This is a genomic window from Pedobacter steynii (genome assembly GCF_001721645.1).
Classification (GTDB): domain Bacteria; phylum Bacteroidota; class Bacteroidia; order Sphingobacteriales; family Sphingobacteriaceae; genus Pedobacter; species Pedobacter steynii_A.
Window position 1 is genome coordinate 3,229,600 of the sequence record NZ_CP017141.1, and the last position, 461,373, is coordinate 3,690,972.

At 41.1% G+C, this 461,373-nt stretch carries 382 protein-coding genes, 6 tRNA genes and 1 pseudogene (2 of these 389 cut by a window edge); 246 read left to right on the forward strand and 143 right to left on the reverse strand.

Translation table 11 applies throughout. The features are described from left to right. From BFS30_RS13495 to BFS30_RS13520, 6 genes are all read left to right on the forward strand, one after another. Positions 1–2,107: the 3' portion of a glycoside hydrolase family 2 TIM barrel-domain containing protein gene (locus BFS30_RS13495; protein ID WP_083252041.1), read on the forward strand. The gene continues 1,016 nt to the left of window position 1, outside the view; the window shows 2,107 of its 3,123 coding nt (coding positions 1,017–3,123); the start codon falls outside the window, past its left edge; its stop codon occupies positions 2,105–2,107. Beyond that, a complete protein-coding gene (locus tag BFS30_RS13500) occupies positions 2,104–4,104 on the forward strand; it encodes an MGH1-like glycoside hydrolase domain-containing protein (protein WP_208603060.1) in 2,001 nt (666 codons plus the stop codon). Before BFS30_RS13495 ends, BFS30_RS13500 begins: the two co-directional genes overlap by 4 nt. After that, positions 4,091–6,391, forward strand: a complete 2,301-nt coding sequence (locus tag BFS30_RS13505; protein ID WP_069379769.1) for an aminotransferase class III-fold pyridoxal phosphate-dependent enzyme — start codon at positions 4,091–4,093, stop codon at positions 6,389–6,391. Before BFS30_RS13500 ends, BFS30_RS13505 begins: the two co-directional genes overlap by 14 nt. Before the next feature lie 3 nt (positions 6,392–6,394). Further along, positions 6,395–7,294: a DUF1338 domain-containing protein gene (locus BFS30_RS13510; RefSeq protein WP_069379770.1), complete on the forward strand. Its 900-nt coding sequence runs from the start codon at positions 6,395–6,397 to the stop codon at positions 7,292–7,294. An 80-nt stretch (positions 7,295–7,374) separates the two neighbouring features. After that, positions 7,375–7,740: a hypothetical protein gene (locus BFS30_RS13515; protein WP_069379771.1), complete on the forward strand. Its 366-nt coding sequence runs from the start codon at positions 7,375–7,377 to the stop codon at positions 7,738–7,740. A gap of 102 nt (positions 7,741–7,842) precedes the next feature. Beyond that, positions 7,843–8,370, forward strand: a complete 528-nt coding sequence (locus BFS30_RS13520; RefSeq protein WP_069379772.1) for a ferritin — start codon at positions 7,843–7,845, stop codon at positions 8,368–8,370. A 212-nt stretch (positions 8,371–8,582) separates the two neighbouring features. Here BFS30_RS13520 and BFS30_RS13525 read toward each other — a convergent pair whose 3' ends face one another. Continuing rightward, the gene (locus BFS30_RS13525) at positions 8,583–12,674 is read right to left on the reverse strand and encodes a hybrid sensor histidine kinase/response regulator transcription factor (protein WP_069379773.1); all 4,092 of its coding nucleotides are present in this window, start codon (positions 12,672–12,674) and stop codon (positions 8,583–8,585) included. 358 nt (positions 12,675–13,032) lie between these two features. Between BFS30_RS13525 and BFS30_RS13530 the strand changes: the two genes are divergently transcribed. The 4 genes from BFS30_RS13530 (at position 13,033) to BFS30_RS13545 (ending at position 21,672) form a co-directional block, all read left to right on the forward strand. Further along, a complete protein-coding gene (locus tag BFS30_RS13530) occupies positions 13,033–16,299 on the forward strand; it encodes a SusC/RagA family TonB-linked outer membrane protein (protein ID WP_069379774.1) in 3,267 nt (1,088 codons plus the stop codon). A gap of 11 nt (positions 16,300–16,310) precedes the next feature. Then, the gene (locus BFS30_RS13535; protein WP_069379775.1) at positions 16,311–18,086 is read left to right on the forward strand and encodes a RagB/SusD family nutrient uptake outer membrane protein; all 1,776 of its coding nucleotides are present in this window, start codon (positions 16,311–16,313) and stop codon (positions 18,084–18,086) included. Between the two features lie 71 nt (positions 18,087–18,157). Continuing rightward, entirely contained in the window at positions 18,158–19,609 is a 1,452-nt protein-coding gene (locus BFS30_RS13540; protein ID WP_069379776.1) for a right-handed parallel beta-helix repeat-containing protein, read from the forward strand. A gap of 5 nt (positions 19,610–19,614) precedes the next feature. Then, positions 19,615–21,672 (forward strand): glycoside hydrolase family 2 protein, encoded by a 2,058-nt coding sequence (locus BFS30_RS13545; protein ID WP_069382434.1) that lies wholly within the window; start codon positions 19,615–19,617, stop codon positions 21,670–21,672. A 71-nt stretch (positions 21,673–21,743) separates the two neighbouring features. Here BFS30_RS13545 and BFS30_RS13550 read toward each other — a convergent pair whose 3' ends face one another. Together BFS30_RS13550 and BFS30_RS13555 are read right to left on the reverse strand one after the other, a co-directional pair. After that, entirely contained in the window at positions 21,744–22,865 is a 1,122-nt protein-coding gene (locus tag BFS30_RS13550; protein ID WP_069379777.1) for a lipid II:glycine glycyltransferase FemX, read from the reverse strand. A gap of 53 nt (positions 22,866–22,918) precedes the next feature. Beyond that, on the reverse strand, positions 22,919–23,494 hold the full coding sequence (locus tag BFS30_RS13555; protein ID WP_069379778.1) for a thymidine kinase: 576 nt from the start codon (positions 23,492–23,494) through the stop codon (positions 22,919–22,921). Positions 23,495–23,593: 99 nt separating this feature from the next. On the opposite strand from BFS30_RS13555, the gene BFS30_RS13560 reads away from it, so the two are divergent. Beyond that, positions 23,594–24,712 (forward strand): hypothetical protein, encoded by a 1,119-nt coding sequence (locus BFS30_RS13560; RefSeq protein ID WP_157262917.1) that lies wholly within the window; start codon positions 23,594–23,596, stop codon positions 24,710–24,712. Here BFS30_RS13560 and rodA read toward each other — a convergent pair. The 7 genes from rodA to purN all read right to left on the reverse strand — a co-directional run bounded on the left by rodA (position 24,705) and on the right by purN (position 32,709). Then, positions 24,705–25,970, reverse strand: a complete 1,266-nt coding sequence (gene rodA, locus BFS30_RS13565; protein ID WP_069379780.1) for a rod shape-determining protein RodA — start codon at positions 25,968–25,970, stop codon at positions 24,705–24,707. The two genes, BFS30_RS13560 and rodA, sit on opposite strands and share 8 nt — an antisense overlap. After that, a complete protein-coding gene (mrdA, locus tag BFS30_RS13570) occupies positions 25,967–27,967 on the reverse strand; it encodes a penicillin-binding protein 2 (RefSeq protein WP_083252043.1) in 2,001 nt (666 codons plus the stop codon). The genes rodA and mrdA overlap by 4 nt, the downstream gene beginning before the upstream one ends. Next, a complete protein-coding gene (mreD, locus tag BFS30_RS13575) occupies positions 27,967–28,482 on the reverse strand; it encodes a rod shape-determining protein MreD (RefSeq protein WP_069379781.1) in 516 nt (171 codons plus the stop codon). Before mreD ends, mrdA begins: the two co-directional genes overlap by 1 nt. Beyond that, positions 28,472–29,311 carry a rod shape-determining protein MreC gene (gene mreC / locus BFS30_RS13580; RefSeq protein ID WP_069379782.1) on the reverse strand — a complete coding sequence of 280 codons (840 nt, stop codon included), beginning with the start codon at positions 29,309–29,311 and terminating at the stop codon, positions 28,472–28,474. Before mreC ends, mreD begins: the two co-directional genes overlap by 11 nt. 109 nt (positions 29,312–29,420) lie before the next feature. After that, positions 29,421–30,443 (reverse strand): rod shape-determining protein, encoded by a 1,023-nt coding sequence (locus tag BFS30_RS13585; protein ID WP_008246482.1) that lies wholly within the window; start codon positions 30,441–30,443, stop codon positions 29,421–29,423. A gap of 88 nt (positions 30,444–30,531) precedes the next feature. After that, a complete protein-coding gene (gene purH / locus BFS30_RS13590) occupies positions 30,532–32,058 on the reverse strand; it encodes a bifunctional phosphoribosylaminoimidazolecarboxamide formyltransferase/IMP cyclohydrolase (RefSeq protein WP_069379783.1) in 1,527 nt (508 codons plus the stop codon). Between the two features lie 72 nt (positions 32,059–32,130). Continuing rightward, a complete protein-coding gene (gene purN / locus BFS30_RS13595; protein WP_069382435.1) occupies positions 32,131–32,709 on the reverse strand; it encodes a phosphoribosylglycinamide formyltransferase in 579 nt (192 codons plus the stop codon). Positions 32,710–33,118: 409 nt separating this feature from the next. Between purN and BFS30_RS13600 the strand changes: the two genes are divergently transcribed. The 11 genes from BFS30_RS13600 (at position 33,119) to BFS30_RS13650 (ending at position 46,089) form a co-directional block, all read left to right on the forward strand. Beyond that, positions 33,119–33,955, forward strand: coding sequence for a DUF6266 family protein (locus BFS30_RS13600; protein WP_069379784.1), 837 nt, complete (start codon positions 33,119–33,121; stop codon positions 33,953–33,955). A 257-nt stretch (positions 33,956–34,212) separates the two neighbouring features. Further along, positions 34,213–34,467 (forward strand): 30S ribosomal protein S20, encoded by a 255-nt coding sequence (gene rpsT, locus BFS30_RS13605; protein ID WP_069379785.1) that lies wholly within the window; start codon positions 34,213–34,215, stop codon positions 34,465–34,467. A gap of 60 nt (positions 34,468–34,527) precedes the next feature. After that, entirely contained in the window at positions 34,528–35,229 is a 702-nt protein-coding gene (gene radC / locus BFS30_RS13610) for a RadC family protein (protein ID WP_069379786.1), read from the forward strand. A 25-nt stretch (positions 35,230–35,254) separates the two neighbouring features. Next, positions 35,255–36,091 carry an endonuclease/exonuclease/phosphatase family protein gene (locus tag BFS30_RS13615; protein WP_069379787.1) on the forward strand — a complete coding sequence of 279 codons (837 nt, stop codon included), beginning with the start codon at positions 35,255–35,257 and terminating at the stop codon, positions 36,089–36,091. 57 nt (positions 36,092–36,148) lie between these two features. Continuing rightward, positions 36,149–38,548, forward strand: coding sequence for a phenylalanine--tRNA ligase subunit beta (gene pheT, locus BFS30_RS13620; protein ID WP_069379788.1), 2,400 nt, complete (start codon positions 36,149–36,151; stop codon positions 38,546–38,548). A gap of 49 nt (positions 38,549–38,597) precedes the next feature. Next, on the forward strand, positions 38,598–38,888 hold the full coding sequence (locus BFS30_RS13625; RefSeq protein WP_069379789.1) for a hypothetical protein: 291 nt from the start codon (positions 38,598–38,600) through the stop codon (positions 38,886–38,888). 32 nt (positions 38,889–38,920) lie between these two features. Further along, on the forward strand, positions 38,921–39,211 hold the full coding sequence (locus BFS30_RS13630; protein WP_068891351.1) for a cell division protein ZapA: 291 nt from the start codon (positions 38,921–38,923) through the stop codon (positions 39,209–39,211). Positions 39,212–39,525: 314 nt separating this feature from the next. Next, positions 39,526–41,088, forward strand: a complete 1,563-nt coding sequence (gene rny / locus BFS30_RS13635) for a ribonuclease Y (protein WP_069379790.1) — start codon at positions 39,526–39,528, stop codon at positions 41,086–41,088. A 131-nt stretch (positions 41,089–41,219) separates the two neighbouring features. Further along, positions 41,220–41,720, forward strand: a complete 501-nt coding sequence (locus BFS30_RS13640) for a DUF962 domain-containing protein (RefSeq protein ID WP_069379791.1) — start codon at positions 41,220–41,222, stop codon at positions 41,718–41,720. 113 nt (positions 41,721–41,833) lie between these two features. Then, on the forward strand, positions 41,834–44,641 hold the full coding sequence (locus BFS30_RS13645) for a TonB-dependent receptor (protein ID WP_069379792.1): 2,808 nt from the start codon (positions 41,834–41,836) through the stop codon (positions 44,639–44,641). Between the two features lie 110 nt (positions 44,642–44,751). Beyond that, entirely contained in the window at positions 44,752–46,089 is a 1,338-nt protein-coding gene (locus BFS30_RS13650) for a hypothetical protein (RefSeq protein WP_069379793.1), read from the forward strand. A 253-nt stretch (positions 46,090–46,342) separates the two neighbouring features. Here BFS30_RS13650 and BFS30_RS13655 read toward each other — a convergent pair whose 3' ends face one another. Next, positions 46,343–48,094 (reverse strand): lysophospholipid acyltransferase family protein, encoded by a 1,752-nt coding sequence (locus tag BFS30_RS13655; RefSeq protein ID WP_069379794.1) that lies wholly within the window; start codon positions 48,092–48,094, stop codon positions 46,343–46,345. Positions 48,095–48,175: 81 nt separating this feature from the next. On the opposite strand from BFS30_RS13655, the gene BFS30_RS13660 reads away from it, so the two are divergent. The 3 genes from BFS30_RS13660 to BFS30_RS13670 all read left to right on the forward strand — a co-directional run bounded on the left by BFS30_RS13660 (position 48,176) and on the right by BFS30_RS13670 (position 50,717). After that, on the forward strand, positions 48,176–49,090 hold the full coding sequence (locus BFS30_RS13660; RefSeq protein ID WP_069379795.1) for a ComEA family DNA-binding protein: 915 nt from the start codon (positions 48,176–48,178) through the stop codon (positions 49,088–49,090). A 2-nt stretch (positions 49,091–49,092) separates the two neighbouring features. Then, a complete protein-coding gene (locus BFS30_RS13665; RefSeq protein WP_069379796.1) occupies positions 49,093–49,620 on the forward strand; it encodes an adenine phosphoribosyltransferase in 528 nt (175 codons plus the stop codon). Between the two features lie 359 nt (positions 49,621–49,979). Continuing rightward, on the forward strand, positions 49,980–50,717 hold the full coding sequence (locus tag BFS30_RS13670; RefSeq protein WP_069379797.1) for a LuxR C-terminal-related transcriptional regulator: 738 nt from the start codon (positions 49,980–49,982) through the stop codon (positions 50,715–50,717). Here BFS30_RS13670 and BFS30_RS13675 read toward each other — a convergent pair whose 3' ends face one another. Next, positions 50,718–51,764: an ATP-binding protein gene (locus BFS30_RS13675; protein WP_083252044.1), complete on the reverse strand. Its 1,047-nt coding sequence runs from the start codon at positions 51,762–51,764 to the stop codon at positions 50,718–50,720. It lies immediately after the preceding gene. 199 nt (positions 51,765–51,963) lie between these two features. Between BFS30_RS13675 and BFS30_RS13680 the strand changes: the two genes are divergently transcribed. Continuing rightward, positions 51,964–53,136 carry an acyl-CoA dehydrogenase family protein gene (locus BFS30_RS13680; RefSeq protein ID WP_069379799.1) on the forward strand — a complete coding sequence of 391 codons (1,173 nt, stop codon included), beginning with the start codon at positions 51,964–51,966 and terminating at the stop codon, positions 53,134–53,136. A gap of 94 nt (positions 53,137–53,230) precedes the next feature. Here BFS30_RS13680 and BFS30_RS13685 read toward each other — a convergent pair whose 3' ends face one another. Further along, positions 53,231–53,602, reverse strand: a complete 372-nt coding sequence (locus tag BFS30_RS13685) for a hypothetical protein (protein WP_069379800.1) — start codon at positions 53,600–53,602, stop codon at positions 53,231–53,233. 140 nt (positions 53,603–53,742) lie between these two features. Between BFS30_RS13685 and rpsU the strand changes: the two genes are divergently transcribed. The 18 genes from rpsU to BFS30_RS13775 all read left to right on the forward strand — a co-directional run bounded on the left by rpsU (position 53,743) and on the right by BFS30_RS13775 (position 69,221). After that, positions 53,743–53,937 (forward strand): 30S ribosomal protein S21, encoded by a 195-nt coding sequence (rpsU, locus tag BFS30_RS13690; protein WP_062551169.1) that lies wholly within the window; start codon positions 53,743–53,745, stop codon positions 53,935–53,937. Positions 53,938–54,074: 137 nt separating this feature from the next. Beyond that, positions 54,075–54,959, forward strand: a complete 885-nt coding sequence (locus BFS30_RS13695) for a tyrosine-type recombinase/integrase (protein ID WP_069379801.1) — start codon at positions 54,075–54,077, stop codon at positions 54,957–54,959. Between the two features lie 14 nt (positions 54,960–54,973). Further along, on the forward strand, positions 54,974–55,321 hold the full coding sequence (gene hpf, locus BFS30_RS13700) for a ribosome hibernation-promoting factor, HPF/YfiA family (RefSeq protein ID WP_069379802.1): 348 nt from the start codon (positions 54,974–54,976) through the stop codon (positions 55,319–55,321). 207 nt (positions 55,322–55,528) lie between these two features. Then, a tRNA-Thr gene (locus BFS30_RS13705) sits at positions 55,529–55,601 on the forward strand. A 41-nt stretch (positions 55,602–55,642) separates the two neighbouring features. Next, positions 55,643–55,725: transfer RNA gene (locus BFS30_RS13710), tRNA-Tyr, on the forward strand. A gap of 10 nt (positions 55,726–55,735) precedes the next feature. Further along, positions 55,736–55,808, forward strand: a tRNA-Gly gene (locus tag BFS30_RS13715). 100 nt (positions 55,809–55,908) lie between these two features. Beyond that, positions 55,909–55,980 (forward strand) — tRNA-Thr (locus tag BFS30_RS13720). A gap of 122 nt (positions 55,981–56,102) precedes the next feature. Beyond that, positions 56,103–57,290, forward strand: a complete 1,188-nt coding sequence (tuf, locus tag BFS30_RS13725; protein ID WP_069379803.1) for an elongation factor Tu — start codon at positions 56,103–56,105, stop codon at positions 57,288–57,290. Positions 57,291–57,405: 115 nt separating this feature from the next. After that, a tRNA-Trp gene (locus BFS30_RS13730) sits at positions 57,406–57,476 on the forward strand. 13 nt (positions 57,477–57,489) lie between these two features. Beyond that, positions 57,490–57,687 (forward strand): preprotein translocase subunit SecE, encoded by a 198-nt coding sequence (gene secE, locus BFS30_RS13735; RefSeq protein ID WP_062550292.1) that lies wholly within the window; start codon positions 57,490–57,492, stop codon positions 57,685–57,687. A gap of 9 nt (positions 57,688–57,696) precedes the next feature. Next, positions 57,697–58,239, forward strand: coding sequence for a transcription termination/antitermination protein NusG (gene nusG, locus BFS30_RS13740; RefSeq protein ID WP_069379804.1), 543 nt, complete (start codon positions 57,697–57,699; stop codon positions 58,237–58,239). Between the two features lie 79 nt (positions 58,240–58,318). After that, positions 58,319–58,762, forward strand: a complete 444-nt coding sequence (gene rplK / locus BFS30_RS13745; RefSeq protein WP_008243137.1) for a 50S ribosomal protein L11 — start codon at positions 58,319–58,321, stop codon at positions 58,760–58,762. A gap of 23 nt (positions 58,763–58,785) precedes the next feature. Further along, complete coding sequence (rplA, locus tag BFS30_RS13750; protein ID WP_069382436.1) at positions 58,786–59,484, forward strand: 50S ribosomal protein L1; 699 nt, start codon at positions 58,786–58,788, stop codon at positions 59,482–59,484. Positions 59,485–59,486: 2 nt separating this feature from the next. After that, positions 59,487–60,008 carry a 50S ribosomal protein L10 gene (gene rplJ / locus BFS30_RS13755; protein WP_069379805.1) on the forward strand — a complete coding sequence of 174 codons (522 nt, stop codon included), beginning with the start codon at positions 59,487–59,489 and terminating at the stop codon, positions 60,006–60,008. A 63-nt stretch (positions 60,009–60,071) separates the two neighbouring features. Continuing rightward, positions 60,072–60,446, forward strand: coding sequence for a 50S ribosomal protein L7/L12 (gene rplL / locus BFS30_RS13760; RefSeq protein WP_008243131.1), 375 nt, complete (start codon positions 60,072–60,074; stop codon positions 60,444–60,446). A gap of 154 nt (positions 60,447–60,600) precedes the next feature. After that, on the forward strand, positions 60,601–64,404 hold the full coding sequence (gene rpoB, locus BFS30_RS13765; RefSeq protein ID WP_069379806.1) for a DNA-directed RNA polymerase subunit beta: 3,804 nt from the start codon (positions 60,601–60,603) through the stop codon (positions 64,402–64,404). 91 nt (positions 64,405–64,495) lie between these two features. After that, entirely contained in the window at positions 64,496–68,782 is a 4,287-nt protein-coding gene (rpoC, locus tag BFS30_RS13770) for a DNA-directed RNA polymerase subunit beta' (protein WP_069379807.1), read from the forward strand. 124 nt (positions 68,783–68,906) lie between these two features. Then, the gene (locus BFS30_RS13775) at positions 68,907–69,221 is read left to right on the forward strand and encodes a DUF3467 domain-containing protein (protein WP_069379808.1); all 315 of its coding nucleotides are present in this window, start codon (positions 68,907–68,909) and stop codon (positions 69,219–69,221) included. Here the strand turns inward: BFS30_RS13775 and miaA are convergent. From miaA to BFS30_RS13805, 6 genes are all read right to left on the reverse strand, one after another. Next, a complete protein-coding gene (miaA, locus tag BFS30_RS13780) occupies positions 69,218–70,129 on the reverse strand; it encodes a tRNA (adenosine(37)-N6)-dimethylallyltransferase MiaA (protein WP_069379809.1) in 912 nt (303 codons plus the stop codon). The genes BFS30_RS13775 and miaA overlap by 4 nt on opposite strands. A gap of 9 nt (positions 70,130–70,138) precedes the next feature. After that, a complete protein-coding gene (locus tag BFS30_RS13785; protein ID WP_069379810.1) occupies positions 70,139–70,795 on the reverse strand; it encodes an IS1096 element passenger TnpR family protein in 657 nt (218 codons plus the stop codon). Between the two features lie 70 nt (positions 70,796–70,865). Beyond that, a complete protein-coding gene (locus BFS30_RS13790) occupies positions 70,866–72,272 on the reverse strand; it encodes a CCA tRNA nucleotidyltransferase (RefSeq protein ID WP_069379811.1) in 1,407 nt (468 codons plus the stop codon). A 25-nt stretch (positions 72,273–72,297) separates the two neighbouring features. After that, complete coding sequence (locus BFS30_RS13795) at positions 72,298–72,864, reverse strand: L-threonylcarbamoyladenylate synthase (RefSeq protein ID WP_069382437.1); 567 nt, start codon at positions 72,862–72,864, stop codon at positions 72,298–72,300. 7 nt (positions 72,865–72,871) lie between these two features. Further along, positions 72,872–73,999: a glycosyltransferase family 4 protein gene (locus BFS30_RS13800; RefSeq protein WP_069379812.1), complete on the reverse strand. Its 1,128-nt coding sequence runs from the start codon at positions 73,997–73,999 to the stop codon at positions 72,872–72,874. Between the two features lie 4 nt (positions 74,000–74,003). Next, positions 74,004–74,822 carry a 2,3,4,5-tetrahydropyridine-2,6-dicarboxylate N-succinyltransferase gene (locus BFS30_RS13805; RefSeq protein ID WP_069379813.1) on the reverse strand — a complete coding sequence of 273 codons (819 nt, stop codon included), beginning with the start codon at positions 74,820–74,822 and terminating at the stop codon, positions 74,004–74,006. Between the two features lie 78 nt (positions 74,823–74,900). Here BFS30_RS13805 and BFS30_RS13810 point away from each other — a divergent pair, with 78 nt between their 5' ends. After that, positions 74,901–75,299 carry an RNA-binding S4 domain-containing protein gene (locus BFS30_RS13810; protein ID WP_069379814.1) on the forward strand — a complete coding sequence of 133 codons (399 nt, stop codon included), beginning with the start codon at positions 74,901–74,903 and terminating at the stop codon, positions 75,297–75,299. A gap of 1 nt (position 75,300) precedes the next feature. On the opposite strand, the gene BFS30_RS13815 is transcribed toward BFS30_RS13810, so the two are convergent. The 3 genes from BFS30_RS13815 to BFS30_RS13825 form a co-directional block, all read right to left on the reverse strand. Continuing rightward, on the reverse strand, positions 75,301–76,026 hold the full coding sequence (locus BFS30_RS13815; RefSeq protein ID WP_069379815.1) for an EcsC family protein: 726 nt from the start codon (positions 76,024–76,026) through the stop codon (positions 75,301–75,303). Positions 76,027–76,028: 2 nt separating this feature from the next. Continuing rightward, positions 76,029–76,517 carry a nucleoside deaminase gene (locus BFS30_RS13820; protein WP_208602973.1) on the reverse strand — a complete coding sequence of 163 codons (489 nt, stop codon included), beginning with the start codon at positions 76,515–76,517 and terminating at the stop codon, positions 76,029–76,031. 79 nt (positions 76,518–76,596) lie between these two features. Further along, positions 76,597–77,196 (reverse strand): OmpH family outer membrane protein, encoded by a 600-nt coding sequence (locus BFS30_RS13825; protein ID WP_069379816.1) that lies wholly within the window; start codon positions 77,194–77,196, stop codon positions 76,597–76,599. A gap of 257 nt (positions 77,197–77,453) precedes the next feature. Here BFS30_RS13825 and gyrB point away from each other — a divergent pair, with 257 nt between their 5' ends. Next, positions 77,454–79,412 carry a DNA topoisomerase (ATP-hydrolyzing) subunit B gene (gyrB, locus tag BFS30_RS13830; RefSeq protein WP_069379817.1) on the forward strand — a complete coding sequence of 653 codons (1,959 nt, stop codon included), beginning with the start codon at positions 77,454–77,456 and terminating at the stop codon, positions 79,410–79,412. Positions 79,413–79,504: 92 nt separating this feature from the next. Here the strand turns inward: gyrB and BFS30_RS13835 are convergent, their stop codons facing one another. Both BFS30_RS13835 and mdh read right to left on the reverse strand, forming a co-directional pair. Then, a complete protein-coding gene (locus BFS30_RS13835) occupies positions 79,505–79,930 on the reverse strand; it encodes an aspartyl protease family protein (protein WP_069379818.1) in 426 nt (141 codons plus the stop codon). Positions 79,931–79,935: 5 nt separating this feature from the next. Further along, on the reverse strand, positions 79,936–80,874 hold the full coding sequence (gene mdh / locus BFS30_RS13840; protein ID WP_069379819.1) for a malate dehydrogenase: 939 nt from the start codon (positions 80,872–80,874) through the stop codon (positions 79,936–79,938). Between the two features lie 231 nt (positions 80,875–81,105). Between mdh and BFS30_RS13845 the strand changes: the two genes are divergently transcribed. The 4 genes from BFS30_RS13845 to BFS30_RS13860 all read left to right on the forward strand — a co-directional run bounded on the left by BFS30_RS13845 (position 81,106) and on the right by BFS30_RS13860 (position 87,574). After that, entirely contained in the window at positions 81,106–81,606 is a 501-nt protein-coding gene (locus BFS30_RS13845) for a lipocalin family protein (protein WP_237028577.1), read from the forward strand. 94 nt (positions 81,607–81,700) lie between these two features. Next, entirely contained in the window at positions 81,701–86,131 is a 4,431-nt protein-coding gene (dnaE, locus tag BFS30_RS13850) for a DNA polymerase III subunit alpha (RefSeq protein ID WP_069379820.1), read from the forward strand. A 137-nt stretch (positions 86,132–86,268) separates the two neighbouring features. Then, positions 86,269–86,586 carry a thioredoxin gene (gene trxA, locus BFS30_RS13855; protein ID WP_069379821.1) on the forward strand — a complete coding sequence of 106 codons (318 nt, stop codon included), beginning with the start codon at positions 86,269–86,271 and terminating at the stop codon, positions 86,584–86,586. A gap of 67 nt (positions 86,587–86,653) precedes the next feature. Beyond that, positions 86,654–87,574: a DUF58 domain-containing protein gene (locus BFS30_RS13860; protein WP_069379822.1), complete on the forward strand. Its 921-nt coding sequence runs from the start codon at positions 86,654–86,656 to the stop codon at positions 87,572–87,574. Positions 87,575–87,576: 2 nt separating this feature from the next. Here BFS30_RS13860 and BFS30_RS13865 read toward each other — a convergent pair whose 3' ends face one another. From BFS30_RS13865 to BFS30_RS13890, 6 genes are all read right to left on the reverse strand, one after another. Further along, positions 87,577–88,773 (reverse strand): aspartate aminotransferase family protein, encoded by a 1,197-nt coding sequence (locus BFS30_RS13865; RefSeq protein ID WP_069379823.1) that lies wholly within the window; start codon positions 88,771–88,773, stop codon positions 87,577–87,579. Between the two features lie 15 nt (positions 88,774–88,788). Beyond that, positions 88,789–89,241 (reverse strand): hypothetical protein, encoded by a 453-nt coding sequence (locus BFS30_RS13870; RefSeq protein WP_069379824.1) that lies wholly within the window; start codon positions 89,239–89,241, stop codon positions 88,789–88,791. Between the two features lie 70 nt (positions 89,242–89,311). Next, positions 89,312–89,947 (reverse strand): hypothetical protein, encoded by a 636-nt coding sequence (locus tag BFS30_RS13875; RefSeq protein WP_069379825.1) that lies wholly within the window; start codon positions 89,945–89,947, stop codon positions 89,312–89,314. Between the two features lie 35 nt (positions 89,948–89,982). Then, on the reverse strand, positions 89,983–90,543 hold the full coding sequence (locus BFS30_RS13880; protein ID WP_069379826.1) for an RNA polymerase sigma factor: 561 nt from the start codon (positions 90,541–90,543) through the stop codon (positions 89,983–89,985). A gap of 55 nt (positions 90,544–90,598) precedes the next feature. After that, positions 90,599–91,558: a transketolase family protein gene (locus BFS30_RS13885; RefSeq protein WP_069379827.1), complete on the reverse strand. Its 960-nt coding sequence runs from the start codon at positions 91,556–91,558 to the stop codon at positions 90,599–90,601. 4 nt (positions 91,559–91,562) lie between these two features. Beyond that, on the reverse strand, positions 91,563–92,429 hold the full coding sequence (locus BFS30_RS13890; RefSeq protein ID WP_257785606.1) for a transketolase: 867 nt from the start codon (positions 92,427–92,429) through the stop codon (positions 91,563–91,565). Positions 92,430–92,650: 221 nt separating this feature from the next. On the opposite strand from BFS30_RS13890, the gene BFS30_RS13895 reads away from it, so the two are divergent. Beyond that, positions 92,651–93,934: a sugar MFS transporter gene (locus BFS30_RS13895; protein WP_069379829.1), complete on the forward strand. Its 1,284-nt coding sequence runs from the start codon at positions 92,651–92,653 to the stop codon at positions 93,932–93,934. Positions 93,935–94,200: 266 nt separating this feature from the next. Continuing rightward, positions 94,201–95,616, forward strand: coding sequence for a response regulator (locus BFS30_RS13900; protein WP_069379830.1), 1,416 nt, complete (start codon positions 94,201–94,203; stop codon positions 95,614–95,616). 40 nt (positions 95,617–95,656) lie between these two features. On the opposite strand, the gene bcp is transcribed toward BFS30_RS13900, so the two are convergent. From bcp to BFS30_RS13920, 4 genes are all read right to left on the reverse strand, one after another. Next, positions 95,657–96,118, reverse strand: coding sequence for a thioredoxin-dependent thiol peroxidase (gene bcp / locus BFS30_RS13905; protein WP_069379831.1), 462 nt, complete (start codon positions 96,116–96,118; stop codon positions 95,657–95,659). Between the two features lie 4 nt (positions 96,119–96,122). Then, complete coding sequence (locus BFS30_RS13910) at positions 96,123–97,844, reverse strand: M23 family metallopeptidase (protein WP_083252046.1); 1,722 nt, start codon at positions 97,842–97,844, stop codon at positions 96,123–96,125. A 5-nt stretch (positions 97,845–97,849) separates the two neighbouring features. Then, positions 97,850–98,461: a fumarylacetoacetate hydrolase family protein gene (locus BFS30_RS13915; protein ID WP_069379832.1), complete on the reverse strand. Its 612-nt coding sequence runs from the start codon at positions 98,459–98,461 to the stop codon at positions 97,850–97,852. An 89-nt stretch (positions 98,462–98,550) separates the two neighbouring features. Then, positions 98,551–99,063 carry a T9SS type A sorting domain-containing protein gene (locus tag BFS30_RS13920; RefSeq protein WP_237028578.1) on the reverse strand — a complete coding sequence of 171 codons (513 nt, stop codon included), beginning with the start codon at positions 99,061–99,063 and terminating at the stop codon, positions 98,551–98,553. Between the two features lie 197 nt (positions 99,064–99,260). On the opposite strand from BFS30_RS13920, the gene BFS30_RS13925 reads away from it, so the two are divergent. After that, positions 99,261–101,213, forward strand: coding sequence for a KUP/HAK/KT family potassium transporter (locus BFS30_RS13925; RefSeq protein ID WP_069379834.1), 1,953 nt, complete (start codon positions 99,261–99,263; stop codon positions 101,211–101,213). A gap of 67 nt (positions 101,214–101,280) precedes the next feature. Here BFS30_RS13925 and BFS30_RS13930 read toward each other — a convergent pair whose 3' ends face one another. Further along, positions 101,281–101,997 (reverse strand): LytR/AlgR family response regulator transcription factor, encoded by a 717-nt coding sequence (locus tag BFS30_RS13930; RefSeq protein WP_069379835.1) that lies wholly within the window; start codon positions 101,995–101,997, stop codon positions 101,281–101,283. Then, a complete protein-coding gene (locus tag BFS30_RS13935; protein WP_167353144.1) occupies positions 101,984–103,051 on the reverse strand; it encodes a sensor histidine kinase in 1,068 nt (355 codons plus the stop codon). The genes BFS30_RS13930 and BFS30_RS13935 overlap by 14 nt, the downstream gene beginning before the upstream one ends. A 208-nt stretch (positions 103,052–103,259) precedes the next feature. Between BFS30_RS13935 and BFS30_RS13940 the strand changes: the two genes are divergently transcribed. Continuing rightward, a complete protein-coding gene (locus BFS30_RS13940; RefSeq protein WP_083252047.1) occupies positions 103,260–103,736 on the forward strand; it encodes a hypothetical protein in 477 nt (158 codons plus the stop codon). After that, positions 103,733–104,482 (forward strand): DUF1223 domain-containing protein, encoded by a 750-nt coding sequence (locus BFS30_RS13945; RefSeq protein WP_069379837.1) that lies wholly within the window; start codon positions 103,733–103,735, stop codon positions 104,480–104,482. Before BFS30_RS13940 ends, BFS30_RS13945 begins: the two co-directional genes overlap by 4 nt. A gap of 551 nt (positions 104,483–105,033) precedes the next feature. Here the strand turns inward: BFS30_RS13945 and BFS30_RS13950 are convergent. Both BFS30_RS13950 and BFS30_RS13955 read right to left on the reverse strand, forming a co-directional pair. Further along, the gene (locus tag BFS30_RS13950; RefSeq protein ID WP_069379838.1) at positions 105,034–106,989 is read right to left on the reverse strand and encodes an amino acid permease; all 1,956 of its coding nucleotides are present in this window, start codon (positions 106,987–106,989) and stop codon (positions 105,034–105,036) included. 57 nt (positions 106,990–107,046) lie between these two features. After that, a complete protein-coding gene (locus BFS30_RS13955; protein ID WP_069379839.1) occupies positions 107,047–108,762 on the reverse strand; it encodes a M3 family oligoendopeptidase in 1,716 nt (571 codons plus the stop codon). A 211-nt stretch (positions 108,763–108,973) separates the two neighbouring features. Between BFS30_RS13955 and BFS30_RS13960 the strand changes: the two genes are divergently transcribed. Next, positions 108,974–111,370, forward strand: a complete 2,397-nt coding sequence (locus BFS30_RS13960) for a TonB-dependent receptor (RefSeq protein WP_069379840.1) — start codon at positions 108,974–108,976, stop codon at positions 111,368–111,370. Positions 111,371–111,430: 60 nt separating this feature from the next. On the opposite strand, the gene BFS30_RS13965 is transcribed toward BFS30_RS13960, so the two are convergent. Both BFS30_RS13965 and yihA read right to left on the reverse strand, forming a co-directional pair. After that, complete coding sequence (locus BFS30_RS13965) at positions 111,431–112,300, reverse strand: UbiA-like polyprenyltransferase (RefSeq protein WP_069379841.1); 870 nt, start codon at positions 112,298–112,300, stop codon at positions 111,431–111,433. A 13-nt stretch (positions 112,301–112,313) separates the two neighbouring features. Next, positions 112,314–112,943, reverse strand: a complete 630-nt coding sequence (gene yihA / locus BFS30_RS13970) for a ribosome biogenesis GTP-binding protein YihA/YsxC (protein ID WP_069379842.1) — start codon at positions 112,941–112,943, stop codon at positions 112,314–112,316. A gap of 52 nt (positions 112,944–112,995) precedes the next feature. On the opposite strand from yihA, the gene ubiE reads away from it, so the two are divergent. The 15 genes from ubiE to BFS30_RS14045 all read left to right on the forward strand — a co-directional run bounded on the left by ubiE (position 112,996) and on the right by BFS30_RS14045 (position 127,377). Continuing rightward, a complete protein-coding gene (gene ubiE / locus BFS30_RS13975; RefSeq protein ID WP_069379843.1) occupies positions 112,996–113,727 on the forward strand; it encodes a bifunctional demethylmenaquinone methyltransferase/2-methoxy-6-polyprenyl-1,4-benzoquinol methylase UbiE in 732 nt (243 codons plus the stop codon). A 38-nt stretch (positions 113,728–113,765) separates the two neighbouring features. Next, positions 113,766–114,530 (forward strand): outer membrane beta-barrel protein, encoded by a 765-nt coding sequence (locus BFS30_RS13980; RefSeq protein ID WP_069379844.1) that lies wholly within the window; start codon positions 113,766–113,768, stop codon positions 114,528–114,530. 99 nt (positions 114,531–114,629) lie between these two features. Next, the gene (locus BFS30_RS13985) at positions 114,630–115,385 is read left to right on the forward strand and encodes an SDR family NAD(P)-dependent oxidoreductase (RefSeq protein ID WP_069379845.1); all 756 of its coding nucleotides are present in this window, start codon (positions 114,630–114,632) and stop codon (positions 115,383–115,385) included. Between the two features lie 21 nt (positions 115,386–115,406). Beyond that, complete coding sequence (locus BFS30_RS13990) at positions 115,407–115,853, forward strand: GatB/YqeY domain-containing protein (RefSeq protein WP_069379846.1); 447 nt, start codon at positions 115,407–115,409, stop codon at positions 115,851–115,853. Between the two features lie 115 nt (positions 115,854–115,968). Continuing rightward, the gene (locus tag BFS30_RS13995) at positions 115,969–116,733 is read left to right on the forward strand and encodes an alpha/beta fold hydrolase (RefSeq protein ID WP_069379847.1); all 765 of its coding nucleotides are present in this window, start codon (positions 115,969–115,971) and stop codon (positions 116,731–116,733) included. Then, complete coding sequence (locus tag BFS30_RS14000; RefSeq protein WP_069379848.1) at positions 116,733–117,395, forward strand: CBS domain-containing protein; 663 nt, start codon at positions 116,733–116,735, stop codon at positions 117,393–117,395. The genes BFS30_RS13995 and BFS30_RS14000 overlap by 1 nt, the downstream gene beginning before the upstream one ends. Before the next feature lie 9 nt (positions 117,396–117,404). Then, positions 117,405–118,286 carry an NAD kinase gene (locus BFS30_RS14005; RefSeq protein WP_069379849.1) on the forward strand — a complete coding sequence of 294 codons (882 nt, stop codon included), beginning with the start codon at positions 117,405–117,407 and terminating at the stop codon, positions 118,284–118,286. Position 118,287: 1 nt separating this feature from the next. Further along, a complete protein-coding gene (locus BFS30_RS14010) occupies positions 118,288–119,109 on the forward strand; it encodes a DUF6089 family protein (RefSeq protein WP_069379850.1) in 822 nt (273 codons plus the stop codon). An 18-nt stretch (positions 119,110–119,127) separates the two neighbouring features. Beyond that, on the forward strand, positions 119,128–119,868 hold the full coding sequence (locus BFS30_RS14015; protein WP_069379851.1) for an isoprenyl transferase: 741 nt from the start codon (positions 119,128–119,130) through the stop codon (positions 119,866–119,868). Between the two features lie 62 nt (positions 119,869–119,930). Next, positions 119,931–122,480 (forward strand): outer membrane protein assembly factor BamA, encoded by a 2,550-nt coding sequence (gene bamA / locus BFS30_RS14020; RefSeq protein WP_069379852.1) that lies wholly within the window; start codon positions 119,931–119,933, stop codon positions 122,478–122,480. A 13-nt stretch (positions 122,481–122,493) separates the two neighbouring features. Further along, a complete protein-coding gene (locus BFS30_RS14025) occupies positions 122,494–123,024 on the forward strand; it encodes an OmpH family outer membrane protein (protein ID WP_069379853.1) in 531 nt (176 codons plus the stop codon). 87 nt (positions 123,025–123,111) lie between these two features. After that, positions 123,112–123,624, forward strand: coding sequence for an OmpH family outer membrane protein (locus tag BFS30_RS14030; protein WP_237028579.1), 513 nt, complete (start codon positions 123,112–123,114; stop codon positions 123,622–123,624). Positions 123,625–123,686: 62 nt separating this feature from the next. After that, positions 123,687–124,517, forward strand: coding sequence for a glutamate racemase (murI, locus tag BFS30_RS14035; protein WP_069379855.1), 831 nt, complete (start codon positions 123,687–123,689; stop codon positions 124,515–124,517). 196 nt (positions 124,518–124,713) lie between these two features. Beyond that, positions 124,714–125,256, forward strand: a complete 543-nt coding sequence (locus BFS30_RS14040; protein WP_069379856.1) for a GIN domain-containing protein — start codon at positions 124,714–124,716, stop codon at positions 125,254–125,256. A 219-nt stretch (positions 125,257–125,475) separates the two neighbouring features. Continuing rightward, positions 125,476–127,377 (forward strand): class II glutamine amidotransferase, encoded by a 1,902-nt coding sequence (locus BFS30_RS14045; protein ID WP_069379857.1) that lies wholly within the window; start codon positions 125,476–125,478, stop codon positions 127,375–127,377. A gap of 75 nt (positions 127,378–127,452) precedes the next feature. Here the strand turns inward: BFS30_RS14045 and BFS30_RS14050 are convergent, their stop codons facing one another. Beyond that, positions 127,453–128,079: a LysE family translocator gene (locus BFS30_RS14050; protein ID WP_069379858.1), complete on the reverse strand. Its 627-nt coding sequence runs from the start codon at positions 128,077–128,079 to the stop codon at positions 127,453–127,455. Between the two features lie 250 nt (positions 128,080–128,329). Between BFS30_RS14050 and BFS30_RS14055 the strand changes: the two genes are divergently transcribed. The 5 genes from BFS30_RS14055 to BFS30_RS14075 all read left to right on the forward strand — a co-directional run bounded on the left by BFS30_RS14055 (position 128,330) and on the right by BFS30_RS14075 (position 134,208). Then, entirely contained in the window at positions 128,330–129,760 is a 1,431-nt protein-coding gene (locus BFS30_RS14055; RefSeq protein ID WP_069379859.1) for an MFS transporter, read from the forward strand. A gap of 64 nt (positions 129,761–129,824) precedes the next feature. Further along, positions 129,825–130,289 (forward strand): deoxycytidylate deaminase, encoded by a 465-nt coding sequence (locus tag BFS30_RS14060; RefSeq protein ID WP_069379860.1) that lies wholly within the window; start codon positions 129,825–129,827, stop codon positions 130,287–130,289. Between the two features lie 43 nt (positions 130,290–130,332). Then, on the forward strand, positions 130,333–131,862 hold the full coding sequence (gene guaA / locus BFS30_RS14065; RefSeq protein ID WP_069379861.1) for a glutamine-hydrolyzing GMP synthase: 1,530 nt from the start codon (positions 130,333–130,335) through the stop codon (positions 131,860–131,862). Then, positions 131,819–133,048: an ABC transporter substrate-binding protein gene (locus BFS30_RS14070; RefSeq protein WP_069379862.1), complete on the forward strand. Its 1,230-nt coding sequence runs from the start codon at positions 131,819–131,821 to the stop codon at positions 133,046–133,048. The genes guaA and BFS30_RS14070 overlap by 44 nt, the downstream gene beginning before the upstream one ends. Then, on the forward strand, positions 133,045–134,208 hold the full coding sequence (locus BFS30_RS14075; protein ID WP_069379863.1) for an RNA methyltransferase: 1,164 nt from the start codon (positions 133,045–133,047) through the stop codon (positions 134,206–134,208). The genes BFS30_RS14070 and BFS30_RS14075 overlap by 4 nt, the downstream gene beginning before the upstream one ends. Before the next feature lie 160 nt (positions 134,209–134,368). On the opposite strand, the gene BFS30_RS14080 is transcribed toward BFS30_RS14075, so the two are convergent. The 3 genes from BFS30_RS14080 to BFS30_RS14090 form a co-directional block, all read right to left on the reverse strand. Continuing rightward, on the reverse strand, positions 134,369–134,935 hold the full coding sequence (locus BFS30_RS14080) for a MarC family protein (protein ID WP_069379864.1): 567 nt from the start codon (positions 134,933–134,935) through the stop codon (positions 134,369–134,371). 144 nt (positions 134,936–135,079) lie between these two features. After that, entirely contained in the window at positions 135,080–136,783 is a 1,704-nt protein-coding gene (locus tag BFS30_RS14085) for an amino acid permease (RefSeq protein WP_069379865.1), read from the reverse strand. Positions 136,784–136,913: 130 nt separating this feature from the next. Next, positions 136,914–139,211: a sodium-translocating pyrophosphatase gene (locus tag BFS30_RS14090; protein ID WP_069379866.1), complete on the reverse strand. Its 2,298-nt coding sequence runs from the start codon at positions 139,209–139,211 to the stop codon at positions 136,914–136,916. A gap of 356 nt (positions 139,212–139,567) precedes the next feature. Here BFS30_RS14090 and BFS30_RS14095 point away from each other — a divergent pair, with 356 nt between their 5' ends. After that, on the forward strand, positions 139,568–141,031 hold the full coding sequence (locus BFS30_RS14095) for an APC family permease (RefSeq protein ID WP_069379867.1): 1,464 nt from the start codon (positions 139,568–139,570) through the stop codon (positions 141,029–141,031). Between the two features lie 58 nt (positions 141,032–141,089). Beyond that, complete coding sequence (locus BFS30_RS14100) at positions 141,090–141,671, forward strand: helix-turn-helix domain-containing protein (protein ID WP_069379868.1); 582 nt, start codon at positions 141,090–141,092, stop codon at positions 141,669–141,671. On the opposite strand, the gene BFS30_RS14105 is transcribed toward BFS30_RS14100, so the two are convergent. The 3 genes from BFS30_RS14105 to BFS30_RS27735 all read right to left on the reverse strand — a co-directional run bounded on the left by BFS30_RS14105 (position 141,672) and on the right by BFS30_RS27735 (position 142,670). Further along, positions 141,672–142,142 carry an N-acetyltransferase gene (locus BFS30_RS14105; protein WP_069379869.1) on the reverse strand — a complete coding sequence of 157 codons (471 nt, stop codon included), beginning with the start codon at positions 142,140–142,142 and terminating at the stop codon, positions 141,672–141,674. 6 nt (positions 142,143–142,148) lie between these two features. Further along, a complete protein-coding gene (locus tag BFS30_RS14110) occupies positions 142,149–142,346 on the reverse strand; it encodes a DUF5808 domain-containing protein (RefSeq protein WP_069379870.1) in 198 nt (65 codons plus the stop codon). Between the two features lie 183 nt (positions 142,347–142,529). Beyond that, positions 142,530–142,670 (reverse strand): hypothetical protein, encoded by a 141-nt coding sequence (locus BFS30_RS27735; RefSeq protein ID WP_157262918.1) that lies wholly within the window; start codon positions 142,668–142,670, stop codon positions 142,530–142,532. Between the two features lie 148 nt (positions 142,671–142,818). On the opposite strand from BFS30_RS27735, the gene BFS30_RS14115 reads away from it, so the two are divergent. Beyond that, the gene (locus tag BFS30_RS14115; RefSeq protein ID WP_069379871.1) at positions 142,819–143,583 is read left to right on the forward strand and encodes a DUF1269 domain-containing protein; all 765 of its coding nucleotides are present in this window, start codon (positions 142,819–142,821) and stop codon (positions 143,581–143,583) included. A gap of 1 nt (position 143,584) precedes the next feature. Here the strand turns inward: BFS30_RS14115 and BFS30_RS14120 are convergent, their stop codons facing one another. From BFS30_RS14120 to BFS30_RS14130, 3 genes are all read right to left on the reverse strand, one after another. Further along, positions 143,585–144,490, reverse strand: coding sequence for a DMT family transporter (locus BFS30_RS14120; RefSeq protein ID WP_069379872.1), 906 nt, complete (start codon positions 144,488–144,490; stop codon positions 143,585–143,587). A gap of 90 nt (positions 144,491–144,580) precedes the next feature. Continuing rightward, positions 144,581–145,150, reverse strand: a complete 570-nt coding sequence (locus BFS30_RS14125; protein WP_069379873.1) for a Crp/Fnr family transcriptional regulator — start codon at positions 145,148–145,150, stop codon at positions 144,581–144,583. Between the two features lie 5 nt (positions 145,151–145,155). After that, complete coding sequence (locus BFS30_RS14130) at positions 145,156–145,782, reverse strand: chloramphenicol acetyltransferase (RefSeq protein WP_069379874.1); 627 nt, start codon at positions 145,780–145,782, stop codon at positions 145,156–145,158. A 183-nt stretch (positions 145,783–145,965) separates the two neighbouring features. Here BFS30_RS14130 and BFS30_RS14135 point away from each other — a divergent pair, with 183 nt between their 5' ends. Continuing rightward, positions 145,966–146,787, forward strand: coding sequence for a universal stress protein (locus BFS30_RS14135; protein ID WP_069382442.1), 822 nt, complete (start codon positions 145,966–145,968; stop codon positions 146,785–146,787). Positions 146,788–146,810: 23 nt separating this feature from the next. On the opposite strand, the gene BFS30_RS27740 is transcribed toward BFS30_RS14135, so the two are convergent. Then, positions 146,811–146,954, reverse strand: coding sequence for a hypothetical protein (locus BFS30_RS27740; RefSeq protein ID WP_157262919.1), 144 nt, complete (start codon positions 146,952–146,954; stop codon positions 146,811–146,813). An 88-nt stretch (positions 146,955–147,042) separates the two neighbouring features. Between BFS30_RS27740 and BFS30_RS14140 the strand changes: the two genes are divergently transcribed. Together BFS30_RS14140 and BFS30_RS14145 are read left to right on the forward strand one after the other, a co-directional pair. Then, the gene (locus tag BFS30_RS14140; protein WP_069379875.1) at positions 147,043–148,065 is read left to right on the forward strand and encodes a sugar kinase; all 1,023 of its coding nucleotides are present in this window, start codon (positions 147,043–147,045) and stop codon (positions 148,063–148,065) included. Between the two features lie 26 nt (positions 148,066–148,091). Further along, on the forward strand, positions 148,092–149,204 hold the full coding sequence (locus BFS30_RS14145) for a D-TA family PLP-dependent enzyme (RefSeq protein ID WP_069379876.1): 1,113 nt from the start codon (positions 148,092–148,094) through the stop codon (positions 149,202–149,204). Here the strand turns inward: BFS30_RS14145 and BFS30_RS14150 are convergent. Both BFS30_RS14150 and BFS30_RS14155 read right to left on the reverse strand, forming a co-directional pair. Then, complete coding sequence (locus BFS30_RS14150; RefSeq protein WP_069379877.1) at positions 149,201–149,977, reverse strand: DeoR/GlpR family DNA-binding transcription regulator; 777 nt, start codon at positions 149,975–149,977, stop codon at positions 149,201–149,203. The genes BFS30_RS14145 and BFS30_RS14150 overlap by 4 nt on opposite strands. A gap of 59 nt (positions 149,978–150,036) precedes the next feature. Continuing rightward, entirely contained in the window at positions 150,037–152,634 is a 2,598-nt protein-coding gene (locus BFS30_RS14155) for a family 20 glycosylhydrolase (RefSeq protein ID WP_069379878.1), read from the reverse strand. Positions 152,635–152,818: 184 nt separating this feature from the next. Here BFS30_RS14155 and BFS30_RS14160 point away from each other — a divergent pair, with 184 nt between their 5' ends. The 3 genes from BFS30_RS14160 to BFS30_RS14170 are packed head-to-tail and all read left to right on the forward strand — an operon-like array spanning position 152,819 to position 156,903. Continuing rightward, positions 152,819–155,098, forward strand: a complete 2,280-nt coding sequence (locus BFS30_RS14160) for a family 20 glycosylhydrolase (protein ID WP_069382443.1) — start codon at positions 152,819–152,821, stop codon at positions 155,096–155,098. 6 nt (positions 155,099–155,104) lie between these two features. Further along, on the forward strand, positions 155,105–156,418 hold the full coding sequence (locus BFS30_RS14165) for a gluconate:H+ symporter (protein WP_069379879.1): 1,314 nt from the start codon (positions 155,105–155,107) through the stop codon (positions 156,416–156,418). 11 nt (positions 156,419–156,429) lie between these two features. After that, the gene (locus BFS30_RS14170; protein ID WP_069379880.1) at positions 156,430–156,903 is read left to right on the forward strand and encodes a hypothetical protein; all 474 of its coding nucleotides are present in this window, start codon (positions 156,430–156,432) and stop codon (positions 156,901–156,903) included. Here BFS30_RS14170 and BFS30_RS14175 read toward each other — a convergent pair. From BFS30_RS14175 to BFS30_RS14190, 4 genes are all read right to left on the reverse strand, one after another. Further along, positions 156,851–157,471 (reverse strand): hypothetical protein, encoded by a 621-nt coding sequence (locus BFS30_RS14175; protein WP_069379881.1) that lies wholly within the window; start codon positions 157,469–157,471, stop codon positions 156,851–156,853. The genes BFS30_RS14170 and BFS30_RS14175 overlap by 53 nt on opposite strands. 95 nt (positions 157,472–157,566) lie before the next feature. Next, complete coding sequence (locus BFS30_RS14180; RefSeq protein ID WP_069379882.1) at positions 157,567–158,679, reverse strand: hypothetical protein; 1,113 nt, start codon at positions 158,677–158,679, stop codon at positions 157,567–157,569. Beyond that, positions 158,679–159,314 carry an ABC transporter ATP-binding protein gene (locus tag BFS30_RS14185; protein ID WP_069379883.1) on the reverse strand — a complete coding sequence of 212 codons (636 nt, stop codon included), beginning with the start codon at positions 159,312–159,314 and terminating at the stop codon, positions 158,679–158,681. The genes BFS30_RS14180 and BFS30_RS14185 overlap by 1 nt, the downstream gene beginning before the upstream one ends. A gap of 58 nt (positions 159,315–159,372) precedes the next feature. Further along, positions 159,373–160,005 (reverse strand): hypothetical protein, encoded by a 633-nt coding sequence (locus BFS30_RS14190; protein ID WP_069379884.1) that lies wholly within the window; start codon positions 160,003–160,005, stop codon positions 159,373–159,375. 150 nt (positions 160,006–160,155) lie between these two features. On the opposite strand from BFS30_RS14190, the gene BFS30_RS14195 reads away from it, so the two are divergent. The 6 genes from BFS30_RS14195 to BFS30_RS14220 all read left to right on the forward strand — a co-directional run bounded on the left by BFS30_RS14195 (position 160,156) and on the right by BFS30_RS14220 (position 170,298). Beyond that, positions 160,156–160,722: an RNA polymerase sigma factor gene (locus BFS30_RS14195; RefSeq protein ID WP_069379885.1), complete on the forward strand. Its 567-nt coding sequence runs from the start codon at positions 160,156–160,158 to the stop codon at positions 160,720–160,722. A 96-nt stretch (positions 160,723–160,818) separates the two neighbouring features. Further along, complete coding sequence (locus BFS30_RS14200; RefSeq protein ID WP_083252050.1) at positions 160,819–161,892, forward strand: FecR family protein; 1,074 nt, start codon at positions 160,819–160,821, stop codon at positions 161,890–161,892. Positions 161,893–162,062: 170 nt separating this feature from the next. After that, positions 162,063–165,506, forward strand: coding sequence for a SusC/RagA family TonB-linked outer membrane protein (locus tag BFS30_RS14205; protein ID WP_157262920.1), 3,444 nt, complete (start codon positions 162,063–162,065; stop codon positions 165,504–165,506). Positions 165,507–165,540: 34 nt separating this feature from the next. Further along, on the forward strand, positions 165,541–167,430 hold the full coding sequence (locus BFS30_RS14210; protein WP_069379887.1) for a RagB/SusD family nutrient uptake outer membrane protein: 1,890 nt from the start codon (positions 165,541–165,543) through the stop codon (positions 167,428–167,430). A gap of 149 nt (positions 167,431–167,579) precedes the next feature. Continuing rightward, a complete protein-coding gene (locus BFS30_RS14215) occupies positions 167,580–169,037 on the forward strand; it encodes an aminoacyl-histidine dipeptidase (protein ID WP_069379888.1) in 1,458 nt (485 codons plus the stop codon). 247 nt (positions 169,038–169,284) lie between these two features. Further along, entirely contained in the window at positions 169,285–170,298 is a 1,014-nt protein-coding gene (locus BFS30_RS14220) for a hypothetical protein (protein WP_157262921.1), read from the forward strand. Between the two features lie 72 nt (positions 170,299–170,370). On the opposite strand, the gene BFS30_RS14225 is transcribed toward BFS30_RS14220, so the two are convergent. The 4 genes from BFS30_RS14225 to BFS30_RS14240 all read right to left on the reverse strand — a co-directional run bounded on the left by BFS30_RS14225 (position 170,371) and on the right by BFS30_RS14240 (position 176,200). Beyond that, positions 170,371–171,450, reverse strand: a complete 1,080-nt coding sequence (locus BFS30_RS14225) for an SO2930 family diheme c-type cytochrome (RefSeq protein ID WP_069379890.1) — start codon at positions 171,448–171,450, stop codon at positions 170,371–170,373. A gap of 2 nt (positions 171,451–171,452) precedes the next feature. Continuing rightward, positions 171,453–172,733, reverse strand: coding sequence for a parallel beta-helix domain-containing protein (locus BFS30_RS14230; protein ID WP_069379891.1), 1,281 nt, complete (start codon positions 172,731–172,733; stop codon positions 171,453–171,455). Positions 172,734–172,755: 22 nt separating this feature from the next. Beyond that, positions 172,756–175,509 carry a TonB-dependent receptor gene (locus BFS30_RS14235; protein ID WP_069379892.1) on the reverse strand — a complete coding sequence of 918 codons (2,754 nt, stop codon included), beginning with the start codon at positions 175,507–175,509 and terminating at the stop codon, positions 172,756–172,758. 88 nt (positions 175,510–175,597) lie between these two features. Beyond that, on the reverse strand, positions 175,598–176,200 hold the full coding sequence (locus BFS30_RS14240; RefSeq protein WP_069379893.1) for a TetR/AcrR family transcriptional regulator: 603 nt from the start codon (positions 176,198–176,200) through the stop codon (positions 175,598–175,600). A gap of 266 nt (positions 176,201–176,466) precedes the next feature. Between BFS30_RS14240 and BFS30_RS14245 the strand changes: the two genes are divergently transcribed. Next, positions 176,467–177,069: a sigma factor gene (locus BFS30_RS14245; protein WP_069379894.1), complete on the forward strand. Its 603-nt coding sequence runs from the start codon at positions 176,467–176,469 to the stop codon at positions 177,067–177,069. Positions 177,070–177,115: 46 nt separating this feature from the next. On the opposite strand, the gene BFS30_RS14250 is transcribed toward BFS30_RS14245, so the two are convergent. Next, on the reverse strand, positions 177,116–177,637 hold the full coding sequence (locus tag BFS30_RS14250; protein WP_069379895.1) for an OmpA family protein: 522 nt from the start codon (positions 177,635–177,637) through the stop codon (positions 177,116–177,118). Positions 177,638–177,799: 162 nt separating this feature from the next. On the opposite strand from BFS30_RS14250, the gene BFS30_RS14255 reads away from it, so the two are divergent. Both BFS30_RS14255 and BFS30_RS14260 read left to right on the forward strand, forming a co-directional pair. Next, complete coding sequence (locus BFS30_RS14255; RefSeq protein WP_069379896.1) at positions 177,800–180,151, forward strand: TonB-dependent receptor; 2,352 nt, start codon at positions 177,800–177,802, stop codon at positions 180,149–180,151. A gap of 197 nt (positions 180,152–180,348) precedes the next feature. Beyond that, positions 180,349–181,692: a deoxyguanosinetriphosphate triphosphohydrolase gene (locus BFS30_RS14260; protein ID WP_069379897.1), complete on the forward strand. Its 1,344-nt coding sequence runs from the start codon at positions 180,349–180,351 to the stop codon at positions 181,690–181,692. Between the two features lie 89 nt (positions 181,693–181,781). On the opposite strand, the gene BFS30_RS14265 is transcribed toward BFS30_RS14260, so the two are convergent. From BFS30_RS14265 to BFS30_RS14275, 3 genes are read right to left on the reverse strand one after another with little or no spacing between them, the layout of a single operon-like run. After that, positions 181,782–182,477 (reverse strand): hypothetical protein, encoded by a 696-nt coding sequence (locus BFS30_RS14265; protein ID WP_157262922.1) that lies wholly within the window; start codon positions 182,475–182,477, stop codon positions 181,782–181,784. 32 nt (positions 182,478–182,509) lie between these two features. Then, the gene (locus tag BFS30_RS14270; protein ID WP_157262923.1) at positions 182,510–182,980 is read right to left on the reverse strand and encodes a hypothetical protein; all 471 of its coding nucleotides are present in this window, start codon (positions 182,978–182,980) and stop codon (positions 182,510–182,512) included. Positions 182,981–183,008: 28 nt separating this feature from the next. Next, positions 183,009–184,283, reverse strand: a complete 1,275-nt coding sequence (locus BFS30_RS14275) for a hypothetical protein (protein WP_069379899.1) — start codon at positions 184,281–184,283, stop codon at positions 183,009–183,011. Between the two features lie 100 nt (positions 184,284–184,383). On the opposite strand from BFS30_RS14275, the gene BFS30_RS14280 reads away from it, so the two are divergent. Beyond that, the gene (locus tag BFS30_RS14280; protein WP_069379900.1) at positions 184,384–184,923 is read left to right on the forward strand and encodes a DUF4234 domain-containing protein; all 540 of its coding nucleotides are present in this window, start codon (positions 184,384–184,386) and stop codon (positions 184,921–184,923) included. 23 nt (positions 184,924–184,946) lie between these two features. Here BFS30_RS14280 and BFS30_RS14285 read toward each other — a convergent pair whose 3' ends face one another. After that, a complete protein-coding gene (locus BFS30_RS14285; protein ID WP_069379901.1) occupies positions 184,947–186,503 on the reverse strand; it encodes a protein adenylyltransferase SelO in 1,557 nt (518 codons plus the stop codon). A gap of 113 nt (positions 186,504–186,616) precedes the next feature. Further along, complete coding sequence (locus BFS30_RS14290; protein ID WP_069379902.1) at positions 186,617–187,408, reverse strand: hypothetical protein; 792 nt, start codon at positions 187,406–187,408, stop codon at positions 186,617–186,619. 245 nt (positions 187,409–187,653) lie between these two features. On the opposite strand from BFS30_RS14290, the gene BFS30_RS14295 reads away from it, so the two are divergent. The 5 genes from BFS30_RS14295 to BFS30_RS14315 all read left to right on the forward strand — a co-directional run bounded on the left by BFS30_RS14295 (position 187,654) and on the right by BFS30_RS14315 (position 193,583). Then, positions 187,654–187,842, forward strand: a complete 189-nt coding sequence (locus tag BFS30_RS14295) for a hypothetical protein (protein WP_069379903.1) — start codon at positions 187,654–187,656, stop codon at positions 187,840–187,842. 37 nt (positions 187,843–187,879) lie between these two features. Continuing rightward, positions 187,880–188,335, forward strand: a complete 456-nt coding sequence (locus BFS30_RS14300; protein ID WP_167353145.1) for a thioredoxin family protein — start codon at positions 187,880–187,882, stop codon at positions 188,333–188,335. A 180-nt stretch (positions 188,336–188,515) separates the two neighbouring features. Then, positions 188,516–191,329 carry a TonB-dependent receptor gene (locus tag BFS30_RS14305; RefSeq protein WP_069379905.1) on the forward strand — a complete coding sequence of 938 codons (2,814 nt, stop codon included), beginning with the start codon at positions 188,516–188,518 and terminating at the stop codon, positions 191,327–191,329. Positions 191,330–191,658: 329 nt separating this feature from the next. Next, the gene (locus tag BFS30_RS14310; RefSeq protein ID WP_069379906.1) at positions 191,659–192,588 is read left to right on the forward strand and encodes a metallophosphoesterase family protein; all 930 of its coding nucleotides are present in this window, start codon (positions 191,659–191,661) and stop codon (positions 192,586–192,588) included. A 23-nt stretch (positions 192,589–192,611) separates the two neighbouring features. Further along, entirely contained in the window at positions 192,612–193,583 is a 972-nt protein-coding gene (locus BFS30_RS14315; protein WP_069379907.1) for a metallophosphoesterase family protein, read from the forward strand. A gap of 112 nt (positions 193,584–193,695) precedes the next feature. On the opposite strand, the gene BFS30_RS14320 is transcribed toward BFS30_RS14315, so the two are convergent. Both BFS30_RS14320 and BFS30_RS14325 read right to left on the reverse strand, forming a co-directional pair. Further along, positions 193,696–193,953, reverse strand: a complete 258-nt coding sequence (locus tag BFS30_RS14320; protein ID WP_069379908.1) for a hypothetical protein — start codon at positions 193,951–193,953, stop codon at positions 193,696–193,698. Positions 193,954–193,958: 5 nt separating this feature from the next. Beyond that, positions 193,959–194,702, reverse strand: a complete 744-nt coding sequence (locus tag BFS30_RS14325) for a ParA family protein (RefSeq protein WP_069379909.1) — start codon at positions 194,700–194,702, stop codon at positions 193,959–193,961. 791 nt (positions 194,703–195,493) lie between these two features. Between BFS30_RS14325 and BFS30_RS14335 the strand changes: the two genes are divergently transcribed. Next, the gene (locus tag BFS30_RS14335) at positions 195,494–195,763 is read left to right on the forward strand and encodes a hypothetical protein (protein ID WP_069379911.1); all 270 of its coding nucleotides are present in this window, start codon (positions 195,494–195,496) and stop codon (positions 195,761–195,763) included. Between the two features lie 41 nt (positions 195,764–195,804). Here the strand turns inward: BFS30_RS14335 and BFS30_RS27745 are convergent, their stop codons facing one another. Beyond that, positions 195,805–195,963, reverse strand: a complete 159-nt coding sequence (locus tag BFS30_RS27745) for a hypothetical protein (RefSeq protein WP_157262925.1) — start codon at positions 195,961–195,963, stop codon at positions 195,805–195,807. Positions 195,964–196,000: 37 nt separating this feature from the next. On the opposite strand from BFS30_RS27745, the gene BFS30_RS14340 reads away from it, so the two are divergent. The 10 genes from BFS30_RS14340 (at position 196,001) to BFS30_RS14385 (ending at position 213,155) form a co-directional block, all read left to right on the forward strand. Then, positions 196,001–196,558, forward strand: a complete 558-nt coding sequence (locus BFS30_RS14340; protein WP_237028580.1) for an RNA polymerase sigma-70 factor — start codon at positions 196,001–196,003, stop codon at positions 196,556–196,558. Positions 196,559–196,667: 109 nt separating this feature from the next. Then, the gene (locus BFS30_RS14345) at positions 196,668–197,699 is read left to right on the forward strand and encodes a FecR family protein (RefSeq protein WP_069379913.1); all 1,032 of its coding nucleotides are present in this window, start codon (positions 196,668–196,670) and stop codon (positions 197,697–197,699) included. Positions 197,700–197,944: 245 nt separating this feature from the next. Continuing rightward, a complete protein-coding gene (locus BFS30_RS14350; protein WP_237028581.1) occupies positions 197,945–201,382 on the forward strand; it encodes a TonB-dependent receptor in 3,438 nt (1,145 codons plus the stop codon). Then, a complete protein-coding gene (locus BFS30_RS14355) occupies positions 201,382–203,058 on the forward strand; it encodes a DUF4397 domain-containing protein (RefSeq protein WP_237028582.1) in 1,677 nt (558 codons plus the stop codon). The genes BFS30_RS14350 and BFS30_RS14355 overlap by 1 nt, the downstream gene beginning before the upstream one ends. 7 nt (positions 203,059–203,065) lie before the next feature. Next, entirely contained in the window at positions 203,066–204,262 is a 1,197-nt protein-coding gene (locus tag BFS30_RS14360; RefSeq protein WP_069379915.1) for a hypothetical protein, read from the forward strand. Positions 204,263–204,292: 30 nt separating this feature from the next. Continuing rightward, positions 204,293–205,378 carry a fasciclin domain-containing protein gene (locus BFS30_RS14365; protein WP_069379916.1) on the forward strand — a complete coding sequence of 362 codons (1,086 nt, stop codon included), beginning with the start codon at positions 204,293–204,295 and terminating at the stop codon, positions 205,376–205,378. A 20-nt stretch (positions 205,379–205,398) separates the two neighbouring features. Beyond that, positions 205,399–206,634 (forward strand): fasciclin domain-containing protein, encoded by a 1,236-nt coding sequence (locus BFS30_RS14370; protein ID WP_069379917.1) that lies wholly within the window; start codon positions 205,399–205,401, stop codon positions 206,632–206,634. Positions 206,635–206,669: 35 nt separating this feature from the next. Continuing rightward, entirely contained in the window at positions 206,670–207,662 is a 993-nt protein-coding gene (locus BFS30_RS14375; protein WP_069382447.1) for a fasciclin domain-containing protein, read from the forward strand. 21 nt (positions 207,663–207,683) lie between these two features. Continuing rightward, positions 207,684–210,935, forward strand: coding sequence for a TonB-dependent receptor (locus BFS30_RS14380; protein ID WP_069379918.1), 3,252 nt, complete (start codon positions 207,684–207,686; stop codon positions 210,933–210,935). A gap of 3 nt (positions 210,936–210,938) precedes the next feature. Further along, positions 210,939–213,155 (forward strand): IPT/TIG domain-containing protein, encoded by a 2,217-nt coding sequence (locus tag BFS30_RS14385; protein WP_083252055.1) that lies wholly within the window; start codon positions 210,939–210,941, stop codon positions 213,153–213,155. A 140-nt stretch (positions 213,156–213,295) separates the two neighbouring features. Here the strand turns inward: BFS30_RS14385 and BFS30_RS14390 are convergent, their stop codons facing one another. Continuing rightward, entirely contained in the window at positions 213,296–213,781 is a 486-nt protein-coding gene (locus BFS30_RS14390; RefSeq protein WP_069379920.1) for an SRPBCC family protein, read from the reverse strand. After that, positions 213,768–214,103, reverse strand: coding sequence for an ArsR/SmtB family transcription factor (locus tag BFS30_RS14395; RefSeq protein WP_069379921.1), 336 nt, complete (start codon positions 214,101–214,103; stop codon positions 213,768–213,770). The genes BFS30_RS14390 and BFS30_RS14395 overlap by 14 nt, the downstream gene beginning before the upstream one ends. 399 nt (positions 214,104–214,502) lie before the next feature. Between BFS30_RS14395 and BFS30_RS14400 the strand changes: the two genes are divergently transcribed. The 4 genes from BFS30_RS14400 to BFS30_RS14415 all read left to right on the forward strand — a co-directional run bounded on the left by BFS30_RS14400 (position 214,503) and on the right by BFS30_RS14415 (position 216,765). Continuing rightward, complete coding sequence (locus tag BFS30_RS14400) at positions 214,503–214,727, forward strand: hypothetical protein (protein ID WP_069379922.1); 225 nt, start codon at positions 214,503–214,505, stop codon at positions 214,725–214,727. A gap of 67 nt (positions 214,728–214,794) precedes the next feature. Then, a complete protein-coding gene (locus tag BFS30_RS14405) occupies positions 214,795–215,367 on the forward strand; it encodes a hypothetical protein (protein WP_069379923.1) in 573 nt (190 codons plus the stop codon). A 56-nt stretch (positions 215,368–215,423) separates the two neighbouring features. Continuing rightward, positions 215,424–215,768: a hypothetical protein gene (locus tag BFS30_RS14410; protein ID WP_069379924.1), complete on the forward strand. Its 345-nt coding sequence runs from the start codon at positions 215,424–215,426 to the stop codon at positions 215,766–215,768. A gap of 40 nt (positions 215,769–215,808) precedes the next feature. Continuing rightward, a complete protein-coding gene (locus BFS30_RS14415) occupies positions 215,809–216,765 on the forward strand; it encodes a TIGR01212 family radical SAM protein (protein ID WP_069379925.1) in 957 nt (318 codons plus the stop codon). On the opposite strand, the gene BFS30_RS14420 is transcribed toward BFS30_RS14415, so the two are convergent. Then, entirely contained in the window at positions 216,744–217,223 is a 480-nt protein-coding gene (locus BFS30_RS14420) for an SRPBCC family protein (RefSeq protein ID WP_069379926.1), read from the reverse strand. The genes BFS30_RS14415 and BFS30_RS14420 overlap by 22 nt on opposite strands. A 328-nt stretch (positions 217,224–217,551) precedes the next feature. Here BFS30_RS14420 and BFS30_RS14425 point away from each other — a divergent pair, with 328 nt between their 5' ends. From BFS30_RS14425 to BFS30_RS14435, 3 genes are all read left to right on the forward strand, one after another. Then, positions 217,552–218,934 carry an ammonium transporter gene (locus BFS30_RS14425; protein WP_069379927.1) on the forward strand — a complete coding sequence of 461 codons (1,383 nt, stop codon included), beginning with the start codon at positions 217,552–217,554 and terminating at the stop codon, positions 218,932–218,934. A gap of 70 nt (positions 218,935–219,004) precedes the next feature. Beyond that, positions 219,005–220,030, forward strand: a complete 1,026-nt coding sequence (locus BFS30_RS14430; RefSeq protein ID WP_069379928.1) for an outer membrane beta-barrel protein — start codon at positions 219,005–219,007, stop codon at positions 220,028–220,030. An 86-nt stretch (positions 220,031–220,116) separates the two neighbouring features. Next, positions 220,117–220,707: a hypothetical protein gene (locus tag BFS30_RS14435; RefSeq protein ID WP_237028583.1), complete on the forward strand. Its 591-nt coding sequence runs from the start codon at positions 220,117–220,119 to the stop codon at positions 220,705–220,707. Here the strand turns inward: BFS30_RS14435 and BFS30_RS14440 are convergent, their stop codons facing one another. Continuing rightward, positions 220,708–221,181 (reverse strand): ribonuclease H-like YkuK family protein, encoded by a 474-nt coding sequence (locus tag BFS30_RS14440; RefSeq protein ID WP_069379929.1) that lies wholly within the window; start codon positions 221,179–221,181, stop codon positions 220,708–220,710. A gap of 274 nt (positions 221,182–221,455) precedes the next feature. Here BFS30_RS14440 and BFS30_RS14445 point away from each other — a divergent pair, with 274 nt between their 5' ends. From BFS30_RS14445 to BFS30_RS14480, 8 genes are all read left to right on the forward strand, one after another. Further along, positions 221,456–221,674: a hypothetical protein gene (locus BFS30_RS14445; RefSeq protein WP_069379930.1), complete on the forward strand. Its 219-nt coding sequence runs from the start codon at positions 221,456–221,458 to the stop codon at positions 221,672–221,674. Positions 221,675–221,690: 16 nt separating this feature from the next. Further along, positions 221,691–222,998: a DEAD/DEAH box helicase gene (locus tag BFS30_RS14450; RefSeq protein WP_069379931.1), complete on the forward strand. Its 1,308-nt coding sequence runs from the start codon at positions 221,691–221,693 to the stop codon at positions 222,996–222,998. Between the two features lie 48 nt (positions 222,999–223,046). Beyond that, positions 223,047–223,295 carry a DUF1456 family protein gene (locus BFS30_RS14455; RefSeq protein WP_069379932.1) on the forward strand — a complete coding sequence of 83 codons (249 nt, stop codon included), beginning with the start codon at positions 223,047–223,049 and terminating at the stop codon, positions 223,293–223,295. A 366-nt stretch (positions 223,296–223,661) separates the two neighbouring features. After that, positions 223,662–243,623 carry a gliding motility-associated C-terminal domain-containing protein gene (locus BFS30_RS27750; RefSeq protein WP_069379933.1) on the forward strand — a complete coding sequence of 6,654 codons (19,962 nt, stop codon included), beginning with the start codon at positions 223,662–223,664 and terminating at the stop codon, positions 243,621–243,623. Positions 243,624–243,645: 22 nt separating this feature from the next. Continuing rightward, the gene (locus tag BFS30_RS14465; protein WP_069379934.1) at positions 243,646–244,641 is read left to right on the forward strand and encodes a type IX secretion system membrane protein PorP/SprF; all 996 of its coding nucleotides are present in this window, start codon (positions 243,646–243,648) and stop codon (positions 244,639–244,641) included. A gap of 15 nt (positions 244,642–244,656) precedes the next feature. After that, a complete protein-coding gene (locus tag BFS30_RS14470; protein ID WP_083252056.1) occupies positions 244,657–246,660 on the forward strand; it encodes an OmpA family protein in 2,004 nt (667 codons plus the stop codon). 222 nt (positions 246,661–246,882) lie between these two features. Further along, on the forward strand, positions 246,883–247,749 hold the full coding sequence (locus tag BFS30_RS14475; RefSeq protein WP_069379935.1) for an ROK family protein: 867 nt from the start codon (positions 246,883–246,885) through the stop codon (positions 247,747–247,749). 11 nt (positions 247,750–247,760) lie between these two features. Continuing rightward, positions 247,761–248,579, forward strand: a complete 819-nt coding sequence (locus BFS30_RS14480; RefSeq protein WP_069379936.1) for an alpha/beta hydrolase — start codon at positions 247,761–247,763, stop codon at positions 248,577–248,579. A gap of 150 nt (positions 248,580–248,729) precedes the next feature. Here the strand turns inward: BFS30_RS14480 and BFS30_RS14485 are convergent, their stop codons facing one another. Beyond that, complete coding sequence (locus BFS30_RS14485) at positions 248,730–251,270, reverse strand: ATP-dependent Clp protease ATP-binding subunit (RefSeq protein ID WP_069379937.1); 2,541 nt, start codon at positions 251,268–251,270, stop codon at positions 248,730–248,732. Between the two features lie 273 nt (positions 251,271–251,543). Between BFS30_RS14485 and BFS30_RS14490 the strand changes: the two genes are divergently transcribed. After that, positions 251,544–251,759, forward strand: coding sequence for a hypothetical protein (locus BFS30_RS14490; protein WP_069379938.1), 216 nt, complete (start codon positions 251,544–251,546; stop codon positions 251,757–251,759). Between the two features lie 137 nt (positions 251,760–251,896). Beyond that, positions 251,897–253,576 carry an energy-dependent translational throttle protein EttA gene (gene ettA / locus BFS30_RS14495; RefSeq protein ID WP_069379939.1) on the forward strand — a complete coding sequence of 560 codons (1,680 nt, stop codon included), beginning with the start codon at positions 251,897–251,899 and terminating at the stop codon, positions 253,574–253,576. Positions 253,577–253,647: 71 nt separating this feature from the next. On the opposite strand, the gene BFS30_RS14500 is transcribed toward ettA, so the two are convergent. After that, complete coding sequence (locus tag BFS30_RS14500; protein ID WP_069379940.1) at positions 253,648–254,565, reverse strand: sugar phosphate isomerase/epimerase family protein; 918 nt, start codon at positions 254,563–254,565, stop codon at positions 253,648–253,650. A gap of 235 nt (positions 254,566–254,800) precedes the next feature. On the opposite strand from BFS30_RS14500, the gene BFS30_RS14505 reads away from it, so the two are divergent. From BFS30_RS14505 to BFS30_RS14520, 4 genes are read left to right on the forward strand one after another with little or no spacing between them, the layout of a single operon-like run. After that, the gene (locus tag BFS30_RS14505; RefSeq protein ID WP_069379941.1) at positions 254,801–255,766 is read left to right on the forward strand and encodes a formylglycine-generating enzyme family protein; all 966 of its coding nucleotides are present in this window, start codon (positions 254,801–254,803) and stop codon (positions 255,764–255,766) included. A 45-nt stretch (positions 255,767–255,811) separates the two neighbouring features. Then, positions 255,812–257,131 carry a Gfo/Idh/MocA family protein gene (locus BFS30_RS14510; RefSeq protein WP_069379942.1) on the forward strand — a complete coding sequence of 440 codons (1,320 nt, stop codon included), beginning with the start codon at positions 255,812–255,814 and terminating at the stop codon, positions 257,129–257,131. A gap of 13 nt (positions 257,132–257,144) precedes the next feature. Then, entirely contained in the window at positions 257,145–258,155 is a 1,011-nt protein-coding gene (locus BFS30_RS14515) for an FAD:protein FMN transferase (protein ID WP_069379943.1), read from the forward strand. A 36-nt stretch (positions 258,156–258,191) separates the two neighbouring features. Beyond that, positions 258,192–259,127 carry a hydroxypyruvate isomerase family protein gene (locus BFS30_RS14520; protein WP_069379944.1) on the forward strand — a complete coding sequence of 312 codons (936 nt, stop codon included), beginning with the start codon at positions 258,192–258,194 and terminating at the stop codon, positions 259,125–259,127. 6 nt (positions 259,128–259,133) lie between these two features. Here BFS30_RS14520 and BFS30_RS14525 read toward each other — a convergent pair whose 3' ends face one another. The 4 genes from BFS30_RS14525 to recN form a co-directional block, all read right to left on the reverse strand. After that, positions 259,134–260,207 carry a PA0069 family radical SAM protein gene (locus tag BFS30_RS14525; protein ID WP_069379945.1) on the reverse strand — a complete coding sequence of 358 codons (1,074 nt, stop codon included), beginning with the start codon at positions 260,205–260,207 and terminating at the stop codon, positions 259,134–259,136. A 39-nt stretch (positions 260,208–260,246) separates the two neighbouring features. Continuing rightward, complete coding sequence (locus BFS30_RS14530) at positions 260,247–261,515, reverse strand: carboxypeptidase-like regulatory domain-containing protein (protein ID WP_157262926.1); 1,269 nt, start codon at positions 261,513–261,515, stop codon at positions 260,247–260,249. A gap of 63 nt (positions 261,516–261,578) precedes the next feature. Continuing rightward, a complete protein-coding gene (locus tag BFS30_RS14535; protein ID WP_069379946.1) occupies positions 261,579–262,403 on the reverse strand; it encodes an enoyl-ACP reductase FabI in 825 nt (274 codons plus the stop codon). A gap of 74 nt (positions 262,404–262,477) precedes the next feature. Then, positions 262,478–264,133 carry a DNA repair protein RecN gene (recN, locus tag BFS30_RS14540; protein ID WP_069379947.1) on the reverse strand — a complete coding sequence of 552 codons (1,656 nt, stop codon included), beginning with the start codon at positions 264,131–264,133 and terminating at the stop codon, positions 262,478–262,480. Positions 264,134–264,474: 341 nt separating this feature from the next. Here recN and BFS30_RS28195 point away from each other — a divergent pair, with 341 nt between their 5' ends. Next, on the forward strand, positions 264,475–265,104 hold the full coding sequence (locus BFS30_RS28195; RefSeq protein ID WP_420488424.1) for a hypothetical protein: 630 nt from the start codon (positions 264,475–264,477) through the stop codon (positions 265,102–265,104). A gap of 221 nt (positions 265,105–265,325) precedes the next feature. Here BFS30_RS28195 and BFS30_RS28200 read toward each other — a convergent pair. The 6 genes and pseudogenes from BFS30_RS28200 to BFS30_RS14570 form a co-directional block, all read right to left on the reverse strand. Then, positions 265,326–266,210, reverse strand: a pseudogene (locus BFS30_RS28200) (M56 family metallopeptidase); the annotation flags it as partial. Between the two features lie 3 nt (positions 266,211–266,213). Further along, entirely contained in the window at positions 266,214–266,597 is a 384-nt protein-coding gene (locus BFS30_RS14550) for a BlaI/MecI/CopY family transcriptional regulator (protein WP_069379949.1), read from the reverse strand. Between the two features lie 100 nt (positions 266,598–266,697). Then, positions 266,698–267,612 (reverse strand): DUF4835 family protein, encoded by a 915-nt coding sequence (locus BFS30_RS14555; protein WP_069379950.1) that lies wholly within the window; start codon positions 267,610–267,612, stop codon positions 266,698–266,700. 22 nt (positions 267,613–267,634) lie between these two features. Beyond that, the gene (coaBC, locus tag BFS30_RS14560) at positions 267,635–268,831 is read right to left on the reverse strand and encodes a bifunctional phosphopantothenoylcysteine decarboxylase/phosphopantothenate--cysteine ligase CoaBC (protein WP_069379951.1); all 1,197 of its coding nucleotides are present in this window, start codon (positions 268,829–268,831) and stop codon (positions 267,635–267,637) included. A 43-nt stretch (positions 268,832–268,874) separates the two neighbouring features. Further along, complete coding sequence (locus tag BFS30_RS14565; RefSeq protein ID WP_069379952.1) at positions 268,875–269,201, reverse strand: DNA-directed RNA polymerase subunit omega; 327 nt, start codon at positions 269,199–269,201, stop codon at positions 268,875–268,877. Further along, positions 269,201–270,130: an outer membrane protein assembly factor BamD gene (locus BFS30_RS14570; RefSeq protein WP_069379953.1), complete on the reverse strand. Its 930-nt coding sequence runs from the start codon at positions 270,128–270,130 to the stop codon at positions 269,201–269,203. The genes BFS30_RS14565 and BFS30_RS14570 overlap by 1 nt, the downstream gene beginning before the upstream one ends. Before the next feature lie 287 nt (positions 270,131–270,417). Between BFS30_RS14570 and BFS30_RS14575 the strand changes: the two genes are divergently transcribed. Then, on the forward strand, positions 270,418–272,826 hold the full coding sequence (locus BFS30_RS14575) for a glycoside hydrolase family 3 N-terminal domain-containing protein (RefSeq protein WP_083252057.1): 2,409 nt from the start codon (positions 270,418–270,420) through the stop codon (positions 272,824–272,826). A 6-nt stretch (positions 272,827–272,832) separates the two neighbouring features. Here BFS30_RS14575 and BFS30_RS14580 read toward each other — a convergent pair whose 3' ends face one another. Continuing rightward, a complete protein-coding gene (locus BFS30_RS14580) occupies positions 272,833–273,195 on the reverse strand; it encodes a DUF5655 domain-containing protein (protein WP_069379954.1) in 363 nt (120 codons plus the stop codon). Between the two features lie 183 nt (positions 273,196–273,378). On the opposite strand from BFS30_RS14580, the gene BFS30_RS14585 reads away from it, so the two are divergent. The 14 genes from BFS30_RS14585 (at position 273,379) to BFS30_RS14650 (ending at position 285,196) form a co-directional block, all read left to right on the forward strand. Further along, on the forward strand, positions 273,379–274,209 hold the full coding sequence (locus BFS30_RS14585; RefSeq protein WP_069379955.1) for an ABC transporter ATP-binding protein: 831 nt from the start codon (positions 273,379–273,381) through the stop codon (positions 274,207–274,209). Positions 274,210–274,215: 6 nt separating this feature from the next. Further along, the gene (locus BFS30_RS14590; RefSeq protein ID WP_069379956.1) at positions 274,216–274,995 is read left to right on the forward strand and encodes a hypothetical protein; all 780 of its coding nucleotides are present in this window, start codon (positions 274,216–274,218) and stop codon (positions 274,993–274,995) included. A gap of 1 nt (position 274,996) precedes the next feature. Continuing rightward, on the forward strand, positions 274,997–275,371 hold the full coding sequence (locus BFS30_RS14595) for a GntR family transcriptional regulator (RefSeq protein ID WP_069379957.1): 375 nt from the start codon (positions 274,997–274,999) through the stop codon (positions 275,369–275,371). Positions 275,372–275,395: 24 nt separating this feature from the next. After that, the gene (locus BFS30_RS14600) at positions 275,396–276,121 is read left to right on the forward strand and encodes a hypothetical protein (protein WP_069379958.1); all 726 of its coding nucleotides are present in this window, start codon (positions 275,396–275,398) and stop codon (positions 276,119–276,121) included. A gap of 105 nt (positions 276,122–276,226) precedes the next feature. Further along, a complete protein-coding gene (locus tag BFS30_RS14605) occupies positions 276,227–276,592 on the forward strand; it encodes a helix-turn-helix domain-containing protein (RefSeq protein ID WP_069377809.1) in 366 nt (121 codons plus the stop codon). Further along, the gene (locus tag BFS30_RS14610) at positions 276,589–277,491 is read left to right on the forward strand and encodes an IS3 family transposase (RefSeq protein WP_157262844.1); all 903 of its coding nucleotides are present in this window, start codon (positions 276,589–276,591) and stop codon (positions 277,489–277,491) included. The genes BFS30_RS14605 and BFS30_RS14610 overlap by 4 nt, the downstream gene beginning before the upstream one ends. A 364-nt stretch (positions 277,492–277,855) precedes the next feature. Further along, positions 277,856–278,776, forward strand: a complete 921-nt coding sequence (locus BFS30_RS14615) for a glycerophosphodiester phosphodiesterase family protein (protein ID WP_208602975.1) — start codon at positions 277,856–277,858, stop codon at positions 278,774–278,776. Between the two features lies 1 nt (position 278,777). After that, the gene (locus BFS30_RS14620) at positions 278,778–279,485 is read left to right on the forward strand and encodes an ATP-binding cassette domain-containing protein (protein ID WP_069379961.1); all 708 of its coding nucleotides are present in this window, start codon (positions 278,778–278,780) and stop codon (positions 279,483–279,485) included. 92 nt (positions 279,486–279,577) lie between these two features. After that, positions 279,578–280,099 carry an outer membrane beta-barrel protein gene (locus BFS30_RS14625; protein ID WP_069379962.1) on the forward strand — a complete coding sequence of 174 codons (522 nt, stop codon included), beginning with the start codon at positions 279,578–279,580 and terminating at the stop codon, positions 280,097–280,099. Positions 280,100–280,237: 138 nt separating this feature from the next. Continuing rightward, positions 280,238–280,768 (forward strand): outer membrane beta-barrel protein, encoded by a 531-nt coding sequence (locus tag BFS30_RS14630; RefSeq protein ID WP_069379963.1) that lies wholly within the window; start codon positions 280,238–280,240, stop codon positions 280,766–280,768. 32 nt (positions 280,769–280,800) lie between these two features. Beyond that, complete coding sequence (gldF, locus tag BFS30_RS14635) at positions 280,801–281,529, forward strand: gliding motility-associated ABC transporter permease subunit GldF (protein WP_069379964.1); 729 nt, start codon at positions 280,801–280,803, stop codon at positions 281,527–281,529. 14 nt (positions 281,530–281,543) lie between these two features. Continuing rightward, entirely contained in the window at positions 281,544–283,199 is a 1,656-nt protein-coding gene (gene gldG, locus BFS30_RS14640; protein ID WP_335645338.1) for a gliding motility-associated ABC transporter substrate-binding protein GldG, read from the forward strand. A 34-nt stretch (positions 283,200–283,233) separates the two neighbouring features. Further along, a complete protein-coding gene (dnaN, locus tag BFS30_RS14645) occupies positions 283,234–284,358 on the forward strand; it encodes a DNA polymerase III subunit beta (RefSeq protein WP_069379966.1) in 1,125 nt (374 codons plus the stop codon). Positions 284,359–284,536: 178 nt separating this feature from the next. Next, positions 284,537–285,196, forward strand: coding sequence for a VTT domain-containing protein (locus BFS30_RS14650; protein ID WP_069379967.1), 660 nt, complete (start codon positions 284,537–284,539; stop codon positions 285,194–285,196). On the opposite strand, the gene BFS30_RS14655 is transcribed toward BFS30_RS14650, so the two are convergent. Genes BFS30_RS14655 through BFS30_RS14675 form a run of 5 tightly spaced genes read right to left on the reverse strand, consistent with a single transcriptional unit; the run spans position 285,193 to position 292,449 of the window. After that, the gene (locus tag BFS30_RS14655) at positions 285,193–286,149 is read right to left on the reverse strand and encodes a zinc dependent phospholipase C family protein (RefSeq protein ID WP_069379968.1); all 957 of its coding nucleotides are present in this window, start codon (positions 286,147–286,149) and stop codon (positions 285,193–285,195) included. The two genes, BFS30_RS14650 and BFS30_RS14655, sit on opposite strands and share 4 nt — an antisense overlap. 35 nt (positions 286,150–286,184) lie before the next feature. Beyond that, positions 286,185–288,044 (reverse strand): molecular chaperone DnaK, encoded by a 1,860-nt coding sequence (gene dnaK / locus BFS30_RS14660; RefSeq protein WP_069379969.1) that lies wholly within the window; start codon positions 288,042–288,044, stop codon positions 286,185–286,187. A gap of 39 nt (positions 288,045–288,083) precedes the next feature. Next, a complete protein-coding gene (locus tag BFS30_RS14665; RefSeq protein ID WP_069379970.1) occupies positions 288,084–289,184 on the reverse strand; it encodes a DUF3810 domain-containing protein in 1,101 nt (366 codons plus the stop codon). Further along, positions 289,184–290,518 carry a dihydroorotase gene (locus BFS30_RS14670; RefSeq protein WP_069379971.1) on the reverse strand — a complete coding sequence of 445 codons (1,335 nt, stop codon included), beginning with the start codon at positions 290,516–290,518 and terminating at the stop codon, positions 289,184–289,186. Before BFS30_RS14670 ends, BFS30_RS14665 begins: the two co-directional genes overlap by 1 nt. 26 nt (positions 290,519–290,544) lie before the next feature. Beyond that, positions 290,545–292,449, reverse strand: a complete 1,905-nt coding sequence (locus tag BFS30_RS14675; protein WP_069379972.1) for a M1 family metallopeptidase — start codon at positions 292,447–292,449, stop codon at positions 290,545–290,547. Positions 292,450–292,606: 157 nt separating this feature from the next. On the opposite strand from BFS30_RS14675, the gene BFS30_RS14680 reads away from it, so the two are divergent. The 5 genes from BFS30_RS14680 to BFS30_RS14700 all read left to right on the forward strand — a co-directional run bounded on the left by BFS30_RS14680 (position 292,607) and on the right by BFS30_RS14700 (position 295,852). Beyond that, complete coding sequence (locus BFS30_RS14680) at positions 292,607–293,383, forward strand: TlpA family protein disulfide reductase (protein WP_069379973.1); 777 nt, start codon at positions 292,607–292,609, stop codon at positions 293,381–293,383. An 85-nt stretch (positions 293,384–293,468) separates the two neighbouring features. Beyond that, on the forward strand, positions 293,469–294,800 hold the full coding sequence (locus BFS30_RS14685; protein ID WP_069379974.1) for a DEAD/DEAH box helicase: 1,332 nt from the start codon (positions 293,469–293,471) through the stop codon (positions 294,798–294,800). Between the two features lie 11 nt (positions 294,801–294,811). Continuing rightward, positions 294,812–295,090 (forward strand): hypothetical protein, encoded by a 279-nt coding sequence (locus BFS30_RS14690; protein ID WP_237028584.1) that lies wholly within the window; start codon positions 294,812–294,814, stop codon positions 295,088–295,090. Next, positions 295,091–295,426: a gliding motility protein GldC gene (gene gldC, locus BFS30_RS14695; RefSeq protein WP_069379976.1), complete on the forward strand. Its 336-nt coding sequence runs from the start codon at positions 295,091–295,093 to the stop codon at positions 295,424–295,426. A 3-nt stretch (positions 295,427–295,429) separates the two neighbouring features. Continuing rightward, entirely contained in the window at positions 295,430–295,852 is a 423-nt protein-coding gene (locus tag BFS30_RS14700; RefSeq protein WP_069379977.1) for a hypothetical protein, read from the forward strand. A 105-nt stretch (positions 295,853–295,957) separates the two neighbouring features. Here the strand turns inward: BFS30_RS14700 and BFS30_RS14705 are convergent, their stop codons facing one another. After that, positions 295,958–296,473 (reverse strand): DUF421 domain-containing protein, encoded by a 516-nt coding sequence (locus tag BFS30_RS14705; RefSeq protein WP_069379978.1) that lies wholly within the window; start codon positions 296,471–296,473, stop codon positions 295,958–295,960. A gap of 4 nt (positions 296,474–296,477) precedes the next feature. Next, the gene (locus BFS30_RS14710; RefSeq protein ID WP_069379979.1) at positions 296,478–296,990 is read right to left on the reverse strand and encodes a methylated-DNA--[protein]-cysteine S-methyltransferase; all 513 of its coding nucleotides are present in this window, start codon (positions 296,988–296,990) and stop codon (positions 296,478–296,480) included. Positions 296,991–297,063: 73 nt separating this feature from the next. Between BFS30_RS14710 and BFS30_RS14715 the strand changes: the two genes are divergently transcribed. Further along, complete coding sequence (locus BFS30_RS14715) at positions 297,064–297,723, forward strand: heme exporter protein CcmB (RefSeq protein ID WP_069379980.1); 660 nt, start codon at positions 297,064–297,066, stop codon at positions 297,721–297,723. A 136-nt stretch (positions 297,724–297,859) separates the two neighbouring features. Here BFS30_RS14715 and BFS30_RS28205 read toward each other — a convergent pair whose 3' ends face one another. Then, positions 297,860–298,033 (reverse strand): bacteriocin-like protein, encoded by a 174-nt coding sequence (locus BFS30_RS28205; RefSeq protein WP_420488415.1) that lies wholly within the window; start codon positions 298,031–298,033, stop codon positions 297,860–297,862. Positions 298,034–298,778: 745 nt separating this feature from the next. Here BFS30_RS28205 and ccsA point away from each other — a divergent pair. The 12 genes from ccsA to BFS30_RS14775 all read left to right on the forward strand — a co-directional run bounded on the left by ccsA (position 298,779) and on the right by BFS30_RS14775 (position 308,258). Continuing rightward, positions 298,779–299,435 (forward strand): cytochrome c biogenesis protein CcsA, encoded by a 657-nt coding sequence (ccsA, locus tag BFS30_RS14720; RefSeq protein WP_069379981.1) that lies wholly within the window; start codon positions 298,779–298,781, stop codon positions 299,433–299,435. A gap of 72 nt (positions 299,436–299,507) precedes the next feature. Further along, the gene (locus tag BFS30_RS14725) at positions 299,508–299,726 is read left to right on the forward strand and encodes a CcmD family protein (RefSeq protein ID WP_069379982.1); all 219 of its coding nucleotides are present in this window, start codon (positions 299,508–299,510) and stop codon (positions 299,724–299,726) included. Positions 299,727–299,878: 152 nt separating this feature from the next. Further along, positions 299,879–301,300: a Glu/Leu/Phe/Val family dehydrogenase gene (locus BFS30_RS14730; RefSeq protein ID WP_069379983.1), complete on the forward strand. Its 1,422-nt coding sequence runs from the start codon at positions 299,879–299,881 to the stop codon at positions 301,298–301,300. Positions 301,301–301,443: 143 nt separating this feature from the next. After that, positions 301,444–302,115: a peptide-methionine (S)-S-oxide reductase MsrA gene (gene msrA, locus BFS30_RS14735; protein ID WP_069379984.1), complete on the forward strand. Its 672-nt coding sequence runs from the start codon at positions 301,444–301,446 to the stop codon at positions 302,113–302,115. A gap of 154 nt (positions 302,116–302,269) precedes the next feature. Next, a complete protein-coding gene (locus BFS30_RS14740; protein ID WP_069379985.1) occupies positions 302,270–302,680 on the forward strand; it encodes a cytochrome c maturation protein CcmE in 411 nt (136 codons plus the stop codon). 5 nt (positions 302,681–302,685) lie between these two features. Next, positions 302,686–305,157, forward strand: coding sequence for a heme lyase CcmF/NrfE family subunit (locus tag BFS30_RS14745; RefSeq protein WP_069379986.1), 2,472 nt, complete (start codon positions 302,686–302,688; stop codon positions 305,155–305,157). 5 nt (positions 305,158–305,162) lie between these two features. Then, the gene (locus BFS30_RS14750) at positions 305,163–305,924 is read left to right on the forward strand and encodes a Rossmann-like and DUF2520 domain-containing protein (protein WP_069379987.1); all 762 of its coding nucleotides are present in this window, start codon (positions 305,163–305,165) and stop codon (positions 305,922–305,924) included. A gap of 43 nt (positions 305,925–305,967) precedes the next feature. Continuing rightward, the gene (locus BFS30_RS14755) at positions 305,968–306,300 is read left to right on the forward strand and encodes a 2Fe-2S iron-sulfur cluster-binding protein (protein WP_069379988.1); all 333 of its coding nucleotides are present in this window, start codon (positions 305,968–305,970) and stop codon (positions 306,298–306,300) included. Between the two features lie 18 nt (positions 306,301–306,318). Then, entirely contained in the window at positions 306,319–306,561 is a 243-nt protein-coding gene (gene iscX, locus BFS30_RS14760; RefSeq protein WP_069379989.1) for a Fe-S cluster assembly protein IscX, read from the forward strand. 5 nt (positions 306,562–306,566) lie between these two features. Then, the gene (locus BFS30_RS14765; RefSeq protein WP_069379990.1) at positions 306,567–307,094 is read left to right on the forward strand and encodes a KdsC family phosphatase; all 528 of its coding nucleotides are present in this window, start codon (positions 306,567–306,569) and stop codon (positions 307,092–307,094) included. Between the two features lie 108 nt (positions 307,095–307,202). After that, the gene (locus BFS30_RS14770) at positions 307,203–307,607 is read left to right on the forward strand and encodes a hypothetical protein (RefSeq protein ID WP_069379991.1); all 405 of its coding nucleotides are present in this window, start codon (positions 307,203–307,205) and stop codon (positions 307,605–307,607) included. A 69-nt stretch (positions 307,608–307,676) separates the two neighbouring features. Beyond that, positions 307,677–308,258 carry a Maf family nucleotide pyrophosphatase gene (locus BFS30_RS14775; RefSeq protein WP_069379992.1) on the forward strand — a complete coding sequence of 194 codons (582 nt, stop codon included), beginning with the start codon at positions 307,677–307,679 and terminating at the stop codon, positions 308,256–308,258. On the opposite strand, the gene BFS30_RS14780 is transcribed toward BFS30_RS14775, so the two are convergent. The 7 genes from BFS30_RS14780 to BFS30_RS14810 all read right to left on the reverse strand — a co-directional run bounded on the left by BFS30_RS14780 (position 308,250) and on the right by BFS30_RS14810 (position 314,337). Then, the gene (locus tag BFS30_RS14780; RefSeq protein ID WP_069379993.1) at positions 308,250–309,161 is read right to left on the reverse strand and encodes an exopolyphosphatase; all 912 of its coding nucleotides are present in this window, start codon (positions 309,159–309,161) and stop codon (positions 308,250–308,252) included. The two genes, BFS30_RS14775 and BFS30_RS14780, sit on opposite strands and share 9 nt — an antisense overlap. A gap of 5 nt (positions 309,162–309,166) precedes the next feature. Beyond that, positions 309,167–310,507: an ABC transporter permease gene (locus BFS30_RS14785; protein WP_069379994.1), complete on the reverse strand. Its 1,341-nt coding sequence runs from the start codon at positions 310,505–310,507 to the stop codon at positions 309,167–309,169. Between the two features lie 5 nt (positions 310,508–310,512). Continuing rightward, positions 310,513–311,418, reverse strand: a complete 906-nt coding sequence (locus BFS30_RS14790) for an ABC transporter ATP-binding protein (RefSeq protein ID WP_069379995.1) — start codon at positions 311,416–311,418, stop codon at positions 310,513–310,515. 140 nt (positions 311,419–311,558) lie between these two features. Beyond that, positions 311,559–312,731 (reverse strand): molecular chaperone DnaJ, encoded by a 1,173-nt coding sequence (gene dnaJ / locus BFS30_RS14795; RefSeq protein ID WP_069379996.1) that lies wholly within the window; start codon positions 312,729–312,731, stop codon positions 311,559–311,561. Positions 312,732–312,737: 6 nt separating this feature from the next. Further along, complete coding sequence (locus tag BFS30_RS14800) at positions 312,738–313,319, reverse strand: nucleotide exchange factor GrpE (protein WP_069379997.1); 582 nt, start codon at positions 313,317–313,319, stop codon at positions 312,738–312,740. A 128-nt stretch (positions 313,320–313,447) separates the two neighbouring features. Continuing rightward, positions 313,448–314,131, reverse strand: coding sequence for a cell division ATP-binding protein FtsE (locus BFS30_RS14805; RefSeq protein ID WP_069379998.1), 684 nt, complete (start codon positions 314,129–314,131; stop codon positions 313,448–313,450). A 2-nt stretch (positions 314,132–314,133) separates the two neighbouring features. Further along, positions 314,134–314,337 carry a fructose-6-phosphate aldolase gene (locus BFS30_RS14810; RefSeq protein ID WP_069379999.1) on the reverse strand — a complete coding sequence of 68 codons (204 nt, stop codon included), beginning with the start codon at positions 314,335–314,337 and terminating at the stop codon, positions 314,134–314,136. A gap of 768 nt (positions 314,338–315,105) precedes the next feature. Between BFS30_RS14810 and BFS30_RS14815 the strand changes: the two genes are divergently transcribed. From BFS30_RS14815 to BFS30_RS14835, 5 genes are read left to right on the forward strand one after another with little or no spacing between them, the layout of a single operon-like run. Beyond that, complete coding sequence (locus tag BFS30_RS14815; RefSeq protein ID WP_069380000.1) at positions 315,106–318,267, forward strand: SusC/RagA family TonB-linked outer membrane protein; 3,162 nt, start codon at positions 315,106–315,108, stop codon at positions 318,265–318,267. A 38-nt stretch (positions 318,268–318,305) separates the two neighbouring features. Then, positions 318,306–319,826 (forward strand): RagB/SusD family nutrient uptake outer membrane protein, encoded by a 1,521-nt coding sequence (locus BFS30_RS14820; protein WP_167353146.1) that lies wholly within the window; start codon positions 318,306–318,308, stop codon positions 319,824–319,826. A 28-nt stretch (positions 319,827–319,854) separates the two neighbouring features. Beyond that, a complete protein-coding gene (locus BFS30_RS14825; RefSeq protein ID WP_069380002.1) occupies positions 319,855–320,526 on the forward strand; it encodes a fasciclin domain-containing protein in 672 nt (223 codons plus the stop codon). 26 nt (positions 320,527–320,552) lie between these two features. Next, positions 320,553–321,533, forward strand: coding sequence for a DUF5007 domain-containing protein (locus tag BFS30_RS14830; protein WP_069380003.1), 981 nt, complete (start codon positions 320,553–320,555; stop codon positions 321,531–321,533). 42 nt (positions 321,534–321,575) lie between these two features. Beyond that, positions 321,576–322,001, forward strand: coding sequence for a hypothetical protein (locus BFS30_RS14835; RefSeq protein WP_157262928.1), 426 nt, complete (start codon positions 321,576–321,578; stop codon positions 321,999–322,001). 113 nt (positions 322,002–322,114) lie between these two features. Here BFS30_RS14835 and BFS30_RS14840 read toward each other — a convergent pair whose 3' ends face one another. Then, the gene (locus BFS30_RS14840; RefSeq protein ID WP_069380005.1) at positions 322,115–323,134 is read right to left on the reverse strand and encodes an acyl-CoA reductase; all 1,020 of its coding nucleotides are present in this window, start codon (positions 323,132–323,134) and stop codon (positions 322,115–322,117) included. Positions 323,135–323,210: 76 nt separating this feature from the next. On the opposite strand from BFS30_RS14840, the gene BFS30_RS14845 reads away from it, so the two are divergent. Next, positions 323,211–323,561 (forward strand): 4Fe-4S dicluster domain-containing protein, encoded by a 351-nt coding sequence (locus tag BFS30_RS14845; RefSeq protein ID WP_069380006.1) that lies wholly within the window; start codon positions 323,211–323,213, stop codon positions 323,559–323,561. Positions 323,562–323,642: 81 nt separating this feature from the next. Here the strand turns inward: BFS30_RS14845 and BFS30_RS14850 are convergent, their stop codons facing one another. Continuing rightward, positions 323,643–324,098 (reverse strand): universal stress protein, encoded by a 456-nt coding sequence (locus BFS30_RS14850; protein WP_069380007.1) that lies wholly within the window; start codon positions 324,096–324,098, stop codon positions 323,643–323,645. Between the two features lie 360 nt (positions 324,099–324,458). On the opposite strand from BFS30_RS14850, the gene BFS30_RS14855 reads away from it, so the two are divergent. From BFS30_RS14855 to BFS30_RS14890, 8 genes are all read left to right on the forward strand, one after another. Further along, positions 324,459–325,259, forward strand: a complete 801-nt coding sequence (locus tag BFS30_RS14855; RefSeq protein ID WP_069380008.1) for a hypothetical protein — start codon at positions 324,459–324,461, stop codon at positions 325,257–325,259. An 85-nt stretch (positions 325,260–325,344) separates the two neighbouring features. Continuing rightward, entirely contained in the window at positions 325,345–325,839 is a 495-nt protein-coding gene (locus BFS30_RS14860; protein WP_157262929.1) for a hypothetical protein, read from the forward strand. A 20-nt stretch (positions 325,840–325,859) separates the two neighbouring features. Beyond that, on the forward strand, positions 325,860–327,677 hold the full coding sequence (locus tag BFS30_RS14865) for a type VI secretion system Vgr family protein (RefSeq protein WP_069380010.1): 1,818 nt from the start codon (positions 325,860–325,862) through the stop codon (positions 327,675–327,677). A gap of 17 nt (positions 327,678–327,694) precedes the next feature. Further along, complete coding sequence (locus BFS30_RS14870) at positions 327,695–328,561, forward strand: hypothetical protein (RefSeq protein WP_069380011.1); 867 nt, start codon at positions 327,695–327,697, stop codon at positions 328,559–328,561. 7 nt (positions 328,562–328,568) lie between these two features. Continuing rightward, complete coding sequence (locus tag BFS30_RS14875; protein ID WP_069380012.1) at positions 328,569–329,081, forward strand: DUF4280 domain-containing protein; 513 nt, start codon at positions 328,569–328,571, stop codon at positions 329,079–329,081. A gap of 2 nt (positions 329,082–329,083) precedes the next feature. Continuing rightward, positions 329,084–332,116: a hypothetical protein gene (locus tag BFS30_RS14880; protein WP_069380013.1), complete on the forward strand. Its 3,033-nt coding sequence runs from the start codon at positions 329,084–329,086 to the stop codon at positions 332,114–332,116. Between the two features lie 22 nt (positions 332,117–332,138). Beyond that, positions 332,139–333,110 carry a hypothetical protein gene (locus BFS30_RS14885; RefSeq protein ID WP_069380014.1) on the forward strand — a complete coding sequence of 324 codons (972 nt, stop codon included), beginning with the start codon at positions 332,139–332,141 and terminating at the stop codon, positions 333,108–333,110. 132 nt (positions 333,111–333,242) lie between these two features. Then, positions 333,243–334,025: a C40 family peptidase gene (locus BFS30_RS14890; RefSeq protein ID WP_069380015.1), complete on the forward strand. Its 783-nt coding sequence runs from the start codon at positions 333,243–333,245 to the stop codon at positions 334,023–334,025. Positions 334,026–334,031: 6 nt separating this feature from the next. Here BFS30_RS14890 and BFS30_RS14895 read toward each other — a convergent pair whose 3' ends face one another. The 10 genes from BFS30_RS14895 to hisG form a co-directional block, all read right to left on the reverse strand. Further along, the gene (locus BFS30_RS14895; protein ID WP_069380016.1) at positions 334,032–334,508 is read right to left on the reverse strand and encodes an OsmC family protein; all 477 of its coding nucleotides are present in this window, start codon (positions 334,506–334,508) and stop codon (positions 334,032–334,034) included. Positions 334,509–334,580: 72 nt separating this feature from the next. After that, a complete protein-coding gene (locus tag BFS30_RS14900) occupies positions 334,581–335,486 on the reverse strand; it encodes a WD40 repeat domain-containing protein (RefSeq protein ID WP_069380017.1) in 906 nt (301 codons plus the stop codon). A 47-nt stretch (positions 335,487–335,533) separates the two neighbouring features. Then, complete coding sequence (gene hisIE / locus BFS30_RS14905) at positions 335,534–336,124, reverse strand: bifunctional phosphoribosyl-AMP cyclohydrolase/phosphoribosyl-ATP diphosphatase HisIE (RefSeq protein ID WP_069380018.1); 591 nt, start codon at positions 336,122–336,124, stop codon at positions 335,534–335,536. After that, on the reverse strand, positions 336,121–336,876 hold the full coding sequence (hisF, locus tag BFS30_RS14910; protein WP_069380019.1) for an imidazole glycerol phosphate synthase subunit HisF: 756 nt from the start codon (positions 336,874–336,876) through the stop codon (positions 336,121–336,123). The genes hisIE and hisF overlap by 4 nt, the downstream gene beginning before the upstream one ends. Before the next feature lie 4 nt (positions 336,877–336,880). Continuing rightward, positions 336,881–337,630 (reverse strand): 1-(5-phosphoribosyl)-5-[(5-phosphoribosylamino)methylideneamino]imidazole-4-carboxamide isomerase, encoded by a 750-nt coding sequence (hisA, locus tag BFS30_RS14915; RefSeq protein ID WP_069380020.1) that lies wholly within the window; start codon positions 337,628–337,630, stop codon positions 336,881–336,883. Between the two features lies 1 nt (position 337,631). Next, complete coding sequence (gene hisH / locus BFS30_RS14920; RefSeq protein WP_069380021.1) at positions 337,632–338,225, reverse strand: imidazole glycerol phosphate synthase subunit HisH; 594 nt, start codon at positions 338,223–338,225, stop codon at positions 337,632–337,634. Then, positions 338,225–339,358: a bifunctional histidinol-phosphatase/imidazoleglycerol-phosphate dehydratase HisB gene (gene hisB / locus BFS30_RS14925; protein WP_069380022.1), complete on the reverse strand. Its 1,134-nt coding sequence runs from the start codon at positions 339,356–339,358 to the stop codon at positions 338,225–338,227. Before hisB ends, hisH begins: the two co-directional genes overlap by 1 nt. Before the next feature lie 3 nt (positions 339,359–339,361). Then, on the reverse strand, positions 339,362–340,408 hold the full coding sequence (hisC, locus tag BFS30_RS14930) for a histidinol-phosphate transaminase (RefSeq protein ID WP_069380023.1): 1,047 nt from the start codon (positions 340,406–340,408) through the stop codon (positions 339,362–339,364). 1 nt (position 340,409) lies between these two features. Then, positions 340,410–341,696: a histidinol dehydrogenase gene (gene hisD, locus BFS30_RS14935; RefSeq protein ID WP_069380024.1), complete on the reverse strand. Its 1,287-nt coding sequence runs from the start codon at positions 341,694–341,696 to the stop codon at positions 340,410–340,412. Positions 341,697–341,767: 71 nt separating this feature from the next. Further along, positions 341,768–342,619: an ATP phosphoribosyltransferase gene (hisG, locus tag BFS30_RS14940; RefSeq protein ID WP_069380025.1), complete on the reverse strand. Its 852-nt coding sequence runs from the start codon at positions 342,617–342,619 to the stop codon at positions 341,768–341,770. A gap of 290 nt (positions 342,620–342,909) precedes the next feature. Here hisG and BFS30_RS14945 point away from each other — a divergent pair, with 290 nt between their 5' ends. The 14 genes from BFS30_RS14945 to BFS30_RS15010 all read left to right on the forward strand — a co-directional run bounded on the left by BFS30_RS14945 (position 342,910) and on the right by BFS30_RS15010 (position 356,975). Continuing rightward, positions 342,910–344,487, forward strand: a complete 1,578-nt coding sequence (locus tag BFS30_RS14945; protein ID WP_237028585.1) for a L,D-transpeptidase family protein — start codon at positions 342,910–342,912, stop codon at positions 344,485–344,487. 21 nt (positions 344,488–344,508) lie between these two features. Then, entirely contained in the window at positions 344,509–346,554 is a 2,046-nt protein-coding gene (locus BFS30_RS14950) for a vWA domain-containing protein (protein ID WP_069380026.1), read from the forward strand. Next, positions 346,551–347,813: a dihydroorotase gene (locus tag BFS30_RS14955; RefSeq protein ID WP_069380027.1), complete on the forward strand. Its 1,263-nt coding sequence runs from the start codon at positions 346,551–346,553 to the stop codon at positions 347,811–347,813. The genes BFS30_RS14950 and BFS30_RS14955 overlap by 4 nt, the downstream gene beginning before the upstream one ends. After that, positions 347,806–348,477, forward strand: coding sequence for a hypothetical protein (locus tag BFS30_RS14960; RefSeq protein ID WP_069380028.1), 672 nt, complete (start codon positions 347,806–347,808; stop codon positions 348,475–348,477). The genes BFS30_RS14955 and BFS30_RS14960 overlap by 8 nt, the downstream gene beginning before the upstream one ends. A 23-nt stretch (positions 348,478–348,500) precedes the next feature. Beyond that, on the forward strand, positions 348,501–349,064 hold the full coding sequence (locus tag BFS30_RS14965) for a DUF4199 domain-containing protein (protein ID WP_069380029.1): 564 nt from the start codon (positions 348,501–348,503) through the stop codon (positions 349,062–349,064). An 89-nt stretch (positions 349,065–349,153) separates the two neighbouring features. Continuing rightward, entirely contained in the window at positions 349,154–350,107 is a 954-nt protein-coding gene (locus tag BFS30_RS14970) for a glycosyltransferase family 2 protein (protein ID WP_069380030.1), read from the forward strand. A 3-nt stretch (positions 350,108–350,110) separates the two neighbouring features. Further along, entirely contained in the window at positions 350,111–351,079 is a 969-nt protein-coding gene (locus BFS30_RS14975; protein ID WP_069380031.1) for a glycosyltransferase, read from the forward strand. After that, positions 351,076–351,864, forward strand: coding sequence for a hypothetical protein (locus tag BFS30_RS14980; protein WP_069380032.1), 789 nt, complete (start codon positions 351,076–351,078; stop codon positions 351,862–351,864). Before BFS30_RS14975 ends, BFS30_RS14980 begins: the two co-directional genes overlap by 4 nt. A gap of 9 nt (positions 351,865–351,873) precedes the next feature. Then, positions 351,874–353,406: a GH3 auxin-responsive promoter family protein gene (locus BFS30_RS14985; RefSeq protein ID WP_069380033.1), complete on the forward strand. Its 1,533-nt coding sequence runs from the start codon at positions 351,874–351,876 to the stop codon at positions 353,404–353,406. Continuing rightward, positions 353,403–354,554, forward strand: a complete 1,152-nt coding sequence (locus tag BFS30_RS14990) for a 1-deoxy-D-xylulose-5-phosphate reductoisomerase (RefSeq protein ID WP_069380034.1) — start codon at positions 353,403–353,405, stop codon at positions 354,552–354,554. The genes BFS30_RS14985 and BFS30_RS14990 overlap by 4 nt, the downstream gene beginning before the upstream one ends. A 37-nt stretch (positions 354,555–354,591) precedes the next feature. Further along, a complete protein-coding gene (gene rseP, locus BFS30_RS14995; RefSeq protein WP_069380035.1) occupies positions 354,592–355,926 on the forward strand; it encodes an RIP metalloprotease RseP in 1,335 nt (444 codons plus the stop codon). 4 nt (positions 355,927–355,930) lie between these two features. Continuing rightward, positions 355,931–356,467: a Fe-S protein assembly co-chaperone HscB gene (hscB, locus tag BFS30_RS15000; protein WP_069382453.1), complete on the forward strand. Its 537-nt coding sequence runs from the start codon at positions 355,931–355,933 to the stop codon at positions 356,465–356,467. A gap of 82 nt (positions 356,468–356,549) precedes the next feature. After that, positions 356,550–356,834, forward strand: coding sequence for a DUF3817 domain-containing protein (locus BFS30_RS15005; RefSeq protein WP_069380036.1), 285 nt, complete (start codon positions 356,550–356,552; stop codon positions 356,832–356,834). Positions 356,835–356,895: 61 nt separating this feature from the next. Then, positions 356,896–356,975, forward strand: a tRNA-Leu gene (locus BFS30_RS15010). Positions 356,976–357,273: 298 nt separating this feature from the next. Here BFS30_RS15010 and BFS30_RS15020 read toward each other — a convergent pair. From BFS30_RS15020 to BFS30_RS15030, 3 genes are all read right to left on the reverse strand, one after another. After that, positions 357,274–357,876 (reverse strand): hypothetical protein, encoded by a 603-nt coding sequence (locus BFS30_RS15020; RefSeq protein ID WP_069380038.1) that lies wholly within the window; start codon positions 357,874–357,876, stop codon positions 357,274–357,276. A 275-nt stretch (positions 357,877–358,151) separates the two neighbouring features. Next, complete coding sequence (locus BFS30_RS15025; protein ID WP_208602976.1) at positions 358,152–358,844, reverse strand: hypothetical protein; 693 nt, start codon at positions 358,842–358,844, stop codon at positions 358,152–358,154. 19 nt (positions 358,845–358,863) lie between these two features. Further along, positions 358,864–359,454, reverse strand: coding sequence for a Crp/Fnr family transcriptional regulator (locus BFS30_RS15030; RefSeq protein ID WP_208602977.1), 591 nt, complete (start codon positions 359,452–359,454; stop codon positions 358,864–358,866). Between the two features lie 202 nt (positions 359,455–359,656). Between BFS30_RS15030 and BFS30_RS15035 the strand changes: the two genes are divergently transcribed. The 3 genes from BFS30_RS15035 to BFS30_RS15045 all read left to right on the forward strand — a co-directional run bounded on the left by BFS30_RS15035 (position 359,657) and on the right by BFS30_RS15045 (position 361,371). After that, on the forward strand, positions 359,657–360,190 hold the full coding sequence (locus BFS30_RS15035) for a GNAT family N-acetyltransferase (RefSeq protein WP_069380040.1): 534 nt from the start codon (positions 359,657–359,659) through the stop codon (positions 360,188–360,190). A 66-nt stretch (positions 360,191–360,256) separates the two neighbouring features. After that, complete coding sequence (locus BFS30_RS15040; protein ID WP_069380041.1) at positions 360,257–360,763, forward strand: Crp/Fnr family transcriptional regulator; 507 nt, start codon at positions 360,257–360,259, stop codon at positions 360,761–360,763. Between the two features lie 56 nt (positions 360,764–360,819). Next, a complete protein-coding gene (locus BFS30_RS15045; protein WP_069380042.1) occupies positions 360,820–361,371 on the forward strand; it encodes a DinB family protein in 552 nt (183 codons plus the stop codon). A gap of 36 nt (positions 361,372–361,407) precedes the next feature. On the opposite strand, the gene BFS30_RS15050 is transcribed toward BFS30_RS15045, so the two are convergent. After that, positions 361,408–361,785 carry a winged helix-turn-helix transcriptional regulator gene (locus BFS30_RS15050; protein WP_069380043.1) on the reverse strand — a complete coding sequence of 126 codons (378 nt, stop codon included), beginning with the start codon at positions 361,783–361,785 and terminating at the stop codon, positions 361,408–361,410. Positions 361,786–361,890: 105 nt separating this feature from the next. Between BFS30_RS15050 and BFS30_RS15055 the strand changes: the two genes are divergently transcribed. The 7 genes from BFS30_RS15055 (at position 361,891) to BFS30_RS15085 (ending at position 372,249) form a co-directional block, all read left to right on the forward strand. After that, positions 361,891–362,766: an SDR family oxidoreductase gene (locus BFS30_RS15055; protein ID WP_069380044.1), complete on the forward strand. Its 876-nt coding sequence runs from the start codon at positions 361,891–361,893 to the stop codon at positions 362,764–362,766. A gap of 304 nt (positions 362,767–363,070) precedes the next feature. After that, on the forward strand, positions 363,071–363,607 hold the full coding sequence (locus BFS30_RS15060) for a hypothetical protein (RefSeq protein WP_069380045.1): 537 nt from the start codon (positions 363,071–363,073) through the stop codon (positions 363,605–363,607). A gap of 144 nt (positions 363,608–363,751) precedes the next feature. Next, positions 363,752–364,285: an RNA polymerase sigma factor gene (locus BFS30_RS15065; RefSeq protein WP_069380046.1), complete on the forward strand. Its 534-nt coding sequence runs from the start codon at positions 363,752–363,754 to the stop codon at positions 364,283–364,285. A gap of 125 nt (positions 364,286–364,410) precedes the next feature. After that, the gene (locus tag BFS30_RS15070; protein WP_083252060.1) at positions 364,411–365,469 is read left to right on the forward strand and encodes a FecR family protein; all 1,059 of its coding nucleotides are present in this window, start codon (positions 364,411–364,413) and stop codon (positions 365,467–365,469) included. 238 nt (positions 365,470–365,707) lie between these two features. Then, the gene (locus BFS30_RS15075; protein WP_069382455.1) at positions 365,708–369,013 is read left to right on the forward strand and encodes a TonB-dependent receptor; all 3,306 of its coding nucleotides are present in this window, start codon (positions 365,708–365,710) and stop codon (positions 369,011–369,013) included. Positions 369,014–369,019: 6 nt separating this feature from the next. Next, complete coding sequence (locus tag BFS30_RS15080) at positions 369,020–370,501, forward strand: RagB/SusD family nutrient uptake outer membrane protein (RefSeq protein ID WP_069380048.1); 1,482 nt, start codon at positions 369,020–369,022, stop codon at positions 370,499–370,501. 116 nt (positions 370,502–370,617) lie between these two features. Continuing rightward, complete coding sequence (locus BFS30_RS15085) at positions 370,618–372,249, forward strand: ABC-F family ATP-binding cassette domain-containing protein (protein WP_069382456.1); 1,632 nt, start codon at positions 370,618–370,620, stop codon at positions 372,247–372,249. Positions 372,250–372,342: 93 nt separating this feature from the next. Here BFS30_RS15085 and BFS30_RS15090 read toward each other — a convergent pair whose 3' ends face one another. The 4 genes from BFS30_RS15090 to BFS30_RS15105 are packed head-to-tail and all read right to left on the reverse strand — an operon-like array spanning position 372,343 to position 376,305. Then, positions 372,343–372,705 carry a glyoxalase gene (locus BFS30_RS15090; protein WP_069380049.1) on the reverse strand — a complete coding sequence of 121 codons (363 nt, stop codon included), beginning with the start codon at positions 372,703–372,705 and terminating at the stop codon, positions 372,343–372,345. Between the two features lie 57 nt (positions 372,706–372,762). Further along, a complete protein-coding gene (locus BFS30_RS15095) occupies positions 372,763–373,779 on the reverse strand; it encodes a zinc-binding alcohol dehydrogenase family protein (protein ID WP_069380050.1) in 1,017 nt (338 codons plus the stop codon). 1 nt (position 373,780) lies between these two features. Continuing rightward, entirely contained in the window at positions 373,781–374,791 is a 1,011-nt protein-coding gene (locus BFS30_RS15100; RefSeq protein ID WP_237028586.1) for an aldo/keto reductase, read from the reverse strand. Continuing rightward, on the reverse strand, positions 374,788–376,305 hold the full coding sequence (locus tag BFS30_RS15105; RefSeq protein WP_069380052.1) for an alpha-L-fucosidase: 1,518 nt from the start codon (positions 376,303–376,305) through the stop codon (positions 374,788–374,790). Before BFS30_RS15105 ends, BFS30_RS15100 begins: the two co-directional genes overlap by 4 nt. Before the next feature lie 171 nt (positions 376,306–376,476). On the opposite strand from BFS30_RS15105, the gene BFS30_RS15110 reads away from it, so the two are divergent. Beyond that, positions 376,477–377,364, forward strand: a complete 888-nt coding sequence (locus tag BFS30_RS15110) for a helix-turn-helix domain-containing protein (RefSeq protein ID WP_069380053.1) — start codon at positions 376,477–376,479, stop codon at positions 377,362–377,364. A gap of 4 nt (positions 377,365–377,368) precedes the next feature. Here BFS30_RS15110 and map (BFS30_RS15115) read toward each other — a convergent pair whose 3' ends face one another. Beyond that, on the reverse strand, positions 377,369–378,130 hold the full coding sequence (gene map / locus BFS30_RS15115; RefSeq protein WP_069380054.1) for a type I methionyl aminopeptidase: 762 nt from the start codon (positions 378,128–378,130) through the stop codon (positions 377,369–377,371). A 113-nt stretch (positions 378,131–378,243) separates the two neighbouring features. Between map (BFS30_RS15115) and BFS30_RS15120 the strand changes: the two genes are divergently transcribed. Continuing rightward, positions 378,244–379,071 carry a helix-turn-helix domain-containing protein gene (locus BFS30_RS15120; protein WP_069380055.1) on the forward strand — a complete coding sequence of 276 codons (828 nt, stop codon included), beginning with the start codon at positions 378,244–378,246 and terminating at the stop codon, positions 379,069–379,071. A gap of 72 nt (positions 379,072–379,143) precedes the next feature. Here BFS30_RS15120 and BFS30_RS15125 read toward each other — a convergent pair whose 3' ends face one another. Further along, positions 379,144–379,794, reverse strand: coding sequence for a GIN domain-containing protein (locus tag BFS30_RS15125; RefSeq protein WP_157262930.1), 651 nt, complete (start codon positions 379,792–379,794; stop codon positions 379,144–379,146). A 287-nt stretch (positions 379,795–380,081) separates the two neighbouring features. On the opposite strand from BFS30_RS15125, the gene BFS30_RS15130 reads away from it, so the two are divergent. Both BFS30_RS15130 and BFS30_RS15135 read left to right on the forward strand, forming a co-directional pair. Beyond that, positions 380,082–381,392, forward strand: a complete 1,311-nt coding sequence (locus BFS30_RS15130) for a M12 family metallopeptidase (protein ID WP_069380057.1) — start codon at positions 380,082–380,084, stop codon at positions 381,390–381,392. 55 nt (positions 381,393–381,447) lie between these two features. Beyond that, positions 381,448–382,332, forward strand: coding sequence for a hypothetical protein (locus BFS30_RS15135; RefSeq protein WP_069380058.1), 885 nt, complete (start codon positions 381,448–381,450; stop codon positions 382,330–382,332). 11 nt (positions 382,333–382,343) lie between these two features. Here BFS30_RS15135 and BFS30_RS15140 read toward each other — a convergent pair whose 3' ends face one another. After that, positions 382,344–383,117, reverse strand: coding sequence for a hypothetical protein (locus BFS30_RS15140; RefSeq protein WP_157262931.1), 774 nt, complete (start codon positions 383,115–383,117; stop codon positions 382,344–382,346). 2 nt (positions 383,118–383,119) lie between these two features. Further along, on the reverse strand, positions 383,120–383,740 hold the full coding sequence (locus BFS30_RS15145; RefSeq protein WP_069380060.1) for an SMI1/KNR4 family protein: 621 nt from the start codon (positions 383,738–383,740) through the stop codon (positions 383,120–383,122). A 291-nt stretch (positions 383,741–384,031) separates the two neighbouring features. On the opposite strand from BFS30_RS15145, the gene BFS30_RS15150 reads away from it, so the two are divergent. From BFS30_RS15150 to BFS30_RS15170, 5 genes are all read left to right on the forward strand, one after another. After that, the gene (locus BFS30_RS15150) at positions 384,032–385,945 is read left to right on the forward strand and encodes a tetratricopeptide repeat-containing sensor histidine kinase (RefSeq protein ID WP_069380061.1); all 1,914 of its coding nucleotides are present in this window, start codon (positions 384,032–384,034) and stop codon (positions 385,943–385,945) included. Positions 385,946–385,963: 18 nt separating this feature from the next. Continuing rightward, positions 385,964–386,710 carry a LytR/AlgR family response regulator transcription factor gene (locus BFS30_RS15155; RefSeq protein WP_069380062.1) on the forward strand — a complete coding sequence of 249 codons (747 nt, stop codon included), beginning with the start codon at positions 385,964–385,966 and terminating at the stop codon, positions 386,708–386,710. Positions 386,711–386,883: 173 nt separating this feature from the next. Continuing rightward, positions 386,884–387,939 (forward strand): hypothetical protein, encoded by a 1,056-nt coding sequence (locus BFS30_RS15160; RefSeq protein ID WP_083252062.1) that lies wholly within the window; start codon positions 386,884–386,886, stop codon positions 387,937–387,939. Then, entirely contained in the window at positions 387,939–388,385 is a 447-nt protein-coding gene (locus BFS30_RS15165) for a hypothetical protein (protein WP_069380064.1), read from the forward strand. The genes BFS30_RS15160 and BFS30_RS15165 overlap by 1 nt, the downstream gene beginning before the upstream one ends. 8 nt (positions 388,386–388,393) lie before the next feature. Beyond that, positions 388,394–388,855 carry a hypothetical protein gene (locus BFS30_RS15170; protein ID WP_069380065.1) on the forward strand — a complete coding sequence of 154 codons (462 nt, stop codon included), beginning with the start codon at positions 388,394–388,396 and terminating at the stop codon, positions 388,853–388,855. Positions 388,856–388,874: 19 nt separating this feature from the next. On the opposite strand, the gene BFS30_RS15175 is transcribed toward BFS30_RS15170, so the two are convergent. Further along, the gene (locus tag BFS30_RS15175) at positions 388,875–389,453 is read right to left on the reverse strand and encodes a YdeI/OmpD-associated family protein (protein WP_069380066.1); all 579 of its coding nucleotides are present in this window, start codon (positions 389,451–389,453) and stop codon (positions 388,875–388,877) included. A 301-nt stretch (positions 389,454–389,754) separates the two neighbouring features. On the opposite strand from BFS30_RS15175, the gene BFS30_RS15180 reads away from it, so the two are divergent. The 6 genes from BFS30_RS15180 to BFS30_RS15210 all read left to right on the forward strand — a co-directional run bounded on the left by BFS30_RS15180 (position 389,755) and on the right by BFS30_RS15210 (position 399,727). Beyond that, a complete protein-coding gene (locus BFS30_RS15180) occupies positions 389,755–390,324 on the forward strand; it encodes an RNA polymerase sigma-70 factor (protein WP_069380067.1) in 570 nt (189 codons plus the stop codon). A 96-nt stretch (positions 390,325–390,420) separates the two neighbouring features. Then, positions 390,421–391,602, forward strand: a complete 1,182-nt coding sequence (locus tag BFS30_RS15185) for a FecR family protein (protein ID WP_069380068.1) — start codon at positions 390,421–390,423, stop codon at positions 391,600–391,602. Between the two features lie 274 nt (positions 391,603–391,876). Beyond that, a complete protein-coding gene (locus BFS30_RS15195; protein WP_167353147.1) occupies positions 391,877–395,497 on the forward strand; it encodes a SusC/RagA family TonB-linked outer membrane protein in 3,621 nt (1,206 codons plus the stop codon). 12 nt (positions 395,498–395,509) lie between these two features. Further along, positions 395,510–396,976, forward strand: coding sequence for a RagB/SusD family nutrient uptake outer membrane protein (locus BFS30_RS15200; RefSeq protein WP_069380071.1), 1,467 nt, complete (start codon positions 395,510–395,512; stop codon positions 396,974–396,976). Positions 396,977–396,986: 10 nt separating this feature from the next. Beyond that, a complete protein-coding gene (locus tag BFS30_RS15205) occupies positions 396,987–398,369 on the forward strand; it encodes a substrate import-associated zinc metallohydrolase lipoprotein (RefSeq protein WP_069380072.1) in 1,383 nt (460 codons plus the stop codon). Between the two features lie 11 nt (positions 398,370–398,380). Beyond that, the gene (locus BFS30_RS15210; RefSeq protein WP_069380073.1) at positions 398,381–399,727 is read left to right on the forward strand and encodes a DUF4302 domain-containing protein; all 1,347 of its coding nucleotides are present in this window, start codon (positions 398,381–398,383) and stop codon (positions 399,725–399,727) included. 100 nt (positions 399,728–399,827) lie between these two features. On the opposite strand, the gene BFS30_RS15215 is transcribed toward BFS30_RS15210, so the two are convergent. Further along, positions 399,828–400,097 carry a hypothetical protein gene (locus BFS30_RS15215; protein WP_069380074.1) on the reverse strand — a complete coding sequence of 90 codons (270 nt, stop codon included), beginning with the start codon at positions 400,095–400,097 and terminating at the stop codon, positions 399,828–399,830. Positions 400,098–400,559: 462 nt separating this feature from the next. Between BFS30_RS15215 and BFS30_RS15220 the strand changes: the two genes are divergently transcribed. The 6 genes from BFS30_RS15220 (at position 400,560) to map (BFS30_RS15245) (ending at position 421,628) form a co-directional block, all read left to right on the forward strand. Continuing rightward, entirely contained in the window at positions 400,560–407,831 is a 7,272-nt protein-coding gene (locus BFS30_RS15220; protein ID WP_069380075.1) for a SpvB/TcaC N-terminal domain-containing protein, read from the forward strand. Positions 407,832–407,868: 37 nt separating this feature from the next. After that, a complete protein-coding gene (locus tag BFS30_RS15225; protein WP_167353148.1) occupies positions 407,869–417,336 on the forward strand; it encodes a neuraminidase-like domain-containing protein in 9,468 nt (3,155 codons plus the stop codon). 110 nt (positions 417,337–417,446) lie between these two features. Further along, the gene (locus tag BFS30_RS15230) at positions 417,447–419,411 is read left to right on the forward strand and encodes a hypothetical protein (protein ID WP_069380077.1); all 1,965 of its coding nucleotides are present in this window, start codon (positions 417,447–417,449) and stop codon (positions 419,409–419,411) included. A gap of 44 nt (positions 419,412–419,455) precedes the next feature. Then, entirely contained in the window at positions 419,456–420,028 is a 573-nt protein-coding gene (locus BFS30_RS15235) for a hypothetical protein (RefSeq protein WP_069380078.1), read from the forward strand. A gap of 183 nt (positions 420,029–420,211) precedes the next feature. Next, positions 420,212–420,649: a hypothetical protein gene (locus BFS30_RS15240; protein WP_069380079.1), complete on the forward strand. Its 438-nt coding sequence runs from the start codon at positions 420,212–420,214 to the stop codon at positions 420,647–420,649. A 169-nt stretch (positions 420,650–420,818) separates the two neighbouring features. Then, positions 420,819–421,628, forward strand: coding sequence for a type I methionyl aminopeptidase (map, locus tag BFS30_RS15245; RefSeq protein ID WP_069380080.1), 810 nt, complete (start codon positions 420,819–420,821; stop codon positions 421,626–421,628). Positions 421,629–421,720: 92 nt separating this feature from the next. On the opposite strand, the gene BFS30_RS27755 is transcribed toward map (BFS30_RS15245), so the two are convergent. Beyond that, the gene (locus BFS30_RS27755; RefSeq protein ID WP_157262932.1) at positions 421,721–421,948 is read right to left on the reverse strand and encodes a hypothetical protein; all 228 of its coding nucleotides are present in this window, start codon (positions 421,946–421,948) and stop codon (positions 421,721–421,723) included. A gap of 289 nt (positions 421,949–422,237) precedes the next feature. On the opposite strand from BFS30_RS27755, the gene msrA (BFS30_RS15250) reads away from it, so the two are divergent. The 4 genes from msrA (BFS30_RS15250) to BFS30_RS15265 all read left to right on the forward strand — a co-directional run bounded on the left by msrA (BFS30_RS15250) (position 422,238) and on the right by BFS30_RS15265 (position 424,664). Beyond that, positions 422,238–422,729, forward strand: a complete 492-nt coding sequence (gene msrA / locus BFS30_RS15250; protein ID WP_069380081.1) for a peptide-methionine (S)-S-oxide reductase MsrA — start codon at positions 422,238–422,240, stop codon at positions 422,727–422,729. After that, positions 422,714–423,580 carry a helix-turn-helix domain-containing protein gene (locus BFS30_RS15255; protein ID WP_083252064.1) on the forward strand — a complete coding sequence of 289 codons (867 nt, stop codon included), beginning with the start codon at positions 422,714–422,716 and terminating at the stop codon, positions 423,578–423,580. The genes msrA (BFS30_RS15250) and BFS30_RS15255 overlap by 16 nt, the downstream gene beginning before the upstream one ends. Positions 423,581–423,660: 80 nt before the next feature. Further along, entirely contained in the window at positions 423,661–424,311 is a 651-nt protein-coding gene (locus tag BFS30_RS15260; RefSeq protein ID WP_069380082.1) for a class I SAM-dependent methyltransferase, read from the forward strand. A 47-nt stretch (positions 424,312–424,358) separates the two neighbouring features. After that, positions 424,359–424,664 (forward strand): NIPSNAP family protein, encoded by a 306-nt coding sequence (locus tag BFS30_RS15265; RefSeq protein ID WP_069380083.1) that lies wholly within the window; start codon positions 424,359–424,361, stop codon positions 424,662–424,664. 65 nt (positions 424,665–424,729) lie between these two features. Here the strand turns inward: BFS30_RS15265 and BFS30_RS15270 are convergent, their stop codons facing one another. From BFS30_RS15270 to BFS30_RS15290, 5 genes are all read right to left on the reverse strand, one after another. Next, on the reverse strand, positions 424,730–427,165 hold the full coding sequence (locus BFS30_RS15270; protein ID WP_069380084.1) for a phosphocholine-specific phospholipase C: 2,436 nt from the start codon (positions 427,163–427,165) through the stop codon (positions 424,730–424,732). A gap of 75 nt (positions 427,166–427,240) precedes the next feature. Continuing rightward, complete coding sequence (locus tag BFS30_RS15275; protein WP_069380085.1) at positions 427,241–428,725, reverse strand: SusD/RagB family nutrient-binding outer membrane lipoprotein; 1,485 nt, start codon at positions 428,723–428,725, stop codon at positions 427,241–427,243. 30 nt (positions 428,726–428,755) lie between these two features. Beyond that, positions 428,756–431,899, reverse strand: a complete 3,144-nt coding sequence (locus BFS30_RS15280) for a SusC/RagA family TonB-linked outer membrane protein (protein ID WP_069380086.1) — start codon at positions 431,897–431,899, stop codon at positions 428,756–428,758. Between the two features lie 300 nt (positions 431,900–432,199). After that, complete coding sequence (locus BFS30_RS15285; RefSeq protein ID WP_069380087.1) at positions 432,200–433,285, reverse strand: acyltransferase family protein; 1,086 nt, start codon at positions 433,283–433,285, stop codon at positions 432,200–432,202. 119 nt (positions 433,286–433,404) lie between these two features. Then, entirely contained in the window at positions 433,405–433,932 is a 528-nt protein-coding gene (locus BFS30_RS15290; RefSeq protein ID WP_069380088.1) for a hypothetical protein, read from the reverse strand. A gap of 230 nt (positions 433,933–434,162) precedes the next feature. On the opposite strand from BFS30_RS15290, the gene BFS30_RS15295 reads away from it, so the two are divergent. From BFS30_RS15295 to BFS30_RS15310, 4 genes are read left to right on the forward strand one after another with little or no spacing between them, the layout of a single operon-like run. Beyond that, positions 434,163–435,389: an enolase C-terminal domain-like protein gene (locus tag BFS30_RS15295; RefSeq protein ID WP_069380089.1), complete on the forward strand. Its 1,227-nt coding sequence runs from the start codon at positions 434,163–434,165 to the stop codon at positions 435,387–435,389. 2 nt (positions 435,390–435,391) lie between these two features. After that, positions 435,392–437,035, forward strand: coding sequence for a sodium:solute symporter (locus tag BFS30_RS15300; protein WP_069380090.1), 1,644 nt, complete (start codon positions 435,392–435,394; stop codon positions 437,033–437,035). Position 437,036: 1 nt separating this feature from the next. Continuing rightward, positions 437,037–437,447 carry an L-rhamnose mutarotase gene (locus BFS30_RS15305; protein ID WP_208602978.1) on the forward strand — a complete coding sequence of 137 codons (411 nt, stop codon included), beginning with the start codon at positions 437,037–437,039 and terminating at the stop codon, positions 437,445–437,447. 42 nt (positions 437,448–437,489) lie between these two features. Further along, the gene (locus tag BFS30_RS15310; RefSeq protein WP_069380091.1) at positions 437,490–438,263 is read left to right on the forward strand and encodes an SDR family NAD(P)-dependent oxidoreductase; all 774 of its coding nucleotides are present in this window, start codon (positions 437,490–437,492) and stop codon (positions 438,261–438,263) included. Position 438,264: 1 nt separating this feature from the next. Here BFS30_RS15310 and BFS30_RS15315 read toward each other — a convergent pair whose 3' ends face one another. Beyond that, positions 438,265–439,161, reverse strand: a complete 897-nt coding sequence (locus BFS30_RS15315; protein ID WP_069380092.1) for an AraC family transcriptional regulator — start codon at positions 439,159–439,161, stop codon at positions 438,265–438,267. A 209-nt stretch (positions 439,162–439,370) separates the two neighbouring features. Between BFS30_RS15315 and BFS30_RS15320 the strand changes: the two genes are divergently transcribed. Then, on the forward strand, positions 439,371–440,696 hold the full coding sequence (locus BFS30_RS15320) for an alpha-L-fucosidase (protein WP_083252065.1): 1,326 nt from the start codon (positions 439,371–439,373) through the stop codon (positions 440,694–440,696). 6 nt (positions 440,697–440,702) lie between these two features. On the opposite strand, the gene BFS30_RS15325 is transcribed toward BFS30_RS15320, so the two are convergent. Continuing rightward, positions 440,703–441,131, reverse strand: coding sequence for a DUF1801 domain-containing protein (locus tag BFS30_RS15325; protein ID WP_069382459.1), 429 nt, complete (start codon positions 441,129–441,131; stop codon positions 440,703–440,705). Between the two features lie 277 nt (positions 441,132–441,408). Between BFS30_RS15325 and BFS30_RS15330 the strand changes: the two genes are divergently transcribed. The 9 genes from BFS30_RS15330 (at position 441,409) to BFS30_RS15370 (ending at position 453,100) form a co-directional block, all read left to right on the forward strand. Continuing rightward, complete coding sequence (locus tag BFS30_RS15330; RefSeq protein WP_069380094.1) at positions 441,409–442,716, forward strand: Gfo/Idh/MocA family protein; 1,308 nt, start codon at positions 441,409–441,411, stop codon at positions 442,714–442,716. Positions 442,717–442,739: 23 nt separating this feature from the next. Continuing rightward, positions 442,740–443,435 (forward strand): 3-keto-disaccharide hydrolase, encoded by a 696-nt coding sequence (locus BFS30_RS15335; RefSeq protein WP_069380095.1) that lies wholly within the window; start codon positions 442,740–442,742, stop codon positions 443,433–443,435. A gap of 9 nt (positions 443,436–443,444) precedes the next feature. Continuing rightward, complete coding sequence (locus tag BFS30_RS15340) at positions 443,445–443,753, forward strand: winged helix-turn-helix transcriptional regulator (RefSeq protein WP_069380096.1); 309 nt, start codon at positions 443,445–443,447, stop codon at positions 443,751–443,753. Positions 443,754–443,865: 112 nt separating this feature from the next. Further along, positions 443,866–444,786 carry a ClpXP adapter SpxH family protein gene (locus BFS30_RS15345; protein WP_069380097.1) on the forward strand — a complete coding sequence of 307 codons (921 nt, stop codon included), beginning with the start codon at positions 443,866–443,868 and terminating at the stop codon, positions 444,784–444,786. Between the two features lie 256 nt (positions 444,787–445,042). Then, positions 445,043–446,737 carry a hypothetical protein gene (locus BFS30_RS15350; protein ID WP_157262933.1) on the forward strand — a complete coding sequence of 565 codons (1,695 nt, stop codon included), beginning with the start codon at positions 445,043–445,045 and terminating at the stop codon, positions 446,735–446,737. A gap of 43 nt (positions 446,738–446,780) precedes the next feature. Next, on the forward strand, positions 446,781–448,061 hold the full coding sequence (locus BFS30_RS15355; protein WP_069382460.1) for a glycoside hydrolase family 2 TIM barrel-domain containing protein: 1,281 nt from the start codon (positions 446,781–446,783) through the stop codon (positions 448,059–448,061). Beyond that, positions 448,045–451,821 carry a glycosyltransferase family 2 protein gene (locus BFS30_RS27930; RefSeq protein ID WP_167353149.1) on the forward strand — a complete coding sequence of 1,259 codons (3,777 nt, stop codon included), beginning with the start codon at positions 448,045–448,047 and terminating at the stop codon, positions 451,819–451,821. Before BFS30_RS15355 ends, BFS30_RS27930 begins: the two co-directional genes overlap by 17 nt. 74 nt (positions 451,822–451,895) lie before the next feature. Next, a complete protein-coding gene (locus tag BFS30_RS15365; protein ID WP_069380100.1) occupies positions 451,896–452,192 on the forward strand; it encodes a pyrimidine/purine nucleoside phosphorylase in 297 nt (98 codons plus the stop codon). Next, positions 452,192–453,100: a DMT family transporter gene (locus tag BFS30_RS15370; RefSeq protein ID WP_069380101.1), complete on the forward strand. Its 909-nt coding sequence runs from the start codon at positions 452,192–452,194 to the stop codon at positions 453,098–453,100. The genes BFS30_RS15365 and BFS30_RS15370 overlap by 1 nt, the downstream gene beginning before the upstream one ends. Positions 453,101–453,188: 88 nt before the next feature. On the opposite strand, the gene BFS30_RS15375 is transcribed toward BFS30_RS15370, so the two are convergent. Next, positions 453,189–453,962 carry a DUF2625 domain-containing protein gene (locus BFS30_RS15375; protein ID WP_208602979.1) on the reverse strand — a complete coding sequence of 258 codons (774 nt, stop codon included), beginning with the start codon at positions 453,960–453,962 and terminating at the stop codon, positions 453,189–453,191. 294 nt (positions 453,963–454,256) lie between these two features. On the opposite strand from BFS30_RS15375, the gene BFS30_RS15380 reads away from it, so the two are divergent. After that, entirely contained in the window at positions 454,257–454,511 is a 255-nt protein-coding gene (locus BFS30_RS15380; RefSeq protein ID WP_157262934.1) for a hypothetical protein, read from the forward strand. An 85-nt stretch (positions 454,512–454,596) separates the two neighbouring features. On the opposite strand, the gene BFS30_RS15385 is transcribed toward BFS30_RS15380, so the two are convergent. From BFS30_RS15385 to BFS30_RS15405, 5 genes are all read right to left on the reverse strand, one after another. Then, positions 454,597–455,067: a hypothetical protein gene (locus BFS30_RS15385; protein ID WP_069380103.1), complete on the reverse strand. Its 471-nt coding sequence runs from the start codon at positions 455,065–455,067 to the stop codon at positions 454,597–454,599. Positions 455,068–455,155: 88 nt separating this feature from the next. Beyond that, positions 455,156–455,701, reverse strand: a complete 546-nt coding sequence (locus BFS30_RS15390) for a hypothetical protein (protein ID WP_069380104.1) — start codon at positions 455,699–455,701, stop codon at positions 455,156–455,158. A 215-nt stretch (positions 455,702–455,916) separates the two neighbouring features. Further along, entirely contained in the window at positions 455,917–457,053 is a 1,137-nt protein-coding gene (lodB, locus tag BFS30_RS15395; protein ID WP_069380105.1) for a lysine-epsilon-oxidase maturase LodB, read from the reverse strand. Beyond that, positions 457,053–459,167, reverse strand: coding sequence for a CTQ-dependent lysine 6-oxidase LodA (gene lodA / locus BFS30_RS15400; RefSeq protein WP_069380106.1), 2,115 nt, complete (start codon positions 459,165–459,167; stop codon positions 457,053–457,055). Before lodA ends, lodB begins: the two co-directional genes overlap by 1 nt. Positions 459,168–459,550: 383 nt before the next feature. Beyond that, entirely contained in the window at positions 459,551–460,060 is a 510-nt protein-coding gene (locus BFS30_RS15405; protein WP_069380107.1) for a GNAT family N-acetyltransferase, read from the reverse strand. Between the two features lie 187 nt (positions 460,061–460,247). Here BFS30_RS15405 and BFS30_RS15410 point away from each other — a divergent pair, with 187 nt between their 5' ends. Beyond that, a complete protein-coding gene (locus BFS30_RS15410; RefSeq protein ID WP_069382462.1) occupies positions 460,248–461,066 on the forward strand; it encodes an energy transducer TonB in 819 nt (272 codons plus the stop codon). 67 nt (positions 461,067–461,133) lie between these two features. Here BFS30_RS15410 and BFS30_RS15415 read toward each other — a convergent pair whose 3' ends face one another. Beyond that, entirely contained in the window at positions 461,134–461,316 is a 183-nt protein-coding gene (locus BFS30_RS15415) for a hypothetical protein (RefSeq protein ID WP_069380108.1), read from the reverse strand. Between the two features lie 53 nt (positions 461,317–461,369). Between BFS30_RS15415 and BFS30_RS15420 the strand changes: the two genes are divergently transcribed. Next, positions 461,370–461,373: the 5' portion of an ABC1 kinase family protein gene (locus BFS30_RS15420; protein WP_083252066.1), read on the forward strand. It continues 1,664 nt past the right edge of the window; only the first 4 of its 1,668 coding nucleotides appear in the window; the start codon lies at positions 461,370–461,372; its stop codon lies off the right edge, out of view.

The following is a 461,373-nucleotide window of genomic DNA, read 5'->3' on the forward strand; positions in this document are numbered from 1 at the left end:
ATTCAGAACAGTAGAGGTAAAAGGAGGATTATTTCTGGTCAACGGGAAGGCGATAAAAATAAAAGGGGTAAACCGTCATGAGCATGATATGCTGAATGGAAAGATCGTGACGGAAGAAGGGATGATCAACGACATCAAGGTGATGAAAGAGCTCAACATCAATGCGGTAAGGGCCAGCCATTACCCCAATACCGAAAGGTGGTATGCGCTATGTGATCAGTATGGCCTTTATGTGGTAGATGAAGCGAATATAGAATGTGATGGAATGAGTTTCACACCATTAAAAACCTTGTCGGACAAGCCAGAGTGGAAAGCGGCTTATCTGGACCGCATTGCAAGGATGTACGAACGGGATAAGAACTTTACCTGCATCATTACCTGGTCACTTGGAAATGAAAGTGGTTTTGGTGAAAACCTGATGGCTGGCTACGATTGGCTGAAAGCCCGGGACGCTTCCCGTCCGGTGCAATATGAGGCCACTAAAGACGAACGTTATTCGGATATTTTCTGCCCCATGTATAAATCGGTCAAGGTAATGGAAAATTATGTGAAAGAATGGAAGCCCCGGCCATTGATTCAATGTGAATATGCCCATATGATGGGCAATAGTGGAGGGAACCTAAAGGACGACTGGGATCTGATTTATAAGTATCCGCAACTACAGGGAGGTTTTATCTGGGACTTCTCCGACCAGACTTTTAGTAAAAAAGACGATAAAGGAAACAAAATATGGGCTTATGGCAGGGATATGGGAACTGTAGGGATAACAAGCGATACCAGTTTTTGTGCGGACGGGTTAGTGGCGGCAGACCGTTCCTGGCATCCCCAGGCTTATGAGCTGCAAAAAGTATATCAGAATGTAAGTTTTGAAGCTGCAGATCTGCAGGCTTATATTTTTAAACTGAGAAACAGGTTTGATTTTACCAATCTGGAAGACTTTACCTTTAAGTGGAATATTAAAGGTGGGGGAACGATTGTGGCCTCCGGAAGTATCGAAAACTTAATTGTGGCACCACAGTCTGTAGAAGAAATTAAATTAAAGGTGCCCTCATTTAACCCAAAACCAGGATTGGAATACCTGATCACCTTTGAGGTGTATACCCGAAAAAGTACGGAATTGTTACCTGCGGATTTCCGGATTGCTACTGAACAGTTTTTACTTCCGATAAAGGCTGTTGGGCTTTCTTCTTCCCCAACGGGTGGGAAACTGAAGATAAAAGAAAGCACTGAAATGCTGCTTGTTGGTACAGATGCACTGAATATTGGGTTTAATAAAAAAACGGGATTGTTAGACAGTTATAAGATCTCGGGAAAAGAACTCATTAAAGCAGCGCTCCTGCCTCACTTCTGGAGGGCCGCAACGGATAACGATATTGGAAATAGCATGCAGATCAGGTCTAAAATCTGGCAGAATGCTTTTGATCAGGCGGTATTGACTTCGTTTGAAAATCAAAAGTTATCAAATGATGGAGCTGTAGTGACGACAGTCCACGACCTTCCTGAGTTAAAACTGACCATTACTACAGCATACCACATCAAAGGGGATGGAAGTATAAATGTGAATTATCAGCTTAAAGCAGGCGACCGTAGTCTGCCTGAGATTCCCAGGATAGGAATGAGGGTGATCCTGAATCCTGAATTTGATCGGGTGACCTGGTTTGGAAGAGGGCCCTTTGACAATTATGCTGACCGGAACTATGCAGCTCATATTGACCTGTACCGGATGTCTGCAGATGCTTTATTTCATCCCTATCCAAGGGCACAGGAAAGTGGCTACCGCACCGGGGTAAGGTGGATGAGCCTGACCAATCAGAATGGAGTCGGGCTTTCCGCTACTGGGGCTCCGGAAATCAGTACAGGAGTTTTACATTTTGATATGAAAAACCTGGATTTTGATAAAAATGCAACCCAAAATATACATGGAGGATCCATGACTAATGAAAACCTGATCTGGTGGAATATTGACGCAAAGCAAACCGGTGTTGGTGGGGATAACAGCTGGGGTGCTGAAGCCCATCCGCAGTATCGGATTCCTGCCCGGAATTATACTTATTCTTTTACCCTTCGTCCTCTTTTTAAGTCCGGCGAAATCAATAATGATAAATGATGATGTCTTTTATGCGCAGCTGTTGCTTATGTGTTTTTGTAATACTGGCCTCAATAAATGAATTCAAGAAAACAGGTTCCGGGCGACTGGATTTTCCGGATGTGCTGAGTATGGGCTTTGAAGTGGTCAATCCCGGAAAAATTGAAACGACTGTATTTGCCGACATGGGGGCATGGCATGCTTATACGCTGCCTGCTTCGGCAAAGGATAATGGTGCCTTCATTGGCCCACTGCTGATGGACCTCAAAGGAGAATGGCTGGGAAATACGATTTCCAGACTCTGGCTTAAAGCGGATGGAAAAGAATTGAATCTTTCGACAGCCAAAACCAAGCTGAAGTATTATCCTGGATTACTCTTACAGGAAATGCTGATCAATGACCTGAAAATAGAATTGCAATTGATTTTCGTTTCAGACCGGTCTGCAATGATCAACACCAGGGTGTACAACCTGTCCGGGAAATCAAAGAAAGTGCAGCTGTCCTGGACGGGGGAGGTTCAGCTGACATCAGCGAACTTTAAAAAAAGGGATAGGGGGATTGATATCGGATTTAATGATAATGAACATCAGTTTATCCAGCAATTCAACAGTCCGCATAAAATGGACATCCGGATCTCAGAAAATAGATATCAGGCCAATCTGGAAGAAGTGATGGTTCAGCCCCAAGCACATTTTGCTATCAGCCAGACACAAAGTTATTACCTGAACGCAAAGGAAAGCCAGGCGGCAGCTGGTAGGGTCTTTAATTTTAATAAAGAATTCAGGGCAAATCAAAGACGCTGGGATAAATACCTGAGCGATTATTTCAATGCTCCAGGATTACAGATTACCAGACCGGAGGAACGCAAACTGGCTGTAAAATCAATCGTTACCCTGATGACCAACTGGAGAAGTAAGTCGAAAGACCTTTTACATGGCGGACTCTTCCCTTCCCTGAACTATCAGGGATTTTATGGCTTTTGGAGTTGGGACAGCTGGAAACAAGCCGTAGGACTGAGCTATTTTAACCCTGCACTGGCGAAAGAAAATATGCTGGCCATGTTTGACTATCAGGATGAACATGGTATGGTTGCGGATTGTATTTATACGGATAAGAAAGAGAACAACTGGAGGGATACCAAGCCGCCACTGGCAGCATGGGCGGTATGGAAAATCTATGAGCAATCCAGAGATATCTCCTTTCTGAAAACCATTTATCCACGACTGGTAAAATACCACAACTGGTGGTACAAAAACCGCGACCACAATCAGAACGGGCTTTGTGAATTTGGGGCTACTGATGGGACTCGTATCGCCGCAGCCTGGGAAAGTGGTATGGACAATGCGGTTAGGTTTGATAAAGCGGTGTTATTGAAAAATAATTCCAGCGCCTGGTCATTGAATCAGGAATCGGTAGACCTGAATGCTTATCTGTATGCAGAGAAGGGATATCTCGCCAAAATTGCCATGGCTATGGGCGATTTTAAAGGGAGCCAGGAATGGAAGACCGGACTTGCTCCTTTAAAACAGAAAATCAACTCTACTTTCTTCCGGGAAGAGAAAGGATTTTATTATGATAAGACCCTGGATGGACAATGGATTGATGTGGACGGACCAGAAGGGTGGCTTCCCATCTGGTGTGGTTTGGCGGATACCAGTCAATTGAATTCTATTCTGAAAATGATGAAAAAAACAAATAAGTTTGATACTCCTGTTCCTCTGGCTACATTGGCTGCTGATCATCCGGGTTTTGATCCCCTGAAAGGATATTGGAGAGGGCCGGTATGGCTGGATCAGTTCTATTTTGGCTATTCCGGCTTATTGAGATATGGCAGAAAAGAGGAAGCAGCCTACTTTTTAGATAAGTTGTTGAAAAATGCAGAAGGACTCCAGGGAAAAGGAGCTATCCATGAGAATTACCACCCGCTTAGCGGAAAAGGCTTAAATGCAAAAAATTTCAGCTGGTCAGCAGCACATTTGTTAATGATATTAAAAGAGAATACACATGATACTTTCTGAGAAAGACCTTAAAGAAACCCTGAATACATTTTATAAGCTTGATGCTGAGGTAAAGAAAATTGCCGGTTATGAAGAACAGAATTTTCTGCTGAATACCAATACGGGATTGAAGTTGATTTGTAAAGTAAATCCTGCCCCCTATGATGAACACTACCTGGACGCACAGCTGAAAGCCCTGCAGTTTTTGTCGGCAACACCATTGGCTGCCAGGGTGCAGTCTGTTGTTGCCAACCTGGAAGGACAGGCGATCACCAAAACTGAAATAAACGGACATCTCTACTGCATCAGGGTATTGTCTTTTCTGGAAGGCACTTTTCTCGCTGAGCTTCCTGTTTTAACGCCTGAACTGTTAACCGACTTAGGGAGTACCCTCGCAAAAATGGACCAGGAACTAAGAACTTTTAACCATCCGGCTGTGTACCGATTTAATGAATGGGATCTGGCCTATGTGCTGGCATCCAAAGAAAACCTTCATTTTATTAAAGATCATGAAAAGAGGCGGATTGCGGCTTACTTCCTGCTTCAGTATGAAATGGAAGTGGTACCATTGATGTACCAGTTGAGAACGGCAGTAGTCCATAATGATGCCCATGACCTGAATGTACTAGCTGATCAGGATAAAGTAACGGGATTTATAGATTTTGGGGATATTGCCAAAACACAACTGATCCATAATATTGCGATTACCCTTACCTATGTCATGTTCCGGCAGGAACAGCCTTTACAGGCAGCTGTAACGGTACTGAAAGCCTACCATCAGGGATACAATTTGACAGAACAGGAGCTTTCTGTTCTTTATTATCTGATTGGGGCAAGGCTTAGTCTGAGTGTAACCCAGTCTGCCAGTAAAAGAGCACAGGGGGATAATGAGCATCATTTTGTATCAGAGAATGATGCCTGGAAGTTGTTATATCAGTTGCTGAAAATCAATCCGGTTCTTGCTCAGAATGAATTTAATCTCGCTTGCGGGTTCCCTAAAGTGAGCCCTGCGAAGGAAGAACTGGATCATCTTTTAAAAATAAGAAAAGAACGCATCGGAGCTAACCTGAGCATCAGCTATAAGAAACCTTTAAAAATCATTAAGGGGGCATTTCAATACCTGTATGATGATCAGGGAGATACTTTTATCGATTGTGTCAATAATGTCAGCCATGTCGGGCATTGCCATCCTGTTGTAGTACGGGCGATGCAGCATCAGGCAGCAAAGTTAAATACGAATACCAGATACCTTCATGATAGCTTACTGGAATATGCAAAGCTCATCACTGACAGCTTACCTGATCCGTTAAGTGTTTGTTATTTTACCAACTCGGGAAGTGAGGCGAACGACCTGGCGATTAGAATTAGCAGGCATTATACCCGGCAAAAAGATGTGATTGTGCTGGATCATGCTTATCATGGAACTTCGACTGTGGCGATGGAGCTGAGCCCTTATAAGTTCGACGGGCCGGGTGGAGGCGGACAACCTTCGCATATTCATAAAGCGATGAATCCCGATTTGTATCGTGGAGCTTACCGTTATGGAGATCCACAGGCCGGGGCAAAGTATGCCCTTGATGTAGAACGTTTAATAACAGCGCTTAAAACATCGGATAAGGGCATTGCAGCATTCATCTGTGAGACGCTGTTAGGTGTAGGCGGACAGATTCCTTTACCTCCGGATTACCTCAAAGAAGTATACCGGCATGTGAGAGCTGCGGGTGGACTTTGTATTGCGGATGAAGTGCAGGTTGGCTTTGGACGGATCGGTGATCATTTCTGGGGATTTGAACTTCAGAACGTTGTTCCGGACATCGTGGTATTGGGTAAACCGATCGGAAACGGGCATCCTATGGCTGCGGTAGTAGTTACTGCTGAAATTGCAGCTTCTTTTAACAATGGAATGGAATATTTCAATACTTTTGGGGGGAATCCGGTGTCTATGGAAACCGGAATTGCAGTGATGAAGGTGATTCGGGAAGAGGAGCTGCAGCAGCAGGCCCTGGAAACTGGAAACCACCTGATGGTGGGCCTGACCAAGCTGATGGACAATCACCCACTGATCGGAGAGGTCAGAGGACATGGCCTTTTTGTTGGGGTAGAGTTGGTCAGAGACCTTCTTACGCTGGAACCTGCTGTTCCTGAGATAGACCTGATTGTGGAAGAGATGAGGAACCGTGGATTTTTATTGAGCACAGACGGGCCTTTACATAATGTGATAAAAATCAAACCACCCTTGGTATTTTCCAAAGAGAATGCGGATGATTTAGTGGCCCATCTGGATGAGGTATTGTATAAAATTAAATAAATAATGGAGCATAAAACGCTGATTGAAGTATTAAACGGATTATTGACCAGATATAAAGAACGTGTACCTGATGTGGCAGGAATCATTGATGCGATGATTGCTGAAGGGGTCATCAACAATTTTGAGGAAATCGAAAATGACCATGTTGCCTTCCGGACCTTAGGTGTCCCTCATCTGGGGATTGCCTCTCTGGAAAAAATTTTCCTGGCTTATGGTTATGAGAAAAAAAGCCCTTATCATTTTTCAGAAAAGAAACTGGATGCGTATTGGTATGCACCCCCGTCCCCTGAATTCCCGCGTATTTTTATCAGTGAGCTGATCGTTACGGCGCTTTCTGAGCGGGCACAGCGCCTGATTCATAAATATACCGATGTGATAACAGCGGATCCTGTAGATGCGCTGGACCTGAATAATGGCGCTGCGGTAGACCGGTTTCTGCATAGCCCACTTTGGGAAACACCAACAGTAGAGGATTATACGGAACTGATGGCAGAGAGTGAATATGCAGCATGGACGATCTATAACCGCTATTACCTGAACCATTTTACCATCAGCATTCATAACCTGAAGGAAGGCTATAACAACCTGGAGGCATTTGACCGGTTCCTGTTAAAGCATGGATTTAAACTGAATGATGCAGGTGGAGAGATCAAAACCAGCAGCGATGGGGCATTGTTGCAAAGTTCTACAGTGGCAGAGCTGGTGGAAGCCACTTTTGCAGAAGGCAAAAGGAAAGTCATCGCGGGTTCTTATGTGGAGTTTGCAGAAAGAAAGGTATTGCCTGAATTTGCAGGAATTCCGGCAGCAGAACTTAACAATACACATAGAAGAGAAGGCTTTGAAGCGGGAAATGCAGATAAAATTTTTGAAAGCACTTTCCTCTCGCAAACCAGTAAGAAATAGGGATTTACATTTTTTTAGGCAATTGATTTGGAATAAATCTAAATAATAACAACCTTTGCAATATCAACAAGGTTTAATCAATGCAAAACACAACTATAGCATCTCCAATACATTTTGAAGAAGTATTTAGTACCGGAAAAGGTTCCATCTATCAGTCAGACAGTGAAAACTGCTGGTATATAGATTTTGCCGGAAAGCTGGCCCGTTTTGATTACCGTAATCTTTTAAAATTAAAGAAAGCGGTATACAACATTGATATCGAAAACATCCTGTTGACGAGTGATAAATCCGCTGATGTGGAAATTATCTTCATCTGTGCCTGCGATCACTGTTATGTTTTATCTTTACTCCAGATCATTGCCCTGAAAGAATTGTTACAGGGAACCTTTGTCATGCTGGATCTGAACCACATTATTCAGGATCGGCTGTTCCGCTTAGTCGTTTGATCTAATTAGACTTAGAATCTTTCCGAATTGCCTTTAAATGCAATATTGTTGATTTATACCCTTATTTTTGTCTTAGTAATTAGGAATTAAATCAACAATAATATGAAAGATATCATTCGCGTAAAAAGCTTACTCTCCACAGATGTTGAGACGCTTTTAAACCAACAGATTAAAAAAGAAGCCCTATCTTCCTCAATCTATCTTTCCATGGCATCATGGTGCGGTCGCAACGGATACGATTTCTCCTCTGATTACTTCTTTAAGCAAGCTGAAGAAGAAAGAGTTCATCAGTTAAAATTTTATAAATATGTTCTTGATATGGGTGGAATGGCTATTTCGCCGGAAGTAACCAATATCAAGCTTGAATATAACTCTTTCCGTGAGGTGTTTGAAGAAGCATTAGATCAGGAGATCAGTGTTACCCAGTCGATTAAAAACATCGCTGCACGTTGCCATAAAGAACAGGATTATGTAACTCTTGAGTTCTTAAACTGGTTCTTCAAAGAACAACGTGAGGAAGAATACAAAGCCAGACGTGCGCTGGAACTATTCGACGTAATCGGAGAAGAAGGAACAGGAAGATGGCAGATCGATAAAAATGTAGGCCAGATCGTTTACAACGAGGGTTAATCCGCTGATTTAAACCCATAACGCTTTTTTATTATAGCACATATTGATGTAAAACCATCAGTATGTGCTATTTTTGTTTTCTGAATAATTGTAGCGATGTCAAAGAAGGGAAAAGATAAAAAAAAATCAAAGCAGGAGAAAAAGGATAGGAAGAAAAAGAACTGCTGTGAGAAGTTCCTGAGAGGAAAACGTTGTAAAAATTGTCCGTTTGGCTAGTTTACAGGCATTGAACCAGCCTCAATATACTGAGAGGGGGTTTGTCCAAACTGCTTCTTAAACTCCCTGCTGAAATACTTACGATCTGAAAATCCAACCATATAACCCACCTCATATACCGTATAATGCCTTTGTAGGAGGAGTTGGGCCGCTTTTTTTAGCCGGATAGACTTGGAAAAATCATTTACTGAAAGGTCTGTCAATGCTTTTAGCTTTTTATACAATACGGATTGACTCATTCCGATCTTCTCTGCCAGAAGGTCCACCCCAAAATTTTCCTCTTCCATATGCTCCTCTATAATTCCGATCAATCTGGAAAGAAATTGTTCATTGACGGGATTAACCATCACCTGATTTGGTTCCAGGATCAGTTCCCTGCTGTACTTCTTCCGCATCTTTTCTCTTGCCTCCAGCAGGTTGTTTACCTGAAGCTGCAGTATTCTGGTGCTGAAAGGTTTGATCAGGTAAATATCAGCCCCCTGACTTAATCCGCTGATCTGATCGGTTTGATCGCTCTTAGCAGTTAAAAGCAGGACGGGGATATGACTAGTCCGCTCGTCGGATTTTAATTGATTACAGAGCGTAAAACCGTCCATTTCCGGCATCATTACATCACTGATGATCAGGTCTGGAATTTCTATAGTTGCGATATTCCATCCTTCCAATCCATTTTCCGCAACAAGAACCACATAATCGGGTTCCAGTGTGCTGCTGATCAATGCACGGAGTTCCCAATTGTCTTCGACAATCAGGACGGTAGGTCTTTTGATTTCTTTTGATTTCGGGCCGGGGTTTTCCTGGTGTTCTGGTATCTGCCTGGCAGGGTCCTCTGTCGGCGTCGGGGAGGGCTGGCTTTGTATCGGAGCGGATAGTTGTTGTGCTGCAAAATGAGCGTTTCCACGCAATAGTTGTAGCTCAAAGCGGGTAAAGCCTGCTTCTGCCTCACTGGCAGGTTTGCTGCTTACTTTAATATTTCCTTTATGCAGTTCTATAATATTTTTGGCCAATGCCAGTCCGATTCCATAACCTGTATTCTGGATGCTATGGTCATCTACCTGGAAATAGTTAACAAACAACTGCTCCAGATACTGTGGTGCAATTCCTCTTCCCGTGTCACTAATGCTGATCAGCACCCGGTTTTGTTCCGTCTGGATATTTATCCTGATATGCCCTTGATCAGGAGTAAACTTAAAAGCGTTGGAAAGCAGATTGAAAAATACCTTTTCCAGTTGCTCTTTGTCAAAATACAGCATCAGTGGCTCCTGATCATAATTGAAAGAGAAATGAATATTCTTTTTTCCGGATAAATCTTCGAAAGCCGCATATATGTCCTTCAGGAATAGAATCAGATCATAAGCAGCCACGCGTAACTTCAGATTTTTGGTATCTGCCTTCCTGAAATCCATCAGTTCACTAACCAGCTTTAACAACCTGTCTGCATTATTCTTTACACTCGTTAACTGCTGTCCGATCAGGTTGTCCGATTGCCTGCCTTCCAGTAACTTTTCTACAGGTGCCATGATGAGCGTCAGGTGGGTTCTGATTTCATGGGAGATATTGGTGAAAAAATTTAATTTGATCTGGTGCAGTTCTTCATCTTTTAATAACAAACCCCGCAGGTAGAAAAATCGGGTAATGAAAAATAGAATAAGTCCCAGCAAAGCCGCATAAAAGATATAAGCCCACCAGGTTTTCCATATGGGAGGAAGAATCTCTATCTGCATGCTGGCAGTTTCACTCCAGATCCCATCATTATTAGCCCCTTTTACCAATAGGGTATAGGTTCCCGAAGGAAGGTTGGTATAGGTGGCGACGGGGCTGCGGCTTTCTATCCATTCCTCATTTATGCCTTCCAGTTTATAAGCATATTTGTTTTTATTGGATTTAATATAGTTGAGCAAAGCAAATTCAATGGCGAAAACATTTTGGCCATAATGAAAAACCAGCTTTTCTGTAAACCCGATATCTTCTTTCAACAGGCCATCTGCAGCATGGATGCTGACCGGATTATTGAACAGCTTTAATCCGGTAAAGGCAATGCTGGCCTGCTCCTCATTTTTCTCAATCTGATCAGGAAAAAAATGGGTGAGCCCATTGTATCCTCCAAAATACATTTCTCCGGCCTTTGTTTTAAAGAACGAATTGTAATTAAACTCGTCTCCTGCCAGCCCATCACTGGTGGTATAAGTACGGAAAGTCTGATTTTTTGGATTAAACCTTGATAATCCATTTGAGGTACTGATCCAGAGTTGTTGTTTCCCATCCTCCAGAATGCCTACTACATTGTTATGGCTCAGGCCATCTTTAGTGGTATAGGTCTTGCTGAAAATTTTCCTGGATATTTCATATTTACTGAGTCCGCCGTAATACAGGCCAATCCATATATTACCTGCTTTATCTTCCTGAATACAGTTGATAAAATTGGCATTGTTGTTTACACTGTTGCTTCCTCTTGGTAATTTAAATGACTGCAGGCTTTGACGGTTGGCATCAAGCAGGTATAAACCCGTTGTTGCGGCGATCCAGATGTTCTTTCTGGAATCTTCAAACAGGAATTTAACGTTGTGGTCTCTGATCTTGCGGATGGCAGGGATTTCGGGATAGGGGCTGAGGCTTGTCTTGCTCTTATTGAAAATCCGGATTCCGGTCTGGCTACCAATCCAGAGGGCTCCACGATCATCCTCCAGAAGAGCGACGATCTCCGAACGCGAGGTTTTAATCTCCTTACCCGTAACCAGAAAACGTTTGAAGCTATGACTGGCCGGATCAAAGAGATTGAGCCCTCCACCATGTGTGCCTACCCAGATATCACCGGTCCGGTCCTTGTAAATGACCTTCACTAAATCCGAACCCAAACTGGAGAAGTCGGCAGCTTTTACTTTATAGGAGCTGAACTGGCGGCGCTGCTGATCAAAATAATTCAGCCCTCCGCCCTCGGTCCCTATCCAAAGGTTTTCATTTTGGTCTGCAATGATAGAGCTGATGACATTATGACTGATCCCGGTCTGCTTTTCATTGTATTGAAAGGTCTTAAAATTAGTTGCGTGTGCATAGGCCACATTAATTCCTCCATAGTAAGTTCCAATCCATAGTGATCCGCTGTGGTCTTCATAAAGACTATAAATAGAGTTCTGGTTTAAACTCTGGTTAACAGCGGTACGGTGCTGATAGGTCTGGAATGTTTTTTTTGCCGGATCAAATAAGCTAAGTCCTTCCTGTGTGCCGATGCAGAGTTGCCCCTTTTTATTCCGGATGATCTTCCGAACGGCATTGTGCACTAGGCTGTTTTTTACTCCTTCCTGATGAAGATATCTGGAGAAAGTATTTGTAGTCGTATGAAAGAGGTTGATCCCTCCGTTTTCCGTGCCTATCCAAAGGTTGTGTTCCAGATCTTCGGTAATAGCAGTCACTGAATTGTCGCTCAGACTTTCAGGCTGCCCGGCAGCGTGTGTAAAAAATTGTAAAATTTTTAACTTGTTATTGCTGAAACGAAGACGTCCCAAACCATTGTTGGTTCCAATCCAGAAGTCCCCTTTGGAGTCTTCATATAAGCTCTGGACTTCTGAACCGGCAATTTTTTTGTCAAGGCCTAGTTGCCTGGCCGGACTGAACTTTTTTGTCTTTCGGTCAGATAACAGATAAAGCCCGTTTTTTGCCGCTACCCATAGGTTTCCTTTACGGTCTTCATATATGGAGATGATGGGTGTGTTTGATTTATTGATCAGCCCCTCCCTCAGGTATATCCGTTCAAAGCTGTTCTTCTTCGGATCAAACCGGTTCAATCCATTTGATGTCCCTACCCAAAGTTCTTTTTTAGAATCGCTGAATAAAGCATTGATGTAGTCGTCTGAAAGGGTGTTGGTATCTGCTGTCGTGCTTTTATATAACCTGAACCGGTTGCCATCGTATCTGTTGAGACCATATCTGGATCCGAACCACATAAATCCCTGGCTGTCCTGAGCAATGGCGAATATGGAATTCTGAGACAAGCCATTTTTAGTCATCAGCTGATTGAAGCTGAGTTCCTGTCCCTTTACGGGCAATTGTACGAGGACAATTGAGATTAAAAAAAATAGCCGTTTTAACATACCCCTATAATAATTGATCAGAATTAATCCCCCAAAAATTCTGTCTTGTTAAAATTACAATTTCAGCGGTGATTAAATCCTTAAATATTGAATATTCTCGTCAATTAATGATTAAACGCGATAATACCCCTATTTACAATCAAATTTCACCCCTGATTCCAACAGATTGAGCTCAACTTTACAATTGACCAAATCATGATTTGTCGCCCAGGACAAAATAAACTTAAACCAAATCGTATGAATAAACTTTACTACAGTATTCTTTATGATCCTTTCGTGATCAACAACCATCCATTGCAATCTTCCTGCTAACAGGTTTTGCAAAGAAACTAATCTTAACCAAATACAAACTTGTTTTATGAGAAAAATATTAACCATTATTGCTGTGGTGATTTGCTTTCTGCCAGGCATGCTTAGTGCCCAGACAAAAGTGATTACCGGAACGGTCAAAGAAAAAGAAGGTGCCCTGCCAGGCGCAGGCATTACAGAGAAGGGAATGCCCTCAAATGCGACGCTAACCGACGCAAACGGAAATTTCAAAATTACTTTAAAGGGCAGCAGTCAGGTCCTGATCATTAGAAATATAGGTTATCAAACCCAGGAAGTAAATGTTGCGGGCAATAGCAACGTAAATATTACTCTGGAAGTAGATTCAAAAGGGCTGGATGAAGTAGTCGTAGTTGGATACGGTACGCAGAAAAAGGTAAACCTGACCGGATCTGTGGCTTCTATCAGTGCTAAAGAATTGAATGCAAGACCCATTACAAACGTGTCTTCTGCTTTAGCCGGACTTGCGCCAGGCGTATCGGTACAGCAAGGAAGCGGTAAACCAGGATCAGACGGCGCAACCATTCGGATCAGGGGAACAGGAACGCTTAACAACAACAATCCTCTTGTTGTAATTGATGGTATTGTCGGAACGATGGATGCTGTAAACCCCAACGATATTGAGAACATCTCGGTACTAAAGGACGCGGCTGCAGGAGCAATTTATGGCTCGTTATCTGCGAATGGGGTAATCCTGATCACCACTAAAAAGGGTACCGCAGGACGAAATAATGTAACTTATTCAGGGTTGATCTCTTTTGCCAGACCAAGCAGACTGCCTGAATTTATATCCGATTACGCCAGGTTTATGCGTTTAACCAATGAGAGTAACCGTAACATGGGAGTCTCAGAAGTGTATGCTGCCGGAACGATCGAAAAATGGGATGAAGCCAATAAAAACCCTAATGGTATTAGTGCAAGCGGCGTTCCTAATTATGTAGCTTATCCGAATACGGATTGGGCGGAATGGGTTTTTGGTAAAAATCAATTGGTGCAGAATCATAACATAGCGGTAACAGGTGGTACTGACAAAGTAACTTATAACCTTTCTGCTGGTTATCTGGACAATGCGGGGATCATGAAGAATACCGGTTTACAGAAATATCAGATTCGTGCAAATGTGGAATCCAAGATCAATAAGGTGCTGACTTTAGGAACACAAACTTTCATCTCTACTCAGTCTGTCGGAAAAGCAAATACAGCGAATGCCTTTAACTTTATGTGGCAGACCAATCCAGGTATTTACCCTTTTTACGAGGGAAGATATGGTTTCGCACCGGCAATAGAAGAACCTGTAACCAATAACAACATCCTGACCTATCTGAATGGAACGGGAGGAAAGGATAAAGAAACAAGGATCAATTCTACGCTATATGCAATTTTTAATCTTTATAAGGGATTAACACTGGAAACAAAGGTCAATTACCAGGATCGGTATCGTGAATTGAGTAGTTTTGCAATGCCTATAGAGAAATGGGACTTTTCTACCAATACTTTAAAGGTGCCTTTATCGCCGGGTGCTGATCTGAGTACAAGTTATGAATTCAATAAAAACTATACCCTGACATTTGATAATGTGCTTCGTTACCAAACTTCCATTGGGAATCATGATTTAAGCGCGATGGTGGGGTACAATCAGTTTTATTACAATTTTTATGACGTAAGGACTTCTAAAAAAGGACTTATTGATTATGGTAATACGACTTTAAGTTCTGCAACAGATATCTCCAATACTTCCGGCGGGCAAGAGTACGACCGCAGCATGCGCTCCTGGTTTGGGCGTGTGAACTACGCATATAAATCAAAATACCTGCTTGAAGCTGTTTTGCGTTATGATGGATCCTCTAAATTTGCAAGCGAAAACAGATTTGGCGTTTTTCCCTCTTTTTCTGCAGGATGGAGAATCTCTGAAGAAGGCTTCATGAAAGGAATTGCAGATAAAATTCAAAACCTCAAACTACGTGCTTCATGGGGTAAAGTTGGAAATAATATCATGAGTGTGGATGATGACAGAGGCAATTATGACTATCTGGCCAGCTATGACAAAGTCAATTATTCTTATAACAATGCTTCTAATACGGGGCTTGCAGTTACCAAATTTGGAAATAATACCTTACAATGGGAGTCAACGGCAGTAGCCAATCTTGGCTTGGACCTGACCACTTTTGGCGGTAGAATGAACCTGGAGGTAGATGTATATCAGAAAAAAACAGACAATATCTTAACTACTCCTCCTATTTATCTTACTGCAGGTACGGCCAGTGCGCCAACACAAAATACGGCATCCATGAGCAATAAAGGGATAGAGTTTACTTTGGGATGGAAAGATAAAGTCGGAGAGGTGGAGTATTCTGTGGTCGGTAATTTTGCTTATAACTTTAACCGTGTGACCAAATACAGAGGGAAATTATCTGAAGGATATACCACCGATGCAAATGGAAACCGGGTCTATAGTTCGAATATCGGACAGGTGGGCTCAGGCGACAATACCCGTATTCTGGAAGATCATACCATTAATGAATTGTATCTGCTACAGGTATATAAAGGAAACGGATCTTACCAGAACACTGATGGAAGTGTAAATATCAATGGTGGACCCCAGGACGGAATGATCAGAACTACACAAGATCTGGATTGGGTAAGATCAATGATTGCAGCAGGGTATAAGTTTGGGCCGGTAAGTACAGTAGGAAAAGGACAACTTTATTATGGAGACCTGATCTATGCCGATTCAAACGCTGATGGTACTTATGGAAATAACTTTGATAAACAGTTTACCAATGCATCCAGCATACCGAAATATACAATGGGTCTGAATTTTGGCGCAGCGTGGAAAGGTTTTGATTTCTCTATGCTTTGGGCAGCCAGCACTGGAATGAAGTATTTATACAATCAATCGGGGATCAACAGTACCAGAACCAATCTTGGTAATGCTATCGGTACGAGAATCGCGGATGACCATTATTATTATAATGAGGCGAATCCAAATGACCCTGCCAATAACCTGACTGCAAGTTTACCTAGACTTAAATGGGGTTCGTCTGATAATCAAACCAATATTCCAAGTAATTTCTGGCTTTACAATGCTTCTTATTTAAAGCTTAAAAATGTTCAGCTGGGTTATTCATTCTCCGATGGTCTGATCAAAAGGATTGGATTAAGCAGATTGAGGGTATTTCTGACAGGAGAGAATTTGTTAATGATCACCAAGTATCCAGGGCTTGATCCTGAGGTTGGAGCTAATCTTTCTTATCCTACAATGAAACAATTTGCTACAGGTCTAACTGCAACTTTTTAAACGAAACAACAATGAAACAGAATATATTTAACTCAAAAAAAATCATGCTGTTGCTAATTGCAGGATTGAGCATCAGTAGCTGTAAAAAAAGTTTATTAGATACTGATCCGTATAGTTCAGTTAGTTCTGCAACGATGTGGACGACAGATAACCTGACCGATCTTGGTGTGACTGGTGTTTATCAGACATTGCGATTAGGGATTCAAAATAGTGGCGCCTCAGAGAGAGAGTTGTACCAGATGGATGGACTTGGCTTTACTTCGATGACACGTGGGGGCAATGACCTCATGACGGGAACTGCAACGCCTTCCAGTGGAAGGTTCAGTAATACCTGGAAAGAGTTGTATGAAGGAGTTCAGCGGGCAAATGATGCGATTGAAAATATTGCCTTAAAGTCACCGTCCACTCCGGAAAAAAAAGCAAGATACATTGCCGAATGTAAGTTTCTGCGGGCGTATTTTTACTTTAGATTGAATCAGCTGTTTAAAGGAGTTCCCGTGTACCTTAAGCCTTTGCCAATCACAGAAATGACCAATGGCCGGGAATCAGAAACGAAGGTCTGGGAAGTCATCATTAACGACCTGAATGACGCGATTAACGAACCTAACCTACCACAGAAGTATTCAAAAGGAGCTAGTCAATACGGACATGCAACGAAAGGTGCTGCTTATGCGTTGCGCGGAAAGGTCTATCTATACCAGAAAAAATGGGCAGAAGCTGCTGCTGATTTCAGTAAAGTGAAAGAAGCCGGATATGTTCTTTTTCAAGGAGGCTATAAGGCGCTGTTTAAAGAAGCCAATGAGCAGTCTGATGAAATGATCTTCTCTTTACAGAACATTGCCGTAGACGGATATGGATCGACCACACAGTGGTATCTGGGCTCCAGATCTTCTTTAGGCTCTGCCTGGAATAGTTATTACGTATCTCCTTCTCTTGTGGATCTGTATGAAAATGTGGATGGAAGTAAGTTTAACTGGGACGATATTATCCCTGGTTATAACACAATGCCGGCTAATAAACGGGAGGTTTTCTTTCTGAGAAATAACCTGAGCCCGACAGAAATTACCACTTTTACCAATAAAGGCCTGGATATGTCACTGTATTTACCAACAGGTAATGAAGAACGCATTAAAGCGGCTTATGCCAATAGGGACTCCCGACTAAATGCTACAGTGATTGTACCTTATGGAACTTACCTCGGTCGCCCGCAGTTTGGAGCAGATCAAACCTATACCATGCGCTGGCCGGCAAATAATGAACAGCCTCCGATATTAGATTTGTTCAGTGATTCCAGAAATCAGCTTTTCTACCTGTACCGTAAATTTGTTTATGAAGGTTCTACAGAATTGATCAATCGTCAGTATGGAGCAATTGACCTGCCAATCATCAGATATGCGGATGTTTTGCTAATGTGGGCGGAAGCACTCAATGAACTGCAACAAACTGGAGAAGCGATCAATAAAGTGAATGAGGTAAGGGCAAGAGCGGGCGTTGCTGCATTGAACTCTTCGGTAGCAACAACAGTAGCCGGGCCGGTTGATTTGAGAGACCGTATCCGCAATGAAAGAAGGGTAGAGCTGGCCTGCGAAGGTGTGAACTATTTTGATGAATTACGCTGGGGAACTTTAAAGGAAAAGGTGTTTACGACAACCGGAGGTGTGAATCAGGTATGGGGTGGAATTACTGTTCCTTATGTCTGGAAAGGTGATTATGTCACCACATGGCCAATTCCTCAGGTTGAAATCGAAATGAACCCGAATTTGAAACAAAACCTGGGATGGCAATAGTAAATTAGTCCTACGAATTCGCTTTAGTACGCTAAAGCGAATTCTTTATATTAAATTTTAGCATACACAAATTGAAAAAACAACTGGTTTTAGCTGCCTTATTTTTTCTTGCCTCATCTGGAATGTTCAATGAACTTTATGGACAGGGGAAAAAGTCAGGAGTAGTCAATCGTTATTACGTTGACAGCGAAAAAGGAAATGATAATGGTACCGGGAAATCAGAAAAAGATGCCTGGAGATCATTAGTAAAAGTTAACGCACAAACATTTCGGCCCGGCGACAAGATTTCGTTTAGAAGAGGTGGGCAATGGGAGGGGCAGCTCTTACCACAGGGTTCCGGAACAAAAGCGCAACCTATTATTTTTACGGCTTATGGAAAAGGAGCTTTGCCGGTTATTGCGGCAAAAGGAAAGTTCAAAGATGCTGTGCTCCTGAAGAACAATAGTAATCTTGTACTGGAATACTTTGATATTTCGAATCAGGATTCCTTGATTAAGGAACAAAAAACAGGTCCGGCGGGAGTTCGTATCCTTGCAGAAAATATCGGTACCATCTCCAACATCCGCTTGTCGGATTTGTACATCCATGACATTAACGGCGACAATAAGAAAGGAAGTAATGAAGGCAACGGAATCTATTGGGATTGCCAGGGACCCAAACCAAGCAATATTGAAAACCTGCTGATTGAAAATTGTAAGCTGCTGCGGATAGATCGGAATGGCATCCGCGGTAATGGAACTTTTGGTTTCAGAACCAACTGGTTCCCCAACAGAAACCTGACCATAAGAGGCTGTACACTGGAGGATATCGGTGGAGATGGGATTGTGGTTAAAGCCTTTGATGGTTCGTTGGTTGAACACAATAAATTGTTCTACATCAGAACCAGGGCTAAAGACAATGCTGTTGGAATATGGCCGCATAGCAGCGATAACACATTGATCCAGTTCAATGAGGTGGCATACACGAAAAACCAGGATTGGTCAAACGATGGTCAGTCTTTCGATATTGACGGGAACTGTACCAATACCATTATCCAAAACAATTACAGTCATGATAATGAGGGCGGATTTATGTTGGTGATTTCAGACGCCATCAATGAAAAAAGTAAAATGACTACCGGAAGCATCATCAGAAATAACCTAAGTATTAATGATGGAAATAAACGTAAACGTCTTTTCAATTTTGCCCTGGTTACGGACGCTACTCATATCAGCGGCAATCATTTTTACAACCTGTCTGCTGATACAGTAAAGATGGAATTGATAGATATTGAGCATGGCGTTCCGAAAAACGTAGTTTTTGAAAATAACACTTTTCATTACGCCGGAGCTTCAGTGGGTGTTTTTAGTAAATCTGCTCAACAGTATGATGCATTAAAATGGATTGGCAATACTTTCAAAGGCAATATTCAGGGTAAAGAGCAGCTGTTAAATGTAACGGAGGAGAAGAAGCTTCCTGAGGAAAGAGGGAATAATTTTCCATGGAATTTTTTGAAAGAAATAGAAAAGAAAATAAAAAACTAAGTATAATGCATTTTAAAAAAAATATCATTGCCACTATTATTTTCCTTTTATTTCAACTGGCTGATAGTACAGCAAAACCACTTAATCATACGTCAGAAGGCAGGGAAACCATTCCGTTTAATCAGAACTGGCAATTTTATTTTGCATATAACTTTGAACAAGGCATAAAAAAAGAAACCGTTAACCTGCCTCATACCTGGAATGCAATGGAGGTGCTGAAGGGGGTTCCTGATTATAACCGGACTTCAGCTATTTATGAGAATAAACTCCATGTGCTCCCGGAATGGGCGGGTAAACGGCTGTTCCTATATTTTGAAGGTGCAAATAGTGTGGCAACAGTATTTGTCAACAATAAATCTGTAGGTACGCACAAAGGCGGATATACGGGTTTTGCTATGGAAATCACCCGCTATGTTAAACCCGGAGAAAACGCGGTCATGGTGCAGGTGAGTAATGCTTACCGCATGGACGTACTTCCTTTACATGGTGATTTCAACATCTATGGGGGGATTCACCGTCCGGTTTCTCTAATCCTCACGGATAAAAACTGCATCAGTCCACTTGATTATGGTTCATCGGGTGTTTACCTGAAGCAGAAGCAGGTATCTGAAGCTTCCGCAGAAATTGAGGTTTTAACGAAATTATCTTTATCAGACAATAAAGACCTGAGCCTGAGAAGTACACTTTTAAACGGTAGTAAAAAGGTGGTTACCTCCCTAACCAGTAATATAGGAGCAGAAAACAATCAGGAATTAAAGCAATCCATAAAGTTGGAGAAACCACATTTGTGGAATGGTAAAGCGGATCCTTATTTATACGAGCTAAAGGTGGAGCTCCTTCAGAACGGACGGGTTATCGATCAGCTCTCTCAGCCCCTGGGTTTGCGTTATTTTAGTGTAGACCCGGATAAAGGCTTTTTCCTGAATGGTAAATACCTGAACCTTTATGGAACAGGCAGACATGAGGACGTATCTGGAAAAGGATCATCCTTAACTGATGAAGATCATGAGCGGGATATGGAATTGATGAAAGAACTAGGAGTAACGGCTGCACGTTTAACCCATTATCCTCATAACAAGCATTTTTATGACCTTTGCGACAAGAATGGTATTGTGCTCTGGTCCGAGATTCCTTTTGTTGGTCCGGGCGGATATACCGGAACTGGGTATGTAAAAGATCAGGAGCTGGAGTCTAACATCAGACAAATGCTGAAAGAGCTGATCCGTCAGAATTATAACCACCCTTCAGTTTGCTTCTGGGGGCTATTTAACGAACTGAAGCTAAATTTTGACGATCCACAGCCTTTCATCAAAGAACTTAATACGTTGGCCAAACAGGAAGATCCGGGACGTTTAACAACGTTGGCATCCAACCTGGGGAGCAGTTCCTTTACTGATCTTACCGACCTGATGGGATGGAATCAATACTTTGGCTGGTATGGCGGGGAATTTGAACAGGTCGGCACATGGGCAGATGACACCCACCGCAATCTACCTGGCAAACCGGTTTCGATCAGTGAATATGGAGCAGGGGGAAGCCCTTTTAAACACACGGAAGGATTAATTAAACCAGAAGCAAAAGGTAATTTTCATCCCGAAGAGTGGCAGACTGCTTTTCATGAGAAACATTGGGAGGAACTAAAAAAACGGCCTTTCTTATGGGGTAAATTCATCTGGGTATTGGCTGATTTTGGTTCTGCAATCCGAACAGAAGGAGATGCGAACGGTATCAATGATAAAGGACTGGTTACTTACGACAGGAAGATCAGGAAAGATGCATTCTATTTTTATAAAGCCAACTGGAATCCGGAGCCGATGGTTTATATCGCAGAACGAAGAAACACCAATCGTACGAAATCCGTTACTTCGGTAAAAGTTTTTAGCAATATGCCGGATGGGGAACTTTGGGTAAATGGAAAACGGATTGGAAAGAAAGCAAAAAATGAATTGAATACCATGATCTGGGAAAACGTACAGCTGAGCAAAGGCAATAACGATATTGTAGTCAAAACAAAGCAAAAAGGAAAAGAATTCAGCGATAGCTGCGTTTGGAATCTGGAATAACTAAACCACCAGGGATTTTTTTAGGGCTGTATCCTATGATGGTACAGCCTTTTTTATATGTTAATATTTATTTAAAGGTGATATCCCTGACTTTGCATCTCAGTAGCAATGAAACGGTGGTACTGTTCAGTATCCAGTGGATAATCCCAGCAACCCATTCTATGGTAGAGCTCACCCCCAAAACCGGTTTTAAACTTATATAGTCCATGAAGGGGGTGGGAGGGATCAGGGTTTGGCGCCACACCAAACATATCATATTCTATACACCCCTTGTTTTTAGCAATCTTCATGGCCTCCCATTGCAGGGCATAAGTGGCCATGTAATTCCGGTTACTGGAAGAAGAAGCGCCATAAAGATAGGTGCCTCTCTGTCCGGAGATTACCAGGAACATCGCAGCAAGTGGTTGTCCTTCTGTTTCTGCAAGTAGTAACTCTACCTCTGCCGGGGAGGAGGTATCTTCTGCACGGGCAGAAAGTACGGTCCTGAAATAGTCGATATCGTTGATGTGAATGCGGTTCCGAACTGCTGTTTCCTGATATAAGGCATACCAGATGTGTAGGTTTTCCATGCCTACTTTATTTACCCTGACACCTTTTCTGTAAGATAAATTGATGTTGTATCTCGTCTTTGATTTCATGGAGCCCAGCAAAGCATCTTCTTCTTTTTGTAAATCCAGAAATATGGTATTTGAAGGCAGGATATCCGAATTTGTTTTTTTGAGGTTCCAGTTCTCTGTATTGAAGTTAAAACGAAACTCCTGATATTTTTTCTCCGGCGGGCCAATCCAGTTTTGAAAATCATCAAAATGATCGTCTTCCTTAGCCCAATGGGATTCCCATGCCAGGTCATATCGGATTAAAATACATTTTGAAGGAAGGTGAGAGCGAAGATTTTCAGATAGTTCTTCCAGAAACTTACCCTGATATTCTTCGTTAGGTTCAATTTCAGGCCCGTAAGGGACATAAGCAATGCTGTATTCACTGTCCAGGGCCTGGAGTAAGACCAGGAAATCAGCGTGGGTAAACTTGTTGCTTAAGGTATCGTGGTAGATATCTTCGTTTTTTACCTTGAAGTTAAATGCTTTGGATTGGAGTCCTTGTTGGGTTTTTACTTCCGACCAGAATGCGGTTTGCTGAATAATTGAAGTCTCATAAACTTCTTTAATGTCTTTTTTATCAATAGCTATATTCATCTCTTTCCTTTCTGGCCGCAAAATTCGGGAATTATAGCATAAGAAGCCAATAATTAATCTTTTGCATGGTAACAATGTCTGCACCGGGGCTCATAACTGTCTTTCTCTCCCAAAAGGATTTTTGATTCATTCGCTACTGTTCTGTAGGAATATACAGCAGGACTTCCGCAACGTACACATACTGCATTTACTTTGGTAACCAGTTCAGCTATTGCCATTAATGCGGGCATGGGACCAAAAGGTTGACCACTAAAATCCATGTCTAAACCAGCAACAATGACGCGGATTCCTTTTTGTGCCAGCTTATTGCAGACATCGGGAAGATTTTCATCAAAGAATTGTGCTTCGTCAATTCCGACTACCTGTACATTCGTGTCCAATAATAAGATGGCTGATGAGTTTTCTACAGGAGTGGATTGGATGGAATTCTTATCGTGGGAAACAATAGCAGTTTCATGATATCGGGTATCTGTTGCAGGTTTGAAGATCTCCACATTCAGTTTAGCGATCTGGGCCCGCTTTAACCTTCTTAATAATTCCTCTGTTTTACCCGAAAACATAGAGCCGCAAATTACCTCTATACTACCGCAAAACTCTCCTCTTCTGTAATTTTGTTCGCTAAATAACATCTATGGTTTGATCTTTATAGCCGACTAATATCGAAATTTTGTAGTATTTTTGAGTACCAAGTTACCAACATAAAACATTCATTCTGTCGTTATTAAGCTATGATGAACCAAGAAGATATTTTTAAAAAGATAGGCCTGATCTTAGATGAACTTCAGGATCAATACGAGTTTTTAGCAGAAAACCCAAAGCAACTCAATGAGTTAGAACTGGAGCTTTTTATGGCTAATGCCAACTTTTTATCGGATCATGTTCAGATTGTAAGAAAATTAAACAGTACCAGGGTCATGAAGGAGATTCCGGAACATACGGACGCACTTTCCGACCATGTGGAAGAAAAGGTATCGAATCATCAGGAAGATCTGGCCTCAGCGGCAAAGGAGATTCAGGACGAACCAGCAGAGGAGTATAGTAACAACAATGTTGTTGAGGAAGAAACGGAAGCGGTATTGGTCCTGGAGGAAGAGGAATATCAGCAACAGGAAGTTGTCGAATCACCAGTGGAGCGGGAATCGTTTAAACTGGATAAGGAACCTTCTACGTTTGAATTTATTCTGAAAGATGTTGGCAGTACAGATCAGTTTGAATTTGAAGAAAAGTCAGTAAATGAAATTTTTGACCGGCCTTTAAGCAAGGAGGAAGAGGAAGTCATTGCCCAAAAGAAAAGAATAAAAGAGCAGGAAGCCCAGACAAAGACAGAAATAGAAAGGGCAGATGAGCTTGGACCAGAGCCATTCCTGGTAGCCAAGGAAGAGGATGTTGTTCCTCAGGCAAGTACTCAGTTGGTACTTGACGATTTTGAACGGAAAGAAGTTCAGTTCGTTAAAAGCGAAGAGCGGACTCCGGAGCTCCCTCTGGTAAACGAAAGACCGGAAGCGGCCGTTTCGAAAGTTGAAGAAACTGCAAGGCCTACGTTAAACGAGCTGCTGGCCCGTCAGAACGGAGCCGGTAACCTCAATGCTGAAAACAGCAGAAATACCATTACCGATTTGAAACAAGGGATCAACCTGAATGATAAAATGTTGTATATAAAGGACCTGTTTAATGGCTACAATCTGGCTTATGCAGAAGTCATTGACCTCTTGAATAAGATGCCGGACTTTAAAGCAGCAGATTCTTTTTTACAAAATAATTATGCGCTAAAGAACAACTGGGCATCCAGACAGGCAACCGTTGATAAATTTTATGAATTGTTAAACCAACGTTTTCCGGCTAAATAAAGCCCATTCTGTTTGAATCCAGTTTCAGGAAGATAAAAAGCAACACGGTAAAGCTCCAAAGAGAGGAACCTCCATAGCTGATAAAAGGTAAAGGAATCCCGATAACCGGAATAATTCCTATAGTCATTCCTATGTTGATAAATACGTGGAAAAAGATAATACTGGCCACACAATACCCATATACCCTGGAGAAAGTAGAACGTTGTCGCTCTGCAAGATTAATGATCCTGAGTAGCATGAAAATATATAGCGCAATCACGGTGAAGCAGCCCGCGAAGCCCCATTCTTCGCCTATAGTAGAGAAGATAAAGTCTGTACTTTGCTCCGGAACATAACCATATTTTGTTTGTGTTCCCTCTAAAAAGCCACGCCCGGTCAATTGTCCGGAACCAATAGCAATTTTAGACTGTATGACGTTATATCCCGCACCTTTAGGATCTGTTTTAAGACCTAACATGATTTCAATCCTCGTACGCTGATGCGGTTCCAAAACCTTCTCATAAGCCAGCCTTACCGTGAACAGGTAAAGAATCGCGACTACCGTAACGATGATACTGGAAAACATAATCTTTTGTTTTCGTCTGTTCTGATAGATAAACAAACCACCTATCGCCAGGATCAAAGGAACTAATATGGTCATTGGCACCAGGAAATCGGCAATAAACAGCACGATCATTCCCAGGAAGATGAGCAGGAAATACCCAGATAAGCCTTCCCTGTATAGAGGGAACATGAACGATAAAAAGACCAGAGCAGAACCTGTATCCGGTTGCATCATAATCAGAAACATTGGAATTCCAATGATTACTCCGGCAAAAAATATCGATTTAACGTCTCTGAGTTTAGGATTGAACGTGCCCACATAACGGGCAACGAGGAGTGCCGTGCCAAATTTGGCCAGCTCAGAGGGCTGTAGCCTGAAACTTCCCAATGGGATCCAGGCCTGGTTTCCAGCTACTTTTCTTCCCACAACCAATACGGCGACGAGCAGCAACAGTGTCAGGCCATAGACAATGGGAGAGAAGACACTGAAGAACTTTGCATCCAGTAACAGGATAGAAAAACCGAGAATGAGTCCGGTAACGATATACATCAGTTGCTTTCCGTAATTAGTGGCCAGGTTAAATTCGGTAGCTACTGATCCATTATAGATGGAAGCAAAAATATTCACCACACCAATGGTACACAAAGCGACATAGAGCAGGATCGTGATCCAGTCTACATTAAAGAAAAACCGATTTCCCTGTTGTGTGCTCATTTTGTCGTTTGGATTGGGTTAACAGTTGGATTAGGTTTAGTCGTTTGAGCCGGTTTAGCAGGAGGGAGAACTACCCCTTTCGATGGTTTCTGCGTATTTTTTAAAATAGAATCTTTCTTAGCCGAATCTGTCAGTAAAGGCTTCAGTTTTACTTTTGGTTTTGGGGGCACCGGTAAAATTACCTGTTTTTTCATCCATTCCACACTTGCTCTTCTGCCTACAGAAATACTGTCTTTCAGGTACTTTTCAGTAATGTAACTGCCGATGGGGGCGGCATAGGAGCTACCATAACCGGCATTTTCTACAATCACCGCAATAGCGATTTTAGGATTGTCTCTTGGGGCGAAACCAATAAACACAGAGTGGTTTTTTCCACGTGGGTTTTGAACAGTACCTGTTTTACCACACATAATGATGTTAGGAATCATCGATTGTCTGGCAGTACCCCATGGTGCACTCACTGCATCCTCCATCCCATCAATTACCGGTTCGAAATGTCTGGCTTCCACATCTACATAATTCTTCCGGGCATATTCCTTTTTGATTACCTTTTTCTCCCCGATGGCTTTGATCAGATGGGGTTTTATATAATATCCACGGTTGGCAATGATGGCCATAATGTTTGCCATTTGTAGTGGTGTTGCATCCATTTCTCCCTGTCCGATACCCAAAGAAATTACGGTGGTATATCGCCAGGATTTGCCATATTTTTTATTGTAATAATCTGCTGCATATAACCTTCCGCTACGTTCTGATGGTAAGTCCACACCAAGCTTTTCTCCCAGGCCGAATTTTTTTACTTTTTCTCGCCAGGCATCGTAAGCGATTCTTTGATTGCCGAATTTTCTCTGTGTAATCAGTCGCTGAAATACATTGAGCGCGTAGGTATTGCAGGATCTTGCCAAACCTTTACGTAAGGCAATAGGGCCGTCAACATGTTCGCACTTTACCCTATGGTTTCCCGCCATGTAATAGCCTGGACAGTTGAATGTGGTGGTCGGATCGATAACACCTTCCTGTAAGCCCAATAAAGCATCTAATGGCTTGAATGAGGAACCCGGAGAATAATAGCCTTGTATCGGACGCACTGTAAATACCCGGTTCGGGTTTTTCTCCTGATTGATCAGGTCCATATAATTGTTTCCCTGTTGTCTTCCTACCATCAGATTGGGATCATAACCAGGACTGCTCACAAAGGCGAGGATTTCACCCGTAGCGGGTTCGATGGCAACAATACTTCCTACCTTGTTCTTCATCAGTTCTTCTCCCAGTTTCTGAATACGGAAATCCAGAGAAGAAATGACCCGTTCACCAGATCTGGCAAGGGTATCAAATTTACCTTCCGCATAACTTCCTTTCGGTACATTATGAGCATCATAAAGCATGTTGATAATGCCCTTTTCACCCCGGAGCACATCGTTGTATTGTCTTTCTACACCTGCCTTACCGATATAGTCGCCGGGCCGGTAATAGCCGTCACTCTCCTCAATATCTTTAGGCGACACCTCTTTTACATAGCCAAAAAAGTGACCCGCTGCACTATCAGGGTAATACCTTACTGTACGACTTTGAACAAAGAAACCCGGGAAGCGGGAAAGTTGTTCGGACAGGGCCGCATAAATCTGTATGGAAAGTTGCTTTTCGAAGATGCTGGGTTGATACCTGGACTGAACTGTGGCTTTATTCAGGCTCTTTTTGAAACGCTTCATGTCGATGCCGACAATGTTACACAAGGCAAGGGTATCAAATTCTTTCACCTGATTGGGAATGACCATAAGGTCATATACCGGTTCATTCTGAACCAAAACTTTTTCATTCCTGTCGAGGATAACCCCTCTGGCCGGGAAAGTATAGATTTTTCTCAAGACATTACTCTCTGCAGAAAGGAAATACTTATCGCTGGCCACCTGAATATAGAACAGTGTGCCCAATAAAATTAAGGCAATAGCGATAAATAAACCCTGTATGATATATTTCCTGTTAAACAGATTGTCCATTAGCGTGCCTTTCTGTTATAGAATATAAATTCTATTAAGATGATTAAAAATAAAGTAAATATCGTGCTGAACAGGCATCTGAGCAAAGTATAAGAGAATTCTGTTAACCTGAACGTCTCTAAAAAGAAAAGCACAAGGTGATGGGCAGCGATACAGAGTGCGGCATAAATGCTAAACCATTTGAAACCCATATTCCCAAGCGTAGGCTCTGGTTCATCAAAATTATCTTTGTTTACAGTTACCGCAATAAATGAAATCCTGACGAATGCAAGCGTCACACAGGCTGCTGCATGTACACCCATGGTGTCATAAAAAGCATCGAGTGTTAAACCTGTAGCGAATGCAATCAGGTACAAGAGCAGGTTCGGGGTTTTAAAAGGAAGTAAGAGTAAAAAAAGAACGTATACAAAAGGAGTAGCTAAGCTATAAAAGCTCAGATTCCTAAGGAGTAATATCTGAATAAAAAGTAGTAAGAACCATCTGAAGATGTTTACCAATATTATTTTACTGTTCATTTGGCAATTTTGATTCTAAGCTTTTTTGTTCCTCTGCTAATTTGTCTTTGATGATGTATACGTACTGTAAGGTACTAAAATCATTGAAGAGTTCGATTTCTATGGTCAGAAAGTTGTCTCCTGTTGCAATTCCTGTATTGCTTACTCTTCCTACCGGAATGCCGGGAGGGAAAGATGAAAATCCTGAAGTGACTACTGTATCTTTCAACGCAATCTTAAAATGATTGGGTACATCCTTAACATAAGCTTTTCTGAAATCAGCATTTTTTGTGCCCCATACTAAAGTCCCTAAAGCATTGTTTTTCTTAAGGGTTACGCTCACTTTGGTGTCTTTGTGCAGTAGGGATGAAATTGTGGCTAAATGATCTGAAACATCTCTGATGTAACCAACTACGCCTTTACCCGGAGAAATTACGGCCATTCCACTACTGATGCCGTCGGCTTTTCCACGGTTAACCGTGATGACGTTGTTTCTTAAGGTAATAGAGTTTTTGATAACCCTGGCAGAAATGTAAGTATATTGAGATTTGTTGAGGGTATCTTTAACCACTGCAGTTTTAGCGCTGTCAATGTTTCTGACCGTCAGCAACTCGGTCTTTAGTTTTGCATTTTCTGATGCAAGACTGTCGTTTACATCGCCCAGATTGATGTACTTTTTAAGTACATTCAGGTTGTTGTAAGCCTTTCCAACCACCTGATTAGTGGAATTTACGGCTACACTTCGCTGATAAGAGTTATTGTTTACTGTCAGATAAAGTCCGATAGTAAAGAAAATGATGAAAAAGAAAAATGCGTTATATCTGCTTATAAAAATCCAAAGGTTACGCATACTTTTCGATTTGAGTTCTGATTTAAGTTTTAACTGTTAAGTTTAAGTTTTAAGGTTTGCTTAAAGCCGAAGGCCGGAACTTAACAGTTAAAACTTAAACTCAGGACACTTATTGCATTAAGAATTTATAACCGCCGATATTTTTCAAAGCGATCCCGGTTCCACGTACTACAGCACGAAGCGGGTCTTCAGCAACATGCACAGGCAGTTTTGTTTTTGCCGCTACACGTTTATCCAGGCCACGAAGTAATGCACCACCGCCCGTTAAATAGATACCGGTCTGATAGATATCCGCAGAAAGTTCAGGTGGTGTAATCTCTAATGCTTTAAGGATGGCCTCCTCAATTTTTGAAATGGATTTATCTAAGCAGTGTGCAATTTCAGTGTAAGACACCGTGATTTGCTTAGGAACACCGGTCATCAGGTCTCTTCCCTGTACTGCAAAGTCTGCAGGAGGATCGGTTAGCTCTGGTAATGCAGCCCCAACTTCAATCTTGATTTTCTCCGCGGTACGGTCACCGATCATAATGTTGTGCTGACGACGGATATAATTCACGATGTCTGAATCGAAGTTATCTCCGGCTACACGGATAGACTGGTCACATACAATACCTGATAAAGCGATTACAGCAATCTCAGTCGTACCACCACCAATATCAATGATCATGTTGCCCATAGGTTCTTCTACATCAATTCCGATACCCACAGCTGCTGCCATTGGCTCATGAATCAGGTATACTTCTTTGGCTCCTGCAATTTCCGCTGAATCTCTTACTGCACGTTTCTCTACCTCAGTAATTCCTGAAGGGATACAGATCACCATTCTCAACGAAGGGAACATCCATCCTTTACCACCATTCAGCATACGGATCATCCCTTTGATCATCGCTTCAGCAGCGTTGAAATCAGCGATTACACCGTCTTTCAATGGTCTTACCGTACGGATATTATCATGGGTCTTACCTTCCATTTGCATGGCTTGTCGGCCAATAGCGATAATTTTGTTTGTTTGTCTGTCAAAAGCAACGATGGAAGGTTCATCTACCACTACTTTATCATTATGTATAATCAGAGTGTTAGCCGTACCTAGGTCGATAGCTACCTCTTGTGTAAACCAATTAAATAAACCCATTTATAGGTGATAATTTAAGTATTAAAAATTCTGTATACTATAGTAATGTAAAACTACGTCTTTTTATTGTATTCGCAGTTAAATAAAATTAGTGTTTAAAATGTCTAATACCTGTGGTAACCATTGCGATGCCCTTTGCATTTGCCATGTTGATGGAGTCTGCATCTTTAATAGAACCTCCTGGTTGTAAAACGGCAGTAATACCAGCTTCAGCAGCAATTTCTACGCAATCAGGGAAAGGGAAAAATGCATCAGAAGCCATTACTGAACCTTCCAGTGCAAAGTTAAAAGCATGTGCTTTAACGATGGCTTGTTTCAGGGCGTCTACTCTTGAAGTCTGTCCTACACCACTTGCCAGCAACTGGTTGTTTTTTACAAATACAATGGTATTAGATTTAGTATGTTTTACGATCTTATTGGCAAAGAAAAGATCTTTCAGTTCTTCTGCTGTAGGTGTTTTTTCCGTAACGGCCACCATCTGGTCAGTATTTTCGATGATCAGGTCTTTATCTTGTTCGATAACACCGTTTAATAAGGTCTTGAATTGTTTTTTGCTCAGCTCAACATCATTTCTTTGCAAAATTACCCTGTTCTTTTTAGCGCGGAACAATTCCACAGCTTCCGGCTGATAAGAAGGAGCGATCAATACTTCAAAGAACAGTTTGTTAATTTCCGTAGCTGTGGCCAGGTCAATTTCGCGGTTTGCGATCAATACCCCACCGAATGCGGAAACAGGATCACAGGCAAGGGCGATGTCCCAGGCTTCCTTGATCGTTGTTCTTGAAGCAACACCACAAGCATTGGTGTGTTTTAAGATGGCAAATGTAGGCTCTTCGAATTCATCGATTAAAGCTACAGCAGCATCTACGTCCACCAGGTTGTTATAAGAAAGTTCTTTCCCGTTTAATTTGGTAAACATGGCATCTAAATCGCCATAAAATACCCCTTGCTGATGTGGGTTTTCGCCATATCTTAAGGTTTGCGCAGTGCTTAAGCTCTGTTTGAAAACATGAAGAGGTTCTTCAGTGTTGAAATAATTGAAGATGGCTGTATCGTAGTGTGAAGAAGTATGGAATGCCTTTTTAGCATAGGCTTTACGTTGTGCTAAAGTAGTTTCTCCGTTTTGTTCTTCTAATTGTTGTTGTAAGTTGCTGTAGTCGTCTTTTGAAGCAAGGATCACCACATCATTGAAGTTCTTTGCAGCTGCTCTGATCAGAGAGATACCACCAATGTCAATCTTTTCAATGATTTCTTCTTCAGTACCACCTGCTTTTAAAGTTTCTTCAAATGGATATAAGTCGACAATAACCAGGTCGATTTCAGGAATCTCATATTCGTTGATCTGTTGCTGATCTGAATCCAGACCTCTTCTGTTTAAGATCCCACCGAAAACTTTAGGGTGTAATGTTTTTACTCTTCCACCTAAAATAGAAGGATAACCTGTAAGGTCTTCGACCGCTGTAACCGGTAGGTTTAGGTCTTTAATAAATTGTTCTGTACCACCAGTAGAGAATAACTGTACTCCCTGCTTAGCGAGCAGGCGAACTAAAGGTTCTAAACCATCCTTGTAATAAACTGAAATTAAAGCGTTTTTGATCTTTATCGATTGACTCATTAGAGAAAAATTTTGAGCCGCAAAATTAGGATTTTTAACCGATAAATTCGTAAGGTAAAATGAAGAAAAATACTATTTTTTTATCTTTTTAATAATGGTCTCTACAATACGTGGGTAATGCAGGTGTTCCAGCTGTTGTCCTTTGAACTTAATGAGCTCCAGATTGTCCTCTTTATCAATGCGATACTTTGCCTGATAAATGTATTCTCCTTCATCATAATTCTCATTTACGTAGTGAATAGTGATACCTCCCTCGGTCTCTTTTGCTTCCAGGACGGCAAGGTGCACATGGTCCCCGTACATTCCCTTTCCTCCAAACTTTGGAAGTAAGGCTGGGTGGATATTGATGATACGTCCTGGGTATTCATGAAGCAGGTTTTTTGGGATCAGCCATAAAAATCCCGCGAGTACTATGAGGTCTACTTCCAGGTTTTTAAGCAGGTTAACGATGTGATCCGTATGGTAAAATTCGTTCCTGTCGAAAATATGGGAAGGGATTTCGAAGTTATCTGCACGTTGTAAAACATAGGCATCCGGGTTATTTGTGAGTACCAGGGCAATCTCAACTTCAGGACTACGTTTGAAATGTTCCATTAGTTTTTGGGCATTGGAACCTGAACCTGAAGCAAATATGGCGATACGTTTTTTCATCTGTGCTGGTTGATTTATGAACTCAAGCTGTTTCACCGGTTTTTATGAGCCGGTGATTTTTGTCAAAAATAGTATTTTAAGCATTCATCCGAAGATTTTTATTGCTTTTTGTGTCATTTAATTAAGCACGTGCTTATATTTTAGGAGAGATAAGGCCAGCCCGGGTTTTATTAGAATCCGTATTGAGTTTTGAATAGTTAAAACCTTGCTTCGATATTGGCTATAGGTTGGTAGGTCTTTGTCAGGTCTATTTAACCTTTAAACATTGTATTTACTTATTTGTAATCTTCTCCTGAATTTTTAACAATAGAAAACTCTTCCCTGAGTTTGGTTTGATTTTTATGGAATTTTAATTGCTTTATTCGTTATTTAATTATATATTGGTAGTTGATTAATTAACTTTTTGGTTATGGCTACTTCTAAAACCGGCCTTTATGGTCATCCGAACGGAAAAATTGGTAATATTGTTTTTTATGTGTTAAACGGGCAGAATGTTAGCCGAACCATAGGAGATCCTGGTAAACCCAGTAGGAATCAATTGGCCAACCGGCAATCCATGTCTGTAACAATGGCGTTTTTAAAACCCATGAATGATTTTATTAATGCCAGTTTTGGGTTGGAGGCTGCCGGTACGGTCAGGAATGCCTTTAATCTGGCCACATCCTATAATAAGAAAGAGGCGATTCAGGGTGAATATCCAAACCTCAGTGTAAATTATAGTAAAGTGATCCTGAGTAGGGGGAGCCTGCCAGTTGCAAAGGACATTAAAATAGATAAAACGGGTGCTGGTATATTGATTAGCTGGGATCCTGATTGTTCTGATCGTTCGGTTAGTCATGATGATCGGGTGATGATCATGTTGTATCACCCCTTACGAAAGAAAGCCAGCTCATTCCTGAATGCTGCCAGGAGAGAAGAGGGAAGTCGTCTGCTTAAAATTACTGAAGAGTGGATGAATGAGCCTATAGAAGCTTATTTGTGTTTTAAAACTGCGGATGAAAAGCAGATTTCTGACAGTATATATATTGGGAATCTCAATGGAGAAAAGGAGAGTTCTGAGGAAAAGAGTAAAAAGGAAAAGTATTTAAAGTTGAAAACAAGATTTGATCAGGTAGCGGCAGACTATTTAAGGCTGCTGTATCTGGATAGCGGTGCGCATGTGGATACCAAAGCTTTCCGGCACCTTCAAAAAGAATATGAGGTGCTTAAGGCTAAGCTGGATAGCCTCCCTGGAAAGCCCGGTTAAAAAGGTTTGGATCTTACCGTTTCAGGTAGGGTGCATTATTGGTGTTCAGGTAGTCTGGTCTGGTATTCCAGACTTTATAAAGTATTATAAATCAATATTTAAGATTTATTAAAAATATTTACGACTTCATTTTGCATATTAAAAACATTAATTCTATATTTGCAGTCCGAAAAAAATGGAAAACAAAAGGCTGGTAGCGGTTGGGATTGTACCCAATAGTCTTGAAAGCTTTAAAAGGAATATTATAATATTGAAAAATGGCAAATCATAAATCTTCATTAAAAAGAATTAGAGCAAACGCAACTAAACGTTTACGTAACAGATATCAAGCAAAAACAACCCGTACTTTTATCAAAAGGTTACGTGCTGCTGAAGATAAAAAATCTGGACAAGAGTTATTACCTAAAGTAATTTCTATGTTAGATCGTTTGGCTAAGAAAAATGTTATTCACAAGAACAAAGCAGCTAACAACAAATCTAAATTGACTAAATTTGTTAATGGCTTAAAATAAATATAGCTTTACAATATTATAGACGGGATGTGCTTAATTGCATATCCCGTTTTTTTATTTATGGCCAGATACAAACCGAAAATAGGAATCAAGCAATGGGCTCCGGCCGACAGGCCCAGGGAGAAATTGATGTCGCATGGAAGGAGACACCTGACCGATGCCGAATTGATTGCCGTCCTGATTGGTTCCGGTAACCTGGAAGAAACTTCTGTTGACCTGAGCAAACGAATCCTTGCTGCTTATGACAATGACCTGGATAGGATGGGAAGGGTGACGGTTAAGGAGCTTTCCCGTTTTAGGGGTATAGGAGAAGCCAAGGCCATTGCTATTGTGGCCGCCCTGGAGCTTGGAAGAAGGAGAAAAGAGGAGGGGGCAAAGCCGGAGTTTATCCAGATTAAGGACGCTAAAGATAGTTATGCGCAGTTTTATCCGGTACTGACTGATTTGCCGCATGAAGAATTCTGGGTATTGTTGCTGAACAGGGCAAATCATGTCATCAGTAAACATCAGATCAGTAAAGGTGGTTTGTCCGGAACAGTAGCAGATCCTAAGGTTATTTTTAAAGTTGCGATGGATCATGATGCTGCATATATTATTCTGGCCCATAATCATCCCTCTGGTAATCTAAAGCCTAGTCAGGAAGATTTGTTGCTGACCAGAAAGTTGATCACCGCAGGAAAATTACTAGACCTGCCCGTACTTGATCACTTAATTATTACAAACAATTCCTATCTAAGTTTTAATGATGAGGGCTTAATTTAACATTCTATTGTTAATTTGCCCCCTTATGAGAAAGGTAATTCAGTTAAGTATGGTATTGCTATTGATGGCATCAATGGCTTATGCACAAAGGGATAATGCAATCAACATCATTTCCTATAATATTCGTTTAAATGTGGCATCGGATGGCGAGAATGCCTGGCCTAAACGAAAAGATAATGTGAAGGCGCTGGTCAGGTTTCATGATGCAGATATTCTGTGTGTCCAGGAAGCATTGCCATTGCAGGTTGATGAATTGCTCGAAAACACCAATTATGCTATGGAAGGTGTAGGCAGAGATGATGGGAAGCGTGCGGGCGAATTTTCGGCAATCTATTTCGATAAATCCAGGTTTGTAAAAGAAGACGGAGGCACATTCTGGTTATCGGAAACGCCGGAGAAACCTTCCAAAGGCTGGGATGCTGCGTTGAACAGGGTTTGCTCCTGGGTGAGGTTATTTGATAAAAAAAACAAAAAAGAATTTCTGGTTTTTAATACCCACTATGATCATATCGGAGTACAGGCGAGAATTGAATCTGCAAAGCTTCTTAAAAGAAAGATACAGGAGATCGCACCTAAATTACCGGTAGTATTTACCGGAGATTTGAATGTGACGCCGGAAACTGAAGCGATTGCGACGATTAAATCTTTCCTTACAGATGCCAAAGAAGCTTCTTTAGAGCCGGCTTATGGTCCGGTAGGTACTTTTAATGCTTTTAAGTTTGATAGTCCTTTGAAGGATAAAATTGACTACATCTTTGTGAACAAAGGTTTTAAGGTTCAAAAGTTTGGCGTGTTGTCGGACAGTAAAGATTTGCGGTATCCTTCGGATCACTTACCGATTATTGCCCGTTTATCTTTCTAAGACATTTACACCGACGGCATTATTTTATATCTTTGCATTTTATACTGAATATACAACATGAAGATATCATATAAGTGGCTTACACAATTCCTGAAAACTGATAAAACTCCTGCAGAACTTTCTCTTATTTTAACCGATATAGGTCTGGAAGTAGAAAGTCTGGAAACGGTACAAGCTGTTGCAGGTGGTCTGGAAGGATTGGTGATCGGTCATGTATTGAGCTGTGTGCAACATCCTAATGCAGATCGTTTACGGGTAACTACGGTAAATGTAGGTGGAGCGGAAAATTTACAGATTATTTGTGGCGCACCAAATGTTGCTGCAGGTCAGAAGGTGGTGGTAGCTACTGTAGGCACTACCGTATTTCCCAATGAAGGAGAACCTTTTAAGATCAGTAAGTCTAAAATCAGGGGAGAGGTTTCTGAAGGGATGATCTGTGCGGAGGATGAGATCGGATTGGGTGTTTCCCATGACGGCATTATGGTGCTTCCCGAAGATACTCAGATCGGACTTAGTGCTAAATCTTACTTCAAACTGGAAGATGATTATTTGTATGAGATCGGCTTAACCCCTAACCGGGCAGATGCGGCGTCACATTTAGGTGTAGCAAGAGATCTGGCGGCTTATTTACGTACTCCTTTGCTAATGCCTGATGTGACTTCATTTAAAGTTGCGAATGAGCAATTGAGCATCGCAGTGAGTATTGAGGATGCCGAAGCTTGCCCAAGATATAGCAGTGTTTCTATTACCGGGGTAACTGTTAAAGCTTCGCCAGACTGGTTACAGGATAAATTAAAAGTGATTGGCATTCGTCCGATCAATAATATTGTAGACATCACGAATTACGTGTTGCATGAGTTGGGGCAACCACTTCATGCTTTTGATGCAGATACCTTGAAGGGTGGAAAGGTCATTGTTAAGAAGTGCGCCGAAGGAACTCCTTTTGTCACACTTGATGGCATAGAAAGAAAGCTTGCTGCGGAGGACCTGATGATTTGTAATGCAGAGGAGCCAATGTGTATTGCCGGAGTATTTGGCGGAAAGGGCTCAGGAGTCAGTGAATCAACTACAAAGATCTTTTTAGAAAGTGCTTATTTCAATGCGAGAAGTGTTCGTAAGACTGCCAAAAGGTTTGGTCTGAAGACTGATGCTTCTTTCAGATATGAACGTGGTACAGATCCGGAAATGACCGTGTATGCTTTGAAGCGTGCAGCCTTACTGATCCAGGAACTGGCAGGAGGAGAAATCTCTTCAACGGTTTCGGATCTTTATCCAGATCCTATTGCTCCATTCGATGTAGCTGTAAATTATAACAATATCAATAAACTGATTGGCGCAGAGATTCCTCATACAGAAATTAAAGACATTATTCTGGCTTTAAACATAGAAGTGGCAGCAGAAACTACCGAAGGATTGTCCTTAAAAGTGCCGACTTATAAAGTTGATGTCACTCGTGAGTGTGACATTACCGAGGAAGTACTTCGTATCTATGGTTACAATAAGATCGGGATTCCAAGTAAAATTAATGCTTCATTATCTAACACTTCAAAACCGGACGTAGAGCAAACCCAGCATGTGATTGCTGATATGCTGACTGCCAACGGATTTCTTGAAATCTGGTGTAACTCTTTAACTAAGGGTGCTTATTCAAAAAATCCTGAGGAAGCGGTGCAGATGCTGAACCCTTTGAGTTCTGACCTGAATGTGATGCGTCAGAGCCTGTTAATGCCTGCACTGGAAAGCGTGGCTTATAACCAGAACAGAAAAACTGCAGATATTAAGTTTTATGAATTCGGTAAAACTTACCACCTCATCAATGAAAAATATGTGGAGCGCCCACGCCTGCTGATCCTGATCTCCGGATCGAATCAATCAGAGCAATGGAACCATAAAGTGTCTCCGGTAAACTTCTATCATTTAAAAGCTGCAGTAGATGCTGTGATCGGTCGTTTAGGAATTAATAATTACCAGTCAACAGATGTTAGTGATGAAAACTTTGCTTATGGCCTGAAGTATTTCAGAGGCGATAAAGCGATCGTTACTTTCGGTGCAGCAACTACCGCTGACAGAAAGAAAGCGGATGTAGATAAAGAGGTGTTTTACGCGGATTTCGACTGGGCATTATTACTCGACATCGTTAAAAAGAATAAAATTGTGAATAAGGAAGTGTCGAAATATCCGGCTGTACGAAGAGATTTGTCGATGTTGGTGGATACTGAAGTAACCTTTGATCAATTGAAAACTATTGCTTTTAAAACGGAGAAGAGGTTGATTAAGAGCGTACAAGTGTTTGATGTGTATGTTGGAGATAAGCTTCCTGAGGGTAAGAAATCATATGCGTTGAATTTTACTTTGCAAGATGAAGAGCAGACCTTAACCGACAAGCAAATTGATGCGGTGATGCAAAAGATTATTTCTAACTTAGCGCAAACAGCAAAAGCGGAAATAAGAAAATAATTTATTGCGTTTAAAAAATATTTAGATTAGTAAACAAACTTTAATAAACATGTCTTCGGTTGCCGATCAATTAAACTCCGTATTGCAGAAAACAGCTCGTATAATAGAGCTCTGTAATGCCTTACAGGAAGAAAACGATTTATTGAAGCAGGAAAATCAATCTATAAAAGTTGCACTGGATCACTCTAAAAATAAGAACGCAGACCTGGATGAAAAGCTCAGGGTGCTTAAATTAGCGAAGAGTATTGAAGGAACAAGTGAAAAGACACTTGATATAAAGCAAAAAATTAACGATTTTGTGCGTGAAATAGATAAGTGTGTGGTCTTACTGAAGAAGTAAGGAAAACAGAAAAAGTGAAACAAAGCTAAGAAATGGGAGAAATCTCGATAAAAATAACTATTTCCGACCGTATCTATCCCTTAAAGGTAAATACAGAAGAGGAAGAAATTGTGAGGCGGGCAGCAAAGATTATTAATGAGCGCATAAAGGACTATCAGGAAAATTATGCGGTCAGGGATAAACAGGATTTGCTTTCTATGGCGGTACTGCATTATGCAACAGCAGTATTACGTGTAGAAAACAAGGTTCAGGACCAGGATACTGCTGTGGCCGAAAAGGTGGAGGAGCTGGATAGTTTATTAAATGATTTTTTCTCCAAATAGGAGCGTTCTTTATATAAGTTAAGATTAGCACAATGATATAGCCGCAGCTAAATTTTTGAGTTTCACAAATTTTAAAACTTAACACTTCAATATTTATAGAATTAAGAGGGTGTATTTCATTTACATTTATGTACCTGAAAATGACTTAAATTCTAATTATAACTCGTTGAGGTTTTGAATAGTTGAGACTTATTAAAATTAGTTGCGGTTTTTTTATAAATATGATTTAAAGAAATCCTGAGGGGGAAATGAAAGAGATCATTTAAACTGCATCTGAGGGACAAAGGAAATATATAAATACAGATGAACTAAAAATGGGAATAATAGGAATAATTGGATATGTACTTGCCGGCCTGGTGGTTGGCGTTTTACTAGGCAGATACCTGCTGCGAGGGCTGTTTAAACAACAGGAGATTGCAGCGCAGACCAAGGTGAAAAAGATGCTTAAAGATGCAGAAAGTAAAGCTGATATTTTAAAGAAAGACAGGTTACTGGAAGCTAAAGAGAAGTTCTTACAGATGAAATCTGAGCATGAGCAGGAAGTAAATACAAAAAACAACCAGATCAACCAGCGGGAAAACGCAATTAAACAGAAAGAACAATCTGTAAATCAGCGCCTGGAAAATATGAACCGTAAGGAGCAGGAGCTTGATAATCATAAAAAGAACCTGGAAAAGCAAACTGATGTTGCAATCAAAAAACAGGAAGAAGTAGACCTGTTGAAAAATCAGCATGTGAAACAATTGGAAACCATTGCCGGATTAAGTGCTGATGAAGCCAAAAACCAGCTGGTAGAAAATATGAAGCAGGAAGCCCGCACTCAGGCCATGATCCAGGTAAAAGACATTGTAGACGAGGCGAAACTGACTGCAACTAAAGAAGCTAAAAAAGTAGTTATTCAAACCATACAGCGTACTGCCGTAGAAGCTGCTATTGAGAATACGGTTTCTATCTTTCATATCGAAAGTGATGAGATTAAAGGCCGCGTGATTGGTAGAGAAGGACGGAATATCCGTGCCCTGGAAGCAGCAACAGGTATTGAGATCATTGTAGATGATACGCCGGAGGCAATTATCTTATCAGGTTTTGACCCGGTAAGAAGGGAGATTGCGCGTTTGGCTTTACACCGTTTGGTAACAGATGGAAGGATTCACCCTGCCCGTATTGAAGAGGTCGTAGCTAAAACGAAAAAACAGATTGAAGACGAAATCGTAGAAATCGGGGAACGTACGGTAATTGACCTTGGAATTCATGGTTTGCACCCGGAACTGATCAGAATGGTTGGACGTATGCGTTACCGTTCATCTTACGGACAGAATCTGTTGCATCACTCACGTGAGGTAGCGAACTTCTGTGCAACGATGGCTGCAGAACTTGGCTTAAATGCTAAAATGGCTAAACGTGCCGGATTACTACATGATATAGGTAAAGTGCCTGATGATAACCCGGAGTTGCCTCATGCAATCCTGGGAATGCAGTTGGCAGAGAAGTATAAGGAACATCCTGAAATCTGTAATGCGATTGGAGCCCACCATGATGAGATCGAAATGACTTCTATGATTTCACCGATCATTCAGGCTTGTGATGCCATCTCTGGAGCACGTCCGGGAGCACGTCGTGAGGTTGTGGAAAGTTATATCAAGCGATTGAAAGAACTGGAAGAACTGGCGCTTTCTTACCCTGGAGTAGAAAAGACTTTTGCGATCCAGGCCGGTAGAGAGTTAAGGGTAGTGGTAGAGAGTGAAAGGGTAACCGATCAGCAGGCAGAATTGCTGGCAGCTGATATCTCTAACCGTATTCAGACTGAAATGACTTACCCAGGCCAGATTAAAGTAACGGTTATCAGGGAAACCAGATCAGTTTCTTTTGCCAAATAAATGATAATTTGACCTGATTCTTCAGGTCTGTGAATATTTAAATTGAAAGCGATGGAATTATCCATCGCTTTCTTTATTTTTACTAGAAATCCTGTTCTTCCCGGAACGGGAAAATTAAATTGATTATATAGATGAAAACAGCAGAGAAAAGCGAGGTAGATGTTCTTTTTGATAAGTATGCAGAAAGCCATCAGAACCATTCCAATGAAATGATCCATTGGGTGTGTGTCCCATTAATTGTTTTTAGCTTACTGGGATTGGTTTGGGCAATTCCTTTTCCTCATCTGGAATTTCTGGGACGGTATAATGGTTACCTGAACTGGGCTTCATTCCTGATCGCATTTTCTGTTTACTACTACTATAAGCTCTCTCCGGTCATGTCTTATCTGATGTTGCTGCTCATTTTTGTGATGGCAATGGGAATCGTACAGCTGGAGAAGTGGCAACTGGCTGGCGGACCGGCACTTTGGCTGGTTTGCCTGGTGATTTTTGTGGCAGCCTGGATCGGGCAATTTATTGGCCATAAAATCGAAGGAAAAAAACCTTCATTTTTAGAAGATGTTAAGTTTTTGTTAATCGGACCGATTTGGTTATTGCACTTTATATGCAGAAAAGTGGGCTTAAAATATTGAGCCAAACCCCATTTAATATTACGTTAACATTGTGATAAACGAATGGTAATGTCTGGCTAACATAAGGCTAACATTGTGGTAATAGCTTTGCCTGAAATAAAAAACAGGGAAAATTGAAATCACAACTAAATCTTAAAAAGGCAATAATTACTGCTTTATTCGTAATTATTGGCGCAACAGTATTTGCTCAAACCGGCAAAATTTCTGGTAAAGTATCTGATAAGAAAACCGGTGAAACACTGATCGGTGTGACGGTAAAGATTGCAGGTACGACTAAAGGTATGTCGACAGATGTAGAGGGACGATACATCATTGGGGGATTAACTGCCGGAAAATATACCATAGAGGCATCCTATGTTGGTTATGCTACCAAGAATATTACAGAAGTAGAAGTTAAAAATAATGCTTCTGCTCCTGTTGATATTGTAATGGAAGAATCAGGTTCTCAGAAGCTGAATGAGGTAGTGATTACGGCTACTGTTAAACAGGAATCGGTAAATACATTGTACAATCGTCAAAGGACAAATGTTAGTATCTCTGATGGTATTTCTGCCGATCAGATCAGACGATCTCCGGATAGAAATACTTCAGAAGTTTTAAAGCGTGTAAGTGGTACCAGTATTCAGGATAATAAATTCATTATTGTTAGGGGACTAAGTGACCGGTATAATGCTACTTTACTGAACAATGCGATTCTGCCAAGTTCGGAGCCAGATAGAAAAGCATTTTCATTCGATATCATCCCTTCTAATATGGTGGATAATATCGTGATTAATAAAACAGCCTCACCGGATCTTCCTGGTGATTTTTCCGGAGGGGTAGTGCAGGTTTTAACAAAAGATATCCCTACCGAGAATTATATCTTCGTTTCAGCAGGTGCAGGTTATAACTCACAATCTACGTTTAAAGACTTCCTTTTAGGAGATAAATCCGGAGTAGAAAATTTTGGATATGTGAACAGCAGCAGAAACATCCCTAAAGGAATTGTTTCTACCAGCCGATATCAACTATTGTCCGACCGTGATAAAATCGCTTCAGGTAAACTATTTCAAAATTCATTCAACGTTAATCATCATAATTCAGCGTCACCTTCACAAGCTTATCAGCTGAGTACAGGATTGCGTAAAACACTGAAGAATGAGGCGAGTATCGGTGCTATTCTATCGCTCAACTATAGAAGTGGAGAAAGCATGACTAAGAGTGAAAGATTTGAATACAATCAGGATAAAGCCGAATACGATTTCAATGACAACACTTACAAATTCAGTTCTTCAGTTGGTGCGCTGGCAAATATTGCATATATAAAAGGAAATAATAAGATTGCATTCAAGAATATCTACAATATCTCGTTAGACAATACCTATACTGAGCGCGAGGGTACCCTGATCATTGATAAGCTTCAACGAAAAGGATATTCTTTTGATTTGGTAAGCAAATCATTATTGAATAGTCAGTTGGAAGGTGAGCACAAATTGTCATGGAAAGACTTAAAGATAAACTGGAATTTAGGGTATTCTTACTCTGACCGTTTGCAGCCGGATCTTAAATCTATCAATTATGATTTGAAGGAGGGTGAAAGTACTTATCAGGCTGTCGTGCCTAATGGAACCGCATCCAGAACTGATGCCAGTCGTTTCTTCTCAGATTTATTCGAAGATAGTTATAACGGAGGAGTCAATGTAACCTTACCTTTTATGTTTTTGAAAGAGAAAAGTGCATTAAAAGTAGGCGCATTAAAACAATATAAAGTCAGGGATTTCAGCGCACGTAAATTTGGATACATAAAATCTTTTTCCACTGGAGAGTTTAATCAAAACCTGCTTACTTTACCAGTTGATCAGATCTTCAACCCAAATAACCTGAATGATAACGGATTTATTCTTGATGAGGGAACTGAAGCAACAGATAGATATGATGCGACGTCGGATCTAAATGCTGGTTATGTAATGTTGGATACTCGTTTTGGAAAGAAATTCCGTGTTTCATTTGGAGCAAGGTTGGAAGATTCTTATCAACATATTAATACCGCTGATAACTCTGGTAATAAATTGAAAGTAAACAACCAGTTCCTGGACATCCTTCCTTCGTTAAATGCAACATATAATTTGTCAGAACAGTCTAATCTTCGTTTCTCCGCATCGAATACAGTTACACGTCCGGAACTTAGAGAGCTTTCTAATTTTGGATTTTTTGATTACATCTCGAAAAGAATTTTGATCGGTAATCCGGATTTAAAGAGAAGTCAGAATACAAACATAGATATCAAATATGAATTGTTTCCTGGTGCAGGACAGGTAGTTTCAGTTTCAGGTTATTACAAATATTTTAAGAACCCTATTGAGCAGGTTGTTTCATCCGGAAGTGTGAAAAATGTAACCTTCCAGAATGCAAACTCAGCTACAACGTATGGTGTTGAGTTAGAAGTAAGAAAGAACCTGGGCTTTATTCAGGAAGGAAGCTTTCTTCAGAACTTAACGGCTTATGCAAATTCAGCATTGATATTTTCTACTGTTAACCTAAATAGCCTGGTGTCAGAAATTACAAATCGGGCATTACAGGGTCAATCTCCATATTTGATCAATGCAGGATTATTATACAACGATCCAATTAGTAATTTATCTTTTAATGTATTATACAACAGGATTGGGGAACGTATTTCGGAAGTAGGGTATCAGGGATATAACGACATCTATGAAAAGGGAAGAAATATGGTAGACTTTCAGATTTCTAAGAAGATAATGAAGAGCAGAGGAGAACTTAGATTGAATCTATCAGATATTTTGAACGAGAAAATCATGTTCTATCAAAATACCGACAATAATAAAACCTATCAAAAAGGTGATAACATCATGAATACCGCCCGCGTTGGTTTTGGGGCTAACCTGACCTTCACTTATAACTTCGGATTAAATAAGAAATAGTCAATCAGTTAATATTTAGGTAACAGATTGATCATTAAAAATTAAACATAGCTTAATCTATTGGCAACGTTGAGCTGATATTTTTGTACAAAACTTAATAGCAAAAAACAATGAAAAGACAAAACCTATCAATTCTTTTTTTAGCAGCAGCAATGGCTTTTGCATCCTGCAGAAAATCTGATAATAATGATAATGGTGAATTGCCTGCAAAAACTCCTGAGTCAATTAGCGGTGATATCACAACAAGTAAAACCTTAACCTCAGATAGAACATGGATCTTGGACGGAACTGTATTTGTAAGAAGCGGTTCAATTTTAACCGTTGAACCAGGTACAGTTATTAGAGCAAAACAAGGAACCAAAGCTGCTTTGATAATTGACAAAGGAGCTAAAATAATCGCTGATGGTACTGCTGCTAAACCTATAGTCTTCACTTCTGGTAAAGATGCAGGTAGCAGAGCTCCGGGCGACTGGGGTGGAATTATCCTGGTAGGACGTGCAACTACAAACAGAACAACTGCTGTACCAGTAGAGGGTGGAGTGGCACTTACTTATGGTACAGATAAAATTGATGATGACAACTCAGGAACATTGAGATATGTGCGTATTGAATATGCTGGTATCGGTGTTAATGATAGCGAGATCAATGCCTTGACATTTTATGCAGTTGGTAACAAAACTATCGTAGAAAATGTTCAGACTGTTTATGCCAATGATGATGCTTTTGAATTCTTCGGTGGTACTGTTAACTGCAAAAACTTAGTGGCTTTTGGCACAGCTGATGATGACTTCGATTTTGACTTTGGATTTAATGGTAGCGTGCAGTTTGCTGTAGCAATCAGAGATCCAAAATTTGTGGATGCGGCTGACGATGGTAACGGTATTGAATGTGATAACGATAAGGATGGTACAAATGCGAGCCCGATTACACAACCTAAATTATCTAACATTACTATAGTAGGTCCTAACAATGCTGCTAATACATCTGCAAGACATGCTTATGGAAATCGTTGGAGAAGAGGCACTAAATTTATCTTTAATAACTCTATTCTTCTTGGAGCTCAAAAAGGAGGATTAAATATTGAATCTGATAAAGCAGCAAACTTCTATAAGAATGGTGATTCACAATTTAAAAACAATATCGTGGCTTCTTATGGAGTTCCATTCCTAACAAATGCTACTGCATCAGTCCTTACTGCTGCTGAAATGCAAGCTAAAGTGTTAGTAGATGGTGGTGTTGCATTTGTTGATGGAAATACAAGCGTTAAATTAACTAGCCCATTCTCTTTGACTGCTCCTGATTTCTTGCCTGCTGTTGGTTCTCCTGCATTGAGCGGAACCTGGGTAGCTACAACAGGTGCTAGTGCAGTTACTTACCGTGGTGCTTTTGGTAATACAGACTGGACCAAAGGATGGACCAACTGGGATGCCCAAAATACGAAATACTAATACTTTTAAGTAATCATAGAAAAAGCCCGGAAGCAATTGCTTCCGGGCTTTTCTGTTTATTTCGGATTCTCTGTAAAATCTGGTTTGACGGGATTTTACAGGCAATATGTTAAGTATTGTTAAAATAATGGGCAATTAACGAATCCTTAACATCATGCCCTTACCTTTGTGGCATAAATATTTGGTTAGTATTTATAAGTTTAGGTTTAGTTGATAAACAAAGAGCCACGATGGATGTCGTGGCTCTTTGCTTTTAGAAATTCTTGCCAATCTTCTCCAGCATTTCTGCAGGGATATTCCGCATATCTACTACCAGAAATCCATCGAGGCAATCGGAGAACTTAGGGTCTATATTGAAACAGATAATCTTCGCATTCAGGTTCATGTACTGTCTTAACAATACCGGAATTTTGATGTGCGAATTTTCAATATCTGAAATTAAACTATCCAGATCTTTTAAAGATTCGCTGCTTTCAATCAAAAGGTTTTTATCTATAGCAGAGAGATCTGCTTTAAATTTGTTTTTAGGCTTCACATAAGCCGCCAGTTCGTAATCAAAGTGGTTCTTGGTAATGTAATCCACAATGAGTGATTTGGAGAACTTGGAGAAGTTATTACTGATACTTACCGGACCAAACATATAGCGGTATTGAGGATTGTCCAGCAAATATTTTAAAATCCCTTTCCATAGTAAAAAGAGCGGTAAAGGTTTTTGTTGATACTCCTTACGGATCCAGGACCTGCCTAATTCTATTCCTTTTCGTAGCAATGGATAAAAAGGCTCTTTAATTTTAAAGAGTTCAGAAAGATAAAATCCTCTTCTGCCCATCGTATTCAGGATCTCATCTCCTTTGCCAATACGGTAGGCGCCTACGATGTTCTGCTGATCCTTATCCCAGATGAACAAATGATGATAGTAGATGTCATAATTGTCCAGATCTATTTTCTTATTCGTTCCTTCTCCAACTTCTCTGAAAGTAATCTCACGCAAGCGGCCGATCTCCCGTAATATATTCGGGATAATTGAGGTTGGGGTAATATAAACTTCGTAATTCTTCTCCTGCCATACTCTGAAGCTTTCCAGGTCCTCAATCTCTCCTACAATCAGGGAACGTTCGGTTTCCTCGATAACCGGCTCTGGTGTTTTTTTGATTTTAAAGAGATTGATGGGGTTAAATAATTTTTTTTCTTCTTCAAGACCTGTGCCTAAAGCATAAGTGCGGGCACGTAAGAAATCAAGTAACTTATTGGTGTTGTTTCTATAAGATATGTCTTCAATATGAATGGGTTTGCCAATTCTGACTTTTATTTTAAGACCTTGTTTATTCAGGAATTCCGAAGGAAGTTTTGCCGTTCTCAGTGTCGGGTGAATGAAACTCAGGATATTAAACAATACCCCGTTATTACCATGGAAATAAATCGGAACCACAGGTACTTTTGCCCTTGCAATCAGTTTACCTACTACCGGATGCCATAGCCTGTCGGTGATTTCCTGTTTATCCAAGCTGAAGGTCGAAACCTCACCGGCAGGGAATATCCCGATAGGAGTACCACTTTGCAAGAGGTCAAACGTTGCTTTAAGTCCGCTGATGCTGGACGTATGCTGTACGTTTTCAAACGGATTTACGGCAACAAAGAATTCACTTAGGTTGGGGATTTTTTTAAGGATGAAGTTAACCATCACTTTAGCTTCCGGTCTTACGGTACATAAAAGTTTTACCAGTGCTAATCCTTCTATTCCTCCATAAGGATGGTTGGCTATTGCAATAAAGCCTCCGGTTTTCGGAATGCTTTTTAAGTCGTCCTCATCAAAATCTATGCTTACCCCGATTGTTTCCAGTATTTTGTCAACAAACTCTAAACCGTTAAAATGTTCATTTTGGGAAAAAACCTTATTGATGTCATTCAATTTCATCATCTCCATAAGCAGGGCGGCCAGGCCGGGCACACCTAACTTATCTATCTTAGTGGCCTTTGCAAACTCTTTGGTGGTTATGATCTTCATTTAATTTTGTTTGTGAATAATAAAGCAATTTCAAAAATAAGATTTATATTTTTAAATAACAGTAAGTAGATTAGACAGGTGATGAGAAAATGGCTAAATAACTACTTTGAATTTTCCAGAAAGGAATTTAATGGCCTGATGGTTTTGTTGACGCTCATTGCCGGTATAGCTGTCTTTCCAACTGTTTACCGCATGTTATGGCCTTTGGAGCTACCTACAGAGGAAGAGCAGCTTGCCGTACTGAAATTTGCGATGGCCGCCAAACAGGATCAGGATAAAGAATCAGACCCTGGAGTTTTTTCGGCCAAAGCGTATTTAAAAAGAGTAAAGCCGGTATTATTTTATTTCGATCCCAACACTATTGATCTGATTGGATGGCAAAAATTAGGCTTGTCAGAAAAGCAGGCTCAGGGTATTTTAAATTACCGGTCAAAGGGCGGCGTATTCCGTAAAAAAGCCGACCTGCAAAAAATGTATACCATTAGTCCGGGATTATATCAGTTACTGGAACCATATGTGCAAATCGCCGGAGATGAACTTTCTTCGTTACCCAGGACAAAGGTCAGTAGCCAGGAACAAGCTTCCATTCCTAAAGAATTTAAGCTGATAGAGCTAAACGGAGCCGATACGGCGGCGCTTGATGAAATCAGGGGAATAGGTAAGGTGTTTGCCAGAAGAATTGTAGCGTATAGAGAAAGGATCGGTGGATTTTATAAAAAGGAGCAGCTGATGGAAGTATTTGGTATAGATTCCTTAAAATATAATGAGATTAAGGCTCAGGTAGCCGTAGATCCTGATAAGCTGAAAAGGATCAATATCAATACGGTTGAGGTCAATGATTTTAGGAATCATCCCTATATCCGTTATAAACAAGTAAATGCACTGATACAATATAGAAAACAACACGGAAATTATAGTAATATTGCCGACTTAAATAAGGTTGCCATTTTAACACCTGAAATTATAGGGAGGCTGGCGCCTTATCTTATTTTTTAAAGATGATTGAAGAAAAAATTAAGCAGACTGTCCGCGATGTAAACGATTTCCCGAAACCGGGGATTATTTTCAAGGACATTACTCCAATCCTGAAAGATCCGAAATTATGCATGGAGATTACCGAAGCGCTTGCGGCGCAGTTGCAGGGGGTAGAAATTGATGTGGTTGCGGGAATCGAAAGCCGGGGCTTTTTATTTGGACCGGCATTGGCACAGCTTTTAAATGTGCCTTTTGTCCCGATTCGTAAAGCAGGAAAATTACCTTATAAGACGATACAGCAATCTTATGACCTGGAATATGGGACCGCAACCATTGAGGTTCATGAAGATGCTTTGCTTGCCGGCCAACGGGTCCTGATCCATGATGATCTTCTGGCTACAGGAGGGACCGTTGTGGCAGCCTCCAAACTCGTGATGCAGTTAGGCGCAGCAGTGGCTGGCTATTCGTTTATCATTAGTCTGGATTTCTTAAATGGGAGAGCGCGTTTAAGTCCTTATGCTGGCCATGTTTGCTCACTGGCTTCATACTAGCTCATTTCCATGATTTGTATGAATGCAATCCTAAACTGTTTAGGATTGCATGTTCATAAATATAGGGGGGGAGTTATATATTAGGAGCTAATTTTGCAGGCCTGATAGAAGCAAAATATAAATAGTGCTATTGCAATGACCTTCAGTATGAGAATCGAATACCGGGTCACATACGATTTGTTGATGTTTTTGAGATACATTGTGATTATATTTAGATGAATAGTTTGATTTCCCTATTAATGCTTTGGATAAGCAATGTTACTTTTTTATTTTGCCGTAAAATTACAGGACGATATGGGGAATATCAACTGAGAAAATACGCAGTTTTGATTGTTTAATTTGTCAAAGACCTAAAGAAAATGCCCGAGAGAGAGAATTTTGGAGAGTATTCTAAGACTTTTATCACCGCAGTCCCTGCTGATCTGAAAAGCCAGGAGGCGCTCTTCTTTGATGAGCGGATTCCTAAATTTGCGGATGAAGCAGTTTATATCTATTCTTTTAAGCAGAACCGTATGATCTATGCGAGCGGTTGGGAAGAAATATTAGGATATAGAGATGATGAGATCAATATGCTGGCCATTGTGAATATGTCTGCGCCGGAATTTGCGCATTTCTCGCATGAACTGAATGATAAGGCACTTAAGTTTATTCATCATAAGTCAAAAGATCTTGAAAAATATAGTTTTACGATTGAACTGAAAAAGATTCATAAAAATGGAACCCAGGTGCCTATTTCTGCAAGAGTAGGTGTTTTTAGCTCCGAAAACGGAAAGATAGAATCTATTATCGGCCGTTTTCAGGTCAATAGAAGTCTGATTTTTGGGAAGGTTATGCGTTATGCTGCCTATGGACCAGAAAAGGAAAAGTTCGAAGAAGAGTTGAATAAAATCCTGTTTAGCTATCTGGCCATCTCCAATAAAGAAAAGGAGGCCCTGGAGCTGGTGGCAAAAGGGTACTCCTTTAAAGAAATTGCCCATGCGCTAAAGGTTTCTCATTCGGCTATCGAGAAAAGGATTATTCCATTGTATAAGCGATTCAATGTGAAGAGTCTGACACACCTGGTTAGTTTTGCCTACGACAATTATATTTTACCTTAACTAAGTATTTCCAAGGTTTACCGTGATGATGTCTGATTCCGGTACACCTATGGTTCCGAGTAAGGTCTCCCAACGTTCCTCTACCTGTTCAGAGGGTTCTTCATTTCCCATCACCCAGATGATGTTCATTGCTTTAATGTGTTGGATATTAGACGGCCCATATTCAGCATTATTGAGCAATTCATAAAATAAAGTTGCCCTGAGAATATCTTTTTTGATCAAGCCGCCGGGGTTGATATCGTCGATAACCAGTAGGGAAGAATCATGCCAGGTCCATGATCCCGGTGAATGGCTGATGTGGTCTCTCTGTTCAAAAAACATAGACAACAACTTAGTGGCAGTAACGTAGCTGCAACGGTTGTTCCTGATAGAGAATTCTGTTGCTATTCCTACAGAAAGAGAGGTTTTTCCACTGCCTTTAGAACCAAACAGGAGCAGGTGTTTTCCTTTTTCTTTACTGTTCAAAAACCCGGTAATTATTTTTTTGTGCTGGTCCTGCATATTGAAATTCCACTGGCTCAACCGAAGCTGGAAAGGATAACCAGCATTTTGGAGGTGCATCTTTGTAGAATACCAGTAGTAGGAAGGATAAATCGCGAGGAGGCATAGGGTCACAAAACCGATCATCATTATTGGGGAATAGCAGCAGATCAGGCTGCATGCAAGTGCACCCATTCCAAAAAAACAGAGGTCGGTCAGGGTGTCGAAGGCCAGATTTGCCCATTCCGGGTTAAAAATATAGGTCGTTTTTCCTGATGCAGATTTTTTGATCGTTTTATTAAGGAGGAGAGGGCCAAGGAAATTAAAGAGTTCGAATAAAATCCAGCATCCCCAAATGATTAATGGGGCCCAGATCTCTGCCTGTTTTATTTCTGTTTTAGAGAGCAGGATTTTATGTAAGATAAATGTCGGAATAAAACCCAATGAAAAATGTCCAAACTGATTGGCCATCCAGGAATAGGTTAACGTTACCCCCCGATAAGCATCTTTTCCGATAAGGTCCCTTTTGAGTTGCAAAAGGATATCTTTTCTGGTAATAAATTTCATGATTGCGCGTCTTTTCAGATATTTTTCAAAACTAAATTAAAAAAATTAAAAAAACTTTTGAGTGTAATTTGTTTTCCTTAAAAATGAAGGGGTACGGTTAATGAACTAAATACCGTTTCGTTCTATCCTTAGGCGAATTTTCAACTGCTGTTGCTCTGGTTTTAAATCATTATAATTGCCCAAATTCAAACAATAAAATATGTTAGAAACGATGGATAATTCTGTAGGATATAATTTTAGTATCTCAGAAAATCAGGAGATGATCAGGAAAATGGTAAAAGATTTTGCTGAAAAAAATATTCGTGCAAATGTAATGGAATGGGATGAAGCTCAGCATTTTCCGGTTGAGGTTTTTAAGAAGTTAGGTGAGCTTGGATTGATGGGCGTATTGGTCCCTGAGATTTACGGTGGATCTGGTTTTGGATACCAGGAATATGTAGATGTGATTGTGGAAGTGGCTAAGGTTTGCGGTTCTATCGGTTTATCATTAGCAGCACACAACTCATTATGTACCGGTCATATTTTAGCTTTTGCGAATGAAGAACAAAAACATAGATGGTTGCCTAAATTAGCTACTGCAGAATGGATCGGTGCCTGGGGCCTTACAGAGGCGAATACCGGCTCTGATGCTTTGCGCATGATGACTACTGCTACACTTGAAGGAGATGAGTATGTGATCAACGGAGCAAAAAACTGGATTACTCATGGTAAATCAGGTGATATTGCAGTAGTAATGGTTCGTACAGGAGAGAAAGGAAGTTCCAAAGGAATTTCTGCTATAGTAGTGGAGCGTGGTACTCCTGGTTTTTCTGCGGGTAAAAAGGAGAATAAATTAGGAATGCGTGCTTCGGAGACGACAGAAATGATTTTCGATAATTGCCGGGTACCTAAGAAAAATCTGCTTGGAAATGTTGGGGAAGGGTTTAAGCAAGCCATGAAAGTATTGGATGGCGGAAGAATCTCTATTGCAGCCTTATCTTTAGGAATTGCTAAAGGAGCTTATGAAGCTGCCGTTAATTATGCGAAAGAACGTCATCAGTTCGGACAGCCGATTGCGAATTTTCAGGGGATTAGTTTTAAACTGGCTGATATGGCTACAGAAATTGAAGCTGCAGAATTATTGATTCGTCAGGCTGCAGATATGAAGAACCGTGGACTACCTATGACCAAAGAATCTGCAATGGCAAAGTATTTTGCTTCTGAAGTTTCTGTAAGGTGTGCAACGGAGGCAGTACAGATTTTCGGTGGATATGGATATACTAAAGATTTCCCGGTAGAAAAGTATTACAGGGACAGTAAATTGTGTACCATTGGCGAAGGAACCTCAGAAATACAAAAAATTGTGATTGCAAGGGAAGTTTTAAAAGATTAATTTGTACCTTCCTATAAATAAAGCATATTCTAACCAAATATAACCAAAAACGGAATCCGGTGATCAGAGATGATCCCGGATTTTTTATTGATAGCTATTTAATGGAAATGATCTCGTACACCACAAAAGGACTATAACCTCTCCAGGGAAGGGCCCCTATATATTCTTTATAGCGTAGTTCAAAGACTTTTCCGCTGTTCAGCATCATTTTTTCAGCGATAGCTTTGTCTTCTACAGAAAACTCAAACTCATTGGATTGAATATTGCCGGTTTGTTTGGAACGGATTCCTGACTGGATCAATTTGCCTTCATAGGTTTTGAACAGGTATCCTTTTTTGACCACATAGTTGAGTTCTCCGGCTTTAACGCCTTCTCCCAGCACAAAGTTGTAGCGAAAGTAAAAGAATCCTGCCAGGATAAGAATCAGCACTCCAAGGATGATAAAAAGCGTTTTTTTTGACTTCATAGGTTATTTTAAATAAGTACTCAAGATATACAATATATATAGGTGATTGTTTTTAATAAATTTACACTTATTGTTTTGATTCTCAAAACAAAGCTCTATCTTTGCAGTCCTAAAAACAACGAGAGGGGGTATATTACGTTATGATTATCATTAATATTAAAGACGGCGAATCACTAGATAAAGCCTTGAAACGTTTCAAAAAGAAATTTGAAAAAACAGGAGTGTTAAGAGAATTACGTAGCCGCCAAGCTTATGAGAAAAAATCTGTAGCTCGTCGTACACTAGTTAAACACGCTATTTACAAGCAGAACATGCAACTTGAAGGAACTGTATAGTTTCTGAAAAGTTTAAATGATATTAAAGCGCTGTCGGTAAACCCGGTAGCGCTTTTTTATTTTTTATGTTAAAATAAAAACAATTAGCTGGACTATGTTTTGTATATTCACTTAATCGTGTCATACAAATTGTTTTTATGATTGTTGCTCAATTCCTGATATATCTCCAGCACGAGAAACGTTATTCTCCACATACCATTCAGTCTTACAAGACCGACTTGTTGCAGTTTAGTGAATACCTGCTGCAAACATTTGAATTGCCCTTAACCGAAGCAGGGCATGTGCACGTAAGGAATTTTATGGTGTCGCTTCTGGAGGATCATGTTTCCGAGAATTCTGTAGGAAGGAAGCTATCTACGCTTCGCAGCTTCTATAAATATCTTTCGCGTGAGGGTTTGGTTGCACTGAATCCGATGGCGCTTGTAAAGGCGCCTAAAATACCTAAAAGACTTCCTGTATTCGTAGATGACCAGAAGCTGGATGTCCTGTTGGATTCCGGAGATTTTTTCGATGATACTTTTCCTTCAGTGCGTGATAAACTGGTGATTGAAACTTTATTTGGTACCGGTATGCGTTTGGCGGAATTGCTTTCCCTGAAAGAAGCTGACGTTGATTTTTATGGTGCTACAGTCCGGGTTTTGGGAAAAAGAAATAAAGAGAGAATTATTCCGATCAGTAAAGTCCTTGGTGATCAGGTAAAAGCCTATCTTGAATTGAAAACGTTACAAAATTTTGATAACAAAACGGGACCCTTAATCGTTACAGGTAAAGGTGCACCTGCTTATCCTAAACTCATCTATAGGATTGTGACCAGTTATTTGACAAATATATCCACACAGGATAAAAAAAGTCCGCATGTATTGCGCCATTCTTACGCAACAAGCCTGTTGAACAGGGGTGCAGATTTAAATGCAATAAAAGAGTTATTGGGCCATTCCAGTCTGGCGGCAACGCAGGTATATACCCATAACTCTGTAGAGAGATTAAAATCAATATATAAACAAGCCCATCCAAAGGCATAAAAAAGGAGGAAACAATGAAAATTACAGTTCAATCGATCCATTTCAATGCAGACCAGAAGTTGTTAGAGTTTATTCAGAAGAAAGTTGATAAGTTAGATCAGTTCTTCGACCAGATTATTAGCGGGGAGGTTTATTTGAAATTAGAGAATGTAGATGATGAGGCTAATAAAATAAGTGAGATCAAACTGATCGTTCCGGGAGTTACGATGTTCGCGAAAGAGCAATGTAAATCTTTTGAAGAGGCGACGGATTTGGCAATTGAGTCCCTGAGAAAACAAATCACCAAACATAAAGACAAGACAAGAGAAAAATTAAGTGAACATAAAGCAATTTTAAATGCAGACGAAGTCTCTGATTATTAGGAGGATATTTTAAGCGTTTTTAAGAAAAAGGTTGGCGGGGCTAAAACCCGCCAATTTTTTTTGAAAATAATTTTGGATCGTATTAAAATTCGTGTACATTTGCAATCCCAATCAGAGAGGGCGTTTCTCTTAAAAGATTCGGAAAGTTCTGTGAAAGATTAAACATTATAAAAATCATTGCCTAACCATATGCAATGAATGATATAAGCCTCCTTAGCTCAGCTGGTAGAGCAACTGACTTGTAATCAGTAGGTCATTGGTTCGATCCCGATAGGAGGCTCTTTTAACTTCGATACTGAAAGGTATTGGCAAGTTAAAAGCGGGGGGATACCAGAGTGGCCAAATGGGACAGACTGTAACTCTGTTGTCGCAAGACTTCGAAGGTTCGAATCCTTCTCCCCCCACAATACAAAAGCGAAAGTAGCTCAGTTGGTAGAGCGATAGCCTTCCAAGCTATAGGTCGCGAGTTCGAACCTCGTCTTTCGCTCAAATTGGAAAAGCTGGGAAATCGGCAAAGAATTAAGTAGTTTAATTAGAATACCGATTAAACTACTTAATTAACTTAGATTGCAAGCTGAGATTAAAAAGCCGAAGTAGCTCAGCGGTAGAGCACTTCCTTGGTAAGGAAGAGGTCGTGGGTTCAAGTCCCATCTTTGGCTCAAGATAAAAACAAGCTTTGTTGAATCTGTAATTATAGCAGTTGAACAAGGTTTTTTGTGTTGAATTTGTATCAAAACAATTAATTAATAAAAAGTTATAAACTACTAATAAGTATAAAAACATGGCAAAAGAAAAGTTTGACCGCAGCAAGCCGCACTTAAACATCGGCACAATCGGTCACGTTGACCACGGTAAAACAACCTTAACAGCAGCTATCACTAAAGTGTTATCTGATGCTGGTTTATCTGAGGCGCGTTCATTTGATTCTATTGACTCTGCTCCAGAGGAAAAAGAAAGAGGTATCACTATCAATACAGCACACGTTGAGTATTCAACAGCTAACCGTCACTATGCTCACGTTGACTGTCCAGGTCACGCGGATTACGTGAAAAACATGGTTACTGGTGCTGCGCAAATGGATGGAGCTATCATCGTTGTAGCTGCTACAGATGGTCCGATGCCACAAACTCGTGAGCACATTCTATTGGCTCGTCAGGTTGGTGTTCCTTCATTGGTAGTATTCATGAATAAAGTGGATATGGTTGACGATCCTGAATTACTAGAACTAGTAGAGATGGAAGTTCGTGAATTGTTATCTTTCTATGAATTCCCTGGTGATGATATCCCTGTGATTCAAGGTTCGGCTCTTGGTGGTTTGAACGGTGATCCGAAATGGGTTGGAAAAATCATGGAGCTAATGGATGCTGTAGATAGTTACATTCCAATTCCTCCACGTTTAACTGATCTTCCATTCTTAATGCCTGTTGAAGATGTATTCTCGATCACTGGTCGTGGTACTGTTGCAACTGGTCGTATTGAGCGTGGTGTAATCAACTCTGGTGATCCAGTTGAAATCTTAGGTATGGGTGCTGAAAATCTTAAATCAACTGTAACAGGTGTTGAGATGTTCCGTAAGATCCTTGATTATGGTGAAGCAGGTGATAACGTAGGTCTATTGTTACGTGGTATTGAGAAAACTGATATCCGTCGTGGTATGGTTATCTGTAAACCAGGTTCTGTAACTCCTCACACAGATTTCAAAGCTGAGATCTATGTATTATCAAAAGCTGAAGGTGGACGTCACACTCCATTCTTTAACAAATACCGTCCACAATTCTATTTCCGTACCACAGACGTTACTGGTGAGATCTCACTAGCTGAAGGAACTGAAATGGTTATGCCAGGTGATAACGTTACGATCACAGTTAAATTGATCAACGCAATCGCAATGGAAAAAGGTCTACGTTTCGCAATCCGTGAGGGTGGTAGAACAGTAGGTGCTGGTCAGGTAACTGAAATTTTAAAATAGTATTTTATCCCTCAGGGATAAGAGAAACAATAAAGCAAAGTACTTAGGCTTTAAACCGCCTGAGTACTTTGTTTCTAAAGAAGCTGCTAAATCTTGGAAAAGAAATAGCTTATACACGGGAATAGTTCAACGGTAGAATAGAGGTCTCCAAAACCTTTGATCAGGGTTCGAATCCTTGTTCCCGTGCAAAAAATTAATTATGGCTAAAGTAGTTCAATTTATTAAAGAATCGTATGAAGAAATGACCCAGAAGGTTACTTGGCCTACATGGGGAGAATTGCAAAATTCTGCAGTGCTGGTTCTGGTAGCTTCGTTTATTATTGCATTGGTTGTCTTTGCAATGGATAAAGGTTCTACTTTTGTTTTAGATACTTTTTATAAATCACTTTCTAATTAATATAGCTAAATGGACGATCAGTTAAAATGGTATGTAGTTAGGGCTGTTAGCGGAAAAGAAAAGAAGGTAAAACAGTATATCGATTCTGAAATTAGCCGTTTAGGTTTTTCTCACCTTGTACCTCAGGTATTAATCCCAATGGAGAAATACTATCAGATGAAGGAGGGGAAAAAAATTGCAAAAGAGCGTAACTTCTATCCCGGATATGTTTTAATTGAAGCAAATTTGGACGGAGAACTGGAACACATTATTAAGAACGTTAATAGTGTGATTGGTTTTTTAGGGGATAAAGGCGGAAACCCGGTACCTATGCGTCAGGCAGAGGTTAACCGTATTTTAGGTAAAGTTGATGAGATGAGCCAGCAAGGTGAAACCATGAACGTTGCTTACTATGTCGGAGAGAATGTAAAAGTAATGGATGGACCATTTAATGGTTTTACCGGCGTGATCGAAGAGGTGAACGAAGAGAAGAAAAAACTAAAAGTTATGGTTAAGATTTTCGGAAGAAAAACTCCATTGGAGCTTAACTATATGCAGGTAGAAAAAGAATAGAATTCAATTCATATAAGATCTTAAATGTTACTTGCTTCCAACATTATAACATTGAGTATTAATATTAACAAAACAGAAAATGGCAAAAGAAGTCAGTGCACTTGTTAAATTACAGATCAAGGGTGGAGCTGCAAATCCATCGCCACCAGTAGGACCTGCTTTAGGTGCTAAGGGGGTGAACATCATGGAGTTTTGCAAACAATTCAATGCTCGTACCCAAGATAAGCCCGGTAAAGTATTACCAGTTGTAATTACTGTTTATGCTGACAAGTCTTTCGAATTTATCATCAAAACCCCTCCGGTTGCTATCCAGTTAAAGGATGCGACTAAATTACAGAGTGGTTCTGCTGAGCCCAACCGTAAGAAAGTTGGTTCGGTGACTTGGGATCAGGTTAAGTCAATTGCTGAAGATAAAATGACTGATTTAAATGCTTTCACTATCGAATCTGCAATGAGTATGGTTGCAGGTACAGCACGCAGTATGGGAATCACCGTTAGCGGTGATGCACCTTGGACAAATTAATTAACAAAAAACAGTTTACAACAGTGGCTAAATTAACAAAAAATCAAAAAAAGGCACATGCTAAACTAGAATCTGGTAAAACGTATTCTTTACAGGATGCGGCTGCTTTGGTAAAAGAGATTACTACAACTAAATTTGATGCATCGGTTGATATCGATGTAGCTTTAGGTGTAGATCCACGTAAAGCCAATCAAATGGTACGTGGTATTGCTACTTTACCACACGGTACAGGTAAAACTGTACGTGTATTAGTTCTTTGTACTCCTGATAAGGAAGAAGAGGCTAAAGCGGCAGGTGCAGATTTTGTAGGTTTAGACGAATATGTAGCCAAGATTGAAGGTGGATGGACTGATGTTGACATTATTATCACTACTCCTGCTTGTATGGCAAAAGTAGGTAAACTGGGCCGCGTTTTAGGTCCACGTAACCTTATGCCAAACCCTAAATCAGGAACTGTTACTAACGAAGTTGGTAAAGCAGTTACTGATGTAAAAGGCGGTAAGATTGATTTTAAAGTTGACAAAAGTGGTATCATTCACGCTTCAGTAGGAAAAGTATCATTCCCAGCAGAAAAAATATATGAAAATGCATTAGAAGTACTTCAGGTAATTTCTAAGCTAAAACCATCTGCTGCAAAAGGAACTTATTTTAAGAGCATTCATGTTTCTTCTACTATGAGTCCTGGAATTGCAATCGAAACTAAATCAGTAGCGGGGATCTAATTATGAACAGAGAAGAAAAACACGAAGTCGTTTCGGCTCTTCAAGCGAAGATGCAGGAATTCGGTAATTTTTATATTGCCGATACATCAAGTCTATCTGTTGAGAAAGTAAACAGTATCCGTCGTAAATGTTTCGAAAGCGGGATCGAAATGCAGGTAGCTAAGAATACTTTAATTCGCAAAGCGATTGAAGGATTAGAAGGCGATGCATCGGAGATCTTTGTTGCCCTTAAAGGTCAGTCAGCATTATTATTCTCTACAGTAGGTAACGGTCCAGCTAAGCTGATCAAAGCCTTGAGAAAAGGATCTGATAAACCTCAACTTAAAGCAGCATATATCGATTCAACGGTATTTATCGGTGACAACCAATTAGATACTTTAGTAAGCTTGAAATCAAGAGAAGAGCTTATCGGAGACATCATTGGTCTATTACAATCACCAGCTAAAAACGTTATTTCGGCGCTTAAGTCAGGTGGCAATACAATTGCAGGAATTGTTAAAACTCTTCAAGAAAGAGAAGGTTAAGGAACACCTTATAAGTTCATATTATAATAAATTATTTTACGTAAATTTTTAAAATCTATAAAAATGGCAGATTTAAAAGCGTTTGCTGAGCAATTGGTAAACTTAACAGTTAAAGAAGTTAACGAATTAGCTCAAATCTTAAAAGACGAGTATGGTATCGAACCAGCTGCTGCTGCAGTTGCTGTTGCAGGTCCTGCTGGTGATGCTGCTCCTGCAGCTGAAGAAAAATCAACTTTTGATGTTATCTTAAAAGAAGCTGGTGGTCAGAAATTAGCAGTTGTTAAATTGGTAAAAGACTTAACTGGTCTAGGTTTGAAAGAAGCTAAAGATCTAGTTGACGGTGCACCAAAAGAATTAAAAGCTGGTGTTGCTAAAGACGAAGCTGAAGCTTTGAAAAAACAATTAGAAGAAGCTGGAGCTGTAGTTGAAATTAAGTAATAACTTAATTTTAATATAACTTTAACCATAGACTCCGACTGTATAGTCGGAGTCTATACCTGTTTATAAACATTTCATCTTGTTTGGTTGGTGAAAAAGTTTAACGGCAAACCAAACAAATAGTTTATTCTTAAACTAAATTAACTTTAGTCCATTGGCAAATAAAGTCGACCAAAGAGTAAATTTTGCACGTAGTAAGCACATCATAGATTACCCGGATTTTCTAGATGTACAGTTGCAATCATTCAGAGAATTTTTTCAGATCGAAACCACTTCAGATAACCGTCACACAGAGGGTCTATTTAAAGTGTTTGCTGAAAACTTCCCAATCACAGATTCTAGAAACATCTTTGTTTTAGAATTCCTAGATTATTTTATTGATCCACCTCGTTATGATATACCTGAGTGTATTGACCGTGGATTAACGTATAGTGTTCCATTAAAAGCGAAGCTGAAACTTTCTTGTAATGATGCAGAACACGAAGATTTTGAAACCATCATTCAAGATGTGTACCTGGGAACCATACCATATATGACTCCAAAAGGTACCTTCGTGATCAACGGTGCAGAGCGCGTAATTGTTTCTCAATTACACAGGTCGCCAGGTGTGTTCTTCGGCCAAAGCCGTCACACAAATGGAACTAAGCTTTATTCTGCCCGTGTGATTCCTTTCAAAGGTTCATGGATCGAGTTTGCTACTGACGTGAATAACGTCATGTATGCGTACATCGACCGTAAGAAAAAATTCCCGGTAACCACTTTATTGCGTGCGATCGGTTATGATTCTGATAAAGACATCCTTGAATTGTTTGATCTTGCTGATGAAGTAAAAGTTAGCAAATCAGGTTTAAAGAAATTCATCGGACGTAAACTTGCGGCAAGGGTATTAAGAAAATGGGTTGAAGATTTTGTGGATGAAGATACCGGTGAGGTAGTTTCCATAGATCGTAACGAAGTGATCTTAGACAGGGATACTGTTTTAGAAGATGACCATATTGATATGATCATTGACGCAGGCGTTAAAACGATCATCTTATCTAAAGATGATGGTGCCAGTCAGGCTGATTATACCATTATCTATAATACTTTACAAAAAGATACTTCAAACTCTGAAAAAGAGGCTGTTGAAAACATCTATCGTGCTTTGCGTAATGCAGAACCACCTGATGAGGAAACTGCAAGAGGTATCATTGAGCGTTTGTTCTTCTCGGATAAACGTTACGACTTGGGAGATGTAGGTAGATACCGCATCAACCGTAAGTTGAAAATGGATACTCCTGATCATGTAAAAGTATTGACAAAAGCAGATATTATTGCGATTGTTAAATATCTGATCAAACTGATCAACTCTAAAGAAGAAGTGGATGATATTGATCACTTGTCGAACCGTCGTGTTCGTACAGTAGGTGAGCAATTGTACGCTCAATTTGGTGTTGGTTTAGCACGTATGGCGCGTACCATTCGTGAGCGTATGAACATTCGTGATAACGAGGTATTTACTCCAACAGATTTAATTAACGCCCGTACTTTATCGTCGGTAATTAACTCTTTCTTTGGAACTAACCAGTTATCGCAGTTCATGGACCAGACTAACCCTCTGGCGGAGATTACGCACAAGCGTCGTCTTTCAGCCTTAGGTCCGGGTGGTCTTTCACGTGAACGTGCCGGTTTCGAGGTGCGTGACGTTCACTATACTCACTACGGTCGTCTTTGTACGATTGAAACTCCTGAGGGACCAAACATTGGTTTGATTTCGTCTCTTTGCGTTCACGCCAAGATCAATAACTTAGGTTTCATTGAAACCCCTTACAAAAAAGTTAAAGACGGTATCGTTCAGGTTGATGAGGAAGTGATTTACCTGTCTGCAGAAGATGAAGACGGTAAAACTATTGCACAGGCGAATGCTGCTTATGATGATCAAGGTAATTTTACCACTACACGTGTTAAAGCACGTTATGAGGGTGACTTCCCGGTTATTGAGCCTGAGAAATTAGACTTAATGGACGTGGCACCTAATCAGATTACGTCGATCGCTGCTTCGTTGATTCCTTTCCTTGAGCATGATGATGCGAACAGGGCCCTGATGGGATCCAACATGCAACGTCAGGCCGTACCATTGTTACGTCCTGAGGCACCAATCGTTGGTACAGGTTTGGAAGGTCGCGTAGCCCGCGATTCAAGAACCCTGATCAATGCTGAAGGTGACGGTGTAGTTGAATATGTAGATGCAAATGAGATCACCATTAAATATGTACGTAACGATTCAGATCGTTTGGTTTCATTCGAAGGTGATAGCAAAACTTATAAATTAATCAAATTCAAGAAAACCAACCAGAACACTTGTATCAACCTGAAACCAATCGTTAAGAGAGGTCAGAAAGTTGTTAAAGGGCAAGTATTATGTGAAGGTTATGCAACTGAAAATGGTGAGCTGGCATTAGGAAGAAACTTAAAAGTTGCCTTCATGCCTTGGCAAGGATATAACTTTGAGGATGCGATCGTAATCAACGAGCGTATTGTTCGTGAAGATATCTTTACTTCATTACACATTGAAGAGTTTGAATTGGAAGTACGCGATACCAAACGTGGAGAAGAGGAATTAACACCGGATATCCCTAACGTTTCTGAGGAAGCTACTAAAGATTTAGATGAAAACGGTATCATCCGTGTTGGTGCTGAGGTTAAAGAAGGAGACATCCTTATTGGTAAGATCACTCCTAAAGGAGAATCTGATCCTTCGCCGGAAGAGAAATTACTACGCGCGATCTTTGGAGATAAAGCAGGTGATGTGAAAGATGCATCCCTGAAAACACCTCCATCTATCAAAGGTGTGGTAATTGATACCAAGTTATTCTCAAGAGCTAAGAAAACTACTAAAGCTGAAGAAAAAGCAGCAATAGAGAAATTAGATAAGAGATACGACCTTGCTACTACTAACCTGAAAAATGAACTGGTAGATAAATTGTTCCAGATTGTAAATGGTAAAACATCTCAGGGTGTATTCAACGTTTATAAGGAGCTGTTATTCCCTAAAGGAGCTAAGTTCACTCAGAAAAGTTTAGCTGATCTGGAATATGCGCACATCAATCCATACAAATGGACTACTGATGATGATAAAAATGACCAGATTAAATTGCTGTTGCACAACTATGGTATTCGTGTGAACGAAGAATTAGGTGCGTACAAACGGGATAAATTCGCCATCAGTGTTGGTGATGAGTTGCCTTCAGGTATTGTACAGATGGCAAAGGTTTATGTAGCTAAAAAACGTAAATTAAAAGTAGGTGATAAGATGGCTGGTCGTCACGGTAATAAGGGTATTGTAGCCCGTATCGTTCGTGATGAAGATATGCCATTCTTAGAAGATGGAACACCTGTTGATATCGTGTTGAACCCACTGGGTGTACCTTCACGTATGAACTTGGGTCAGATCTACGAAACTGTATTGGCATGGGCCGGTAAAGAACTGGGTGTGAAATTCGCAACTCCGATCTTTGATGGTGCTAAACATGACGAGGTAGAAGAGTGGATTGCTAAAGCCGGTGTACCAGCTTCAGGAAGAACTTATTTACATAATGGTTTAACGGGTGAGAAATTTGACCAGCCAACAACAGTAGGTATTATCTACATGTTGAAATTAGGACACATGGTTGATGATAAGATGCACGCCCGTTCAATCGGACCATACTCATTGATTACACAACAACCATTGGGTGGTAAAGCTCAATTCGGGGGTCAGCGTTTTGGTGAGATGGAGGTTTGGGCATTAGAGGCATTCGGTGCCGCTAATATCCTGCAGGAGATCTTAACTGTTAAGTCAGATGATGTGATCGGTAGGGCCAAAACTTATGAGGCGATTGTAAAAGGCGAAAACCTTCCTACGCCGGGTGTACCAGAATCGTTTAACGTATTGGTACATGAGTTACGTGGATTAGGTCTAGATATTACGTTAGACTAATGTTGAAAGTTATTTTGCCGGGATGCCGTTAAGGCTTCGTCTGAAAAGCATCCCGGCTTTTTAAATTTTTCAACTTTCAAACAAAAGAGCTATGTCTTACAAAAAGGATAATAAATTAAAAAGCAATTTCACCTCGATCACCATTAGTTTGGCATCGCCGGAGGCTATTTTAGAGCGCTCTAGTGGTGAGGTGTTAAAACCTGAGACTATCAATTACCGTACTTACAAACCTGAGCGTGACGGTTTGTTCTGCGAGCGTATTTTTGGTCCGGTAAAAGATTACGAATGTCATTGCGGTAAATATAAACGTATCCGTTATAAAGGTATCGTTTGTGACCGTTGTGGTGTTGAGGTAACGGAAAAGAAAGTACGTAGAGAGCGTATGGGACACATCAATTTGGTGGTTCCTGTTGCGCATATCTGGTATTTCCGCTCCCTGCCAAATAAAATTGGATACCTGTTAGGATTGCCTACAAAGAGATTAGACCTGATCATTTACTACGAGCGTTATGTAGTAATTCAGCCTGGTTTTATGGCAGAAGAAGGTATTCAATATATGGATTTCTTAACTGAAGAGGAATATCTTGATATTCTTGATAAGTTGCCTAAAGAAAACCAATATTTAGACGATAAAGACCCTAATAAATTCATCGCCAAAATGGGTGCTGAAGCGTTAGAAGATTTATTGAAACGTATTGATTTAGATACTTTATCCTATAACTTACGTCACCAGGCTGCAAACGAAACTTCTCAGCAACGTAAAAACGAAGCTTTGAAACGTTTACAGGTAGTGGAAGCTTTCCGTGGTGCAAGAACCCGTATTGAGAATAACCCAGAGTGGATGATCATCAAGATCGTTCCTGTTATTCCACCGGAATTGCGTCCGTTGGTTCCATTGGAAGGTGGTCGTTTTGCGACTTCAGATCTAAACGATTTGTATCGTCGTGTGATTATCCGTAACAACCGTTTGAAACGTTTGATCGAGATCAAAGCGCCGGAAGTAATCTTACGTAACGAAAAACGTATGTTGCAGGAAGCGGTAGATTCGTTATTCGATAACTCACGTAAAGTAAATGCAGTTAAAACTGAAGGTAACCGTGCTTTGAAATCTCTTTCAGACATCCTGAAAGGTAAACAAGGTCGTTTCCGTCAGAACTTATTGGGTAAACGTGTGGATTATTCTGCCCGTTCGGTAATTGTTGTAGGTCCTAACCTTAAATTACATGAATGCGGTTTACCTAAAGATATGGCTGCTGAGCTATTCAAACCGTTTATCATCCGTAAGATGATTGAAAGGGGTATCGTTAAAACAGTAAAATCTGCAAAGAAAATTGTAGACAGAAAAGACCCATTAGTTTGGGATATTCTGGAGAATGTTTTGAAAGGACACCCTGTATTACTGAATCGTGCGCCTACATTACACAGATTGGGTATCCAGTCGTTCCAGCCTAAGTTGGTAGAAGGTAAAGCAATTCAGTTACACCCATTAGTATGTACCGCATTTAACGCGGATTTTGACGGTGACCAGATGGCAGTACATTTACCATTAGGGCACGCCGCAATCTTAGAAGCTCAGGTATTAATGCTTGCAGCACACAACATTCTAAACCCTGCGAACGGAACTCCGATTACTGTACCTTCACAGGATATGGTTTTGGGTCTTTACTATATTACTAAAGGCCGTAGAACGGATGCACAACGTGTAGTTAAAGGTCAGGATTTTGCTTTCTATTCTCCTGAAGAGGTGATCATTGCGTACAATGAGAAACAAATCGATCTTCATGCATTTATCAAAGTTAAGGTAAACGTAAAATTAGAAGATGGATCGATCGTAAATAAATTGATCGAAACTACTGTAGGCCGTGTACTATTTAATCAAATGGTTCCGGAAGAAGTAGGATACATCAACGAACTGCTGACTAAAAAATCTCTTAGAGATATCATTGGTCATGTGGTAAAAATTACCGGAATGGCCCGTGCATCAAGATTCCTTGATGATATTAAAGAGCTAGGTTTCCAAATGGCATTCAGAGGAGGTTTATCATTTAATTTACAAGATGTAAACATTCCTGTGGAGAAACATGCTTTATTAGAGCAGGCTTCTGCCGAGGTTGATGAGGTAAGGAATAACTATAACATGGGATTCATTACCAACAACGAGCGTTACAACCAAATTATCGATATCTGGACTCGTATCAATAACCGTTTAACATCATTCGTGATGACTCAGTTATCAAGCGATAACCAAGGTTTCAACTCTGTTTACATGATGTTGGACTCTGGAGCCCGTGGTTCGAAAGAGCAGATTCGTCAGTTATGCGGTATGCGTGGTTTGATGGCTAAGCCTCAGAAATCAGGTTCAGGTGGTGAGATTATCGAAAACCCGATTCTTTCGAACTTTAAAGAAGGATTGTCGGTATTAGAATACTTTATCTCTACCCACGGTGCGCGTAAAGGTTTGGCGGATACGGCGTTAAAAACAGCTGATGCGGGTTACTTAACACGTCGTTTACATGATGTGGCCCAGGATATGATCGTTAATGCGGAAGATTGTGGTACTTTAAGAGGTATGTACACTACTGCATTGAAAGATAATGAAGACATCGTTGAGCCGTTATACGACAGGTTATTAGGCCGTATCTCTCTACATGATGTATTCAATCCTTTGGATGGCAAATTGTTAGTAGCTGCTGGTCAGGATATCGATGAAGATATTGCTAAAGCAATTGAAGAGTCTCCATTAGAAGGCGTTGAAATTCGTTCGGTATTAACCTGCGAAAACAAACGTGGTGTTTGTGCACTATGCTACGGACGTAACTTAGCTACTGGTAAACGTGTTCAGAAAGGTGAAGCTGTCGGTGTAATTGCTGCACAGTCTATCGGAGAGCCGGGTACACAGTTAACGCTACGTACGTTCCACGTTGGGGGTACTGCATCGAACATCGCTGCTGAGTCTCAGTTGACTGCTAAATTTGACGGTATCATTGAATTTGAAAATGTTCGTACAGTAGAGAACGATACTGAAGAAGGTGTAAAACAAATTGTTTTAGGCCGTTCAGGAGAGTTCAAAATTGTTGAGCCTGGTACAAATAAAGTGATCATGACCAATAACATTCCTTATGGTTCATTCTTATATGTTGAGGATGGAGCTAAAATCACTAAAGGTGACAGGATTTGTTCATGGGATCCATATAATGCGGTAATTATCTCAGAGTTTGCCGGTAAAATTGAATTTGACGCAATCGTAGAGGGGGTAACCTATCGCGAAGAGTCGGATGAGCAAACCGGTCACCGTGAGAAAGTAATTATCGATACACGTGATAAAACTAAAAACCCTTCTGTACGGGTTGTGGATAAAAAAGGTGAATTGATCAGAGGATACAACATCCCTGTAGGTGCCCACATCGCAATTGATGAAGGTGATGCAGTTAAAACTGGTCAGATCCTGGTTAAGATTCCTCGTGCAACTGGTAAAACAAGAGATATCACGGGTGGTTTACCACGTGTAACGGAGCTTTTCGAAGCACGTAACCCTTCAAACCCTGCTGTAGTAACAGAGATTGATGGTGTGGTAACTTTAGGTGGCGTTAAACGTGGTAACCGTGAGATGACTATCGAATCTAAAGACGGAGAAGTTAAAAAATACCTTGTTCCATTGTCTAAACACATCCTTGTTCAGGATAATGACTTTGTGAAAGCTGGTATGCCGTTATCTGATGGTTCTATCTCTCCTGCGGATATCTTAGCGATTAAAGGCCCTGCGGCCGTACAAGAATACTTAGTGAATGGTATCCAGGAGGTTTATCGTTTACAAGGTGTGAAAATCAATGATAAACACTTTGAGGTAATTGTACACCAGATGATGCAGAAAGTTCATATTGAAGATCCGGGAGATACCACTTTCTTAGAGAATAACTCTGCAGATCGTTGGGACTTCATGATCGAGAATGACGAGATCTATGACAAAAAAGTTGTAGTTGACGCTGGTGATTCTAACACGGTGAAACCTGGACAAATTGTTTCTCTACGTAAATTAAGAGACGAAAATTCTCAATTGAAACGTAAAGATCTGAAACAAATTGAAGTTCGTGATGCAAGACCTGCAACTGCGAGTTCAATGTTACAGGGTATTACACGTGCTTCATTAGGAACAAAATCGTTCATCTCTGCAGCATCGTTCCAGGAAACTACAAAAGTGTTAAACGAAGCCGCTATTGCTGGTAAACGTGATAACATGCTTGGATTAAAAGAAAACGTAATTGTTGGACACTTAATCCCTTCAGGTACAGGTGTACGTGGATACGAGCGTATCATTGTAGGTTCTCAGGAAGAATATGATAAATTATTAGCTTCGAAACAAGAAGAAGTAGATGCTTAATATTTAAATATCTTTTGAAAAGTCCCCCTTCTGTTAAAGTCGGGGGACTTTTTTATGCGCTAAGGTTTGGAAAATAATCTTTCATCTGCTACCTCTGTAAAGATTAAAAAAGTAGTTTTGTGTTATGGAAGAACAGCACAACGATAACCAATTAAATATTGAACTTTCTGAAGAAGTTGCAGAAGGAATCTTTTCAAACCTAGCGATCATTACTCATTCCAACACGGAATTTGTACTGGACTTCATCAGAGTGATGCCTGGAGTCCCTAAAGCCAGGGTAAAATCCAGGATTATTCTGACACCGGAGCATGCTAAAAGGTTGATGATCGCGATGCAGGATAACATTGAAAAATATGAAGCCGCACATGGCAGAATTAAAACGCAGGAAGAGCCTCCGGGTTTTCCGATGAACTTTGGCGGGCCAACGGCACAGGCCTAAGCGTTTATAATACGGTTGATATGAAGGATGACAGCCTCGGATGCATTGGGTTCAAACCAGGTGGTGCTGTCGTCTCTTCTAAACCAGGTGAGCTGCCGTTTTGCAAAACGACGTGTATTCTGTTTGATTTTGTCTACCGCAGTTTCCAGCGTCAGGTTACCATCCATGTAATCGAATAATTCCGAATAACCTACTGTATTCAGGGCATTGTATTTACGATAGGACTGAAGTCCTTTTACTTCGTCAAGAAGACCCGCTGCCATCATTTTATCTACCCTAAGGTTAATTTGCTTATACAAGGCCGAACGGTCCATATTTAAGCCTATTTTGATCATGTTGAAAGGTCGTTGTTTTTTGCTGTTGGTTTGATAGGAAGAGAGCTTTTCGCCCGTAGAGAGGAAAAATTCCAGCCCTCTGACCATACGTTGGGGATTGGCCTGATCTACTTTTTCATAATATTCAGGATCGTGTATTTTTAACCGCTGTTTAATGGATTCGATACCATCCCGCTCCAGCTCCTGTTTCAGCTGCTCACGAATAATGAGGTCAGTATCAGGAAGGTCGTCCAGACCATTACATACGGCATCAATATATAAACCGGATCCACCGACCATAATCAGCAGATCCTGTTTTTTAAAAAGCTCCTCCATGAGCTGAAGGGCCTGTATTTCAAAGTCGCCGGTACTGAACAATGTTTCAATACTGTGGGAATCAATAAAATGATGTGGTGCCGCTGCCAATTCTTCCGGAGAAGGTTTTGCAGTTCCTATTTCCATCTCCTTAAAGAACTGACGGGAGTCTGCCGAAATAATTTCTGTAGAAAAATGCCTGGCCAGTTCAATGGCCAGTGACGTCTTTCCTATTCCGGTAGGGCCGACGATTACAATCAGGGTTTTATCCAATGCCATATCCGGGCATTAATAATCTTCCTTACTGCCGTACTCTTCGTCTTCGTAGCTATCGTCATTTCCGAATTCATCCGAATCGTCAGCATCCTCTTCTGCATCGTCGTCAATTGTCTTTTCCTCCGTATTGATCCCTCTTCCTCCCATTGCTTCCAGTTCTTCTGTATCTTCAGGGACAAAATCCATTTCATTCAGAAAGTCAAATTCACTTGATTCCTGGTTTGAGGATACCGCTACCGCATTAAAATTATCTTTGTCGATGATTTTCGGAGCTTCTCCGGTACTTTTAACCAATACAGGATATTCGAGGTTAGGATCAGTTTCCAAAATGATCTTGATCAATTCTACGTGAAAGTCGAAAGGACGGTCAAAATTGTAGATATAGTAAAATTTCTGATGTGGATCTTCAATAAAACTGCTCAGTTTGGCTTTTTCCATTAAGGTAACCCCCCTGTCTGTTTTCCGTTGGGTAGGCAGGTAAGCAATCTCATCTCCTTTAATCCAATGGTCCGTACTTACATAAAAGGAAGAAGATTTTTCAGCAGAATATCCTGTTGAGCGATGTACTGCACGATGTAAATCTTCAAATGTTTGGTTTGATTTTATATCGATTTCTCTGATTACTTCATCAAAATCTTCAAAACTTATTCTAAATCTATAAATTGCCATCTGAGCTTTTTTTCTAGCTATAAAATTAAAAAATATTATCTATAATTTGTGTTAATGCACTGCGGGTGTATCAGCGCTTTACAGGAAGAAGGTCAAATTCTTTGGCTTTTTCCAGCATAAATTGTAAAGCTTCCTCGTAGGTGTTTTTTATTTCGCCTTCCAGAATTGCTTCTCGGATCGCATTTTTGATCAGTCCAACTTCTTTACCAGCAGTTAATCCGAAAATTTCCATGATGTCATTGCCGGTAATCGGAGGTTGCCAGTTTCTGATTTTATCACGTTCCTCTACATCTTTGAGTTTCTGTTTAACCAGTTCAAAGTTATTGCGGTATTTTTTTACTTTATATTCGTTTTTGGTAGTTACATCGGCATTGCAAAGCATCATCAGGCTTTCAATATCTTCTCCTGCATCAAACAGCAATCTTCTTACCGCAGAATCAGTAACTACCTCCTGAGCCAGAACGATCGGACGAAGGTGTAGTTGTACCAGCTTTTGCACGAGTTTCATTTTTTCGTTCAGGGGAAGCTTTAACTGATTAAATATCTGAGGTACCATGCGTGCGCCCTTGTCTTCATGGCCATGGAAAGTCCAGCCATGTCCTTCTTCAAAACGTTTGGTTGCCGGTTTGGCAATGTCATGAAGAATCGCTGCCCAGCGGAGCCAAAGATCATCTGTATCCTGACAAATATTGTCCAATACTTGTAAAGTATGATAAAAATTGTCTTTATGACCTTTCCCGTTAATGAATTCCACCCCATATAGGTTGGCCATTTGTGGAAAAATGAGGTGCAACAGACCGGTATCAAATAAATATTTAAAACCTATGGAAGGTGTTTTTGAAAGAATGATTTTGTTGAGCTCATCAGTGATCCGTTCTTTGGATACAATTGAAATCCTTTCTTTCTGTTTTTTTATGGCATTAATCGCACGCTCGTCAATGCTGAAATTTAGTTGAGTGGCGAAACGAATGGCCCTCATCATCCTCAAAGGGTCATCTGAAAAAGTGATTTCAGGATCAAGAGGCGTTTTGATGAGTTTATTTTCAAGGTCAGTAGTGCCGCCAAAAGGGTCCACCAGCTGCCCGTAATTTTCTTTGTTCAGGGAGATAGCCAAAGCATTGATGGTAAAATCCCTTCTCAGCTGGTCATCCTGGATCGTCCCGTTTTCCACAATTGGTTTACGGGAATCCGCACGATAAGATTCTTTTCTTGCGCCTACGAATTCAATCTCCAGGTCCTTGGTTTTTAACATTGCGGTACCGAAATTTTTAAATACCGCGACCTTGGTCTTTAGGGCTTTACCCGCCAGCTCGGCAAAGTCAATGCCATTTCCCAACACGACAATATCAATGTCTTTGGAAGGTCTTTCTAAGAAAATATCGCGCACATATCCACCTATCACGTATGCTTCAATCTGATGGGTTTGAGCAATATCGGCAAGGACTTTAAATACTGACTGTTGTAAATGTTTTTCCATTAATGAGTTACAAAAGTAATAAAACTTACTTTCTAATAAAGGAAAATTGCCCTCCCGGCGCTAATTTCATTATGGTAGAAGGTTTTTTAGGGCTTTGAAGCTCTTGCTCCCAATCGACTATATAGTCTACGGCTGCCCTAATTTCTTCATCAATCTCATCAAATATCAGGGGAGAAGGGGAACCTGATTTATTTGCAGAAGTAGAGGTAATGGGTTTTCTGAAGCGTTGAATCAGTTGCTGACAGAAATCATGTTTCACTACCCTGATACCTACACTTCCATCTTCATTGATCACATTCTTTGCCAGGTTTTTTGCACCTGAGAAGATAATGGTCAAAGGGTTTTCTGCATACTCGATCAGGTCGTAGGCAACATCAGGGATTTCAGTGACATAGCTTTGCAGTTTAGCGTCATTATCCAGTAGGATGATGAAACTTTTATCTGCCGTACGCTCTTTAATTGCAATTATTTTAGCTACGGCGGCTTCATTTGTGGCATCGCAGCCTAATCCCCAAACAGTATCTGTAGGATAAAGGATAACCCCTCCATCTTTTAAAACGTTAAGGGCTTTTTCAATTTCTGTTCTAAGCATAAAATTGTTATTTCTGGTGAGTGGAAAGCACCTGGTTGTAAACATTCATCAGGTCCTGAGTGATGACTTTGGTATTAAATTTTTGAACGTATTCCAATCCTTTTATTTTCATCTTTTCTGCAAGGGCAGGAGTATTGAGGACCGTGTTAATGCCGGATGCTAAAGCGGTATGGTCAAGCGGGGAGACATAGAGACTATCTTCTCCACCAGCTTCCTCCAGACAGGAGCCTGTTGCAGCAATGACTGGAATGCCCGAGTAAAGTGCTTCAATAATTGGGATTCCGAAGCCTTCATAGAGCGAAGGATAAACGAATGCATCAGCCATCTGGTAGATTGAAGGAAGCTCATCAAAGGGTACATTCTGCAGAAAGAGCACCCTGTCTTTCAGTCCGAGGCGTTCTATTTCCTGGTATACCAGGTCTGCATAAGGTGTTCTTTTTCCTACCACAACGAGCTGGTAATCCGGATGAACCTGCGGTAATGCTTTAATCAGTGTCAGCAGGTTTTTTCGGGTTTCTACTGTTCCTACGTTCAGAATGTATCTGGAGGGTAAATGGTTTTTAATCCGTACCCCTTGTTTGGTCTCTTCAGATGCCGGCGACTTAAAGCTATCATCGCAGCTTTGGTAAATGACTTCGATTTTATTGGGATCGGTATGAAAAAACTCGATGATATCTCTTTTTGTACACTCACTGATGGCAATTATTTTATCGGCATGTTTGCAGGAATACTTCGCTTTCAGCCGATAAATGAAACGGTCAATCCTTCCAAAATAATGTGGAAACTTTAAAAAGATAAGGTCGTGAATGGTTACGATACTAGGAATCCCGGAATTTTGAATTCCCAATGGGACCTCATGACTTAAGCCATGAAAGAGGTCGATATTCTCTTTTATCAGCTGCTTTTTTATTCCGGAAGTCCTCCAGAACAGTCCGGGTTGATCAGGGAGCCTGGACCGGATACCCCTGGCATTCAAAAAATGCCTGATTTGCGGGTGTTCTTTTACTTTTTGGCTATATACAAAATATTGGTTTTGAGGGAAAAATTCAGCGAGCTGGGCAATTAATGATCTGCTGTAATTTCCCAGTCCTGTTAAGTTGTTTGTTGCTCTTTTTCCGTCAAAACCAATCTTCATTATATTATACAGCTACATTGTTTTCTCTTAATGCATCATTAAGGGAAGTCTTTTTGTCTGTAGATTCTTTACGTTTACCAATGATCAATGCACATGGAACCTGGAATTCTCCGGCAGGGAATTTTTTTGCATAGCTACCTGGGATTACTACCGAGCGTGCAGGAACGATTCCTTTATACTCTACCGGGCTGCTTCCGGTCACATCAATAATTTTTGTAGATGCGGTTAAGACCACGTTAGCTCCAAGAACAGCTTCTTTTTCTACGCGTACGCCTTCTACCACGATTGCTCTTGAACCAAGGAAACAATTGTCTTCAATGATTACCGGAGCGGCTTGAATTGGCTCTAAAACACCACCAATACCCACACCTCCACTTAAATGAACATGTTTTCCGATCTGTGCACATGAACCTACAGTTGCCCAGGTATCTACCATTGTACCTTCGTCTACATAGGCACCAATATTTACATAAGAAGGCATCATAATTACACCTTTAGCTAAATAAGCGCCATAACGTGCAATACCATGAGGAACTACCCTCACACCTAATTCTTTATAGTTGGTTTTCAGTTTCATTTTATCATGAAATACGAAAGGGCCAACTTCAATTTCTTTCATTTCTCTGATTGGAAAATAAAGGATTACTGCCTTTTTGATCCATTCGTTCACACCCCATGAGTTAAGTATTGGTTCTGCAACACGCATTTCACCTTTATCTAACTGCATAATCACCGTTTCTATTGCTTCGCAATATTCACTATATTCTAATAAAGTTCTGTCTTCCCAAGCGGCTTCTACTAACTTTTTTAATTCTGCTATCATGTTGTAATTTATTTTTTGACAAAATAAATCAATTTTATGTATAGACCATTGTTTTCTATAATGTATTTTTGATTTTTTATGGCAGAGCAAGAAAAATTACGGATAGATAAGTACTTATGGGCGATCAGATTATTTAAGACCAGGAGCTTGGCGACAGAGGCTTGTAAGGCCGGTCGGGTTAAGTTTAATGGTCAGAATCTAAAAGCTTCTGCAGTAGTAAAACCTGGGGATGTGTACCAGGTGTCTAAAGGAATAGAAAAGAAAGTGATTGAGGTGGTGGAGCTTTTATACAATAGGGTAGAAGCAAAAATTGCGGTAACAAAATATAAAGACATCACCCCGGAAGAGGAGACTTATGGTTTTAAATCTGTGTTTCATGCTCCGGCATTAAAACGGGACCGTGGAACAGGAAGACCAACGAAAAAGGACCGAAGGGAGATCGATGACCTTACTGAAGGACTTTTTGAGGAGAAATAGCTCAGGTCTCCTCAATTAGTCTCATTCTATAAGCCTGCATTGCAGTTTTTCCCAGTTTCTTTATCAATTGATAATTTGCAACGGCACCTACTGCGGCACCCACTACCGGGAGAAGTTGTGCCATTTTGGCAAGATCGATATAATCCCTGTATTCCTGTTGAAATGTTTTCCAATCGAAACTATCGGAATTTTCGGGAAGGATATGCAGCTTCTGATTCCAGTTTTCCATATGCATAAATATCTTGGTGCGTCCATGCTGACTGGAAAATGCGAGTTGAAAGATGTAGAGGATGTATAAGCGTTCCCTATAGTCTTTAACATCGAAACCATAGAGTGCCGCGATTTCAAAAAGCATTTTCATTTTTATACCGATCAATACCGGAAAATCAGCCATACTCATGAGAAATCCACCGGCGCCGGTAATTCCTCCTTCCGCTGCACCGGTTTTACAGTAACTATCGATTTTTTGTTTCACCAGTGCTTCTCTGTGGATCAGGCTCATTTCTATGGGGGGCACTGTTGAAGTGGTATAGGTAGAGCCATAGAGAACGGCCTGAACCATTTTCTTGATAGTAACGGTAATTGCGGTGTGGACTTTCTCAGGAATATAGCTATTGATTTTCTTTTGAATGTTATTGGTGAATTTATTCAAAAGAGAAGGCTTTTCCATCATTTCTTTTTTCCAGAAATGAAGTTCTATCCTGATCTTTTCCTGATGCTTGTCCATATTTAATAATCTATTTTCATTGGCGACTGCTCCCAGAGCCTGAAAGCCTGTTGTGCCTCTGTTCTCATCATCTGGTGAATGGGCAAGGTACGTTTTGCCATGGGTTTTTCAATTTCATCATAGATGAATTTATCGTCGAAACCGATATGAGCAGCATCTACTTTAGTGTTCGCATAATAGATCGTTTCTATTCTTGCCCAGTAAATTGCGCTGAGGCACATTGGGCATGGTTCACAACTGGTATAAACCACACAGCCGCTCAGGTCAAATGTTTTTAACTTTTTGCAGGCCAGACGAATTGCGGAAACTTCTGCATGGGCAGTCGGGTCATTGGTAGTTGTTACTTTATTGCCGCTTTTGGCGATAATCTTACCATCTTTCACTACTACTGCGCCAAAGGGCCCCCCAAGGCTTTCTGCAACATTCTTTTCAGATAGGGAAATGGCCAGTTTCATGAATTTTTCGTGTGGGTTGTTTTCTTTTAATGGCATAATCGGGTACTTTTTTTATTTCATTGCACAAAAAAAATGCCCTGATTATTCAGGGCATTTCAGGTTTTAACAGAAGAAATTATTTTTTATCTGTTTTATAAGCTTCGTTCAGGCCTACGATTACTTCGCTGGTTACATCTAATGTCTCATCTGCAAATAAGATGGCACTGTTACCTTTTGAGTAAGTCAGGACCATTTTAAAGCCTTTGCTCTTTGCATAAGTTTTCAGGTATTCTGCAACTTTATCATACAGTTTTTCTTGTTCGGTAGCCTGTTCATTCTGAAGAGCAGCACCTGCATTTTGAGAATAAGCTTGTAATTCCTGTTGTTTACGGGCTAGTCTTTCTTCTGTAGAGGCTCTTTGATCAGCAGGTAAAGTATTTTGTTGCTGTTGGTATTGCGCTACTTCACGTTGGAAAGCCTGTTGTTTAGATGCAAGATCTGATTGTGCAGTTTTAGACTTTGCATCAAGTTTAGTTTTTAAGTCTTTGAAATACTGATATTTTGTTAACAGTGAATCAGAATTTACATAGACGATTTTCTCTGCGCTTGTCACCGTGGCCGACTCAGATTTTTTAGCAGTGGTACTGGTGTTTTCTTTGTTTTGGCAAGAAGCCATTACGGAAACTAATGCAACTGCAGTAGCAATGCTGCTAAGTTTTAATGTTGATCTTTTCATCTAATGATTATAATTGATATTTTATTTTAATTTTTGGTTCCCATCATCCTTAGAGCCAGTTTAAGGCTTGTTTTTAAGGATCCCCTCTCCATTTTTGGCGGATAAATTTCAACAAATATAAAATTTCAAAATTAGTATCCTAAAGAACTGTGATTTTTAGGTTGTTTTTTAGGCCTTTTGAAGGCAGATAGTTATCCACATTTGCGGTTAATTGGCCTAAAATGGTTATCTTTGAGTCTAATTGTTTTATTAAAAATATGAGCGAAGAAAAGGATCCAAAGTCAAATTATTCGGCAGATAATATACAGGTATTAGAAGGTTTAGAAGCGGTGCGTAAGCGCCCTTCGATGTATATAGGAGACACCGGGGTAAAAGGATTACATCATTTAGTTTACGAAGTAGTAGATAACTCTATAGATGAGGCGTTGGCAGGTCATGCTGACACGATATATGTAAATATTCTTAAAGACAACTCGATCAGGGTTGAAGATAACGGGCGTGGTATCCCTACGGGAATTATGCAGAAAGAGCAGAAATCAGCTCTGGAAATCGTAATGACGGTATTACACGCGGGTGGTAAGTTTGATAAAGACACCTATAAAGTTTCCGGGGGTCTGCATGGTGTGGGGGTGAGTTGCGTGAATGCCTTGTCCACACATTTAAAAGCGCAGGTACACCGTGAAGGAAAATTATGGGAGCAGGATTACGAAAAGGGTAAACCTCAGTATGATGTAAAAGTTGTTGGAGATACGGATAAAAGAGGAACGGTGATCACCTTTACTCCGGATCCTGAGATCTTTACACAGACTACAGAGTACCGTTATGATACTTTGGCCAGCAGGCTTAGGGAATTGTCTTTCCTGAATAAAGGAATTAAATTAACGCTTACTGATGAGCGTGAACTGGATGAAGAAGGAAACCCGATTTCGGAGCTTTTCCATTCGGAAGGTGGATTAAAAGAGTTTGTTCAGTTTTTAGATGGAGGTCGTCCTTCACTGATTGCGGAGCCGATTTATGTAGAAGGTATTAAAAATGGAATTCCTGTAGAGCTTGCTTTACAGTACAATGATAGCTATGCTGAAAATGTACACTCTTATGTGAACAACATCAATACACATGAGGGAGGTACGCATATCGCAGGTTTCAGAAGAGGTTTAACCAGAACATTAAAAGCTTATGCTGATAAATCAGGGTTGCTTAAAAATGTGAAATTTGAGATTACCGGTGATGACTTTAGAGAAGGTTTAACTGCAGTTGTTTCTGTAAAAGTACAGGAGCCTCAGTTTGAAGGTCAGACAAAAACAAAACTAGGTAACTCTGAGGTAATGGGTGCAGTTGATGTAGCCGTTGGTGAAGCGTTGAGTAACTATCTGGAAGAATATCCAAGAGAAGCAAAGCTGATTGTAAATAAGGTAATTCTTGCGGCTACTGCACGTGCAGCAGCACGTAAGGCACGTGAGATGGTTCAACGCAAGAGTGTAATGGGTGGTTCAGGCCTTCCAGGTAAGCTTGCCGATTGTTCTGATAGTGATCCGGAAAAATGTGAAATCTACCTGGTGGAGGGAGATTCCGCAGGTGGAACGGCCAAACAAGGCCGGGATCGTAATTTCCAGGCGATTTTGCCTTTGAAAGGTAAAATCCTGAACGTGGAAAAAGCGATGGAGCATAAGATCTATGAGAATGACGAGATCAAGAATATGTTTACTGCACTTGGTGTAAGTATAGGGACACCGGAAGATGATAAGGCTTTAAATTTAACAAAGTTACGTTACCATAAGGTGGTAATCATGACGGATGCGGATATCGATGGATCCCACATCACGACATTGATTCTTACGTTCTTCTTCAGATATATGAAAAGCCTGATCGAAGCAGGTTATGTTTACATTGCTGCGCCACCTCTATATCAGGTAAAAAAAGGTAAAGATTTCGAATATTGCTGGAATGATCAGCAACGTGATGCTGCGGTGCAACGTTTAAAAGGCGCTGGTAAAGAAGAAAGTGTACATATCCAACGCTATAAAGGTCTTGGAGAGATGAACGCCGAGCAGTTATGGGACACTACCCTTAACCCGGAAACGCGTACTTTGTTACAGGCAACAATTGAAAATGCAGCGGAATGTGACCATACTTTCTCTATGTTAATGGGAGATGAAGTTGGTCCAAGAAGAGAATTCATTGAAAGAAATGCAAAATATGCTAAGATTGATGCCTAATTAAAGGGCTTTAACAGAAAAGGAGTGATTGAAGAATCACTCCTTTTTTTATGTCATGGAATTTTAGAGAATCTTCTAAGACAAAAATGGCATTAATCTGTGTAAAGAAATAACCTCAGTTTTCTGTAGTTTACAGTAGCAAAATATTTTAACAGGATATCGCTTCCGATAATACCCATAACTTTTGGGTGTCCCATTTGTTCGTATGCCTGGTTTACTGTTTCCAGATCAAGCGCAACAGTGTCATAATTCTCGATAATCAGCCTGCCGATTTTTAATTTGGGGATAGTCGCCTGGATCGTGCTTGAGGTAGCAAAAAGGGTGGTTGCATGTGTTTCATCACTGTATTCCAGTTCCGAAATATTGGTCCTGATCAATGTCATGTCGAATACAGATCTGGAAGCACCGGTATCCAAAACAGCAAATGACTTTTTCCCAAAAACGACAATTTCCACCAAAAGGTGGAAACCATCGTCTTGTAAATTTATTAAGGTTAAAGGAACAGAAATGGTTCTCATTAAATCTAAACTAGTTTCATATCGTGCAGTACACTGTTCATGGCGCGAACAGCATCAGCACTTTTATTAAACGAAGCTTGTTCTTCTTCATTTAATTTATAATCGATCACTTTTTCCCATCCATTGCGGCCCACGATTACCGGAACGCCCAGGCAGATGTCTTTCTGGCCGTATTCACCATCAAGCGCTACGCAGCAGGTAAATAATTTCTTCTCATCGCGGACAATACTCTCCACTAAGGCTGCTCCTGCAGCACCTGGAGCGTACCAGGCCGAAGTACCTAACAGGCCTGTCAGGGTGGCACCACCAACCATAGTATCGGCTGCTACCTTAGCTAAGGTTGCTTTGTCCAATAGCTCAGTTACCGGTAAACTTTGGTAAGTTGCATAACGTGTTAAAGGGATCATAGTCGTATCACCATGGCCACCGATTACAAAACCCTGCAGGTCATTAGAATTGCAGTTTAATGCTACACTTAAATAATATTTAAAACGGGCACTGTCTAATGTTCCACCCATTCCAATGATTCTGTTTTTTGGTAATCCAAGAGATTTCAGTGCCAGATAAGTCATGGTATCCATTGGGTTGCTGATGACAATAATGATGGCATCAGGAGAATATTTTAGAATATTTTCTGCTACGCCTTTTACGATTCCCGCATTGATTCCAATTAACTCCTCGCGGGTCATTCCCGGTTTGCGCGGAAGGCCTGATGTAATCACGGCTACAGCTGAACCTGCAGTTTTGCTATAGTCATTTGTAACACCGGTTATTTTTGTGTCAAAACCTAATAGAGTGGCGGTTTGCATCATATCTATTGCTTTGCCTTCGGCAAAACCTTCTTTGATGTCTAATAAAACAAGCTCTTCTGCTAATTCTTTTCTGGCAATATTATCTGCACAAGTGGCGCCTACTGCGCCGGCACCTACAACCGTTATTTTCATAATGAATCTAATTTTATTTTAAAGGTTTTCCTCCTGGTTTAAATCTATTGTTTTAAATTGTGATCACACGCTATAAAATTACGACACAATTAATCCATGAAGCAAACCTTAATGAGGAATGTCTCATGCCGAAGTTAGAAAATTAGGTCAGTTTAAAAAACGCTTTTTAAAACTTTCTTCAACCTTGCTGGTTTTATGATAAAGAATTTACATTTGCTTAATAGTCGTAAAATGATGGACCCTGTTATGGATAATGTACCTGTAGAAAAAGTTGATATCATGTCTTATGCAGGAAAGTGGTATTCTTTGTATTCCATACCTACTTTCATGGATAAACACTGGCGTCAGACCGTGGAAACTTATGTGATCCATCCTGATGGTTATTACGCAGTTTTTACGGGATATAAAGTATTGGGGCAGGACAAGCAGAAGTATCTCCGTTCTAAACTTTTTGTGGTCAGAGGAAGCCGTAATGCCAGGTTCAAAGCGCAGTTCATCTGGCCTTTAAAGGCAGACTACTGGATCATTGAGCTTGCCGACGACTATTCGTATGTAGTGATTGGCCATCCAAAATTTAAACATCTTTTTATTATGGCCAGAAAACCCAATCTTCCTGAGAAATTATTGACGGAAATCATAGAACGCTGTCATAAAAAGGGTTATGATACTGCCAAATTAGTTTCCCAGGAGCATAAATCATCGGTACCGGTTCCGGTGCTCCATTCCATGTAAAATTATCTCTTGCAATTACAGGAGAACTGAAAAATTCCGTATTTTTGATCAATCATATTGATTTCTAAAAAGACGATTTTCTAATTACCTAGCTATGTATTTGATTTTTGATACCGAAACGACGGGGTTGCCACGCAATTGGAATGCGCCTATTACCGATACGGATAATTGGCCCAGATGTATCCAGATTGCATGGCAGTTACATGATGAGTTTGGAAATCTGGTCGAGCATCAGGATTATTTAGTCAGGCCGGATGGATTCAATATCCCCTATGATGCAGAGCGAATCCACGGGATTTCTACTGAGCTTGCCCAGGAACAGGGGATTCCCTTGTCGGAGGTACTGGAGAAGTTCAATATCGCTCTGGCGAAATCTAAATTTGTAGTCGGTCAGAACATTGGTTTTGATGTGAACATTATGGGCTGTGAGTTTCACCGTCTGGGTGTGGAAAGTCCAATGGGGCAAATGCCGGTTCTTGATACCTGTACAGAGGTTACCGCTGAACTTTTGCGTCTTCCCGGTGGACGTGGAGGTAAGTTTAAACTGCCAACTTTAACAGAATTACATCAATACCTTTTCGGGGAGCCTTTTGCTGAGGCACACAATGCGACTGCCGACGTTGAAGCAACAACCCGTTGCTTTTTGCAATTGATTAAACTGGATGTATTTAGCCCAGATCAGCTACAGGCTGATCCGGATTATCTGCGTTCTTATAAAGAGCGAAACCCTGGAGTGATCCAGCGTGTTGGACTCAACCACCTGAACCTTAAAGCAGCTTCTGATGAGATCAGAAAGCGTTTGCAAAAGGCCGAAGGACCAAAAGTTTCAAAGAAAACACTCGAGGAAAACAAACAAGAGCTTGCTTCTGCCACTTACGTGCATTTGCATAACCATACGCAGTTTTCTGTACTGCAATCTACCATCAATATTCCTTCTCTGATTAAAGCAACAGCGGCTTATAAAATGCCTGCGGTAGCGATGACCGATCATGCGAACATGATGGGTGCTTTCCATTTCGTGGCTCAGGTACTGAATCACAATAAAGGAGTAGAAGCAAGAAACCAGGCTGCGATTGAAAAGGGGGAGACACCTGATGAGATCACCATTAAGCCTATTGTCGGCTGTGAGTTTTTTGTATGTGAAAACCACGAAGATAAGAAGAGAAAAGACGATGGTTATCAGGTTGTATTGCTGGCCAAGAATAAAAATGGCTATCACAATCTGGCAAAGATGTCGTCTATTGCTTATACCAAGGGTTTCTACTATATCCCCAGAATTGATAAAGCTGTTATAGAACAGTATAAGGATGATATCCTGGTATTATCTGGTAACTTATATGGAGAGATTTCCAGTAAGTTGTTAAATCTGGGGGAAAAGCAAGCAGAGGAAGCCCTGTTATGGTGGAAATCACAATTCGGCGATGATTTTTATATCGAGCTGATGCGCCATAATCAGGAGGATGAAGATATTGTCAATATTTCCCTGATCGCCCTTGCCAGGAAGCATGAGGTGAAGGTTATTGCGACTAATAATACCTATTACATCAATAAAAAAGATGCGAATGCGCATGATATTTTATTGTGTGTAAAAGAAGGGGAGAAACAGGCTACACCGATAGGACGTGGTAGGGGATACCGTTTTGGTTTGCCAAACCAGGAATACTATTTCAAGACCCCTGAGGAGATGAAAGAGCTGTTTGCGGATACACCGGAAGCGATTTTCAACATTCAGGAAATTGTAGATAAAATAGAAATCTATAAGCTCGCCCGTGAGGTGCTGTTACCGAAGTTTGATATTTCTGAAGAATTTCTGGTAAAGGAAGATGAAGAAGACGGAGGTAAAAGAGGCGAGAATAAATATTTGCGTCACCTGACTTATGTAGGGGCGAAAAAGCGTTACGGTGAAATCACCGAAGCGATTGCGGAGCGTTTGGATTTTGAGTTACAAACCATTGAAAAGACCGGTTATCCCGGATACTTTTTGATTGTTCAGGATTTTATTGCTGAGGCAAGAAACCTGGATGTTTCTGTAGGACCAGGAAGGGGATCTGCTGCCGGATCAGCGGTAGCTTATTGTCTGGGGATTACCAATATAGATCCGATTAAATACGATTTGCTATTTGAGCGTTTCCTGAATCCGGATAGGGTTTCCATGCCCGATATTGATATCGATTTTGATGATGAGGGCCGTGGACGGGTAATGGACTACGTAATTAATAAATACGGAGCCAATCAGGTGGCACAGATCATCACCTATGGTACCATGGCGGCAAAGTCGTCGGTAAAAGATACCGCAAGGGTGTTGGACCTTCCCCTGTATGAAGCGGAGAAGATTGCCAAGCTGATTCCAAACATGAAACTTGCCAAAATATTTAGTCTGGATGAGAAGAGCCTGAAAGCGGCACTTCGTGCAGATGAATATGAAAAGGTATTGGAACTGAAGGGACTGGCAAATGCGAATGACCTTGGGGCGAAAACGCTTGAACAGGCTCAGATTCTGGAAGGTTCCTTAAGAAATACGGGTATCCATGCCTGCGGGGTAATCATCACACCGAGTGATATTACCAATTTCGTTCCGGTGGCTACAGCAAAGGATTCCGACCTGTATGTTACCCAGTTTGACAACTCTGTAGTAGAGAGTGCCGGGTTATTGAAAATGGACTTTTTGGGGTTAAAAACATTAACCCTGATTAAGGATACGGTGAAATTGGTGAAACACAGGCATAATATAGATCTGGATCCGGATAATTTCCCTATAGATGATGCCAAGACTTATGAGCTCTTTCAACGTGGAGAAACGATAGGTATCTTCCAGTACGAGTCGAACGGGATGCAAAAGTACATGAAGGAATTGAAGCCCACCGTATTCGGGGATTTGATTGCCATGAACGCTTTATATCGTCCGGGACCCTTGGAGTATATTCCCAGCTTTGTTCGCAGAAAGAACGGAGAGGAAGAGATCAAATATGACCTTGATGCCTGTGAAGAGTATTTAAAAGAAACTTACGGAATTACTGTATATCAGGAGCAGGTGATGCTTCTTTCCCAGAAACTTGCCGGATTTACGAAAGGTGAGGCCGACGTTTTACGTAAGGCAATGGGTAAAAAGCAAAAGGATGTACTGGATAAGATGAAACCTAAATTTGTGGCTCAGGCTGCGGAGAAAGGACATGATGCTACTGTTCTCGAGAAAATCTGGAAGGATTGGGAAGCATTTGCCTCTTATGCCTTTAACAAATCCCACTCTACCTGTTATGCCTGGATTGCCTATCAGACGGCTTATCTGAAGGCGCATTATCCTGCTGAGTATATGGCTGCAGTACTTTCCAATAACATGAGTGACATCAAGCAGGTAGCATTCTTTATGGAGGAGTGTAAACAGATGGGGGTTTCAGTACTTGGCCCGGATGTGAATGAGTCGGGAACAAAGTTCTCGGTAAATATCAGCGGACAAGTCCGTTTTGGTTTGTCAGGAATCAAAGGTGTTGGGGATAAAGCGGTAGAGAGTATCATTGTAGAACGTAATGAAAACGGGCAGTATAAGAGTGTCTACGATTTCGCCAAGCGCTCTAATACAAGGACAGTAAATAAAAAAGCGTACGAGAGTTTTGTATACAGCGGGGCTTTTGATGGATTCGGATACCATAGAGCACAATATTTCTTTGTTGGCATCAACGATAAAATGAATGGCATTGAGAAGATGATTAAGTTTGCCAATGATTTTCAGAACAATGAATCATCTGCGCAGTCGTCCTTATTTGGAGGCTCTGTGGCCGATATGATTTACGAGCCAAGTTTGCCTGTTGCTCCGGAATGGAGTCTGATTGACCGGTTGAAATATGAGAAGGATGCCATTGGTATCTTTTTGAGCGGTCACCCACTTGATAACTACAAACTGGAATTGAAAGAATTCTGTCAGCATAAAGTGAAACACCTGTCGTTGGTAAATAAGATCAGAACAGGAGACTCAAATGAAGAGGTACTTGCCGAATTTGAGACCATCAAAAACCGGGAGCTGGTAGTTGGTGGATTGGTGGTGATTGCTGCACAGAGAATGACAAAAACAGGAAAACCTTTTGGAACGATTGTGTTTGAAGATTACGATGATACCTGTGAACTTGCCTTATTTGGTGATGATTTCATTAAGTTTAAGCAGTTTCTTACAGATGGGTATTTCCTTCAGATCCGTGGAAGGGTAGGCGAACGTTTCAGAAAAGAGGGAGATTGGGAGTTTAAGATTACTTCGATTAACCTGTTATCCGAATTGCGTGATAAACTGGCAAAGAGTGTAACCATTCAGGTACCGATTGAAAAGATCACAGATGATTTCATGGGTAAGATCCATGCGATTCTGGAAGAGAATAAAGCAAACACAGAACATCAGAATTGTCAGTTATTATTTGATGTTTATGATCGCGAACAAAATGTAAATGTTAAATTGCCCTCGAAATCGCTGAAGATTAATCCGAATAACATTTTCTTAGATCAGTTAACGGCATTAAACGTTAATCCTAAGTTGAACTAATGTCATTTTGGCATTGTCAGGATGATGGCATTACAATTGATTATATCTTTGTATGCTGTTTGTGTATGAAGGCAAAGCCTGAGTATTCAGGCGAGTAGGTGATACAGTAAAAAACTAATTAAATAAAAATAAGAATTATGGCTTTGGAAATTACAGATGCAAACTTCGAGGAAGTTGTATTAAAATCAGATAAACCCGTTTTGGTTGATTTTTGGGCAGAATGGTGTGGTCCATGTCGCATGGTAGGACCAGTAGTAGACGAGATCTCAAAAGAGTACGATGGAAAAGCAATCGTTGGTAAAGTGAATGTGGACAACAACCCTCAAATCTCTACTCAATTCGGTATCCGCAACATTCCGGCTTTATTATTCTTCAAAAACGGAGAGGTAGTAGATAAACAAGTAGGTGCAGTACCAAAATCAGTATTGGCACAGAAATTAGATAAGCAGTTATAATCAACTCCACATATACTAGTTGAAAAAGCGTTCATAAACATATGAACGCTTTTTTTATATTTACCCTATGCAGTCACCGATAGATGAACAAGCACTCCATTTCAATGGCAATCTGGAATTACTGGCCAGACAGGTTGTTGAAGGTTTTATTACCGGACTTCATAAAAGTCCTTTCCATGGTTTCTCTGTGGAATTTGCTGAACATCGCTTATACAATGTAGGTGATAGTGTAAAAAATATCGATTGGAAGCTATTTGCCAGAACAGATAAGCTGTTTAGTAAACGATATGAGGAAGAGACCAATCTTCGCTGCCAGTTTATTGTTGATGTTTCCTCTTCTATGTTTTTCCCTGCTAAAGAGTACAACAAGCTTAATTTTTCTGTACAAGCGGTAGCCTCCCTGGTTTACCTGCTCAAAAGGCAGAGGGATGCTTTCGGGTTAAGTTTGTTCAGTGATCATTTGCTGTTAAATACTCCTGCAAAATCTACCACTACACATCAGAAATATCTGTTTAACCATTTGGAACAACTCCTGCTAACAGAGCAGATGAACGTAAAAACCAATGTCGCACAGGCTTTGCATCAGATTGCTGAACTGATTCACAAACGATCTTTAGTCGTAATATTTAGTGACATGCTGAATACTTCTCCTGATGAGGATCATATTGAGGCCTTATTCTCGGCGCTACAGCATTTGAAATTTAACAAGCATGAAGTGATCATTTTCAATGTTACGGATAAATCCAGGGAGGTAGACTTTCAATTTGAAAACAGGCCTTATGAGTTTGTAGATATGGAGACGGGGGCAGTGATTAAGGCACATGCCTCAAATGTGAAGGAAGCTTACCTGTCGCGGATGAGCAGTTATAGAAAAGCGATCGAGCTGAAATGCAGTCAGTATAAAATTGATATGATTGATGCCGACATTGCTGCCGGCTTTCACCCTATTTTACAAGCTTATCTCATTAAGCGGCAGAAAATGAATTAATATTAGCGCTTTCCTGCTATTGCTTCTACATTCTTTAGAATGACCTCACAGGCATCATGAATCTCTTCTTCTGTAATGATCAGAGGAGGGGCTACGCGCATTGAATTGCTGCAGTGCAAAAACCAGTCGCTAATTACGCCATCCACAATACAGGCATCAATGATCTTCTTGTTGACCTCAAAGTTTTCAAATTCTATAGCCATCATCAGGCCTTTTCCACGTACCTCTTTAATGGCGGGATGAACCAGTAATTTTTTGAAAAGCTCGCCTTTTTCCTCTACTCCGTCAACAATATTTTCATTAAGTATGGTTTGAAGTGTCGCCAATCCTGCAGCACAGCTTACGGGATGACCACCAAAAGTAGTCAGATGACCTAAAATAGGATTGGTAGCCAGGGCCCTCATGATCGCTGTAGAACTGATAAAGGCACCAATAGGCATGCCACCGCCTATTCCTTTGGCTAATAATAAAATATCGGGAGTAATTCCATAATGTTCGAAACCGAAAAGCTTTCCGGTACGTCCGAAACCGCATTGGATCTCATCGAAGACCAGTAAGGTGCCGGTTTCATTACATTTGCTTCTGAGGGCTTCAAAATAGGCTTTATCTGCAATTCTTATTCCTGCTTCACCTTGTACCGTTTCGACAAACACAGCAGCTGTTTTATCTGTGATTTTATCCAGGTCTGCCAACACATTATAGTGGATAAAGCGGACCTCGGGAAGGAGGGGTCTGTAAGCCTGTTTGAATTCCTCGTTGCCCATTAAGCTGAGGGCACCTTGTGTGCTTCCATGGTAAGAGTGATAACAGGAAATGATCTCTGATTTTCCGGTATATCTTTTGGCCAGTTTCATGGCACCTTCTACTGCTTCAGCACCGGAGTTTACGAAATAAGTGCAATTGAGTTGCTCCGGAAGTACATCAGCGAGTGCTTTTGCGAAATTCACCTGTGGGCTTTGAACAAATTCACCATACACCATTATATGCATATAGGTTTCCACCTGTTCTTGCACCGCCCTGACTACTGCAGGATGGCAATGGCCAACATTGCTTACCCCAATACCGGCAATCAGATCCATGTGTTTTTTACCGGTTGTATCATAAAGATACATGCCGCTGGCTCTGGTAAATTCTAAAAGAAGTGGTTCTAATGTAGTTTGGGCGTTATGTTGAAGAAATAATTGACGTTGTGTAAGCATACACAAAAATACAAATTAATTTCGCTCAGGTCCTCCTTTTTTGTATCGGGAAAGCAGTTCTCTTTTGAAAGTTTCCTGTGCACGATAGTATTTACCGATAACTTTAATGGGCAGATTGGATTTCAGCTTATAGTAGTATTTCTTCTCAATGGCCAGGCTTCTTTGTTTAAAGTTCAACTCATTCATGATCAGCGTTTGTACTTCAGTATCAGATAGGTTCTCTATTTCAGGGATTTTCCTGAAGCTGATCATATTCTGGTTTCTCTCTTTGTTTAACGCAGTTTGTTCTTTCTGGAATTCATTGTAAATAGGCCAGAATATTTTTGCTTCATCTTCAGAAAGATCCATTTTCTCTGTTAAATAACTAATCTTAAATGCCTCGATTTCCGGTGATCGATGTCCTCCTCTCTGGGCAGAGGCAAAGAAAGGTAATAGGAAAAGAAATGCGATAATGATTATGTTTTTCATTGGAATACAGTTGTTTTTTAATGGTCAGGAAGCTATTATGATCTTTTTATTATTCATTGATATTTATAGCTTATAAATCTGAAGCAATATCATTCTGGCTATAATTGCTCAGGATGTAATTTTCTAAATCGGCATCGGCAACAGCAGGGTTTTCTGCTTTCAAATTATTGGATTCAATATGTTCAATAATGGTACTTTCGTCAATATCATAAAGCATTTGTTCGCTGGCCATATCGGCAGATAAGGCCTGCTGGGCAGGTGTTCGCGGATAAAAATAAATACCGGCGGCTGTGATGAGCAGGAAACAAGCTGCAGAAGCATATTTTACCAATTTTGAATGCCACAGGCGAAGGATTTTAGCTTCTTTTTTATCGCTGAGGATTGTTTTAGCGGAAATTTTAGCCTGTAGCTGACTGAAATAATCTCCCGGAACCGTATAACCTTCATCAGGAACTTGTTCCTTTAATTTTTCCAGGGCCAGTTTAGCCTGAATTCCCAGTGTCAGCTCTTCAAAATAGCTTTCAGGAGTGTCAAAACCATGATCCGGAGTTGCTGTTTTGAGCTCATTCAGATAGATGGCCTGATGGATGTGTTCGGGAAGTTGTCCGAAATATCCTTCAGGAACAGTGAATGGAGATTTCGCACCAAGCCCTGCCAGGTAGGGGGCTTCGTTCATCCAGTCGCTATTTTCTAAATCTTTTTCCATTACTAATTATATTGATGTATTTCGGAGCAAAAGGTTTAAAAGGTGATGTCATCATTTAGCATAAAAACTTCAACTTTTTTTACTGCTATATGAAAAGAGGCTTTAAGTGCTCCTACGCTGGTTCCGGTGATCTCTGCGATTTCTTCATATTTAAGGTCGTCAAAATACTTCATGTTAAAGATCAGGCGTTGTTTTTCAGGTAAGGTCAGCAAAGCCTGCTGCAATTTCATCTGAATTTTATCGCCATTGAAATAAGAAGATGCAACCAGGGTTTCCGCGAGTTCATCTGAAACTTCATCCAGTGGGGTATTGTTACGTTGTTTCTTTTTGTTGAGGAAGGTGATGGATTCATTGGTCGCAATCCGGTAGACCCAGGTATATAATTTTGAATCGCTGCGGAACTTATCCAGGTTTTTCCAGACCTTGACGAAGGTTTCCTGAACCAGATCATCACTGTCGTCGTGATCAATTACCAGGCGGCGGATATGCCAATAGATTTTTTGCTGGTATTTATGAAGAAGCAGGTTAAAGGCTTCATGCCGGGTTTTTTCGTTGGAAAATTTCTCCAGAATTTCTGAATCTTCAACCTGCTTCATTTATTGTCTTTTATCTGTGAGTTGTTGCGGACAGATATTTAAACCTTTAAGGTTTTTATTTGTTTGCTCTTTTCATTACTTTCTGAACAGCTTCGATGATGTTTATGGTATCTAAACCATATTTAGTCATCAACTGATCAGGAGTTCCGCTTTCTCCGAAACTGTCATTTACTGCAACAAATTCCTGTGGTGAAGGAAGCTCTGTAGAAAGTAACCTTGCTACACTTTCTCCAAGACCACCAAACTTATTGTGTTCTTCGGCAGTAACTACACAGCCGGTTTTCTTAATTGATTTTAAGATCGCTTCTTCGTCCAAAGGTTTAATGGTGTGGATATTGATAATTTCTGCATCAATGCCCATTTCTGCTAATTTCTCTCCGGCTTCGATTGCTTTCCATACCATGTGTCCGGTTGCAACGATGGTTACATCAGTACCTTCGTTTACCATCCATGCTTTACCAATCTCAAATTTTTGGTCTGGATCTGTAAATACAGGAATTACCGGACGGCCAAAGCGCAGATAAACAGGGCCTTCAAATTCAGCGATTGCAATAGTTGCGGCTTTAGTCTGGTTATAATCGCAGGTGTTGATTACTGTCATACCCGGAAGCATTTTCATCAAACCTATATCTTCCAGGATCTGGTGAGTTGCCCCATCTTCACCTAAAGTTAATCCGGCGTGAGAAGCACAGATTTTTACATTTTTATTGGAATAAGCAACAGACTGTCTGATCTGGTCATAAACCCTCCCTGTAGAGAAGTTCGCGAAGGTCCCGGTAAAAGGGATTTTTCCTCCGATAGTCAGACCTGCAGCGATGCCGATCATATTTGCTTCAGCGATGCCGATCTGGAAAAAGCGTTCCGGAAATTCTTTAATAAAGGCATCCATTTTCAAAGATCCCACTAAGTCAGCACAAAGTGCCACCACTTCAGGGTTCTTTTGTCCGGCTTCAAGTAATCCTGCTCCAAAACCGGAACGGGTATCTTTCTTTTCAGTATATGTGTACTTTTTCATGGTCTTAATAGTCTTTTAGGGTCGTGTTTAATTGTGCTAAGGCTGTTGCAAGCTGCTCATCATTTGGAGCAACCCCATGCCATTTGTGAGATCCCATCATGAAATCCACACCATTACCCATGATTGTACTCATTAAGTTTAAAATTGGTTTGCCTTTACCGGTTAAAGATTTAGCATAGTGCAAAGCTTTAACGATATCGTCCATATCATTACCATTAGAAGTAATTACATGCCATCCGAAAGCTTCAAATTTAGCTTGAAGACTTTCCAATGAAAGTACTTTTTCTGTAGGACCATCAATCTGCTGACCATTATAATCAATGGTAGAAATCAGGTTGTCTACTTTATTAAATGGCGCATACATGATGGCTTCCCAATTCTGGCCTTCCTGTAACTCACCATCTCCATGTAAAGAATATACAATGGATTTATCTTTATTCAGTTTTTTAGCTTGTGCAGCCCCAATTGCTACCGACATACCCTGACCCAATGATCCTGAAGCAATTCTGATTCCTGGAAGGTGTTCATGGGTAGTTGGGTGTCCCTGTAATCTTGAATTCAATTTTCTGAAGGTGGCCAATTCGCTAACCTCAAAGTAACCTGCTCTGGCAAGTACACTATAGAAAACCGGTGAAATGTGTCCGTTAGAAAGGAAAAATAAGTCTTCTCCGATTCCGTCCATTTTAAAATCAGTAGAGTAGTTCATGACGTCAAAATATAGGGCAGTCATGAAGTCTGCACATCCTAATGATCCTCCCGGGTGGCCTGACTGGCAACCGTGCACCATTCTAACAATATCTCTTCTTACTTGAGAGGCGATATCTTCTAATTCATTGATTGTATGTTTCATTAATTGGGGTTGTTGATTAATAGGACAAATGTAATTAAAAATACTTTGGGCATAACATGTTAAGGTAAAGTTTGATATAATGCTAAAACGCAGCGGATATTTGTTTATTTTGCTACGCTTTTTGCAATATAAGCGTGATATTCCGTAGAATTCTATATTTTTAGGAACTTTTATCTTCCATTTTCATAAAAAACCTAACCAAACACCGCACAATTGAAAACTAAAAATACTTAAACCAAATCATGACAAACCAAACACAAAAATCTGTAATTTCTCCCATTGTAACGATAGGGGCTTTATTCTTCATTTTTGGCTTTGTAACCTGGGCCAATAGTACCTTAATACCCTTTCTAAAAATAGCATGTGGTCTTAAGACCGATTTCGAAGCTTTCCTGGTGACGTTCGCATCTTATATTGCTTATTTTTTCCTGGCTCTTCCTTCGTCCTGGATTTTAAGAAAACTGGGTTTTAAGAATGGAATTATTATAGGCCTACTTATTCTGGCTTTTGGCTCGCTGATTTTTATTCCTGCAGCAAATACCAGGAGCTTTGGTTTGTTCTTAACCGGTATTTTCATTCAGGGTGCGGCATTATCGTTATTACAAACGGCTTCCAATCCTTATATCAGTATCATTGGCCCAATTGAGAGTGCAGCCAAAAGGATCAGTATCATGGGGCTTTGCAACAAGTTTGCCGGTCTGATTGTCCCGATTATTATGGGAACTATTTTCCTTAAAAATGCCTCTGTTATTGAAACAAAAATCGCTGATGCGGCGACCACAGTGATGGAACGGGAAGCTTTATTGCAAGAAGTGTTGGGCCGTGTTCATACCCCATATATTGTATTGGCGATCGTTTTTTCTGCTTTTGCTTTATTTATTAAATATTCAAACCTTCCGGAGGTGGATGTGGATAAAGAGGAAGCTCTGGCCGATAATGAGGTTAGGGTATCTAAAACTTCCATTTTTCAGTTCCCACATCTTTTTCTGGGTGCCTTCTGTATCTTTGTTTATGTCGCTGCGGAGGTAATGGCGGGAGATATTATCGGAGTTTATGGTAAATCTCTTGGAATTAGTGCTGACATCAGTAAATACTTCACTACACTTACCCTTGCCAGTATGTTGGTGGGTTATGTGGTCGGAATTATTGTGATCCCAAAATACATTACACAGCAGGCTGCTTTAAAGATCTGTGCGATCTTAGGGGTGGCTTTTATCACTGCGGCTTACTTAACTACCGGCTATACTTCCGTTGTATTTGTGGGCTTGCTTGGTCTTGCGAATTCACTGATGTGGCCTGCTATTTTTCCTTTGGGAATCAAAGATCTGGGTAGATTTACAAAAACAGGATCTGCGATCATGATCATGGGTATTGCCGGTGGAGCGATCTGGCCACTTATTTATGGTTATCTGAAAGATTATGCACATATGCACTTCCAGCTGGCATTCTTTGTCAGCGTGCTGCCATGTTACCTGTACATCTGGTTCTTTGCCGCATACGGGCATAAAATCCGAACTAAAGCATAAAATAAAAAGGGGGAGCCAAATCAGCTCTCCCTTTTTATTTTATGTTCATTTTGTTTAGAATAGACGTATCTCTTTAATACTGAACAAAATGAACGGGAATTATAAAAACAAAAGCGGACGTAAAAGAGTATTTTTATACTCATCGGGGATAGGGATGCTCTCACGCTTAATGTTTTTATATGCTCATTTCCACTTTAAGAAAGCGGCTGAATAGTATGACTATTTTAGGAAGGCTATATCTGTTGATATTGCTTATCGTCCTCGTTATGATTATCGGTTACGGAATTCTGCTCTTTTCAGATAAAGGACCGGGAACGACTGGTTTAGCGTTACTTACTGGTGGTCTGTGTCTGATGTTATTTTTTATTTTAGTAAAACGTATTAAGCATTCTTTTGAAATGTCCTGCCCCATTCCGGAAGGACAGGTGTCCTCTTTGCAGGAGCTAAATGAAGCATTGGAACGTAAGGAATTTTCTTTGCAGCTTGCAGAACAAAAGATCATTAAAGAACGGGAAAAAAGACAAGCTTCTGAGAAAGCCAAACAAATTTTTCTGGTGAACATCAGTCATGAAATCCGGACTCCGATGAATGGAATTCTGGGTTTTGCCAAGTTCCTGGAAGAATCACTTATTGATGAGGACCAAAGGGAGTCCCTTCAGATGATCATTAAGTCAGCTGACCAGTTGATGGCTATCCTGAATGATATTCTCGACTTTTCCAGATTAGAATCCGGAGACATCAATTTCGTCCTGCAACCATTTGTGCTTAAGGATACGGTACATTCCATCTATAGACTAATGGAGCCTGTTGCCGACCTTAAAGGACTTAGGTTTACTTATGAAATTCCGGAAAATATGCCGGAGGTACTTAGTGGGGATGCCGTCCGTCTGGGACAAATCCTGCTGAATCTTACTTCCAATGCGATAAAATTTACCGATTCTGGGGAGATCAGGATCTCGTTGGAGCTGGTAGAAGAGCTGAAAGATGCAGTCACCATTGAATTCCGGGTAAGTGACACAGGAATAGGGATTCCTGCTGATAAACATCAAAAAGTATTCGATTTCTTTGAGCAGGTCACCAATGATACTTCCAGGAGATATGCGGGAACGGGTCTTGGGCTGAGTATTGTAAAGCGCCTGGTTGAGTTGCAGGGAGGATTGGTGTTTTTAAATAGCATTGTCGGGACAGGTTCTGATTTTTATTTCCGCCTGCCTTTCGGTAAGGTAAGTCCTCGGGTTAGCCAGGAAACGCAGGAGCTGCAATCAAATCTTCTGGAAACTCAGGTTGAAACGGGTAAAGGAGTCCGGATCCTGGTTGTAGAAGACAATCCTATTAACCAGTTGCTGGTTATTAAATTGCTGGAAAGGAGAGGCTATGATACTACTGTTGCAGAGAATGGGAGAATTGCCCTGGCGGCCTATGAAAATAAAGATTTTGACATCATTTTAATGGACCTTCAAATGCCTGAGCTGGATGGTTATGAAACCACGCGCGTTATCCGGGAAATGGAGGGTGAAAAGGGGGCGATCCCTATTGTAGCCATGACTGCACATACGATAAAAGGAGAGTTGGAAAAGTGTGCAAACATTGGAATGAACGATTATATTTCCAAGCCTTTCGATTCCTCAGAATTGTATCAAAAGATAGAGATACTGGTAGGAAGTACGGCAGGAGGGCTATAAAAAATCATGGCGGTGATCAGTTCTCCGCCATGATCTCTTTCTATTTTAACAATTCCAGCACCTGAGCCGTGGAATTTTTAGTGTCCACTTTGTTGATGATGTGTGAGATGTTTCCTTCTTCATCAATCAGGAAGGTTTTCCGGTTTGTGCCCATATATTTCTTACCATACATGTTCTTTTCTCCCCATACTCCATAAGCCTCGACAATCTTTTTATCCGTGTCTGCAATAAGGGTAAAAGGAAGACTATGTTTTGTTGCGAATTTCTGGTGAGATTTCTCATCATCTACGCTAACGCCCAACACCACAATTCCCTGTGCAATTAATCCCTGATAGTTATCTCTGAAGTCGCAGGCTTCAGCTGTACATCCCGGAGTATCATCTTTAGGATAGAAATAAAGGACTACTTTTTTTCCTTTAAACTGGTTTAAAGAAATTGTGTTCCCATTCTGATCTGTTGCAGTAAAATCAGGAGCTGCCTGACCTTCTTTTAAGTCACTCATAATACTATTTATAAAACGTGATTGAATAATTCCTGTTGTTGTCTTTCATATCAGTAACAATTACCTCCAGCGTATGTTTTCCCGGAGCAGTCCTGTCGTCGAAGGTATGCCATAAGCTTGCCGATTTGGTATCAAATTCCATTAAAATCCACTTACCATCAACGAAACCATTAAAGCTTTTGACGCCAGAAAGATTGTCTCTTAATTTAAAGGACATCTTACTGATTCCGGCCATATTCTTTCCATCACTGATGTTAATTGGCGTAAGTGTGGGAGGGAGCGTATCTATTGCGATAAAGAAAGCTCCAAAATTCCGGGGTTTCGCTTTTACATATCCGTTTTCGAAGTAACCGCCCTGCGAAGATCTTCCTGTATTTACAATCAATGCTTTTTCTTTATACTTACTCAGACTGCTGTCTGCTTTAATCCAGATTTCGAAACCAGTATGTAAAGGGGTAAGATTATTGTGAATCTGATGAACCGCAGAATAGGCGTTAGCTGCTGGCCTGGGTAAAATTTTGTAATGGAAATTGAGGTCATTATAAAGGGTTCCTTTTGGGAAAATCACCTTGACTTCTGCATTGTTGAATTCATTCTGATTCGCATAGGAATAAAGTGTTCCAGGTGCTTGTTCAGGAGTACTGATAATAGACTTATTATCTGCCTGAACATTAAAGGGAAGTATGCTCTTATTGCCTTTTGAATCAGTAATGATGTACCTCAGCTGGTGTAATTTGCCATCAGAAAAATCAATTCTTCCATTATTAACAAGGTTATTATATATGGTTAAGGGATTTCCCGGATCAACAAAACTCTTTTGGATGCTTTTCCTGGTGTTGATAAATGTCGGGTAATCAATATGAGCATTAATGGCTTTACTGTTCTCAAACTTAAACTTTTCTAGAGAAGAGGTGAATACTATTTTCCCATCCAGTTCTAACTCTATCGAGTAAACACCATTGGTTCCGGAAGCACCATTATGCTTGTCTGTTGTGATGATGCCGAAGCCAGCCTCGCCACTCAGGTTGATGGTGTTTACCTTGTTGAGTTTATAGTTACCTGCCCCACCAACTACCTGGAAGTATTGCTTAGGTGTAAATTCGTTAAAAGTCTTTTTGTTCAGGCGATAAACATACATGGAATAAATTACCGGTGGAATATTGTCCGGGATATCAAAGCCAAACAACTGAGGGTTGATCGTAGCTTCCGTCTTGGTATCTCTTATTTCAAAGTGTAAATGTGGGCCTCCTGAACTACCTGTATTGCCGGTATAGGCAATCACGTCTCCTTTACGGACCGGAATCTGCAGGGAATTTGGGAATTCGTCAATTTCATAAGACTTCTTTTGGTATTGTATCGTCTTTACCTGTTGTGTAATTTTAGGATTGAAGCGTTGCAAATGTCCGTATACTGAGGTATAACCATTTGGATGATTGATGTATAATGCCAGTCCGAACCCACTGTTTTGCACTCTTAGACGGGAGATATAGCCGTCTGCGATCGCATATACAGGATATCCTTCCCGCTGATTGGTACGATAATCCATTCCGGAATGGAAATGGTTAGGCCTGAGTTCTCCAAAAGAACCGGCAAGGGCCGGTGGGACAATATCAAGCGGAGACCTGAAATCTACAAGAGGGTATTTATTATTGCTGAATATTTGCTGAGCCTGAGCAAGGCCGGTTAAAAAGACCAGCGAAAGAAATAGAAATTTTGCTTTTATCATTGAAGCTATTTTATATCGAAATTTAGTAATTGCTGTCCGGCCATCCAGGCCTCCAGTTTGTCGCCCTGATGCACCTGGCCCACACCTTCCGGAGTTCCGGTAAAAATCAGGTCGCCTTTTTTAAGGGTAATGTATTTTGATACAAAGGAGATGATGTGTTCAAAAGAGAAGATCATGTTTTTCGTATTTCCGTTTTGTCTGGATTCCCCATTGATCTGAAGTTCAAAGGGAAGGTTGTAGATGTCCTCTATCTCCGTTTTTGGTATAAAATTGCTAAAAGCTGCGCTATGGTCAAATGCTTTGGCAAGTTCCCAGGGTAAGCCTTTTTCCTTATGGATGGCCTGAATATCTCTTGCTGTAAAATCGATACCAAGTCCCATCTCCTCATAATAATTTGGAGCAAATTTTTCCGAGATGTGTTTTCCTTCTTTGCAGATTTTTAGTACCACCTCCAATTCATAATGAATGTCGGATGAAAAATCAGGAATATAAAAAGGCTTATTGTCTTTCAGTGCTGCGGTATCAGGTTTAAGAAATATAACCGGGCTTCCCGGAACGGGATTATTTAATTCTTTGGCATGCGCGACATAGTTGCGGCCAATGGCAATTATCTTCATCTTCAGATTTGTGTTTAATAATTATGTAGCTAACAAGATAAAATCATGAAAGTTTACTCAAGGCCAAAAATAGTAAAGAATAGGGGGAATTAGAGAACGGATATCCTTTTTACAATCGTTTCAGATCCTGAAACGATTTTTAAGAAGTAAATACCACTATTTAAGCGGTTAGGAATGGTGTAACTTTTTGTTTGCTCACCGGAAGAGATCCGTTCATTGGAGAGCGTAACCACTTCATTACCCAAAAGGTCCATTATTTTAACAGAAAGATTGGATTCCCGGTCTAACCTCAGAATCAGATTAATTTGATCACTTACCGGGTTCGGGTATACTTTAAGCACACTCAGAATTTTATCCTGTTTGATATTTGCAGCAACTTTTGCATTGGTGATATCGTTATAAGGAACATATCCAAAAGTTGACCTTGGCTTATAAGTAGGTACGTTGGCTTTAATCTGAGGTGTTTTGTAGATCTTTTTTGCCCTTACATTGGAGATGGCACTATCCGGTCGCTGAGCGAAAACATTAAGGCTACAGAAGACACTCATGCATAATATGCATAAAATGTTTAAGAGCAGCGCTATTCGTAGTTTTCTATTCATGTTTGGATGATGCCAAAAATATAAATAATAAAACAAAAAAATCAATGATTTTGTTTACTTATTAAATATTTAACAATATTTAACAACTTAAGTCGTTCCTTACATTTGACATTTTATAGAAATAGAAGGATCTCCTTGATTTTATGGGATTGTAAATTTGTTTATTTACTGTAATTTTACCGCATAATTAGAAGAAAGTGTCAAATCAAAAAAATTTAAATGCGCTCAGTGCCGGAGGGTTACTTATTAGTCTGGGGATTGTTTACGGAGATATTGGAACTTCACCACTCTATACATTAAAGGCAATTTTTACTGCGGTAAAGGGTGCCGGGCAAGCGGTAACCCCGGAATTAGTACTCGGAGCAATTTCCTGTATCATCTGGACGCTGACTTTACAAACCACCATTAAGTACGTAGTCATTACCCTTAAAGCGGATAATAAAGGAGAGGGCGGAATTTTTTCGCTGTACTCTCTGGTTCGAAAGAATGCCAAATGGCTCGTCATTCCCGCCGTTATTGGGGGATGTGCGATGCTCGCCGACGGAATCATTACCCCCAGTATTACCGTGACTACTGCCATTGAGGGCTTACAGTTAAAATTCCCTGATGTTCCGGTTATCCCAATTGTCATCATCATCATCTCCATCTTATTTATCATTCAGCAATTTGGAACGAACCTGGTCGGAAAGCTTTTTGGTCCGGTGATGTTTTTGTGGTTTAGTGCGCTGGGATTATTGGGAATTTTGTTCGTTGTTCAGGATTTTAGCATTTTAAAGGCATTAAATCCTTATTATGCAGTTACTTTACTGGTTAATAATCCTGCTGCATTATTGATCTTAGGTGGTGTTTTTCTATGTACAACCGGAGCCGAAGCATTGTATTCGGATATGGGGCATTGCGGGAAAAACAACATCCGGGTGAGCTGGGTCTTTGTGAAGGCCATGTTGATTCTGAATTACCTTGGTCAGGGAGTGTGGGTATTGCACAGACCTCATTATGAAGTAGAATTAAACCCCTTCTTTGAAATTGTTCCTCCTGCTTATTTGCTGTTCATGGTTGCCCTGGCCACACTGGCGGCAGTTATTGCCAGTCAGGCAATGATTACGGGGTCATTTACACTGATCTCTGAAGCAGTAAGGTTAAACTTATGGCCGAAAGTAAGGATCAACTACCCAAGTAACCAAAAAGGACAAATCTATGTGCCTTCAATCAATTGGTTGTTATGGATCGGTTGTGTGGCCATTGTATTGATCTTTAAAAAATCAGGAGCGATGGAGGGCGCTTACGGACTGGCGATTAACCTGACTTTCCTGTCTACTACGATATTGGTAGCGGCTTACATGAAACGTAAAAAAGTGCCGCTATATGTGATCCTGATATTTCTTGCCATCTACGGTGTAATTGAATCGACATTCCTGATCGGTAATCTTGCCAAGTTCTTCCATGGAGGTTGGATGACCGTATTGATCGGTTCCGGGCTATTTACGGTGATGTGGAGCTGGTACGTAGCGAGAAAGATTAAAAACAGATTTGTTAAATACGTTGAAATTGAGGATTACTATCAGATCATTTCCGAATTAAGTGTGGATGAATCTGTTCCTAAATATTCTTCTCAGCTGGTATATTTAACCAGTGCCAATTTTAAAACAGAGATTGAATCCAAGATCATTTATTCCATCATTCAAAAGGAGCCTAAGCGGGCAGATGTATATTGGTTGGTGCACGTAGATGTGGTAGACGAGCCTTATACAAGGGAATATAAAGTGGAATTCCTGATCCCCGGTAAGCTGATCAGAATCGATTTCAAACTTGGATTCCGGGTAGAGCAAAGTGTAAACCTGCTGTATAGAAAAGTGATTGAAGACCTGGTAAAGAATGGAGAAGTTGACATTACCAGTCAGTATACCTCACTTAATAAACATAAAATTGCCGGGGATTTCAGATTTGTGCTCTTAGAAAAGCATTTGTCCAAATTCTCGAAACTGAGTTTTTACGAACGAAGTGTAATGGATTATTACTTTATCCTGAAACGTTTCAGCCTTTCGGAAGAAAGAAGTTTTGGACTGGATTCCAGTTATGTGGATGTAGAAAAAGTTCCTTTGATCTTTGTCACTCCGGATGACATCGAATTGACCAGACTTCCGGTTTAAGATCATTTCAGATTTTCAATATAAAAGGCCCTCACAAGGGCCTTTTATATTGAATTTTATTCGCGGTTTAGCGCAGGTTATGCTGTAAAAAGCCATTTACCTGTTCCTTATAGGTTCTCCCTATTGGGAGTTGTTTATTTTGGATTTCTATTTCCGTGCTGGTATAGGCGTTTATTTTTTCAGTCGATACGATATAAGAACGGTGAATTCTCAGAAAATTATTTTTTGGAAGCTGTTCTTCTATTTGCCCCAGTTGAAACCTGGTTGTGATGACTTTGTCGATGGTAAAGATCCGTACATACTCTTTCAGGCTTTCTATATAAAGAATCTCCCTGAAATAGATCTTTACCTGTTTCTTACTGGTATTGACAAATATATATTCTTTGCCTGCCGGGGTAAATACAGCTGAGGTTTCCGGTTTGCCGGAGCTGAGCTGTTTTAACTTGTTTGCTGCTTTTAGAAAGCGGCTAAATTCAATTGGCTTCAGGAGGTAATCTACAACGTTCAGTTCATAACCCTGTAAGGCATATTCATGGTAAGCTGTGGTAATGATGATATGAGGAGGGTTTTTTAAGGTTTGTATAAAGTCCAGGCCTTTGAGCTTGGGTAGGTTAATGTCTAGAAAAATAACATCGATATCATTGTTGCTCAAATCATCCAGCGCACTAATGGCATCAGCGTAAGTCTTTTTTAATTTCAGAAAGGGGACATCGGTAATATAATCCTGAAGGATTTCAGCAGCCAAAGGCTCATCTTCAATAATGATACATTTATAGGGTTCCATGACTGTTGAGGTTAATTTTAAGGGATACATTAAAAACTTTAGGAAGATTGTCCAATGTCAGAGAGAATTCCCGGTACATCAACTCAAGCTGTCTGCGGATATTGCTCAACCCGATTTTTTCATTCACTATATTTTCGCCATTATAATCCTGCGTGTTTTGGGTTTTAAAAATCAGCATCCCATTTTTTAAAATAATGCTGATCTCCATATGGTTATCACCTGTGGTTTCATTTAATCCATGTTTGAATGCGTTTTCAATAAATGGGAGCAGGATAAGCGGGGTAATCATTTGAGTATTATCATCAATTTCTTTCTCAAATGATACTTTCAACCGGTCATCGTATCGTATTTTCTCCAGCTCCAGGTAATCTTCCAGGATTTTGATTTCTTCAGCAATGGTGATAGAAGCCCTATGGGATTCATACAGCATAAACCGTAATAATTTTGATAATTTGAGTACAACTTCAGGGGCCTGGTCTGATTTTTTCCTCGCCAGACCATAGATATTGTTCAGGGTATTAAATAGAAAATGTGGATTGATCTGGTTTTTTAAAAACTTGAGTTCTGTTTCCAGTTTATCCTTAATAAGGAATTTTTCTGTTTTCAGTTTGGAGGCCTGCAAACGGAAGAGTTTTAAAGCAACAGCAATGCCACAGATGTAACCAATATCCAGTAAGGCAATAAATAGACCGGAGGGATTAAATACATCCGCCATACCAACAATTTTTTCTGGTTTGAGTAGGGGGCTGATTACAAAAACGTTTGCCAGACGATAGAAAAAAATGGCAATGATCAGGGCCAGAAGAATCTGGACGACCACACTGAAGATCGCCTTTTTCTGAACCAGAAGATCGTTTACCGGAAACTCCATGACATAGTAGGAAAAAGACATTTTAACGGAAACCAGCAAAAAGTTAAAGAGGATCGCCAGGGTAAGGACATAGGTTTCCTGCTCTGGCGGAAACAAATCATGTATCCAGGCATACTCCAATAAAGTTCCCTGTATGCTATACGTAAACCAGAATAGGATATGTCGGTAAATCTTGTGCTTCACTAATGGAAGTTCGTGATTTTTAAACCAAATAATTGAAAATAATATCAATGACATTCCTGATGATACAAACAGTCATTTTTTAGGTATCATGGTTTTTGGATGTGGGTAACGGTGGTTTGTGCTTTATGGAGTGTTGTTTGTTGATAAATTTTGTATGTATGGGTTGGGCTTACTGATATTACTTCTTTAAGAAGCTCAACCAAACAAGATGATGAAAACCTATAGAACAAAAGTAATTTTTCTCGGCCTGATTGCAGGTACACTGGATGGCCTTGCCGCGATTTTCTTATCGGCAAGAGGTAATGCAACCATGGTATTTAAGTATATCTCCAGTGCAGTTCTTGGGCCTGAAGCGTTTAAGGGAGGAGCAGCTACGGTTATTCTGGGAGTAGGCTTCCACTATTTTAATGCCATGGCATTTACCCTATTCTACTTTTTTATTTATCCCCGGGTATCCTTACTTCGGAAAAATATTGTGCTGAGCAGTCTATTGTATGGTTCATTTATCTGGATCGTGATGAACCTCTGCGTGGTGCCATTGAGCAGGATTAACACTTCGCATTTTACAATCAGCGGCGTGTTAAAAAGCTGGGTAATTCTCGTTGTTTTTATTGCTTTGCCGCTGGCAATCGGGATCAGGGAGATTTACCGGAATAAAACTACATCTAAAAAATTAGGGTTATGAAACTATTATGGTTGTTTACTGCCATGATCATCTGGAGTATGGTCAACGGGCCTGGGGACGGGGTCGTGCAAAAGAAAAAAACGGCTGATGCTGGTTTTGCTGTTGTAGAACTGTTTACTTCCGAAGGGTGTTCCAGCTGTCCGCCAGCTGAAAAGCTCCTGAAAGAAATTCATCAGCAGTACCAGGGGAGAGCAGTTTACGTCCTTGCTTTTCATGTCGATTATTGGGATAAACTGGGTTGGAAGGATAAGTTTAGCGATTCGAAATATTCTGGCCGGCAATACAAGTACAGCGTATTTTTCCAGGGCAGGCTTTATACCCCTCAGGCAATCATTAATGGAAAAGAGGCTTTTGTCGGATCTGAAGGAGATAAAATCAAAGGGGCAATTGACAAGCTCCTGAGGAAGAAGGTAACGTTACCGGATACGGAATATAAGGTTCGTATAAAAGACGGTCAGGTGACACTGGATTACCTCCTTGGGCAGTCACTTAAAGGAAATCTCTTATCGGTTGCACTATTGCAGAATCAGGAATCAGTTCAGGTTATGGCTGGCGAAAATAAAGGCAAATTATTAGAACACGTTAATGTGGTAAGGTCTTTTTATTCGGAGGCGATATTGGATCGTTCAGGTAGTCTAAATCTGGATCTTCCTAAAGATACCGATGCTAAGGGACTTCATGTCCTGGTTTACCTGCAGGATCAAAAAAATCTTAATGTGATTTCCGCCACAGAGATTTCTCTGTGAGGAACTATGGAATAAAAGTGATCTCTGAAAATTCTGAATCAATAAAAAAGGCTCCGGGGAGGAGCCTTTATTGCTGGTCATCTAACCAAGCAATTATAGGGATAATTATAGGAGGGCACTTTAAGGGATGTCCAATCTCATTACTGTCGATTTATATGGAACATCGTTTTTTAATCTTATTATTTACAATAAGTCTAATGTATAAATATATTTTCTAAAAAAATAATATATTGAGAAATATTCTAGGATTTGGTTCAGAAAAGGCCAGGATAAAGAAGAATTAGTATTTCTTGTGCTCTTACCTGATTCTTGGTTTGTCGGTGTTCGATTAGCACAGTTAACCCGAACGTCCCATGGACGTACCTGAAACGTAGCAGGAACGTCTTTTTGTACGATAAGACGTTCCTGGTATAACTGAGGTACATGCCTGGAGTGTTCCGGTTATCCGCCTGCGCCTAAGGAATGTCGGGCGCTATAGAAAGGCGACCGATGATCTCCATAAAAAAGCCCCTGAATTAAATTCAGAGGCCTCTATTGAATACATCTTGATGTTAAACAGTAGGTGAGCCTTGTTGCCCTAGTTTACTGTGTCTGTAACCGTAAAGGAAATAGACCACCAGACCTACAATCAGCCATATGCCAAAGCCGATCCAGTTGGAAATACCAAGCTCACACATCATGTATAAGCAGCTGATGAGTCCAAGTACCGGAATCAGAGATAAATTTTTAGTGATGCAATAGTAGATAATTACCAGACAGATGATCAGAAAGATCCACATTGGAATTTTGTGTTTAAATAAGCCCCAGCCTGATTCATATTTCTTCTCCGCACTTACCGTCGATTGATCCATAAAACGTTCGTACTGATCAGCAGATAAGCTATTGAGATAAGCTGTGGCGTCCAGATTTTCAGCAGGGTTTACTTTTACTGAACCTCTTTTGATTTCTCCCTTTACCAGGTCAAGTTCCGAAGGATTCAGTGAGGTAATAAAATGTACAGGTTCATATACCTTTGGGGTATTGAAGATAAATGCATTTGTTTCCTTTTTATAAGTAGTGAAACCTACAATCAGCATGGCTATAAATACCACAGGAACAATATACTTTGAGTTCACATAAGGCGTTTTAAACTTACCTCTTTGAATATTCGGCTTGTTTTGCAATACCAGCACCCCGGCACAAACCAATACAAAGGCAAACAAGGTTCCGATAGAGCAAAGATCGGTTACAATAGTCAGGTTCATGAATAATGAAGGAATGGCTACTACAAAACCAACTACTATGGTTGCAAAAGAGGGAGTATGATACTTAGGGTGGATCTTAGAAAAAGATTTAGGCAATAGGCCATCACGGCTCATGCTCATCCAGATTCTGGGTTGCCCCATCTGGAAAACCAGCAAGACACTTGCCATAGCAAATACCGCACTGACTGCAATAATTCCACTCATCAGCTTCAGATTGATCTGATCAAATACGAATGCCAAAGGGTCTCCGACAGCTAAAAGGCTATAATTTACAATACCGGTAAGCACCAGTGCAATCGCTACGTATAAGAGTGTACAGATAATAATTGCCCACATCATTCCCCTCGGAAGATCTCTTTGAGGATTTTTACATTCTTCTGCAGTGGTGGAGATGGCATCAAATCCGATATAAGCAAAGAATACTGCAGAAACCCCTTTTAGGACACCTGAGATACCGTTGGGTGCAAAAGGATTCCAGTTTGCCGTATCTACATAGAAAATTCCGACTGCAAGTACCAGCAATATCACTGCAAGTTTTACCACAACCATTGCATTACTTGCATTTCTGGATTCTTTCATCCCTCTGTAGATCAGCCAGGTAATAAAGATGATGATGGCCAATGCCGGTAAATCGGCTACAATATGAAAACTTCCGATTTTCGGGGCGGTGATCCAGGCATTATTTGCAATTCTGGTTGCTTCATCAAGATTGGCGAAGCTTTTTCCGGCATTGACCAATGCTTCTGCATGTTTATGTCCGTTATAAGCTGAAAGATAGTCCATTGTGGCCCAATCCGGTACGTGAATACCTTTTATGCCCAGGGCGGGGATATGTATGGAAGAGAGGAGGCCTGTAAAATAATCCGACCAGGAAATGGCCACTGTAATATTTCCGATAGAGTACTCCATAATGAGAGACCATCCGATAATCCATGCCACCAATTCGCCAAAGGCTACGTAAGAATAGGTGTAAGCACTACCAGATACGGGAACCATTGACGCGAATTCTGCATAAGCAAATGCGGCAAAGCTACAGGCAACAGCAGTGAAAATAAATAGAAATATCACGGCTGGTCCACCATCTGCGCTGGCCTTTCCAATTGTACTAAAGATTCCCGCACCAATAATTGCTGCAATCCCAAAGGCGGTAAGGTCCCTTACCCCTAGGGTTTTATGTAAAGAAGTTCCATGTTCTCCATAGCCTTTTTCTGCATCTTCTAATATTTTGGTAATAGATTTCTTTCTGAAGAGTTTTTCAAACATAGAATATTGGTTAGGTTAGTTTGTATTATTCAAACTTATAAATTTACTTCTAAACTATTAACCTAATTTCTGTAATTCGTCTTTAATAAATGAGGCCAGCTCCTGAATGTAACCCAGACTAAAGTCAAATTTAATTCCTGCGGTCTCATAGATTTCATTGATAGGTTTGGTGTAACCTAAGGAAAGAGCTGCCAGATATTGTTCTAAAGCTTTCTGTGGATTTTCTTTGTAATTCTTCCAGATCGCAATAGCTCCCAACTGGGCGATCGCATATTCTATGTAATAAAATGGAACTTCGAAAAGGTGCAATTGTTTTTGCCATAAGTTTCCAAATTCAGCTTCCTGGCCGTCCCAATTGGCAAATCCGGCGCCGAAACGGGTATATATTTGTTTGAAAGCCTCTTCTCTATCGGCGGCATTATGACTTGGATTGGTATAGATCCAATGTTGGAACTGGTCAATAACGGCTACCCAGGGAAGGGTTTTTAACACATCCTGTAGTTGTTCTCTTTTTGCACGAAGTAAGTCTTCTTCGTTGTCAAAATAGATGTTCCAGTTGTCCATTGAGATCAATTCCATACTCATAGAGGCCAGTTCTGCAACCTCAGACGGGCAATGTTTGAAATCGTTCAGCTCCAGCTGAGCAGTCAGGAAGGTATGTATCGCATGACCACCTTCATGAACCATTGTGGTCAGATCCCTCAGCGAGTTAGCGGAATTCATGAAAATAAAAGGTGCCCCGGTTTCCGCTAGGGGATAATTGTATCCCCCAGGTGCTTTACCTTTCCTACTTTCTACATCAAACAGGTTATTTGCCTTCATGGTAGCCAGCATTTGGCCAAGCTTCGGATCTATTGCATTAAAACACTCAATACTCTTGTCAATAAGTTCCGACCCATTTTTGAATGGTTTTAGAGCCGCTTTACCGGTAGTACTTACTTCCATATCCCAGGGTTTAAGCAGGTCAATTCCTAAAGCTTCGGCACGTTTTTGTGCCTGCTCTTTTAAGATGGGTACTACCTGTTTCTCAATTGCCTCATGGAAATGATAACAATCCTGCGGGGTATAGTCAAATCTGCCCAGGGCCTGGAACATATAATCTCTGTAATTTTCGAAACCGGCATTTAATGCAACCTGATGGCGCATGGTTACCAATTCATCAAACAGCATGTTTAGGTCATCCTTATCTACCATACGGCGTTTCTGGATGGTTTCCCATGCTTGTTGTCTGATTGCCCTGTCTGTATCTTTAATAAAATTGGCAGCTTGTTCCAGTGTGTATTCCTGTCCGCCGATCTCCACACTCATTGCACCAGTGATGCCCTGGTACCTTTGTTGGGTAACCTGTAGTTTAGTCAGCAGTTCGACATTCTCTTCGCGGTAGATTTCTATTGCCTTCCTGATCGCTCTGATGTAAACGAAATATTTTTCCTGATCCAGTTCATTGATAAAAGGGCTGTCGTTAAATTTTTGATTGAGCTGGTTGGCAATAGGAGAGATCTTGGGTTCAATTTCCGTAGCGAAGTATTGAAAAGACTGGACCAGTTCTTCGTTAGCGGTATCACAGCTCATCTTGATATACCTCCAGGCAAAATCTTCCTCCAGGGCTGCTTCAAGTTCACTTTTATCTTTCAGCCATTTCTCCAGTTCAGCAACATTTTCTATAGGACGCGAAAGTAATTCATTCAGAATAGGTTCCAGGTTGTCCCATTTCATTTCCAGGTTTTGAGGGATATAAGCTCTTTGTTTTGCAGGTATATTGAGATTGATCATTTTTTTAAATTAAGATGAGACAAATATAACGAACCGGGAGGTCGTCAGCAATCTGAAAGACAATTGATTTATTAAATAGTCTGAGTTTGGTTTCAAAGATGGCTGACAGTCAGAAATCCTCACTATTAAGAATTATTCAAAATAATTTGGATTACCAAAGAATCATCTGCTACTTTGCGGTTATTTAGAAATAATCTAAATTAATTAAGATATGTATAAACTTCTATTTTCCTTATTTCTGCTGTTTTTCAGCATGACATTAAGCGCGCAACAATTTTCCACAATAAAGGGGAAAATCACAACTTCAGATGGGCAGGCGGCGGCCTATATTAGCGTAGGTTTAAAAAACAAAGCTCAGGGTAACCTTAGTGATGAAAGCGGTAGCTATAGCATTCCCCGGGTTAAACCAGGGAATTACACTTTACGCGCTACTGCGGTAGGATCGAATCCGATAGAGAAGGCAATTAAAGTGCTTCCGGGAGAAGACCTGACTGTCGATTTTATCATTACCGAGAATTCCGGTCAGTTAAAAGAGATCAATATCAATAGCAACAAAACCAATAAATATGCGACGAAAAGGAGTGAGTATGTATCAAAGATGCCGCTTAGAAATTTAGAAAATTCGCAGGTTTATTCCTCTATTTCCAAAGAATTAATGGCCGATCAGCTTTCCTTTTCCATAGATGATGCCACCAGAAATGCACCGGGCTTACAAAAGATGTGGGAAGCTACCGGACGTGGCGGAGATGGAGGCTCTTACTATAATTTAAGAGGCTTCATTGCACAAAGCAAACTTAGAAATGGCATTGCAGGAAATGTAACCAGCAGAATTGATGCGGCGAATCTGGAGCGGATAGAGGTTATAAAAGGGCCATCAGCAACACTTTTTGGAAACGCCCTGACTTCTTATGGTGGTCTGATCAACAGAGTTACAAAGAAACCTTATGACCATATTGGAGGAGAGGTAACTTATGCCGCAGGAAGTTATGATTTTAACCGCGTCAGTGTAGATTTTAATACGCCCCTTGATACGGCTAAGACGCTGTTGTTCCGTGTAAATGCAGCCTATAACTATGAGGGCTCGTTTCAGGACAGAGGATTTGACAAGGGCTTTGTTCTTGCACCAAGCCTGTCCTATAAAGCCAATGACCGCTTGTCATTTCTCTTCGATGCAGAGATTTTTAGTGGCAAAAATACAGGTAAACAGATTTTCTTTTTCCCTTATCAGCAATCGGTCGCAGCACTTGGCGTAGATCGTGCAGATCAACTGAGTGTTGACTACAAAAAGTCTTATTTCTCCAATGACCTGACTCAGCAATCCAGAAACACCAACCTGTTTGGTAATATGGAGTACAAGTTTTCGGACTCCTGGACATCGCAAACCAATATTACTTATACCAAAAGCTACTCCAACGGGTTCTCTCCATATTTTTATCTGATGCCTGGAAACCTGCTTTCACGTGAGGACCAGTCTACGATGAACAGTAAGATGAACGTATTGGAGATTCAGCAAAACTTCAATGCTGATTTTCATATTGGCGGACATAGAAACAGGTTTGTAGTTGGTCTGGATTTTCTCCGGATCAATTCAGATCAACTTTTCTATAGTGCTAAATATGACGAGCTTTCAGCGGGAGTTACTTCCGGACCTGCCTACGATAGTTTTAACAGAACGAATATGGAAGCTGTGTACGGAAAAGATAAAACTACCTATCCCGATATCTACAAAACCAATACCTATAGTGCCTATATTTCTGACGTCTTTAATATTACTGATCAGTTCATGGCTTTGGCAGCAATCCGGGTAGATCGCTTTGAACATAAAGGAAGTTATGACCGGCAGGGGAAACAAAGGAGTGAGCCGTATAAACAGACTCAGTTCGCACCTAAATTCGGATTGGTTTATCAGGTCTTAAAAGATCAGCTTTCTCTGTTTGCAAATTATCAGAATGGTTTTACCAATGTTCCGGGAACCAATTTCGAATCAAAAGCACTTAAACCCGAACAGGCGAACCAGATAGAGGGTGGGATAAAGATGGATTTATTTGATGGAAAACTTAGTGGAACCTTAAGCTATTACGACATTAAGGTAGAAGATATGGTCAGACCCTACCAGGGAGGAACAGGCGAGAATTCAAACCTAAAGATTCAGGATGGAACTCAGACAAGTAAAGGGTTTGAGGCAGAATTAGTTGCCAATCCGGCAAAAGGCCTGAATATTATTGCCGGATTTACTTATAATGATTCGAAACTTGTAAAAGTTCAGGATCCGGATGTAGAGGGGCTTCGTCCCGGAACTGCAGCTTCTCCGTACACGGCAAACCTTTGGTTAAACTATCACCTGCCAGATAATTTTATTAAGGGCCTGGGCTTTGGCGTTGGAGGAAACTATGCGAGTGATAATAAAGTGTTAAATAGCAGGGCTTATGGTGTATTTATCCTGCCGGCCTATACCATTCTTAATGCCAGTGCTTTTTACGATCATCCAAAATTCAGGCTTGGTCTTAAAGTAGACAACCTCACAGATAAAAAATATTGGATCGGTTATACGACTGTAAATCCGCAAAGGTTAAGAAATATAATAGGTAGCCTTACCTACAAATTTTAACCTGAAAACCAGGTGCCTGCTATGGGTTAATCCATACCGCAGGTACCTGGTTATTATGTTTTAGTGCAATACCGTTCTGAATAGCACATCTGCCAGAAAGCAAAGGGCAAAAACAACGGAAGCAAAACCATTTGTTGTAGCAAAAGCTTTATTGACTTTACTGATGTCATTTGGTTTTACCAGTAAATGCTGATAAATTAACATGATGCAGAAGAATGCAACTCCTACATAGTAAAACCAGCTAAAATTGTGAGGGGTAAAAAATATAGGCAGGATTACACATAAAGCCGAAAAGACATGTAATGCTACTGATAACCTCAACGCATTTCTGATACCTAAAGCAGCTGGAATAGAATGCAGCTTTTCCTCTCTGTCGAACTCCTCGTCCTGCAAGGCATAAATAATATCGAAACCACTTACCCAGAATAATACGGCAAAGGAATACAGCACCGGAACGATATGGAATGCGCCCGTTACAGCAATATAAGCACCAATGGGGGCAAGGGACAAACCAAGACCCAGTACCAGATGGCACAGTGCCGTAAATCTTTTGGTATAGCTATAGAATAAGACGACAAATAAGGCAACCGGCGATAAATAAAAACAAAGCTTGTTGATAAATGCAGTAGTGGCAATAAACAGGATGCAGTTAATGATGACAAAGATTAAGGCTTCATTTGCCGAAACCTTTCCCGCCGGAATGTCGCGCATCTGGGTGCGTGGATTCTTTGCATCAATATTTCTGTCCAGGTATCTGTTAAATGCCATAGCTGCATTGCGGGCAAAGACCATACAGAGCAGGACAGCCACCAATAACATCCAGTTAAAAGGATTGGAAGTCGTCGTTACACCCAGAAAGAAACCAATCATTGCGAAAGGAAGTGCAAAAATGGAATGGGCAAACAGGACCAGTGAAAAATACTTCTTCATAAAAACGGATATATTAAAAATCTGTTTTAGGTGTTAACACAGGCATTGCGAAATCAAGATTCACCTGGTCAATAAAGTCCAGGATCTGATCTCTACCTACACTCTTTTCAGCAGAAGTGACAAAGGAAGGCGGAATCTCTTCAAACCATCCACCCAGTGCTTTTTTAAAAGCCGCCACATTCTGATCTGTCTTTGTGGTTGACTGCTTATCTGCTTTTGTAAAGGCCAATACGAAAGGAATTTGAATTTCTCCCATCCAGCAGCAAAACTCAAGATCTATCTTTTGAGGTTCCAGCCGGCTATCTATCAATACGAAAACGCATTGCAGGCTTTCTCTTTTAGTAATATAGTTACGGATGAATTTCTCCCAGTTTTCCCTGCTGCTTTTAGAAACTTTTGCATATCCATATCCAGGTAAATCTACGATATACCATTTCTCGTTGATTAGAAAATGATTGATTAACTGGGTCTTTCCAGGTTTCTGGGATGTTTTTGCCAGGCCATGTTGATTTACAAGCATGTTAATGAGGGAGGATTTTCCAACGTTGGAACGTCCGATAAATGCATACTCAGGCATATTGGCTATCGGCAAAGCCGAAATCTTTGTATTGCTACAAATAAATGTTGCTGATTTTATAATCATTTGACAAAGGTAGAAAATTAGTTTTCAACAATACTTATCTTTGCAGCTTACTATGAACGAAAATATCTCCACCTCCCACTCTGCAACAGCTCCTAAAAAGGAACAGGTAGCCTCAATGTTTGATAAGATATCAGGAACATATGATTTTTTAAACCACTTTATGTCGCTGGGAATCGATATTCTATGGCGTAAAAGGGCAATTGGCGAACTGAAGTCCATCAAGCCCCGATTGATGCTGGATGTAGCAACCGGAACGGGAGACTTTGCTTTTGAGGCGATTAAAATTCTTAAACCTGAGAAAGTAATCGGGGTAGATATTTCTGAGGGGATGCTGGAAGTGGCCCGTAAAAAGATCAATGACCGGAATTTGCACCCTATTTTTTCCGTTCAGATGGGTGATTCTGAAGGTTTACATTTCGACGACAATCATTTTGATGCCGTGACGGTTGCTTTCGGGGTCAGAAATTATGAGAACCTGGAAAAAGGAATCAGAGATATGTACCGGGTGCTTAAACCAGGTGGAAAAATCGTAATTCTTGAGTTTTCAAAACCGAGAAAATTTCCCGTTAAACAGGGATATAACTTTTATTTCAACCATGTGACCCCATTTTTTGGAAGAACATTTTCCAAAGATGCGACTGCCTATACTTATTTACCGGAGTCAGTTGCCGCATTTCCCGATGGAGATGCGTTTAACGCCATGCTGACAAAGGTTGGTTTTAAAAATGCTAAGGACATCAGGTTAACATTCGGCATTTGTGCGATTTATACCGGAACAAAATAAATTAGAAAATAACAGGCTACACTAGCTCAATTCCCTATATGAAACTGAAACTGCTGCTTCCTTTGATGTGCTGGTTTGCTGTTACGACAGTGAAAGCTCAGAATTGGGGCGGAGGTATTGATGATAACAATCTGCATTTTGGATTTACTTTTCAGTACGTTTCTTCAGAATATAAGATTTTAAAAACAAAGGACTGGAAAACGATTGATGCGGGATTTGAGGCAGGTATTCCATCTAATTACCCTCGGGGGCTTAGTTCTATTTCGTCTAAGCCATCTTCCGGCTTCGGGATTGGGTTTGTTGTAAATCAGAAAGTACATGATAATGTAGACATTCGCTTAACACCGATACTGGTTTTTAATGACCGCCTTTTAAATTATCGTTTTGAAGAAGCTTTCGGAAACAGCAACTCCGGACAAGTAGCTCAAGATGTGCAGAAAAAGTTGGAAACCACCGTGGTAGAGTTTCCAGTGAGCCTTAAAATCAAATCCAATAGAAGGAACAATTTCAGGGCATACATGATGGGCGGAGTTAAGTTTACAGCCGACATTTCTTCCAAGAAAAAGACCAATAATGAACCACTGTCGGAGATGGATAAGTTTGTAAACAACCGCCGGAACTTTCTTTCCTATGAAGCCGGGCTGGGGATGGACTTGTATTTCGAGTATTTCAAAATGTCGCCGGAGATCAAATTGTCTTATTCCTTTGAGAGTTTGAAGAAAAATGAAGCACCACATGTGTTTTCTACACCGATTGATAAGTTAATGTTACGACATGTGACATTCAGTTTATTTTTCGAATGAGCTGACTGGAAAAAAAGTTTTAGTTTTGTTAGGACATTGCCATCATCAACAGGTCGGGGATATTTTTAAACAGACCGTTAAAGAATAATTATATACTAAATGAAAACTGCATTAATTACAGGAGCAACTTCAGGAATTGGAGAAGCCTGCGCAGATTTATTTGCTGCACAAGGTTATCACTTAATTTTGGTTGCAAGAAGAGAGAATTTGCTAAAAGACGTTGCTAAACGTCTGGAAGATAAATACGCTATAGAAACAAAAGCGATTGTTGCTGATGTCAGGGTTCATGATGATCTTTCTTATGGATTGGAGACTTTACCTGCCCAATGGAAACAGGTGGATGTACTCATTAATAACGCCGGGCTGAGTCAGGGTTTAGATCCTATAGATAAAGGCAGCGTTACCGACTGGGATACGATGATTGATACTAATGTTAAAGGCTTGCTTTATGTGACTAAGATTGTCTCCAACTGGATGATCAGCCGGAAGTCCGGTCATATCATCAATATTGGTTCTATCGCCGGGCAGGAGGTTTATCCCAATGGAAATGTTTACTGTGCAACAAAGCATGCAGTGGATGCCCTGAATAAAGGTATGCGCATAGATCTTTTGCCTCATGGTATAAAAGTGACTGCCATCAATCCCGGAATGGTAGAAACAGAATTCTCTAAAGTCCGTTTTAAGGGTGATGAAGGAAGGGCGAAGAAAGTGTATGATGGCTTAGAGCCACTGGTAGCCAATGATATCGCTGAAGCCATCTGGTTTGTGGTCAGCAGACCGGCACATGTCAACATTAACGATATGCTGATCATGCCTACAGCTCAGGCTACGGGAGCCATCATTAAAAGAAATTAAAAGATTTAACTGAAACAGAATATGATATCAACTACAATAGATCAGGAAATTAAAAAAGCGATGCTGGCTAAAGATCAGGCGCAGTTAAGGGGTTTAAGAGCAATTAAAGCAGCATTATTACTGGCGAAGACAGAAAAAGGATCAAGTGAAGAGATTACTGAAGAAACGGAATCCAGAATCCTGCAAAAGCTGGTAAAACAACGTAGGGAATCTGCAGATATCTATAAACAGCAGGGGCGCGAAGACCTGAGCATCATTGAAGAAGAAGAAATCGAGGTGATCAGTAGTTTTATGCCAAAGCAATTGGATCAGGCAGAAATTGAAAGTATTATTGCTCAGATCATCAAAGATTCCGGTGCCGCATCGGTGAAAGAAATGGGTAAAGTAATGGGGCTTGCGAACAAGGAACTTGCGGGTAAAGCGGACGGAAAACTGATTGCGGAGATCGTGAAAGCGCAATTGGCATAGAATATGCTTGAAAATTTATGTGTTTAAACCTTTTTTCGAAAAATTAATGTTTTAAATTACATTAAATTTAATTTACTCCACTAACTTAGTAGCATTACCTTACTTAACACAAAATATGAAATACGAAGTAATAGACGAAGACGGGTTTAAATATATTGAGGCTGGAAAAGGAGAACCCCTGGTATTACTTCATGGTTTGATGGGAGAGTTGAGCAATTGGGAACCGGTAATTGATCATTTTAAAGCTAATTATCATGTTATGGTACCCATTTTACCAATTTATGAACTCCCTATACTTACATTAGGTGTAAAGAGTTTATCAAAATATATAAACAGATTTTTAAAACATAAGAAACTAAATCAGGTTGTTTTAATCGGTAATTCATTGGGAGGACATGTAGGTCTTGTATTTACTACTTCCCATCAGGAAAATGTTAAAGCCCTGGTATTAACAGGAAGTTCCGGCCTTTATGAAAACGCTTTTGGCGGTTCATTTCCAAGAAGAGAGAGTTATGATTATATTAGGGAAAAGGTAGCGTTTACTTTTTATGACCCGGCAATTGCTACCAAGGAGTTGGTAGATGAAGTATATAAAAGTGTGAATGACCGCTCCAGGGTAATCAGGATCCTGGCCTTAGCCAAGTCGGCTATCCGCCACAATATGTCGAAAGACCTGTCCAGAATTACCATCCCGGTGTCTTTAATCTGGGGAAAACAGGATAAGGTAACCCCTCCTGAGGTGGCGGAAGAATTTCACGAGTTGTTGCCCAACTCAGAGTTGAATTGGGTTGATAAATGTGGACATGCACCGATGATGGAGCGTCCGGAAGTGTTTAATGAATACCTGGAGAAATTTTTAAATAGAATATTACTTAAATAATGTTTGCATCTGAACTCATATCAAATTCAATTCCCCCGCTAAAGACTTCGGACTCGGTTCAGAAGGCTTTGGAGCGGATGACTGAGTTCAAATTATACCATTTACCCATTGTAAATGAGACCCAGTTTCTGGGGCTGCTGGCCGAAGAAGAACTGATTGAAGTAAGGGATACAGAACAGGCAATCGGCAGTTTGCCTTTGTCTATTTTAAACCCTTTTGTGTATGAAGATGCGCATATCTATGACATCATCAGGCTTTTTCATCAATTACACTTATCGGTAGTTCCAGTGCTGGATTATAAAAAGAACTATTTAGGATTAATTTCTATAAATAATTTATTGGAATATACCGCCGACATTTACGCGGTAAAAGAGCCGGGAGGGATTATTGTACTGGAAATCAGTAACCGGAATAATTCTCTTTCTCACATGGCACAGATTGTGGAAGCCGATAATGCGCAGATCCTTTCTTCTTATGTGCAGTCTTTTCCTGATTCTACAAAATTAGAAGTTACCTTAAAAATCAATAAAACTGAGTTGTCGGGAATTATCGCCTCTTTTGAGCGGTACAATTACCAGGTAAAAGCTGTGTTTAACAGCACCATTTCAGATAATGGTACCGAAGACAGATATAATTCATTTATGAATTATTTAAACGTATAAAACCCATAAATGAGAACTGCAATTTACGGTAGAGAGTTCAATAATAGCGTTTTACCATATGTACAGGAAGTATTCAATGTTCTGGGCGAGTCAAAAGCGCCCATTCTTGTTTCCAAAGATTACCTTGACTTTATAAAAGATAAAATTAAACTGCCTGAGGGCATTGTTGTTTTTAATAACCATACTGAATTGGTTGGTCAGGCAGATGTGCTGATCAGCTTAGGGGGGGATGGTACTTTGCTGGATACTTTGTCGCTGATCCGTGATTCGGGTATCCCGGTGATTGGAATCAACTTCGGTCGACTTGGTTTTTTGGCGAGTATCAATAAAGATGAAATCCGTATTGCCATTGAAGCACTACGTAATAAAGAATACTCCCTGGATAAAAGGACTTTACTTAGTCTGGAGTCAAAATTTGACTTATTTGGAGAGGAAAATTTTGCTTTAAATGACATCACTATTCATAGAAGAGATAAGTCAGCGATGATGATTATCCATGCTTATATGAACAATGAATTTGTGAATTCTTATTGGGCAGACGGGTTGATTATTGCTACGCCTACGGGCTCGACGGCTTATTCCCTAAGCTGCGGTGGTCCGATCATTTATCCGAGTTCACAAAATTTTGTGATCACTCCGATTGCGCCGCATAACCTGAATGTAAGACCTGTGATCATTCCGGATGATGTCTCTCTAACTTTTGAGGTGGAAGCCAGAAGTGCAAAATTCCTGGTTTCCTGTGATTCGAGAACAGAAACAGTAGACCGTTCTGTAAAACTTACCCTGAATAAAGCAGCATTTCATGTAAATCTGATCAGGCTGAACAATGAAAGTTACCTGACTACGTTAAGAAATAAATTACTTTGGGGTATTGATACCCGTAACTATTAAGATGCGATACGGAACCTGGATTTTCTGTTCTCTTGCCATCTCTTTCATTGGATTTAATGCTAACGCTCAGGTTATGGAGCTTGGTGTGGTCGGTGGGGGTGCCGGGTATATGGGAGATCTGAATCAGACAAAACCTTTGAAAATCAGTGGAATGTCTGCCGGGGCGTATGTAAAAATGAACCTTGACCCTTACTGGGCACTGGGTTTTCACTATAATTTTGGTAAGATCAAAGCAAATGACCTGAATTCAGAAAATGAGCAATTTAGGGATAGAGGACTTAATTTTAAGACCTCCCTGAATGAAATCAGTCTGCAGGTGGATTTTAATTTCTTTGAGTATTTTGCCGGCGGTGGTACCAAAAAATTCACGCCTTATATATTTACCGGGATAGGAGGGGTGTTTTTTAGCCCGAAGGGATATTATCCGCACGTTCCTGAGTTGGGTGATAAAGAATATAATCTTAGATTTTACAGAACAGAGGGACAAACCGAACCTTATAAGAACTACGCGCTTACGGTCCCTTATGGGGTCGGGTTCAAAGTGAGGTTGAAAGAGAATTGGGGCTTGTTTTCTCAGATCGGATACAGAACCATATTTACAGATTACCTGGATGACGTGAGCGGGAGGTATCCTGACGATAACAAGCTGCCCGCTGACGGACTGACAGGAATCAAACTTTCCAACCCCAATACCGCATCCTCATTATCAGGGACTGGACTTCCGGGGATTCAAAGGGGCGATTTTAGAAAAAGAGATACCTATATGTTTGTAGGTATTGGCATATCTTATACCTTTGTGTCCCAAAAATGTTATACATTTTAAGCATATTTGCAATTATAAATGGGATTTAAAGAACAAATTGACGTTACACGCCTGCCTGAGCACATCGCAATCATCATGGATGGAAATGGGAGATGGGCAAAAAATCAAGGCAAATTCAGGCATTTTGGCCATGAAAGCGGGGTGTTATCTGTAAAAGATATCGTAGAAGGCTGTGCAGATATAGGGATTAAATACCTGACTGTTTATGCATTTTCTACAGAAAACTGGAATAGGCCCATAGAAGAAGTAAATGCTTTAATGGAATTGCTGATCTCTACCATTAATCAGGAAACAGCAACACTTAACAAGAATAACATCAGACTTAACGCCATCGGAGATATTTCATCTCTTCCACAAAAATGTATTGACGACCTGAAAAGTGCCATGGAGAATACTGCGAAAAATACGCGTTGCACCCTGACACTTGCTTTGAGCTATAGCGCAAAATGGGAAATCATTGAGGCCGCTAAGAAATTGGCTCAAAAAGTTAAAGACCAGGAAATTAATATTGACGAAATCAATGAAAGTACTTTTTCAGCTCAGCTGACAACCACCGATATTCCGGATCCTGAACTTATGATCAGGACAAGCGGGGAACATAGGGTCAGCAATTTTCTGTTGTGGCAGATGGCATATACCGAACTGTATTTTACCGATACTTTGTGGCCCGACTTTAGAAGAGAAGACCTTTTTGAAGCAATTGTAGACTACCAAAAGCGCGAACGCCGCTTCGGTAAAATTAGTGAACAATTGAACTAATTTTACTTTTAACACTTTTTAACATGTGTTTAAATTAACTTAGCATCGATTTTTAGATTTAAATGAAAAGAATATATCAACTTATATTGTTGTTATTGATTGGTTTACCATCAATGGCACAGATCCGTCCCCAGTCCAATCCTGCAACTCCTACCTTAAAAGTTAATGGCCTGGATCTGGATTATTTTAATCCCAAAGAGTATACCATCGCTGATGTGACGCTCACCGGAGCGAAGTTTTTAGACAAAGATGTCATCATCACCCTTTCAAAACTGATCAAAGGAGAGCGTATTGTTCTTCCTGGTGAGGCAACTGCCAATGCCATTAAAATTCTTTGGGAACAAGGTTTGTTTGATGATGTTCAGCTGGACATTGTTAAAATTGACGGAGATTCTGTTTATTTTGATATAGAAGTTGTAGAGCGTCCCCGTTTGAGTTCGTTTGACATTCAGGGGGTTAGCAAATCCCAGAAAACAGATATTCTTGAAAAGTTGAATGCTAAAGCAACCAAGACGATTATCAATGATAACCTGTACAATACAACCACCAGTACCATCAAAAAGTACTTGCTGGAAAAAGGTTTTTTCTTTACTTCGGTAACGTACAAAACCAAGGTTGATCCCAATCAGGAAAACCATGTTATCCTGGAAGTAAATGTGGACAAAGGCCGTAAGGTAAAAGTTCATGAAATTAACTTTACGGGAAATCAGGCCTTTAGTGATGCCAAACTGCGTAAGTTTTTGAAAAAAACCAAACAACAGGCTTTTTATAAAGTCTTTGGTTCAGGAAAATTCAATAAAGAAAAATACGAAGAAGATAAAAAGACGCTGATTGCCAAAATGCAGGATAAAGGTTATCGTGATGCAGTAATCCTGAAAGACAGTGTTTATCAGTACAGCGATAAAGCCGTTGGGATTAAGATCGATTTATTCGAAGGGCCTAAATATTATTTCGGAAATATCAGCTGGGCCGGTAATGCCAAATATGCCGGAAAAGATCTGGAGCGTATCCTTGGTATTGAAAAAGGAGAAGTATTCAGTGAAGAGAAGCTGGAGAAAAAATTAAGAGGCAGCCCTAATAGCGATGATGTTTCCAGTTTATACCTGAACGATGGTTATTTAACTTTTAACGTAGACCCGGTTCAGACAAAGATCTATGGTGATACAGTTGATGTGGAAGTGCGCATCTATGAAGGACCACAGTATACCAATAACAGAATAACGGTTAAAGGAAATACCATTACCAACGACAGAGTTGTATTGCGTGATGTACGTACCAAACCAGGAGATAAATTCTCTAAAGACTTATTGATCCGTACCGTTCGTGAGATCGGTCAGATGGGTAACTTCGACGAGTCTAAAACAGTGCCTACACCTAAGCCAAATCCGGCAGATGGAACTGTAGATATTGAATATGCAGTAGAAGAAAAACCTTCTGATCAGATTGAGCTATCAGGTGGTTTTGGTGGTGGTAACATCATCGGTACTTTAGGATTGACTTTTAATAACTTCTCTTTGAAGAACCTGTTTAATCTGGATGCTTACAAACCATTGCCAAAAGGTGACGGACAGAAGTTGAGTCTTCGTGGACAGACCAATGGTAAATACTACCAGTCTTATAGTTTCTCTTTCTCAGAGCCATGGTTAGGTGGTAAAAAACCAATCAGTTTTGGGGTAAGTGCTTTTACTTCCTTACAATCGAACGGATTAAAAGAGAATGATACCCGCGGGCAGCAACAAAGAATCCGCTTAAACGGGGTAACGGTAAGTCTGGGCAGAAGATTAAACTTCCCGGATAACTACTTCCAGTTGAGCCACGCTTTGAGTTTTCAGCAATATATTCTGAACAATTATTCTGGTTATAAATTCAATACCGGTACTTCTTACAACATCAGTTTAGCGCAGGAGTTGAGCAGGGATTCCAGGGATTCCCCGATCTTCCCTACAAGCGGTTCCTTCTTTAAATTTACAATTCAGGCAACCCCTCCATATTCCTTGTTGAATAAGCTGAACTATGCTACTGCTCCGGATAAAGAATTCTATAAGTTCACCGAGTATCACAAATGGAAGTTTGAGTCTCAGTGGTTCCATAAACTTGCAGGTAAGTTCGTCGTGAAAGCACAGGCACAGTTTGGTTTCCTTGGATCGTATAACAAGGCTGTTGGAGATCCGGCATTTGAGCGCTTCAAACTGGGTGGTGATGGTATGCAGGGATTCGATTTCCTTCAGGGTTCAGAGCTGATCGCTATGCGTGGTTACTCTAACAGTGCCGTAATTCCGAATGGTTCAAACGTAAGGATTGCACAACAGTCAGGAAGTCCGATCTTCACCAAATATATGTTGGAGTTAAGATACCCGGTAATTGCCAGTCAGTCGGCTACCGCATTCCTTGTTGCTTTTGCAGAAGGTGGAAATACCTGGAACAATTTCTCTGAATATAATCCTTTTAACGTAAGACGTTCGGCCGGTTTTGGTGCGAAGATATTTTTACCGATATTTGGATTATTGGGAATTGATTATGCGATTCCTTTTGATAAGATTCCTGGAGTTGATAATGGAGGAAAGCAAAACTTTACTTTCAGTATTGCACAGCAGTTAGGTGGATTTAACTAATAAAAACAGACGAATGAAAAAATATCTTTTAATATGCTTCTTAACTTTTACGTGCATGGGAGCCTTTGCTCAGAAATTCGCGTATGTTGACACAGAATATATCTTAAAGCACCTTCCTGAATATAAGTCCGCTTTAAGCCAGTTGAATGTTTTATCACAACAATGGCAGGGACAGGTAGATCAGAACTTTGTAGAGATCGATAAGATGTACAAAGCTTATCAGGCCGATCAGGTTTTGTTAACTGCGGATATGCGCAAAAGAAGAGAAAACGACATCATCGAAAAGGAGAAAGAAGCGAAAGATTTTCAACGTAAGATCTTCGGTCCGGATGGCGAACTTTTCCAGTCCCGGACTAAACTACTTAACCCTATTCAGGATAAAGTAACAAAGACCATCAGTGAAGTAGCGAAAGCTAAACTTTTTGATTTCATCTTTGATAAAAGCAGTGAATCGACTATGATGATTTATGCCAGCAGCAATTACGATGTTAGTAATGATGTCATCAGGTTATTGGGATTTAAGCCTGGGTCGATCTTAAAATAACACACACACATAAACAAGTAAAAACAATTATTAAGACAAATAGAAATGAGAAAGTCAATTAACGCATTTTTTGTAGCAGCGGGGTTATTGTTTACTGCCAACATTGCAAATGCACAACAAAAATTCGCACATTTAAATTCAGCATTGATCATTGAAGCAATGCCGGAAGTGAAAGCAGCGAGAACAACATTAGAAGCCTTTGGAAAAACGAAACAAGCTGACGTTGAGAAAATGATTTCTGAATATCAGGTTAAACTACAGGCAGCTGAAGCTAAGCAAAAAACAATGAGCGAAGCAAATAAAGAAACTGTTGGTAAAGAGTTACAAACTATGGGTGCTGAATTACAGGATCTTCAAAAACGTATTGAAGATGCAAGAGCTAAAGCACAACAGGAAATGGAAGCTAAAAATGCGGAATTGTTTAACCCTATTCAGGTAAAAGCTGATGCAGCAATTAAAGCTGTTTCTAAAGAAAAAGGTTTTGCTTATGTATTTGATACTGCAAACCAGGCTTTAGTTTATTGGGATGGTGGGGATGATATCACAGCAGCTGTTAAAGCTAAATTGGGTATCGCAGCAACTGCAGCTCCTAAGAAATAATTAAAATTAAAATATTTAAATTGCGGGATTGAGTGATAAAACTCAATCCCGTTTTTTTTATAATGAATATTGGACAATCTATTGGCGTTTTTGATTCTGGTTATGGTGGTTTAACGGTGTTTAAATCGATTGTTGAAAAGTTACCTCAATACAACTATATCTATCTGGGCGATAACGCCCGTGCCCCCTATGGAGATCATTCTTACGAAACCATTTATCAATATACACTGGAATGTGTGGAATGGCTTTTTGCTCAGGGTTGCCCCCTAGTGATCCTGGCCTGTAATACGGCTTCGGCAAAAGCCCTTCGCAGCATCCAGCAAAAAGTACTTCCCTTGAAGTATCCGAATCACCGGGTGTTGGGGGTCATAAGACCCACAGCAGAAATAGTAGGGGATTTCAGTACACATAAAACGATAGGAGTGATGGGGACCAGAGGAACGGTGAACTCTTTGTCGTACCCGATGGAAATTGCTAAGTTTTTTCCCGAAGTAAAAGTACTGCAACAAAGCTGCCCGATGTGGGTCCCATTGATTGAAAATAATGAACACCTGAATCCCGGTGCAGATTATTTTGTGAAGAAGTACCTTGAGGAATTATTGGCTCAGGATGCAGACATTGATTGTATCCTGCTGGCTTGTACCCATTATCCTTTAATGATTCCAAAGCTTCAGGCTTTACTTCCCGAAGGCATCCGATTGCTGGGGCAAACCGATATTGTTGCCGATAGCCTTGATGCCTATTTAAAAAAGCATCCTGAGATTGCGGTTAAAATAGCGAAAGACGGAATGCGGCATTTCTATACTTCCGGAGATACGGAGGTCTTTGATAAACATGCTTCCATTTTCTTCGGGGCGGAAATCAGTTCTGAACAGATGCACCTTCAAATCTAATCCTGCCAGCTCCGATCCGGGGCTGTTTTTTTTATCTGAATATTTTCTTGTCTGTTCGTCGAAAAGTAATGGCAGTTGGTCGACTGTTACTGCGGCATGGTCTAATGCGCCAAAAAACGCTGAAACGTTTCCTGTGTGATGGCGTCTTATCTACAAAACAACAATTAAATAAATAAAAAACTTAAAACTAAAAGATATGAAAACTTCGATCAAAACCTTATTCGCTTCAGCTTTAACTGCTATCGTTTTAACTTCTTCAGCCTTCACTACTTTCGCTAAAGATACTACACCTGTAAGCGCATCAGCTGCTGTAAAATTCAATAAAGTAGTTGTTACCGGAAATGCTAAAGTGGTATTGGTACAGGGCAATTCAGAAAGCGTTACCACCAATGATGAGCTTAGCGCCAACACTACCGTTCAGCAAAAAGGATATACTTTGTACATCAACTCTACAGAGAGCAGCCCGGCAACCATCTATGTAAATGTAAAAGATCTGCAAAGAATTGATGCCTCCAATACTGCTCAGGTAAAAACCCGTGGTAACTTCGACTTAGCCGTTCTTCAGATCTTTTTAAAAGATGGGGCCAAAGCAAATGTAAATGCAAAAGTAGGCAGCCTTTATACTGACATGAAAGATCAGTCTGACCTGAAACTGAGCGGTTCATCAGCAGAACACAGCCTGGTAAGAAATGATGTTTCAAAATTAAACCTGAATGATTTTGTAATTGCTAAACTATAAAAGACCGGAACTCCCGATAAGAAAGAACTGAAAATCATTTCTGCAAGAAACCGCTCCTCCGAATGTGCGGTTTTTTTGTGCGATAAACTGTCGCTTTTTATGCTGCTAAACGGTTTAAATGATGTTTGAACATCTGATTATAATCTTAATGAAAGATTGTATTTCTTTCTAGGTTCTAATTATTATTAACGGTAAATTTGCGGCTCAAATCACACACCAATGAGCGACTCGATCAAGCATGAATGCGGAATAGCCTTTATCCGCCTTTTAAAACCTCTCTCATACTACCAGGAAAAATACGGTACAGCACTCTGGGGACTGAATAAGCTTTATCTTTTGATGGAAAAGCAACACAACCGCGGACAGGATGGAGCCGGTATTGCCACCATTAAACTTGATGTTAAACCAGGACACCGCTATATCAGCAGGTACCGGTCTATGGCACAAAATGCGGTGGCAGACATTTTTGGATATGTACAAAATAAATTTGTAGACATCCAGAATGAAACCCCTGAGTTGATGCAGGATGCGGAATGGTTAAAATCCAATGTCAGTTTTATCGGGGAAGTTCTGTTAGGTCATCTTCGTTATGGTACCCATGGTCAGAACAGTATTGAAAACTGTCATCCTTTCTTACGTCAGAATAACTGGATGACCCGTAATCTTGTGATTGCAGGTAACTTCAACATGACGAATGTAGAAGAGTTACTGGAGCAATTGTATGAGTTGGGACAACATCCAAAAGAAAAAGCGGATACCGTTACTGTCCTTGAAAAAATTGGTCATTTCCTTGACGATGAGAATCAGGAGCTTTTTGATGCTTATAAGAAAGAAGGATTGGATAACGTAGAAATTACCCATAAAATCTCTGAAGGTTTAGATATTGCTAAAATCCTGCGTCGTTCTGCTAAAAACTGGGATGGTGGATATGCGATCTCCGGAATTGTTGGTAATGGGGATGCTTTTGTGCTTCGTGACCCTTCAGGAATACGTCCGGCATTTTATTATGCTGATGATGAAATCGTAGTTGCTGCTTCAGAAAGACCAGCAATTCAGACGGCCTTCAACATTCCATTCAAAGATGTTAAAGAAATCGAACCGGGACATGCTTTAATCGTTAAGAAAAGTGGTAAAGTTACTCAGGAAGTGTTCAGAGATCCTCAGGAAAAAAGAGCCTGCTCATTTGAACGTATTTATTTCTCCAGAGGGAGTGATGCGGATATTTATAAAGAAAGAAAACAATTAGGTGCGCTATTGTGTGATCAGATTTTGAAAGCAGTAAGTGCAGACCTTAAAAATACAGTATTCTCTTTTATCCCGAATACTGCTGAAGTGTCTTTCTACGGAATGGTGGAAGGATTACACAGCTATATCAGAGGCGTACAAAAGGATACATTACTGAACCGTAAAGAAGAACTGAACGATCAGGAACTGGATGAGCTGCTTTCAATGAACCCACGGGTGGAGAAGCTGGCGATTAAGGATGTGAAATTAAGAACATTCATTACCCAGGACGCGGACAGACAGGATATGGTGGCGCATGTTTATGATACGACTTACGGCATCATTAAAAATGATACCGATACTTTAGTTGCGATAGATGATTCAATTGTAAGGGGAACAACGCTGAAACAAAGCATCATCAAAATCATTGACAGATTACATCCTAAGAAGATCATTATTGTTTCTTCTGCACCTCAGATCCGTTACCCGGATTGCTACGGTATAGATATGTCTAAAATGGGGCAGTTTGTAGCTTTTGAAGCGGCGATCCAATTGTTAAAGGAACGTGGTATGGAACACATCATCGAAGAAGTTTACCAGAAATGTAAAGCTTCCCTGTTGTTGCCTAAAGAGGAGATCGTAAATCATGTGAAAGACATTTACAGACCTTTCACACAAGAAGAGATCTCTGCTCAGATTACGAAGATTATTACCCCTGCAAACATCAATGCTGAGGTTGAGGTGATTTATCAAACTTTAGATAATTTACATGTGGCTTGTCCTAACCATACCGGCGACTGGTATTTCTCTGGAAATTATCCAACTCCAGGTGGAAACAAAGTAGTGATCAAAGCTTTTGTGAACTGGAAAGAAGGAAACAACCAGAGAGCTTACTAAAATAAGCTGGTTATAAAATATAATCCCCGCTATAGTTAAAGCTATAGCGGGGATTTTTTGTATGGGCATTGATGATTACTTGTAATACTTCAACAGCACTTCCACAAACAATCTGATTGCAAAGATAATGATGACTGCACCGGCAATCCTGTTCAGGTTCTGAATGGTTTTCTCTTTGATTCTATACCTGAGCTTGGCCGCATAATAGGTTTTTATTCCGTCTACTGAAAGCTGTGTTGCCATTGCAATAATAAAGAAAACGATCTTTTCGGCCATGGTATAATGCAATTGTACCGATATAATCCCTCCAACCATAATCCAGAACATCAGAGTGGTGGGGGACAGCAGGCACATTAAAAATCCTTTCAGAATATAGCCCCGCTTCTTCACTTTGGCGATTTCAGAAATGTCATAACTTACTTTTACTTTATTGAATAAATAGTATAGACCGATACCAAAAAGAAAAAGGCCTCCAACGATGCCTATGTATTGAAAATACTCCGCGTTATAGTCTACAAACTGTGCGCTGAAGATGGTAAGTGTAATAAATATAATGTCACTAAAAATCACCCCCACAGCAAGCGAAAACCCTGCTTTAAAACCTTTCTCAATGCTGGTTTTTATCATGGAAAAGAAAACAGGACCTGTTAAAAAGGAAAACAAAATACCTGCACCTATCCCTTGTAATATTGCTTCAAACATTCACCTAAACATATAAAATTACGCTAATATGCAATTTTATGAATAAAACTGACCCTATTATAATTAGTTTATTTTACAGGTTACCTCAATTCCACGAACAAAATTAATCTGGTTTGTAGCTGATTCTCAAATTTGTGTCTCTTATTACGATGCCAATCTAAAAATGACGGAAGATCATTGTGTAAAGTATACACTTTACAAAACAGTTTTTTTTATTTATGTTTAACCCCAAGTAAACCTAATATATATAATGACTGCAGAAAATTCACAAACCAAATGGGCTCAATTCATCCCATTAGTTACCGTATTCTTTTTTTGGGGCTTTGTTGCGGCGAGCAACGATATCCTGATTCCGGTATTCCAGAAAGCTTTTAACCTAACACAAAGCCAAAGCCAATGGGTATCCTTAGCGTTCTATATTGCTTATACGGTAGGTTCATTAATCTATATGGGGGTTTCTATTTTAATCAAAAAAGACCTTGTCAATAAAATCGGATATAAAAACGGCCTTGCATTGGGCCTATGTATTTCGGCCGTTGGAACTTTATTGTTTTATCCGGCGGCAAATTACGGTTCGTTTCCATTAATGTTGTCGGGTTTGTTTATCGTGGCCCTGGGATTTTCCCTACAGCAGACGGTAGCAAACCCACTGGCCATTGCATTAGGGCCTATTGCAACGGGTTCTCAACGATTAACCCTTGCTGGAGGAATCAATAACTTTGGAACAACCATCGGTCCGCTGATCGTTAGTTTTGCTATTTTCGGATCAGCAGGCGGTAGTGACATCAGTATTGAAAGCGTTAAAATACCTTACCTGATTCTGGGGGTTGCCTTTCTGGCAGTGGCTATCTTTTTAAAGTTGTCTCCACTTCCGGACAGACCAGCTTTAGTAGAAGAATCTAAAGATGAGGAGGGGGCTTCCAGAAGTTCTGCGCTTAAATACCCTCAGTTGGTTTTGGGAATGATTGCCATCTTCGTTTACGTAGGTGTTGAAGTTTCTACAGCCAGTAACCTGCCTGCTTATATGGAAAAAGAGCTGGGTTTTGCAATTAAAGATGTAGCGCCATTTATTTCCCTGTATTGGGCTAGTATGATGATTGGACGATGGACAGGTGCGGTTGAGGCTTTCACTGATCATGTTAAAACTCAGAAAATCCTGAGATTTGTGGCTCCTTATCTTGCTTTTGGTATTTTCCTTGCCGTTAATGCGATTGCAAAACATGATTTGGCCCCTTTCTATGTATATGGTTTGATTATCCTGGTTTTAATTGTTGCAGATACCTTAAGTAAAGGAAATCCAGCGCGCATGTTGCTGATCTTTTCTACCATTGGTATTGCTGCTTTATTGATTGGTATGTTTACCACAGGTATGGTCAGCGTTTATGCAATTACAAGTGTAGGACTATTCTGTAGCACGTTATGGCCTTGTATCTTTACCCTGGCCGTGAGTGGACTGGGCAAAAATACCAGCCAGGGGAGCAGTTTCTTAATCATGATGATTATGGGCGGTGGTATCATGAGCTGGGTTCAGGGTTATGTGTCAGAATTTATCGGTATTCAATTCAGCTATATTGTAGGAATCCTTTGCTTTGCTTACCTGGTATTTTATGCCTTGAAAGTGAGTGGAATTCTTAAAGCTCAGGGTATCTCTTTTGACAAAAAGATTTCCGGAGGTCATTAAACCTATTTAAAAACAGAAAGAGCTTCTCATTTTTTAATGGGAAGCTTTTTAATTTATACCCGTCATGAGTAAAAAGAGTTTCGATCATATTTATATGCACCTGGCCGCTGATCTGGCTGCACGTTCACATTGTGTAAGGGCACAGGTCGGTGCGGTTTTGACAAAAGATACCAGAATTATTTCCATCGGTTATAACGGGCCGCCCCCCGGAACACACAATTGTGATGAAGAATGGCCGGAAAAGGGCTGCGACAGGGATTCAAGAGGAAGTTGTTCCCTTGCGTTACATGCAGAGGAGAACGCGATTCTGTATGCTTCTAAAAATGGTTCAAAGATAGAGGGCTCGACCTTGTATACGACCTTATCCCCATGTATTGCCTGTGCCAGGTTAATCTTATCCTCAGGAATAAAGAAAGTTCTTTATATGGATTCCTATGCAGAATATAAAGGATTACCGAGTGATGAAGGGGTTGATTTTCTGCGTAGGTTCGGTGTAGAAGTGAATAAGTATCAAATCGAGGTTAATTGATAATCTGTCTTGTAGCAGCAGGTAAGTTTTCTTAACTTTGGCCATGCTAGAAAAAATCATTATTCTCGATTTTGGTTCCCAATACACACAGCTAATTGCCCGCAGGGTACGCGAACTAAATGTGTATTGCGAAATTCATCCATTCAACAACATTCCTGAGATCTTATCTGATGTTAAAGGTATCATCTTTTCAGGTAGTCCTTATTCTGTTCGTCAGGAAGATGCTCCTCAGATAGACCTAACCAAGTTCCACCTTAAGTTCCCTGTTTTGGGTGTTTGTTATGGTGCGCAATATATGGCTCAACAAATAGGAGGTGAAGTTCAGGCCTCTTCAACACGTGAATACGGCAGAGCTAACCTGAATTTCGTGGCTAGCGGAAATAAATTATTTAAAAATATTAACCTGGATTCTCAGGTATGGATGTCGCACGGAGATACCATTACCAGAATCCCGGAAAACTTTGAACTGATTGCAAGTACAGACAGCGTTAAAGTTGCGGCTTATCAGATTAAAGATACAGAAACCTATGCCATCCAATTCCATCCTGAGGTAACGCACAGTACGGATGGAAAACAGCTTTTAGAAAACTTCCTGGTAGACATTTGCGGATGTAAGCAGGAGTGGACTTCCGAAGCTTTTGTGGAAACGACAATTGCTGATTTGCAGGCGAAACTGGGTGACGATAAAGTCGTTCTTGCCCTTTCAGGAGGAGTAGACTCCAGTGTAGCTGCAATTCTTTTACATAAAGCCATCGGCAAAAACCTTCATTGCATTTTCGTAGACAATGGTTTACTTCGTAAAGATGAATATGAAGGTGTATTGGAACAGTATAAGCACCTTGGTTTAAACATCAAAGGCGTTGACGCTAAAGATCGCTTCTTAAGTCAGCTTGCAGGAGTTACTGATCCTGAGTTGAAACGTAAAGCTATCGGTCGTGTATTTATTGAGGTTTTTGACGATGAAGCACATCAGGTACAGGACGTAAAATGGCTTGCACAGGGAACGATTTATCCGGATGTGATCGAATCTGTTTCTGTAAACGGACCATCAGCAACCATTAAATCTCACCATAACGTAGGTGGATTGCCTGACTTTATGAAGTTACAGGTGGTAGAACCATTGAATACTTTGTTCAAAGATGAAGTAAGAAGAGTAGGTACCTCATTAGGATTGGAGCATTTCATTATTGGCCGTCACCCTTTCCCGGGACCAGGTTTAGCGATCAGGATCCTTGGTGAAGTCACTCCTGAGAAAGTTGCGATTTTACAGGAAGCAGACGCCATTTATATCAATAATTTAAAAGAAGCAGGACTATACGATAAAGTATGGCAGGCAGGTGCAATCTTCCTTCCGGTACAATCTGTAGGGGTAATGGGAGATGAGCGTACATATGAGAATGCCATTTGCCTTCGTGCAGTAGAATCAATAGATGGAATGACTGCAGATTGGTGTCATTTACCTTATCAAGTACTCGCCAAAATTTCTAATGAAATTATTAACAAAGTAAAAGGAATAAACCGCGTTGTATATGATATCAGCTCAAAACCCCCAGCTACAATTGAGTGGGAATAAATATTGGCTGATCCTTTGTATTGGCTTGTTGTTTTCGGCATGTTCGCCGAAAACACGGCCCAATACAAATAAAAAACCTGATAACCCGCCAAAAGAAAAGGAAGTCGAGAAACCGGTGGCCCGCTTTAGCGAAGCTAACATTTCTTTGTTGATCCCTTTTCGTCTGAATGAAATCAGGTTGAAGACCGCAACCAAAGCCGAAGTGGAGAGATCTGCTATGGCTATTGATTTTTATCAGGGATTTAAGCTAGGCATAGATTCAGCTGCCTCTTTAGGGCTTAATTTCAAAGTGAATGTTTTCGATACCCGGGACAATAACTCGCAGCTTGAAGGGCTGATCAATAACGGAGGCCTGATGTCCAGCAACCTGATTGTGGGGCCGGTGTTTCCTCAGGGAGTAAAGTATATCACCGCTTACTCGAAAGCAAAAAATATTCCGGTAGTATCGCCTTTGGCCGCTTCTCATCCTGAAGAGTTTTCCAATCCGAATCTGATCTCTATCGTCAATAATATTGACCTTCATATAGAAAAAATCGGAAGCTATATCTCCAAAAATTACAACACCGAACATACGGTAGTGGTGATGATTAATCCAAAGACAAGCAGTGATGAAATCATGGCAGCCCCTTTGCGTCGGTATTTTAGCTCCGGCAAAAAGGTGTTTTTAGTGCAGGAGTATCCTTCGGTATTCAGTTTCGAAACAAAGATGGCAAAGGACAAGGAATACGTAGTCGTTGTAACTTCTTCCGACCGGAAGTTTGTGGTTCCGACACTGGATCGTCTGGTGAAAATTAAAAATAAAGGTTTTAAAGTCAATTTATTTGGTCATCCGGACTGGGTAAAACAAAACTATAATATCGATCGGCTTCAGGCTTTAAATACCAGCATTACCTCTTCTTATAAAGTGGATTACCACAATGCTCAAACCATCACTTTTATCAGGAAATACAGGGCCAAATTCAATTTTGAACCTGGAGAATATTCTTTTAAAGGTTTTGATATCGGGTTCTATTTTGGTAAATTGTTTGCAGAACATGGAGCTGACTATTTAAAATACCTGACCAAAGAGAAATATAAAGGGTTACACAATTCCTTCACGTTCTATCATGATGAGAAACTGGGATACATCAATACCAGTTTAATGCTTTTACGCTATAAGAATTTTGCTTTAAACGTTGTGGAATGAGAATAGAACACCAAATCAGGGCATTTGAACAAATCTTCAAAAACTATGATGGCTTATTGCCTTTACACCGGTTTTTGTTTATCTATTTTAAGCAGAATAAAAAAATGGGCTCTTCAGACAGAAGGTGGTCCAGTCGCTATATTTATAGCTTTTTTAGACTGGGGAAAGCCCTGATTAAAGAAGAACAGGTTGTTCGCCTTGCGGTGGCCGACTTTTTATGTAATACCACACCGAGCCTGGTTGTGGAGACCCATCTGCCTGCTTTGCTGACGCAGATGGAATTACCGGTAAAGGCCAAACTGGATTTGGTGAAAGCGGCCTTTGCTGAGTTCAGATTAGCAGATGTATTTTCTTTTCACCAAAATCTCTCTGCTGAGGTAGAGAAGGAAGATTTTTTTGAATCTTTCTTTACACAGCCAGACCTGTTTTTAAGAATTACTACCGGTCATCTGAAACATTTACTGGAAGCCTTGAAAGCACATGAAGTACCTGTTCAGGAACTGACTGAGACCACACTGGCCCTGCCAAACGGGACAAAACTGGAGCAGGTATTCCCCAATCAAAAGTTCTATCAGGTACAGGATCTTTCTTCTCAAAAGACAGGAATGTTTTTTGAGCCAAGGGCCTGGGATTACTGGTGGGACTGTTGTGCAGCTTCCGGAGGCAAATCGCTGCTTCTGCACGATCTTGAGCCTACTGTTCAGCTCTTGGTGAGTGATGTCAGAGAAAATAGCTTAAACAACCTGGATGATCGTTTTCACGAAGCCGGAATAAAGAAATATCAAAAGAAAGTACTGGATCTGTTGCAAAACAACGATCAGGACCTTCACCACTATGAGTTTGACGGTATTATCCTGGATGCACCCTGCTCGGGTTCAGGAACCTGGGGGCGTACACCCGAAATGCTGTATTTCTTCGATGAACATAAAATCAGCAATTATACCCGGTTACAAAAGGCCATTGCAGGTAATGTAGTACAATACCTGAAGCCCGAAAAACCACTGATTTATATTACTTGTTCCGTATTTAAACAGGAGAATGAGGAAATCGTCAGCTATCTGACAGAAACATTCTCTTTAAAGCTGGAAAAAATGGAAATGATCAGGGGCTATAAAGATAAAGCCGATACCATGTTTGTTGCCCGTTTGATTAAGGTTTAGTGCTTTTGCGTACTAAACCAATGCCTTAGCTTATCCTTTGCGTGCCTGAGGGCTTCAAAGAAAATGGCTAAAGCGCCAATAATGAGGGTAAATTGCTCGAAGCTGTTCATCATCTTCTGATATTGGTTTCTTACTATAAGACGAAGCGGGGGCCTAAATGTTACAGTCCTGTATTGTTGCGGAACAATTTAATGGCAATTGCCAGCAGGATGATCCCAAAAGCCTTCCTCAGTACATTTAATCCGGACTTCCCGAAAAGCCTTTCCAAACGGTTTGTATTCTTCAACACAAAATAGACGAAACTCATGTTGATCAGGATGCCCACGATGATGTTCTGTGTCGCGTATTCTGTTTTTAATGATAAAAGGGTAGTCATGGTTCCTGCACCTGCAATTAACGGAAAAGCCAATGGAACGATAGACACGGTTTCAGGAACATCTTCTTTAAAGATTGTTAATCCAAGTACCATCTCCATTGCAATAAAGAAGATCACAAATGAACCCGCAATGGCAAAAGATTCAACATCCAGGCCAATGATCTTTAACAAGGTTTCGCCTGCGAAAAGAAAGATGATCATCAGTACAGTAGCTACAATGGTTGCTTTTTCAGATTGAATATGACCGGCTTTTTTTCTAAGTTCTATCACCACAGGGATAGAGCCCAGGATATCGATGATTGCAAAAATAACCATCGAACACGACAAGATTTGACTGAAATTGAATTCCATAGCAGTTAATTTATGCTGCAAAGGTAAATTAAATTGTAATAAAAATGAGACAGTTTGCTGTAGAATGCAGAATTAAAGGAAATAACAAGGCCTGATGTTATCATTAACATCAGGCCTTGTTAGGTCATAAAGAACGAAAGTTCTTTATTTTATCTTGGCAGTCACGTTTTTAGACGTAGAAAGACGATAAGTATAAATGATTAAGTGGATCACCGCATAAACCAAAGAGAAATAGTACAAACCTGTATCCGTTCCATTTGTAATGCTATGGTGAATGAAGGCTACGACAACCAGTAATGCTGCCAAAGCCAGTCCGATTAGGGAAACCACTTTATTGCTTCTTGCCAGTGTAACCTGGTTGTTGTCGGATAATAAACTGTTTTTGATACCATAGAACAGATAAACATCCATACCCAATATCATCCATACCAATAAACGTACCCAGGTATCTAAAGGAAGGAATACCATCATTCCTAAACACACGATTACTCCTAAGATCGGAATAAGCGGCACCAATGGCACTTTAAAGGCTCTTGGAAGATCAGGCATACGTTTTCTCAGAATCACGATTCCGATACATACCAGGATAAATGCAAGTAAAGTACCGATACTGGTCATTTCACCTACTACTCCGGCAGGAACAAATGCTGCAAATAAACTCACAAACACCATGAAAAGCAGATTGCTCTTTACAGGAGTGCTGAATTTAGCATGTACACTGGAGAATACTTTAGGCAATAAACCATCCTTACTCATCGAGAAGAATACCCTTGATTGTCCCAATAACATCACCAGGATCACGGAAGCATAACCACCTAAAATAGCGAGGATAATTAATTTGTTTAACCATGGGAATGCCGGGGTAACTGCACCTGCGGCATCTCTTGTACCCATATTGTCAATTGCAACAGCAACCGGTGCAATACCATCCTGACCTTTAAATAAGTCGTAGTTGGCAACACCTGTCATTACGTGGGCAAATAAGATATAAAGAACAGTACAGATAAACAGGGAAACAAGGATTCCGATCGGCATATCTTTCTTCGGATTTTTGGCTTCCTGAGCTGCAGTAGAAACCGCATCAAAACCAATATAAGCGAAGAACACAATACCTGCAGCCCTGATTACACCACCCCATCCATTGGTGAAGAAGCTTTCATGACCAGGTTTATCAGCAGGAATAAAATATGGAGAGTAATTGTCTGAATTGATATATTTCCAACCTAAGAAAATAAAGATGAATACAATCACTACTTTAATTGCAACGATTAAACCGTTAATAAATGCAGATTCTTTAGTGCCTCTCATCAGTACGAGTGACATCAGACAGATGATAAATACTGCCGGAAGGTTGAACACCCCGTGAACAGTAGTCCCATCAAGAAGCTGAGCGGTTTCAAAAGGCGACATGGTTACTTCAGCAGGGAGGTGTATGTCGTAATAAGCGAGGAATTTAACAAGGTACCGGCTCCAGCTGATGGATACCGTGGCAGCGCCAAGTGCATATTCTAAAACTAAATCCCAACCGATAATCCAGGCTACTAATTCGCCCATGGTGGCATAAGAATAGGTATAAGCACTTCCTGCAACAGGAATCATAGAGGCAAATTCTGCATAGCATAGACCTGCAAATCCGCAACCGATTGCTGCAATAATAAAGGAAACGGTGATCGCTGGGCCAGCGTTATTGGCTGCCGCAGAACCGGTGATGGAAAACAGTCCAGCACCAATAATGGCTCCAATGCCCAAAGCTACCAGGTTAACGGGGCCAAGAGTTCTCTTCAGGGTACCCTCTCCGCTCTCTGCAGCCTCTTTTGTAAGTAAGTCGATTGACTTTCTAAAATTCATAGTTCAAGGTTTAGTAAAAGTTGTCTATAGTCTTGTGGTTTGTAATATGATTGTCAAACCTAAATAAAATATGTTTAAAAATAAAAGGGATTTTTATTCAAAATCCCTTTTAGCGGTAACAATTATAATATTATGGCTTGATGGTCAAGGTGTCGATGGTATTTTTTACTGTATCGATCGTTTCTTTACCCAGTGAATCGACCGATTTGATCACCCGGATCTCTTTCTTGATTTCCTGTTTTGTTTCTGTAATCACTCCAACGGCAATGTAGGGTGCGATCACCAGGGATACAATAGACATTAGTTTGATCAGGATATTCATGGATGGACCGGAAGTATCTTTGAATGGATCTCCTACGGTATCTCCGGTTACTGAAGCTTTATGTGGCTCAGATTTTTTATAGAACATCTCCCCATTAATTTCTACTCCTTTTTCAAATGATTTTTTTGCATTGTCCCATGCACCGCCCGCGTTACTCTGGAAAATCCCCATCAGTACACCGGATACTGTAACCCCCGCCAAAAGGCCTCCAAGTATCTCCGCAGAACTTACCAAAGGGAAGACCCCTTTCAGACCAAATCCAACAATGATCGGTACCAATAAGGCAATTGCACCCGGAAGCATCATTTCGCGGATAGAGGCTTTGGTAGATATGGCCACACATTTTTCATATTCCGGTTTTGCTTTATATTCCATAATCCCTGGAATCTCACGGAACTGACGGCGAACTTCCTGAACCATGTCCATTGCCGCCTTACCTACAGCGGCAATACATAAGGCCGAGAAAATAAAAGGAATCATTGCGCCGACAAATAAACCGGCCAAAACAGGAGCTTTATAAATATCTATGGCATCAATCCCTGCTACCCCAACAAAGGCTGCAAATAGCGCCAGTGAGGTTAAAGCAGCGGAAGCAATAGCAAAGCCTTTACCTGTAGCTGCCGTGGTGTTTCCTACTGCATCCAAATTATCTGTACGTTCCCGAACTTCCGGTGGAAGCTGGCTCATTTCTGCAATTCCACCTGCATTATCTGCAATAGGACCGAAGGCATCGATAGCAAGCTGCATGGCTGTTGTGGCCATCATCCCTGCGGCAGCAATGGCTACTCCGTATAAACCGGCAAATGAATAGGAAATAATAATTCCTCCGGAAAGTACCAGGATCGGGGCAACAGTAGATTTCATTCCTACAGATAAGCCACCGATAATATTGGTAGCATGACCCGTTCCGGATTGCTGAATAATCGAATTTACCGGACCCTTACCCATGGCGGTATAATATTCAGTGATGATACTCATTAAAGTCCCTACGATCAAGCCTACAATGATGGCAAAAAATACATCCAGGCTGGTAAAGTCAACTCCACGTAGGTGCAGGTGAGGTGGGAGCATAAACATCACAATTACATAAGAAGCCAGAGCGGTAAGTACAATAGAACTCCAGTTTCCTAAATTCAGGGCCGTCTGTACATTAGAATCTTCTCCTTTAATTCGGACAAACCAGGTTCCTACAATAGAAAATAAAATTCCCAGTCCGCAGATCACCATGGGTAATAATACCGGCGAGAATCCATTGAGCTGATCCAGGGGTATTCCATTTGTACCTTTATCTATTACAATCTCTTGTCCCAATACCATGGTTGCCAGGATTGTGGCAACATACGAACCGAATAAATCGGCTCCCATTCCAGCCACATCACCCACATTGTCACCTACATTATCGGCGATTGTTGCAGGGTTTCTAACATCATCTTCCGGAATTCCAGCTTCTACTTTACCCACTAAATCGGCACCTACATCGGCAGCTTTGGTATATATACCGCCACCCACACGGGCAAATAAGGCAATAGATTCTGCACCCAGAGAGAATCCGGTTAATACTTCTATTGCAGTTTTCATTTCTGTGCTGTTTGCACTGACTACATTAAATATCTGCAGGAAAACAATAAACAAACCTCCTAATCCCAATATTGCGAGTCCAGCAACACCTAATCCCATTACTGTTCCTCCTGTGAAGGAAACTTTTAGTGCTTTAGACAGACTGGTTCTTGCGGCTTGAGTGGTGCGGACGTTGGCTTTTGTAGCCGCTTTCATCCCGATATATCCTGCAGTAGCAGAAAATACTGCGCCAATAACGAAAGCCACAGCGATGATCCAGCTGGAGTGTAATTCCACTCCGTTTACCTCATGAACTGTTCCTGAATAAGCGAGTAAAGCCGCGGTGAACACCACGAATATGCTCAATACTTTCCATTCAGCTTTTAAAAAGGCCATTGCTCCATCGGCAATATAGCCCGCCAGCTCCTGCATATTTGCATCTCCGGCATCCTGTTTGTTCACCCATGCACTCTTAATCGCCATTACAATAATGCCAATTAGTCCCAGGACGGGAATAAAATAGATTAGATTGTTTTGTAAAAACTCCATACTTAATTTCTGTTTATTTGGTTCTTTATTTGGTTTTGCGGTTTAGTACGGCCCCCTTCGAAATCAGAAGTGGTTAGGGGCGCAAATTTTTAATCCATTGATTGTTAAGCTTTTTTTAAGAATTACTAATTTAATATTCCGAATGCCAGTCAGGACAATCCGAATTTGAATTTTTTAAATATATTAGCACAAACTAACCAAACAAAATGAAACCATCAAATTGAACCACAATTAATTTTAAAGATAAGGTCGTTTCATTTTTTAAAACCAAAACTAACCTGATGAAGATTTCGATAGCGCAGGAATCAGAAATACAGCAATTGAAAAATTCATTAGTAAAACCAAAAACAAACTAAATGGAAAAAGAAAATCAAGATGGCTCTTTCAAAAGAGAACTTGGGTTATTAGATGGTACAATGCTGGTCGTAGGTTCTATGATCGGTTCGGGAATTTTTATCGTTAGTGCCGATATCACCCGACAGGTAGGTTCGGCCGGCTGGCTGATCCTGATCTGGATCATTACCGGACTGGTTACCGTGATTGCTGCGGTGAGTTATGGGGAGCTTAGTGCCATGTTTCCCAAAGCAGGTGGCCAGTATGTATACCTGAAGGAATCTTACAATAAACTGATTGCTTTTCTCTATGGCTGGAGCTTTTTCGCCGTCATCCAAACCGGTACCATTGCAGCGGTAGGGGTGGCTTTCTCTAAATTTGCTGCCTATCTGTATGAACCGCTAAGTGAAACAAATGTGCTCTGGCAGATGCAGATCGGAACAGATGCTGCAGGGGTGCCCGAGTTTTTCTCCTTAAGTGCTGCACAAATTGTATCCATACTGACCATTATTCTCTTAAGTTATATCAATAGTCGTGGGGTAAAGGACAGTAAAACGCTACAAACTTTTCTGACCATTATCAAAATATTATCCCTGTTCGGACTGATTGTATTTGGCTTTACTTTAGGTGCCAAAGCAGAAATATGGAATGCCAACTGGGCAGATGCCTGGAGTACCAGATCTTTCAATGTAGAAAGCGGATCCTGGATGACCGTTGGAGGTTCTGTTCTTTTCGCTGCTGTTTCTGCATCCCTTGTGGGTTCTTTATTTTCAAGCGATGCCTGGAATGGGGTGACTTTCATTGCCGGTGAAATCAAGAAACCGGAGCGTAATGTTGGGCTAAGCCTTTTTCTGGGAACTTTCATTGTGAGTGTAATTTACATTTTGGCTAACCTGATGTATATCGCTGTAATCCCTTTAAATGATATTGCTACCGCGAAATCAGACCGTGTTGCGGTGGTTGCTGCCCAGCATATCTTTGGAAATTCGGGTACGATTATTATCGCGATAATGATCATGATCTCCACTTTTGCCTGTAACAATGGATTGATTATGGCTGGTGCACGGGTTTATTATACTATGGCCAAGGACGGTCTTTTTTTTAAGAAAGCGGCCAATTTAAATAAAGCCAGTGTGCCGGCGTGGGCCTTGTGGATTCAATGTTTCTGGGCATCTGCATTGTGCCTTACTGGTAAATATGGTGCATTACTGGATTTTGTGATGATCATTGTAATGATATTTTATATCCTGACGATTTTTGGAATCTTTATTCTAAGAAGGAAAATGCCAAATGCAGAACGTCCTTATAAAGCTTTTGGATATCCGGTTTTACCCCTGTTATACATCATCTTTGCCGCTGTGTTCTGTGTTTCTCTGCTGATCACCAGAATCAGCACCTGCGGTTGGGGAGTGGTAATTATGCTGGCCGGAATCCCTGTTTATTATCTGACGAAACAAAAGGAACCTGATTCTGTTTCACCAAATTAGTTTAAATAGAATGGTGATGCGGCTATAAATTGATTATTTTTGGACAAGAAAAAAAGCTATGGAAGAGGATGTAATCCTGAAAATCAGTTACCGGATAAAAGAAATAAGAAAAGAAAGAGGCATCACCATTCAGGAATTGGCAGATCGGGCAGGAGTTAGTAAAGGCCTGATCTCGCAAATTGAAAATAACCGGACAGTTCCATCTTTAATGGTGTTGATTGACATCATTAAATCATTGGATGTAGACCTGAACCAGTTCTTTAAAGATATTTCTGCGAGTTCAAATAAGGCCCCGGTGGTGGTAAAAAGGAAAGCAGAATACGAATCTTTTGAAAAGGAGCAGGCTTTAGGCTTTCTGTATCAAAGGATCCTGACCAAATCAATAAAGAACTCTACTGTTGATATTGTATTGCTGGAACTGGAGCCGGATGCGACGCGTCCAATGGTGACTACCGAGGCATTTGAGTATAAATATATACTGGCTGGAAATATCAAATACATTTTCGACGATCAGGAGATAGAATTGTCTGGCGGAGATTCACTTTTATTTGACGGACGTCTGTCTCATACACCAAGGAACATCGGAAAAGATAAAGCAATCATGCTGATCATTTATTTCTTCGAAGAAAGCAGGGCTTAACTATTTTTTATTGACCCAGCGGACGGCTACTGCTGACATTTCCTCCAGCTCAAGTCTGGTTTCCGGTAAAATGATGAATTCGTTTTTCAGGTAAAACCCTAGTGGGGAACGGTAATACTCGCCGTTTTCTTTCAGGTCCTCGTTGTGATCTATGACCCAGCCATTGAGCTCATCGGTAGTTTTTTTCATCTCTTCCAGCATGCGGCGACCATGGCCTTGTCCATGTAAATTGCTGTCTATGACTACTGCGAACCAAGGCTGATTATTCCTGGTAAATCTTAAAGCCCAGCCTACAACCTCCATTGACGGGCCTGTAAGCAGATGATATTCAAGATCGGCGAGGTGACTCAGGTAGTTGTCCAGGTGCTTCACCTCTTCGTGTTTAAGCTTAGCAGGATATTCTTTATTCCATAGATCGTATATGGCCTTTTTTTGAACAGGATCGATGGTAACAGACTGAATGATTTTCATCCGGTGTTATTGAAGGTAAACCACGGTGTAAACAACAAGTGCGGTAATGACGGCGAGGATCAGAATGTTAAGCCTATGGGCGAAATTTAAACTATAACCCATTGATCTTTCGCGTTTTGGTACGAATAGTCTTGAATCCTGTGGATTCCAGTAAATAATTCCAATTTTGTAATTGACAATATTGTCTACAGGGTCTATTTCCATCGTTGAAAAATTAATTTTTTAGAGCTAAAAACTAGTATGAATATATGATTTCCAGACAAATAAAGAAAGAAAACTATAAAAGATTGCTGAATATTTCAATTTATTGATTATTCAACACTGTTTTTAGGTTTGCCGTTTTTAATAGGAAGCTTGTTTTACGCGCTGTTTTTCCAGATGATGACCCTACTTTCCGCCTTTTTTTTTGCTTACCACAACTTTTTTAGCATCTTTTGCCGAGGTCGCATTTTCGGGTTCAGCCCCTTTTGCTTGTCGGTCCAGTCCGGCGACCTCTTTTTGCTCTGTTTTATTTCTTGGGCTTTTCATAACTATAGTATTTAATTGGTCTTTAAGGTTAACAACTAAAAAGCAAATATGTTTATGTTGCCGGAATTGGATCTGTTATAACGCTGAAAACAAAATATCCACTGATTTGTAGTATAAGAACATTATAGTGCCAACAAAAAGGATACTCATGGAAAAAATGATTCAAGCCTTATTCAACTCCGAAGTGGAGGCATTCAAAGGATTGCAGGCGTTACAGGAACTTCAGCGGACAAAAGAGATCTCAGTAGGGGAAACTTATGTGCTGACCCGGGACACAGATGGAAAAGTAAATATCCGTTCGGCCAAAAATGAATCGGAAGGCACGGGTATAATTGGCGGCGGACTGATTGGTGGCCTGGTTGGTCTGCTGGCGGGGCCATTGGGTTTTATTGTCGGACTGGCAGGGGGAATGATTGCAGGTTCCGCCGGAGAAACCCTAAAGGCTGAGGGGGTGTCGGATTACCTGGACCAGGTTTCTGCAAATATTCCTAACGGAAAATCAGTCCTGATCGCCCATGTCTGGGAAAATTGGGAAACCCCTCTCAATACGATGTTGCTGCCATTGAGTACTGATCTGAGAAGGTTTAGTTTGGAAGAGCAGGTTTTTGTGCCCGCCCGGACGGAACTTGATAAACTGAATGCCGATATTAAACAAGCAGAATCCAAACTGGTAACGGTATCTGATGAAGAGAAGCGGGAATGGATAGATACACTGGCAGATCTGAACGTAAAAAGAGCGGCCTTGGAAAACAAATTGAAAATCCACACCGATCAGCGGCAACAACAATATCAAACCTGGATAGATGAGCACCCTGATGCTCATGAAGCACATGACGAAGAAAGACGTCGATATATGGAAAGCAGAATCAAAGAACAAAAAGAACGCCTTGATCAGTTAAAAAGAGATAGATAGCCTATTCCGGAACCTTAGTGCTCGTTGGTTTCTCTATGTTCATCAATACCACTGCAGCCAGAATAAGTACAATTCCCAACCATTGGATCAGGTTTACAGGTTCTTTTAAAAGTAGGTGGGCCATCATTACAGATACCGGAATTTCGACTGCAGCAATGATGGCACCTAAGCCGACTCCTATGAGTGGCATACCCCTGGTAAACAGGAGTGGAGGTAATATCGTGCCAAACAGAGAAAGTATAATTGCCCATCGCCAAAAGATGCTAAAAGAAAAATCTGCATTAAGGGAAGAATAGAATATGCATAAAATGATGATCAGCCCTCCTGCAACAAGGTAAAAGCTCCTCTTTATGGAAGATAAATGAAGGGCAATCCCGTTGGAAGCATATACAGCTACAGTGTAGGCCATAGCCGCGAGTATTCCCCAGCCAATTCCACGCCAGTCAATGGTAATTGCTTCCTTCCATAAATTTGTGGCCAGCACGGTCCCGGCTAAAATGATCAGCACGGCAATAATCTTGCGCTTTCCGGGAAACTTTTTATGCATGATCATTTCCAGGATGACGCCCATCCAAACGGTCTGCATCAATAACACAATCCCCACGCTTACCGGAATATATTGTACAGATAAATAATAGCAGACACTCGTGAGCCCCATGGATGTTCCTGCGACCATCAGTTTGACAATGCTTTTCCATTTTGGAGCAGCATCTGCAGGCTGGGATTTATTCCGGTTAAACATACTCAGCAACAGAAGGCCAATTACTCCCATCGTGAACTGAGAAATGGTTACTTCAGCAGTGGTATAATACTCTTTATAAGCCATTTTAACAAATGTAGCCAGCATGCCATAGCTGGAGGCTCCCAAAGCGACCAGAATACTTCCTTTTATAATATTGTTTTTCATTGAAATGTAGTTGTTTTTTATGGTGATGAAACCATTATTGCAAAGGACGTCCATATGGATGAACTTCCTCTTTACATATGTTGATATCGTTTATAATTCTGCTCTGATGCGGCTCAATTGTGTTGGCGTAATTCCCAGATAGGAAGCCATATGGTGTTGTTTTATACGGTTAAGCAGGCTGGGGTTATTTTCCATGAAATCCAGATAGCGTTCTCTGGCCGTTTGATACTTTAAGGTGATTTCGCCGATTTCCTTCTCAATGATCCAGTGTTGCTCCATATAATGGATGTAAAACCTGGCGATATCAGAATATTGAAGCGTTAATTCGCGGAACCCTTCAAAGCTATAACTGATGATTTCAGTTTCTTCCAATGCCTGTATCGTAAACAGGCTGGGCTGTTGTAATAACATCGCACTGGTTGATGCGACCAGTGTCAGCTCCGGAAAAAATTTTTTGATCACTCTGGCGCCGTCCTTATCTGTATAGTAATAGGAAAAGAGCCCTCTGTTCAGGAAAGCGATTCTTTTAGGAATACTCCCTTCCATCAGGAAATATTCATTTTTCGGGATGATTTTTTTCTGTAATAATTGCTGCCAGGCTTCCCGTGCAGGATCAGAGATGGTCGTATAGCTATTAACGTATTGCCAGAAGCGTTCCATCGGCCTTATTTTTCGTTCATCAGCTGTTGAAAACACTCCATAAACTGACCCACCTGAAGTCCATCCACTAAGGCATGGTGTACATGAATGGATACAGGCATTGTTTTCTTTCCATCCTGTTCTGTTATCTTTCCAAAAGATATTTTCGGACTACTATCCTGAAATGAGAAACTTCTGGCATGTGACAGGGAGCTGAAGCTGATCCAGGGAAGGGCAGAATAGTGAATGACACATTCACCCAGTTTTGCCGGAAAAAGACTGGTACTATTTCTTACCTGCCCGATTTCAAGATCTGCTCCGGCCTTGAATTCCAGGTAATCCTCCTGATAGACAAGGTAAGAAAAACCAAAAGTCCCATCTGGACGATCTATCGTTGGAGAGGCGTCTACCTGGTCGTAAATCCAGACCTGACCTTCTACAATCCGGTAGCGAAAAGCGGGAACACGGTTTGCTGCGGTTAATGATTTATGTAGGTAATGCAGAAAAAACGAAGTCCCTTTTTCCTTCGCCGCGGCATAAGCAATGGTACAATCTATATTTACGGTGAGGCCAAAAAAGGGTTCTTCAAACTGACTGAAAAAATGAAAATGTTCTTTTCTTGCCCAGCTGTTTAAGTCTAAAATTTGTTTCATTATTATAGTGGTGGCAATACCTGTGCCGGGTTCAAAGATCGCGTTTTTTTTCCTTCCATCCGGTTTGTCATAATAGATTGACTTTTCAGTTTGTTTAGTGTAAAATTATTTTCTATGGGGATTAAAAATGGAAGTCAGAGGAAACTATTGGTTAAATTTACGGATAACCAATACACAATTCTTATGGTAACTATAATTGTCGCAACAGATTTTTCCGATGTAGCTGAAAATGCAGTAGAGTATGCCGCAGCAGCTGCTAAACATGGTAATGCAAGGCTTGTTCTATTCAACTCTTATGTCCTTCCTATTCATGCCGCCAACACGATTTTACCCGCTTCTAGTATTCAGAAACTGATGGATGAAAATGAGAACAGGTTACAGGAGCGTGCTTTATTCCTTTCTACAACTTACGGAATCAAAGTGGGGTTTGAAGCTCGTTTCTCATTTGTAGAAGATGAGCTGACTGATCTGATCGACAGACATAAAGCAGAATTACTGGTGTTGGGTATGAAAGCCAGAACATTGGAGCAGGATTTAATGGGAAATACTACTACTGCGGCTATAAAAAAACTTAAATTCCCGGTACTTGCAGTACCTATCGGTGCAAAGTTCGGAGAAATCAAAAAAATCCTTTTTGCATGTGATGTATTGAGGGGAGTACCTAAAAAGATCCTCAGCCGGATTAAAGAACTTGCAACCAGTCTGAACGCTGAAGTTGAAGTATTCCATGTAAACGATGCAATTGAAGAGCTGAAAGCGGATCATCCTGCGCTGTCTTCCAAAGATGGAATTGGCAGCGGTTTATCCGGAGTAAGTTATTACTACAAAAATGTAAAATCTAATCAGGTCATTAAGGAAATCGAGAAAGAAATTAAAGAATTTAAAGCGGATCTTTTGATTATGATCCCTAATAAGTATGGTTTCTGGGCTTCTTTAGTACACCGTAGTAAAACAAGGGTAATGGCCTCGGGTCTGGATATTCCGCTGTTCTCTATTCCTATTTAACAAAAATCGGAGATGGTTCGGATTTAGTTGTATAAATTTCCGACCCTTCTCCAGCTCATCTTCGACTCTTCTTCGACTCCGCTGCGGAGAAGAATCGAAGAAAGGCTCTCCCGGTATATCCCATCCTGAAATAAGTCCAAAGTCTTTGTCTTGCAAATATTTTGCATATTATTTGTGCAAATTTTATGCATATTGGATTAACTTTATATATTTGATAAATTAGCCTGTCAAACCAAATATCAGAGGTTCTTGTCTATGAATTCTACTCCGTATATCACCTGCTTTGGTGAGTTGTTGTTACGTTTTAATACACAGTTGGGATTGCGATTTGTGCAGTCCGACGCATTTAATATCCATGTTGCCGGTGCGGAAGCAAATGTAGCAGTCCTTCTGGCCAGATTGGGCCTGAATAGCAGGATGGTGACCCGGGTTCCGGACAATGACCTGGCAGAGCTGGCTTTGGCCGAACTGAGAAAGTATGGAGTAGATACAACAGCAGTTCTTAAAGGTGGTGCGCGTTTGGGTACCTATTATGTGGAGAATGGAAACCACATTCGTCCTACACAGGTAATTTATGACCGATCAGGATCTTCCTTCTCCACACTTCGGCCGGGGATGATCGATTGGCAGCAATTGCTGAGGTCGTCCTCATTACTTCACTGGTCTGGTGTTGCAGCAGCAATTTCAGCAAGTGCAGTAGAGGTATGTAGAGAAGCCATTGAAATTGCACACCAGAAAGGAGTAATGATTTCTGCAGATTTCAATTACCGGAGGAAATTATGGGATTATGGGAAAGGTGCTAATGAAATCATGCCCGGCTTGTTACGTTATTGTCAGGTTGCGGTTGCCGACCTGGATAGTGCTGCCGTTTATTTCGGTATAAAAACCAGGGAGGGAATGTCTTTAAGAGACCGGTTTGAATATTGTTTTTCTTTTCTGAAAACAAAAATGCCGCTTCTCAAAACATTTGCAATGAGCTTTAGGGTAGTGGAAGGATTGAATCATGAATATTTTGCGGGGCTTGCGCATGAGGGAAACTTTTATTATTCCACGGTGCATACCCTTCCAATAGTAACTGATCAGATTGGGACAGGAGATGCTTTTACAGCGGGTTTGCTGTATGGAATTTCTTCTGCTTTTGACCCTCAAAAGATGATCAACTGGGCGGTGGCCTGCGGAGTCTTGAAACAAAGTATTTATGGAGACTGGGCCCTGACTAATGTAAAAGAGATCGAAGCTTTTATGGAAAGTGGCATCTCTACAAAAATAAACAGATAGTATAAAGATCCTTAATCTCATTAAACATGGAAAACTGGCAGGAGGTTTCAAACCTGAACCATTACGATACGCCTTTATTTGTGGTGTATGAAGCACGCGTCAAATCTAACATAGAAATGGCGCTGGCCATGATTTCCGGAAATGTTGAGCGATTCAGGCCGCATATCAAAACCCATAAAACAGGAGAAATTATTCAGTTGTTTACCGGATATGGGATCAGTAAGATTAAATGTGCCACTATTGCCGAAGCGGAATTGGCTGCTGTTAATGGAATAAAAGATATTTTGATTGCCTATCAGCCCTTGGGCTTTAAGGTAAATAGATTGATAGAACTGATTACCGCCTTTCCGCTATGTTTATTTTCCTGTCTGGTAGATCATCCTGATGCGGCCCTTCAAATTGCGACCTTGGCCTTGAAGCATCAGATGGAGATTACGGTGTACCTTGATCTGAATACCGGAATGAACCGGACAGGCTTTCCTGTGGCGGGAAATGTAGTGGAGTTTTGTCTGGCGTTAAACCGGATCAAAGGGTTGAAGTTAGCTGGTTTACATGTTTACGATGGTCATCTTCATGACCCGGATCCCGCAGTCCGTGCAGAAAAAGCCACGCCTGCTATGGAAAAGATTTTTGCAGACGCTGATGAACTGGCTGACCTGGGGCTCCCCGGCCTGAAGATCGTCGCCGGAGGTTCTAATACTTTCTCTTATTATGCGATGTTGGAAAGGGTGGAATGTAGTCCGGGGACTTTTGTCTTCTGGGATGAGAATTATACAAGACATCTGCCGGAGTTGAAGTTCAGTCCTGCAGCGTTGCTGATCTGTACTGTAATTTCATTGCCTGCTGCTGACCTGATTTGTGTAGACCTCGGTTATAAATCTGTATCTGCTGAAAATCCGCTGGATAAACGGGTGCTTTTTCCATGGAACGAAGACTTAACGCCACATGGCCATTCGGAGGAACACCTCACTTTAAAACATACGGGAGCAGGCAATTATCAGATTGGGGATCGGATTTATGGCTTGCCTTACCATGTGTGCCCAACCTGCGCACTTTATGAAGAAGCTCAGGTCGTAAGCGGACAGGAGATTAAAACAAGCTGGAAGATCAAAGCCAGAGATAAAAAGATTTCTATCTAAAGGAACGTGAGATTCGGGTTTGCTGCTTTATAAGGGCTCAGTAACTCTGCGTCTGGCGGAAGCTCCGTTACAATATAATCGACCTCAGACAAGCTGGCGATCTTAATCTTCATCGTTGAGTTCAGTTTTTCAGAAATGGAAACAATAGCTACCTTTTCTGAAGCAGCTAACATCGCTTTTTTCACCTGTACCGTATCCCAGTCGGAATCAGAAAAACCACCTTCAATATCCAGCGCGTTTGTGCCCAGGATGCACAGGTCTGTTTTGAGGTGCGATAACTGGTTGAAAACATCTCCGCTAAAACTCATCTGGCTGTAGGTAGAAATCTGTCCTCCCAACATGATGGTACGGATATGTGGCTTGTCCAGTAATTCTACCGCTGATAAGACGCTGGCAGTGACAATTGTAATTCTTAAGTTTCCGGGAATCAGCTTTATAAACTCCCTGATGGTTGTCCCTCCACCTAACAGGAGCAACATATCTTTCCTCAGCAGAGGAAGCAGCTTTTGTGCGATCGTTATTTTATCGTCCTGCGAATAAGCTTTATGTTCGGAAGTGTGATGGTAAGCACTTGCCATCGCACCTCCTTTTACCTTGATCACCAGGTTCTCTTTTTCCAGCTCATTGATATCCCTTCTGATGGTGTCTTCAGAAACGTTGACAATCAGTGCTAAATGCTCAAAAGTAGCACGGGTATGGATGTTAATCTCTTTAACAATGAGCTGCTTGCGTTGCGCCTTTGTTAGGGTAGCTGGTTGTTGATCGGTAGTCATTAATTAGTATATAATTACAATAATACGGCTTAATTATAAAACTCTAAACAATTTTGTATTTATGGTAACTCCTTAGGAGTCACGTTCCATTCCTGTTCATTTATTATAGAAGCCGATTTTCCTCCACGTCCCTGGCTATCAAAGGTACGGAACCTGATGAGGCCCTTAGCGGAGATTGGACCGGTATATAAAGGACTTTTGGCTGTTGGTTCTGTTTGATCAATGGTATAGCGGACTTTCAGGCCGGGAAACTGATTGTTTAAATGTACTTTTCCGTCTTTTATCACTGCACCGGAGGTAGGAAGCCTGTAGTGGAGTTCTCCAAAGGCAGCGTCAATCCTCGGAAGTTCTTTTTTCCCGAGGGTATTGGCAAAACGGGCCCATGCCTGGTTGTACATCGCTTTTCTTTTAGTAGAATCAGGTTCGTTTGCCCATTCCGGATCTTTAGCCCATGCTCTTTCTGCGAGGCCCAATAGCTTCGGCATGATCATGTACTCCAGGTTTTTCGGGCCTTTAATGGTTTCGCTCCATAGCAGCCCCTGCAGGCCCACAACATTAGCCTTTCCCTTTTCAGTTAAGCGTTCTTTTGTATCATAAAAGCCAGGTTTCAGTGTATTGCCAAACTTATCTGTATTGGAATTGAGGAAGGAATTGAAGGGGATGAAGTTAAATGCTTTATCGATATCGGCATATTCACCCCAGTAATAACCTGGTTCTTCAAATGATTTCTGATAAGCCATGTCGAAGTAAAAATTGCTTACGCCGCCAAGGATCACTTTGTACCCGGTATTAGCAAGTCTGTAAGCCAGGTCTTCGGCACCCCAGCCTATGATGTTGTTCCATACATTCAGGTGGATATTTTTATCGCCCATTGCCGGATTGATCACATAAGATTTCTTTCCATCTGCAAGAACAGGCTGCATACCCACCTCCTCCCAACCAGAAAGGTATAAATTTCTGCTTTTCAGAATGCGGTCTATATTGCCATAAAAATAAGCCCAAAGACCGTTTACGTCTTTTAGTTCCGGACGTTCTTTGACCAGGTTTAAGCTGTTTGGAGAGCCTTCCCATGCACCATCAGGTACTTCATCTCCTCCAAAATGGATAGTTTGTAAGGGGGCGCCTGCTGCTTTGTACATCGCGATGATTTCATCACTGATCTTTTCTATAAAGTTATAGGTGGAAGGTAGGGATACATCCATTACATTGTCATTCCAGTTCTGTACAGAACGGTAGCTGGAGCGGTCATTAAGGTCGTGCAACAAATAACGTTTTGCTTCTGCTGTTTTGCCTTCTTTCATCAGCCTGTTATAACGGGCATGCATGGAGCGGATGGCTGCCCTTGCGTGTCCGGGAGCTTCTATCTCCGGGATTACCCGGATGTGACGTGCTTTTGCATACTTTAAAATCTCCATAAAATCTGCTTTGCTGTAATGACCCGTTCCATGGTGTTCATTTAAAAAAGGTCCCGAACCAAAAGAAGGGGGTAAGTGATTGAGCGTGCTGTCAGAAAAATGCCCTCTTCTGGAGCCTACCGAGGTTAATTCAGGGAGACCCTGAATTTCCAATCTCCAGCCCTCATCATCATTCAGGTGGAAATGCAGGACATTTAGTTTGTACATGCCCATCAGGTCAAGAACTTTTAAAATCTCTTCTTTCGTTTGAAAGTTTCTGGCAACGTCTATCATCAGTCCTCTGAAATGAAAGCGGGGTTGATCGGTTATTGAAGCATTCTGTATTTTAAGGGAAGAAATTTTTACCCCTCTTTTTTGCAGGGGAAAAGTGCTAAGTAAAGATTGAATGCCATAAAAAATGCCCGCCTGCTCCGAAGCGCTAATCAGGATCTGTCGGCTGTTGATTTCCAGTTGATAAGCTTCTGCTCCCAGCGATTTATCCAGCATTAACCGAATTGATTTTCCTGTCGGAGCTCCTTTGATCGGGCTTAGTAGCCGGTTTAATTTCTGCTGAAGGAAGTTGCTTTCAGCAGCAAAAGCTGGATCGGCAGTAATTTTTACACTCTGGTTTAGAATGAATTCTCCTGGTTTATCCTGGTATTGCAAAGGGCTGGGAAAGATCTTTTGCAAATCTTTCTCGGGGATATCTATACTGTTTTTATTTTGCTCATAAATAATCTGAGGGGTAATAGGAGGAACACGGTCCTGTTGATTCCTGGCATATTGTGCCGGACGTGTCGAAGGAATAGCTTTCACATTTTGGATGGGAACCGGCCGGTTTGGAGCATCATCATAAATCATATAAAAGCCTTCCGGCGCATCGGTAAAGTTGACTGCCCAGTCTTTGGAAGCAAATTCAATATTGGCAGATGTACCGTTATGAATCGACTTGAATTTTTCTGTTGGACGGATGTAGTATAAATCTCCGTTAACATGGACGATCTTCACATTTTCTGTAACTGTTTCCTGAACAATCCTTCTGGCAAAGTTAAAGTACAGTTTCCAGTTCTTATTAGATAAGGCTAAAGGGGCGTTGTTCTGAATGTTCAAACTAGAGAGGAATTGGCCTCCGCCAGCGTGGCTATTCTCTATTATTTGCCAATTAATTGCAATGTTTTTTGCATTATTGGCGTCTTTTTTTACTTGTGCAGTAGAAATCAGTCCCAATAAGAGCATTGGCAATTGAAAGAGTAATCGTCTCATGTTTACATATTAAAGTAGCCTAAGGTAGTTTTATTATAATTAATTTGCAATAGGAATAACCTGTTGTTAATAATTTAAAATCATGCGATGAAAATTAATATTTTAATCCTTATGTTTGAAATATGCAATTTATTGCAAAAAATATGCAACCAAATAAATAAACTGTATGATTTCCCGGAATGTGATGAATAAAAGAACCCTGTTGCTTCTATTGATTTTACTGTTGTTTGCAAATTCTGCTTTACTTGCTCAGCAGGTTTCATTTTCTGTCGTCCCGGAACCATATTACATCAAACAGGGTAATGGTGGGCTGAGTATAACTGATCGGACAACAATTGCTTATTCTGATGAACTGAAAGCCAGTGCGGAGCTGTTGAATGAGGCAGTTCTTTCTTATGCCGGATTCGCACTTGCTGTAAATACCCAATCCCCGGCAAACCAGATTGTATTAAAACTGGATTCTATCACTGTGAAAGAAAAGGAGGGATATCATTTGGTCATCAATGACCGTCAGATTCTGATCAAAGGGCATGACCAAGCGGGTGTATTTTACGGCATACAGTCTTTAATGCAATTGTGGAAACCCCATGACAAAACTTCGTTGCGCGTGGAAAAAGGAGAAATCAGGGATTATCCACGTTTTAATTATCGGGGGATGCACCTGGATGTGGGCAGGCATATGTATTCAATTGCGTTCCTTAAAAAGTTTATCGATTTGCTGGCCCTTTATAAGTTTAACGTCTTTCACTGGCATCTTACTGAGGATCAGGGCTGGCGTATAGAAATAAAGAAATATCCGAAACTGCAGTCGGTATCTGCCTGGAGAGATGGAACGATTATCGGCCATAAAAAGGAAACTCCCCATACTTTTGACGGGCTAAGGTATGGAGGTTATTATACACAGGAGGAGGTCAGGGAAGTGGTGCGTTATGCTTCGTCAAAACATGTCAACATACTTCCTGAAATTGAAATGCCCGGTCATGCTTTAGCCGCGCTTACAGCATATCCGCAATTGGGATGCACTGGAGGACCTTACAAAACTGCTCAGTTTTGGGGGGTGTTTGATGATGTTTTTTGTGCTGGTAATGAGGATACCTATCAATTTATGGAAGATGTCCTGGATGAGGTGGTTAGTCTTTTTCCTTATGCCTATGTGCATATTGGGGGTGATGAATGTCCGAAGTTAAAATGGAAAAAATGTCCGAAATGCCAGCAAAAGATCAAGGAAAACGGACTTAAGGATGAACATGAGCTGCAGGGGTATTTCATGAAGCGGATAGAAAAATATCTGGGTACTAAAAATAAAAAAGCAGTAGGTTGGGATGAAGTGCTGGAAGGTGGAGTTTCTAAAAATACAACCATTATGAACTGGCGTGGGGAACAAAGTGGCATTGCTGCAGCCAAAGAAAATTATGAGGTCATTATGACTCCGGAGAATATGCTTTATTTCGACTATTATCAGTCGTTGGATAAAAATGAGCCTGTTGCTGCAGGAAATTACACCCCTTTATCCAAGGTTTACGGATATGAACCGATTCCGGATTCTTTAAGTTCTGAACAGGCCGGTTATATCAAAGGGGTTCAGGGTGGCATCTGGACAGAATATATGAAAGATGAAAAACACCTGGAGTACATGGTGTTTCCACGCGCTTTGGCTTTGTCAGAAATTGCCTGGTCAGATAAAAGGGAAAAGGACTATCCCTGGTTTCTGAAAAAGCTAAGGTATCATGAGGGTTTTATGAAGCGAACGAAGCTGAATTATTATCCTTATTTTGATGAAATCATTGCTGAAATGAAATCTGGTGCTAATGGAAATTCTTATTTGACTTTAAAAACGACATTGCCGAAAGCACAGATCAGGTATACGCTTGATGGTTCGGTCCCTCATGCAAAGAGTAAACTATACCAGGGGCCGGTCCTGATGAATCGTTCCATGACCCTAAAAGCAGGATTGTTTGTGGGAACAAGGCGTTCGGGAAGGATTTTTAATCAGGATTTTCAACATCATGCCGGATTGGGGAAAAAGATTAGTCTGAGTTATGCTCCGGCAGGTAAATACAGTTTTTCGGCGGGATTGCTTCTTAACGGGCTGGAGGGCCATCATCGTTTTAATGACTCACAATGGCTGGGATTTAGTGGAGAGAATCTGGAAGCACTTATTGACCTGGGTGCCCTGAGGCCTGTTTCCAGAATTGGGCTGAATGTACTCAATTACCATTGGCAGAGAATGTGGGCACCGAAGAAACTTAATTTTTTGATATCTGCAGATGGGAAAACATTTAAGGAGATTTATACCGGAGGAAATTTCGATATTAATGGCATTAATAAAATACGCAAGGAGTTTCCTTCAGAAAACATCCGGTATGTTAAAATACTGGGAGAAAATGTGGGCAGAATTCCTATTGGAGAATATGGAGAAGGAGAAAAGGCCTGGCTGATGGCAGATGAAATCATTATAAACTAAGAATCCATGACTTTACTTATCGTTGTAGGCTGCATTCTGCTACTCGTTTTACTCACCACCTGGGGCAAGATCAATGCTTTTATTGCTTTTCTTTTTGTTTCTATTCTCGCCGGTTTATTACTAGGTGTTCCTTTAACAGGCATTACCAAATCTGTGCAAAAGGGAGTAGGAGACATCCTGGGTTCCTTAATTATTGTCATTGTGTTTGGGGCAATGTTGGGTAAACTCGTTGCTGCAAGCGGAGCGGCACAGAAGATCGCTGCAGTGATGATGAAAATCTTTGGGCGTAAATACATTCAGTGGGGATTAATGACGACAGGCTTTATCATTGGTATTCCACTATTCTACAATGTTGGTTTTGTACTCATGGTGCCCCTGATTTTTTCCGTGGTTTACAAATACAAACTGCCGGCAGTATATCTTGGGCTTCCGATGCTGGCCGCTTTATCGGTTACGCATGGCTTTCTGCCTCCGCATCCTTCCCCTGCAGCTTTGGTACTGCAGTTTCATGCGAACATGGGATTAACAATGTTTTATGGCATTATGCTGGCCATTCCTGCCATCATCATTGCCGGACCAATTTATTCCAAAACCTTAAAAGGTATTGTTGTCGTGCCGCTTAAAACATTTCAATCTGACGATCTTCCTGAGGAACAATTACCTGGAACCTGGAACAGTTTCATCTCGGCATTGCTGCCGGTGATTGTCATGGCATTAACCACTGTCTGCGTGTTGATCTTTAAGGATAATCCTTCTGTGACAAGTTTTGCAGGCTTCCTTGCTGAACCTTCTATCGTGATGTTCCTTACTTTATGTCTGACCACCTTTACCCTCGGAATAAAAATGGGGAAGAGTATGAAGGAGGTGATGTCCATCTATGGGGATGCGGTAAAAGATATTGCCATGATCCTGCTTATTATTGGTGGGTCAGGAGCTTTAAAACAGGTGCTTTCCGACAGCGGGGTGAGTAAAGAGATTGGGGATGTTTTAGCCGGCTTATCTATTGAGCCCTTATTTCTGGGCTGGTTGATTGCTGCTGTAATCCGGGTGTGTCTGGGCTCTGCAACTGTAGCTGGCTTAACTGCTGCAGGAATTATTGCGCCGTTGATGATCAACTCCAATGTGAATCCGGAGCTGATGGTGCTTTCCATAGGAGCCGGTAGCCTAATGTTTTCTCATGTTAATGACCCCGGATTCTGGATGTTTAAAGAGTATTTTAACCTCGGAATTAAAGATACGATACGGTCCTGGTCTATCATGGAAACATTGGTAGCTGTGGTAGGGTTGGTAGGTGTGTTGATTTTAAACCAGTTTGTGTAAAGAATACTGATATGAACCATAGAATTTTTCGCGACCTAATCATGACTTTTCTGATGGTCGCCGTATTTGGATTTTCTCAAGCTCAGGTACTTCCTTCATCAGGTGCCACTTTACAGAAAAATACCTGGACTGCGAGGCAGCTGATGAAGCCTGAGGCCCTGGTTAAAATGATCCGTGCCGGCCAGAAAATCAAGATCTATAATATTGGTGTCGTTCAGGATATTAAAGGAGCAGTCAACATGGGGGCTGGCAGTGAAAAAGAAAACCTGAAAAGATTTGCAAAAGCGTTAAAAGGAATCCCTTCAAATACAGCCCTGGTTGTTTATTGTGGCTGCTGCCCGATGGATAAATGTCCGAACATCAGGCCCGCATTTCAGTTGTTGAATGACCTGAAATTTAAGAACGCACGGCTGTTGGAACTCCCTGTAAATGTTAAGACGGATTGGATTGATAAGGGGTATCCTTTAGCTGGAAGTACAAAGTAAGAACTTTACATAACCACCAGATAAAGACCAGTATATAGGAAGTTACGAGAAAAGCAATCAGGTAAAAAGGCCAGATGAAACCGGTAGGAATGATGAAAAGGAAGATTTCCAGCAAGAAAACCTGAATGAGATACCTGAGGTATTGCAGGGTATTGGTGGTTTGATGTGTTTCTTTATTGCTGAGGAAGAAGCTGAAAAGATTACATAAAGTATAACCAAGTGCATTCGCATACCAGTATTTCAATTGAAGTGTTTCCAGAGCTGCAAACATTTGAGAGAGACAGAACAAAGCAAGAAACTGTGGGATGTAGTGCCAGTAAGATAGCGTCTTTGTTTTTTTTGTCTGCTCCTGTTTCATCCATTCCTGAGCAATCAGGAGCATGGTCAGGATTAAAAACAGTAAACGAAAAAAGGAAAGAGAGGTTAGAAAGCCGGATAACGTACTTCCGGAACTGATGATATCAAGATCAGCAGGAGTCTTTAAGGCCAGTTGAAAAAAGCTCAACCCAATCACAGTACCGTACATCGCCTGTATAAATACAGGCATTTTCTCTTTCCTACTCCTCATGTATGTGTTGTTTTTTGTTTCCCCCTTAGGAGTCTGCAAAATTACATTAATTGCAAAACAGTTCCAAATCAATAAGTTGCATGGGAATTTTGGATTTACCGGTAGTAACTTCTAAAAAATATCACATAGGATAAAAGAAGGTTGACAGGAATCAGGAACCATATCCATTGAAACATGATGATCCAGAAGAATAGAATAAACAGGCCAAAAACCAAGGGTAGGTAACGATTCATTTGTAGTCCCAGCCAATGGAGTAAACTACGAAATAATAAGGTAACACTTAACATCAGCATAAAAAGGCCCGCTGCTGTTGCCGGGCCAAAACGGATGAACAGCCAGGTTCCTTCGGGTAACAAAAGTAAAAAATATAGCAGGACGAGTTGTACATATAGCCTGTTTCGCGAATAGGGGAGGTTTTTGGAGAAGATCAGGTATGTCTGTTCAAAGCGCTGCCCTTGATAGATCAGAAAAGTGTGGGCAATTGTAACTCCCAGTATGGCTATTCCAGCAGTACGGAGGTCATTTTTAACATCGGCAAAAACCAACAGCACTCCGGACAGAATTGCCCAGCAAAGAACTTTGGTAATCAGGTAGGTCAACTTTTTCCGGTGGATGATATCATAAAGGAATAAGATGGAAAATGGCTTCTTCCAGGTGTTGGTTAGTTTATTCAATATCACTGAATCTTCCTTCCTCATCATGCGGTTCATGAGCTGAAGATAGATCAAAGCACTGCCGGCATTTAAAATCAGAAGGTAAATGATGATGAGCGCCGGAATAAGGTAGTGACCGTAGATGATCCCGGCAATAATGGTAAACAAGCCATAAACCATTAAGGGTATCGAGATGAACAACTGGGCCATAAACCAGCTTTTAAATTGCTTTGTCCTGCTGAGCGCAGTACTGCTGTAAAACAGGAACTGATGTTGGTCTGCCTGTAATTGTGTGGTAATGTACTGCCAGCTTTTGATGGTATAGATCAGCCAGACCGTAAAGACCAGGATCATCATTATTGGTGCGCTTGCAAAGCTGAGCAGAAAAATGATATTGAATACCAATGCTTTTTCCGGGGTGATGGTGCCAGCGGTAAGGATAAAAAAACAATAACTGAAAACGGCTACAAACAAGAACAGTAACATTCCCGAATGAACGCGAAAGAATCCTCTTGAAAAAGTTTTGATCAGCAACTGTGTTAATGGTCCGGCCATCAGCAACTTGTTTTTAAGGTCCGGTTTTCGACTTGTAATACCTGCGCTTTGGAAAGGCTTTCATGTTCCAGTGCCTGATGGGAAGCCAATAGAAAATTTGTTCCGGCTTTTTGATGCTTTTCTATAATCCATTGGTAAAGCACCTGAAGTGATTCGCTATCTATTGTAATCAAAGGTTCATCCAGCAGGATCAGTTGAGGCGAACCCATAAATGCCAAAACCAGAGAAAGCTTTTTTAGCATTCCACTGGAGTAGGTACTTACCGGTTGCCGGATGTAATGTTGCATCTGCATGCTTTCCAGATAATACTGCTCCTGTCCGGCTAGGGCACCTTTAGCTGTGGCAAACAACTGCACCATTTCCTGTCCAGTCAGGAACTCTGGAAAGATGGGTTCGGCCTCCGCAAAATTAACCAGTTTCCGATAAGCTACACTTTGTTTTTTTAAATCGATATCCGGGCTGAGACTGATTTTGCCTTCAAAAGAAATGAGACCGGCAATGGCCTTCAAAAGGGTGCTTTTCCCCGATCCATTAGCTCCTTTCAGCCAATATATACCAGGGCGGAGTGTGAGTTTTTCAATTTCAAGCGCGAGGTATCCACTATACGATTTTTGGAATTTTTCGAAATGTAACATAAGGCTCTTGTTGCTAAATGAGAAACTACTCATTTAAGATCAGATTTGAGAGCACTTGTTACACGGCCGGTTGACTGTTAAGTTGTTGAGCCTTTCTTTTCTTCAGGATATACTTTAACACGATTATGGCGATCACTACAAAAATGATGAGGTTGAGGTAGCCCCAGAACACTGTTAGAGCCAGTATACCTAGCGAATAGGGAAGCCAGAGATAGATATTCTTAATGATTTCCCCGTAGTGATAAATACTGATCAGCAGGAAAGAGGAGATCAGAACTAATAGTATGAACGCAGAATTAAAATAATCTGTCAAAATGTCGAACCAGGCAGGCTGAATAACTTTTTCTGTGGTCTTAATGCCAAAAAAATTGCCTGTAGACTGCTCAATGAAAACGGAGACCTGTTTTCCCGATTTTAAGTCCGTTGCTTTGGGATGTGGTGCATACCACCACAATGGGTAGCTTTGTTGTAAGACCAATCCGCCCGGTTCCAGTTTTAATTTCAGCGTATGGTTGTTCTGATAATAAGCAATTCCGGTAATTGCGGTGTCGATTTTTCCTGTTGCCTGTTTATAAAAGAGATCAGGGAATCCTGCTTTGAGGAATCCAAAGAGGAAAGTGAAGGAAAATATTACGACTAATATTAACCCTGGCCAGCTTGTTTTATAAAATGATATTGCTTTTTTATACATTCATTTAACCCTTGTTAATGTACAAATCACACTATAGCTTAACACTACTAACAGTTTTAAGGTCAGAAAGTTCTGAACTTAGGTAAATATACAAAGATTTGGATGGTATCGTTAAATTCATACATTTGAATTAATCTAACCCGAACCCGTATGACCAAGCATTCACCCGACTTAAATAGCCTGATCAGTCATATTGCTTTATATGACAGCGAAAGCTCCTATGAGCAGCTTTTTAAGTGGTTATTTCCTTCTTTGTATCGCTTTAGCTTTTGTTTGCTAAAATCAAGAGAGCTGTCTGAGGAAGTGGCAAGTGATGTGATGATCAGTTTGTGGAAAAATCGTCAGAAATTGTTGGAAGTTGAAAATGTAAGGGTTTATGCATTTGTAATTGCCAGAAATCTTTCCTTAAATGCGTTGAGTAAACACGCCAGACAGGAACTCGTTTCTATAGATGACATTCAGGTGGAAGTCGCTCTGGACTCTTTGAACCCGGAGCAACTTCTGATTAATGGAGAATTGAAGAAAAAACTGGAGCAGGCTACCCAATCTTTACCCGGAAAATGCCAGTTGGTATTTAAGCTCATTAAAGAAGATGGTTTGAGCTACAAAGAAACGGCATCGATTTTAAACATCTCTGTAAAGACGGTAGATGCCCATCTGGTCACCGCTGTGAAGAAATTAACGACCATTTTGAAGATGGAATTTAACCTCATGTAATTTATTTTCATTTTTTTTCCATTTAGACTAGGGAGTTTTCTGAAAAATATTGTCCTATACAAACAACCAATATAAACTTCAGAACGAACCGTCCAAATGGATAGCAATAGAATAATAGAACTATTGGCCCGAAAAATGGCTAATGAAGCTACCTCGCGTGAGCTGGAAGAGCTAGATGAACTGATGGCTATCTATCCTGATTCCCTGTATTATGATGAAGTATTAAAAGAACTCTGGGCCAATTCTCCTAAAGAAAGGTTTTCAGATCAGGTACGTCTCCACCAATTATTTGAAAAGCATAAGTTGAAATTCGCAGAGGAATTTGATGCTAATGTGCAGGAAGAAGAAGCTCCTGTCGGCTGGTTTAAGAAATATGCCGGTGTTTTTGCTATAGCCTGTAGCCTGTTCCTGATTTGTATTGCTGCCTTATTTCAGCTGAATAAAAAAGACACTGATTTTGACACCGAGATTGTTAGTGGTAAAGGAATACGTAAAAAGATAAAACTTCCTGACGGTACATTAGTGTGGTTGAATGCAGAGAGTAAATTGTCTTATGACAATGACCTCAATCAAAAAGAAAAGCGATTGGTATACCTTATTGGAGAAGCCTTTTTTGATGTGGCCCATCAGAAAAACCGTCCTTTCATTGTGCGTACCAATCAGATTAGTGTGAAAGTTCTGGGAACCGCATTTAATGTGAAAGCTTACGACAAAGACCCTGTTTCTGAGGCAACCCTGCTTCGGGGATCCATCGAACTTTCTGTAAATAGCATGACTCAGCAAAAAATCCTCTTAAAACCATCTGAAAAATTTGCATTCAGAAACCATAAGAAGGAAAGATCTGAAGGAAAATCCGGATTTCAGAATGGTGATGATGTGACGTTAAAAATAGAGAATATAGCGCCAGTACGAATCGCTGGTCAGGATTATATTGAAGAAACCTCCTGGAAAGACGATCTGCTGGTTTTTAAAAACGAATCATTTGAGGATTTGAAACCTAAATTGGAACGTTGGTTTAATGTCCGGATCGAGATCGGTGGAAGTATTCCTAAATCTTATCGTTTTACAGGAATCTTTAAAAATGAAAACATCACAGAAGCCTTAACGGCTATGCAATTAATCAAACCTTTTCACTTTAAACTTAAAGCAGATGACATAATTATTTACTAAACAAAAAAGGGAGTAAATGCGCCAACATTTTCCCCCTTTTCCAAACCTAAGACGGTAGTTAAAACTACCATTATCAGATTTTTAACTTTGAAATTCACAAATCTATGAAAAAAAAAGGACTGTGCAATAAAGTTCTATATGCCGGCTTTTCCCGAAAAAAAATACTACTAATGTTAAACTGGAGCTTTGTTTTTTCGTTCCTCCTGTGCATACAGGTATCGGCAGCGACCTATTCACAAAATACAAAAGTGAATCTGGACCTCAGAAAAGTGAAATTAAAAGATGCCCTGACCATCCTCGGGCAAAAAGGTAATTTCAGACTGCTTTACAGTGAAGAAGATCTTCCTGCAGCGAAGAGCATTACCCTTATTGAAAAGGATATTCTCGTTTATGATGCACTTGCCATCTTTTTAAAAGGGACAGGGCTGAAATTTCAATCGCTGGAAGATAACCTGGTGGTGATACGATCACTCAATGCCCCCCTCGCGGATATATTGGTAAAAGGAACGGTCACGGATGCTAGTGGGGCCGCTGTTCCGGGAGCAAGTGTGAAGCTTAAAGGAGGCACCATAGCGAGTACTACCGATGCGGTCGGAAGATATAGCATCAAGGTCCCGGAAAATGGTGTCCTGGTGTTTTCTTATATCGGTTTTGTAAGTCAGGAGATCGGGGTAAATAACCAGACCCTGATCAATGTAAAACTGATGGAAAATAGTCAGGATTTATCAGAGATTGTAGTAGTGGGATACGGTACACAGAAGAAAGCTGTGGTTTCCGGGGCGGTGACCTCTGTAAAAGGAGCAGATCTTGCAAAAACACCAACTGCCAATCTATCCAATTCTCTGGCTGGAAGAATGCCTGGAGTAACTGCCATGCAATCTAGTGGTGAACCCGGATATGATGGTTCTTCAATTCGTATTCGTGGGGTCAATTCATTGGGAAACAGTGACGCCTTAATCGTTATTGATGGAGTGCCAAACAGGGCCGGAGGTTTGGAGCGTCTGAATCCGAATGATGTGGAAAGCGTATCGGTATTGAAGGACGCTTCTGCGGCTATTTATGGTTCCAGGGCTGCAAACGGGGTAATTTTGGTTACTACAAAACAAGGGAAATCAGGTAAACCACAATTTTCTTATGATTATGCTTACGGATTACAGCAGCCAACAAGAACCCCTAAAATGTCGAACTCGACTCAATATGCGGAGATCCTTAACGAGTTGAAAATCTTCGGTTCAGATTTGCCGGATGACCAATGGAGTGCGGCATGGCAGAGTTTCAAAGCCACCGGTGCTTATACCAGGACTGATAATGGAAATGTGCTTACTGCAGCTTTTCGTCCGGATGAGATGGAGAAATTCAGAAACGGATCAGACCCGCTGCGTTATCCGAATACCGACTGGTTCAACACTACGCTTAAAAACTGGTCGCCTCAGCAAAGACATAACCTTCAGATCAATGGGGGAGCGGAAAATATCAAATATCTGATTTCCATGGGCTACCTGGATCAGGATGGGTATTATAAGAAGTCGGCAACTGGTTATAAGCAGTACGATATGAGGATCAACCTCGAGGCTACATTAAATAAATACATCACCACCACATTAGGGGTAACTGCAAGGGAAGAGGTTAGGAATTTCCCGACTGTAGGTGCAGGAGATATCTTCAGGATGTTGATGCGCGGAAGACCAAACGAGGTAGAAGTATGGCCGAATGGGCTACCAGGGCCAGCAATTGAATTTGGTTATAATCCTTATGTAACGACTACAGACCTGACTGGTTATAATAAAGATAAAAGAGATTATTTCCAGACTACCGGTAAAGTAGAAATTAAAGTTCCAGGAGTTGAGGGCTTAAAGGTAACGGGTACAGCGTCTATTGATAAGTTTGCCGGCCGTCAAAAGAGATGGCAGACTCCATGGACTTTATACAGTTGGGATAAACAGACTTTTGAGGCTGATGGGGTAACGCCTAAGTTGGTAGGAGCGGTGAGTTCCGAACGTAAAGATGCAAGTCTGTCGGAAACAGCAGGTGATCAGCTGGCCATCAATCTGATGTCAATGGTCAATTATGATAAAAAGATAGGGGAACATGCTTTCGGTTTGATGGCAGGGATAACCAGTGAAAAAGTAAATAATGATGGTTTTTCTGCTTCACGCAGGTATTTCCTTTCTACTGCTTTGCAGGAACTGATTGCAGGAAGTGATAAGGAACAAACTGTGGGCAATCCTACAGATGCACCAAATAATTTGTTTAACAGGGCACGTCTGAGTTATTTCGGAAGATTGGGCTATAATTATAAAGAAAAATATCTTGCTGAATTTCTTTGGAGGGTAGATGGATCTTATATTTTTCCAGTCAATAAACGTTTCGGTTTCTTTCCGGGAATATCTCTCGGATGGCGTTTATCTGAAGAATCCTTCTTTAAAGAGCATGTAAAGTTTGTAAATAACCTGAAAATCAGGGGATCCTGGGGGCAAATGGGAGCAGAGGCGTATTTTGGTAATGCACTTGCAGAATATCAATATCTAAGTACCGTTGGTTTCGGCAGTTATGTGGCCAACGATCAGCTAAATGCAACTGTATTTGAAAACGGAGTTCCCAATCTGAACTTTGGATGGGAAGTAGCCAATAATACCAACGTTGGATTGGATGCCTCCTTTTTGAACAATAAACTAAGTCTGGAATTTGATTATTTTTATAATAAAAGAACTAAAATCCTGATTAAAAGAAATTCTGTTCCGGAGAGTTCCGGAATCACTGAAAAATTACCGCCGGTAAATCTGGGAAAAGTGAATAACAGTGGTTTTGAATTTAAGCTGGGCTATAATGACCAGGCGGGAGAATTTGGATATGGGATTAGTGTGAATGGTGGTTATGCTAAAAATAAAATTGTGTTCTGGGATGAAATTCCAGGTGCTCCGGAATGGCAACGCTCTACCGGAATGCCAACAGGTACAGAGCTTGCTTATGAGTTTGATGGTGTCTTCAGAAATAAAGCAGAAATCCAGTCTAACACGATTGATTATTCCGCAATCACTCCTAATTTATTGCCTGGAGATATGAAGTTTAAAGACACGAATGGAGATGGTAAAATCAATGCTGACGACCAGATCAGGATGGATAGAACGAGTACACCAACCTTTACTGGCGGATTGAACCTAAACCTTCAGTATAAGAATTTTGACCTGTCGGTATTGGTTCAGGGAGCTAGCGGAGGGATGCAAATTGTAGGATTAACAGAGTCGGGTGATATAGGAAACTTCCTGGAATGGTCTTATAAAAACCGCTGGACAATTGATAATCCGAGTTCAGAAAATCCCCGCCTGTCTAACCGTGGAAAAACTTACTATACCGATCTTAACAATGCGGCGAGAAATACGTATTGGTTTAGAAGTAATAACTATATCAGACTAAAAAATGTGGAGCTGGGCTATTCTTTATCAAACACTTTGAGTCAAAAGATGGCCATGAAAGCACTTCGGTTGTATGTGAGTGGATTGAACTTGTTTACCATGGATAAGATTAAAATCTGGGATCCGGAATCTACCAATTCCAGTGCGCAGTATTATCCACAGGCCAGAGTGATCAACGTAGGAGTGAAGGCTACTTTTTAACGAATCAAAACCACAGAATACAAAAAATATAGTTATGAAATCAACAATCAGAAATACATATATATTGGCAATTGCTATGATGGCTTTGCTTGCTGCGGGATGTAAAAAGGACTTTTTGTCTGTAGATCCACCTACCCAGATTCCTTCAGAACTCGTTTGGAAAGATGGTGCACTGGCAGACGCTTTTGTGCTGGATATTTATAACGGCTTGGGAGTGGGCGGGTTTTCCGAACAAATGCTGGCTTCAGTATCGGATGAATCTCTTTTTACCCATCCCAACAGGGGAATCGATCTGGTGAATTCCAGCACCATCAACCCTTCTACTTTAGGTTGGATAGATGATACCTGGCGATATTCAAAAATGTATAACAGGATCCGTTCCTGTAACATGACCATTGAGCGTTTAGCAGGTGGAGACAATGGCCTGACTGACCAGACCTTGAAAGACAGACTCCTTGGAGAAGCCTATTTCCTCAGAGCTTATTTTTATCATCAGTTATTGAGGTATTACGGAGGTGTTCCTCTCATCTCGAAGGTCTATGCGCTGACAGATAATTTTGACATCAAAAGATCGACTTACAAAGAATGTGTTGACTTTATTTTGAAAGACTGTGAGGAGGCAACCCGTTTGCTGACAGGTAAAGCTACACAAAAGGGAAGGACAAATGCCTTGGCCGTATTGGCCTTGAAATCCAGACAACTGATCTACGCGGCCAGTGATTTACACGACCAGCAAAAGGCACAGCAGAAATCCACACTTTTAACAGGACTAACTCCTGCTCAGGTGGCATTGCTCGCGTATGATGGCAGTGGAAAAACACAAATGCAGCGCTGGACTGATGCTCAGCTTGCAGCAAAAGCAGTAATGGATGCGGGAACGGGGTATAAATTCGGACTTTCTGCGCCGGTTTCTGTAGCAGATGGTCGTAATAATTATAAGAGTATCGCGATGGGTGGCGGAAGTAAGGCTCCTGGTATTGATGCTGCGGCAGCTTCAGAAATTATTTTCGGCAGGTATTTTATCGATCGTAGTGATATGCGATATGCGAGGGCTAATGGTCCCAATGGCTACCGCAACTGGGCAGGAAATACGCCGGTAGGATTGCTTGTGGACGACTATGAAATGGCCGATGGATCTAAATTCAGCTGGTCAAATCCAACTCAAAAAGCGGCACCATACAAAAACCGAGACCCTCGTTTTTATGCTACCGTATTGTATGACGGCGCAGGCTGGAAACCAAGAGATAAGGTTTCCGGAAACGTAGATCCGGCCAGTCAGATTCAGACCGGTGAATATGATCTGATCGATAATGGTAATACCATTACCTATAAAGGTCTGGACACACGATCAGGTCCTATTGAAAGCTGGAATGGTAGCTGGACAGGGTATTATACCCATAAATTCATCGATCCGGATCCGAATATTGTAGATGCTTCTATGCCTCAGTTTGTTCCATGGCCGTTTTTCAGGTATACGGAAGCGGTGATGAATTATATTGAAGCCAGCATCGAGATTGGTCAGACAACTGAAGCCCTGCTCTGGTTAAACAGGATTCGTTTCAGATCAGGAATGCCTGCCATTACGGCGACCGATCAGGCCAGTCTGAGGGATATTTATCGTCATGAACGCCGGATAGAAATGGTGTACGAAGAGCAACGCTATCATGATGCCCGCCGTTGGATGATTGCCCCGCAAACGCTTGGCCGTAAAACAACGTATATCAAAGTAACAGGGAAATTTAAACCAGGTAAAAGCCTGAGTAAGACTTACCGTTACGATACAGACATTTACAATTATACTTACACCCCAACAACCGAGACTGCTCAGGAGAACAGGGTATGGAACGATAAAATCTATTTCAGACCTTTCAGCAGGGATGAAATCAATAACAATAAAGAGCTGACCCAAAATCCGGGTTACTAAAAAGTACGCTCGCTTGTTTAATATCTGAAGACTGTGCCGGTTAACACACCGGTACGGTCTTTTTTACAAATACGGCGCCTATTTCCTCCTGTTTTCCCGGAATATGCGCTGGTTTTTCTAGCTTTGTTTGAAACAACAAAGAGATAGTAATGGAAGTCAGAAACTTAGAACCTCAGGAACTTTGGAATAATTTTGCAAACCTGAACGCAGTACCACGTGCTTCAAAAAAAGAAGAAAAGGTAATTGAATTCATGGTGAAATATGGTCATAGCTTAGGGCTGGAAACAGTTCAGGATGCAACCGGTAATGTGGTCATCAAAAAGCCGGCTACCGCGGGCATGGAAAACAGGCAGACGGTTATTATGCAATCTCACCTGGACATGGTTCATCAGAAAAATGGCGACAGCAATTTCAATTTTGAAACACAGGGAATTGATATGTTTGTGGATGGCGACTGGGTAAGGGCAAAAGGAACCACTCTGGGGGCTGATAATGGAATAGGAGTTGCAACGATTATGGCTATTTTAGCTTCTTCCACCATTGTGCATCCTGCTATCGAAGCCTTATTTACAATTGATGAGGAAACCGGAATGACCGGAGCAAAAGAACTGGATCCTTCCAATTTATCAGGAACGATATTGTTAAATCTGGATACGGAAGAGGATGATGAACTCACCATCGGCTGTGCAGGTGGTATTGATACAAACAGCATTTATAGCTATAAGCAGCAACCTGTAGCCAAAGACCGTCTGGCTTATCTGATTACCATCAAGGGCTTACTTGGCGGACATTCGGGTATGGACATTCATAAAGGCCGTGGAAATGCCAATAAACTAATGAACCGTCTGTTTTATGCTGGTCTCAAAGTATTGGATTTGCAATTGAGCACTGTAGATGGCGGAAGTTTAAGAAATGCTATCCCTCGCGAATCTAGAGCTGTGGTCTCTGTTCCTGTTGCTCAAAAAGAAGCTTTCCTTGCCTTCGTTACAGATTTTTCTAAACTATTGAAAGAAGAATACCAAAGCATAGAAGCGGCAATGAACATCAGTGCTGACGAAACTGAGCTTCCTGAATATGGCCTGGATAAAGGCGATTTTGTGAAAATTGTAAATGCAGTTTACGCACTTCCTAATGGCGTATTCAGAATGAGCCCCGATATTGAAGACCTGGTTGAGGCTTCTTCTAACCTGGCCAGGGTAATCATTAAAGGTGGTGAGTTCGTGACGCAATCCCTGCAGCGCAGTAGTGTAGAAAGTACAAAAGATGATGTAGCAAATGCAGTAGGAGCAGCTTTGGAAAATATGGGCTGCGATGTTTCCCGCAGTGGAGATTATCCGGGATGGAAACCAAATGCAGATTCTGATATCTTAAGGTTGATGACCAGCCTGTATAAAACAACATTCACGGAAGAACCTAATGTGAATGCTTGTCATGCCGGTTTAGAATGTGGCATTTTAGGAGCTCATCTTCCGGGAATAGACATGATCTCTTTTGGTCCTACCATTCATGGCGCGCACTCTCCGGACGAAAGTGTAAAAATATCTTCTGTACAAAAATACTGGGGGTATCTGCTAAAGGTATTACAGGAAATTCCTGTTAAGAAATAACAGACGTTGCCTGATTCTTCAGGCAACATTATAAATCATATACGCTTAACCTGAATTTTACAATGCAACCTTAGTTTTGCGCCATAAATATTTGGTTAGTATTTATAAGTTTAGGTTTAGTTGATGCAAGAGCCCCGATGGATGTCAGGGCTTTTGTCTTTATGGTTGGTTTGTAACTTTTAATACTCCTGGATGCTCTAATATGCTGAGCTTAAATCTGTTTATGTCTTCAGCTAATTCGAAAAATATGAAAGCCACCTTTATTTTAATCTTTATGAGTTTAAATGTCTTCGGTCAGCATCAGACGGAAGAGCAAAGAAGAGATATTACATTTTACAAAGCTACCAATAATTGGTTTCAAGCCTGGAAGTTAGTAAGCAAAGACATTTATCACATAGAAACAGTCAGGCCTGTTGACTTCATTTTTTTTGATGATAAATATGTGTATACCACAGATGCAGCCCTATTAAAAAAGGGGAAGCCGGTAAAGGGGCCTCATCTGATGAACCTATCTTTAAAGTGGAAAAAAGAACTACATCAGGGCCACGTCACGCTGCCCGACGAATCTGTGATACCCATTGGACTGATGTCTTTTGCTGCCGAAATTCCTAATAAACCCAACAGTTCCTTTTTTCTAATGCCTTTGCCGGATTTCTGGAAGAGTTCAGGTGTGGAAAGCAAGGAATTGGGGCTAGGGAATTTGGTTACCGGAGTATTTATTCATGAATTCTCTCATTCGCAACAAATGCAGAATTTTGGAAGAAAGATTACTGAATTTGAAAAGAAAAATAGTTTTCCTAAAGAATTTAACGATGATATTGTCCAGAATATCTTTCAAAAAGACACGGTTTACTTAAAAATGTATCAAAATGAAGTGGAGAAGATTTATCAATCTGTTCAAAACGGGACTTTAGATAAAATATTAGCCAATGAGGGATTGGGATTGATTAACCAAAGACAAAACAGCTATTTTGAAAAGCAATACGCAGACCTGAAGCAGATCGACGATTTTTTTCTTACTATGGAAGGACTTGGACAGTATTCTATGTACTTATGGTTAATCCATCCCATGGGTGCCGACATAGCACCGGAGATGGCAATTCAAGGAGTGAGACGTGGAAAAAAATGGTGGTCACAAGATGAGGGCCTGGCCCTGTTTCTGGTCCTGGATAAAATGGCAAAGCCGGAAAGCTGGGCTAAGGAAATGTTTGGTGACCAGGTAGAAAGTGTGGTCAGCCTGATCAGGCAGCAAATCAGATGAAAAACCGCTGAGGTTGACGGAGCGACCCGGTCAACGTCAGCGGTTTTTGGATTGAATTTTAAGGAACAGGTCTTATTTCTGCTTCGGTAAACTTCTGATCCATTCTTTGATTAATTCTACTCCTTCTTTATGAATAATGGTACGAGCGAGTTCTGGCATAGCTGTTCCAGGTTCTGTGCTGTTCATTCTGTATAATAGAATGGACTGCTCAGGTACCCCGGGAACAACGTCGTAGTCCATTCCTCCGGCTCCTCCGCCAGCAGAAACCGGTGCTTTCCTCATTCCCAGATGATCCGCATTGGTCTCCTGATAGTCCAAAAACAATCCGGTATTGTAAGCATCTCCACCTTTGGTATGACAATGAGCGCAGTTAACGTCCAGATATGCTCTGGCTCTTTGCTCAAGACTGTAATGTTTTTTATCTGTCCAGACCGGCAACTGATGTACTTTGCTCAGTTCCGGTAATCCGCTAAGTTTGCCTTTTGCAACCCATTGACTCAATTGGTTAACCGCCTGACCTGTTAAAGTGAAATTCAGGTTCCTTGCCTTGGGCCCTATAGGAATCAGCGTTCCGTCTTTGATATGGCACCTTTTGCAATCATTGGTATTTGGAACCTGATAATTGGTGAAATATTTTTTTCCGGTTTCGTCAAGTAGCGTAATCGGAATCCTCGCTCCGGTAATGTGTTTTACGGCCTCTGTCTGTTCTTTATTCCAGAGGTAGTTCATCACTTTCCATTTTTTGTCTTTTGGGTCTTTCACCAGCAGGCGGGTTTCAATCATCACTTTTTCATGTGCCGCATTGGTGTAGGCAAAGTTTTTAATGATGATACTGGAATCCGGAAAGTCTAAAGCCCCTTCTTCGGTGTATTTGATCGATTTTCCGGCTGGTAAAACTATAAAGCGATCTTTAATGGCATAATCGGTAAACAAAGGGGTACTCAGTTCATAATGGAAAATTCCATCAACCGGATTCAGCGAGGCAAGTTTTCCTTTGAAAAATCCGTAGTCAGAAAGCTTCTCTTTGAATTCGAAAGAACCCTGGCTTATGCCACTCTGTTGATTGGTTTTATTTTTGCAGCCTTGCTCCATCAGTAAGGAAAAAGTAGTGCTGAACAGGAGCAGGCTGCCCAAAAGGTAAGTCTTACGCATTTTTATTTGCATTGATATGGGCTAATGTTGGTATTTGGTTTCCAGTTTTCAGGTTTTGCGATGTTAAGGAAATCAGCGTTCACAAAAACATTGTCGCCGGGTTGGTTAATACAGATGGAGTCCGGATTTAATGCAGTCCCTTTGGTAAGGATATTACTGGTAATCCCATCATACATGATCCATGGAATCCGTTTATTCTTGCGTGTAGGTTCCAGTTTGTTCAACTGTGCTTCTGTGGCTACCAGTAGCTGACCAATGCGATGCTCATATGCAGGTTTAGGAAAAGCAGGTCCCATTGCGATGGTATTGTCATGGATCCTGATGTTTTTAGGAATAGGAGAGTAATTGGCGTTGATTTTTTCTCCTGCTTTTTCATCTACCGCAAACCCTGAAGCAATGGTAATGGACGAGGTATTGTTGTTAATGATCTTGTTGTTGTTGATCTCTATATCAGAAGCAGCCAGAATAATTATCCCACTTCCGGGAGATGCATTTCCTACTCCCCAGGTTGTTCCAAAGCTACCAGCCTTGGCAAAATTTCTGAAATTGTTATCGTGGATGTTATTGTTATAAACTTTCACATGACCACCTCGTTTAGAAAGGTCCGGAAGGTCAAAAATCAAGAAGCCTGCAGTATTATTGTAAAACTCATTGTCGTACACTTCTGCATTGGAGGTGTTTTCAATCTCGCAGCCAGCCACATTTTTTGCTGCCTTGCATTTCCTGACAATGGCGCTATCAGTCTGGCCAACATAAATTCCGGCATCAGATGAACCTTCAGTATAGCAATTTTCAATCAATACGTTTTTGCAGAGAACGGGGTAAATGGCATAACCACCACTGGTAGAATCTGCCTTGCTCCATACGGCATGGAGATTGGTTACTGTGACGTTCACACTTTTGTTGATTTTTAAAAGATCTCCTTTGGAATCCCGGATGGTCATGCCATCAATGGTAAAGCCTTTTACATCTGTTACCCGGATGCCTTCGCCGCCCTGAGTCTGACTGGAAAAATCCAGTACAGTCTTGTCATGGCCTTCTCCCTGAATGAGGATATGATTGACCTGAGCAATACTCAGGTTATCAAATTTATAGTTCCCTGCTTTAAGCAAAATGCTGGTGCTGTCCTTTAAAGATAGGAAAGCTTCTGCAATTTTAGCCTCTTCGCCAGGTTTAAAACTGAGGACTGTAGTGTATGTTTTTTGATCTGTTTTGGTGGTACAGGAACTCAGAATACCGATAATCAGTAGTAAGAGAAGTGCTGTAGTGATGGACTGTTTCATATTTGGTTAGTTTTTTTGGTGATTAAAAGATATTGTAGGCATAGGTGACATAATACACCGCTCCGATGTTAGGATTGGCAATCCCTGTTGTATAGTATTGATTGGTAATGTTCGTTGCACCGATTCTGATTCCTGAACGTGCTTTAATTAGTTTGTAACTGATCTGAGCATCAATAACAGTGGAACTAGGTACCTGTCCTTCGGCCAGGCCTCCGGAAACAACATAAAAATAGCCGGGTTTATAGCGGAGGCCGGTACTGAACGACCATTCTTGTTTTTTACCAAAACCACTGTTTCCAAACTCCATATTGATGTGATAATCCGGAGTGTTGAAGTTGTTTACCTGACTGTTATTTTTATTCTTGATATGGTCTGAAAAGTAATTGATTTTAGTAAGGAAATTATGGCCCAGATCCACGCTGACACTGGCTGCATAACCGTAAGTATTGACCATTTGCCCTCCGTTAAAGGCAATGTTGTATTGGATATAGGTGCTGTGGTCTTTAAATGCATTCACATCATTTGTACCTGGTGTATTGGCAACATTTGCATAGCCAATAAAGTTTTTCCAGGTAGAAAAATAACCCAATACATCAAAGATTACACGTTTTCCAATCAGTGCAGCATAGCCTAGTTCAAATGCATTAACAGATTGTGGTTTAATGTCACTGTATTGGAATTTCTGAAGCACTCCTGCGTCGCCTGTTTGCTGGTATTTGCTGACACTTTCCAGGGTGTAAGGTGGATATTTATCGAACTGATAATTGTCGTTCAACAAAAGGGAAGATCCTCCTGATGAAAAGCTGTTGTAGCCATTGAGTGTGTTTTGCAGTGCCTGAATATTGGAAGGAAAGCTATAGGCATTCTGATAAGAAAACCGGATGAAGTTTTCCTTAACGGCCTCAAATACCAGGGATGCTCTTGAGGTTACTTTGGGCGAGGAGAATAATGTGTTTTTATCGTAACGGAAAGAACTGCTGATGTTTAGCTTGTCGTCTGCAATTTTTTTTGCCAGCTGAACATAGGCACTGTATTCTTTAACGTTAATCGGTTTATTTTTATCTGGAAATAAAGTGTTTTTGCTATTTAAACTGTATAGACGCCAGTTTACACCCGCGATCACACTCATGAATTTTACCTGCTCTGAAAAATTATACTGGGCCTCTGCATTGTATAATTTACTCCGGTCAAGAAATAAAGTTCCTCCTTCGGAAATCGGGGTATTGGTAATGCTGTCTTTCAGGCGGTTAAATAATGGGCTGCCCAGCTCTGCACGCCCCTGATCTGCAAACGCTCGGGCGGCAAGATGTGCTTCATTTAATGCTGTTCCTCCCGCAAGCGAAGTGATTAGGCCATATGTATATTCAGGGTACCAGCCTCCGGTACCACCATCGTAACTTGTTTTCCAGGATTCATTAATGTATTGTGCGGTAGGTCCTGCAACAATCGTGCGGCCGGAATTTTCCTGAGTGGTATAAGTGCGGACAAACCACTTGTCGCTTTTAAGTTCCATTTTGTACTGCCCTACTTTAAAACCTTTCAGCTGGTACCTGGTATCGTTGGTATAGACAATGTTACCTGTCCCGTAAGTCCCGGATATGAGTGCTTCAAGTTTTGGATTGATTTTATAGCGCAGTTCTGCATTTACTTTAAAAAGCTTCGCTTTATTATCCAGATAGCCGTATTCAGGATAACCAGTTCTTGCCACATAATTGGGTTTGCCGATTAAAGGTTCAATAATAGGGGCAAGCGAAGGATCGCCTGCTAGAGCCGCCTCCAGAAAAGGATTGATATCCGTGGAAGTGGCACCTCCGTAATAGTTAACTCCGTTATAGTTGGGGTCAGTCAGGCTGCTTCCTGATCCATTTTTGTTACTGGCATCATTGGCAACCCAGTCCTTTGCCTGGGTATATTGAGCGTTGATTTTAAAAGCGAATTTCTCATTGATCTGCTTTGCATAACGAATGGTCCAATCATAATAAGGGGAGGTAGAAACGGGATCATTGTTGTTTTTGTTGTTCAGGTGGTTGGCGCCCTGCGTAACCAAAACACTTAATCCCTGGTATTTAAAAGGATCTTTGCCAGACATGATCATTGTTCCATTCAGGCCTCGGGAGCCATATAATGCGGATGAGGCGCCGGAGAGCATTTCTATGTTATCGACATCCAGTTGAGTTAAACTGATAGAAGAGCCTAAAGGAAAGTTAAGTCCTGGTGCCTGGTTGTCCATTCCATCCACAATCTGCGTGAAATTGGTATTTCCACTGGTATTAAATCCTCTGGTAGAAATACTGGTAAAGCCGATGCTGGATACGGTTACATCTACTCCCTTTAAACCCTGGATCATATCCATATAGTTTAACTGAGGGGAATTGCTGATTTCTTTACTGCTGATCTGTTCGATAGTGACGGGGGAGGCCAGCTTTTTTTGTACGGTACGGCTGGCAGAAACGACAACCTCCTGTCCGAGTACAGATGCGGGCTCCAGACTGATTTCAATACTAGCGGAAAAACTTTGAACAGATACTTCTTTAGATTCGAAGCCTATAGAAGAAACGATCAGAGTAATGGGAAGCTTCTTAACTGTTTTCAATTGAAACCTTCCACGGTCATCAGAATAGGTACCTTCAGTTCCGTTTTTTACCCTTACAGATACCGCATATGCGGCTTCCTGTGTGGCGCTGTTCTTAATAGTTCCTTTGATTATATTTTGCGCCCTTAGCGAATCGGGCATACAGAAATAAAGAATCAGGCTAAGTAACATGACTTTGTTCATATTTGGTTTGGTTTAGGTTCGCAACAAAATTTTAAACAATAAAATAGCCTACTATCCCTTTAACCGCAATGAAACTAAGAGCGTATCGCTATTTTCTTATTCCTGTAAAGATCAGTGATACCAGAAATTTGATATCCTGAAGACTTTGTGTGTAATCAATTTCAGTTTCTCCTTTCAAAATCGCCTGTTGTTCCACACTGTGTTTTAAAGCATCGGTCAGGTTGATCAATACAGATGCGGTATTTTCCGGATCTGTCATCATCAGATTTTCTTCTTTTGCCGCCTTTTCGAGAAGCTGAGTCAGAAAGATCTTCTCTCTTTTCATCAGTGCATGGTACAATTCAAAAAAACGTGGCAGGATCTTATTGAGGGTATCTACCGATACCCGGTTCATATTGAGCACGTTTTTATAATAATTGAACCTCGACTCCAGATAAAAAGCAGTCCTGTTTTCTATTCCTTCTTTAAGTAAGGTGGTTGCCTGCAGGGAATTGATAAAATCTTCTCCCTCTTTGAGTGCCACTTCGATAAATATATCTTCCTTATTCTTATAGTAATAATATAATGATGCCTTATTGAGGCCAACGGCCTGCGCAATGTCATCCAGGGTAGTCTTATCGAGGCCAAATTTTGCAAAACACTGCATGGCGGATCTTCCTATCTTTTCCTTTACCAATTCTTTTTTACTCATATCCCTTCCTTAAAACTATAAACATATTTTCAATAATCCAAATGTTTTAACAAAACGTTTGAAAATTGAAAAAGCAAATGTTGATTCTTGTAAACTTAAGTATTTATTGGTTTTATTGCAGCGGTTGGTCTGCGATAGAAAACAGGCTACAGTGTTGAATGTAAAGTGTATTAACTGAATGCAGAAAAAGTTAATTTAAATATAACCTTTCAATAAAATTCAGACCACATTGTTTTTGTTTCTTCGCTTCCAAATAAAATTCTCTTATGGTAGGCCTTAAGAACTTTGAACATGTATACATCCATCGTTGGGAAAAATTATATGCTTTTTGTTTTAGAATGACGGGTGATGAACATATTGCTCAAAATATTGTCCAGGACATTTTTACAGATCTTTGGGAGAGACGGGATGAGGTAGATATGCTGTCTATTGAGTCTTACTTATTCGGAGCAGCAAAAAATCAGGTACTAAAAGAGTATGGGAAAAAGAAGCTGGATGCGGGGGATATGGAAGAAGAGCTCCTGATTGAAAGGAGTAAAAAACAAAAACTTTCTGAAGCGGAACACCATCTGCTGGATAACTTTTTTACAGAGGAATATAATCATGCAGAATGGAGCACTGAGATTACTGAATCCAAAGCACATATTTCAGCAAACATCTATCAAAAGGTCAAGAAGAAAAGCCAGCTAATTAGACCTTTTCGTAATCATTACAGGTACGCTATTGCGGCAACTATCCTATTGATTGCGGCAGTTGGCATTTTATCAAAACCCAAGGCAAAAGAGAAAGAAATTGTCGTCAGGACCACGTCCGTAACAGATTCAGTAAAATCGAATGGTGGTTTATTACACCTGGAAACAATAAAATAGGGTACCCCCAAAAGGTACCCTATTTTATTGTTTCCAGGAAAGGCTGTTATTTTAATAAAGTGATCTCTACTCTTCTGTTTTTTAATCTGCCTTCTTTGGTTTTGTTATCATCAATGGGTTTACTATCGCCAAGGCCAGCTGTTGTCATTCTTTCTGCGCTAATTCCCAAACTAATCAGATAGGTTTTAACTGAAACCGCGCGCTTTTCAGAAAGCCATTGATTGTATTTTGCCTCTCCGGTTTTATCGGAATGGCCTTCGATAAGAATTCCTCTTGATTTGTCCTTTTCCACGATTATCCTGGCAACATCCGCAATCCGTTTTTTGGATTCCTGATTTAATATAGAGGAGTTGGTAGGGAATAGAATCTCTGAACTGAAGGTGAATTTGATACCTGCTTCGATTCTTTCTACCTGATCCTGAGGTAGGTCTTTTTTTATTTTATCCAGTTCTGTATCGGCTGTTTTTTCTACTGGATGTGGTGTAGTTGGAACGACCTTCTTTTTGGTTTTGCAGGAAAGGGTAACGGTAAGCAATAATGCTAAAACAAGTTTAGTTGTGTGTGTCATTGGAAATTTATTGAAGCGTAAATATAAGCATGTCAAAGATTTTAATCCGGTAAGTTTTTCGTTGCAAAATTTCTGGAGCCTGATTTGGGAAATATAAAAAGAGTTGTTGTTATTTAGATTAGTTCTTATTAATGTTTCTACATTTGTCAAAAAAAGCTTTATATGATAAAATACTTACTCTTTTCAATTTTATTAGTCTCGTTTTCCTGTGCTTTTGCGCAGAATATTAAAGTTCAGGGGACGATAACTGATCAGCAAACGGGCGTTCCATTTGCAACTATTACTGCTGATCATCAGACGAAAACATCAAGTGATCATAAGGGAAATTATTCTTTTTTTGTAAAACAAGGTCAGTCAATTGCGTTAAAAGTTTATGCAGTAGGATATCGGGTACTGAACTTGAGCTATACTTTACACCGGGATACCACCATAAATTTAGCGCTGGAAGTAGAATCCAATACGCTGGATAACGTGATTATTTCTGCAACCCGTTCAGCAGAAAACATTAAGAATATTACTTCCTCAGTGAGTGTTATTTCTAAAAAGAAACTGGAGACTGAAATGGCTATTAATCCAGATTTGAGTACCATCTTAGCGAACCAGGTTCCCGGGTTTGCACCCACAGCCCAAACAGGAAATAATGTCGGACAGAATCTTCGCGGAAGGCCAATGCTGGTAATGGTCGATGGGGTAAGTCAATCTTCACCTTTAAGGAATGCAGAAGTGGACCTTCGGTCAATAGATCCTTCCGTTTTACAGCAGGTAGAGGTGTTAAAGGGAGCTACTGCGATTTATGGAAATGGTGCGGCAGGAGGGCTTGTTAACTATGTGACCCTGGTCCCTGATACCGCGGCGAAATTTGCAGGAAAAACCCAGGTAAACTTGAATGGGTCCCTGGTAAACATGAAAAATTCTGCAGGGGGCCGCTTTAACCAGATGGTGTACGGAAAAATCGGGAAGTTCGATTACGTGGCCAGTGGAACTTATGAACAAACCGGAGAATATAAAGATTCAAAAGGTGATGTTGTAGGCCCTAATTATAGTTTAGGAGAAACGGATAGCTATAATGCATTTGCGAAAATTGGATATGTACCGGCAAGGAATCAACGTGTTCAATTCATATATAACACCTATAGTAGCTTGCAGAATAGCAATTTTACGTTAGTAAATGGGAATCTGGCCACTGGTCAGAAGGCGACGGGAGTTTTAGGAAAGCCGCTTGGAAAACCAACTGGCGTAAAGTATAATCACAATTTCCATTTATCTTATCAGATAGATAGTTTGTTTAAAAACACGAATCTGAATATAGATGCATTTTATCAAAAACGTCAGGATGTATTTTATGTGTCTTTAGGCAGATTTGACGGAGGAGATGGACAGTCGCTTGCAACAAACGATAAGAAAGGTGCTCGTTTATTCCTGCAAAGTTGGATAGTTAAAGAATCACAAATAAATTTAAGTGTTGCTTATGGACTGGATTTTATGAAAGACAAAACAGCTCAGCCATTGGAAGACGGCAGAATTTGGGTGCCGACAATGGATATGATCAATCTTGCGCCGTTTGCACAGGCAAACTTAAATCTCTTTAAAGATCTGATCTTTAAGACGGGAGTACGCTATGAGCGCGTGAATATCCGAGTAGATGATTATCGCACGCTACGCACTACCAATGCAGCCGGTGCAACGCTTACGCCGTCATTTGACGTTACGGGAGGAAACCTTAAATATGGAACCTATCTTTTTAATGCTGCTTTAAAATATAACAGGTACGCTATATTTAGTCCTTTCGTAAGTTTCTCTCAGGGATTTTCTGTAATGGACATTGGTCTTGCATTAAGGGATGCAAAGGTTAAAAGTATAGATAAAATTAATACTGATGCAGTAAAAGTGAACAATTACGAAGCAGGTTTTGAAACTGTTTATGAGGGGTTGTCGTTCTCTGCCTCTGCTTATACCAGCACTTCGAAGTTAGGGATAGAAGTGGTTTATGATGCTGCGACAGATCAGTTTAATACGAGCAGAAGCCCGGAAAGGATCTATGGATTTGAGCTTGCCGCTAATTATTCTTTGCTGCCTTCATTGGAATTTGGTGCCAGTTACAGCTATACCGAAGGCAAACGAGACCTGAATGGTAATGGCAAATATGATGATGTAGAAGATATGTATTTGAATGGCCGACGTATTTCTGCACCAAAATATACGGGAATCATTACTTACAGACCTGTTAAATTATTGGAACTTAGCCTTAACTATACTGGCATTGGTTCACGTAATCGTTTCCAGAAAAATGCCAATGGAATTTATAATGGTAATGAAGGAGCGGTCAAAGCTTATCACTTATTTAGCTTTGCCGGAAATTATCGGATAAATAAAACTACCAGATTGAGTCTTGGGGTTGAAAATTTGTTTAATCAGGATTACTTCCCAGCAAGGGCCCAATGGTTTATGCAGCCAGGGTTTTATTCAAAAGGAAGGGGTACTGCTGTTAACCTTGGACTATCCATCAGCTATTAAAACGGGTTAATCAAATAAAAAAAGCTGCATCATTTCTGATGCAGCTTTTTTTATTTCTTCAGGAATTTTTCTTCAAAAGGAGCTTTATTTCTTGCTCAGGATATCGGATTAATGTTGAATTTTTGCTCTGGCGCTCCTGAAATTGGATCAGCAAACGAGAGATTTGTATATTGCGGCCAAAAATTTTAATCCATTATATGAATTGGGAAAAGTTATTATCGGCGAAACGCTGGGGGAATGAGGATAGGTTTGCGGGGAATCAGAAAGAAGCGAGGTCAGAGTTTCAAAGAGATTACGACAGAATCATATTCTCTTCACCGTTTAGGCGATTGCAAAATAAGACGCAGGTATTTCCTTTACCGGGAAGTGTATTTGTCCATAACCGCTTAACCCATAGTCTGGAAGTGGCTAGTGTTGGTCGCTCATTGGGAACAATATTTTACAATAAGATCAAAGAGAACGATCCAAATATCGATGAATCCTGTCCTTTGCTTTGTGAAATAGGAAATATTATTGCATCTGCCTGTCTGGCACACGATCTTGGGAATCCTGCTTTTGGGCACTCAGGAGAGTCGGCCATTTCTCATTACTTTACTGATGGCGATGGTAAGCAATACCAATCACAGGTAAGTCCAGGGCAATGGGAAGACCTGATTCATTTTGAAGGAAATGCAAATGCATTGAGGATCCTGACCCATCAGTTTGCCGGAAAGGGGACGGGTGGTTTTGCATTGACATATGCTACCCTGGCTTCTATTGCCAAGTATCCTTGTGCTTCATTGGCCGGACACAACAAGAAGAATATTTACACTAAGAAATATGGATTCTTCCAGTCGGAAGAAAGTGGGTTTGAAAAGATTGCTCTAGAGATGGACCTGATTAAGGTCCAGGATGAGCCTTTAGTTTATAAGCGTCATCCATTGGTATACCTGGTAGAAGCTGCGGATGATATTTGTTATAACATCATTGACCTGGAAGATGCTCATAGACTAAAGATACTTTCTTATGAAGAGGTTCAGACTTTGTTATTGCCTTTATGTAATGATCCTAAATTGCCAGCTAGGCTAGCTGAAATGGAGGATGATGATGCCAAGATTACCCTGATGAGGGCAAAGTCTATAAGCACGTTGATCTGGCAATGTTCCATGGTGTTTTTTAAGGAACAGGAAGCCATTCTGAATGGTGATTTCAATAGAAGCCTGATGGATGCAATTGAAGAACCCTTCCTTTCCGTGATGAAAGAGATTGAAAAGATTTCTTATAAAAGGATTTATAACTATTCTTCCGTGGTTCAGATAGAAGTGGCCGGTTACCAGGTGATGGGTGGTTTGCTGGAAGAGTTTATTCCTGCTTACCTCCAGAATGAATCAAAGTATCATAAAAAACTGGTAGAACTGATTCCTAAACAATTTCTGACCAAAGAGACAGATGCTTATTCTAAAATACAAAGCGTGCTTGATTTCATATCAGGAATGACAGATTTATATGCTGTAGAGCTTTTCAGAAAGATTAAAGGAATTTCTTTTCCTTCTATGAGTTAAGCCGAATTAAGGCAGCGTCATCAGTTGTGCTTTTTAGTTCAGCTGATGATATCTTTTTTAGTAATAGAGAGCATTAAAAGCCCTTCAGGCTATTGTTTTTTGTAAACATAGGCATTTGAAAAATGAGCTTCGGTTCCCGGACCAATCCACAATCCAATGCTACCATTAATGTCTGTACCAAGTTTCAGATCATTTATGATCAGTGTTGGTTGTGAATTTCCATGTACATATAGTTTCGCCTTATTTCCCTCCACTTCGATCTTTATTTTTGTCCACTCTCCAGGCTGCAGGTCAACATAAGATTCGTATTTTTCCGGAAAATCTTTCCGTAGTTTATGCCATGGAAAATCTGGATAGGAAATATACTGCACGGAGTGATTTCTTCGTTCTTGTTCTTCTGCTCTTCCGTTGGTGGGGCGTAAATAAATACATTCGAACCTGGAATTGTCGTCGGCAATTCTAAACGCTATGCCAACAAAACCCCTTGCATCTTTTGATGAAGTTTGAGCAGGTTTTCCGGAAATATCTATTTCAATGATCCCATTAGAAAAATTTAAATTACCGATTTTCAGAAATTTCAGTTCGGTATTGTTTCCGTTGTCTGTTATTTTTAACGATCTTTTTCCCAAGTAGGTTTCTTCGGATGCGAGTACGTTAACTAACGTCATATCCTTATTGCTAAACAATGAAACTGAATCTTTTCTGAGTTGTGCAAATAGAACATTGGAGGAAAAAACAATAATGCAGATCAAATAGAAGGATAGTAATGTCGTTGTTTTCATCATATTCAATTTTTTGACAGCGGAAGACTTTTATGCTATTCTGTAATTTTTAGTAAGCCATTGCCTCTGAAGTCCTGTAAATTGCCTTTACGGGTTTTAGGCTTTCCTTCGATATCTGTTTCCTTATTTGTTTTCAGATTGGTGATCAGTATGCCTGTCTCAGGTGTTTTATCATAAATAGTATACTTATATCCCTTGTTCTTGAAATGGACATAGTTTAGATCCAGTGCATCGTTTTGTGTTCCGCCACCTCTGAAATAAAAAGAGTAGTTAAATTTTGACCAGCTGTCTTTAGTTTTTTCAGGAAATTCAAATTCGATCTTTTGAGGGGTACCAAAGCGGTAAACGATATAGGCATTGGCTTTATCTTTTGCTAATACTGCATATTTGTTGTTTTTGGTATTAAACGAAAAAATAACCTCTTCATTGGCGAGTAGATATTTTTGCGCATGAGAAGAAATGGCTAGAGTGAGTAGAACTATTATTGCAAATACATGTTTTCTCATGCGGTAAAAGTAGAAAAACAATTGATTATTAGGAGTCAATACTTTCATTTTCGTTCTGAATAAGCTGTTTACTAAAATATGGGGCATCGGCCAGGTATTGTAATATAGATTCAGGATCTTTGTCTTTGATCTGATTGGCTGTGAATTCCTGAAGATAACCCAATTGCAATAAAGATCCGCAACCGGCATCTTTGAATAATTTACTCAGCCTTTCATTCTGATCAATATGATAGGAATTAAATGTAGGAAGAGTATCAATCTTTAAATATTCCTTGTCAACTTTGTTAATGCTCAGGAGGCGACCTAATTTTTCTCCTTCAAATGTACCACTGTTGGTTAAAAAGAGAAAAGTGCGAACAACCAGTTTATCACCATGTAACCTCACTACAAAATAGCCTACTTTATGATCCGCTATTTTAAAATCTACATGGCTTTCATTTCCGCTCCAGCGGTGTGGAATCTTATCCTGTATAAATGTAAGCAGCATAATTTCATGCATGATTCCAGGAGTGATGTTGACTCTTTCTCTAAGTCTGTCCAGAGTATGAAAGGTAATGTACAATTGTAAAGGAATGTCTAATCCCACTGTTTTAAAGCCAATTTTTGAGGGTTTGACATTAAAGTATTCCCAGGTTAAATCTGGGGAAGCCCAGCCAAGACGTATTGCACTACGTACACCATCTTCCAGCATAATCTGATGCTTTTCTGGTTTTAATTCATGGATGATGATGTCGTTTTGTGGGTTAAATCTGGCGAAGTAAGGAGTCATGGATAGATCTGCACTATAAATACGGTCATTGTAATCCGCCAGAAGCCTGCAGGTATGGGTAACGAGATCAACCAGATCATCCTGAAGCTCCCGATGCATTTTGCTGTCGTGCAGATATGGTGTAAAATATGTTTTCAGTTCCAATAAATCTGGATTGGCGATTACATCGGTCTCACCCACACAATCGATCAGTGTCAGTCCTTCAGAAAGATACCAGCTTAATGGAACCGTATTTCCATTAGGCAGTATAAGGTCAACACCTTCCATCAGTTGGTACATCAATTTATTAAATTGAACCACCCGCGTTTTAGACATCTCTGATCCTGGAGCAGCCTTGGCTTTCAGTACCGGATACCGGACTCCGTATAGGTGATGAATAAAAATTGGAGGAAACTTGGCCAACAGTTCAGGGCCACCTATGAGTACGATGAATTTTTTGATGCGGTCCATGAATCGCTCTTTTAAAGCTTTACGTTGCTGTTCCACATTTGCCGCGGATTTGCTTGCAGCCAGCTTTTTTTTCTTTCTATCCATATGGAGCACGGTTTGATTATTGGTGAAATTAAATAAACTTCCTGGAAGTTTATCTAATCTGTTTGGGTTTATGTTTACTTTTGATCAAAACCTTAATTAAATGACGCCTCAGGACAATTCTGTTTATTTAGATCAATCAACTCACTATAACTTTGAAATCGAGCCTCAATATCTTATTAAAGAATCAAAATTCTTATTATTAAGTATACTAACTTTTGGTTTCTATCCGATTTGGTGGATTTATAAGAGCTGGACCTTTTTTATTCAGAAGGAAGGATCCAATGCAAATCCTGCAATGAGGGTCGTATTTAATGTTTTTTTTATGCTATCCTTGTTAAACAAAATTCAACGATTCGGCAAACAGGAAGGATATCAAGGTCGCAGCTTTCCTGTAATCAGTTATATTTTAATTATCGGAGCGGGCTTATGTTCGGTTTTTCCTCCGCCCTTTTTTCTAATTAATACCTTAAGCTGTTTATTTTTCCTGCCTTACCTTAGAACTTTAAATTACTGCCTGCAACAATCTTCTGAAATACGCAGCTATGAAGATACGGGATTAAGTACAAGGCAAACTGTCCTGGTGGTAATAGGTCTTGTTTTTTGGATACTTGTTACTATTGGATTGTTGTTTGGCAAATAAATTAAAAGCAGTGCGGCTCAATCTCATGAACTGCAGGATAATGTGGCACTTCCAGGTTGTTCGTTCGCCCAGAAAGGTCTCAATCCAAAAAACTCATCATGATTTTTAGAATAGGGATCTTGTAATGCAGTCTGTAATCTTTTGAAAAGCCCATTGTCTCCTTTTTCCAGATCCTGTATTGCCTGATAAAGCAGAAAATTCCTGAGGACAAACCTTGGGTTGTTTGCTGTCATCTGTGATTGAGCTGCAGTTCTTGAAATCTTATTTGAAGCCATTCTGGTTTGATAATTTTTGATGTTCTTACTCAGCAATACCCGGTCCGCATCATTGAGCTGGTTATATAAAGCGGGGGTAAAATGAGAGACAATAGCTGGTTCATCAACCATATCTTCCGGCAATTCAATCAGCAACTGATAAAAAATGGTCATATCCGGTTGTACGGTTGCCAATAGATTTTCAAACTGATCAATCAGCTCGATATCATGATCCGATACGTTATCCAGTCCCATTTTTCCGGCCTTCATTGCATAATATTTTTCATAAAAGACAGGAGCAAAGCTTTCCAGTGTCTTGATCAGATCTGCGGTATCTTCAAATAAAGGGGCAATGGCATTTGCCAGGCAGCCCAGGTTCCAGTACGCGATAGAGTGTTGTTTGCCAAAAGCATAACGAAGTCCAGGATGATCAGTAGTATTCGGGCTAAAATCCGGATCATAAGCATCCAGAAATGAAAAAGGTCCATAATCTATCGTCAATCCCAGAATCGACATGTTATCTGTATTCATCACTCCATGTACGAAACCTACACGAAGCCATTCTACAACCATTGTTGCCGTTTTCTCCAGAACCTCTTCAAACCAGATTAGGGTTTTATCTGCTCCATCGATATGAGGGTGAAACCGCTCAATCGTCCAATCCACCAGTTGTCTTAAATGATCATATTCTTTTCTTGCGGCAAGCATTTCAAAATTCCCAAAACGCAAAAAACTGGACGCTGCACGCATCACTATCGCTCCTGGTTCATTTGCAGGCCTTCCATCATAAAACATATCACGCCTTACCGGATCACCTGTAGCGACCAAACTCAATGCTCTTGTGGTGGGTACACCTAAATGATACATGGCTTCACTCATGAGGTATTCTCTTAGGGACGACCGGAGTACAGCTCTTCCATCCGCTCTACGGGAGTAGGGGGTAAGGCCGGCGCCTTTCAATTGCAGTTCCCAGGACCTGCCGGATGGCAAGGGCCATTCTCCCAGGGTAATTGCTCTTCCGTCGCCTAGTTGTCCGGCCCAGTTACCAAATTGATGCCCGGCATAACAGGCGGCATAGGGCTGCATTGTAGGATTAACAAAGTTTCCCCCAAGTAAGTCTATATCCTTTTCATTTGGCTTGTCTATTCCCAGCTCCGCGGCAAGATCTTCCGTCCAGGCTAGTAATCGAGGTTCTCTTACCGGGCTTGGCATTACTTTACTATATAATACTCCAGGGGTTTGTCTTGGTTGAGGGTTCCCGCTTTGGTCTCCTGCGAAGCTTTCGGTAAAGTTATTGACGAATGTATTGGAACTCAGATTTTGCATAAGATAAACGGACTTTTTGACGAATGGCAAATATCGGGTTAATCAGGAAGACCTGTGCAGGGGATCAAGCTTAAATAAAAAGATGACTTTACTAGCATTATAAATGAGCTAAATTAGCTGAATAGCTTTTTCCAAAAACCTTTCTTTTCTTTCTCTTCTGATTCCGCTGTGTTTATGACAATACGTTCTGCATGATCGGTTATTTCTCCGGATTTCAGGTTATTTTGCTCTTCAATTGCTTTCAGTTGTTCGATTGCAGCTTCCCGGAATAAATAGGCCCCTTCCTGATCACAATTGAGTAAGTTGGAATAACAGGCCGAGTCATTAAGGTCTAGTGGATTGGGTTCTACCACTTCTGTTGCTTCAAACAGACCAAGGTCTTGTTGTCTGGCATCTGCTAATGCCTTGCGGAAAATCCGGATTCTGCCTTGTGAGAAAAAGCCATCGAGGTCTGCCCGGACAGCTGGATCATGCTCGTAATCTGAAAGCAGCTGAATCACCTGTGCGGCGGGAATAAAAACACCTGAACTGTAATTTTGTACAATTCGGTTGCTGATTGGTGTGGTAATGTGAGGAGGAACTATGGTTTTTAAATCTTGGGTATATCTTTCAAAATATGGTCTTTCTTCCAGTAAAAAAGAGAAGGCAGCGCCTCTCGTATAATAGTATTTACGGAGAAAACCCTGGATAACTGCGATGTAATAGCCATGCGAGCGTTCAAATGAATCATCTGACTTTGTTCCTGAACCAATATTAATTACCTGCTGATATTTTTCCTTATAGAATTCTTCTACCTGATATTGGGAAGTAATGCCGGAAATTAAGGCCGGATCCTGGAGTACGTCAAAATACCATTCTTTAATCTCTGTTTCATTTATTGGATGATAGCTGATGTCATATCCCATAGTTCTGATGTTTTTAATGTGGTGTAAAATACGTAAAAAGCAATATTCTGTCAATATTTAGGTTAATCTAACTTTTTGTTTTAGTTGTATTGTTATTTTATTTAGATTTGACTAAATATACTTAGGCTGTTTAAGGTAGGAGGTATATAAAGATATTGGAAGCTCATCTGTAACGCAGGTAAAAGCCATAGGTTTCCTTTTAAGTGCCTGTAATTGCGGGCACTTATTTAATTAAATCATGAATTATGGAAATTGCAATAAAAGTACTTCAGACGGAAATATCGAACAGAAAAGTGTTGATCAGAAGGGAGAACCTGATGTTTAAGGATAGGAAGAAAGCAAGCGAACTGCTTAAGGAAATCTCAAAATTGAAACAGGCATTAAAAATTGTGAAAGATCACCATCAAAGAAAAGCGGCGCATGATTTTGAATAGACTTTATTTAGTGATGTTACTGGTTTTTTTGCCTTTTATGGGATTTCCACAGAAAAAGGATGTCGCGATTTCTTTCGAATCGCTCTCAGACAGTCTGGCGAAAGATCCAAAGCCCATTCTCATTCATGTATATACAAATTGGTGTACCTATTGTATGATGCAGGAGAATGGAATAAAGAAGTCTGCAGAACTTTCTTCTTTATTAGGAAAAGAGCTGTATTACCTTAAGCTTAACGCAGAAAATAAAGAAACGATCTCTTTTAATCATGAACAGTATCATTTTAAACCGAACGGACCAAGTACAGGAATGCATGAGTTGGCATTAGCGTTAGGAAAGGGTAATAAAGATTTTGCTTATCCCATGTGGTTTATTCTGGATACTAATTATAAGGTACAATATCGTTTCTCTGGTTACCTTAAACCAAAAGACTTGAATACATTGTTACTGGCTTATCTGAAAGAAAAAAAGATCCGCCCGACAACAATGCCCTAGCTATATTAATTCTCCGTAGCTTTCTCATCAACTTCTTTTTCCTGCTCATTTTGAGTCCTTTTTTAGCTTTCTTTTTGTGTTAAGGTATTGTTATCGTTTGTTTACTATTTGTATACAATAGTAATTAATGCTAAACATCAGCTTAGGTTTGCATATCGATTAACAACGAAAAAAAGCCTGATGAAACTAAAATTTCTACTCTCTTGTACGCTGGTATTGCTTGGCAGTATGGCGTTTGCCCAGAAAGGGGCATTAACTGGTAAAATCACCGATAACACAGGGCCTCTTCCCGGTGCTTCCATCTTCCTGAAAGGTAATAATTCTGCTTCCAGCTCAGATGTAAAAGGAGAGTTCCGAATCTCAAATGTTGCCAACGGAGATTATACTTTATTGGTAAAATTTATTGGCTACAAGCCACTGTCAAAAGAAGTGACCGTAAAGGCCGGAGAAATTACCAATCTCGGTATTTTGCTACTCAGCTCTAATGAAAATAACCTAACTGAGGTTAGGGTAAGCGGATCATCTTCCAGAAGAGGAAGTGAGGCCAGGGCACTAAACATGCAAAAGGAAAGTCCAAGAATCGTGAATGTGATTGCGGCAGATGGAATTGGAAAATTACCGGACCGTAATGCGGGTGAAGCTGTTCAAAGGGTTTCTGGTGTTGTTTTGGAAAGAGACCAGGGTGAAGGAAGGTTCATCTCCCTGAGAGGCTTACCATCCGAATGGAGTTCTTCAAGTATTAATGGCGACAGGATTCCGACGGCCGAGGAACAAACAACTTCACGCTCCACTGCATTCGATTTCTTCCCCACTGAACTGATTCAGTTTGTTGAAATTTCCAAGGCACTGACTCCGGACATGGAAGGAGATGCGCTAGGAGGAAATGTTAATTTTATTACCCGTACTTCTCCGGATAAGGAGACTTTCGACATTTCTTTGGGTGGCGGCTATAACGCAAAAGCCGACGGTGCTGCCTTTAGTGGGAATGTACTTTATGGCAATCGCAGTAAGAACGATAAATTTGGCTTCCTGGTAAATGGATCTATCTGGAACAGACAGTGGGCAACAGACAACTATGAACCTCGTTTTGCTGGTCAGAATATTGCGCGCATGGAATTGCGTGATTACTATGGTCGTCGTCGTACGATGGGCTTTAATGGAGCCGCAGATTATAAACTGGCTGAAAATTCCAAAATCTATATCAGAGGAATGTATGGTTCTTTAAATGACAATGAGAAACATTATAAACTACGGTTGCGCTATGAAAAAGATCGTGCTGAGGCGCAGAATATCCATAACATCCTAAAAACACGTTTGTTTGGTGGAGATGTAGGTGGTGATTTCAGTTTAGGAACAAACTCAACCTTAGACTTTAAGATCTCACATTATAACAACGACTTTAACTATGGGGATATCCCAAACAAAGATTTTCCTTCTTATTATATTGTTCAATACGACCAGAATAAAGTTGGATATACGAATCTGATTAATGGAAAATATGCTGCCTATCAGGTGGATGGTGGTGATGTTGATCCGAACTCTCCTCAGACTCATCTCCCAGGGCAGGATGCGGTTAATGATGCCAGTAAATATACCTTCAGCTCCGTACAAATGGAGCTTCATCACATCAATGAAACAGATCGTGTTGTGGCTCAGGTAAATTTTAAGAACAAGATCAGTTCTGATTTTGAATTCAAGGCAGGATTAAAATACAGAGATAAATTACGTACTGAAAGGTATGAGTTGCCAACCTGGATATGGGACAGTAAGGGGGGAACAATGCCAGCTCCGGAATACACCAGTTTCAACCTGGTAGATAAGCCTTATGCTAATGATTATGCAAAAGAATTCGGTAATCAGTTTATGGGAATATTCCCTGAGTTCATGTCGATACCGGAAACAGATAACTTTTTCAATAAATACAGAGCTAACCTGAAAGTTGATTCCACTGGGTCTTCCCTGCTTGCAAACGGAGTACAAACAGGTTCCAATTTTGATGTGTATGAAAAGCAAAGCGCGGGATATGTTATGGGAACGTGGAAAGCGTCACAAGAACTGACGGTGATCGGTGGACTAAGGATCGAAAATACAGATCTTAAAGTAAAAGGTTGGTTGTATGAAGCGGTCGCAGGCCAGCCAAACTACAAAGGGAAATTAACACCTCAAATTAAAACCAATAACTATACTGTGCTTTTACCGATGCTCCATTTAAAATATTCTCCAAATGATCACGTAAATGTTCGGATTGCAGCAACGAAAACCTTTGCCAGGCCAGATTTTGGTTCATTGGTTGCGGGAGGTACGTATGCGGTACAAGAAAATAGGTTTAATTATGGAAATCCACTAATAAAGCCTGTTAAGTCTTATAACCTGGATCTGATGACAGAATACTATTTTGGAAATGTAGGCGCAATTACGGCAGGAGCTTTTTATAAAAATGTAAAGGATCCAATCTTCTCTGACTCTAAATTTTATGAAGAATTTGAGGGTAAACAAAATGCAAGAGTAGTTCAGGATCAAAATGGAGCAGATGCAAGGGTTGCGGGCTTTGAATTGGGCCTGAGCAAAAAGCTGGATTTCCTTCCCGGAATGCTTGGTGGGTTGGGTGTAAGTGCCAATTATACCTTTATCCGTTCCAGAATGACTATTCCGGACAGAGCCGAAAAAGTGCGCATCCCCGGACAAGCTAACAATCTGTTTAATGTGGCGTTGTTTTACGAAAATAAAGTAGTACAGGCGAGAGTAGCTTTAAATCATAAAGGAAATAATATTGTAACTCATGGCAATACTGCAAATGCAGACGAGTATTTTGGTGAAAATACTTCAATGGATGCCAATCTTTCTTATCGCATCAGCCAGAAACTAATGCTGTCTGCAGAGGCAAATAATTTATTGAATACGGAGTATCGGTATTATTTCGGTGTGCCCGAGCGCCCTTCGCAGGTAGAACGGTATGGTGTTCGTGGCCAAGTAGGTGTAAAGTTGAGTTTGTAGTTTAATTGTATCAAATTTTTAGTGCCAGCAGCCCTGGTTATCTTACTGTACCTGGAAAGATGATCAGGGCTTTTTATGAAAATCTGATTTAACTAATGTTTAGTATTTATGTTTAATTCTAGTTCGGTGTCGGGTTGTTTCTTTTCCTTTAAGAAAGTGCAGTTGAGCATTATGTGCTTTTAATTTATTGAATATGTGCGATTTTTTTGTTGTTTATTCTTTTTTATCTTAAAAACGAGTAGATTTAAATCAAACTTTTGTTTAGTATTTGTAATCATTTATTTTATGTAAATGATCCGCTATGCTAATTACAGGAAACACACAACCAAATGAAAAGAAGAGATTTACTTAAAAAGTTAGGCCTTGCAACCGGAACCATTGCGTTAACAGGCGTTGCTGTCAGCCCTTCCCTTGCTGCAATCCCGAAAAAGAAGAAGGTTTTAAAAATCGCACACATTACCGATGTACACATCAGACCAGAATATAATGCGGTGCAGCGGTTTAAAAAATGTCTGGAAAGAATCAAAAATGATAAAGTTGACCTGATTCTGAACGGTGGAGATTCTATCTATGCTGCAGATTATGAAAACATAAAAAAAGAAAGGGTGCTGGAACAATGGGCTTGCTGGAAAGACGCAGTGAAGGTTGTTGGCCATATCAAAATGCACCATGTTCTAGGGAATCATGATATGTGGTGGCAGGGAAAAGGTGATGAAATGTATGGGAAACCCGGAGTGTTGAAGATGTTGGACATGCCACACAACTATTACAGTTTTGACCGCAATGGCTGGCATTTTATAATGCTGGACAGCAATCATCCTACCAGTCCTGGGATGCTGGATGAAACACAGTGGAAGTGGTTTGTTGGTGATGTAGAGAAGAATAGTCAGGGTAAACCGATCCTGATTATGTCTCATTATCCACTATTGAGTTGTACAGGAATTACAGACAGCAAACCGGATGCAACAGGACCTTTTAAGATCAGTGGTAGTTATAATCACCTCGATATCATGAAGTTTATCGACCTATTCAATAAAAATAAAAACGTCAAGGTGTGTTTAAGTGGACATATTCACCTATTGGATAAGGTTTGGTATAATGATGTTACCTATTTATGTAATGGGGCAACCAGTGGTTTTTGGTGGGAGCCTGGGGATGATGGAAAAAGTGCATATAAACAGACTGTACCAGGATATACGTTGCTTAATCTTTACGATGATGGCAGTTTTGATCATGAATACATTAAATATGAAGCTTAAAAATCCAGGTTAAACATAGACAAATGAATAGAAAAGAATTTTTAACAAAAACCGGACTTGCAGGAGGGACATTTCTGCTGGCTCGCTATCCTGAACTACAGCCTGCGGAAAAAAGGGTTCGCTTTGGCGTAATCGCAGATCTGCATCACGATATTATGCACGATGGTATTGAACGCTTATCTGCTTTCGTTGATGATATGAATAAGAAAAAACCTGATTTCATTATCCAGATGGGTGATTTTTGTATGCCTAAAAAAACAAATACTCCTTTAATGGAAGTGTGGAATCAATTTAAGGGCCCTAAATATCACGTGATAGGAAATCATGATACGGATGGCGGATTTAAACCTGATGAGGTAGTAGATTTCTGGAAAGCTGAAGGAAAATATTATTCTTTTGACCGCAATGGTTTTCATTTTGTAGTCCTCAATGGAAATGAACATAATGAAAGTAAATCGCGTCCTGTCGGTTATGCAAGGTTTATTTCTACCACACAAATAGACTGGTTGAAAAAGGATCTCGAGGCAACTTTGTTACCGGTGATTATCTGTTGTCATCAGGGACTTGATAATGATTCCGGTGGTCTAGAAAATGGTACTTTGCTGAGATATACACTGGAGCAGGCAAACCAAAAGGCTGGTTGGAAAAAGGTGATCCTGGTGCTGAGCGGGCATCACCATCAGGATTATTATAACCGCATTAACGACATCCACTATGTGCAGATCAACAGTGCTTCTTATCAATGGTTAGGGGATGATTTTAAAGAAATACGTTATTCTGAGGCGATAGATAAAGGGCATCCGAATATTAAATATACGGTTCCATATCAGGATCCACTTTGGGCGATGATCGAAATTGACCATAAAGATAGAATTACCATTCAGGGGAAGAAAACGGTTTTCGTAGGATCTTCTCCCGAAAAACTGGGTGTAAATATGGAGGATTATATCTATCCGATTGTTCCATATATTTCCAGCAGAAACCTCATCAAATAATGGTGATGCTCCTTTAGAGTTACAATAAAAGCTGCTCCATTCTAAAACGAACAGCTTTTATTGTGATATATAGATGTCTTGATTTCTATATATCATATTTTTTGCAGCAGATTTATAAATCGTAAGCTTTATCTACTACTGAAAGAATCAATTCTTTTACGGTAACACCCTTTTGGGCAGCGAGAATTTTTAATGCCTTTAGTGAGCTCTTTTTAAGTCTCAGGGGATAGGTTACCGTTTCTTCTTCAGCTACCGCTGCAGGTTTTTCAGCTTTGGCAGGATTCTCTTTTGCCGGAGAATTAAATAGGGCAGATACACCTCCTAAGTTTTTATTATTGTCTTCTATGTCACCTAAGTTTTTCTTTGCCATAATTCTTATATTTTTTCTACTATTTCATCAGTCAGATTCGCGTAATCTACTGCTGCATTTGATACCGGGGCATATTCAAATACATCTACCCCTTTAAGCTGAGCTTCTACCAACGCTACGTTAACCCTAATAGAAGTTTCAAATAATTTATCACTGAAATATTTCTTGATGCTTTCCGTAATTTGTTCTGTGATGACACGTCTAGGGTTGATTTTAGTAATGAATACTCCACCAATAGTCAGGTTTTCATTATAGTGTGTCCTGACATCCGAAATGATGGAGATCAAACGATCTATTCCTCTGTAGGCGAAATATTCAGCTTCTAAAGGAATCATTACGGTATCGGCTGCAACCAATGCATTGACGGTAAGCATTCCTAAAGCCGGTGCGCAATCAATCAATACATAATCATACTTTCCTTCGACGCTTTTTAACAGCCTCTTAAGAATGGTTTCTCTGCCAAGTCTGGAAACCAATTCTATTTCTGCCCCTAATAAATCGAGAGAAGAGGGGATGATATCCAGATATTCTGAAACAGATTCTATAGGTAGTGCTACATCATCTTTTATACTATCATAGATTGAAATTTTTACATCCCTGAATCCTAAGCCCTCCGTTAGGTTCGACTGAGGATCAATATCAACCAATAAGGTTTTCTTCTTTATACGCGCTAATCCAGCGCCAATATTTAGGGTGGAAGTCGTTTTCCCTGTACCACCTTTATGGTTTATTATAGCAATAATCTTCATATCAATATATCTTTATACAAGAACACAATGATACTAAGATATATTGATATGTTTATTTCATTGATTCATTATGTCTAGATATATTCTATATATGGTTAGTTTTTAGCAATTTAAAATTGCGATTTATAGCTCAAAGTAGTGTTTTAGGGTAAAATTGAGATTTATATATCAATATATCTTTATATTATAGATATGTTGATACCTAAGTGCTGAGATGTATTGATATCTTAATTATTTACGGTTTATATATGTATAGGTGTCTGGATGCCAATGCGTCAATATGTTTTGATATCATGATATCTTTATGTAAAGATGTTTCAGTGCGAAATCGTATCTGTAAGTCCATTTTGATTGATGTTTCTGTTGTTTGTTCCTCATTTTTAAGGAGATACATTTGTTGGGGCCTGGTTGGTTCTACGTCAGACAATTTCCTGATATACTTCATGTTGAGGATGATGAACATTATATTGGTTTTTTATCAAAAATGCCTGTAAAGACCACTGAAGTGATATCTGTTAAAGATGATCTAATAATTGTAAATAATTTATTTTTCTGAGTTTAGCTGTTTTAGTATCTATTTGTTTTATTATGATAATTTTAGCTAAATTATATGTCAATAATTATTAACCAACTCTTAAATGTTAAAAAAAATGAAAAAGACTGTAATTGTATGCCTGTCCCTATTTTTTTTGATAGGTTCATTAAATTAGAATGCAGATAATGATGCTGGTTCAAAGAGAAAAACAGAATCTAAAAAGACACTCGTCAAAAAAAGTAAGGCAGTGCTTAATATGACTGGTCTCCGTAATGTTAGTCTGACTGGTGGTCCTTACGAGTATACTGCAAATGTAGTATTTGGAAATGCAACAGACCTCAGATGGGTGGTGATGGGAAATCCCCGATTGGAGTTTTATGCTTCGGCGCCTGTCAATGGCAAAACTTTTATCACACTGAGTGGAGCAGATTTTGGTGAAATAGGTCAGCAGTTTATTTGCCTTGTTGGAGAAACCGATTTTGGCTCTACCATTTTTGCCAATATGGGTGTTACTGTTAGCAATTAAAATTAATAGTATATAAACTTAACCGAACGGCTAAAACTCTTTTAAAATGAGCTGTCGGTTTTTTTAATATCCATGATATTTCTCACCAGGTAGTCCATTATTATTGTTACCGCCACTTCTTTATAAGTTAATGTTCCCTTAATATACCCACGGATTTCAGCTCCTATTTTTGCCTCAAAGAGTTTCTTTGGTACAGGCATGTCAAAATCAATTACATCATTAGGGGATAAAATTTTATTGGAAAAATATAGTCGGGGAAATACTTCCGCTTATAATGTTCTTTTTAAGCGTTATTATGACCCACTTTATGGCTATGCTTTAAAAAATGTTAAAGAAGCAGAGGTTGCTGAAGAACTCACCATGGATGTCATGCTTGGTCTATGGAAGACAAAAGGAGAGGTAGCGGTTGAAGATAATCTCAAGGCTTACCTCTATCGTTCTGTAAAGAATGCCATCTATAACCATCACCGTAAAAAGATCCTGAATACTGTGTCTCTGGAATTGGTTTCAGAAGATCTAAACCATACCTCAAGGTCTGCTGACCATGAACTGGATAGTAGAGAACTGGAGCAGGTTTATCGTCAGAAGCTAAACCAGTTAAGCCCTCAGCGCAAAAAGGTTTATGAAATGAGCAGAGAAGAAAATATGACCTATTCGGAGATTGCCAGAAATCTGGACTTATCGGTCAATACGGTAGAAAATTATATGGTCGCTTCTTTGAGCTTTTTTCGCAAGCAATTGAAAGAACATGCTGACTTTACCCTGATTATACTAATTAGCTTGTTGTTGGGTTAATCGCCCTTTTTTCAGTTTTCTCCTTTCCCATACAAATTATCGATTTTTTTTACACCTCATAGGTGGTGTCCCTCAATAATGGTGTTTTACATCATGAAGGACAATAAGAATGGAGCCAGAGCATAAAGATAAAACCCTGATTAGAAAATACCTCAATCACAATTGTACTCCTGAAGAGATGAAGGAGATAAAGAGATTGATGTTGGTTCCGGGTACACAACAAATTTTTGACGAGCTGCTGTCGGAAAACTGGACAGGGCTGGAAGCAGAAGAAAATACAGCTCAGCTACACCTGCAGAAAAAGCTGCAGCAGTTTTATAAAAAACTGGAGGCTGAAGAAATGCAGCATTTTCAGCAAAAGGAAGAAGATGAGAGAACAGTCCGTTCAATAAAACAACGTAACTATTTACGATACGCTGCTGTAATGGCTGTCATCTTTCTCGGCCTGGGTACTTATGGAATTCTCCAATATAAAAAAACTCCGGTAGAGGAGCAGATCGCCATGCGTGAGATTCTAAATCCTCGCGGGCAACGTTCGAGGATTGTGTTGCCAGACAGCTCCGCTGTTTATCTTGGAGCCGGTAGCCGAATCACTTTCCCTGAACAGTTTGATGCAAATTCCCGGGAGATTGAACTCGAAGGTGAAGCCTTTTTTGAAGTCACACGAGATGCTAAGAAACCTTTCATTGTCCATACCGGAAAAGTACAAACTAGAGTACTCGGAACTTCCTTTAAAATTGATGCATTCAGAAGCCGTCCTTTAACCGTAGCAGTGGCGACTGGAAAAGTAAGGGTAGATGACTATACAGGACAGACTGGTAAGTCCCTGGCCGTTCTGAACCCTGGACAAAAAGTAACCTATAATCAGGGGCTGATAAAAACTGCAAATACGGAAATCGATGAGATCAGTGGCTGGAAAGATGCCCGTCTGGTCTTTCATAATCAATCCCTTAAAGAGATCACTACAGAACTGGAACGCTGGTATAACGTGGAAATCAGCTTTGAGCATAAAGGAAAAGCAAAAGAAAAGATTTCAGTCGTACTACAGGCTGATGTTCCACTGAATAAGATCATGAAAGTATTGGCAGCAACAGGCCATTTTAAATATAACATAACCTCTCGGAATGTCTCGATTAATTAACAGCACAAATCAGGAAAGGAAAGCTATGTAAGGTTGTCTACAAACAAACATTCCCCGCCTGGAAGGGCAGGGAACGAATTTAATGTCCATAAACCGTATGATTTCGACGTCCTAACGGTTTAAAGCAACCCGTACCTGTAAACAGCTACGGAATTTTAACAGATCATCGCCTCGCAGCGAATAAACCAGTAATGTTCAAAAATATGCAAAAAGGATTAAAACAATGTCCTTCAATTCGATTTATTATGAAATGCTCTTTTATCCTCATTGCGGCCCAGCTTACTTTTATAAGTGTCCTGATGGCCAGTAATGTAAAGAGTCAGGATCTTGATCATAAAATAAGCCTGCGGTTAGAAAATGTGACCATCGCACAGGGGTTGTCTGCAATTGGGAAGGTAGGAAACATCCGTTTTTCCCTGAGAGAGCAATCTGTACAAAGGGAAAGGAAGAATGTGACGCTTGTTGCCGCACAGATCAGTGTTAGAGAAGCCATCAATAAGCTGCTGGCCAATACTGGTTTGCAATATAAACTGGTGGAAGGTTATGTGGTGATCGACAGTAAACCTGTTCCTATTGTCATTACAGGAACAGTGAGTGACGCAAAAACCAGGGAAACCCTCATCGGCGTTAGTGTAAAACTGAAAGGAACGAATACTGCCGCATCTACCGATGTGAACGGTAAATTCAAAATCTCAGTCCCCGAAGGCGGAGGTATTCTTATCGTTTCTTATATGGGCTACCAAAGCAGGGAAATTAAAGTGGATGCGGCGACAAAAGAGCTGAGCATCAATTTAAGTGCTTCTTCTACTCAACTCAGCGAGGTAACCGTTCAGGCAAGGCGAAAAACAAATACCGAAGTTGCTGTGCTGGACGAACGTAAAAAATCGGCCGTTGTACAGGATGCGATTTCAGCGGTGCAGATAGAACGTACCGGAAGTATTACTACCACTCAGGCTTTACAAAGGGTTTCAGGAGTGACCATCACAGATGATAAGTATGTGGCGATCCGTGGTTTGGGAGATAGAAGTGTGATCGGGCAACTGAATGGTGTCCGTCTGGCTTCTTCTGATCCGGACCGTAGTTCTATTCCTTTGGACCTGGTTCCGGCCTCACTTTTAGACAACATCACGATTTATAAAACAGTAACCCCGGATAAACCTGCAGATGCTGCTGCCGGAATTGTAGAGCTAAAGACGAAATCCGTACCAGACAGTATGGTCTTTGATGTGATCATTCAATCTGGTTTCAATTCCAATATCGGAATCGGCGGACAACACAATAGTTTTTTCAATAGTGATATGGGTTTCTTAGGCGATAAGATCAACAAGAAAAACTTATCCTCTGATTTCTTAAATCTTGCCACACAATACAAAGGCGGACTTCCGCAAATCCAGAGCATGATTGCCAACAGCGGATACAGTCCGGAGATGAAACAGGAAGTCAAAAGAATCAATGGAATTATGCAGGGTTTTGATCCGGTAATGACCACGCGTTACAAACAAAGTCCTCTAAATCAGTTGTACTCTGCTACTTTCGGAAACAGCTATACCTTGTTTAAAAAACATAAACTTGGTGTAATTGCAGGTGGGAATTATTACCGCCGTACCACAGATATTTCGGGTGGTGACATTCAGCAATATAGCATCTATCAGGGGGTTGTGACAGGTAATCCTCAAGTGAGCAGCCCAAGGAATATACCTAATTACATTACCCCAAATAGCTTATATATGGGTAAATATCAGACCTATAAAGAGAATACAGGAACAGAAACCCTGAATTATGGAACTTTATTGGGTTTAACTTACCGTTTTAGTCCGCAGCATGAAATCAGCATGCAATACCTGGGAAGCTGGGGCGGTGAAACACAAGCGACCAATATGTTCGGGGGCTATGAATACACCGGGTTGCCTGGTGATGTCCGCAGTACGATCTACTCGCTTAAACAATCTTACCGTAAGCTCAATACGTTTAACCTTCAGGGAGAACATAAATTCCTGACCGGGGAATATTCACCAAGGTTAAGTTATAACGTGGCTTCTTCAAGAGCAGGTCAAAATGATCCGGATTATCGTTTCATCACCCTTGCAGACTACATGCCAAAAGGAGGCGCTTATTACAGCAGGCCAACAACAGGTCCTAACAATGGAGGTACTGAGCTGGTAAACACAGACCATCTATACGCCTTGTCATCCGGTTATGTAAATGGATTTGGTGCCTATGGCATTATCCAGGCAGAACCCAACGGCAGGCGTTACAGAAATCTGGATGAGAAGAATTACAATTATAAAGCAGATATCAGTATTCCTTTTAAACTTTTTGGAGAAAAACAGGAATTTAAAACCGGGGTCAATTACCTGAACCGCGACCGTGATTTTACAGAGAATGTGTTGTTTCTTCCGGGCTCTAACTTCTCTTCTTTAGGCGCATTGCCCTTGTACAGGGTCGAAGGAAATCTGGACCGCCTGGTGAGTCCGGAGATTATCGGGATCCGTCCGATGGCACCGGGAACGGGAGAAGGAGCAGCTCCGGTAGGTGGATTTTTATACAATAGCCAGAAATCCCCGAACAATTATACCGGTTTCTTTGAAACCAAGGCTGCTTATGCGATGGTCGACCTGAAAGTGACAAAAGACCTGAGGTTAACCGGAGGTCTCCGTTTTGAATCTACCAATATCCAGTCGGCAGTAGATACATCGGGGGTGTTCTTAGATCCTGCATTAACTGCTCCCGGTGCAGGAGGAACAAGGATTCCATTGTCTTTAACGAGTCCTAACTCAGTTTATAAAACAGGATACAAGCCTTACTATTCCTTAAACGCGACTTACAACTTTAAAGATAAAATGAATTTCAGGGCGGGATACAATACGACATTGGCGAGACCTGAACTTAGAGAGATCACCAACGTATTTGAGTTTGATGCCTTCCAGATGGGCTTGGTGGTCGGAAATCCAAACCTGATCAACCAATATACCCAAAACCTGGATTTCCGTTGGGAATATTTCCCGAACAACGGTGAGGTGGTTGCAGTTTCTCTATTCGGAAAACGCATTCAAAACCAATTATATAAAGTATTCAGTTTGCAAACAAGTGGACTGGCGGCAACCTATCCGGAATATCCAACCATCAGGTTTGAAAACGACCCTAACATTGGTAAGGTATGGGGATTAGAGTTGGAAATTGTAAAAGATCTGGGTAGAATCTGGGACCCGCTACAGAATTTCTTTATCGGTACCAACCTGCTGCTTGCCCAAAGTCAGATTAAAAAATCACCGGAGCGTCTGGAAGCAAACCGTTCCCTGGACAGACATACACCAAGCAATAGTCCGCTGTTTGAGCAGGCACCCTATTCCCTTAACGGATGGCTGAACTATAACAACAAACGTGCTGGAACGAGTCTTACCGGAACATTTAATATGGTAGGGGAGCGTCTGGTACAGATCAACCTGACTGGTGAGCCTGACCTGTATACCCGTCCGGTTCCGATCCTTGATTTCGTATTCAGTCAGCGGATTTTTAAGAACGTAATTTTTAAAGGTTACATGAAAAACCTGCTGAATCCATCTATCAAAACCGTATATGCCAATCCTGGAACTGGTGGTACCTGGTATGGAAACGAATACCTTAACCGTGGTTATAAGCGTGGCAGCGAATTTATGATGGGATTCACTTATAATTTGTTTTAATGATGAAAGAACTAAAAAAATATCTGCTGTTTTTCCTGATGCTGGCCATTATTGGCTGTAAAAAGGATAAAACAGATTTCCAATCTGACAATCGTAAAGTAACGGATGCCCGTAAAAATTCCTCTGTAAGACTGGTAAACCTTGCAGGTTATAATCAGCTGCAGCTAAATGGGGATACCCTGACGAATTATGTGGTCAGAGCCCCAAACGATCCCATGACAGGACAATATCCGGGGACACTGTATTTTCCTGATAATGGCAGATTAGGAACAACCTGGTTTATCCCGCAAAATCTTCTGGATAAGGGGGCTGCAAAGGTATTGGTAGAAACTAAAGTTTATAATCCTATAGAAAATCCACTGGAACTGGAAGTCAGGGAAGAATTTCAGCAAGGGACGGATTATTACCTTTTGCCCACCCCGGCATCTGGTGTAACCGGGCAGCCTTCGTTTATCAAAATACCAAGATCGGTAGCTTCCCCGGCAAACCCTGCCAATTTTAAGGTCAGGATCTTAAACCTCTCTGCTAAGGTTCTTCCTGATCAGGAAATGGAAGACCTGCTGGGCCCAATGAGCCTGACCTGGGCAGATGGAACAGCCGTAAGCGATAAAACCAGTAATATCCTTCCCGGACAATACTCAGAATATATTGAACTTCCTTACGGTACTGCCCAATTGAAGGTGCTGACGCAAAATGGCATTCAGGTTCCCGGCGGTGGACCAGATGTATTGGAGGCAAGCACCTCGACTATATTTGGTACCACACTGACTTATGCTCCGGTAAAAACCTATGCACCTGGTGGAATTTATACGATTGTAGTGGCAGCAAGGGAATTTGATATTCCCTACAGAAGTGGTAATCCCGGAGAAACAGTAAAAGGCTACCAGAATTCGTTCCGTATCATAAATGACATTTCCGAGCCTTTAAATCTGACTTATGGAAGGGTTCAGGCGGTAAATGCAGTTCCTGGTACTTCGGGAATGAAGGTGCTGATCAATGGGAAAGTGCTGGATGCCCCTATTAATTATACGGCGCATACCGCTTATCAAAGTCTGGTTGTTGGTGGTTATACTGTCGAAGCAGTAGATGTTTCAGGTGCCGTTCTGGCAACCAAAAACTTTCAGCTGGATGCGAACACAAATTTCTCTTTCTGGGTTCATCCCGATGCAAATGGCAAGACCACGATCAGCGCAGTTGCCAATGATTTGAGCGGGACATTTGTTAGGGAAGCTGGAGATGATGCCTCTTCTTCACGATTTACACAGGAATTTCCTTTCAGTATCCGCTTCCTGAACCTTTGCCCGGATGTTCCTTACCTCACGCTGACTACAGATAATGCGCAGGCATTTTCCAGCGTGTACGGATTTAATACCGTTGCAGTCAACAACCTGAGGCCAGGTATTGCACCTACGAATTCACCTTACATCAGACCTTATCAGGACGCCAGAGCGTACCAGATTATGGCTTTCCGTTCCTCGCCATCAGTGGTTCCGGGAACCTGGGCAAGTGATATTCCGGTGTTGACGGGCAGGAGCCTGATTGCCAGACCTGAACTGTATGTGAGGGGAGAATTGCCGAATCATGAGGCTGGTTTTTATACGATTGCTTTGGTAGGCAGGACCAAAGCTACAGCCAGCGAGAAAGCTAAAATGATCATTGTGAAACACAGTAAATAGAAGCGTTATGCCACAATTAAGATTACAAAATATATTGTTCTGTGCTGCGGTTCTGCTGCTTTTTGCCAGCGGATGCAGTAAAGTCGATTATGCGAAAATAGATGACCCCGCTTATTTAAGGGTTTTCAATAACCTGAATTATGTTGTCGGACTGGAGAATAAAGATGAAGAAGTCCCTTTCCTGACGATGTTGATTGATCCGGAAATGGATAAAGATGGAATACCGGTTAAGGCAGGCATTAAGGGCGATTTTCTCGATCAACGAGAACCTTATGCACCTCCGTATCCTTCCCATGTGGGCAGCAGTACTTCTTACAAAAATCCGGAGTATCCGGGAAAGGAAAATGTCCTTGTAGGTCCTGTGCTGAACGGTTTTGACCTGAGCAGCTGGGCACAGATCCCTTCCGGAAAACACCGGATTGTATTTATGTTCCGCCCGGTAAATAACGTGCCTTTCTTCAATCTGGAATCCCGCTTGAAGCAGAAAGTGCTGATTGATACCACCATTATGCTGGACTCAAAAGAGGTGTATACGCTCCATATCCTGCAGAAAAATTTCCTGACCAAGAAGAACGGAATCTACCTGAGAAAAGAAAATTTTCATAAGCTCCCTCTGTCGGATTCACTGGTTTACGTGAATTTCTATAACATGAGTGCGAAAGGGTTTCGGGAGTCTAATGACGACCTGAAAGAAGCGAATAGAAAATCAGGTTCATTGAGATATGGGATCAAGGACAACATGAACATTTTTCAATCGCTGTTCACCAGTGAGAAAACAATGTTGAGTCCGGTTTATTCCAGTACTTATAAATTCATGGGACAGCTGACAAGGAATTCTGAAGTCCTGGAAGTGAGTAAATACTATAGCTTTCCACTGTTCGCAGATCCTAACTCAGATGGGATATACACCAATATCTGGCAACGTTTTGACCTGATGGCGGTCGGTATGAATCCTGCAAATAATCCTTATGAACCATTTCTCATGAATACCGAAGGGAATTGGGCTCCGATCAACTGTATGCTGGATGGCAAATCGACACTGTTGGGAAATGACAATGCAGCGCAGTTGCCAAACATGATTGTAAACATCCATTCCGGAAAATATAATCCCCGCTCTTTTGCAACGGTAAATACGATAGAAATTGTAAACGGTGACGTTTACCTGACTACGATTCAGCGAAAATATGCCCCACCTATGTATTAACAATGCAGATCAGATTCTAAAAATATGCTAATGAACACTAGAAAATCAATAACACAGGCATTACTCCTGATCCCCGTATTCTTGCTGCTGGTTCTCCAGTCATGCAAGCACAATGATCTGGAAATTGAAAAGGAAAATGAAAATTTCAGGCTGGCGACAGATTTTATAAAGAACAATTATGACATGACCCTTTTTTACGCTGCTGTGGAAAAGGTCGGACTGGCAGATAAACTGAAAGAAAACGGACCCTTTACCTTATTGGTGCCCAATGATGCTGCCTTCCGGGAATTGGGCATTAACCGCCCCTCAGATTTTAGCAAAATGAACCAGGATAGTCTTAAAAGTCTTGTGGAAAGACACATTCTGAGCAGACGGCTATTGTTTAGCGATATGCCTCACAATGGTGTGGATGTACGTTATGCGACTTTGGCAGGGACAGAGGTGTATGCTTCCATGGCGGGATATGCTCCTGGAAATGCTGCTTTTGCAGCCAACGACCTTTATTTTGATGGCTCTCCAGTAACGCGCAAGGATGTAACCCTGGCGAATGGAACCCTGCACATGCTGAATAAAGTGATGAAATATACGCCTGCAATGACCATTCAGGCATGGTTGGCAGCCCGTCCGAAGTACAGCATTTTTGTAGCGGGTTTGAAGAAATTCGGATTCTGGGATCAGCTGGCCACAGCTGGGCCATTCACGGTATTTGCGCCAGACAATGAAGGCTTGGAAGCAAACGGGATTACTGAAGCTTCAATTGCTGAGATGGATGTACAGAAATATCATGGAACACGGTTATTTGGAAGTTATATCCTGCCCAAGACCCATTTCTTCCTTTCAGATTTTGAGGTGTTTAAAGTCAACAATGGCCAGGAGTTTCTGGCGAAAAAGATTGATAATGATACCTGGTTTTCATTTGTGTCTACAACGAAAGACTTTTTTACAAAAGTGGTTACAGGAGGTGTAAACCTGAGAACGGCACCTTCTTACCCCAATGTAATCTATGGAAGCGCAGGAGCGAGTGTTCCGGCCTTATCAGATCACCTGTTTGATAACGGAGTCTTGCATGAAGTAAAAGGAGTGTTGTTGCTGCCAGAACAAGCCTTAAAAAATTGATAAAATTAAAGACAAAACAGATGAAACCAATTCATATCCTTACTTTTTGCCTGCTGTTTCTTACACTGGCATCCTGTAGAAAAAAAGAGTTTATGCCCGAAGTAGAGGGGCTACCGGTTCCGCATCCGGAAATTACGGCCAGCCTGAAAGATGTCCTGAATACTTCTCCTTATACCATTTTCAAGGCCGCCTGGGAGCGGAGTAATATGGATAAGATCATGAAAGAAAAGGGAGATAAGGCGTATTATACGATGCTTGTGCCTACAAATGAGGCCTTTATTGCTGATGGACTAACCATGGAGAAAATCAATAGTACTGAGCCAGCTTTATTGGACAGCATTTTGCTTTACCATACGCTAACCGGAACTTTTAATCCTGAAGATGTAAAAGACAGAGTAGACAATTATCCGGGGAAATCCCTGTTGGAAAACCCCTATCTAAAGGTAAAAGCCCCCTTTTCGGGCTCAGCTTTAGCTGCTCCTTATTTTTACCTCCAATACCTGAAAGTAAGTGGTAATGAGCTTTTTGTAAATGGTAAAAAAGCCGGCTCTGCCGCTGCTGTTCTGGCAAAAAATGGCGTGCTTTTGCCGGTCAGCCGTGTTTTGCACAAACCAACAAAGACGATTTTACAGGTGCTCCAGGAGGATGGCCGCTTCGGAATGTACCTCGACCTGACTGCCCGTACAGACGCTTTATTTGCAGAACTGACTTACGGGAGTTTTCAACATGATTTTACAGCTGGTTTGAAGGTAAGCGAGATTGGAGATTATAACATTACTTTTCATTCCATTTTTGCCATCACTGATGATGCTTTCCGTAAGGCTGGCTACAATACGGTAGATGAAATGATGGAATTGAATAACCGGAATCCATTGCCTTATGTCGATTGGGATACCTATGCCGTAAAGGGCGGATTGGTAACCGATACTTTAGTTGGATATCACAGATGGGGAACCTTCTTTTCTCATGATGAACCAAACGTAGGCCGGGGTACTGCCAATGCCACTAATTTTTACTCCAATGATTTAAATAATACGGTCTTGGGGGATTATACGCTGGTTCTTGGAGGCTATCCAACACCCTTTCCTGCCTACAAAATGCCATTGGATTTCAATAACGAAGGTGGGGTCATTAAAGTAAAAGTAAAAGGATCAGATTACCCGGCAGCGAGTGTGATCGAGTCGGATATCAATACGATTATGGGGCCGGTTCATATCGTCGACCGATTGCTGCTGCCAAAGGGCTTCAAATTGTAATTCCCGCATATCACGAATGATTTAACATGAACGCAATGAATAACTTTAAATATATCCTGATGCCTGTACTCGCATTAAGTGTGAGTCTTTCTGCTTGCAAAAAAGAGGAAAAACAGTCGTCCGGAAAAGACAGCAACAAAATCAGCGCTGTAATTGCAGATAATTTTAACTTATCTGTATTCAGTACAGGACTTAATCGTAGCGGATTAAAAGCAAAGATGCAGGAAACAGGACCCTTTACGGTAATCGCTCCTTCGGATGATGCTTTTCTCAAGGCGGGCTTCGCAAATGCTGTGGCGATTCTTAGTGCAGAGCCTTCCCGGATTTCTGCAATTATGAACTATCATCTGTTAAACGGAACCTACGAATTGAATAAACTGCCCTTTCTGTTTAATCAGGAAATCCGTTCTGCAAACGGAGGAAAGCTATTTGTCACCCATTGGGTAAAAGGCCCGGATACAGTGCTTACTATTAACGGTTCCAGGGTCTTATCACAAAATATCCGTGCTACTAATGGATTGATTCAGGTGGTAGACCAGATGTTGGAACCCTATACACACGAACTGGTGACCGAGGCCATTGCTTCAGACAGGAGCCTGAGTTTGTTTTATCAGGCCATTCAACGGTCAGGTTTGATGACGGTACTCAATGGTAAAGGTTCTTTTACAGTATTCGCGCCTGAAAATGCAGCCATGGCTGCTTATGGGTTGTCCAGTCTGGCTGATATCAATGCCGCAGATCCTGCAACACTTGCTGCGTTAATGCGCTACCACATCATCACAGACCGTCGCTTTGTCTATGATTATATCCTGAGCACTAGTGCAAGTGGAAAAAGCGATCAGACGATGCTGGATGGGAATTCCATTCAGATTCAGCTCATTCCAAATGAGAATGTTCCGGGTGCTTTTACAGGAATTAGATTACAAGGAACGGGAAATACCGCATTTATTGCTGTAAAGAAACAGGATGTACTTACCGGAAACGGCGTGCTGCATACCATTACTGGTATGTTGAAGATCACCCAGTAATTAAAAATTAAGATTTCAGAGATGATTTTAAATAAGATACTCAAAAAAATAAGTGTATTCCTGATACTGATGCTACCCCTTGTGGCAACAGCTCAGGAAACCAGTGGTACCCTGAATGGAACGGTTTATGATGCCGGCGGACAAGTTTTGCCTGGCGCTTCGGTGATTGCTATTCATCAACCATCCGGTACTAAATATGCCACTTCTGCCGATGCCAAGGGGCGATATTATTTACCTAATCTTCGTATCGGCGGACCTTATTCCGTAGAAGCAGCGATGATCAGCATGAAAACGGACAAGAAAGAAGGCATTACCATTCGCCTGGGTGCCGCAATATTATTAAACTTTGCACTAACCGATCAGACGCAGCAACTGGGAGAAGTGGTGATTAAAGCTACCAAAAGAGGGCCTCAGGCCAGTACTTATGGAACAGGTAAAAATATCAGTGCCGATCAGGTGCGCAATATGCCGACGGTTTCCAGAAGCATTACCGACATTACCCGTCAGGTGCCACAGGCAAGTAAGGACAATAGTTTTGGCGGAACAAATTTCCGTTACAATAACGTCACGATCGATGGAGCTATCAATAACGATGCAATTGGCTTTAGTCCATCTTTAGGCGGACAGTCGGGAACTTCAGGTATGGCCGGAAGCTCTACCCGTACCAATCCGGTATCCCTCGATGCCATCGAAGACATGCAGGTCTATCTTGCTCCTTATGATGTGAAGATTGGAAACTTTACCGGCGGATCCGTAAATGCGGTGACCAGAAGCGGAACCAATACCCTCAGCGGATCTGCCTATGGTTTTGGCCGGAATGCCAGCTTAACCGGTAAGGATAGGGTAGGAACATTGGGTAAAATGAACAGTGATTTTTACGATTATCAGGCAGGTTTCCGTTTAGGTTTTCCCATCATTAAAAACAAGCTTTTCTTTTTTACCAATGAGGAATTTACCCGCAGGAGAGATCCTTTGCAACTGTTGGCCGGAAGAGCGGAAACGAGTCATATCCTAAGTGGGGAGGACGCAAAGGCGATCAGTGCCGCTAATTTCCTGGATGCAGGTACCGCAGGTGAATTTAATACCTATTCGAAATCTCGTAAGTTCTTCAACCGCCTGGATTGGAACATCAACGATAAACATCAATTGGCCATCAGGAACAATACCATCGTTTCTGAAGCCACGCATATGGACCGTGATCAACAGGATTTCCGGTTCAGCAGCATGGCCTTTCTACAGAAAAATAACCAAAGTTCTACCGTGGCTGAATTAAAAAGCAGGTTCAGTAATAACTTGTCAGGAAATTTACTGGCAGGTTATACGATGGTAAACGATTTCAGAGATCCATCGGCTGATCCAAGCCTGCCACAGGTGCAAATCGCCGGACGTACCCCAGGTACGACGATCTATTTAGGAACAGATCGTGAGGCCAGCATCTTTGATATGAAACAAAGAACACTGGAGCTGACCGCCAACCTGAACTGGAACCTTGGGAAACATACCTTCACCCTGGGTACCCATAACGAGTTTTATAACATCACCTATGGTTTTGTGAATGCATGGAATGGAAGGGTAGATTATTTAAGTATTGAGGATTACCTGAACAACAATCCATACCGCGTTCGTGGGGCTTATGACTACCAGAACAACAATAGAAATGACATCCTGGATCATCCGGGTGCAAAATTTAATGTCAACCTGTATAGTCTTTATTTCCAGGATGAGATCCGTGTTTCTGATAAGTTAAAAGTCATCCCCGGACTTAGGGCTGATATGGCGCACTTGCCGGAAATGCCGCAGCTGAGCGATAAAACGCGTACGGCTATGGATGATCCATTTTTCGGAAGTACCTATACATATACACCACTAAAAAGAATTACCAATAATTTCCTGAACAAAGTACAGCTCTCACCAAGAGTAGGATTCAGGTACGATTGGATGGGTGATCAGAGTCTGATCCTCAGAGGGGGAGCAGGTTTGTTCACCGGAAGGATTCCAATGGCATGGCTGGCTTATGCTTTTTACAATACCGGAGATAGTTATGGTGGTTTTGATCAGAAAGCAGATCAGAAACCTTTTGTCCCAGGTAGTAATCCATTAAAAGGAGGTCCAAATGGAATCGCAGATTTCATTCAGGAGAATGGTGCGGCGACCAATAACCGCAATAGCGGAAAAACTCAGATTGACCTGGTGGACAATGGGTTTGTAATGCCGCAAGTGTTAAGAACAAGTCTGGGGATTGATTATACTACGCCTACGCAATGGAAATTTGGCTTGGAGGCGATCTATACTAAAAACATTAAGGATGTGCTTTTTCAACAACTCAATGTGCAGGACAATCCTACTTATTATGGATATGATAAATCACGTCTACAACCGGTTTATAGCGGGACAGTAGATCAGCGCTTTTCTAATACTTACTTGTTAAGTAACACCAGTAAAGGATACCGTTACAGCCTTACCGGAAGTATCAGTAAAAATATTGCTGAGGTATTGCAGGCTTCGGTTGCTTATACCTACGGACAGTCTAAAGATTTGTCGAACGGTGTACGTAACTCTATGGAATCGAACTGGCAGTTGAACCAGTCGCTGGTACCTAATAATCCGGTATTGGCCAATAGTAATTTTGACATCAGACACCGTATTGTCAGCACCATCAGTTACAATAAAATATGGAACAAGGGTAAAACAAATGTTTCCTTGTTCTTCAGTGCACAATCGGGAAGTCCGTTTACTTATGGTATTGTAAATAATAGCATTCAGGGTTTGCCACAACAGGTGAGTCTGGCATACATCCCGAATAGAGAAGAAAGTATCCGCTATTTTCAGGACCGCAATACAGGCGGACAACTGGTTACTGCTCAGCAACAAGCCGAAGCATTTAATGCTTATGTGGATGGAGATGAATACCTGAGCAGCAGAAGAGGGCAGTTTACCGAAAGAAATAAAGGGCGTACGCCATGGAACCTGCAGGCCGATTTACACCTTTCCCATGATTTGTTTGTTTCAGGAGATAAGAAACAATTCATCACCCTGACTGCAGATGTGATGAATCTGACCAATCTGATCAGTAAAAGTTGGGGCATTCAATATTTCTCACCCAATACCTTTAACTCTACTTCCAGTGTGGGATTAACTCCGGTATTGTTTCCGCCACAACAAAATGCAGGTGGATATCCTTCTTTCCAGTTTAATGCGCCGGGTAAACCTTATAGCGTGGATTATTATGGTTCAAGAAGTCAGGTGCAATTTGGTTTAAGATATACTTTTTAAGCAATGAAGATGAATCTACATGTAAAGAATATGATGAAAAATGGATTGTTCGGTTTCGGCCTGGTCTTGCTGATGCTGGCTGCCTGTAAAAAGGACAAAACGGAAATGATTAAAGAGCCGTTAAAGCTGACGGACTATTATCCCAACAGTGGAAATCAAGGAACACTGGTGACCGTAGAGGGAACCGGTTTCAGTAATAATCCTTCGGATATTTCCGCTACATTCTCAGGTACACCTGCGGATGTGGTGAGCGCAACGGCTACGGCTGTGGTGCTGAGAGCACCGCAAAAAGGAAGTACGGGAGAGATCGTGATGAAAGTATCGGGAGAGACGCTGAATATTGGCCGTTATACTTATCAGGAATTAAGTGTGCAGCGGATTAGTCCCTCAAATGGTGCTGCCGGTGCACACATCCGGATTTCAGGTGCTGGTTTTAGCAGCTTAAAAGGTCCTGCTGAAGTGTTTATCAACGGGAAAGCGAGTGTTGTGGTGAGTGCCTCAGATACGCTTTTAGTGGTGGAGGTTCCTGAAGCAGTAGGTACCGGACCGGTGAAAGTGAAAGTAGATGGGAAGGAATCCATGGGGCAGACTTTTAAATACCAGGCGATTGCAGGCATTAGCCCATTAACCGGGGGGAAAGGTACCCAGGTGAGGATTACCGGAGAGGGATTTGAAGAACTTGCGGAGGGTAATTATGTAGACTTTAATGGTAAACCTGCATTGGTGAAAGAAGCTAGTGGAACATCGCTCTTGGTAGTTGCTCCCGCGGAAGTAGGTACGGGGCCATTGTCGATAACGATCAATAAACAAAAAGTTACCGGACCCGTCTTCACTGTCGTTCCTCCACCAGTGATCGAGACCGTTTCTCCCCTGAGCGGTCCCGGAGGTTCGGTGATGACCATTGTCGGAAATACTTTCAGTACAATTCTGGAAGAGAATAAAGTAAGCATTAACGGAAAAGTTATTCCGGTAACTACTGCTTCAGCAACAAAGCTGACTTTAACACTTCCCGGAAATACCGGAAACGGAAAAGTAGTGTTAAGTGTAAATGATCAGGTGGTGCAGGGACCGGAATTTAAAGATCAGTCGCTGGGAATTAATAAGCTGAGTCCTGAAAACGGCCTTGCCGGAACTCAGGTGACCATTACGGGAACAGGATTTAATGCCAATGCGGCTCAGAATACCGTGACTTTTAATGGATTGCCGGCAGCAATACTCAGTGCTACGGAAAGCACCATTGTGGTAAAGGCGCCTATCGGTTTAAGCACAGGCATTGTAAAAGTAATAAATAATGGCGCTGAAGCCATCTCGCCGGTTGTCTTTAGCAGAGCAGGAGTGCTGACCATAGCGGGAGGTCCTGGAAACACGGATCTGGATATTTCTGCTTTCCGGACTGGTAGTTTGGCAATAGACAGGCAGGGCAATATTTTTGTACTGGAAGTCGAGCGCAGCAGGATAAAGAAAATTAGCCCTGAGGGTGTGGTGACCTTGTTTGCGGGAAGCCCTACGGGACAACGTGGCAATAAGAACGGAAAGGGTGCCGAAGCTTTATTTAATTTTGCTGCAGATCCCGGGATGGACATTGACGCTAACGGCAACCTTTACATCAGCGATGGTGGTAACCTGAGCATTAGAAAAGTTAGTCCGCAGGGCGAGGTTAGCAATTTTGCAATAGGTTTTGGAAACATCAATAAACTGGCATTTGATGGTCGTGGTATATTGTATGTTCTCGGATCTTTTAACGGAGCATGGAGAATTAATCCTGAAGGATTGAGAAGCACAATTAACATCACTTCCATGTCTGATGTATGTCGTCCTGTAGTTGTCGACAATATTATCTATAAGTTGAACAATGAGAATTTTTATATTGATACTTATAATTTAACGACTAACCAGAACATGACTTCCGTTATTGGTGGAAATTATGGACATACGGACGGAATTGGCAGGGCTGCAGCTTTTGCCAGCATCAATGGCATGGCTGCTGATAACGATGGAAACATCATCATTGCGGATGCAGGCAATACCGCTATCCGAAAGCTGAACCCGAAAACGAAAGAAGTAACTACACTTGCCAAATTTACAAGAGGAGGGGCGGTAGATGGTAGCTTAAATGAGGCTAAAGCGGGTAGTATCGGTGATGTGATCGTAGATAAAGCTGGAAATATCTATTTTATAGACAGTAGTAATAATGCGGTGAGAAAAATTTTTCTTAAATAAATAATACGTTAAATTTTCCTTGTACCGGGCCTGGCGAAAGCCAGCCCGGTTTTTTTTGCAGATAGTGCTAATGATATCATAACGTATCGGAGACCGATACCTGATTGGAAATGGAGAAAAGAAGACTCCTGTCTTTGGGGCTAAGTGCTGAAAATAGCATTTAGTTTGTTAAACATTTTGATCCAGCTTTGGTAAGCTCCACTTTGTTTGGCTGCGGCTTCAGCGACTGTTTGGTGTACAGAAACTGTCGTTTGATTTCCAATAGGTTTAAAAGTAACAGTAGTCTGGATCTCTTCCGGCCAGTCTTCTGCTTTTCCTGCTTCTACGGAGCGCAGCGTTTGTCCTTGTTCATTTGTTAGGATCATGGAAAAAACTAATCTTTCTGGAGCAACAACTTCCTGATAAGTACCCATAATCCAGCATTCTCCGTGAATGGGGTCGTGAATACAGGAATGGAAACTCCCGCCTTCTTTTACAGTGATGGATTTAAATTCAATGGTACAACCATCAGGAGCGTACCAATGTTTCAATTGCTCAGGATCTGTCCATGCTTTGAACACCAATTCGGGAGAAGCGTTAAAAAGATGATTGATGAGCAGTTCTTTTTCTTTCTTATTTTGTTTCATGGTCTTTGGTTTTGATTTCATTTAAGTAATTATCCAGTTTTTCGAACTTGTTAATCCACTGTTTTCTGGATTGTTCTACCCAGTCGGATACTTCATTCAATTTGTCAAGCTGGGCTTCGCAATAGCGTTCCCTTCCTCTTTGTGTGATCACTACCAGCCCACATTCTGTAAGGATCTGTATGTGTTTGGAAATGGCCTGCCGGCTACTGTTAAAGGTCTCGGCGATGGCATTCAGGTTCATTGCTCCCTGAGCAATCTTTTCAATGATTTCTCTGCGGGTTGGATCTGCTATGGCCTGAAATACGTCTCTTCTTATTTTCATATGCAACTAAATGATTGCAAATATAAGTGCAATCATTTAGTTGCGCAAATTTTTATGAAAATAATTAAAAACCGGGATTGGTCCTGGTTGATAGTTATTGATCATTTTGCTGAAAGTGCTGTTGAAATGAAAAGTTTTTACCTTTTTTTTTGAAAATGAAAGGAATTCTATAATTAAGTCTGTTTTTAAAGGTTATTTCCCTTTCCTGCTTAAAAATGTGTGAAAATAACTTCTAAAAAAGCAATAAAAATGTGAAACTTTAATTGATGGTTTAGAATTGAGCGTGTATATTTACATTTGCGTAGTAATTATTAATAAACTTTCAATATAGTTGAGAGGGTTCCTTAATGTGTTACGCTTGATAACACAAATGAAATGTTGTTTGTTGACCACTGACAAATGAAGAAATTACATATAAAAGGCCGCAGGGAAAATTATCACGTCTATCAACTGACGGAAGGGGTGGATTTATTTAAAGTTGAGGTGAACGAATCCGTTTATGAGATCTTCAAATCCAGATCCGGAGAATGGAGGCTTTTATATCACTCTCCCAACTCCGGGGAAATACGGCTAAAGTCATTAGGGTCTCTGGTGGATGCTGAAATGTCAAAGACTGTCCGATAAATTTACTTTGGAAATCTTTAATTTATTGCAAATAGGTTGCAATCGTGTTTCGTATCTTTGTGAAAAAATGAAAAGAAAAGGGAGCATGAAGCGGATGAGTAAATTGCTGTTAATTTTTTCGGTATTGATGCTTACTGGGATCTGCTGTTTTGGGCAAGAGGGGCTGGACTGTGAAAAGATCCTGGATCGGGAGCCTTATTTTGTAAGACATAAATCCGGAGAAAAGGACCTGGCCTTAAAACGTGACATTGAGATTTTAAAACGTTGTGGCAATTTTGATCCGGTAGATAGTGCTTTCCTGAAAGGGGCGATGTTAGGGACGTTGATGTTACAGGAAGTGAGGGCTGGAAAACCGGCAACTTACCGGACTATTGTGAACTTTTTCCGTGATTTCAGAAAAACACCTGAGTATAAGGATTTTTCTTACGGGTTGTCTATGTACAGAAAGCTGGGAGGGAAAAAGGTGAATCTGAAAGATTGGGAAATGGATAAAGAATTGTTTGTTAGGATGGGCTTTACAGTCAATGATCTGGAGGATTTTAAAAATTTTATCGCTCAGCCTGATCACTCGGAGCTAACTTATATGCAGGCTTTCTCTCAGTATATGAGTGAGATAGAAGCGATGAGGGTTGATAAGTAAAGCAATATAAACTTATTTTTTTCTTTTACTAAGAATACTAGTAATATTGCGCTGTTATGGATGTGCAAGAATTTGTAGAAATTGATCAGCAGCATTTTAATAAAAGTATGGCGAATTGGGTAAGGGGGAACCGTCATATTATGCGTGCAATACCCGATTATAACCGGTTTATCGTCATGAATGGTCCGACTTTACGGATCAATTTAAATTATTTTTCCCTTCAGTATCAGTATAAATTTATCGATCATAATTTTGAGCATTATTGTGAGAAATTTATTGATCGGCTTAATGAACCTGTTTCTATTTATCTGCATAAGAATGGATTTGCAGGGTATGAGGTTACTTTCATTTTTCTTTTAAATGGGAAAAGCTACGAGAAGTTTATTACCTATAAAGTGTAACAAAAATAAAAGCCGTACTTTTGTGAAAAAATAAAAGCAATTGGGAACTCTACTGGACTTAGGTATAAAAGGATATAAGAATTACGGAACGCACTTGAAAGAGAAGTATAAGGGGCAGCGTGTATTCAAAGTAATTGTTGACGGTGGTTTCACTTGTCCTAATCGTGATGGCAGTAAAGGCTATGGCGGTTGTACCTATTGTAATGTAGATTCCTTCACTCCGGAACTTTCCCGGAAACTTCCTACAATCCGTGAACAGCTGGAGCAGGGGATGGAAAGAGGAAAAGGTTTTTATAAAGCGGATAAATTCATTGTTTATTTTCAACCAAACACCAATACTTATGCACCGGTTCATTATTTAAAGATGATGTATGATGAGGCACTTTCCATTAATACAGAAGATGTAGTCGGATTCTCTGTTGGCACACGTCCGGATTGTATTGATGCAGAAAAAGTGGCTTTACTGGAAAGTTATGCAGATCGTTTTGATGTGGATCTGGAAATGGGAATGGAATCTATCTACGATGAAACTTTGAACCAGATTAACCGTGGCTGTAGTCACGGTGAATTTGTTGAGGCAGTGAAATTACTGGAAAACTCGAAGCTGGACTTATGCGTCCACACTATTTTTGGTTTTCCATGGGAAACAGAAGAGATGATGCTGGGCTATATTCATGAGATCAATAGATTTCCCCAGATTAAATTTGTGAAATTCCACCACCTTCATATTGTAGAAGGGTCTATTATGGGGGTAAAATATAAAAAAGAACCTTTCAAATTATTCTCTTTAGAGGAGTATACCGATTTGCTTTGTAAGCTGATCCCTTTGCTACGACCTGATATTGTGATTCAGCGTTTGTTTGGTATCTCTGATTGGGACTTACTGATTGCGCCAAATTGGGGATTAAACAAATCTGCGATCCAGACTTATATTGATAAAGAGATTGAACGCAGGGGAGTGGTGCAAGGATCCGCTTATGTTCCGGTAGAAGGATAAATCCCAAATAAACTGTTTACTTTTTCTTTTCTATAGCTGAAGATCTTCCGGATCTTATCTGCTACAAAAATAGCGTTGGCCATCCGTCCAAATATGCCCATGGGTAAACCATAGGTCAGAATATCCGTCATTTCGACGCCGGCTTCAACCGCTTTGAAGTGATGCTGATGATGCCAGAACTGATATGGACCAAAACGTTGCTCATCAATAAAATATTCCTGTGGTACTACCTGGGTAATTTCTGTCATCCAGTTGAATCGAATACCGGGTATTGGAGATACTTTATAAGTAATAATCATTCCCGGATACATCGTTTTAAGTTGTGGGGCAGAAGTAATTTCGAAAGCCATATCGTCCGGCGTGATCTGTGCCAGATTCATCGGAGATGAGAAGAAATCCCATGCTTCAGAGAGAGAAATAGGGAGTTGCTGACTAAAATGTAATTGATATGATTTCATTGCTTATAAATATACGGGAATTTGAGGAATCAGTTTTTTTATCTACTTGTTTTCGTGTTTTCGTAATTTTTATCTCTTTTTTAGTTTTTAGTCTGTAATTTTTAGGATATCCTATATTATATCTGGTGTTTTGCTGTGATTTTATCATTTTGTTAGAAAAATTGGTCATTTTGTTTTGTGTTTTTTATTATTTTGATGATTTTATTGATGATTATGTATTCATTTTGTGATTTTATTTTGTAAAAACTTCATTATAAAAGGAATATTTTCTAGATTTATAAAAAATAACCGATGTAAATCAATTATAAACTAGTAAAATCTAATAATTATGGCCAAAATTTTATTAAAACAGGTGGGTCCTTTTGTAGTTTTATCAATAATTGCAATTTTAGCCCTTTTTACTCCCTTACTTCCGAACTTTGATGAGGGAAAATACAATGCATCCGACATTGCATTCATACTTGTTGCCACGGCACTTGTCTTTTTGATGACTCCGGGCCTTGCATTCTTCTATGGAGGTATGGTTCATCGTAAAAATGTAATCTCTACAATGATTAAAAGCGTAGTTGCTGCAGGAGTAATCAGCGTATTATGGGTAACTGTAAGTTTTAGCCTGGCCTTTGGGGAGAGTATTAATGGGCTGATCGGTAATCCTTTAACTTATATGTTCTTTCATGGGGTGAATTCCGGGCCTGCATGGAGCCTGGCGCCAACAATTCCTTTAACTTTATTTGCCTTATTTCAATTGATGTTTGCCATCATTACTCCAGGACTTGTGGTAGGAGCCGTTGCGGAACGTATCCGTTTCACTTCCTATATCTTATTTATCGTTTTGTTCGCCCTTTTCGTTTATTCTCCATTGGCACATTGGACCTGGCACCCTGATGGTATCCTGTTTAAAATGGGGGTGCTTGATTTTGCTGGTGGTACGGTTGTACATATTTCTGCCGGCATGGCTGCTTTGGCAGGTGCATTGGTATTGAAAAGAAGAAGAAGTCACCAGGAACACCAGGAGATTCCTCCTGCCAATATTCCGTATGTACTGATTGGTACAGGTTTGCTGTGGTTTGGTTGGTTCGGTTTTAATGCCGGTTCTGCTTTAGGTGCGAATAGCCTTGCCGTATCTGCTTTTGCGACAACTAATATTGCTGCTGGGGCAGCTGGTTTGTCCTGGATGTTTTTTGATGTAGCCAGAGGTAAAAAACCTTCAGTACTTGGTTTTTGTATAGGTGCGGTAGTAGGTCTGGTTGCAATTACTCCGGGGGCAGGTTTTGTGAGTATTCCTTCCAGCATCTTTATTGGGGTAGCTGCAGCAGTGATCTCTAATCTTGCAGTGGCATGGAAATCAAAAACAAGTCTGGATGATACTTTAGATGTATTCCCATGTCATGGGGTAGGTGGTATCGTAGGAATGTTGCTTACTGGTGTATTCGCCACTAAAACAGTGAATTCTGCAGGTGTCGATGGTTTGTTATATGGCAATCCGGCTTTCTTCTTTACCCAGTTGAAAGGAGTGTTAATCGTAATTGTATTCAGCTTTGTTGTTTCCTTTGTGATTTTCAAATTCATCAACCTGATTCAGCCAATTCGTGTGAGCTCTGAAGAGGAAGAAGAGGGATTAGATGCAAGTCAGCACAATGAAAAATATTTTCAGGGTACTTTGATTGTAGCTTCTACAGGAATGGAAATTGAACAAGAGCCAACCACTTAATATCCCTTTATAAATCCTGACCAGATTTATTCGAGCCCGCAACCTAAAATCAACCTAAACCGACCAAACTATGAAACTAAAATCAATACTCACTAGTTTATCTATATCTTTTGCCTCATTTTCCTATGCCCAGGAAGCTGCGCCTTTGCAAATCTCTGGTTCTGTGGATACCTATTATAAATATGATTTTGCTAAAGTGCCGAATATCGGAACCAGCTTTGCAAATGATCAGAATTCCATCTCTTTAGGGATGATTGATCTGGCCCTGAAAAAAACTACAGGAAAAGCTTCATTTGTGGGAGAATTGTCCTTTGGGCCACGAGGTCAGTATGGATCATTGTTAAATGGAGATGGAACGGACGACAATTCCTTTCATATTCAGAATTTGTATGCTTCTTATGCTTTTACCGATAAGTTTACGATGACCGCCGGATATATGGGTACGTTTATCGGTTATGAGGTGATTTCTCCAACAGGAAATTATAATTACTCCACTTCTTATTTGTTTACCAATGGACCATTTCAAAATGCAGGAATTAAGGGAGCTTATGCCTTTTCCAGTAAGGTGAGTTTAATGGTGGGCTTGTTTAATGACTGGAATGTATATAAAGACCTGAATGGGGTGTCTCATGTCGGTGCCCAGCTTACGGTGAGCCCTGTAGAGGGATGGACCGCTTATCTGAATGTGTTGTCGGGCAAATCGGCGGGTGCAGTGGGAACCGGAACAATTCTGGATCTGACAACTTCCTATCAGGTGACGGAAAAAGTGAAGCTGGGATTGAATGCCGCTGACTATTCGGTCACCAATGATGGTGGCGGTTACAGCGGAGCGGCTCTGTATGTGCAAAATGCTTTCACTACTGCCTTTTCTCTCGGCCTGAGGGGTGAATATTTCAATTGGAAAGGAGTTGCTGGGGAGTCAGATGAGCATGTTGCTGCGTTGACGCTTTCAGGAAATGTAAAGGCAGGAGGACTGACTTTTATCCCTGAGGTAAGGCTGGATAACGGCTCCTCTTCAGATATGTTTAAGAAAAAGAACCTAAATCCATCGAAAAATGCGTCTCAATTCGCATTGGCGGTGGTATATGCCTTTTAGTCTCTATTAAACTACCCTGGAAGGTTGTTCTGAACGTGTGTGCTATAAGAAAACGTTTTGAGCAACCTTCCTTAATTCATGCTATTATGATGAAAAGAATCTTTGTTTTTGCGCTATTGTGTGGTATGACTGCAGTCGGATTGGCTCAGGATAAAGCTTTGCCACTTGATGAACGGGGGAAGTTGATCTATTATGAGGTAGTGGAGAAGAAAGAAGTTGATCTGGCTACTTTGAAGGAGCGGGCCAGATTGTTTTTTGATAAGGCCAAAGAGCTGACAGTGGAGGTGCAGGAAGTGGATTCTCTATGGTACGCTAAAGGTAAATTGTTGATCAATAAAACGGCTTTTGTACTTAGCAGACCGTCTGGCGAGGTGTTATACCGTCTGTATGTAGATTTTAAGCCTGGTAAATACCGGTTTTGGTTGACCGATTTTAGTTTTATCCCTTATCAACGGGATCGTTATGGTAATTTTGTTCCTTCTACTACAATTGGAATTCCATTGGAGCGTAAGCAGGGAAAATTAAATGCAGGAGAATGGGAGAGTTATGTAAAAGCAACAGCCAGAGAGGCTAAACTTTTTGCAGAGCGTTTTAAGCAGTCGATGTCAGAGCAGCCAATAAATCCCCCTACAGCCAAAGCTGTTCCTGCAGTTGCTACAAAAAATCAAAAATGGTAACTAGTGTACCATTTTATCTGCACAGGTAGAACTGGCAAAAGCCTCTGGTTTTGCCTTAAAAATAAAGCCCATGCTTAAAATGTAACCCATAGCTTCGTTTAATGCTTTGTTAGACTTAAACATTGGGTTGGTGTTGATGTCAGCATGAACTTCCAGGTCTACATCGTACAGGTCCAGGAGGTCACATACCGAGTAAGCTGTCTCAATGGATTTCTGTACTTCTACCAACATTCTTTCTTTAATGCTCATCTTTTGAAGGGTCTTTTCCTGATGGATGTACATAAAGCCTCCATGATGTTCTCTTAATAAAACAATTACGGTGGCAAAATCAGTTAAAGCGCCCTTTACCTGAGAGTCTGTACCGATACAGACCTTGAGACGGAACCCTTTTTCGGTTTCCCTGATGATGGCTTGTTCTACTTCTTCTAAGATTGACGAGTGGATCACTTCGCCGCTAAATTTCTTCCAGGTCATACGTTATTGGTGTTATGGTGAACAACCCGTATTCAGGTTTCCTAAAAATAAGCTGATTAAATTAAAAACCGGTTAATTTTTTATTGTTTAATTGCTAACAAATCCTTAATTTTCAACAGCTTGAGTTTATTTATGCTACGGATTTAAGATGGGAGGCCCCTTTTTAGCTCAACAAAAAAATAAAACCCTTGCGGACTGCATTTGTTATACTAATGGCTTTTGAATTTTCGTTCAATTATTTAAGGACCAATTTATTAACCTAAAGATAAGCATTATGAAGAGTGAATTGATTAACGAATTTTATTTACTTCAGCAAAGCAGAGCTCCTTACGACTACCAGGAGCTGTTAGATGAGCAGGTATACATGCCGATCAAAAAGGCAAACCGCAAGATGACCACCTGGATTTCTAAACGTGGAAGTATGCTGATGAACCTGGATGCGAAATTAAATAGTTCTATGAAGCACTTGAGGAAGAAGTATTTGAAATTTTAAGCCTTATCTTTGTGCCATTATGGTAGAAAAGATACTGGAGAAATTAAAAATTACTTCTTTGAACGAGATGCAGCAGGCATCACTTGCGGCTGCCGGGAAGGGGAGTGACGTTGTTTTATTGGCACCCACAGGTTCCGGAAAGACATTAGGTTTTTTATTTCCTCTATTCAAAAACCTGGATGTAAATGTAAAAGGGGTTCAGGCCCTGATTCTTGTTCCTTCACGTGAGCTTGCTTTACAGATTGAACAGGTATTTAAACAAATGGGGACCGGATTTAAGGTAAACTGTTGTTATGGCGGACATCCGGTACGGACAGAAAGAAATAATTTTGAACAGCCACCAGCGGTGTTAATTGGCACTCCGGGGAGAATAGCTTATCATTTGCGCCATGAAAATTTTGACGAATCTCCGATTAGTACCCTGGTACTGGACGAGTTTGATAAAGCACTGGAATTTGGTTTCCAGGAAGATATGTCCTATATCATTTCCAAATTACTTTCTTTAAAACAAAGGATACTGACTTCTGCTACTGCAATGGAAGAGATTCCGGATTTTACAGGAGTAAAGAAAGCGGTGGAGATTGATTTTTTAAAAGATGTTAAAGTTGCACCTGATCTGAAGCTGAAAAAGGTCTTGACTTCAGCCGAAGATAAACTCGATACCTTATTTCAGTTGATTTGTAAAATAGGCAACAAAACCACATTAATCTTTTGTAATCATAGAGAAACGGTAGACCGGATCAGTGATTTGCTGATTGATAAAGATTTGGCGCATGATATTTTTCATGGTGGAATGGAGCAGGATGAGCGGGAACGCGCATTGTTGAAATTCAGAAATGGAAGTATCAGAATTCTGATTACAACAGACCTCGCTTCCCGTGGACTGGATATTCCTGAGGTAGAATACATCATTCACTATCAGTTGCCTTATACGGAGGATGCATTCTTACACCGTAATGGACGTACCGCCCGTATGAATGCAAAAGGAACGGCTTATCTGGTTATTGCAGATGATGAGAAATACCCTTTTTTAAAGGGGGATCTTGAAACTGAAAACCTGAAAGGAAATTATGCCTTACCTAAAGATAGCCAATGGCAGACCCTGTATATTGCTGCAGGCAAAAAAGATAAGGTCAACAAGATTGATATTGTAGGCTTGTTGCTGAAAAAAGGTGGGTTGCAGAAAGAAGATGTGGGACTGATCGAGGTTAAGGATCAGGCATCATATGTAGCTGTGAAGCGAAATATGGTGGGAAGAGTACTACACGCTTTAACCCATGAGAAAATCAAAAATAAAAAGGTGAAAATTGAAATCGCAATGTAATTGCTTTATCCGAAGCCGATCTAAATACCATACAAAAAGTTCAAAAAAATGAGCAATAACGATATTTTTAAGAAATTGCGTGTAGCGCTGGAGCTGACCAATGATGACATTATTAAAATTATGGAGCTGGTGAACTTCAAAATTACTAAAAGCGAACTTGGTTCGTTTTTCAGGAGTGATGACCATCCAAATTTTAAAGCTTGCGGAGATCAGATTTTAAGAAATTTTCTAAATGGCCTGGTGATTTATAAGCGAGGACCACGACCTCCAAAAACAGTAGATGAGCCAAAAGGTTAAGCTTTTTTTTAATTCCTAAAAACAGGTTAGAAAATAATTTATTTTCTAACCTGTTTTTTTTTGATGTAATTTTAAATGGCGCTTTTGAGCATTAATTTGAAGCTTTTTTGTGTAATTTGCTGATATTTAATGTAATATATTTATGTAAAAAATTTGTTGAAAATTTTATCTGATTTAGTTGAGTAGGTATAAATGAGTAATAAAATTCCCAGTTTTTTGTATATTGACATTATTATGAGGAAACTATTGCCTTAGAATGACGAAGGGGTGCTCCTTTCAAGGTGGAACGTGAATTGTAAAAGGCAAGAAGGCTTATCATAGATAACGCTGAATACCTTTATTTATTACATACCATATCTACCTAATATGAGTACACTTCTACCTCTCTCAGCAGATTCTGCTGCAATACGCTCGTTTTTATACTTTTTTAGAAAATTTTCCCGGATTGCCGGCGGATTGCTGCCTCATCAATGGAAGTTGTTGAGCTGTTTGCTGTTGTTCGGTGTTTTCGGAAATGAGGCTGCGGCACAATTTACGATAACGGAAAATTTTAAAGGAAGCTCTACCGGAAATGTGGTAATCGGAGGAGCTGCCAGATTAACCTCAGGAAATCCGGACCCTGTTGGAGCCGGTTGGCTGAGGCTGACCTCGGATGGTACCAGTCAGTCGGGATATGGATATGTAAATCAATCCTTTCCTTCTTCATTAGGAGTCCTTGTTGATTTTGAATATGTTTCCTGGAGAAGTACTAATGTGCCGGGAGCAGATGGTTTTTCTGTGTTCTTATTCGATGCAGCGACACCCACTTTTAGCATTGGGCAACCTGGAGGGTCTTTAGGATATGCAAACGGTAATCGTACCGGTACCATGTTGCCGGGACTTGCAGGAGGATATGTAGGATTAGGAATTGATGAATTTGGAAACTATTCTTCTACAGTGGATGGAAAGAATGGTGCAGCCAGTTATACCCCCACAGATAACTCGATTGCACTTAGGGGAGAAGCTCCTACTTATACTTATCTTACCGGAGTATCAACAGCCCCAACAAGTATAGATTATGATGTAATTACCTCAACACGCCCAACACCAACTCAGTTTTATAGACGGGTGCAGGTAGAAATTCTTCCTGCGGCAGCTCCGAATGTGGGGAAATATACCATTACGGTAAAATGGAAAACCAGTGTGAACGGAACGTTTTCGACCGTTTTTGGGCCTTATCTTTTAAATAAAGTACCTCCTCCAAATTTAAAACTCGGTTTTGCCGCCTCAACAGGTGGTTTTGTGAATTATCATGAGATCCGTAATGTGCTGATCACCACACCAGGTGGTGTTCGTACAGATAAAGCAGTGGATAAAAGTACTGCGCTGGTAAATGATCAGCTTACTTATACCGTTAACGCAGTTAATTCTACCGCAGTTGCTATTGGCGGACTTAAACTGGCGGATACGATCAGAAATAATAACAATGTTATTCTCCCTTCTTCGGATTTTACTATTGATAATATTACCTTCAACAATAACGGAAATGCAGCCAATACAGCGCCAGGTTATCCTAGCGGGGTAGCGGTTGCAGGAGGGACAAACCCGTTTAATGCAACATTAAACCTCGCGGCAAACAGTACCGGTACATTTATTATAAAGGGAACGATCAAGACTCAACCTGCGGGAGGAATTATTAAAAACTCTGTTGGAGTTGACCCTACGAATACGGGAATAACGGACACAGATTTAACAAATAACAATTATACCGTAACAACGAATGTATTTTCACCAAATGTAGATCTTGACATTGTTAAAGAGGTAAATAATTCATGCGTGGTTTCAGGTACGGATAATACGTATTCATTAATTGTATCTAATAAGGGGCTTACGGCCACAGGCTCAACATTAGTCACAGTGGTTGATCAATTACCTCCGGGATTTACCTTTAATGCCACTGGTAGCAGCAATCCGGGATGGGGCAGATTGGTTACCGGGCTGGTTAGCACCGGGCAGATTATTACTTATACCAGGACCAGTTCATTGGGGTCTGGCCTTGTTTATCCAACCATTATTCTAGCGACAACTCCTCCTGCCAGTCCGGCTGCAACAAGTTGGGTCAATACTGCTACTGTCACATTTGGTTTGGCAGAAAGTAACCTTAGCAATAATCAAAGTTCTGCAACCATTTATGCTAAGCCGGTAGCGCCTACAGCGACAAACGTCACTTACTGTCAGGGAGCTATTGCAACAGCATTAACTGCCACGGGCACTAATCTGAAATGGTATACTTCGGCTGTAGGAGGAAGTGGAAGCTCAACCGCACCGATACCTGTTACGACTACTGCAGGTGTGACCACCTACTATGTAAGTCAGAGTAACGGAACCTGCGAAAGTGCGTTGACTCCAATTACGGTAACGATACAAGCTGCTATTGCAGGAAATAGCATTGCCGCTAACCAAACGATCTGTACCAATACAAATGCAGCCAGTTTAACGGGAAGTTTACCCACTGGAGGCTCGGGAACATACGCTTACTTGTGGGAACAAAGCACAAATGGAGGAACCACATGGACAACTGCGACAGGAACCAGTAATGGACAAAATTATAATCCAGGAACCTTAACTGCGACAACACAATACCGTCGTACGGTATCGAGTGGATCCTGTTCAAATACAAGTGCTGTAATAACTGTTACCGTACAAGCGACGATTACCGGCAATACCATTACAGCGCCTTCACTAGTGTCGATATGTGTAACCGGAGATCCGGGACTAATCACTGGCTCAGCGCCTTCAGGTGGAAGTGGCTCTGCGACTTATCAATGGCAAATCAGTACTGACGGGACTACATTTAGCAATATCTCACTGGCAACAGGTATCAATTACGATCCTCCCGGACCAGTGACCGTAGATACCTGGTATCGTCGTCTGGCGCAATCGGGAGCTTGTACCGTACCTAGTATTAGTAACCTGGTTAAGTTTACTGTATTTCCTGCTTTAACTGCCGGATCAATAGGGGCAAACCAGGTTTTTTGTCAGACCGGAACACCTGCCGTGTTGAATGAATTAAGTCCTGCAACTGGTGGTGATGCTATTTATGCCTATCAGTGGGAAAGCAGCACCACAAGTACGAGCACTGGATTCAGCCCTATTAGTGGAGCAACACAAAAAACATATACAGCTTCAGCTGCCATCAACCAGACCACCTATTATAGAAGGATAGTCAGTTCAGTTGGTTCCAGCTGCGGACCGCAAATCAGCAATGTAGTTACTGTAACAGTAAACCCTGTTATTACCGGCAATACCTTAACTCTTGCCGGAACTTCAGCATTCTGTCTGAGCGGAGATCCCGGAAATATTACCGGTGCAACTCTTTCAGGTGGAAGTGGTGTTTACAGCTACTCATGGGAACAGAGTATTGATGGAGGGGCAAACTGGACTCCATTAGCCACGATAACCGCAAATCTTGATCCTACTGTAATCACGACGACTACACAATACCGTAGAATCGTAAATTCAGGAACCTGTAGCTCAACAAGCGCTCCGGTCACCGTGACTATTTATACGGCACCAACAGTAGCTGTAGCCGGGCCGGATCAATCGCAATGTAATACGACAGCCTTCACTATGGCTGCCAATGTACCAACATCAGGTACTGGAGTCTGGGCAGTGGTTTCAGGATCTGCAGTGATTACGAATACTGCTTTGGCAAATACAGGAGTGACTCTTGCTGCCGGCCAGACTGCTACTTTATCCTGGACCATCAGTAATGGAAATTGTGCAGTGAGTACCGATCAGGTTACCATTACCAATTTTGCTTCTCCTACCACTGCAAATGCAGGAACCAACAGCACTCAATATAATTCCGGAACATTTACATTGAATGGTAATTTACCGGTTGCGGGAACGGGTGTGTGGTCGGTGAAACCTGGAAGTACGGCTACAATTACTGATCCGGCTAACAGAAATACTACCGTTACTATTGCTCCAAATACATCCGCTACACTGATCTGGACCATCTCCAATGGTTTATGTGCAGCCTCCTCTGCAGAAGTAACAGTAACTTATACCAGATCGGCAGACCTGAAAGTTGTCAAATCTATTGTTACTCCCGGGCCTTTCACCGCTGGTCAGCCAATCGTTTATCGTATTATCGCAAGTAATGATGGGCCAAGTGATGCCCAGGGCATACAAATCATTGATGCCGTGCCGGCTGAAATGGTGGTTTCCACCATCAACGCAAATACCGCCGGTACTGCTGCAATTATCCAAAATGCCTCCGCAGGGAACAGTATTAATGTAACTGCTGATATTAACGCAGGTACAGGGAATACGGTGACTATTGACGTAAACGGAACAATTGCTGCAAACTATTCAGGAAACCTGACGAATACGGTTACCGTGACCTCTCCTAATGTTCCTGACCCTGATGGCGCTACTTCTACAGTAACCAATCCGGTGGATCGGAAACCTGTATTAGTGATCGACAAACAAGGGCCTTCCAATGTAATTGCAGGAGATGCAATTGCTTATAAAATTACGATAAAGAATACCAGTACAAGTGATGCGATTGGAACAGCCATTGCGGATGCTATTCCATCTCAGATTATTAATACGACCTGGTCAGTGAGCAAGACCGGAACGGCGACTTTTACCGGTCCTGCCTCAAACACAGGAAATAACATCAGTTTTAATGGTACGATTCCAGCTGGTACTGCGAATACCATTGTCATTGATGTAACCGGTACCGTATCACCTGCTGCAACCGGAAGCTTTAATAATACTGCAACTGCAACGCCGGCAGAATCGGTTCCTCCGGTTAATTCAAATACCGTAACTACAAACATTTCCAGCAAATCGGGATTGGTGATGTTGAAAAATGGTCCGTCAACCGCTCAGGCAGGAACTTCGATTTCCTATACTTTAAAAATCACGAATAACGGACTGAGTGATGCCATCAATGCCTTGATTACAGATGCGGTTCCAGCAGAAATAAAAACAGTAAGCTGGACTTCTTCTGTGCAGGGATCAGCTACGCTGATTGGTTCAGGCAGCGGAACAGGAAACTCAGTTATTGTGAATGGTAATATTCCAACCGGTACAGCAAACGCCATTCTGGTAACCATCAATGGAACCGTTGATCCCTCATTTAGTGGTAACATCAGCAATACCGGAACCGCAGATCCTTCGGAAACAGGTAGTCCTTCGTCGAATTCTACGGTAACTACACAGGTAAACCGCACTCCGGTACTTACCATTACCAAAGTGGGGCCTGCTACATTAACCGCCGGACAAAACATCAGTTATACGATAGAGGTGACGAATTTAAGTGTTGCCGATGCAAAAGCATTAGCGATTACCGATGCAGTACCAGCAGAAATCAGTAATGTAAACTGGACCACCGGTACAACTGGTTCAGCCAGCCTGATTGGTGCGGGCACGGGAACAGGAAATAACATTAGCATTACCGGAAACCTGAGTGCTGGTGCTGGAAATAAAATCACGATAACGGTAACAGGAACGGTAGCGGCTTCATTTAATGGCTCCTTGTCTAATACCGCCACAGCAACCCCTGCAGAACCAGGAACAGCACCTAAGTCCGCTACCAGCACCACGCAGGTAGATAGAAAGCCGACCTTAAGTATTGTGAAAACCGGACCTGCAACTGTTATTTCTGGCGATCAGATTACCTACACGGTGACTATTGCCAATACCGGTACTTCAAATGCAGAAAATGTTGCCATTACAGACGTGGTTCCTGCCAGCATAAAAAATGTAAGCTGGAGCTCAACTGTTTCAGGGGCAGCATTGGTTAATGCCGGGGCAATAGGATCGGGTAATAACCTAATCGTTTCAGCTGATATTCCTGCAGGCACGGCAAATAAAGTTACACTAACCATCAGAGGAACGGTTGATGCCGCTTTTGATGGGAATATTGTCAATATAGCAACTGCTACGCCATCAGAAAGCGGAACTATTGCGGTGACTTCTTCAACAACGGCTGCGGCAAGCCGTAAACCAGATCTGAGCATTAGTAAGACAGGACCGGCAACATTGGTTTCTGGACAGAATATCAGTTATACGATTACCGTAAATAACTTCAGTAGTTCTGATGCGAAAGCCTTAGTCGTTGCAGATCAGGTACCGGCATCCATTACTAATGTAACCTGGTCAGCAGCAACATCAGGTGCTGCGGTGATTAATGGCACCGCCAACGGTACAGGAAATGGAATCAATATCAATGCAGACCTTGCGGCGGGTAGTGGTAATGTCATCACCATTACTGTAAACGGAACAGTATCTGCTGCGTTTAGCGGTAGCATTACCAATACCGTAACCGCAACACCTGCCGAGCCCGGAACTCAGGTTAAAACGGCAAGCAGCACTGCGATAATAAATAAAATACCAACATTAAGCATTCAAAAAACAGGGCCTGCAACAATTTCCGCAGGTCAACAGATTAACTATACCTTAACAATTAGCAATACCGGAACAGCAAATGCTGATAATGCGAGTATTACAGATGTTATTCCGGCAGGGATTTCAAATATAAGCTGGCAGGCCGTTGCCGATCCGGCCGGAACTGCAACAATTGTAGGAACCTCGTCAGGTACTGGTAATAACATCAGTGTGAATGCCAATATTCCGGCAGGTGCCGCTAACATGGTGAAAGTGAATATTCAGGGAACAGTAAATTCTTCGGCAACAGGCACTATTTCCAATACGGGTACGGTGACACCTGCTGAAGCAGGTACGATACCTAAAAGTTCTACAGTGACCACTACTTTACAATCGACCCCAGGTATCACGTTGTCTAAATCCGGGCCTTCAGAAATAGCTGCAGGACAGACTATCACCTATACTTTGATTGCAGGAAACAGTGGGCCTTCTGATGCGACAAATTTAAGCATCAGGGATCTTGTACCTGCTCCATTAACCAATGTGAGCTGGACTGCAGTTTCAGAAGGCACGGCCGCGGTGACTTCAGGAGGAACAGGAACAAACAATAGTAATGTTCTTGTTCAGGGTAATATTGCTGCAGGTACAGGAAACCGTATTGTCATTACGATCAGTGGTCAGGTTCCTTCATCTACCACGGCGACATCATTCGCCAATAGCGCAACAGCAACACCGTCTGAGCCAGGTGTACCTCCGGTAAATTCTAATACCATTACCACAATTATTATCAAAAAGGTGACCATCTCGGCTGTTAAGTCAGCAACAGCATCACTTTTCGCAGGAGAGAACATTACTTATACATTAGAAGTAAAAAATAGCGGACCAAGTGATGCGCTAAATCTGTTAGTCTCTGATCAGCTTCCTGCAGGTATCAGCAATATCAGCTGGACAAGCAGCGCCTCTGGTTCAGCCAGTGTGCTTTCTGGGGGAACTGGAACGGGTAGCGACTTAAGTTTAAGAGCAAATATCCCTGCAGGTAATGCCAATGTGATCCTGATTACGGTAACGGGCAAAGTAGATCCTGCTTTTGGCGGAACGCAATTGGTGAATACTTTTAGTGTAACTCCTTCGGAATCCGGAAATCCACCAGTATCTTCTAACACGACTACTACGTTAATCAGTAAAAAAGCAGATATTCAGATTCAGAAAACAGGCCCTGCAACATTGATTGCTGGTCGTCCGATAGCTTATACCATAACCGTAAATAATGCGGGACCATCGGATGCAGGCAATGTGAACATCTTGGATATAGTTCCTGTAGGAGTAACCGGCGTTAACTGGACTGCCACTGCTCAGAACGGGGCCGTCATCAATGGCACAGCCACAGGAGCGACTAATAATATTAATGTTTTAGCAACCATCCCTTCCGGATCTGGTACGGTGATGATCAATGTAACAGGAATTATTGCTTCGGACTTTACAGGAACATCATTAATTAATACGGCTACTGCTACACCGGAGGCAGGTATCACAGACCCTACACCCGCAACAAGTACCGTAACTACGGCCATTACCCGAGTTGCCAACGTGAGGATCATCAAATCTGGTCCTGCTAATATCATTGCAGGTGCTCCGATTACTTATAACCTTCGAATCGTGAATGATGGTCCAAGCGATGCACCAGGAGTTGTCATAAATGATCAGATTCCTGCAGGTATCATTACTGCAAGCTGGACCGCAACCGGCATTAACGGGGCAACAGTAAGCAGCACAAATGGAAATGGAAATGTGAATTTTACTGCTGACCTACCTGTTGGTACGGCTGAAGTAAATGTCGTGATTACCGCAAGAGTTAATCCTTCTGTACCACAAAATACAAACATTATCAATACTGCTACGGCCAACTTCCCTCCCGGAAGTCCCGTTACAGATTCGGACCCGACTTCCAATACCAGTTCTGTGCCAACCAGAGTAGGCGTGCAGACGGATATCCTGGTTTCGAAAAGCGGACCGGCTACAATTGATATCGGAGATAGAATAGATTATACCATAGAAGTTAAAAATGGAGGAATCAGTAACATTACTAACGCTGCGATTACAGATATTATTCCGAATTCAGTAGCCGTAACCAGCTGGACGATAACTCCGTCAAATGGGGCAACAATTGAAGGTGGTATAACTCCAATCACCGGGACCGGTAATTCTATTGTGACTTATGGGGATATCCCGGCGGGCCCTAACAGCCTTATTCTCATCAGAATTCAGGGAACGGTAAAAACAACTGCTGATGCATCATTTACAAATGAGGTGGTGGTGACTGCAAACGGAGAAGAAAGAAGTGCCGTGGTAACTGCGGTAAATCAATCAACAGATATTTATATAGAGAAAAGTGGTCCGCAGACTATTACAGCAGGATCAGCAATTACATATCAGCTGAAAGTCGGTAATGATGGACCGATAGATATTAACGGGTTGTCTATTGCCGATAATATCCCTGCTGACATCAAGAATGTAAGCTGGACAAGTACCGTCGTCGGTACAGCAACAATTACCGGATCAACGGCAGGAACAGGTAATGCCATCGCAACTACTGCAGACATCGCTGCTGGTACTGGTAATTACATTCTTATCGATGTTCAGGGGACAGTCGATGCGGCAACTGCAGGTAAAAACATCGCCAATACTGCTAATGTAACGCTACCTGCCGGGAAAAGCGATTTCAATATGGCAAATAACAGCAGTTCGGTACAAACAGCGATCATCTCTAAATCAGGTCTTTCAGTTCGTAAGATGGGACCTGCTGATGCGGTATCGGGAGCTGAAATTACGTACACCATAATTGTGTCAAATGCAGGCCCAAGTAATGCAGTACAAACGGTTATTACTGACGCGGTTCCTGCAAACATTAGTAACGTGACCTGGACATCCGCACAAAGCGGAACAGCAAATATTACCGCTGGTGGAACAGGTACTAACAGTCTCGTTAGGCTTACAGCTGATATCCCTGCAGGCTCAGGAAATGAGGTAACGATTACCATCAAAGGAAAAATTGACCCTTCATTTACCGGTTCTCTGGTAAATAATGCGGTAGCTACACCTGCAGAAGCCGGCAATCCGCCGGTAACCTCGGAGAATGTAACCACTACGGTAACCAATAAATCTGGATTCAGTATAGTGAAATCAGGACCATCGACAGTCGATGCCGGAGGAACGGTACAATATACTGTTGAAGTAACCAATGCCGGACCAAGTAATGCACTTGCTGCTGTCATCACTGATGCTGTTCCTGCAGGGCTAACTAATGTCCGCTGGTCAACAGCAGTGACCCCGGGCGCAATAGTTACCGCAAATGGAACGGGCACAGGCAATGCAGTTTCAGTAACTGCAGATCTTCTTGCAGGTTCAGGAAAAGTGGTATTGACTATTACTGGAGATGTTGCAGCAAACAGCCCGGTAGGCAGCATACAGAATTCTGCCCTTGTAGCCCCCTCTGAATCAGGTAATCCGCCAGTTACCTCTAATCAGGTAACGACTGCAATTGTTAAAAATGTAAGCCTGAGCTTAACAAAATCTGCTCCTGCGACATTAAATGCGGGAGAGGAGATTACTTATACATTGGCAATTAGCAATGCAGGCCCGTCGAATGCTACAGCTGCAAGGCTGATCGATGCGGTGCCTTCAGCGATCAAAGTTGTTTCATGGACGAGTACCGCAACTGGTGGGGCAGTGATCAGTAATGGTGCTACCGGCGCCGGAAATAATGTAGACCTAACGGCAGATGTTCCGGTCAACGGAACCATTCTTGTCAATGTTAAAGGAACGGTTGATCCATTGTTTGCAGGAACACTAACCAATACAGCTGTTTTAACCCCGTCTGAGGCTGGAGAACTTCCAATTGATGCGGAGGCGGTAACTATAGTTAAAAAACTAACCAATTTACTGATCAGCAAAAGCGGGCCTTCAACTGCCATTGCCGGTCAGGTGATCACTTATCAGATCAAAGTATCTAATAGCGGACCTAGTACCGCTTTGAATGCATCGGTAACCGATGCGATTCCGGCAGAACTGGAAGAGGTAAGCTGGACTACGGTTCTTACCGGCGGTTCAGTGATTGTGGAAGGTGCTACGGGAACGGGCAATAACTTAAATGTAAAAGCAAATATCCCGGTAGGGCAGCAACATGAAATTACCATTAATGTAACAGGTAAAGTATCTGCTTCTTTTGGAGGAACGATCAGCAATATTGCTACAGTCACTCCTGGTGACTCAGGTAATCCACCGGTGGTAACTCCACCTGTTGAAACGGTAGTTGTTCAGCGTCCGGTGATTGTATTGAGTAAAACCGGTCCGGCTACAGGAGTAGCAGGAGGGGAAATTACCTATATCATTGAAGCGGGCAATACTGGTTTGAGTAATGCCACTAATCTTGTGATTACAGATGCAGTACCGGCAGACATTAAAAATGTAAGCTGGTCTGCTGTGGTTGCAGGAAACAGTGTGATAAATGGGGTAAATCAGGGAACCGGTAATGCCATTAGTCTCAACGGTAATATTCCAACTGGCTCCGGCAACAAAATTACAATTACTGTTAAAGGAACAATAGATCCTGCTTTTGCCGGAACGTTAAGTAATACCGCTACGGCGACACCTGCGGAGCCTGGAAACCCAGTGGTGAATACACCTGCTGTAGAAACAGAAGTAAGCCAGTCGCCCGTTATTGTCGTGAACAAAACCGGGCCTGCAACGGCTACCGCCGGAGGTGCCATCAGCTATGTAATTGAGGTTAGCAATACCGGTTTGAGTAACGCTAAAAATCTGGCCGTTACAGATAACCTTGATCCTGCAATTACCGGGGTAAGCTGGACTGCTACTGCTTCCGGAAACAGTACCATCAATGGTCCTGCAACGGGAGTAGGAAATGTAGGGTTAAACGCAAATATTCCTGCTGGTTCTGGTAACAAAATCAGCATCACTATTAACGGAACAATAAATCCTGCTTTTGGAGGTAAAGTGACCAATACGGCCACAGCTACACCACAAGAACCTGGAAATCCCCCAGTGATTAGTCCTCCTGTGGAGACTAATATAGAACAGAAACCAGTAGTCGTGGTTACTAAAACAGGACAGCCGACTGCTACTGCAGGAGCTGAAATAACTTATACTATTGAAGTTGTAAACACGGGTTTAAGTAATGCTGCTGCTACCGCGATAGTGGATGATGTTCCGGCGGAACTGATCAATGTAAGCTGGACCGCTGTTCAATCCGGTGCTGCAACCATTATCAGTGGCGCATCAGGAACGGGAAATCAGGTGCGTGTGAGCGGAGATTTACCCGCCGGAAGTGCCGGTAATAAGATCACCATTACCATAAAGGGAACGGTTAATCCTGGTTTCTCCGGAAAAATCAATAACGTTGCTACGGCTTCAGTGCCAGGTACCAATGTTCCTAATGTAGTTACTCCTCCTGTAGAAACAGAGGTGGATGCAAAACCAGGAATTGTACTGACAAAGGACGGACCTTCTGCAGCGATAGCCGGTTCTCAGATTACCTATACGATTACCGCAGGCAACACCGGATTAAGTAATGCAACCAACCTTGCGATTACAGACGGAGTGCCGTCGTTATTGAGTAATGTAAGCTGGACTTCTCAGGCAACCGGAACTGCAACAGTGACTTCCGGGGCAAGTGGGACGGGGAATGTGATGGCCTTAAATGGAGACATTCCTGCAGGCGCAGGCAATACGATTGTCATTACCGTTAAAGGAACAATTGATCCTTCATTTAATGGTAATTTAACCAATAAAGCAATTGCAACACCATCAGAACCAGGTGCGGTTCCGGTGGAAGCAAATAGTACAGCAGTTGTGAGTAAAACTCCCGTGCTGGCAATTGCTAAAAATGGTCCTGCAAGCATTTCTGCGGGTCAGGAGATTACTTATACACTAAATATCACCAATACAGGAACAGCGAATGCTGATAATGCCTCTGTGACGGATCAGATTCCAGTGAATATCAGTAATGTAAGCTGGAATGCCGTGGCTCAGGGAGCAGCAACTGTTTTGAGTGGTGCCAGCGGCAATAGTAATAACCTTTCTGTGAATGTGAATGTACCTGCCGGTGCAGCCAATTCCATTCTAATTACTGTGAAAGGAACAGTTAGCCCTTCTGCAACAGCAGATCTGGTGAACAAGGCTACGGTAACTCCTTCAGAACAAAATACTACACCTGCAAGCTCTACCGTAACAACGACCTTAAAAGCAGTGCCTTCAGTAAGTCTGGTTAAAAGCGGCCCTTCGCAGATTTCTGCAGGACAAATAGTAACCTACACACTGATTGCCGGTAACAACGGCCCTTCAGATGCACGCAATCTTGCGATTGCAGATGATGTGCCTGCCTTGTTAACAAATGTGACCTGGTCTGTTACTACTGAGGGAGATGTGAACGTCATCAGTGGTGCTAACGGAACAGGAAACAGTGTCCGGATTAATGCGGATATCAATGCAGGTACAGCCAATCGTATATTGATTACCATTACCGGAAAAGTTCCCGGATCAGCTCCTGCGGGAGTACTGACTAATACGGCCAAAGCAACTCCTTCAGAACCTGGTATTCCCGAAGTTCCTTCAAATACCATTACGACTACAGTAGATCATAAATTGAACATCAGGGCAGTGAAGTCTGCCGTTACTTCAATTGCTGCGGGTGAAGTGATTACTTATAATTTGCAGGTGTTTAATGATGGGCCTGCTGATGCCGCTAATCTGGCCATTAACGATGCAATTCCTGCGGGTATTACCGGAGTAAGCTGGACCACCAGCTCATCTGGTGCTGCGAGTATTGTAGCTAATGGAACGGGAACGGGTACTACGGTGAACCCATTAGTGAATATTCCTGCTGGTGCAGGGAATTCGATTACCGTATTGGTAACCGGAACCGTTGATCCTGCCTACATCGGAACAACATTGAAAAATAGCTTTACTGCCAACCCGTCTGAACCGGGTAACCCTCCGGTGCCTTCCGAAGAGGTAACTACAAACGTAGTGAAAACGGCAGATATCCGTATTCAGAAAACAGGTCCGTCAATGGTTGTTGTAGGTTCTGCGATTAGTTATACGATAAACGTAATTAATGCGGGGCCAAGTAACGCCGGGATTGTAAATATTGTAGATAACCTCCCAGCCGGTCTTAGTAACGTTAGCTGGACGGCAACGGGCCAGAATGGAGCAACCATTACCGGCGCCGCTACCGGAACGGGTAATATCAATTTAAATGCGGCTATCCCATCCGGAAATGCAGCAATACAGATCATTGTGAATGGAACAGTAGATCCGTCTTTTGCAGGTAATGAGTTGATTAATACAGCTACAGCCACACCAGGCGGAGGAGTAACTGACCCGACGCCTGCAACGAGTACGGTAACTACTACACTTAGCAGAATTGCTAATGTTAGAATTACTAAGTCAGGGCCTGCCAATATTGCGGTAGGAGAAATGATGACTTATAATTTGCGCATCGTCAACGATGGACCTAGTAATGCAACAGGGGTACTGATCAAAGATCTAATCCCTGCAAATCTGGAAGCAGGTGCAATATGGACCGCAACAGTAACAGGCGGTGCAACCACAAGTGTGGCAGGTGGAACTGGAGATATTGATATTACCGGTGATATTCCGGCAGGATCCGGAGTGATTAGTATTGATATCAACGCCAAAGTAAAGGCAGATAATGTTGACAAAACAACTTTTGCCAATACTGCGACTGCTTTCTTCCCTCCTGGAAGTCCTATAGTGGATCCGGAACCGGCTTCAAATACCAGCACCGTTCAAACGGTAATCAACAATGATCCGGTACTTAAAGTGTCGAAAAGCGGTCCTGCAACGGTAAATATTGGTGATCCGATCAATTATACGATCGTTATCCGAAACGGAGGTGCCGGTAATATTACAAACGCTGATATCTCCGATCCGGTACCTGCTGATGTTAAAGTGACAAGCTGGACGGTTACCCAGGGAGGTGGAGCAACGATTACAGGAGCAACAGGTGGATCAACCAATTCGATTGTTACTAAAGCGGATATACCTGCAGACGGTAACCCGTTAACTGCAATTACAATCAATGTTTCTGGTATTGTGGAAACGACTGCTAATGCGATATTTACCAATACCGTTACAGTAACTGCAAATGGCGAAAGAACAAGTTCGGTAGTGACTGCTGTAAATCAATCTACTGATATTAAAGTAGAAAAAACAGGACCTCAGTCAGTTACTTCAGGATCTGCGATTGCATACACGATTAAAGTTAGCAATCAGGGGCCTAGAGAGGTGACCGGATTGACCATAACGGATAATGTACCTGCGGTAGTGGGGCAGATCAACTGGACCGCTCAGGCATTTGGAACAGCAAGCCTGACAGGTGCGGCCAGCGGAACTTTAAATGCGATCCAAACTACTGCAGATGTTCCTGTAGGTGCAGGCAACTACATTCTGATTAATGTAAACGGACTGGTTGATCCGGGTGCTGCATCAGGAAACATCAGTAATGTAGCCAGTATAATAATGCCATCTACGATTTCTGATTTCAACCTGGCCAACAATAGAAGTGAGGTAAATACTGCAATCAGTTCGGTATCGGGATTAACGATCAGCAAATCAGGCCCTCAGAATGGGGTGTCGGGTTCTGCAATTACCTACATGATTAAAGTGAAGAATACTGGTCCAGGTAATGCAAGTCTGGCTCTGATCAGAGATGTCGTTCCGGCAGGAATAAAAGATGTAAGCTGGACGGCAACCAAGACTGGCAATGCAGTGATCAATTCAGGAATTAGTGGAACAGGAAATACAGTGACTGTTTCTGCGGATATTCCTGCAGGCACTGCCAATGATGTCAATATTACCATTAATGGAACAATTGATGCCGGTTTCAGCGGACAACTAATTAATAATGCAACAATTACGCCATCAGAACCAGGTAACCCACCAGTGATTTCAACTGATGTTACTACAGAGGTAATTAATAAATCTGGCGTCAGAATTGTTAAATCAGGGCCTACCAGTATCGAAGCTGGTAAGACCATTAGTTATACATTGGAACTCAGCAATGCGGGGCCAGGTAATGCAATGAATGTGGATATTAACGATGCTGTTCCTGCTACGTTGACAAGCGTAAACTGGACTGCAACAGCGACTTCTGGGGCGGTAATCAGATCTGGTGCAAGCGGAACAGGAAATACTGTTGCACTTAAAGCGGACCTTCCTGCAGGAAGCGGAATCGTAACTGTTAACATTACTGGGCTGGTTCCTGCAAATGCCGCATCTGGAAACATTAGCAATACTGCAATTGCGACTCCATCAGAACCCGGCAATCCCGCAGTACCTTCAAATGTAATCACGACGGCAATTGTCAATAATGCGAGTCTGAGTCTGGTAAAAACCGGTCCGGCTGCTCTTCATTCAGGTGAAAATATTGCTTATACGCTGACAGTTCGTAATGCAGGGCCGTCTGATGCCGTCGGTGTAGCACTTAAAGATATAGTGGCTGCGCAGATTACCGGAGTTTCATGGACTACAACACTTGCAGGTGGAGCAACGATTAGCAGTGGAGCAACAGGTGCGGTAAATAATGTGGAACTGACTGCAAATGTGCCGGCAAATGGCAGTATTTTGGTGAACATCAGCGGTAAGGTAAATCCAACTTTTGCCGGATCTATTGTGAATACCGCAGTCCTTACACCTGGAGATCCAGCTAAACCTGCGATTAACTCGGTGGTAACAACAACAGTAACTAACCTGTCCAACCTGAGCATTACTAAAACTGGTCCGGCCACAGTGGCTGCCGGTCAGGTAATGAAATATCAGATTAAAGTGAGCAACTCTGGTCCAGGTACCGCGCAGGACGCGATTATCAGTGATATTATTCCTGCTCAATTAACAGGAGTGACCTGGACTACTACTGCCAGTGGAGCGGCAACAATTGCTAGCGGACAAACGGGATCAGGAAATACGTTAAGTGTAACTGCAACTCTTCCTACCGGAGTGAGTGATGGCATTACCATTGACATTACTGGTACAGTTGATCCTGCCTTTAGCGGTAAACTGGTAAATACGGCAACGGTGACACCAAAAGAACCAGGTAATCCACCAGTGGTGACCCCGCCGGTAGAAACTGAGAGTACGTTGAAACCAAACATTACACTTGCCAAAACAGGCCCTGTAACGATAACCGCAGGAGCACCGATTACTTATATCATCACAGCTGGAAACACTGGATTGAGTAATGCGAAAGGATTGGTGATTACCGATAATGTACCATCACAAATTAAAAATGTGAGCTGGACAACCAGTGTTAACGGAGTAGCTGCAGTAACCGCAGGTGGAACCGGCACAGGAAATGCAGTTTCGGTAACAGGAGATATCGCAGCTGGTGCAGGTAATCAGGTCGTGATTACCATTACGGGTACGGTAGATCCTGCCTTTAGTGGTAAACTGGTAAATACGGCAACAGGAACGCCATCAGAACCAGGTAACCCACCAGTGGTAACTCCACCGGTAGAAACAACTACCGATCAGAAACCAGGAATTACGATAGCCAAAACAGGTCCGGCAACCATCAGTGCAGGAGCACCTATTACTTATATCATCACAGCTGGAAACACTGGATTGAGTAATGCGAAAGCATTGGTGATTACCGATAATGTACCATCACAAATTAAAAACGTGAGCTGGACAACCAGTGTTAACGGAGTAGCTGCGGTAACCGCAGGTGGAACCGGCACAGGAAATGCAGTTTCGGTAACAGGAGATATCGCAGCTGGTGCAGGTAATCAGGTCGTGATTACCATTACGGGTACGGTAGATCCTGCCTTCAGTGGTAAACTGGTAAATACGGCAACAGGAACGCCATCAGAACCAGGTAATCCACCAGTGGTAACTCCACCGGTAGAAACAACTACGGATCAGAAACCAGGAATTACGATAGCTAAAACAGGTCCGGCAACCATCAGTGCAGGAGCACCTATTACTTATGTCATCACAGCTGGAAACACTGGATTGAGTAATGCGAAAGCATTGGTGATTACCGATAATGTACCATCACAAATTAAAAACGTGAGCTGGACAACCAGTGTTAACGGAGTAGCTGCGGTAACCGCAGGTGGAACCGGCACAGGAAATGCAGTTTCGGTAACAGGAGATATCGCAGCTGGTGCAGGTAATCAGGTGGTGATTACCATTACGGGTACAGTAGATCCTGCCTTCAGTGGTAAACTGGTGAATACCGCAACAGGAACGCCATCAGAACCAGGTAATCCACCAGTGGTAACTCCACCGGTAGAAACAACTACGGATCAGAAACCAGGAATTACGATAGCTAAAACAGGTCCGGCAACCATCAGTGCAGGAGCACCTATTACTTATGTCATCACAGCTGGAAACACTGGATTGAGTAATGCGAAAGCATTGGTGATTACCGATAATGTACCATCACAAATTAAAAACGTGAGCTGGACAACCAGTGTTAACGGAGTAGCTGCGGTAACCGCAGGTGGAACCGGCACAGGAAATGCAGTTTCGGTAACAGGAGATATCGCAGCTGGTGCAGGTAATCAGGTCGTGATTACCATTACGGGTACGGTAGATCCTGCCTTCAGTGGTAAACTGGTAAATACCGCAACAGGAACGCCATCAGAACCAGGTAATCCACCAGTGGTAACTCCACCGGTAGAAACAACTACGGATCAGAAACCAAACATTACACTTGCCAAAACAGGTCCGGCAACCATCAGTGCAGGAGCACCTATTACTTATGTCATCACAGCTGGAAACACTGGATTGAGTAATGCGAAAGCATTGGTGATTACCGATAATGTACCATTACAAATTAAAAACGTGAGCTGGACAACCAGTGTTAACGGAGCCGCTGCGGTAACCGCAGATGGAACCGGCACAGGAAATGCAGTTTCGGTAACAGGAGATATCCCAGCTGGCGCAGGTAATCAGGTCGTGATTACCATTACGGGTACGGTAGATCCTGCCTTTAGTGGTAAACTGGTAAATACGGCAACAGGAACGCCATCAGAACCAGGTAACCCACCAGTGGTAACTCCACCGGTAGAAACAACTACCGATCAGAAACCAGGAATTACGATAGCCAAAACAGGTCCGGCAACCATCAGTGCAGGAGCACCTATTACTTATATCATCACAGCTGGAAACACTGGATTGAGTAATGCGAAAGCATTGGTGATTACCGATAATGTACCATCACAAATTAAAAACGTGAGCTGGACAACCAGTGTTAACGGAGTAGCTGCGGTAACCGCAGGTGGAACCGGCACAGGAAATGCAGTTTCGGTAACAGGAGATATCGCAGCTGGTGCAGGTAATCAGGTCGTGATTACCATTACGGGTACGGTAGATCCTGCCTTCAGTGGTAAACTGGTAAATACGGCAACAGGAACGCCATCAGAACCAGGTAATCCACCAGTGGTAACTCCACCGGTAGAAACAACTACGGATCAGAAACCAGGAATTACGATAGCTAAAACAGGTCCGGCAACCATCAGTGCAGGAGCACCTATTACTTATGTCATCACAGCTGGAAACACTGGATTGAGTAATGCGAAAGCATTGGTGATTACCGATAATGTACCATCACAAATTAAAAACGTGAGCTGGACAACCAGTGTTAACGGAGTAGCTGCGGTAACCGCAGGTGGAACCGGCACAGGAAATGCAGTTTCGGTAACAGGAGATATCGCAGCTGGTGCAGGTAATCAGGTCGTGATTACCATTACGGGTACGGTAGATCCTGCCTTCAGTGGTAAACTGGTAAATACCGCAACAGGAACGCCATCAGAACCAGGTAATCCACCAGTGGTAACTCCACCGGTAGAAACAACTACGGATCAGAAACCAAACATTACACTTGCCAAAACAGGTCCGGCAACCATCAGTGCAGGAGCACCTATTACTTATGTCATCACAGCTGGAAACACTGGATTGAGTAATGCGAAAGCTCTGGTGATTACCGATAATGTACCATCACAAATTAAAAACGTGAGCTGGACAACCCGTGTTAACGGAGTAGCTGCAGTAACCGCAGGTGGAACCGGTACAGGAAATGCAGTTTCGGTAACAGGAGATATCGCAACTGGTGCAGGTAATCAGGTGGTGATTACCATTACGGGTACGGTAGATCCTGCCTTCAGTGGTAAACTGGTAAATACCGCAACAGGAACGCCATCAGAGCCAGGTAACCCACCAGTGGTAACTCCACCGGTAGAAACAGATGTAAGTAAAACTCCTGCTTTAACGATCAGTAAAACCGGGCCAGCTACATTGAAATCTGGAGACTTGATTACTTATGTTGTGGAGGTTAGTAATTCTTCATTAAGTAATGCGGATAATTTAACCATTACTGATTTGGTGAGCTCAGATATCCTCAATGTGAAATGGACAACGGAAGTTCAGGGAGCTGCAAAAATTCTTTCCGGGGCAACAGGAAGTAGCAGTAACGTCAATGTGGCTGCTGATATCCCATCTGGTAATGGAAATAAAGTGATCGTTACGATTACCGGTACGATTTCTAAATCATTTACCGGAAGGATTGAAAATACAGCGAGGGCACTTTCAAATACAGGAACACCAGAGGTGAACAGTAATGTGGTATCCACGGTGGTAGAAAATGCAGATTTTATCATCCCTAATATTATTACGCCAAATGGGGATGGCAATAATGATACTTTCAAAATTAAAGGACTGGAAAACTATCCGGGAACGAAGGTTACTATCTTCAACAGATGGGGTAATGAAGTTTACCGATCTGATAATTATACCAATGATTGGGACGGTAGTCAGCTGAATGAAGGTACTTACTATTACCTGATCCTCAGAAAAGAGAAATCAGGCAGTACGACAACGTTTAAAGGATGGATGTTTATTAAAAGGTAAAACAGATTAAGACACGCTACACATGAAAGATTTAAAGAAATATAGTTTATTATCCATGCTCATTTTAAGTTTGACCAGTGGATACGCACAGCAAACGATCCAGTTCAGTCAGTATGTTTTTAATGGTCTTGCCGTTAATCCAGCCTACGCCGGTTATAAAGAAGACTGGACGGCCAACTTCAGTTTTCGCTCACAATGGGTGGGAATTGAAGGGGCTCCACGTACCGCCACCGCCTCCTTTGATGGGGTAACTGACCAGCAGGGAAAGAAAATGGGATTGGGTTTTATTGCCGCTACTGATCGTTTGGGACCTCAGAATACCTCCGCTTTTTATGCCAATTATGCCTACCGTTTGCAGCTGGATGCAGAAGATACCAAAAGACTAAGTTTTGGTATCGGTGCGGGAGTTACCCAGTACAACCTGGATGGCGCCAAATTTATCTCCACCGATCCTGGAGATGGGGTCATTCCGATAGGAAATGAAAGTAAATTACGACCGGATGTTCGTTTTGGGGTTTATTTCTACACACCTAAATTCTATATCGGCGCTTCGGTGATGGACCTGTTATCCGGAATGAGAAAAGATGAGATCAGTACGGAAGGAGATTATAAAGTGATTCGTCAGGTTCGTCACATTTATTTAACCGGCGGGATGATGATTCCTTTATCCGAATCCCTTGATCTAAAACCTACCTTTATGCTGAAGGAAGATTTTAAAGGACCTACAAATCTGGATCTGAATGCTTATCTGCTGATCAGCAAGGTACTTTGGTTAGGTGCTTCCTATCGTACAGGGGTGACCTTATGGGATAAGAATAACCTGCAGAAAGGTCTGAGCCAAAGTGATGCCATAGCAGGTATCGTAGAGCTTCAGATGAGCAATCGTTTTCGCCTGGGTTATTCTTTTGATTATACCACCAGTAAACTTTCCAGTTATCAGAGCGGCTCGCATGAGCTTTCTTTAAGCATTAGCTTCCCGGGAAAGAGAGCAAGAGTATTAAGTCCACGTTATTTTTAAGCTGAACAGAATTATATGAACAGAACAGCATTCAAAAGTCCAAATTTACTGATGAACAGAATTGTGGTCATCAGTATAATGGCATTATTCCTTGGCAATTATGGAGTGGCCCAGGAGCAGTTGAGCAGGAAGCAACAGGCCGATGTGCTCTTTAATCGCTTTGAATATTATAATGCCGCACGTTTATATCTTCCGCTTGCGGAGAAGAAGAAGCCGGATGTTAAACTATTGGAAAAGCTGGCAGAATGTTACCGCATGATGAATGATTACGAGGTGGCCGAAAAGTGGTACGGCAAAGCTGTAGCGGATGCGAAAGCCAAACCAATGAGTCACTATTATTATGCTGAAGCTTTGCAGCGAAACAAAAAGTTTGATCTGGCAAAAGAACAGTACCGTGTTTACGGAAATCGTACAGGCAAATCCGGAGAAATGAACATTAAAATCTCTTCCTGTGATAGTGCCGCTTTATGGATAGGACAACCCAAAGATGTGAAGATTAGAAATATAGAAGCCTTAAATACAAAATTCGCAGACTGGGGCCTGAATTATTATGGGAACGATGGTTTTGTCTTTACTTCTGAGCGGAGCACTGATGAGAAAGAGAAGAATAGCGAAATCTATAAATGGACGGGAAACCCATGGCTAAAGCTTTATCTTGCCAATGCTGAAAATCAGCCAGGGCAGGAGCTTTCTGTGGTGAATCAACAGAACATGCCTTCAAAAGTAGATTACCACGTAGGTCCATTGGAGCTGAATGCTGCAGGTGATGTCGCTTTTGTTACGATTGCAACCCGGGCTTCGGCATCACAATTACCGCTGGATAAAACTGATGGTAAGATTAAAGAACGTTTGTATACCCGTCGGTTGGAATTGATGACTGCAGTGAAAAAGGACGGAAAATGGGGAGATCTGAAAGCTTTTCCCTATAACAATGTAAAGGAATATTCCTTAGGACATGCAGCCCTTTCTAAAAATGGCCAGGTTTTGTATTTCGCTTCAGATATGCCTGGTGGATTGGGTAAAACGGATATTTGGTATACTGAACTTCAATCCGATGGAAGCTGGGCTAAACCGGTGAATTGTGGAGCAGAGCTTAATACGGCAGAAGAGGAAGCCTTTCCTACAATCGGTTCTGAAGGGGAATTGTATTATTCCTCAAAAGGCAAAATCGGGATGGGAGGATATGACATTTATAGCAGCAGGGGAGAGAAAACGCAATGGGGTAAATCGCGGAACCTGAAATATCCGCTGAATTCTACAAGCGATGATTTCTATCTTGTCAGTAAGGATGGAAAAACGGGTTATTTCTCTTCTAACAGAGAGGGTGGGGCAGGTGATGATGACATTTACGGCTTCAGCGATCAGACGCCTGCAGCGATCATTCTGGCCCTGGATGGAACAGTATATGAACAGAAGACTAAAACTACCTTAGACTCGGTACTGGTGACCTTAACAGACGGGAATGGAGTTGCTGTTAACCGAAAGGTCACCGGACAGAATGGAAATTTCTTTTTCGGCTTAAGCAGAGATCAGGATTATAAAATTGAAATCAGTAAGTTCGGGTATACTTCTGTTTTTAAGACTTTAAGTACAAAGGGAATGGCGAAATCCGATACCTTAAATATGCAGGCTTTTCTGGATAAGGATAAGTTTGAGCCTGGAAAAACGTACGTGCTAAGAAATATTTACTATGATTTTGATAAGGCAAATATCAGAGTTGATGCAGCCAGAGAGTTGGATAAGCTGCTGGCAATCTTAAAAGAGAACCCGGCCATCTGGATTGAATTATCTTCACATACCGATAGCAGAGGAGCAGATCAGTATAATCAGTGGTTATCCCAGAGAAGGGCTAATTCTGCAGTACAATATCTGATCGATAGAGGAGTTGAACGTGAACGCATCAAAGCTAAGGGCTATGGAGAGACCATGTTATTGAACAAATGTGCAAATGGAGTGAAATGTAGTCATGCTGCACATCAGCTTAACAGAAGAACAGAATTTAAAGTGATTAAAAAATAGAATTCAAAGAAATAGAATGTATAGCGGGATACTTTTTTAGTATCCCGCTTTTTTTATCTTAAACAAGGTCTTTGTTGCCCTGTTAAAAGTTGTTTTGTTTTATTTGAAAAGAGTTGGATAATTAGTTCGTTAAAAATATTGCTAAAACTATTTAACAACTATTAGAATATACAAAACTTATTAATTAATTTGCTGAGATTTTAAATATAGATAACAGCTAAAATGAATTCAACATCTTCCAAACTTCCCTATATAGGAGTAGATATAGGTGGCTCCCACATCACCGCTGCTCATGTAGATGCGACCACATATAAAGTAATAGACAGTACGATGAAGCGCGAACGCGTCGCATCAATGGACTCTGCAGAAGTAATTCTGGAATCCTGGTTAAGTGTACTTTCCTCCCTCATTATCAGGGCTAACGGAGAAAATTCCAAAATAGGGATCGCCATGCCGGGACCGTTTGATTATGAACATGGGATATCCCTGATGAAGGGGATGCAAAAGTACGATGCATTATACAACATCAATGTTAAGGAAGTACTGGCCAGGCGATTGGAAATACCTGAAAAAGACATTGTATTCATCAATGATGCCGAAGCTTTTTTACGTGGTGAGCTTGCTTCCGGTGCAGCTGCAGATAAGGATAGGGCGATAGGGGTAACGCTGGGCACCGGTCTTGGGTCTACAAGTAATGCAAGTGGGATTACGGTAGATATGAATTGGGCATTTCGTCCTTTTAAAGAAAGCATTGCTGAGGAATACATTTCTACCAGATGGTTTTTGAAAAGATATAAGGAAATTACCGGGGAAGAGGTTAAAAATGTGGAAGAGCTGTTGGCAAAGGCTGATCAATCTGTTAAAGATCAGGTTTTTGAGGAATTTTCAGACAATCTCAGTATCTTTCTGAATGATTTAATTGCTCAGGAGCAACCGGAAGTGGTGGTGATTGGTGGTAATATTGCCAAAACGTGGGAACACTTTATAATTGCGCTGAAGGATAAGATCACAGATAAATCTATAGCCATCAGACAAAGCGAAATGTGGGAAGATGCAGCTCTTGTAGGTGCAGCGAGCGCATGGGCTTAAAACGAAGATAAATGAGAAAATGCTTTTTTATTGCAGGAATATTGGTCCTGTTGAGCCAGTCAGGCGCTTTTGCGGCGAAGGTAGATACGGTGCTCACGTATAGTACTGCAATGAAAAAGAAGATAAAAGCGGTGGTTGTCATTCCTGATAACTATGAAAAAGAAAAAAGCTTTCCGACGGTATACCTCCTGCATGGTTATGGCGATCGCTATGATGGCTGGATAAATAAGGTGACTATACTGAAGAAGTATGCAGATGATTTTCAACTGATCCTGGTTTGTCCGGATGGGAATTTTTCCAGCTGGTATATAGATAGTCCTGTAGATCCGGAATGGAAGTATGAAACTTATATCTCCACTGAGCTGGTTAGTCAGATTGATCAGCAATATAAAACGCGAAGAGACAGAAAAGGAAGAGCAATTACAGGACTGAGTATGGGTGGGCATGGCGCATTATCTCTTTCTTTCAAGCACCAGGATGTATATGGTGCTGCCGGAAGTATGAGTGGTGGAGTAGACCTGACTCCCTTTCCGCTCAACTGGGACATTGCAAAAAGACTAGGTAGTTATGAGCAGCAGGCAGAAAGATGGAAAGCAAATAGTGTATTAAACCTGACCCATTTGCTGGTTCCTAATAAACTGGCATTAATTATCGACTGTGGAAGAGATGACTTCTTTTATCAGGTTAATAATAAGCTTCACGAAGAATTGTTGTATCGCAACATCCCACATGATTTTACCATCCGGCCCGGTGCACATAACTGGGATTACTGGAAAAATGCAATTGGTTTCCAGCTGATGTTTTTCAATAATTTTTTTAATAGTAAATAGTTTTCATAACAATTTAAGCGTTCTCTTTCCTTGCTAAGGATGTTTGGTAGCAAAACGTTGTCTAAAGCAATAAAACCGGGATTACATTTCATAAAAAAATCCCCTTTCAACTTAAATGAAAGGGGACTTTTTATGAATATTCCGGGTGCATTACTCTACACTTCCTTCTTCTTTTTTCTTTTTCTTACCCGGACTTTTGTTTTCTACAACAATCTGATCACTCTCTTTGTCGTAATCAATTTCAAGTATATCACCATCATTGATTTCACCTTTTAATATTTCTTCAGCAATTGGATCCTCCAGGTATTTCTGAATGGCACGTTTCAGTGGCCTTGCTCCAAAGTTGATGTCGAAACCTTTATCTGCGATGAAGTCTTTGGCTCTCTCAGTTAATTTTACTTCATAACCAAGGTTATGAACACGTCCGAACAGAGATTTCAACTCAATGTCAATGATTTTGAAGATCTCTTCTTTACCTAAGGTATTGAAGACAACTACATCATCTACACGATTCAGGAATTCCGGAGCAAAAGCACGCTTTAACGCATTTTCAATTACGCCTCTTGAATGTGCATCTACCTGGTTTGTTTTAGCTGATGTAGAGAAACCAACGCCTTGTCCGAAATCTTTCAATTGGCGTGCGCCAATATTGGAAGTCATGATAATAATGGTATTTCTAAAATCTACCTTACGACCTAAGCTGTCAGTTAACTGACCTTCATCCAATACCTGTAATAAGATGTTAAATACATCAGGATGAGCTTTTTCAATTTCATCTAAAAGAATAACCGCATAAGGCTTACGACGAACTTTTTCAGTCAGTTGTCCACCTTCTTCATAACCTACATATCCCGGAGGCGCTCCCACTAAACGGGAAACCGCAAATTTCTCCATGTACTCACTCATATCGATCTGGATCAAAGAATCATCGCTGTCGAACATGAAGCGGGCCAACTCTTTTGCCAGCTCTGTCTTACCAACACCTGTAGGACCTAAGAAAATAAATGAACCAATTGGCTTCTTAGGATCTTTTAATCCGGCTCTGGTACGCTGAATTGCTTTTGTCAGCTTCTTAATGGCATCATCCTGTCCGATAATCTTTGTTGCTACTGTATCGTACATGTTCAATAGTTTAGCACTATCGGTTTGGCCTACACGTTGCAACGGAATACCGGTCATCATGGAAACTACTTCTGCCACATTATCTTCCGATACGGTATAACGTTTGGTTTTAGTTTCAGCTTCCCATGCAGCTTTCGCACGATCCAGCTCCTCTAAAAGATTCTTTTCGGTATCTCTTAATTTGGCAGCCTCTTCGTATTTCTGGCTTTTTACCACTTTATTCTTTTCAAGCTTGATCTCTTCAATCTTGTTTTCAATCTCAATGATGTTCTCAGGAACATGGATGTTCGTTAAATGTACCCTTGAACCAGCTTCATCTAAAGCGTCAATGGCCTTATCAGGTAAGAACCTGTCGGTAATATACCTTGAAGTCAGGGCAACGCAGGCATTGATCGCTTCATCAGTGTAAGTTACCCCATGGTGATCTTCGTATTTTTCTTTGATACGGTTCAGGATCTCAATGGTTTCATCCGGTGTAGCCGGTTCGATCATTACTTTTTGGAAACGACGGTCTAATGCCCCATCTTTCTCAATATACTGACGATACTCATCTAAAGTTGTAGCACCAATGCATTGAATTTCTCCTCTTGCCAACGCAGGTTTGAACATATTCGACGCATCAAGTGATCCTGAAGCTCCACCGGCACCTACAATCGTGTGAATCTCATCAATAAATAAGATTACATCAGTAGATTTTTCCAATTCATTCATGACCGCTTTCATGCGCTCTTCAAACTGCCCGCGGTATTTAGTACCAGCTACTAATGAGGCCAGATCTAAAGTTACTACCCTTTTGTTGAACAATACCCTGGAAACCTTACGTTGAACAATACGTAAGGCCAGTCCTTCTGCAATAGCAGATTTACCTACGCCTGGTTCACCGATCAGAATCGGATTGTTCTTTTTACGGCGTGACAGGATTTGAGACACACGTTCAATTTCTTTCTCACGGCCTACAATAGGATCCAGACGGTTTTCTTCCGCAGCTTTTGTTAAGTCTCTTCCAAAATTATCTAAAACCGGGGTTTTCGATTTGATATCTGACACTTTCTTAGGGCTACTGAAGCTTTCTTCTTCACGGTAATCATCATCACCACCAGTTGATGCGCTATTTTGAGTCTCATCTCTGAAACCGTTTTTGTTCACTTCAACTTCCTGTTTGAAAATCTCGTAATTGATGCTGTATTGTAATAAGATTTGAGAAGCGATGTTATCGTCATCGCGTAGAATAGACAGTAACAGATGTTCTGTTCCAATCAGATCGCTTTTGAAGATTTTAGCCTCCAGATACGTGATCTTTAAAACCTTTTCGGCTTGTTTGGTCAATGGGATATTTCCCAGATTAACTGTAACACTAGACGTACCTCTAACAGAGTCTTCTATCGAACGACGAAGTTTTGAAGTGTCAACACCCAGTGATTTTAATATCTTGATGGCCATACCGTCGCCTTCGCGAATTAGGCCTAACAATAGATGTTCTGCGCCTATGTAATCGTGACCTAATCTCAGGGCTTCTTCCCTGCTAAAAGATATCACGTCTTTTACTTGTGGAGAAAATTTAGCTTCCATATATACCTTTCTAAATCGGGAATGCTCTAAACTATAAAATTTGTTTTATAAAAAGGCACCCCTGATTTTTTTATTTTATCAACAATTACGCCATAGCAGGAGAAACGGATGTCGCAACTGCCGATATTTCAGAAATCTTACTAAGTTCTGACTTTATTGGTGATATTTCCAATCCGATAAGCAAATATGTCAGATGGAAATGATCGACATTTCTCTAACAGCTGCTAAATTACTGGTGATCAGAATTTTCAAATTTTAAGCTCTATAATCCCTATGACTAAGATAATCTGTAAATGCGGACATATAATTGCTGACCAAACTGATGATCTTCCTTGTAAAGGGTATTATATTAAAGATACACATATTGAGGAATTATATGAAGTATTCGATCCTATAGATCAGTTAATTGATGCAACTTGTGAAAGTTATTCATCCAGCAGGGAGAGGAAAACCGATTCAAAACATATAAATGATAACCCTGAAGATTAATATTCCTGTGATATCTGCTAAACAATTTTTTAATGGGCATTACATGCTTATCTTTGTCGCCATTGACCTGATCAGGGCGGCGAATAACCTTGTAATAACCGAAAGCCTGCTAAGGGCATAAAATATAATAAGCAAATATGTCAGACGAAAAAATAATCTTTTCAATGGCGGGGGTAAATAAGATTTATCCACCCCAAAAGCAAGTTTTAAAAAACATCTACCTTTCCTTTTTTTACGGCGCCAAAATTGGCGTGATCGGTTTGAATGGTTCTGGTAAATCATCTTTATTGAAAATCATCGCAGGTTTAGATAAATCCTTCCAGGGGGAAGTGGTTTTCTCACCAGGATATACGGTAGGTTATCTGGCTCAGGAGCCTGAACTGGATGAAAATAAAACCGTTAGAGAGGTTGTAGAAGAAGGAGTAGCAGAGATTACAGCTATTCTGAAAGAATATGAATCCATCAATGAGCAATTTGGATTACCTGAGGTTTATGAAGATGCTGATGCAATGGATAAACTGATGGTAAAACAAGGGGAGCTGCAGGATAAAATTGATGCAGTGAATGCCTGGGAACTGGACAACAAGCTGGAGCGTGCCATGGACGCACTTCGTTGCCCTGATCCGGATGCTAAAATTGGTGTTTTATCAGGTGGTGAGCGTCGCCGTGTAGCCATGTGCCGTCTGTTATTACAAGAACCAGATGTACTGTTGCTGGATGAGCCTACGAATCACCTGGATGCAGAAAGTATTGACTGGTTAGAGCAGTTCTTAAAAGACTATAAAGGAACTGTAATTGCAGTGACTCACGATAGGTATTTCCTTGACAACGTAGCTGGCTGGATCCTTGAATTAGACAGAGGTGAAGGTATTCCATGGAAAGGAAATTATTCATCCTGGTTAGATCAGAAGGCGAAACGTCTGGCACAGGAAGAAAAAACAGAAAGCAAGCGCCAGAAAACATTGGAGCGTGAGCTGGAGTGGGTACGTATGGCGCCAAAAGCAAGACATGCCAAATCTAAAGCGCGTTTGTCAAACTATGACAAACTGGCTTCTGAAGACTCCAAAGAACGGGAAGATAAACTGGAGCTTTTTATCCCTGCAGGACCGAGATTAGGAAATGTGGTGATCGAAGCCAATAACATTACTAAAGCCTATGGTGATAAGCTGTTATTTGAAAATCTGAGCTTCTCTTTACCTCCTGCGGGTATTGTAGGAATCATTGGTCCAAATGGTGCCGGTAAAACAACTTTATTCCGCTTGATTACGGAGCAGGAAACACCTGATACCGGAACATTCAGGGTTGGTGAAACTGTAGCTTTAGGTTATGTGGATCAGATGCACAATGACCTTGATCCTAATAAAACTGTTTATGAAAATATTACTGATGGCTTAGATAACATTCAGCTGGGTAATAAGGCCGTGAATGGAAGAGCTTACGTATCTAAATTTAACTTTAACGGCGGTGATCAGCAGAAAAAAGTAGGTGTACTTTCAGGAGGAGAGCGCAACAGGGTGCATTTGGCTATCACTTTGAAAAAGGGAGCGAACGTATTGTTACTCGATGAGCCGACCAATGATATTGACGTGAATACCTTAAGGGCACTGGAAGAGGCGCTGGAAAACTTTGGTGGATGTGCGGTAGTGATCAGTCACGACCGTTGGTTCTTAGACCGTATTTGTACGCATATCCTTGCGTTTGAAGGGGACTCGCAGGTTTACTTCTTTGAAGGAAACTATAGCGATTATGAAGAAAACCGTAAGAAACGTCTTGGAGATGTAACTCCACACCGGATTAAATATAGAAAACTGGTTTAAATGACCCAAAGAAAAACGGCTGCATCTGAAAAGGTGCAGCCGTTTTGTTTTTTGTATGGATCGGCTTTTGTTTAGAATTTACTTCTTACGCGTTCCAGCAGCTCCTTGGTTTTTTTGATCCCTTCCTCTTCGGATAATACAGAGCCTTCATATTCTATTCCGACAATTCCAGACCATTTGGCCTCTTTGATGATCTCGAACATGCGGGTGTAATCAATGTCCTTTTCTTCTCCGTCTTCCTTAAAATTATGAGTTTTCGCACTCACTCCTTTGGCATAAGGCATCAGGTCTTTTACACCCTGGTATTTATCGTATTCTTTCTCCGCACTGATTCTGAAGTTTCCAAAATCAGGGAGTGTACCGCAATAAGGGTTGTTAACTCCTTTGATTACCGAAGATAACCAGTTTCCATCAGAAGAGTAACCCCCATGGTTTTCTACAATAATATTGATCTTGTTTTTCTTTCCATATTCGGTCAGTTTCCCCAGACCATCGATCGCTGCTGTTTTTATTTCCTCGGCTGTTCCTGTTCCTGCAGCATTTACGCGAATGGTTTTACAACCCAGAAATTTGGCTGCATCCACCCATTTATAATGGTTCTCTACGGCAATTAATCTGGCTTTATCATCCAGGTCACCTAAATGCCCCTCTCCGTCAATCATGATCAGGTGATTTTGGATCCCTTCGCTGTCTGTTCTGTCTTTCAGCTCTTTTAAATAAGCCTGGTCTGTTTCCTTCTTTTTGAAAAACGGACTAACATATTCCACGATATGGATGTCAAATTCGTTCTTTGCTTTTAGTGGAAAATCAAGATTACTCAGCTTTCCGGCAAAGAGAGATTTGTGAAGTGACCACTGAGCCAGGGAGATCTGAAAAAAATCTTTCTTACCTGCAGCAAAGCCTTCTAAAGGAAGGAGGGAAGAGATTCCTGCGGCGGCAGATAAGATGCCCAGATCTCTGATAAAATTTCTACGGTCTGTCGTTTTCATTTGTGGTTAGTTTTAGCGTTGAATAGTACAAGGTATTAATTTCTGCCTGCACTAAAAAGAGCTTTGAAAAAAAGGTCCTGAATGAGTTGTTAGCGCCAATATTTGTCACAACTTAGTGTGTTTTTAACACATTTTGTTAATTAATGCTGTTGCAGATTTGGGATTTACCCTAAATGCTTCTATTTTAGGGATTAAATAGGTCAGGTAAAATATCAGTTGTATCAAAATCTTATAGATGAAAGTTAAAATATTATTGACAATTCCACTCTTGGTTTCTGCTTTTTGCGCCTCTTCTCAGGAAAAAAGCAGTGCTTATACACAACAAATTGACGGAACAAAACTAAGCTTTGAAATGAAAGCGATACCAGGTGGCGAATTCCAGATGGGTAGTAAAAAGGGAAAAGCAGACGAGCAACCGGTTCATAAGGTATCTATTGATCCTTTCTGGATGAGTAGCTTTGAGGTAACCTGGGATATTTATGAACCATTTCTATATAAAGATTACGAAACCACACATAGTACCGGACCTGTTCCTGCCAATGTCGATGCGGTAACCCGGCCAACAAAACCATACCTTGATATGACCTTTGGGATGGGAAAAGAGAACCATCCCGCATTGGCGATGACACATTATAATGCCATTCAGTATTGTAAATGGTTGTATGCCAGAACAGGTGTTTTTTATAGACTACCTACAGAAGCAGAATGGGAATATGCATGCCGCGCAGGTAGCCAGGAAGAGTACGCTTTTGGCAACGAACCAGCTAAACTTGGAGACTATGCCTGGTTTAAAGAAAACAGTGAAGGAAAAACACATGTAGTGGGACAGAAGAAACCAAATCAATGGGGCTTGTATGACATGTATGGCAATGTAGGAGAATGGACTTATGATCAATATGCTCCTGATACTTATGCAGGAATAAGTGGAGAAAAAGCGAAAAACCCGGTTGCTGTTCCAGATAAGTTATATTCCCATGTGATCAGAGGAGGCTCCTATGATGATGTAGCAAAGGACCTGCGTTCGGCGGCAAGACTAGCTTCAGATCCGGTATGGAAACAACTTGATCCGCAGATCCCGAAAAGTAACTGGTGGTTTCCTGAAGCACCGTTTATTGGAATGCGATTGGTCAGGCCGGTAACGCCGCCATCAAAAGAAGCCATTGATGCTTATTATGATAAACCCGTAATCAAAGACTACTAAAGAGAACTCACACTAACAACCAAATATAAACCAACCAACAAAACTATGAACAAAGAAGAATTGCGTGATAAACGCCGTGAATTTTTAAAGGCATCTGCACTTGTAGCGGGTGGCGTAATGTTAAATCAATTTGCCTTTGCCGGCGGTCATTCTTCTACGGATGATACCATTAAAATTGCACTGATCGGATGTGGAGATCGTGGTACAGGTGCCGCATTTCAGGCATTGAGTACCAAACAGAATATAAAACTAGTAGCCATGGCTGATGCATTTCAGGATCGCCTGGACAATAGCTATAAAGTACTTTCAGATAAATTTAAAGAAAAGGTAGATGTTCCTCAGGACCGCAGATTTGTAGGTTTTGATGGTTATCAGAAAGCCATTGCTCTGGCAGATGTGGTTTTATTGGTCACTCCTCCGGGTTTCAGACCTACCCATTTTGAGGAGGCAATTAAGCAGGGGAAACATGTATTTATGGAAAAACCTGTTGCGGTAGATGCCCCGGGAGTCCGTAAAGTACTTGCAGCAGCAGAATTGGCAAAACAGAAAAAATTAAATGTGGTGGTTGGGCTTCAGCGCAGGTATCAGGCAAACTACAGAGAAACCTTAAAACGGATCGAGGATGGTGCAATAGGAGACATTGTGAGTGGGCAGGTATATTGGAATAGTGGCGGGGTATGGGTGAAAAAACGCCAGCCGCAACAAACGGAGATGGAATACCAGATGAGAAACTGGTATTATTTCAATTGGCTATGCGGAGACCATATTGTAGAGCAGCATGTACACAATATTGACATTGCAAACTGGGTAAAAAATGCTTATCCCGTTTCTGTTCAGGGAACAGGAAGTCGTGCCTGGAGAACTGGAAAAGATTACGGAGAAATCTATGACAACCATGCGGTGGAGTTAACCTATGCCGATGGATCTGTTATCTATAGTCAGTGCCGCCATTTTGAAGGCATTGCGAATCGCGTAGATGAAACCTTCCAGGGAACAAAAGGCCGTACCTATTTATCAGCAGGTAATAACGGGGTACTTTGGGACCATAAAGGGAAAGAATTGTTTAGCCACCCGACTAAAGGAAATGCGAATCCATACCAGACAGAACATGATGAGCTTTTTGCAGCTATTGCAAAAGGAGAATATAAATTTGCTGATGCGGAACGTGGTGCAAAAAGTTGTTTCACTGCAATCATTGGCAGATACGCTACTTATTCCGGACAGACTATTAAATGGGATGAGGCATTGAAGGCAGACAACAGCCTGATGCCAGCTGAATTGAGCTGGACGGCCAATCCGAAACTAATGCCGGATGAAAGTGGTTTGTATCCAATCCCTACACCAGGGAAATCAAAAATAATTTAAGCAAAGCCTGCTTGTGGCGATTGTCCATAAACCGGCTATCCTGCTCTTACCGCTGCTGATCTCTCTTTTCCTGCAAAAGAAAGACCAGCAGCAGTATAGTATTCATGGTTACGCCCAGGGAACAGACTATTCCATTAAATATTTTGCGGAAGATAGTGTGGTGACCAAGAGGTCTGTAGATAGCATTTTGCTAAAGATAGATTCTTCTATGTCCCTTTATAAGCCTTATTCTTTGATCAGTCAATTCAATCGCTCGGCGAATGGGATCTTGCTGGATGCTCATTTTACCAGGGTAATGAAAAAGTCTTTTGAGATTTATAAAGATACTCAGGGAAAGTTTGATGTGACAGTTGCGCCCCTGGTCCAGGCCTGGGGTTTTGGGCCAAAACCTGTATCGCTTTTTCCCGATTCTGCGATGGTTAGGCAACTGCTTCAGAATGTCGGGATGAATTATCTGGAACTCCGGGGAAACTACCTTAAAAAGAAGAAACCAGATGTAAAGATCGATTTGAATGGTATTGCCCAGGGGTATAGCGTGGATGTTGTGGCCGGTTATCTGTTAAGTAAGGGCATTCGTTCTTTTGTGGTAGAGATTGGTGGGGAACTTAGAGTAGAAGGGCCTAAACCTGATGGCACTGTCATGAGGATAGGAATTGAAGGACCTGCATTATCTGCTCAGTCGGAACCAGAGATCAGACATGTGCTGAGTTTCAGCAGCGGGGCAGTAACGACCTCTGGAAATTACAGAAAATACCTCCAGCGTGGAAAAGGAAAGATTGCCCATCTGATCAACCCTAAAACGGGTTATCCTTTAGACAATCAACTGATCAGCGTGACGATTTATGCAAAAGATGCGATTACGGCTGACGGATATGACAATGCGGTCATGTCGATGAGTGTGGATGAAGCACTGGCCTTTGTTGCCGCGAAAAAGGGGATGGAAGCTTATCTGATTTACCATCGTAAGGATGGAAGCGTGGCAGATACCCTGAGCAGTGGCTTCAGAAAAATGATCGTAAAATAAACAACAATTTAAACCCAGACCAACCAAAGCATAGTTATGAAAAGAATAGAATTTTTAAGAAATAGCTTTATTGCCACCGGGGCGGTATTGACCGGATCCTCGATAAGTGCAGCTGCTGCGTTACCAGAAGATACTTTGGCAAAAGGACTTGCAGGAAAAACTTTTAATCTGGATTATGCACCACACCAGGGAATGTTTGCCAATCATGCAGGTAAAAGTTTTCTGGATCAGATCCAGTTTATGTATGACCAGGGTTTCAGGTCTATTGAAGACAATGGTTACCTTGGAAGACCAGTGGAAGAGCAAAAGAAGATAGGAGACCTGCTGGCTAAACTAGGTATGAGAATGGGCGTTTTTGTAGTGGATGGAGGCGATAACTGGAAAACGTCCCTTACTACCGGAAAGAAAGAGTTTAAAGATAAATTTGTAGAAACCTGCAAACAGTCGGTGGAAGCTGCGAAGAGGTGTAATGCCAAATGGATGACCGTTGTTCCCGGATTTTATGAACGTAAACTTCCTTACGGAAATCAGATGGCTAATGTAGTCGATGCAATGAGGGCCGGAGCGGAAATTTTTGAACCTCATGGTCTGATTATGGTACTGGAAACATTGAGTGATACTCCTGAACTTTTCCTTCAGCAAACTCACGAAACCTATAACGTGTGTAAAGCCGTAAACAGCCCTTCCTGCAAGATTCTGTATGATATTTATCACATGCAGAAGACCGAAGGAAACCTGATTGTAAATATGGACCGTTGCTGGGAAGAGATTGCCTATATTCAGATCGGTGATAATCCGGGACGGAAAGAACCGACAACCGGAGAGATTAATTACAAAAATCTATTTAAACACATTTACAATAAGGGGTATAAAGGCGTGATGGGAATGGAACATGGCAATTCTAAGGGGGGTAAGGAAGGAGAACTACGTGTAATCCAGGCTTACCGCGAGTCGGATGATTTCTTGTCTTAAAAGCGTTTAAAATAAACTAAACTGGGCTTGAGGAATTTTAAATAAGCCTGAGTCCAGTTTAATTACCCGTTCATTTAAATGGTTCAGCCTGCAATGCAGTTTAAAACTATCCCTAATCAGTTTTGCAATGTGGCCATCACCTCTCATTCTTTCTCCAAACCTGCTGTCGTTCACATTTCCTCCATGACAAGACTGAATGGCATGCCAGACTTTTTCAAAGCGGTCCGGAAAGTTCTTGCGTAGCCAGTCTTCAAAAATACCGGCAATTGCACCATTTAGCCTGACGATGGTATAACCTGCTGCTCCTGCGCCGGCATTGGCTGCCGCTTTTAAGACGGCGGGAATTTCATGGTCACTTAAACCAGGAACCAACGGGGCGACCATAACCCCCATGGGGATGCCTGCTTTGCTGAGCTCCTCTACCACCTTTAACCGTTGTTTGGCTGTGGTTGTTCTGGGCTCCATTTTTAGCCGGAGTTTTTCGTTCAGGCTGTTTATGGATACATAAACCACGCATAGGTTTAGCCTGGCCATCTCGGACAGGATATCAAGATCTCTTAGAATTAAGGCATTTTTAGTGATCAGGCCTATAGGTTGCCTGTATTCCAGGGCAATTTCCAGCAAAGACCGGGTAATTCTGAACTGTCTTTCTGCCGGCTGATAACAATCGGTGTTGCCAGACAAAGAAATTACTGAAGCATCCCAGTCTTTTCGCTCCAGAAACTTCCTGAACAATTTTGGTGCATCTTTTTTTACGATGATCTTCCTTTCAAAATCAAGTCCGGCACTAAATCCCCAGTATTCATGAGCATTCCGGGCATAACAATAGGTACATCCATGTTCGCAACCCTGATACGGGTTAAGGGAATAAGCCATACCTACATCCGGACTCGCAACTTTGTTAACGATAGATTTGCTCTGACCTATGATGAAGGTAGTTTTATGATCTTCTTCTTCCCAGTCGTCGATTCCTTCGGGATGCGTTTTCGCATAGTCATCCTTCGCAAACCTGTTGTGCGGATTGAACTGTGCACCTCTGCCTTTAAAGTAATTGTCTTTAGGTTCCTCGTCTAATATCATTAGTTAAAATTACTAATAATATTAGTAATTTGCAAATGCTTATTCTTCTTTTGTATTGGGGATGTAATCCATAGGCACCATGTCAGCAATTTTTTCATATGCCCAGAATCCCGCCAGCAGTACTGATTTTGGATTAAAAATACCTCCATTTGCGTAGAAATGTATAGGCCCTTTGAGAATATGAAGGGTGGAGATCTGGTAATTTGGAACATCGAGAGGTCTGGTCATAGAATGGCCGGAAAAAGCAGTATAGTCCTCAGATTCCCTTTCTCTGGTATTGATCACATACAGATCTCCGTTGAAATTCATCGTCTTTACATCTTTATACAACTGGGCAACCAGTGTATCTGTGAGCACTTCCGATCTGTCCAGAACATTAAGGGATTTAGGAACTGCCCTTTGTTTAAGCCAGTAACTAATCGAGTCATTTAGAGGAGAGCTGAATCCCGGGCCAATCCGCACAATGGTGTTTCCAGGTTTGTACAGACGTTTGATACTGGCATTGATCAGGCTGTCAGGAAGTCTGTTGCGGTTTGGGATGCTCATCATCTTATGGATGATAAAGCCTTCATTTTTTGTGGTATTCTGATATAGGGACCGGAAGAAATGCTGTGAAGATCCTGCATAAGCAATTTCTCTTTTTTGAAACCAGCTTCTTCTTTTTGAACCGGATCCGGGTAGTTCTTCAAAATAAGGATGACCGGCATAATACACTACATTTTCTGTGAAATCCCTTTCAAAATATTCAAGAAGGTATTTAATGCGGTAGCCAAGCGACTTGTTTTCAATGAGTAGAAATTCATTGGCCGTTACTCTTAATATTTTCCTTTCTTTATCATATTCTGTCTGAATTACCTGTGGGTTCAGAATTTTGCATTTCTCAGCATTGGGTGTTTTTCCAATAAAGTATTCCCTGAACATTTCCAGATAGCGTGCCCGGTTTGGGTCTGCTTTGATTACCACTTCTTTCAGTTGAATGGTATTGTCTTTTAGTACAACCTCTATTTTAACCGGCTTATCGGATATGAGCACATTTTTACTAAGTGGAAGATAACCCATCATCTGGATCAGTACATCATAATTGCCGGCTGCAATATTGGTCAGCATAAATTGTCCGTTGCCATCCGAAACCGTGGCGGTCTTGTAGCCGCTCAGATAGACTCCTGCTCCGGGAAGGGGTTTTCCTTCTCCATCCTTAATCGTTCCGGAAATATGGAATTTATTTTGTCCAAAACCGTTGAGCGCACAAAATAAAAGCAAAGTGTAACAGCACAACCATTTCATCATCTGGCTAATGTAACCAATCATTTATAGATTTAAAAGCACAAAAAAAAGCCCTTTTCAGGGCTTTCCTTATTTGTGTATGACTGATCAGGATTCTGATTCAATTCCCAGTCTTTTCATTACCTCATCGCTTACCCCGGTTGAGGAGTAACCCCCGTCGTGGAACAGGTTCTGCATGGTTACCATCCTGGTGAGGTCAGAGAAGAGCGTAATACAGTAATCGGCACATGATTCCGCATCGGCATTACCCAGCGGAGCAACAGAGTTGGCAAAATCAAAGAAATCGCCGAAACCTTTGACTCCGGAACCTGCCGTAGTTTTTGTTGGAGATTGGGAGACGGTATTGATCCTTACCTTTTTCTCTAAGCCATAATGGTAACCAAAGCTTCTGGCAATGGATTCCAGCATGGCCTTAATGTCTGCCATGTCTGTATAAAACGGATAAGTCCTTTGTGCCGCCATATAAGTTAAGGCTACCACACTACCGCCTTCACTGATGGCATCCAGTTTTTTAGCTACAGCTAGCATTTTATGAAAAGAAAGCGCGGATACGTCTATCCCTTTCATGAAATAATCATAATTAGATTCTGCGTAAGGGATCTTTTTACGGATGTTTACACTCATTCCTATAGAATGCAATACGAAATCTATTTTTCCACCTAATATTTCTTGTGATTGTATATAGAGGTTGGTCAGGTCTTCGACACTGGTTGCATCAGCAGGGACGATCTTTGAGCCTGTTTTTTCAGCTAAGGCATTGATTTCTCCCATACGCATCGCGATAGGAGCATTGGTTAAAACAAATTCAGCACCTTCTTCGTGTGCTTTTTCAGCTACTTTCCATGCGATAGAATTCTGGTCCAGTGCACCGGTAATAATGCCGCGTTTACCTTTTAATAAGTTATACATAATTTCGTGTTTTGTTATACATTACTTAGTATCGAAAGTAATAAAAAATAACAAATACGACTCTGTCGGGCTTGTTTTTAATAACCAAGGAGTTCTTTTGCATTTGCTATGGCCGGAACTCCCGGATCTTTCCCACTGAGCATTTCAGCAATCACCTGGACCCGTTCAGCGGGCGCCAGTCTTCTGATGCCGGTGGTAGGGCGTACTCCCTTTTCATTTTTATATACAAAATAATGCGCTTCCCCTTTGGCGGCAATTTGCGGGAGATGGGTAATACAGATCACTTGCATATTTTTCTCCAGATCTCCGATTACATCGCCCACACGCAGGGCGGTCTCACCCGAAATGCCGGTATCAATCTCGTCAAAAATAAGTGTAGGTAAAGCAGTATGTTTAGCCATGATAGACTTGATCGCCAGCATCAGCCTGGAAAGCTCTCCTCCTGATGCGACTTTTCCTACGGGAGCAGGGGGCTGGCCGCTATTGGCAGAAAAGAGCATCACAATATTATCTTTTCCGTCTTTATTTAGTTCCTCCAGAATTGTTTGTTCAATTTTGATTCTGGCTTTAGGCATTCCTACCTGTTGTAAAACTGCAGCAACCTGATTTTCTGTACTAATAATTGATTTAGTCCGGTCCTCAGCGAGTTGATCTGCCATCTGAACCAATGTTGCCTTTAGTGCGATGATTTCCTTGTTCAGTCGGTCAATTTCTTCATCGCCACTCAACAATATATTCAGGTTGTCAGACAGTTGCTGACGGATATCGATCAGTTCTTCTACACTGTTGACTTTATGCTTTTGCTGAAGCGTATAGAGGACATCTAACCTTTCATTGATTTCTTCAATTCTGGCTGGATTAAAAACAATACTTTCCTCCAGGTTAAGGGTTTCGGCAGCAATATCTTTTAATTCGATCAATGCAGAGCGCAGGCGCTCATTTAAGCTGGCGTAATCCGGATTAAAGCGTTCAATGCTTTGGATCTGAGCGATCACTTCTTTAAGGATAGGAAGGGCAGAAGCTTCCTCTTCGCTCAAAAGATTATAGCCGTTTAACAGGCTTCTTTTAATGCTTTCTGCATTGTTAAGGGTTTGTAATTCGGTCTCTAAAACCGTTTGCTCGTCTGTTTTAAGCGCAGCATTTTCCAGCTCATTAAACAAAAACTGTTCATAATCCTGTCTGCTTTTCGCCTCGTCTGCTGCGGTTTGCAGGGCAGATAGCTGTTGCAGGTATTTTTTATATTGCTTGTAACTCTGACGGTAATCAGATAATAAGGACTGATGGTCTGCCAGTGTATCAACCACAGAAAGCTGGAATCCGGGATCATTTATTTCCAGGGTTGCATGTTGAGAATGAATATCGATCAGCCTTTCGCCAACCTGTTTCATAACCACAAGGGTAACCGGGGTATCATTAATGAAAGCCCGGGATTTGCCATCAGTGGAAATTTCTCTCCTTAATATCGTTTCCTCATGAAAATCAATGTCATTGTCTTCAAACAAATGCTGAAGGTTATGGTCTGTCAGTAAAAACAGCCCTTCAATAATGCATTTTTTTTCCTGATTAAAGAAATATTTAGTTTCTGCCCGCTGGCCTAAAATCAGCGAAAGGGCGCCCAGCATAATGGATTTCCCGGCACCTGTTTCTCCAGTGATGATGTTTAAACCTTTATCCAGGTTTAATTCCACACTGTCTATTAAAGCGTAGTTACGAATAGAAAGTTTCTGTAGCATATTACGCTGCTAAAATATGAAAACTTAAGCAATGGGTGATTATTCTTTTCCACAAAAAAGGCAGAAGAAAAATCCTCTGCCTCCATGTTGGTTTATTTGTGGTTTTAATATTTTAGTTATTCGCTCTTGCCGGTGCAGCAGCTTCTTTTTTCTTTTTCAATGCTTCTACCTCTTTGTCAAATTTCTCTTTGAGTTCCTTATATTCAGCGGAGTTACGAAGTTCTTTATTTTCCTGAGCCTTTTTTGAAAGCTCTTTGAAATTATAGTAATAATGATCACCCTCGCCGACATTTTTACGCATCTCTTCTACCTGTTTCTTCCATTCCGGAGAATTGAAGTATTTGCCTATTTCCTCGCCATTTTTACGGATCTCTTCCTGCTGTTTTTTCCATTCCGGAGAATTGAAATATTTACTCATTTCTTCTCCATTTTTGTGGATTTCTTCCTGTTGTTTTTTCCATTCCGGAGAGTCGAAATATTTACGGACTTCTTCTCCACTTTTCTGGATTTCCAACTGTTGCTTTTTCCATTCCGGAGAGCTGAAGTGCTTTTTCATCTCTTCTGCGTTTTTTAGGATACTCTCCTGCTGTTTTTTCCATTCCGGAGAGTTAAAGTGTCGTTTGATTTCCTCCCCGTTTTTCCGGATATCGGCCATGTTTTTTTTCCATTCCGGAGAATTGAAATGTTTACTGATTTCTTCGCCGTTTTTCCGGATATCAGCCATATTTTTTTTCCATTCCGGAGACTTCATAAATGCCAGGCTTGCTCCGGTAACGCTGTCTACAAAAACATTGAAGTTACCTGACTTCGGAAAGCTGACAAAAGTCTGGTTAAAAACTTCAGCTCTTAAACTATCAGGGACCTCTTTGATGGAGTTGTACTCTTGTTTATTTCCATTTGCATCAACCGTTACAATTTTAAACTTTCTTTTCTTTTTGGTCGTATCCGTATTCAGGTGTGCTGGTTGCTGAGCTAGTTTCAAGGCTTTCAGATCCTGTACTTTAAATTTTAGTCCGACACCGGCAATTTCTACGTCTTCTGTAAGCGGGGCTGTGTTGAGTGTTGGTTTTTCGGCTTTAGATGGTTTAACCCATGCTAAGGATATTACCGTAGCAATGGTAAGTGTGATCGCAAAAATCTGCTGTTTTGCATTCATATAATTCGTTTTCATGTCTGTGATTCTTTTAATTCGTTGGTATAAATGTTGATTTTTTCCTGTCGCCGCCATAGAAAGGGCAGGGGCAGACTGGTCCTTCAGAATTTCCAGTTTTAGTAAGGCATGGGCATAAGTTACCGGCGTCCCGGTCAGCTGTACCACAAGGTCATCACAAGCATGCTCACGCTCAATGTTGATGAACCGGCCACTAAGCCAGATGAAAGGATTAAAGAACAAAATGGTTTCTATCCCTGTTTTAATAAGGTTTAAGAGGTAATCATTTCTGCGGATGTGCGAAAGTTCATGAATCAGGATTGCTTCCACCTGTTTAATGTCAAGTTGTGTTGCCAGCGCAACAGGGAACAAGACTATGGGTTTAAAATAACCGATTACTAAAGGAACATTTACTTTTTCCGAGAGATAGAATCCGATATACTGTTTCAGGTTTAATTTGGAAACCATCTCCTCAAATACAGTTGTCCATGCAGCTGGTACCGCGATTTGTGCTGCATTTTTAAGTTGATGCATTTTTCGGTATCCTGCGATAAGGATGAATAGCTGAAAAAGAATGCCGATTCCGTAAACGCTGACAATATAAGGGAATAGGGTTTCTGTTTTGCTGCTGATTTCCTGAGGTAGGGTACTGAGGTATTCATAATAAGCGGCACTGATGTGTAATTCTGCCCCGCTGCCATTTCCATTGCTTAGCGGAAGCTTGAAAATGGAAAAGAAGGTGATGCAAAAAGAAACAAAGATCAGGCACATGGCTGCATAAGCGAGGTTATGCTTCAGTTGGGCCTTCAGTTTAGGCATTGCAATTACAGTCAGGAATAAAATGGCATAAATAATAGCTCCCTGCCATAAGGAGTGAAATATGCTCCAGCCGGTGGCTTTGATCAGGTTGTTTACAATTGCTTCCATAATTTATTTTTTGCTAAGGTCGTCCAGGTATTTTTTAATTGAATCAATTTCATCCTGACTGGCGCTATGGTTTCCCAGGGCTTGCATTACCAGTCGCGCTGCAGAACCATTAAAAACATTATCAATCATTTTATTAACCAGATGCTGTTCTGTTTTTTGTTGATTAACGAGTGCTTTGTAAATGTGAGTTTTGGAAGAAGTGTCGCGGATAACCAACCCTTTTTCCGACATGATTTGCATCAGTTTCAGGGTAGTCGTGTAGCCTGCATCTTTATTTTTTTCCAGAATCTCGTGTACTTCCCTTACGGTACAATTTCCTTTTTCCCATAAAATCTGTAAGATCTCCAATTCACTTTCTGTTGGCTTAAGGGGTGTCGCTGCTGTCATATCCTTTATTGTACGAATTGTTTCGTAATCAAATGTACGAATCTATTCGTATAAACAAAATATTTTTCAATAAAATGCTGAATATTTTTGTAAATGACTGCTAAAGACCTTGTCTGGCTGGTTTTAAGGCCTCGTATTTATTGAGGTTTGCAGGATCAATATCTGACAGAAGGTTGTAAGCTTTTAGTCTTTCCTGAGGATTTCCTATAGACAGGAGGTTAACAATTTCATCCGCTTTGGTCGCAAAATATACATTGGGGAAAATAGAGCCTAACTTTTGCCTGTCCATTCTTGTTAATCCGGAAAGAAGAGAAATGATCTTTTTGGACCCTTTTTCCATATCGTCCTGAAGACGATCCATTCCATTGTAATGATAATTGTAAATAAAGACCCTTAAATCCTCAAAGCTTTTATTGAGCAGGTTTTCATTAAGCCAGTATCTGTTTCTTAAACCATCAGCAGCCTTCCAGCCTTTATTGCCGGATTGTTGTGCCAGGTTTAGAATATTCTGAGCTTTATTGTAAAATGGTGTTCCACCAAGGTTACTAAAGCTATCTTTGTCTAATCCAATAATGGTGTTTGCATAAAAACCGAGCAGGGAACTCAGATTAGATATGAAATTCTGATCCGAGAAATCTAAAGACTGCCCTTCATTATAGTTGAAATCGAAATCTTTGTCGCTAATATTTAGAATGGTGCTGTTATAAGCAGTACCGTATACTGGTCTGCTGGATTGGATCTGTGCTTCTGCTTTATAGCCTGAGCTACCATCCCAGGCGGTTACTGTAATCACGAAATTAGTTTCTATACGTTCCTGAGGGGTATAAGTTTCATTGGTCCACTTATTATTATTTAAAAATTCTCTGATGGTATTCTGTAGAACCTCTATATTCCTCTTATTGATGTTAGGTACTGTTGGTGCCATTACGGTAACTCTTGCATTTAATTCCTGTGCAAGGATAGCGGTGTTGCAAAGAAAGAAAGAGAAGAAAAAGAGGAGAAGGCGTTTTTTCATCGGAGCGGTTTTTACAGTTAGCTTATAAAACTAATTTTAATATTTCATTGCAGATATCTTTCGCAACCTCAGACTTGGATTTTGTTTCAAAAACCACTTTTTCAGCTGCTTTATTAAATATAGTGATTTTATTGGTATCTACCTTAAAACCCGCACCTTTGTCGTTCAACGAATTGAGTACAATCAGGTCAAGATTTTTCTTTTCAAGCTTTGCTTTTGCATAGGCTTCTTCATTTTCAGTTTCTAATGCAAAACCGACAAGAATTTGCTGCTTTGTTTTTATCTGCCCTAATGTAGCCAGAATATCTTCTGTCTTTTTTAATTCCAGGCTGAATTCAGGATTTGTCTTTTTAATCTTTTGGCTGGCGGCAGTAACAGGGGTATAATCCGCTACAGCTGCACTCATGACCATAATCTCTGACTGAGGAAATTCTGTTTTACAAGCCTTCAGCATGTCGGCTGCACTTACAACATTGATTCTTTTGATTTGAGCGGAGGCTTTCTCTGCAGTAGGGCCCGAGATCAGGGTTACCTCAGCTCCTAAAGCAGCAAATACTTCTGCAATTGCAAAACCCATTTTTCCGGAAGAATGATTTCCGATAAAGCGAACAGGATCTATGGCTTCATAGGTAGGACCAGCAGTAACCAGTACTTTTTTGCCCAATAACGGAAGGCCCTTCTTTGCTGCTTCATTCAGAAAACTTAGAATCTCTTCAGGTTCAGCCATCCGGCCTTCTCCGTATAAACCACTTGCAAGCTCTCCTTTTCCAGGCGCAATAAGTTGGTTTTCATAGGATAAAAGCTTTTCAATATTGTGTTGTGTACTCTCATGTTTCCACATGTCGAGGTCCATTGCCGGAGCAACAAAAACGGGACACCTGGCCGATAAGTAAACAGCAGTTAAAAGGTTGTCGCAAATACCGGTGGCCATTTTTGCCAATGTATTGGCACTTGCCGGGGCAATTACCATAAAATCAGCCCAGAGGCCTAATTCCACATGATTGCTCCAAACGCCGGTTTCGGCCTCAAAGTATTGGGTATAAACGGGATTTTTCGACAGGGTGGCCAGGGTGAGCGGGGTAATGAAATTTGCCGCATCGGCCGTAAGAATAACTTTAACGTTTGCGCCAGCCTTTACCAGTAACCTGACCAGTATCGCCGATTTATATGCTGCAATGCTGCCGCAAACGCCAAGAATGATGTTTTTATTTTCTAGCATGGTTTCTTAATGCAGGAATGCAATTTAATACCTATGCCCGGTTTTATTGTTGCTCTTTAGCAGGGTTTCTGTGATAAATTTTATCATTCAGGAACTCATCAATAGCAATTAGCGAAGGCTTAGGCATGCGCTCATAGTGCTTACTGATTTCAATTTGTTCTCTGTTTTCAAAGATCTCTTCCAGGTTATCATTTGAAGAAGCAAACTCCGCTAATTTACCGTGTAATTCTTCTTTAATGTTGTTAGAAATCTGATTAGCCCTTTTAGAAATAATTACTAAAGACTCATAGATATTCTCAGTTTTTTGATCTAAATCATTAACATTTCTAGTAACCGTAGTATTCGGTACAGCAGGTTTGTTCGTGTTCATTATTTGATTGGGGTTTTAATTGTAGTATTGGTGCTGTCTGCTTTCGCTTCTTTTGCCAGCATTGCTTTATATTTTTCCTGATCCTTCTGGAACTCGGCAATCACACGTTTTGCATGTGCTATACCTTCTTCACTATCTTTCTTTAAAGCTTTAGCTTCATCAACCAATTTACTCTGAGGATGAGACTCTACAAATTCATCAGCATAAGTGATGGCTTCATTGTATCTGTCCTCCTGACGTATTTCAATACTGTTTTTTGCATAAGCATATTGAGATTTAACGATCAAAAGATCCATCTCTTCTGCATATTTAATATCCGGAAAATCAATCTGTGCGTTTTTTAACGCAATAACAGCAGATTTATAATTGCTGATGTCGTATCCACCTAAATCGTAGTATAATTTGGCATTATCAAATGCTTTAGTTTCCAGTTTCGAGCGCAGGTCTGCAATATATTTGCTGGCATCCGCTACACGTTCGCTTTTAGGATAAAAGTTGATGAATAATTGTAAGGCATCAATCGCCTTATAAGTATTCTCCTGATCCAGAGAAGATTTCGGAGATTCCAGGTAATAACAGTAAGCACCCAGGTATCTGCATTCTTCTGCATATTTACTTGTCGGATAGGTATCGGCAAATGATTTGAACTGATATCTGGCAGTCGTATAATCCCTTAATTTATATAAAGTCAGGGCATAGTAGTAGTTTAAGTCTTCCGCTTCTGCTCTTCCTCTGTACTTTTGAGAAAGGTCTTCAAATAGAATGATAGCTTTTGTGTAATTCTTCTTGTTATAAAGCTTCATGGCCTCCTGATACTTCTTGGCTACATCGTTGCTCAGTCTGATTTTTTCAAACTGACTTTTGCAACCCGCGATAGTTAGGGCTATGATGGTGAAACTTAATAGTAATACGTGTTTAATTTTAAACATTCTGCAAAGATAAGTTAATAATACGATAACGTCAATTAAAAATAATAGGACGCTAAGCTATGTAAAGCGATTCATCCTGTCAAACCCTTAACATAATTTAACAAATGGCGTTTTCTGGCTGTGTTTTTCTGATGCTAAAAGTGGGGCAAAAACAGGTGGCCGGCTAATGATCTACAGGAAACGGAAAGATTCGAATATGCTAAAATCATTGACCGAAATGCCAGTATCAAATCATTTAATTAACCTAATTTAGTCGGATTTAGAACCACGTACTGCAATTGCTCATTATGATGAAAAAGACATTGATGTTATGTGCTGCACTTTTCTCTTTACAAAGTGCTTCTTACGCACAGCATAAAAATATCTACAATAAAAACTGGATAGATTTTAATAAAAATGGAAAGAAAGAGGTCTTTGAAGATCCCTCGCAGGAAATAGAGAAAAGGGTAGCCGATTTAATTTCTCAAATGACGATGGAGGAGAAGACCTGCCAGATGGCTACGTTGTATGGTTATGGAAGGGTGCTGAAAGAGGAGATGCCTACTGCGGAATGGAAAACTAAAGTCTGGAAGGATGGAATTGCCAATATTGATGAGGCATTGAATAGTCTGGCTTATAATAAAAAAGCACAAACTGCTTATTCTTATCCATTCAGTAAGCACGCTGAAGCCATTAATACACTTCAGAGGTGGTTTATTGAAGAAACAAGAATGGGAATCCCGGTCGATTTTACCAATGAAGGTATTCATGGACTTTGTCATGACCGCGCAACGCCTTTACCGGCGCCGGTTAACATTGGAAGCACCTGGAATAAGTCTATGGTAAGACAGGCAGGAAATATTGTCGGACGTGAGGCTAAAGCATTGGGATATACCAATGTATATGCACCTATTTTAGATCCTGCCAGAGATCAGCGCTGGGGAAGGGTAGTTGAATGTTATGGAGAGAATCCTTTTCACATAGCCGAGCTTGGAAAACAAATGGTATTGGGAATTCAGGAGAATGGAGTTGCCGCTACTTTGAAACATTTTGCTGTATATAGTGTGCCTAAAGGAGGAAGAGATGGGGATGCCCGCACCGACCCGCATGTGGCATGGAGAGAGTTGCATCAGATACATCTGTATCCTTTCAGAAGGGTTGTGCAGGAAGCTGCACCGATGGGGGTGATGAGTAGCTATAATGACTATGATGGAGTTCCGGTGACGGGAAGCCGTTATTTTCTGACAGAATTGCTCAGAGAAAAATATGGTTTTAAAGGATATATCGTTTCAGATAGTGAAGCGGTAGAATACCTCTATTCAAAACATCATGTTGCGGATGATTATAAAGGGGCAATCAGGCAGGTTGTTGAAGCCGGACTGGACGTACGTACCAATTTTACCATGCCAGAACAGTATATCATGCCTTTAAGAGAACTGATAAAGGAGGGAAAGATTGCGATGAAAACGATTGATGAAAGAGTTGCTCATGTTTTACGGGTAAAGTTCAGACTGGGGCTTTTCGATCACCCTTACGTCCAAAATACAAAAGCATCAGATCAGGTGGTTCATACTGCCAAAAATGAAGCATTTTCAGCGCAGCTGAGTCGTGAGTCTCTGGTACTCCTGAAGAATGAGCAAAACCTCCTGCCTTTGGATGCGAAGAAACTGAAAAATGTCCTGATTACCGGACCGCTGGCCGCAGAAGTAAATTACACCACAAGCAGGTATGGCCCATCTAACAATCCGGTCACTTCTGTTGTTGATGGCATCAGGAAATATCTGGGCGCTGCTGCTCAGGTCAATTATGTGAAAGGATGTGATATGATAGATCCCAACTGGCCCGAAAGTGAAATTATTCCCAGCCCTCTTTCTGATGCAGAACAAAGAGGAATTGATGAAGCTGTCGCACAGGCGAAACAAGCTGATGTGATCATTGCTGTGGTGGGGGAAGATGAGAAAAGGGTGGGAGAAAGCCTTACCCGTACTGGATTAAATCTGCCCGGCCGACAATTACAATTACTAATGGCACTTCATGCTACGGGAAAACCGGTAGTAATGGTGATGGTCAACGGTCAGCCTCTAACCATCAATTGGGAAAACCGCTATATCCCCGCAATCCTGGAAGCCTGGTTTCCGGGCCCGCAGAGTGGGACGATCATTGCCGAAACTTTATTTGGAGATTATAACCCTGGAGGCAAACTTCCCATTACTTTCCCGAAGTCTGTAGGTCAGCTGGAGTATAATTTCCCTTTTAAGCCTGCTTCACAGGCGGGGCAGCCCAGCAGCGGAAATAATGGATATGGAAAAACAAGTGTGAACGGTGCATTATATCCCTTTGGTTATGGTTTGAGTTATACCAGTTTTGAATATAGCAACCTACAGGTAAAACAAACTACGCAGCAGGCAGGTTCTGATATTGAAGTGAGTGTGGAGGTGAAGAATACCGGAGGACGTAAAGGAGATGATGTGGTACAGCTATATCTTAAAGACCTGGTGAGTAGTGTAACCACTTATGACTCGGATCTTCGGGGATTCGAAAGATTAAGCCTTTTGCCAGGAGAACAGAAAACCGTGAAATTTATGCTCAAGCCGGACGACCTTTCTATTTTGGATAAAGATATGAACTGGAGGGTGGAACCTGGGAAATTTAGAGTAATGATTGGTCAGTCTTCCGAAGATATTAAGTTGAAACAGGAATTTGAAATTATGCCTTAAGATAGGCTACTTCCCATTTTCATAGGCTATTTTAAGGTAACTGATGACTTCCTCATTGAGGTCATCAGGATGATAGATTCTCAAATGGTGGTTGTAGTCATCGCTACCCAGCACTGCTTTGATCTTGCGGAAACATAAGTTGTCTTCGTAAGGCTGTTTAAAGGGTAGAACTACATCGATGAAATCCTTACCCATTTGTATGACATAAGCAAAATTTATTCTGCCGGAAAAAGCGATCATAGTTTTTCCGGCATGATATTCCACATTCCCGATTTTCAATAAAGTTGCTGTCAGCTGCCGAAAAAGGGCAATGCTTGTTGCTGATTTATTCTGCAGAAAACCTGCTGTCGCTTTTTCTGATTGATTCATTAGTAGTCTTCCGGAGTTGATCCCGCCAGGATATAAAGTTAGTATTATTTCGGCTCAGTAAAGACATGCTGGTTTGTTCTTCCTGATAGAAGTAATAAAAAAAGAATAAAATATTTGGATAATTAAGTCTATTGTCTACATTTGTACTGTACTAGTTAAATAGTACACTAAACTTATAACGCTATGATAGAAATCTCCAACTTAACCTTTGGATACAGCAAAAAGAAATTGTTGTTTAAAAACCTGAACTTAAAGCTTCAGATGGGTCATATATATGGTCTGCTTGGAAAGAATGGAGCGGGTAAATCTACACTTCTTAAAAACCTTGCGGGCCTTGTTTTCCCTCAGGAGGGCCTTTGTTCACTTAATGGATATCATTCTGCAGGCCGTTTACCAGGTTTTTTGCAGGAATTGTTTTTTATACCTGAGGAAATGCATTTGCCGGGAATTACGGCCACTCAGTTTGCAGGCAGTACCGCACATTTCTATCCGAAATTTAATGAAGCACAATATTTTAAGATGTTGGCAGAATTCGATGTGCCGGTTTCCAGTGTATTGGGAAAACTGTCTTTCGGTCAGCAGAAAAAAGTAATGATTGCTTTTGGCCTGGCTACAAACACGGCATTACTTATTATGGATGAACCTACTAATGGTTTGGATATCCCGTCTAAAGTTAAATTCAGGAAAATTATCGCCGGGGCACTTACTGATGAGCGCTGTATCATCATCTCTACGCATCAGATCCGTGACCTGGATAGCCTGATCGACAGTGTATTGGTTTTGCACCAGCAAGAGATTGTATTGAATAGTGGTCTGGATGAAATTGCAGAGCGCATTCAATTTACGACTACTGCTCAGGCAAATAAGGCGGCTATCCTCTATGAAGAATCCAATGCTGTAGGAATCAATACGATCAGTGTGAACCATAATCAGACTTTCAGCAAGGTTGATATGGAGATGCTTTTCAATGCGATCGTCAACGATCATAAATCAGTAATAGACATTTTAAAATAAGGCCTCATGAACAATATATTTAACTTTCGAAGATTTTCACTTCTTTTTAGTAAACATACCCGAGAATATTATAAAACTTATTTATTATCCGTAGCCGTGTTATTCGGGCTGCTGACTGCAGCCCTTGGATTTCTTTGTTATGTGAGTGGTGGAGCTATTCAAATAAAAACTCAGTTTTCCATTTTCTTTCTTTTTCTTTTAGGTGCGGGCTCAGTTTTTACGAGTTTGGTCTTTTCTGATTTTGGAGATAGCAGGAAGTCAATTGCGATGTTGACGCTGCCGGTTTCTCATTTTGAGAAGTATCTGGTCGCCTGGATTTACTCTTTTGTTATTTTTCAACTGGTTTTCCTGTTGAGTTTTTATGCTGTCGATTTTCTTGTCTTAACGCTTGGTAGTTCAGGAAAAGGTGAAGAATTAAAAATTATGAATGTGTTTTCTGCAGATGGCGAGCACTTGTTTGTATTTCAGCTCTACATGATTGTCCATAGTATGGCTTTTTTGGGAGCAATCTTTTTTGAGAAGATTCATTTTATCAAAACTGCATTTGTGGTATTGATACTGAGCCTGGTGCTGATTTTGATCAATCAACCTATGGTTCATGCACTCTTTGATGTGAAGCTGCAAAAAATAGTGCCCTTTGTAAACTTAGGGATAGAAGAAGCCGGAAGATATTATATCATTAATCCTTTGCCTTCTGTCAAACCGTTAATGCTTGGTTTATCCCTGACTTTTGCGGTGTTATTATGGATCGGTGCCTATTTTAAATTGAAAGAAAAAGAAGTCTAAGATGGAATTTAGAGATAATGAAGCCATATATCTGCAGATAGCTGCTTATGTTGGAGAAAATATTATGCTGCACAAGTGGCCGGCAAATGAGAAGATCCCTTCCGTTAGAGAACTGGCTGTGGATTTACAGGTAAACCCGAATACGGTAGTCAGAGCCTATGAGTTTTTACAGAATAAAGAAGTCATCTTAAACAAGAGGGGAATAGGTTTTTTTATTGCTGCGGATGCCGAAGAGAAAATAAAAGGATATAGTAAAGAAAGATTCCTGGGAAATGAACTCCCGGAATTTTTCAGAAATATATTTCTCTTAAATATCAGTATGAAAGAAATTGAAGAACGCTTTGAGAAGTTTAAAGCGGAACATTACCAGAAGTAATCATTAAAAATAAAATTACAGAAGATGAAACTAAGTACCATATTTATTATCGCAGCAGCCATTATTTCATTGGCGATGTTAACTGCTTATAACTTTTCTTTAAAGGCATCTTATCAGAAAGGTGGTTATAAAGACCGTTTCAATGAGCTTGAGTTTAGCTCCATTAAAGGATTGACTGAGCTTCACGTTAATGCGGCAAACAGATTTGCCATCAGTATAGAAAAAGGAGATAAAGAAGGTTTATGGATTAGAGACCAGGTTAAAGGTCTGGTTAATGTTAGTCAGGTAGGAAATGCATTGACTATAGATCTGACTAATGAGGCTAAAGAACGTGGCTTCCATACCAAAGATGGTGATATCATTCTTTTTTCAAATAGCCTGAATACGATAAATACAGCACCTTATTTTACTAAGGAGCAAAAGGAGAAAGAATGGTTTTATAATCATGGCGAAATCAGAGTTAAAGATTTAAGCGGAGAGTTGCTGGATCTTCGTCTCGGAAAGTTTACTTCTGTTTATATGGATCATGTTAAAGTAAATACGCTAAAGGCCAGAGTAGGAGAGGCCGGTTTTGCCGATGCGTTTTTAACAGTTGATTCTTCTAACCAGATTGCATTTGCAGATTTGAGTATTCCTGGTAGAAGTACAATAGTACTTTTAAATCCAAAAATTGTTAAAACTCATTACAATTTGTCAGACAGTGCTACTGTGACCTTAAATGGGTCTATGCTAAAGGGCATACGACCTTAAACCCTATATAGGTTTGTCTGAATCGGAAAGACTCTAGTTCGGAGATCCTTGTCCGTTCCTGCCCTGAGTTTACATAAGAAAGTTTTTCAAGAGAGAAAAATGAGTATGAAAAATGAACGTCCAAACAAAAGAAAAGGAGGCACAGAGTGGAATCATTCCGAGAGTCTTAGAGTACAGATCGCCTTAGAGTATCTTGATGGTGATTTTAGCCAGGTTCAAATAGAACGTAAGTATGGGTTATCGCCCAATACGGTTTATAGATTCGTATCTTGGTACAAAAGTAATCATAACCATCTTATGCCAGAAGCCGTCAACGTAGCTGAAGAGCTGCCTTTCAGCGCTAAAGAACGAAGAGAGCTGGAAAAGCGGCTGGCCTTATCAGAACTGAAGGTCGCCGTGCTGGAAAAAGTGATTGCCATTGCTAATGAGGAATATGGTACAGATCTTAAAAAAAAAGCTGCTACCAAGTGATCTCAGAACTCAGAGGCACCCGCAAATACTATAGCATAGCTCTTCTTTGCGCCACATTTGATTATACCAGGCAAGCCTGGTATAATCATCTAAAAAGTGTTGAATTGCATCTTCTGGAGGAGCATATTGTACTTGAAAAAATCATTGAGATCCGTAAAGCGCTTCCTAAAACAGGATGCATAAAGTTGTATAAAGAACTCAATAATGGCTTTTTACAGGCCCATGGTATCACTATGGGAAGAGATGCGGTATTTGAATTCGTACGTTCTAATGGAATGTTGATCAAGACAAAAAAGAAATGGGTTCGTACAACAAATTCTTTTCACCGGTTTAAAGTTCATCCTGATCTGGTGCAGCGCAGGCCAGCGATACATGCTGAAGAAATATGGGTAAGCGATATTACTTATCTGCGTACCAGTACTTGTTTTCTTTATTTATCACTAATCACAGATGCCTATTCAAGAAAGATCGTAGGTCATCATTTGGCGACTGATTTAAAGGCAATCGGATGTATTAAAGCATTAAATCTAGCCTTAAAAGGAAGATTGTATCCAAACAGACCCCTTATTCATCACTCAGACAGAGGAACTCAATATTGTTGCGATGACTATGTGACCATGCTTAAAGACAATGGAATACAAATCAGTATGACTCAGACAGGCAGTCCATATGATAATGCAATAGCAGAAAGAGTGAATGGAATACTGAAAATGGAACTAGGGTTGGAAAAGACCTTTAAAAATGTAGCCCAGGCGAAAGTATCAGTAGAACTGGCTATGGATAAATACAATAATTTAAGAATGCATTCCAGTTGCGAATTCCAAACCCCACAGCTGACTCACATGGTGGAGAATATCGTTCCAAAACAACAAAAAACACAATCCTTACTGCCTATGTAAACTCAAAACAGGAAAATCAGCATTTTTGGGTAAACTTATATCAGTAATAAAATTTATCATTGTAAACCTATATCAGTAAAACAAAAAAACTACGTAAACACTAATCAGTAATTTACTTTCTGTATGTAAACTTATTGCAGTATAAGACACTCTGTAATGAGTCTGGATCTGGGAGGTAGTTGCGAGGTAGTTACGAGGTAGTTGAAAGGTTAAAACAATAATGCAACTACCTCTCAGGTACCTTTCAACTACCTCGCAACTACCTTCCAACCCCGGAGTCTGTACGGAGGATCCCCGAAGCATTTCAGGTTACAAAAAACGTTTAATATAGGCTTGCTTAGACCTAATTTTCCTACTTTTGAACATGAAACAATTTAATCTGCTTCTGGCAGGCTTTCTTTTGCTTGCCTCATCTTGTACTGCACAAACAAAAAACTACATTTCTTTTGGGAGCGTTCAGGAACTAAGAGACTTTTTGAACAGAAAGACACCAGGATATCCGCTGATCAGCGCACATAGAGGCGGGCCTATGAAAGGTTTTCCTGAAAACTGTATTGCAACTTTTGAAAATGCGACAAGCTATCAACCCGTAGTTATTGAGTTTGACGTGACATTGAGTAAAGACTCTGTGTTGGTGATCATGCATGATGATAAACTGGATAGAACCAGTAACGGAACTGGATTTATCCGGGACTATACTTATGCGGAGTTACAGAAACTCCACTTAAAAGACAATTTCGGAACATTAACGTCCTATAAGATCCCTACTTTAACTGAGGTGCTGAAATGGGGGAAAGGAAAAGTGTTGTTTACCATTGATGTAAAAAGGGGAGTTCCTTTTTCGAAAATCATTGAACAAGTCCGCAAAACGCAATCTGAATCCAATTCTATCGTCATTACCTATAATGATAACCAGGCCGTAGAAGTGCATAAGCTGGCCCCTGATCTGATGATTTCTGTTTCAGCAAAATATAGTAATGATTTAGAAAGGCTAAAATCTAAAGGTGTTCCATACGACAGGATGGTTGCATTTGTCGGAACTGGTGGGTTCGATCAAAAAGGCTTTTGGGCATTGCATCAGAGGGAAATCTCCTGTATTATGGGAACAATGGGTAACCTGGATCGGCGGGCGATGACCAGGAAAAACATAAAATACTATTACATGTACGCAAATAGTGGTGCAGATATGATTTCCACGGATAACCTAATCATGGCCGGTAAGGAATTGAATCAATATAGAAAAGATAAAAAGATCAGTTCTGTACACGTTAAAAAAATAAAATAAATTGAGCATTCAGGTAAGCACATTGGCCAAACATTACGGTCAGCAGAAAGCAGTAGATGGAATTAGCTTTGAAGCTAAACCAGGGAAAATTCTTGGCTTTTTAGGTCCGAATGGTGCGGGGAAATCTACCACCATGAGGATGCTGACGGGCTACCTGAAACCCACATCAGGCAGCGCAGAGATTTGTGGTTTTGATACCCGGAAAGATAGTCTTGAAGTCAGGCGTGTGATGGGCTACCTGCCGGAAAATACACCGCTATATGCAGATATGTATGTGCAGGAGTTTTTATTATTCGTAGCCAATACTTATCAATTGAAAGATGCGGCACTGCGTGTAAAAGAAACTATAGAAACAGTAGGCCTCTCTCCGGAACAACATAAAAAGATTTCCATGTTATCTAAAGGGTACCGACAGAGAGTTGGGCTGGCCCAGGCAATTATCCATAATCCGCAGGTATTGATTCTTGATGAGCCAACCTCAGGACTGGATCCAAATCAACTGACCGACATCAGGGAATTGATCAAACAGCTTGGGAAAGACAAGACGGTAATCCTTTCCACGCATATCATGCAGGAAGTAGAAGCGATCTGCGATGAAGTGGTCATCATCAACAACGGTAAAATTGTAGCCAATGCTACAATAACTGATCTTAAAAGAGAACACCAAATGACTTCTTTAGAGGATATTTTCAGGAAATTGACCTCCTGATTAATTTTTTTTCATGAGTTTGTAACGATTGGCCAAGTTTTTGCATCTAAGGGTTGATTTTATATCAGTAATATAAATTTAAATTTAAACACATGAAAAAATTATTTTTACTAACAGCAATCGTAGGTATTTTCGCATTCACTAACGCTAGTGCACAAAAAGATGCTGCAATGAATGGCCCTAAGTTAGGTATAGGTGCTGATTTCGCGTTTCCAATGGGTGACTTTGGTGATATTTCCAAATTTGGTGTTGGAGGATCGTTATTGTACCAACATCCAGTTGCTCCAAATTTGAACTTAACAGCAAGTGCTGGTTATTTGAGCTTCAAATATAAGGACATCATTGGAGGTGGAAATTCTGGTTTTGTTCCTGTGAAAGTAGGTGCGAGATATTTTGTAGCTGAAAACTTTTATTTGAACGGAGAACTAGGTGCTTCATTTGGAACAGGAGATTTTAACGATGGAACTGCTTTCGTTTACTCACCTGGTATCGGTGTTGAGTTTCCTGTAGCTGACAAATCTTCTATTGACTTAGGTGCTCGTTATGAAGGATGGTCTAATAATGGAACACTTTCATTCATTGGTCTAAGAGCTGCATTTAACTTCGGTTTGTAGAACTTAATCTATTAAAACTTACAGATCCTGCTAAAGGATCTCTTCAAAGCTTTCCTGTTTACAGGAAGGCTTTCTTGTTTTGTTTTGCTGAAAATCGAATTTTATTCTATAATATCGCCATAAATTAAAATACTGAATTTGAAAAAGCGATTATTGCTGGCAACAATTGCCGCATTTTTTACAGTTAAGACGAGTATGGCTCAAACCGGTGATCCAGCAATGGAAGGATCTAAATTCGGACTTGGTGCTGATTTTGCCTTTCCTATGGGAGCTTTTAAAGACCAGACAAATTATGGAGTTGGAGCTTCCCTTTTATACCAGCATCCCATTGCCAAAAACCTAAACATTACCGGAAATGTCGGCTACCTGGAATTACAGGGAAAGAAGACGATTATAAATCTTAAATATACGGAAGGATTCATACCAGTAAAGGCCGGTGCCAGGTACTTTCTTGCAGAAAATATCTACGGAGGAGCTGAACTTGGGGTCTCCATTTCCACAGCCAGTGGTAATGGTAGCGGAACTTCATTTATTTATGTCCCTTCTGCAGGAGTGGAATTTCCGGTATCGGATACGGGATCTGTCGATGTGGGTATCCGTTATGAAAGCTGGACCAGAAGTAGCAATACCCGTTCTTTTATTGGTATCAGAGCAGGATATAATTTTTAATTTTCTAACTTCGGCATCGTTAATTAAAATGCATGTACGCCGTATTTAAAAGGGAATTGTTTAGCTTGTTGAACTCGCTGATGGCTTATATTACCATCGGGGTTTTTCTATTGGCCTGTGGGTTGTTGTTGTGGTTTTTTCCAGATACTTCGATCCTGGAATATGGGTATGCTGAGCTCAGCAGCTTTTTTAACCTAGCCCCCTTTTTGTTTCTGTTCCTTATCCCCGCCATCACCATGCGCTCTTTTGCAGAAGAAAGAAGGGAGGGGACCTATATTTTACTTGCAACCAGACCGCTTACCGACTGGCAGATTATAATGGCCAAATACCTGGCCTGTTTTGTACTGGTACTCTTCGCCTTGATTCCTACTTTGATCTATTGTTATTCCGTATCAAAACTGGCTTTACCAGCAGGTAATATTGATACCGGAGCTATTATCGGCTCATATATAGGTTTGTTGTTGCTCAGTGCTGCATTCCTTGCGGTAGGTATCTTTGCCTCTTCAATCACAAAAAATCAGGTCGTCGCATTCGCCCTGGCAGTATTCGTTTGTTTTATTGCCTACAGCGGATTTGATGCCATGAGCCAGATTTTTGGCTTTCGTGCAATCGAAAATATACTGCTGAATTTAAGTGTAAATGAACATTATCAATCTATGGGCAGAGGAGTTCTGGATACCAGGGATCTGATTTATTTCCTCACTTTCGTGTTGGCGTTCCTGGGCTTGACTAAACTGGTGATAGGAGGTCGTAAATGGTAAGCAACAGACGAAAATTGTTCCACATACTGGCCTTCACCGGAGGTTTAATTCTGCTGAATATTCTGGCTCAATTCGCCTATACCAGGATTGATTTTACAAAAGAAAAGCGGTTTACTTTAACCCCTAAATCAAAAGCAATTCTCGGAAAAATCAATACGCCGCTTACCATTACTGTATTTCTTGAAGGTGACCTGCCAGCTCCTTTTAAACGTTTGAAAAATGCAACCAGAGATTTGCTGGCGGATTATAAAGCCTATGCAGGGAAGGAAATAAAAGTGGTGTTCAAAGACCCACTTTCAGGACTTTCTATCGAAGAACAGGATACGGTGATCAATAATTTATACCAATCCGGCATTGAACCCACAACGATAAACATAAAAAATGATGCTGGTTTTGCACAAAAGATGGTCTTTCCTATGGCCATGCTGGAAACAGAAAGCCAGCAGCTTCCCCTGAAGTTGCTGCAGAACCTCAATGCTAGCGGAAGTTATGAAGAGAACATCAATAACTCCATTCAGAACCTCGAATACCTGTTTACAGCTGCCATACAGAAAGTACTTAGTAATGATCATCCCAGGATTGGTTTTACAGAGGGGAACGGGGAATTGTCAGACCTTTCCTTAAATGATGCGATCAACAGCCTTTCCGAAAGTTATGAAGTAGGAAGGGTAAACCTGAATACCATAGATGCTTCGGGCCTGGATAAATTGAAATTGTTAATCATCGCAAAGCCACAACAAGCGTTTACCGAAGCAGAAAAATACAAGATTAACTATTTTGTAATGAAGGGGGGAAGGGTGGTCTGGGCGATAGATCAGGTAAGTGCAGACCTGGATAGTTTAAAAGGTTCCGGAGAACAGTTGGCCTTCAATAAGAAATTGAATATAGATGACCTGTTGTTTATGTATGGTGCCCGGGTGAATTATAACCTGATTGCAGATGCAAACTGTGTGGAAATTCCTTTAAGTATGGGACAACAGGGACAGATAGAATTGGCACCATGGGTTTATTATCCATTAATGATGCCGGATACGGCGCATAACCTGGTCAGAAATATTGATGCGATCAGAAGCGAATTTGCGTCTACAGTAGACACTATAGGAGTGAAAGGATTGAAAAAAACAGTCATTTTGCACTCTTCACCATTTAACAAGATCTTTAATACCCCTAAATTACTCTCTCTGCAAATGGTAGCTGAACAGCCTGATCCGAGAGATTATGCGAGCATTCCACAGACATTAGGGATACTGATTGAAGGAACTTTTCCTTCTGTTTTCCTGAATCGTGCCGTTCCGGAAGGAGTCACGGGGAATTATAACGTACCTGCACAGAGTAAAAACACAAAAATGATCGTTATTGGTGATGGCGATGTCTTCAAAAATCAATTGAGCAGTAAGGATGGCTCAGCATTTCCGTTAGGCTTTGACCGGTACACCCAAAAAAACTACGGAAATAAGGCATTGTTGTTAAACATCGCCGATTATCTGTCAAATGAAGATAATTTAATCGCTTTACGTAATAAGGAGGTTAAGATCAGGTTATTGGATAAGGCAGGTTTGCGCACAGAAAAGCTGCAATGGCAAATAATCAATATGGCTTTGCCTTTATTTTTGTTAATATCGTTCGCAATTTTTCAACATTATTACCGCAAGCATAAGTATACAAGGTAATTTTTATATTTTTGAGAACTGACAAGATCATACTATGAGATTTATTGTATCCACATCAACGTTATTAAAACATTTGCAAACAGTAAACGGTGCGTCAAGCAGTAGTACTGTATTGCCAATATTGGAAAATTTCCTTTTTGAAATTAAAGACGGAAGTTTAACCATATCTGCCACTGATTTACAAACCAGCATGACGACCTCTTTACCGGTGGAGTCTAAAGAAGGCGGAAAAGTAGCTGTGCCGGCAAAAATACTTTTAGACACTTTGAAAACGCTGCCAGATCAGCCGATCTCTTTCAATATTGACGACAATACCTTCTCTATTGAAATCAGTGCTGGTGATGGAAAGTATAAGTTGAGTGGAGAAAATGGTGATGATTTTCCTAAAATCCCTACCGTAGAAAATGCTTCTTCTGTAAACCTGCCTGCTTCGGTATTAACAGAAGCAATTACCAAAACTATTTTCGCAGTAAGTAGTGATGAGCTGCGTCCGGCAATGACCGGAGTATATTGTCAGCTGTCTGAGCAACACATTACCTTTGTCGCTACTGATGCACATAAACTGGTAAGATATAGAAGAATGGATAGTAAAGGAGATAAATCTTCTTCTTTCATCCTTCCAAAAAAAGCATTAACCCTATTGAAAGCTGCACTTCCTTCAACAGAAGTAAATGTTTCTGTGGATTATAATGCAACGAGTGCTTTCTTTAAATTTGAAAATATCAACCTGGTTTGTCGTTTAATTGACGAACGTTATCCTGATTATGAAGCCGTAATTCCTGCCAACAATCCGAATAAACTGGTTATTGATCGTGCATTGTTTCTGAATACTTTGCGTAGGGTGGTTATTTTTGCTAATAAAACAACACATCAGGTACGTTTAAAAATCAATGGCAGTGAATTGAATATTTCTTCTGAGGATCTGGATTTTGCCAATGAAGCTCATGAGCGCTTAAGCTGTCAGTATGAAGGTGAAGATCTGGAAATTGGATTCAATGCCCGTTTCTTAATCGAGATGCTGAGCAATTTAAGTGGAGAAGAAGTGACACTGGAACTTTCTACTCCTAATCGTGCAGGATTGCTGATTCCACAAACAAATGACGAAAATGAAGATGTGCTGATGTTGGTGATGCCTGTAATGCTAAACAACTATAACTAAATTCAAAGTTAAATATATTGGAAAGGCCTGGTTTTTAACCAGGCCTTCTTTTTGTAAAATGTTTTATGCTGAGCAGAAGCCCTGAAATTGATCAGCTAATTAATTTTACGTTACTAAATCAAAAATAGCATGGTTATTGCCATGATATTCTTAATTTTGGGACTTAATTTATACAAACTTGGAAATTTTCTCACAACTGGTAGATTTTATATTACACACCGATAAAGCTTTAGTGAAGCTGGTAAGTGATTATAAAACATGGACTTATCTTATTCTTTTCTTAATTATTTTTGCTGAAACCGGTTTCGTGGTTACCCCGTTCTTGCCTGGTGACTCTATGTTATTTGCCGTTGGGGCATTGATTGCAAAAGGAGGCACTGGTTTAGATATCTGGATCATGTTCCTGCTTTTGAGCGTTGCGGCCATATTGGGAAATAGTCTCAATTATCGGCTCGGAAGCTTCTTCGGCGTAAAAGTCTTTAAAGAAGGGAATAAAATTTTAAAATTGGAATATTACAATAAATCGCATGAATTCTTTGAGAAGCATGGTGGAAAAGCAATTATGTTTAGCCGTTTCCTTCCGATTTTCAGAACGATTGCACCTTTTGTTGCCGGAGTGGCAAAAATGCCTTTTGGAAGGTTTACCTATTACAATGTGGTAGGTGGTCTTGGCTGGATTGGTAGTTTGTTGTTTGCAGGTTTCTTACTGGGACAAATTCCGGTAGTCAGAGATAACTTCTCTATTGTAATCCTTACGATTGCAGTAGTTACGTTTGCTCCGGTTATCTATGCTGCAATAAAGAGTAGAATTAAAACTAAGGATATCGTAGAGAACTAAGGCTCCCGACCGATAATCTGTCCTTTATCATAAAGCTTTTGGTCTTCCTTAGCCCTTTTCAGGTCTGAGGAAGACCTTTTTTTATGGACCAGGTTACGCAATTCCGGCTGTCCGGCATCAACCCAGGCAGAATACCAGTAGGAGCCTGTGGCCAGGATTGCAGCACGCATTTGCCTTTCTACCATATGGTTCATTTTCTCATGATAGGCACGGGAGTAGTTTAATGAGTATTGTCGCATTACCTGCTGGTATCTTTTCGAGAAGCTGTATTTTCTATAGGAAGGCAGGCTGGAACTCAGCGATGCCTCCAGCGTCAATACACTATCTGATAGCTGATGACTGTGACTGATGATTGCCCAGGCTTTTTGTAAGGGATCCTCGATATATATCGCTTTTCCGACTCTGTAATTATACTTTTTGGCAAATAGTTCTGGTAAACGGCTCTCCCAGAAAGCGTGTATGCCATGTTGATTGCTCAGCTGTCCGTTGTGATTTTGTGTGGCATGGAGCGGAACATGGGCATCAGCAACATAATGCCCCAGGTAAGCCGAGTAAACGAGTATTTTTAAAGAATCCCTGTCCTTAAAAGCATTGATGAGTTGGTAATAAGATTTTTGGATCTGCCAGGGAAGTGTTCCGTTGCTGCTCAACTTTGCAGCACCATACTTCTTTAAGGCATCGTTATATTTTCTGGGGATGCTATCGATATTTGTTTCATAGACTTCTACGTCGAGATAATGTCTCGGGGCTTCAGCGGAGTCTGCATAGCGACGTTTGTCGGCGTCTACGGCATGATCACTAAGGTATTTGATGTTTGCCTTGTAAAAAGTATTGACGCCGTTATGGAGCGTAAAAACGGCCAGGTAATTGATCCGTTTATGGGCATAAAACCCCCAGGAGCAAAAAAAGAGAACACCGCCACATAGCATTACAGAGATAAATACCTGCTTCATCTCTGTAAAACTATATAAACGAACCTATTGAGTGGTTATTTATCTATGCTTTTTCCTTTCATGGCGGAAGATACCGCCACATCCATCACACGTTCTGCAAATGGACGGGTAAATTCATTCAATTCATCAGCTTTTTTCAGGATCTCGTCCTTTTCTGCCTTCCCTAAAGCTATTTTAAGGGCATCAATATGGGTACGCGTTTCTGAAATTTCTGTTTCGGTCAGGAAGCTACCATGTTTTTCAATAAAGCGTTCTGCAGTATACACCAGTTGTTCCCCTTCACTTCTGGCTTCAATTAACATGCGTTGTTCAACATCGCTCTTCGCATGAGTAATGCTGTCTATCAGCATTTTTTCTACAGTATCATCGGTTAAACCATAACTTGGCGTAATGTCGATCTCCTGTTTTACGCCTGATCTTAATTCTATCGCCTGCACGGTTAGAATCCCATCGGCATTTAACATGAAGTTGATGTCTACCTTAGGTAAGCCTGCAGGCATTGCAGGAATCCCTTTCAGGTCAAACTCTGCTAGTTTTCTGTTCTCCTGAACAAGATCACGTTCTCCCTGAAAAACAGAGATCTTCATGTTGATCTGTCCGTCGATAGAGGTGGTATACTGTCTTCCTGCTTTGGTCGGAACTTTGGCATTCCTGGGGATGATCACATCCATCAGTCCACCCATGGTTTCAATGCCTAGAGAAAGTGGGGTAACATCGAGCAAGAGAATATCGGAGCGGTTCCCGGCAAGAATATCTGCTTGAATGGCTGCACCTAAGGCTACTACTTCGTCCGGATTAATCTGGTCATGCGGCTTACGTCCGAAGAATTCGGCAACCTGTGCTTTGACATAAGGTGTACGGGTAGATCCTCCAACCAATACGACCTCATCAATTTCGGCAACAGTTAACCTGGAATCGCTTAAAGCCTGTTTACACGAATTCAGGGTTTCAGCTACTTTCGCTGCAATAAGTTGCTCAAATGTTTGCTTGTCTAAAGTACACCAGATGTCGCCAATCTGTTCGTTGAAGAGGTTTTGATTGCTCAATGCTTTTTTTGCTTCTTCCGCTTTTAACCTTAGCGATTGCATCAATCCCGAATCCTGTGCAAGTGCATCAGCATCCAGTTTATTCTGCTCTATCCAGTAATGAACAATAGAACGGTCAAAATCGTCACCACCTAAAAAGGTATTTCCGTTTGTTGCCAGCACTTCGAAAATGCCGTTTTGTATAGATAAGATGGACACATCAAAAGTACCGCCTCCAAGGTCATATACCGCAATTGTTTTTTGCTGACTGGGATCAAGGCCCAGGCCGTAGGCAAGACTGGCGGCAGTAGGCTCGTTTACAATTCTCAATACATCCAGGCCTGCCAATTTTCCGGCATCCCTGGTTGCTTGTCGTTGACTGTCATTAAAATAAGCAGGGACAGTAATTACGGCACGGTTAACGGGTGTTTTTAACGCATGTTCAGCCCTTGCTTTCAATTCTTTCAGAATTTCTGCAGAAAGCTCAATAGGGGTATAAAATTTATCTCCGGCTTTGATTTTTACCAATGAATCATTTTCATCATCTATGATTTTATAAGAAAAGGTGTCCTGATGACTGGCGACATCTTTATAGGACCTGCCTAGTAATCTTTTTACCGAAAATATAGTGTTTGCAGGGTCTGTAATTAAAAATTCTTTGGCCTCATTTCCGACAAGAGCATCTCCTTTAGCATTAAAATGTACAACAGAAGGGACTAATAAGCCCTTTCCGGTATCGTTAATTACCTGTGGGTTTTTGTCTGGATTAATAAAGGCCACCAGGCTATTGGTGGTACCAAGGTCAATACCGACGATGATTTCTTCTTGTTGCAGGGAGCCTGTCGCCAGGTTAATGGATATCTTTGCCATAGTCTGGCAAATTTAGGAATGTTTTAAGGTTTTTTTGTGTTAAGGTTGTAATGTTTTGAGCTTCTGTCTTTGAATCAGGTCTTTTTTATGGATATTATAGAGCCAAATGACAATATCCTGATAGCTGTCTGTTCCTTTTCGCTGGTTATTCAGCTTTAAAAAACTATCCAGAGCTACCCCCATATAACCATACATATCGCTGTTATATTTCTGCCAGAAGGCCCTTTCAGTTTTAAAGTCTTTAATTGTTTCGGGATTGATACTGGCATAAAGACGCTGATAATCTTCCGGAGATTTTATCCTGATCTCATATAAAATGCTTCGGAGCATATTGTACTCCGCAGAGTACCGGAAATTCTGATCAGTACTGTGGACGGCGACAAGATAGCCGATGAGGTTGGCTTCATCCTCTCTCCCTATGCCAAGCTGGTGTGCAATTTCATGGCAGGTAACAAAAGGTAGAGATACTGAAGGTAAGCGCATATTGACATTTGCTTCCCCGGAAAGTGGGTTGTAATAACCTTCAATGCCAATTTTGGTGACCAGCCAGCTATTTAATACCGCTTTGACTGATGGGCTGCGGTATTGAAAAAGGGGATTTGTTTCTTTCATCAGATCATAAGCTGATTTGGCTTTAAGTTCCAGTTCTCCGATTTTGTAATCTGCTTTTGCCGGGTGTGGAAAAGCATTTAGCTGATCAATGAAATATTCGCCCAATAGGACCAGCTCTGCGGTATTGTATTTTTGATTTGGAATCCCGAGCTGTTTAGAAATCGACGGGCGGGAGTAATTCAGTCCCCACAAGATTTTAAACACAAGATAAAGAATGAGAAAGAAATTAATTACCTGCAGAAGAATCTCAGTTCTTTTTCCGGGCTCTGGTTTTCCCTGAGAGAGTTTTTTGAAAAACAGATAAATGCTTCTCAGCACAAAAAGTACGAGAAGGAGGTATAAAAAATCGCCCAGCGCGAAAGGGAAAAATGAGCTGATGAAACGTTGGATGACAGCTGTAACCTGGTATAAACCATTGGCGTATACCCGCTCTATAAACGAGCTGTTCAGGCCGGCGAGAAAGATAAATCCCGACAGCATGAACAGCAGGACAAACTGTTTGAACTTTGGCCTGTCCTTTAACGTCATTATCTGTTAAAGGCTAATCTTTTTCCAATCTTGTGGGTCATGAACTTCCCTTTTTGGTAAGCCAGGTTTCCGGAAATGAAGGTATGGGTAATCTCGGCCTGGAAGGTCTGTCCTTCAAACGGCGACCATCCGCATTTATACCAGAGGTTTGCCCGAGTTACTTTTACGGGATCATTCAGGTGAACCAATACCAGGTCAGCCCAATAGCCTTCTCTGATAAAACCCCTTCTGTCGATGTTAAAACAAGTTGCCACGTTATGGGCTGTTTTCTCAGCGATTTGTTCAAGGGTGATTTTCTTTTGATGGTACATTTCCAATAAAGCAGAAAGGGCATGCTGTACTAAAGGGCCTCCGGAAGGCGCCTGTAAGTAAGGTTGTTCTTTCTCTTCTATGGTGTGTGGGGCATGATCCGTTGCAATGATGTCAATATGGCCGTCCAATACCCCTTTCAGGATGGCATCTTTATCCTGAACAGTCTTTACCGCAGGGTTCCATTTGATCCAGTTGCCTTTTGTTGCATAATCCCGATCGTCAAACCAGAGGTGATGCACACAAGCTTCAGCAGTAATCCGCTTATCTTTTAATGGGGTAACCGCATCAAAAAGGGCTACTTCCCGTGCTGTAGAGATGTGTAGGATATGTAAACGGGTATTGTATTTTTTTGCCAGCTCCACGGCCATAGAAGAAGACAGGTAGCAGGCTTCAGCACTTCTGATGAGCGGATGCATGTCTATGGTGATGTTGTCTCCATATTTCTCCTTGTATGCTGCCATATTCTCGCGAATGGTTTTTTCATCTTCGCAATGTGTGGCAACGAGTATCGGTGCATCTTTGAAAATATTTTCCAGCACCTTCTCATTGTCTACAAGCATATTCCCTGTAGAGGAACCCATGAAAACCTTAATTCCGCAAACATTGTTCGGATCGGTTTTCAAAACCTCTTCCAGGTTGTCATTAGAGGCGCCCATGAAAAAGGAGTAATTTGCCAGTGATACTTCTGAAGCAATATTGTATTTATCGGTCAGCAATTCCTGGGTCAAAGTATTCGGAACGGTATTCGGCATTTCCATGAAGGAGGTGATCCCCCCGGCTACCGCGGCCATGCTTTCAGAAAAGATATCCGCCTTATGGGTTAAACCGGGTTCACGGAAATGGACCTGATCGTCAATCATTCCCGGAAAGAGGTGCAGGCCTTCCGCATTAATTTCTTTCGCTCCTTCCACCTGGATGTTTGGGGCGATTTTTTCAATAAATCCGTCTTTAATTAGTACGTCAGCAACAAAGATTTGGCCTTCGTTTACCACTGAGGCCGCTTTTATCAGAATGGTGTTCATGACCTCAAACTTAAATAAAAAAAATGTTATTTACTTTTCCATGTATTGTCTCCGCCATTGGCATCTACAAATATGCCGCCGTTAATGGTAATCTCTGAGATCGCTTTCTTGGCATTTAAGGGAATTCTTGCCAATCTCTGGTCAGTTTTCCAAATGGCCGGTGTCTGATGGATGACTTCATTGCTTCCATCCTGATAAGTAACTCTGATATCAAAAGGGATAGCGAAACCACCTGTATTGTGAATAGAAAGTTCATAATTCAAGCCCTTATTGCTGACTTTGCCAATACTCAGATCGATGTAATTATTGCTGAAAAACCAGTTGTTCCAATACCAGTTAAGATTCTCTCCGCTTACATTGTTCATCGTGTAGAAAAAGTCCCATGGAATAGGGTGTTTGCCGTTCCAGCGTGCCATATAGGCATGTAGGTGTTTTTTAAAGGCCGCATCGCCAAGCATGTCCTTTAATGCGAGGTAGGCCAATGCAGGTTTGACGTAGGCATTGTTGCCATAACCAACTCCTGAAACCTGAGTGGATAAAGAAATGACAGGCTGATCCTGTTCAGTTGAAGGATCAAAGGTCCACCTGTTTACCCGGAATTTTTTAAAGTTCTGGTCAGCTTTGCTTTTTCCAAGTTGTGCAATGCCGATCAGGTATTCCAGTGTCGTTGCCCAGCCCTCATCCATATGCGCATAACGGGTTTCATTAGTGCCCATATAAAAAGGAAAATAGGTATGCGCAATTTCGTGATTGAGTACAAATTGAGAGAACTCCATATCGGGAGTGCTGGAGTCGTTTACCATCATTGGGTATTCCATGTCGGCAAAACCCTGCACAGCAGTCATCTTAGAGAAAGGATAGGGGATGCCAGGCCAGTTGTTGGAGAACCAGTCTAATGCCAGTTTAGACCAGCCAGTGGCCTGTGCAAAGTCTTTGGCTTTTGCATCATAAGCGGATTGTACGCTTGTTCTTCTGTTTGTTTTGGTATCCACCACTACGCTTCCGGCATCCCAGAGGTAATGACTGCTCAGGGAGAAAGTCATATCGGTAATGTGATCCGCTGTAAATTTCCAGCTGTTCCATTCATTCTGCTTTGTTACCTGTCCTTTAGCCATCTCCTCTGCAGTGGCCACAGGGATGATTTCTTCACTGGTATATGATTTTTTTAGACGTTCGGCAAAGGCGGGTTGAAGGACTTCATCCGGATTTTGCAGGTCGCCGGTAGCCCATACCACATAATTCTTTGGTGCTTTAACAGTGAGCTGATAATCATTGAAATCGTTGTAAAATTCAGCACGGTCAGTATGAGGGATCATATCCCAGCCGTTGTAATCATCATAAACGGAAATTCTCGGGAAAGCATAGGCCACAAAAAAGGTGGTGCTATCGAGTTGCCCCTCTCTTCCACTTTCTTTAGATAGGGGATAGGACCAGCTGATGTTAAAAACAGCGGTTTGACCGGGATTCAGACTGCTTTTTAGAGGTACTTTTTCAACAGTGCCCCAGTCCCCGGTGTTAATGGTATAATTTTGTCCGTTTATGGCGAGGGATTTGATTTCCAGTCCGGAGGTCAGGAAATCTTTGCTGACGTATCCTGATCTCGGTGCTTCAGGTTTGTGCAGATTGTTGACAAACCTGATGGCTACTTCAGAGAGGGTATCCCGGCTATTGTTGGTATATTTTATGGTCTCAGTCCCTTCCACAAGTCTGGTGTCCGGGTGTACCTGTATGGTCATATCATATTTCCCATGGTTTTGCCAGTATTGCTTTCCGGGTCTGCCATCTTTGGAACGAGTCCCCTTATCATAGGCGGCTTTAATATTTCTGGGCATATATAGTTCCTGAGCCTGTAAAGTTATAGTCCCGTTAAGCAGGAGTGCCAGGCTAAGAGGAAAAGCTGTTGCTGCCAGTCTGAAGATGTTCTTTTTCATAAAATGATATCGTGGTCTTATAAAAGTAAGGATTTTATGTTTTTTTAAGGGAATTGCCATCATAATAATACATCGGTTATTCTTTTAGTCCGACGTGGCTTTTAATTAATTCAATTTTTATTGATAGTTTTATTTAAAATTAAAATCTTTAGATAAAATGAAACTCGCATTTGCAGTTCTCCTTCTTTGGAGTATAACCTTTATATCCCTGGCACAACCTGTCAGTCCCGGCAAGCCCCTGATGAGTCCGGAAGAAATATCAAAAGATGTAATGAGCTGGGGGAGGTATGATGCGGGTCATCTCCGGCTGTCCGGTGATTTTAAGGCATACGACCAGCGGGCTGCCCTTATTGGTAAAGATCAGTTCCTGAAACAATTGGCTTCGGGAAGTTATCTGCCGGTAAAGTTGAGTGCTAATGATGGAGTATTGAAATATCAGCTCTATAAAATGCCAGCTAAAACGGAGTCCTCACTGAAAGAGGTGATTAAGGACTATGGTAAAAGATATTACAATTATTATAAACGAGAAGGGCAGCCGATTCCAGGCTTTAATTTTAAGGATGTCAATGGAAGGGTCTACAGCAAGTTGAATACCAAGGGCAAAATTGTGGTATTAAAGTGCTGGTTTATTGCCTGTACTGCATGTGTTGAGGAGATGCCCCGTCTTAATCAGGTCGTAGATCAATATAAAAACAGAAAAGATGTGGTATTTATCAGCCTTGCATTTGATTCAAAGAAAAAACTGGATGTTTTCTTGAAAAAATCAAAATTCAGCTATGCTGTGGTTCCTGATCAGGAAGGTTATATGAGGGATCAGCTTCAGATCAATAGCTATCCGACTCACCTGATTGTTAATAAAAAGGGGATGGTGGTAAAGGTTGTTAATAGTGCTGAGGATATGATCAGGGCATTAAATAAGGAATCCGCTCTCTAAGTGGCCAGGATCACTATCCTGATTAGCGCCGGAGTGTATTAAAAAATGTAATTAACGATGCTGTAAATAATAGTATATTTGCAAAATGCCCAAAACATTTGAAGAGTTTAACCTTAATCGCCAGATTTTAAATGCTGTAGCTGATGCAGGGTTTACTCATGCCACCCCAATACAAGAGAAAGCAATTGCACCTGTGTTATCAGGTCAGGATATATTCGGTATTGCTGAAACCGGAACAGGAAAGACTGCAGCCTATGTTTTGCCGATCTTAATGCAATTGAAGTATGCACAGGGAGATGCTGCCCGTGCGTTGATCCTGGCTCCGACGAGAGAGCTTGCGATGCAGATTACTGAACACATCAGAATTTTCTCCAAATATACCGACCTCCGTACCGTAGTGGTTTATGGTGGTCTGGGTCCAAAAACACAGATTGAACAAATCAAAGCCGGAGTTGATATTATTGTAGCTACTCCTGGAAGGTTCCTCGATATTTACCTGGCCGGACATATCAATACCCAGTATTTAAAATTCCTGGTTTTAGATGAGGCAGATAAAATGATGGATATGGGCTTTATTGGCTCTATTCACCGCATTTTGGAAGTTGTTCCACGCAGACGTCAAAACCTGCTTTTCTCTGCAACAATGAGTGATCTGGTTCAGAAAATCGCAGGAGATTTCTTAAAACATCCTACCGTTATTGAGGTTGGTTTACAAGCTACACCTGCTCAGACGGTTACTCAGGTCTTATATGAGGTGCCCAATTTAAAAACAAAGATCAACCTGTTACAGCACCTGCTGAAAAATGATGAGGAGTTTAAAAGACTGATTATTTTCTGTAAGACTAAAACAGTAGCGGATAACATTTTTAGCTTCATCGAACGTAAATTCGGTGCGGATGCAGTGAGGGTAATCCATGCTAATAAAGGACAGAATACCAGGATAAACTCCATCAATAGCTTTAAAGAAGGAAACATCAGAGTACTGGTGGCTACAGATGTGGCTTCCCGTGGAATTGATGTTTCTGAGGTTTCTCACGTGATCAATTTTGATGTACCGATCATCATCGAAGATTATGTCCACCGTATCGGTCGTACAGGAAGGGCCTATGCCAAAGGTGATGCCCTGACCTTTTTCACGCCGGCGGAAAAATATTACATTGAGAAAATACAAAAGTTAATCAGACAGGAGATTCCTGTAGTACCTTTGCCAACGGAAGTTTTCGTAGAAGAGACCCCTTATGAAGAACGTCAGGCTATTAACAGGGCTATTGATGATCAGAAACGTAAGGATGATCCTGAGTTTAAAGGAGCCTTCCACGAGAAAAAACATGCGGCAGCAATTGCTGCTAAAGAAAGGGAGAAGAACAAAAACAAAACCCCTGCCTGGAAGTCTAAGAAATTCAAAAAAAGAAAGTAAACAAAGAGGAATTGAAAGTAAAACTGACGCCACTTAATATTGTTTCCGCGGTCTTTCTGGTGATTGCCGTAATGCTCATGTTTGAAAAACAACCCGCACCAGGTGTCAAAGCAATTGACCTGGCAAGGATATTAATGTGGTTTAGCTTTCTGATCGTTTTGGTTTCTTTTATCTCTGATCAGATTTTCCGAAAGTTCATTCCTGAACTGAAAAAAATATGGGCCATAGAATGTGCCTTTATTGTTTTTACCATCATTTTAGTTTTTATTATAAAAGTCAGCATATATTAAATGAAACAAGCAGAAATTAAAATTACGGTACAGTTAGATGATAACAATGTACCTGACAATATCCTATGGGAATCTACAGACGCTAAAAGCCAGGAGCAGGTGCCTGTAAAATCAATGATGTTGGCCCTTTGGGACCATAATTATAAAAACTCCATGCGCATCGACTTATGGACTAAAGACATGCCTGTAGATGAGATGAAAAGATTTTTTTACGAGACATTGCAAACAATGGGGGATAGCTTCCTTAAAGCTACAGGAGAAAAATTGATCATCGAAGATTTGCGTGATTACTGTGCGCATTTTGCAGATAAAATGGGTATCAATACGCAGCAATAAGAGATGAGAGCTCAGGGAATTATAGGTGCGGTAATCATGGCAATTGGTGGAATGTGTCCTTTGCTACGCATCCCGATTATCGGCAACTGGAACTACTTTGATCTGGACCAGACACTGGCCATTACTTTTTATGTATTGGTACTGGTTGGATTATTGGGCGCTTTTACCCAAAAGGCAGGACTGATCAGGTTTGCCGGATGGGCAGCTATCGCATTGGTTGCAATCACACTTGTTGGTGTGTATTTTAAGGTGAATGGTTCCTTTGGATTTCTTCATTTCAAAAAGCTGGTTAATCTCGCTGCAGGAATGGTAAAGTATAAGTGGGGCTGGTATGTAATCCTGGCGGGTGCCTTTATTTTGATTACAGTGAGAAGGCCTAAGGTGGCTGTAGTGAGTGCTGCGGTGCCTGCCGAAGTGGCCATATAACTATATAAATATTCTTCCGGAATTGGTGGTTCCTTCGCTGTCTGTAGATGGTCTGGGATTAACCGGTTCCGGAATTTTTTTGGCTTTAGGCAAGGTATGCTGTTTTTAATTCAGTGAGCCCAGAGATTTGTGTTTCTTTTTTCGCTTATATTGGGTTTGTTTCAGGTCTCCGGAGCCCGTAATGATGCTGATATTGCCGTCTGTCTCAAATACCGCCAGCTTCACATCTTTGTATTTCTCTACACCGTGTTCCCTCATTGCTTCGCGTAGTTCTTCATTGCTGATGTCCAGCTTGCTTAGCGTTGCGAAATCGAGGTTTCCATCGTGGATCAGGATTTCCGGTTTTTCCGAGAGCAGCTCCCTGAATTTTTTACTCTTGAACATCAGCTTTTTTAATGCGTAATTCAGGGCGAACAGGACTGCGGCGGCAATCAGGCCTCCCAGCAGACTGGTATTGTTGCCCACCATGGCATTCTGAACGGCATTACTGATGAGTAGAATCAGTACCACATCGGTCGTGTTTAGCTGAGAGAGTTCCTTTTTACCGGTTAAACGGATAGCGATCAGCATAAATGCGTAGACGGCAAGGCTTCTGAGTATGATGTCGAGGTATGGGTTCATGTGTTTAGAATTTTAAGGTCATTTGTCCCTGCTGACTAACTTCCCTTTCATGGTCCAGTAACCACTTTTTGCGCCAGAGCGATCCGGCATAGCCAACTAAAGTGCCGTCACTTCCGATTACCCTGTGACAAGGTACAACAATGGCAAGGTTGTTCTTCCCATTCGCTGCAGCCATCGCCCTTATGGCGAGTACATTGTTCATCTGTTTTGCCATTTGCAGGTAAGATCTGGTGACGCCGTAACCTATCGTAAGCAGGGCAGACCATACTTCCTGCTGGAATGCTGTGCCGGATTGTTTTAAGGGTAGGGTAAAGGTTTTTAGACGGCCTTCAAAGTAATCTGTAAGCTGGGAAACGGCCAGTTTTGTAAGCTCATTTTCAGTAAGTGTTGAAGAGTCTGCCTGGTTATCGGAATCAGATGGTTCTCTAAAAGTGATTTTTTGAACATACTGATCATCGGCAAAGATGCTGACGGGACCAAGGGGGCTCTGTAAAATACTGCAATATTGATTACTCATAGGATTACAATATTATGGATATTTAAGTTACAAAGATAAAAGATCGGGGATTAAGAATTATCTTTGCGCCTGCATGAATTTAATAGATCAGGTTAAGTTTTTAATTAAGAAAGAGCTGCTGTTGGAATGGCGTTCCAAATACGCTTTGAATGGTGTTCTTCTCTATGTCGTGTCGACGGTTTTTGTCTGCTACTTATCTTTTGTAAGTGTAGAAAAGATTACCTGGAATGCTTTGTTCTGGATCATTATGCTGTTTGCTTCGATCAATGCAGTCTCAAAAAGTTTTCTGCAGGAAAGTAGAGGACGGCAACTGTACATTTATACAATAGCAAGCCCTTTGGCACTGATTATTTCAAAAACCATTTACAATGTGTTGTTGATGATGTTACTGACGGTTATTGCACTTACCTTTTATACCCTGGTATTTAGTTATGTACCGGAGGATCTTGGTTTGTATATCGTCGCTACGCTTTTGGGAAGCTTAAGTTTCTCTACCATATTTACAATGATATCAGCAATTGCTTCTAAGGCCGGTAATGGGGGGATGTTGATGGCCATTCTGAGTTTTCCTGTGGTCATCCCGGTATTGATCGTATTGATAAAGCTGACCAAAAATGCAATAGATGGACTGGACAGAAGTGTAAGTCTGGATGAAATTGGCATTTTGCTGATCATAAATGCGTTGGTGATGTCAGTTTCCTTAATTTTATTCCCGTATCTCTGGAGGGATTAACAGGTCAAATAGGTGCTGGCCAAAGAGCCAGGACATCTGTAATCAGGCGCCTGGCTCTGAGGTAATTTAAGCCTGAAATTTATTAAAGAATTTATAGCGGCTGACAGCGTTCTCCTGTCCAGATGTCGTCACAACGTTAAGGAACACATTCTTCGTAGCTGGGACAGCCAAATTGGATCGGGCCGTTTGGAAGCCTGTGGGTACAGCTAATAGAGCAGCCAGGAGGGATTATTCCTCCACCTGTTACTTTTTTAAGCTCATTTCTGCTTAATTTTTGATTTCCTGCTAATTTTAAATTGGTCTTTAACATACAATTTGATTTAGGGTGATTAATAAAATGTTACCTGCATTTATAGCCGATTTGGTGAATTGCCTAAGGGCATCTGTAGCCGTAGATCTCCCGGAGAGGGTCGCATAAAAATTGTTGGCAAGGCTTATTTCCGGCGCAGGATCTTGCTCCGGTTTCTGCATCCATGAAACATTGATTCGGGCAAAGGGCCCTGGCAGTATCCTCACTCGTACCACCCGTTAATTTTTTCATGTCGGTTCTGCTCAGAGATTGAGCGTTTTTTAGTTTTAACATAAGATTAAATTTGGTTAGTTAATGTATTGATTTTGTTGTTCTGGATGACAGCCAGGCCTGTAGTTATTAGAATCTTAAACGAGATAAATTATAAAAATAAAAAATACTGTGATTAAAGTCTTTTAAAGATATTGATGGTTTGTTATTTTTCTAATGTATGTTTGTTGTAATTAATAGTTTAACATAATTATTAATTATATACTCAAAAAATATATGTGGTAATTTATGTGCGACTGTTTTGATGGAAGGTATATTTGTTGCTCGTTTAGGATAATATCCCTGAAATTTAATTGTGCAATTTTTCTGTGACATATCAGCCATCGTTTCCGGACGATTTTTTTCGGAGCAGAAGAACTCTACCGGCTTTTGCAGTAAGCAACATGTGTTTATTGGCTTAATTATAACGTAAGTAGGCAAATTTCTCTTTACATTTGGCGGTTAATAAAATTGAAAAGATTAAATTTTTAGATCAATGTATAAGAGCTGGTGGAAAATATTAGGAGCAGTGCTGGTAATTTATTCAACTATTGCAGGTTTTTTGGTTAAGACGCCAGATTTGCCCATTGTTCGTGAAAGTATCAGAAACCTGTATTTTCATGTTCCTATGTGGTTTAGCATGATCGTTTTATTTAGCGTATCTGTTTTTTATAGTGTTAAATACCTAAGCAGCAGCAACCCTGAGGATGATACCAAAGCTGTGGAAAGCGTGAATGCCGGGGTGATTTTTGGAATGCTGGGAATTACGACTGGTATGATCTGGGCAAGGTTTGCCTGGGGACAGGCCTGGAGTTTTGATGTGAAACAAAATTTTGCTGCCATTTCAATCCTTCTTTATTTTGCCTATCTGGTATTACGGAATGCGGTGGACGAAGAACAAAAGAGGGCGAAAATCTCTGCCATCTATAATATATTTGCTTTCCCGATTATGGTCGTGCTGCTTTTTGTACTGCCGCGTTTATCCGACTCATTGCATCCTGGTGACGGCGGAAATCCGGGTTTTAATTCTTACGACCTTGACAGCCGGATGAGGATGGTATTCTATCCTGCATGCCTGGGCTGGATTCTGGTTGGTTATTGGATCTACACCATCTTATACAGGGTTCGTATCCTTGAAAAAAATAACCGCTAAAAAGATATTTTCTTTGCAAATCCGCATGATCTGATGCAGACTTTTAATACCCTTTATTAAAATATATACCAAATGAAAAAAATTACAGCAACCTTTTTAATGTTCATGATCACCATGCAGCTGTTCGCTCAGGGGCAAGGTTCGGCCATTACTGATAGCCTATACGCTTCCGGAAAAATATACGTTGTGGTAGCATGTGTGGTGCTAATCTTGCTGGGCTTGCTTTTTTTTCTATTTACGATAGAAAAAAGATTAAAAAAATTAGAAAAGAAAACTTCGGCTAAAATCTAATTTTAAATCGTTTAGGCCTTGTTTTTGCCCGCTTTATGATGTGGTGTTTGCATTACACTAAGTAATTCTGTATTTGCATTAATGGTTTTTTTTAATGCAATTTTGCACCTAATTAGGATACGAACTTATATTCAATTCATAAATAACAACTAATGGCTAATACAGCAAACGAGACAAATTTTTTTGCAGATGTCTGCAAGAATTTTGACAATGCCGCCCAATTCACTTCCCATCCAGAGGGTCTGTTAACCCAAATCAAAGCTTGTAACAGTGTATATCGTTTCCAATTCCCTATCCGTAGAGGAAATGGTTTCGAGGTTATTGATGCATGGCGTGTGGAGCACTCTCACCATATGAGTCCTACCAAAGGTGGTATTCGCTATAGCGAAATGGTTAACGAAGATGAAGTAATGGCTTTGGCTGCTTTAATGACGTACAAATGTGCTATTGTCAACGTTCCTTTCGGAGGTGCTAAAGGGGGGATTAAAATCACAACTAAAAACTATACTGTTGGAGAGTTGGAAAACATTACCCGTCGTTATACGACAGAATTAATCAAAAAGAACTTTATTGGTCCCGGCATTGATGTTCCTGCTCCTGATTATGGATCAGGTGAGCGTGAAATGAGCTGGATCGCAGATACATATATGACCATGAACCCAGGTCAGTTGGATGCTTTGGGTTGTGTTACCGGAAAACCAATCGCATTACACGGTATCCGTGGTCGTAAAGAGGCTACCGGACGTGGCGTGGCTTACGCCATCAGAGAATGCGTTAGTGTAGGAGAAGATATGGCTAAAATTGGCTTTAAGGCTGGTTTAGGTGATAAAAGAGTGATTGTACAAGGATTAGGTAATGTGGGTTATCACTCTGCAAAATTCCTTGCAGAATTCGGAGCTACTATCGTTGGTCTTTGCGAATTTGAAGGTGCAATCTACAATGCAGACGGTTTAAATATCGATGAAGTATTTGCTCATCGTAAATTAACAGGATCCATCTTAGGATTCCCGGGTGCTACAGAATTTAAAAATTCTATGGAAGGTTTAGAGCAGCCATGCGATATCCTTGTGCCTGCAGCATTGGAAAACCAGATCACTTCAGGGAATATCAGAAATATTAAAGCTAAGATCATCGCTGAAGGTGCCAACGGACCTTGTACTCCGGAAGCAGAAGAGATCTTTACTGAAATGGGTGGTATCATTATTCCTGATATGTATTGTAATGCTGGTGGTGTTACGGTATCTTATTTTGAATGGTTAAAGAACCTTTCTCACGTAGCGTTTGGCCGTATGGAAAACCGTTATGCCGAAAACTCTAATAGAAACTTAATTAATACCCTGGAAAGCCTTACTGGTAAAAGCATTCCAGCCGAACACCGTTTAATGATTGTAAAAGGGGCTTCGGAGTTGGAATTGGTAAACTCCGGCCTGGAAGATACCATGATCCACTCTTACCATGAGATCAGAGAAACTTTAATGAACAAACCTGGTATCCAGACTTTAAGAACAGCTGCATTTGTAGGTTCAATTGATAAGATTGCAATTTCTTATATGAACCTTGGTATCTGGCCATAAGACGGGGCATCAGACGATTAAAAAAAGAGGGCAATTTATTTGCCCTCTTTTTTTTATGTCATTTTTTCTCAGCAGAACTGAAAGGTAAAACTTCCTGCTGATGATTCCCGTATATTGGAATAATCAATATAGAAAGTTAAACGATGCAGATACGACGAAGGGTTTGTGTATGGATGCTTGCTTTTTTTGCGGCCTGTTCAGCAGGACCAGCGCAGCAGCAACTGGAAAGCAGAAATGGATTTGTGGTGATCAGTCTGCCAGCGGAAGGTGAGCAGCTGGCTACTTTTGCAGGAGGTTGTTTCTGGGCGGTGCAGGAGGGAATGATTGGTCTGAAAGGAGTCCATAAAGCGATTAGTGGATATGCAGGAGGGATTACCGTAAATCCGGATGATGCCGCTGTGCGGTCGAAAACTACTGGACATGCGGAAACGGTACAGGTTTATTATGATCCAAAAGTGATCTCTTTTGAAAAATTGTGTGAGGCCTTTTTTTATCTTCATGATCCTACTCAGGTAGACAGACAGGGCCCGGATATCGGGTCTGATTATCGGTCTATTGCTTTTTTTCGGACTCCGGAAGAATTTAGAACCATTCGCCGGGTTATCGATCGCTTTCAGGCCAGGGAATACCCGAATATTCCTATTGTTACGGAAATCCTTCCCTTTAAAATCATTTATCCGGCGGAAATGGAGCACCAGGATTACTATAAACGCAATTTATGGGATACTTATATCAGGAAAATCTCCAGACCAAAAGTGAATAAACTCCGTAGGAAAATGCCGGAATTCACCAAATCCGGATATGAAACAGAATAAAAATCTTCTGTTTTCCGACAGGAACTCCTTCAATCTTAGCGTTTTTGTCAGAGAACTATCAATAAATGGTCATCAAAGTGATTTGGAAGGCCCTAAAAGATTTTAGGTACTTATATTTTTTATCTTTGTACCATTCTAAAATTTTATTAGCATCATGAGAAAAAGTGCAATTATTGGTTTAATTACAATAGCAATCTGTGTAGGGTTCTTAATCAGCCTGAATGCCGGCACAAGCAACTATTCCACTTTCTCCGAAGCTGCAAAAGATTCCCGTGAATTCCATGTCATGGGATACTGGGAAAAAGCGAAAGGGATGTATTATGATGCCCAGAAAGATGCCAATCATTTTGCTTTCTACATGAAAGATGAAAAGGGCCTTGTGAACAAAGTAGTTTACAACGGCACAAAACCTCAGGATTTCGAACGTTCAGAAAAATTAGTTTTAATTGGTAAAATGAAAGATGATACCTTTTATGCTTCAAAAATATTGATGAAATGTCCTTCTAAATATAACAATGACCTTGTAGAGGTAAAAGAGGACGGTCAGGTAATAAAATACAACTAATCTTAATGGATATACAATTTATTGGAGAGAACCTCCTGCCCGGTAAAATCGGCCAATTCTTTATTGTTTTAGCGTTTGCGGCTTCTTTACTCTCTACGATAGCCTATTTTTTTGCTACAAAAAATAAAGACCTTGGGGATCAGTCATGGACCCGCTTAGGACGGATTTCATTTTTAATAAACTGGGTAAGCATCTTGGGAATTGGCATCACTTTATTTTACCTCATCTTAAACCACAATAACGAGTATTATTACGTTTACTCCCACTCTTCCAAAGAACTTCCTGTATATTATATTGTTTCTGCCTTTTGGGAAGGACAGGAGGGGAGTTTCTGGTTGTGGGCTTTCTGGCAGTCTTTGCTGGGTGCAATCTTAATCTGGAAAGCTAAGACCTGGGAAAATGGGGTAATGACCGTTGTTGCTTTCTCTCAGGTATTTCTGACCTCCATGTTGTTAGGCGTGGAAATATTCGGTGAGAGAATCGGAAGTTCTCCGTTTATTCTTTTAAGGGAAGCAGTAAATCTTAAAGATATGGCTCCGGTTGTATTTGCGGATCCTGAAAATTATAAAAACTATCTGAAGTTTATTACTGACGGAAGAGGACTGAATCCATTGTTACAAAACTATTGGATGGTCATTCACCCGCCAACACTATTTCTTGGTTTTGCCAGTATGGTGGTTCCATTTGCTTACGCAGTGACGGGTTTATGGCAAAGGAAATATAAAGACTGGGTTAAACCGGCAATGCCCTGGGCATTGTTTGCAGTGATGATTCTGGGTACAGGTATTATCATGGGTTCCTTCTGGGCCTATGAAGCGTTGAATTTTGGTGGGTTCTGGGCATGGGACCCTGTCGAAAATGCATCCATCATTCCATGGTTGACACTTATTGCAGGCGTTCACGTGATGATCGCTTTCAAAAATACAGGACATGCTTTCTTTACGGCTATCTTCTTAGTCATCATTAGTTTTGTATTGGTTCTATATGCTTCTTTCCTGACAAGAAGTGGAATTCTCGGAGAAACTTCGGTTCATTCTTTCACGGACCTGGGAATGTTTGGCCACCTGATTTTATACAATGTGGTGTTCCTTGCAGTACCGGTGTACCTGCTGATCTCCAGATGGAAAGAATTGCCGATTACCAATAAAGATGAAGAAACTTATTCCAGAGAATTCTGGATGTTTATCGGAGCCCTGGTGATTACTGTAGCCTGTATTCAGGTGATCTTTTCTACTTCAGTGCCGGTATTCAATGCTGCATTCGGGACCAAATTTGCTCCCCCGATCGATGCCATCAAATATTATAACCAATGGCAGGCTCCTTTTGCAATTCTGGTGACCATTATTTCTGGTTTTTCTCAGTTCATGAAATACAAGAGAACTGATACACGCAAGTTTTATAGCAGTCTGATTGCCTCTATCGTATTTGCGGTGATCATTACGGCTGGATTTGTTTACCTGACCAATATCTACACAAACTTAATGTATATCCTGCTGACCTTTAGCTGTGTGTTTGCGATCCTTGCCAATGCAAGAATCCTCGGACAGGCCTTTGGCGGGAAACGTAAACTGGTAGGCGCGGCAGTGGCCCATATGGGATTTGCTTTATTATTGATTGGAGCTTTGGTTGCTGCAGCGACGAATAAACCGATCTCCCTGAATGCAACGAATTTCATTCCGGTAAAGGATTTTGAAAAAGCGGAGAAGCCTGGTGAAAATATTGTGCTCTATAAAAATGAGCCTAAGAAAATGGGCAGGTACACAGTTACTTATACCAGAGACACTACGGTTGCCCCAAATACCATATATACTTTAAACTTCAAGGTTTACGATGAGGAAACTGGAAAACTGAAAGAGGATTTTGAATTGAACCCTCATGTGCAGGCAAATGAAAAAATGGGTCTGATTGCTTCTCCGGATACCAAACATTACCTGACCTATGATGTGTACACCCACATCACCAGTGCACCTGATAAAAAACAGGCAAACGGAAGTCATGAGGAGGATGCCAATCCGGAAGAAAATTATAAAGCACCGAGAATCGTAAATGTAAGTACAGGGGATACCCTGCATACGAGTAGCGGAGTTATTACGGTTAAAGGGTTAAACAACCAGCCAAAAGCGAAAAGCCTGGCATTAGCTCCAGGTGATCTTGCTGTAGGTTTACCACTGGAAGTGGTGGTGAACGGAAAGACTTATAAAACAGAGCCGATCTTCCTGGTAAAAGGCAACAATACTTTCGATTTTGCACGTAATATTGACGACCTGGGATTGAGATTCAGGTTCACTAAAGTACTTCCTGATCAGCAAAAAGTAGAACTGCAGGTTTTTGAAAAACCTCAGCAGGCCAAAGACTGGGTGGTATTTAAATCCATTGAATTTCCTTATATCAATTTGTATTGGGCAGGAACGATTGTCATGGTGATCGGATTTTTACTTTCTATTTTCAGAAGGCAAAAAGAAGTTAAGACGGTTTAAATCCTATGAAAATAGTTTGTATAGGTTCGGGTAATGTAGCCACACACTTTTCCAATGCTTTTAAATCAGCCGGATCTGAGCTGGTTCAAATCTGGAGTAAAAATCCGGAACATGCTGCAGAACTGGCTATCAAAACCGGGGCTAAGCCAATTGCCGATTTAAAGGAAATCGATAACAATGCTGATGTATACCTGATTGCAGTGAAGGATGATGCCATCGAAGAAGTAATCGCGCAGCTGAGCGCTGTCAAAGGAATGATCGTTCATACTTCCGGAGCTACGGATATTGATGTTTTTCCTGCCACCATTGCAAAATATGGGGTCTTATATCCATTGCAGACTTTCTCTAAACATAAAGCAATCGACTTTAATCAGGTGCCGCTTTGTATTGAGGCTAAAGATGAGGAGATATTAAAATCGTTAAAATCTATAGCGCTGATGCTGAGTCCGCTGGTGTATGAAGTGAATAGTGAAAAAAGAAGGATTTTACACCTCTCTGCTGTTTTTGCTTGTAATTTTGTGAACCATTTATATACCCTGAGCAATGAAATCCTTCAAAGGAATGAACTGGATTTCGAAATTCTGAGGCCTCTGATTATGGAGACTGCGGAAAAAGTTCAAAACGCATTTCCTGTCGATGTACAAACAGGACCGGCCATTCGTAACGACGAACAAACGATTACCAAACATAAAGAACTGTTGAGTAATATGCCTGAATTGAAGGATATCTACGAAACTTTAAGTAAAAGCATTAAAAAAACACATTAATCATGTAATTGCGGTTTTTGGTGCTTATTTTTGAGACCTAATTATGAGTATTTTTAAATTAAAGATAAATTTTGAAGAGCAGGGTAAAGAGCCAATTGAACTTCCTATCGCCGGAGGGGAATCAGTTCTTGATGTATGCCTTGATCACGGAATAGAATTACAACATAACTGCGGGGGGGTATGCGGTTGTAGTACCTGTCATGTGTATGTGAATAAGGGAATGGATGATATCCAGGAAATTTCCGATAAGGAAGAAGACTTTATTGATCGCGCGGTTCGTCCGAGAATTACTTCCAGACTGGGATGCCAGTGTGTGGTAGTGAACGGGGATATTGAAGTGACCATTCCTGACCAGTCCGAGTTTTTAGGCCATTAATTAACAAACAAACACTATATGCAAGATAAATTTGCTTTACCGATTTATTGGAACGACCACGAGGACATTGCTCAGGAATTATATGAGAAATTCGGGGACGAATTCAATGAAGCCAAGATATACCGTATCAGGTTTACTGAATTATTGGAATGGGTACTAACCTTACCTAATTTTAAAGGAACCAGAGAAGAAAGTAATGAAGGCCACCTGGAGCAAATCCAGTCTGCCTGGGTTTATGAATGGAGAGATAACCAAGGCTAAACCTGATGTTTCTGCAAAAACTTAAAGAAATTACCACATTTATATTTGATGTAGATGGTGTATTAACGAATGGTGATATCCTGGCCTCGGATTCGGGGGAGTTTTTGCGGACATTTAATATCAAAGATGGCTATGCCCTGCAACTCGCTGTGAAACGTGGATATCAGGTAGGTATCATTTCCGGTGGAAAAGGTCAGGCGATGCAAAAACGCTTTGAAGGCCTGGGTATTAAAGCGATCTTTCTGGGGGTTTCTGATAAAGTAACCGTATTGGAAAGTTATCTGGAAAAAATTCAGGTTAATACCAACCAGGTATTGTACATGGGAGATGACATCCCGGATCTTAAAGTCATGAAGATGGTAGGCCTGCCTACCTGTCCGGCAGATGCTGTTCCGGAAATTAAAGCCATTTCTCAATATGTTTCTCCTTATACCGGAGGTAAAACTGCGGTTAGGGATGTGATTGAAAAGGTACTTCGTGTGCAGGAAAACTGGTTTGACGAACATCCTTCTGCAGCCGATTCCGGCAAATAATAGCTATTTTTTTTTGTAACACCTATGTTACCTTTTGGGGATTAAACTAAATTCCCCGGGATTCCTCTAATCTTTAAAAAACAAGAAAAACAGAGTTAATAAAATCCTATGAAAAAATTATTGATGATTTGCGGATTGTTATTCAGTGTAATTACATTCGCACAAGCCCAACAAGATGGTGGCCGTAAAATGAGGACCCCTGAAGAAAGAGCACAAAAGAATGCAGAAGGCCTGACTAAGAGATTAGGTCTGAACGATGATCAGAAAGCAAAGGCGACAGCCATCTTTCTGGAACAGGCAAATGCGGTAAACAAAGCACGTGAAGCAGGTTCAGACGATAAAGAAGCAAGAAGAGCTCAAATGAAACAGTTAAATGAAGATACTGATGCAAAGATTAATGCATTGCTGACTGAAGACCAGAAAAAAACTTACGAAACCTGGAAAGCAGAACGTAAAGATAAAATGAAAAGAGGTGGAAGAGGAGATGGTCAGAAATCTGACGGAAACCGATAAAAAGCAATTAATACAAATAACAGAAGCGGCCTTTGGCCGCTTTTGTTATTTTTGCACAAATATTTAAATATGTATCAGCAAAGACTTCCTATTATCCTGGCCTCCAAATCTCCACGGCGACAAGAATTGTTAAGCGCCATGAACCTCGATTTTAAAGTCGTATTGAAAGAAGTAGATGAGAGTTACCCGGATCAGCTTCTTCCTGCTGAAATTGCAGTGTATATTGCTGAAAAGAAAGCAAAAGCTTTTGATGAAGATAGTAAAGGAAGCATTATTGTAACTGCGGATACCATTGTGGCCTATAACGGAGAAATTCTTGGCAAACCGGAAGATGCACACCATGCAACAGAAATGCTGACTAAACTTTCAGGAACCAACCACCAGGTATATACCGGTGTCAGCTTAATCTGTAACGGAAAAATGCGTTCCTTTTATGACACTACCGAAGTTTTCTTCAATACCTTAAGTCAGGAGCAAATCAGCTATTACATCAAAAATTATAATCCAATGGATAAAGCAGGAGCTTATGGAATTCAGGATTGGATTGGTCTCATCGCTGTAGAAAAAATAATCGGTTCTTATACCAATGTCATGGGATTGCCTACAGAAAAACTGTATAAAGTCCTGGCCGACAATACCTGGTTACTTTAGGGGCTGAAGATCTGCCAGTACGCCCATCTTCAGGTCGTAGGTAGATAAACTAAGTTGTTCGATATTTCCCACGGAAAGAATGTAATCGGTCAGAATAGAAGCCATAACAATCATATCTACCCTTAAGCGGATAAGGCCTGGCATCTTTTCCCTTTCGGTATGACTGGATGCAATGAAAGTAGCAGATAATACTTTATAGGCAGGTATGCTGATCGGATAGTACTTGATTTCCTTAAGGTTTAACTCCGGATATAAGATGCCCGCAAAGGTCTCAAAAGCGCCCGCTGAGCCAATTAAATGCTGGGGTTGATATAAGTTCAATACTTCTTTTAAATCGCCTAATTCCCCATCTAAATGGCGAATAATGTCCTGTTGGTCTTCTGCGGTAATCGGATCAGAATGGAAGAATGCCTGCATGAGACGTGCAGCCCCGATATTATAGCTTTTTTTCCATAATAGTTCTTCCTGATTGCAGAGGATAAATTCTGTACTCCCTCCTCCGATATCCATTATCAGAGCAGTCTGATCGATTACTCCCGTAGCCCTGACCCCTTTAAAAATGTATGCGGCTTCTTCATCGCCACTAATTACGTTGATGTCTATTCCTGCATAATTTTTGGCTGCCTTGACAAAATTAATCCCGTTTTCCGCACTTCGTATAGCAGAGGTAGCGGTCGCTTTTACGAGGTCCACCTGATGTTCCTTAATAATCAGGCTAAATTTTTCAAGGGCCAGGAGGCCTCTTTCGAAAGCCTCCTGAATGATGAAATTCTCATTAATTTTCCCTTCACCAAGTCTTACAGGAAGATTGGTCTTATAACATATCCTGGTTTCCTGCGGTGTAAGTTCCGCAATGATCAGGTGGAAGGTATTTGTTCCAAGGTCAATAACAGCAACCTTCATGTAATTTAATTTTTATAGGTAAACCACTTTATCATTTCTTTCAGACTGGTCTTTTTACCGTACATTAAGATACCTACTCTGTAAATTCTGGAGGCCAGCCAAACGGTACCAATGAATCCGAAAATCAGAATCAGCATAGATAGTGCCAATTGCCAGTCCGGAACACCATAAGGCAGGCGTACCACCATAGCGATAGGAGAGGTAAACGGAATCATGGATAGCCAGAAAGCAATTGGCCCGTAAGGATCATTGGTTACTACACTTAAGGAAAGTGCATAACCAACCAGTAAAGGCATCATTACCGGCATCATGAACTGCTGGGTTTCCGTCTCCGAATCTACGGCCGAACCAATGGCTGCATAGAGTGCACTGTAAAATAAGTAGCCACCAATAAAGAAGAAAATAAAAACCAGGATAATTTTAGTCAGATCTAAACTGGCCAGACTTTTCTGCATAGCCAGTACCGGACTGTCTGCCTGACTATTCATTCCGGCTGAAATACTCGTCCCATCTTTTGCTTTAACAGCCGCTGAAGCAACGGCAGTCTGTTGAAGGGTATCTTTGCCCACAAAAGCAGTTACTGCAAGCGTGGAAATCGATGCGGTAAGGACAATCCAGAGTATAAACTGAGTGAGACCTACGAGTGCAATCCCGATGATCTTACCCATCATCAGCTGGAAGGGTTTTACGGAAGAAATCATCACTTCTATGATCCTGCTGGTTTTCTCTTCAATCACCCCGCGCATTACCTGAATTCCGTATAAGAGAATAAACATAAACATCAATATGCCGGCTGCGGTACCGATAATCGTGCTGGCGCCTGCACTGGAATCTTCTTCTTTTCCTGTCTCACCGATTTTTTTAGTGTCAATATTCACATCCGTCTTTAATCCATCCAGATCGGTCTGGGAAATACCGGAGGCTTTTAATTTCTGCGTACGGATCAGTTCTTCAATATCTCCGGATACCCGGTTGCTGAGCGAAAGTCCGGCCTGTTTATTGCCAATCAGCTGTATTCCTTTTGGAGAATTGATGCTGAATTCCGGAAGGTAAAGAATATAGTCGTATTTCGCGGTCTTTAATGAAGCCTTCATCTCTTCGAGCGATTCGCTGACATAGGTATAACCTATATTTTTTGTAGGATTTAATTTTTCGGTTAAGGACTTGTTATGGTTAACTACAGCAACTTTATTGAACGTTCCCTTTACGCCCTGAATGGAAAAGTATATAATCAGGCCATAAAAACCGGCGATGATAAGGGGGGTGATTAAAGTCATGATGATGAACGACTTCTTTTTTACCCTGGATAAGTATTCTCTTTGTATAATGAGTAAGATTTTGTTCATGGCTGTTAGTCTTGTTGTTTTACTTTTTGAATGAAAATGTCGTTCATCGTAGGGATCACTTCATCCAGACGGTTAATGGATACGTGTGGAAGTAATGCCGACAATACCTGGTTGGTGTGCTGCTGTTCCCGGATTTTGATCTTTAGCCTGGTTTTACCTTTCATGGTTTCCATTTGCAATACTTCAAAGAGTTCTTTTGATTGCTCGATATTATACTCACCTTCATATTCCAGCCAGTAGGTTTGGTTACGATATTGCTCTCTGATTTCTTTAACCGGGCCATCCAATATTTTTTTGGAATGATGGATCAGCGCAATGTTGTCACAAAGTTCTTCAACGGATTCCATTCTATGAGTAGAAAAGATGAAGGTGGCGCCTTCTTTATTGAGTTCCAGAATCTCATTCTTAATAATGTCTGCATTTACGGGATCAAAGCCGGAGAAGGGTTCGTCCAGAATAATCAGCTCTGGCTTATGAAGAACCGTTGCCACAAACTGTACCTTTTGCTGCATTCCTTTACTCAGGTCTTCTACTTTTTTACTCCACCAGTCGGCCATTTCCAGTTTTTCAAACCAAAATCTGATTCTTTTGGTCGCCTCAGCTGTACTTAGCCCTTTTAGTTTGGCGAGGTATAAAACCTGTTCCCCGATCTCCATTTTCTTGTATAAGCCCCTTTCTTCCGGCAAATAGCCAATCTGAGAGATGTGATCTACATTAAGGCGTTCTCCGTTGAATAATACTTCTCCGCTATCGGGACCGGTAATTTGAGTGATGATTCTGATCAGGGAAGTTTTTCCTGCACCATTAGGTCCAAGAAGACCAAATATTTTGCCTTTTTCTACCTGCAGACTGACGTCGTCCAATGCGCGGTGGCTCGCGTATTGTTTAACAATATTCTTTATAATTAGCATTTCTTAGTTTTATTAGTCTTCAATTAGTATCGCATCCTTTCAAAATGTTACTGATTTTGTAATAATAATTTTAAATACAAAAAAATATGGTCAATAAAAAAGCCACCCATTGGGTGGCTTTAAATATTCAGTGGAATTAATTACTCAAAATATTCTTTCATCTTCTCAAAGAAGCTTTTATCATTCTTTCCTGGCTGTGGTTTAAAATTCGGAGATTCCCGCAATTTCTCCAGCATACTTCTTTCTTCCGAGCTCAACGCTTTAGGTGTCCAGATATTGATGTGGATAATCTGATCACCACGGTGATAAGAATTGATTTCAGGAAGACCTTTACCTTTTAAACGCAACAATTTGCCACTTTGGGTACCTGGTTCGATCTTGATTTTTGCTTTACCGTCGATAGTAGGTACTTCGGCACTATAACCTAAGGCCGCATCGATGATTGAAACATGCAGGTCGTAAACTACATTGTTTCCTTCGCGTTTCAGGGTTTCGTGAGCAACCTCTTCAATCAGGATGATCAGATCTCCCGGAATTCCTCCATTAGGGGCAGCATTACCTTTTCCGCTCATGCTCAGCTGCATGCCATCACTTACACCCGCAGGGATGTTAATGGCAATGGTTTCTTCACCGCGAACGATACCTTCACCATGACAGGAAGTACATTTAGCCGTAATCTGCGAACCGCTACCGTTACAGGTAGGGCAGGTAGAGGTGGTTTGCATCTGGCCCAATATGGTATTGGTTACCCTGCGCACCGCACCGCTTCCCCCGCAAGTCTGACAGGTGCTTACCGAGTTACGGTCTTTCGCACCTGATCCATCGCAGGTTTTACAAGTGATCTGTTTATTTACTTTAATTTTCTTTTCTGTACCGTTGGCAATTTCTTCCAGAGTAAGTTTTACTTTGATGCGCAGGTTTGTGCCTTTTGCCACACGTCTGCCACCACGAGATTGCTGACCGCCGCCGCCAAAGAAGCTATCGAATGGACTACCGCCACCACCACCAAAGATATCGCCAAACTGGCTGAAGATATCTTCCATGTTCATGCCGCCGCCGCCATATCCGCCACCGTTACCTGAAGCGCCGCCTACACCCGCATGGCCATAATGGTCATAACGCTGCTTTTTCTCCGGATTACTTAAAATCTCGTAAGCTTCAGCTGCTTCCTTAAACTTATCCTCAGCTGTCTTGTCGTTAGGATTCTTATCCGGGTGAAACTTGATGGCCAGTTTACGATAAGCCTTTTTTATCTCTTCAGCGGATGAACTCTTGGATACACCAAGCACATCATAATAATCTCTTTTGCTCATAAAATATTAACTACCTACTACAACCTTGGCAAAGCGTATTACCTTGTCGTTTAAAGTGTAACCTTTTTCTAACTCGTCTATAACTTTTCCTTTCATTTCCTCATTCGGGGCAGGAATTTTTGTTATCGCTTCATGAAGGTCTGTATCGAAAGGAGTGTTGATGCTCTCCATCTCTTTCAGGCCTTTCTGTCCTAATACGCTCTTTAATTTATGGTGAACCAAAGCAATGCCTTCGCGAATCGGGTTGATGTCCGTTGCAGCATCCATGGCTTTATTGGCACGGTCAAAATCATCTAATACCGGAAGCAAAGATACAATCACGTCTTTACCTGCAGTTTGTAAAAGCTCTACACGTTCTTTCTGAGTACGACGTTTATAGTTGTCAAACTCCGCAAATAAGCGTAGATATTTATCATTTAAAGCAGCAACTTCTTGTTGTAATTTTTCCTCAACAGAGATTTCTGGTTGAACTTCTTCAGTTGAAGCGGCATCTGCACTTTCTTCGGCTTGCTCGCTGGTTACCTGCTCATCAGCAGTATTTTCCACAATAGGATCTTCGATGTCGTTTTTTTTCTTCTTGCTAAACATGGTATAGTAGAATTTTCGGATCTGAACTCAAAAGCTTTGCCAATGAATAATATCCGCCATGCTGTCAGCTTTAAATGAAAAAGACTGACCAGAATGGCGGATTAGGAATGTTTTGTCAGGGTTAAGGATTATACGATTTGGGCATCCTCATGCACAATTCCTCCTTCGCACTTGATGATTCTGGATGGGAAGGTGCGAATAATATGATAGTCATGTGTAGCCATTAATACAGCGGTTCCACTCTGACTGATTTGTTTCAATAGCATTACAATTTCTTCGGAAGTATCCGGATCCAGGTTTCCTGTAGGTTCATCCGCAAGGATAATTTCCGGATTGTTCAATAAGGCACGGGCAATCACTACACGTTGTTGTTCTCCTCCTGAAAGCTCATGAGGCATTTTTCTGATTTTTGACCTGAGCCCTACTTTTTCCAATACATCTTTAATGCGTTCCTGGATTAAAGCAGCATCTTTCCATCCGGTAGCTTTTAATACAAACTCCAGATTTTTTTCTACCGTTCTGTCTGTCAGCAATTGAAAATCCTGAAATACGATGCCCAGCTTTCTGCGCAGAAAAGGAACATCTTTCAGGGCAAGGTTTTTTAAATCAAAACCTGCAATCTGTCCGTCACCATTTCCAATATGAAGGTCTCCATAAATGATCTTAAGTAAACTACTTTTACCGGATCCCGTCTGACCAATCAGGAAAACAAATTCCCCTTTATCTACATTCAGGTTTACATTGGATAAGACCAGGTGTTTCTGCTGGAATACATCAACCTTCTTTAAATTTATAACTGCGTTTTCTGCCATTTTTAAATATCTAATTTAGCAATTTGTCCGAAAGGCAAATCATTAACAAAATTCATTATATAGGGCAATTTATCGCCTAGGCCTAATTTATCCAGAGATTTGTCAGGTCTGTCGACCCTGAAATAGGCCAGTAAAGTGAATTTATCATCCCTCAACTGCACATAGTCAGGAATTTTGGCAATGCCTTTTACTTTGATTACATACATTTTGTTCAAAAATAGTATTTCAAAATGAGAAATGAAGGGCTTTAGGGTATTTATCTAGTTTTGACGGTGTTGTACCTGGAGGTAATTTGCAATGAGGCTGATGTTTTCTTGCTTATAAAGAAATTGTAATCTGTTCCTATTCCCGGTTAACGGCTTCAGCTCAGAATTTTCAGCAATTTTGATGCGTGTTGGGCTTCTGGGACTGAAGAAGATGTTAAAATCTGATGATACCTTCTAATCTGAGTTTTACTGAATTAAAACCGAGATTAAGTGCTGTTTTTTTTGTGCGAATGCCTTTTTTAATGTAAAACAACCGTTTGTGTAATATTCCAATGCCGCATCACTTTATTAACGTAAGACATGTGGATGATGTTATTTTTCATGATTTTTTTTTGCTGTATGACGGCGGTATTTTTCTTTATTATTTAATGATGTCGGGGGCTTTACCTATCCTATACGGTTAATAGGGGAGTTATGCAAACGTTTGTGTAGTTAAAATTTGTTAAATGACGTTTAATTAACAATAAATTTAGGATCAGAGTTCCTCTAGAAGTACAACAGACTATTCGACCAAATAGTTTTTTAGCGGTAATTCAAAATTTAATTAACCAATTCAACTTAACCTAAACAACCATTACATGCAAAAAATTAGACTCCACTAATTTCCGTCGATTTAGACAGGACATCCTATGAAGGCTGTTTAGACTGTCTTAAAAAAGCATCCCTATTTTATTGAACACAGCTTAATTTTTAATTAAACAAAAATTTATGAATAAGTTTTACAAAAAACTCTTTATGGTCTCCCTATTGCTGTTTTTTGCTGCATTTGCTTTTGCGCAAAAGAAAGTTACAGGGACCGTTACCGGTGCTGACGATGGGCTCCCTCTTCCTGGAGTATCTGTTATTTTGAAAGGAAGCAGTAAAGGTGCAAGTACTGATAATCAAGGTAAATTTAGTATTGACGCCCCGGCGGATGGAACACTCCGCTTCTCTTATATAGGGTATGATGCTAAAGAAATTTCTATCTCAGGGAAGTCTGAAATTACCGTGAAATTGAATCCATCTGCAAATGCATTAAAAGATGTGGTTGTAATTGGTTTTCAGGAGGTGTCACGGAAGAAATCAACCGCTGCAGTATCAACAGTTAAGGCCAAGGATCTAGAAAACCTGCCTTCTCCATCATTTGATAAATTATTGCAGGGTAGGGTAGCAGGATTGAACGTACAAAGTTTTTCCGGTGAACCGGGAGGCAGGCCGACTTTTGTGGTAAGGGGAAACTCTTCTATCGGAAGAGCCGTAAATGCGGCGAGAGCATTGAGCAGCCCTTTATTTGTGATTGATGGAATTCCAATGTCTAATGACGATCTGTCTTCTTTTGGGGATCTTACAGGAACGAATTTTATTGCCGGACTTAATCCCAATGATATTGAATCTATTGATGTGCTAAAGGATGCAGCCGCGGCCTCAATCTATGGTTCCAGAGGAGCAAATGGAGTGATCGTCGTGAAAACAAAACGTGGAAAGGCCGGAAAGATGGATATCAATGTAAATGTTTACGGGGGAGTTTCCAGACAAGGAGAAATGGCCGAGTATATTACTGGTGCACAGGAACGCAGGTTTAAATTAGACTATCTGAATAAATATGCTAATCACAGAGATCAGGGGCTTTATCCACAGATTTTAACAGACAGTCTAAACCCGGCATTTAATAATGCAAATGACTGGCAAGGCATGTTTTTCCAGACAGGGATCATTCAGAATTATGACCTTTCTGCTTCTGGCGGTGTTGAAAATATCAATTACCGTTTCAGTGGAAACTATTATAATGAAGAAGGGATCATCAAAGGAAGTGGATTCAAAAGGTATACGATGTCTGGTTCAATGGGCGTGAAATTAAATGAAAAACTGCGGACGGATTTGGTGTTCAGATTGTCAAGGGGAGATCGTTCCCGCTCACGCGGACAGGCTCCATGGGAAAACCCACTTCCGATTAATGCGGGTACATTTCCGACATCGTTATTGTACATCAGTCCTTCTGACCGGGCTAATTTTACAGGCGAACTGGAAACAGCAAAAGATAAAAACATCAATGACGACATTACGGCCAGTCTAAGTCTGGATTATGATATTTTAAAAGACCTTCATTTTCGTACACAAGGGTCCTTGCAGAGCAGTAAGGCCAATCGAGATATCTTCAGGCCAAGTATACTGGATGCAAATGATGTGTTTTATGTACAATCTTCCAGAGCCAATTATGATAATTTCAACATCGATAACCTGTTGACTTATAGTCTTAAGCCTGGTAAAGACCATAACCTGAGTTTCCTCGCGGGTAATACGGTTAACTATACCTCCCGTGAGTATACTGGTGTTGGTGGTACAGGTTTCGGAAATAATGTGATTACTACAGTAACAGGGATTGATCCGAAGAACTATGTGAAGGAAGATCCTAACGGTAACCTGATTACCGGGTCGAAAACAGAAGCTTCCGGAATGTTGTCTTTCTTTGGTCGCGTGAATTACGATTTTAAAGACCGGTATCTCTTCTCCGTGAGTTATCGTGCAGATGCCTCTTCCCGCTTTGGTAAAAACTACAGATGGGCCTATTTTCCTGCAGTTTCAGCCGGATGGGTGGTGTCTGATGAACCATTTATGAAATCGACAGAAAATTGGTTGTCTTCCCTGAAAGTAAGGGGTAGTTATGGGGTGTCAGGAAATCTGCCTGGTGATTATTATGCTCCTTTCAATTCTTATCTGATCGGGCAGGGTGGTTATAATGGCTCGGGGCAAGTTAATACTTATAATGGGGTTAATGCAGTAACGGTTAATCCGAATTCGATTACTCAGGATAACCTGACCTGGGAACGCTCGATTCAATCGAACATCGGTGTGGATGCAGAATTTTTTAAAGGAAGATTAATGATCACCGCAGACGCTTACAACCGCGGGACTTCAGATATTTTTTTCGACTTAAATCTACCAGTAACGAGCGGTTATGCTAAAGTCAAAACAAATGCTGTAGACATCCGAAATTTAGGCATTGATTTAAATCTGAGCGGGAGGGTGTTTAATACAGACAGTAAATTCCAATGGAATCCAAGACTGATCATGTCGTTTAACAAAAATCAGATTGTCTCCCTGCCGGATGGCAACAGAGATATCATGGTTACCGACAACAATACCGGAACCACCTTCATCCTTACTAAAGGACGCCCTATTTACGAGTTTTTCCTGGTTAAATCTCAAGGTGTTTATTCTACAAAAGATCAGATTCCTTTTGATCCGCGTACCGGCGATCTGATCACTTACTGGAACGGATCGGTAACTGCACAACCAGGTTCTTACCGTTGGATTGATCAGAATTTCGATTATGACGTATGGGATCATTTTGATAAAGTAAGGGTAGGTAACCCTAATCCAAGGGTAACAGGTGGTTTTAGCAATACTTTCACCTATAAAAACTTCTCTCTGGAAGTATATACCACCTTTGTTTTGGGAAGAGAGGTATACAACACTTATATCTCCGGTCTGTTAGACAGGTACAAACAATTGGGTACATTTTCTCAAACCGGTTTACTTGACCTCAACAAATTGCCCATCTGGCGTCAACCTGGCGATAATGCCAAGTATGCGGATTTGAACCCTTATGGAAATTATTATTACCAGTTCAATAACTTCTCCTCTGCTTATATGGAGAATGGAAACTATGCTAAGATCAAATACATCAACCTGGCCTATAATTTCCCAGCTAAGGTGCTGGAGCGGTTTAAGTTGAAACGTTTGCAGGTATATACCATTATTGACAATGTGTACTCTTTCCAGAAATCAACTTTGCCTGATGTAGAAGCCGTAAATGAGTTGGGTGTTTATTCTGGCGATAGCTATCCTGTGCCAAGAAAGTTCACTTTCGGTTTGCAGGCCAGCTTTTAAGCAGGGATCATAAATAAGTATTAATTAGAATGACGATCATGAATTTATTAAAATATAGAATAGTAAGCATTTTCCTTTTAGGAGGACTGCTTTCCGGAGGATTGGTTTCCTGTAAAAAACTATTAGATCTTAAGCCTGAAGGTTCGGTATATGAAAGTGTATATTGGAAAACGGAGAGCGATGCCACTTCGGGATTGATGGGCGCTTATTCCCTGCTTCGCCGGTCACTAACGCTTGGTGGCCAGGGAATGTCAAATTTCGTGTATGGTGATTTTACGACAGGTGTACTTGTAGAAGGTGGGGATTATGCGCTGAACTTTTTAGTCAAAGGAGATCAGTACTATGGAACCGGAATTGCTGTGGATGACTTCCGAGGAGATTATATAGAGGACTTTCAAGACTGGAGTCCTTATTTCAGAACAATCACCCAGGCCAATACAGTGATAGAGAAAGTAAGCAAAATGCCGGAAAGTGCTTTCAAGAATCCGGCGAATAAACGTAAAATTATTGGTGAGGCCTATTTTATCCGTGCCTATACTTATTTTTATATGGTAAGGATTTGGGGAGATGTACCATTGGTGCTTCAATATGACCCGGATCCTGTATCTTCTAAAAATATCCAGCGTAGCCCGGAAGCTGTTGTGTTAGATTCCTGTGCAGCAGATATGAATAAGGCTAAAGGCTTGATGAGCTGGAATTCGGGCGGCGATCATGCAGTGAGGGCTGACAAGGGGGCTGCATTTGCCTTGCTGGCACATGTGAACAGATGGAAATATTTTGTAACTAAAGAAACGGATCAATCTTTATTGACTAAGGCTGTGGCCGCAATTGATTCCATTACTGCTTCTGGCAAGTATGAATTGGTGCCGGCAGTTAATTTTGACAAGCTTTTCAAAGGGAGATCATCAGAAGGTATTTTTGAAATTAATACCAGTGCTGACCAAATGGAATTTCAGGCCGGTGCCGGTTTTTACCGATATACGCTTGGAGCGCCCTACCTTCCAGGTAAAGCGAAATCGACAATTTTTGATAGTGATGTGATCAACGCCTTTTTTACCGATTCTGATGATGCCCGTTATGAATATTATTTTGACCGCAATAAAGTAGAAGATATCATCCTGACTAAGTATATCGGAAAGAATAACCAGAACAGGGTTTTTCTAAATGCGTCAAATACTTCCAGCGGATTTGTCGATTGTAACATCAGTATTTTCCGACTGGCAGAAATGAAGCTTTTAAGGGCAGAATGTAACGAATTACTTGGTCGTTCTGGCGAAGCTTTAACCGATCTTAATGATGTAAAAAGGAGGTCAAATGTGGGTAATTATTCAGGTGCTGATCTGAAAACAGAAATTTTTGAAGAAACATTCAGAGAGTTGTTCTGTGAAGGTCATTCCTGGTATGATATGGTGAGGAATAAAAGATTAGTAGAATACCTGGATCGTTTTCCTCAGGCCAGATTTGATGAAGAAGGTTGGAAATGGCCTATTGCGAGGTCTCTGTTTGTAACGAATAAAGATCTGGCTCAAAATAAATACTGGATTGGCAGATTAAGGTAAATCAATGATTCACATTAAATAGATTCTCATGAAAAATAAACTAATATACATCTTAACCTTCTTTGGGCTTTGTCTTATGGTGACAGCCTGTAAGAAGAATGACTATATCATTGGAGGCGATGTCCATGACCCGAGGGTTAACATGACCACTTATGATTTTCTGAAAAGCAAACCTTTATTCGATACATTGTCTATACTCATCGACAAAGCAGGAATGAAAGAAGAGATCAACGGTAATACCACTTTTTTTGCACCTACAGACTACTCTGTAGCAGAACTGCTGGCACGTCGTACAAGAATTATTCAATTGAAATACAACAATGAAAACATCAGGTATACCCTGGATAGTCTTCCTATACCGGAGTTAAGAGATTCATTACGTTCCCATCTTTTTGCAGGCGCTATTAACAGGGAGAATCTTTCTCTGGGAGATAAGTTGTTTAAAAGCAAGTCTAATGAAGATTTTTCAATTTTACTGACAGAAACAAACGATTATACAGGACTGTTAACCACCAAACCTCAGTACCTCTATCTGGTGAAAGTAAGAAATGGATTGGATCTGAAGTTAGCTAATGGTGAGCCAGATCCCTCTATTCCGGATGAGGATAAAGACATTAAGGAGCTGGCCCAGACTTCAGGAATTATTACAACAAATGGAATCCTGCATGTTCTGCACAACAAGCACAAATTTTACTGGTAATCGTTAACCACATTAAATCAAAAGAAATGAAGATGATAAGATCTGTTTTAATGCTGATCGCATTAATAAGTGTAGCCTGGTTTGGCTGTAAAAAGATTCCGGTAGGTTTTATAGGTGAATCTATGTATTATAAGGATAGTCCTTTCAAAATCGAGCAAGGGAACATCAAACAAGTAACGAGTTCGCTTAATCTGGATGGCTCCACGCTCCCTGTAAATGTAAAGCTGCTGGAAGTGAGAGTGAAAGGAACGAATCAACGTGCGGATGATTTTTATAAAGAGCATGAAGTGTATGTCTATAAACAGCCTATTGATCCAGCTGTCGATACTACGATAGCAATGGTCAACGCAAAACGGGAAAAGAAAATGCTGCCACCATTTGAATTTTTACCAAGCGGGCAGTTCCTTTTCAACGCCGGCACGATATTTCTACCGGCCAGAGCACAATACGAATTTGATATTGAGGTGAGTAATGAAAGCGGTTCCAGGGTATATAAGAATATTGGAGAAATCCAACTCCAGGATGCAGAGTTGTTTAGGCCATACGCCATTGCAAATAGCTGGTTTTCTGATCAGACTGGTTTGAGTGGAACTGTAAATTCGACTCCAGAGATGATCATTACAAAAGTGAGCAATCAGGGTACAAACGCTATCGTAAAAATTGTAGATAAAAACGGTGTTCCTTTCAATCCGAAGAAAGGGGAGATTATCAAAAGAGGGGATAGGCCCACTTTCGAATCTTATGCCAAGTTTAATCCAGTAGTAATTGGAGACGAATCGATGACCTGTAACTATGAAATTACCCCTTTCCCGATGAAAAGAATCAGCGGATACGGAGATTTTCTAATGTATTACCGTATTCCAAGCACCTATGCCACACTGGATAATTTTCCGGCAGGACAAGCTCCAGGTTCTACATTTAGCATCAATCCGAGGTTTGGATTTCAGATTAAACAGGAAGGTACTTATCTGATTACGATTAAACTAAATGGTGTGACGCATAAATAGTAAATATTAAATAGGTTAAACCAATAATTAAACTCCACAATTATGAAAATGTTATCCCTTTTCCGAATGAGCAGTGCGTTGGCAATTGTAATGTTTGCCAGTAGTTTTACGATGACCAAGGAACTGAACGCTGTTCCGCAATCTAACATGAGGATGATTCCTCCGGTTACGGTAACAGAGACGATTAATATCCCCTGGACCTCACAAACGGCAACTGCAACATTAACCTATGGTTTGGCTGGATCGCCTCCATACCAGATTACGGCTTCGATCAATGGAACGAGTCTGACTAATCTTTCATTGGGATTGGTCAATCATCAGGGAGGAACAGTCAATGTTGATACGTTCCAAACTCATGTGGTGGATTCAGCTGGCGGATACGAGTACAATATTGAAGTGAAGGTATCCGGAGTAGTAGGGGGACAATGGAGAATAATGTCATTTACTGTTGAAGCCATTGTAATCTAAACCAAAATACCTGGGTTTGAAATGACCTTTATTTTGGTAACATGCATAATCAAACCAGAAGCGGAGCGGTCTTAGTTCCGCTTCTGATTTTTTACACCTTCCTATTTAACGGTTTATATTTTGTTCAGGAAGTCAATCGTATTTACATTATCTGCATAGTCCCATAACCGGGGATGCTGACTCTGACCCGGCTCCAATACTACAGTGTTCACTTTCAAATCTGCGTTTGAAACCACGCATTGAATGTTTTCCGCCTCCTGGTTTAACCTTTCCTGAACCTCTTCTATATTTTGATACCGTTCGTAATATAAAACAGCAAGGGGCGAAACCATATTTACATCCTCTTTCAACAGTAAAAATCCATTGTCATAATGTGTGGCTGCATTTACCAGATAAATGGATTTGTTATAATCGTAATTGTTATTGTACTTGAAATGGTTAATGATCGGCTGAAAAGGTTCCAATGGCTCATAGAAATATTTGATATCATAATCTTCAGGAATGTAAAGCTTCGATACATTTCTGCATCCTAAGCCAAAATAATCAAAGATATCATGACCCAGCACGGTAATTTCTTCCTTGCTTTCCTTTCCGGTCAGCACAGCAACGCTATTTCTGTTTTTTCTGATGATATTGGGAACCTTGCCAAAATAAAATTCGAAATACCTGGAGGTATTGTTGCTTCCTGTAGCGATTACGGCCTCAAAATCTTTAAGTCGCTCTACATAAATAATGCGGTCAGCGAGTAAAGGTTCTATTGCAATCAGGCGTTTAAATAAGGCTGGAAGTAACTTGTCATCTGATGAAGACAGCTTTATCAATGCTATATTTCCGGTAGCAAGCACCGAAATCACATCATGAAAACCTACCATTGGAATATTTCCGGCTAAAATCAATCCTACCTTTTTTGGCGTTTCGCTGATTTTAATGCCTTTGAACCAGGTCTCGATATCGGATTCATTTAACATATCATGTAAGGCTTTAAGCGCCTTTTCCACTTCTTCCGGACTGAACCAGGCATTGCTGTTTGAAGCCGATAAAATTAAATTTTTGAACTCAGGATCGGGATTGGCAACAAAGTGACTAAGTTTTTTGAATGCAATAATTAGTTTTTCAGCAGTAAGCATTGGCATATTCCAAATATTTTAAAGTTTATGTGTTATATTTGCATTGCAAAGGTAAACCTTAGCATTAGATATCGACGAAGACATGGCTATTAAAATAACAGACGAATGTATTAACTGTGGAGCATGTGAGCCTGAATGCCCCAATAATGCTATTTATGATGCAGGCACAGCCTGGAGATTCTCCGATGGTACCAATTTAAATGGTATTATTGATTTTGGAGGAAAAGAAATTGATTCAGAATCTGCTATGGAAGCAGTATCTGATGAAGTTTATTATATCGTTTCGGACAAATGTACGGAATGTAAAGGCTTTCATGACGAACCTCAATGCGCAGCAGTATGTCCGGTGGATTGTTGTGTTGATGATGAAGACATCCGCGAAACTGAAGAGGAGCTGTTAGCGAAAAAGGCCTGGTTACATCAGGAAAACTAGACGCTTTAGTTTAAAGATCATAAAAAAGAGGATGTCCATAAGACATCCTCTTTTTGTTTGTGCAGATTTTTCAGAAAAGGATTAATCTTTATCCTCGAATTTATTAGGTACAATCAATACGGGGCATGCAGACTTTCTTGCCACATGTTCGGCCACACTTCCCATTAAAAAATGGTAGATGCCGGTGCGTCCGTATGTTCCGATTACAATGAGGTTAGAACCCCATTCATCAGATTGTTGGATGATGCCGTGCGCTGCGCTGTCTATTACGCTTAAATAAGTAGTGGGGATACCCAATCCAAATTTGGCTTCTATTTCCTTGAGGAGCATATGGCTATTCTCCTCACTATTGTCGTAAGTCTCTAAAAAAACAGGTGCTAAGGTAAGGTCGGGATTGATGTTTGCTGGTATCGGTTCAATAATATTGACCAATGCCACTTCAGCACCGAAGGTTTTTGCAATCTCATAACCTGTTTTAGCTGCCTTTTCAGAGCAGGTACTATTGTCGACAGCAATTAAAATCTTTTTAACGTTCATGATCTTACAGATTAATGGTGATACTATAGATACATCCTGTACCCGTTAATTGTTTTTGTTACCGCTCAGGTCTTTCCTTATGCTATCCTAAAAATACGAAATTTTGAAAAGAAAAGGTGAAGATCCATCCGGAATGTACAAGGAATTAGTCGGCACTCTGTATAATTTTTCTACAGACAGTACACCTATGTAATTTCCTCTATTGTAATATTTAAGTCTCAGAAAACCACTGAAAGGCATAATCGTAAACAGATAACAATTATTTTCCAGGCGCAATAGGTTTTGGCCGAAAATTTGTTGTATCGCTAGCGTTCAGTATATTTTATATTAATTTATTTTCAGTGGCTTTCAAAGCAAATAATGGAAGGATTAAATTACACAGCAAGGACACCTATTGCCCGGATTTCCGGATTCAATTGGAATAACGCCTCAGGTGGCCCACCGGCCAAAAAACCTGCTATACTTGTTTTTGTGAATGGTTATAGGATGGCTATGCCGGTTGCAAACATTGTTCGCGAGTTTAAACGTAGTGATGAAGTGACACTGGTAGACGTAAACGACTACTGGAGTGATATCGATGACCAGTTTAAGAGCAGGTTAAATGATCAATATGCATTTTATGCAGATGGAGATGCCCCAACCTTAACCGCAAAAAATGGAATGGGTTTTAATGCACGTAAAATGCATGGCCGCAAGGCAGCACAAAACCTGATCAGGAAGATTTCCGTATTAAAATTCAACAATACCGTACCAAATACCACACCAAGCAGAGCTGATTTTGGCATTACCAATGCCGCAAAAAAAATACCTATTGATATCGTTTGTCATAGTATGGGCTATGCTTATGCTCTTGGAATGATTGAAGAACTGACTGAATCCGGATATTGGGTAGACCGGCTTTATGCCATCGCCCCTGAAAATCCGACAGCAGGGTATACCCCCGATTTTTTAGATGTAGCCAATCAATATGGAAGTGGACCGGCTGATCCCTGGTATCATCAGGATAGAATCGCCCCTCAGGATAAGATTCCGGGCATCAGACAAAGGGCGTTTATTCCTGAAGGAATAGATAAAGGACCATACGATAGCCATAGCATTGCCAATTATGGCTGGATCTTTAAAATTAAGCAATACCAGCAAGGATACATTTCACCAAGATAACATGATTAAAAACATTATCTTAATCTGCGTAGCAGTTTTGTTTCTGTTTGGCACGGCCAGCAGTTGCAGTAATAAAAGTAAAAATATGAGTTCTGAAGAAACAACTAAAATGGATACGACAGCACAAGAAGACGTAAAAACAGCCGCCCGCCAGACCTTAACCTCATGGCTGGCCGAAGGTATTGAAGGTGTTCAATTCCTCCAGGCCAGTGAATGGAAAATCGACGATCAGGTTTTTCTGAATAGCAGTAATGATAAAGGATACCTGCTATTGCTCAATCAGGATAAAGACCCACAGGCAGAACTGGATTACGTTCAGGTATTGTATGCCGCCAAAGAGGAAGGAAAGTGGAACATTTACCTGGAATCTTTGCCCAATTTAGTGATCCCAAGAAAAAAGGAAAACGGAAGTTTTGTGGCCAATACACTTGACCAGCTTGCTGCTGCAGGAGAGAAGGAAATTGGCCGGCAGTATAAAAGTGGCAATGGAGAGATTAACGATGAGTTCATCAACAAAGAATTCAATGACGATCTAAAGAAAAACCATCAACGTTTTTTATCCAGAAAAATTAAGAACTAACCAGCTCAGCGCCTAAGACCATGGAAGAAAGAATTATCACTACGATCAGTATTGATGGGAAACCTATCTCTACTTTTTCGAACCTAATGATCCGACAATCATTCAATAATCATCATTTTTTTGAACTGTATGTGAACCATGATACATTTGAAAATCTTGGAGATTACCGTCCAAATAACTCAAAAGGACACATCGGTAAGCAGATTCTGGTTACCATTACTGAAACATTATCCAGGGCAGAGACATTATTTGCAGGAGTAATCTGCGAAGTGGCCATGGAACAGAGCCATGGTATGCACGGAGAGCTGGTACTCAGGGGCTATAGCCCAACCATCCTGATGGACTATGGTCCGGTATTACAAAGTTATATGGCCAAAAGCCTGTCTGAGATCGTGCAAAAAGCGACCATGAAAATGGTAAGTAATGACCTCAATATGAAGGTTGCACCGAAGTTTGCCAAGAAAATCAATTATATGGTTCAGTATAAGGAAAGTACTTTTTCCTTCCTGAACCGCTTATCTGCCGAATATGGAGAATGGTTCTATTACGACGGACAAAATACCTATTTCGGCCGTCCCAAAGAACAAAAAGAAATCAGCCTGACTTATGGCCGGGAAATCAGCGCCATGAACTGGTCGATGAAGGTCAGCCCGGTTAATTTTTCCCAGTATTCCTATAATTCAGACAACGATTATATCCATGAAACGAGTGCCCCTTCAACAGAAGGCTCTGAAAATGACAATGGGTTTGCTGCTGCGGCTTCAGGAAAAATGTTCTCTGAAGATATCAACATCCCGATTAAGCCAAGAGTACAGGATCAACAGGAGCTTGCTGAGCTGATTGCTGCACGTAAAGCAGCCGCAACTGCAGATCTGGTTGCTCTTGTGGCAAAAACCAGCAGCCCGGCGGTTATGATTGGCGGAATTGCCAATATCAGGGTTTCTAAAAAAGGAATACTCGATTTTGTTACCGAAGATTATGGTAAATACCTGCTGACCTCTATTGTACATGAAGTAGACGGTAATGGACGGTATAGAAACACCATTGAAGGAATTCCGGCGCTTAATGAGGTGATCCCTGTAAAACAAGCCCGTTATCCCGTTGCCGAAGCGCAGGTAGGGACGGTGAAATACAATAATGACCCGATGAATATGGGACGTGTTAAAGTGGAGCTACTGTGGCAGAAACCTTTAAATGAAACTACAGACTGGGTTCGGGTATTGACACCGGATGCCGGTAGCAGCGATCTGATCAGTATCAACAGAGGATATGTATTTGTTCCCGAAGTAGGGGATCAGGTGATCGTAGGTTTCCGATATAATGACCCTAACCGCCCTTTCATTATGGGAAGCATCTTCCATGGTAAAACAGCTGGAGGTGGATTGGAACAAAACCACCTGAAAAGTATTACCACCCGTACGGGTCATCTGGTTGAATTTGATGATAGTGAGGAACGTCATGGAATTAAGATTACCGATAAAAACAGCAATATCATTCATATCGATACCAAAGGAAATAATATCACTGTAACGGCTAATGAAACAATGACCTTCAATGCAAAAAATATGAAGATCAATGTGGCTGAAAATATGGACATGCAGATTGGTCAGAATATGACGACCAATGCAGGTGAAAATATTAAGGTGAGAGCGGTGCAGTGGCATGAACTCTCTGCCAAAGACATCAAAGAGAAAGCTGAGGCCAGTATTACCGTGCAGTCTAAAAAACACTCAAATACGGCCGATGATGTACGTGTGGTGAGTTCTGTGGCGGATTTACAAATGTTTTCAGGTAAATCTATTGTGGCAAAAAGTGCGGAAAAAAGTAAACTTTTCTAAGCTGATTTACCATAAATATGGATGTGCATAACATAGAGAAAAAGGACTTTTTAAAATGGAGTCCGGCTCCCTTCAACCGGTGGTTTGGGGTAGCTTTTGATTTTATTACTGCTGAAAGGCAAAGCAGGGTAAGCTTTGAGGTTCATGTCGAAAATGTAGGCGTGCTATCCGACGGTTCTTACCATTTTCGGGTCAACAGGGATAAACATATTTTTATAGATGATTATGAGCCCGATCTGGTGATAGATGAAATCGCAGTAAAATGCAGTGAGTTTATTTATCCGCTGGATATTCAGGTTTCTGCAGAAGGGGTATGGACGGGTAGAACCATCCATGCAGAGTTAATTAAACGCTGGCCGGATTTCAAGCAAAAAATGCTGGATGAGTATAACGGAGGTTATATTGTTCATTACCTCAATAAGATGGAGGAAAATGTCCTGGATCATAAAAAATTCAGCAAAGCCCTGGAAAAAGATCTTTTCCTGACACTTTTTTTTAGAAGTACTGCTGCGATTTTCAGACAAAAGGAGCCGGTAAAAACCTCTTTATTTCCGCTTGTACCTACAGAAACTGCTTTTTATTATGAGATAACGGCAGAAATTAATGTAGAGGAAGACCGGATCACAGCAAAATTAAGGGGAAACCTGGATCCTGATACACCGGTATTTGTTTACAGTACGATTCCTACACAGACAGAACTGGAAATTAATTATGTGATTGATCCGGAGTTAAATCAAATCAGGACCATTTGGGGAAGTGGTTTTGCGGAATTAAAAACGGGAAGAATGGAAACCAGGTTTTCTGCATTTCATATCAAAGACCGGGATGTAGCGGTTGAAATGACAGAAAACAAAGCGGACCGGACACTTTATTATTTAGGATAAGATCGTTATGGAAGAGACAGAATATACAACGAGTAAGGCAGAGAAAAGTGGTTTTCTCGTTTGTCAGGGAGCACAATGTATGTGCAAATTCGGCTCTAATCCAGCAGAATTACTTGTGCTGACACAGACTAAACATTATGTGAATGACAGCGCAGGTTCGCAGAAACTAATTGCTTCACATCTGGATATTGGTGTTCCTTATAAACCTCCGTTTTTTGGCAGTTGTAAGAAAATGCTCAATAAACCCTGCAATCCGGTAATTACGGAATGGAAGGAGTATTATGAGGATGTTGAACTGAGCCATGGTGGGATGCCCTTGCTGGATAAAAGCACCTGTACCTGTGCAATCGGTACACCAGATTGTATCAATATTATTCAACATGGACAAAAGGGGTCCGCTTCAGGAGCGAATGCAGCTAAAGCAGAAGAAACGGTGCACAGTCAGATTAATCCACTGGTCAATCCAAAGGCAATTGACGATAAGGATCCTTTTGCAGGTGTAAACTTAATGGGTGAATAGTTATGGCAGGAGTTAAAGAGATAAAGCCGGAAGGCTTTAGTGAAAGCAGCACTAAGCCAGGTGGTATTCCGCTGGTTGCTCCGGGATCAATGCGGAAAAGAAGTGTGACCGGTGAGAACGGACAGGCTTATGTACTGTTCGAAATTCCTTATGAGCAGGATACCCGTTTTATGGCGGAACTGGATAAAAATACAGCCAACCCTCAAACCACAATGAGCGGATTGAAGTGGTTCTGGATTTATAATTTTAAAGGACAGATTGTTGGGGAGTGGACTGGTGAAGCTGCAAAAACATATACAGAGGCAACCGGACAACCGGACAAATATAACATTGGTAAAAGATACATACAGTCTCAATATGCAAAGGTCGGTGCACAGAAAATGAAACCTGGAAGGGCATTCTGGATGGAAGCCTTCAGCCTGCGTCCGGAACTGAAATCTCCTGTAGGAGCATTTGTGGTGATGGTGGCAGAAAAACCGATTGTAGTGGAGATCAATGCTGAAAAGCCACTGAGTAAATGCGGTTGTAACGGAGATCAACCTACTGAATACCGTTATGGAGAACTCCTTAAAGTTCAGTTGCTGATCCATGAGCTCCGCCGGCAACATACAGTGATCGTAGAGGTTAAAAGTAAGGATGGAAAACAATTAGGTCGTCAGGTGCTTACCGCTCTGGAACCTGAAAAAATGGAAGAAACCAATAATTTTATTGGTGTCAATTATAATTTTACTGGAGAGGTTAACTTTATCCTCGACAATAAATGGAAAGAAACTCTGGGGCATCAACAAGGACAGAAAAAGGAATTTGTAGTGCATGTTGGGGTCTGGGAAAATCTAAATGAAGATAAACCATTGGCTCAATATACCGGACAGCCGGTAGCCAGTTCGACCCACGTTAATCCGGCTAAAATATTGCCGAAAAAAATCTCACAACGGGATTCCAGTGTACTGACCTTACTTTACGATACCGATGAGGTGGCACAGGCCAGGCAAGAGCAAACCAATCAAGTGGTTAAAATCGGAGTCTCCGCTGTGAAAACCATTTGTTACGCAGATTGTAAATATGAAGCAATTCGTATTGAAGAGATTGTTCCAGGTGCAAAAGAAGAAGCAGCCAAAGAAAAGAAGACGGAATACGATAACAGGAAATTTGTGATGCTGGAGGAAAAGGCTGATGCTGCTACCGGGCCAAGAAAGGTACTTCATGATTTTACACACATGACCTACAACATCGTTGCCGGGGCGGATAAAGGACAGAAAGAAATTACCATAACCCTGGGAGAAGTGCAGGTCAATGATAAAGTATGTATTAATAACCCTAAACATACTGGTAAAGTATTCAATACCGAGAAGATTGAAGAAGCAATAGAACAGGAGAAGAATCAGCCGGTTACCCCCGCAGCAAATGCTTTTATGAAAATTCTTGATGGAGGAAAACATACTTCCACTGTAAGTGGAACAAGTAGTACTTCTAAAATGAAAACCGAGCAGAAACCTGGTTTTCTAATTATGAATGGGAATACCGACGAGATATTTAAATTTAAAGCAGCTTATCAGTATGGTGATATGGATAGTTTCTCCTATCTTTTTTCTTTGTGGAACCCGGCAAAAGCTAAACATAAACTTTATCCGTTACTTGTACAAAGTTGTCGTTATCAGCGACCGGTTACTTTTGCGGTTTATCCGGATATTAAATGGGCCATTAATATCAAATTCAATTTTGAAAATCTCGGTTGGTTTGAACAGAAAAAATGGTATAAAGCCTCAAAATATAAACTGAAGTCAGTCGCGTTCCAGGAGACCAGTCTCGATCTCAGGGGGCCAGATTTCCATATTGTCGGGGTACAGCGTTCTGTGAATGTAGAGATTCAGGAAAATAGCAGAGAAGACCGTAAGATCAAAAGAGAGGAGTTTGATCCAGCCAAAAGTAAAAAGTTAGGTGCCGGGAGGACAATCCTGGATGTTGGAAAAGATATCGAACTCGGCCTGGAAGCACAATGGAACGGCGGAGATAAAAAGGTCGAGCTAACAGATAAATTTATTAAAGATGTATACAGTAAATTTAAGATCGGATTTGAAATTTATAAGGAGGTCGCCCGGATTATAAAAGGACAAGGGACACCAAAAGAAAGCCTTGATGAAAAACAAAAGACTGTTTTTGAAAAATTCAAGAAAGGCCTGACCAGAGAGCGTAAAAAATTAAGTTTTGAGTTTACGCCGCCTTCCATTGCGGCGAGCCTTGGCTGGGGACTGGCTGAAGAAAATAATAGTAGTGACCCTTCGTTAAATAACCTGAATAGTCTTGTGCTGGATTATGCCCTGGAATTCAGTCCGATCTTTGGTGCCAGCATCAAACTGGATTTAATTGCGCTGGTGCAAAATGCGCATCCTATTGCATATGTAGTAGTGAAACTGGTTGATTTTGCTGCTGCTATGGGAGATGCAGAAATTATTGCAGAAATCAAGCTTAGCGGAGACATAAATCTGAAAGGAAGCGGGACTAAGAACCTGATGACAGGCGCGAATACGATGACCAATAAACAGTACCTTCAGGACACGAAAGCTAAACCCCTTGAAGGTGATGTCAAAATAGAATTAACTGTAACTTTAAAGTTCAAGAAAGACAAAACTTACGATGCTTTCGTTTATAAGGTAATTGTCAGTGGAGAGGTGAGTGCAGAAGCCAAAACTTTTATTAAACTTGGCGCTGCAGTGCAGGCAGATGAAAAAGGATTGCACATTGCATGGGAGTTTGTTTTTGGCGGACTTAAACTGGATGTTGTGGCGAAATTAAGTGTTAAAGGTGAATCCAGAGGAAGGAGACGAGATAATCCTCAGGCGAAGCCGAAGCAGGATAGCTTTGTTGACGTTGGTGATAAGTGGTCCTTTACACTCCTTAAAGAATCCACCTGGCCGATGGGAAAATGGTACTTTAGTGAACCGGATAAAGCGGTTGCTACTACACCTGCTGCGCCGGCGTCGACACCAGGCAATACTACTCCAACCAATAGACGCGGAGCAACGGGAGGTTGGTAATACAGGCGATTAAAAATGAAAAATGAGGAAATTAATTATATCAAGTTTAGTACTGTTGTCGAGCCTGGGAGCTTGTCAGCAAAAACAATCATCAGATACAACTCTAAAAAGTCAGGATAAGAACATGGATCAGAAAATGCTGGATATTTATAAGCAGGTAAAAACATACGATTATAACCCATGGTATGAGGTAGAATTTAGCCAGGATGCCTGTGGTTATGAAATTTTAATCAATGATGTACCCCTGCACCGTTATTTGTTGTTTGGTAGTGCCAATGAGCAACGCATTCAGGTTAATGATCATATCCTGACGAGTGGAAAGCAAGAGATTACCATACGCTTGTTTCCCCCTCAGCTTTCAGACGAAAGCTGGTCGCCGACACTTGTTGATGCTTCAAAGTTTAAAATTAAGGTATTTCATCGCAAACCTGATGGACCTTTGGAAGACTATAAACAGGTTTTTGAATTTAATACCCCTAATAAACCCGGGACGGAAAATTTCCTGGCTAGCGGACAAAAAATCTTTGAATTTAAAGGCACTTTTGAGGCAGAGGTGCCATATCAGTTAGAGGGATGGCGCAATTCTAAAGACCTGAGTAAAGAAAATCAGGACGAATTACTGAAAGAGGCCGTTGCAGCTTATAACAATTTCAGAAATGTACTGATAAAGAAAGACGTGAATGCCTATGCATCACTGATGTATGATAAAGAGGTCGAGCTGGCAAAAGCTTTTTACTGGGATACTCCTGCAGATTCCAAAGAACGTTGGGATGAAATGAGTGGTACAGTCCGGGAAAAGAGAGAGATTTTGCCGCTGAAAGATTTTAAAATGGTGCTGTATGCCGGTGGAAAAGTGTTAGCCTTACAGCCAACAAGCGAAATGTATAAAGATTATCTTTCTGCCATTCATGCCCAGACTGATGATGATGATATTCAGGTTTCCTTTCTGCTTCATAAAAAGGCAGGTAGTAATGAACTGACACCCATACGATAATAAAGATCAAAAAAGAAGCCCTGCAACTGAGTCGCAGGGCTTCTTTTTTACCCGCCTCTAAAAATCCGTTAATAGTAATTGTAATAATTACACAGTTATTCTTAATTTTATGCACTCAGAAAACATATCATAATGGGACAACAATATGGAATTTGCAGGGTAGCAGTAGCACCCCTAAGAACGGAAGCCTCTGATAAGGCTGAAATTAGTTCACAATTGCTTTTTGGAGACCATGTGGAGGTGTTAGAGAAAACGGAGAAATGGTGGCTGGTATACAATGCCTACGATGGGTATGAAGGCTGGATCGACTTCAGGCAGCTTGCTGATTTATCTCTTGAACAGTACGTTAAAAATCACGATTGTGATCATGTCGTACCTGCAGAGCTTGCCAGCATCGTTATTGATAGTACAGGAAGTAAGTATTTTTTATCTCCGGGAAGTAATCTTCCTATGCTGGATGAAGGCTTTTGTTATCTCGGTGAGGAGAAATTTATGGTGATGTTTACGCCAAAAAAGATTTCGGGATTTCATACTGCAGATGATGTCATTCAAAATGCCTTGTTTTTCCAGAATGTCCCTTATTTATGGGGAGGCCGGAACCTTTTTGGACTCGACTGTTCAGGCTTTGTTCAGGTAGTCTATAAATTGAATGGCATTCAGTTGAAACGTGATGCCTGGCAGCAGGCAGAACAGGGGACAGATGTTAATTTCCTGCCCGAAGTACAACCCGGCGATGTCGCCTTTTTTGATAATGATGAAGGTCGCATTACCCATGTGGGAATTATGCTGAATGCCAACGAGATCATTCATGCCTCAGGAAAAGTAAGAATTGATCCGATTGACGACCAGGGGATCTATAACGCCGAGCTAGGTAAGTATACCCATCGCCTGAGAATTATCAAACGTTTTATTTAAATTCTGTTAAGCCCCTTCAACCACACATTGTGGTTGATGTTTAACCGGAAAATTACAGGAATTTGCAATGAAACACATTTTATGTGCCTGTTCATGCAAAGCATTCGCCTTATCGATATCAGCAGCATTGGTGATCGTTACTACAGGATATAGCGTCACTTCAGAAAACCTTCCGCTTCCATTAGGCTCTTCTAACATGATGCCTACGGCATTGTCCTTATAATCCATTACAATGATGTCATTCTGCGAACATAAATGCAGGTACCAAAGCATATGGCAGGAAGAAAGAGAGGAGACCAGGAGGTCTTCCGGATTATGTTTTGTTTTATCTCCTAAAAAGGCAGAATCTGAGGAACCTGAAAGGTCGGCTTTATGGTCAATAGAAATCACATAGCTTCTATCATAAGAGCGGTAATCCATTGTTCCGGATCCTTTATTTCCTGTCCAGGTAAGCGCGGTTTTGTATTGATGTTCTTTAGCCATGATTTGTACTTTGTTTATGCCAATTTAAACATTCTTACTTTTCTTTTCCTAGTTTTTAAAAGATAAAAAGTATCAGTCTGATTGGTCCATCTTCCAGATCATTACCTGCCTGTCATCACCGGTAGAAATCAGGTAGCGGCCGTCTTCAGTCCAGATCATTTTATTGATAGAGTGGAAGTGTCCCGGAGTATTTTTTTCCAGACTCAGGATCTTATACAGCCTGAAATCCTGGCTTCCCCAGAGTTTAATTCCTTTGTCCTGACTACAAGTGGCAAAATAGGGTTTGGTTGGATGGAAGGCGATGGCGTAAATACTAAACATATGTGCAGCAATACTATTGATCAGTTCATAATGAGGCAAGCTCCATACCTTCAGTTGAGCATCTCTGCTACCTGAAATCAGGTAATTTCCCTCCGGAGCGTACTGTAAAGCAGTGATGGGCAAGGTATGTCCTTTCAGCTCCCGAATAAGACTGTAATCTTCAGAACTGTAAATGCGGATCAGTCCGTCTTTAGCGCCGAGGGCAATCTGTTGCTCATCTTTACTTAAGGCGATCGATCTGACCGTTTGCTGGATTACAGGAAAATGATACAATAAAGAAAAATCCTTTAAAGACCATACTGCAAGCAAACCATCTTCACCCGTGCTGATCAGCTCATTTTTATAAGCAATGGTTTTGATATCAAACACCCCTTTCTGGTGGAAGCTTAAGGTTGTAATTACTTTTTCCTCCTTCAGGTCAAATACCAGAATCAAACCGCTTCTTTGTGCAATAAACAGTAGGTTATCATAACGGTGTAGGGCATAAACAGAGCTCTGTACCGGAACAAGTACCCTGACAAAACTCATGGTTTCCAAAGACCATTCTACGACCCCCTTGTCATTTCCTGCGCTAAAAAAGGTATCCTTCTTAGTAGAGTTGATTAAAGTATAAATCGGATTCTGGTGTCCGCTAAGCGTATGTAAGTGTTGTAACATGCTGAATTCTTTTCTGGATTGATCGGGTGAGAGAGAAAAAAGACACCTTATTTAAGGTGTCTTTTTTCCAGGTTTTGTGCAATTTCAGTCAGGCTTTTTCCTTTTTCTTTCAGCAGAACCAAAAGGTGGAAAATAAGATCTGAACTCTCATTTACAAAATCTTCATCCGTTTCATTAAGCGCTGCAATTACAGTTTCTACGCCCTCTTCGCCTACTTTCTGGGCAATTTTGTTCAGGCCTTTCTGACGAAGCTTGTTGACATAAGATTCTTCAGAAGGGTTTTCGTAGCGGTCTGCAATGATGCTTTCCAGCTCAAAAAGGAAATTTTTGTTGTAATTGGTGTTAAAGCAACTTCTGCTGCCGGTATGACAGGTCGGACCTACCGGACTTGCTTTAATCAGGATGGTATCTCTGTCGCAATCAATATGGGTTTCTTTTACAAAAAGGAAGTTTCCACTTTCCTCTCCCTTAGTCCATAGCCGGTTTTTAGACCTTGAGAAAAAGGTTACTTTTCCTTCTGCAAGGGTTTTCGTCCATGCTTCCGCATTCATATAACCCAGCATTAAAACTTCCAGGGTTTGTTCATCCTGTATAATTACAGGCACTAACCCGTCCGTTTTTTCAAAATCTATATTCATAACCTTACAGGTATATTGTGGTATTTTAATTTTTGTTTCAGGTCAGGGATCGGGATTTCACCAAAATGAAATACCGACGCTGCAAGGGCAGCATCAACCCCTGTTTTCTCAAAGACTTCAATAAAGTGTTCTACTTTTCCGGCACCACCGGAGGCAATCACCGGAATATTGATCATTTGAGTGATTTTATCTAATAAACCAAGATCAAAACCTTGTTTTGTGCCATCATGGTCCATAGAGGTCAGCAGGATTTCTCCGGCACCCAGACTTTCAGCTTCAGAGATCCAGTCTTCTGTTTCCAGCTCTGTAATCAGTCTTCCACCATTCAGGTGTACCATATTGCGGCCTTCCACCAGCTTGGTATCTACTGCCACTACGACAAACTGTACTCCAAAGGCATTGGCCAGTTCTTCAATTAAAGCTGGTCTTTTTACCGCTGCGGAGTTGATGCTGATTTTATCTGCACCCGCATTCAGTAATGCTTCTGCATCCTGAACTGTGGTAATTCCACCGCCAATAGTGAAAGGAATGTTCAGCTGACGGGCAACAGATTTCACCATTTCAATCATTGTCTTACGGCGTTCATGTGTAGCTGTAATGTCCAGAAATACCAATTCATCCGCTCCCTGTTGTGCATATTGCCAGGCCAGTTCTACCGGATCTCCGGCATCTTTCAGGTCGATGAAGTTGACCCCTTTAACGGTTCTGCCATCCTTAACATCCAGACATGGAATGATACGTTTGCTCAGCATCGGATTAAAGAGAAGTCATTTGTTTCAGATTCCAGTCTTTGATCTCATCAATTGAGATTCTGTTTTCATAAATTGCTTTGCCAACTACAACAGAACGGATGTCTAATTTTGCCAGTTCTTCGATGTCTTCCATGGAGCTGATTCCGCCAGATGCGATTAGTTTGATGAAAGGAGAGTGCTCCAATAACTTCTTATAGAGGTCTACCGCTGCGCCGCCCAGCTTACCATCTTTATTGATGTCGGTGCAAAGGAACCTGAAGAAGCCCAACTGAAGGCATTTGTCCACATAATCCATTAGTTTGATTGGGGAGCTTTCCATCCATCCTGAATATTTGATTACCTCGTCCAGTACATCAATCGCAATGACGATTCTATTGGCATAATCATATTTTTTACCCACTTCTTTACTTAGCTCCGCAAGGAAATCGGGGTTAGTGATGGCCTGAGTACCCACAATTACACGGTGAATTCCGGCATCTAATAAATTGGTTACCTGTTCGATCGTCCTGATGCCACCTCCGTATTGTACGCGCATATCTGTTTTACTGATGATTTCAAAGAGCGCTTTCTGATTGCTGAAATCGCCTTTGGCACCATTTAAGTCAATAATATGTATGAACTCTGTACCATTAGAGCGGTAAGTTTCGATCATTTCGGCGATGGAAACATCATATTCAGTTTTCTGGTTATAGTCGCCTTCTCTTAAGCGGACCACTTTTCCATCTAAAATATCAATAGCAGGGATTATGTACATCTTACTGTTTTAAGTTTGAAAAATTCTTTAATAAATGCTCTCCGGCGATACCGGATTTCTCCGGGTGGAACTGTACGCCATAGAAATTATCTTTTTGTATGGCTGCAGAAAATGGCATTCCATAATTTGCAGTCGCAATATCAAAAGTAGGGTTATATTCAATAAAGTACGAATGCACAAAGTAAAATTGTGTCAGGTTTTCAACACCTTCAAACAACAAATTGTTTTTGTGATCAATATTATTCCAGCCCATATGCGGGATTTTAATCCCTTGATCCTTATTGAATAACCGTGTTTTTAAAGGAAAAACGCCGGTCATGGTTACATCCCCTTCTTCCGAATGTGCAGTCAGCAATTGCATTCCTACACAGATGCCGAGTACAGGTTTTTTCAGTGCCTTGATTGGCGCTACCAAACCTGTTTCCTCCAGTTTTTTCATGGCGGCACCAGCATGTCCAACACCAGGGATAATGATATGGGTATATTTATCCAGATCTGCTTCCGTGTTGACCATTCCGAAGGGAATGTGCTGTCTTTCCAAAGCCGAGGTCAGTGAAAAGATATTGCCTGCGCCATAGTTTACAATTCCAATCATTACAATACTCCTTTAGTGCTAGGTAAGACTAATTTCTCCGCATCGCGTTTAATCGCCATTTTGATCGCTTTTGCAAAAGCTTTAAATATGGCTTCAATTTTATGGTGTTCATTTTCGCCTTCAGCCTTAATATTCAGGTTTGATTTTGAAGCATCGCTGAAAGATTTGAAGAAGTGGAAAAACATTTCTGTAGGCATATCACCCACCATTTCGCGTTTAAAATCTGCATCCCAGACGATCCAGTTTCTTCCGCCAAAGTCAATTGCAGCCTGCGCCAGGCAGTCGTCCATTGGCAGGCAAAAACCATAACGTTCCAGGCCTAATTTATTGCCAATCGCTTTTGCAAAAGCTTCGCCAAGCGCAATGCCGGTATCTTCAATAGTGTGGTGTTCATCAATCTGCAGGTCGCCATTGGTTTTGATCTTCAGGTCAATGCTGCCATGACGTGCAATCTGATCCAGCATATGGTTGAAGAAATTCAGTCCGGTATCGATATCTGCTTTTCCGGTTCCATCCAGGTCAATATCAATGCTGATTTTAGTTTCATTGGTATTTCTTTCGTGGTGTACCGTTCTGGTTCCCGCTTTTAACATGGTATATATGTCTTCCCAGTTTTGGGTCCTTAGGGCAATCACTTCCGAAAGTGTTTCTATTTTGTCCAGCTTCTCGTTTGCACCAAGAGTCAGGTTGTTGGACAACCAGATTGCTTTTGCACCCAGGTTTTTTGCCAGAACCACATCATTGATCCGGTCTCCGATCACAAAAGAGTTTTTCAGGTCATATCCTTCTTCAAAAAAATGTTGCAATAAGCCGGTATTGGGCTTACGTGTAGGTGCATTCTCATGGGCAAAGGTTTTATCTATGATCACCTCGCTGAATACGACTCCTTCATTTTCAAAAGTTTTCATAATGAAGTTGTGTACCGGCCAGAAGTTCTGTTCAGGATGAGAATCCGTTCCCAGTCCATCCTGATTGGTTACCATAACCAGGTCAAAATCCAGCTCTTTCGCAATCTTTGAAAGGTAATAAAGTGAACGGGGATAGAACTCCAGCTTTTCAAAAGAATCAATCTGCTCATCAGCAGGTTCAATAATAAGCGTGCCGTCTCTGTCAATAAATAATACTTTCTTCATGGTTTAGGGATTAAGCGATTTTAAAGCGGCTAAGAGAATTTGATTTTCCTGGGTAGTTCCTATGGTAATCCTGAGACATCCTTCACAGAGCGACACCTTAGAGCGGTCTCTGACGATGATACCTTGTTCTACCAATGCATCATAAGTTTTCAACGCATCAATGACTTCAATTAGTATGAAATTGGCATCCGAAGGGTAAACTTTTTTTACCAATGACAGCGCCGCTAATTCCTGACTCAGGTTTTCTCTTTCTGCTACCGTCACCTTGATCCAGTCGTTCACCTGTCCGATGTTTTCCAGGGCTTTTAAAGCCAGGTCCTGAGTTGCCTGATTGATGTTGTACGGAGGTTTTACTTTATTCAGAATATCGATTACCGGACGGGCGGCAAAGGCCATTCCCAAACGGAGTGCAGCAAGTCCCCAGGCTTTTGAAAAAGTCTGTAAAATAACCAGGTTGGGATATTCTGTTAGTTCCGGGATAAAAGTCCTTTGTTTGGCGTAATTGATATAGGCTTCATCAATCACCACGAGTCCGTTGAAATTGGCCAGAACCGTTTCAATATCCGTGCGGATAATTGAATTTCCGGTCGGATTGTTCGGGGAGCAGATAAAGATCAGTTTGGTATGCTGATCGATCGCTTCCGCAATCTTTTCCAGGTCCAGCTGAAAGCTGGGCAGCAGGTTTACTTTGCGGACTTCCACATTATTGATATTGGCCGAAACCTCATACATGCCATAGGTTGGCGGAAGGATAATGACATTGTCTTTTCCGGGTTCGCAAAAAGCGCGGAACAGCAGGTCAATGGCTTCATCACTTCCGTTTCCAAGGAAAGTGTTTTCTATGGGTACACCTTTGATTTTGCTCAGTGCATCCTTAAGGTCCAGTTGTAATGGGTCAGGATACCTGTTGAAGTTTTGATCCAGTGGAGAACCATATCCGTTCTCATTTGCATCTAAAAATACACTTGCCTGTCCTTTATATTCATCTCTCGCAGTAGAGTAGGGGCGGAGATTTTTAATATTTTCCCTTTGTAAATTGTTGATATCCATCTTATGATTTTAAACGAATAGTGATTGCATTTTTGTGTGCCTGCAGACCTTCGGCTTCTGCCAGGACTTCTACAGTACGTCCTATATTAGTTAAACCCTGTTCTGTGATGTGCTGAAAGGTGATCTTTTTAAGAAAAGAATCCAGAGATACGCCCGAATAGGCCTTCGCAAATCCACTTGTTGGCAGGGTATGGTTGGTTCCGGAAGCGTAATCTCCTGCGCTTTCAGGCGTCAGGTTGCCGAGAAATACAGATCCTGCATTATAAATCAGGGGTATAAGTGGTTCAAAACCCGTGGTTGATAAAATCAGGTGTTCCGGAGCATAGGTATTGCTGAACAACATCCCTTGCTCCAGATTGTCTGCCAGTACCACATAAGAGTTGGCAATAGCTTTGGCAGCAATATCTTTTCTTGGAAGATCCTGTATTTGCAACTCAATCTGCTTCAGGATATTTTCTATAACATTAAGAGAGGTTGCCACTAAAATAGCCTGGCTATCCGTTCCGTGTTCTGCCTGAGCGAGCAGGTCTGAAGCCACATAAGCCGGGTTTGCGGTCTCATCTGCTAGTACTAAGACCTCTGAAGGACCTGCAGGCATATCAATTGCCGTCATGGTGGCCGACTGGATCAGCTGCTTCGCCTGCGTCACATAGCGGTTTCCGGGACCAAATATTTTATACACTTTAGGAACGCTTTCTGTACCGTAGGCCATCGCTGCTACCGCCTGAGCACCACCAACCAGATAGATCCGCTCTATCCCCAGTTTTAAAGCACAGTAGGCCAGGTAGCAATTGGTCTTTCCATCCTTTTGAGGAGGAGAGCAAACCACAATTTCTTTGCAGCCTGCTAAAACGGCTGGGATACCCAGCATCAGAAAGGTACTGGGCAGTACTGCAGTCCCACCTGGAATGTATAATCCTACCCGTTCTATCGCCCTTGATTCCCGCCAGCAGTTCACGCCAGGCATGGTCTCAATTCTGCTTTCCGAAACGGCCTGTGCCGCATGGAAGGTTCTGATATTGGAATACGCCGTGTCAATGGCTTCTTTCTCTGCTGCGGGTATGTCTGCAGCAATGCTTTCAATTTCTTCTTTACCCAGGTAAAGTTGCGTCAGGGTGACCTGGTCAAACTGTTGTGCATAATCCAGAAGGGCTGAATCACCTTCAGTTTTTACCCGTTCTACGATGTTCTTTACACGATCCTGGATGCTACTATCGTCTTCGAGCTGCCTTAAACAGATTTCTTCAATCTCCTGTTTAGATAAGTCTTTATAACTGTAGATTTTCAATGTGTTATGTTTTTAGTTTAACTTGTAGTTAATGCAGTTTTGTGTCTTTTTGTCAGGTAATCGCCTTGGTTTTAGGCAATTATTTTTTCAATTGGCATCACTACTATCCCCTGTGCACCTGCAGCTTTTAGGCTGTTGATCTTTTCCCAGAAGTCGTGCTCTGCAATAACAGAATGAACAGCAACCCAGTCCTCATCAAACAATGGAACTACCGTTGGGCTTTTTACTCCAGGTAATAAATCCACCACTTTTTTAAGGTTTACCTTAGCCACATTGAGCACTACATATTTGGTTTCTTTAGCGCGTAAAACAGAAAGTATTCTCTGTAATAATTCCTGAACTTCCGGCAGCAATTCAGAGCCTTTGCTTCCGATCAGTACTGCTTCAGATTTCATCACTTCCGAGAAAGGTTTGAGTCCATTGCTCTTTAATGTTCCACCGGTGGAAACGATATCGCAGATCGCATCGCTTAATCCTAAACCCGGACCAATTTCCACAGATCCTGAAATCGTTCTGATGTCTGCATTTACATGGTTCTCTTTAAGATACTTTTCCAGGATTACCGGATAAGATGTTGCAATCGCTTTTCCTTCCAGTTGTGCCACCTCAGTGATCCGGCTTTCATTAGGAATAGCAATCTTAAGGGTGCATTTTCCGAAACCTAATTTCTGAAGATAGGTCACTTCGGCGCCAGCCTCGACGATTACATTTTCGCCTACAATGCCGAGGTCTGCAATTCCATCCTGAACATATTCGGGAATATCATCATCTCTCAGAAAAAGAATCTCTAAAGGGAAATTGGTAACAGTGGATATAAGGGAGCTTTTGTAGTTTTCAAATGATAAACCACAATTTTTAAGAATCTCTACTGATTTTTCGTTTAGTCTACCCGATTTCTGGATAGCAATTTTAAGTGTTTTCAATTATGCTGTGTTGAAATTTGTTGATTATTGGACAAGAAGATAGTTCCGAAACAAGTTTTGAAGTACAAAACATTACATATACATCGCCGACAGGCGATGGTGCAAATGTAAGTGATGGTTCAAAATTTGATTCATAATTCTATTTAAGTCCTTAATCAACAATGACTAGCATGTTGAGGAAGTGCAAATATATAGATACAAATTACAAATCAAAATATATATGGCATTTTATTTGATTATATCGCTTCAATAAATATAATTAACATCTAGTTTTGCAAAAAAATACCATCTTGAAAAAAGCGTTACTCTTATTGATCCCCTTTTGTCTGCTGTTAAATGCCTGTTCCTGGTTCAAAGATACCCCAGAGGTCGGTTTGGTCCTTTCAGAGCACTTTGACAGAAAATTATATAAGGACTTTGATACTGCAGCCTATAATGTAGTGTTTAGGAAACACTACGACTCCTTAAAAGCTAAATTATCCAATCCCAATACCTTAAAAAGATTCTACGATGAGCACAACTATGAACCTCGTCTGGTTACCCAGTATTTTCCTGTTGGGGCCCTCGACACACTGGAAGCATACATTAGCAAAAGTGAAGATCATGGTTTTAATCCGGATAATTTTCGTCAGAAACAGCTGAGTACATCTTTAAAGGAGCTTTCTGAGAATAAATTCCAAAAGATAGAAGAAGTATATCCTGTGATTGCCGATCTGGAGCTCAATGCTGCAGAGGCACTCATCAAATACGACAATTACATGAATTACGGGGTGGTAAACCCACGTAAACTTTTTTCCAGGTATTATGTTCCCGTAAAACGTCCGGATAGCGCAAGCATGTTTGCTGCCCTGGGAACTAAAGACCTGGGAAAGTTATTGAAAGATGTCCAACCTTCTTCTAAACAGTATAAGGCACTCCAGCATAGGCTAAACATCTTAAAAGCTGACGGACTGGGAAAAAGTGACCAGGCAAAAACGATCATGGTCAATATGGAACGTTTGAGGTGGAAGTTACCCGAGATGGGAAAGGAATATGTGGAAGTAAATATCCCTGATTTTTCGCTTACCTGGTTTAGCGAAGAAGACACGGTAACCCATATGAAAGTGTGTGTAGGGGGGAAAAGAGAAGAAGGATATGCCGAGAAGATCGCCAGATATGCGAAAACAGGAAACCTGGACGATAAGCCTAAAAACCATGAGACGCCAATCCTTTACAGTAAATTGAACTCTATTCAGGTAAACCCGATCTGGAACATTCCGGTAAGCATCGCCAGAAATGAAATTTACTGGATGGCCCGCAGAGACCCTTATTATCTTTCCAATAGCAATATCAACGTATACCGCAATGGAAAACTCATTGGGGAGCCAGATACCATTCAATGGAGCAATTATTCGAGAGAAAAGCTGCCTTATCAGTTTAAGCAAGGTTCAGGAAACGGGAATGCCTTAGGTAAATTCAAGTTCATCTTTGACAACGGTTCCAGCATTTATCTGCACGATACCAATAATAAAAGTGGCTTTAACAAAGCCAATCGTGCCATTAGCCATGGTTGTGTACGGGTAGAAAAGCCGTTGGAATTTGCAGAGAACCTGGTGAAAGACAAATATCGTTACGATCAGCTCAGGATGGAGGTAAATCTTCCGCCATTGGATACCAACCGGATGAATGTTTACAGAAAGAAACTAGCTAAAAAAGCAGATACCGTAAATATATTTAAGTTGAGGCCAACCTGGTTTGGAACGAAAAAACCTGTTCCCTTGATTATCAACTATATCACAGCATGGTCAGAGAAGGGTAGCATCCAATTCAGACCGGATGTCTACGGTTTAGATGAAACTTTATGGCTGGCTATGAAAAAATTCATGTAAAAGTTCTACCTTTGGTTTTTAATGAATTTCCTATACCCAGGTTTTCTTTTTGCACTGCTGGCAATAGCCATTCCTATTGCAATTCACTTATTTAATTTCAGGAAATTCAAGAAAGTATATTTTAGTAATGTACAATTCTTAAAGGAAGCCAAAGAACAGAACTCCTCCAGGGAAAAGCTTAAACACTTACTTGTCCTCATCAGCAGGATCCTTGCGGTGATCTTTCTGGTCCTTGCTTTTGCCAGGCCTTTTATTCCTTTATCTTCCGCCGGAGATCCCGGCAGAAGAAACCTGATCAGCGTCTATATTGACAACTCTTATAGCATGGAGACGGTCAACAAAGAAGGAAACTTGCTCGATGAAGCCAAAAGAAAAGCCAAGGAGATTGCGGCAGCCTATCAGCTCAACGATCAGTTTCAGTTGCTCAGCAATGACTTTGACAGCAAACATCAGCGGGCAGTCAACAAAGAAGAGTTTATTCGGCTGCTGGACGAAATCAGGATTTCCCCTGCCAGCAGAAGTCTGCAGCAAGTGGTCAACAGGCTGCAACGTGAAAGTGGGGCCAACAGGAATCAGATCGCTTACCTATTGTCGGATTTCCAGCAAAGCTTTGTCGGCAGTCAGCCCATTCAGGCAGATAAAGACGTCCGGTATTCCTTCATTAAATTAAATGCAAACAGCCTTCCTAATATTTCGGTAGACAGTGTATGGAGCTTATCGCCCGTGCATCAACCCAATCAGGCGGAGCAGCTTGTTGTTCAGCTCCACAATTACGGAGAAGAAGATGCAACCGATATTCCCATTAAACTGACTATCAATCAACAACAAAAAGCCATTAGTAATACTAAAGTTCCTGCTGGCAAATCTGTGAAAGACACGCTATCCTTTAGTGGATTGCAAAAAGGATGGCAAAAAGGAGTACTGAAAATAAAAGACTTTCCACTCACCTTTGACGATGAGCTCAACTTCAGCTTCCAGGTAAATACCGAGATGAAAGTATTGAACATCAGCGGAGACCCTTCGCAGAAGTTTATTAAATCCCTGTTTGCTGCCGATCCTTATTTTAAGCTCAGTGAAATGCCAGAGGCGAATATCAAATATTCCAGTTTTCCTGAATATAGCCTTATTGTACTCAGTGGCTTAAAGCAACCTTCATCCGGACTTGCACAACAATTGAAAAGCTATGTGCAAAACGGAGGATCCATAGTGATCTTTCCTGATCTGGATGCCAATGGTGCGATATATACGCCATTTTTAACTGCCTTATCTCTGCCTGCAGTAAAACAACTCAATTCCGGACCAGCTATTGCGAGTAGTATCGAACTCAAAGACCCCATCTTTAAAGATGTGTTTGATCAGGTTCCTGCCAATATGGATCTTCCCGTTGTAAACCGTTATTTCAGTTATCTGGAACGGAACGCGGGAGGGAAACAGGGGATTCTCCAATTGCCATTGGGTCAGTTTCTTTTTGCCAGGTATGCATCCGGAGCGGGAAAAATGTACCTGGCAGCCAGCTCGCTCGATCCTAAAGATGGCAACCTGTCCAGACATCCGGTATTTGTACCTATGATGCTTAAAATTGCTTTTTCAAGTGCCAAAGAACTGCCTTTATACTATACTTCAGGACAGAGCGATCTGCTGGAGCATGAAAAGATCTCTTTAGGTGCCAATCAATCTTTAACCTTAAAATCAAATGGGGTAGAGGTCATTCCTGAAGTCAGACAAATGCCTGGGAAAACCCTTTTATACGTAGCCGATCAGATTCGTAAACCTGGTTTCTACGACCTGAAGAAAGCCGATTCCGTATTAGCCGTGGTTGCCTTCAACGATAACAGAAGAGAGTCTGATATGCATTATGCCACAGACCAAAACCTGAGCAGCTTATTTGGCAAACAGAAGATCGCTCTATATAATTCTCAGAAAGATGCCATGTCTTTAAATATTCAGGCAAAAAATAACAGCGTAGAGTTATGGAAACTTTGCCTAATTTTGGCTGTTGTTTTTTTAGCCATTGAAATACTATTGATCCGATTTTTTAATAAAACAAAAAACACACAAACACCATGAATCTTCTCATCACTGGCGTAACTATTGCCGACCCAAACAGCCAGTTCAATCAAAAAACTTGTGATGTACGTGTAGAACAGGGCAAGATTACTGCTATTGGGAATAACCTGAAGCCTGCAAATCAGGAAGAAGTTTTTGATGGAACCGGTGCAATTTTATCCCCCGGATTCTTTGACCTGAACTGCTCCATCGGAGATCCGGGATTCGAAACCAAAGAAGATATAGAAACGGCGACCAAAGCGGCAATGTCAGGAGGTTTTACCGGATTGGCTGTTCTGCCACACACCAAACCCGTGGTTCATTCCAAAGGAGAGGTGGCCTATATCCTCAACAAAGCAAAAGGAAATCTGGTACAAGTATTACCAATAGGTGCGGTAAGTCATGATCTGGAAGGTAAAGAACTGGCAGAAATGTACGATATGAAACAATCTGGTGCGATAGCCTTCTCTGATGGCAGCAAGCCGATTACAGATGATGGTTTCATGAGCCGTGCCCTGCAATATGTTAAAGGCTTTAATGGACTGATGATGGTTCATCCGGAAAATAAATCCATTGCCGGCAAATCACAGATCAATGAAAGCAAAACCAGTGTACTCTTAGGAATGAAAGGTGTGCCTGCCTTAGCCGAAGAAATGCACATCAGCAGAGATATTTTCCTTGCTACTTACCATGATGCTCCGCTACACATCAGCAACATTACTACTGCCGGATCGGTAGCGTTGATTAAAAAGGCAAAAAAAGACGGAGTAAAGATCAGCTGTGATGTCGCTGCACATTATCTGGTATTTACCGAAGAGTTGTTAAACGATTTCGACAGCAATTACAAAGTGAAACCTCCATTGCGTGGAAAGTCCGATATCAAAGCCTTATTGAATGGCTTAAAAGACGGAACCATTGATGCGGTATGTTCACAACACCGTCCGCAGGAGATTGAATTTAAAGCTGTAGAATTTGAGATTGCGTCGTATGGAATCATTGCCCTGCAAACAGTTTTACCATTGTTGATCAAAGCCGGACTTGATGCCGGTCAGATTGCAGAAAAGCTGTCTGTCAATCCCCGCAAACTATTAAACCTTCCGGTGCCTGTGATCGAAGAGAATGCTGAAGCAAACTTCACTGTTTATCATCCGGCAAAGGAATGGGAATACAATACCACAAATAATCAGTCAAAATCGGCAAATTCGCCACTTTTGAATAAAAAATTAACCGGTAAAGTTCAACTGGTATATAATAACAAACAATTACAAGCATATGGATAATCATGTAAGAACAGCGCTGATTGCGTCGTTAGATAAATTTGCTGCGGTATCTGGAAAGGATTCCATCAAATTAGAAGAAGGGTTGATCGAAGTATTTAGTAAGGATCTTGGCTTCCTGGAAAAAGTAGCGGAATTCGACGAAGTGTTTAACGAATATCCTGTTTTTGAGGAGTTAAGAGAAGTTTTCTTTGACCTGCTGATGATCAATTTCTTCGCCAGTGACGTGAAGAAGCTGGAAGAAGATTACCTGGAATCAGATGAGTGGGCAGATATTGAAGAGGAGACCATTGAAAGAGGTACCGAGCTTTTAAATCTGTTGTTGTACATCAATGAATGCCATGATGAGCGCATTAAACCAGAGCTGGGCGACTTCCTGAAAGAATTCTTGCTGGTAGAAGAAGATGAATTTCAAGACGAATTTCATATCTACGAAGACCTCATCAGCAACCAGAACCTGGTAGAGAGCAGTATCGAAGATATCTGTAGTCATGTTGGAATGATTGAAATAGGCGAAGAAATGGAAGACTTATTTATTCCTTTTATGGCCTTCTTCCATCAGCCAAAAGAAAATGAACAAGTATTGAAAGACTTACAGGAGTTTAGCCCAAATAAATCGTTTGATGTTGCAGTTTATTCGTTAATTGCTAATTTTAACAAAAACTAAACTATTCATCAATTCAAAAGAACATGAAAGAAACAGCGACTCTTAACCAATTATCTGCTAAAAATGGTGTCATCATTGCAATTGTGATTGTGGTGCTTTCCCTGGTTATCCATTTTATCAATCCGATGATGCCTTATACCAATTTCTGGGTGCAGATTGGAATATTCGTGCTTTGCATTAGTTTGCTGGTGTATTCTGGCAAGTCTATCCGGACTGAGTTAGGCGGATACTGGAGCTTTGGTGATGCATTTAAATCATTTCTGATCATTGCCCTTATCCTTACAGCGGCGACTACACTTTATAACATTCTGTTAATGACAGTGATTGACCCGGGACTTCCAGCTAAAGCTGCGGCAGCAATGGAAGAAAGTCAGCGGAGTATGATGGGTAAAATGGGAATGTCTGATGAACAGATCGATGAGGCATTGGCAAAAGCGGGAAGTATGGAAGAGAAGCTAAAGATTACGCCTAAAAATATCATCACCAGCTTTGGCGTAGGTCTGGCAATTTATAGTGTAATTGCATTGATCCTTGCTGCCATTCTTAAAAAGAATCCTCCGCTTTTTAAATCAGGAGTTGAAGAGTAATTCTAAAACAATTAATATTGCAACGTGCAGTTTTATCATTTTATTTGATGAAATTTGCACGTTGCTTTTTTTTAGCACGTTATTAAGTCATGGATATTTCTATTGTAGTTCCTTTATATAATGAAGACGAGTCTCTTCCTGAGTTAACATCCTGGATTGCCAAAGTAATGGCTGAAAACAATTTCTCTTATGAAATCCTGTTTGTTGATGATGGAAGTACGGATTCTTCCTGGTCAGTAATTGAGGATTTGAAAACTCAGTTTGATGCCGTAAAAGGTATTAAGTTCAGAAGAAACTACGGTAAATCTGCTGCACTGAATGTTGCTTTTGAAGCTGCGCAGGGCGATGTGGTGATTACGATGGACGCGGATTTACAGGACAGTCCGGACGAGATCCCGGAATTGTTTCGCAGGATCAAAGAGGAAAAACTGGACATCATCTCCGGATGGAAAAAGAAACGCTACGACCCGATTACCAAGACCATTCCTACAAAATTATTTAATGCTGCCACCAGAAAGATGTCGGGCATAAAACTGAACGATTTCAACTGCGGACTAAAAGCCTACCGTCATGATGTGGTGAAAACGATTGAAGTGTACGGAGAGATGCACCGTTATATTCCGGTGATTGCAAAATGGGCAGGATTCAAAAAAATCGGAGAACAGGTAGTAGAGCACAGGGCCAGAAAATACGGAGTGACCAAATTTGGCCTCAGTCGTTTTGTCAATGGCTTCCTGGATTTATTGTCGATCTTTTTCGTTGGTAAGTTTGGTAAAAGGCCGATGCACTTCTTTGGTTCATTGGGTGTATTCAGCTTTCTGCTTGGAACTTTCATGGCTTTATGGCTGATTGGAGAGAAACTCTACCACATTGCCATGCTGATCCCTTATAAAAGGGATGTGACCGAGCAGCCTTTATTTTATATCTCATTGGTCGCCATTATACTCGGCTCTCAGCTTTTTCTTACCGGATTTGTGGCAGAGTTGGTTACCCGTAATGCGCCTGAAAGAAATGCTTATCTGATAGAAAAGGAGATCACTTAATTCATGTTTTTTTCTATAATTATACCACTTTATAACCGACCTCAGGAGATTAATGAATTGCTAAGCACGCTTACCCGTCAAACCTATACGCAGTTTGAAGTACTGGTGATTGAAGATGGTTCTAGCCATGATGCAAAAGCGATTGTTCAGAAATATGAGGATTCACTGGATGTAAAATACTTCTTCAAACCCAATGCGGGGCAGGGCTTTGCCAGGAACTATGGTTTTGAGCGGGCTACTGGAGATTACTTTGTGATCTTTGATTCTGACTGTCTGATTCCGGAAGACTACCTGGAAATTGTAAAGAATTATCTGTTTGAACACAAACTGGACGCTTATGGCGGACCAGATGCGGCGCACGAAACCTTTACCCCCGTACAAAAAGCCATCAGCTACGCCATGACTTCCCCGTTTACTACAGGTGGTATCAGAGGCAATAAAAAGCACATCGGACAATTCCATCCCCGGAGCTTCAACATGGGGGTATCCCGCGAAGTATATGAAAAAGCGGGTGGATTTATTCTGACCCGTTTGGGAGAAGATATCGAATACAGCATCAGGATTCATGAAAGCGGATTTAAGATCGGTTTAATTCCTGCGGCTAAAGTTTTTCATAAAAGACGAACAAGTTTTAGTCAGTTTTACAAACAACTACACTTTTTTGGAAGAGCAAGGATCAATATTTACAAACATTTTCCTTCCGAGTTGAAATTAGTACATTTTTTTCCGGCAGCTTTTACTTGTTTTGTACTCTTTAGTGTATTAATGAACATCATTTGGCCACCTTTGGCTTATATCTGTAATTTTATATTATTGGTATACTTTGTGATGATCTTTTTTCATTCCTGGCAGGTCAATAAGACGGTAAAGGTTGCATTTTTTAGTATAATTGCATCGTTTATTCAACTAACCGCTTATGGGTTAGGGTTTATGCAGGATTTTTTTAAGCGTGTAGTATTTAAACAACAATGATAAATTTTTTAAAGGAGAGTACATTTACAGTTAATGAGGTGATTGTTAAAGCATGGGCAGTGACCAGAAGGAATTACTTTTCTATCGCTACATTATGCTTTCTGATGTTCATTACTTCCAACGCTTCAGGCCTCATGGCATTTTTCCTGAAAGACGTGAATAAAGGACTAAGTGTTTTAATGGCACTGGTATTCATCATGTTCTATTTCACGATTAATCTTTCCCTGTTCCGCTACATCTTCCATTTACTGGACGATGAGGAGCATGATGTGAGCATTGTGAGTACCATTCCTACCAAGAAACAGATTATTAAATTCCTGATTGGCATGTTGTATTTCATCCTTTGTATTGCAGGGGTGTATACCGTGGTGATCCTGGTTGCCTTTCCGTTTATTTATACGGGGATCAGAATGGAGATCATTACCAATATTGCCATTTCTATCGGAATCATTGCCATGCTGATTACGTGGGTAAGGATTTCTTTTTATCCTTTCTTTATTCTGGATAAGAACCTGGCGCCTTTTGCTTCCATTAAATATAGTCTGGCTACTACACGTGGAAACTTTACCAAAATCCTCTTGTTGTTATTGGTATTGGGTAGTTTTTACCTGTTGTGTATGTTTTTTGGTTACATTAAATGGCCGATCATCGCCTTTCTTTTAAATATCCTGAGTTCCTTTATCATTGTTCCTTTATCCAGTGTTGCCCTGACCATTGCTTATCGCAAAATGGTGAGTGAGTACAAAGGAGAGGGAGAACCGGACATTTTACACAATATAGTTTAATACTCGTTTATGGGATTAAAAGCGGCATTAAGTAAACCGTTTGCTGCTCTTGTTGTAAAGGGCATCAATAAATGGAAAAAAAATGCAGTCAGTGCACAGCATAACATCCTGACACAGCTCATTGACTCCGCAAAAGATACTGCTTTCGGTAAAGACCATAATTTCGGAAACATCCGCAATTATGAAGACTTCAAGAAGAATGTACCCATCAGGGATTATGAAGGACTGAGGACTTATATCGACCGGGTGGTGGCTGGTGAAACGGATGTGATGTGGAAGGGTAAACCAGAATATTTTGCCAAGACTTCAGGTACCACGTCCGGCGTAAAATATATTCCCATCTCCAGGGAATCTATGCCAGAGCACATCAAAGCGGCCAGAAATGCATTATTGACTTATATCCATGAAACAGGGAAGGTGAAGTTCATCAATGGAAAGATGATCTTTTTACAGGGAAGCCCGGTGATGCATAAAAAGAATGGCATCAATGTAGGCCGCTTATCCGGTATTGTTGCCCACCTGGTCCCTAAATATTTACAGAAAAACCGTCTTCCTTCTTATGAAACCAATTGTATTGAAGACTGGGAAGAGAAAGTAGACGCAATTGTTGCGGAAACTTTTCATCAGAATATGACGCTGATCTCCGGAATTCCACCATGGGTGCAAATGTACTTTGATAAACTTGCAGCGCAATCCGGAGGAAAAAAAATCAAAGAGATCTTCCCTGAATTTAGTCTCTTTGTATATGGTGGCGTAAATTATGAACCTTACCGTGCGAAAATTGAAGAGAGTATCGGGAAGAAGATCGACGCTATTGAAACTTATCCGGCTTCGGAAGGCTTTATTGCCTATCAGGACAGTCAGCAGGACAAGAGTTTATTGCTCCTGGCCAAAGCAGGTATGTTTTACGAGTTTATTCCGGCAGACGAGTATTATAATGATGATCCAACACGGCTAAGTCTGGGAGAAGTAGAACTGGAAACGAATTATGCCTTAATCCTGAACACCAATGCAGGGTTATGGGGATATAGTATTGGTGATACCATTAAGTTTGTTTCCAAAAATCCTTATAAGATTATGGTAACCGGCAGGATCAAGCATTTCATTTCTGCTTTTGGAGAGCATGTGATCGGAGAGGAAGTAGAACATGCGATTTTATCCGTTGCCAATGAAGAGGGGGTAGGTATTACAGAATTTACTGTAGCCCCGCAAGTGAGTACCCCACAAGGGGAGTTGCCTTACCATGAGTGGTTTGTGGAATTCTCTGCTGCGCCCAAAGACCTGCAGGCCTTTAGTAAAAAGGTAGATCAGGCTTTGCAAAAGAAGAATATTTACTATTTTGACCTCATTGAAGGAAAAATACTGCAGCCTTTAATCATCCGTTCCCTTCAAAAAGACGCATTTGTGAACTATATGAGAGGACAAGGTAAGCTGGGTGGACAAAATAAAGTTCCCCGTTTATCAAATGATAGGAAGATTGCAGATGATTTAAGTAGTTTTACAATTCGTCATGAAGGCGAACAACAGGGAGAATCTAATTGAAAAATATAGCCATATTAGGCGCTACGGGTTCTGTAGGAACCCAGGCCTTAGCTGTAGTCCAGGCAAATCCGGGATTATACAAGGTATTAGTGCTGACCGCTCAATCGAATGCCACTTTATTAATCAGTCAGGCTTTAACGTTCCTGCCGGATGTGGTGGTGATCGGTGATGAAAATCAATATCAGGAAGTAAAAGCTGCTTTGTCAGGGACAGCGATCCGTGTATTGGCCGGAGAAGAGGCTTTATGTGAAGCCGCTTCCTTAGACCAGGTAGAGCTGGTTCTTACCGCAATTGTAGGTGCAGTAGGCCTTAGGCCTACTATTGCTGCTATTGAAGCCGGAAAAGACATTGCCCTTGCCAATAAAGAAACACTGGTCGTAGCTGGTGATCTGATTACACGTCTGGCAAAAAAACACAACGTAAATATCATTCCTGTAGATTCAGAGCATTCTGCAATTTTCCAATGCCTGGTAGGTGAAGGAAATGAGTCTGTAGAAAAGGTTTACCTGACTGCATCAGGAGGCCCTTTCAGGGGCAAGGACCGGGAATTTCTAGCCAATGTAACCAAAGCTCAGGCCTTGAAACATCCCAATTGGGTGATGGGAGCGAAAATCACTATTGATTCTGCATCCTTAATGAACAAAGGGCTGGAAGTGATTGAAGCGAAATGGCTGTTTGACCTGGAAGCAGATCAGATTGATGTGATTGTACATCCCCAATCGATTATCCACTCCATCGCACAATTTAAAGACGGTTCAATGAAAGCCCAAATGGGCGTACCTGATATGAGGCTGCCGATTCATTATGCTTTGGCCTATCCTCATAGAATAAGCACAGACTTTACACGTTTTAACTTTCTGGACTATCCGGAACTGAGCTTCTATAAAGCGGATAATGATACCTTTAGAAATCTGGACCTGGCCTATAGTGCGTTGAGAAAGGGCGGAAACATGCCTTGTATCATCAACGCAGCTAATGAGGTCGTAGTTAATGCCTTTTTACAGGACCAGATTGGCTTTTTACAAATGAGTGACGTGATTGAGCAATGTATGCAGGAAATAGGGTTTATCGAGCAACCAGGCCTGAATAATTATTTAGAAACGGATCAGCATACCCGTATATTTGCCAACCAATTAGTAACAAAATAGAATTTAACGAATCAAAATAAAAACATTAAAATAAGATATGAGCGGATTGATTATGGCGGCCCAGTTGCTTCTGGGGTTATCGATACTGGTAATTTTACACGAATTAGGACATTTTCTGGCGGCGCGTGCCTTTGGAATTAAAGTAGAGAAGTTTTACTTATTTTTTGATGCCTGGGGTGTCAAATTGTTTAGCTTCAAACGTGGTGATTGTGAATATGGAATAGGATGGCTGCCATTGGGTGGCTATGTGAAAATTGCAGGGATGATCGATGAGTCTATGGACACTGAGCAGATGAAACAGCCAGCACAGCCCTGGGAATTCCGGTCTAAACCAGCATGGCAACGTTTAATCGTGATGCTGGGCGGGGTATTCGTCAATATTGTTGTAGGTATTTTCATCTTCTGGATGATGACTTTCAAATATGGAGAAACCTATATTCCAAACAGCTCTGTAATGAATGGAATCAATCCTGGGGAAATCGGTAAAGAGATTGGTCTGCAAAGAGGGGATAAGGTGATCGCAGTAAACGGTAAAAAGGTGATCCGTTTTGAAGAACTGATCAGCTCTAAAGTTTTACTGGGCAATACCACACTGACGCTTATCCGTAATGGAAAAACATTAGATGTTAAAGTTCCTGATAATATCCTGAACAAGGTTTCTGATCTTGGCATTGAAGAGTTTATCAGCAGGGCGCCGCTATTGAGTACCACAGTAGACAGTGTGGTAGCGGGAAGAGCTGCGGCTAAAGCAGGTCTTTTAAAAGGAGATAAGATCCTTGCGGTTAATAATGTGCCTGTTAAATCAAACGTGGACCTCAGGGAAGAAGTTGAAAAATATAAAGGAAAAACAGCAGATTTTAAAGTGAACCGTTCCGGAAAAACACTGGATTATAAAATCCCTGTAGATACCGCTGGTACCATTGGTTTTGCATTTAACGTGAATGAGATTAAACAGGAAACGATTAAGTATGGTTTCTTTGCTGCATTGCCTATCGGTGCAGAGCAGGCCTGGAAAACATTCAGTGATAACGGTAAAGGAATCTGGAAAGTACTAACCGGAAAGATCAAAGCAAACAAGGCATTTTCCGGCCCTGTGGAGATCGCACGTAAAGTTTACGGCGGTGAGTGGATCTGGGCAAGGTTCTGGGCTTCTACAGGCTTTATTTCAATTGCACTGGCATTTATGAACTTGCTTCCTATCCCCGCTTTAGATGGTGGGCACGTGATTTTCCTGCTGATCGAGATGGTGAAAGGAAAACCACTTAGTGATAAGTTCCTGGAACGCGCTCAGATCGTAGGTTTTGTGATGCTACTGGCGTTGATGGTATTTGTGTTGGGGAATGACCTCTTCAAGGTCTTCTTCAAAGCTTAAGAAGATGACAGATTATTTTGAATTTTACGGTTTACCGGTAAGCTTCAATCCTGATGCTGGCTTAGTGAAAAAGAAGTTCTATGAGCTGAGTAAAAAGTATCATCCTGATTTTTATATCAATGAAAGTGAGGAGAAGCAGGAAGAAGTATTGGAACTGAGTACCGTAAATAATAAAGCGTACCAGGTTTTGAGTGATCCGCAAAAGAGACTGCATTATATCCTGGAGTTGAAAGGGTTGTTGACAGAAGGGGAGAACTATAAGCTTCCCCAGGGTTTCCTGATGGAAATGATGGATGTGAACGAAAGTCTGATGGACCTGCAGTTTGATCCTGATGCAGAACGTTTAGCTGCATTGAAGGTTGAGGTGGATGGAATAGAAAAAGAATTAAGCGGCAAAATAGGCGCACTGACGGCTTCATTTGAATCAGAGGATGTAGAAGGCCAGACTCGTCTGCTGACTGCTATAAAGGATTTATATTACCGAAATAAGTACTTATACCGGATCCGGGAAAGTATTCAGAAAGCCGAATCGGCAATTTAGGTGTTATCACATTGTAAAAAAGCCGGTTTGGGCTTTTTTACAATGTTTGTTTGAGGTACTTTTGCGCTTCAAACCCATTTATATGACTACACTATCCATTTTTAGAAAAGTTGCTGTTGCTGAAGGGATCTCGTATCTCTTGTTGTTATTTGTAGCAATGCCATTGAAGTATTGGGCAGGAATGCCTTTGTTTGTGAAATATACTGGCTGGGCGCATGGTTTACTGTTTGTTCTGTATATTGTGATCCTGATCATGGCATGGCAGGAATATAAATGGAAGTTTAGCAAGACGGCTATGATTGGAGCGGCTTCACTACTGCCTTTTGCACCGTTTATTGTCGATAAAAAGCTGAAAGAAGAAAATTAAAAATATTTGTTGGTAATTAGGATTGTGTTTTATACATTTGCAACCCGCTAACAAAGCAAATGCCCAGCTGGCGGAATTGGTAGACGCGCTGGTCTCAAACACCTGTGGGAAACCGTGCCGGTTCGACTCCGGCGCTGGGTACTAACCGGAATCGAACACATCGATTCCGGTTTTTTTATGACTTTTCTGGGATTAAAGATGCCTCAGGCTATGTTCAAAGTATTCCCGCTGTACAAATCCCTCTTTACGAAAGTAGAGAGGGATTTTTGGTTTAAAAACTTCTTTAACAAATTGGACCATTTTGGCGAAGCACGTCTTTGCCTTCTCATGTCATCGGTAAATGAAATGTTAAACAGGACTTGAGGCATATCGTTTACGTTAAGTCCTGTATGGTTACAGATTCTATTACCTCTTCGGCTCGTTTCCCGAAAAGTAACATTTATGGTTTTACGAATTTGTCCAAATATTTTGAAAAAACATCATTGGCAGTGCCAAATAAAAAACCTAGATATAAAATAAAGGAACCGGGAATCATGATGTAAGGATGCCAAAAATACAGATACCGCCAACCATAGCCCCGGCTTTCATTTATATAGGTATAAACCAATATTCCTGCTGCCAAAGCAATCAATAGTAGCAGCCCAATCGCAGTAAGCACTATGGTTTTGGTATTCCCCACCTGCCCATCTATCCCAATGGTATTGCCCACTTCAAAGTGGCGTTGATATGGCTTTGAGTCCATAAACTCAAACTCGTACGAAGCCGTTCCTTTTCTTTTTTCACCGCACTCCAACAATTGAATAGTGTCATTTTTTTTCAAAAGAAGATTAATCAAAAATTCCTTAATGTAATAGATAAATACGATGAACCAAAGTGCTGTGCCAAGGCCAAGCAAAATGAATGCTTCGTTGGCAGATGTATGAATCATCTGATAATCGCTTTGATGATGATTTCCTGCGTAATGGAGAATGAGTGGCAATCCAATCGCAAAAAATAACAAAAAGATGATCCGAAGTATAATTAAAACATTCCAAAATTTCATAGAAATCAGTTTTTTAGAGCATTAAAATAACGCTTCGCTTTGTTAATTTAGGATTTCTCTGTCAATAAAAAAAAGGATAGGAGGCCTTGTTATGATTTTTACATGCTATAAAGTAAACCGTTTAAGTACGTTTTTGTACATTATAGGCTAAAATCAGCTTATTAAATAACTCTAGTGTGTCATCCTTGCTCTTATCTTAACCTGCTTAATGATTGTGGTTTGATATAAACTTGCCAATTGGTGTTGTGAAGATGTTTAAATTGTCAGTCAGATTGCTAAAAATTAAACCCAAAATGAAGCCCGGGTTCGAAACCAAAGTATTTAGGCCATTTACTTTCCTTTTCTTCAAAAGGTTGTGGTGTATTGGTTTTTATAGGCCAATGAGTCAAACCAATAGATGGTTCTATAAAGAAACGGTTTTTAAATAGTTTAACCTGGTAACCCAAACGGTAGGTCATAAATAACGTGAATCCATTTGTAATCTTTTTATTATCCTCATCATAATATCTTTGAAAAGCATTCATTGCGTGAACGGCTGTATATAATCCTTTCCACCAAAAACGATTGTATGCTAATCCAATTACATTTTGGCGTACGTGTCCGGGATAGTTTTCTCCTGGTGCGTCAAATGATTTTCCCCAAGGGATGCCTAATGGGTAAGCGAACCTGGATCTTTTCAATTCTAAGAAAACGACATCTTTAGGTGTGATCCTATATCCAACATTTAATTGTATAAAATGAGGGGGATTTCGGTCATTAGGAATAAAATTTCCTAACATCAGGAATGTACTCCCAACAAAATACTTCTTATAAGTACTGTCTTGTTTGGCATATTGTGCATTCACTTGTAAAATGCTTGCCATCATTAAGGTCAAAGCGAACAATAAAATTTTCTTTTGCACATCAATACTATTAGTTGTTAAATGATCATGCAAAGGTAGATTGGCAAGATGCCATAACTCGTTCACTTAAGTTAAGAAATGAACCCTATCCCTTATTTTTTCCTACAATCCTTGCTCTTAACCTGCTTAGAGATTGGGGTTTGACACCTAAATAGCTCGCTAATTGATGCTGTGGCACACGCTGAAGAAGGTCGGGTCTTTTTTGTATTAAGTTCAGGTATCGTTGTTCAGGGGAAGAAGTTTTAAACTCATCAAAGTCTATTTGTTGTTTAGCTAAAAGTTCTTCAGCTAATATTCTGCATATGGTTTCAAACTTTGGAAATTTACTGTTTATTTCTACTTCCATATCAGAATTTGAAACAGTAAGTATCGTGTCTTCTATACAACTTACATAATATTCGGACGGAGTTTTGCTTATTACACAAGGCGGGGTCAAAGCTTCCATTTCTGTATAGAAAGCAGTAGTTTTTTCTTCACTATCTAAAACATAATATGTCCGAATGCAGCCTTTTAAAACAAAGTAGCTATCTTTCGATTTTTGTCCTTCTTTGAGTAAAGTCGTTCCTTTCTTAATAGAGCGGAATATGTTTAACGAAAGTATTGCGTTCTTCTCTTCATCTGTCAGAGAAACGTATTTTGATATAAAGTCAAATAGTATGTCTTGCATTGTTTTCATATGTTGTTACTATCGTCTGTTACAATTGGCACCAACTCAAAAATAGGCGGAATTCTAGAATTTAAAAAAGAAACTATATATTCCTGTTTGGACCTTAAATACATTGTAATATGGGCCATGAAGTTTATTCAAACTTTCGTATATATTTGAGTTAGCGGTCAGGCTATGACAGCCACAACGTAAACAAAATAGATCATACAAAATGGTAAACAGAAATTTCAACCCTTTCCCAGTTCTGACAACTGAAAGGCTCACTCTTAGACAATTATCAATTGATGACCAGCAAGATATTTTTGCTTTGCGTTCTGACACAGAAATAAACAAATATCTTGACAGAGAACCAAGCAAGACAATTGAGGATGCAATAAGCTTTATCAGCAAGATTAATGATAACATTCAAAAAAACAAATCCATTTATTGGGTAATTACGCTGACGAAAACAAAAACATTTGTTGGGACAATTTGTCTTTTTGACTTTTCAGACGAAAAAAATAGTTGCGAAATTGGGTATGAGCTTATGACAAAATTCCAAAGCCAGGGAATAATGAAAGAAGCGATAGAGGAAGTTATTGCTTATTCTTTTCAGACATTGCAGTTTCAAAAAATAGTCGCGTTTACTCACAACAAAAATCAGCATTCAATTAAGCTATTGATGAAATTTAACTTTTTTCAATCACCAGAAACAAATAAAGAAAATTCTGATTATAGTGTTTTTGCATTGACTCCTATAAATTGACAACTATAAAGAATTTACTCTAAATGCTGAAAATCTCCCTGCTCAGCCTAATGAAATTGACAGATAATGAAAGAAATAGTTGAACTTTCCGAGAGGACAATAACCATTGATAGAAACGAATTTCTAAAAGTGAAAGGAAGCATTGATACAAACATATACTATGTTGAGAGCGGAAGTTTAAGGATTTTTGTTTTGGATGAGTTTGAAGAACAAATAATTCGGTTTGGTTATAAAAACAATTTAATTCTTTCGCTGGATTCTTTTTTGACGGGCAAACCTTCCGGCCTATATATTCAAGCGATTAAAAAGACCGTGGTAAAAATTATTACAAAGCATCAAATCGACCATTTTTTAAAAACTGAAACCAATAGAAATTTTTGGACTACAATTTTAGAAAAGCTGGTTATTCAGCAAATGGAACGCGAAATTGACATTTTAACAAATTCGCCAAAAGTACGATACGAAAGGGTTTTAAAGAGAAGTCCGCAGCTTTTTCAGGAAATTCCAAATAAATATATTGCAAACTATTTAAGAATGAGTGCAGAGACCTTATCACGATTAAAAAAGTCTTGACTTCAATCAAGAGTTTTCAATAATGCATTGTTGATTTTTGCATAAATTTTTAAATTATGCAATCTGAAAAATTAATAGAATCGCTTTTAGGCCAGACCAGGCAAATTATAAACAAGGTTGAAAAACTGAGAGCCTATGATCTCCATACATTGACCTGGAAAGAAAACGAAATTTCATGGAACATTTTAGAATGTTTAGAGCATCTGAACTTGTATGGTGACTTTTATTTGCCCCAGATGGAAAACAAAATAAAAAACTCAAACACCAGACCCAGCCTTGAATTTAAGAGCGGATTTTTAGGGAGTTATTTTGCGAAAAGCATGTTGCCCAACGCAAAACTAAACAAAATGAAAACTTTTAAAGACAAAAATCCACTGAATACCATACTTGATAAAATGGTTATTGACAGATTTCTTAATCAACAAATTAAACTCATGGACTTGCTAAACAACTCAAGAAATATAAGCTTGAACGAGGTGAAAATTCAGACTTCCATTTCAAGCTTGCTCAGGTTAAAGTTGGGTGATACCTTTGTGTTTTACATCAATCATATCTTTAGACATTTAAACCAAATTGACAGAATACAGTTAAAAATTAACAATACCTAAGTTTGTGGAAGGAACTATATAAAATTCTCTACGATTTCAGGTCCACCTACTTTTGATAGCTTCGGTTCTATGCAACATCCCCCAATCAATCATTGAGTCAATCACACTAGTTATATTCTTCCCAGACTCTGTTAAAATATATTCTATTAATACAGGCGTTTGGTTGTATACTTTGCGTTCTACAATTCCATTGATTTCCAATTCTTTAAGTTCTTTTGATAACATTCTGGGAGTTATTTTCTCAATGTTGTCCTGCAAATCCTTAAACCGGGTTTTCCCATGTAGCAGTGAGGCAATTATCGGCAGTTTCCATTTGCCATTTATGACATTTAAAGTGTCCGTTAAAGCCAGGACATAATGGCGTGGACACTGTTGCACCCTATCTCTATCTATTAACTCCTTGAAATCACTCATTATTATTTCATTATTAGTATACAAAAGTATAGTACTAATCTTTAATAACAAAGTATACTTAATATATTAATATCGCTAGGTTTACATCATAATAAAATATAGCATATGATTTTAGTAACAGGCGCAACAGGTCAATTCGGCTCAAAAGCCATTGATCATTTATTAAACAAAGGTGTTAAACCATCTGAAATTTCCGCTTTAATAAGAAACGAAGCAAATGCACATCATCTTAAAAGCAAGGGAATTGAAGTGAAAATTGGTGATTACACTGACTATGATTCATTGGTTAAAGCATTTCAGGGAGTAGAGAAGCTATTATTGGTTTCCAGTAATGACAGGCAAGCTTTCGAAAACCGAACTGCTCAGCACATAAACCTCATAAAGGCCGCGAAAGAGGCCAATGTTAAATATATTGTCTATACCTCTTTTGTGAGGAATACAAATTTTGAGGATTCGTCTATAGCCGCATTCCAGAATTCGCACGCACAAACGGAAGCATATCTGATAGATAGTGGGCTTGATTATACTATTCTTCAAAACGGTATTTATCTGGAAATGATACCAATTTTTGCCGGAGAAAAAGTAGCTGAGACCGGCGTTATCTTATTTCCTGCAAAGGACGGTAAAGCAAGTTATGTTCTTCGTGAAGAGTTAGCGGAAGCTGCTGCACACGTATTAACTACTGAAGGTCATAAAAAGCAAATTTATAGTTTAGCTAATTCGACTTCTGTCTCTTTTAGTGAAATAGCTAAAGCCATAGGTGATCAGTTGGGAAAAGAAGTTAAATATCAATCCCTGGAAGTTGACATATTTGAATCAAAAATGAAACAGTTTGGCGTTCCAGACTTGTACATTGGTATGTTTACAATGTGGGCAATGGCTCAGGCGCAAGGTGCAATGGAAATCGTGGATGATACGTTAGAAACATTCTTAGGTAGAAAACCTACAACTATGTCTCAGTTTATTACTCGGGTTTATTAGGTTTCTATGTCTCAATTGGACTGATTACTAGTGAAACCATCATAAGCATATCGCTTACAAACAATAATGAACCGAGCTTGTATGCTCATGAATACCATTCAAAAACAAAAGAACCTCTTTGCGAAATCAGAAAGGTTCTTTTGTTTTTGAATATGGCTTTTTCGATGTTTAACCCTATACTTATCATCAAAAACATGAAAAATAGTGCAACTTAATAAAATGTGTTTTTTCTCGGTTTTTGGTAATTGAAACTATTGTATATTTAATCGTTATATGTCATTTTAGAATCCAAACGAATTAATCAATGAGAAGAACATTAACCTTAGTTTTAATTGCAATTCTTACAGTTGGGTCAATTTATGCCCTGGTTATTTATATTAGAATGGATGGTTTTTCGTTTGCGTGGATTCTGAACTTCCTGTTGATGTTATTTGTTGTTATTTTTACTGGAGCGCTAAAGAGCCCACTTTCTTCTTCTTACTATAATGAAAAGAGATGGGAACAGAAAGGACAGGTATACGAACGTCTTGGAATAAATTTTTTCAGAAAATTATTGGTTTGGATTGGTTGGGAAAAGGTAATTAGAAAATCTAATCCAGTAGAAAAAAACACCAAAGCTTTGATGAATCTACATTATACAACAAAGAAATCTGAACTGGATCACGTCATTATTCTGTTCATAGTTCTGGGATTTAACGTTTTTGTAGCATTCAAATTTGGCTTTCTCAAATCTTTGTCCTTGCTCATATTAAATGTCTTACTGAACCTTTATCCAATTTTCCTTCAGCGGTATAATCGTCCACGAATCGAAAGAGCACTCAATTTAAGTAAACGGGGGTAAAGACCTATACCTTTAGTTTGAGATTTCACCTGAATTTTTTACTCAAAAAAAGGATAGAGGAGTGAGCAAAAAAAAGTTTAAATAATAAATAAATTGGATTCTTATTTCTAATATTGCCCCAAATCATCATATAGATTTGGGGATATGCAACAACTGATTACTCGCATTAGAGAAAATGCCGACGAGTTTGCATTTAACGAACTATATCAAAAGCATGCGCATAATTTTTTTCGGTTTGCTCAATCATTTGTGAAGGAAAGAGAGATCGCAGAAGAGATTGTAAACGATATTCTGGTCAGGCTTTGGATTGAACGAAACAAGACTGACCAAATCAGGAACATCCAGGTTTATTTATACACCTCAATAAAAAACGCCTGTTTAAACCATATAAGGAGTATTTCTTCCAAGAGAAATAATGAAGTGAAAGTAACGGAAGCCTACTATTTTCATTTGTCTGTAGATCCATCTCAAATTCTGATTAGCAAAGAGCTCTCTGTTACTATGTTAAAAGCTATAAATGACCTGCCTCCCAGATGTAAACTTATTTTTAAAATGGTAAAGGAAGATGGTTTTTCATGTAAAGAAGTAGCATGCATTCTTGGGCTTTCTGATAAGACCGTATTTGCGCAACTTTCCATTGCCCTTAAGAAGCTTCATACCGTTCTTCACTGTAAATAATAATGCCTTTACTAAGCACAATTTTATTCCGATAAACGTAGCATAAAATTATTTCTAAATCCTTTTAAGAATAATGGCACCCTCGCGTGTCTTTACCTGAAATGCTATAAATACCATTTTGAACTATGATAGAATCCAGATTTATCGAGCTAATGGCTAAAAATATGGGAAAGTCTGCTACTCCTGAAGAAATAAAGGAACTGGAAGAGTTTTTCATTCGTTTCCCCGAATACAAAAAAATGCAAAATTTTACAGATGCGTTAACAACGGAGGAGAAACAGCCGGATACCTGGATGAAAAAGGATTTAGATAAGAATCTTGATCAGATTTGGAAGGAAATAAGGAGAGAAGAAGCCATCGTTGCTCCTATTGAAGAAGCTAAAATAAGACCTTTAGTATTTTGGAAGTGGGCTGCCGCTGTTTTGTTAGTGGGCGTATTAGCCGCATTTTTTTTCTTTGCACAAAAAACAGATCCTTCAGATCGGTTTGCCGGTTCCGGAATGCAAAATGTCTATGTGCCGTTTGGGAAAATCAAGGAACTGCAATTGCCTGATGGCACCAGGGTTAAATTAAACGCTGGAAGTGCCTTGATCTATCCGAAAGTCTTCAGCACAAAAAATAGGATGGTAACTCTTAAAGGAGAAGGCTTTTTTGAGGTAGCTAAAGATGCAAACAAACCATTTCTGGTGCATACTGATAAGGTGATCATAAAAGTGTTGGGAACAGCATTTAATCTCAAAGCTTACTCAACAGATAAAAAGATCGAAACCATATTGCTTAGTGGGAAGATTCAGGTTGAATTAAATGATAAACCTGAAAAGAACATCGTGATGAAGCCTAATGAAAAGTTAACACTAATAAACAAGGACGCAGCAACCGAGTATCAACTGGAAGAGCTTCCTGATCTCCATAAGGATGAAGTAGCAGAGATTGCCTGGCTGAATAATAAGTTAGTGTTTACAAATGAATGTTTCGATGAAGTATCAAAACAAATCGAAAGAAGATTTGATGTAAAAATAGTATTTGAAAATGAGGCCTTGAAAAAGGAAAGAATCAGTGGCGTATTTAAAGATGAATCACTTGAACAGGCACTTTCTTTTATAAAGATGACCACCCCATTTAAATATAGAAGAGATAAGGGAGTGATTTTCCTATCCTTAAGGTCGCATATAATTAACCAATAATAGAACCAAATTAAACCAAAAAAATGCAGAAATTTTACCTCACAGATTCCTGAAAGCTCCGATCAAATAAGGGAAGAATTGACCTCTTCCCTTCAAAAATCCAGATTTAATTCACAAGAGTAAGTGTTTTCGAAGGCCTTACTCTATCTCTTAATTTTCAAAAACAAATGTAATGAAAAAGATTACAAAAGCTTTTGCATGGTTATTTGTGCAACCACCTTTTAAAATAATTCTGCTAATGAAAGGAGCATTATTACTCATTATGTTCACTTGCTTACAAGTTTCAGCATCTGTTTATGCCCAGAAAAAGTTTTCACTTGACCTGAAACAGACAGAAGTGAGCAACATCCTGACCAGGATACAAAAAGAAAGTGATTACCGTTTTTTTTACAATTATTCCAGTATTAAAAAACTGAGAAAAGTAACGCTTCACGTGAAAGATGCATCTATTAATGATGTGCTGGAAGCCGTTCTGGGAAACAAGCTGCCTTATAAAATCACAGCGGATGGTGTGGTATTTATCTACGATCAGGGGACGGCTCAGGCACAGGTGCCTATAAAAGGAAAGGTGGTCGATACCAAAGGGGAAACCCTGATTGGCGTCAGTGTCAAACTTCAGGGAACCAATATCGGGGCAACGACCAATGCAAACGGGGAGTTTGTCATTAATGCTCCCGAAAACGGGGTTTTAGAATTCAGCTATGTGGGTTATGAAAAACAGATCGTTAAGATTGCCGGACAAACAAACCTGACCATCACGATGGTAGAAACCAATTCCAATCTGGATGAAATTGTGATTGTGGGTTATGGAACAGCTAAAAAAATTGATGTGACCGGATCAATTGCCAGTGTTAAGGGCAGTGACATTCAGAATTTACCGGTAAGTACAGTGGCTTCTGCCTTAGAAGGAAGAGCAACAGGTGTTAATATTGTACGTAATGATGGTACGCCGGGCGCAGCGCCAAGTATTCGTATCCGCGGTACAGGTACTATCAACGATGCCAACCCATTAGTCGTAATTGATGGGGTACCATCAAACAATCCGGATGCCTTAAGTGACGTGAACCCGAATGATATTGCTTCGGTGGAGATTTTAAAAGATGCTTCATCGAGTGCGATTTATGGAACGAGAGCGGCAAACGGAGTGGTTTTAGTGACGACCAAAAGAGGTACTTACAGTCAGAAATTATCGACTTCAATCAATGCCTATACCGGAGTATCTAAATCTACCAAATACATTGATTTACTTACTGCCCCGGATCTTTATATGCTGAAAAGAGAAAGATACACCAATGATGGGGTGGCGTTTGAGCAACCATGGGAAGATGCTTACTATGCTACCCAGCGTACAGATTGGCAGAAAGCTATCCTTGGAAGCGGCAAAGTAAACAACATTGACGTAAACATTCAGGGAGGGAATGAGGCTTCCACTTATTATTTTTCAACTTCTTTTTATGATGAGAAGGGGATCATTGATAAATCTTATTTTAAGCGTTTTAGCACCCGCATCAATTCAGAGCACAAGATCAAGCCATGGTTGAAGGTCGGACAAAACCTGCAGGTGACGTATGGAGAAAATAATGGTTTCAATAATAACGATTCTCAGGCGGGACTACTCTTTTCTGCATTAAGGTATAATCCTGCAATTCCTACTGTGAACGAGGATGGATCTTTCGGAACGTCTAAAGTTTTTGCCAATCAGCTTGGGGATATCAATAATCCTTATGCTACGATTCAGAAAGCGGATGCTTACAACCGTAAATACCGGGCGGTGGCCAATGTTTTTGCTGAAGTCCCAATTTATAAGGACCTGAATTTTCGGGTGAATTATGGGTTCGATGGAACAATCAATCGTAGCTATTCTTTTGATATTCAGGATTTAAATCAGGCAAGACGGAATCCGAACTCTACGCTATCGCAAGGAGAAGAGGACAACTATTCTCATTTATTAGACCTGTTACTTATTTATGATAAGCAGGTAAATAAACACCACATCACTTTTACCGGTGGTTACTCTTTACAAAGCTTCAGAGGTAGCTTTTTCTCTGCGGCAAGAACAGGCTATGATGATACTTCCAAAGATCAAAGAACCTTAGATAATGGTAAAAACTTATTGGCTGCAAACGGCACTTATAGAGATCCATATGGTCTTGAATCGGTTTTCGCAAGAGGATTTTATGATTATGACAGTAGATTTTTAGCTACGTTGACCTTTAGGGCAGATGGATCATCTAAATTTGCCAGTTCTAATCGCTGGGGCTATTTCCCTGCTTTCTCTTTAGGCTGGAGATTATCCAATGAGCAATTCATGAAAAACATCAGCTGGATCAGTAATTTAAAGATCACAGGTGGATGGGGTGAATTAGGTAACCAGAACATCGATGGCTTTCAGTATCTGAGTAAAATAGTAGTAGGTAATGGATACGGCACCAATGGTTACACTTTTGGTGGAAATGGAGTAAGCGGCTCGGCAGTAATAAAGACAGCCAACCCGGACATTACATGGGAACGTGCAGCAATGACCAATGTTAGTGTGGAAGCTGGTTTTCTACAGAATAAGTTGAGTACCACCATCACCTGGTTTGATAAAAACACCAAAAGCATGCTTGTTCCGGCACTACAGATTGGAACCACAGGAAGGGTGAGTGCCCCTGACCGTAATATTGGAACCATGAATAACCATGGTATTGAAGTAGACCTGAATTATCAGTCGGGCAACGAATTTCAATACTCGTTTGGTGTGAACGGATCCTTCATTAAAAACAAGGTGACTCAGCTATATGGCACTGGTGCTTTTATTCCTTCTACTGTTTATGGCCGTTCAAGTCAGGAAATATCCAGAACCTATGAAGGTCAGCCTGTTGCTTCATTCTATGGATGGAAAACAGCTGGCCTTTATCAAAACCAGGCTGATATCAATAGTGATCCTTACCTGACAAATGATTCCAGAAAAGGCTTGATTAAGCCAGGCGATGTTCGTTTTGTTGATATCAATGGAGATGGTAAAATTGATGGCTTGGACAGAACTTATTTAGGGAATCCAAATCCTAAGGCTACACTGGGCTTCCAGACAAAGTTATCTTATAAAAGGATTGATTTATCCGCCAATTTAGCCGGGGTATTTGGAGTTAGTTTGTATAATGCAGACCGGATGCAGGGAGTTGACCCAACTTATTCGTTTAATTTATACGCAGAAGCACTAAACAGATGGACTGGTCCCGGAACCAGCAACTCCATGCCAAGAATGTCCCTTGATCGTGCAAATGACAACTACCGCACATCAGACCTGTTTATTGAAAATGGCAATTATGTAAGCCTCAAGAACCTAACGTTAGGGTATACTATACCAGCTTCTATAATGAAAAAGGCGACTTTGAACAGCTTGAGACTTTATGTGACCGGACAGAATTTATTTATGATTACTAACTATTCTGGTTATACGCCAGAACTCGGCTACACCAATGGCAACAGACAAAGGGGCGTAGATGTTGCTCAGTATCCATCCGTAAGGTCATTCACATTTGGTTTAACCCTAAAACTCTAATCCCCCATGAAAACAAAATTTATAATATATACATTTTTATTTGTGGTGGTTCTTTCCGCTGCATGCAAAAAAAACCTGGATCTTAAACAAAAAGGTGTTTATAACACCGATAACTATTTCAGGAATGAGACGGATGCTGTGAATGTCATTTCCGGTATTTATAACTTACTGGCACAGGAAGATTATATTTCTCATGCTGAGACTACTTTTGATGTGGCCTCAGATGATTATTGGAGATCTGGTGACCATGCCGAAGATGAGGCTATTGAAAACTTAACCTATAATGCTTCTAATGCGCAGGTGAATTTTAGCTGGACTTATAAATATGAGACCGTTAACCGTTCCACAAACGCCATCATTAACATTCCGAGAATTATGGAAATCACTCCTGCGGTAAAAAACCGTTGTATGGGAGAAGCATATTTCTTCCGTGCCTTTGGATATTGGAGGTTAATGTTGATTTATGGGGATGTGCCCATTGTTACTGAAGCTGACTATCAAAACAGCAATTTTAATCTGCCAAAATCTCCAATAGAGGAAGTCCGTAAGCAAATAGAAGCAGATCTTTTAAAGGCGGTAGAGCTGTTACCTGAAAATTACCCGGATTCGGAGCGTGGAAGGGTGAATAAAGGGACAGCATTGGGATTGTTAACCAAATTGTACATGTATTGGGAAAAATTGCCCCAGGCAATTGAGACCGGGGAGAAAGTAATTAATAACAATAAATATGCTTTAGCAACCAATTATCAGGATAATTTTACCCGGGCCAATGAGAAGAGTACAGAGATTCTGATGTCTGTACAAGGACTTCAGAACGTGGTGCAAAATGACTATACCATTTACTATATCCCAAGGGCCTGGGGAGGCTATGGGTTCAGTCAGCCTTTAAAAGGTCTTGCTGATGAATTTGAGGCAAATGATACGAGAAAAGCAGCTACATTATTGAGCTTGGGAGATAAGATGGACCTTGGCGATGGAAAAGGGGAGACGGAGTTTACTTCAGACTTATCATCAACGGGGTACAGCTTCCGTAAATACGCTGTTTTCTATCCGTTCAAATCAGATGAGGGCACCGGAGTGGATCATAATTATGCCGTTCCTCTAATGAGATCTGCAGATATCTATCTGTTGGTGGCCGAGGCTAAAATCCGCACGCAGGGAGCCGGAGCAGGTGATGCCCTGATCAATATCGTCAGGAAAAGAGCTTCCCCGCTGTTGAGCCCTGTTGCAGGTGCAGGAATGCCACAGCTGATTCATGAAAGACGGATGGAACTGGCAGGTGAGGGAGAGCGACACCAGGATCTGATGCGTTGGGACAAAAAGAATATAGTTGACATTGCGGCAATATATAACCTTCCGAAATCGAAAGCCCCGGTAGACCAGGCCAAAACAGTAAATTTTGTCAGGCCCAAACATTATTATTATCCTATTCCACAAGTGGAGATTGATAAGAGTAATGGGGTGCTTAAGCAAAATCCAAACTTCTAGTAAGAACATCTCAATAATCGGGCGCTGATATTTTTCAGTGCCCTTTTTATTTGGCTGTCAAATATTCGGAGCATTCTTTTTATGTATCTTTGCCGTCAATTCAATATTCCCATACTGTGATTAATGTAAATAACATCTCCGTCTCATTTGGCGGAACCACGCTATTCAGCGACGTAACCTTTTCAATCAACGAAAACGATAAAATTGCCCTGATGGGTAAGAATGGTGCAGGTAAGTCGACCATCTTAAAGATCATTGCCAATGCGGCTAAACCTACTTCTGGTAACGTAACCGGTCCAAAGGACGCGGTAATCGCCTATTTGCCACAGCATTTCCTTACCCAGGATAAGGTTACTGTTTTTGAAGAAACGATGAAAGCTTTCGAAGAGGTAAACCAAATGCAAAAAGAGCTTGATGAGCTGAATGAGCAACTGACCATTCGTACGGATTACGACAGTGATGACTATATGAAGCTGATCGAACGCGTATCGGAATTGAGTGAGAAATTTTATTCGATCGAAGAGGTCAATTATGATGCAGAGGTAGAAAAGGTACTAAAAGGCCTGGGTTTTGAGCGTAAGGACTTTACCCGCCAAACTGCTGAGTTTTCTGGCGGATGGCGCATGCGTATCGAGCTGGCCAAAATCCTGTTAAAGAAACCCGATCTGATCTTACTTGATGAGCCGACCAACCACATGGATATTGAGAGTATTCAATGGTTAGAAGACTTCCTGATCAACTCAGCAAAAGCAGTCATGGTGATCTCCCACGATCGTGCTTTTGTAGATAACATTACCAATCGTACCATTGAGGTTACCATGGGTAGAATATACGATTACAAAGCTAAATATACCCATTATCTCCAGTTGCGTGCTGACCGCCGTGTGCACCAGCTGAAAGCTTACGAAGAACAACAACGTTTTATTGCAGATAACCAGGAATTTATAGACCGGTTTAGGGGAACCTACTCCAAAACTTTGCAGGTGCAATCTCGTGTGAAAATGCTCGAAAAGCTGGAGGTGATTGAGATTGATGAAGTAGATACTTCCGCATTAAGGTTGAAATTTCCACCATCACCACGTTCCGGTCAATATCCGGTAATTGTAGAGGATCTGACTAAAACTTATGGCGATCATGTGGTGTTCCAAAAAGCATCTATGGTAATCAAACAGGGTGAAAAGGTAGCTTTTGTGGGTAAAAATGGTGAAGGTAAGTCGACCATGATCAAAGCAATCATGAACGAGATCGATTTTGAGGGAAGTTTAAAAGTAGGCCACAATGCTAAGATTGGATACTTTGCCCAGAACCAGGCTGCATTACTTGACGAGAATTTAACGGTATTCGAAACCATTAACCAGATTCCAATAAGCGATGGCAGTATAAAAATAAAAGACCTTTTAGGCGCCTTTATGTTCAGTGGCGATGATACCACGAAAAAAGTTAAGGTACTTTCCGGTGGGGAGAAAACCCGTTTAGCCATGATCAAGTTATTATTAGAACCTGTAAATGTGTTAATACTGGATGAGCCAACCAACCATTTGGACATGAAAACCAAAGATATTATCAAGGATGCGCTTAAGGATTTTGATGGTACTTTGATCCTGGTATCCCATGATCGGGATTTCCTTGATGGGTTGGCAGAAAAAGTATTTGAATTTGGTAATAAACGTGTCCGTGAACACTTTGAAGACATCAAAGGGTTTTTGGCTTACAAGAAAATGGATAGTTTAAAAGAAATCGAACAATAAATAATTAAAGAGACTTTAAGTATTCATGCTTATAGGTACAGATCCCCTTTACGAAAGTAGAGCGGGATTTTTGCTTTATGGAAACAGCTGTGTTTAAAAAAACTCTCCGAAATGCAAAAGTATTCCGGAAGGATCATGCAGAAAACATTCACGCCCCCAATTTTCTACACGGATCGGCGTCAGCTTAACATCCTGATATTTTAAGGGTAATTCCATAGCAACCAATTCATCCCAGGTATGCTTTACATTTTCAACCTGAAAAAATATCATGGTATTGTCTATCCATTCCTTTACATAAGCATTCTGCAAATAGAAGCCCAGTTCTCCCCATTTGAATAGCGAGAGTGCAGGATTCAAAACTGTTTCATGGAATCCGATATCCTGATAAAAGCTTCTCGATTGTTCAAAATTTTTGGCACCGATAAATGGTCGGACGGAAATGGCATTTTGTTTCATTACAATCTTTATTAAATAAAGATAAGTAATATATCATTAAGGCTCCTTCCTGAGATGTTAGTCAAAAATAATTAATGCTTTTATCAATGACTGATCTGTGTTGCTTAACCCGTAAAAACTTTCCTTGACCTCGCCAAAAGCTATTCTATGAGAGATCAGGTCCATTGGTCTGATGAGACCTTCCTTTATACTTCTGATGACTTCATTAAAATCCTCAGGTAACGCGTTTCTGCTGCTCATCAACATCGCTTCTCTTTTATGGAACTCAGGATGTATGATCTCAATGGTTCCTTTCTGAAGTCCGATCATGATAAATTTACCGCCGTGAGCCAGAAATGGAAGAGCACCATTGATTGCATTCAGGTTCCCGGTGCAATCTATGATCACTGTTGCCATGTCTCCGCCGGTGATTTTTCTGACTTCAGCCAATGAATCGGTCTTTAGCGGATTGATCAGATGCGATACCCCGAGTTTATCCATACAAAAGCTCAACCTGTTCTCATTCACATCGCTGACGATAATTTTTGCACCCTTGCTGCTCAGGACCGATATTACCCCCAGACCAATAGGACCGGCACCAAGAACAAGAACGGTATCATTTTCTGTAATCTGAGCGAGCCCAACGCCATGGGCACCAATGGCCAGCGGTTCTACCAATGCCAGCTCTTCAGCAGTCAGGCCATTACCGGGGACAACAGCAGATAAGGGAACCGAAATGTATTCCTGCATTGCGCCATCGATATGAACACCAAAAACTTTTATAGCTGTACAACAGTTTGTTTTCCCTCTTCTGCATGCGATACATTTTCCGCATGAAAAATAAGGGCTTACCGTGACCAGGTCGCCAACATTAAATTTACTTCCCTCAGGTACATTTGCGACCTCCGCTGAGATTTCATGTCCCAATATCCTGGGATACTCAAAAAAAGGCTGTGTTCCATCAAAGGCATGATAATCTGTGCCACAGATACCCAGCATTTTCATCCTGAGCAATATTTCATCTGGTCCGGGAACCGGAATAGCTCTTTCCTCATAGCCGAACTCGCCTGGCTTTTTACAAATAAGTGTTTTCATTTTAATGAAAGGTTTCAATTAATCCCTGATCAAGCATTTCCTTCCAGAATTCTACGGGTATCTTTTTCCGTACCAGAGCTACATTCCCGGCTACCTTTTCTGGTTTCGTTGTATTCAGTGCAATGCTTCCAATCCCTGCAAACTGGAAAGAAAAATTAAAGCAGGCTTCTGCGGGAAGTACCCCGAACTGATCACAGATGCTGAAAAAAGCCGCTCTCCAATTCAATAGGGCTGCTCCTGAAACTGTTTCTCGATCAACGGGCTGATAGTTGTAAAAACTTCCCCCAGTCAGGAATCCACCATTGAATACTGCAGAATTGATCACTTTTATATTCTTTTGATGCAGCTCTTTTACAAAAGTAATCAGCTCTTCAGGATGGGATTTTAAAGTCAGGCTATTGGCAATCATTACCCAGTCCAGATCGACATCCGCAGTGATGCGCCTGATCACTTTCCAGTCCTTTGCACCTATACCTATTGAGGAGACATGGCCAGAAGATTTTAATTCCTTCAGCGCAGTATAAGCTTCAATAATATGATGATATCTTTTCTGGTAATCATGATCATTAATGCTATCCGATAGATACTCATCCGGATCATGTACCGATACCATCTTTGCAGGATAATTGCCCAGTAAACTATTGCCCTGCTCAAAACATTTGAGTATCCCCTCATAATCGATCATCTGTACTGCATCATGATGGACATCTTTCCATATTCCTGGCTCGAAGGTGGGTTCTGATGATAACAGTTCGGTTCTGTACCAACCAAGCTTGTTACAAATCATCACCTGATCTGGCTTGACCTTCAGGTCATACAGACATTTCCCCAATGTCTCTAAAGCCAGACCCGCTCCATATTTACCTGCAGTATCAAAGACAGGAGTTTCCATTCCGGATAGGATACAGGATCTCACGATATCCAGTTTAACAGTATAATCCAGTGCATGATACAGATTGCCCAGACTGCTGGTCCCAAAAATAACCGGAGGAAGATCAGCAGACTTCATCATTTTTTGAATTCAATTTTGAAGCCAGTCACCATCCATTTTGGATAATCTGCAGGTTTAGTAATGATAAGAGCGCCGTCTTCCTGTGTCCACTTTAGTTTTTCCTTGCTTCCGAGAAGGCTGACGGAGGCAATTGCCTGGTCAGTATATTTTGAATTTTTCCCCAAGGCCTTGATTTTGATGTCTCCTTCAGGTACATTCAGACAAAAGGCAAAAAGATGACCATCCTTAGTGGTATAGCGGATATCGGTTGATTGGTAATCACGGGTATCAGTGAGGCCGCCAAAGGTGCCTTTTTTCTGATTTGATTTGATCGTTGAAGGTCCTTCACCATAAATCTTCCAGGGTCTTGTCGCATAGATCCCTTCTCCATTCAATTTCATCCAATCACCTATCTCTGTCACAATTTTAATCACATCTTGTTCCAGATCACCCTCTGGAGTCTGTACAACATTGATCAATAGGTTGCCGTTTTTACTTACAATGTCAATGAGCAGCTGCGCAATTTCATTTGCGCTTTTATATTGCTGTCCTGTTCTATAATACCAATCTCCGATAGAGGTATCGGTTTGCCATGGAAAGGGACTAATGGAATCCAGTACGCCACGTTCTACATCTTGTGCCCATTTCCCCTCAGATGGTTCTTTAGGGGTATAAACAGCCTGCAGTTTACCTTTGTTCTTTATGATATCCTGATTATAATAATGGGCTACCATCGTTCTCCCCAGATCTTCAAATGGAAGTTTGCTGTCTGAATAAAGCAGGTCTGGATGATAATTATCGATCAGTTCGCTAACGTATTCCAGCCATTTTTTATGCCATCCCGGATTGTTGGTCAACCATTCTTTCATATCGCTTGAATCAGCGGGAAGATGATAGAGATCAGAATACTTCGGATCACGGCCATCGTAGGCCACTCCAGCGAACTGCCCTGTTTTATCTGCCCCATGGCTGACTTGAAACCAGTTAAAACTGGCTGCAAGGTGCTCAGAAACACCGAAACGCAACCCTTCCTTTTTAGCCGCCTTTTGCCATAATCCAACAACATCTTTTTTTGGTCCCATATTTACTGAGTTCCAGTTATGAATCTTCGAGTTCCAAAGGAAGAAATTATCGTGATGGGAGCCCATGGTCACAAAATATTTCGCTCCTGCTTTCTTATATAACGCCATCAATTCCTCTGGATTCCATTTTTCTGCTTTCCATAAAGGAATAATGTCTTTATATCCAAATTTTGAAGGCGCTCCGTAGTTTGCTACATGATATTTATTCTGGTCGCTGCCCTGGACATACATATTTTTCGCATACCAGTCTCCCTGCCTTGGCACGGCCTGCGGTCCCCAATGAGACCAAATCCCAAATTTGGCATCTCTGAACCAGTCCGGATATTGATACTGCTTTAAGGACTCGTCTGTGGGTTTGAATGTTTTCTGTAAGATCTTGTCCTTTTTTTCCTGTGTCTGGGCATGTGTTATAACGGAAAGTGCCATAAGACAGGTAACTAATGCTTTTTTCATTCTATTTGGTTTTTAAAGAATATTAAAATGCAGCAAGGCTAACCTCGTCGGTATGGTAAACAGGTTTAGCTTCGGTTTAATATATGGTTGTTGATTTCAAACCTAAATAACATATCCGACCTTTATTTGGAATAATTAGACTATTTGTTGTAAAAATCCGACATTTAATCCATGATAAAAAGAGTATTACAGAACAGCTTTTCCCTGCTGAATGTGGACTATGTAAAATTGACTTCAAAATGGAATTACCGAAATGTAATCAGTCCTTATTACCGTATATATTATATTGATGGAGGCTCCGGTCTGATAGCCGACCAAAAGAATACGTTGCAGCTCGAACCAGGCTATTTTTACATTATTCCAAGCTTCACACTCTGTAATTTTGGTTGCAGTGATCACTTAAGTCAGTATTTCGTCCAGTTTTTTGAAGAATCGGCCGATGGAGTTTCCCTTTTTGCCCGTAGTCGTATAGTTTCCAAAATCCAGGCCACGAAGTTGGACATTAGTCTGTTTAAGCGCCTGCTTGAAATTAATCCCGGAAGAGGAATCAATAGATCGGATGATCCGAGAGTTTATGAGAAAAATATCTTTTATAAGGAGTACCAGGAGCTTAATAATTGCCAGAATATAGCCAGTTATCTCGAGACCCAGGGAATTTTGCTCCAATTGGTTGGTCGGTTCCTGCACCCTCAGTTACATTTGAGACATTCAGACAACCAGGCTCCGGTTAAGATAGTAGAAACCGTTGGATACATATTGGTTAATCTACATCAGGAACTATCTGTTGCTCTGCTCGCATCCCGTGTAAATCAAAATCCTGATTATTTTTCCCGTCAATTTAAGATTTTTACAGGGGAGCGACCTGCGAAATACATTCTTGATAAACGCATTGAAAGGGCCCAGTATCTATTGGCTACCAGTCGGATGACCTATTCAGAGATTGCTATCCAGACGGGTTTTGACAGCCTTTCCTACTTTTCAAAGTCGTTTAAAAAGCGAACCGGAATGCCTCCCCGTGCCTATAAAAGGCAGGTTTATATGGTTGGATTTACCATGTAGTCGTTTATATTCCATTCGCTGCCGTTAAAATTATTGGTTTGCCTGACGTGATCAGTATCGTGTGTTCATGCTGGGCTACAAATCCGCCTTTGTTGCCAACAAAAGCCCAGCCATCCGACGCCTTTTCAATAAATGTAGACCTGGTGGAGATAAATGTTTCAATAGCCACAACAGAATCCTTTCTAAATCGCCTGAATTTATCATAACGGTCGTAATAATTCATTATTCCATCAGGCTCTTCATGCAGACTTCGTCCAACCCCATGTCCACCTAAGTCCCGGATAACTGTATATCCTGCTTTTTTTGCTTTGGTTTCTATCAGCCTTCCAGTATCAGAAATTCTTGCTCCCCCGCTAATTTTTGAAATCGCTTCCAGCAATATTTCTTTTGAAGTATCTATCAGATGTTGTACCCCCTGAATGTCTTCTCCAACAACAAATGAGGATCCATTATCAGACCAAAAGCCACCTAGCTCTGCGGATACATCGATGTTAATGAGGTCTCCATTTTTTAGTTTAATTTTGTCTGAAGGAATGCCATGAGCAAACTCTTTATTGACGCTAATGCAGCTGTAACCAGGGAAACCATAGGTTTCGAATGGGGCAGACTTTGCACCAAGCGCCTCTAATAGTTGTCTTCCGTATTCGTCTATGTCTTTTGTAGACATGCCTATCTGAGTATATGCCCTCATTTTTTGTAAGGTAACTGCAACAGCTTCACTCACGCTCTTTATACCCTGTAGTTCTTCTGCCGTTTTTATAATCATAAATTAATTTCGTTCAGTTTTGGGCAAAGCTCAGGGTATTTAAACTGTTCTCATAGTAAATATTAGACACGGTATTATTCGCCATCGATTAAGATTTCCGGTAAATTTGCGATATGCCAATAAATTATCTGAGGAAGATACAATTAGGAGAGTTTAATGAGGAGAATTACAGAATCAGCCCTACAAAAGAGCTGGAGTCTGTTATCGAAGGATTTTATATTTTCTCCAAAGACCCAAAGAATGATACGCATCTTATTTTTAACGATGGGTTTCCTGTGCTTGTATTTTTGCAAAATTACGAAGAGACTGTAACCGTAACAAGGGGAAAGGATGCTTTCGAAATTAAAGCGGTATGGGCAAGCGCTGGCTCAATTAAAAATGTCTATGTAAAATACAATAATAATATAGACCAGGTTTTTATAGTTCGTTTCTATCCAAATGCTTTTTATCGGTTGTTTGGTCTGGACGCTCAATATTTTAGATATCATACAATTACTCCTTTTGAACATATTGCTAAGAACATCTACTTCAGTATAGCAGAATTTTTCGAATGTCATTCTATTGAAGAGAAGATCGCATTTGTCGGAAGTTATGTTCGGAATTCTCCTACGGAGACTGATACCTCTGAAACCTTAGATAAGACATTGGATTATATCCATAAACTAAAAGGCAAAGGCACGGTACGAAATGTGACCAATGATGCTGGCGTAAACTATAAGTGGCTGGAAAGGAGCTTTGCGAAGAATATTGGGCTCTTGCCCAAAGAATACATTCAGCTTCAACGCTTTATTCATGCATACATTGAATTGGCAGGAAGTAAGGAGGTCGATCTGATGCGAATCGCGATATCAAACGGTTATTACGATTCAAACCACTTTCTAAAAGATTTTAAAGGTTATACCGGGAAAACACCGTTAGAATATTTGAAGTTTCAATTATAACCTGATCTCTATTAAATAAGCTGACTATAAGTTGGCGTTGATTCATCTCCCGGGTCTTTTATAGGGCTCGCCTTACAAAACCAGGGATAGTCTGGACACCAGGTTTGTTTCCGGGCGATCTTTACCAGACAAGGCCGGCAATGTATAATTCTCCAATGCTTCTTGAGTACGTAGCGCTATAAAGTCACCGGTGGTCAATGTTGGTTTTTTTTCCATGAAAAGAAAATGAACATCAGTATAACCCCGAAGGTGTAAAGCAGAGGTATCATAGATTGCGGTATACAGGCTTTGGGTTTTTGCACGAATATCAGCGTTTGCATTTCCCTTTAAAACGATCTGGAGAAATTTAGTAGACAGCATTCCTCTGGTCCTTACAACAGTATTTTCTTCCGCCACGATTCTAAAAAGGTCATTCACATAAACAACGAGTTTACATGGTTCTTTGCTGGTTCCGGTAATGTGAAGTATTTCCCCTTCTTTTGTGACGTCGGCACTTCCTTCGTTGTCATCCGCGTAAGAAACGCCAGTAGTAGAGCTTTGGACCAATACCACTTCGATATTTCCCTTTAAGGAGATTTTCCTGAAGGACGAAATTTTATGAAGCTTTAAGAGGTTGGCTATTGTGTGGACGCTAGCAGGAGCGGTAGCAGTTAATAATAGCAGGATTGTAGCGAATGCCATTGCAATCTGGGCTTTGATTCGGAGTCTTATAATGTGTTTCATCTTGTTATTCTTCTTTTTTGGTTACACTGTTTGTTTTCGTTTTTAGCCAAGCTGGTGCCAAAACAAAATTTAATTGTTAAGCTGCTGTTAGTCATTGTTTTAAGTTTATTGTTGTGTTCGTAATCGAACACTTCCTGTGCGGGGGTGGACAGTGCAGAACTGGCGAAGGTGGTAACAGCTATTGCCGATGCTAATCGCTTGTTTACAGGTAGTTGTGAGAATTTAAATTAATTACTAGTTTTAGGTACGTGCTATTAAATAATTAATCATCCTATTAAACCTAAACTATGAAATTCTTTTTAAAGCCTATCCTGGGGCTATGCCTGATTACGGGTCTATTTTTTTCCTGTAAAAAAAATGTTCAGAATACCGAAGAGCAAAATATAAGCTCAAGTCGCCATGGCGACACCATTATACACCGGTTAAACATTAATGGAAGCATCAATATCGTTAAAGAGTTCAATAACGAGTTCTTTTATGCACATGACATTCTCTTAAGCAAAGAGCAGTTCAATAGCTTAAAAAAGATGACCTTGTCAAATTTGAGTACTGTTGAAAGAAGCACAATCGTTCAGGATTTCTTAAGCACCTGGCCTAATGCAAAAGTGTATTATAGCTATCCCGATGCAACTACAATGACAGCCGCACAATATACTTCCTTTGTGGCTACGATAGATGCGGCCTTAACTAAAATTACCGATTCAACAAACATACAATTTGTACAACGGACAACACAGACGGAATACATGAAGTTTGTTAAAAGTTCCAGTACCAATAGCTCTCCTCTCGGATGGCAGAAAAACCGCGTGAATACCGTTAACCTGTATAATTATACTCATGTTGGGATCACCATGCACGAAGTGTTACACTCTCTGGGAGTCATGCATGAACAATGTAGGCCTGACAGAGATCAGTATATCATTGTCGATACTTCCCGCGTAACAGATGGTGCGGAGCATAATTTTAATAAGTATACAAATTATGCCGGACATGGCCCGTTTGATTTTAATTCGATCATGATATACAGTTCCGGGGATTTTGCAAAAAATGCCGCATTGCCGCCAATGACAAAATTAGATGGGACTACCTTCACTAAACAAAGAAACGGATTAAGTCCGGGGGACGTCAACGGACTAAAAAGTTTGTATTTCCCAACTGTTGCCAATGGAACTTATCGGATCAATCCGGTGTATTTAAGCAGTAAATCGATAGATATCACCGGAAGCTCAACTGCTGATGGAACAAATGTTATTTTGTACACCAATGGTACCGGAAATAATCAGAAGTTTAGCTTCAGAAAGGTTGATAATGGTTACTATCAGATTAAATCCCTGCTGGATACCAATAAAGTGCTTACGGTTAGAAGCGCTTCAACCGTCAGTGGGACACAGGTGGAATTAAGAACCAATGCCGGCAGCACTTCACAGAAGTTTAAATTGTATAACAGGGGGAATGATGGTTTCAGTTTTGCCCCTATGCATGCCACTTCACTGAGACTTGAAGTGCTTGGAGCAGGAACGGCTAACCTCACTTCAATAGTGGTCAGTACTTCTAATACCAGCTCACAAGCGCAGAGATTTAATTTAACCAAGTTATAATTTAATATGACCCATACTATATGGCACTGTAGTATGGGTTTTTACCTATTTGTCCTTGAAAAAAATTACGTATACCCTGATTTTGTTATTCACCCATTTTTATGTTTTCGCCCAATCCTCCAACTGGAAGATTGAAACCTCCATCGAACAACTCAACCATGATTACAACTGGTCTATTGCTGGAAATCCTGAAGGAAACTCACCTAATATCTTATCTGAGTTAATCTGGAGTAAGCTAAAAGGACCAAAGATTAACCTGAATATCAGCCGCTCTGTTTATAAGCAGTTTGAACTCAGTTTTAACTTTAGTCAACACTGTATTAAACAGGGCAGGGCCAAAGACACAGACTATTTACAGGATAACAGAACAGATCCCTTTTTTGATGAAGACGCACTCAGCAATAAAGGCCAGGCATTTGATTACTCCCTGTTTTTAAAATACGAAATACCTGCCGGCCGCTTTTTAAAACTAAAACCTTACATCGGTGCTGCGTATTTTGATAAAAAGCTTTATCTCCTGGACTTTCCCGGGACATTAAACGATCCCCCTTTAAATTCTACCTATAAAAACCGGTGGAAGGGAGGTGTTTTGGGAATTGAGACCGGCTATCAACTCAATAAGTTGTTGTTGATCCTGAATCTTGCCGCTGGTTATTATGATTATTTGGCAAAGGCACGGTGGAATCTAAATGAAAAGTTTAATCAACCCTTAAGCTTTAAACAAACCGCCAATAGTTATACTTTATCGGCTGGATTCAGAGCTGGATATAGTTTGTCAAAACATATTGCTGTAATAATGGGGGTAGAGAAAAAATATGGGGCAAGCTATTCGGGAATTGACGAGGCCTACCTCAGTGATGGAGAAGAGGTAAGAACCAGATTTAATGGTGCTGAGTTTAATAGTTTTGGAGCAAAGGCTGGGTTGGAATTCACTTTTTAGCCGCTTCCTTACTATCGGCCCTCACAATAAATTCGATGATCAGGGCTTTTGATTTCAACAACCTGATCGTAGGCGAAACCAAAAAGTCCCTCACGCCCATTAATTAAAAGGGTACTTCCTACTTCGGGATCATGCGCTGAACAGGGAAGTCCTTTGCTTGTTTCAGTATTCACTGCTGCATATATCCAAAATCTTTCTTCCCTGTTATCAATGTCAATAGTCCAATATCGATGGTAGAATCCGCTACCCCTTCCTGAACCGCGAACGGCTCCTTTATTGGTGATGCCTGCAGTTTTTTTGACCTCTTGATTACATGCTAAATAGCCGGCGACTGAAACGGCATTGAAAGGTACAGATGCCATAAAATAGATCAGTAATCCAAAGAAAGGGAGGGTTACGATCTTTATAAAGATGCTTTCCTCTTTCCAGCTTTTTTGAGCGCTGGTCTTTGGTTTATTCTGGTAATGTTTTGTCCAGACGTTATCGCTGTGGTATAAGCGGTAAAGAACTGCGGATACCAAGGCTAAAAATAGCAGGGTGCAGAAAAAGATTAACAGGTGATTTTTGTTCCATAATAGCCTGGCTGCCCATAACATGTCATTTTTCAGGAAAAAGCCGAGAATATAAAAAAGGAGCAGGAAGAAAATAGAAAATCCTTTTTTCCAGAAAAAGTCAACAGTAAGTGAAATCAGTAAGACTAACGAAAAACCGAGGAATATGACAGGCATGATCCAATTTTCGTTGGATAGTAAATGACTGATAAAGTTGTGGAGCGCTAACAGCATAATTATTCCTTTTTGATGTCAGGCAAGCCTTTTTGTCTTCGCCTTTCATTGACTTGTTTCAAAAATCTTTCATCGAGTTCGATTAATTTTTCCTCAGCAATAAAGCTTTCCCAGATCACAGTGTTGTTTGCCACTCTGTTATTCTGCTCCAAAGGACGGTATTTTTCCATGGTCTCCAGTCTGCTCATAAAGGCCTCGAATGTAGGGGCGAGTATAAAGTCCTGTCTGTTTTCTGCATCAATCCAGTTTACTGTTGGCTCTTCACCAGCCCTGTAATCTAAAGTGACCCACCAATGCCCCTCTCCAAGGATTAAAACCTGTTTTTCCGGTAATCCCCATTCTTTGATTAAATAGCTGCTGTGCAATAGATTTGGTTTAGACAAAAAGCTGTCGTTTGTAATACCATATAATTCTTCGATCGCTAAGTAATCACCTGCAATCGTTTTTTGAATCATAGGTAGTGCAAATCCTAAGGTGGTACCGCCGTTTTTTATATTCAGCAGATGGATCAATAACTGAGGTAAGCGCACGTTTAGTTTTCGCTCTGCCAAGGCTATCAACTCTTTTGTGAGCATTGGACCATAAGCAGGTTGGGTGATATCCCAAAAATCTTTTCTATCCATTTTTCTGATTTTACAACATCATAGTAAAAAATGATCTGGTTTCGCAGAGGCTCATTTTTATGATATTCGGATCAAACAAATATAATCTTGTCCTTTGAATAGGATATTATCGGGTCAATATTCGGTTTCTTTGAACCGATATTTGTCCTGTCCGGCTTATTATTTGAGAAAAGACTGCTGCGGAAATCAAGCCGAAATATGCGGATATGATATGAAAACCATCGGATATTTAACCGTCTTTGATTTGAAACTTTGCTATTTTTACCTTTGAATTAACCGGCCATATTTTTAATGACAACAAGAAATACCCATCTCCTTTTTTTGGTTCTACCACTTTTATTGATCTTCTCCTGTGTACAGAAGAAAAACGATCAGAACGATCTGAAAAAAAACTCCGACAAGAATAGCCGCAAGGATTACATGTCCATGATCATTGCCATGGATACGCTGTTGCCCAAAGATTCCAGAAAAATGATCTACCGGGAGGATAGCCTGCTCCGGAATCTCCCGGATACGGGTAGCAATCCCTTTTACCATTATTTCAAGGGCAGAAGATTTAGTCTGGAGAAGAAGAAGGATAGCGCTATGGCAGCCTACGAAAAAATGATCCCGGCTCATGATGGAGATGAAGTGGATCTGTTGAAAAATTATACCCTGCTGGATCGAAGTAGCAGCAATGGGAGGATGGTGGAGGCTGCACTAATGAACCGGATTCTTGCGTTCATGCAAAAGGCAGAACAGTCCAAAAGCAGGCTAACCCATTACTTTTATGACCTGTTGGCTAAAGTGTATTACCAGAATCAAAATGAAAAAGTATCATTAGACTATGTGGAACGCTACTATAAGAGCCATCCTTATAAATCACACCCGGTAATTAAACAGAGATATTATGACGTTTCTTTCCTGCTGGCTTCCAGAATGGGCGACTACGATAAGATGATGCGATCTAATGTGAGTGCCCGTAATTTTGCCAGAAGTATTGGAGACAGCATGGCCATTGCCCGCACTTATGACTACGAAGCACAGGTCTATGACCGTAAGGGAGATCATAGAAAATCAATTGCATCCAGTAGGATCTACTTTAATTACCTAAAAAGGACCAATAGCCTGCACGACATTGCTTTTAATAACCTGGCTACCAGTTTTGAGCATAATAACCAGACCGATTCCGCTATTTATTATTACAAAGAAGGTATTGCTTTTGCAAAAAAGAACCCTCAGGGAAAACAAAAATCTTTCTGTTACAACGGACTGATGAATGCTTATAAAAGGAAAGGTGATTATGCGGCGGCCTTGGCAGCTGCAGACTCTGCTTATAATATAGAAATCAGTAATCTCAAGGAGATTGAAGCTGTAAAAGTTGCAGAGATACGTGAGAAATATGAAGTAGAAAAAAAGGATAGGAACATCACTGATCTTTCAAACCGTAATCAGCTCAATGAAAAGGTTATTGTTCAGCAAAGATGGACATTAGGTTTGGCTTCACTGGTTTTCCTGGGGGTACTTTCCTTCTTCTACGTGATACAGCGACAACGTCGGTTGAAAGAGAAAAATGAATTGCTACAATCAGAAAACAAACGCTTAAATATCGAGCAAAAACTGTTACAGGTGCAGTTAAACCCTCACTTTATCTTTAATTCGATTGCTAACCTTCAAAGCCTGGTTGCAACAGGCAATGCGAATGAGGCGGTGCGTTATCTGACTGTTTTTTCCGGACTCCTGCGAAATATTCTGGAACAAAGCCGGAAGGATTTTATTGGCCTGGACGAAGAGATCGCTTCTCTGGATAATTATCTGCAATTGCAGCAAATGCGGTTTTTGGATCTTTTTGATTACCATATAAATATAGATGAAAATCTCCATCCCCAGGATCTGTTGATTCCCCCCATGTTGCTGCAGCCTTTTGTGGAAAATGCAATAGAGCATGGCTTCAGAAATATTGATTACAAAGGCCTGCTAACGATAAGATTCAAAGTAGAGAATAACCAAATGATCATCACGGTAGACGACAATGGTGAAGGGCTGACAGAAAAAAATATAAATCCCCAAAAGAAACAGTCGCTGGCAGGGATTATTCTGAAAGAAAGGTTGGATGTGCTTTTCAATTCCCAGGGTAGAGAAGCCAAATATGAGATTGAGGATAAAAAAATAAATGGTGAGCAGGGTGTTACTGTACACATCGTGATACCGGAAATAAGAGATTAAACCTGAAAACTGATACATATGAAACTTTACATTCTTGAAGATGAAGTACGCATCCTGCAACATCTTTTGCAGATTCTTCAGAAAATTCCCTATATACAAGTGGTGGGATCCGCAGCGGAGGTCGTAAAAGCATCCAAAGAAATACCCGAATTGAAACCGGATATTATTTTAGCAGACATCCGGCTAAAGGATGGGGACAGTTTCCAGCTGTTTGCGGAAATAGGCGAAGCAGATTTTCAGGTGATTTTTCTTACGGCCTATGATCAGTATGCCATACAGGCACTGAATATGGGAGCTTTCGGTTACCTCTTAAAACCGATAGACGAAACCAGCCTGACCAGCATGCTGGATAAATGTTTCCATCATAGAAAACAAGAGAGCTTTGACCAGCAGCAACTCAGCATAGCCAGAGACCATTACCTGGCGCAGGGAGTGGCAGCAAGCAGGCGTATCGCTTTGAAGAGCGTGGAGTTCATCGAAATTGTGCCTATGGAAGATATCATATTTTGCAAAAGCGATAAAGGGTATACGACTTTCTACCTGAACAATAAAACGGAAATCCTGGTCTCTAAAGGCTTGAAAGAATATGAAAGTCTGTTGGTTCCCTTTGGTTTTCTAAGGTGTCATCAGTCTTATCTGGTCAACTTTCAGTACGTGAAAAAATACTTCCGGGAGGGATTCCTACAGATGCAGAACAAGGAAATGGTACCTGTTTCGAGTAGGAAGAAGGAAGAAGTACTTCGATACCTGGAAAATATTTCCTAGGACTCTTTCCATTATCAGAAAAACATAAAACCCTGGCGGATATGAATAGATCTGATACGGATATAAACTGGCTGGGATAATATTCGAAAAAGTAGGTATTATTAAACAAGAAAAAGCTTTGGGGAAATTTTCAAATGAAAAGATTTATAATATTAGGTATAACCTTGTTTTTAATGACATCAGGATTTGCTCAGCAAAAGAACAAAGACCCACGTTATAAGGAGCTAAGTGGTCAATATGGTCGCAGTACTGAAGGAGTTTGCCTTTTTGATGATGGCACATTTTTAATGTACGGCTATGCTACAGCCATTTTTGGTAGTTATGGTTTTGAAAAAGACAATGTGCTTTTCTATCCCGATAAGCAGGAACTGTTTACCATATATGCTTGTCGGAACAAAGGTATAGGCGACAGTACGAGGATGAATTTTCTGGGTTTTGAACGAGGTGGAGAAAACTTTGTGAAAATTGGGAAGGACAGTATAAAAAGGGTGTTTAATAAAGATGCCAACTGCTTCGACGCGCCATTTGTGTACAAAACTCAAAATACACCTGGAAGGATTACCCTATACAATATTTTGAAAGAAAGCTCGGGGGAGCAGGTCAGGAATACCTGGTCCTATCTGATAAATAAAGGTGATAATGATTTTATCCTGATCTATAATGAGCCTGATCAGGATTATAAGAACTTTGGTGCTGTAATTTCCGGAAATGAAAAGGGGGTGACACTTAAATTATCTGCCTTTTCCAGCGAACAGGGCATTGTAAAGCAAAGAGCGGATAAAAATCAAAAACAATGGCAGGAAGTGTTACAAATGAAAGCCGAATATGACCTCTCGAAAAAGAATAAAGATGTCGTCTTTGCAAACAAACATTATCAGTCCTTTCCTGAACCGGACAATAGCTATCTGTACAATAAAGTATCTGATCAATACACCAGCAAGCTGGCTTCGGAGAATGAGGAGTACTATCGCCAAAACCAGTATAATGACAACCGTTACCTGCGTAAATATGTTAGGCTACAGCCACAGAGAATGGACAGCAGTGATATGGCAAAAAATGAGATAACTGCTTCGAGTATTTTTTTTACCGTTTGTGGGGAGGGAGCCGAAAAATCGTATCACTATGATGGCTTTCAAAAATATAAAGAAAAAGAGGAGCAGCCAGCACCAATGCCATCAACAGCGGTACCTGTTCCACCGCTGCCCGTAAAAAAGAAAAACAACAGATAATGTCGCGTACCATGACCATAAAAACATTTCAATGGACCGATAAACTGGTACTGGTTTTATGGGTGTTTCTGTTTACCGGGAGTTTACTTACTTTTTTAGACAAAGACATCCTTAAAGTGTTTGGCATTTTTATTCCGGTAAGCCTGATTGGCCTGGTTTTTTCGCTTTTAAAATGCACCCGGGTAATCATCTTTGACTTTAATGCAGAGGTCATGATCATCAAAAATTTCCGTTTTAAAAAAATGATCCCCAAAGCGGAGATCTTAACCATTCAGCGGGTAAGCTCAGTAGCCTATGGAGATTGGTTTGGCGTGATTTTGAAAAAAGATAAATATGGAAACCCGATCAAAATTTCATTTCCTCCAAAACTGACAACTGATATACAGCAACATGCGGATGTATTTGAAAAGGAAACATTACCACTCTTGATGAATTTTTTAAAATAGTAAATAGAATGAAACATTACAGGCAGAAAAATAACCGTTATAGTTTTAACGATATCAATACCATAATGTGCCTTTTGGGCACTGCCATTCTTGTTTTTAGCGTTCGGGAACTGTTTAACTACCGTATTGCTACACCGGTTGTATTTAATGATTACCTACGAATGCTGGCGCCGGCCTGGGCCTGTCTCTCGATATTTTTTTTGGCAGTAGGGTTAAAGCGGATTGCATTGGATCCCAGGGAAAAATCTATGACGATTGGATACCTCTTCGGAGTCTTTAATAAAAGATATCAGGTGATTAGCCCCTTGAAAACAGAGGTGATCACTAACCTGAAGAATGGAAAAAATATTGGAATTGATATCTTAATCCAAACGGATAAAGGAATGGTTAAATTCCAATCTTACGCCTCTCATTTTCGGAATAGAGCGGATGAATTTTTATCGGAAACCGGACAGATTGTGAATTTTTAAAATAAAACAGCAGAGGAGACTAATCATCCAGGCCTTTTCCGCTGAGGATTTTTGGCATATATTTCTCCACCCTTGATTCCCTGGTTTTGGATTGTTTAGCTCCGGAAAAATGAAGCAGGTATCCTTTTTGCCGCCCTGGGGTCAATCCTTCAAAAGCAGTTTTCAAGGCAGGGATATGATCCAGCTTACTTTGAAATTCTTCAGGAACGGCGAATTCTGCAGTCGTTTTAAAATCTACTTTCAAGCCCGCCTTTTCCACTTCTATAGCTTGATAAATATAGGCCTTTAAGATCGTTTTCATTTCTACTATTTCCAGCGCATTGGTAAAACGGATCTGGCGCGAGGACTGTGTATTCTCGGATTGTTGAACTAGAATGCCATCTGTATCACTTAATAAGGCGCCTTTGAAAAACAAAAGCGCGCAATATTCTTTAAATACATGTATTAAAACAATATTGCTTTTCTGAAACAAGTAACAAGGGGAACCCCATTTCAATTCTTCGGTAAGCCCACAATCCAGAACGATCAGTCGCAATTGTTCCACTGCTTCCTGCCATTTTTTTTCTTTATTAAAATAAAAATCAACTTTAGGGTTCATACTTAAAGTTAACAATTTTACTTCTTTTCCAAAATGAAAGGATCAGATCTGTTAATACCGGTTCTGGTTTTTTTGTGGGTTCTAGGGCAACTGTTCCACCAGATTGTACCTGGGACTAAGAATTTTTAGCATGGTAACGATCATTTCATGTGATTAAATGCGGTAAATTCAGATTTACTACCTTGTTAAAATGTAAACCGGAAAAAACTTGATAAAAAAAAAGGATCATGAGCTTAAAAAAGCTATTTTGTGAGTTGAAAAGATCATCACAGCATTTAAAAAGTATTGATATTTTAAAGTAATGGCTAATTACAATACATTTTCTGATCTCGAACTGATTTCTTTGCTAAAAGATAGTGCACACGACCAGAAAGCCTTTTCTGAAATCTACAGTCGTTATGTACGTGTATTGATCCGCTTTGCGGAGTCTAAATTATATACCCTGGAAGATGCAAGAGATGTTATTCATGACTTGTTTACTGGTTTATGGGACGAAAGATCAACCCTTGAAATTCAGGAAAGTTTAAAATCCTACCTTTTCGGTATTGCCAAATATAAAATCATCAACAAAATCAGAAAGAACATCGTCAGGGAAAGTTACGCTGAAAAGTTAAGAACACTATCCCCGGCTTATCACTCTCTAGAAGAAGAATTAAACGCAAAAGAGCTCCGCACTAATGTCCGTTCAAAGCTGGATCAGTTACCCCAAAAAACAAGATACATTTACCAATCCAGCAGGGATGAACATAAAAGCATTAAGGAAATTGCAGAGGAACTAAACCTCTCTGATCAAACGGTAAAAAATCAGATTAGTATTGCTTTGAACCACCTCAGGAAGTCCCTCTCGGCTTTCTTTTTTTGCCTGTTTTAAATACATTCAAAATATTTTAATATTTCTTCGGTACTTCTTGTGTGCTGAAACTACTACCGTTATGAAGGATAGGAAATGAGCCATTCCTGGTAACGTATGACAAGAAAAAGCATATCAGAACTTTTAACCCGGTATTATAACCATCAATGTACTCCAGAAGAGGAGGCAAGGGTGAATGAATGGTTTGCTGAACATGGTTCTGCGGAAACCAGTTTTGAACGTATGGACGCTGAAGCTCAGCAAATATGGGTAAACGCTTTATTTACAGATATTACCGCTGCTAATGCAGCAAAGGGGCAGAAACCTCTGGTGTTAAAAAAACGGCTTTGGCCAAGAATTGCCGCTGCTGCAGCTATATTAATTGGAATTGGTATCGGGTTATACACCCTGGGCCATCAATCGGAAAAAGATCGTGTCATCTCTTATGCCAATACGATCCGGCCTGCTAAACAGGCTACTACCTTAAAACTGGCAGATGGAAAAGTGATCAGCCTGGATGCCGCAAAAGCAGGAATCGTAATAAATATCGCTGCACTGACCTATAGCGATGGTACTGCAGTAGCGCCAGACCTGGCCCCTGGAAAATCCGGGGGGACCAACGCTGGAGATGATACTCAGATCGGTAACCTCACTGTGAGTACACCTGTTGGCCGGCAATATCAGCTGGTGATGCCGGATGGAACTAAAGTATGGCTTAATGCAGCCTCTTCCCTTAGTTTTCCGTCTTCATTCCCTGCCAAAGGGCAGAGGATCGTAAAGCTCAGCGGGGAAGCCTATTTTGAAGTCGCAAAAGATAAATCCAGACCATTTATAGTTCAAAATAATACGCAGAAAGTAGAAGTACTGGGAACACATTTTAACATCAACAGTAACTATACCGCAATAAGAACCACATTGCTGGAAGGTTCAGTTATGGTTTATCCGCTGAGTTCCGTAAACGGTGCAGATGGCCTCCAGCTCACCGAGACAGGTGTGCTACTTAAGCCTGGCGAACAAGCGGTGCAAAAATCAGGCAGAATTGAGGTGCTTTCTGCAGATATGGACCAGGCAATTGCCTGGAAAGAGGGCTGGTTCTATTTTAAGAGTGCCAGCTTGCCTGAAGTCTTAAACGAAGCGGCCAAATGGTATGACTTGAAAATCACTTATGAAAGCAGCATCCCAGCCGATCGTTTTACGGGTAAAGTGTCCAGAACGGCTAGCTTGGGCATGTTTATTAAAGTACTGCAACTGAGTGATGTGAAATTTAAATTAGAAGGACGTAAAATGACTATTGACTAAAAATAAAAACAACAAACCCAATTTTAAACCTAACCAAACCAACTAAATGGAAAAAATCTACAGAGACGTCGGCCCCTAACCGCAACAGGGCTACCCTTATATAAAAACAGAAGCCCCGATGGCGATCGGAGCTCTGAAATGATTGGGTAGACCCTTTAACAATTCGAGTAAAACAGTTTAGTAAAAACCCAACCAAAACAAAAATATGAATAATATTATTCATTACACCCTGCTGTCCAAAAAACGGCAGGGGGGTAATCTCATTTGGCGAATTATGAAGTTAACCTTCGCTCTTTTATTCTCCGTACTGATGCAGGTAAGTGCTGCGGGGACAGCCCAAACGATTAATCTCAGGAAGAAAAATACAGCCCTTCCCCAAATCTTTGCCGATCTGGGAAAACAAAGTGGCTATGAATTCTTTTACAATGAACGTCTTCTTGAAAAAGCCAGTAAAGTAAATGTTGAAATCATAAACGGCACTTTAATCGAGGCTTTAAATTTATGCTTTAAAAACCAGCCCTTTTCTTATGAAATCATGGATAAAACCGTGGTCATAAAGGCCAAAGAAAAGTCTATACTGGAAAAGATTACAGACTATTTTGCAGTAGTTGAAGTCAAGGGACGGGTAACGGATGATGCCGGACAACCTATTCCGGGAGTAGTAGTGAAAGAAAAAGGAGGAAAACCCACTACTACAACCAATGGAAACGGAGAGTATCAGTTGAAAGTCGATGAATCTGCAACCCTTGTTTTTTCATTTTTAGGATTCAAAACTCAGGAAATCACGCTTGCCGGCAGAACTACACTCAACGTCCGGATGAAGGAGGATGTAGCGCAGCTAAAAGAAGTAACGATTTCTACAGGTTACCAAACGCTGGAGAAGAAAACCTTTACCGGTTCCTCTGCCCTGGTGAAAGCAGTTGATGCAGAACGTAGCGGTGTCCCTGACATCAGTCGTATGCTGGAAGGCCAGGTTGCCGGGGTTACCGTACAAAATGTCTCCGGGACTTTCGGTGCAGCGCCAAAAATCCGTGTAAGGGGGGCTACTTCTTTTTCGGGTGATAATAAACCGTTATGGGTAATAGATGGTATCATTCTGGAAGATGTTGTCAACATTTCGAATGAGGCTTTAACCACAGGTGATGCAAATACATTGATCGGCTCTTCTGTGGCAGGTTTGAACCCTGATGATATTGAAAGTTTTAATATTCTGAAAGATGCCGCTGCGACAGGTATGTATGGTGCAAGGGCCATGAATGGTGTCATTGTCGTGACTACAAAAAAAGGCCGGCAAACGCAGGGTACTCCTAAAATTAGCTATAGTGGAAACTATACCACTTATGCCAAACCCAGCTATACTGATTTTGATGTGCTGAATTCTGCAGATCAGATGGCGGTTATGATCGAGATGCAGAATAAAGGACATTATCAGATACCAGGTGCATCCAGGGGTAATTCCGGAGGGATCTTTTATAAAATGTATAACATGCTCTATGATTATAACGAGACCACAAAAACCTGGGCACTGAGAAATGATAATGCCAGTAAAATTGCATTCTTATCTAGATATGCCAATGCAAATACAGATTGGTTTGATGTGCTGTTTAAAAATTCTTTGCAGCAGGACCATTCGGTGAGCATCAATTCGGGTACGGAGAAATTTCAGACTTATGCTTCCACCTCCTTCCTTCGTGATAACGGACAAACCATCGGTAACAGTGTAGATCGTTTTACAGGAAATTATCGCGCCAATTTTAAGCTGAGCGACAAATTTAGCGGGGAGTTGCTGGCCAGTGGTTCGGTACGTAATCAGCGGGCCCCGGGAACAACGGTGCTGCAATCCGATCCTGTTTATGGTACTTACTATAGAGGTTTTGACATCAATCCATATAACTATGCATTATCTACCAGCCGCTTAATCACCCCTTATGATGAAAATGGTGATCTGGAATATTTCAGGCAAAACAGTGCCCCGTTTAATGTCCTCAACGAGTTAAACACAAATTATTTAAAATTGGGGATGATCGACTTTAAGGTGCAGGGAGGAATAAATTATAAAATACTTCCCAGCCTGACTTACTCGCTGGATGGTTCCTACCGGTTCACAAAAACTGAAAGCCAGATTTCTATTCTGAAAAATTCCAATATGGCTACCTCATTCAGAACGATTGATGATGCCACCTCGGCTGAGCAGAACCCAAATTTATACCTGGATCCGGATTTCCCAAATAGTTTAAGATTAAGCGTATTACCTGATGGTGGTTTTTATAAGATTACAGGAGATAATTTAAAAAGCTACTATTTCAGACAAAATCTGCAATTCAACAAGACGTTTAATAAAGACCATAACTTAAATGTTTTTGGTGCAATGGAAGTTCGGTATGCGGACAGACAAAATGAATACTTTGACGGAGCAGGTTATCAGTTTGAGAATGGGGGGCTGGTAAGTTCCAATTATTACTATTTTAAACAAGCTGCAGAAACAGGAAAACCCTACTTCGGGATGGGCTATGGCCTTGATCGTTACATTGCCTATTTTTCTAATGCTTCCTACACATTTAAAGAGAAATATACTTTAAAATTTTCCGCCCGACTGGATGGCTCAAACTTAATGGGGAAAAGTACGGTGGCCAGATGGTTGCCTACCTGGAACCTTTCCGGTAGCTGGAATATAGATGAAGAAAGTTTCTGGCCTAAAAATGACATCGTCAGTGCCGCGAAATTAAGGGCTTCTTATGGTTTGGTTGCCAGTATAGGAAATGCGACCAACTCATCGGCGGTATTTTATAATCAGATTGCCAGAAGACCCAATATTATTGATCAGGAAGTATTGACTTTCATTTCCAGCTTAGAGAATTCACAGCTTACCTGGGAGAAAACCAAGGATTTTAACATTGGTTTGGATGTAGCCATGCTTGGCGACCGCTTAAATTTAACTGTCGACTTTTATAAAAGAAATATTTACGACTTAATTGGTGGGATCAGGACTTCAGGAGTTGGCGGTCAGTATGAGAAAATTGCCAATTATGGAGGAATGAAAGCAAGCGGGATTGAGTTCGCAATCAGTGGTAAAGTAATAGACCATCAGGATTTTAAATGGAGAACCAATTTAAATTTCGGATACAATACCAATAAAGTAACCAGGTTGGAGGTTGCTCCGAATGTCTGGAGATCGATATCTGCTAATGGTGCTCCGGTTGAAGGTTACTCTCAAAGAAGTTTGTTTTCTGTACAATTTGCAGGATTAAATCATGATTACGGATATCCGACTTTTGTTGGGCCGGATGGTAAAGCGACTACCTATATCGGTTTGCAGGATGATGACCTGTCCTTTCTAAAATATGAGGGACCTGTTGATCCTACTTTTGCAGGCGGATTTTACAATCAGTTTTCTTATAAAGGTTTTGGCATCTCTGCGCTGTTTGGTTTTTCTGCAGGAAATTTCCTTCGCTTAAAACCAACTGTTCAAAGTGCATATAATGATTTAACTGCACTAAGCAGGGATGTATTGAACAGATGGGTAATGCCAGGAGACGAGAATTATACCAGTATTCCGGCAATATTAGACCCGCTTTCAGCAGCTAAAATAGTGGGCTCTGATGGTTCTACGGTAGATATCAGATATCCTTATAACGTATACAATTATTCAACAGAAAGAGTGGTAAAGGGGGATTACATTAAGTTGAGACAATTATCGCTTACTTATAGCATTCCTAAAAGCATCTATTCTAAGCTAAAAATGTCAAATGCACAATTATCCCTGGTTGGTAATAACATCTGGCTGCTTTATGCGGATAAACGTCTGAATGGACAAGACCCGGAATTCTATGCGTCTGGCGGTGTGGCGATGCCTGTTGCCAAGCAGTATACCTTATCATTAAAAGTTGGATTTTAATCAGAATAGATCATGAAATTAAATAGAATATCATTTATACTTTTAGGAGCAGTTCCAATCCTTTCTTTACTATCCTGTAAGAAATATTTAGACGAAGCTCCGGACAACAGGACGGAAATCAATTCCGTCGAAAAGGTAGCTCAGCTCGTGGCTACAGCTTATCCTAGCGCTGATTATTTAACCTTTGCTGAAGCTGCTTCTGATAATACCGAAGATAAAGGAGTAGGGATAGGAAGCACCGATGAAATGTTTGACCTGCCGTATGCATGGATAGACGTGATCGGAACAGGAACGAACTCTACTTCCAGCTATTGGAATGGATGTTATGAAGCAATTGCAGCTGCAAATCAGGCTTTGGAAGCAATAGAAAAAGAAAACCTGGGACCTTCAGTATTGCCCTATAAAGGAGAAGCATTGGTAGCCAGAGCTTATGCTCATTTTATGTTGACGATTCTGTTTGCAACTCCCTATGAACAGGGCGCTGCAAATGACGCTCCGGGAGTTCCTTACATTACAGCTCCGGAGACCAAAGTTATTGTACAATACAGCAGAGGTACTGTGAAATCTACCTATGAACAAATAGAAAAAGACCTGGAAGAAGGTTTGAAATTACTTTCTTCCGGCTCTGTCTATAAAGCACCAAAATTTCATTTTACACCAGCTGCGGCTCATGCTTTCGCTTCCCGTTTTTACTTATTTAAAGGAGAATGGCAAAAAGTGATCGATCATGCTACGCTAACGGTACCTGGTAATGACTTTGCGAGTAACCTGCGTCTGATTACCACTGCCTTGAAAGACATGACAGGAGAGGAATTTAATGCTGCGTTTAATTCCAGTGCGCAAAAATACAACCTGTTGTTGTCAAATACCTATTCTACCTATCATTATCAGTGGGGACCCAGACATGGATATGGCGCCAAACTGGTTAAAATGTTTACGACCCCTAATGTAACGGGTAAAATTTTAGGCAACAGGGTGGTGTCTTATGGGGTGCCTCAATACACTACCTATAAGCATAAAGGGTATTTCTTCAATACCGGACCCGGGATAGGTTTTCCTTATCTCACCACAGCCTCATTAACCGTGGATGAAACCCTGATGAACAGGGCCGAAGCTTACGCGGAATTGGGACAAAACGATCTGGCACTGAAAGATATCAATGACTTTTATAGCGTCAGAACGGATAACTATAACCCGATTAATGATGCGGTAACACTGGAGAAAATTAATAGCTTTTATGGGATTTCAGATCCTAAACAAGGGCTGATCAGAACCGTATTGGATGCCAAAAAGGCGGAATTTTTACAGGAAGGAATGAGGTGGTTTGATATCATTCGCCGGAAACTTACAGTAGTGCATAATAACTTCGATGCCACTGGTCTGGAAACCTTTTCTGAGCTTAAACATGGTGATAAACGAAGAATTTTTCAATTACCGAAAGAGGTTAAATTGTCTGGTATAGAATTAAACCCGAGATAGATTTAATATTATGAAAAATATATATAGATTTTTAATTTTTGCAGCGCTGGTTACTGCGATAACGTCCTGCCGGAAAGCGGAAAAACTTGATGTTGATTACAGTAGTTTTAACGCAGATCATCCGGAAACCAATACTGCGCTCGACCAATGGTTGAGAAAGAACTTTTTAGATGCCTATAACATCGATGTAGTGTACCGGTATAACAGGTATTATCACGGAAATACAGCTAATGTTACGCCAAATAACCTGGAGGATATTCAACCGACAATGGAAGCGGTGCTGGAAGGCTTCATCGCCCCATACAGAAAAATTGCAGGGGAAACATTTTCTAAAAAATACATTCCTAAAGAATTCGTCTTGTTTGGTTCCTACTCTTATGCTGATTCCAATGATCCCGGAGTAGCGGGGACTGCTGCTGCCGGCCGGAGAATCACATTATATGGGTTAAATGATTATGCTCCGCTTCCCGGAGGTGCCTTTTACTTCTGGGACAGACAAAGGATTATGCATCATGAGTTTGGACATATTCTGAACCAGATTATTCCTATTCCTACAGATTTTGAAAGCATTTCCAAAGGTTATTATAAACAGCCTTATAAGGATACCCCGATTGATTCTGCCCATAAAAATGGTTTTGTAACCAGTTATGCGAGTGGGGTATATACCGAGGATTATGCAGAATCAATCAGCTGGTTATTGATCAATGGGCAGGCATGGTATGACAACTGGGCCAATACAGCATCAGCAGCAGGAAAAAGAAGATTGATCCTGAAAGAGCAAAATGTGATCAATTATTTCAGTAGCCTGGGTATCAATTTCAAAGAATTACAGAAGGAGATGCAAATGTATATGAGGAATAAGCTGAATTTAAACGAATCCAAATTTCCTTTTTGGCTGAATGAAAAAATATATTCCTCAATGACGCTAAATCCGGAGTCTGCATCTTCGATCAAGTATGGCAACTCTGCTGCTTTTTTACAGGTTTACAACGCGGTAAAAACAGGGATCAGTGGTATGAATGGTTATGGCTTTAAGCTGAATTTTATAAAAATCAATTTTAGCTCGGCAACAAAGATGAACGTGGAGGTTAATTTTAGTCAGGGAACAAATACTTTTCTGGCGAATTATGCTTACGATATGGCAGTTAATCAGGCCACAGGGGAAGTTAAATTTACAACTGGTACACCTGAAGGAACTGGTCACCCATGGGTAGGTAATGCGAGTTTACTCAAACCTGCTGTACAGCCCTTGCTGGATTACCTGAGTAACCAGGTGTTTATTGCAGATTGGATACCAGTAACTGTTGATGCCGATAATTACATGAAATATGCTGGTTTTTCTGTTAAGGGTAGTCCGGCAAACTATTTCTATGGACCATTAGCTTTAAATTAACTGAAGACAAAATGAAAAGAATATTAGTTTTTATTGCACTCTTGTCTGTACTGATAAGTTGCAAAAAATCATCATACGTAGCTAAATTTGATAAGTTGCCGCAGGAGAGGGCAGGAGAGCAGATTGCAATGGTGTTAGATGTGTTAACATCTAACAAAAACGGCTGGATCGCGTCTTTACCAACAGGTGTGGGCGGAGGTTATGGTTTCTACGTGAATTTTGATAATGATCAGAATGTGGTGATGTACGGTGATATGACCGATCAAAGCGCTGCAGAAGTTAAAAAGTCTTATTTCCGGGTTAAACAAGACATGGGAACGGACTTGGTTTTTGATACCTATACCTATATTTCTATGCTAAACGATCCTGATGACAGTGTATTGGGAGGAGCAGGTAAAGTAGGTTTTAGCAGCGACGTAGAATTTATTTACGATCGATCTACAGCAGATAGCATCATTTTTATCGGAAAAAAATATCGTCAGCCATTTAAACTGGTAAAAGCTACTGCAGCCCAAAAGGCGGTCTATGAAGCTGGTGGTTATAAAACGGCTATCGACAAATTTAAAAGCTTTTTCAGTGTAAATCAGAATCCATACATCGAGCTGGGGTCTGGCGCTACAGCTCAAAAGGTCAGTGTCACGCCTAATATGACGAATAACCTCGACATCGGTAAACGAATTGACATGACGGGGGCTTCTGCGGATGGAAAGATTACATCCAACACGGAGAAATTTAGTTTTACCCTGGATGGTATCTCTATTCTCAATAACGGGCTGGTTTTTCAAGGGATAACGTTTGTTAAACTTAGATGGAAGGATGCGACCTCTTTAGTGGCAGTTGATGCTTCAGGAAAGGAATATGCAGTTAAAAATTCTATCGCTCCTTTAATTCCTCTTAATCAATTATGGGGTAGCAAGTATATCGGAATGCTTTCTGAATTTAAGACCATATATCCGGGTACTTCAGCCACTGGAACCGATATATTAAACTATTTCCATAATAACCTGGCACCTAGTCCGATTAATCCTTACAACTTTAATTATGGCCGAATCAACTTCGTTTGGAGTGTAGTAAATAAAAGGTTAACGATTAATGCGCATACCAGTCAAAGCGCAGGAGTGAACACCTGGGTGACTGCCTCGACCTACAATTATACCGTAGACAATCAAGGGGTGTATAAATTTACGCTTTTGTCTGCGCCTTCAGAAGGTTATGCAGGTAAAATGATTGCAAAGCTACACGACTTTATGCTAGCCAATCGTGTCACTTTTGACTATTATATTGATGGTGCAGTGGTGTACGGTAAAATGGCAAGCGTTGACGATCCTTCTATTGTAATGACATTTGTGTTGCAATAGAACTTAATTCATCCCAATCCCTAAATGCCTGGATAATTCAATTTGTTAATCAAATGATTATTCAGGCATTTTTTCTTTAGCAAAAATAAAAATGATCTGGTTAATACCTCCCATTCTTCTTTGCCCAATAGTCCAGGTATCTGGAAAAGGAGCTATAGTGATCCCGGATAAAGATTAGTTTATTTTCCTCAGTATCATCGTAATCTCCGCCCATTTCAAAATGGTAGGAGTTGATAATCCATTGTTCGGCCCCCCTTTCTTCTGAATGGATAACTTTCTCATGTATTTCACGAAATGCAATTGCTTTTATGGCTTCCAGAGCATTAATGTGCTCAGAATCGGAGCCGTCTTCATTTCCGGGGTTTTTCATATTCACACATTTGATTTCGCTAATATGGTGATAATATGGAAAATCATATGGTACAGAAGTGAAAATCAATAACCCGAATAATCCGCTTGAATCCAGTATAAACACCGGGCTGAATAAAATGAACGATTTTTTTAATCAATGAATTATTTGAACGGATAAAACAATTTTTCGCTGGAAATTCTTTTGCAAATTGGATTGGAATTAAAAATAGTTTATATGTTCGATTTAACGCTCTCTCAGGCACTCGACGTAAAATTTAAAGAAAGAGTAATCCATACCTTTCAATTTTTTGTCGAAAAAGCATCACCACCCAATTTCATATGGCTTGGTGGAAATCCATTTTTTATTACAAGCAATCGCTATTGGTATAGACCGATCCCTTAAGTAAAAGCCGCCACTGTTTCCAGCTATCATTAATTGATACCTATTTGAGTAGGCCTGGATAGGTTATGAAATAACATAATGAAATTTAACATGTTCGCGTCAGATAAAAGCACTTCAGAAAACACAAAAATCTCCCTGAAAGAAATTTCCTTCCCTAAAGGAGGAGGAGCAGCCCATGGCCTGGGCGATTCTTTTAAAGCCAATTTGTTCTCAGGAGCGGGAACGTACAGCATTCCTATGCCGCTTACCGAAGCCAGAGGTTTTGAACCACAGTTGAGCGTTGATTACAGTTCCGGTGCCGGCAACGGAATTTTTGGCCTCGGCTTTTCTTTGTCCCTATCAAAAATCTCCGTCAAGTCTAATAAGAGGATCCCTAAATATGACGGAACAGATCAGCATGAACTGGACGGAGCCATACTGGTGGTACAAAACAATACGTTGGCCATACCTAATCCACGCAAGGATAAATATAAGGAGCAGGATTGCCTGGTGACGATTTATATCACACAGATGGAAGGTTCTTTTTCACAAATTGAACACTGGCAGAACAGAGATACGGGATTGTCCTTCTGGAAAGTGATCTCCGCAGGCAATACCACCAGCTATTATGGTTTGACTACGCGGATAGCGAACCCGGATAACAAAAGCCAGATATTTGAATGGCTGATTGACAGTGCACTGGACAATAAGGGAAACCAGATCATTTACAATTATGTAGCAGAAAATGCAATCAATGTTCCTGATAACATATGTGAAGTCAATCGGAGCAATACGGCTAATCGTTATATCGATACCATACAATACGGTAACTATACCGATGCCGGTGGGGAGCTGAATTTCGCATTTGAAGTATGCTTTAACTATGGACAGCCTTCGATGCAGGCTCCTCAGCAAAGCTGGGTCTGCAGGCCTGATCCTTTTTCATTTTATAATAGCGGCTTTGAGATCAGAACCTATCGCTTATGTCAGTACATACAGATTGTTCATCATTTTCCTGATGAGCTGGGAGCACCATTGGTAGTCAAGGAAATTGCTTTTACCTATGAAAATATCCAACAATATACTCCTGTACAATTCCAGGGGATGTCTATGCTTACTGAGGTCAGCCTTAAAGGATTTAGAAAAGAACTGACTGAACCGCAATTATTGCCTCCTTTAAAATTTGGTTATTCTGGTTTTCGGCCGCCAATTACACCTGAATTTAGAATGCTCAGGATGGGGGAGGATACCATTCCAGGGTATTTTAAACCGACCCGTTTTTTACCGGTAGACCTGAATGGGGAAGGCTTGCCTGGTTTCCTGCTCAGCAATAATTTAATGAGCCTGTATATCGAGCCGCTTGGTAATGGTAAGTATGCATTGCCCCAACCCAATGCCAGTTTTCCTGTTTATCGGAATATACAGGAAAACGAATCCATTCTTACAGATCTCGATGGGAATGGACAGTTGGAACTGGTCGTCAATGTACCCGGAAATTCGGGGTTTTACCAACGAGCCCTGGAAGGTGGATGGAATAATTTTGTGCCCTTTGAGCAACATCCCAATGTGATCGCTGATCCGAAAATGGAGCTGGTGGACTTGTCTGCCAATGGTAAAAGTGATCTGCTGCTGGTAGAAACAAATAATCTCCAATATTATCCTTCGGACGGAAAAAAAGGATACAGCGCTGCACTAAATATCCCTGCTGAGGATGATTTTCCACTGATCAAGCCTCAATACGAACAGGAGCTGGTGACATTTTCCAGTCTGTTTGGCGACGGACTTTCGCATCGTGTGAAAATCAGCAGCGGCTCCGTAGAATGCTGGCCATGCCTCGGCTACGGGAAGTTTGGTGAAAAAGTGACCTTAGCCAATGCACCTGTATTCGACGGGAACTTTGATGTCAACCGACTTTTTTTAACGGATGTAGATGGCTCGGGTACTACTGATCTGGCTTATGTCTATCCTGACCGTGTGGAGCTGTTCCTGAACGAATCAGGGAATTCATTTTCAGATGCGGTGGTGATTAAGCTGCCTGAACTTTTTGACACCATAGATCAGATCAGCTTTGCCGATATCCTGGGAAATGGTACGGCCTGCCTGGTTTTTACGAAAATAGCAATCGCCCCAAGGCATTATTACTATAATTTTTCAGGTGAGTTTAAAATGCCAGACGGAAGCTTAAAGGAATCGCTAAAGCCTTATTTGCTAAATGAAATAGACAACAATATGGGCTCAGTAAGCTATATCAATTACTGCAGCTCCACTCAATTTTTTCTGGACGATAAACTAAGGGGAACTCCCTGGATAACCAAATTGCCTTTTCCAGTGCAGGTAGTAGAGGAAGTCATCCTTTATGAGCAGCTCAGCTCCTCAAAATATGTCTCTAAATACAAGTATCACGATGGATATTACAATCCGGATCAGAAGCAATTCCTGGGATTTGGTTTTGTGGAATCATGGGATACGGAAAGCTATGAAGAGTTTCAGGCAGGGTATTCAAATCCTGACTATCCAGCAACGGAGTTAAATCAGGAATTATTTGTCCCTCCGGTTTATACCAAATCCTGGTACCTGAATGGCGCCCCGATGCTGGAGTACGAGATGTTAATGGCAAAGTATAAAAAGGATTATTTTAACAAGGATACGGCTGCCTATAACTTTCCCAACAGTCATTTCTCGGCAGATATCTATACCAGTAATGAAAAAACCTTCCTGCAGGCCTATAAGGCACTTTCGTCTAGTATTTTGCGTACAGAGGTATATGCGCTGGATGGAACTCCTGAATCGGCTAATCCCTATACGGTTGAAGAATCGAACTACAGTTTACTACTGATCCAGTCGGCAGCAGAACAATCGCTTGCTGTATTTATGCTAAGCCCCCGCGAAAGCATTACTTATCATTATGAGCGTAATTATATGGATCCAAGGGTGGAACAGTATTTCGTGCTGGAAACGGATCCACTTTGCGGTCAGCCGCTGCGTTCCTGCATTGTCTATTTGCCAAGACGTGGCCAGCTCAATCAAACCTATCCGGAACAATATCTGGTAAAAAGCATCATTTCGACTGAACGGTATTACAATAGCCCGGATACCGATTTTACTATGCGTCTCCGGGGGATAAAATATGAAGAACAGGGCTTTAACCTGTTCGGCATTCAAAACCCCGTTTCCGGTTATTTTTCATTTGAGGATATCTTTATCAGCGTTCAGACGGCGCTCGGGAACATCATCCCTTATCTGACTAAGCCTTCTTCCGGATTGCAGGCAGGGCAGCTGAACAAGAGCAGCTTTTATTACTGCGATCCCGGAACCGGGGTTCTGCCTTTTGGTCAGGTATCGCCACAGGTGCTGTTACATCATATTGCTACAGCTGAATTTACCAATGACAACATCAGCAGCATGTTCGGACAGCGGCTTACCAAAGAGGCTATCGGACAATTGGGTGGATATGTATATGACTCTCAAAGTGCGTACTGGGAGAATCAGGGATTGATCCAGTCTTATCGTGATGCAACCGGATTTTACCTGCCATCCGGTACTGATTCCGTACTCAACACCAAAAGTACAGTTGCTTATGATGCCTATGATCTGGCAGTGATCAGCACCACTTCTTATATATCACCCACCGTGACCAATGTGGTAGAGGTCAGCATTGATTATCAGGCGATGGCAATAAAACAAATGGTAGACATAAACGGAAATGTGAGTCAGGCATTGTTTGACGCATTGGGCCAGGTGATCGTAACTGCACTGTTTGGAACAGAAAATGGCCAGCGGGCAGGGGATATACTTTTGTATCCATATGGAAGCCTGCAGGCAGAATATATTTTAAGAACCACAGCTCCTAATGGGCAGCCTATAGACTTCGATTCCGTAATCAAAGATGAGCAGAACATGGAATATTATCTGCAAGGCGCTGGCAGTTATTTTTATTACGACATCAATGCTTATGCGATTCGGAAACAACCCATAAACTCCATTCATCTTCAGCGCCGGAATTATGCAATTGGCCCGGCAGGGACAAATGATTTTTCTTGTCTGGCAGTCGTTACATATAACGATGGCCTGGGCCGTAATCTGGCCATTAAAACAAAGGTGGAACCAGAAGATACGATCTCCAGATGGTTGGTTTCGGGACGTAGCGTATACAACAATAAAGGAAAGGTCTGCGAAAGCTATTTACCGTATTTCAGCAGTACCCCATTATACCAGACACAAAAAGAAATCACCAGCTTATATCAGGTACCACCACCGGAAATCACGCAATATGACCCTTTACTGAGGGTAATCAGGATAGATACACCAAAAGGTTTTTTCTCAAAAGTAGAGTTTGACGCCTGGGAGCAGGTTCATTATGACGAAGATGATACCGTAAAAGACTCGGTGTATTATCAGAATTTCATGGCCAATTATCCGGTACAGCCAACAGCAGATCAAATTGAAGAGAAAAAAGCGCTGGAGATGGCCGCTGGTTTTTACAATACCCCAACCAGCTCAATAATAGATAATATCGGGAACGAGATCAGAACGATACAGGTACTGAACGATCAGCAAACCATCCGTCAGCTGATTACTTTTTATGCACTGGATATTCAGGGAAGGCGCTTAACAGAGATAGATCCCCGCCTTTATGCCAGCAATATAAATACAGGGACCAGCTATTATAATTTCAGGTACCAGTATGCCATGACTGCCGGAAACCCGATGCTGACAGATAGTGCTGATGCCGGGATAGAAAGGCATTTTAGTAATATTTTTGACAACCAGGTCTGGTCTTTGAGCCCCCGGGACTATTGTCAGGTGATCTATTATGATGGATTACAGCGACAAACAGAGCTGCTCGTTAAGAAAGTGCCGGGCACAGATCCCATCACCGGCTTTGACAACTTTAACCTGGTAGAAGTCTTCACCTATGGGGAAGACCCTGCGGCACCTACAAATGCCAACCTGCGCGGACAAATTTATATCCTCAAGGATCTGTCCGGTATCCTCACCAACGATGCTTATAGTATGCTGGGTAGTGTATTGGAAACGAACAGGCAAATGACCAGTGTTTACAAAACGGCCATTAACTGGCATGAGACCGTACCGCTGGATACGGGCAGTTGCACCAAAATTTTCAGTTATAATGCTTTGAACCTTTTGTTAACTGAAACCATTCAGGATCAGGATATAGTCTGGAATACCACCACTAATACCTATAACCAGGAAGGAATGTTGAATTCCATTGTCCTGACTACAAACAGTGTCAACACCACTATTATAGAAGATATTACCTATGATGCCAACCGGCAGCGGACACTGGTAAAATATGGAAACGGACTAAAAACTGCCTTTAGTTATGAAGCTTCCACGCTGAGGCTATTGCGTATTTTTAGCCAGACAGGCCTGTCACCTTCTCTGAAAGTGGTACAGGATATCGCCTATACCTATGATCCTGTTGGTAACATTACCTGCACCCGTGATTCTTCGATAGATGTGATCTTTAACAATAACCAGAAAGTAGATCCGGTTTCCCGCTACAATTACGATTCACTCTACTACCTCATTCAGGCCTCAGGAAGGCAACATCCTGGAATTACGGCCAATACCTATAAAAACAACACCACTGAGGGGAGCTTCATGCAATCAAAATTCAGTCAGACACCACTGAGCAATATACAGGCTATAGAAAACTACACAGAAAACTATGCCTATGATGACTCCGGAAACCTGATTAAGAAACAGCATCTCGCTGTTTCCTCCCCATGGACAGTGGAAACTCCGGTACTGGACAATTGCAACCGGCTGCAGGGACTCAGCTATGATGCCTCTGGTAACCAGCAGCAGCTGTCCATCAACAACGTGGTATCCCTCGTTTACAATTGCTGTGAAAATTTAGTTTCTGCGGCAGTGATCGAACGGCCGGCTGAAGCAAATGATGCGGATTATTATGTATATGACTTTCTGGAACAGCGAACGCGGAAAGTAAACGAATTGTACATCAATGCCGGTTCTTGCAATTATAAGGATACATTTTACTTCGGTAATTATGAAAGCCTCCACAGCGGAATTCAAAATGCGGATGGCACAAGAACCGTAACCATGAACAGACAATGCCTCCGCATTATGGACGATTCCAGATGTGTAGCCATCGTTTATCATTGGATTGCCGGAGGCCCCGCCGGCAATGAAATCCAGCCGGCACCAGATCAGCTGAGGTATCAGCTCGATAATAACCTCGGCTCTGTCGGCTTAGAGCTGGATGAACAGGGACTACTGATCAGTTATGAAGAGTTTTTTCCCTATGGAGGAACTTCATTTATCGCCGGACCTAACCAGGTTGATGTAGCTCTTAAAGTATACCGGTATTCTGGTAAGGAATGCGACAACAGTACGGGCCTTTACTATTATGGCAGACGCTATTATGTCTCCTGGCTCGGCAGGTGGCTTAATCCTGACCCTGCGGGTACGGTAGATGGGTTGAACCTGTTTGCTTTTGTAGGAGGGAATCCGGTAACAGACAGTGATGAGGATGGTTTAAAGAAAAAAGCGAAGGGGGCAGTGGCCATTGCAAATGAGAAAAGGCGTAAATATCTACACACCGTAGCCAAAGATACGGCTACATTTTCTGCTCCTCCGCCTGTTAGCAATACGCAAAGTGAACTGGTGGTGCATTCCTGGAATACGCAGAATAAAGACGGTCGGGCACTGGGATCGTATACGATGGAACGGCGTGGTCCGGATGTTTTACTGGTACAGGAGGCGGGAAGTGCCCCAAGGGGAGCGGTACCGAGTGCCCTTACTGGTGTCTCAACCGGTAGTGTAGTCGTGCAGAAAAAACAACGAGGTACGACCACAACAAAGAGTCAGACGGTGCACTATGCCCACGTGGAAACCGGAAGTAAAAACCTGATGATCTTATCCCTCTACAAGATTAAGGATGCACATCTGGTCCGGGCGGATGATGACGATAAAAGCTGGCGCTTCAGGCCCGCATTGGCTGCACAGGTGGAGGGCTTGAACCTGCTTAATATTCACCTGGTCTCAGGTGTACCTAAGCTGGCCGCAAAACACCTGGAAAGTGTGATGGACAGATCGGCCTCAACCTCTTCTACACTGCTTGCCGGGGATGCCAATCAGGATGCGGATACGTTTACCTCTTCTGCCAAAAAAAGGAAAAGGACCGAAATGGAAGTCTTTGCTGCTGATGCGCCCACACATAATGGGGGTGGGGCCCTTGATCATGGCGTACTCTTCCACACAGCAAAAAAGAAAAAGTTTACTGAAGGAGATTCAGATATATCCTTTGCCAAGGGGAGCGACCATAAAATACGCAAATACTATGTCGGCAGAAGGAAAAACGGAACCTGGGGTTGTAACAAATAATCATAAACAGATAAAACGGGAATTAAACCATAAAGCCATGGACAAAAATAAATTAACGCTTCAACATCCTGAATTCAAATCTTTTTACAAGATGAATCCGGATTTCGATATCCTGAAATTTAATTTTTTAGATACAGAATCTGCCGCATTACTGAATACTAAAGGCCTGTTAAAAGGAACGGGCTTAAAGAAACTGATGGCTTACCAGCGGGTATTACGTCTTTACCCGGATGTAAACGTAGCCAATGAGCTGATTTCAGACCAGCTGGATTCCAGCATCAAAATCACCAACATTGGCCAGACTACTTTTGTAAAGACCTATGGTACCCGGTTCGGCGATGATGGAGCCCAGATTGCCAGTCAACTGTACGGATCGGCATTGCATTGCAAAAGCCGGGTCATGCACCTGGTTGCCTCTGTCAAAAGTATAGCAGCTTCTCCAAATTTCAGTACAATGCTGTTCAATCCTGTTGATGATAGTTTAGGTAGAACTTTTCAGGATATGGCCAGCTATCAGGACTATTTCGGAAGTCTGGATTACTGTGAATGTGAAGAGTGTAATTCTATTTTTGGTGCCGCAGCTTATCTGGTAGACCTGCTTAGCATTATAGAGAAGGGGATCACCAGGGCCAATCCTGATATTGCCGATGGTCTCCGCTTATTTGACAGAAGGCCGGATCTGGAAAAAATTGAACTGACCTGTGAAAATACCAATACCCTGATTCCTTATCTGCAGATTGTCAACAACCTCCTGGCCAATACGCTGAAAGATGCATTAACACAAAGCAACAGCTTAATAGGAGGAGATGTTTACCTGACATTGGCCAACAGTTATTTTCCTTTTAACCTGCCTTTTAACTTGCCACTGCAACAGATGGAAGCGGTATTGGGCAATCAAAACCTAGCCCTATCGGATGTTTCTGCGGTGTTATCAAAAGATAATATCCTGACTGTTGATCAGGCAGGGAAAATTCTGATGCTTTCTGTGGAGACGCTGAATAACCTCAAAAAGCCTAATCCTGCAAATCTGGCAGCGGTAGAAAGTGCCAACTATGGACTAACCCTTACTGCCAATGATTTAAAAGGCCTGGACCGTGTTGATGTTTACCTGAAACAAAGTAGTTTGTTGCTTGCCGGTTTAAAGGACGCGCTGACACAGAATTTAAGTGCAAAAGAGATTTTTGATGTGACGGGGAATTATACGCCTTCTATGTTTGGTCCGACGTTGATATTAGATCAGCAGGGGAGTGATGTTACTGGAACTTATGCCACAGACGGACACATCAGGGGAACGATGGATGGCCAGGTGATGAGGGGACAATGGACCAGCGCCACCCAGTTTGTAGACTTTACCAAGGGAGATATTGAATTTACTTTCAGTGATGACGGAACGTCCTTTACGGGGAAATGGAGTAAAGGTCTGGGCATGCCATGGGAACTTACTGCCTGGAATGGTACCTTGAACGGAACATCTACTCAGGGGATCATTCCTCATAGCCTATATATTAATGCCCCCCTTGCCGAAAAAAAATACCTGAAAATTGTCTCCAATGTAACCGGAGATACCATCGCATTGCAAAACCTGGATACACTGGATCATATGAACCGGTTTATCCGCCTGTCTGCACTTACGGGATGGACTTATGTGGATACCAATTGGGTATTAACGACATTACTAGGTGCGAACGACATTAGTGATGGCACATTTATCGAGCTGGCAAAAGTCAAAGAATGTATGGAACAGTTTGGGCCGGACCTGGGCTTGTTAACCTGCATGTGGTTTGATATCAGAACGATAGGAATGGGCAAGGGGCCGCTGTCAGAAGCACCTTTTGACCAGTTGTTTAATTCGCCCGCGATTTTGCAGCAAACAGGTAAATTCTACCGCCCGCTGATTGCAACTGCGACAACCAGTTTTGTAAATCCACTCTATACCGATCATCCGGTTCTTTTTGTAGTGGATCAGGAATTGTACGATAAATCAAACCCTACAGACCCCACAAAGCTGTTGGTTGCCCAGGGACAGGTGATTATCCGTGGAATTCCAACCTCACAGGATAACATCAGGGCCATCGCACTGGCAATCTTTGGTCAGGTAGCCACGATTCAGCTGACGGTTTCCAACTTGTCTGCATTATACCGGCATATCGTGCTGGCGAAACAGTTAAACACCACGATAGACCGCTACGTGTTACTCTTGAAATTATTGGGGTATACCTTGTCGGGGCAGCCTGCACAGATTCAGCCTGTTTTAGACAGAGATGCGGTCCTGCGCATATTAAATACGGCTAACAGCATCAAATATACAGGCTTTACCGTATACGATATAGATTACCTGGTGAATCAGAAAAATGGCCTGCTGATCAGTCCATATGTGAACAACGGATACCGGATTTCGGCAGTTCCTGAATTCTTAAAAACCCTGCGGGTACTATTAACTGCCAGTGCTTGTCTGCCGGATAGTTTTGCTGCAAACACCATAACCGCAGAAGATTCTGCACAGCTTTTCCAAAGCCTCGTTTCCCTTGGTTATATCGATATTTATGGATTGGTAGTTAAGGACTCTTCCGGTCTTACCGACGCCAACTGGGCATCTATTTATATAGGTACCCTGATTCAAAAAGATGATTTTATCGGCCCTCTCCTGACAACGGAAGAGTCAGAGCAGGTTTATGCCGCTTTACAAACCCAGAAGATCATTAGTGATAAAGGCCGAATCCTGACCGATCCCTCAAAAACGGATTGGACAAAGATTCTGATCGGCAATCCATTGGTACCCATTGATGCCGCTCAGCAGGCTGCGGTATTGGCCATCATGCTCAGCATGCAATCACTCACCGATTCGGATCAGCAGGCATTTGTAGTTTCTCAGCTCAGCACGCTTCAGAGCCACCAGTCTGATGTGTTTTCCAATCAGATCGGAGCATTTTTCAGTGTAAAAGACAGCACGGCCAGCCTGGCGATTGATGCGGTTAAGGGAGCTGACCTTGCTTATCTGGAGCCTTTTATTGCTTCGCCTGATGCGGTCTCCACAGAAAAGGCAGAAACCTTCCTTCTTAATGTATCCAAAATATTGATGCTGCAAAGGATTCCCGGACTTACTGATGAACAGCTATCCAGCGTTTGTTTTAGTCCGGCAGCTTACGGCCTTGTGGGAAACAATACGTATACCTATACTGCGGTATTGACGGTCGCTAACCTTAAACCAGTAGTGCAGTCTCTGGGCGATACAGACAATAAGCTAATCGAATATTTTGGCCAGGTATGGGCCGCTATACCACCGCCGGTAGCGGTACTACAGGATGAACTCTGTGCGTTAACCGGTTGGAATAAACAGCAATACCTTAATGTAGTCAAAATTGTATTGAACAACCCTGATGGTTGTAAAACACTTGGAGAGGTGATCGCTGTAAAAGCAGTGTTTGACCTGGCGAATACCCTGGGTATCGATACTTATTTCCTGCAGACGGTAAATCAGACGAGCTCATTACCTGCAACCATAACAAACTGGCCGGTTTACAACGATGTGGCCTCAAAATTACTGTTAACGCTTCAGGCTACGACCAGCTCAGAGGCCATACAGGACCAATACAGAGCGATTAACGCAGAGATCGAAGGAGAAAAAAGAGATGCCATGTTGCATTTCAGCATTTCGGTGCTTGGCAAAATATGGGAGGACATCAAGACCCCGAATAACCTGTATGAATTTCTGTTGATCGATCCGGAAACTGGTGGTTGTTCTGATATTTCTTTAATAGAAGAGGCAATAAATGCTGCGCAATTATACCTGCAGCGCTGTCGCTTAAATCTGGAGAAAGACATTCATATCAGTCCCCTGGATATTCCACATGTCTGGTGGGAATGGATGATGAGCTATCGGGTCTGGGAGGCGAACCGCAAAATCTTTGTATATCCTGAAAATTATATCGATCCCCGTTTGCGAAAATCTAAGACTTCACTTTTCGATGATCTGGAGAATACGCTGATGCAGGGAGAGGTGACCACTGGTCTGGTGGAAACAGCCTATGTGAAATACCTGGACGATTTCTCCGTTTTTGCCAAATTACGTTACGTCGATGCCTACCAGACAATTGTAGTAGATAAAGAAAGAGGTCCCATTGACACCTTGTTTCTGTTTGCCCGTACTCAGGAACAACCCTATCACTTTTTCTACATTACCAGAGAAACAGTAGGTAACTGTAGCGGAGGCGCTCAATATCAATGGACGGAATGGAAAAATATCAATATCAAGATCGATGCCCGGCATGTAACCCCGGTTTATGCCTTCAACAAATTATTTGTGTTTTGGGTAGAGCTGACCAACATTAAAGACAGTGCTGGTTTAACCGGTGAAACAGGAGACAAAACATCCATTACCACCCATTCCAATATCATTACAAAGGCATCCATTAAGTATTCTTACTATAACTTCAATGAGCAATGGGTTCAGCCACAGACACTCGTTGCCGATAAAGTGGTGAATGTGCTTTCAGTGGACACGGGTATTTATGGTTCCTTTGCCAAAGAATTCAAGAATAAAGATGCGGCTTGCTGGACCAGGGTTTCTGTAATCAATACGCAGGCCGATAATTATATCGGGAATACTAAAGCACCCGATGAAAAACTGATCGTTTATTTTGGTCCCCTGGGTACTTATGGTAACCTGGATAAAATACCAGTAATACCAAATTTGGTGAATGATTCGACCGCAGTATATGCCTTTAAGGATATGCTCAAGAACGATTACTTCAACCTGCAGCAGATGGATTATTTTAACCTGAAAGGTTATATTCCATTATGCGGTCATTATGTGGTGGATGAGGTATTGACCAATCAGATTATCCTCAACCAAAATGAATATCTGGTATTGGCCAGCAATACACTCTCTACCTTTATGCCGCCGACCTTCACGGCATCCATCAGCGATACCTGCCTTGTGGCGCAAACGAATTATTCGAGTATCGTGGCCAACAACTGTAACGGTATTGATAACGGATATACGGAATTGCTAACGGGCCCTCAGGTGGTCACGGATTCCAGTTTCGTGATTGTACCCTATATTGATTTCGTTCAGTCCCAATATATCCGGTCGCAGATCCTTAAGAATATGCCTGGGATCATCGATGGAAATAACCAGATTACCAAGGCTGCGCTGAGTTTAAGTGTGTCCAGTATTTCATCGGAATTGGTGATCTCTGAAGACCATGCTGTACTGGTACAAAACCAGTTTTATAACCTTTACTACGGGTCGTTGGTCTTGTTTTCAAACCTCTCTTACAATGCGGAAGTGGTGCCGGTGAAAAATCAGCCGAATACTTTTATCCTCGATAATAATGATGAAGCTTTTTTAGTAACGGCCATCAACAATGTGGTCGAAACAGAATTGACGGTACTGAACGGAGATTCCTTTGTATCGGCAACCATCAATAAGAGTCAGTCGGAAAATTATTTTGTGATCTTATCCACCGATCCGAATAATTACATTTTTCCAAATGGAACCGTGAATAATGCGCTGCTAAAGAATGCAACTGCTTTTTCCATTTCTAAATTACTGGCTGTACCACTTGCCGATGGAACAGCAATCTATGATACACTTACCGTGGCAGGACAGGCCACGCAAAAAGTGGTGGTAAAAGACTATGATAAAATTGATCAGCAGATCAGGATTACTGCCACATTAACGCCTGATTGTTTTGTATCACTCAGCGTGACTGAAGATCAGTCGGAGACCTATTTCAATATCCTGAGTACCCCTCCAAACGCTTATATTCTGGCAGATGGTTCGGTAAATTTTACCCTGGTTAAGGGGGTTACGACCTTCGCTATTGGGCATTTGATTGGCCTGACACCGACAGACCCCACAGTAATCAATATTGTGGCGGTCTTAAAATCTGCCGCAAGTATCATCACTCAGGATTCTTTTGTCACACTGGCTGTCGATCCCGGTACCAATCAGCCTTACATCACCCCGGCTCAATCTGCAATTTACTTTGGCATTCTTTCCACAGCACCTAATAATTATATCCTGACCAACGGCCTGGTTAATCAGAAATTAATGGAAAACGTAACTGTATTTTCCATTGGAGCATTGCTTTCCTTGAAGCCATATAGTTTTGAAGTGGCGAGCGTGATCAGTGTCCTGAGTTCTTATCTGCCTGTTGCACTGGGGTATGCCTATCCCAATGAACCGGATTCTGCTCCGGGTAAGTTGATTCAATATGATCAGGATAACATTTATTCTCTTCAGTTTAAGGTAGAACGACTCTCTACCGGCGCAATTAATTCCATCAGTCAGGCGATGACTTTTGGAGGTATTGATGCTGCACTTGCACTGGATATTCAGCAACCGCCGGTAACGATTAAGAAACCATTCAGTAACCTGGAACCCAATACCAGTTTACTTGCTGCTCCTTTAACCGGCCCTGTAGTGATTCAGCCTTCCATTATTGCGAATCAGGAAGTAGATTTTACCGGACCTTATGGGATGTATTACTGGGAGTTGTTTTTCCATACGCCTTTCCTGGTCGCAGCAATGCTGAACAGCAACCAGCGGTTCGAAGATGCGGAAAGCTGGCTGCAATACATCTTCAATCCAACGATGCAGAACAAATACCTGACTGTAGATGTTTTTGTAGCCAAACGGCCGCGGGATATTAGTGCATCTGTAATGGAAGGCTTTTATCCGATTCTGCAAACTCCGCCCAATCAATATATTGATGATAAAGGAAGGGTGACTTCATTAGTGCTCAATACCTCTCCATATGCCTTAAGTCTGTTGCTGGCCTTACCTCTGGACCAGGGAACTGAAGTGCTAAATCTCTTGAATAATTATTACGTCAACAAGCCGGAAGTGAGGGCCTGGCAGTTTAATCCTTTCCGGAATTATACGCTGCAAACCTTGTTGCAAAACCTGAGCAGTTGTGCACAGATTGCGGTATACAATGATGATCCTTTTGATCCGGATGCGATTGCCCGTTTGCGAATCGGTGCATACGAGAAAACGATCATGATGAAATATATTGATAACCTGCTGGATTGGGGCGACTTTGAGTTTGCACAATACTCCTGGGAATCAATAACCATGGCAAGAATGTATTACGGTTATGCTTCTGACCTTCTGGGGCCAAGGCCAGTGGATGTCGGGATTTGTGAGGTCCCCTTTCCGGTAACCTTTCAGGACATTGCGGCTAAATATAAAGATGGGGATATTCCTCAGTTTTTGATAGACATGGAACATCTTTCTGCTACCGGGCCGATCCAACCCGTTGCAGGTGACCCGGCTAAGCCATTTAACGACCTGGGCTTTTATTTCGGTGTTCCGGACAATGAGGATCTTTCTGCCTATTGGGATCGTATTGAAGACCGCCTTTATAAAATCCGTCATTGCCTTAACATAGATGGGGTAGCCAAACCTTTGCCTTTGTTTCAGCCACCACTTAACCCAATGGACCTGGTGCGGGCATCTGCTCAGGGGGGCAATGTGTTGGGAGTAGCCAGTCAGCAGCAGCAAAATATCTCTTACTACCGCTTTACTTATTTGATTGACCGAGCTAGGGCTTATACAGAACTGGTGAGTGAATTTGGCTCGGGCCTTTTAAGTGCATTGGAGAAATCAGATGCCGAAGCTTTGTCGGTGCTGAGCCTGAACCAGTCGAAAACCATTCTGAACATGACGATGGTGATTAAGAATCAGCAACTGGAAGGCTTACAGAACCAGTTGTCCGGAATGGAGGAAAGCCTTCAAAGTGCACAAAACAGGAATCTTTTTTATACCACAATGATCGATGCCGGATTTAATGCTGCGGAAAATTCTGCACTGGCCTTTATGCAATCCAGCATCGAAGTGCAGGAGGTAATGGCTGGTATTCAGGGGGTTTCTATTGCGGGTTATCTTGCTCCTTGTATTTTCGGCTTTTCTGATGGGGGAATGAAGTTTGGTGATGCCATCAATATGGGCGCACAAATGCTGCAGACCACTTCTCAGATCCTGAGTCAGCAGGGGAGTTCGGCAGAAACCATCGGACAGTTCCAGAGAAGGGCAGAAGACTGGCAGTTACAACAGCAGACCGCCCAGTTCGATATCAATCAGATTCAGGATCAGATACTAAGCCTGCAGACCAATATTACTTCCAGCCAGCAGGAAATTGAGATCCAAAAGAAAAGTATTGAACAAAACCAGGACCTCATCAGCTTCTACCAGAATAAGTTTACCAATCAGGAGCTTTATCAGTGGATGATCAGTCGCTTATCGGCAGTATATTTCCAGGCCTATAAGCTGGCATTAGATACTGCGCTGACCGCCCAGATGTCTTATCAGTATGAGCTTGATCGTAATGACGCCTATATTACTTTTGGTTACTGGGATTCCCTACATAAAGGCCTGCTCGCGGCTGATGGATTAAAACTATCCATTGCCCAGCTGGACAATGCGTATACGGAGAATAACAAACGGCGGATGGAGATTGAAAAAACCATCTCACTGAAATCACTGAATCCGGAAGCCTTTTATGCGTTTTTATCAGGAAGTAACCGGGGAACACTGATGTTCTCGCTTACGGAAGAACTGTACGACCGGGATTTTCCAAGCCATTATTGTCGCCGGATTAAATCTGTTTCCGTATCTATTCCTGCTGTAATTGGTCCATATCAGAACATTCATGCTACCCTCACCCAAAACACTAACCTGGTAGTGTTGATTCCTGATAAGGAAGTGGTTAATTATGTAATTTATCAGACTGCGCCTCAGAAATCAGGTAATGCACCTGCAACTCCGGCAGCTAATGCTTTACGCCAGAACTGGGCTTCCAGTCAGCAAATAGCCCTTTCAAAAGGAGTCGATGATTCAGGGGTCTTTGCTTTGAATTTTGACGATCCGCGTTACCTGCCTTTTGAAGCCACAGGTGCGGTGTCCAGCTGGACGTTGTCCATGCCGCCAGCAACAAACCAGATTGACTTTGCCAGTATTTCTGATGTGATTTTATCGGTAAAATATACAGCGAAGGATGGCGGAAGCTCCTTTGGACAGGACGTAACGGGTCTGTATTCGGGCAGTGATAAGCAATATCAGAACATCCGGATTACCAGCTTCAACCTCGCCCAGGCATTTGCAAACAATTGGTATCAGCTGTTCCAGACTCCTCCGGATATCAATAAACAACAAAAACTGACTTTCCCTATTGCTTATAATATGGTCTTGCCGAACCTTAAAAATGTACAGCTCAACCAGATCATCATAGATCTGGGAACCGCCCCGGGCGCAGTAGTGAGCAGTAATACAAATGGTTTGTTGCTGAAGGTCGGCAATGTGACGGTACCTGTAAGTATTCAGAACAACCAGGGAACGGTAAGTGATGCTGATCTGGCTACGATTACCCAATGGCTGGGGCTGGACTGGTCCTTAATATTTGTGACCGATAAGCTACCTCAATTGTGCAGTAACAATCAGCTTGATCCTGCAAAATTAATCGAGGCCATCCTGTTTGTTGGTTATACGAGCGATATCTAACTCAGTATTCATTAGGATTTTAAAGAAAGGAGTGCCTATGAGGATTTAGAAGGATTGAAAAAATGAAAAACAACAACTTTAAATAATTATCACCCTAAAAACCAAAAATTATGTCTAATTGGCCAGAATGTGACGCTGCTCTGGCAGCAAGTCAGGCTTCAGGAGATCCCTGGGGTTATTGTACCGTAATTCATTGTGATGACACCATCAGTTATGGGCATCAGTTTTGTAACTGCACGGGGCAGTTCGAACGTTTAAAAGTTAACGGAGTCTGCCCGAATGGGATAGGCTCACTCATCCCGATTGCTGATCCGGGTTGCTATTGCTGTTGCAGTTGCTTTGCCTATGGAACACCGATTGCCGTTTCGGAAAGTGTGACGAAAGCTGTTCAGGATTTTGTGATTAACGATCCGGTTTGGGTAGCTACAGATGCAAGTCTGAAAAAATGGGTACAAAAGCCAGTTCTATTTAGTTCCGGAACAGGAGCCCATGGCAAAAACAGATTGATTAAAATTCATTTTGGAGATCAGAAAACGGGTATTACCGTAAGGCCCGAAGATTTTGTCTCCAAGTTTGTTACCCGGGCACAGGCAGACGCTTATTTTAAAATCTTATCCACCCCACCAAACAACTTTATCGGCATCGATGGTTTGGTTAACCTGATGATGGTCCGCAATGCAAATTCAGATGTGATCAGTAAACTATTGGCGGTACCGGCGGTAGTAGGGGAAAGAATCTTTCATATTCTTAATGCGGATTCCAGCTACCTGTTGGTAACAGGGATTCAGCCTTTCCTGATGAAAGATGGAACCCTGAAACAAGCTCAGAAACTAGTGCCTGGAAAAGATGTGCTGCTCCTTGAAGATGGAAGTACCACCCCTATTGTATCTCTGGAAGTAGGAATGTTTGAAAAAGGTGTTCATCATATTGCCACATCAACAGAACGGGCTACATCTTTGGATGGACATTTGTTGCTTGCAAACGGAATTGTAGTTGGAGATTATTCAACACAGATCAGTTTAACAAGTAAAAACGGTCTTTTAAATGATGCTCATGTTGATGCTCCGGTATTTGGAACTAAAGCCTACAGTGAGGCAAATACACACCTTTCAACCACCCCTTTCGGTGCTTATGCCTCAGGAAAATCGGAAGAGCATGAAGTAGATTCGTTTACCCTGTTTCATCCAGATAAATCCTCAACGATTCCTAAACATGCGATCTCTTACATCACAAAAGATCAGGCACTGGAACTGTTGTATACCGGCCCTATATACCCGGCAAGTCAGGGTGTGGCCGAACCAAGCGTCCGTTACCTGTTCAGGTTGTTTAGTGGGTTTTATCCGGATATCACCTTTTATTACGACCGGAATAATGTAACGCCAAATGCATATGCATTTGAGGAATATGACCAGAAATTTGTGGTTTTAAATCTTGGCTGGACATTAGTAGAGGGAATCTATTTTCATGGAATCGCCATGACGATTGCACATTTGGTTGCCGCGTTATATGATAAAGAAACACAGCCTAACCCGGTCGGTCTGACTGCTCAGGCAGATTATGATGTGTATCCGGTTTTCTTAAGCTTGTTCTTCTTTGCACCTGATGCGGTTAAAAACTATAACCTTGCATTTGGACAAATCAAAACCGTATTCAGTTACATTAAGAAAGAGAGAAATCCGGTTGGAAGAGTGAGTTTAGATTGTCGCATAGACACTTTGCAAAATTCCATTAAAGGGCTTCCGATCCCACAATGTGCCGGTGGACCTCCTGATGCGGCACTCGCAGTATTAGGCGTATCTGCAACCTTAGCTAAAGGTGCAGAACATCCGGTGGTGACGGTTACATTTAACCTGCCGATAGATCCGGAGACCGCTGCTGCCCTGGGTAATTATCTTTTTGATCCGGCAGTAATTGCTTATTCCGCATCAGTAGATGAGAATGACCCGAAAAAGGCAAATATTGTGGCGGACGTCGCACCGGTTACCGAATACTATCTGGTCGTTACAGGAGTTTTGTCTGTCAATCAGCAACCGGTTATCATAGGCCAAAATGGAGGTAATTTTGTGTTAAACTAAAAAAAGCTGTTTAAAAACAGCTTTTTTATAAAGAAAAGCCAGTTATGATTCAAGACATATTAGATATCAAACCAACAGATTCTTTTCAGGACATGTGCGACCGTATGGCGGCTTTCCTGGGAATGAAGACGAGAATCCCTGAAAATGCCATGCGCAGGGCAATTCAGGATCCGGATTTTGCCAATGATTTAATTACCTGCCGGAACGCCCCGGACTTTCTGGAGGCATTGCTCGATGACCCGGGAAACGATCATTATGCTGAACCTGAGGCGGAAGCGGCTAAAATAACCAATACAGAACTCTTGAAAAAAGCGTCCGGAGCACTCCTGCGCTGGAGTAAGGCGGGATTTTCCACAGTCGATGAGGAGGTGCTGGAAACAAGAGAAAATGCCTGTTTGGGTTGTGAGTACATCTCAAAGCCGGAAACGATGCTTCAAAAGCTGGTTACTTCAAAGTCCAAAGCGCAAATTGGAAAAAGAGTAGCGGATTGCGTTTGCAAATTATGCGGCTGTAGTCTGAGCAAGAAAATTCGTTTGCCCTCGGAAGCATGTCCGGCCGTTCATCCTAAAAATCAGGAGCTGAACCGCTGGAGTGAACCTATTGGCAAAACAGGATAAACTGGCTCACATTTTTATCTCTTCTGAATTTAATCCGGTAGCGGGGACATGCTGTGTTCGCTGCCGGATTTTTTCTAAATATCAGGTACCTCAGGGTTAAAGCTCCTTAATAATAGGATAACCGGCGATTTAATAAATAATTGCGATTTTTTTTTGATCTTTAAGTACACAAAACCATTTATTATGAAAAAGATCATCTCAATTTGCCTGATTTTATTATCAGTTGTGTCTTTAACCGGCTATGCAAATATAGCCGAAACCCCTGTAAAGAAGAGTACAAAACAAAGGGTCAATACTTATCAGGTCCGCATTGGTTTTAAACACCTGGATGGCAGTGTCTCGACTACCGGTTATACCGATAGCCCCGGTTTTACTGCGACGAATGTCAATACCAATGATGAATTTGACTGTAGACTGAATGCTTCTCCAGCGGGAATTTTTCTGCCTTACCAATTGCCTGGAATTATAGAAGACCTACCGGGTGGAACTTATGAGTTTAACGCCATTGAAGGTCAGGGAAACTGGACCGGATATGGAAATGTCATCGTTACTTTATCTCCGGAAATGGTTGATGCTGATGGTTATGTAACCGTTTATGTTCCCATTGCCTGGCAGGAATAAAAACCATCCTTTAGAAATAGAAAGCCTTGGAGAAATCTAAGGCTTTTTTCATTTCCCTGCATAAAAGACCAAATCAGGTTATTAAAATTGCCTGCTGCTTATGTAAAATTGAATATTGTAAATTTACAATTAGCAAAATATTTATTTTGATAAAGTATCTTTGCAAAGTATGATTATTTATAAAACTGAAGAGGAAATAGAATTGATGCAAATTAGTGCATTGTTGGTGAGTGCAACAATAGCCGAGATTGCTAAAATTCTGAGACCCGGATTAACGACCTTTCAACTTGACAAAATTGCTGGCGAATTTATTGCTGATCAACAGGCAACACCTTCTTTTTTAAACTTTCACGGCTATCCATACAATATTACGACTTCGGTAAACGATGCAGTAGTTCATGGTTTTCCAAATGATACTCCGTTGAGAGAAGGGGATATTATCTCCGTAGATGTAGGTGTTTATAAAAATGGTTTTCATGGAGATCATGCTTATACTTTTATTTTAGGTGAAGTGGATCCGGCCATATTGAAACTGGTAAGGGTGACCAAGGAGTCCTTATACGAAGGAATAAAAGAGGCTGTAGTAGGAAAACGTGTAGGGGATATTGCCAATGCAATCCAGGTTTATAATGAAAATGAAGGATATGGCGTAGTAAAAGAACTGGTTGGACATGGACTGGGCAGAGATATGCATGAAGATCCTCAGGTGCCTAATTATGGCAGGAAAGGAACCGGTATCATGTTGAAAGAAAATATGGTTTTGGCTATTGAGCCCATGATCAATTTAGGAAGCAGACATATCTATACGATGGAAGATGGATGGACTGTAAAAACAGTAGATGGTAAGGCATCTGTACATTTTGAACATGATGTTTGTATTAAAAAGAATAAAGCGCTGGTTTTATCGGATTATGCTCCGATTGAAAAGGCAGAAAAAGCAAATAAAGAACTGAATTCATCTTATTACGAATTGGTATAGCCCTTTTACAGGAATAGCCAATTCGGAAAAAATAAATTTAAACAGGAATGCCTTTAGAAATTTTCTAAAGGCATTCCTGTTTTATCGTGATACTAGTTCAATGGTGGAGGCAAACCACAATCAGCACCTGAACCTCCCGGAGGAATAGAGTCTAAACCTGGTATTGCCCCGTCAGGGCAATAAGAAGTACAGGAGTGGCTTGATTTTACATGGTTGGTATAACAAAAGCAACTGCAGCCAGCAGGAGGTATTTTACCCCCTCCCATAATGTTTTTTAAATCTTTTCTTGATAATTTTTGAACCTCATTTAAATTTTTCATACTGTTTATATTTAAGTTATTAGATTCAGCTACGAATAGGTGTAGGCTTAACCAAATATAATAAAAACGCTTAATAGTCAGTTAATTGTAAATACTTAATTTTGCAATTGGCGAATACTTTATGTTAAAAAGGTATTCTGTGATATTCCTCCGGCCGGGAATTGTATAATCAGCGTAAAAATTGACGAAATATAGCAGGAGTTTTGCCTCAGTCGATAATCAGCATTTCCACTTCCTTGTCAATTACGGATCGGTACCGTACCTTTATTCTATAAAAAAGGAGAATTTTATGAATACTGAAAAAGCCATTCTGGCTGGCGGATGTTTTTGGGGAGTTGAAGAACTGATCCGGCATTATCCAGGTGTAATTTCAACGGTAGTTGGATACACCGGCGGAGATGTTCCCAATGCAACTTACCGGAATCACGGAACACATGCTGAAGCTATAGAGATCGAGTTTGATCCGGCACAATTGTCCTACCGAGCACTATTGGAGTATTTTTTCCAGATTCATAATCCGACGACAAGAAACAGACAGGGAAACGACATTGGTACTTCCTATCGCTCTGCCATCTTTTTCATGGATGAAACACAACAGGAAACTGCCATAACGCTAATTGCAGAGATGGAAGCTTCTGGTGTATGGCCAGGACAAATTGTAACAGAAGTGGTCCCGGTAACAGACTTTTGGAACGCGGAAGAGGAACATCAGAATTATTTACAGAAGAATCCATACGGATATACCTGTCATTTTGAAAGACCGGATTGGAAACTAGGTTAAATATACCGATAAGACACTTTGCAGCATCACAAACAGAACAGGATTTTTCCCTGAACTTTGGTATCAGAAGTATCGTAAACCTGCTTGCAGGAAAAGATATGGTACAGGAACTTCACCGGCATGATTTCTTTTACATTCTTGTTTTAGAAAAAGGGGCTGGTCATCACGAAATAGATTTCAGCCCTTATCCTGTTTCTGATCATGCTGTTTTTTTTATGCGGCCGGGACAGGTCCACCAACTCCTCTTGAAAGCAGAAAGTAGGGGGTACCTGATCCACTTTAATGAAGCTTTTTATGCACTTCATGATAAGAACTCAAATCAGCTATTGGCTAAGGTCAGCCATGTTAATCATTATCAGTTGACTGCAGAGAGGTTTCAAAAGATATTAATGATACTTACTGATGCCTTTCAGGAATATAGTAACAAACAGGAAAGGTATCAGGAGGTCATTAAAGCAAATATGAAGATTCTCTTTATTGAGCTTTTCCGCCAACATCAGGGCAAAGCTTTAACGCCGGTTAATCTATATATGCAGGAAATGCTGGAAAAATTTCTGACGCTTTTAGAAATCCATGTTTTTGAGCATAAACAGGTGTCCCAATATGCTGAACTTTTGAACTTGTCTACCTATCAGTTGAATACGATCGCCAAAACGATGCTGGGTAAAACCTGTTCAAAACTCATCGACGAATATATGATCCTGGAAGCTAAACGATGCCTGCTGGCAACATCCGGGCAGGTCAATCAAATCGCTTATCATCTGGGCTACGAAGATGTTTCGTATTTCATCAGATTTTTTAAAAAGCATACTGGGTTTTCACCCGAGTCCTTCCGGCAAAATTTCAGCTAAGTCCTATACATTTAAGTTTTTGTCCTACATTTCAGTACCCCACTGAAATTACTTTTGTTATAAAAAATAATCAAACTGATATGACCTGGGACGAGGAATACAAAAACAGGTGGGACGACCGCTATAAAGAGGAGGAATATGTCTATGGAAAAGGCCCTAATCTATTTTTTAAAGAATGGCTTCAAAAATTTGAACCCGGAACGATATTGATGCCTGCCGATGGCGAGGGGAGGAATGGTGTATTCGCGGCGCAGCTTGGCTGGGATGTAACTTCATTTGACCTCAGCGCAGAAGGCAAGTTGAAGGCTTTAGACCTGGCAAAAGAGAAGAAGGTGAATATAGCATACGTTGTCGGCGACCTGGAGCAGCTTAGCTTTGAAAAGGAATCATTTGATGCAATAGGCTTGATTTATGCGCATTTTGCTGCAGATAAGAAGTCCCGGTTTCATAGAAAACTTAATGATTGCCTGAAACCCGGAGGTGTGGTTATTTTAGAAGCTTTCTGTAAGGAACACCTGGTGTTGAATCATCTTGATCCTAAAGTTGGCGGGCCGAAGGAACTGGAAATGCTGCTCTCTAAAGAAGAAATAATAGCAGACTTTGCAAATTACGATATACTGATGCTGGGGGAAAGAGAAATACGCTTAAATGAAGGGAAATATCATATTGGAAAAGGTGCTGTCTTGAGATTCGTTGGCGTAAAGCGGACTGACCAGGAGAATCTGTTTTAGGACTAACCAGCGCAGAGCCGTACATTTGACCAAAACTGATCACGATTATGGTAACCTGTCATTTAAAATATATTATTGATCCTTATCAATTGACTGCTTTTGAAGCCTATGCTAAGAAATGGATACAACTGGTAAATCGCTTTGGAGGGCAACATCACGGTTACTTTATGCCCGGTGAAGGAGCTAACAATATTGCATTCGCGCTATTCTCATTTCCAAGTCTGGCAGCTTATGAAAGCTATAGAACTAAGATCCTGACCGATGCAGAATGTCTGGAAACTTTTAGACTCGCAGAAGCAAACAAATGTATCATAAGTTATGAGCGTACATTTCTAAAACCAGTATTTGAGTAGATGGCTTAAATTACCTCAATGTTTCTCTTCAGTGATGTCCAGAGAGAAACATTGAGGCAGTGCAGTTATGGATTACCCATTAAAGGATCTGTAAAACTTTCTTTTGAATGTTCTACATGCCCTGCAAACTGTTGGCTATAGGTATCATTTTTCTCCGCGGTTACGGTGAAATCATACCAGCTATGGCTTGCTTTAAGATCGATCGGAATGAAAATTTCCTCTTGATTTTTATTCAAAACGGCTTTCAGAACGGGTTTCTTATAGCTGTTGTCCGTTATGGTTAATTTAATGGGATTGCCTTTGGCCAGGCGCCTGATGTGCAGCAATATATTGCCATTTACCCGTCTGCCATCTTTCTCACTCTGGTATCTTAAAGAAACTGCAATTTCGGGGTCCTGTGCATTACCGGTATACTTGCGGTAAAAACCATTTGAACTGTAAACCCTTAAATCATAATTTCCCTCTTTAAAATCAGCCAGGGGCCATTTGTAATCGATGGTATCACCGGCATCTACGGTGAAATTCCAGTTTTTATCCCCGCTGTAAACGATAAAGCCAGCACCTTTGGCTTTATCTCCAAAAAAAGTATTTCCTGCAGTAAAATCAATGTTTAACTGTTTGTTTACGCGATCCATTGCAGCATGGGCATACAACTCATAAGGAATGGCGTTCGCGGGTTTAATTCCTGGTTCCTGCTGCGGCAAATTGGGATTACGTAGCGGATTTTTAAGAATTTCTCCTATAGCGGCTTTATCCAGATTTTTAAAGTTATCAGGCAGTTTGGCAAATTTAGCTTTGTGTATGCTTTCCAAAAATGGCATTCTTTCCACTGCTTTTGGTAAAGGAATATGTTCTCCGTTATAAGGCCTGAAAACCGAGGTTAAATCACCGCATAAGCTTCTTCTCCAGGAACTGATGTTATCTTCATAGATCTTTTTACCGGTTTTATGTGTTAAAAAATGCTCCAGGAACTGAATAGAAGAAGTATGGTCAAAGGTCTGAGAATTAACGTAACCACCTCTTGACCATGGAGAAACCACTACCATCGGCACCCGGAAACCTAAGCCTACCGAACTTTCTCTTTCGCTGTTTTCGCCTTTGTAAATATACTCCGCGCTGCTATCTAGTGATTTTGATATTTTTCCGCTTGTCGGATCTTTCGGGTTTGGCGCCACAAAAGGAGGCAGATGATCAAAATAACCATCATTCTCATCGTAAGTAAGGATAAAAATGGTTTTCTTCCAGACCTCCGGATTCTTTGTTAAAATATCTATAGATTCTGATAAATACCAGGCACCGTACCAGGGTGCCCCGGGGTGATCAGAAAAGTTCGAAGGGGCCACCAGCCAGGAAACTGTAGGTAATTTGCCCGCATCAACATCTGCACGGAATTGATGCAATACGTCTCCTTTCGGAATTTTAGTGGTCCTTTGCGTGCCATTGTCATCGTAAGTCAGTGTCTCCAGTGTATGGAAATCAGGATCATTCCTATTGGTTACGAAAGCCCTTTTATGAAGGTCCTGTTGTTCAGGAGTTAATTTTTCCAGTGGATTTTGCTCCAGGAAATCGATCTCTTTGCTTACAAACTGAAGTTTCTCCTGAAGTTTAGCATCTGCTTTTTCCTTTAATCTGGTTTCCAGTTCAGTTTTAGCCTTACGCAGGTAAACCAAATGCTCAGGATGTCTTTTAACATGATATTGTTTAAAGAACTCCATGTCGTTATCCGTAAAATTGGAGAGCCAGCTATCTTCTTCATCTTCGAAACCGACACCAACACTCAGCTCATTCTGGTATATTTTCCAATCTACCCCATGTTTGGATAAACGTTCCGGAAAAGTACTCCAGGATACCCGCTCTGAACCATCAATATAGTCGTTAGAGTGATGCGCAAGAGAACTTTCCTCTTGCTTTTCCCTGATTTTACCTGTCCAGAAGAAACAGCGGTTAGGGCTTGTTCCGGTTAGCACAGAACAGAAATTATGATCGCAAACCGTAAAAGCATCCGCCAGGGAATAATAAAAAGGTATATCTTCCCGGTTGTAATAACCCATGGTTAAGGGCAGATCTGCATAGGCTTTATGTCCGGATCTTTTGGCCTCCAGCCAACCGTCATAGCGGCCGTTGTTACGGGCATCTACCTGATTTTCCCAGGAGTGCGGAAGTGCACTCATCCAGGTGGCTTTGGTGTCTTTGATGTTTAATCTGAAAGGGGCATAGGTTTCCCCTTTTTTATTGCTTTGCAGCCATACCGGATATTGGTTGGGCAGGGTAATGGCTCTGGGATTGTTAAATCCTCTCACCCCTTTAAGCGTACCGAATGCATGGTCAAATGACCTGTTTTCCTGCATCAGAAATACGACATGTTCTGCATCTAAAAAGGTGCTTCCTACTTTAGGGTCGATGGCCATAGCTCTTTGTATCGACGCCGGTAATATACCCGCAACACCAAGGGCACCGGTTAATAAGGTCGCTTTCTTAATGAAATCTCTTCTGCTTTCCATTGAATTGTATTGTAAATAAAAAGATTGATCAGCCTAAACTAATCAATCCTTTTAAAAATTATCAAAATGTGTTATTTATTTTACCCACCAAACCTGTTGGTCGATTTTGTCATTACCAGCACCGAACTGATTTGCGATTGCCTGGGAAACATTGGTTCTGTTGTTATCATATTCCGTTTGCGGATAAATCCAGCGGTAGGGAACATTTACGCCTTGTGGCCTGCGGAATTCAGGATAACCTGTTCTGAGCTGATCATAAAAGGCAGTCCATCCGGATTGAAAAAATGTTCTCAGGTATTTTTGGGTAACAATCTGTTCTATTTTTTGTGGGGTGCTTGTACTAAGTGCAAAGTTATTTACAGGTAGCGCTAGATATTCATTGGCTTTCTCTTCCGAATAAAAGGAAATATTCCCTTTAAGATAGCTCTGATAGAATTTAAAAGAAGCTTTTACTCCATTTCTATAATGCGTATTGGCATCGCCCGAAATCCAGTTTCTTACGATTGCTTCTGCAATAATAAGTTCCTGCTCAGCATAACCCATTAATACCATTGGCTCATTTACCGGTTCGCTTGGGAAGCGGTCATTTACTTTAGATACTTTACCCGCTGCGGCTTTTATACTGGTTTCTGCGTAAGGTGCAGCTGGATCTCCGCCTTCATAAGAACTGAAGTCGTCAATAGCCTTTCCTGCCTCTTTCGCGACTTTTGTTTGTGCGCAGTATGCGAATAAGCGAGGATCTTTTCTGAGCTGTAGCTGTTCGATAAAGGTAGCACTCATGAACATTCCTGAACCGAATCCGCTGGAGTTAAATTCAGGATAACGATTTCCTTCCTGATCTAAAAATTCCAGCTGACCATCGTTCCCCGCATCTGTACCCAGAAGAAGTTCATTCTGCATGATCTGAGCAAATGTTTCTTTAACTTTTAAGTCTGTATCGTTTTCCTTTTTTGACAGGGTGATCAGCACTTTTAACCGGAAAGCATTGATCAGCCGTCTCCATTTTGTCGCATTTCCTTTATAAATAATGTCGCCTTCAATAGGTACATTAATCCCTTTAAGCATGGTATTGGCTTCATCAAGTTCTCTAAGGATACTGATAAATACCATTTTTTGCGAATCGTAAGCTGGTGAGTAACCTTGTTCGCTTTCTCCTTTCAAGGCTTGTGAATAGGGGATGTCTCCAAAAGTCAGGGTTAAATTATAGAAATAATAGGCACGGAAGAATTTGGCGAGTGCCACATAGGAATTGTCTTTAATCCGGTCGGCTTCTTCAATCATTTTGGTTACATCTCTGAGGTTGGCGTAGGGAGCAAAATCTCCTCGTCCCCATTTGAAGTACTGACCCTCGCTTTCTCCATCGGTTTGTATGAGCATACGCGTTGCATATAAAGGTGAGGTGCCGCCAAAAGCACGGAAGGCATTCCATTCTACCTTTGTTAGCAGCAACTGAGGATGTGCCTGTCTGGGTTTATTCGGGTCTACATTCATGAGATCCTGATCCTTACATGAGGAGATCAGGAGTATTCCTGCCAAAAGACTATATATTAATTTTTTCATCGTTATTTTTTTAGTTGTGATACTGTTTTCTTAAAGTTTGATGCCCAGGGAGAAGCCTATAAATCTTGCTGATGGATCTTGCAGGTTGTCATCATCTCCGTAATCCGGATCCAATAGTGGCATTTTCTTCCACATTAATGGGTTATAGCTATAAGCAGACAGGTGTATTGATTTTAAGCTGCCCACTTTAACAATTTTTGCCAGGTCATATCCAACAGATATTCTTCTTAGTTTAAAGAAAGAGCGGTCAAAAACGTTGGCAAATTTTTTGTTTTCTCCTTCGGTAACCCTTGCCTGATAAGGATAAATCTGGCTCCAGGTTTGCCAGTTTACAGCAGTGGTATTTTGCTTATAGGTCCGGGTATCGGACAATACATTTCCGTTCACGTCTCTTTTAAGTTCTCCACCGGTTACCACTACACCATTGGGTACATAGATTGATTTTCCTGCTGCATACTCCGCATCTCTGAATTCAACAGAATTTGGATGTTTTCCGCCCCACCACATTTTCTCGATGGTTACGGAGCGCATCACGCCACCCCATGCGCCATCAATATCAATGTTGAGGTCAAAACCTTTGATCATGAACTTGTTTTGCAGACCAAGGCGCCAGGTAGGGTCTTTATGACCAAGATTTACATTAAAATTGTCTTTTGTTGGTAAGCCGGTATTTGCATCCAGAATAACTTCTCCGGAAGCACTTTTTTGCCATACCGTTCCGTAAAAACTATCTGCTCTGTCGTTGAGTCTCAGGTCTCCGAATCGTTCCTGATTGTTATAGATTTCTGTAATCCTCTTTACGGAAGTACTCCAGTTTGCGCCAATATTCCAGCTGAAATTCTTGTTTTTTATCGCACTGAAATTACCCACAATCTCTAAACCCTGGGTTCTGTATTTGTTCCCATTTACTTTGCGGGTAACAAAACCGGAAGCCTCTGAAGTTTTTAAGTCGATGATCTGATTTTCATCAATTACATTATAAAAAGTGAATTCCAGACCGATTCTCTTTGCCAGTGATGTAGATAGACCAACCTCATAAGAAGTGGATTGGGCCGGTTTAATGTTAGGGTTGATAATTCCTCCCGGATACCCAACAGATGGTGTAGAGTCGTAAGTGATATCCTTGTTGTAAGTAGGACTGACACTGTATGGATCAAGGTCGCTGGATACTTTAGCCCATGAGGTATAAACTTTCAGGTAATCCATTGCTTTCGGCAGCTGGATATAATCGGATACCATAGTACTCAAAGATGCAGATGGATAAAAATATGACCTGTTTTCTTTAGTCAGCGTGGAAGACCAGTCATTTCTACCGGTAACATTCAGGTAAACTGCATTGAATAAGTCAAAATTTGCAGAACCATAAACACTTCGGATAGATTTCTGCTCCAGTTTATTGGTAGCCTGTACGGGACCCTGTGTGTTGTTCAGACTATAAATGTAAGGTACAATCAAGCCATCACTTGAGGCGTATTCCTGTTGGATATCCCTGTTGAGGGTTGATGCCCCTGCGTTTAACGTGAAATTCAGATCTTTGGATATTTTTTTGTTATAAGAAGCCAGGAAATCCAGATCGACATTTAATTGAGAATTGTTCCACATCTTATAATCACCATTTCTGGAATCGCCATAATTCATATAAGACTTAGGACTTTTCATGTTTTCAAAAGATTTCTTTTCTCTTCCGGACGCTCTGGCCTGTAAACTTAAGTCGGGTGTTACCTGCCATCTTAATTTTGCCTGACCATTGATCACGTTCCTGTTCTGAGCCTGTGTCAGTTCTTCGGAAGCAAAGTAAGGGTTGTTGTACCAGGCGTAATTATAATTGGCCTGTCTGTAACCTTCAAGACCGGGAACATACATATGGTCTCTGAGGTCTTTCCCGTTTACATCATCACCCATCCAGATTAAAATGGTATACATATGGTTCTTAGGACCGTAACCATATCTTGGATAGTTGGGAGAACTTACCTTGTTATAAGATAAAGTTGCATCTAACTGAAGAGCTTTGCTCAGATTAAAGGAAGAGTTAAAGTTTGCCCCACCTGTGGTTAGTGAGGTATTGGGTACCTGACCTCTTTGAAAACCATAGGTGCCGGATACATAAAAACGGGCTTTAGCCGTTTTGTAGGCAACAGAAAAATCATTGTTGGTGACGATTCCTGGTCTGAGGAAATCATTCAGGTTGTCGTGTCTTACCCAATCAGTAGGTACCCTTTCATATTTGGATTTATCATCATAAATGGTTCCCTTAACGTTACCCCACCATGGAATGGTTTCTCCGGTTTGTTTATTTCTGATCGGGCTGTTCCATTGTGCAATTTTAACACCTGGCTGGAATTTTGGTCCCCAGATCATATCGCCATCCGAGATCCCACCATCCTCGCCATCCCAGAATTCATATTTTCCATTAGAACCATTTCCATATTCCGTTTGGGTTTTTGGAAATACAGTAAAGCCGGCGGTAATCATATTATTGGTATTGATGTTGATTTCAAGACCATCTTTTTCTGCATTTTTTGTGGTGATCAGGATCGCCCCGTCTTTACCTCTTGAACCGTATAAAGCGGAAGCCGTGGTTCCTTTTAAGACGTTGATATTTGCAATGTTATCACCTGAAACATCAAAAAAGTCTGTTTCTACAGGAATACCATCAATTACAATTAAAGGATTTTTCCCCCTTAAAGAGAAAGAAGGTGGCTGAAACATACCGGTAGGATTACTTACTGTTAATCCGGCAACCTGTCCGGATAAAGCGTTCCCGATGTTCATCGTTTTCGATTCAGACAATACATCCAGCTTAACTTCCTGTGTGGCATAGCCCAGCTTTTTCTTTTGTTGTTTGATACCAATTGCCGTAACTACGACTTCGCCCAAGGTTTTAGAGTCTTCCTGCAGGACGATATCTATCTGAGTTTTTCCATCGACATTGGTGTTTTGAGAAATATAACCGAGATAACTAAAAGTCAGGGTCGCATCTGCAGCAGCAGAGATCGTGTATTTACCATCAAAGTCGGTGATGGTAGCTTTGGGTGTGTTGATCACTTTGATACTTACTCCGGGAATGCCAGCACCGCCGGCGTCCTTTACGACTCCCTTAATGATGTTTTGTGCCATGGTTACCTTGGTGAGAAGTAGACAAAGCATACTCAATAATAGTAGTTTTCCTTTCATATGTGTGTTTGATTTTTACCTGCAAATCTAGATTCAGGCTGTAAAGCAAATATGAAACTGGCATTACGGTTATATTTTTCTGCAATAGCAGAGCTTCCCCGGCTGAAAAATTTTTCAGGGGAATACCAGGCCTTAAAAAAGTGGCTAAAACGGTTTTATTTCTGTTTTTTTAGCTTTTTTAAAAGAAAAAGATACTTTCTTGAGTAAGGGGCCTACCCGGATTTGAGCTGAGCTAATACCCGGTTTATTAACCAGGTATTAGCATTTTGTTATCAGTTCGATTTATGGCGTTAATTTATATTAAGCTGGTTTTCTTTTATTCGTCAAATACTTTCTCACCGGAATATCAAAAGCAACCATCACAAAATAAGCAATGCAGGTCAATAGAATTGTTCCTGTAATAATAATTAAAGTAAGTTGACCTGTTTCTGGTTTATGACTGGTGTAATAATTTAAAAACATCCAGATGAACGCGTAATGGGTCATGTACAAGGGATAGGAGATCTTGCCCGAAAATACACAGAGCTTTTTGAATCCCTGGGTTAATGTCGCGCCAGCACCAAGGGCAAGCAATAAAGGGAAATAAAGGAGAACAACCAGTGGTTCTGTAACCCAGTTCCATTTGCTGTAAGGAATCAGAAAGGCTAAAAGTAACAACACCGACAGTCCGATAAAACCGAGTTTATTTTTAATAATCAGGTTGAAACGGAAGATCAGCAATCCGGCTAAAAAAGAGTAAAAAATACGGGCACCGCCATCCCAGGCATTTGGTCCTCCCCATCCGCCCAGAAGAGACCCTCCGGCACGATGGCTTGCATAACAGAGTACTCCGGCAGCAATGATAGTTAGTACAACCAGGTAACGGCGATGAATTCTGCAAAGTACCAGCGCATAAACGATATTGGCTACATATTCCCAGAATAACGACCAGGCCGGGGCATTTATTCCGAAAAGATTAAAAGAACGCTCTTCAATTACGGGAAAGGGAATCATAAAAACGGAAGCAAGAAATATAAGGATAATCTTACCTGCACTATACACTTCCGGGTGCCCTCCGAAAGGGTCAAAAAGGAAGGCCAGTAAACCCAATACCGAGCCTAAAATTACCAGTGGTTGTAACCTGATCAGCCTGGATTTAAAAAACTGACCAAGACCCATTTTACCTATCCGGTCGTCATAAGCATACCCAATTACAAATCCGGATAAACAGAAGAAGAAATCTACGGCCAGAAATCCGTGGGCAATAAAGTTTTTGTCAGGGAGATAAACCATTTCCATGAAATGAAAAACTACAATAGAGATGGCTGCTATCCCTCTTAATCCATCAAGAATTTCGAAATGTTGCTTGGTTTTTAGTAAGTCGGGGTGGAGTTCTTTAATCGACATTTATAATTTGGTTGGTTTCAATTGTGTTCTCAAGGTTACCAAATTATGGGGAGTCTATCAAATCTCTGAACCAGACCACCGCCGAAAAAGTACATACTAAAGGGAAGCTATCAGTAATATTACATATGCCCTTCAATAGATTCTATGCTGATTCCCGAAAAGCAATCATCTACACAGTTCTCTGCAGAATACCCGCAGGCAGATATCATGCCATTGTTTTTTGTCTCCAGAACACTTTCTGAACCCTTTCTTTTTACCAGCCATTGGGTTTTAGCCAATTGATAAACTTCATCTAAAGTAATTGGTTTAAAGCCGCTGGAATGTGTATTCAGGGTGTTTTTATCTTCCTGCCACTCTTCATGTATGGTCTCTTCAATTTTTGGCGTAGAAATAATGGTTTTCGACACGTAAGAACGATGAATGGCCTGACCATCTTTTACTGTAATCATTGTTTTTGTACGGGATCCGGTCCAGGAAACAGTAGTGACGCTATATCGATAAGAATTTCCTGAGGATTTTTTGAAATCGGTCCAGGCTTTATAACTTTCATCGAATTTGTTTTCGTGGTCAATGTCACTTTTCTTGCAGGAACTTAAAGCAGTTCCGATGAGTAATAGGATAATAAAGAAGTAGTTGCTTGTTTTCATATTTGGTTTTTTTACCTAAACGAGTGAAATGCGCCTTGCGCTACAATTTATTTTCGGTCATGATAGATTCTATTAAGCAGTAAAAACGAATTGTTTGGCAGATCAGACAGAAAACGATGCGATCTAGGGCTGAATAAATACATCGAATAATCCAGTTAAATAGAATTTTAGTCTATTGGTTTTGCACTGCGGCTGATGCTAAATTGCATTCACCAAGTACAAACTAAAATATGATAAAAAATATTCAGGTGAAGGATGCAAGATTTCCGCTGGCTAAAGGAGCCGGGAGCGATGCGATTCACCGCGACCCGATCTATTCTTATGCCGTAACGAACCTGATAGACGACAGTGGACTTACCGGAACCGGCTTTGCTTTTACTTTAGGGGAAGGAAATGACCTGGTCTGTAAGGCTGCACAGTTTTATGCTGCACAGCTGAAAGGCAGGGATATTGAAGAACTCATGTCTGATTTTGGGAATGTATTTTATCAGCTGAGCAATGAACAGCAGTTTCGTTGGCTTGGCCCTCATAAAGGGGTGGTTCAGCTGGCTCTGGCCGCTGTAACAAATGCCTGTTATGATTTATGGGCTAAAAAGAGAGGTGTGCCGCTTTGGAAATTACTGATAGACTTATCTCCTCAGGAGCTGCTCAATACACTTGACCTCTCGTATCTGGAGGATGAACTTAGCCCGGAACAGGCTTTGCAATTATTGAAAAATAACCAGCAGGGTAAAGAAGATCGCAGTCAGATTATCCATGCCGGTTATCCGGGGTATGATACCTCCATTGGCTGGTTTAATTATAGCGACGAAAAGGTTCGTGAGAACTGTAAAAAAGCAATTGCTGAAGGCTTTACGGCGATGAAGCTAAAAGTAGGAAGTCAGGATCCGAAAAGGGACATCCGCAGGTCTCATATTGTAAGGGAAGAAGCAGGAGATCAGGTTAAAGTTATGCTGGATGCCAATCAGCAATGGACGCTTCCTCAGGCACTGAAAATATGCGGAGAGCTGCAAAGTATGAATCCGTATTGGATAGAAGAACCAACTCATCCGGATGATATATTAGCCCATAAGAAGCTGGCAGATGCCATTGCTCCGGTAAAACTGGCTTTGGGAGAACATGTGCCGAACCGTATTATTTTTAAAAACTACCTGCAAACCGGATCTGCTGGATTTATACAGGCGGACGCCGTAAGGATCGGAGGCGTAAGTGAATTTATTACGGTAAGTCTGCTTTGTCGTAAATACAATATCCCTGTGGTTCCCCATGTAGGGGACATGGGACAGCTCCATCAGCACTTGGTCTTGTTTAATCACATCAGTATGGGGCATGACGCTTTATTTCTGGAACATATTCCCCATTTGCAGGAACATTTTGTTCATCCGGTCAGCGTAGAAGGAGGTGTTTACAAAACGCCGATGGAACCGGGTAGCAGTTGTGACTTAAAAATAAAATAGCCATGTTAAAATCTCTGGACTTAAGCATCAGCATCCTCTATATCCTTGGCATTTTAGCTGTCGGATTATGGACGGGTATCCGTCATCGTCGAAAAAGCAAGGCGAATGCTGCGGGAGAATATTTCCTTGCGGGGAAAACATTGAAATGGCCAGCCATTGGCCTGGCACTATTTGCAACTAATATTTCTACCGTTCACCTGGTTAGTCTGGCACAAAGTGGCTTCGACAGCGGCTTGTTAAATGGCAATTTCGAATGGATGGCTGCTTTTACGCTGATCCTGTTGTCGTTATTCTTCGTCCCTTTCTACATCAAATCCGGCGTAGCAACTTTACCGGATTTTCTGGAAAAGCGGTACGACCGCTCCAGCCGGGATTGGCTGGCCGTGATTTCTGTAGTTTCTGCAATTATTATCCATATCGCATTTTCTATGCTGGCAGGAGGCATTGTATTAAAAACATTGTTTGGCTTAAACATGTATGTTAGTGTGATTGTCATTTGTCTGATCACGGCAATTTATACCATTGTCGGTGGACTAAAAGCAGTAGTGGTTACGGAGTCTATTCAAACCGTAGTGCTGCTTACCGGGGCGTTTATCATCAGCTATGCTGCCTTCCATAAAATGGGTGGATGGGAACCAATGACGGAGGTATTAAAAAATAAGGGAGAGCTGGATAAGCTTTCGATGTTGCGTCCGCATGGTGATGCCAGCGGAATGCCCTGGTATACCGTTTTTCTGGGTTATCCTATTTTGGGGATCTGGTATTGGTGTGCGGATCAAACTATCGTGCAACGCGTGCTTGGAGCTAAGGATGAGAATCACGCAAGGATAGGTCCGTTATTTTGTGGCTTTATCAAGATTTTACCAGTCTTCATTTTTGTGTTGCCCGGCTTGTTTGCGTATACTTTGGTTCAGTCTGGCCACTTAGATGTAAGCAGTCTTGGAGTTGATGCGAAAGGCCAGGTCAATTCAAAAGGAATTTATACACTGATGATTACACAGCTTTTGCCATCCGGACTGGTGGGGGTGCTGGTAGCGGCGCTTTTATCGGGTTTAATGAGCCAGGTTTCAGGGGCATTAAATTCTATTTCAACAATGGTGAGTTATGATATGTATCAGCGTTACCGCCCCGGGGCATCTGATAAAAAGCTGATTTGGGTAGGGAAAATTTCCGCAGGTATTGCCCTGGTATTTTCGTTAGGATTGTTGCCTTTACTGGATCAGTATGAAAGTATTTTTAGTGGTATCAATGACATCATTGCCCATATTGCACCACCCATTACCTGTGTGTTTTTATTAGGGGTCTTCTGGAAAGGTGCTTCTGCAGCGTCTGCCAAATTAACTTTGTGGATTGGTTCTGCGCTGGGGGTTTTGGTATTTGCCATCAATAAAATTTATCCGGATAGCCTGATTGGCCACATTCCATTTATGATGATGGCATTTTACCTGTTTTGTGCCTGTGTGATCATGCAGGTGTCCCTCTCTTATATCTACCCGGTTCAGCATACTGCCGTAAGTGCAACGCTTTATTGGAAGTCGCCATGGGAACCTTTGCAGGGAGCTGCCTGGAAAGGCTTAGGAAATTACAAAGTATGGTCAGGCTTGTTATTACTGGTTACGGGTATTTTATATTACATATTCAGATAGGATGAAAAGATATATTTTGATGGCACTGCTGGCCGGTTTATTACTGGGAGCGTGTAATGAGAAACCGGTTGATGTGCAGCGTTTTGGTTCGGTAACGGGATTGAAGCCCGAAAAGCTGGAGGATTATAAGCGGTTACATGCCAATGCCTGGCCCTCGGTTTTGAAAAAGATTAAAGAATGTAACATCCGTAATTATTCTATTTATCTGCAGAAAATAGGGGATGCTTACTATTTGTTCAGCTATTTTGAATATACAGGGACAGATTTTGATAGCGATATGAAAAAAATGGCCGATGATCCGGAAACACAAAGATGGTGGAAAGAAACGGATCCCTGTCAGCAGCCACTACCTGAAACCGCCGCGAAAAAACAGATCTGGACCAATATGGAACAGGTTTTTCATACCAATTAAACAAGCTATTCTCTAAATCATTATCAATCAAAAAAATCAGGTATGCAGTTATTATCCGGTAAAGTTATTTTTCTCACAGGAGGTTCAGCGGGAATTGGTCTGGCTTGTGCAAAGGCGTATGCTGAGGCCGGAGCTAAAGTAGTTATTGCAGCGCTTGCATCTGAGCCTGTTAAGGAAATTGCGGCACAGCTGGGAACAGGACATTCAGGACTGGTATGTGATGTATCAAGAGCTGATGATGTAGCAGCAGCAATTGCAGAGACGATAGCAAAATATGGAAGAATAGATGCCATTCATAACAATGCTGGCATTGCTTCACCTTCTAAGCCTCTACATGAAACGAGTGATGAGGAATGGAATCAGTTGATGGATGTAAATCTGAAAGGGGTATTGTATACCACCAGGTTCGGATTTGAAGCCTTAAAAAAATCTGAGGGATGTATTCTGAATACCAGTAGTCTTGTGGGAGAGATCGGACAGGAGAATCATGCGGCCTATACGGCTACCAAAGGAGGGATGAATGCCTTGACAAAATCTATGGCATTGGATTATGCGGCTCATAAAATAAGGGTAAATGCAGTATTGCCTGCCGGCGTATGGACACCCATGTTACGTAAATGGAGTCAGGAGCAACCAGACACGGTTTCCATTGAACAGTATCTGGACGACATTCATCCATTGGGTTATTGTCCGGATGGTGAGGTGATCGCGGATGCCTGTGTGTTCCTGTTGTCAGATAAAGCACGGTTTATTACAGGAACGATCCTGCCAGTAAGCGGAGGGGCGGAATTGGGGTATCGGGCTTTGAGATCTTAACCTATATCCGGTGTTTATTTTTGTAATCCAGTGGTGAACTACCCATGATCTTATTAAACAGACGAGAGAAATAAAAGGCGTCTGAATATCCAACAGCAGTAGCTATTTCTTTTATCCGTAAATCTGATAAAGCAAGCAGCTGACAGGCACGCTGTATTTTTAAATGAATGAAATAATCAATTGGGGAAATTCCTGTTTTGGTCCTGAAAAGATTTTGAAAATGTGAGGCAGAATAAGAAAATTCGGTTGCAATATCCTGGACAGTTAACCTCATCGAAATGTTGTTCTTCATATATTCAATGACCTGATCTGAAATATCCTCACTGGCGGTTTGCGTCAGCTCGATGTTTTTCTGAGGAAACAGAAAGTTCGCAATTAAGTAATAAAGACTCAGGTTGGCGTAATTTAAGTTTTCATCACTATATCCTTTCTCCAGACAAGTGTAAATCATTTCCCAGAGTTTTATCCGGTGTTCATCAAATGGAATGGTCTTAGGGCTGATGAGATTTTTTATAGATAAAGATTCGTTCAGACTGGATAACTTTCTTCCGGTAAAATGTACCCAGTATATTGTCCATGGATCCATGGTATCTGAAGCATAACGTACAGGCAGATCTGTAGCTGGAATGATGAAGAACTGATTGGCCGAAACTTCGTATTTTTCATGGTCGATACTGAACCATCCTTTCCCATCGGTACAATAAATAAGGATGTTATCCGTACATCCTTTAGGTCTGTTCCGGTAATGACCGGCAGCTTTCGGAAAGTAACCAATGTGACTGATATAAAGGGAATTCAGGAAAAAATCATCTTTAGGTTTACGTTCAAATAGAAATTCCGGAAGACTGATCAGTTTTTCCCCATTAAAACCATCACGTTTTTTCTTATTGATTTTCATTGGTGTATATTAGTTGCCGGCTCCTGCAAAGCCTAATGTAAACATATTGTTTTTATGTGTGATTTTCTCTTCTTTTTAGGAATTAAACAGAATTGGATATGCTGCTGAAATTTAATGGGATAATCCAGTATATTAATGATATTCTCTATTCTTTATCTATCTCTTTCGGCCTAATTTAGTAGGACACCAATGAACCAAAATATAACCAAATGAGAAAATACACCTGTTTTTTAACCCTTGTTTTAATGTGTGTGTCCTGCCTGATAGCTGCGCAGACACCAGTGATCCGTACGGATAAGAAAGTAGTAGAAGGCTTTATGGATAAACGTTTCGGCATGTTTATTCACTGGGGGCCTGTTAGCCTTCGGGGAACCGAGATAGGCTGGTCAAGAGGTACTTCTGTTGCCTATAGTGATTATGATAATTTGTATAAAGAATTTAATCCGGTATTGTTTGATGCAGATAAATGGGCAAAGACAGCTAAAGATGCGGGAATGAAGTACCTGACGATTACTTCTAAACACCACGATGGATTTTGTCTTTGGCCTACCGCATATTCCAAACATAACATCATGAACTCTCCGTATAAAAAAGACATCGTAGGAGAGTTGGCAAAAGCGTGTAAGAAGTACGGACTGAAATTCTGCATTTACTTTACGGTTGCCGATTGGCATGATCCGGATTATGCCATACTTTATCCGGTTGCAGAACCCAATAAGTCGGCAAATATGGACAGGTTCGTATCCAGAATGAAAAACGAATTAAAGGAACTGATTCAAAATTATAAGCCTTACATGCTTTGGTTTGATGCCAACTGGGATAAAGAATGGACACGTGAACATTCAACAGAAGTTTATAATGCCATAAAAAAGCTGGATCCTAATGTGATCATCAACAACAGACTGGATACCAGGGAAGCTAGTGGAGGATCACATAAAGAGATGCTGGCTTCTACACTGGCAGATTTTGCTACTCCGGAACAAGAGGTAGGCGCAATGAATATGGACTATCCATGGGAAAGCTGTATCACCATTTGTCAGCAATGGGCATGGAAACCGAACGATAAAATGAAGTCCCTGAAGGAATGTATTCAGACGCTGGCAAGTACTGCAGGTGGAAATGGGAACCTGTTGTTTAATGTGGGGCCAATGATGGATGGAAGAATTGAAGCCAGGCAGGTCGACCGCTTAAAGGAGATGGGAACATGGTTAAATAAAAATGGGGCGGCAATATATGGCACTAAAGGTGGACCTTATAAGCCTGATAGCGTTATGGCGGCGACAAGAAAAGGAAACAAAATTTATTTGCACCTCTTTAAAAAGCAGGGTGCCGAAATTTCGATTGCTGCGGTACCGGGTGCTAAAGTAATGAAAGCTTATTTTCTTAATGGTGCTGCCCCGATAACTTTTAAATCAGAGGATACTAAGATTACGATTCCATTGCCATCGCAATTGCCTGATAGCAATGATACTGTGATTGTTTTAGAAATGGATAAGAATATGGAAGCCGTTCCGGTGATGGGCTTTAAATCCTGATTCGTGTTATTTCCTGTTTTCCGGATATTTTTCTTTAGTAAGGATGATCGAGTGATCGATCATCTTTGCTAACACTGTAGTATCAATATCTGCCAGCTTCTTAATGTAAATGCAGGCCTTACTCATTTTATACTTTCCAAGTTGTTTCAGTAATCCTTCTTTTACCTCGAAATCACAGCCTACATATAAGCTGATTGCAGCACTTCGTGGTGAGAATCCTGCTAAGGGTGCATCGCCTTCATGCCCACTGTCGTACTTATAATGATAGCTCCCAAAACCGATGATAGATGGTCCCCACATTCTGGCCGGAAACCCTGTTTGTTGTTCCATGAGTTGAACCAGGTCATAGCTGTCCTTTCGCTTTATCGGGTCATTCACCTGTTCAATAAAATCATGAACACTTTGGGCAGTCTGAGTAGTTTTGTTCTTTGCCATGTTTAATTGTAATTTTTTTAATTCATCCAATGAACTGGTTATCATCTTCTTTAAATAAGAACAATAAATTTCTTAATTTAGAAAATATCTTCTGGAATGACACAACCCAGTTGATGAACCAAATGAAACCTAAATATGATGAAACCATCGTGATCTTACAAATTACATAACGAAATGAACCGAGTTTACGAGTTCATGAATATCATTGAAAACAATAAATATCAATGAATAATAAAAAGATCATGATCGCTTCATAACTTTAAACAAATAGACGCTGATGAAAAAAACTAATGATTTAAACTCAACTGATCGCAGATCGTTTTTGAAAAAATCAGGTATAGTAATGTTAGGCAGTACGCTCGCTTACCAGACTGGTTTTTCCAATCCATTATTCGGTTCTGCAAAATCAACCATTAAGGTAGGCTTAATTGGATGTGGCGGACGCGGTACCGGCGCCGCTGCCCAGGCATTGGCGGCAGATCCGGATGTAGTCATTACTGCGCTTGGCGATATTTTTGAAGACAGGCTTGAGGGGGCTTATGCTGCCCTGACCACCATTGATTCAAAGCGGGTAAAGGTGGATAAAAAAAGAAAATTTATTGGCTTTGATGCCTACCAGAAAGTAATAGATTCTGGTGTTGATGTGGTCTTGTTAACGACTCCACCGGCTTTCAGACCAGATCAGCTGACTGCAGCAATAAACGCGGGAAAACATGTGTTTTGTGAAAAACCGGTGGCGGTAGATGCCCCTGGGATTCGTAAGGTTCTTGCTGCGGCTAAGAAGGCCCAGGAAAAGAATTTATCGCTGGTATCTGGTTTTTGTTTTAGATATGACCTGCCAAGCAGGGCTGTATTTAACCGGGTGCTAAATGGCGAAGTGGGGGAAATCAGGACGATCTCTACTTTTAGAAATGGCTCCGGAAACTGGTCTAATCCCCGTCAGCCGGATTGGAACGACCTGACTTTTAAATTGCGTAACTGGCATTATCAGAACTGGCTTTCCGGTGATTTTATTGTGGAACAGGCAGTGCATAGTCTGGATATGATGTCCTGGGCAATGGGAGATAAAATGCCGGTAAGTGCAACCGGAACGGGGGGCAGGCAGGTTCGTGTGAATGAAATTTATGGAAATATTTACGATCATTTTGCCGTGGAATTTGAATATGCAAATGGTGCAAAGGGATTTCATTTCTGCAGGCAGCAGGAGGGAACTTCACATCGCAATACGGTTGATGTGTTGGGAACAGAAGGCAGTGCATTCGTAAATGTGGGAATGAGATACGAGATCAATGGCAAAAATAACTGGAAATACGATGGCCCAAAAAAGAACATGTATCAGGTTCAGCATGATGAACTCTTTGCAGCGATCAGAAGCGGAAACCCGATCAATAACGGGGAATTTATGACGCACAGTACTTTACTGGCAATCTGGGGCCGGATGGCTGCTTACAGCGGACAAACGATTAGCTTTGAGCAGGCTTTGAATTCAGACCTTGTTTTAGGGCCGAAAATTGACGAGTATAACTGGGACCTTAAATGGGAAAATCAACCGGTAGCCTTACCGGGAGTAACCAAAGTAATTTAATCCTCCGGCTAAATAAGTGTATCATGAGAAAAGCATTAAAGGGGATCAGTGCGACCTGTGCAATCGTACTGATGAGTATCTCTATATTACATGCGCAAGCTAAACCCCTGCAATTTGGTAAAGAAACTACCCTGCAAAGTAGTAAGGGCAAAGCCATTAACTGGATCAATGTAAATACGGAACCTGAAACCTGGAGAAAGGAAAAAGACCTGTTGATCTGCTCGGGTAAACCAATTGGCGTAATGCGGTCGGAGAAAACATATGAAAATTTCATATTAGAGGTAGAGTGGAAGCACATGGAATCCGGAGGGAACTCCGGGGTATTTGTCTGGAGTGATGCGAAACCTGGTGAACAGAACCGTTTGCCGGGAGGAGTGGAGGTACAGATGCTGGAACTCGACTGGCCGGAGCTGAATAAGAAAGATGGCATAACACCTCCGATAGCTTATGTTCATGGAGAACTGTTTGGTGTCGGTGGCGTGGAAACTGTTCCTGATAATCCCAGAGGCGACCGAAGCAAGTCCACAGAAAACAGGTGTAAGGCTAAAGGCGAGTGGAATACCTATAAGGTGATCTGTGTGGATGGAACGATTAAGTTATCTGTAAACGGGAAATTCGTAAATGGAATCAGCAGGTCGACAGTAAAGAAGGGTTATCTTTGCCTGGAATCGGAGGGTGCAGAAATTCATTTCCGGAATCTGAAGGTTACTGAACTCTAAGGGAAAGATATGACCGCATACAACAATGGTATCAACGACAACAATTGTCCTGCTTCAAAATTATTGAAAATGTTGTCTGGTAAATGGAAACCTCAGATCTTTAAATTGGCCCTAAACGGACCATTGCGTTTTAATAGCCTGATCCGGCAGTTAGAAGGGTCAAATAAACAAGCGGTCGCTGTAGCCCTGAAAGAATTAGAAGAAGAAGGCCTGCTGGAAAGAAACGTAATTAAACTAAAACCTCTTCATGTGGAATATATTCTGTCTGAAAGAGGAACCTCGATGATCAGCGTTTTTCAACAACTGGAAGGATTATAGATCCTGATTTTTCATGATGTTAAGGAGTTAGCCTAATAGGTAGTCATGTTTTTTTGACTTATTGCAGGGCCTGTCTGATGAGGGTAGCTTTGCTGATGATTAAATCAAGACCATGGAAGAACAATTGAAAAATAATCCTTTAATGTGTGATCCGGAAAGTGGAGTATGTGAAATACCTGGCATTTCTGAAGAAGCGGAAAAAATATTACCGAAGGCATCAGAAAAGCCTTTAAGGATAATTTACTTTACTGATCCGATCTGTTCTTCCTGCTGGGGAATAGAGCCCCAGTTGCGGAAATTAAAGATGGAATACGGAGAAATGCTCGAAATTGAATACCGGATGGGAGGGCTTTTACCAGACTGGTCTTATAATAGTGGCGGAATCAGTAAACCATCAGATGTAGCGGCTCATTGGGATGAGGTAAGCTTGTATTATGAAATGCCTATTGACGGGGATGTCTGGCTGGAGGATCCACTGGACTCTTCTTATCCTCCTTCAATTGCATTTAAAGCCGCCCAGATTCAGGACCCGGAGAAAGCCTTACTTTTTTTAAGAAGGATAAAAGAAATGGTCTTCCTTGAAAAAAAGAACATCAGTAAATGGAAACATCTTTTAGCAGCAGCGACTGCAGTGAGACTTGATCCTGTAAAACTGGAACTGGATTTTAATGGGATAGCAAGGCAACATTTTCAAGAGGACCTGCAACTGGCCAGAGATTGGAATGTGAGGGGATTTCCTACGTTGTTTTTTACAGATGCCAAAGGGAATCAGGAAAAGATATATGGAGTAAAGCCATATGCTGTTTATGAAGCTGTAATCGGAACTCTTCTGGGCGGTACCAAAGCTAAAAAGATCAATTTGGATCCGGAGAATTTGTTCTCGTTTTACCCTTCACTAACCAGGAAAGAGTTCGCTGTTATTGCCGGTATTTCTTTGGCTGATGCGGAACATATATTGGCAAATTTGGTTAATGAAGGCAGGATAGAGGCAATGGAGACAAAGAATGGGAAAATATGGTGTCAGAAAAACTGACAATTCCACTTAATGTTTTGACAAAAAAACTAAATTTTCTACCCCCAAATTCTGCTTTATTTGAAATTCAAGATTTTATCATAAGAAATATGATAGGTTAGTTAATGAGATAGGGGTATCTACTTTATCGAATTGAAAAAAGTTCCGCAGATACCTGGATGGGATCTGCGGTTATTTGTTTAATCAGGAATAATAGGTTTTTTTTACTATTTTCGACCAATATTTGTCATTTACCGATATAGATAAATCACAAACTGTGAAATATAGTAACTCATTAAAATTCTCTCTTCTCTCTATTCTGCTGGGCTTGTCCGTATGGCTTTTGTATGTCAGATACGGAAAGGGGCCGGTTCTTCCGGACGAATTGAAAGCGGGTGTCGCAAATGAGATTCTGGTTGCTGTGTACGACATGAAGCACCGTATTCCTGAAAATTTACCCAATCACATCAGATACCTTTCCATGAAATGGAAAGACGCAGATTCCAGGTTAGATACCGCAGACCTAAAAGAAAAACTATCGAAGTCCGGAGATTTGTTGCTCACTATTGAAATATGGCCGGTTAAACATAAAAATCCACTTGATGAACTACTTGAAGGGGAGTATGACGCAAAAATTAAATTGCTTGCCCGGTTTGTAGCCGGCAGAAATGATGTGATGCTGCGCTTTCTTCCCGAAATGGAAGTGCCGGTTCAGTTACTTCCATGGCAATACCAGTCGCCGGATAAATATATTAATGCTTTCAATTATTTCGCTGCCCTGCTGAAAAAGTCAGCGCCCGGGGTAAAGATGGTCTGGTCACCGGCAGGGTATCCGGGAGATTCGGAATTCTGGCCGGGACCAGATCATGTAGATCTCATCAGCATTACGGTAGGAGGTAAATCTGAAAAGAGTAGTAAAGCTTTTCCTCTGGATACGGGTTTAACAAGTACTGTGCTGAAAAGCAAAATACACAGGATGAGATTTATGGATAAAGCCATCCTGATTCTGGCTGAGGGCATAAAAATAAATCCGCCGGAGATAGCTCCCATGCTTAAAGAAGTTAAAAATCAGGCAGACAGTTTTAAAAACACAATTTATTCGGCGGAGCATTTCGATAAAGGATCTAAACAGGTGATCAGTCGTAAAAAACTGGCGATAGGGGTCTATGATCCAAGAAAAATCCTGTTGAAAGAGCCATCAGTCAGTACAGAACATCTTTTTACCGATTGGGGTGAAATTCAACGGGGTGATTTTTCACGTAATTTCCATGAAGTGATCAAACGCAGGCACGATGTAATTGTCACGATGGAACCCTGGAGGGATACGACCAATGTTGAGGATCCTTTCGCGTTGCAAAATACGATAAAGGGAAAATATGATCGGGAAATCATCAAACTTTACCACATCATTTCAAATTCGGGTCAGCAGGTTTACCTGCGTTGGGCACATGAAATGGAAATTCCGATTCACCGGTACTCCTGGCAAAGCCAGTCTCCCGTAGATTATATTAACTCTTTTCGTTATTTCATGAAATTTAAGCAGGAAGCCAGTCAGATTCTTAGTGTCTGGGGGCCGGCAGGGGACAGGGGCTCGGTTGACTGGTATCCGGGAGATGATGTGGTGGATTATATCAGTATTGCAATTTATGGTTTGCCGGATAAGAACATCACAGATGAGGATAAACAGGAGTCATTTGGGACCGTATTTCAGCGTAAAAGCTATCGGATGAGATTTATTAATAAACCTTTTTTTATCACGGAATTCGGGGTGAAAGGTAAGGAGGCTTATAAGAAAAAATGGCTCGAAGGAGCCGCAGAAACCATTCGTGGCCACAAGGAGATATTTGGAATATGTTATTTCAATTTATTTGATAACCCTAAGGTATGGGGTGATATAAAGGCACCTGACTGGAGCATAACGAAGGATACCTTTATTAAGTTTTGCAGATCAGTAGAACAAAATGACAAATAATTATAAACCACTTAAAAGGGCATTGAAATTTTTAATTTTTCTCATGATACTTGGAGCGCTTGCTTGTTCCGGGAAGAAGGATAATACGGCCGCGAAGGTTTATATAGAAAGAAAAGATGGAAAGTTTGTTTTATATAGAAATGGTGCTCCATATTACATTAAAGGAGCTTCTGGTTTTTCAGAACTGGAAGAACTAAAAAAATCCGGAGGAAATACAATCAGAATCTGGGATACAGCGGGACTCAGCACTATACTAAAAAAAGCACATGAGAATGGAATTGCCGTCATTGTTGGATTGCCATTACCAGAAAGCCAGTATCGGGTTTTTTACGATGATCAGCTGAAAATTGACTCCCAGTATCATGCGATAAAGCAGCTCATTAATGCCCATAAAAAGGACCCCGCTTTACTGATGTGGTGTGTTGGAAATGAATTGTCTTTCCCGCTTAAGCCCAATTACAATAATTTTTACCAGACCTTTAACGATATCGTTTCCCTTATTCATAAAGAGGATCCGGATCATCCGGTTACCACTACTGTTTTGAATTTTCGGCGAAAGGATATTTTTAATATCAAAATGCGGACAGACATTGACCTCATCTCATTTAATCTTTTTGGAGGTTTGACGAGCTTGAAAAAGGATAGGGAGGGGTTTTCCTGGTTCTGGAATGGTCCTTATCTGATTACTGAATGGGGGATTGATGGACCATGGGATGGAAGCCAGTATACGGCCTGGGGAGCATATATTGAACCAACAAGTACTAAAAAGGCAGAGTTGCACAAGATGCGTTACGACCAATACATGCCGGTAAATGACCCTGGATATTTGGGCTCGTTTATCTTTTTCTGGGGCCAGAAGCAGGAGACCACTCATACCTGGTTCAGTCTTTTTGATGAGCATGGCAGGAAAACGGAATCGGTTGCGGTAGCCTCGGCCATTTGGACGGGTAAAAAAACAAAGGATACTTTTCCGAAAATTAATTATATGCTGTTGAATGGGAAAGGTGCAAAAGACAACATCATCCTGAAGAATGGTCAGACAGCTGCTGCGGAATTATTAATTGAGCCAGGATCTGTACCTCCTGAAAGGATAGAATGGAAAATCTATCCGGAAGACTGGTACAAAGTAGACAACATGAATAACCTGATAAGGCCTGCATTGATTGAAACCATATTTACAAGGACCACCAACCTCGGAGTTACTTTTAAAGCACCAGTTAAGGAAGGGCCATACCGGATATTTGTCACCATAACGGGGCACAACGGAAACATAGCAACCTCCAATACACCATTTTACATAGCTGAAAATGATGAAAAGAAGTAATCCTGTGGTGAATCCCTCCAAATATCAGTTGTTCACATTGAGACTGATGATCTTTTTGGGTATGCTTTGCATGTTTTTCTTTTTTGTGGAGTTGCTGCGTAAGGATACAGATGCTGTTGTGTTATACTGGATGCTGATGTTAACGCTTGGTTTTGCCTGTTCTAAAATCATCCATGAATGGATTCATTACCTGTTCATCTCGGTTCCCAAAAAACCAAACGTCCGGAAAGACTTTACAGTAGATGTTTTTACGACATTTTGTGCAGGCGAACCTTATGAGATGATCAAAGAAACACTGATCGCAATTAAGGCCATTGAATATCCTCATCAGACTTTTCTGTGTGATGAGGCCAACGATCCTTATTTAAAGCAGTTTTGTGTGGAATTAGGAATCCATCATGTCACGAGATCAGTTAAAATTGATGCAAAAGCTGGAAATATCAACAATGCATTGAAAAGCTCTTCGGCTGAGCTTTGTCTGGTGCTTGATCCGGACCATGTTCCTTTTCCAGATTTTCTTGATTATGTTATTCCCCATTTCAACCGGCCGGAAATCGGATTTGTACAGGTGGTCCAATCTTATAAGAACCAGGATCAAACCCTGATCGCCAAGGGGGCAGCTCAGCAAACTTATCAGTTTTATGGGCCAATGATGATGACGATGAACAAGTATGGAACGGTGCTCGCGATTGGTGCCAATTGCACTTTCAGACGGGAGGCATTGGATTCTATTGGTGGTCATGCCGCCGGTTTGGCGGAAGATATGCATACGGCAATGCAATTACACGCTAAAGGCTGGAAATCAGTATATGTACCTGCAGTAGTGGCAAGAGGATTGGTGCCGGCTACTTTATCCGCGTATTATAGTCAGCAGTTAAAATGGTCCAGAGGTGTGTTTGAACTGTGGGTAACTTCTTATCTTAAGTTATTCAGAAAGTTCAGCTGGCAGCAGAAACTACATTACGGAACAATCCCGGTATTTTACCTGTCCGGGGTATTTTTCTTACTCAATTTTGTGATCCCTATAGCTTCATTGCTACTCAATACCAGTCCGGTGAATATCGACTTTTTGAGTTTCTTCACGCTTGGATTTCCACTGGCCATTCTGATCATATTAATTCGGCATTTTGTACAAAAATGGGTGATGGAGGAAGAGGAACGGGGTTTTCATTTAGTGGGAGGTCTGTTGATGATCGGCACCTGGTGGATCTTTCTGGTAGGTTTTGTTTATACGATATTGCGGATTAAGGTTCCCTACATTCCCACCCCTAAAGATGATGAAGAAGAAGACAACTGGCGCCTGAACTTCCCTAACCTGGCACTGATTCTCCTGTCTCTTGTTGCCGTAGCTTATGGCTTATATTATGACCTGAACCCTTATAATCTCTTTATGGCAGGATTTGCTGTTGCGAATTGTTTTATCCTGTTGTTTACGGTGGTAGCCAGCAGGCAAACACAGTTTAGAAAATACAAGCACAAACATCTTTATCTGCTGCGTTTTATGACTGGCGTTGGCATCTTTAAAGTGCATTTCTGGAAATTGAGAAGGCGCATTTATGGATGGGTGAGAAGCTCTGCACTGATCATTACTGCGATTATTGCCTCTGTTACAATTTATCAGGTTGAGCGCAACCGCTCGGCCCAGGAGTCAACGGTGCAATCCCTTCCTGACCGCAAAAAGATGCTGATTCCCGGAATATATGCCCCTTCACAGTCGGATGGGCTCAGCTCTATGAAAGCGGTAGAAAAAATCGAACAGCAAAGTGACATTCATTTCGGTATCGTATCGCTTTATTTAGCATGGGGTGATCAGCAGAAAAATGCTTTACCGCATAAATTGCTGGATAGTATTTATAAAGTAAATGCAATTCCCATGATTACCTGGGAGCCTTGGCAAAGCCTGTTTGAGCAAAATAAAAACAGTGGAACGAAGGAACAAAAAGTCTTTTCGCATATTGTAAATGGGGCATATGATGAATACCTCAAGCGCTTTTCCAATCAGATAAAAGCATTAAACAGGCCTGTTTTTATGAGGTTTGCTCACGAAGCTGATAATCCACAGTATCCCTGGTCTGCCAGTGGAGGAAATACCCCCGCGGAATTTGTTGCCGCCTGGAAATATGTACATGAATACTTTGCAAACCATCGTGTCGACAATGTGGTTTGGGTGTGGAACCCCTGGAAACCAGAAGCTGTTAAGGAATACTTTCCGGGAAAGGAATATGTAGATTGGATTGGAGTGACCAACCTCAATTATGCAGATCAGAATCCGGATCGGAAATGGTATAGCATGGACCAGCTTTATGAGGCATTTCATCGCCAGAAAGAATTTACCAGCGGATTACCGGTGATGCTTGCAGAAACTGGATCATTGCGTACGGCGGCCAGGCAAAAAGAATGGATAGAAAATGCTTTTCATCAGATTGATACCAGGTATCCGGAGATAAAAGCAGTGGTATTTTTCAATAGCGCTGAGGATAAAAACACGATTTCGGCCGATTCCCCTCCTTTACTGGACTGGAAGATTGCGGATTTTAATCCTATTGCCAAACTATTAAAGTCCAGCGGAAAATATACAGACTGGATGTCTAGCCAGCCAATTGTACAGGCTGAGCCGGAGGGCATCCCTTATAAAAAGGGAACTGTTAACACGGATTACTTTTCAGGGATCAAAGGGGTTAATTATTCAAAAGATCAGGACTGGAGAAGCAGTTACCACAGCCTTAAAAAAGAAGAAATTATCAGCGACTTCAGCGAGATGAAGAAGCTAGGCATCAATACGATTAAACATTTCGGACCAAATATTTACGATCATAACATCCTGAAGGTTGCAGATCAGAAGAAGCTTAAAGTAGTGTACAGTTTCTGGATTGAAGAACATAACGATTTCATTTCAGATACGGCTCGGTTATCTGATTTTGCTGATGAAATACTGGCTACAGTAAAGCGCCTGAAGAGCAATAAAAATATCGTCATGTGGAATATAGGCAATACGCCAATGATGCAGATGGCGCAACATTTTTATAAGCCGGACTTATTTTACCCAAGAGCAGTTTATTTATCCTGGCTGAGGAAATTAGCGACTTCAATTAAGCAGGCCGATCCGGACCGTGCCATATCTGTTGATCTAGAGGTAGACCGGAATTTAAATCAGAATGCAGGTTTACTGGAATACCAGATTCCGTTTGACTACCTGGGGCTGGTTGCAGGAAAAGGAGAAATCAATGAAGGAGAAACAGGTCGATTGAAAGTCCCTTACCTGTATAGTGTCCTGAGCCCGGATCAGTACCGGAAACTAAAATCAAAGGAATCAGGTGTTTTAATGGGAAACTGGCAGGATCAGCAGAGAAAAGGTTTTGTCTCTTTTGATGGTCTTAAAGATTTGTACGGGAACAACAAAACGGGTTGGTATACGCTGGGAAATTTATGGAATAACCTGAAAGTACCCTCACCGGTTCCGCCGATGAAAATATTAAGACCTGCGACAACAATTGTGGCGCAAGGGCAGGCAACCTACCACATCATCAGCCAGCTCAATGAGGAATGGAAAATTTTAGCAGACTCAAAGGATCTGAAGTTCAGATGGAACCTGGTGAGAAATGACAGGTATGGGAATCCGGTCCGGATGAAAAGAGTAGGAGAAGGAGCCCAGCTTACCCTGACAATACCGCCAAATCCAGCACGCTATCAACTTTATCTTTATGTAATCAAAGGAAAACAGGTACAGATTATAATTTCTGATTTAAATATTCCTTTATAGGGATTTCCAGGTTTTTTGAATGAAAAAATATATTATTTTTGAGGAGACAATAACCCTCAATAAGTACAAAAGCAATGGACAATACAAGTAATCCGATACCACACCATGTTTATTTTGATGGAAAGGTACAAAGCCTCGGACTGGAAACAGAAAATGGCAAGGCAACTTTGGGTGTGATGAAGAAAGGTACTTATGAATTTTCAACCTCTTCGCCTGAAAGAATGGTCGTGGTATCCGGTGTTATGAATGTGAAATTACCGGATACGGATTGGTTGAAATATACGGAACAGCAGGAATTCCATGTCACTGCCGGTATTTCCTTTGGTGTGGAATGCGATACTGATGTAGCGTATATCTGCTATTACGGATAATGAATACACATGTTAAAGGCTATTTCTGGGCATGTATTTCCTCTGCAACATTTGGCCTCATTGCGTTATTTGCTTTACCGCTCACGCAAAAAGGAATCTCACATGATTCTGTTTTATGTTACCGTTTTGCTGGCGCCTCTTTATTTCTGGCCCTATGGATGATTTTCAAAAAGGAATCGTTTGCTATCGCTAAAAAAGAGATGGGCTTATTGGCGCTCCTTGGGGTATTGTATGCATTATCCGCACAGTACCTGTTTTTGAGTTATGATTATTTAGGGGTAGGCACTGCCTCAACCATTTTATTCCTGTATCCGGTATTTGTTGCCGTATTGATGGCTGTGTTTTTTAAGGAAAAGATAAAGATGGCGACTTTAGCTGCTATTTTAATCGCCTTTTTAGGTATTTCCCTTTTATATAAAGGGGATCAGGGGAAGAGTCTTAACCCTTTGGGGATCGGAACCATCCTGCTCTCTGCACTGAGTTATGCGATTTATATTATCGTGGTGAATAAATCCAGGGTACAACACTTTTCAGGCTATAAGCTTACTTTTTATGTCATGGCGTTAAGCTCGGGTTATTTCCTGATAAAGGCACAAACAACCGGGGGACTAATGCTCCTTCCTGATACAGTTGCATGGGTAAATCTGGCTTTGTTGTCTTTGCTGGCTACCGCCTTATCCTGTGTCGCAATGGTGTTTGCCGTACAATACGTAGGTTCTACTGCGACCGCTATACTTGGCGCTTTGGAGCCTGTGGTTGCCGTAGCTGTAGGCGTGCTGGCTTTTAACGAGGCCATTACCGGAAGCCTGATTCTGGGCGTTTTACTGATTCTGATTGCCGTTTCTTTAATTGTACTGTCCGACTATTTTTATAAACGCCTGGCTGCACAAAAGATCCTGACAAAATAAAGCATTGATCTTTTTCGCCTGTTCAACCGAAGTCAATTGCCCAAGTAACTGAAAAGCTACTTCCATTGCGGTGTATGGGTTCGTTAATTTAATTTTTTTGTGGTTCTGCAGGGCTTTTTTGAACAAGCTCTCTTTGATTAGTCAGCACAAACTGAAAGAGTTGTTCTGTAGGTACGAGTTTCCGGCTGCATTTCTCGATATCCATGCCTTCTTTTGTCCATAGGTAGGGCTGAAAGCTATAGGATTTGCTTCCATCAAGTTTTGCAATAAACTTGTTCCAGGTAGACCACCTCAGGCCTTTGTAAAAGGCAGAAAGGTCACTGTCAAAACAGAAACGAATAAACTCAGTATAGCCAAGCCCAAGGGATTCCCATTGCAGGCTATTGGGTGCGAGGTAATAAATGGCTTTTAAATCTTCTCCAAAAGCACCGTAATTAATCGCAAAAAAGCCGCCAACGGCATCATCTGCAACCAATAGGTAGTCTGGTTTATCACCAAATTCTTTTATTGATTTTCCTTTATTCCATTCCGGAACAGAACGGTTCAGCCGCTCGTTCCCTGAACCTAAAATCCTCAGCCAGCCATTGTCTACCATAATGCCTCCGCTGTTGTAAATCACTGCACCCAAAGAAGAATAGGTAGAAACCTGAGCGTTAAACAATGCATTCTTAGCACTGACGGAATCAAAGCCCAGAACCTCGACCTTATTTTTTGCAGAATCTACCCACTTTTGAATCAGCGGCCATGCCGGGTCTGTTGTATTAATTAACTCATCCAGACTTTGCATTTTATTTTGTGCAGAAACAGTGAAGGAGAGGGTCGTAATTACCAGTATTAAGAGGCTTTTAGTTACACTTTTCATAGAAATTGAACTTATCTTTTTCAAAGATAGAATGAAAATACTGTTATCACATAAAATAGATGATTATTGTCACTCCATTTCATATCGTCCAGAATTTTGTTTTCTGCAGTTTTAAGCGGTGTTAACTATTTGTTTTACAGGTTGGAGGATGAAAATCAATTCTGCGTATTATTGGAAAGATTAGTCGGTTAATTGTTGATCATCAGCACTTAATAGTTGGTCTTAAATGAAGAGAACAAAGGTCTTAAATTCAGGTAATGGTATTTAATCATGACCTATAAACTCAGACCTATTATGAAGAATTCATTAAACACTAAACCAAGCGTAAAAATCCTAAGCCGGGCCGAACAAAAAGCAATATTGGGTGGTAAAGACATTCAGTTTTGTTTCGCTCAAAGCGCATCAGGAGAATTAACATTATTTAACGGAGCAAGCGGGAATCCTGCGGCAGCAGCGGCCAGTGCTCAACAAACTGGCGGGCATTGGTATTGTAAAAGTTGCGATACTGCCAGTTGGTTTCAACAGTACATTATAACCAACAGAGGCTGATGAGAACATTTCAGAACGTTGAAACAAAAAAGAGGTGCTTTATTTATAAAGCACCTCTTTTTTGTTGGCAATATATTGCAGTAGCTTACAGTCTGAATCCTACTCTTAGTGCAGCATAGGAAGTTCCTGCATCTTCTATCCTGATACCGGCATCGATGCGGTTGTTAAATTTGTACCCAACACCACCACCAACAAGGAAGCTTGTTCCATAATCGTTAAATCCGATAGCAGCACCTAAGTTAAAGTTGATGAAAACCTTTGGGTCAACGAAATACTTAACCCCACCTTTTAAGGGTAAAAAAGTATAGTTGCTGTAGAAATCATCATATTTAGGAAATAAGGTTTCTACCCCTGTTGCCAGGGTTAATCCCAGCTTTTTCTCTACTGGCCATTCCGCTTCCAAAATTCCACCAATACCTACGTTATAAGCTTTGCTGAAAGGAATTAACAATTCAGGTGACAGGGTTATTTTTGCTGATTGCGCAAATGATTTTGCAGTAAAGAACATACACATAGTTCCAATCAGTCCAACAATTAAAAGTCGTTTTGTATTCATAAGATAAGTAATTTAGTCCGATCAGCTTTTAACAAAGATTAGACCAATTCCCGATTTCTTAGGAATAAATTTCTTCACACCTGGTGATTTAAAAGGCGTCTTTAATCGTTAAACTGGTTGTTTCTGGTGCTCCCGGAATCCCGCCACCTAAAATCAGTTTTTTAACAACGTTGACAGGAGAGGAGATTTTAACATGATATTGTCCCTGAGCGTCAATGCTCACATCAGCCGTTGTAGACTGGTTAACAGGCGCGCTATAGAGTACAGATCCTGTAGTAACTGCGGTTCCGATACTGCAATTCAGGGCCATTAAGGCAGCAGTAGGATTGGCCGACATGATGGCTGTTGTGCTGAGTGTATATTTTCCTGGCCCACGGTTATTGAAGATGATGGTTAATGCGCTGCCCGAGTAGGCTCCATGATTGCCGCCATCTCCTGAAGTAGTGACTACCATGCCCGCTTTTCCATCTTTATTAGTCTGGGCAGAGGCACCTCTGGTATAAGTATAAGATCCGAGTTTCCAGCTGGATTCACCAACAGGTTCTGGTGCCGGATCGTTCTTTTTGCCTCCACCGCAGGAAAATAAAATAATTGAGGCACTTAATAAGGCGGCATAGGTTAGTAATTTTTTCATTGTCTAAGGGGGTTGTTTTAAAAAAAACAGACAAGAAATATGCCTGTCCCTTTATTTTCAATGAAAACACTGGTTTTAGGGTAGGTCTGACTACCTGAAATCAGGTAGTGAATACCGGATGTTTTACTGCTTTGGGATAAAAACAGGACAGTGGTAAAACTCAACAAAACAGTCGGCTTTCACAGGGCTATTTTGTTGAGTTGATCCTGGAATACTCAGGCATATTGTTCTCTTCTCAATGGAACGAAGGTATGCCGTCTTTTCCAGAAAGCGGATTCAGGCCAGCGTTGTTCTTTATGGTAAAACTGAAGCTTTAGCTCCTGATAACTATGGAAAATACGGCTGATATCCTGCTGATAACGATCAATAGCTTTAGCATCTCCATTATAGTTTTCAAGCAAAGCCCTTGCAGCCTGAAAAGCAGAACTTATGGCAAAACCAATACCCATAGAGGACAATGGGTCAAATGCTGCGGCTGCATCACCCACAGCAATAAAATTTTTCCTGCAGGAGAAATCATTGAGCTGAGAGAAGGCATTACGGGTCCAGAGTGCTTCATGGGATAAGGTCTCTGAGGTCCTTTGCCGCGTATGTACCGTTTGTTCCAGCATTTTACACCAGTTCGCCGGTTTGTGTAATTGCAATTCAGAAGCACGGTCTGCATCCGTAAAAAAGGTTACGGCCATTTGCTGCTTTGGTAATGCGGCAGTATACCACCATCCTTCTTCTGTAGCCTCCATAAACAGATCCTGACTGATGTTACGGTTGTCTGTTGTTTGCAAAAAGGCGCCGATTGCAACGAGCTGATCAAATCTTACAGATTCTATTCCCAGCTGCCTGCTGATGGTGCTTTGTCTGCCGGTCGCATCAACGATATAACGGGCGAGTACATCAAATTGCTGTTGATCGCGATGCTGAAAGCTGGCTTCCCAATGTTCATTTGGCAATTGTCTCAACGATTGACAACGGGTTCTTGGAAAGACAATGCCACCACGGCTCATCACCTGTTCCAGCAGATGAAGGTCAAACCTTTCCCGGTCTATCTGATAATTTGCTCCCTGTGAAGTAAACAGAGAATCACGGGTGTTGATATAGGAACTTCCCCATGCGGCCTTATTGCTGTAACCTTCTAAAAAACTATCTGGTCCAAAATCTTCTTTATGGATGTCCACATAGTCCAGGAGGTCAAACAAAGCCGGGCTCACATTCTCACCAACACGTGTATTGTCCAGAGCACTTTGCTCTACGATCATCACTTTAAGCCCGGAGTACCGCAACAGACTAAGTGCGGTGGCAGCCCCGCCGGGGCCGCCACCGATGATCAATACATCGGTTTGCATTGTTCTGTTCATTATCTTCTGCTTCTGCTACCGGAACGAGGTAGGGTTGCGGCTCCGGTAAGGGTTTCGATAGCTTTGAATGCAGCTTCTTCCATATGTTCAACCATATTGGCGGCCAGAAGACTGCGTTTCTTTACCTTTCCTTTATCAGGCTCGATATAGAATACAGGTAAAGTGGTATCCCAATCCTGTACGTTACCGCTGATCTGTCCGATATGAATCTCTTTATAGGTAAATAGGTCGTTATTCCTTTCCGTTTCCACAATAAAAGGATAACCATTCTCTGCATTGGCATTTTTATCCCTTAGGAAACCCAATGCATACCAGTATTCTACCATCTGCACAAAGCTGTTGATTCCTCTGGCATAATTCATCTGTTCGCCAGGAGGGACATGAGTGGCGGCTTGTCCTTCTGCAGTGAATTCTCCAACGAGTACATCCCATGGACTTTGTGGTGGCCACCAATAACTGTAATAGCTGGGTGGAAGTGGCGCTTTACTACCATCAGGGAGTGTTGCCTTGTTGGCATAAATGTCGGTAAAGTTGATGTATTGTACCGTACACTGGAAAAAGTCGGCCTGCCATGGACATGCCATACGCTTGGTCAGATCTCCGGGTTCGCAGCCACCACCTTCACACTCATCTCTGGAAGGAGTTAAGCCATTTGCCTGATACCAGGCTTCGTCTTTATACTGCTGAATCACATAAGGAGCAGCATATAGCACTGGATTTTGCAGACTCCAGGTAACTTCTATACCCGGGCACATCGGTAGTCCTACACAGTTGCCTACACTTCCGGCATCCAGCGGGTGAACCGGATACGGCAGGTAATCCCGGTTGTTGTCGAAATTGCCTTCCGCCCATTGAGCAAGTAAAAATAACTGCGTTTCATCCAGTGCCATGAATTTCATGATATTGGTATTGCTGACTGAGTTACTGCCAGAGTTGAGGGGCATCATTGGAAACATTTTTCCGGTTTCTTCGCTGCTGAAGAGTTGTTCCTGTGGGTATGATTGTCCGGATGAATTACCCTTTACAGGTGGCTCAGCATCATTCTGCCTGAAGAGGTTATAGAAATTCATCCGGTTAGTTTTGTTTTCAGGCGAAGGATCAGCGTAATCGAATGGTCCGTTTACGGCGGCCTGCATAGGCTGTACATTTGAAACCCATTGATAGCGGCCCATACGGTCAATTATCGGAAAGATGTCGCGATAATAGTTCGCTTTGAACTGAGGGTTCCAAATGCCGTTATTATACATTTGAGGAACCAGATTAAGGTTTCTGACCCCTACATCGAACATGGTATCGCTAAGCGTGGAAATATTGACAATTTCTGGAGCGAAATCAGGGGAACCTACGATGACCCATGCCGATAAACTTACTGCCGGGCTTCCATCATTAAAGGTAATCGTGCAATACACCGGACCATCAGAAATATCGTCATGCCAGGTGCTTGATCCGCCATAACTGGTGAGGGGAAGGTTACCTCCGGCACAACCGGAACCACCTAATACGATAAGACGACCTGATTTATCCGTCCACAATGCACCTAGGGTTTTTACTGCAACTCCATATTGTACGGTATCAGGAGGATATTGCGCCGGATATCCGGCAGGTACATTGTCTTTGTCAAAACCAACAGAGCTGTCCCGGCCGGAAATCGTACGGGGACCCGGATCCACAATTAGTGTTTGACGTTGAGCTTCAGTAACCATTTCCGGGTTTCTGAAAGGGATGTTCTGATTTTGATAGCTGTTTTCCTGACCATAAAGCAGGTTGCCCTGAAGTTCGGAATACTGGTACCAGGCGGCCTTTTTATTGGCCAGATGGACGGTCCATTCCATAGATGCGACTTCAGGTGAGTCGAGGGTAAGTTCATCTATTCCGTTGTCCTTGAAAACCCGGAATAACTGACCTTGTCTTTTAATACGGCCGGCATCATCCTTGAATTTGACGATGGGACCATTGCCATCACCATTAAACGGAAGACCTCCAATGGTGTCCGGGGATAGACAAATGTTGGATGGATCGTTAGGTGAGACAGCAATCACTGGACTGGGTACTGCATTAATGGGGCTATTGCCTAAACGGGCAACTCCCACAGAGGGATGAATCTGTAGTGCCATGTTCTTTGTTTTGCGTTAAAAATTAAACTTTAATTATATAAAGTTAACGAGCAATGAAGATGGATTTCAGGGTACTAATACCGTCTTTCTAAAACAGGTATTTTTACCTACAGATCATGCGGTACAGTGGATATGGTAAGGTATGTTGTTGCCGGACTGCTGTTTACAGTGATCATGAATAAATAATTACCTTCTTTAACATTATTTAACACTTTTAATTGCCATTATGTGGTATATTAGGGTATGAATTTAATCAGGGATGAATTAAGTTTAGTTAATTTAGTACAAATAGTACGGACGGGGAGCGGTTGGTTGCTGTCTCCCCGTTAATTTTTCCGGAAGTTTATTTCATTCTGAAAATTGCTTCGTTCAAAAGAACCAAATCAGCATTTTATTTCGAACAGGCATGCAGGGGCATTGTGGTAATGATCGGGTAGACCCTGAGTATCGTTCAGATCAAACATTCCAAGGAAGCTGAAACCGGCATTGGTATAATGGGCGATTAATTTTGAATTGTTTCCCAGGGTATCCAGGCGGACAAAATCTTTTCCATTTTCTGCTGCATATTTCTTGGCCCAGTCTACAATAATAGCGATGAAGTTTTTCCCTCTGAAATTTGGATTGGTGGCAATTCTGTGAATATAAATAGCAGCATCATTATTTTTTTCTCCCCAAATTTGTTCATCGCTGAAGGTGGTGGCCCAGATACAGGCGATTTCATCATTTATGATCAGTTTCCATTGCCTGTTTTCTGCAATTTCAGTCTCTACAAGTTGTTGCTCAAATTCAGGCCATATCACTACTGTTTCTTTTGATTTCTGATAAGCTGATGCGATCCTGTAAAGCCTGAATATTTCAGGAATATCGGCTGTATGGCAATTCTCTATTTTCATTTTATTGATCTGTTTAATTTTTAATACCTAAAGGTCGTATATCTGATTGCATTACAAAACCCGAAACTTGCTGATCATGTAAAGAAATATTCATTGACCTTATGGAAAGCTGACAGACCCGGCATCCATATTATAAATGTGCGGGAAGCAATTTTATAGTATGGTATTCACTTTAATCTTTAAAGCAATGTTAGGTTCAAAAATCGATTTATTTGGCAATGATTGGCTTGATGTAGTATTTGATCAAAAAAACAAAACTTACGGGGCTTATGAGCTACGCAGGCAGAACGGTTCAAATACTACCAAAGCGCTCTTTATCTCAGGAACACTTTTTATCCTGTTTTTTTTAACTCCTAAAATCATCAGTCTGATCAACGGAAAGGAAAGGGTAGACGATCCTTTAACCACAACTGTTGTTAAAATTGCGCCTCCGCCAGCGGTGAATCCCAAAACACCGCCTCCAACCATCATTGAGCCACCGAAGTCAGCGGTGCCGACTACAAAGTTTCTACCTCCGGTAGTGGTTGAAAACCCGACTGATCCAGATCCGGTAATGATTAAGGACCTGGCCATTGCGAATCCTGGTCAGAAAACAGACTTGGCTGATCCTGATGGGGATATTGTGATTACCGGCCCTACCGGAGAAGGAAAAAAGCAAATGGCTGCTGTAGAGGATGATAAGGTGTATGATATATTCGTAGCTCTTGAAGTGCAACCCGATTTCCCCGGTGGAATAAACAAATTTTATAATTACCTGTCGAAAGCAATCAGGTATCCTGCTCTGGCCCAGGAAACCGGGTTGCAGGGAAAAGTTTTTGTATCCTTTATTATTGAGCGGAACGGCACATTAACCGACATCAAAGTAGAAAAAAGGCTGGGTTCCGGTACCGATGAAGAAGCGATAAGGGTATTAAAAGCAAGTCCGAAATGGATCCCGGGTATTCAAAATGGTAAGGCTGTCCGTGTACGGTATAATATTCCGATCAGTTTCAGCTTATCTCAATAAGCACCTTATAGAAGAGAAAGGGGCATCATGACGAACATGGTGCCTCTTTTTTATGCGCTAAGTATTGCTACTGACTGTCCTGGTTTTGCGTATCCTGATCAGGAGTAATGTCGTGATCATCCAGTGCTTTATGGTAACCTAAGGAATGTTTGATTCCTCCCCAGGCAGTTAACATTAAGATAATGTCCTCATCCTTAAGCGGTCCGCTTACCTGACCCTTGCAATAATCTAAAAATTCCTTTTCTGTCATGCGCCAAAATTATGGATTTTGTTGTTAAATTCGGAGCAGTAGCATAAAACGGCATGG

Bases quoted from the DNA above. Each gene is read 5' to 3' on its own strand.
- BFS30_RS13670 (WP_069379797.1), top strand. From the start codon at position 49,980: ATGCCCGAGAGAGAGAATTTTGGAGAGTATTCTAAGACTTTTATCACC.
- BFS30_RS13950 (WP_069379838.1), bottom strand. From the start codon at position 106,989: ATGTTTGAAAAACTCTTCAGAAAGAAATCTATTACCAAAATATTAGAA.
- BFS30_RS15275 (WP_069380085.1), bottom strand. From the start codon at position 428,725: ATGAAAAAATTAATATATAGTCTTTTGGCAGGAATACTCCTGATCTCC.
- BFS30_RS14170 (WP_069379880.1), top strand. From the start codon at position 156,430: ATGAACCATAGAATTTTTCGCGACCTAATCATGACTTTTCTGATGGTC.
- BFS30_RS14505 (WP_069379941.1), top strand. From the start codon at position 254,801: ATGAAAGTTAAAATATTATTGACAATTCCACTCTTGGTTTCTGCTTTT.
- BFS30_RS14275 (WP_069379899.1), bottom strand. From the start codon at position 184,283: ATGGATAGAAAGAAAAAAAAGCTGGCTGCAAGCAAATCCGCGGCAAAT.
- BFS30_RS13585 (WP_008246482.1), bottom strand. From the start codon at position 30,443: ATGGGTTTATTTAATTGGTTTACACAAGAGGTAGCTATCGACCTAGGT.
- BFS30_RS14835 (WP_157262928.1), top strand. From the start codon at position 321,576: ATGAAAATGTTATCCCTTTTCCGAATGAGCAGTGCGTTGGCAATTGTA.
- BFS30_RS15330 (WP_069380094.1), top strand. From the start codon at position 441,409: ATGAAAAAAACTAATGATTTAAACTCAACTGATCGCAGATCGTTTTTG.
- BFS30_RS14770 (WP_069379991.1), top strand. From the start codon at position 307,203: ATGAAAAAATTATTGATGATTTGCGGATTGTTATTCAGTGTAATTACA.
- BFS30_RS15215 (WP_069380074.1), bottom strand. From the start codon at position 400,097: ATGAAAAACCCCGGAAATGAAGACGGCTCCGATTCTGAGCACATTAAT.
- BFS30_RS14185 (WP_069379883.1), bottom strand. From the start codon at position 159,314: ATGTTACATTTCGAAAAATTCCAAAAATCGTATAGTGGATACCTCGCG.
- BFS30_RS13695 (WP_069379801.1), top strand. From the start codon at position 54,075: ATGATTGTTGCTCAATTCCTGATATATCTCCAGCACGAGAAACGTTAT.
- BFS30_RS14365 (WP_069379916.1), top strand. From the start codon at position 204,293: ATGAACACTAGAAAATCAATAACACAGGCATTACTCCTGATCCCCGTA.
- BFS30_RS14830 (WP_069380003.1), top strand. From the start codon at position 320,553: ATGAAGATGATAAGATCTGTTTTAATGCTGATCGCATTAATAAGTGTA.
- BFS30_RS14600 (WP_069379958.1), top strand. From the start codon at position 275,396: ATGAAACTAAGTACCATATTTATTATCGCAGCAGCCATTATTTCATTG.
- BFS30_RS14375 (WP_069382447.1), top strand. From the start codon at position 206,670: ATGAATAACTTTAAATATATCCTGATGCCTGTACTCGCATTAAGTGTG.
- BFS30_RS13865 (WP_069379823.1), bottom strand. From the start codon at position 88,773: ATGCTTACACAACGTCAATTATTTCTTCAACATAACGCCCAAACTACA.
- mrdA (WP_083252043.1), bottom strand. From the start codon at position 27,967: ATGGACAATCTGTTTAACAGGAAATATATCATACAGGGTTTATTTATC.
- BFS30_RS14900 (WP_069380017.1), bottom strand. From the start codon at position 335,486: ATGTTACAACACTTACATACGCTTAGCGGACACCAGAATCCGATTTAT.
- BFS30_RS13910 (WP_083252046.1), bottom strand. From the start codon at position 97,844: ATGATAAAAGCAAAATTTCTATTTCTTTCGCTGGTCTTTTTAACCGGC.
- coaBC (WP_069379951.1), bottom strand. From the start codon at position 268,831: ATGCTAGAAAATAAAAACATCATTCTTGGCGTTTGCGGCAGCATTGCA.
- BFS30_RS14480 (WP_069379936.1), top strand. From the start codon at position 247,761: ATGAGAAAATGCTTTTTTATTGCAGGAATATTGGTCCTGTTGAGCCAG.
- BFS30_RS14855 (WP_069380008.1), top strand. From the start codon at position 324,459: ATGGAAGGATTAAATTACACAGCAAGGACACCTATTGCCCGGATTTCC.
- BFS30_RS14580 (WP_069379954.1), bottom strand. From the start codon at position 273,195: ATGAATCAATCAGAAAAAGCGACAGCAGGTTTTCTGCAGAATAAATCA.
- BFS30_RS13870 (WP_069379824.1), bottom strand. From the start codon at position 89,241: ATGAAAAACATAATCATTATCGCATTTCTTTTCCTATTACCTTTCTTT.
- BFS30_RS15140 (WP_157262931.1), bottom strand. From the start codon at position 383,117: ATGCTGTTAGCGCTCCACAACTTTATCAGTCATTTACTATCCAACGAA.
- guaA (WP_069379861.1), top strand. From the start codon at position 130,333: ATGCTAGAAAAAATCATTATTCTCGATTTTGGTTCCCAATACACACAG.
- BFS30_RS13900 (WP_069379830.1), top strand. From the start codon at position 94,201: ATGATTATCGGTTACGGAATTCTGCTCTTTTCAGATAAAGGACCGGGA.
- BFS30_RS14105 (WP_069379869.1), bottom strand. From the start codon at position 142,142: ATGAAAATCATTCAGTCTGTTACCATCGATCCTGTTCAAAAAAAGGCC.
- BFS30_RS14045 (WP_069379857.1), top strand. From the start codon at position 125,476: ATGAGCGACTCGATCAAGCATGAATGCGGAATAGCCTTTATCCGCCTT.
- BFS30_RS14060 (WP_069379860.1), top strand. From the start codon at position 129,825: ATGAGTAAAAAGAGTTTCGATCATATTTATATGCACCTGGCCGCTGAT.
- BFS30_RS15315 (WP_069380092.1), bottom strand. From the start codon at position 439,161: ATGAAAATCAATAAGAAAAAACGTGATGGTTTTAATGGGGAAAAACTG.
- BFS30_RS15050 (WP_069380043.1), bottom strand. From the start codon at position 361,785: ATGAGTGATTTCAAGGAGTTAATAGATAGAGATAGGGTGCAACAGTGT.
- BFS30_RS15305 (WP_208602978.1), top strand. From the start codon at position 437,037: ATGAAAAGATATATTTTGATGGCACTGCTGGCCGGTTTATTACTGGGA.
- BFS30_RS14250 (WP_069379895.1), bottom strand. From the start codon at position 177,637: ATGACACACACAACTAAACTTGTTTTAGCATTATTGCTTACCGTTACC.
- BFS30_RS15230 (WP_069380077.1), top strand. From the start codon at position 417,447: ATGTCTAATTGGCCAGAATGTGACGCTGCTCTGGCAGCAAGTCAGGCT.
- BFS30_RS13600 (WP_069379784.1), top strand. From the start codon at position 33,119: ATGGCTACTTCTAAAACCGGCCTTTATGGTCATCCGAACGGAAAAATT.
- BFS30_RS15340 (WP_069380096.1), top strand. From the start codon at position 443,445: ATGACCGCATACAACAATGGTATCAACGACAACAATTGTCCTGCTTCA.
- BFS30_RS14270 (WP_157262923.1), bottom strand. From the start codon at position 182,980: ATGAGAAAACATGTATTTGCAATAATAGTTCTACTCACTCTAGCCATT.
- BFS30_RS15020 (WP_069380038.1), bottom strand. From the start codon at position 357,876: ATGAAATTTTGGAATGTTTTAATTATACTTCGGATCATCTTTTTGTTA.
- BFS30_RS13920 (WP_237028578.1), bottom strand. From the start codon at position 99,063: ATGAATAGAAAACTACGAATAGCGCTGCTCTTAAACATTTTATGCATA.
- BFS30_RS14220 (WP_157262921.1), top strand. From the start codon at position 169,285: ATGAAAGCCACCTTTATTTTAATCTTTATGAGTTTAAATGTCTTCGGT.
- BFS30_RS14370 (WP_069379917.1), top strand. From the start codon at position 205,399: ATGAAACCAATTCATATCCTTACTTTTTGCCTGCTGTTTCTTACACTG.
- BFS30_RS14430 (WP_069379928.1), top strand. From the start codon at position 219,005: ATGAAACTAAAATCAATACTCACTAGTTTATCTATATCTTTTGCCTCA.
- BFS30_RS13825 (WP_069379816.1), bottom strand. From the start codon at position 77,196: ATGAAAAGATCAACATTAAAACTTAGCAGCATTGCTACTGCAGTTGCA.
- BFS30_RS14000 (WP_069379848.1), top strand. From the start codon at position 116,733: ATGTTTGCATCTGAACTCATATCAAATTCAATTCCCCCGCTAAAGACT.
- BFS30_RS14570 (WP_069379953.1), bottom strand. From the start codon at position 270,130: ATGTTTAAAATTAAACACGTATTACTATTAAGTTTCACCATCATAGCC.
- BFS30_RS14615 (WP_208602975.1), top strand. From the start codon at position 277,856: ATGAAACAATTTAATCTGCTTCTGGCAGGCTTTCTTTTGCTTGCCTCA.
- BFS30_RS15385 (WP_069380103.1), bottom strand. From the start codon at position 455,067: ATGAATACAAAACGACTTTTAATTGTTGGACTGATTGGAACTATGTGT.
- hisH (WP_069380021.1), bottom strand. From the start codon at position 338,225: ATGATTGGAATTGTAAACTATGGCGCAGGCAATATCTTTTCACTGACC.
- BFS30_RS14745 (WP_069379986.1), top strand. From the start codon at position 302,686: ATGGATATACAATTTATTGGAGAGAACCTCCTGCCCGGTAAAATCGGC.
- BFS30_RS15265 (WP_069380083.1), top strand. From the start codon at position 424,359: ATGGTAACCTGTCATTTAAAATATATTATTGATCCTTATCAATTGACT.
- BFS30_RS13560 (WP_157262917.1), top strand. From the start codon at position 23,594: ATGATGAACCAAGAAGATATTTTTAAAAAGATAGGCCTGATCTTAGAT.
- BFS30_RS14040 (WP_069379856.1), top strand. From the start codon at position 124,714: ATGAAAACTTCGATCAAAACCTTATTCGCTTCAGCTTTAACTGCTATC.
- BFS30_RS27750 (WP_069379933.1), top strand. From the start codon at position 223,662: ATGAGTACACTTCTACCTCTCTCAGCAGATTCTGCTGCAATACGCTCG.
- BFS30_RS13885 (WP_069379827.1), bottom strand. From the start codon at position 91,558: ATGAAAAAGTACACATATACTGAAAAGAAAGATACCCGTTCCGGTTTT.
- BFS30_RS15185 (WP_069380068.1), top strand. From the start codon at position 390,421: ATGACAAGAAAAAGCATATCAGAACTTTTAACCCGGTATTATAACCAT.
- BFS30_RS13775 (WP_069379808.1), top strand. From the start codon at position 68,907: ATGGAAGAACAGCACAACGATAACCAATTAAATATTGAACTTTCTGAA.
- BFS30_RS14510 (WP_069379942.1), top strand. From the start codon at position 255,812: ATGAACAAAGAAGAATTGCGTGATAAACGCCGTGAATTTTTAAAGGCA.
- BFS30_RS14130 (WP_069379874.1), bottom strand. From the start codon at position 145,782: ATGAAACAAATTTTAGACTTAAACAGCTGGGCAAGAAAAGAACATTTT.
- BFS30_RS14240 (WP_069379893.1), bottom strand. From the start codon at position 176,200: ATGAGTAAAAAAGAATTGGTAAAGGAAAAGATAGGAAGATCCGCCATG.
- BFS30_RS14100 (WP_069379868.1), top strand. From the start codon at position 141,090: ATGGAAGAGGATGTAATCCTGAAAATCAGTTACCGGATAAAAGAAATA.
- BFS30_RS13845 (WP_237028577.1), top strand. From the start codon at position 81,106: ATGATGGACCCTGTTATGGATAATGTACCTGTAGAAAAAGTTGATATC.
- BFS30_RS13530 (WP_069379774.1), top strand. From the start codon at position 13,033: ATGAGAAAAATATTAACCATTATTGCTGTGGTGATTTGCTTTCTGCCA.
- rplK (WP_008243137.1), top strand. From the start codon at position 58,319: ATGGCAAAAGAAGTCAGTGCACTTGTTAAATTACAGATCAAGGGTGGA.
- BFS30_RS14095 (WP_069379867.1), top strand. From the start codon at position 139,568: ATGGAAAAAGAAAATCAAGATGGCTCTTTCAAAAGAGAACTTGGGTTA.
- BFS30_RS14765 (WP_069379990.1), top strand. From the start codon at position 306,567: ATGTTTCTGCAAAAACTTAAAGAAATTACCACATTTATATTTGATGTA.
- BFS30_RS13655 (WP_069379794.1), bottom strand. From the start codon at position 48,094: ATGAAGATCATAACCACCAAAGAGTTTGCAAAGGCCACTAAGATAGAT.
- BFS30_RS15170 (WP_069380065.1), top strand. From the start codon at position 388,394: ATGAAACATTACAGGCAGAAAAATAACCGTTATAGTTTTAACGATATC.
- BFS30_RS14840 (WP_069380005.1), bottom strand. From the start codon at position 323,134: ATGCCAATGCTTACTGCTGAAAAACTAATTATTGCATTCAAAAAACTT.
- BFS30_RS14295 (WP_069379903.1), top strand. From the start codon at position 187,654: ATGGAAATTGCAATAAAAGTACTTCAGACGGAAATATCGAACAGAAAA.
- BFS30_RS27735 (WP_157262918.1), bottom strand. From the start codon at position 142,670: ATGAAAAGCCCAAGAAATAAAACAGAGCAAAAAGAGGTCGCCGGACTG.
- BFS30_RS14810 (WP_069379999.1), bottom strand. From the start codon at position 314,337: ATGTATGTAATCAAAGTAAAAGGCATTGCCAAAATTCCTGACTATGTG.
- BFS30_RS13915 (WP_069379832.1), bottom strand. From the start codon at position 98,461: ATGAAGATAATTGCCATTGGCCGCAACTATGTCGCGCATGCCAAAGAA.
- BFS30_RS15225 (WP_167353148.1), top strand. From the start codon at position 407,869: ATGGACAAAAATAAATTAACGCTTCAACATCCTGAATTCAAATCTTTT.
- BFS30_RS13660 (WP_069379795.1), top strand. From the start codon at position 48,176: ATGAGAAAATGGCTAAATAACTACTTTGAATTTTCCAGAAAGGAATTT.
- BFS30_RS15105 (WP_069380052.1), bottom strand. From the start codon at position 376,305: ATGAAAAAAGCATTAGTTACCTGTCTTATGGCACTTTCCGTTATAACA.
- dnaJ (WP_069379996.1), bottom strand. From the start codon at position 312,731: ATGAGCAAAAGAGATTATTATGATGTGCTTGGTGTATCCAAGAGTTCA.
- BFS30_RS15325 (WP_069382459.1), bottom strand. From the start codon at position 441,131: ATGGCAAAGAACAAAACTACTCAGACTGCCCAAAGTGTTCATGATTTT.
- BFS30_RS13805 (WP_069379813.1), bottom strand. From the start codon at position 74,822: ATGATAGCAGAATTAAAAAAGTTAGTAGAAGCCGCTTGGGAAGACAGA.
- BFS30_RS14960 (WP_069380028.1), top strand. From the start codon at position 347,806: ATGGATAATCATGTAAGAACAGCGCTGATTGCGTCGTTAGATAAATTT.
- BFS30_RS14475 (WP_069379935.1), top strand. From the start codon at position 246,883: ATGAATTCAACATCTTCCAAACTTCCCTATATAGGAGTAGATATAGGT.
- dnaN (WP_069379966.1), top strand. From the start codon at position 283,234: ATGAGATTTATTGTATCCACATCAACGTTATTAAAACATTTGCAAACA.
- BFS30_RS14215 (WP_069379888.1), top strand. From the start codon at position 167,580: ATGGAAGTCAGAAACTTAGAACCTCAGGAACTTTGGAATAATTTTGCA.
- BFS30_RS15060 (WP_069380045.1), top strand. From the start codon at position 363,071: ATGAGAAGAACATTAACCTTAGTTTTAATTGCAATTCTTACAGTTGGG.
- purH (WP_069379783.1), bottom strand. From the start codon at position 32,058: ATGAGTCAATCGATAAAGATCAAAAACGCTTTAATTTCAGTTTATTAC.
- BFS30_RS14525 (WP_069379945.1), bottom strand. From the start codon at position 260,207: ATGATATTAGACGAGGAACCTAAAGACAATTACTTTAAAGGCAGAGGT.
- BFS30_RS14885 (WP_069380014.1), top strand. From the start codon at position 332,139: ATGAGGAAATTAATTATATCAAGTTTAGTACTGTTGTCGAGCCTGGGA.
- rpsU (WP_062551169.1), top strand. From the start codon at position 53,743: ATGATTATCATTAATATTAAAGACGGCGAATCACTAGATAAAGCCTTG.
- BFS30_RS14325 (WP_069379909.1), bottom strand. From the start codon at position 194,702: ATGAAGATTATTGCTATAATAAACCATAAAGGTGGTACAGGGAAAACG.
- BFS30_RS14655 (WP_069379968.1), bottom strand. From the start codon at position 286,149: ATGAAGCAGGTATTTATCTCTGTAATGCTATGTGGCGGTGTTCTCTTT.
- BFS30_RS13785 (WP_069379810.1), bottom strand. From the start codon at position 70,795: ATGGCAATTTATAGATTTAGAATAAGTTTTGAAGATTTTGATGAAGTA.
- BFS30_RS13535 (WP_069379775.1), top strand. From the start codon at position 16,311: ATGAAACAGAATATATTTAACTCAAAAAAAATCATGCTGTTGCTAATT.
- ccsA (WP_069379981.1), top strand. From the start codon at position 298,779: ATGTATAAGAGCTGGTGGAAAATATTAGGAGCAGTGCTGGTAATTTAT.
- BFS30_RS14590 (WP_069379956.1), top strand. From the start codon at position 274,216: ATGAACAATATATTTAACTTTCGAAGATTTTCACTTCTTTTTAGTAAA.
- BFS30_RS14550 (WP_069379949.1), bottom strand. From the start codon at position 266,597: ATGACAGCAGCGACACCCCTTAAGCCAACAGAAAGTGAATTGGAGATC.
- BFS30_RS14985 (WP_069380033.1), top strand. From the start codon at position 351,874: ATGGGATTAAAAGCGGCATTAAGTAAACCGTTTGCTGCTCTTGTTGTA.
- BFS30_RS14575 (WP_083252057.1), top strand. From the start codon at position 270,418: ATGATGAAAAAGACATTGATGTTATGTGCTGCACTTTTCTCTTTACAA.
- BFS30_RS14255 (WP_069379896.1), top strand. From the start codon at position 177,800: ATGATAAAATACTTACTCTTTTCAATTTTATTAGTCTCGTTTTCCTGT.
- BFS30_RS15055 (WP_069380044.1), top strand. From the start codon at position 361,891: ATGATTTTAGTAACAGGCGCAACAGGTCAATTCGGCTCAAAAGCCATT.
- BFS30_RS13545 (WP_069382434.1), top strand. From the start codon at position 19,615: ATGCATTTTAAAAAAAATATCATTGCCACTATTATTTTCCTTTTATTT.
- BFS30_RS14455 (WP_069379932.1), top strand. From the start codon at position 223,047: ATGAGCAATAACGATATTTTTAAGAAATTGCGTGTAGCGCTGGAGCTG.
- tuf (WP_069379803.1), top strand. From the start codon at position 56,103: ATGGCAAAAGAAAAGTTTGACCGCAGCAAGCCGCACTTAAACATCGGC.
- BFS30_RS14850 (WP_069380007.1), bottom strand. From the start codon at position 324,098: ATGAACGTTAAAAAGATTTTAATTGCTGTCGACAATAGTACCTGCTCT.
- BFS30_RS14805 (WP_069379998.1), bottom strand. From the start codon at position 314,131: ATGGCAGAAAACGCAGTTATAAATTTAAAGAAGGTTGATGTATTCCAG.
- hpf (WP_069379802.1), top strand. From the start codon at position 54,974: ATGAAAATTACAGTTCAATCGATCCATTTCAATGCAGACCAGAAGTTG.
- BFS30_RS14845 (WP_069380006.1), top strand. From the start codon at position 323,211: ATGGCTATTAAAATAACAGACGAATGTATTAACTGTGGAGCATGTGAG.
- rpoC (WP_069379807.1), top strand. From the start codon at position 64,496: ATGTCTTACAAAAAGGATAATAAATTAAAAAGCAATTTCACCTCGATC.
- BFS30_RS14300 (WP_167353145.1), top strand. From the start codon at position 187,880: ATGGGATTTCCACAGAAAAAGGATGTCGCGATTTCTTTCGAATCGCTC.
- BFS30_RS13550 (WP_069379777.1), bottom strand. From the start codon at position 22,865: ATGAATATAGCTATTGATAAAAAAGACATTAAAGAAGTTTATGAGACT.
- BFS30_RS15415 (WP_069380108.1), bottom strand. From the start codon at position 461,316: ATGACAGAAAAGGAATTTTTAGATTATTGCAAGGGTCAGGTAAGCGGA.
- BFS30_RS13810 (WP_069379814.1), top strand. From the start codon at position 74,901: ATGGCAGAGCAAGAAAAATTACGGATAGATAAGTACTTATGGGCGATC.
- BFS30_RS14965 (WP_069380029.1), top strand. From the start codon at position 348,501: ATGAAAGAAACAGCGACTCTTAACCAATTATCTGCTAAAAATGGTGTC.
- BFS30_RS13955 (WP_069379839.1), bottom strand. From the start codon at position 108,762: ATGATCAATCTCAATATACCTGCAAAACAAAGAGCTTATATCCCTCAA.
- BFS30_RS13685 (WP_069379800.1), bottom strand. From the start codon at position 53,602: ATGAAGTCAAAAAAAACGCTTTTTATCATCCTTGGAGTGCTGATTCTT.
- BFS30_RS13930 (WP_069379835.1), bottom strand. From the start codon at position 101,997: ATGGAACCCTATAAATGTATCATTATTGAAGATGAGCCTTTGGCTGCT.
- BFS30_RS27740 (WP_157262919.1), bottom strand. From the start codon at position 146,954: ATGCAAAATATTTGCAAGACAAAGACTTTGGACTTATTTCAGGATGGG.
- secE (WP_062550292.1), top strand. From the start codon at position 57,490: ATGGCTAAAGTAGTTCAATTTATTAAAGAATCGTATGAAGAAATGACC.
- BFS30_RS15270 (WP_069380084.1), bottom strand. From the start codon at position 427,165: ATGGAAAGCAGAAGAGATTTCATTAAGAAAGCGACCTTATTAACCGGT.
- BFS30_RS14345 (WP_069379913.1), top strand. From the start codon at position 196,668: ATGGAGCCAGAGCATAAAGATAAAACCCTGATTAGAAAATACCTCAAT.
- msrA (WP_069380081.1), top strand. From the start codon at position 422,238: ATGAATACTGAAAAAGCCATTCTGGCTGGCGGATGTTTTTGGGGAGTT.
- BFS30_RS14015 (WP_069379851.1), top strand. From the start codon at position 119,128: ATGGGATTTAAAGAACAAATTGACGTTACACGCCTGCCTGAGCACATC.
- BFS30_RS14190 (WP_069379884.1), bottom strand. From the start codon at position 160,005: ATGTATAAAAAAGCAATATCATTTTATAAAACAAGCTGGCCAGGGTTA.
- bamA (WP_069379852.1), top strand. From the start codon at position 119,931: ATGAAAAGAATATATCAACTTATATTGTTGTTATTGATTGGTTTACCA.
- BFS30_RS15240 (WP_069380079.1), top strand. From the start codon at position 420,212: ATGAAAAAGATCATCTCAATTTGCCTGATTTTATTATCAGTTGTGTCT.
- BFS30_RS13640 (WP_069379791.1), top strand. From the start codon at position 41,220: ATGAAAACAGCAGAGAAAAGCGAGGTAGATGTTCTTTTTGATAAGTAT.
- BFS30_RS14205 (WP_157262920.1), top strand. From the start codon at position 162,063: ATGTTAAACTGGAGCTTTGTTTTTTCGTTCCTCCTGTGCATACAGGTA.
- yihA (WP_069379842.1), bottom strand. From the start codon at position 112,943: ATGATTATAAAATCAGCAACATTTATTTGTAGCAATACAAAGATTTCG.
- BFS30_RS13615 (WP_069379787.1), top strand. From the start codon at position 35,255: ATGAGAAAGGTAATTCAGTTAAGTATGGTATTGCTATTGATGGCATCA.
- rplL (WP_008243131.1), top strand. From the start codon at position 60,072: ATGGCAGATTTAAAAGCGTTTGCTGAGCAATTGGTAAACTTAACAGTT.
- BFS30_RS14605 (WP_069377809.1), top strand. From the start codon at position 276,227: ATGAAAAATGAACGTCCAAACAAAAGAAAAGGAGGCACAGAGTGGAAT.
- BFS30_RS14090 (WP_069379866.1), bottom strand. From the start codon at position 139,211: ATGGAGTTTTTACAAAACAATCTAATCTATTTTATTCCCGTCCTGGGA.
- BFS30_RS15285 (WP_069380087.1), bottom strand. From the start codon at position 433,285: ATGTCGATTAAAGAACTCCACCCCGACTTACTAAAAACCAAGCAACAT.
- BFS30_RS15100 (WP_237028586.1), bottom strand. From the start codon at position 374,791: ATGATGAAGTCTGCTGATCTTCCTCCGGTTATTTTTGGGACCAGCAGT.
- hisF (WP_069380019.1), bottom strand. From the start codon at position 336,876: ATGCTGAGCAAACGTATCATTCCATGTCTGGATGTTAAGGATGGCAGA.
- BFS30_RS13835 (WP_069379818.1), bottom strand. From the start codon at position 79,930: ATGAGAACCATTTCTGTTCCTTTAACCTTAATAAATTTACAAGACGAT.
- BFS30_RS14400 (WP_069379922.1), top strand. From the start codon at position 214,503: ATGAAGAAATTACATATAAAAGGCCGCAGGGAAAATTATCACGTCTAT.
- msrA (WP_069379984.1), top strand. From the start codon at position 301,444: ATGCAGATACGACGAAGGGTTTGTGTATGGATGCTTGCTTTTTTTGCG.
- BFS30_RS14225 (WP_069379890.1), bottom strand. From the start codon at position 171,450: ATGCGTAAGACTTACCTTTTGGGCAGCCTGCTCCTGTTCAGCACTACT.
- BFS30_RS14555 (WP_069379950.1), bottom strand. From the start codon at position 267,612: ATGAAAAAACGCCTTCTCCTCTTTTTCTTCTCTTTCTTTCTTTGCAAC.
- BFS30_RS13790 (WP_069379811.1), bottom strand. From the start codon at position 72,272: ATGGAAAAACATTTACAACAGTCAGTATTTAAAGTCCTTGCCGATATT.
- BFS30_RS13880 (WP_069379826.1), bottom strand. From the start codon at position 90,543: ATGAAGCAGGTTGAAGATTCAGAAATTCTGGAGAAATTTTCCAACGAA.
- BFS30_RS13665 (WP_069379796.1), top strand. From the start codon at position 49,093: ATGATTGAAGAAAAAATTAAGCAGACTGTCCGCGATGTAAACGATTTC.
- BFS30_RS15220 (WP_069380075.1), top strand. From the start codon at position 400,560: ATGAAATTTAACATGTTCGCGTCAGATAAAAGCACTTCAGAAAACACA.
- BFS30_RS14705 (WP_069379978.1), bottom strand. From the start codon at position 296,473: ATGAACCCATACCTCGACATCATACTCAGAAGCCTTGCCGTCTACGCA.
- BFS30_RS15295 (WP_069380089.1), top strand. From the start codon at position 434,163: ATGATAAAAAATATTCAGGTGAAGGATGCAAGATTTCCGCTGGCTAAA.
- BFS30_RS14950 (WP_069380026.1), top strand. From the start codon at position 344,509: ATGAATTTCCTATACCCAGGTTTTCTTTTTGCACTGCTGGCAATAGCC.
- dnaE (WP_069379820.1), top strand. From the start codon at position 81,701: ATGTATTTGATTTTTGATACCGAAACGACGGGGTTGCCACGCAATTGG.
- BFS30_RS14235 (WP_069379892.1), bottom strand. From the start codon at position 175,509: ATGAACAAAGTCATGTTACTTAGCCTGATTCTTTATTTCTGTATGCCC.
- BFS30_RS13675 (WP_083252044.1), bottom strand. From the start codon at position 51,764: ATGAAATTTATTACCAGAAAAGATATCCTTTTGCAACTCAAAAGGGAC.
- BFS30_RS15165 (WP_069380064.1), top strand. From the start codon at position 387,939: ATGTCGCGTACCATGACCATAAAAACATTTCAATGGACCGATAAACTG.
- rseP (WP_069380035.1), top strand. From the start codon at position 354,592: ATGAGCGGATTGATTATGGCGGCCCAGTTGCTTCTGGGGTTATCGATA.
- bcp (WP_069379831.1), bottom strand. From the start codon at position 96,118: ATGAGTGACTTAAAAGAAGGTCAGGCAGCTCCTGATTTTACTGCAACA.
- BFS30_RS14070 (WP_069379862.1), top strand. From the start codon at position 131,819: ATGATATCAGCTCAAAACCCCCAGCTACAATTGAGTGGGAATAAATAT.
- BFS30_RS14725 (WP_069379982.1), top strand. From the start codon at position 299,508: ATGAAAAAAATTACAGCAACCTTTTTAATGTTCATGATCACCATGCAG.
- BFS30_RS14335 (WP_069379911.1), top strand. From the start codon at position 195,494: ATGACTGGTCTCCGTAATGTTAGTCTGACTGGTGGTCCTTACGAGTAT.
- purN (WP_069382435.1), bottom strand. From the start codon at position 32,709: ATGAAAAAACGTATCGCCATATTTGCTTCAGGTTCAGGTTCCAATGCC.
- BFS30_RS15070 (WP_083252060.1), top strand. From the start codon at position 364,411: ATGATAGAATCCAGATTTATCGAGCTAATGGCTAAAAATATGGGAAAG.
- BFS30_RS13875 (WP_069379825.1), bottom strand. From the start codon at position 89,947: ATGGAAAAAGATTTAGAAAATAGCGACTGGATGAACGAAGCCCCCTAC.
- nusG (WP_069379804.1), top strand. From the start codon at position 57,697: ATGGACGATCAGTTAAAATGGTATGTAGTTAGGGCTGTTAGCGGAAAA.
- BFS30_RS14280 (WP_069379900.1), top strand. From the start codon at position 184,384: ATGACGCCTCAGGACAATTCTGTTTATTTAGATCAATCAACTCACTAT.
- BFS30_RS15210 (WP_069380073.1), top strand. From the start codon at position 398,381: ATGAAAAGAATATTAGTTTTTATTGCACTCTTGTCTGTACTGATAAGT.
- BFS30_RS14875 (WP_069380012.1), top strand. From the start codon at position 328,569: ATGGAAGAGACAGAATATACAACGAGTAAGGCAGAGAAAAGTGGTTTT.
- BFS30_RS14290 (WP_069379902.1), bottom strand. From the start codon at position 187,408: ATGGGATATGACATCAGCTATCATCCAATAAATGAAACAGAGATTAAA.
- BFS30_RS13985 (WP_069379845.1), top strand. From the start codon at position 114,630: ATGAAAACTGCATTAATTACAGGAGCAACTTCAGGAATTGGAGAAGCC.
- ubiE (WP_069379843.1), top strand. From the start codon at position 112,996: ATGAACGAAAATATCTCCACCTCCCACTCTGCAACAGCTCCTAAAAAG.
- BFS30_RS13980 (WP_069379844.1), top strand. From the start codon at position 113,766: ATGAAACTGAAACTGCTGCTTCCTTTGATGTGCTGGTTTGCTGTTACG.
- BFS30_RS14700 (WP_069379977.1), top strand. From the start codon at position 295,430: ATGAGAGCTCAGGGAATTATAGGTGCGGTAATCATGGCAATTGGTGGA.
- BFS30_RS27755 (WP_157262932.1), bottom strand. From the start codon at position 421,948: ATGAAAAATTTAAATGAGGTTCAAAAATTATCAAGAAAAGATTTAAAA.
- BFS30_RS14895 (WP_069380016.1), bottom strand. From the start codon at position 334,508: ATGGCTAAAGAACATCAATACAAAACCGCGCTTACCTGGACAGGAAAT.
- iscX (WP_069379989.1), top strand. From the start codon at position 306,319: ATGCAAGATAAATTTGCTTTACCGATTTATTGGAACGACCACGAGGAC.
- mdh (WP_069379819.1), bottom strand. From the start codon at position 80,874: ATGAAAATAACGGTTGTAGGTGCCGGCGCAGTAGGCGCCACTTGTGCA.
- BFS30_RS14085 (WP_069379865.1), bottom strand. From the start codon at position 136,783: ATGAATTTTAGAAAGTCAATCGACTTACTTACAAAAGAGGCTGCAGAG.
- BFS30_RS14200 (WP_083252050.1), top strand. From the start codon at position 160,819: ATGGATAGCAATAGAATAATAGAACTATTGGCCCGAAAAATGGCTAAT.
- BFS30_RS15175 (WP_069380066.1), bottom strand. From the start codon at position 389,453: ATGAACCCTAAAGTTGATTTTTATTTTAATAAAGAAAAAAAATGGCAG.
- BFS30_RS14820 (WP_167353146.1), top strand. From the start codon at position 318,306: ATGAATTTATTAAAATATAGAATAGTAAGCATTTTCCTTTTAGGAGGA.
- BFS30_RS13500 (WP_208603060.1), top strand. From the start codon at position 2,104: ATGATGATGTCTTTTATGCGCAGCTGTTGCTTATGTGTTTTTGTAATA.
- BFS30_RS14565 (WP_069379952.1), bottom strand. From the start codon at position 269,201: ATGAACACGAACAAACCTGCTGTACCGAATACTACGGTTACTAGAAAT.
- BFS30_RS13940 (WP_083252047.1), top strand. From the start codon at position 103,260: ATGATGAAAACCTATAGAACAAAAGTAATTTTTCTCGGCCTGATTGCA.
- BFS30_RS14470 (WP_083252056.1), top strand. From the start codon at position 244,657: ATGAACAGAACAGCATTCAAAAGTCCAAATTTACTGATGAACAGAATT.
- BFS30_RS14175 (WP_069379881.1), bottom strand. From the start codon at position 157,471: ATGAGGAGTAGGAAAGAGAAAATGCCTGTATTTATACAGGCGATGTAC.
- BFS30_RS14465 (WP_069379934.1), top strand. From the start codon at position 243,646: ATGAAAGATTTAAAGAAATATAGTTTATTATCCATGCTCATTTTAAGT.
- BFS30_RS14870 (WP_069380011.1), top strand. From the start codon at position 327,695: ATGGATGTGCATAACATAGAGAAAAAGGACTTTTTAAAATGGAGTCCG.
- BFS30_RS14780 (WP_069379993.1), bottom strand. From the start codon at position 309,161: ATGAAGGTTGCTGTTATTGACCTTGGAACAAATACCTTCCACCTGATC.
- recN (WP_069379947.1), bottom strand. From the start codon at position 264,133: ATGCTACAGAAACTTTCTATTCGTAACTACGCTTTAATAGACAGTGTG.
- BFS30_RS14405 (WP_069379923.1), top strand. From the start codon at position 214,795: ATGAAAAGAAAAGGGAGCATGAAGCGGATGAGTAAATTGCTGTTAATT.
- BFS30_RS14385 (WP_083252055.1), top strand. From the start codon at position 210,939: ATGAAGATGAATCTACATGTAAAGAATATGATGAAAAATGGATTGTTC.
- BFS30_RS14150 (WP_069379877.1), bottom strand. From the start codon at position 149,977: ATGACTACCGATCAACAACCAGCTACCCTAACAAAGGCGCAACGCAAG.
- BFS30_RS15005 (WP_069380036.1), top strand. From the start codon at position 356,550: ATGACTACACTATCCATTTTTAGAAAAGTTGCTGTTGCTGAAGGGATC.
- pheT (WP_069379788.1), top strand. From the start codon at position 36,149: ATGAAGATATCATATAAGTGGCTTACACAATTCCTGAAAACTGATAAA.
- miaA (WP_069379809.1), bottom strand. From the start codon at position 70,129: ATGGCATTGGATAAAACCCTGATTGTAATCGTCGGCCCTACCGGAATA.
- BFS30_RS14025 (WP_069379853.1), top strand. From the start codon at position 122,494: ATGAAAAAATATCTTTTAATATGCTTCTTAACTTTTACGTGCATGGGA.
- BFS30_RS14585 (WP_069379955.1), top strand. From the start codon at position 273,379: ATGATAGAAATCTCCAACTTAACCTTTGGATACAGCAAAAAGAAATTG.
- BFS30_RS14785 (WP_069379994.1), bottom strand. From the start codon at position 310,507: ATGAACAAAATCTTACTCATTATACAAAGAGAATACTTATCCAGGGTA.
- BFS30_RS14715 (WP_069379980.1), top strand. From the start codon at position 297,064: ATGAATTTAATAGATCAGGTTAAGTTTTTAATTAAGAAAGAGCTGCTG.
- BFS30_RS27930 (WP_167353149.1), top strand. From the start codon at position 448,045: ATGATGAAAAGAAGTAATCCTGTGGTGAATCCCTCCAAATATCAGTTG.
- BFS30_RS15045 (WP_069380042.1), top strand. From the start codon at position 360,820: ATGCAATCTGAAAAATTAATAGAATCGCTTTTAGGCCAGACCAGGCAA.
- BFS30_RS15180 (WP_069380067.1), top strand. From the start codon at position 389,755: ATGGCTAATTACAATACATTTTCTGATCTCGAACTGATTTCTTTGCTA.
- BFS30_RS14050 (WP_069379858.1), bottom strand. From the start codon at position 128,079: ATGTTTGAAGCAATATTACAAGGGATAGGTGCAGGTATTTTGTTTTCC.
- rny (WP_069379790.1), top strand. From the start codon at position 39,526: ATGGGAATAATAGGAATAATTGGATATGTACTTGCCGGCCTGGTGGTT.
- BFS30_RS14055 (WP_069379859.1), top strand. From the start codon at position 128,330: ATGACTGCAGAAAATTCACAAACCAAATGGGCTCAATTCATCCCATTA.
- BFS30_RS15195 (WP_167353147.1), top strand. From the start codon at position 391,877: ATGAAGTTAACCTTCGCTCTTTTATTCTCCGTACTGATGCAGGTAAGT.
- BFS30_RS13520 (WP_069379772.1), top strand. From the start codon at position 7,843: ATGAAAGATATCATTCGCGTAAAAAGCTTACTCTCCACAGATGTTGAG.
- BFS30_RS13820 (WP_208602973.1), bottom strand. From the start codon at position 76,517: ATGCCATTAAAAGAAAACAACCCACACGAAAAATTCATGAAACTGGCC.
- BFS30_RS14230 (WP_069379891.1), bottom strand. From the start codon at position 172,733: ATGAAACAGTCCATCACTACAGCACTTCTCTTACTACTGATTATCGGT.
- BFS30_RS14245 (WP_069379894.1), top strand. From the start codon at position 176,467: ATGGTAGGCCTTAAGAACTTTGAACATGTATACATCCATCGTTGGGAA.
- BFS30_RS15125 (WP_157262930.1), bottom strand. From the start codon at position 379,794: ATGAAACACATTATAAGACTCCGAATCAAAGCCCAGATTGCAATGGCA.
- BFS30_RS14350 (WP_237028581.1), top strand. From the start codon at position 197,945: ATGAAATGCTCTTTTATCCTCATTGCGGCCCAGCTTACTTTTATAAGT.
- BFS30_RS14210 (WP_069379887.1), top strand. From the start codon at position 165,541: ATGAAATCAACAATCAGAAATACATATATATTGGCAATTGCTATGATG.
- BFS30_RS14155 (WP_069379878.1), bottom strand. From the start codon at position 152,634: ATGAGACGATTACTCTTTCAATTGCCAATGCTCTTATTGGGACTGATT.
- BFS30_RS15280 (WP_069380086.1), bottom strand. From the start codon at position 431,899: ATGAAAGGAAAACTACTATTATTGAGTATGCTTTGTCTACTTCTCACC.
- BFS30_RS14380 (WP_069379918.1), top strand. From the start codon at position 207,684: ATGATTTTAAATAAGATACTCAAAAAAATAAGTGTATTCCTGATACTG.
- BFS30_RS14435 (WP_237028583.1), top strand. From the start codon at position 220,117: ATGATGAAAAGAATCTTTGTTTTTGCGCTATTGTGTGGTATGACTGCA.
- gldC (WP_069379976.1), top strand. From the start codon at position 295,091: ATGAAACAAGCAGAAATTAAAATTACGGTACAGTTAGATGATAACAAT.
- gldF (WP_069379964.1), top strand. From the start codon at position 280,801: ATGTACGCCGTATTTAAAAGGGAATTGTTTAGCTTGTTGAACTCGCTG.
- BFS30_RS15355 (WP_069382460.1), top strand. From the start codon at position 446,781: ATGATACTTGGAGCGCTTGCTTGTTCCGGGAAGAAGGATAATACGGCC.
- BFS30_RS14500 (WP_069379940.1), bottom strand. From the start codon at position 254,565: ATGAAAACGACAGACCGTAGAAATTTTATCAGAGATCTGGGCATCTTA.
- BFS30_RS14800 (WP_069379997.1), bottom strand. From the start codon at position 313,319: ATGTTTAGCAAGAAGAAAAAAAACGACATCGAAGATCCTATTGTGGAA.
- BFS30_RS14625 (WP_069379962.1), top strand. From the start codon at position 279,578: ATGAAAAAATTATTTTTACTAACAGCAATCGTAGGTATTTTCGCATTC.
- BFS30_RS13555 (WP_069379778.1), bottom strand. From the start codon at position 23,494: ATGTTATTTAGCGAACAAAATTACAGAAGAGGAGAGTTTTGCGGTAGT.
- murI (WP_069379855.1), top strand. From the start codon at position 123,687: ATGAATATTGGACAATCTATTGGCGTTTTTGATTCTGGTTATGGTGGT.
- dnaK (WP_069379969.1), bottom strand. From the start codon at position 288,044: ATGGCAAAGATATCCATTAACCTGGCGACAGGCTCCCTGCAACAAGAA.
- BFS30_RS15040 (WP_069380041.1), top strand. From the start codon at position 360,257: ATGAAAGAAATAGTTGAACTTTCCGAGAGGACAATAACCATTGATAGA.
- hisIE (WP_069380018.1), bottom strand. From the start codon at position 336,124: ATGAATATAGATTTTGAAAAAACGGACGGGTTAGTGCCTGTAATTATA.
- BFS30_RS14140 (WP_069379875.1), top strand. From the start codon at position 147,043: ATGAATTCTACTCCGTATATCACCTGCTTTGGTGAGTTGTTGTTACGT.
- BFS30_RS14710 (WP_069379979.1), bottom strand. From the start codon at position 296,990: ATGAGTAATCAATATTGCAGTATTTTACAGAGCCCCCTTGGTCCCGTC.
- BFS30_RS14680 (WP_069379973.1), top strand. From the start codon at position 292,607: ATGAAACTCGCATTTGCAGTTCTCCTTCTTTGGAGTATAACCTTTATA.
- BFS30_RS14665 (WP_069379970.1), bottom strand. From the start codon at position 289,184: ATGACGTTAAAGGACAGGCCAAAGTTCAAACAGTTTGTCCTGCTGTTC.
- BFS30_RS14955 (WP_069380027.1), top strand. From the start codon at position 346,551: ATGAATCTTCTCATCACTGGCGTAACTATTGCCGACCCAAACAGCCAG.
- BFS30_RS14120 (WP_069379872.1), bottom strand. From the start codon at position 144,490: ATGAAAAACAATATTATAAAAGGAAGTATTCTGGTCGCTTTGGGAGCC.
- BFS30_RS14320 (WP_069379908.1), bottom strand. From the start codon at position 193,953: ATGGCAAAGAAAAACTTAGGTGACATAGAAGACAATAATAAAAACTTA.
- BFS30_RS14675 (WP_069379972.1), bottom strand. From the start codon at position 292,449: ATGAAAAAGAACATCTTCAGACTGGCAGCAACAGCTTTTCCTCTTAGC.
- BFS30_RS14790 (WP_069379995.1), bottom strand. From the start codon at position 311,418: ATGCTAATTATAAAGAATATTGTTAAACAATACGCGAGCCACCGCGCA.
- BFS30_RS14310 (WP_069379906.1), top strand. From the start codon at position 191,659: ATGAAAAGAAGAGATTTACTTAAAAAGTTAGGCCTTGCAACCGGAACC.
- BFS30_RS15090 (WP_069380049.1), bottom strand. From the start codon at position 372,705: ATGAAACAAAATGCCATTTCCGTCCGACCATTTATCGGTGCCAAAAAT.
- BFS30_RS15335 (WP_069380095.1), top strand. From the start codon at position 442,740: ATGAGAAAAGCATTAAAGGGGATCAGTGCGACCTGTGCAATCGTACTG.
- BFS30_RS28205 (WP_420488415.1), bottom strand. From the start codon at position 298,033: ATGTTAAAGACCAATTTAAAATTAGCAGGAAATCAAAAATTAAGCAGA.
- BFS30_RS15065 (WP_069380046.1), top strand. From the start codon at position 363,752: ATGCAACAACTGATTACTCGCATTAGAGAAAATGCCGACGAGTTTGCA.
- BFS30_RS14115 (WP_069379871.1), top strand. From the start codon at position 142,819: ATGGAAAAAATGATTCAAGCCTTATTCAACTCCGAAGTGGAGGCATTC.
- BFS30_RS15095 (WP_069380050.1), bottom strand. From the start codon at position 373,779: ATGAAAACACTTATTTGTAAAAAGCCAGGCGAGTTCGGCTATGAGGAA.
- BFS30_RS15120 (WP_069380055.1), top strand. From the start codon at position 378,244: ATGCCAATAAATTATCTGAGGAAGATACAATTAGGAGAGTTTAATGAG.
- BFS30_RS14815 (WP_069380000.1), top strand. From the start codon at position 315,106: ATGAATAAGTTTTACAAAAAACTCTTTATGGTCTCCCTATTGCTGTTT.
- BFS30_RS14165 (WP_069379879.1), top strand. From the start codon at position 155,105: ATGACTTTACTTATCGTTGTAGGCTGCATTCTGCTACTCGTTTTACTC.
- BFS30_RS15380 (WP_157262934.1), top strand. From the start codon at position 454,257: ATGAAGAATTCATTAAACACTAAACCAAGCGTAAAAATCCTAAGCCGG.
- BFS30_RS14135 (WP_069382442.1), top strand. From the start codon at position 145,966: ATGGTAACTATAATTGTCGCAACAGATTTTTCCGATGTAGCTGAAAAT.
- BFS30_RS13515 (WP_069379771.1), top strand. From the start codon at position 7,375: ATGCAAAACACAACTATAGCATCTCCAATACATTTTGAAGAAGTATTT.
- BFS30_RS13625 (WP_069379789.1), top strand. From the start codon at position 38,598: ATGTCTTCGGTTGCCGATCAATTAAACTCCGTATTGCAGAAAACAGCT.
- BFS30_RS13525 (WP_069379773.1), bottom strand. From the start codon at position 12,674: ATGTTAAAACGGCTATTTTTTTTAATCTCAATTGTCCTCGTACAATTG.
- lodA (WP_069380106.1), bottom strand. From the start codon at position 459,167: ATGGCACTACAGATTCATCCCTCTGTGGGAGTTGCCCGTTTAGGCAAT.
- BFS30_RS14110 (WP_069379870.1), bottom strand. From the start codon at position 142,346: ATGGAAATAGACCCTGTAGACAATATTGTCAATTACAAAATTGGAATT.
- BFS30_RS15370 (WP_069380101.1), top strand. From the start codon at position 452,192: ATGAATACACATGTTAAAGGCTATTTCTGGGCATGTATTTCCTCTGCA.
- BFS30_RS14530 (WP_157262926.1), bottom strand. From the start codon at position 261,515: ATGATTGGTTACATTAGCCAGATGATGAAATGGTTGTGCTGTTACACT.
- BFS30_RS15075 (WP_069382455.1), top strand. From the start codon at position 365,708: ATGAAAGGAGCATTATTACTCATTATGTTCACTTGCTTACAAGTTTCA.
- BFS30_RS14445 (WP_069379930.1), top strand. From the start codon at position 221,456: ATGAAGAGTGAATTGATTAACGAATTTTATTTACTTCAGCAAAGCAGA.
- BFS30_RS14145 (WP_069379876.1), top strand. From the start codon at position 148,092: ATGGAAAACTGGCAGGAGGTTTCAAACCTGAACCATTACGATACGCCT.
- BFS30_RS13965 (WP_069379841.1), bottom strand. From the start codon at position 112,300: ATGAAGAAGTATTTTTCACTGGTCCTGTTTGCCCATTCCATTTTTGCA.
- BFS30_RS13650 (WP_069379793.1), top strand. From the start codon at position 44,752: ATGAAAAGACAAAACCTATCAATTCTTTTTTTAGCAGCAGCAATGGCT.
- BFS30_RS14315 (WP_069379907.1), top strand. From the start codon at position 192,612: ATGAATAGAAAAGAATTTTTAACAAAAACCGGACTTGCAGGAGGGACA.
- trxA (WP_069379821.1), top strand. From the start codon at position 86,269: ATGGCTTTGGAAATTACAGATGCAAACTTCGAGGAAGTTGTATTAAAA.
- BFS30_RS14865 (WP_069380010.1), top strand. From the start codon at position 325,860: ATGGAAGAAAGAATTATCACTACGATCAGTATTGATGGGAAACCTATC.
- BFS30_RS14440 (WP_069379929.1), bottom strand. From the start codon at position 221,181: ATGACCTGGAAGAAATTTAGCGGCGAAGTGATCCACTCGTCAATCTTA.
- BFS30_RS15035 (WP_069380040.1), top strand. From the start codon at position 359,657: ATGGTAAACAGAAATTTCAACCCTTTCCCAGTTCTGACAACTGAAAGG.
- BFS30_RS15300 (WP_069380090.1), top strand. From the start codon at position 435,392: ATGTTAAAATCTCTGGACTTAAGCATCAGCATCCTCTATATCCTTGGC.
- BFS30_RS15375 (WP_208602979.1), bottom strand. From the start codon at position 453,962: ATGAAAAGTGTAACTAAAAGCCTCTTAATACTGGTAATTACGACCCTC.
- BFS30_RS13505 (WP_069379769.1), top strand. From the start codon at position 4,091: ATGATACTTTCTGAGAAAGACCTTAAAGAAACCCTGAATACATTTTAT.
- gyrB (WP_069379817.1), top strand. From the start codon at position 77,454: ATGAGCGAAGAAAAGGATCCAAAGTCAAATTATTCGGCAGATAATATA.
- BFS30_RS14670 (WP_069379971.1), bottom strand. From the start codon at position 290,518: ATGAACACCATTCTGATAAAAGCGGCCTCAGTGGTAAACGAAGGCCAA.
- BFS30_RS15235 (WP_069380078.1), top strand. From the start codon at position 419,456: ATGATTCAAGACATATTAGATATCAAACCAACAGATTCTTTTCAGGAC.
- radC (WP_069379786.1), top strand. From the start codon at position 34,528: ATGGCCAGATACAAACCGAAAATAGGAATCAAGCAATGGGCTCCGGCC.
- BFS30_RS13995 (WP_069379847.1), top strand. From the start codon at position 115,969: ATGAAATACGAAGTAATAGACGAAGACGGGTTTAAATATATTGAGGCT.
- BFS30_RS15145 (WP_069380060.1), bottom strand. From the start codon at position 383,740: ATGGATAGAAAAGATTTTTGGGATATCACCCAACCTGCTTATGGTCCA.
- BFS30_RS15205 (WP_069380072.1), top strand. From the start codon at position 396,987: ATGAAAAATATATATAGATTTTTAATTTTTGCAGCGCTGGTTACTGCG.
- BFS30_RS13860 (WP_069379822.1), top strand. From the start codon at position 86,654: ATGCAGTCACCGATAGATGAACAAGCACTCCATTTCAATGGCAATCTG.
- BFS30_RS14740 (WP_069379985.1), top strand. From the start codon at position 302,270: ATGAGAAAAAGTGCAATTATTGGTTTAATTACAATAGCAATCTGTGTA.
- map (WP_069380054.1), bottom strand. From the start codon at position 378,130: ATGATTATAAAAACGGCAGAAGAACTACAGGGTATAAAGAGCGTGAGT.
- BFS30_RS14685 (WP_069379974.1), top strand. From the start codon at position 293,469: ATGCCCAAAACATTTGAAGAGTTTAACCTTAATCGCCAGATTTTAAAT.
- BFS30_RS15260 (WP_069380082.1), top strand. From the start codon at position 423,661: ATGACCTGGGACGAGGAATACAAAAACAGGTGGGACGACCGCTATAAA.
- BFS30_RS14980 (WP_069380032.1), top strand. From the start codon at position 351,076: ATGATAAATTTTTTAAAGGAGAGTACATTTACAGTTAATGAGGTGATT.
- BFS30_RS14750 (WP_069379987.1), top strand. From the start codon at position 305,163: ATGAAAATAGTTTGTATAGGTTCGGGTAATGTAGCCACACACTTTTCC.
- BFS30_RS15080 (WP_069380048.1), top strand. From the start codon at position 369,020: ATGAAAACAAAATTTATAATATATACATTTTTATTTGTGGTGGTTCTT.
- BFS30_RS14825 (WP_069380002.1), top strand. From the start codon at position 319,855: ATGAAAAATAAACTAATATACATCTTAACCTTCTTTGGGCTTTGTCTT.
- BFS30_RS14520 (WP_069379944.1), top strand. From the start codon at position 258,192: ATGAAAAGAATAGAATTTTTAAGAAATAGCTTTATTGCCACCGGGGCG.
- BFS30_RS15150 (WP_069380061.1), top strand. From the start codon at position 384,032: ATGACAACAAGAAATACCCATCTCCTTTTTTTGGTTCTACCACTTTTA.
- BFS30_RS14730 (WP_069379983.1), top strand. From the start codon at position 299,879: ATGGCTAATACAGCAAACGAGACAAATTTTTTTGCAGATGTCTGCAAG.
- BFS30_RS15365 (WP_069380100.1), top strand. From the start codon at position 451,896: ATGGACAATACAAGTAATCCGATACCACACCATGTTTATTTTGATGGA.
- BFS30_RS15390 (WP_069380104.1), bottom strand. From the start codon at position 455,701: ATGAAAAAATTACTAACCTATGCCGCCTTATTAAGTGCCTCAATTATT.
- BFS30_RS14880 (WP_069380013.1), top strand. From the start codon at position 329,084: ATGGCAGGAGTTAAAGAGATAAAGCCGGAAGGCTTTAGTGAAAGCAGC.
- BFS30_RS13960 (WP_069379840.1), top strand. From the start codon at position 108,974: ATGTATAAACTTCTATTTTCCTTATTTCTGCTGTTTTTCAGCATGACA.
- rplJ (WP_069379805.1), top strand. From the start codon at position 59,487: ATGAACAGAGAAGAAAAACACGAAGTCGTTTCGGCTCTTCAAGCGAAG.
- BFS30_RS14395 (WP_069379921.1), bottom strand. From the start codon at position 214,103: ATGAAAATAAGAAGAGACGTATTTCAGGCCATAGCAGATCCAACCCGC.
- hscB (WP_069382453.1), top strand. From the start codon at position 355,931: ATGACAGATTATTTTGAATTTTACGGTTTACCGGTAAGCTTCAATCCT.
- ettA (WP_069379939.1), top strand. From the start codon at position 251,897: ATGTCAGACGAAAAAATAATCTTTTCAATGGCGGGGGTAAATAAGATT.
- hisC (WP_069380023.1), bottom strand. From the start codon at position 340,408: ATGGATATCAACAATTTACAAAGGGAAAATATTAAAAATCTCCGCCCC.
- BFS30_RS14970 (WP_069380030.1), top strand. From the start codon at position 349,154: ATGGATATTTCTATTGTAGTTCCTTTATATAATGAAGACGAGTCTCTT.
- BFS30_RS15200 (WP_069380071.1), top strand. From the start codon at position 395,510: ATGAAATTAAATAGAATATCATTTATACTTTTAGGAGCAGTTCCAATC.
- mreC (WP_069379782.1), bottom strand. From the start codon at position 29,311: ATGCGTAACCTTTGGATTTTTATAAGCAGATATAACGCATTTTTCTTT.
- BFS30_RS13895 (WP_069379829.1), top strand. From the start codon at position 92,651: ATGACAAACCAAACACAAAAATCTGTAATTTCTCCCATTGTAACGATA.
- BFS30_RS13630 (WP_068891351.1), top strand. From the start codon at position 38,921: ATGGGAGAAATCTCGATAAAAATAACTATTTCCGACCGTATCTATCCC.
- BFS30_RS15290 (WP_069380088.1), bottom strand. From the start codon at position 433,932: ATGAAAACAAGCAACTACTTCTTTATTATCCTATTACTCATCGGAACT.
- BFS30_RS14305 (WP_069379905.1), top strand. From the start codon at position 188,516: ATGAAACTAAAATTTCTACTCTCTTGTACGCTGGTATTGCTTGGCAGT.
- BFS30_RS15310 (WP_069380091.1), top strand. From the start codon at position 437,490: ATGCAGTTATTATCCGGTAAAGTTATTTTTCTCACAGGAGGTTCAGCG.
- BFS30_RS14355 (WP_237028582.1), top strand. From the start codon at position 201,382: ATGATGAAAGAACTAAAAAAATATCTGCTGTTTTTCCTGATGCTGGCC.
- hisB (WP_069380022.1), bottom strand. From the start codon at position 339,358: ATGAAGAAAGTATTATTTATTGACAGAGACGGCACGCTTATTATTGAA.
- BFS30_RS14010 (WP_069379850.1), top strand. From the start codon at position 118,288: ATGCGATACGGAACCTGGATTTTCTGTTCTCTTGCCATCTCTTTCATT.
- BFS30_RS15155 (WP_069380062.1), top strand. From the start codon at position 385,964: ATGAAACTTTACATTCTTGAAGATGAAGTACGCATCCTGCAACATCTT.
- BFS30_RS14075 (WP_069379863.1), top strand. From the start codon at position 133,045: ATGAGAATAGAACACCAAATCAGGGCATTTGAACAAATCTTCAAAAAC.
- BFS30_RS14160 (WP_069382443.1), top strand. From the start codon at position 152,819: ATGAATAAAAGAACCCTGTTGCTTCTATTGATTTTACTGTTGTTTGCA.
- BFS30_RS13990 (WP_069379846.1), top strand. From the start codon at position 115,407: ATGATATCAACTACAATAGATCAGGAAATTAAAAAAGCGATGCTGGCT.
- rpsT (WP_069379785.1), top strand. From the start codon at position 34,213: ATGGCAAATCATAAATCTTCATTAAAAAGAATTAGAGCAAACGCAACT.
- BFS30_RS14485 (WP_069379937.1), bottom strand. From the start codon at position 251,270: ATGGAAGCTAAATTTTCTCCACAAGTAAAAGACGTGATATCTTTTAGC.
- BFS30_RS15345 (WP_069380097.1), top strand. From the start codon at position 443,866: ATGGAAGAACAATTGAAAAATAATCCTTTAATGTGTGATCCGGAAAGT.
- BFS30_RS13800 (WP_069379812.1), bottom strand. From the start codon at position 73,999: ATGAAGATTGGTTTTGACGGAAAAAGAGCAACAAACAACTTAACAGGA.
- BFS30_RS14260 (WP_069379897.1), top strand. From the start codon at position 180,349: ATGAATTGGGAAAAGTTATTATCGGCGAAACGCTGGGGGAATGAGGAT.
- mreD (WP_069379781.1), bottom strand. From the start codon at position 28,482: ATGAACAGTAAAATAATATTGGTAAACATCTTCAGATGGTTCTTACTA.
- lodB (WP_069380105.1), bottom strand. From the start codon at position 457,053: ATGAACAGAACAATGCAAACCGATGTATTGATCATCGGTGGCGGCCCC.
- BFS30_RS14425 (WP_069379927.1), top strand. From the start codon at position 217,552: ATGGCCAAAATTTTATTAAAACAGGTGGGTCCTTTTGTAGTTTTATCA.
- BFS30_RS14975 (WP_069380031.1), top strand. From the start codon at position 350,111: ATGTTTTTTTCTATAATTATACCACTTTATAACCGACCTCAGGAGATT.
- map (WP_069380080.1), top strand. From the start codon at position 420,819: ATGATTATTTATAAAACTGAAGAGGAAATAGAATTGATGCAAATTAGT.
- BFS30_RS14420 (WP_069379926.1), bottom strand. From the start codon at position 217,223: ATGAAATCATATCAATTACATTTTAGTCAGCAACTCCCTATTTCTCTC.
- BFS30_RS14390 (WP_069379920.1), bottom strand. From the start codon at position 213,781: ATGAAACAAAATAAGAAAGAAAAAGAACTGCTCATCAATCATCTTTTT.
- BFS30_RS14890 (WP_069380015.1), top strand. From the start codon at position 333,243: ATGGGACAACAATATGGAATTTGCAGGGTAGCAGTAGCACCCCTAAGA.
- BFS30_RS14595 (WP_069379957.1), top strand. From the start codon at position 274,997: ATGGAATTTAGAGATAATGAAGCCATATATCTGCAGATAGCTGCTTAT.
- BFS30_RS14195 (WP_069379885.1), top strand. From the start codon at position 160,156: ATGACCAAGCATTCACCCGACTTAAATAGCCTGATCAGTCATATTGCT.
- hisA (WP_069380020.1), bottom strand. From the start codon at position 337,630: ATGTACATAATCCCTGCTATTGATATTTTAGATGGAAAAGTGGTCCGC.
- BFS30_RS13945 (WP_069379837.1), top strand. From the start codon at position 103,733: ATGAAACTATTATGGTTGTTTACTGCCATGATCATCTGGAGTATGGTC.
- BFS30_RS14265 (WP_157262922.1), bottom strand. From the start codon at position 182,477: ATGATGAAAACAACGACATTACTATCCTTCTATTTGATCTGCATTATT.
- BFS30_RS14285 (WP_069379901.1), bottom strand. From the start codon at position 186,503: ATGCAAAATCTGAGTTCCAATACATTCGTCAATAACTTTACCGAAAGC.
- BFS30_RS13680 (WP_069379799.1), top strand. From the start codon at position 51,964: ATGTTAGAAACGATGGATAATTCTGTAGGATATAATTTTAGTATCTCA.
- BFS30_RS13815 (WP_069379815.1), bottom strand. From the start codon at position 76,026: ATGGACAAGCATCAGGAAAAGATCAGGATAGAACTTCATTTCTGGAAA.
- BFS30_RS14410 (WP_069379924.1), top strand. From the start codon at position 215,424: ATGGATGTGCAAGAATTTGTAGAAATTGATCAGCAGCATTTTAATAAA.
- BFS30_RS14180 (WP_069379882.1), bottom strand. From the start codon at position 158,679: ATGGCCGGACCATTAACACAGTTGCTGATCAAAACTTTTTCAAGAGGA.
- BFS30_RS27745 (WP_157262925.1), bottom strand. From the start codon at position 195,963: ATGCCTGTACCAAAGAAACTCTTTGAGGCAAAAATAGGAGCTGAAATC.
- BFS30_RS14755 (WP_069379988.1), top strand. From the start codon at position 305,968: ATGAGTATTTTTAAATTAAAGATAAATTTTGAAGAGCAGGGTAAAGAG.
- BFS30_RS15160 (WP_083252062.1), top strand. From the start codon at position 386,884: ATGACATCAGGATTTGCTCAGCAAAAGAACAAAGACCCACGTTATAAG.
- BFS30_RS15030 (WP_208602977.1), bottom strand. From the start codon at position 359,454: ATGAAAACAATGCAAGACATACTATTTGACTTTATATCAAAATACGTT.
- BFS30_RS14860 (WP_157262929.1), top strand. From the start codon at position 325,345: ATGAGTTCTGAAGAAACAACTAAAATGGATACGACAGCACAAGAAGAC.
- BFS30_RS15110 (WP_069380053.1), top strand. From the start codon at position 376,477: ATGATAAAAAGAGTATTACAGAACAGCTTTTCCCTGCTGAATGTGGAC.
- BFS30_RS14125 (WP_069379873.1), bottom strand. From the start codon at position 145,150: ATGGAACGCTTCTGGCAATACGTTAATAGCTATACGACCATCTCTGAT.
- BFS30_RS14080 (WP_069379864.1), bottom strand. From the start codon at position 134,935: ATGGAATTCAATTTCAGTCAAATCTTGTCGTGTTCGATGGTTATTTTT.
- BFS30_RS15405 (WP_069380107.1), bottom strand. From the start codon at position 460,060: ATGAAAATAGAGAATTGCCATACAGCCGATATTCCTGAAATATTCAGG.
- BFS30_RS13510 (WP_069379770.1), top strand. From the start codon at position 6,395: ATGGAGCATAAAACGCTGATTGAAGTATTAAACGGATTATTGACCAGA.
- rodA (WP_069379780.1), bottom strand. From the start codon at position 25,970: ATGAGCACACAACAGGGAAATCGGTTTTTCTTTAATGTAGACTGGATC.
- BFS30_RS14360 (WP_069379915.1), top strand. From the start codon at position 203,066: ATGCCACAATTAAGATTACAAAATATATTGTTCTGTGCTGCGGTTCTG.
- BFS30_RS14005 (WP_069379849.1), top strand. From the start codon at position 117,405: ATGAGAACTGCAATTTACGGTAGAGAGTTCAATAATAGCGTTTTACCA.
- BFS30_RS15320 (WP_083252065.1), top strand. From the start codon at position 439,371: ATGAGAAAATACACCTGTTTTTTAACCCTTGTTTTAATGTGTGTGTCC.
- BFS30_RS15130 (WP_069380057.1), top strand. From the start codon at position 380,082: ATGAAATTCTTTTTAAAGCCTATCCTGGGGCTATGCCTGATTACGGGT.
- BFS30_RS13795 (WP_069382437.1), bottom strand. From the start codon at position 72,864: ATGCTTAGAACAGAAATTGAAAAAGCCCTTAACGTTTTAAAAGATGGA.
- BFS30_RS14775 (WP_069379992.1), top strand. From the start codon at position 307,677: ATGTATCAGCAAAGACTTCCTATTATCCTGGCCTCCAAATCTCCACGG.
- BFS30_RS15410 (WP_069382462.1), top strand. From the start codon at position 460,248: ATGTTAGGTTCAAAAATCGATTTATTTGGCAATGATTGGCTTGATGTA.
- BFS30_RS14490 (WP_069379938.1), top strand. From the start codon at position 251,544: ATGACTAAGATAATCTGTAAATGCGGACATATAATTGCTGACCAAACT.